The organism is Chitinophaga sp. W3I9, from assembly GCF_050434025.1.
Taxonomy (GTDB): Bacteria; Bacteroidota; Bacteroidia; order Chitinophagales; family Chitinophagaceae; genus Chitinophaga.
Genome location: NZ_JBNPWC010000001.1, coordinates 4462676 through 4924048, shown reverse-complemented (window position 1 = coordinate 4924048; position 461373 = coordinate 4462676). Strand labels below are relative to the sequence as shown.

The window sequence follows — 461373 nt, the reverse complement described above, 5'->3', positions numbered from 1 at the left end:
AGGGCAAAATATCTGGAGCAATTACAAATGATCGGGTTGAAACTCGGTAAAAACTGCCAGGTATCGCTGGAAGTAAAACCTTATTACGCCGGTAACTATTTCCAACTACAGTTGATGGCAGGCGGAGAAGTGATCTTAATATCCGGGCAGCAATATACGTCGGCTGTCAATGCTGAAAGGGCACAGGACGATTGGCTGTTTGAAGTATTATCGTTATTGTGGAAAGACGGCAACTACTCGCTGAACACCACTGCCAACCGGTTTGAGCTGTTGAACGGCAGCGCTGTGAGCGGCTATTTCAAACCATCAGGCGACGCTGTGCTGTCGGCGGATGACCTGAAAGAATGGAAAGCAAAAATGCAGCAAGGTGCGCTTTATTACCCGGCACGCCGTGTAAAAACAGCCTTCGGCTATACTTATTCTTTCCGTTTGTACCACGATGATTTCATTCCCGAAGAGCCCCTGCCGGATGAAAACAACGGATGCGCCTGTGATGCGCCGCCACCGGTGCGTAAACCCGGCGCCATCATCTGGGAAAGCGCAGAACAATATGAGTGCCTGAATGCGGCTATCCGTGGATTTTACCGGTTTTGCGCGGCATTGTCGATCCCCGGTAATTACAAACCCTCTCTGGGAGAAGGCTGTGGCCCGTTTGGTATTGAACTGGTAGACAGCAGTTATGTGCTCGCTGTCAATCCGCAGTGTTATGCCACACTGCCTGCCATGGAAGATGCCATTGACCGCACGGCTGCAGCCATTAATGATGAAGGCATGCATGTGGTGGAACACATCCTGCTCCGGCCGCGCGTAGAGGATGATTGCCAGTGTTTATTGCCGGTAAAGCCGGAGCCGCTTTGCAGGCTGCCCTGGGAAGAAGAAGTAGTAGGCTATGATGTGGATCCGGAAGATGCGGTATTTAAAACGACCGTAGTTCCTTTTACAGATCCCTATTCTTTTGTAGCCACCATTGTGTTGCCCGGATGGCCCGTGCGTTTCCGCAATACCAGCACCCGTGCGATGATGGAAAACCTGCTCCGGAAAGAAGCGCCCGCGCATGTGCTGCTGAATATATTATGGCTGCGGCCACGCAGCTTCTGCGAGTTTGAAACCCTTTACCGCCGCTGGTTGCAGCACCTTGCCTGCAAACCTGTTTGTGGTGATGACGCGCATATCCAGTGCTGCCTCATCTGTTACCTCTTCGGGCAAACCGGCATCATGGATGCGGTACCTGATACCGATACGGATCCCGATTGCCAGCAGATCACCCCATCCTGCTTTGATGATAACAGGCAAAATAGGCTACCTGAATCTGACTTCGGCGACTGGATCAATCGCCTGTTCCGTAAAAACTGCGACATGCAGGAGATTGATTGTCTTTCCAATGAAACCACGCCGCCACCCGGACGGATCCTGGCAAACAAACGGGGTAGCACGCCGGCAACAACATCGCCGCAGTTAGCAGCGGCAAAGTCGCCTCAACTGGTGGAAGACCCTGCGTCGCCGGCTGCTGCCACGCACAGAAGCAACTCCCCGGAAGATGTGCTGCTGCGCGACCGGAAAGGCCGTCAGCGTATTTCAAAATACAAACAACAGATCCTGCCGGTGGATGCCGATAATATTGTAGACACGGAAGCATACGACCGCACCGGCAAATTTATGGAAGCAGGCCCGCTGAATATGCATAAGTACAGCACGCTGGCCGACTTCTTACTAAAAAATATGCCTGCCGGGAAAAAAGCCGCTGCAAGTGAACAGGCATTGCTGCTGCGCAACGCCACCTGGCTTTGCCTGGATCAGCTGCTGCTGCGGGTGCCGGTAAGCATTGCCGCTCACGAAAAGAAACAGCTGCAGCAAACACTGCGCAAAATGAAAGACAAAGGAATCAACCTGGCGGCGCTGGCAAAAGACTGGAAACCGGAAGACCTGGTCTCTGATGAAAATGAAGGCCTCGTAACACAATGCCTGCGATGGATGAAATAAATAATCATGTTGCATAAGATCCGTAAACAAACACTCCTGCTGACAGTGCATAACAAAGACACTGTTTTTACCTGGCAACACCAGGTAACAGCGCTGTATTGGAACAAGATCATTCCTGCACTGGAAAAGCTGTTCGATAGTCATAGCAGCGGCGACACGGTTATTTATATAGATCGTCTTGAAATTGACCTTGGAAAAATCAAGGCGGCCGATCTTAATAATGATCATTACGTGGCCCTGCTGCTGGAGAAAATGACCGCTGCACTAGCCACGCTCCATGTAAAAGAAACACCGCGTAAATCCTTGCCGGAACACGCTTTTGATCAGTGGTGCTACTACATGGAACATGGCACGCTTCCCTGGAATGCGTCACGGCCCGATGAAGTATGGTACCAGCAGGTATTACAGGTGCTGGCTACCAGTCACCAGGCAATTACCTCGCTGCGCCAGCAATTGTTGAACAACCGGGATTATCTCCCGCGCATCCTGATGCAGCATTCACCGGAATTTATTACGCAGCTGCTGGCCATCATCACTGCCAGAAAACAAACGAGCTGGCCGCCCGTAATGCACCAGCTTTATGATGCCTATCGCCTGTTACAACTCGCGCACAGCGATGGAATGAACCGCCGTGCCTTCGAACAGACGTGCTGGCATTCATTGTTATTACAGGCGGCAGAGAACCCAACTGTAAGTGAATCTGCACAAATGAATCAGCTGTTAATCCAACAGCCGGTATTTGTTACGCAGCTACAGGAATTGATAACGGTATGCGGTAATAATGGTTGGGATAAAGTATTAGTCGCAGCTACCTCCGTCAACATACAACAAGCGGCAGCGCTGCCAAAAGAACCGGTCGCTGCTCCATTAGCCAATGAAGCTTCCGCCAAACCGGACACAGATACATCTGAAGAAGAAATATCAGCGACTACTACCGGCGCCAAAACTTTTTACGTGGTAAATGCGGGGATCATCCTGTTGCATCACTGGTTGCAGCCATTGTTCCGTCAGTTGGAATGGACGGATGGTAAACAGTTCCTCAATGCCGCCTGCAAGCAGCAGGCCATTATGCTGTTACACTACATGGCAACCGGGCAAACGGAAGCCGATGAATTTGAAGTGGTGTTGCCAAAATTATTATGTGGCTGGCCGCTGAAAAGGCCACTGGATACCAAGTTGGCGCCAACAACAGAAGCCATGGAAGAAGCCGACGGACTGATGGAAAATGCCATCAGCCACTGGAAAGCATTAAAAAGTATTTCTGCAGACGGGCTACGGGAAGGGTTCCTGCAACGCCCCGGAAGATTGATTACCGGCACAGATAAGCATCAGTTACAAATGGAATCAGACACCATCGACATCCTTTTGGATCGCCTGCCCTGGAACATCAGCATCATAAAACTAAAATGGATGAAAATACCACTACACGTACAATGGCGATAAGCTTCCTAAATCAATAAAAATTCCCAAAAACAAAATCCTTAAAATCAGTATAATCAGCGTAATCAGCGAGAAAGACAATATCCGCTTCAATATAAAATCCTGAGAAAGACAACATCCGCATGAGTACAAAAACATTATCACCCGCAAATATACAACGAGCCCCCGCCTCCGGCCTTAAACAGCCGGCAGTAACCCCTTTCTGGGGAAAGCCCGCGGCGCAACCGTTTTTCCAGCCGGTTATTCAGCGTAAATGTGCTCACTGCGAAGAAGAAGAAAAGAAGAACAACGTGCAGCGGAAGGAAACCTCTCCGGCCGCCATCTCCCCAACAACAGTAGAAAGTAATATCAACAGTACCAAAGGAAAGGGAGAAGGATTGAAAGGAGATACCCTGCAGGAAATGAACGGCGCTTTCGGCGCAGATTTCAGCAGCGTAAAGATCCATACTGGCAGCAACGCGGCAGGACTTAACCGCCAACTGAATGCACAGGCATTTACCACCGGCAATGATATTTATTTTAACGAAGGAAAATATGCTCCGGGCAGCAGCACCGGTAAGCACCTGCTGGCGCATGAGCTTACACATACTTTACAACAAGGACAGGGAACAACAGGCATAGCACGGCAGGTAGCTCCGGTAAAAGAACACGGGGACCTGTCGCAGGTGCCCGCAGGATTAGCCTGTCCCGTAGATACCAGTGCGCCAAGGGTGGAAGACAGCTATCCGTTCACGGTATCTTCTTCCGGTTTATCGCCTGCTAACCAGCGGCTGATCAGCGGATTTGCGGCCAATTGGCATCGCCTCGGGGCCAGTGCTACCGTGCGGATAGATGGCTTTGCCAGTGTGGATGGCACTGATGCGTTCAACTGGGGGCTGTCGTGCCACCGTGCACAGGCAGTAAGGGACGAGATGATTACTCCAACTGATGGCAGCCCCGGTATTGGCGCCGGGTTTATTTCCATTTTTGCACATGGGGAAACCAATCACTTCTCCCGTACCGATCCGGTGGCCAACAGGGTAGCCGTTATCAGTTCGGTAGTGCCCGTACCACCGCCGCCACCGCCGGGTCCAACGCCTCCCGTTGTTCCTGAAAGAAAGTGCGGTCCCAATGTTACTTCAGAAATAGCACGGGTATGGGCGCAGGTACAAAGTAATTTCAACAGCTGGGGATTCACAGATAAATTGAATGCCTGCCGTTATCTCGTACAGCCTGTGATTATGGGCAGCGGCGGACCGCAACTTAATAAAGACGCATTTGATACGTTCGGCTTATTCCTGAATACTGCCGGTTGGACACAGCAAGGACCTTATCATCCGCCATGCGGTGTGCCGGGATCAGCCGGGGATCCCTGCTGGAGCCGTGATCCGCTGCATGAAGCAGACGACGTATGTTCCAACACCGTGCAAACAGGCAGCAGCTGCTGGAAATCCGGTACCGTAAATTACGGTACCTACGGTATCATGATGCGGTTGTGCAACGGCTTTATTTCTCCTATCGGATTTTTACCGCCGCCATTCGGCCTGCTGAGCGGCGCCTTCTCTTATGCTTCTATGGTGGCGCTGATCACCGCCTATAAGCTATACGATCATGAAAATCCGATGGATCCTATCGCCTGGGCAAGCGCTACTTATAACGGCGGACCATCAGGCGTGGCGTCCGGCGGCAACAAACCAAATTGCCCCGCCACCTGTAACGTACCATTTACAACACCTTCATTTGATTACGTATGGGAACCCGTAAGACAACGCACTTCGCTGAATCCCGCACCTTACGGATACCCGTGTACAACACCCTGATGAAGACGACTTAAATAGTAATTGCATGAAAAAATCTCCGAAAAACGTTAAAAACAAACAGGCAGAAAATGATAAACCTTTTTTCAGCAAAGCTGAAAACGGGGAATCTTTTTTTAGTAAACCTGGAGATAATACACTGCAATTACAACCGGCGGATGCAAAAGCCAAAGACACTGCGCCCGCTGCTGCCGTGGCGGATGCGTGTAAAGCCAGCAGCACACCTGAATCCAAATGGGCCAATGATAACCCGGGACAGGTATTTGGAGTGGAAGACACATCCGCCGGCAAATCAGAAAGTAATGAGCTTATTTTCTGGAATTATTGTGTGGGAGAAGCAGCTATGCGCGCCGCCCACCGTGAACGGCTAAACGAAGTAGCCGATCGCTGGGTAGAGGTATTGAAAAAAGACGGCGCACTGAAAGTAAAACTGCAGGGAGCTGCCAGCACCTCCGGCAATGTAGACAGTAACAAAGCCCTGGCGGCAGAACGGGCTGGCATCATCCGGGACTTTCTCATCGCTAAAAAAATTCCCGACAGCCGGATCGTGATAGATAATACATCCACTCCAAGGAGTATGGCGCCGGAAACATCGCCGGAAAACCAGGCCCGCAACAGGAGAGTAGAACTCTTTCTGTTCCGCTCCACACCCGTAGTCAATAAATTACCACCCTGGGTAGATGTGCAGGTACAAAACCTGTTCATTGGTCAGCAGGGAGTGCCTACACCTAAGCCCACCTTTAACGAAAAGGATAACTTTTTTGCCCGGAACCATTTTTCCATGAAGGCATCGGCAGATATCACACTTACTTCGCTGGGAGGTACCGGCGTCGGCTTTTCGCAGGTGCTCACAAGAGATACGCTCATGGCGCAGTACAGCGATAATGCAGGCCGCACATTGTTGCTGGATTATGGCAACTGTAACCTGTTGCCCTGTAAGGATCTGGAAAATGCTACCAGTCATTTTGCCATTGATGGCCTCAGTATGTTTAACTCCGGCCCCGGCACCACTCAGGGAAAAGTAGCCATCAGGGACCGGCCGGGCGCAGCGTTCCCACTGCATTACCCCGACTCAAAAACGGGTCCTTTTCATCTCACCAATTATTTCTGGCTGATGGATTTTACCGTAATACTTGGTGTTAGGGAGATGGGGGCTTTCATTCCATTAAACCACGCCTTCTGGAGTGTGGCCGGATCGGAAGACGTGAATATTAAACAGAAGTCTGTAAGCGGGATGGCGCCTATTTCTGTGGTAAGTGACTGGCAGCCGGGCATGGCGCCGGGAATGAACCTGGAAGCTATTTATGCCGGTCCTACCTGCAGATATGTAAGAAGATCAGAACAGTTTTCCGCCAGGGAAAACGTATGCAAACCCAATGAAACGATTGAATAAAAGTTTTTATAAGTGGCAGCAGCAAATACACAGATACAACCACCCGGACTAAAATCCTCTGCACCGCAGCAGCGGGAAGGACCCTTCTTTGGCCCTGCCCCCGTGAAAGATCCTTTCTTTCAGCGGAAAGAGCTGCATGGAGAAGAAGACGGCACCCTGCAACGCGAAGCTACTGCTAATGCAACACCGGATGTAACACCAGCGGTAGAACAACAGCTGTCGCAAAGTAAAGGTAACGGAGCGCCGCTGCCATCGCGCCGTAATGAAGAAATGAGCCGCGCCTTTGGTACAGACCTCAGCGGCGTGCGTATTCATGAAGATGCAGGCGCTGCGGATATGAGCCGGCAATTGCAGGCAAAAGCCTTTACACATGGAACGGATATTTATTTTGGCGCCAATCAGCATAACGACAGCGCTGAAGGAAAACACCTGCTGGCGCATGAGCTGACCCATGTAGTGCAGCAAAGTCCGGCGCAGATGATTTCCCGCGCGCCTTTGGCCTATGCGTATTCCAAATTTAAACTGGCGAATAAAGTGGAACTTCTCGGTGACGGTACAGCCGCCAACACAGGTATGTCGCTGGATGAATTCAACAGCTACATACGCCGCCGGGCCGATTGGTTTGCCGAGAGTACACTAATAGAAGCCGACCGGAAAGCATTGTGGAAGATGATCGCTAAAATAGACGAGGGGCCTCATATACTGGCTGGCGCCTCGGATCTAAAACTTAAGGACCTGATTCCGTTGACGCCGGATGAATGGACAAAGCTGGGCGCCTTTGGTAACGGCTGTAACCAGGGCGACACGGTAATAATACTAAACACTACGCCGCCGGTAGCGCGGCGAATGGCATTGGGCAAAACCATGCTGGAACTGGAAAAACTGATTGGCGGCAAAGTGCTGCACGAAACAGTGTCTGAACTGCAATTGATAGATGTAGAGGCAAGACCCGTTTTACTGACGAACCTGAAAGATTACTGGAAAGACTTTCAGCCTCACCTGCAAAGAGGGTATTCTCCCGGCGCAGGTGCCAGGGGAGCGGAATTCCAGAAGATGATCAATATGTTCACAGGTCTTTCGCCATCCGTTTATTCCGACCTGAAAGGCAGAATACGGAACCTGCATCGCTTCAGCATACCGGCGCTCAATAAGCTGGTGGCTAATTACAGCAACAGGCTGCAGCTACTTCCATTGCATCTTATCATTCATACCGGTATCGATGCCAGCGCATTCCAGGATGCGGCGCCGAAATTTGAAGACGTGATCATCAACTCACCGAACCTGGTGCTGATGCTGGAAGGTCAAAATTCGATCGCTGATATTATTAAAGAAGTACCTAAAATTGCTGCTACATACGGCAAGGGCTCTCAGATCGCACAGGTGATCATCGCAGGGCATGGTTCGCCGCACAGTCTTGAATTGGCGGGTACAAGTTTACCAAACGTTGTGAAAGGCCGTGTTGACTACAACTCTGAAAGTCTTGATATCAGCAAACCTCTGGAAAAGTTAAAAACAAAGGCCCTGCTGGATGTGCTGATCAATAATCTTGATCCTGCCACTGCCCGCATCGTATTTGCGGGTTGTCTTGTTGGGGCACACCCGGTCCCTACAGGCACCGCCGCGGCCAATGTAGCGCCATATCTGGCCGCTAATCCAAATGTGGTAGAGTACACACAGCAAAGGGCGGCAGCGCTTGGAAAACCGGTGCAGGTGGAAGGAGCCCGTGCATCCGTAGGACTCTCAGCAACCACCTTGAGAGATCCTGTCAGCAATGATCTTCATATCGATTATCCTTTTGATCCGCAGGCTTTTGGTACCGCTGCAGCTTACCTGGCTGTAGGCCGTGAGCCGGAAGGAGTCATGAGGGCGGCAGTGGAAGTAGCGGCTGCAAATGCTGCAACAGCCACCGTGCTGTTGAATAACAGAATGGGAATAGCCACTACATCATGGTGGGATGAATGCGTAGTAGCCTTTGTAAAGGTAGCATTGAAGGGACTGGGCCCCAACCCGGTAAGCCTCGCCAAATTGCTGGAACTTGCCCAGGTAGCGCAGTTCCCGTTCCTTGCCGGTTTCGGAACAAAATATGGTATATCAGTTGCGCACTTCAAAGGCTGGATCAACGACCGCCTTGCATTTGCGGCAGAGATCTACGACGAAATGCTCAAAACGCCGTCAATGATAGTGGCAGCAGATACGGAGAAACGGATTGGCAGATTTTTGATGGAACAGGCATGGCTCAACTTTGATCCTGCAAGAGCAGGAGCATTCGTAACTTTCCTGGAAGGTGTACCATCCGATTTTGTGCGGCATATGGAAGTACATCTCGACGTAGCAATTATTAAACCGTCAGATGCTACACTGTTTGCTCCGGCAGCTCCGCACACGTCCGGAAGGATCAGGCTTGCACTGGCATGGCTGCACAACGAACCGGCAAATGCCTTTGTAAAAGCATTCTTCAGAAATGAGATTTCAAATACAGCAACCGGTCCCAAGCTGTCGGCACTCGTTACAGCAGAACTGGCCGGCCGCCAGCCGGATGAAATTCTCGGGCCACTGGGTCGCCTGGCGCCAAGATCCGATAAACCGGGCGACGACCGGCCACTGGCCAATGCACGCATCCCCGGACGTGGATTTAATAACTTACTCATTGATCAGAAAGCATATATCGCAACAGTAACGGCACTGAAAAAACTTCCCGTGTTCAGAGGTCCCGGTCCAAAACACAAAGGTATTGGCTGGGTAAAACCGGGTGATCTTTTACAGGTAGCCGGCTTCACCGGTGCATGGGCTGCATTTGATTTCAACGGCAAACTGGGGTATGTGGATAAAACGCAGATTACACCACCATAGCAATAAACCAATACAAACACCCCGTGAATAAATGTTGTTATAGGAAGTAGTGCAGCAGTTGCACATCTCCCGGAAACAAAATGATAAAAAGAAAAATGAAGAACTGGAAAACATTGACAGGTAACGGTGGCAACAAACTGGTGCTCAAAGACAACTATTCGATAGCTGCCTCCCTGCACCAGGTAACGGTATGGAAAGAAGACAAGCCGTTGCTGCAACATCATACGGATACGCCACAGCCGGGCTTTCCAACGCTCATCGGCGATCAGCTGTATTGGGGCGCCGGTGTCCTCGACCTGGCTGCCAACGTACGGCACGAAATCCCGGGCATGCAGGAAGTTATCAGAACGGCGGGCGGACAATATCAGGTATCTCACGGTAATGAATATACGCCAAGCGTGTTTGCATGGGCGCCCGATGGCAGCGTCGTGGCCGTATCAGTACAGTGGATAGGCAAACCAGGCCCGCCACCCGCAAAGGTGCTGCTGCTGGATAAGGAAGGACGCCTGCTGCAAACTCTTTGGGAAGACAGCAACCTGCCGGTGGCAGCGTTGTATATCAGCGATAAATGGATACTGGCAGGCACGCCGCAGTTCCGCGTGTTCGATAAGGCAACTTTTAAAGCCACCATCATCCCGGAACAATTGCCCGCCGTGAGAATTGAAATGACAGCAAATGAAAAACAACTGCTGCTGTTACAATACAATCACATCGGCCTTTGGGATACTACGGCAGGAAAAGAAATAAACCGCTGGAAAGGAAACTGGAATGATGCCACCATTACACCGGACGGCAAATACATCATAGCGGTGGATTTTGAAGGTAAAACGTTTCTTATCAATACCGCCGCACCCCATGAACAGCAGCAGGTAGAAGCCCCGGGCGCTATCTTCTCCGTGGCAGCAGACAACAACCGGTTGCTGGCGTTTTTTATGCACGGTGCAGTCGTCAGAATTACTACATTATTATAAAATGAAAAGATGATATGTCAACCCCGACAACACTCGTAGTGCAATGGAACCAACTGGCAGTGGAAGCGATCCGCTGCTCGTCACTTCCACCATCACTGGCCGCACGCGCACTGGCTATGGTACACACCGCCATGTACAATGCGTGGACGGCCTACAACCCCTGTGCCATCAGTACCGCCACCGGCGCTTATATTAAACGGCCTAAAGAAGAACACAAAGCTGCCTATAAACGCAAAGCATACAGCTACGCTGCTTTCCGCGTGCTCACGGAACTATTCCGGTTGATTTTACCCGCGGAAAATAAAAACATGTTTCATGATATGATGCTGCACCTCGACTATGACCCCGCCATCACCACGCTGGATATTTCCAATGCAGCGGGTATCGGTAACCTCGCAGGACGTTGTATACTGGAAGCCTTTGCGGGAGATGGTGCCAACGCTTATGGCACCCTGCAAATGCCTGCCTGGTCGGATTATACAGGATATAAACCAGTGAACACACCGGAGCAGCTGAAGGAACCGGGCCGCTGGCAACCACTGCTTGTTCCGGACGGCAATGGTCATTTTAAATCACAACAGTTCCTCACGTCACATTGGTCGCTGGTGCATCCTTTTGCGTTGCAGTACGCGGCACAGTTTCGTCCGCCGGTGCCTTACCTGCCCGGTAGTACCGAGTTTCAGCAGCAGGTAGACCAGGTGATAGCGATCAGTGCCGGCCTCACCGACCTGCAAAAAGTAATCGCGGAATATTGGTGGGATGGTCCCGGCACCGTAACGCCGCCAGGTCATTGGTGCCAGATCGCACAGTATGTATCTAACCGGGATCAGCATTGTAATCACCAGGACCTGAAACTATTTTTTGCCCTCAGCAATGCAATGCTGGATGCCAGTATTGCCTGCTGGGAAAGTAAACGGCATTATGATGCCGTACGCCCGGTTTCAGCCGTGCGCTATGTATACAAAGGACGCATAATAAAAGCCTGGGGCGGTCCGGGGCAAGGTACTAAGGAAATAAAAGGAGAGGAGTGGCTGCCATTTCAGCCACCGGCCGCTATTACGCCGCCCTTTGCAGAATATGTTTCCGGTCATAGCACCTTTAGCAGCGCCGCGGCCTATATCATGGCGCAGTTTACCGGTGGCGATAAACTGGGCGCCACCGTATTATGCAGCAAAGGTGGTTCGCTGACAGAACCCGGTTATACGCCTTCACGCGATATTTCATTAAGCTGGAATACATTTTCGGAAGCAGCCGCGCAAGCTGGACTGTCGCGGTTATACGGTGGAATCCATTTTCCGCGCAGCAACCAGGAAGGGCAATATCTCGGGCAAAAAGTAGGCAGGATCGTATGGGAAAAAGCAAAGTATTTTTTCAACGGAACATTATGATTAACTGATTTCTTATGACGGTAATATCGTTGGCTATTCAGAAAGGAGGTTCCGGCAAAACCACCACCGCTATTAACCTGGCTGCCGCCTTGCAGCAGGCAGGTAAAAAGGTGCTGCTCGTGGATGCCGATCCCCAGGCGAATCTCACGCAGGCACTAGGATATGCAGAAGACCCGCCCCAGCACCTGTACACCGCACTGAAAAAAGAGATCGCAGGTGAAGAGGCATTGTTGTCGCAGGTGATACTCACATCGCCCTGCGGACTGATGCTCATACCCTCGTCGCTGGACCTGGCAGGCGCAGAACTGGAACTGGTGGGCATGTACGGACGTGAACAGGTATTCAGCTGGATGCTGAAACCGTTGCTGCCACAGTTTGATTTTATCCTGATCGACTGCCCGCCCGCCATTGGCATGCTTACCGTAAATGCGTTGGTAGCCAGCGATTACGTACTGTTGCCACTACAGGCAGAATTTCTTCCGCTGAAAGGCGTTCGCAGTTTTATGTATCATTTTGAGAATATAAAAAAGAAGCTGAACACCAACCTTGAAGTGCTCGGCATTGTTTTAACCAAGTACGACGACCGGAAATCCATGAACCGGCAGGTGTTGAAACAACTGGAAACAGAGTACAACGGCAAAGTAATGGATACCTATATCCGTTCCAATATACAGCTGGCCAAAGCACAGGAAGCAGGAATGGATATTTTCAGCTTTGATCCGGTGTCGCATGGCGCAAAAGATTATCGCAGGCTGGGAGAAGATTTTCTAAGCAGAATAAAATAGTTGGTTATGTTTGATAGTAAACAGTCTTTACCCGCCGCCGCTTCCGCAAAAGAACCCTTTTTCAGCGGCGTGCAACAGAAGAAAGAAAGTACTTTCTTCCAGACAAAATTATCCGTCAACACACCCGGAGACGCATTTGAGCGGGAAGCCGATTCGGTAGCAGATAAGGTGGTGAGCGGTGGCAGCGGCGCCGGCCCGGTAGTACAGAAAAAAGATATCAGCTCAGTACAGCGGCTGGCTACTTCCGAAGCAGAAGAAAAGCTGGGCACCAACGATGCCCGCATGCGCCGAGATAAAGATATTCAAACCAAGCCCGAACTGCAACGGAAATGCGCCGCCTGTGAACACGAGGAAGAAGGCCAGGTGCAAAAATCCGAAGCCACCGGAGGCGGTAGTGGCAGCAGTTCCGCCACACCGCAGCTCTCTGCGCAGATTGAAAGTGCTGCCGGTAAAGGCAATCCCATGAGCCGGCAAACAACACACGAAATGCAGCATAAATTCGGGGTAGACTTCAGCCACGTAAATATTCATACGGGCACCTCCGCCATACAAATGAGCAAAGAACTGGGTGCGCAGGCATTTACCCACAGGAATGATGTTTTTTTCAATGCAGGAAAATATAATCCTGACACCAGTAACGGCAAACACCTGCTGGCACATGAACTTACACATGTGGTACAACAGGGCGCTGCTAAAGAAAAATCCGCTACACAACCGGGAGGGACAAACATATGAGTAAGATTAACAACAAGGTATCTCCAAAAAAAACAACCGCGAAACAGCCAATAACCGCGGTACCCATCGCCGAAACCACCGCCACGGCGCCGGAGCTGGCCTATTTGCAGGCATTGATCAACTATCAGCTGGGTGTCTACTTTAAAAAAGAAGGCACGCCTTCCAAACCGCCTGCTATACCTGACAGGACTACCTGGCAAATTGTACGGCCGGAAGCCATGCAGCAAAACAAATGGAGCGACGAAGAACTCACCCTGCTGCTGATAGCATTGGTGCCGCATATCCTGCCGGAATTTTACGACACGGCTATCCAGCAATTCCTGCCACAGGCAGGCGAATTTCCACAATTAGGCGGTGTACGCGGCAAACAATTCCGGGGCTTCCTGCCCACCGGAGAAACAGCGCTTTTCCTGCTGGCGGGCACCAATTGGAAAAAACGCCTGGAAGTACAGGAGCTGTTTGAACCCGATCATGAATTTGCACTCAAAAGAATATTATGGCTGGAAGATGTACAGGCAGGAGAACCACTGATGAGTGCCCGTATTATGATGGACATCGACTATGTAAATCTCTTTATAAAAGGAAAACCCGGCAGGCCGCATTTCAGCATGAGCTTCCCCGCCAGGCTCATCGCCACGGAGCTTAGCTGGAACGACCTGGTGCTGGATGAATCCATTATGGTGCAGATCCGGGAGCTGGAAACATGGCTGCATCACAACGATCAGCTGATGAATGAATGGGGCATGAAACATAAGCTGAAGAAAGGCTACCGCGCATTGTTCTATGGACCTCCCGGTACCGGCAAAACTTTTACGGCCAGTTTACTCGGTAAATATACCGGCAGGGATGTATATAAAATTGACCTGTCGATGGTCGTTTCCAAGTACATCGGGGAAACAGAAAAAAACCTGGAAACATTGTTTGCAAAGGCAGCAGATAAAGGCTGGATCATTTTTTTTGACGAAGCAGATGCGCTGTTTGGAAAACGCACCAGCGTACGGGATGCACATGATAAATACGCCAACCAGGAAGTATCTTACCTGCTGCAGCGGATCGAGGATTTTAATGGCCTGGTAATACTGGCTACCAATATGAAAAATAATATTGACGACGCCTTTATCCGTCGCTTCAATGCCATCATACAATTCCAGGTACCCGGAGAACGGGAGCGGGCGGCTATCTGGCAGAAAACCTTCCCGCCAAACGTAAAGTTCCTGGATGAAGAAGATATTCCCGGAAAAGTGAAAAAGTATGAAATCACCGGCGGAAATATTATCAATGTAGTACAATATGCCTGCCTGAAAGCGCTGGAACGGAAATCAACATCGGTTGCCCTGGAAGATGTGGTAAATGGCATCCGGAAGGAGATGAACAAAGAAGGACGGTCGTTTATTGTTTAATATCGGTGTAAGTGAACTGCACTACATTTTCCGGCGCACCGCCGGTAGCACGGTAAAATTCCACGGCATGTACATCCGTGGCTACTGCCTGTATAAAGAACGTGGCGTAGTTATTCTCCCGGCAGTATTCCGCGAAGGCAGATAGTAAATGTTTGCCAACACCCTTTCTTTGAAATTCGGTATGCACCGCAAAGTCATACACATATATATCAGCAGCGCGTGCGTAACAGGAAGGCAGTACATAGGCGGTAAGTCCGCCTATAACGGCATTTTCATGCATGGCGGTATACATAATCAGATGGTCCCCGCTCAACAGGTTTTTGAGATAACTCTTATCGGGCATTTGGAAGTCCTGCATGTCAAATACCGCTTCATATACCTGGAGCAATTCAATAAATTGGGCGAGGTGATGCGTAGTTAACCGCTGCGTGGTAATATTCATGGCTATTGTTTGATGGGTGTTAATACACTATAATGTAACTATTTTTTCCGGCAACCGACACCTATGACTACTAAGATTATTTTTTTATTAAGCCGGTAGGGATCTTCTGTGAAATAATATACTTTCACAGGAACATCCTGTCTATCGCTGTAAAAAAATAAATACCTGATGAACCGTTTATTATTAGCAACCTTATGTGCCATCAGCCTGCCGGTAACCGCACAGCAAAAAACGCCTGCAGACGCTATCCTCGACGAATTTAAACATCACCCGGAACATATCATGGTGGCGGCACACCGTGCTTCGCATAACAAATACCCGGAGAACTCACTCGCGGCTGTAAAGGAAGCTGTTGAACAGGGTATTGATATCGTGGAAATAGATCTGCATGAAACAAAAGATCATATCCTCGTGCTTATGCACGATGAAACCATTACCCGCACCACCGGGAAACCCGGCAAGGTAAGGGATTATACCTACCACGAACTGCAGCAGTTTCCCTTACTTTTTAAAGGAAAACCCACCACGGAGATTATCCCTTCTTTTGAACAGGTATTAAAGATCACCAAAGGAAGAATTATTGTAGATGTAGATTTTAAGGAAGAAAGCGAGCCGGCAGCCAGGCAGGCCTTTGCCCAGATTGCGGCACATGGAATGGAAGAACAGGTCCTGTTCTTTATCTATGATCATCATACAGCGCCCACCATGTACAGCTGGAATCCGGAGATCCCGGTAATGCCCCGCGCGCACAGTGTGGCGGAAATAGCAGAAATACAACAAATGGCCGCGAAGCAGGGCAAGTTCCCGGTTATTCACGGAGACGCTTCTTTTTACTCCGATTCCCTGGTGAAAAGCATTACCACCGGCGGCACACGGGTATGGATGAACGCTTTGGGAAAGTATGATAAACTGGAATCAGAAAAAGACGATGCCGGTTTTGATCAGCTGCGTAAAGACGCGGCCTTTGCCAATGTGATCCAGACAGATTATCCTGAAAAGCTATTGGCTTATCTGCGCAGGAAAGGACTGCATAAATAAACAGCTCTTATAACAGCCCTTGTTGAGCAGCCATTTTAATCAGCGCGGCCACATTTCTTACCTGGAACTTCTGTATCAGGTTTTTCCGGTGCGTTTCTACGGTTAACGGGCTAAGGTTAAGCTGCTGCGCAATGTCGGGGGTGGTTTTACCATCTGCTATCAGGTGCAGTATTTCCTTTTCCCGTTTAGTGAGCTGCGGAATACCTTTTAGTTCGCTGATGGAGGGGCGTGCCATAATTTCTTTGGCGCCTTTGCTGAAAGTGATCATTCCGCTGAGTGCTTCCTGGATACAGGCCACCAGTTCTTCGGAAGAAATATTTTTCAACAGGTACCCCGTAGCGCCGTTCTGGATCATCTGGAGGATCATGCTGCGTTCAGAATGATTGCTTAGTGCCAGTACGTGTGTGTCGGGCGACAGCGCCTTAATTTCCCGGCATAGCTCTATCCCGTTGGCATCCGGCAGCGTGATATCCAGCAGTAATACATCTACTTTATTTTCTTTCAGGAAAGACATAAAAGCCATTCCGGAAGTGAAGCACCCGGTAATCTGTATGCTCTTCACATTCGTGAGCAACTTCTGCAGTCCCTCAAGTACAATCGGATGGTCGTCTACAATAGCGAGTGTAGCGGGATTAATCAACATGTAATTCAATATTTATGGTGGTGCCTTCGTTCGCGGCAGAGTCAATATCAATTTTTCCTTTCAGGAATCCCACCCGGTTACGGATGTTGCTTAAGCCAATGCCTTTCTCCTTACCCGCCGCCTGCGTGTCAAAACCTTTGCCATTATCTTCCTGGGTAATAAAGAAGATATGGTCGTTCTGGCTGCATTGCAGTATGATATTGGTCGCCTGCGCATGGCGGATAGCATTGGACAACAGCTCCTGTACAATGCGGTAGATGTGGATCTGTACTTCTTCCCGGAGGGTATCTTCAATTCCCAGGTCCTGGAAGTCAATACGGGTAGCGTCATTCATGAGTGATTCGCAGAGATCTTTGAGCGCTGTCTTCAAACCAAATTTCAGCAGGTTAACGGGCATCATATTATGTGCGATGCGCCGGAGTTCTGTAACAGAATGATCCAGCTGAAGCGTGATCTTTTCCAGTTCGGCCCGTTGGTCCTGCGAGTAGGTATCTTCAATTTGTGCAGAGAGGTTTATCTTGGCGCCGGCAAGCATGCCTCCCAGGCCGTCATGCAGGTCCCTGGCAAGCCGGCGGCGTTCCTGCTCTTCGCCCTGTAACACGGCCTGGCTGAACTGTAATTGTTGTTGTTGTTCTATTTCGTGCAGGTGTTGCCGGTAGCTTAGCTCTTTTTGCGCCGCCAGTTTCTGCTTGCTGCGGTAAACGAAAACGGCAAACAGCAATACCACCAGTAAAATGACAATAGCGGCGCCCAGCAATGAGTTTACCAGCCGGGCATTTTTGGTATGCAGCGCATCCTGGATGCTTTTGGCTTTCAGCGCATCTATTTCTTTCTGCTTCTCTGCGTTCCGGAATTTTATTTCCAGGGCATGAACATCGTTGGTAAGCTGTGCTTTGGTAAGACTGTCGCTAAGCTCACTGTAACGCTTCATCCATGTATAGGCGGGCGCCATCTGCCGGAGGTTTTCGCAGGTAAGTGCCATCCCGTAAAACAACTGGAGGCGGTTAGTTACCAGCTTCATTGTTTCATTCTGCTGCATCAGCAGCGTGGCCATTTCTTTCGCTTTTACAAAGTTATTATCATTGAAATAAGCGTAAAACTGCTGCATTTGTAACCGTTGCTCTTCATAACGCAAACCTTTCTTCCGGGCCAGTTGTATTCCTTTGTCCAGGCTGGCAAGCGCCTCTTTGAATTTCCCTTCAAGGGTATAATACATCCCTTCGGCGGCATAATGATCCAACAGGTATTCAGATTCCGGGAAAGGCGCCAACAGCTTCCAGGCGCTGTCCAGCGCAGGCTTTGCTTTGGCATTCTGGGCCGACAGCGAATAATTTTCTGCGATGGTATGATAGGCAGTTACCAGTTCATGCGTAGGGGAGTGCGCGTTTTTGAAAGTTTCTATCGCCTTCAGGCAGTAGGTTTCTGCTTTGTCGAACTGTCCCGCATTTTTAAAAACGATTCCCACCGCCAGGTAATCTTTCCCCACTACCGTTTGATCGCCGGCCTGTTGTGCCAGCGGAATCGCCTTATTTAGCAAAACATCTGCAAATGCTTTGTAATCGTCTTTCCGTTGGGCAATAGCGCCATAGTCGTACCAGGCTTTAGACCGGAAAGAATAGGCTTCGGAAGTGTTAAACCTGCTGAGTAAGGTATCTGCTTTCAGGAAGGCGGACTGGCTTCTGTCAGGCGCGGATTTCTTCAGCATATTTGCTTCATAGTAATAGTAAAGCGCCTGCAGGAAGGAATTCTTTCCACTGTATTGCTTTCCTTTTTCCAGGTGTTGTGATGACTTCAGCGAATCGTTGACAGCCCAGTATTCCGACAGGGAATAGTGTGCCCGGGCACGGATACTGTCGGATGTAGTCCGTTGCAATACATTTTCCAGGCTGTCTGTAAGCGCCTTTTCATTCAGCGGAGGCGCCTGTCCACTGCACCAGGAAGTTGCTGTAACCAGGAAAATCAGGAAAGATAGTCTTCTCATAAAGCCAAAATATAAAACAATTGGGTATACATGATCGTTGCCGGCAAAAATACCTGAAAACAGGTATAAATAAATCATAGTATGCCGGTATTGTGCAAACTCCGCGTCCATGTTATATTTGGGGTATACCTGGAAACGTTTTTGATCATCATATTGAAAAAAGGAATACCAGCAGTTTTGTTTCTTAAAAGCCGCCATTCTTTTTTTCAGGGTTACCCCGTTTTTGCGAGGCACCTGTTAAAGGAACCTGACTGAAAAAGGATACGAAATGATGCCGGCCGGTATCTACCGCCAGGCAGGACTACATTTACATAATCAGATTTACTTTGAGTTAGCAGCCTTTGGATCGCAAGGATTCAGAGGCTTTTTTTAGGGCGCCAAAAATACAATGTTTTGACCTTACGGCAAGGGTGGCCGCGAAACTTTATCCCATAACCTGTTCATGACCACCTGTTGGATCACTGCCTCGCGGTAATTGCGGCTGATAGGGATCTGGTGCGATTGTATACAAATTTCATTCCCCTGGATACTGTCTATTTTATTCACTGCTACAATATAAGATTTATGCACCCGGATAAATGCCTGGGCGGGTAATTGCTGCTCCAGGTTTTTAAGATATAACAGGGTCATATATTTTCCCTTGCGGGTGTAGATGCTTACATAGTTCTGCATGCCTTCCACAAAAAGAATATCTTCCACCTGGACCTTTTCATACCGGCTGCCACATTTAATAAAAAAGTGATCCGCACCGGCTTCCACGGGCGTGGAGTTGTTTTTGGCGGGCGGGTTTACCAACTGGTGATAGTCCCTCGCTTTGGTGGCCGATCTGAAGAACCGGTCGAACGTAATGGGCTTCAATAAATAGTCCAGCACATTTAACTGGAAACCTTCCAGCGCATATTCGGGGAACGCTGTGGTGATAATCACCATCGGCGGATTTTGTACCATCTTCAGAAAATCCAGCCCGCTGAGTTTAGGCATTTGTATATCCAGGAAGATAAGATCGGCTGGTTGCCGCTTTAACAGGTTTACCAACTCCACAGGATTTTCACAGATGCCGGTCAGCGTGAGGAAATCTATTTCCTTTACATAACTGGCGATGCCTTCCCTGGCCAGTGGTTCGTCGTCTGTAATCACGCAGTTGATCATAATAAAGGCATTTTAGGTAGATAGTAATTGTGGTACCGTGAGTTCGGCCAGTTCCAGCTGCAGCCGTATTTCAAAGCTGCCGGTTTCGCGGAGTATGTCCAGTTCATATTGACCGGGATATACCAGGTCCAGCCGCCGCTGCACATTTTTTAAACCGATACCGCCATAATCAATAATGGGTGCGCTGTATTCGTCTGCCGCACAGCTGTTGGAAACAGTGAATGCCAGCTGCGGTCCGTCGAGATACAGCTGTATCCTGATCCAGTTAGGCCCGTCGGCGTGTTTGGATACATGCTTGAACGCATTTTCCACAAAGGTCATGAGTATAAACGGGGCGATGCTCAGGTGTGATACCGGCTGCCGGTGATACGTAAAGGATACTTCCACGTTATTGTTAAGCCGCAGTTTTTCCAGTTCGATAGAATTTTCCAGGTAGCCGATCTCTTTGCTGAGGGCAATCTGTTTATCGTTGCATTCATATAGCTGGTACCTCAGCAACTCTGAAAACTTCGCCAGGGAAGCAGAGGCCACATCCGGGTTTTTATGGATCAGGAAGAAGATGGAGTTAATAGTATTAAAAAGAAAATGAGGATTAAACTGGTTCTTCAGGAAGTTAAGTTCTGTTTCCAGTTTTTCTGTTTCCAGCAGTTGCTGTCTCCTTTTGGTTTGCAGCCAGCTTTTGGTCAACTTTATGCTCATGGCCAATGTCATGCTGGCAAGGGTAGACGGCAGGGCGTTACCAAAGAAGTGGAGGAAACAATAATCCCCCGGCCCGAAAAGTACTTCAAAGCTTTTTCCGGATACTGCAGAGCAAAGATAATACCCGCCAACAATAGCGCAGGCAGTTGCCGCGATGGTAAGCACCAGCAACGTAATATAGGCGGTATACCTGCCCTTTTCCAGGTATTTTGGAATCAGGTAATAGAGATTGAAATATACCGCGGCGGCCTGGAATATCACATAAAACGCAAACTTGATATAGAAAGGGAATAAGATAATGGAGTTGGCAGCTTTCACAGGATTCCCTATTGCCACTACCCACCACAGGTAATGGTAAAGACACCAGAAGGGGATGTGGTAAAGTTTATATTTCAGCAGCCAGTTCCGGCTTGTATTAGTGTTCAGCATATAAAAAATTACCTGTTACTAAAGATAACCACATTTTGCTGATTCTCTCCCGGTACTATGTCAATGGCAGCAAATAAATGATGACCCGCATACCGCAGCTGCTGAACGGCCGTATTCCCGGCTTTTCAGGGATTTAGCCGGGAAACGATGCCTTTTGTGCAGGTGGTCAATTTCCTGCCGCCCGTGGTCATTCGGGTTTTTCCGGTGTTGCGGATACGCATTTATTTGCAGCAGAAGTGATCTCTTATGAACTATGTACTCCTTACCTTATTACTGTTGTCCCCGGCCCTGGATACCCGGGCACAGGCATCGGGGAAATCCGCCACGCCGGACAGCCTGCCGGCGCTGAAACAGTTGAAAGAAGTGATGGTGCAGGCAAACAAGCCCCTGTTGCAGCAGCAGGCGTATGGCACAGTGGTGAATGTACAAAGCAGTGTGCTTACAAAAGGGAGCTCGGTCCTGGAAGTACTGGAACGCTCACCGGGCGTAAATATCGACCGGAGAACCAACGGAATTGCACTCAATGGCAAAAGTGGGGTGATAGTGATGCTGAACGGCAAGTTGCTGCGCATGTCTGCCGATCAGCTGATGATCTACCTGCAGGGCATGACCGCCGCCGACGTGGAAAAAATTGAACTGCTCAATACACCACCTGCAAAGTACGATGCTGCCGGCAATGCAGGGATGATCAATATTGTCATCAGGAAAAACAGGAACCAGGGAAATTTTTCCCTTACCGGCGGATATGGCTATGGAGAGAAGGCCGCCGCCAGCCTTAATTTCGGACGCACGCTCCGCAATACGACCTTGTACGGAAGTTATTCCTTCTCGCACGACAAATCCTATTACGACTGGTTTGCCCGCGCAAAAGATGATATGCAATTGCTGGGAGGCCCCAGCTCCTCCGATTTCCTCAGCGTGACGAAGTCCGTGGGGAGTAGTCATAATATCATACTGGGAGCAGATGTGAACCTGACCCCGCGTACTATCATCGGCGGCAGCATCAATGGCAACATCAGCCGGGTTACAGATCATACGTTGAACCACGGGGAATACCTGGTGAATAAAACCACCGCCTATAACATGGATGCGGATATCAGGGTTAACAACAACTGGGATAACCTGGGCGCATCTGTGTATGCAGAAAGAAAAATGCACGAAGGAGAGCAGCTGAAACTCGACCTGGATTACCTGTATTATAAAAACAACCGGCCCTCTGCCGGTATCAGCGCTTTTGTAGATAGCGCCGGCCATACACCGGGTACCAACGATACTCTTTTTGCCCCGGTGCAACGAACCTTTTCTGTGTCCTCGATGCAGATCGGCGTATTGAAAATGGATTACAGCAGGCAGCTATCTCCCAAAATAAAAATTGAAACAGGGCTGAAAGGAACCTATACAAAAAACAACAGTAACTCCAGGATAGAAAGCTTCCTGGATGACGCCTGGGTAAGCAGTACCGCCGCTATCAATAATATCATTATGAAAGAAGTCATAGGGGCCGCCTATGGCTCACTGGAAGCGCAACTGCATCCGGCGCTACGGCTGGCAGCCGGTTTGAGATATGAATATGTACAAACACAAATGGATGATCCGGAAAATAAGCAACAGATCACCAAACGAACCTCCGGTAAGTTCTTTCCGGGCATTTTCCTGACATGGAAAAAAAAGGAAGCGGAATGGCAACTGTCCTATACAAAAAGGATCAGCCGTCCTGCTTACAACGACCTGGCCTCATTTGTCATTTACTCGGGACCCACTTCGGTGGAAACCGGCAACCCTATGCTGAAGCCAACGATCACCAACAATGTAAAGGTTGGTTATAACTATCACGGCTACTCGTTTTCCCTGCTTTACAGCAGGGATGATGCACCCATAGCCCGCTACCAGCTTACACCCAATCCCGCAGGGGAAGTGATATGGGTATCTCCGCAAAACCTGTTGTTCCAGGATAATGTTTCCTTTCAGGCGCTGCTGCCCTGGAAGGTGAACGACTGGTGGAATATGAACTTCGGATTCACGGGTGGATGGCGGCAATTTAAACTGGACTATACCGCCACACCAGTAGAGAAACAATATTTCGGCTTTAACACTAACTTCTCCACAGCCTTTACATTACCTGCCCGTTTCTACCTCGAAATCTCCGGCTGGTATAACAGTGCGTCGTACGATGGCTCCAAAAAGGTAGATCCGTTCGGTGCGCTGAATGCCGGTCTTAAAAAAGAACTGAATAAAAACGGGGGAAGTCTCCAGTTAACGGTAACGGATATACTACGCACGGTGCACATCAGCAGTTATTTCGGGACGCTGGCGGAAGAGGCGTTTAACCTGAAAAGTAAAGTTACCTTCCAGCCGGAATCAGGCAAAATGCAGATCATAAAGCTGACATGGGCAAAAACTTTCGGGAACCAGCTGCAGCGGAAGCAGCGCAGCGGGGCGGCAGAAGAGAGTAACAGGGTAAGGAAATAATTTGTATCTTATGTATGCCTGTAAATGGATACCATATGCTGCCTGCCCGTACACTGACGCTTATTATTATTCTTTTCTGCGCCTGCTCACAGCCGGCGGATAAATCAACCGGACCTGAACCCGGGGAGCCCGCGATAGCGCCCGACGTCATTCTTCGTGATTACGCCTCCCTTTATTACTACAAAACAGGTGAGATGATGCTCACGGTGAAGTATACAGCATTGGATACCGCATCGCATGAAATCAGCCGGGAAGCATTCCTGGAGGCATTTGCGAGCGGCAACTATCTTCCGCTGAAGCTCGTTACGGCAGATTCATCACTGAAGTATAAACTCTACCCGCTGCCGGATTCAACACCCGCCGGTGTCAGAAGTGCACTGCAGTACTACGGGAAAACTTATTATGGATACTATAAGAGAGAAGGAAAACCTTTTCCTTTTATTTCTTTGGAAGATATTAACGGCCAGGCATACACGAAGGAGTCAACCAGTGGCAAGATACTTGTCGTGAAATGCTGGTTTATTCATTGCGTGGCCTGCGTGAAAGAAATGCCCCGGTTAAACCAGCTGGTGCAGCAATACCGTAACCGGGACGATGTGCTTTTTTTAAGCCTGGCTTTCGACGACCGGGAGCAACTGCGCAGCTTTATGAAAAAAACAATATTTGACTATGCCGTGATCCCTGTGCCGGAGCGTTATATCAGCGACAGCCTCCAGGTAAATCTTTATCCCACGCATTTGATCGTGGATAAAAAAGGCGTTATCCGGAACATTACCTCCGAAGCCGGTGAGTTGGCTGCTGCCCTGGAAGAAATAACCGGTCCAGGGAAAAATTAACCGGTTGCCAAAAATAATTCATCCCAATCATCCGGTTTATTTACTTTTCTGTCCGTTTTATTTTATTTTAACGGGAATCCGGTATAGCCGCAGCAATAGTAATAAAACGGTGAGAACCCATGAATGTAAAACCAAAGTCAGTTTATATTATTCCATTCCTGTTGAGCAGTCTGCTGCTCACAGGGTTTAAAAAAAGTAAACAGCCGCTGAGGAAAGACGCGCGGCCCAATATCATCGTCATCCTCGCGGATGACATGGGTTTTTCCGATGCCGGCTGCTATGGTGGTGAAATCCATACACCCAATCTCGATTTCCTCGCTGCTAACGGTATCCGGTATACGCAGTTTTATAATACTTCCCGTTGCTGCCCTACCCGCGCTTCGCTGCTCACCGGTTTATATAACCAGCAGGCTGGCATCGGTAAGATGACCGAGGCAGAGGATGAGCCCGGGTACCAGGGGCATATTTCCACTAACGCAGTAACTCTGGCGGAAGTACTGAAAACAGCCGGCTACCAGACCGCCATGTCAGGCAAGTGGCATGTATCTAATACAGTCGGACAGAAAACCCCGGCTGAACAAATGGCCTGGCTTAATCACCATCAAACATTCGGCGACTTTTCCCCCATAGCGCAGTATCCCACCAGCAGGGGCTTTGATAAGTTCTTCGGCACCATCTGGGGAGTAGTGGATTTCTTTGATCCCTTCAGCCTGGTAAGCGGAACAACACCCATCACAGCAGTGCCTGATCACTATTATCACACTGATGCTATCAACGATACGGCTGTGGCTTATATCAAAGGCTACGCGGAAACAGAAAAGCCTTTCTTTCTGTATGTGGCCCACAATGCGCCACACTGGCCACTGATGGCATTGCCAGAAGATATTGCAAAGTATAAAGACACCTACAAGGCAGGCTGGGAAGCTATCCGCACCGCCCGCTATAACAAAATGGTGAAAATGGGACTGGTTGATCCGGCCACTACGCCGTTGCCTAAACGTTGGAATCAGGATCAGACCTGGGCGCAAAACCCTGACACCGCCTGGGATGCCATGGCCATGGCAGTGCATGCCGCCATGATCGACCGGATGGACCAGGGCATTGGTCGCATTATGGAAGCGCTGAAGGCAACAGGGCAGTTGGACAACACCCTCATCCTGTTCCTGTCTGATAATGGCGCCAGCCCGGAAAATTGCGCCAACTACGGCCCTGGCTTCGACCGCCCCGATGAAACCCGCGATGGCCGCAAGATCGTTTATGCCACCAAAAAACAGGCAATGCCGGGCCCGCAAACCACGTATGCTTCCATCGGGCAAACATGGGCCAACGTAGCCAATACACCTTATCAATACTGGAAAGCAGAATCATATGAAGGCGGCATCCACACACCATTGATCGCTTATTGGCCCAAAGGAATTACCACTAACAAAGGAGGCTTCAGTGATCATGCGGGACATGTAATGGACTTTATGTCTACGTTTACCGCACTCGCCCATGCACAATATCCACAAGTATACCATGGTCATAAGATCCCGGCCACTACGGGTATGAGCCTGTTGCCATCTTTCAAAAATAAAAAAACAACCGGGCACGATCAGCTGTTCAATGAACACTTCGGTGCACGGTATGCACGCTCGGGCAACTGGAAACTGGTGTCGCTCAGCAATGATACCACCTGGCAATTATTTAATCTCGCTGCCGATAAAACGGAAACAAATAACCTGGCGGCACAGTATCCCGAAAAGGTACAACAGCTGCAAACCCTTTGGTACCAATGGGCCCAAACACACCAGGTATTTCCAAAACCAGGCAGCAGAAAACAATAAAATGAAAAAATCTTTAATTATCTATATGAGCAAAGTCCGTATCTCGCGTAAACTATTGATGATAGCGCTGCTGGCAGGCAGTGTTTCCTGTAATGAAGTAAAACAATCCGAAAAAAAACAGGAATGGGTGTCCTTGTTTAATGGTAAGGATATCAACGACTGGATCGTGAAAATCCATCACCACGAACCAGGAGAGAACTTTGGAAATACTTTCCGGGTAGAAGACAGCATCATCAAGATACGCTATGATCAGTACGGCGACTTTAACGACCAGTTCGGGCATCTTTATTATAAGCAACCCTTCTCACATTATCATCTCAAATTTGAATACCGGTTTGTAGGAAAATGGTATCCGTCCGCACCGGAATATACATTGCTGAACAGCGGCGTAATGTTTCACTCCCAGGACCCGCGCACCATGCCTAAGGAGCAGGACTGGCCCATCTCCGTGGAAATGCAGCTGCTAGCTGGTTTAGGTGATGGTAAGCCACGCCCAACCGGTAACATGTGCTCGCCGGGCACCAATGTGGTTTACAAAGGAAAACTGGATGAAACGCATTGTATCGAATCCACCTCCAAAACTTATGAAGGCGAGCAATGGGTGAGGGGCGAACTGATTGTACTGGGCGATTCCCTGATCACGCATATCATCAACGGCGATACCGTATTGCAATATTCCAAACCACAGATTGGCGGTGGTGTAGTAAAGAACTACGACTCCACCATTAAAATAGATGGCAGGCTCCTCTCTAAAGGCTTTATTGCCCTGCAAAGCGAAGGACAACCCGTTGATTTCAGAAGAATAGAAATATTAAACCTGGAACACTAACAGGCATAAAAAGAAAAGCGGTTTCCTGCAAAGGAAACCGCTTTTTTATGGGATGAACTTCCTGAAAAAAATATTCTTCCCCGGTTATTTTTTCTGATAAATGTATAATTTCGATGCATGAAGGAAGCCATCTTAGACAACCCCGCCTGGGGCGCGTTAACCACTGCGCATGCGCACTTTGCACAAGGAACAGACCAGGCGAAAAGATACCAGCGGGAAATTGCACCCTTTGTTGCCGCCAGGCAAACGGATAACGACAACATTGCTGCACTTGATACTTTGATCGACGCCGGGGAAACATTTTATATCATCGGTGAATTGCCCGTATTACCGCATAACTGGACCGTAGAAAATGAACTGCCCTGCGCCCAGATGATACTAACTACTATGCCTGCACCCTTGTCTGAAAAGGACGCGGCTATGGTGTGCCTGCTGGGACCAGAAGACGCCGGCGACATGTATGAACTGATCAACAGCATTCAACCCGGATTTTTCAATCACGGTACACGCCTGATGGGCAACTACTATGGCATCCGGCACAATGGCCAGCTCATCGCTATGGCCGGCGAACGCATGCAGCTCACGGGATTCACAGAATTGAGCGCCATTTGCACACACCCGGATCACACGGGTCGCGGATATGCGCAAAAGCTGATTACACAGTTATGTTACCAGCACGCCGCCGCGGGCATCACCTCCTTTTTACATGTAACCCGCACCAATGAACGGGCCGTCCGTTTATATGAGCACATGGGATTTGAGCAAAGAAGGGACCTTAGTTTCTACCGGGTGAAGAAGTAAGGGGAAATCAACTCACCTTCTTCATCCGCATTGAACTGCCTTACTATGTTTATTTTTTTAGCTTGCTAATTTCCATACACCGCCTGTGTAATAAAATAAATATTCAGCAGCACATATACCAGCAGCACACCTATCGATAAACCGATATCCAGCCGGCGGCTCTGCTTGAACTTACCTGCTTTAATAAGCTGCAACGACCATGCAGAAGACGTGATCACCACAAAAATAAAGAACAGGGTAATGCCATGGAGGGTATCTACCAGCGTAAAAGTAGTAGAGTCGGGGAGGGAGGAATCAATAATATATTTGTTACCAATGGCGGCAAACAGCGATCCAACACCAAGTCCAAACCGCGAATCAATATTGTCGGGGTGAATATAAAAACAGATATAAGCAATCAGGAAAGAAACGTACATGCCGAGAAACATCTTCCAGAACAACTGGGTAGCATCCCTGTTGATACCTATTCTCACCGTAAAATTACTGTATTCTGTATGCGGCTTGCCGATATTTTCGTCGCCAAACGCGGTTTCATAGGCTTTTATACCGGTATTGGTCCGGAAGCTGTCGATCACCCAGCCTCTCAGCGTAAAGCGGGGGTCAAAATGTTTGCCCAGCGAGTCCACCGAAAACACAAGTGATTTGGCATCAAACTGTGAGTTCTCAATGGAAAACCGCAAACGCTGCCGGTCGAAAGGAAAGTTGTTGATCCTCCAGGAATCCTTCATCACGCATTGCAGCTTCATCAGCAAATAAATCCGGCCATTGGAAGAGTCGATAGTGGAGTAGGATTTGGTAAAGGTTTTTGCCTGCGGGATTTCCAGGTTCTGTATAAAATCGAATTGCTTGTTTTTATAGGTAAGCCACAACCAGAGGTTGACAGTAAACTCACTTTGTTTGAAGTCGATGTCATGAATGCTGGTAATGTATATCCCTGTTTTAACCGTATCTGGCGGCTCCTGCCGGGCAATAGCAGGAAGGAACAATAAAATAAGGCAGTTGAAAAGCAACAGTGATTTTTTCATCCACGCATCCTTTAGTAGTAAGATAGTATATTTCCGGCTGTTGTGATAAGTTAATGCGGCGTTTTTTTATCTGCCGGGGAGAGTTTTACGGCTTTCACAATCCACGGTAAAGAGATGCCCTGCCCGATAAGGGTAAACAACACCACTACCACAGAAATAAAAATGATGGCATTCCGCTCCGGAAAGGGGGCTTCATCTTTCAGTGTCATCGGTAGCCCAATGGCAATGGCCAGTGATACAATACCGCGCATACCGGACCAGCTGATGATCAGGCTGTTCTTGAAATCCAGCAACGCGTTTTCAGTGATCCTGCCTTTGCCCTTTTTGAAAGCCTGGTCTAAATTGATCTGTTGCAGGAATACCCTGCCCATGCGCAACAACAAAGCCGCCAGGGTGATGATAAACCCATAGCCGATATACGGGAGGATCTGGTGACTGGGAATACTTTTAATAATGTAAGGAAACTGCAGCCCGATGATAATAAAGATAAGCCCGTTCAGCAGGAAGATGATAATATCCCAGATGGACCTGGACTGTTGCTTTAATTTCTCCGGGAAAACTTTCCCGCTGATCCGTGCAATCATCAGCCCAAGCACTACTACTGCAATCACGCCGGAAACATGCAGCTCTTCTGCCATCAGGTAGGTAACAAATGGCATCAGCAGCATAAAGCTGATGGTCACCAGGTCGTTTTGATGCACCCTTTTCAGGATCATCGCCAATATCCTGCCTACTACTATACCCGCCAGCACGCCACCTGCCATTAGCATAACAAATTCCAGGGAGGCCTTCCAGAAAACAAAGGCGGTACCGGTGGCCGCCGCAATGGCAAAATGATAAGTTACCAGTGCCGAAGCATCGTTGATCAGGCTTTCCCCTTCAAGAATGGTCACCGTTTTATGTGAAAGTCCCAGTCCTTTGGTAATGCTCATGGCTGCCACCGCATCTGTGGCCGACAGGATAGCGCCCAGCACAAAAGCCAGCGGCCAGCTCATCCCGGGAATAAGATAATGCGCAATCACCGCTACAGCCCCCGCTGTCAGAAACACCAACCCTATCGCCAATGTACCAATGGTGTTGAAGTTGGTTTTAAATTCCTGTGGGGAGATGTTAAACGCAGCGTCATATAGCAATGGCGGGAGAAATATCAGGAACACGATATCCGGGTTCAGCGTGATATTGGGCAGGGCCGGAATAAATCCGATGCCTATTCCCGCGGAGATCAGCAGCACAGGGTAAGGTAACTTTATCTTGTCTGCCACCGCAGACAGCATAATCATGATGGCCAGTATAAAAATGACGATGCTGTAATTCTCCATAGCATTTGTTTGTGTGCAAATGTATAGTTTTAATGAGATTAGCAGCATCCGTCACCGGCATCCCTCTCAGGATGCTTTACTGATTTGTTGTTCCCGCCATTTAATAAACATAATATGATAGGCAAATTCGAGGTAGAGATGATCGTCCAGCATTTCCAGGAGCAGCATTTTCCGTTTGGCGCTGTCCATTACGGTTTGCTGGATATAATCATATTGCGCCAGTTGCTCCTGCAGCGCAATTTCCATTGAGCTCACCAATGCCTGGAAAGCCTCCATGGGAGTACCGGTAATGAGTTTTCCCTTCGCTGTTTTCTTCAGCTCCTGGATCTTCTGATGGGTTAGCTCCGGCATTTTTATGCCAGGCAGATGAAAAATGTTATCTGGTTTCATAGCAGCTGCTTCACAAGTTAGGTTATGTCAAAAATCACGGGCCGTTAACCGGCCCTCCTTTAATTAGAGTATAAAAAATTCAAATGGTTACAAAATCCCATAAAAGTTTTTTGTAACTTCTCAGTCGATTTATCATCTAATAAAAGAAGAATGACCACACTGCCGAAAACCGACACCGAAATTGACTACGAATTAATCACTAAAGTACTGGCCGGTGAAGAGCGCCTCTATGAGCAACTGATGCGCCGCCACAATGCCCGCCTGTTCCGGATAGGCATGACCATGCTGGATAATGATATGGATGTGGAAGACATGATGCAAACCACCTATATCAATGCTTATCAGAATCTGGATAAGTTTAGGATGGAATCCGCCTTCGGGACCTGGCTGACCAGGATCATGATTAATGAGTGCAGTCAGTTGCTGAAAAAGAAAAACCGGTTGGGCAGTGAGGATCTATCTGTTTTAGATGATCATCACCCGGCAAATAGTGCCGGGGTAAAAGAATCGCCCGTGGCAAAAGTTATTGATAAAGAATTGGGAAGGGTAATGGAACTTGCCCTGCTCGAAATCCCTGAGAAATACCGCCTGGTATTTGTAATGCGGGAAGTAGAAGGCTTAAACGTGGCAGCCACCGCAGCTGCATTGAATATCTCCGCGGTAAACGTAAAGGTCCGGTATATCAGGGCCCGGCTCATGCTGCGTGGAAAGATTTCCGATTACTATAAAAACGACCTGGTGTTTCCATTCCATCTTATCCGCTGCGACAGAGTGGTCAACCATGTATTGGATAAACTCGGTATCAAATAACCGGTTCACCTGGCAGATTGCTCTACCAGGCTCACTTTAATACGCTTATACATACTTCTTTCATCCAGCGATTTCTCCAGTTCAGACAGGAGCTGCAAAAGGTCTGCGCTGGCCTCGGCCAGCCATTTCCGGTTTTCTTCTTTGATCACCTGCAAAACAGGACCGATCTTTTTATGCATTTGCTTACCGGCAAGCGTCAGGGAAATTAGTCTCCTCCTTGCGTCTTTGGAGTCAGGCGCCGTTTTAATAAGGCCATGCGTATGCATCTGCTCCGTAAACTGTACTACAGCAGCATGGCTCAGTTGCAGCGAAGAAGAGATCTCTGTAACCGCCATTACTTTTTCACGGCTCAGTAGTTCCAGGATCAGGTACCATTTTGCTTCAAAGTCCAGATCCGATTCTTTGTATATCTGGCTCACGTCCTGCGACAGGCGCTCTGCCAGCCGTTTTAAACGGGTGGCCAGGGCCAGTTCTTCCAGTTCGGTAACTAAGTTCATGCAATAAATGTATAAATTTTTATCCTGCCCTGCGCTTTTCGTCTTCAGCGCCGCCGGTCTTCCTTTTGATGCCACCGGCTCCAGTTCCACCAAATTTATAATTGAAGGTCACTGTCGCTACCCGCGTATCCCTTTTCTGCTTAAACGTTTCGCCATAGCCCGTAAGCCGGGTCACTGCATTCGTTTGGTTGGTAAAGAAAATATCGCCCACATTCAGTTTTACAGATGCCTTCCGGTTCCATAACTGCCGCTGTGCGCCGGCATTAACAAACCAGAAGCCCCTGATATCAAGAAAGCCGTAATACGCCCGGCTTTCATAACTGCCGGTCACTTCAATGGTAGTCAACGCGTTTACGGTAATGGTATTCACCGAATTGAAATTGAAAGATACCCTGCTCACATTGAGATCGGTATTCACGAGGTTGCCGCTGTAGTGCCCGTAATACACCAGCGCTGTGTTGGTGCTGCTAAGCCATTTCCGGATATTTACCGGGAAGCCAAAGCTGAGATTGTAATAATCATACTTAGCCAGGTTCCTGCCGGTTTGGATGACTGCTCCCGGCGCTTCATCCGGCGATAGTACAATAAGGATGTTATCACGGGTACGGCTATACCCTAACTTAGTGGTGTACTGTTGCCGGAAGGTATGCGTAAGCTCAAACGAGTTGGTGATCTCCGGCAGCAGGAATGGATTTCCCGCAGAAGAGGTCAGCGGGTCCAGAAATACTTTAAATGGATTCAGCTGCCGGTAGGAGGGCCGGTCTATTCTGCGGCTCACGGAAAAACCGAGGTCGTGTTTTGCATTGAATTCATAGCCTGCATAGCCGCTGGGGAACAACTGTGTATAGTTCCGGTTAAACTTTTCAGCATTGGTTACCTGGAATCCGTCGGCCAGCGTATTTTCTACCCGGAGGCCCAGCTGCACGCTTAAACGTTTCCATTTCCGGGAAGCGTTTACATAGGCCGCATTGATGTTTTCTTTGTAAATAAAACGGTTACTTTTTCCTTTGTCTAAAACATTGCCGCCGTTACTCCTGTCGAAAAACTGCACATCATTATCTGATTTCACCCAGCTGCTTTTAATACCCGCGTCCAGTTTGGCGCCTATCAGCTTCAGGGGTTGCGTGTAATCCACTTTCACCGACCGGATACTAAGTTCGCCGTTTAAATCACCAAAGAGTGCATAAGGTGTTTTGGTTTCCGCTTGGTACAGATCATAATAACGGGTATTATAATTTTGTTCTTCGGAAGAATTGAAACGGGCATAGTCCAGGTCGGCGGTAAGTTCCCGCCCGCCGGTATCCAGGGTGTGTTTGTAATTCAGGTTGAGGCTCCCGTTCTTTCTGCCGGGATAGTTATCACCCAGCGTAATAAAGGAACCTGTATTTGCCTGGTGCGCATCAACAGATTGCGCCACACTGTTGATCGTAATGTTGCTGGCATTAAACATCCCATTGGCGGCAAAACCTACGACCACATCCTTATTAATGTTGTAATCAGCTCCTACACGCACATTATGGTTATTGTTCCGGTATTTAAAAAAGTTCTGGTAATTGTTACCACCGGTATAGGCGTTGTTTTCATCATAAAACTGCCGGTAAATGGTAAGGTCATTCATATCTTGCCGGTAATTATAATTATAAGAACCGAAAATATTGAGATGTTGTTGTTTGCTGTTGAAGTTGAGAGATGGATTTACTTTGGGGTACCTGCCCTGGCTCAGGCTGAGAGACGCGTTCCCGTTAGTGCCGGATTTCTTTCCTTTCTTCAGCCGGATATCTATAATACCGGCGTTGCCGGCGGCATCATACCTGGCGGAAGGATTGGTGATAAGGTCGATCGTTTCAATCTGGCTGGCCGACATATTCCGCAGCATATTGGCCAGGTCCTGCCCCGACATGGGCACCTGTTTGCCGTCGATCATCACGAGCACGCCCTGCCTGCCACGCATGGCAATGTTATCGTTCTGATCAATGGTAATACCCGGTGCTTTTTCCAGTACTTCCAGTGCTGTGCTTCCGGCAGTGGAAATGGAACCCTCCACGTTCAATACTGTTTTATCGTATTGCTGCTGGATAAAAGGCTTTACCGCTGTAACCGACGCTTCTTTTAATGCGGTTGTCTTTACCTGCAACGTGATAGTACCTGTCGCCGTATTTTTTTCATGCCGGAACGGAGCAGATTCATATCTCCCGAAAACCATACTCTGCGTGGCAATCACATAACTGCCGGCAGGGATCTGCTCAAACGTAAATCTGCCGGTGCTGTCGGCGTATTCAATCTTTACCATCTTCTTATCCGTGGCGTTCAGCAGTTGTATCACCACCTCTTTCAGCAACGCAGGATCATCCGCACGGAGAACGCCGCTGATATTAAAACCAGGAGATTTTACCTGCGGAAAGCAGGGATTTATGTAAGTAGTGACGGAAATTATAAAGGCAATAAAAAAGACTGTTTTCTTTTTCATCTGAAGGGGTTTATTTACTGCTAATGTAGATATTAAGCAGTATTTAAGCACTATAAAAGGAAACCTATTACAGGAAATATAGGTATGTACTTACGGGATGTTTTAGGAGATGATGAGTGGTAAATAAAAAACGGCCAGCAGTATCTGCCGGCCGTTCACATTCAGGAAGATTTATTTTTTTTCATAGTGCAAACACACCACGCCTGAATCCGGGAAGGAGGTACTTGCCAGTAATTTCAGCCCTACCCGTTCCCTGATATTTTTAAACAGTGGAATGCCTTCGCCTATCAATACGGGGTTTACAAACAGCCAGAATTCATCTACCAGCTGGTGTTGCATCAGCGACTGCGTGGCGCCGGGGCTGCCAAACATGATGATTTCCTTGCCGGGCAGCTGTTTTAATGCACTTATTTTACCGGCGATGTCATCACTGATCACCGTGGTTTTGTCTTTCTTTAATCCCTTCAGCGTATTGGACAGCACAATTTTATCTACGTTGTTATACCACTGGGAGTGTTCAATGTCATGCTTGCTTGGATTAGGATGGTCGGCGGCAGTGGGCCAGTAGCCGTCCATCAATTCGTAGGTAATCCTGCCATACAAGGCAGTATCTGCCTCGTTGGTACGTTGTGCGGCGAAATCAAATATTTCATCGCCAACACTGATCCAGTCCATTTCTCCGGCAGGTCCGGCTACAAAACCATCCAGGGAAACATGCATGAAGGAAACTATTCTTCTCATAATGATATGTTTTTAAGTACATCACAAACATACCGCGGAAATCGAATACGGATGTGGTGCAATTCTGACATTTATGGGGGAGATTCCGTCAGGGCATTTGCGGATCAAGTCCACCTCAAAGGTGTACATGAAGCGTACATGAAGCCTGCTTAAGGCATAAAACAACAAAGCCTCCCGGAGGGAGGCATTTGTTTATAGATTGTCAGTATTGCCTAAAGTAATTTCAGCACTTCTTCTCCCATAGCATTGGTATTCAGTATCTTATCGGCTGGCGTTTGCTTGTCGGCAATATCCCTGGTGCGGAAGCCGGCTTTCAATACACCGTCAACAGCGTTGATCACGGCTTCTGACTCGGCCTTCATACCAAAGGAGATATCCAGTAACAACGCGGCGGATAAGATAGAGGCCAGCGGATTAGCGATGCCTTTACCGGTAATATCATGCGCGGAGCCATGAATGGGTTCGTACACGCCGGTACCATCGCCAATAGAGGCGGAGGCCAGCATCCCCATTGATCCGGCTATCTGCGAAGCTTCATCGGTAAGGATGTCGCCAAACAGGTTGGCAGTTACCACCACATCGAAACGGCGCGGGTCCTTGATCAGCAACATAGCAGTGGCATCTACAAACTGGTGCTCCACTTCCACGTCAGGATATTCCAGGGCTACCTTCTGCACTACCTCCCGCCAGAGACGTGAAGTTTCAATTACGTTGGCCTTATCTACGGAGCAGAGTTTTTTTCTCCTGGTTCTCGCCGCGTCAAAAGCTTTGCGGGCAATGCGTTCTACTTCGTAGCGACTGTATTCCGCTATGTCGTAGGCAGTATCGCCGTTATTCTTTCTGCCTTTTTCACCAAAGTAAATATCGCCGGTCAGCTCACGGAAGAAGAGGATATCTGCGCCTTTTAATATTTCAGGTTTAATGCTGGATGCGCCCAGTAATTCATCAAATAATTTGATAGGACGGAGGTTGGCATACAGGCCCAGCTCTTTGCGCATCTTCAGCAGGCCCTGTTCAGGTCTTACTTTGGCAGAAGGGTCGTTATCATATTTAGGGTGACCCACCGCGCCAAACAGCACGGCGTCTGATTTACGCATCTTTTCCAGCGACTCGTCCGGCAACGGGTTACCGGTAGCTTCAATGGCTACGTGGCCTATCAGCGCTTCGTCGTAAGTAAAGGTGTGACCGAATTTTTCAGCAATCCTGTCCAATACTTTTTTACCTACTGCAGTTACTTCCTGTCCGATTCCATCACCCGGAACTATTAAAATATGTTTGGTAGCCATTCAGTTGTTATTGATAGTTTAGATTAGGTTCAGCATTTTTTGTGTGGCCTTAATGGCAGATACGGTCTGGTCGCTGTCCAGTCCCCGGGTCTTAAACTCTTTGTTGTTCAGCCTCCAGGTAATGATCGTTTCGCACAACGCATCGCTTTTACCGCCGGGAGGAATACGCACTGCGTAATCCGTCAGGGTAGGAAGCTCGCGCTTCAGCTTTTTGTATACCTTCTTCAGTGCATTCATAAAGGCGTCGTACTGGCCATCCCCCTGTGAATGTTCCTCGAATACTTCCCCATCAATGGAGATCTTCACGGTAACAGAAGGGTTCAGGTTTTTGGAGTGGGTAAGCACATAGTTTTCTACGGTCACCTTTTCCTCGATCCGGTTGCTGTCCAGCACATCAGAAATGATATAAGGCAGATCCGCCTGCGTGAGCACTTCTTTCCGGTCGCCCAGTTCAATGATCCGCTGCGTTACTTTCTTCAGATCAGGATCCGACAGTTTAATACCCAGCTGTTGCAGGTTGTTTTCAATATTGGCTTTACCGCTGGTTTTGCCCAGTGCATATTTGCGGGTGCGGCCAAATCGTTCCGGCATCAGGTCACTGAAGTACAGTTTATTCTTTTTGTCGCCGTCGGCATGGATACCGGCTGTTTGGGTAAATACATTTTCCCCTACAATCGGCTTATTCACCGGGATGCGGAACCCGGAAAAGGTTTCCACCAGTTTGCTCACGGTATACAACGAGGTTTCTGCCACGGCGGTTTTTACCTCCGGCAAAAAATCGTTCAATACGGCGATGGCGCTGGCCAGCGAAGCGTTACCGGCCCGTTCGCCCATACCGTTGATGGTAAGGTGAATGCCGTGCGCGCCTGCTTTTACGCCTTCCAGTACGTTGGCGGTGCCAAGATCGTAATCGTTATGCGCATGAAAATCAAAATGACTTTTCGGGTAGCATTGCACGATGTCGGAAACAAATGCTTTCACTTCATCGGGCGTGAGCACACCGAGCGTATCCGGCAGCATGATCCTTTTTACAGGCACATTTTGCAGGAAGTCGAGGTACTGGAACACATACTCCCTGGAATGGCGCATACCATTGCTCCAGTCTTCCAGGTACACATTGCATTCCAGTCCTTTTTTATTAGCCAGTGCAACAACAGCGGCTACTTCTGCAAAATGTTCAGCAGGCTTTTTCTTTAACTGGTGGGTTAAATGATTGAGCGAGCCTTTAGTGAGCAGGTTCATTACTTTGGCGCCGGCTTTCAGCATCCATTCTACGGAAACGTCGCCATCCACAAATGTGAGTACTTCCACTTTATCCAGAAAGCCGTTCGCTTTGGCCCATTTGGTAATTGCCTTTACCGCAGTAAATTCACCCTCTGAAACACGGGCGGAGGCAATTTCAATCCTGTCCACTTTTACTTCTGTCAGTAAAAGCTGTGCAATGGTTAATTTTTCTGATGGCGAAAAAGATACTCCGCTGGTTTGTTCACCATCACGGAGGGTGGTGTCCATTATTTCAACGTGGCGCTGGGTCACTGGCATAATACTTATGGAATGTTTTTAGTACAGGCTCTTGCCGGCGAATGTGGTGATTTCGTCTTTCATGGCCTGCAGGTAGTCAATATCATCATAGCCATTCATCATGTTGTGCTTCTTATAGCTGTTGATGGCAAAGGACTCGCTTTCCCCGGTAGCCGGGATGGTGATGGTTTGCGCGTCCAGGTTGATTTCCAATTCCGCTTTGGGATCGGATTCTATCGCTGTGAATATTTTGTCGAGGAATTCAGGACTTACCTGTACGGGTAAGATGCCGATATTTAAAGAGTTGTTTTTGAAGATGTCGGCAAAGAAGCTGGACACTACACAACGGAACCCATAGTCGTAGATGGCCCACGCCGCATGTTCACGGCTGCTGCCGCTCCCAAAGTTTTTACCCGCTACCAGTATTTTACCGGAATAGATAGGGTTGTTTAAAACGAAATCTTTTTTGGGTGTGCCGTCTGTTTCATAGCGCCAGTCGCGGAACAGGTTGTCGCCAAAGCCGGTGCGCTCTGTCGCTTTGAGGAATCGTGCAGGAATGATCTGGTCAGTGTCCACATTTTCGATGGGCATGGGTACTGCTGTACTCCTTAATATCGTGAATTTATCGTAAGCCATTTTTTGTTGATCGTTTATAAAATTTTGTAAGAAGGGGAATGATTAAGCAATCAGTTCTCTTGGATCCGTTACCACACCTGTTACAGCAGCAGCGGCGGCTACCAGCGGACTGGCCAGCATGGTCCTGGAACCTGGTCCCTGCCTGCCTTCAAAGTTCCTGTTGCTGGTGCTCACGGCGTATTTGCCGGCGGGCACTTTATCATCGTTCATCGCCAGGCAGGCAGAGCATCCGGGCTGACGCAGCTGGAAACCGGCTTCTGTCAGGATATCCAGGATACCTTCTTCTTTGATCTGCTGTTCTACGATGTGCGATCCCGGAACGATCCAGGCAGTTACATGGTCTGCTTTCTTTCTTCCTTTTACAATAGAAGCAAATGCACGGAAGTCTTCAATACGACCGTTGGTGCAGCTGCCAATAAATACATAATCTACTTTTTTACCCAGCATGGCTTCTTCCTCGTGGAAGCCCATGTACTGCAATGATTTTTCGTAGCTGGTTTTGCTGTCGCCGGCCAGCGCAGAAGGAATATGTTTGGTAATGCCCATGCCCATACCTGGATTGGTACCGTAGGTGATCATCGGCTCAATATCCGCTGCGTCAAAAGTATACTCCTTGTCAAACGTGGCGCCTTCGTCGGTACGCAGCGTTTTCCAGTAAGCCAGCGCAGTGTCCCATGCGGCTCCTTTTGGCGCTTTCTCACGTCCATTGATGTAATTGTAGGTGGTTTCGTCCGGGGCAATAATGCCACCGCGCGCACCCATCTCAATACTCATATTACAAACGGTCATACGACCTTCCATGCTCATGTTTTCAAAAACATCACCGGCATATTCCACAAAGTAGCCCGTAGCACCGGCTGCCGTGAGTTTGGATATAATGTAGAGGGTTACGTCTTTCGGCGTAATACCTTTCCCCAGTTTACCCGTTACGTTGATGCGCATTTTCTTTGGCTTCGGCTGCATAATGCACTGGGAGGTGAGTACCATCTCTACTTCAGAAGTACCTATACCAAATGCAATAGCTCCAAAAGCGCCATGGGTGGAGGTGTGGGAGTCTCCACATACAATGGTCATACCCGGCAGGGTAATACCATTTTCCGGACCTACCACGTGCACAATACCATTTTTTGGATTGCCTAATCCCCAGTGGGAAATGCCATACTTGTTGGAATTGGTTTCCAGGGCTTTCAACTGGTTGGCGGAAAGCGGATCCTGCACCGGTAAATGCTGGTTAATCGTTGGCGTATTGTGATCAGCTGTGGCAAAGGTCTTTTCAGGAAACATTACCTTTAAACCCCTGTTTTCCATTCCAAGAAAAGCCACAGGGCTGGTTACTTCATGAATAAAGTGGCGGTCGATAAAAAATACATCCGGACCATCTTCAATTTTCCTCACAACATGTGAATCCCATACTTTGTCAAATAAGGTAGCGGGTTTATTGCTCATTTTTTAAAATTTTAAAAGTAGCTACTTGATTGTTCAAATTTATTCATAAAATCTATTTTATTTCAATATTTTTTCTAACAATAAGCAGGAAAAGAGGGCGAAACAGCAAGTAGGACGGGCGTTTGAGCCTGTTTTACAATGTATTGGGTTGATAGTCAGTTATTTGTAATTTTTTGAGGTGGGACTTGGAAACCACCTTATTTTGGGTAAATGCGTACGGTTAGTAATATGTGAAGGAGATATATACTGTGGAAAAACATAATGTGTCCGGTAGAATGATTCAACTCGTTTTCCGGTAATTAAAGATCGCCCATCCGTTTAACAGCACTGCAAACAGGATAAGATACAACAGTTCCATCTGCACATCGGCAAAACCACTGCCTTTCAGTACAATCATCCGGATTACCTTGATGAAATGTGTCACCGGGGTTAAATTGGCGATCACCTTTGCCCAGGGCGGCATACTGTCTACCGCGGTGAATAGCCCGCTCATCAGCATAAAGATCATCATAAAAAAGAATGCCACAAACATCGCCTGCAACTGGTTATTGGTATAGGTAGATACCAGCAGCCCGAAGCCCAGCAATGCTACCAGGTACACCGCGGCAAATACATACAACGTCACAAAACTCCCCACCGGCCAGATGCCGTATATTCCCCAGGCCACCAGCAAGCCAAGCGTAAACACAATCATGCCCACTACCCAGAAGGGAATCAGTTTTCCCAGAATAAACTGCCACTTTTGAATTGGCGTTACATTGATCTGCTCAATAGTGCCCACTTCTTTCTCCCGTACAATATTGAGGGCCGACATAAAGCCGCCAATCATCGTAAGCAGCAGCACCAGGATCGCCGGTACAATATAAAACCGGTATTCCGCCAGGGGATTAAACCAGTTGGAGTAGGTAATATCGATGATACCAGCCGCCGGCATCATGTTCCCGCCAATATTAACCGGGATATTCTTATTGAAGTCTGTAATCACCATCATGAGGTAATTGCCGCCAATAGCCGCTTTGGTGCCGTTAATCGCATCTACGGATACCCCTACACGTTGTTTCCCTTCCCTTATCAGGTTGCTTTCAAAATTTGGCGGAATCTCCAGCACTACATCGGCTTTTTCCCTTTCAATATAGGTGATGGCGCGCTGAAAGGAAGGCTCGGCAGCCACTATTTTAAAGTAACCGGAGGCGCCTATCTTGGCAATCAGCTGCCGGGAATAGGAACTGTGATCATTGTCCACCACCGCAAGGTTTACGCTCTTCACATCAAAGTTCATCGCCAGGGGAAGAATGATCAGTTGTATGACAGGCATCGCAAACATCATCGCCAGGATCGTTTTATCCCGGAAGATCTGCCTGAACTCCTTTTTTAATAAATAACCCAGCACTTTCATGATAACCGCGTTTTAAAATTTTTAAGCGCAATAGTGAGCAGCACGGTGGTCATACCCAACAGCACCAGCGTTTCTTTCCAGACATATTTAAACCCAAGTCCTTTCAGCATCACCGATTTAACAATCAGGAAATACCAGCGGGAGGGAATAATATTGGAGATGAGCTGGAAAACCTTTGGCATATTTTCTATCGGGAACATAAAACCTGTAAAGATCATCGTGGGAATCATCAGCCCCATCATGGATAAAAGCAAAGCAGTTTGCTGCGAGTTGGTCGTATTGGAAATCATCAATCCGAACGATAAACAGGTAATGATAAACAACATGCTTTCCATAAACAGCAGCAGGATACTGCCTTTGATGCCCACATCCAGCACAAACACCGCCAGCACCAGGATCAGGGTAAAATTCAACAGCGACAGCACCAGGTAGGGAATGGCTTTGGCAATAAGCACCATCAGTGGTTTAAAAGGAGATACCAGTAATATTTCCATGGTGCCTAGTTCTTTTTCGCGCACTACGGATACAGAGGTGAGCGCGGTGCATACAATCATCAGCACCAGGGCCATCACGCCGGGAATAAAATTCAGGGAGCCATTGCCTTCTTCGTTATACAGCATTCTCGATTCCGGAACAATGACATAAGGCAGTTGTTGCGAGGGACTGATCTCCTGCTGGTAAGCTGTGGTGATAGCAGTGATATAGTTTACCACGGTTTTGGCGGTATTGGGATCGGACCCATCTGCAATAATTTGCAGCTGCGCTTTGCCACCGTGCCGGAGGTCGTTGCCAAAACCGGCAGGGAAAATGAGCGCGCATTTTGTGGTACCTTTTTTAAAGGAATCTTCTATATCGTTATAATCGATAGATGATTCACTGACGATAAAGTAGGAAGATGATTTTATTTTATGGATTAGCTGTTGTGAATTAGCATCCCGGGAATGATCAATCACCATCAGCGTAATATCTTTCACCTCACTGGTCAGTGCAAAACCAAACAGCATAATCTGCGCTACCGGCAAGCCAAACATGATCAGTAAGGTCCGTTTGTCGCGGAATACATGGAAAAATTCCTTCCGGATAAAAACAAGAAGCTGTTTCATAAAAATGTTTTAGTCGCCCGACCTTTTGGCCCCACGGGCCAACCGGTAAAATACTTCGTCCATATTTTCTGCCCTAAACTGCGCTTTCAGGTTAGCAGGAGAATCCAATGCCTCTATCTTTCCATCCACCATAATGGTAACACGGTTACAATACTCCGCTTCATCCATATAGTGGGTGGTTACAAAGATGGTAATGCCACTTGCCGCCGCTTCATAGATCATGTCCCAGAACTGCCGCCTGGTAACAGGATCCACGCCACCGGTGGGTTCATCCAGGAACACAATCCGCGGCTGATGAAAGATGGCTACTGAAAACGCCAGCTTTTGTTTCCAGCCTAACGGTAGCGCACCTACGAGTTTTTTTGCTTCAGCGGTGAGCCCCAGCTTTTGGATCAGGTTATCGCTTCTTCTACGGATTTCGGTGGAGGAAACCCCATACACGCCGCCAAAGAATTCAATGTTTTCCACTACCGTCAGGTTTTCATACAGGGAAAATTTCTGGCTCATGTAACCGATATTCTTCTTGATGGATTCTGTTTGCTTATATACGTCAAAACCGGCTACGGTAGCCTCGCCGGAAGTAGGGTGGGAGAGGCCGCAGAGAATCCTCATGGCAGTAGTTTTGCCTGCTCCGTTGGCGCCCAGGAACCCGAAGACCTCTCCTTTGTTTACTTCAAAAGAAATCTTATTGACGGCATAAAAGTCGCCAAACCGCTTCGTGAGATCCTTGCATATAATCACTTTTTCTTCCATGATACCCTGTTTTAGGCCTGGTTCATTAACCGGATAAAGCTATCCTCAATGCCCGGGTGAATTAATTTTATGGCTACGTGTGTATGTCCCCGTTGGGTGATGTTACGCTGCAATGCCTCTATATCAGCGCCGGCGTCTTTCAGCGTAATATGAATGTATTCCCCGAAAGCAAAGCTGCTGTCCACTTCCGGCATGCTGCGCAGTTCCGTCAGCAAGTGATAGATATTGTCCGCCTTGATGGCATAGAGTTTCACCGGGAATCTGGACATGATATTATCGGGCGTATCTACCGACATGATCTTACCATTTTGTATCAGTGCAATCCTTTCACAAAGCACGGCTTCGTCCATGTAAGGAGTAGACACCACGATGGTGATGCCTTGTTGCTTCAGGTACTTCAGCATGTCCCAGAACTCTTTCCGGGATACTACATCCACGCCGGTAGTAGGTTCATCAAGGAATAATACTTCCGGTTTGTGGATCAGCGCGCAACACAATGCCAGCTTTTGTTTCATACCTCCGCTGAGCTTTCCGGCCCTGCGATCGCTGAAGGGTTTTATCTGTTCGTAGATATCCTTAATGAGTTCGTAGTTATCTTCAATCGTGCTCCCGAAGAGGGTGGCAAAGAAATCGAGATTCTCTTTTACGGTCAGGTCCTGGTACAGGGAAAATTTCCCCGGCATATACCCAATCCTGTTACGTATTTCTCTATAGTCTTTTACGCAATCATAGCCGCGCACGGTGGCCGTACCTTTGTCGGGCAGCAACAAGGTAGTGAGGATGCGGAAGACGGATGTTTTGCCGGCGCCATCAGGCCCTATCAGGCCAAACAGTTCACCTTCCTCCACCTGCAGTGAAATATCATCCACTGCCAGCACCTTACCCTTGTCGTAAGTTTTGGTGATATGGTCCAGTGTTACTGCGCTCATTTGGATGCTTTATTAATCAGCATTTCACCATACATACCTATTTTCAGATAGCCGTCATTTTTTACCCTTACCTTGATGGCATACACCAGGTTAGCCCGTTCATTTTTTGTTTGAATGGTTTTAGGGGTAAATTCAGATTTATCGGAGATCCAGGTAATTTCACCGGTATATGATTTATAGTTCTTTTGACCCTGGTCAATGCGCGCCTCTACCTGTTGTCCCAGTTTAATTTGCGGAAGCGTAACGCCGGTTACATAAGCCTTCAGGTAAAGGGTATCGATATTGGCGACTTTGTACAGCGGTTTACCGACGGTGGCCATTTCCCCCTGCAGCGCATATTTCAGCAGTACTACACCACTCACCGGGTTAATGATCTGTCCTTTATGGATCTGTTCTGCATATTGGGCCAGTGATTTTTCCAGCGGGGCTTTTTCACTGAGTATGCTGCGGTTCTGGGTAGACGTATTGGAGTTGTTGAGCTTCAGTTGTTGCCGGGTCACGCTGATTTGCCGTTCCAGCTGCACAATGAGGGCATTGATATCATCCAGTTGTTTCTGTGTGGCGGCGTCGCTTTTTACCAGGTTCTCCGTGCGTGTTCTTTCCCGGTATTGTTGTTGCAGCTGTGCTTCCTGCACCAGCAGCTGCCTGCGCACCAGTTCTGTTTGCGGCACCGGGTCCTGGGTTTTTTCTTTCAGCGCATTGATAGATGCCTGCACCTGTTCCCTTTGAAGGGTGGGGATGGTTACGTCAATTTGTCCAACGGTTTGCCCGGCAGTGAGCTTGTCGCCTTCTTTTATAACGAAGGACTGTATTTCACCGGTTTGTTCGGCAGATACGATCACTTCATCTGCTTCAAAGTTGCCGGACGCATCGAAATCGTTTTTGCCGCTTCCGCAGGCATTGATCATCATCACAACGGCTATACCAAGTATCATGTTGTATTTCATATGCAATAATTAATCAGTTCCCGGAGGTGTTTTTATAATTGTATTGAGCCTGTAATAATTGTATGCTGTGGAGGATACGTGATTGTTTCGCCAGGTTCTCCGCATTCAGCTGGGAGATGTAGTCATGTACGGTGATAACGCCGTTGTCCAGCTGTGCCTGCGCGGATTTCCTGACAGAGGAGCGGAGCGTAATGGCGCTGTCATCCTGTTCTATCAGGGTGGCAAACTTATCAATATCCTGGTTTTGTTGCTGGAGGTTCATGCTGGTATTGAACAGGAAAGTTTCCTTGCTTACATCCAGGTTTTGCCGGTTGATGTCCAGCAGCTGCCGGTTGTTTTTCAGCGAGTAGAGGCTGCCTAAAGACCAGTTCAGGCGTACGCCACCCAGCCACCAGGCGCCGAATTTATTGTCGATAATATTCAGTGTGGGCCGTCCATAGGCGCCCTGGATAAAAGCGCTCAGTTTGGGAAGGTAGCCCGACTGCAATTGTTTTTCCTGTACGTCGAAGGCTTTTTTCTGAATATCATAGTAAGTAATTTCCGGTCGATGTATACCTTGTTGTGGCGTCACTGGTACGGGCCATGCCAGGCGGGTGCTATCGTTCAGCGGCTGATGGATGAAAGCCGACAGCATTTTCATATAGGCTTTCCTGTTAGCGCTGAATTCAGTGGCGGCCATCTCGGTATTCATAATTTCCGCTTTCAGTTCATCCACATTGCTACGGTAGGCCACACCGTTGTTGAGCGCCGCCTGCATCTTATCCGTGGCGCTTTGCAGGTCAGCTTTCCTGAGCCCGTTTTGCTCCAGCTGTGCCTCCATCAGTAATATTCCGAAATAGAGTTGCGTAATCCGGTCGCGGATGGCGTAAAGGTTTACTTCCAGTTGCTGTTGCTGTATGGCTTCGTTGGCACGGCTGCTTTCCTTTTGCAGTTTGCTTACGCCGCCATCATAGATCTGTTGGGAGATCTCCGCCTGTATTTTATATTGGTCTTTGCTCAGCGAAGGGAATGTCACGCCGGGCAATGAAGGGATTGCCTCGCCAAAGTTGATGGTCTCCGACTGGTACGTTGCCTGTCCGCTTACGGTGAGTTGTGGTAAATACAACTTGCCCGCATTTTCCACCGAATACCTGCTGCTGCGTGCGATCAGGTCGTACTGCCTGATCAGCGGATAATTCTGGCGGGCCAGGGTATAGCACTCTTCAATGGTAAGGGTGGCAGGCGCCTGGCTCCATGCCCTGCCCACCGCAGGCCCCAATAATATGAAACAGCACAAAGCTTTAAATAAGTTCATAGTGCAATATTCAGTTTGAATTATTGTTTTGAAAAGTTGTTCAATTTCCGGGCAAAAAAAAGCAGCTATTTCAGCATGCCTTTAATCCAGATGGGTATCAGCTTTCTCCGTTCTTCCATCAGCGCGGTGAATTCTCCCGGTTTCACCACCTTGTTCCTTTCCAGTAAGGGCCTGGCCAGGAAAGGCATTACCACAAAGCCTATCAGGTTCATCATTAACTGTATCGGCTGGATGCTCAGCTTTCCTTCTTTATGCAGCGCCGCTAATTGTTTAAAGAAATGAGACTGGAAGATGGCATTTTTGCGGTTGTCTTTCAACAACTCATCCGTGCCGGCAAAGATCTCATTCACCATAAATAACGGGAAGTCTGGATTCACCAGCAACAGGTTAATATAGTGATTGGCTACCTGTTCCACTTTCTGCTGCACGCTTAACTGTTCGTTATTAAGGATCAGCGTTACCGTGGTAATCAATTTCTCCACGATCTCTGCCATCACAAACTGGAACAACTTTTCCTTGCTGCGGAAATAATAATTGACAAGCGACAGGTTGATATCAGCCTCTGCTGCAATATCCCTTACTTTGGTAGCCTGGTAACCTTTCTTGGTAAATACAGTTCTGGCCGCGGCTTTAATCCGCTCTTCGGTGGAAGCATCCATATTTCCCTTCTTTTCACTTACCGCCATAGTCTGGTTTTGAGTTTAATATTTTACAAAGATAGTAAATTGAACAACTTTTCAAAACATTTGTTCAATTTTATGAAATAGTCATTTCTGAAGTTGTTTTGCAGTACCTTTAATCAGATCCTTACCTATATGAAGCTACCCGTTATACATGGTTATATTGACCGCCGCATCCTGGTGAATTTTACCGTGGACCCGGAAGCCGTTCAGTCGCTGTTGCCCGCACCTTTCCGTCCTAAAATTTACAAAGGCAAAGCCATTGCTGGTATCTGCCTGATCAGACTGAAACATATTAAGCCTAAAGGCTTGCCTGATTTTATGGGCATTTCCTCGGAAAATGGCGCCCATCGCATTGCAGTAGAGTGGGAGGAGAATGGTATTACGAAAGAAGGCGTTTATATCCCACGCAGGGATACCTCATCGAAGCTAAACGCCCTTGCCGGCGGACGACTGTTTCCCGGGAAACATCACCTGGCGGATTTTCACGTAAAAGAGGCCGGCGGGCATTTTCATATTGATTTTACCAGCTCAGATAAAACCTCTATCTCCATCGACGCGCGCAGCACCAGCGAGTTTCCCGCGACCTCTGTTTTTGAAACGCTGGAAAACGCCTCTGCATTTTTTGAAGGTGGCGCCGTTGGTTATTCTCCGAATAGTCAGCAGTCGCTCGACGGGCTAAAGTTACAAACCTATCAATGGAAAGTAAGCCCGTTGCAACTGCTGCACGTAGCTTCCAGTTTTTTTGAAAATACAACGGTGTTTAAGAAAGGAACGGTTGCATTTGACAACGCCCTTCTCATGACCCGAACCGAACACGAATGGCATACCCTTACCGGTTGTCCTCAACCATAGCCGTACATACCGGATAATAAACACATAACGGGAGGCGCCATTGCATTCCTTGAGAATGTTTTTTATTTTGTTTTTCGAACAATGTAAAACCCACTCAATCGGAATATAAATGGACTCACGCAGAGAATTTCTAAAAAAATCTTTATTACTATCCGGTGCAGCAGGCTTGTCAACCATGATGCCCGCATCCATTCAACGGGCACTGGCCATAGATCCTGCTCCCGGCAGCACTTTCCACGATGCGGAACATATTGTGATCCTCATGCAGGAGAATCGTTCGTTCGATCACTGCTTTGGTTCTTTACAGGGCGTCCGGGGTTTTAACGATCCGCGCGCCGTATGGTTGCCGGACGCAAAGCCGGTATGGTTTCAAACTAACGCCCAGGGTGATACCTACGCACCTTTCCGGCTGAATATCAAAGATACCAAAGCCACATGGATGGGAGCATTGCCCCACTCCAGGCCCAGCCAGGTAGATGCCTACAACAAAGGCCGCTACGATAAATGGCTCATCGCAAAAACACCCGGCAACAAGGAATATGCGGCCATGCCTTTAACAATGGGGTACTATACCCGTGAAGATCTTCCTTTCAACTACGCAATGGCAGATGCTTTCACGGTATGCGACCAGAACTTCTGCTCAGCCATGACCAGCACCACGCCCAACCGCTCCTTTTTCTGGACGGGCAAAATTGTACATGAAGTAGATGGACTGCCAAAAGCACATATCCGGAACGATGACTTCAGCTACGGGAAACTGCCGTGGAAAACATTCCCGGAATTACTGGAGGAAAATAATATCGCCTGGAAATTTTACCAGAATGAAATCAGCTGCGGTGGCGGATGGAAAGGAGAGGAAAGGGCATGGCTCGCAAATTTTGGCTGTAACCTGCTGGAATTTTTTGCGGCCTATAACGTGAAGTTCTCTGAACGGTATGTAAACGGATTATTGAAACAGGTGGAAACCCTGCCGGACGAAATCAATAAACTCCAGGAAGCCAGCCCTTCTTCGGATGCCGCCGCCGAAAAGATCCGCACCGATATCTCCAAAAAACAAGCGGTGCTGGACAATGCTACCCAGGAACTCCTGCAATGGAATAAAGAAAGCTATGAGAAATTAACGGATCAACAGAAATCGCTGTACCAACGCGCTTTTGTAGTGAATAAAAACGATCCCGCCTACCGGAGCGTAACAGCCGTAAATTATAAAGACGGCTCAAAGGAACGCACCATCACAGTGCCCGCCGGCGATGTACTCCACCAGTTCCGAAAAGATGTGAACGAAGGCGCATTGCCTCAGGTATCGTGGCTGGCAGGCCCGCAGAACTTCTCCGACCACCCCAGCGCCCCCTGGTATGGCGCCTGGTACGTATCCGAAATACTCGATATCCTCACACAAAAACCGGACGTCTGGAAGAAAACTATTTTCATTGTTACCTATGATGAAAATGATGGTTACTTCGATCATGTGGTGCCTTTCTCTATCTGCGATAACAATAAACCCGGTACTGGTAAATGCTCCGCCGGAATAGATACGGAGATAGAACAGGTGAGACTGGCGCATGAACTGAAACAGGGCATAAGTGAAAAGCAGGCCCGGGAAGCCCCGGTAGGACTGGGATTCAGGGTGCCTATGATGATTGCATCGCCCTGGAGCAGGGGAGGAAAGGTATGCTCACAGGTATTTGAGCATACTTCTACTTTACAATTCCTGGAAACATTTTTTAGTAAGAAGCTAAACAAACAGGTACACCTGGATAATATCAGTCAGTGGAGACGCACCATCAGCGGTGATCTTACCGCAGCCTTCAGTCCGTTTAATACCACCACACCAGCCAAACAGATTTTCCTGGACCAGCGCCGTGTAGTGGAAAATATTAATAACGCCCGTTTTAAATCAGCACCCGCAGGCTTTAAGAAGGTTACCGGTGAAGAGGTAAAAGCCTTTGCTAATGGCAACGGCACTACGATCTTACAACAGGAAAAAGGTACCCGCCCTTCCTGCGCATTGCCTTATGAACTGCTGGCGGATGGTCAGTGGAAAACCGGTGAGCAGTTGCTGACGCTGAAAATGAAAGCCGACAAACAATTGTTCGGCGACCGGGCACATGGCGCGCCTTTTACTGTATACACCAACCTCCCTTACAAAGACGAACAAACAGGTGAAACAGAAACCGGAAGAACCTGGTCGTTTGCAGTGGCTGCCGGAGACACGATCACCTATGAGTGGCCCGCCAAAGCCTTTGCGGAGAACCGTTATCAGCTGCACCTGCACGGCCCCAACGGATTCTACCGCGCGTTTGAAGGCTCCGCTAAACATCCGCAGCTGGACCTGGAGCTGGGTTATGAAATAAATGGCAAGCTGAAAAAGAAAGCAACCGGCAATCTTGTTTTACGTGTAGCCAATACCGGTAACAGTGCACGCGATTTCAGTATCACAGACAATGCCTACGGCGGAAAAGTGATCCAGCGGAATGTTGCCGCCGGCGCCACATTGGAATTGGTATTGCCATTGCAAAAAAGTCATGGCTGGTACGATTTCAGTGTACGTGCTGCTGGCTTTGATACTTTTAGTCAACGGTATGCAGGAAGAGTGGAAACAGGAGAAGAAGGGATAACAGATCCGTTTATGGGAAGAGTATAAAAAGAATCCGGGAGGATTTACAGGATGTGTAAGTCCTCCCGGAATATATTATTGCAATATTTCCTTTACAGGCTTGCCTACACAACCGCTTGGCATTTGTATATGCAGCATTGCAGCAAGGGTAGCGGCAATATCTGTCATATGTACGGTTTCATTGGAAGCGCCATGCTTTACATGCCATCCCATAAATACCAGTGGGATATGGATATCGAAAGGATTCCAGTTACCGTGGGTAGTGCCCTTCAGTGAACCTTCAAACCATCCTGGCTCAGGAATCACAATCACGGAACCGGTACGTTTACGGTTGTAGCCATTGATCGCCATGGTATTCAGCGGCTCCGGTAAAGGATTTGCGCCGATATTATCCAGGTCGGCGGCAAACTGGATACCCGGTTGTGCCTCAAAATACTTCACCGTTTCTTTCTTCACCGCATCATAGTCCAGTTTAGCTGCCGCAATTTTAGCTTTGTCGAAGCTTACGTGGTAGTTCATAAAAGAAGATACCAGTTTACTTACGCCAAAACGTGCATTCAGCGTGCTATCCAGGCCAGCTACCAGTTTCCTGCTTTCTGTCAGCCCGGAAGGCAGCTTATGCTCTTCCATGAATTTAATGGCATGCGCGGCGCCGTGGTCGGCAGTAAGGAACACGAGGTAATTGCCTTTTCCTACACGCTGGTCCAGGTAAGTAAAAAAGGCCGACAGGTCTTTGTCCAGTCGCAGGTAAGTATCTTCCACTTCAATGGAATTAGGACCATATTTATGGCCTACATAATCGGTGGAAGCGCAGTTAATAGTAAGGAAGTCGGTCACGGTATTATTGCCGAGGTCATACCCTTCAATGGCGGCTTTCGCAAAATCCAGTGTGAGCGTATTGCCACCGGGAGTGGATCTCAGGTTGCCCGGATCTTTTTTATAAGCATCTTTTAGTGCATGCGGAAAAACAGGGGCTTTTTCACCTGGGAAAGTACCTTCCCAGTCTACGTTGTCTTCACTGCTCTGCACATAAGTATTGATAGGATATAAAGTTTCCCAGGGTTTAGACATTAACAGTTGGGGCTCTTTGCGGTCGTTAAAACGCTTTACCCACTCCGGCAGTTCTTTCATGTACCAGGTGCTGGTAATAAAGCTGCCGTTGCTGTCGTCCAGCCAGAAGGCGCCATTGGGCGTATGTCCGGCAGGAAGAATAGAGGCGCGGTCTTTCAGTGATACGCCTACTACTTTAGAGCGGAAGTTGGTAGACAGTTTCAATTCATCTGTAATGGTGGAGGCCAGCAGGTTGCGCGGCGACATTTTGCCCGCAGCACTGCTACTGCCCACGGCTTGTACGGTAGTGTCTTCTGTGCAATACCATTTTCTGCCGGTAAGCTGATCGGGCCAGTCGTTGCCGGTGATACCATGAATAGCCGGCACACTGCCTGTATAAATGGTGCTGTGTCCCACGGCGGTAAAGGAGGGAAGGTGGCTGATAAAAGTGTTCTCACAGGAAAAACCGTCGCCCAGCATACGTTTGAAACCACCCGCTTCGTAACGGTCGTAGTAACGGTATAAGTAATCCCAGCGCATCTGGTCTACCACAATGCCTACTATCAACTTAGGCTTTTCATTCGATTGAGCTACTGCGGAGAGCCCCTGTAGCGCTGCGAACGCGCCCAGGAATGCAGTGGCAACAGATTTAGTCATTCCATTCATAATGCAGATTTTTTTCATTTCTTAGGTTCACACCCCAATTGGGAATCGACAAACGTAATAAAAAAATTATAAAAACCCTGCACCTTTTCGTTGAACGGAAAAGGATGGATCGCTTCCCGGAAAAGTAGCCGGTATCTTTTTAACAAGAGATATTTATTTGCGTTTTCTGAAAGATCCGCATCTTTGCATATCTTCCATGAGAAGAATACTATTTCATAATGTAGCAAGACAGATGATAAAGAGATACTTACTGGCAGGACTCCTTTTAAACAGCATATCCCTGCATGCACAAGAGCCCGTGGTAGCGGGCTACCTCGGAAGATTCGAAGGACAGTTTGCCCCCGTGTTGATTAACCAGCAAAAACAATGGCTGCATGTTTCCGGTGCAGTATTGGTAGATAAAACGGAAAACACGGGTTACTACAATACCGTAGTAGCCGTGAAGCACAACGCCTATGGCGCTATCAACAATGCCGGTAAGATCATTGCCCCTTTCAAATATGATGAGGTCACCCTGGCCGATGAGCAGGACAACAACGACTCCACAAAAAATTATTGCTTTGTAATTACCCGGCTCAATGGAAAATATGGCGCCGCAGATACACTCGGCAATATCATCTGCCCGCCTATATACGCCGAGGTAAGCGCGCTCACACCCCATGTACTGAAAATGAAGAAGGATGGACGCTGGGGATGGATAGATATTAAAACCGGTAAGGTATTACAGGAACCCATATACGAAGAAGCAGGTAAAAGCTATGCACTAAAAAACGCTATAGAAATTACCAAAGCAGGTAAAGTCGGACTGGCAGCGGAAGACGGCACCATCATCGTTCCGGCAGGATACGAATCGTTTGATTACCTCGGCGGCAACAGCACTTATTTTGGTTTTACTGCCAACGGTAAAACAGGCATCATGGATCAAAACGGAAAGGTGATTATTCCTGCTGTCTATGATAAATGCAAGCCCGGACCGGCCACCACGCTGTTTGCCGTAGAAAAAAACGGTAAAACCGGCCTCGTAGACGCGGGCGGTAAAACACTGCTCCCGTTTCAATACACGGGAACCGGTTTGACGGGCAATGTCATGAAAGTGAGCATAGGCGATAAATACGGGGTGGTAAATACCGAAGGCAAAGAGATCATTCCGCCGCGGTACAGCGACATTAAAGCGATTAATGCAGCAGGACAGGAAGTGTTTGACGGTGGCGTAATATCGGCGCCCGGGCAGGCAACAGACCGGGTGTCGCCCGTGCCGGTAGTTTTCCTGGTAAGCGATGCCACTGGCACCGGCCTGTTTGATGCAAACGGGAAAAGCCTTCTGCCCCTTACATACAGCCGTATAACGCCGTTCTCCTGGCAAGACACTACCTTCCTGGCTGCGGAGAAAAATGGTAAAACTGGCGTCCTTGGAATGGATGGGAAAATAATCCTGCCAGTAGTCTATGATGGTTTGGTAAATGGCTTCGGCAGCGGATTTTCATATGTTGATGATAACGCAGGGGAGAGCAAAAAAGATTACCTGCCCATTGTAAAAGGAGAGAAGATAGGATTGGTTAATATTACGACCGGGAAAGAAATTATCCCCGCCCAGTACGAATGGCTGCAGTGGCAAAACAGCCGGATGCTGCTGCTCCGCAAAGGCGATACCACTTCCCTGGCAGATGTAACGGGAAAGATTCTCCGTGGCGGAAAACGGTATGGATTTTTTACTGCGGTGGACACCAACAGGATTGTAGAAACACAATACAACGACGATGGCTCCACCACCAGCCTGCTCACCGATCTCGCAGGCAATACGCTCTATACCAGCCAGCGCTGGGAGTTTAAAGAAAACCAGGTGTCGCGGCTGCTGATGCCGGAAAGCGAAAAGGGAAGCAATGCAAGATTCAATAACGGCCTGTTGAAATTATGGAGCAACGCCCGCAACAATGTATTTTTAGATCCCAACGGAAAAGAAGTGGTTTTTGATGGCTACAGCTTTGTGGGAGATTTCTGGAACGACCTGGCGCTGGCAGGAATCGACAGCACCCCGCAACATACCTTATACGGCATCATCAACCGCAGGAAAGAAATTATTTACCCGGTTACAGCCGACGATATTTATGCAATGAACAACCTGCTCGTGGTAAAAAAAGGAGACCGCAAAGGACTGATCACAAAGGAAGGTAAAACATTGCTCCCGGTGGCGTATGAGGAAATCGACGATATCTACGACGCGCCTTTTTTCAAGGTGTCACGCAATAACAAATATGGCGTAGCAGATAGCCTGGGTAAGATAATTTTACCGGTAGAATTTGATGATATCAGCTACCGGAAAGATGAGCGCCTGTTCCAGGTAGCGCGCGCCGGCAAGTACGGTATCGCAGATGCCTCCGGTAAAATGATCATTCCCGCTATCTATGATAATATGGACGTCAACCAGGGATATGACAAAAATATCTTTCCAATACTGGTACAGGAAGGCAAATGGTATTTTTATCTCGATGCGCAAGGGAAAGCATTTCCCTATAAATCACTGAAGAAAAAAGGATATGATGATTAAGGGTATAACAGGCAGGAATATACGTTTTTTACTGGCAGGTAGTTTTTTGCTGGCGGCTCATAGCTTATCCGCACAGCAGGGATCCGCGTTTCATAATGGGTTTGCCCGTATGGAAGAATCCGGCAAAAGCTGGTATATAGATTCCACCGGCAAAAAAGCATTTGATCAGATCGTTAATTGCCCTGTATCACCCCGCTGCCGCCACAGCTGCAGATGAGGAAGCACTGCCTGAAGCACAGGAAACCATGCTCCTGGTAAGCAGCGCCGGCAAAACAGGCATTGTTGCCGGTAATGGAAAGTGGCTGCTGCCGCCAGTATATGATACCATCGAACTGAAATGGAAAACTTACCTGGTATTGCGTCAGCAAGGTAAAATGACTTATGCAGATACCGACGGGAAGCTGTTGCTGCCGCTGCAGTTTGAAGACGCTGGCATATTGGACGATACACACTTTGATGTGAAAACCGGCGGTAAATGGGGAATCTACAGCACCGCAGAAAACCGGTTGCTGATACCGGCCATGTATGAATCATTCGACTACTGCGGCGGATGCGGCAGGAAAGGAGATTACCTGTTTGCGCAGAAGAATGGTAAATGGGGTATCATCGATTTTAACAATAATGTCCTGATGCCTTTTGAATACGAACATGCACACGCTTTTATGCGCAGCGACAACTGGGTACAATGTTTCAAAAAGCAGGGGCACGAAGTAACCATCAACCTGAAAACAAAAAAAGAATATACCGCACCGGAGTATACAGATATGACGATAACAGGTAACAGTTTGCTGAAAGCGCAAAAGAACGGGAAGTACGGACTGATTAACGAAGACGGCGTTACCATAGCCGATTTTATTTATAACGATATCACCGATGCTTATGGCGAAACAGAAAGAGGACCCTATCTCCAGATCACAAAAAATGGTAAAACAGGCATCCTGCGGGAAGATGGGAAGGTAATGATTGCCCCTGCATACGAAGGTGATATTACAGGATCCGGTGACTATTTTATTATCCGGGTGGATGGCAACTATAACCTGACAGATACCACCGGTAAGAAGTTACTGGCAAAAGATTATACCGAAATAACCTTCATGGATAAACGTTTTTCCGCCCCTCTCGTTAAGCTGAAGCAAAAAGCACTCTATGGTTTTTATAACCCGGTTAACAGGAAAGTAGTGGAACCTGCCTTCTTTGATATCGACAGGACCACAGTTACTGCCCCCGGCATAGAATTACTGGAAGTAAGTTACCAGGAGATGTATGGCTTGTATGATGCAGCAGGGGAGCAGGTGTTGCCCGTGGCGTATAAAAAACTGGATGACCTGGTACCCGGGCTGGTGGCGGTAAAGAAAGAAACCGGCACAGGTGTGTATGATATCAGGAAGAAGAAGATGCTGATCCCCGCAGTATATAACAGCATCAGCGTATCATCGGCAGACAGCAGTTTATTCCTGGCATCCCAAAGCACCCCGGAAGGCAGCTACAAAGAACTTTTCTTTAATCATAACGGCGTAAAGATGCCCGCACCTAAAGTGCCCATTGTCCCGGAAAAAAAGTCGCAGCTGCTGGAAAAGGAAACGGCTAACGGAGGATATCCGCTTTATGGTTATACCAATAGCACCGGCAAAGTAATAGTGCCGCCCATATACGATGGCCTGCTCGTGGAAAAGAACGGACGCGGATTCCTGGCGCAAACAGGCGGTAAATTTACCGTGTTGAATGAAGCCGGACAACCGGTAAGCAAACAGCTTTTTGATGATATAGCGCTGCAAGAAGTTCCCCGCTATGGCTCCACGGAAGTGCTGTACAGATTCCCGTTGCTTTGCAGAACAGGCGATACGTATCGGTATCTCACCGCTACGGGCAGTTTCCTGCCTGTTAAAGTGACCGGCATCGTTGCCTTCAGTGCGTACAGCCTGGATGGCATTCCCGAACTATAACAAGTATCCCGGAAAGGCTTTCACGAAGCCTTTCCGGGAAAAGATAACATTAGGTGTTTAACGCCAGTACATCATCCACACCCACTTCCGCAATAAAGTCGGGATCATGGGAAATGACCAGCAACGTACCTTTATACTCCCCGAAGATCTGCGTCAGTATCTTAATGTTTTGCAGATCCAGGTTGTTGGTGGGTTCATCGAGCAGGATCATGTCAGGCGCTTTGTCCTGTAAGGTCATGCTGCAGAGGGCCAGTCGCAGCATTTCACCGCCACTCAGCACTGCGCACGACTTATCCCAGGTATCCGGGCCAAAAAGGAAATTCACCAGCACCGTTTTTACCATCGATACTTCCAGCAGGTTGCTGTTGTAAGACAATGCCTGCTGTAATACCGTTTTACTCCGGTCTATGAGCGTATAGTCCTGGTCCAGCAGCAAACTGCGCGTATCGGCGGTATACAGCTCGCCTGTTGACGGCGACAGCCTGCCCAGTATCAGTTGCAGCAAGGTGGACTTGCCGCTGCCGTTGGGCCCTGTAATGGCCAGCCGCTGGCCGCTGCGGATTGTAAAGGTGAGCGGTGTTTTCCAGAGCATATTTTCCGGAGATGATGATTTTGCCGGTTCATTTGATGGCGGGGGATCCGGCGCCGCGGGTTCCGGTTGTGCAGCAGGCCATCCGAAGTTTATATCGTTTGCCTGCACCAGCACTTTCCCTGTATGGAGGGTAGATTGCTCAAAATAGCCCTTCATCATGCGCTGGAGCTGTGTCATGGCAGAAAGTTCCTGCCAGCCTGCACGCAGTTCTTCTACTTTTTCAGTATGTACCTGTTTTAATTTTGAGGTAGATACTTCCGCATTATTTTTCCTCGCATTCAATAATATTTTAGGCAACCCTGCACTTTTGGTATGTTTCCGTGCCTGTGCATCGGCATGCTGCTTGCGCTCTATGGCCTCCTGGCGTTGCTTTTTGGCTTCTTTCAGTGTTTTCTCCTGGTGAGCCACCCGCTGTTGTAAGGCATCCGCTTCCAGTGTTTTTTGCGCGGCATAGAAATCGTAGTTGCCGCCATAAGTCTTTATGCCATTGGATTGCAGCTCCCAGATGGGTTCGCAGAGGCGTAGCAGCTGCCGGTCGTGGCTCACCATCAGCAACGTGCACGAGGTAGCGGCCATCCATTCGTATAGCTGTTCCCGTGCGTGGTAATCGAGGTGATTGGTGGGCTCGTCCAGCAACACAATGGATGGCTCAAAGATATCGATGCCGGCCAGGAACAGCCTTGTTTTTTCGCCGCCGCTGAGGGTGGACAAGGGCTGATCCGGTTGCAATGCACGAAGGCCCCATTTTTCAAAGGCAGTTTCACTGCGCGCGGCAATGTCCCAGTCGTCCCCGAGTATATCGTAAAGGTGCGGACTGGTGTCGCCCTGCAGGATTAATTCAAGGGCCTGGACCTTTTGCGCGGTGCCGGCGGCCTGCGCCACGGTAAGCGTGTTAAAGTGCCCGAAATGCTGCGGTACATAATAACAGGGCGCGGCAGTGCGGACGGTACCGGAAGACGCGGTTTCCTGGCCGGCAATGATCTTCAGCAAAGTAGATTTGCCCGCGCCGTTAGGACCCGCTATCGCTGCCCGGTAGCCTTTATGAAGCGTGAAACTGACATCCTGGAATAAATACTGCCCCGATGGAAGCTGGTAACTGAGTTGTTGTGCGCTGATAAGCATGTAAAATCGTTTTGAAATGAACAATGGCGACGGCAGGCGTCGGGTTAGCGGGGGAAATGACAGTACGCATTTTCATGGCAGTAAAATTTAGTTGAATAAATCAGCGTATGCAGGAGCATCACTGTATGACGGTAAAAAATATATAAATGGGAAATGAAACACGCCAGAACGGCATGTATACAGGTATCAGCCTGCTATTGTATGTAGAGTATTGATCACATGGTTAGGCAAAGGTAAAAAAAAATTCTTAAATTTTAGGTGATATATCAGTGGTTTCTGACACTAGTATATAAAACCAGGCTCATATGCGTACTCATGAAGATCAATGGCTGGAAGAAATATACCGGAATACACTGCCACGGGTAGCAGGCATGATATACCGGATGGGCGGCCACCTGGAAATGGCCAAAGATATCTTCCAGGATGCTGTTATTATCTATCTTGAAAAACAACAGCAAAACAAACTACCTGCCGGGGTACCTGCGGAAGCATACATTACAGGGATCGCCAGGATTCTCGCTGTGCGGAAACTGAAACAATCCGGTCCGCATATTCCACTCGATGACATAGAGGGTGATATTGGCGTACCAGCAGATTATTATGCGCCGCCACCCGTGGCGAAACCGGTACTGGAATATGTAAAAGCCGCCGGGAAAAAATGTTTGCAGCTGCTGCACGCATTTTATTACGACCATCTTTCCATACCCGAAATAACAGCAGGCTTTAATTTTAAAACGGAACATTCTGCCAGCGTACAGAAATACAAATGCCTGGAAAAAGTAAGGAAACAAATTAAACAATCAGATTATGCGGAAACAGTTAGCTGAAGCACGGGAAATTGAACAATACCTGCTGCGGGAAATGCCTGTTTCCTCCCGGCTGGTATTCCAGGCCAGGATGCTGGTGGCGCCGGCATTACGCGAAAAGGTGAAGTACCAGCGGAAAACAATGCAGCTCGTGCGCTGGCTTGCACGCGAAGAAAAACGGAACGAGCTGGATCAGCTCTTCCTGCGTCTCATGCAGGATACGGCCTTCAACAATTCTATCACTTCTATTTTTAAATAATATGGCATTCCTGGTTCCTACCGTAATCGACGGCGACAGCCGCGGTGCGTTTGATATATACAGCCTGTTGCTGAAAGAAAGGATTATTTTTCTCGGCACTGCCATCGACGACCAGGTGGCTAACCTGATAGTGGCGCAGTTACTGTACCTCGACAGTGAAAATCACCGCCCCATAAATATGTACATCAATAGTCCGGGCGGCGTTGTTTACGCAGGCATGGCTATTTATGATACCATGAAAATGCTGAAATCGCCGGTATCCACCATGGCAATGGGTTTCACCGGCAGCATGGGCACCATCATTCTTACGGCCGGCGCTACCGGTCAACGGTATGCCTTGCCCAATGCTACCATCCACATGCATCCGGCAAGCGGCGGCGCCAAAGGATATACGGAAGATGTGCGTATTGCTTTTAATGAACAGGGCAGGTTGCAGCAAAAACTTTTCCAGATCATCGCCATGCAATCCGGTCGTTCCGTGCAAGAAGTGGAGCATGCCTTTCGCAATGATCATTTCATGGCCGCAGAAGAAGCCCGTGATTTCGGGCTGGTAGATGAAGTGCTGAACAGCGCTGCCGCACTGCCTGCGCTGGCATTCCGGCAGGAACTATTGCCATCCGCCGCCGAGCGCGCGGTATAAGAATACCACTGCCTGTAACTGCTGCAGGTGATCGTTGATCCTGTTCAGTTGCGCTGCTAAAAGGCTCTGTTGTGCATTCAATACTTCCGTGTAGTTGGCAAATCCATAACGCACCAGCTCCTGTGTATAGTCAACAGACAATTGCAGGTTCTGTAATTGCAGCCGCCGGGAGTTTCCTTTTTCCATGGCAGTCCGGTAAGAATATAATGCATTCGATACTTCCTGCCCGGCCGTTAATACGGCCGTACGGAATTCCAGCGCCGCCTGTTGCTGCTGCTCTTTCGCCACCTTCAGCCGGGTTTTATTTATGCCCTGGTTAAAAATAGGTTGTGTTAAACCCGCCGTCAGGTTGCTGATCCACGAGCCGGGACCGGTGAGAGACAAATAACTGGTATGCCCACCAGAAGCGGAGATGGTGAGTGCCGGGTAAAAATAAGTACGCGCTACATTGGTCAATTCATAATAGTAACGCAGGTTATATTCCGCTGCCTGCACATCCGGCCGGTTGGCCAGCAGCTGTGCAGGTACACCGGTTTTCAGCAGCATGACTGGTCGCTGGTCGTCCATGCCGCTGCGGCTGATGGGGCCGGGAGGCCGGCCCAGCAAGAGGTTCAGCTGGTTCTCTGTTTCGCGGATCGACTGCTTTAAATCGGGGATCGTTACTTCTGCGGCATACCTGCTGGCTTCACTTTGCACCACGGCTGCCCCGGTAACCACATCGCCTTTTTTCAGTTCCTTCATCACCTCCACGGTCGCCTGCCAGTTCACAACGGTTTGTTGCGTTATTTTCAGTTGCTGATCCAGTGCGGTAAGGTTGTAGTAGTTGGTGGCAATACTGGCAATCAACCCGGTTTGCACGGCCCTTGCATTGGCGGATGCCTGCAGGAATGCCGCTAAACCCGCGCGCCTGCTGCTCCGCAGCTTACCCCAGATATCAGCTTCCCAGGTGGCTGCGAGCCCGGCATTATATTGCTGCGGTATAACGGTTCTGCCTGTACGCTGTTGATTAGAGGCGCCTGCATAACCGGCGCTCACATCACCATTAACGGCAGGATACAATGCCTGCCTGCTTTGCGAGTAACTGGCTTCTGCCTGCCGCATGCGCGACCATGCCACCTGGAGGTCGAGGTTGTGCTGAATACCCGTGTCAATAAGCTGCTGCAACAGCGAGTCCGTGAAAATTTCTTTCCAGTGAACGGTAGCGAGACTGTTGGTATCCGTTGTATGAATATCCCGGTACAGGTTATTGTCTGTAATGCCCGGCGATTGGTATGGCTTCGTGATGCCACAGGCAGTAACGAATCCTGCCAGGACTACAAAAAGAAAAATATATATACTGTTACGACCATTCATATGACCTGTTTTGAGATCTGCCTGCGGCAGGATTTTTTTAAGATGCCGGTGCTGTTACCGGCGGCTGCGTTTCTTCCTCATCATCTTCCTCCGGTGCACGTTTTATTTTTTCCTGTAAAGCCTGGAAGATGATAAACAGCGTAGGCGTAATAAATATACCGAAGACTGTTCCCACCAGCATCCCGCCCACAGCGCCTGTTCCGATAGACCGGTTTCCATTGGCGCCCGCGCCGGTGGCCAGCATCAACGGGATAAGGCCAAGGATAAAGGCGAAGGATGTCATCAGGATGGGCCGCAGCCTGGCCTGCGCGCCGCTCACCGCCGCTTCCGCAATACTCATCCCGCTGCGCCGCCTTTCTGCTGCATATTCTACAATCAGGATCGCATTTTTTGCGAGCAATCCTATCAGCATGATCAGCGTGATCTGTACATAAATGTTGTTGCTCACACCAAATAGCTGCGCAAACAGGAAGGCCCCGAAAATGCCCACCGGTATCGCCAGCAGGATCGCAAAAGGCAAGAGGTAACTTTCATACTGCGCACTGAGCAACAGGTATACGAAAATGAGACAGAGCAGGAAAATGAAAATAGTTTGACTGCTCCCTGCCAACTCTTCCCTGCTCAGGCCCGAAAACTCAAACCCAAAGCCCGTTGGCAACGTTTCCGCTGCCGACTCCCTGATAGCGGCAATAGATTGGCCGGAGCTGAACCCGGCATTGGGTGTTCCATTAACACTGATGGAGTTGAACAGGTTAAACCGTGTAATAGCTTGCGGACCGTAGGTTTGCGAGAGACTCACAAACTCCGTGATCGGCACCATTACCCCCTCGCCGGTACGTACAAACACAGCGTTCAGGCTTTCTTCCGTGAGCCTGAATTCCGGCGAAGCCTGCACCATTACGCGGTACTGCTGACCAAACTGGTTGAAGTTGGAAGCATAAATACCGCCAAAATATCCCTGCATGGCGTTGGTGATATCTGTTACATTCAGCCCCGCATCTTTTATTTTCGGCACATTTACGTTCATTAAATATTGCGGGAAATTAGGATTGAAAGAAGTGGTGGCAAACTGTATTTCCGGCCGTTGGGTTAATACAGAGAGGAAGTCTTTGCTTACTTTATAAAAGTGCGCAATGTCGCCGCCGGTTTTATCCTGCAACTGAAAAGCAAACCCGTTGGATGCGCCAAAACCCTGGATGGTACCGGGCGCAAAAAACTTAATCTCCGCTTCGGTCATGTCCGCCGTTTTCTTATTCAGTTCCTTAATAATTTGCTGGATATTCCGCTTGCGCTGATCCCAGGGAGTGAGCCGCATCACTACCATTGCATAGTTACTGCCGGTACCGGACAATTGCCCGCGTCCTGTAACCGCCAGCACGTTATTGATTTCCGGTATCGTGGCTGCGATCTTTTCGATTTTGCGCGTCACAATATCGGTGCGCTCCAGCGAGGCATCCGGTGGCAAACTGATGTTACAGTTAATCGTACCCAGATCTTCTTCCGGCACAAAAGCCGTAGGCGTCATCCTGGCAAGGATTACCAACCCCGCACAGAAGCTAAGCAGCACCATCACCGGTATCCATTTCCGTTTGCTGAAGAAGCGCAAGGTATTGGTATAACGTTTTGTTAACCGTTCAAAAGCCACATTGAACGCATGATAGAAACGCTGAAGGAAGTTCATTTTCGTATGTTCCTTCCCGTGAGGTTTCAGGAAAATAGCACAGAGCGCAGGACTGAGCGTAAGTGCGTTAATCGCTGAAAGCACAATGGCAATGGCCAGTGTGAGCCCGAATTGTTTGTAGAAAATGCCGGAAGATCCGCCGATAAAACTAACCGGGATAAATACGGCTGACATGACCAGTGTAATGGACACAATTGCGCCGGATATTTCATCCAGTGCATCAATACTCGCTTTGCGGGCGGATTTATAGCCGGTATCCAGGCGGGCATGCACAGCCTCTACAATTACGATGGCATCATCCACCACTATACCTATGGCCAGGATAAGGGCAAATAAAGTAAGCAGGTTAATGGTGAATCCAAACAGCTTGAGAAAGAAAAAAGTTCCTATAATGGCTACCGGAACCGATATCGCCGGTATCAGCGTTGAGCGGAAGTCCTGCAGGAAAATAAACACCACCACGAACACCAGTATAAATGCTTCCACCAGCGTATGCAATACTTTATCGATAGAGGCGGTGAGGAAGTCGTCCACATTTTGCAGCACCACAAATTTCACACCTTTGGGAAATGTTTTGGAAGCTTCTTCCATTACCTTCAAGGTTTCGCGGATCACATCGCGGGCATTGGAGCCGGCCACCTGTGCTACGCTTACGGAAACAGCGGGATAGCCGTTGGTACGGGTACTGTTGAAATAGCTGAGGGCGCCCAGCTCAATGCGGGCCACATCCCTCATCCGTAGCAAACGGCTGCGCAGGTTGGAGCGCAATACAATGTTGCCAAACTGGGTGGTATCTATGAGCGTGCCCGGATACCTGATCACATACTGGAACGATTGTCCGCCGCTTTCCCCAAACTGGCCGGGAGCGGCCTGTATATTCTGTTCAGCCAGCGCGGCAGTGATATCAGCGGGTATCAGCCCGTAGGAAGCCATCGCCTGCGTATTGAGCCAGATCCGCATGGAGTAATCCATGTTACCGGAGGCGGAGGCATCGCCCACACCGGGGATACGTTTGATCACCGGGGTGATATTAATATCAGTATAATTTTGCAGGAAGGTTTGATCGAAAGATGGATTGGTACTGTAAACAGAAAAGATGAGCAGGTTACTGGTCTGTTTCTTTTGCACAGTAACGCCGGAGCGGGTTACTTCCTGCGGCAGCAGCGGTGTGGCGCGGGCCACGGCATTCTGCACGTTCACTGCGGCCATATTGGGATCGCTGCCAATTTTAAAGCTAACGGTAATATTCGCTGAGCCATCGTTACCTGCTGTAGAGGTAATATAGTCCATGTTCTCCACGCCATTGATCTGTTGTTCCAGCGGTACTACCACGCTTTTCAGCACCACGTCCGCATTGGCGCCGCTGTAGGACGTTTGCACCTGTATGGTGGGCGGGGCAATGTCAGGATACTGGGAGATAGGCAGTGACACCAACCCCAGTATGCCCAGTGTGACAATAATGATAGACACTACTGTTGATAATACCGGCCGCTCTATAAATCTTTTTAACATGATATTGTTTTAAATGGATCAGAGACTGTTGTAAACACTGTCTGCGTTTACCAGGCGTGGCTTGATCACCAGGTCTTCCCGGAGGTTACTGATCCCGTCTACCACTATTTTATCGCCTGCTTTCACGCCATGCTGCACTACAAACGACTGACCGGCAGCGCTGGCATTGGAGCCTATGTCTACTGATTTTACTTTGTTATCTGCATCCAGTACATACACGAACAGTTTACCCTGGATCTGGAAGGTGGCCTTTTGCGGTACCAGCAGTGCGGTATCTATCAGCTGGGGGATCCTTACAATGGCGCTGCTGCCGCTGCGTACCAACCCATCCGGATTGGAAAAGGTGGCCCTCATATTGAGCGCACCGGTGGAGGGGTTGATTAAACCGCTGGCAGTTTCCACGCGCCCTTTGCGGGGCAGCACAATGCCATTGGCCAGCACCAATGTTACCGGTGGCAGGGTAGCCAGCTTTTCCTGCATGGTGGCGCCTTTTGAGGCGAGGAAGAAATCCAGTCCCTGTCTTTCGTTAATCGAAAAATAGGCGTAGATCTGGGTAATATTGGAAACGGTGGTCAGCGGGTTGGCGGTGGTGCTGCTCACCAGGCTGCCTATTTTATAAGGCAGGATGCCTACCACGCCGTCGGCCGGACTGTAAATAGTGGTGTAGCTTAAATTGGTTTTGGCGTTGTTAAACGCCGCCTGGGCCTGTGCCAGCGCTGCCTGCTTGGACTGCAGGTTATACGCCGCAGCTTCCAGTTCATAGGCGCTGATGATATCCTTTTCCACCAGGGGCTTTACCTTGTTAAGCTGCATCTGTGCGGCATTTACATCTGCCACCGCTATTTTGATATTGGCCTGGGCAGTGTTTACATTCTGCTCGTATTGCGGGGCGCTGATACGGAACAACAACTGTCCCTTTTTTACAGTAGCACCTTCGTCGATGTAGATGGCATCCACATATCCATCTATCTTTGGCCGGATCTCAATATTCTGGATACCCTGTATGGTAGCGGGATAGTCGGCATTGATAGTAGCGTTTTTAGGTTGCAGTACAATCACAGGGTAAGGCTTTACAGCGGTTTGTGTGTTCCCTTGTTTCTTGTTTTTACAGGCACATAACAGCAACAGCAGGAGCGCAATGGTAGATCTACTCATAGCATTTTACAGTTCATTTAAATAATACAGACAGCAATCAGGTACTATGAGTAACTATCCGTTCAATTGTATTGTTCAAAAAACGGCGATAATTATCCGGTAGCTGGCTACGGGGTATTAGACGGTGGTAAGGCTAATTAGTTTATTATGACAATGTTAACTACTGTTAAAGCCGCGCAGGCGCCACTGTGTGGAATAAAAAAAACAGGAATGACGCTAAGATTCCGGTGCTTTCCTGCTTTATGTCTTCATATACCAACTATCTAAAGTTAATTTATGAAAATAGGGATGTTAATAGGAGCACTGGCATTGCCGGCCATGACCTTTGCACAGCAGGCATACACACTGAAAGGTAAAGTGGGGCAGGTGGAACCCGGCGCCAAAGCTTATCTCGACCGGCGCGTGAACGGGGAAACCTTCCTCGACTCGGCTGTTATCAAAAATGGCATGTTTGAATTTAAAGGCACGCTGAAATCGCCCTACCTGGCGATGCTGATGGTGGATCATAAAGGCACCGGTAACCACGGGCCGGACATGGACCGCCGCCTGCTTTACCTGGATAATACCACTTTTACCATTGCCGGCAGCGATAATATCAGCGATGCGGTGATCACCGGTTCCCCGGTAAATAAAGAACACGACCGTTACAAATTGTTTATTTCAGCCTATGATACTGCTATGGCAGGTATCAACAAGGATTTTGGAGCGGCTACCGAAGCGCAAAGAAATGATACCGCTTTCACCAATAACCTGAATACCCGCTTCCATGCTGCCATTGCTGAAAAGAAAGCTTTACAGCGCAGGTTTATCAGCGAAAATCCTAATTCCTTTTTCAGCATTGTAGCGCTGAAAGAGCTGGCGGTGATGAATAATATGAACCTGAAGGAGTTAACGCCGATGTACAATGGTCTCACGGCTGCGCTGAAGAAAAGCCCCGCCGGCCAGGAGTTTTACCAATCGATGGAAACTGAAAAGGCATTAGGCATCGGAGCGCCTGCGCCGGACTTCACCCAGAATGATATCAACAACAAGCCCGTGAAGTTATCGGACTTCAAGGGTAAATATGTGTTACTGGACTTCTGGGCTTCCTGGTGTGGACCCTGCCGTGCAGAAAATCCTAATGTAGTGGCTGCCTATAAGAAGTTCCATGATAAAAACTTCGTGGTGCTGAGCGTATCGCTGGATCAGCCGGGGAAGAAGGCTGCCTGGCTGGGCGCCATTGAAAAAGACGGTTTGCAGGACTTTGTGCATGTATCCGATCTTAAATACTGGGATAACGCGGTAGCGCGCCAGTATGGTGTTCGGGGTGTACCTACCAATTACCTGATTGCGCCGGACGGTAAAATTATTGCAAAAAACCTCCGTGGCGAGCAATTGGATAAACAACTGACGGGACTAATTGTCAACAAATAAAAGAAATGCTGTCCTATACCTGTCACAATGCAACAGCCGGTTCAGTGGAGTGAACCGGCTGCTTTATTTTCTTTTAAACGGGAATCAGCCTTTCTGGGCATAGTCGTAATTAATCAGCCAGGACACGCCATACTGATCGGTTAACATGCCAAAATAGGCATTCCAGGGAGCCTTGTTCATTGGCATGGTGGGCTGGCCGCCTTCCGACAAACCTTTAAACAATTTGTCTGCTTCCGCTTCACTTTCTGCCGCAATAGCCACAAAGAAAAGGTCGCCCAGGGTCCCTTTGCCATATGCGCCGGGCCTGTCGCTGCCAAACAGGAAAGAATCTTTACCGAGTGGTAGCGCCACGTGCATCACCTTATTTTCTTCGCCTTCCGCGCAATGCGCCATCTCTCCAAAGCGGGTGAATGTCTGGAATTCTTTGCCAAAAACAGCTTTGTAAAAATTAAAAGCCTCTTCACAATTGCCGTTGAAATTCAGGTAAGGATTAACTGCTGCCATGTTTTTATTTTTTATTTGTGTTTAATAAGATACCATAAAGTTAAGTTGCTGCTGTAAAGAAAGAGGTGGCCGGATACGACAATAAAAGGGGCAGTTGCGCCAATTTGTTATTCCCATTTGAACGACCGGATCGATAACCCGGCAATAAGTATACCCCATACGATCAGGCCCGCGAGTTGCAGCGGTATCTGCCAGATATGCAAACCTTCAAAGGCAATTTTGCGTAACCCGTCTACAAAAAAAGTTAGTGGCAACAATTCACAAAAAGTGCGCAACCATACCGGGTAATTATCTATCGGGAAAAATAATCCGCAAAGTAATATCTGTGGCACGGTAAGCGTATTAGCCACCGGCGCAATGGAGCTTTCATTGCGGATAATGCCGCTGATAATAAAACCGATGCCCATAAAAATCACCAATCCAAAAACAGAGAGCAGCAGCATTTCCATAAAGGTGAGGAGCCCGTTTACCAACGTAAACTGAAATGCAAAGTATCCCAGCGCAGTAATGATAATAAAGCAGATGACCTGGAATAATAAGCGGCTGAGCATTTCACCCAACAAGATGGCCGCACGGCTCACCGGCGTTACGTATATGCGTTTCAGTACCAGCGTATGCCGGAGGTTAAACAGGAGGAACGCAGAGCTGAATACGCCTGCCATGAGTAAAGAAAAGCCCAGTTGTCCCGGTAAAATAAAATCTATCTGGCGGTATACCCGTCCGGGTATATTCACCACCTGTATGGATGCCGGCGCCGGCTGATCCGGCAGTATGCGTTGGTTTACTTTGCTGGCCGCTTCCTGCAGCGCTGCCTGGATCAGCGGCATTTTATCCGCTACGGCGCTGCTTCCCAGCAGGTCTGTCCGGAACTGCGGCAGGCCGTTTACCACGGTGGGCGCATGAAGATAAAGCACGGCGGCGATCCTTCCTTTTTTCAGATCCGACAGCATCGCAGCAGAATCGCTGCCATAGGAGAGGTCGAAGATAGGGATGGCTTTAATGGCCGAATACATGGGATTGGCGCTGTCGCTGTGCGGCGATAGCCGGATCTTTACTTTTACAGCGGTGCTATCTACCATGGCGCCAAAAACCGTAACGAAAATAACGGGGAACAGGAGGGCAAATACAACGGAAGTAGGGCTTCGGAGCGTAGCAATAAGACTGGCTTTTGCCATCACCAATGCTGCTTTAAACTGACTGTACTTCTTTGCCATAAGCGGGTTGTTACCAGATAAAAGGAAGTAATGCTTTCCGGTTGGCCGGGTATTCCGGGAATTGTTGCTGATACCAGCGGTGGTTGGCCATTGCACGGGGCACCAGGTTGGCGCAGGTCCAGATAAAAAAGGCCAGCGCCGGCAGGCTCCAGGTAAGCAATGCAAAGCCTCCCCATTCAATAATTTCCCCCGCCAGGTTAGGAGAGGAGATGTATTTGAAAAGCCCCGCCTGTGGTATCTTATAACCGGTTTCATTTTTTTTCCTCAGGTGTATCAGCTGATAATCCGACCACCAGTTGATGAACATACCCGCCAGGAACAACAACAGGCCGGTGATAAACGACGGTGTAAAAAACGTGTTGTCGGGATAGTGGTTAAAAGCGGTAAACCAGATGCCCAGCAGGGAACCATTCACGGTATTAAACAGCATGGCCGACAACATAATCACCACCGGCATTTTTTTGCCTTTGGTACGTATCATAAACGGATATACGAAACTGCGGTGTACATAATGCAGCAGGAAAAGCAACACCATAACGCCGGCGGGGGAACGCCATGGAAAAGTACGGAGCGGGATCCATATAAGGAAGGTAACCAGCACGGTGGCTTCCATGAGCAGCCAGGCCAGTTTATTGGAGATCATAGGCCCCCATTTATCGCTGCTGTAGCGACCGTAAGGCGCCTCCCTGCGTAACAGGTAAATGCCCGCGCCAATACCGGTAAGCGCCCAGCAACAAACAAAAACAACATAACCTGGTGATGGTAAATAGTCAATCATTTGATAGCGCCTGTTTGTTTGAACCAATCAATGGTATCCCAAAGGGTTTCCGTAAAAGGCCGCGGCCGGAAATTGAGTTCAGCAGCGGCTTTTGAATGATCAATTTTTTTGTTGCTGTAAATCAGGTTGTACACCGACTGCCGCGTATAGAACGGCGGTCCGCCGCTGATCACTGCCAGCATTCTCACAAATGGCAGCATGCTGAATACAAGCCATAAAGGTACTACCCGCAGCGTTACCGGCCGTGCTTTTATCCGGCCAACTTCCCTGTTCAGGCTCACGAGTGATACCCATTCGCCGCTCAGAAGGTATACAGCGCCGGCGGTTCCCCGCGTTAATGCGCTTGCAATGGCCCCGGCCACATCCCTTACATCAACGAAATCAACACCACCGGGAAAAAGAGCCGGTATTTTTTCTTTATACATATTAATGATGGCTTTACCTATCAGCGATGGTTGCCGGTCGAACGGCCCCATTATGGCTGTTGGCGCCAGCACCACCACTTCCATGCCACTGCCGTTATATTCCAGCACAATGGCCTGCGATACCGCTTTGGAATAGTCGTAACCGTGCCGCGTGGTATTTACCACGCCGCGGCTTTCATTCATCGGTTCATCATAGGGCGCCTGGTTGTAAGCAGTAACGGAACTGAGGTGAATGAATCTTTTAACGCCGGCTTGTTGTGCGGCGGCGGCCAGCAGCCGCGTGCCCTCCGTATTGATGTGAAAAAGGGTTTTATCGGGCCGGTCATCTACCGAAATGACTGCCGCCAGGTGTATCACAGCATCCGCACCTGCTACGAGCTGGCGGATAGCCGCTTCGGCTAACAGCTCCCCCTGTACGAAAGTTATGCCCTCCGGGGTGGTTTCCGGCAACGGTTTCCGGGTAAGCAACCGCAGGGTATGACCTTCGGATAAAAGCAGCGGCACCAGCACACTGCCTATATAGCCGGAAGCTCCGGTCATCGCAATTTTCATCTTTAAATATAAAATAAAATTAACCCGTATAAGATAACGCTTATAGGTAGCATTGGTTGTCTTTTTTAATATTTGTATATATTTGTTTCAGCGGATCACAGTACTGAGCACCTATAGCCGCACACATCCATGAAATCAAAAAGTTACAAACCACATCCGGCCCTGAGGGATCTCGTGAGTTATTTTGGCATCTACGAAATAGATTTTAGCCAAAACAAGGCGCTGTCAAACATTTACAGGTTTGTGCCCGCCTATCAGCGGTTTATTATTTTTTACCTGGAAGATCCTATCAAAGTATTGAAGGCCGGTCACAGCGACTATGTAACCAAAACCGTTTGTGTGACCATCGGGCCGCAGGAGCAGCCGGTAACCCTGGATATGGGACGCCGCCACCTGGCGCTGTGCATAGGCTTTCAACCCGGTGGCCTGCACCGCCTGCTGAGGATTCCCATGTCTGAAATATATGACCAGGATTTTGACACCCGCCTGCTGATGGGTAATGAAATTGATGAAATCACCGAACGGTTGAAAGAAGCCGACGATTGGGGGCACATGATAAGTATCGTTGAGTTTTATCTGCTTAAAAAAATATCCCAGGTAAAGCCGATCCTGCCGTTGGACAAAGCAATGGCTGCCCTGGTGACCACCGGCGGTAACGGAACGATAGAAGCCCTGGCGTCGCTTGCCTGCCTCAGCCTGCGGCAGTTTGAACGGAAATGTACCGAACGGCTGGGAATGCCACCCAAGCAATATGCCCGGCTTATCCGCTTCTGTAAAGCCTATCAACTGAAAGAACTGTTTCCCGAGAAAACCTGGACCGAAATTGCTTACAAAAGTGGTTATTATGACCAGATGCACTTTATCCGCGACTTCAAAAAATTTGCGGGCATAACCCCTTCCTTTATGCATGAACAGGAACTCACCAACACCATACGGCTCCATAAAATAATGGAATAAAGCAAAAGATGTCGCTTTTGTACTATGTCCCTGCCATTAATCACGATAATTTCGCTCCATCAACGTACGACCTTTCTCCATAGGAGTAGCATCCCCATACCGGAATAGAACGCCATTCTAAAATCGGGTAAAATGTCATCCAGCGTTGGTTACCCCAAAAAATCAATATCATGTTTACCTATAGGCGGGCTATTTACATAGCCGGCTCTGTAAATAAATATGATCTCCTCCACCAGCCCCTCTCTCCATCATTTTTTGAAAAATTCTCCGCAGGATTGATTACAATTGTAAAAATTGACGGAGCACTATGCGGTTAAAATTTTATTCCACGTTACTACTGGCTACCTGTTGCTACCTTGGTGCAGGTGCGGTTACAAAAGATACCCTTCCGCCCACAGTGGCTAAAGATGCCCGGCTGAAGCTGGTTTCAAAACAATTCGACTTTACAGAAGGCCCTGCGGCCGATAAAAAAGGGAATATCTATTTTACAGATCAGCCTAACAATAAGATCTGGAAATATGATACCAAAGGGAAGCTGTCTGTTTTCCTGAAGGAAGCAGGCCGGGCCAACGGGATGTATTTTGATGGGAAAGGCAACCTGGTAGCGTGTGCAGATGAGCAATACGAGTTGTGGTCCATCTCTCCCAGTGGAAAAATAAAAGTGCTGGTAAATAATTTCGGCGGTCATAAGTTCAATGGTCCCAATGATGTTTGGGTGGCCCCTGGCGGTGGTATGTATTTCACGGATCCTTATTATCAGCGTGATTACTGGTTGCGCAGGAAACCCGATATGAAAGAAGAAAATGTTTACTACCTGGCGCCCGGCGCAAAAGAAGCGGTGGTAGCCGCGGCAGATATTAAGAAGCCTAATGGTATTATCGGTACGCCCGATGGAAAGCTGGTATACATAGCAGATATCGGCGACGGCAAAGTTTACCGCTATAACGTACAGGCAGATGGCCGTTTAACCGGTCAATACCTCATGGCGGAGAAAACAACGGATGGCATTGCACTCGATGAACAAGGCAACCTTTATCTCTGTGGAAACGGCGTTACCGTCGTTAACAAAAACGGTCAACAGATCGGGCAGATCCACGTGCCGGCAGAATGGACCGCCAACGCCTGTTTTGGCGGGAAAGATAACAACATCCTGTTCATCACCGCCGGTAAAGGCATTTATACGATCCGTATGAACGTAAAAGGCGCTGAATAACACCCGGAAGTTGTAATATTGCGGTCAGAAAAAATTATGATTATGTCAGTTGCGATGGATATCATGCGTGCCCTGGATCCTGCGGGATTAGAAAGGTTTAAGATCAACCTGGATACACCCGCACAACCTGAAAAGATAGGAGAGGTGTGGACGCTGAAAGTAGTGCCTTTTGAACAAACCGAATCTGCCCGGAAAGCCTTTAACCAGCAGTTTGATAATAACAGGACCGCTAAATCATGGGTAGTGGAAAATAAGGCAGAAGCCATTGCAGTGGTACAGGAATTATACCTGCAATACGCAGATAAACTGCCGCAGCCCTTTGATGAAACGCAACTGCACATCGGTCATTATCCTCCCACCGGCCGTTACTCGATCCTCATTCATGTCAAAGATATCTGGGAATAGCGCGGATTTTGTCTTGGCTCAGGATTACGCTGATTATACTGATTAGCCGGATTTTTACTGCTGGATTTTTTTTGTTTTAATAATTAAGGGAGATAAAAGCGGATTATCGCAATTTTTACGGATGCTTATGGAAAATGTGTGGTGCTGCATCTGACAAGCATGATACGGTTCAAAGCATGGAGCGTTTTGCTGTTGGCAGCACTTTTATTTGCCGCCTGTAAAGAAAAAAATACCACTACACATTCAATACCATCATTGCTGCCTGCTCCGCAGGAGCTTGTAATGGCGCCTGATGAAGCACGGCTGCACGAAAAGGCAAAAGCGTTGCAACAGTATGCCGTGAAACATGGTTATAATACCTGTTACGCTTTCCTGGTAGATTTTAGCGTGTTTTCCGGTGGCAAAAGATTTATCTGTTACGATCTGCTGCATCATAAAATAAAAAGCAGCGGCCTGGTGGCGCATGGCCAGGGACCGGATTTCAGAGCGGAAAAGGTGGTGTTTTCCAATGTATCCGGCAGCCGCTGTTCTTCACTTGGGAAATATCGTATAGGCGGCAAGTATAGTGGCCGGTTTGGCACAGCGTATAAATTATATGGGCTGGATAGCAGCAACAGTCGTGCATTCGACCGGTTTGTAGTATTGCACAGCCACGCCTGTGTGCCCGCAGCTGCACAGGATCAGGGTATTTGCCGCAGCGATGGCTGTCCTACACTGAACCCTGCTTATTTCGACACGCTGCAACCTTATATAGATACCTCTTCCCGTCCTTTGCTGTTATGGATTTACCAGTGATGCGTTCTGTAGATACAGGTCGTAATACCGTTTTACCAGCACGTTGATAAATCTTTTAAGATAGGCTTCGTTTAAGAAAGAATTAGACCAGTTGTGATACCGGTCGCACTGAACACCCAGGTAAAAGAAATACATGCATACGCCCAATGCCGGGATCAGTCTTTGCTCCTCCGCACTGAGAGGGGTGATAGCCGTATAACCTTCAAGGAAACGGTCTATTTTAACCTGGCACTCCGGCATATCGCGGATCAGGCTATGGAGTTGCAGGATATAGTAAGCCACATCCAGGCATTGCCAGCCGTTTCCGCAGAAGTCGAAATCGAAGAGCGTAATTTCCCCGTCCGGGCGGATATTCATATTATCAAACCAGATGTCCATATGCACCACGCCCTGCCGGATGGCAGCCAGATCGGCATCTTTCAGCACCTGTAAAAGATGGGCCTGTGCAGTAGCCATGAACATCATTTCAGGGGTATCGGCCGGCAGGAATTTTTTAAGCAACTCCAATGGTTCCACCAGCAGGTTTTGCGCGGTATAAATAACCCTGCTCAGGGTAACGGGCTGTGTAAGTTGGTGCATGCGGGCCATCACCATACCGGCTTTTACATGTAACTCATCATCATAGTGCAGTAATTTTTCTCCTTCTGCAAAAGAAAATAATACGCCATACCGTTCGCCTTCCGGTGCAGGGAGGGTTTGTATAAAGCCGCCCTGTTTGTCGGCCAGTGGCCACGATACCGGGACGCCGCCTTCTTTAAGCAATAGCAACAACCGGAGCTCTTCGGAAATATCGAGGCGGGTTCTCCAATGCAGACTGTACACGCGGAAAATATATTTGCCGGCGGAAGTGGTCACCTGGTAAGTATCGTTCACGCCTGATTTAATGAGATGGCAGTCGGCGCTGTCCGCCACGTTGTAGTGTGATTGCACGAACAGCGCCAGGTGCGGCGCGGAGAGATTGGAACTGGAAACCGGGAAATGACTCATGAACCGCGCTTTGAAAATGAAAAAGGGTATCGAATATAGTGAAATAAATTTATTGCAGCTTATGCAGCGGCAGGTTTAACCGCATAATAAGATCCGTTTGCATTTCAGTTCCCAGCTGAAACGGATGCGTGGTAAAATCGGTAAAGCCGTTTTTACGGTAAAACTCAATGGCTTTGGTATTGTGCTCCCATACACCCAGCCACAGGAAAGGAGCGCGGGCTTCCATGGCAAGGGTCATGGCCTGGTTGAACAGCTGCTGACCCACTTTTTTCCCCTGGTGCGACTTTAAAACGTATATGCGTTCCAGTTCTACCGCCCGGCTGTTGTACAACTCAGATTGTGCAGATCTGAAGTTCACTTTCATATACCCGATCGGCTGATTTTTGAGCATGGCGAAATAAAATTCCGAATCCGGCTCACTCAGCTCTGCAGATAATTTGGCAATACTGAAATTCTCCTGCAGGTATTGTTTCATATTTTCCGGTGTATTGTCGGCTGCAAAGCTCTCCTGGAAGGTTTCCCGGGCTATCTGCTGTAACAGTTCCACTTCAGCTGTAATAGCCGGCACGATAAGTATGTCGTTCATTTTCTATGGGTTATATAATAATAGGATCTATTTTTACTTAAATTCGGGTTTATGTCAGGTCTCAAAAAAATTATACTTACAGTACTGGCGCTCACCATTGTAACGGGTACCTTACTGGCGGCGTCTTATATTTTCACGGGCAAACATCTCTCCAAAAAATTAACAGCTACATTTCCGGCTGTCCGGGAAGGGGATATCATTTTCCAGGTATCCCAGTCAGATCTGAGCACAGCTATTCAACAGGCAACACATTCCAAATATAGTCATTGCGGAATAATTTTTAAGAGAGATGATCAGTGGTTTGTATATGAGGCCTTACAACCAGTAAGATATACTCCGCTGATGCAATGGATTAACAGGGGAAAGGGCCGGCATTTTGTAATAAAACGGCTGAAAGATGCTGGTACCGTGCTCACACCAGAAGTGGTGGCTAAAATGAAAGTAGCAGGGGAGCAATACAATGGCAAGGACTACGACTTCTATTTTGGCTGGTCCGATGAACGGATCTATTGTTCTGAACTGGTCTGGAAAATTTATAAAGAAGGAACCGGCCTCGAAGTAGGCAAGCTGCAGCAGCTGAAAGATTTTGACCTGGGCAGTGCGGCGGTAAAGCAGCAAATGAAAGAGATCTACGGAAACAATATCCCGTTGTCGGAGAAAATTATTTCGCCAGTAAGCATGTTTGAATCCCCATTGCTCGTGACCGTGGCAGAATAAAGGAAACGCCTGATGAAACATCGTTCCATCAGGCGTTGCACTTAATTTGTTACCTGTTCTTTTTCCAGGAATGCAGGTAAAGAGGTACCAAGAATATAAGTCCAGCCTTCATTAAAGTTGCTGGCGGCAAAGGCAGGATCATTCGCTGCTGCGAAGCTGTGAATGCCGGTATGCGTTAGCACCAGTTTGGTTTTCCCACCTTGGGGAAACAGCTCCCACGTTACTTCCGATTCGCCGGGTTCGCCTTTGTACTTCCAGGTATAACTGAGTTTTTTACCTGGTATCACGTCTGTGATTTTACAAAGATGAACATATTGTTTGTTGTCTTTTTCTACTGTGAAGCTGAATTCAAATCCCTTTTCCGGCTTAAATGCCGCGAGATCAAAATACCATTGCTTCATTTTGTCTTTGTCTGTAATAGCTTCCCATACTGCATTAACGGGGGCGTCCAGGGTACGTTCGAATACCAGTGGTTTGTTACTCATGGTGGATTTTTTATTGATGAACGATTGACATGACTATTGTTTTTTCCTGCGGGACTTAGGTGATTTGGCCAGGTAGTTTTCCAATGCATCCAGTTTCTGTGTCCAGAATTCATGGTACTGGGCTGTCCAGTCGGCCACGGTTTTTAACTGCCTGAGATCTGCGCTGCAAAAGCGTTCACGACCATCCTGCCGGATGGTGACCAGCCCGCATTCCGTTAGTATCCGGATATGTTTGGAAATCGCCGGCCTGCTGATATCGAAGTTGTCAGCAATGGCGTTGAGGTTCAGAGAACTGTTGGCCAGTAACCCGATGATCTGCCGCCGGGTAGGATCTGCTATTGCCTGAAATACATCTCTTCTCACGGTAATTGTTTTTAAGTTATGTAACCTTTCGGTTACAAATATAAGTAACCATTTGGTTACGCAAAAATTTATTTCCGGGAAAAGTGTTTCAGGAAAAATGTTTTATTCTCAGGTGAAGGTGTTATTTTACAAGTTTGAAAGTTTTTATATCATGATGAGAATATTATCTGTCGCCCTTTGCTTCCTGGTACTCACCGCTGCCGGCGCGGCAGCGCAAAAGAAAAAGCTGGATATCGTGTTTATCGGCAACAGCATTACACAAGGCGGCGGCCTACAACACCCGTTGCAGGAAGCGCCCCCGGTAAAGGCCTGGGAATGGCTGAAACATGCGATGCCGGACCGGGAGATCCAATACAGCAACCAGGGCGTAAGCGGTTCTACTACGGTCGACTTCCTACCAGCTACCGGTCGTTTATTCAATAACGTGGTAGCGGCAGCAGATGCATTTAAAAACGATCAGCACGCGATCCTCCTGTTCTCTATGGTGCTAGGCACCAACGACAGCGCCATAGAAGGCCCCAACGGGTCACCGGTGTCGCCGGAGCAGTACCGGTTAAATGTAAAAGCCATACTGGACCAGCTGTTCACCAACTATCCCGGCTGTATCATCATTTTGCATCATCCCACCTGGTATAGTGCCAACACACAAAACAGTTCCCGTTACCTCGCAGAAGGACAGGCCCGTTTGCAGTCTTATTTCCCGGTGCTGGACGCTATTGTTGCCAGTTACCGCACCAGCCATCCACACCAGGTATTCACCGGTTATCGCGACGGGTTTAACTATTTTAAGAAGCACCCGGAACTGTTTATCCAGGAGCAGGGAAAAGCAGGCGTTTTCCAGCTGCATCCCAATGCAAAAGGCGCGGAAGTGCTGGGAACCTTCTGGGCACAGGCCATTAAGAAAGTAGTGAGCAGTTTAAAGTAATCACATATAGCATGAAAGGGGTCATCACACTCATCTGCACATTGCTGCTGCCCGATTTTCCTTCTGCCTCCGCAGTGGAATTTCATGACGGCAGGTTGTATCTCATAGGAGATGATGCCACCTGTATCCAGGTGCTGGATAAGGAGTACCAGGTCATTAAAAGTATTCCCATTCCCGGCATCAGCGGCAAGCGCATTGCAAAAGCGGAAAAGGCCGACTATGAGGCTTCCGCACTGATTAACCTGCATGGTAAAACCTACCTCATGGCCTCCGGCTCCCTGGCAACGGAAAAGCGCCGTCAGCTGATGCTGCTGCCGCTGCCGGATGGCGACTCCGCCGCTATGCAGTTTATTCCCTATCCGCCGGATTTTACCACGCAACTGCTCAACAGCGGGATCAATGAACTGAATATAGAAGGTGCCGCCGTGGTAAACAATACGTTGCTGCTGAGTAACCGCGGTAACGACACCTGGCCGCAGAACCAGCTGGTGCTAACGGTCCCCGGCTTCTGGGAACAGGCATCACCGGCGGTTAACGTAGTACCGTTTACGTTACTAACGCCAACGCCTGTATTTACCGGCATATCGGAACTTTGTTACGTGGCGGAAAAGGACCTGTTACTGTGTACCTTTTCTTCCGAAGCCACTGCCAATGCTTACGACGATGGCGCTATCGGCGACAGCTATATTGGCTGGATCAGTAATATCTCCCGTAAATTATCACAAACCACCCTTACGCCGGATGGCATGCTCAATTTAACAGCAGCAGATCCCGCTTTCAAAGGAGAGAAGATAGAAGGTATTTGCCTGGAAAGCGTACAGGATAACATCCTCACGCTTCACCTGGTATCAGACAATGATGCCGGCGCCAGCCGGTTGTTTAAAGTAAGTTTTACCATTACTGCAAACTAAATAATCTTACCACTATGGATATACAATTTGATGAACGGACACTTTATGTGAAATATGATGAAGATATTGATAACACTATCTTCTGGGATGATGTAACCTATATTGCCGGATACAAAGTATATGCGTACCCCGGAGAAGCAGCCTTCCTGGTGTTTAAAACAATGGAGGGCGAAACCCTGGAAGTGTCCGATGAAATGAGCGGCTGGCTGGAACTGCTGGGCGGCTTACATACCATCTTTAAATTGCCCGCAGGCTGGGAAGAACAGCTGGCAGACAGTGAACCGGATGGCGACGATATCGTGTTTTATACAAAATAGATAGCAAAGGCCCGTACTTAGACAGTACAGGCCTTTGCCGCAATTATTCTGCCTGCAGGCTGTTCACTGGATTGGCCAGCGCTGCTTTTACCGCCTGGAAACTAACCGTGATCAAGGCAATCAGCAAGGCGCCTCCGCCGGCGACGATAAATACCCACGCATTCAGCGGCACGCGATAAGCGAAGTGCTGTAACCAGCTGCTCATGGCCCACCAGGCCACCGGAAATGCAATAACGGCGGCCATTACCACCAATGCCAGGAAATCTTTCGACAACAGTTTTACAATGCCCGTTACGCTGGCGCCCAACACTTTCCGGATACCAATTTCTTTGGTCCGCTGTGCAGCCGTGAAAGAAGCAAGGCCAAATAGCCCAAGACATGCAATGGCAATAGCAAACAAAGCAAAGACCATAAACAGTGATCCCAGTCGTTGTTCCGCCAGGTATTGCCGGTTAAATGCTTCATCCTGGAAAAAATAATTGAAAGAAAGCGAAGGAACCACCGACTGCCACGTCTTTTCCAGTCTCCCTACAGTAGCAGCCGCATTACGGGTATTCATCTTCACACTGATATAATTCAGCCAGTAAGGATCATAAAAAATGGCCAGCGGCGTTACCCCGCGTTGAAGCGAAGTAAAATGAAAATCTTTATATACGCCGCATACAGTACCCCATCCGTAATCAAATTCATGCCCCAGCGCATCTTCGGGTTTCTTCCAGCCAAAGAAGGGGAGGGCCGCTTCATTGATCATGATATCGCCGCTTTTCTGGCTGGTGTCCGGCGTCATGTTAACTAACCTGCCTGCCAGCAACCGGATATTATAAGTACGGAAAAATTCATTGTCGGCCGACAGCAGCCTGGTGTCGGTTTGCTTTGTCTGGTCGCCTTTCAGCCGGAAAAGGTTATTGCCAAACTCCTGGCCGGGCACATTACCGGAGGCGCTTACTGAAATCACGTCTGCCTGTCCCCGGAATTTTTCGAGGAGCGTTTTAATATTGGCAGTGGCATCTTTCCCGGTAACGGGAATCACCAGTACCTGCGACTGGTCAATGCCCAGATCGAAGCTTTTCATAAATTGCAGCTGCCGGTGCACCACGATGGTGGCTACAATGAGCAGGATGGAAATAGCAAACTGGGTTACCACCAGCACATTGCGCAGCGAATGCGTTTTCTTTTGCGCACCATACCGTTGTATAATACGCATGGGGTTAAATCCTGAAAGTATAATAGCCGGATAGATGCCGGCCAGTATGCCGATGCCCACACTGATGCCAAGACCCGCGCCAATGAGCGATGGCCGGAACAACTGTGACACCGTAAAAGTTTTATCTGCAATATGATTGAAAGAAGGCAGCAGCACGACTATTAAAACAGCCGTAAGCACGAATGCCATTACGCTCATCATCAGCGCTTCAATCATAAACTGCAGCATCAGCTGGGAGCGGTTGGCGCCAATCACCTTTCTTACGCCCACTTCCTTAGCCCTGCTGCTGGCGGTGGCAGTAGCCAGGTTAATGAAATTGATGCCGGCGATCAGCAGGATGAATAACGCTACGAAAGACAATACCCGCACATATAATATATCGCTGTTTTTACTGAGCTCATACCGGAGGTTTGAATGCAGGTGAATAGTAGTAAGCGGCTGGATGAAATGCGTATATACCTGGTTGTTAGCCTTTATTTCATCGCCCACATACTGGTAGGCGATGTTCCTGATCTGCTTTTCAAAGGCTTCCCATTGCACGCCGGGTCTTAATTTAAAGAAGGTATGCGTCATGGTGCCGTGCCAGTTTTCCATGTTACGCCGGAACCATTGTTCGTTGCGGACGCTTACCGTGGAAATAACAAAATCCGGCCGGAAATAAGTATTGGTGGGCACATTTTTTAGCACACCCGTTACCCGGTAGTTCTTTTCGTTGATGGTTAATATTTTATTGAGATAGGTACTGACATTATTTTCTTTCCCGAAATATTTTTCCGCTTTTTCCTCCGTGAGCATAATACCATCCGCATTGTTCATCGCGGTGCGGGCATCACCTGCCAGCAAAGGATAGGGGAGCACTTCCAGCAGGGTACTGTCGGCAAAGTAGATGCCTTTCTCATTGAATTTTTTCTGCGCACCGCTGTTGCTGCTCACCGCTGTATTGCTGCCGTATTCAAAGATCCTTGTGGCGGTTGTTACCTGCGGATATACCAGCAGTGCCTGTCGCAGGAAACCTGATGTTTGGGCAAAGGCAATCACATCATTGGTTTGGGTTTTTACTTCCATGCCGGCGCGGTACACCTGTTCGTGCCCCGGTATCCAGCGGTCGTAGCTGTATTCATCAGTTACATACAACGTAATAAAGAAACAACCGGTAAGCCCCAGCGTGAGACCGGTGAGGTTTAACAGGCCATGTGTGAGATGCTTGCGGAAATTCCGCCACGCGATTTTAAATTGGTTGCCGAACATAGAAGAATGTTGAGGCTATTTCCGCGCTAAGAAAATGCCAATCTTCTGGTTATTGGTTATCAACACGTAATGTAATAACAACTACCATTACGTTGTCCGTTTTTACGGGAGAAGTGTTCATTTCCGGACAGGCAATGTTTTCCCTTTTCCCCGGGTTAAATGAGTTAAATTGATAGGGGCAATCCGCAACACGATAAATTTATCTACCGCAAAATAACTGCGGGGATGTTAGTCTATTGATTTGGTAGACTAAAAACTTGTTGTTACTTTTAACGCTGTAAACTGAAAATCTAATATCGCATCACCGGCCAATGAATGGTCCGCTGTTTTATAAACCGGCCCTGGTAAATCAACAGGTATCTGAAACGGTGCCTGTATGAATGCAGGCATGGCAACAACCTGCACAGGGCCTCAAAAATCACCTATGGACTCTATTTACTTTCGTTCTTTAAAAGAAAAATGGAGAAGCACACTATTGCTTCTTATGTTATTAACTCCCTTATACCTGGTTGCACAGGAAAAGCGTACAGGCGTTACCGGTACCGTGCAAAATGAAAAGCACGAAGCGCTGCCGGGCGTATCCGTCACCGCCAAAAATGAAGCCTCGGGCACCACGGTATCCACGCAAACCAATGCCGGTGGTACCTTTCGTTTTCCCGACCTGGTGGTTGGCGCCCCTTACAGCTTCCGGTTTACCTCTATCGGTTATGAGCCTGCGCAGCTGGGCAGCATTACTTTGCGGGAGAACCAGCCGGTGGCAGTTGTCCTGAAAGAATCCAGTTCCTCGCTTAACCAGGTGGTAGTGGTAGGATACGGCGTGCAACGCCGGAGGGAAATCACCGGCGCCGTAGCCTCTGTGCGGGCTGCCGATCTGAAGGACCAGCCGGTAACCAGCTTTGAACAGGCCATTGCCGGTAAAGTAGCAGGGGTACAGGTATTACAGAATACCGGCGCGCCGGGAGGCAGCATCAGCGTACGTATCCGCGGACTGAACTCCATCTCCGCAGGCATCGACCCGCTGTATGTGATCGATGGTATTCCATTGTCGAACGACCTGAAAAACTTACAGGGAGCTACGGACATGGTAAACATCACCGGGCAGGCATCTTTCCAGAAATCCCCTGATCCGCTCAGCACTTTAAACAGCGATGATATTGCGTCTATAGACATTCTCAAAGATGCCTCTTCCGCCGCCATTTACGGCTCCCGCGCTTCCAACGGCGTAGTGCTCATCACCACCAAAAAAGGGAAAACAAACGGTCTTCCGTCCTTTGGATACAGCATGTACGCCGGTTTTCAGCAGGTGAGTAAAAAAATAAAGCTGATGGATGCCTATCAGTGGTCCAAGTTCAGCTTCGATGCCAAGAACAACGCTTACCTGGATTTTAAACCTTCCGGCAGCATCACGGATGATAACGCCACAAGGGGCGGTTCCAATTACCAGATCGCACCGGAAATACTGCCTTACCTCGCAGGTAACCCCGGTCTCACCAACACCGACTGGCAGGATGCCCTGTTCAGAACAGCGCCTATTCAAAACCATACCCTGTCGGCCTCCGGCGGCAACGATAAATTCCAGTATTACATTTCCGGCAACTACCTCGATCAGCAGGGGATCATCCTGGGCTCCGGCTATAAACGGTATGGACTGAGAGCCAATCTCACTGCGGAACTTACTTCCCGTTTTAAGATAGGCGTTACCGTTAACCCCACTTTTGATCATTATGACCTCATCAACAGCGAAGGCCCCTGGACCTTTGACGGTATCCTCAGTAACGCGCTGAAAGCCTCGCCGGTATTCCCGGTGTATAATCCCGATGGATCACTGGCCACCAACCGGCAGAACGTATGGGCCTATGGCTACTCCGGCGGTGAAAACCCGGTAGCGCTGGCAACAAAGATCAAAGATAAACTGGATCACGTGCGTAACCTGGGCAGCGCCTGGGGAGAATATGAATTCATCAAAGGACTGAAATTTAAAACCTTCTTTGGTACAGATATCAATCACTTTAGCAGGAATTATTTCCGGCCTTCCGTACTGGGAAGCTACCGGCCCATCCAACAGGCGGCGCCTACTATCCCCAAAGGATCGGCACAAACGGCGTTATCTGTAAACTGGCTCTGGGAAAACACATTGAACTACCAATTCAATATCAGCGGCAAACACCGGTTTGATGTGCTAGCAGGATATACTTCCCAGAAGAATACCACCAAAGCCAACGAAACCTATGGTACCGGCTTCCCTAACGATGCCGTACAAACGTTGAATGCCGCCACCATTACCAGCGGCACCTCCACGGAATCGCAGTGGTCGTTGCTTTCCTACCTGGGAAGGGTTAACTATAACTACGACGATAAATACTTTGTGTCGGCCAGCATCCGCAGCGACGGATCTTCCCGTTTCGGCGCCAACAACAAGTGGGGCTACTTCCCCGCAGTATCAGGCGGTTGGCTCATCAGCAACGAATCTTTCTTTAAAATAAAAGCCATCTCCGAACTGAAGGCCAGGGTAAGTTATGGTACTTCCGGTAACTTCCAGATTGCCAACTACGCAGCATATGATCTGCTGGCTTCCAACGGTTATGTATTAGGCAACGGAAGCGGCACCGCGGTAAATGGCGTGGGACTGGCGCAACCAGCCAACCCCGACCTCACCTGGGAAAAAACGGTGCAGCTCAACGCCGGCCTGGATATCGGTTTGCTTTCCAACAGAGTTTACCTGAGCGCCGATTACTATCGCGCCACAACTTCCAACCTGCTGCTGGAAGTACCGGTACCACTGAGTTCCGGATTTGGTAAAGCGTTGAAGAACATTGGTAAGGTGCGCAACTCCGGTGTGGAATTCAGTCTCACTACCCGCAACTTTACCGGTGCTTTTACCTGGAACACCAGCTTTAATATTGCAGCAAATAAAAATGAAGTACTGCAACTCGGCGCCAATAATGCACCCATCATCTCCGACGGTGGTAACGGTACCATCTCACAGTTGTACATCACCAAAGTGGGCGCGCCCATTGGCAGTTTTTATGGTTATGTAAATGGCGGCGTATTCAAAAACCAGGCGGAAATAGACGCCTATCCGCATTATGCAAGCACCAAACCCGGCGATCGCAGGTTTGTTGACGTAACAGACGATAAGAAAATTGATGCGTCCGACAGAACAGATATTGGTAGCTACTTTCCAAAATTTATATGGGGACTCACCAACGAATTCCGCTATAAAGGTTTTGATCTCACCGTATCATTACAGGCTTCACAAGGTAATAAAGTGATGAACCTGCAACGTCGTTTCCTGTATAATAGTGAAGGGAATGCCAACCAGATGATCGCAGAAATCGGTTACTGGAAATCACCCACAGATCCCGGTGATGGCAATTCCATGCGGCCCAACAGGGTTACCACCGGCAACAGCACGCAGCCGAGTTCCTTCTTCGTGGAAGATGGTTCGTATGTGCGTTTACGTAATTTAACGATTGGTTATACGTTCAACCAGCGACTGTTTAATAATAAGATCCAGGGCCTGCGGGTGTACCTGTCGGGGCAAAACATTTATACCTGGACGGACTACACCGGTTATAACCCCGAAGTGAATGCACGGCCCGATGCGCCTTTGTCGCAAGGGGAGGACTACGGTACCTATCCGTTGCCCAGAACATTCACCGCAGGTATTAATCTTTCATTTTAAAAACAGGAACTTATGCAGTTAAATATTATAAAAGCAATAGCAGGCTTGTCGCTGGTAACGGTCATCACTTCCTGCAGTAAAAATTTCATCAACCTGCCGCCGGTATCCAATCAAACCACGGCTACCTTCTTTAAAACCACCGGCGATTTCCAGCAGGGTGTAAACGCTATCTATGATGGATTGCAGAACACGCGCAGCTACGGTAAGTCGGCCTACTACCTGATGGAAGTAAGAAGCGATAACACCGATATCCTTGACCGCGGCGCATTAGGCGGCGTGGCTTCACAGATCGACCTGTTCACCGAAACCACTACCAATCCATTTCTGACCGATGTATACGCAGGCGCCTATCTCACGATATCCCGTGCTAACGCAGTACTGGACCAGATAGATGCTGCCGCTATCCCGGATTCGGCCAAAAAACAATTCAGGGGCGAAGCCCTTTTCCTGCGGGCATTTGTGTACTTCGACCTGGTGCGGTTGTATGGCAAAGTACCGCTGGTAACAAGGGTGGAAACCACTACCGAGTCGCTGAACGATAAGCGGAATGACGTTGCAGAAGTATATGCGCAAATTGAGAAAGACCTGCAATCCGCCGCCACCCTGCTTCCTGCAGTGTATACTAACGTGAACGACTATGGGAGGGTAACCGCTGGCAGTGCCAATGGGTTGCTGGGAAAAGTATATGTTACGGAGAAGAAATGGAATGATGCCACCACGGTGCTGAAAAACGTGAACGGGTATACGCTGTTGCCGGATTACGCGGCCTTGTATAACCCGGCTGCCGGTATCAACGCGGAAGTGCTGTTTACCATCCGTTTTAAAAAAGGATTGAATCCCTCTGAAGGCAACTACTACTTCACCGACATGGTGCCGTTTTCTTTCTATTATAACGGTGTCGCCTATGGGGGATCTAACAACAACCGCCCCACACATGATATTGTGTCGGCTTATGAAGCCGGGGACAAAAGGCTGATTGCCTCACTGGACACCGTTTCGTATAAGAATGCCACTACTACGCAGCCCGGTAATTATGTAAAGAAATATTTAGATCCTCCCGGTGCTACCGGTGATGGCGGCAGCAGTTTCCCGGTATTGCGGTATGCCGATATCCTGCTGCTCCAGGCAGAGGCGTTGAACGAACAGGGGTATAGCGCTGCTACCGGCGCCAACAGTGCCTTTGGCTTCCTTAACCAGGTAAGGCGCCGCGCCGGACTGGGCGATAAAACACCGGCAGACCTGCCTAACCAGGCCACTTTCCGGGATGCGGTTTTTGCAGAGAGAAGGGTAGAACTGGCCTTTGAGAATAACCGCTGGTTTGACCTGGTCCGTTATTCAAAAGGACTGGCCATTATGCAGGCACACCTGAAAAACGAATATAATCTTACTACGCCGGCGCTTACGCCAGCCCGGCTATTATTTCCTATACCACAAAGCGAAATAGATATACATAACGATCCAGCCAATTTCCCTCAGAATCCTTGACGGTAGATGGTTTGAATTAAAAAGAGCAGGATGAAGCGATTTGTTTTTATGTTGCTGGGAGCATTTGCCGTGCTCCCGGCCGGGGCTCAGCATGCCGGAGACTCCGTATGGGTAAAGGAACATTATTATAAAGAAGAGCGGCAGATCCGCATGCGGGATGGCGTGCATCTTTTCACCGCTATCTATATTCCAAAAGACAGCAGTGAAAAGCATCCTGTTCTGATCACGCGCACACCTTATTCTGCCGCGCCTTACGGAGCGGAGCAGTTTACGCCTAATCTCTGGAATACTTACTGGAAAAGCTATGCAGAAGAAAAGTATATCATCGTGATCCAGGACGTCCGCGGCCGCTGGATGAGTGAAGGACAGTTTAAAGATATCCGTCCTTTTATCCCGGGGAAGAAGGGGCGCGAAATTGATGAAGCCAGCGATACGTACGATACCATCGACTGGCTGCTGGAAAATGTACCGGGCAACAATGGCAAGGTAGGCGCCCTGGGTATTTCGTATCCCGGCTTTTATACTACTATGGCGGCATTGAGCGGGCACCCGGCATTGAAGGCGGTGAGTCCGCAGGCGCCGGTGACCGACTGGTTCCACGGCGATGATTTTCATCACAACGGCGCTTTTTTCCTGATGGATTGCTTTGGCTTTTATACCAAAGGCTTTGGCTATCCGCATCCGTCGCCGGTATCTACAGCGCCTGTGCAGGCGTTGAAGCTGCCCTGCGCTGATAACTACAGCACTTTTCTGAAGATAGGGACCATCAGGAATTTTACCCGGCTAACCGGCGATAGTCTTGCTTTCTGGAAAGAACTCATTGCGCACCCGCAATATGACGGGTGGTGGAAGGAACGTGACCCGCGGAATTATGTAGCGCAAATAAAGCCGGCAGTGCTGGTGGTAGGCGGATTATTTGATGCAGAAGATTGTTATGGCGCCTGGAATTTATATAAGGCGATAGAGCAACAAAACCCGGCCACCCATTTCAATAGGGTGGTGATGGGACCCTGGTATCATGGGCAGTGGGCGGGCAATGATGGTGCGCGCCTGGGGCATGTTCAGTTTGGAAGTAATACGGCAACCTGGTACCAGGAGCAGATAGAAGTGCCTTTCTTTAATTATTATCTCAAAGGAAAAGGAAATCTGTCAGATCTCGCAGAAGCGAATATCTTTTTCAGCGGGGAAAACAAATGGCATCAGTTCAGCAAATGGCCGCCGGTGACAACGGAAAAGGAAATTTTTTTACGGCAGAATGGTGGACTGTCGTGGGATAAAGGTGGTACCGGCTTTAGCGAGTATGTGAGTGATCCGGCGCATCCCGTACCCTATACGCAGGACGTGCATTACATCCGTACAAGGGATTATATGACCGATGACCAGCGTTTTGCGTCGCGCCGTGCGGACGTGCTGACTTTTGAAACCGATACGCTTACGGACAACCTGACTATTGGAGGTCCTGTAACCGTTGATCTTCGTGTAAGCATAACCGGTAGTGATGCGGATTTTGTGGTAAAAGTGATAGATGTGTTCCCGGACGATTTCCGCTATGCGGATACGCCGCCGCCAAATAAAACCCGTGATGCCGGCGGGCCTTATCCGCTGGGTGGTTACCAGATGCTGGTACGGGGGGATATATTCCGCGGCCGTTTCCGGGACAGTTTTGAGAAACCTGCGCCTTTTATTCCGGGCAAAGTAACGCAGGTGAAGTTCCAGCTGCCGGATGTAGCGCATACTTTTCAGAAAGGCCACCGGCTGATGATCCAGGTGCAAAGCAGCTGGTTTCCTTTAGCCGACCGTAATCCGCAGCAGTTCATCAATATTTATGAAGCAACAGAAAAGGATTTTATAAAGGAAGCCATCCGTATTTATCATGATGAGGCGCATCCTTCCGGCATTATATTGCCGGTGCTGAAATGACTATATGCGGCGAAAGTAGATTTCAAGTTTCATCTGCCGTTTTTTATTTTTAAAGATTTCTTCATCTTCCCGGAAGATGACCAGTTCCTCGGGGTTCATGGTCCGGATTTTAAAGGTGATGCCATAGCCGCCGCCTTCCTGGAGCGTGAGTTCTTTGGTGCGACGGTCAAGCGTATAGGCCTCGTATCGCTGGCCCCCGTCTTCCAGCATGCCGTTATCTTTAAAAACCATTACGTCGTTAGGACTGAAACTGGAATCTGTTTTATCAAAAGTTTTTTTGCCGTCTTCTACGCAGCTCATCACCGATTTTACGGGTTGCCAGCGGCCGGTGATTTTCCCGTTTGTTTGGTTGGGCTTTGCATTGCTGCAGGCCATGGAGAGAAAACAGCTCACTATAAGCGAGTATATACTATTCATATTCCGTATCTTTAAATATCAACAAATTGTTCCCCATGCGTATAGATCGCTCTACGGCAATGGCGGTGTTTACAATTACTAAGGTGTTGACAGTTGTGGGATTCGTGCTCTTAATGAAGAGTAAATATGGTCAAAAGAGGCGCTTCTCTGTAGCATCGTTTTGAAGGCCCGAAATGCATTGTCCGTACTTTTACACCTCAAAGGTAGTGTAATATAAAATTGGCACAAGTTTTTTACCCGAATACTTACATTATTATTTTACAGTAAATTTTAAGGTTATGGCAGATAACATTGCGGCGCCATTTATTCCGGCGCAGTATACGGGCGAGGCTACCACAACTGCTGAGGTAAAAACACTGGTTCATGAAGCGGCCGCGCAGGAGTTCTTTAAAACGGCGGTTGCGCGGCTGCTGGATGTAAATCATTGGGCTACACTGAGCGGCAGCATGTCGTCGGGGTTCCAGTTGACGGATCTGGCCGGGAAACCGGCGGAGGGCAGTGCGGAAACAGGGATGTATATACGGATTGATATTCCCGGACCAGGCACCAATGCAGGGAAAGGGTTCGACTGGGTAAAGATTGAGCAGAAGGAGCATGTGGTGCTTAATGAGCACCAGGAAGTGTTTTTTATCAGGGCCCGCCCGTCGGAGCATCCTATCCAGAAAAGTGCAGGCATTGCGCATTTTCTGCGCAAGGAAGCCAGCAGTTCCTTTGTGTTGGTACGTAACGGTGCGGAAATAACTGCCACTGTTTACGGACGTAATGAGGTGCCGAATACACAAACCAATGACCTGGGCGATAAGCTCCGTAATGCAGTAGTAGGGGCCACCGGGGCCATTGGCATATCAAAGTTGCAGTGGAAAGCCCTGGTGAACGGCTTACTGGCGTAAGCTTTACAGTTGCTGTACCCTGTCAAAAAAACTAAACGATTTCATTTGTTGCTCTACCTCCTCAATGGCCTTCATCAGGTTATTTTTTGTATCTGTCAGCGCAGTAAGGGCCACCACCATCTTATTCCATACGGGTTGCATATCAGTAATAAGCGCTTTTCCTTTTTCCGTAAGCAGGATAAGCCGCTTCCGTTCATCTGTTTTGTCTTTTTTTGAGCGGATCAGCTTTTGTTTTTCCAGTTCCTTTAACAGGCTGATAGTAGAAGGGTGGGAGTACCCGATTTCCACGGCTATTTCCACCACGCTGAGCACCGGTTTCAGGTGCAGCGTATAGATAACGGGGAACCACTTGGGCTCAAAGTCGATCCCGTTGGCCTTATAAATCTGTAGCCCGTCTTTCCGCAACTGATCACTGAGTCGCTGTAACCTGGTAGAAATAGCCAGTATCCCTGATTCATCAATTACATTTGTCATGCTGCTCCGTCATTAATGTGTAAGTGATAAAATACGTTATCTGCATTCATCAGGGGAAAATACGATGGTAAATCCGTTTTTTTTATTTCTTTAAAGTGGTTGCGTTCATAGAAGCGGCGGGCCGCAGCGAGTTTGTCGACCGTGCCCAGGTACAGATCCGTTATCTGCACCGATTTGCTATGGGCAACCAGTTCCTCCAGCAGTTGCTGTGCAATGCCATATTCCTTCCCGCGGAACTCCTTTTTTACAAACATTTTCCGGATGGCTCCTGCGTGGTGCCCGATGCTTATCAGGGCAATAGTGCCGGCCAGTTCTTCATGTATAAATCCTCCCCAGAATCCGCCGCCGGTGCGGTGGTAGTTCGTGTCAATGTCTTGCAGGTCCGGCTGGTCTTCCAGCGTAACAGGCACATTAAACTCCTTTTGCTGGATAGGCAGAACGATGTCAATTATTTCCTGGCAATATTCGTTGTGAATTGGTCTTATAACAGGTGCTGTACTCATTTGTATTAATTTATAGTACAAAACTACGTAGTTGACTACATAAATAAAAATATTTTTTATCCGGGGCATAAACGGGGCATGTATCTGTGCCTGACGGGTAATCATATCAAATCCGCAATTAGACTACAAAAGTCCTCAATTAGGCTACGTAGGGGCAGCTGCATCACCGGAACTTTGCTTCATCAAAAATTTAAAGACCAATAAAAATGAGAAACGACATGAATAGTAAAGTTTGGTTCATTACCGGCGCTTCGCGTGGTTTTGGACGTATTTGGGCAGAAGCAGCCCTGGAGCGTGGCGATAAAGTGGCGGCAACGGCACGTAACATCGACAGTTTAGCCGGACTCAAAGAAAAATATGGCGAACAGGTGTTAACCCTTGCATTGGATGTAACGAAGCCCGGTCAGGCCAAATCAGCCATAGACCAGGCGCATGCATATTTCGGGAGATTGGATATTGTGCTGAATAATGCCGGTTATTCGCTGGTAGGCACTATTGAAGAAGCGAGTGCAGAAGATATCAAGGCGATGTATGAAACCAATGTTTTCGGGGCTATTGCAGTTATCCAGGCCGCATTACCGCTGCTCCGGCAGCAAGGTGGCGGACATATTCTCGGTACTTCCAGCAACCTGGGGCATGTGGTACTACCGGTAATCGGATACTACTGCTCAACAAAATGGGCCTTTGAGGCCATCCATGAAAGCCTTGCTGCTGAGGTCAAAGACTTTGGGATCAAAGTGACCATTATTGAACCAGGCGCTTACGCTACGGAATTTGGCAGCCAGGAGTCGCTGAAATTCGCTGCAGGCATGGATATCTACTCAGACTTTAAAAACCAGTTTTTCGGAAAATTAAGAGACCTGGAAAGAGGGGATCCGAATGCCACACCGCAAGCGCTCTTCCAGGTGGTGGATGCAGAAAATCCGCCCCTTCGCTTCCACCTGGGCAGTCACAACCTGCCTTGGGTACGCAGCGCTTATGAGGAACGCCTGGCGCTTTGGGAAAACTGGGATGCTGTTTCCAGTTCCGCCCAGGGAATGGCTAAATAATTACCGGTCATAACCGGTAATCAAAATGGTTACCGGTTATGATTATATTTGTATGGAGATGAAGAAAGAAGAAAAAAGCGTGCATAAATTTGAGACACTGGCAGATGCCCACCGGGCCTTTGGCATGCCTCAGCCAAAGCATCCATTGATCAGTTTGATCAATGGGGCGCCGTCCTGGTCGGTACTGCCGCAGGCCAGCGCAGCATCATGTACTGGGATTTTATAAAATTTCCTACAAGCCCAAACTTGCCGGCAAATTAAAATATGGCCAGGGCTATTATGATTTCGATGAAGGAGGCTTGCTCTTCGCTTCGCCCGGCCAGGTGTTGGGGGGCGGGGAAAATGACGGACCCGTATGTTCTGAATATACGTTGCTGATCCATCCGGATTTCTTTTTGGGTTATCCAATAGCCAAAAAGATCAGTCAATATGGGTTCTTCTCTTATACAGCCAATGAAACGCTACACCTTTCTGAAAGTGAGAAAGACACGATCATTTCCATTTTCAGGATCATGGAAGAAGAACTGAACAGCCGGATAGATGACTTCAGCCAGGATGTGGTGATCTCCCAGATTGAGTTGTTGCTGAATTACGCCAACCGTTTCTATAAGCGCCAGTTTATTACGCGGAAGGCGGTCAGTCATGATCTGCTGCAACGACTGGACGACCTGCTGACAGATTACTTTGGTAATGAGCATTCTTTAAGCAATGGTATCCCCACTGTGCAGTATCTTGCCGATAACCTGCATTTGTCCCCCAGCTATTTAAGCGATATGCTGCGTGCGCTCACAGGCCAAAACGCGCAGCAGCACATCCATGATAAACTGATTGAAAAGGCGAAGGAAAAACTTTCTACGACTACTTTATCGGTGAGTGAAGTTGCTTATGCCCTGGGTTTCGAACATCCGCAGTCGTTCAGTAAGCTGTTTAAAACCAAAACCAAACTGTCGCCGCTTGAATTCAGGCGGTCTTTTAACTGAGTAATAACCGGAAGCTGTCATATTCTGTTTTTTATTTAACTGAGGGGATACTTCTCAGTTACTTCTCAGTTACTTAGGAGTAGCGTATGTGTCGTACTCCCCATATAGTCCCTATATAGTCCCTATACATTCCCCATACACTCATGATACACTCATGATACACTTCCCATACACTCCCAATACACTATGACTCGTCCTGACATAGGGTCACGTCCTGAAATAGGTTTATACTTTTGTCAGATAATCCTGTTTAAAGTTTACAATATTAACTTCCCAACGCCTGCAGAAAAGCATTCAGGTCATCTTCTCTGTCCAGTCCCAGCTTTTGTTTGATCCTGTAGCGGCTCATTCTAACGCTTTTGGCTTCAATATTCATTAGCTGGGCAATTTGCCGGGTATCCATTTTAAGATAAAGGTAGGCGCAAAGTTTCAGATCAAGCAGGGTGAGTTTCTTTTGTGCTTTTTCATTGATCAGGTGAAAGAAATCGGGGTGTATCTGTTGGATCTGGACTTTTGCGTGTTCAAAATCGTTATCGATCACCATTTCTTCCTTGAGGATTTTCTGCATGTTTACGGCATCGCCTTCCGTTAATTTGTCTTTGATGTTCAGTAACGTTTGATGCTTATGTTCGAGGTGCAGCACATTGGCCATTACTTCTTTTTTGAGTTGCTGTTGCCGGGTTGCCAGTAGCTGCTGCTCGGCCCTGAGCCTGGCGTGTTCTTCTTTTTCCAGCTTCACCTGCATTTCCGACTCGTGTTTTTCCAATTGCAGCTGTTTTTCCCGCTGCATGGAGTAACGTAACCTGAAATGATATGAGCGGAACATGAACACCAGTCCAAGCAGGGAGGCGAGCGCAATGCAGGCATACAGATAATTTTGCATGGTGCGGCTCTTCTCCCGTTCTTTCAGGATCTGCATTTCGTTATTCTTCTTTTCCGTTTCATATTGTATTTCCAGCTTTTGGGTATTGAGTGCCTGTTGCTGATTGAACACTTTATTGTTATATAACGTGGCCTCTTTCTGAAACTCCAGGGCTTTGCGGTAGTTGCCCTTTTGTTCATAAAAATCAGACAGCGATTGCACCACATTGATCATGGTATAATAGGAATGGCTGTTAGCCGTTTTCATGACCTGGTAGGCTTCCAGCAGGTAGTTTTCGGCCTGGGCTTCATTGCCTTCCCGCCGGGCATATTCGCTGAGTATGCCCAGACTGCTGGCGACCACCTCTTCACTGTTGGCGGCATCTTTTAGCACCGTCCGGGCAACGTTCGCATAATGAGCGGCTTGTGCTTTGGCCCTCGCATCCTCCACAGGGAAGTATTTCAGGTAGCTGTTGGCAATATTTATACAGGCAATGGCATAGGGATTAGCAGCCACCCTGCCAGGGTATTGTTGGTAGAGCGTTTCCGTTTTACCCAGGTAATACAGTACACTGTCGAGCTCCTGGCGGTTTTTGGTAGCATTGAATTTGTATTCATGGGCTACCGAAAGGGCAGTATAGCAATTGCTCAGCAGGTTGAAATCATTTGCTTTGAGCGCATTATCAGTAGCCTGGCGGGCATAGGTACTTACCTTTTCTTCGTTGTTCCAGCCCGAATTAACCACGTAAAGCTGGTAATACATTTTGGCGGCCATATAAGGGTCAGGCGTCTTATCCAATTGCCGGAGGCCCAGCTGGCAATACTTCACTACGTCGTCTGATTTATCCAATGTTTTATACAACAGCGCACGGATATAAAAGGCATACGCCATCGCCACCGGATGGTTGGCCTGTTGCGCGCTGGTGAATACAGAATCAACGGTTTGTTTCAGATCATCATACTGTTGTGTATTGAACTTAATATTTGCCAGCATCGCGTAAGCTTTGGTGGCCTCAAGATAATTTTGATGCCGGAGTGAAAGAACAACGCTTTGCCTGGCTGTAGCCATGGCCAGGGAATAGTTTTTATTGGCCCGGTATATCTCAGCCAGCTGGTTAAGTAAAGGAGGCTTTTCCTTTTCATTGAATGTGGGATCGGCGGTTAGAGCTTGTAAACTATCCGGCAACGGCGCCTGTGCAGATACAAAAGATGACCATCCGCAAATACAGATCAACACGCAAACAAATGGCAGATATGGTAATGACTTCATGGGGTTAAATTACTATAAATCGGTAATAGTCATTATGAAAAGATCATTAAAGTTATGAATATCTGTATTTGTAAGATGATCAGAGTAAATGATTTGAAAATGTTGTAGACATATTGTAGACGCCCTTTTTACATGGGTAGTCGTTTTGTAGGATACCGGGATGCCTGATTAATAAACATTCACCACACATTTGCACAGGCAATAACGCCAACAAAAAAACCTTGAACCCATGAACAGCAAAACATTATCTATTTTATCATATGTAACCCTGATCGGTTGGCTGATTGCTTACTTCTCCGGTAAAGAGAAAACCGACAGCCTGCTCAGGTACCACCTGAAGCAGTCGTTAGGACTCGCCATTGTGAGCATCCTGCTCAATATCACGTTGACCATTGTAGCGCACCTGGTGCCGGCTTTATCTTTCCTCGGCCTGATCGGGTATGTGATCCTTATATTCTGGGTATTGGGAATTATCAATGCAGCCAACCAGGCAGAAAAACCTGTTCCGGTAATTGGTAAAGTATTCGAGAACAAATTTTCTTTTATCAATTAGCCTGCATTAACATTTTCTATTGTTTGTTGGCCCCTTTATTGTTTTGGTTGATCGCATTAATTTTTTTGTACGGTAACTCAATCAAAGAGAGTCACCGGTTGGGGAATTGAAACCATGTTATTTACGGCCCTGGCGCCTATATTAAAAACCTTTCAGGATGGGATTACCTTTTATTGAAATCATTGAATCTGTAACACCGGATCCTAATGCATTAATGTGGAAGTTTGCAGATGCCGATAAGGAAATTAAGGATGGTGCAGTACTCACCGTAAGGGAAAGTCAACATGCCCTTTTCCTGAATGAAGGACAACTGGCAGATGTATTTCCTGCCGGAAAGCACATCCTGAAAACCGAAAATATCCCTATACTTACAAGGCTCCGGGGCTGGAAATACGGTTTTGAAAGTCCCATTAAAGCAGACATTTATTTTTTTAACACCCATCAGTTTGTTAACCTCAAATGGGGTACCCCTGCGCCTGTATTGATGAAGGATGCCACCTTTGGCCAGGTGCGTGTAAGAGCTTTTGGTACGTACAATATCCGTATTACAGATGTATCCAGGTTCTTTAAAGAATACGCCGGTACCTGGCCGCGACTGGGCATCACAGAGCTGGAGTTGCAGCTGCGTGATTTTATTGCCCCCAAATTTGCCGAGGTACTTGCGCTGGCACAAATTTCAGTGGTAGATGCTGCAGGTAATATCTCTGGTTTAAATGAAAAAATTCAGCCCCTCATTCAGCCGTATTTTACGGACTTCGGCCTGGAAATTACCCGCTTCACCATTACCAGTATCACATTGCCGGAAGAAGTCCTTAAACAATACGACAAAGTTACCGGTATGAATATGGTAACGGACATGAACAAATTTTCACAGTATAGCATCGCCAATGCGATGGACAAAGATCATTCGGATATAGGAGATGGCGCCAGGCAGGCGGTAACCATGGGCATGATCACCAATATGGTTACCCAGGGAGCGATGCAGCCTAAGCCCGCCCCGGCAACAGATATTACCGAAAGACTTAAACAACTGAAAACGCTCTTCGATGCACAGCTGATTACCGAACAGGAATATGCTGCTAAAAAAGAAGAACTCCTGAAATTACTCTAACCTTCAACTTACAGGTATTATGGGAGAGGAAAAGAAACGGATACAAGCCTACCTGGAACAGCTCAAAAAGAAGGTAGAGACCCAGGAAAATTATGGCGGCGAAATAACAAACGAAGCAGCTAAAATGGATATTCGTGATTGCCCGGAATGCGGGGCCGGTCGCGCGTATCAGAAGGGACTCACTGCCTGCGCTTATTGTGGTTTTATATTCATGGATACCAAACTAACGGATGGCGTGAATATCAGGAAGGAAAATAATTCATAAATCATGTTCAATTTATTCAATAAGAAATATGAGAACGCTGCCCTGCTCGATGAAATAAAGACCCGGCAGGAGAGATGGTTTGTTTTCCTGGATAAGCTGGAAGCCCGCGTGGCAGAGATGAACAATGCCGCAGTGCCGGAACTCCGGAAAGTTTTCCAACAGGATACCGATCCTTATAAGCGTGCGCATATTCATATGCTTTCCGGGCTGATCGGACAAATTAACCAGATGCGGAATAAGGCGAATGAGATCCGGGAAGATAATATTGTTGCTTTTGTATATGAAGCGGAAGCATCGCTGCCTTCCATTATTTCCAGGGCCGGGAGTGAATACCGTGCTAAGCTGCATACTTTCAGAATGGCTTGCCTGAACCGGCATTTTGTTTTTGAAGAGAAAATAAATTATGCTATTAGCCTGCTGCAGGGCGCTGCCGGAGAACAGGACCTGGAATCAGCTTACCAGGAAGAACTGGCAGCATTTGAACGGATACGTGATAAGTTCAGCTGCAGGCAATGTGGCGGCAATATCACTATTCCCAGGATGTTCTTTATCGATACTTATATCACCTGCCCGTTTTGCCGGTCGCAGAATACCTTTAGCCCATCCACCGGGGCTCGTATGGTATTGCATCAGGCCCGCAGCCTGGCAGAACAGCGAACAGCCCATTTGCTCCGGAGCTATGAGGCAGCTACGCCAAAGAATCCGGATCTGTACCGGCGCTACCTGCGTGCCATGTTTGATGAATGGAATAAAATAGTACCCGATATGGTGACGGAGAATGAGAAATTTTACGAGCGTTTAATGAATGAATACACGATTAATCATCATCTTTAAATAGAAACATTATGTCTGGCAATCCATTATTAGAACCCATTCACGGAATTACTTTAGAAGATTACGGCGCTGCCTGCGCAAGACTCGGCAGCGGGCTAAGTGAAGACGATGTAGCAAAGGCTTTAGGGGTGGAGTTACCCGTTTGGCAGGAAGCTAACCTGCTTTGGCCCGAGCGGATGAAACAGGACGCCACCTTTCACATTGTTACCCTCTTCGGCCAATACTTTGGCCAGGCTGATCAGCATCCGAAATTCAGCGGCGTAAAGGCGGCTCCTTCACCGCAGGGTGCAGGCAATATCGAAAAAATCAAGCAGGATAAAGACTTCTACCAGGAACTGGAAGTTGCCAGGCAGGTAGCGTATGATTATGGCCTGGATGGCGCCCAATGGATCGTTGACAATTACGGTATTCCCATCGGGGATTTCCAGATTGCCGCGTCCTTATGGAATGACCAGATCCACCGCGATATCCAGGCTGATTACGCCGGGTATAATCAACGGCAGGCGGCTTACCAGGCAAAGTACCAGCAATTGTTTGCTGAAAAGCAGGGAGGCAACGTAGCGGATGATATTGAGTTTTAAAGATATTTTTTTGTAACACTCCAAAGAAAAGAAAGGCTGTATCATATTTTGATACAGCCTTTTCTCATCTGGCACCTGATCGGAACATACAATCATTTTTTCTTTAATAATTCAGCAACAGGATCCGCTGGGCCAGGCCCTTTCCGTTGAGACTGCCGGTTTCACTGTCGAAATCGTAGTGAATACCACCATACACTCTTGAAATGGAGGCCTCATTGATCATAGCGGTGAAGCTGCTGAAAGAACGTGGCGAAAAACCTTCCGGCACTTTTTGTTTATCCGTAAACGTGAAGCTGTTGCCGAAACGGGCAGCCAGGATGTTGCCTGCTGCACTGGTAAAGGTAGCATGCGCGGATGTGTATGACGGGAAAGGCGGGGTGCCTATCAGCGGCGACCAGGTGCTGTCGATATGCGAACGGATATACGTAATAGGGCGAAGCACGTTATACTTGTATTTATATTTCCAGCAAAGGATACCTGCATCATTCAACCCTATTCCTACCTGCGCAAAAAGTGTAGCTGCCTGGCCGAGGCTCAGGTGTTGTTCAGTGACCAGTTGCATGGTGAGTGCAATCAGGTGACCGGGAGGAGTGAAGGTGCCGCCGCCATCTGCCCAGTACCGGGCAATGAGGTTTTCTTCCGGGGTAAGTGTTTTTCCTTTCAGGTAAACAAAGCGCGCGGCTTTGTAGAAGGTACTGAGCGTGTCTGTAGCATAAGCCGGCGGCTGGATCACTGCCGAATCAGCTGCAGTAGGCTTCACCATAGGACGGTTCTTTCCCCAGTAAGGCAGCATCGCCCGTTGCAGTTGCGGTGGTGTTGGTACCCAATAGCCTGGTCCAACCGGTGGCGTATAGTCGGTGGGAAAGTTATTCACGTAGCCATCCTTTCCGCCGTCTGAAGCAGACCACTGGTAAATGGCAGTGGCGATGGATTTGCCAAAACTGATGGAGCGGTTGATCACTTCCTGTGAACAGGTATCCGAATGTGCCTGCAGGTTATCACTTTCCAGCTGGTTGATCAGGTTGAGGTTCTCCACGCTGGCATTGCCGAAAAGGTTTTTAATAATCTGCGCCATGGCACTGTTGGCCGCTATGGTCCAGTTATAACGTTTCCATCTTTCCGGCGCAGGAAGACGGCCAAGCCCATTCAGCTGTCCGCCCAGTGAAGGCGCTCCATACATGCCCCCCAGTACTGCCTCGCGGAGCGTAACGCCGGTGTAGGCAATAGCCCTGGCTGCCACGGGAGGACTAAACCCCGGCGTTTCTTTTATCAGCTTCAACTCCAGCGTATACCAGGAAACAGGGACCGCCACATCGCCTGTGGTTACCAATGTACCGGCTACCATCTCTTTGGCTGCATCGGGAACCGGCTGAATAAGCGCGTCATTCTTTTTACACGCTATCATACTGACAAGGAAAAAAAGTCCCGCACAACGGGATAACAAACAATTAGACTTCATTTTTTCTTTCTTTTTAAGGTTAACATAAAAGTGGTTAGATACAAACAATTACCCGACTAAATTAATCAAGGACCACGCAGCCAATCAGCGTAGTGTATGCTTTTTAAAATGAATAAAAGTTTAAATTGTAAATTGAGTAGCAGTGATGCGCAGGATCTGCTCACAGCAACTATCTTAATAAAAGAAATTTTATCAGCGAATACCAATCCTTAAAACTAACTATAACATGGATGCTGAATCATTAATCAGCTATGGAGGGTTACTCATCGTATTCCTTTCTGTATTCGGGCAAACAGGATTGTTTTTCTGCTTCTTCCTGCCCAGCGGCGGCCTGATGTTTACCGCCGGCGTACTAACCGCCAACGGGAATTTTAATTACAATATACTGGTGGTTTGCGCGCTGTGCGCCATTGCCGCTATTGCAGGAAATGTAACCGGGTATTGGATTGGCCGGAAAACAGGACATTTATTAAAGAACAAAGAAGACTCCGGCATCTTTCGCCGGCAGTACCTCGTATCAGCAGAAGCATTTTATAAAAAGTACGGCGCTACCGCACTAACAGCAGGTATCTTTCTTCCACTCATCCGCACATTTGCGCCTATTGTTGCCGGGATGATCGGGCTCGATTTCCGCCGTTTCCTTTTGTTTGCTGCCATTGGCTCCATAGCCTATGGCTTCAGCTTTGTACTGGCCGGATATCTCATTGGCAGCATGCCTTTCCTGAAACCTTATCTCAAATATTTTATCGTTGTTATTGTGGTTACGGTTACCATTCCCGTGGTGATACGGATCGTGAAGGAGTTCCGGAAATCATCTTCCTAACTATATATTTTTGCTATCGCATCTTTATATTTCTCCGTTACCACCTTTCTTTTCAGGCTGAGTTTTGGCGTCATTTCCCCGCCGGAAATACTCCATTCGTCGGTGAGCAGTTCAAACTTTTTAATTTGCTCCACGTGATTAAAATGCTGGTTGTAGTTGTTCACTACCTCCTGGTACATTTCCAATACCTTCGGTATTTTAACGGCGGCTTCATTGGTGGTATAAGGAATATTCTGCTGGTTCATCCAGTACTTCAGGTAGGTAAAGGCAGGAACAATTAAAGCCCCCGTGAATTTCTCACCGGCGCCTACTACCATGATCTGTTCAATAAAAGGACTTTCCTTAAATTTATTTTCAATGGGCTGGGGAGCCACATATTTTCCGCCACTGGTTTTAAACAACTCTTTCTTACGGTCTGTTATTTTCAGAAATTTATCATCTACCCATAATCCTACATCACCGGTGTGCAGCCAGCCATCTATAACTGTTTCGGCAGTGAGGTCAGGTCTTTTATAATATCCCATCATCACAGACGGACCCTTTACACAAATTTCACTGTCCTCTGCCAGCCTAACTTCAATACCGTTGATAGGAGGGCCTACAGTACCAAACTTCGTATCGCCGGGCGTTTTCCGGTTCACACAAATTACCGGGCTGTTTTCGGTAGGCCCGTATCCTTCATAAACCGGGATCTGCGCGGCATTAAAAATGCGCAGCAACTTTTCCTGGCAGGCAGCGCCACCGGTTACGATAAACCGGATCTTACCGCCCAGCGCCGCCCGCCATTTACTGAACACCAGTTTATTGGCGATAGCCAGCTGGAAATTGTACCACGCGCCTCCACTGATATTATTATCGTATTTACCGGCAAGCGATACGGCCCAGAAAAACAGTTTACGTTTGATGCCTGTTAACCCGCTGCCTGTGGCCATTATTTTTTCAAATACTTTTTCCAGCAGACGTGGAACGGTAGTAAAGCCATCGGGGCTAATCTCTTTCAGGTTGGCACTGAGGGTATCCATGCTTTCTGCATAATAAATACTGATGCCGCTGTACAGGTAGATATAAGTAACGCACTTTTCAAAAATGTGATTCAGCGGTAAAAAACTCAATACCTTACTGGGCTGCGGTGAGTCTTCAAAAGGAAAACTTTCTTTGGACAGTAAAACATTCGAAACAATATTGTCGTGCGAAAGCATCACGCCTTTGGGCGTGCCGGTAGTACCGGACGTATAAATAATGGTGGCCAGGTGATGCGGGTCGATGCCCGCTTTAATACTTTCCACCTGCTCCAGCAAACCGGGAGTAGCCTGTGTTGAAATAGTGGACCAGTGCGTAGCGCCGGGTATCTCGTCAAAGGTGTAAATGTGTTGTAAAGAAGGAACCCCTTCCCGGATACTGTTTACTTTATCCAGCAATTCCGGGCTGCTCACAAACATATATTTTACGGCAGCATCTTTCAGAATGAACTGTAATTCGGCGGGGTTGGTAGTAGGGTAGATGGGCACCAGTACCGCGCCTGTTTGCTGTACCGCCAGATCGGTGAATATCCATTCCGGGCGGTTATTGCTGATAATGGCAATTTTATCGGCGCCTTCAGGCGTAAAGTCGTTTCCCCCAACACCCAGTTGTAACAACCCTGCACTGAAACGGTTTACAATTTCGCTGACGGTAGCGGTGTCATATGTTTTCCATTGTCCGTTGATTTTAGCCGCCAGCATATCAGGTTTAGGGAATTGGGCCAGCTGCCAGGCGACAGCATCAAAAAGTCGTCTCTTCGAAAGATTGTTCATACGTGAAAATTAAGGTGTGTATACCGTTAAGATAAATATACTAAAAAATCTGTATGATTTTAAGGGCTGACTGAATGAGGGAGATACAGGGTTACTGATATTTTTATGTTTTTCCTTTGTGGTATTTGAATGATATTTGACCGATTGACAAAAAATATTTACATTTCGGTTACATCCAAAATTTTAGCCAGCCAATAATACCAGAATCAGTAATCAGTTTTGCTGTAAAAGAGCCACGCATGCCTGCAAGAAAAGACGTTTGTTTTGAGGAAGCTGCTTTATGGAAGCTATTTAAAGCCGGTGATAAAACCGCTTTTACGCTGATTTACCGCGAATATACCAGGCACTTGTTTCAATATGGTTTCCGATTTTGTACCGACCGGGAGAAGTTGAAAGACATGATCCAGGATCTTTTTATAGAGATATGGAACAGCAGGGAGACTATCAGTGACGACGTGGCCATCCGGTTTTATTTATGCCGCAGCCTGAAGTACAAACTGATCAGGGCCAATTACCAATACCGGTCTGCTTCCGATAAACAGGATAAATTCCTTCACCAGCATAACCCAATAGAATCTACCGTAGAAGAAAGGATCATTGACGCAGAAATCAGTGATTCCCGCAGTATATTGCTCGACAATGCGATCCGGAAATTATCGCGGCGGCAACAGGAAATTATCACCCTCCGTTTTTATATGGGCTTCACCAATGCCCAGATTGCAGAACTGATGCACATGAAGTACCAGTCTGTCAGCAACCTCCTTTACAACGCCCTGGGGCGCATTAAAGAAACACTGGAAACCACTCCGTTTGCCAGGCGCCTGCTGGAAACCTTTTACTTCTTTATCTGATTATTTTATCTCCGCCATGGCAGGGCATTTCAGCCATTGTTAAAAAAACTTTATTTTTTTTGAGTATAAAATCAGCGTCTTTGTCATTTGTGATAAAGGGGCAGTTAATTGTCTCAGAAAAAACAGCTGCATGAAGCATTTTGGAGAGGATACCTGGGAGTTTATCCGGGACGATAGCTTTGTTCAATGGGTGTTACGCCCGGATGCGGCCAATACCGCCCGGTGGGAGCAGTGGGTGGCAGCGCACCCTGAACGGGCCGCGGATCTCGAAAAGGCCAGGAGTATGGTGCTGACATTGGGAAACGTACCACAACCCGCAGTAGAGGAATCGCTGCTGCAGGAAGTGTACGCCGCCCTGGAAGAACATATTGCAGAAGAACGTCCTGCTACGGAATGGGCGCCAACCCGCGTGAGAACGATTTCCCGCTACAGATGGTGGGGGGCAGCGGCCGCAGTACTGGCAGGGATTACATTGGTATCCATCTACCTGAAAAAAGACAACAAAACACCGGTAGCCGCTAAGCTGAAAAGCCATATGGAAAATGAGCAGCTCACCCGCATTAATACCACCGATGCCAACCAGGTAGCCTGGTTAACAGATGGTTCCACCGTAGTACTAAAAGCAGGCGCCTCTATCCGGCACGATGCCTTTTTATTACAGTCCAAAAGAGAAGTATTCCTGAAAGGCGATGCGTTTTTTGATATCGCCAAAGATGCCGGCAGACCATTCTTTGTATACACGCCTGAAGTGGGCATCAAGGTGTTGGGAACGAGTTTCCGGGTATCCGCAGAAAACGGAAGTTTAACAGTAACCGTTAAAACCGGTAAAATAGCCGTGTACAACCTGGCCGATAAAGAACAGCGCAGTTACGTGGTAACGCCTAATCATAAAATCCGTTTTAATATCCGCACGGCGGCATTTGTAGCCGATTCGCTGAATACCAGCGATGTGGCAGCGCTATTGCCTGCCGTGGAACCGCCGCCTTTCGTATTTGATAATACCGCCGTAACCGACATATTCCACGCAATGGAAACGGCCTACAGTATAAAAATTAACGCGAGCGAGGAAGTATTTGGTAAGTGCATGATCACCACTACCATTACCAATGAATCATTTGAAAACAAACTGAAAATTATTTGTGCTGCTATCAATGCCAGCTATAAAATCAGCGGGGGCCAGGTATATATCACCGGGAAGCCGTGTAGTTAAAAGTATTGTTCACTTGTAATTCCGCTAAAATGATCCCTGAATTCACTTGATTATCAACCAAAAAAAAAGGGGCGATGCACTAACACCGCCACCCTGTAATTTTTTCCTGTAACGTCTGGACAACTGCCGCAGGAAAGGATTTGTCGTATTAACGTTTTCATTAATCACAACAAAACACTTGAAGTTATGCACAAATTTGCAAACTCCAACCGGACTGTCATATTTTTTATGAGGGTTACACTATTACAAATAGGCTTATTGTTCTGCCTGATCACTTGTACATTCGCCCGGGATGTGCATGCCCAGGAGGTGCTCACAAAGAAGGTGTCATTAAACATGCCGCCCACCGACCTGCGTAATATCCTCAAAGCTATCACAGAAAAAACAGCTGTAAACTTTACCTACAACAACAGCACATTACCAGCCAAACAGCGTGTTGCCGTGAAGGCCAGCGATGAGCAGCTGGGCGAAGTGTTGCAGCGTTTACTCACTCCTTTGCACATCACTTTTGAAGTGATCAATGAGCAGATTGTGCTGAAGAAGGAAGCCTCCATGAATATAGAAGGCTTCAATGTGCTTTTTCAGAAGATCAATGGAGTCGTGAAATCCAGCGACGGCAGCCCGTTGCCAGGTGTGAATGTAATGGTGGCAGGTACCAACAGGGGTACCGTTACTAATGTGGACGGGCACTTTGAAGTGGAGGCAAAGGAAGGCGATGTGCTCGTTTTTTCCTCTATTGGTTTTGCCCAGCAACGTGTAACCGTGGGCGCCAACCCCGTGCTGAACATTGTAATGGCTACTTCCGCCACCTCGCTGGATGCGGTAGCCATAACAGCATTGGGTATTAAAAGAAGCGTAAGAACATTGGGCTATTCACAGGAAGAAGTAAAAGGCGGAGAAGTGGCCAAATCCAATGCGCCCAATATTGTGAATGCACTGGCTGGAAAAATGGCAGGCGTGAATGTTACCAGTCCCAATGGTGTGGACGGTGGTACCACCCGCATCGTGATTGGCGGTAACAACACCATCCAGGGCGATAACCAGCCGCTGATCATTGTAGATGGTATGCCGATGGCCAACGACCTCGCACAACCTTACGATGTGCGTAATGCACCTACCGGTAGCGCCATGTACGCCGGAAACAACGCAAACGCTGCCAGCACCAGTTCCCCGAAAGATTTCGGGAGCCCTATCAACATGATCAATCCCGAAGATATTGAAACGATCAGTGTGCTGAAAGGCCCCACCGCTGCTGCTTTGTATGGCGGTAAAGGCGCTAACGGCGTAATCCTGATCACCACAAAAAAAGGCGCTAAACGCAACGGTCTTGGTGTAGACTATACCTACGGTTATAAAAATATTGATCCATACCGTTTCCTCGAACTGCAGAACCAATATGGCGCAGGCGGTATGGTGTCGTTAGATCCACCGCAATATTTAACGGATGCCAACGGCAACCCGAAGTTAACAGAAGGCTGGACAGGCATGTACGTGGATCCTAAAACAGGATCAGGCCCGTATGGCGTGAATACCTACAACCAGGTGGGATGGGCAGGTTCCGGTCTTTCCTGGGGTCCAAAAATGGAAGGCAAATCAATTACCTGGTGGGATGGTTCCCAACAGGCAGATGTGCCCCAACCCGATAATATTAAACTGCTGTTCCGCAACGGTACACAGTCCACACATAATGTATCCCTTTCCGGTGGTAACGAATGGGGCTCTATCCGGGCATCCTATTCCCGCCTGGATAACGAGGCGGTATTGCCCAACAGTGATTATTACCGCAATACCTTCAACCTGGGCGCCAACATGAAGCTCACGAAAAGGGTAAGCGTGCAGGTAACGTCTTCCTATATCGTTAACCAGTATCATAACCCACCGCAACTGGGTAACGACGACGCCAATTCCTGGATGAAGCGCCTGGTATACAATGCAGGCCGGAACTACCGGGGAGAAGATATTGGTATCTATAAAAATGAAGATGGTTCACAAAATACCCTCTCCGGTTTTCCATGGGTGGGTAACGGTGGCGCTACTGTATGGAACATCATGGAAAATAATACCGTTCAGAACAGGCGTAAATTGCTGGCCGGCGTACAGCTGAATTATGAAGCCACCGATTTCCTGGACTTTGTTTTCAGGGGAGGATTGGATAATAATACCAACGAGCTGACCATCAAGAACAGACCGACGGATGTAATAGGCATCACCAAAGGGTATTATGGTCATGGTACAGAACAGGACAACGCTTCCAACATGGATTTCATCGGAACGCTGCATAAGGAAAACCTGTTGAATGGTGTGCTTAATGCAAAGTTCTCACTGGGTGGAACTATTTACCAGCGCGACATGTACGGCATGTTTAACTACAACGACAACTGGGCGATCCCCAATGTATATTCACTGAACACCGGTACTTATCTCGGTAACCCGCACCCGGTAACAGAAAGCCAGTTGCGCAAGCGCATGAATTCTGTTTACAGTTTCATTAACCTGTCATACAAGAATTTTCTCTACCTGGATGTAACCGGTCGTAACGACTGGTCATCTGCCCTGCCCAAAGGCCAGTGGTCTTATTTCTTCCCGTCTTTTGCAGGTAGCTTTGTATTTTCTGATCTGCTGAAGACGGATCCGGCTATCCTGAGCTTTGGTAAAATAAGGGTAGCGTGGGCGCAGGCAGCAGTAGATCCTGCACCTTACCAGATCAACTATAATTATTCCAGCTTAACATTCGCAGGCCAGGCGGCTAACCTGTTGCCAAGCTCCCTGCCGGCGAAGGACTTCAAGCCGGCTATTAACACCACTGCCGACTTCGGCGTAGTGTTAGGCTTTCTGCATAACCGTTTGAATGCAGACTTCAGGTATTACAAAGGAAAATCCAGGAACCAGATTCTCAGCTCTCCATTGCCAATGAGCTCCGGGGTGAACACCATTGTGGTGAACACCGGTGTGCTTGAAAATTCAGGCATGGAACTGATCCTGCGCGCTAAAGTAATTGACCGCAAAGAATTTGGATGGGATGTAGCGCTGAACCTGGCGCACAGCAATAACAAGCTGTTGTCATTGTCTGATGGTACGGATCGTGTGGATATGGCCAGTGCCTGGAATGATGGCGGCTCACACGGCCCGGTTATTTCTGCAAGGGTAGGCGACCAGTTCGGCACCATTTACGGTCATGATTTTATCTACGACCCCAAAACCGGTTTGCCACTGATGGTGCAGAATCCCTTCGGAAATGCAGCCATGAACGGTACCATGTACCAGGCAACCGACGGCCTGGTGCCTTTGGGTAATGCTACACCTAAATTAACCGGCGGTATCACCAATACCTTTACATTCAAAGGGGGGATTTCTGTAAGCGCACTTATTGATGCAAAAATCGGTGGCGACATCTGGTCCGGTACCTATGCTACCATTATGCAACAGGGCCAGGCGCCGGAAACACTGAAAGAAAGGAATGGCGGCGGGCTGCCATATACCACACCTAATGGCACACAAACCAACTGGGGCGTGGTATTGCCAGGTGTGTTCCCCGATGGAAAGGTGAACGATAACGTAGTGCATTACTATTATAAATACATGCCTTACGGCGTATGGAGCAGTACCGATCTGGGCTCCGGTGTGAAAGGAAGCGACTGGATCAACAAAAGCGCTGTGCTGGAAAATACCTGGGTGAAGATGAGAGAGATTTCTGTTAACTACCAGGTACCACAAAGCTTTGTCAGGAAAACAAAAGTATTCCAGGCAGCTTCCCTGTCGCTCGTAGGAAGGGATCTTTTTTACCTCTACACTTCATTGCCCGATCATATCAACCCGGAAGGTGTAAACGGTGCGGGCAATGCGCAGGGACTGGAATTTATGTCTATGCCGAGCTTCCGCTCCTTAGGTTTCCAGGTAAGGGTTTCCTTCTAAAGGAACAGATCTACTCACCGATTAAAATGTGCAAAACATGAAGAACACAAAGAAAATATTCCTTTATATAGCCGGTGTTTCCATGACGCTTGGCGCTTGTACCAAAGATTTCCAGGAGATCAACACCACGCCGGGATTGCCAACCAGTACTACCATACCGCCAATGATAAACGGTGTGATCAGCACCCTGTTCCTGAAAGGACAGGAACAGGCAGCCATTCATAACGAATACTACTACCCGGTTACCCAACTGGCTACTATCAGCGGCAGTTCCGGTTACCTGGTGCAAAATGGTGCGCTGGATATCTGGAATGATTATTATGGCGCGCTGCAGAACCTGAACCAGATACAGGATAAGATAAATGCGTATGCCGGGGATAAAGCAGAAATGGATAATGTGCAGGCCATCACTTACATTTTGCGTGCCTATAAAACGCTGCGCATCACTGATCAGTTTGGGGATATTCCTTACTCAGAAGCAGGGCTTGCGTATACTTATAATACCGCCAATTACCGTCCGAAGTACGATTCACAGGAAAGCATTTACAAAAGCCTGCTGGAGCAGTTGAAGTGGGCGTCACAGCACCTTACTACCGCTGCCAACACGCCGGGAGGAAAGCCTTACCAGTCGCTGGGCGCTTCAGAAACTTTATTTGCCAATAACATCAGCATGTGGCAGAAGTTTGGTAACTCCCTGCTGCTGCGTTATGCTATGCAAATAGTGGAAAAAGATGCAGCTACCGCCACGCCTTACCTCCAATATGCGCTGGGTGGTATTCCGCTGATCGGGGAGGGTGAAGACGCTGGTATGTGGCCCGGCAAGCTGGGTGGCTATGTGCTCAACGACAGCCGCTTCTGGTCTTTCACCTCACATAAATTTGTGCGTTTAAGCACTACCTGCTGGAACATGATGGCAGATGGCACAAACACCGCACAGATCTTTGATCCGCGCGCAGTATTATTCTTTGAAACCAACCAGGCCGGCAACTGGGCGCCGCTTCAGCCAGGCAGCACGGTAGGTGATAATAACAATCCTTACCAGGATACCAGGGATGCGAATTTCGCCAACAAAGACAACTGCAAGTTTTCTCCCTTTAATTATTATATCGTAAGAGATATTTATTATCAGCCGGAATTATTCCTTACTGCCGCCGAAGTACATTTCCTGAAAGCAGAGGCATACGCCCGTGGCCTTGGTGTAGCCAAGAACATGGTAACCGCAGGTACGGAATATACTGCTGGGATTACTTCTGCAGTGAATTTCTGGTACTTTATTGCGCATAATACCAATGTAACCAATGATGCCTGGTCGAGTGTAGCGCCTGCAAGTCCTACGCCTGTGCAGATGGCCGCATTCCTGGCCAATCCGAAAGTAGCCTTTACCGGTACCGACGCTCAGAAGCTGGATAAGATTTATGCACAGGAGTGGTTATCTTTTTTCCGCCAGCCCTGGCTTGCTTATAATTTATGGAGAAGGACCGGCCGCACACCACGTGACGGCAACCCGGCTACCTACGTGAATTTTAACAGGCTGCAATATCCTGAACAGGAAGCGATCAACAACACTGTAAATAATAAAACACAATCCGACCAGATGGGCGGTAACTCCAATACCGTAAAAGTTTGGTGGATGAAATAAGATTGTGAATTTAGATGAATGATAACAGCCCCGGAGAATTCATTTCCCCGGGGGCTTCTTCGTATTGCCGCTTCCAGGAAAATATTAATTCGCAATTAAATTTTCCTACATTAGCAAGGAGGCAGTCTATATGCATGCGCAGCTATATAACGATAAAGAACTATTCCGGCTGATTTCGGAAGGCGATGAAACCGCTTTCCGCATGCTCTTTCGCAGGTACGTTCCGGAGCTGCGTCCGCTGATACTGCATTTGACCAAAACCGAAGCGGTGACCGATGATATTGTCCAGGAAACATTTTTGCGGTTATGGATCAGCCGCGATAAGCTCCCCGAAATAGAGAATCCCCGGTCCTGGCTGTTGCGGATTGTTTTTCACCTGTCGTTTTCTTATCTCCGTAAACAGGTGGTACATCATAAGGCCATCGATATTATTACATCAGCCTATAGTGCAGATGCGTCTGCCAGCTCCACGGAAGAAACCATGGTATATAATGCCATGATGAAACAGGTAAGCGCCGCCGTGGCACAGTTGCCTCCGCAGGCAAAGCGGATCTATCTTTTAAGCCGCGAAAAAGGGCTTAAAATACCGGAGATCGCAGACGAGCTATCCCTTTCCCCTAATACCGTCAAGAACTCCCTGGTCAGATCCCTGCAGTTTATCCGGAAGCAACTGGAGCTATCCGGGCACCTCTTTCCCGCCGTGGTGGTATGGCTGCTGACCCGTTAAATTTTTTTTCTTTTCCATAGGTCCTAAACATTTACCTGCGCGTCTGTATGCATAGTACACGTTTTAATGAAGCAACCACGTTCACTGAATAACAATCAAAACAGATCATAAATTGTCGATACAAGACCGTTTAGCATACCTCCTGCAACAGGCTGTGAGCCATACTGCTACTGCTGCCGAACTCCAGGAACTATCAGACCTGATCCAGGCTGATCAAACCGGGCATACCGCTCAACTGGCGGAAATGCTGCTGCGAAAGGACCTTTCCGGCGAAGCCGTGAATTACGATGAAACTTACTGGAACCAGGTAGCCAGCAATATACTGGCGGCCGACCGTTCGCCGGAAATGCTGGCGCCTGTGCATACGCCATACCAGCGCGCATGGCTGGCAGCAGCCATTGTTTCCGGACTGTTGCTGTTATCCGGCGCCGCGTACTGGTTATGGCAAAAGCCGGCTCCCGTACCAATGGCAACGGTTACTCCTGCGCCGGCCAACGATGTGGCCCCCGGTACCAACAAAGCGGTGCTCACACTGGCAGATGGTACACAGGTACCGCTGGACAGCGCCATACACGGCGCATTGGCGCAACAAGGCAATACAAAAATTTCCCGCCAGGGCGCAGGAAAACTCACCTACACTTATAATGCAGCATCACATGATGCCTTGACGATGCAATATAATACGCTGCGCACCCCGCGTGGCGGACAGTTTGAGGTAACGCTGCCGGATGGTACCCACGTATGGCTCAATGCAGAGAGCACATTAAAATATCCTGTTTCCTTTACCGGCCGCAACAGGCAGGTAGAACTGAGCGGGGAAGCCTATTTTGAAGTAGCTGCCAACGCGCAGCAACCTTTCCGGGTAATGGTGCCCACGCATGCCAATAATGGAAAGGACAGCCTGGAAATCGCCGTGCTGGGCACTCATTTCAACGTGATGGCATATAATGATGAACAGCAGATTAAAACCACGCTGCTGGAAGGGGCCGTGCGCGTAAGCAGCCATGGCAGTAGTAAACGCCTGGAGCCGGGCGAAGGTGTGAATCTTAATAAAAACAACAACACGTTATCTGCCCCGGCAAATGTAAATACAGAAGAAGCAGTGGCCTGGAAAAATGGATTTATCCAGCTGGAAGGTAACGACATCGCTTCTGCCATGCGTTTGATTTCACGCTGGTATGATGTGGAAGTAATATACAAAGCGCCTGTATCCGCCCACTTCCGGGGAATTATACCCAGGAATGTGCCGGTGTCGCAGGTGTTGAAAATGATGGAACTAACCGGTGAAGTACACTTTGAAATAAAGGGAAAACAACTGATCGTATCGCCCTGAATTCTTTTTCCACGTTAAAAAAACATTGACGTCATGAGTCCTTAATGTTTATTCCGTTACCAGTTATGAAGTGCCCAAAAAAACCGGGAGCGTTCGCTGCGCCCCCGGTAACATCCGGGCTTGTAATTAAAATCGCTTTCGACAATTATCATTATCAACCCAAACTACACAAATGTATGCTATTGACGCTTTTTTCCCAAAGCGGGCAACCAAGCCCTGCGTGGGTCAAAAAATTTCCACGATTATCAGTAAAAACGTTCCTGATTATGAAATTAACGGTGCTTTTGATGACCATTACCCTACTGGAGGTACACGCAGCCGGGTATTCACAAACAGTTACCCTATCGCAACGTAATATATCCCTGGACAAAGCCTTTAAAGAGATCAGGAAGCAAACGGGATATACTTTTTTGTATACCGATGAACAACTGCTTCACATCAGTAAAGTGAGCCTGCAACTGAAAGATGCTTCCCTGAAGGAAGCACTGGATGCCTGTTTTATGGATCAGCCGCTTGCTTACACCATCAGCGGTAAGGTGATTGTTATTAAACGGAAAGACGCGTCGGTGACACCCACAAACGCGCCGCCGGATAAGGAAATAAAGGGACGTATCACCAACGCGAAAGGAGAACCCCTGCCCGGCGTAACAGTGCAGGTGAAAGGGACCAACAAAGGTGTGGTAACAAATGAAAACGGCGAGTACGCCATTACCGTATCCACCGAAAACGCCATATTAATCGTTTCATCCATTGGTTATATTAAAGAGGAGGTACCGGTGGGCGCTAAAAGCGAACTGCCGGTTATACTCCAATCCAGCGCTTCCAGCATGAATGAGCTGGTAGTAGTGGGTTATGGCGTACAAAGGCGGGTGGAGCTTACCAATGCAATTACCACGGTTACCGCGGAATCGTTTAAAGACCAGCCAGTGAATCGCCTGGACCAGGTATTACAGGGCAGGGCTGCCGGCGTACAGGTAACCAATGCGGCTGGTTCTCCCGGCGGTGCTGTCAGGATCCGTATCCGCGGCGCCAACTCCATTACCAGCAACAATGGCCCTATATACGTAGTGGACGGTTTTGTGGGAGCTGAATTTTTTTCGATCAACCCGGATGATATTGAATCCATCCAGGTGTTGAAAGACGCATCTGCTACCGCTATTTACGGTAGCCGCGGTTCTAATGGCGTTATTATTGTTACCACGAAGAAAGGCAGCAAAGGCGCATTAAAAGTGAATCTCACCAGCCGTTTTTCTTCTTCTACCGTTATTAAAAAACTGGACCTGCTGAATGCCGGTGATTTCGCGGAAACAGCCAACGCACACGCTACGGCGGTAGGCACCACGAAGCCATTTACAGATGAGCAGGTGGCAGGTTACCGCACCAATGGCGGCACCAACTGGCAGGACGAAATTTTCAGGGCGGCGCCCAGCCAGGAGTATTTATTGAGCCTCGCCGGCGGCAACGACAAATCCGGTTATTTTATTTCCGGCAACTACCTGAACCAGGATGGCGTGATCAATAACTCTTCTTACAAACGTTATACGGTAAGATCTAACATTAATTCGCGTCTTTCAGACAGGGTATCTGCCACGCTTAACATCACCGGCTCCTACAGTACCGCGCAGAATGTAGATATCCCCGCCGATGGCCCCAGCAGCCCACTGGCGCAGGCCATCACCTGGTCGCCTACCGTGCCGGTAAGAAAAGCCGACGGTACCTACACACCCAACGACCCGGTGGGTTCCCTCTTTTTCAACCCGGTGGCATTAACTGTCGACCGGCTCGCAGTAACGGAAAGGATGTTGGCTAACCTGATAGGAGGTTTCCGCTTTGAGATCCTGCCAGGGCTGAGCTATCACCTGCAATATGGCGCAAACTACCTGGGATACGAGAACAAAAGTTTCGGCGGAAAGATCACCAACTCAGGCTCGGCAACCAGCAGTATCCGGTCCAACAAAGAGATCACACTCCAGAATACCAACACATTAAACTACCGGAAGTTATTTAATGAGGTGCATAGTCTTGATATTACGGCGGTAATGGAATACCAGCAGTCTACCTATAACTATGTATCTGCCGGCGCCTCCAATCTTACTTACGAAAACTTCCAGTGGAATAATCTTACACAGGGTACGCCGGGAAACCCGTCTTCCGGCTATTCCAAATGGGCCCTGTTTTCCCTCGTAGGCCGTGTTAACTATGGTTATAAAGATAAATACCTTGTTTCGGCTGCGCTGCGTCGTGATGGTTCTTCCAAGTTCCGTGGTGATAACAGGTTCGCCTATTTCCCTTCTGTGTCTGCAGGTTGGGTGATTTCGAATGAACCATTTATGAAGGAGATGCCAGCGCTCAGTAACCTGAAGCTGCGTGGCAGCTGGGGACTTACAGGTAACCAGGGCGTAGCTCCCTACGTTACTTATTCGGCTTATTCCAACAGGGTGGCCTCATTTACCAACTCCACTTTCCTGACCGGTATCGTCATGGGTAATATTGGAAACCCTGATCTGAAGTGGGAAACTACCGAGCAAAAAAATGTGGGCCTGGATGTTGGATTCTTAAACAACAGGATTAGCCTGACGGCAGACTACTTTATAAAAGATACCCGCGACCTGTTGCTGAACGAAACGTTGCCGCTTTACCTGGGTAATAACACCATTACCCGGAACGTTGGTACTGTGCAGAACAAAGGTTGGGAATTGTCCGTAGAAGCTGCCGTAATTGATAAAAGCGCCGTAAACTGGACCAGCTCAGCGAATGTTTCTTTTATCAAAAATAAGGTAATCTATATCGGCGCTGGTAAAACGATGATCTTTGATCCGAACACCCGCAAAATTGGGGGTGGTATGTCACAGCAACCCGAATTCGTTGTAATGCCGGGACAGCCGCTGGGTGCTATCTGGGGCCTCACTTACCTGGGCACCTGGAAACCAGGCGATGCAAAGGCCGCGGATTTTGGCGCTAAACCAGGCGATTCAAAATACCTCGATATTAACAGCGACGGAAAGATAGATGCCAATGACTATGGCGTAATTGGTACAGGGATTCCAAAAACTTCCATCGGCTGGAATAATACGGTTACTTACAAAGCATTTACATTGAACCTGTTTTTCCAGGGACTCTTTGGATTTGATAAATTGAACTATAATAACGCTGCAGCCATGTACTATGGCGGAGATGCCAGGGAAGCCACACTGGCTCAAATTAAAGACAGGTATATTCCGGGCGTGAACGAAACATCAGATATTCCTGCCTTCAGTACCACGAACAGGAACTTCACACAAAGTACCCGCTTCCTGGAAAAAGCAGATTTCCTGCGTCTTAAAAATGTAGGCCTGTCTTACGACATACCAAAATCAAAACTGAAAAATGCCCTCGGTATCAAGGTGTTTGTGAATGCTACCAACCTGTTCACCATCACTGATTACAGCGGTATAGATCCGGAAGCCAATTCCGCCGATGGTGATATCCGCCAGGGGATAGATTTCGGTTCTTATCCCAATGTTAAAACTTTTACCGGAGGCGTTACGCTCAGTTTTTAAAAAATAACGTACATGACTAAACGATTCCACATGAAAAAGATATTTCTCGCAGCCACGCTGTTATTAGCAGCGGGTTGCAGCAAAGAACTCACAGAAGATCCGAGGGGTTTGGTAGGAGGAGCGGAGGCATTGAGCAGCCAGGCAGGACTTGAATCTGCGCTTACCGGTGCATATGGCAGCTTAATGGTGCCATGGACCAGCGGATTCACCAGCGTGTCCCAGATCGCTATGACGATGGGCGCCGATGATCTCACCACACATCCCGGTTCCAATAAAGAAGAGTTCCGCGAATTTGACCGTTTCAATGTTACCTCGCTGAACGGCCGGATGACACCCATCTGGCTGGGCTGTTATAAAACCATCCAGTCTACCACCAACATCATCAACAACTACTCACGGGTAACGGATGGCGATGCAACAAAAACGCAAACCATTGTGGGAGAAGCCAGCTTCCTGCGGGCCCTGTGTTACTACTGGCTTACCCGCTTCTGGGGAGAAGTTCCGATCATCCCGTCTGAAATTTATTCTCCTGAATTTCTTACCCTCAAAAAAAGTAAACCTGCCGATGTATATAAGTTGATTGAAGAAGACCTGGCGAGAGCAGAACAATGGGTGCCCAACAAAAAACGCGATCCGGGAAGACCCAACAAAGGTTCTGTGAAAGCGCTGCTGGCAGATGTATACCTTACAGAAGCCGGATGGCCGCTGAAGGATCAGTCGAAATATGCACTGGCAGCGGCCAAAGCAAAAGAAGTAATAGACAATAAAGCAGCCTATGGCTTCGATCTTTTCCAGGATGGTTTTTTAAAGATCTTCGTGGGCGGTACAAAGGAAGACGTGTTCACGCTTTTCACCCGCGGGCAATGGTCTACCTACAATTCCTTTTACGGTCTTTCTACCATGCCGGAAAATGAAGGCGGCTGGAGTGATTTCTTTCCTGAGCTGAAGTTCTTCAATAACTTCCCTGCTGGTAAACGGAAAGACGCCACTTTCTCCACGGAGTTTGTAGTAGGCGGCAATACCATCCCCTGGCAGCAAACCACCACCAAACATCCGTACTATAAAAAATTCACAATCCAGCAGGACGGGGATAAGGCAGTATATATGTCGAACAACCCCGTGATCATGATCCGTTATGCGCATGTGTTGCTCATCTATGCAGAGGCGCAGGCACGCGCAACAGGCACGCCCAACAGCGAAGCTTATGCAGCCATCAATGCAGTACGTGACAGGGCTGGATTGGCGCCGCTGGCGGCAAACCTGTCGGGCGCCGACTTTGCTGCTGCGGTTGTAAATGAAAGGGCCTGGGAATTTGCAGGTGAGTGGAGCCGCTGGTTCGACCTTGTGCGGCTGGACCAGGTAGCTGCTGCCAACGCCGGTAAAGATCCCGGTGACCTGCAGCCTGCTGCGGCCATCACCCAGGCAGATTACTGGCTGCCTATACCAGGTGTAGATGCATTGGTAAACCCGAATTTATAAATCCACGGTTACTCATCCTAAATGAAGCGTTATGAAAAACATCTCAACACTTTTAGTGTTGCTGCTTGGCGTGTTCCTGTGTGGCCCGCTCCAGGCGCAATACCTGCTTTTAGATAACATGGAAGGTAGTGGCCCCTGCTCTGGCAGGTGGACCTACTACGCCGGCAATACCACTACGGGGAAAGTGCAGTTCGGCGTGCCTAACCCGAGTGTATCCGGGCTGAATACCAGTCCGCTGGTAGCCAAGTTCATAAAGGATACTTCTTGCTTTGAATACATGAGTGCAGGGAGCAGTCTTACGGATTCATTCGATCTTTCCACCAACAGCACCTTTAAGATGCTGGTGTATGCCAGTACGAAAGATGAGATCATGTTTAAGCTGCAACCTGGCGACAACTATTCCAAAGCGGTGTACTTTACTTATAAGGTAACCCAGATCAATCAATGGGAAGAAGCAACATTTAATTTCCAGAGCGTAAAACAACGGACAGATTTTAACCGCATCGAAGTACATTATATCGATGGCAAGAAAGCCAACGGTATCCTGTACTTCGACCTGGTACAAGGTCCTAATCCCACTGGCATCACCGTAAAAGATACCAGTATTTTAATGGGGCAGGAAAATGGCGCAGTACTCACCGCCACCCTGCGGGGAGGGGTATTCGATTCTGTACTCACTGCCGCCAACTGGACCGCCACCAACCTGCCTCCCGGCGTTACTATCGGTAATGTGCAACGGGTAAATGATTCCATTGCACGGGTTACGCTCAGCGGCAATTCAGCAGCTAATTATTCCCGGGCTATTTTAAAACTGACCGTTTCCGGGCAGGAACTGGTAAACGCCAATACCACTGCGTACAATGTAAAAGGCAATGTAGTATTTGAAGGAAACCCTAACTGGACGGTGATCTTCAACGATGAATTTAATGTTGATGGCGTACCGGATGTTACCAAATGGAAAGTAGATCCGCAGCCCAAAGGCTGGATTAACGGCGAACAGCAGGTGTATACAGATACCACGCACGACAATGCGCGTGTGAAAAACGGTAAGTTGATCATCAAAGGGAAAAAGGATTTCCCCAACGGAAACACTACAGAACCCTGGTCATCTGCCCGTCTTATTACACAAGGCAAAATGGATTTCCTTTATGGCAGGGTAGATGTACGCGCCCGGTTGCCCCGTGCACGCGGCTCCTGGCCGGCTATCTGGCTGATGCCCACCAGTAGCGTTTATGGCGGCTGGCCCAAAAGCGGCGAGCTGGATGTAATGGAACATGTAGGTAATAATTTTGGCACGGTACTGTCTACCGTACATACACAAAACCATAACTGGACGAACGGCGGCCAGGTATCTGCTACCAAAATTTTACCCGATGCAGATACTACGTATCATGTGTATAGTATGGAATGGGGCGCGGACTCCATCCGGTTTCTGTACGACAGCGTTAAAGTGTTGACATACCCGAATCCGCATACCGACTGGAAAGACTGGCCCTTTGATCAGAAATTTTTCCTGATACTGAACGTTGCCGTCGGCGGTGGTATGGGTGGTAATATAGTGGATGCAGATTGGCCGGATAGTATGATGGTGGATTATGTGCGTATTTCCCAGAAAGGATTAGGCACACCCATACTGGACTCCGTGGTGGTAACACCCGCCACGCTGACATTCCTTCCCGGCAAAACGCAGCAATACGTTGCCAAAGCGCTGGACCAGAACGGGCGTGTGATGTCGGTTACGCCGGTGTGGAGTGTTACCGGCAGCGGTAACAGCATTACAACAGGCGGGCTTGCCACACTGAACGATACGGCTAAAATTACCGCTACCATAACAGTAGACAGCGTCACCAAAACGGGCGTGGCTATTGCTAACCGGCGATCCGCCAACTATACACCGATACCCGCAAAAATAGAGGCAGAGAATTTTGGCAACAGCAATGTATGCTGCACCGAGTCCACATCAGATACCGGTGGCGGGCTGAATGTAAGCTACATTGGAGCCAGTAGCTGGCTGGAATATGATATCAGTGTACCGGACAGCAGCGAATACCGGATCCAGTTCCGCGTGGCTGTTAATTCGCTTTCCAGCCTGAAGGTGATGCTGGACACAGCGAGCCTGCAAACGGTAAGCCTGCCTCCAAGCGGCGGCTGGCAAAACTGGATCACTGTAACGTCGGCGCCTATACGTTTACTACCCGGCCAGAAAACGATCAGGATCCAGGCCGGTAAAGATGGCTGGAACTTCAACTGGCTGCGTTTCATACGGGCTGATTCCATTTCATTGGCACGGCTCACTGTTAAACCGGATACGGCAACAATGATTACCGGCACCACAAAGCAGTATACTGTTTCAGGCTACGGACAAGACAGCAGCGTATTTGCCATAAACCCGGTTTGGTCTGTTTCCGGCACCGGCAACAGCATCAGTGCATCCGGCTTGTTCCAGGCAAACGTGGTGGGCGATTATACGATTACGGCTACTGCAGGAACCATCAGCGATACCGCCAGCGCACATGTAATTGCTGCGCCCCGGTTAACGCGTATTACACTTACACCGGATACGGCTGCTGTACCGTTTGGCGCATCACAACAGTTTACTGCTAAAGGCTATGATCAGCGCGACAGCCTCTTTGCCTTTACGCCTGTATGGACCACTACCGGCGCCGGCAATACGATCAGCCCAACGGGCGTTTTCACGGCTGGTAATACAACAGGTACTTTCACCGTTACTGCATCCCGTGATTCTATCAGCGCGACAGCCGTAGCGAGTGTTGGCGATTTCTGTTCAGTTAATAATAAGTACGAGGCAGAAAGTGCTTCCAACCGTACTACCAGGCCAATTCTGCAGACCTGCACTGATATTGGCGGCGGACAGAATTTTGCCTATATGTATGTAGGCGACTGGTTCACTTACAACACACTGATTGTACCGTCGGCCGGAAAGTATACCATCAGCTTCCGGATCTCCTCTACGGTGCCGTCGGTGATATGGATTGGGCACAGCGGCTATAATTTCGGCAGCATTAACCTGCCATCTACTGGAGGAATCTGGAAAACCATCAGCGATACCATCACGTTGCCGGCACTGAGCTATACTGGTATTCATATCACATCCGGTACTTTTAAGTTCAACTGGTTCAGCATTGATAACTGCCCGGTGGCATCCGCCGATTCTTCTTCTGCACGTATGGCTTACAGCGATGTAAAATACACGCCGGAACCCGCAGCAGCAGATGCCCAAAAGGTGATCTTCTATCCCAATCCAACAACGGGGCAGCTGACCCTGGAATTGAAGGAACCGGTGTATACCATGCTTTCTGTGCTTGACATGCACGGTGCTGTGGTTAAATACTGGCGTATCAGCAAAGGACAAACACGCATCAGTCAGAACATCAGTTCACTGCCGGCAGGGACTTACCTGCTTAAACTTGAAAATCAATTTAAGGCGATCACGTTCAAGGTGATTAAGCTCTGATAAATGAATTAATTTATGATGAAGAAGAGACGCTGCCGGTCAGCGTCTCTTCTTTTTTTAAGTGGGAGGCAGCGATGAAGGCTATAAAACATCCCAATGCGGTAAAAGTACGCCACGCGTTATAGATGTCCCACGTATGCAGTAAAGCTTTCCAGCCAACGGGCGGATGTTGCGGCGGCCATAATTTGATGATGCCGTTAATTGGTACGTTCCCGAATCTTGTTATCAGCAATGTAGTGAGTGCTAAAGCAGCAGAAAGAATAGCGAGGTTCCTTACCGGGGTTAAACGCCTGCATAAACGTGCATACCATAACGGCGTTATAATGGAAAGGGCCATCAACGACTGCATGGTAATGCCATTGTGTGTCATTAATTGTGTACGGTAAACGAGATGTACATTTACAGGTACTTCATAGAAAGCAGGAACCACATTCAGAAAACCATACATAAATGCACCGGAAAGCAATCCGGTTGCCAATAGCGCTATAACTTTAGCTGTGCTCATTTTCCGGTGTATTAATGGCGGTCAAATTTAACCGCGCTTATAAGGATAATAATAAAGAAGATTCCCAGTTGAATAAGATAAAAGCGATGAAGCGTGATTCTTACATCTGCAGTTTGCTGCATGAAACCACTGGTGTTGTCTGAAACGATTTGCCTGAATTTCGTCCCCTGTTTATTGCCTATGAGCATGCCGTTCAGCACCAGTAAAATAACGAGCGCCATTTTTATTTTGAACCATAACTGTTCCCACCATGCGCCTTTTACAAGTATCAGCATCGTAATGCCCGTTATCACCAACACAACGGCGCCTGTTCTGACCAACGCCCCATATCTGGCCATTAAAGGGAGCAGCCCCAGCGACCGGTTGTCGCCTTCGTCTGCAAATTTCCAGAAGGTATTGAAGGTGATATAATCCACTATCGTGGTGCCTGCCATGGTTACCAACCCGGTAATATGCAGGGCCAATAGTATGCGAAGAATGAGATATAGTTTCATTACTATTATTTGGTTGTTTTATTGTGTAAAATAATGCCATTTGGTTGTAAGATACAATTATTTGGTATTAAATATTTATTTTTGCTTCCAAAAGGAAGTAATTCTATGAATAAAACCGTTGAATTGGTAAGACTATGGGGAGAATATGAGCAACAGCATCCCGATGCTTCTATTGAAGATTTTTGTCGTAGTCAGTTAGCAACAGCTATTAAAAAGAAGAAAACGATTGTCCCCAAAGGGCAGCTGCAGCCGGATTTAAACGGCGCGCTGGTGAAGCTGATCAGCAGGATCGGAAAATTTCATATGGTGTATACCAATAAGGCACTGGAAGGAACCGGCCTTGATCAGATCGAGGAATTTGGCATGTTGGTCACTATTTTCAACCAGAAGAACCCTATCAAATCGGAAGTGATTTTCAGCAATATCCTGGATTTGTCCAGTGGCACCAATATCCTCGGCAGGCTAAAGGAACGTGGATTGATCAATGAGTATACAGATAAGGAAGACAAACGGGTAAAGCGACTTAAGCTCACCGCATCCGGTGATGAAACGCTGAAAAAGGCAAAGCAGCAGATATTGAAAGTAGTGGCTATGCTTACGCAGGATTTAACGGAAGATGATAAGCAGTTGTGTTTGCAGTTGCTTCGTCCTGTAGACGCGAGGTTTTCCGCAGTTATTCAAAAACAGAAGAATAAGAGTTTTAAGGAGATATTTGAGGAGAATAAGAGTGCTCTTGTCAATATCGTGCTGAAATAAGTCAAAGAAACCACCCTATCATTCCCCGATGCCCGCTATCTTCGTAACCAAACCACGATTATGAAAATTCATCACTTGCTGCTGTTGGCGTCACTATCCTTATTTTCCTGTAAAGACGCTCCCCGTCACAACAGCCGTTATGGAATGGTTACCGGTCTCCGGCCGGAGAAAATAGCCGAATACAAATCAATGCACGCCAAAGTATGGCCGGATGTGCTGAAGATGATTGAAGCATGTCATATCCACAACTATTCCATCTACCTGAAAAATATAGATGACCACTGGTTTTTGTTCAGCTATTTTGAATATACCGGTACAGATTTTAAAGGGGATATGGAGAAAATGAAACAGGACAGTACAACACAACAATGGTGGAAAGTAACGGCTCCCTGCCAGCTTCCTTTACCGGATGCAGCCGCTAAAGGAGAAACCTGGTCGGGTATGGAAGAAGTATTTCATGTGGAATAACGAAACCTAAAATTAATACATCCCGTAACGGTTTTTCATTAAATTTATGCTCTGTAATCAAACCGGTACGTTTGTCATTCGTTCAGTTATACAATGAAAAAGAGCTCCTTGCCAGCGTTTCCCTGGGGGATGAAAAGGCATTTCATGCCCTTTATTATCATTACAGTCCACGTATTTACGGCAATTTATTGAAACTGGTCAAATCGGCTGACCTTGCGCAGGAGCTGTTGCAACAGGTGTTTGTAAACATCTGGCTCCGGCACGATACCATTGATCCCGAAAAATCTTTCCGTTCCTACCTGTTTACCACCGCCAACAACCTGGTGATCGACTTCTACCGGAAAGTGAAGCGGGACAAGCTGCTCATGGATAAGTTGCTGGCAGCTGCGCAGGAGTATTACCTGCACACAGAAGAATGGCTGCACGAAAAGGAAACCATGCACCTCATACAGGCTGCTATAAACGATCTTCCTCCCCAGCGTAAAATCATATTTACGCTTTGTAAACTGGAAAACAGAACCTATAAAGAAGTAAGCGAGTTGCTGGGCATTTCCCCCGCCACGGTCAACAGCCAGATCGTAAAGGCTACCAGCACCATACAAAAGAAGTTGATGGCCAACCGCGATGTTGCCGGCATACTGCTGGCGTACCTGATCCTGCGCTGATAAATTTTTTTTTCCTTCCGGGTAAATGTAAATCTTCGCCCGTTCGTATTAGCTGATATGAACCAAGATCCTGATGAATCTTTTTTAAAAGAATTATTTGCCAGATTTCTGGAAAACCGCTGCAGTGAAGATGAAATCATCCTGTTGATGGACTATGCGGAGAAGGATGCATACAGGGAAATATTTTCGGAGATGATCAACCAGGTGGCCACCGATGACCACCCGGAGGAAGAAGCGCTGTATGCTATGCACAAGGACGTGATCGATGCGGTAAGTACCCGCATCACGCCACCGCTGCCAATGCACAAAGTAAAAGCACGGAGATGGCTGCCTTACCAGGTGGCTGCCGCAGTAGTTTTCCTGTTATTGGCAGGAGGCATGTGGCGCTGGTATTCCCGTTCTCCTGCCACAAGGCCGGTGGCGCACAACGCTGTTGCGCATACCCCCCGGAATGATGCCGCACCGGGAAAGAAAAAAGCCATCCTTATCCTGGCAAATGGTGCGTCTGTTACATTAGACAGCGTTTCCAGCGGCTTGCTTACCCACCAGGGGCAAACACAAATCATCCAGTCTGCCGGTGGAAGCCTGGTGTACAGTTCTGCGGCAGGGGCGTCTGCTGAACCACTGTATAATTCCATCATCACGCCGCGCGGCGGGCAATACCAGGTAACCTTGTCGGATGGTACCAAGGTATGGCTGAATGCCGCGTCTACCTTACGTTTCCCGGCAGCCTTCACAGGGGCGCAACGGCAGGTAACACTAACCGGGGAAGCCTACTTTGAGGTAGCGAAAAACGCAGACAAACCTTTTTTAGTCACCGTGAATAACCTGCAGGTAACGGTGCTTGGAACTCATTTCAATATCATGGCGTATGAAGATGAAGCAGTTATCAATACCACCCTGCTGGAAGGCGCTGTAAAGGTAAGCGGAGGCAATTCCACCGCATTGCTGCAGCCCGGGGAACAGGCGCAGCTGCGCCGCCAGGGGAATATCCGCGTGATGAAAAACGCCGACCTGAATGCAGTGATGGCCTGGAAAAACCGCCTCTTCTGGTTTGAACAGGATGATATCCATACCGTAATGCGGCAATTGTCAAGAGAATATAATATAGCTGTGGAGATCCGGGGTAATATCCAACGTCATTTTACCGGCTCCATCCCACGCGACGTGAATGTGTCAACCGTTTTGGAAGTACTCGAGAAAACAGGCGGAGTACACTTTACAATGAACAATGGAAAAATAATTGTCACACCTTAAAACACTAGTTATGAACAGCTGACTGTAACAACAGCCAAAAAAACCGGAAGCGGCCTAATGCTCCCGGTCTGTAAGGCAAAAGAAAACAATTCTTTCTGGTAACCGTAATCTTTTATCCCAAATCAAATGTATGTATTTGAATGCTCATTTCAAAGGCTGGGGAATCCTGTGCCTTCTCAATTCCTTAACTGCAAAGGTTATGCAACTCACAGCTATTGTATTGCTCGCTGCATGTCTGCAGGTATGTGCTACCGCCCGCGCTCAAAAGGTAACCATATCCGGCAGGAACATCTCTTTAAAGGAAATCTTTACTGAAATCCGGAGTCAGACCGGCTACAATTTTATTTATACCAGTGAAGACCTGCAACAGGTGGTGCCTGTAACGCTCGATGTAAAGAACGCGGCACTCCGAGATGTACTGGATATCTGCTTCGCACATCAGCCGCTCGATTATGCCATACAGGAGAAAATCATTATCGTAAAGCCAAAGGCGCCGGTATTGCCCGTTGCAGCCAATGTTACCGGAACAGTTACCGACGCCGTCACCGGGAAACCGCTACCGGGTGTTACCATCCAGGTAAAAGGGACTTCCACAGGCATTGCTACGGATGAAAAAGGCCACTACAGCCTGAGCGCACCGGACAATGCCGTGCTGGTATTTTCATACCTGGGTTATATAAAGAAAGAAGTACCGCTGGCCGGGCAAACAACGGTGAATATTGTGCTTTCACCTTCCAATACCGGCCTCAGTGAAGTAGTAGTGGTAGGCTATGGCACACAACGTAAAGAAGACCTGTCCGGTTCTGTATCTTCCATTAACTACGATCAGCAGCTGCAAAACCGCGCCATTACAGATGTGTCACAGGCATTGTCCGGACTTGCTGCCGGTATCTCTGTGTCGCAAACTTCAGGTCAGCCGGGCCGCGATGGCGCCGTGCTGCGCATCCGTGGCGTAGGTACGCTCAATAATTCAGATCCCCTGGTACTCATTGATGGTATCGTAGGTTCGCTGAATAACCTGAATCCCAACGATGTGGCCAGCATCTCCATCCTGAAGGATGCGGCCTCCGCTGCCATCTATGGCTCGCGCGCGGCAAACGGGGTTATCCTCGTTACCACAAAAAGAGGTAAAAAAGGTAAAACGGTGATCAACTACAACGGATCTGCGGGCGTACAAAAAGCCACGCATCTCTTTGAACCGGTTACCGATTACGTTACCTACATGCGGCTCATGAACCGCATCCAGAAAGCGGATAACCCGGATAATACGGACCTGTTCAAACCCGCTACTATCGACGCCTGGAAGAATGCCACCGATCCGGTATTGTTTCCCAATACCAACTGGATGGACGTGATCTTCGGCCAGGGCATTATCACCCGGCATAACCTGTCTGTGAGCGGCGGAAATGAGAAAACAGACTATTATCTCTCCATGGGATATCTCTATAACAAAGGGATCATGGAGTCCACAGACGCTACCAAGTATACCCTGCGCCTGAACCTGGACCACAAAATAAGTGATAAGATAAAAATTGGCGCCAACCTGAATTCTTACTGGAATAAGGTGAACGAACCCTTTGATGTGACCACCTTGTTATATTACAGCGCCAACTCCGTACCGGGTGTAACGCCCACCATGACGAAAGACGGTGTAACAAGATATGGCGGCAGGAACACAGATGATGAAAGTCCCAATGCCATTAACCCGCAGCAGTACATGGATACCTGGTTTTATCCGCAGGTGGGCCAATACTCTTTCGCCAAGTTATACGGCGAATGGGAAATTATGAAAGACCTGAAATGGCAGGTAAACGGCAGCGCGGAAATATATAACAAGGAAAGCAAGCAATACAAATATTCCGGCGCTGTGCAGAATCTATGGAACTTCCAGAAGGATGAAGTAACCGTAAGCAATGCCTCTGTTCCTTCTACATTGTATCAAAGAAATGATAACAGCCTGGCACTTACTTTTTATACAACGCTCAACTACGATAAAACATTTGCAGAAGATCATCACCTGTCCGTGTTGCTGGGCGCCAGCAGGGAAACCAGCCGGAATGCCTGGTTCTCGGGTAGTGTACAGGGCTTCCCTTCCAATGATACCTGGGAGCTGAGCGCGGGCCTGTCGCAACCCATTGTCGGAGGTACCTCGTCTTCTTATGCGTTGTCTTCTTACTTCGGACGCGTGAACTACAACTACAAAGAAAAATACCTGCTGGAAGCAAACCTGCGCTACGACGGATCTTCACGATTTGCCGCCGGCAACCGCTGGGGAATATTCCCGTCGTTTTCAGGCGCATGGCGGCTGAGCAGGGAAAACTTTTTCCGTAACGCAGACCTGTCTTTTGTAGATGATATCAAGATCAGGGGATCATGGGGAAAACTGGGTAACCAGAACATCGGGCTGTATCAGTACATGGGCTTGTATGCCGCCGGACAGAACTATATTTTCGGCAATAGCCTGTCGGCAGGTTTAGCGCCAAAGGCATTACCTAACCCGGATATCACCTGGGAAAGTACCGCTACTACAGACATTGGGGCCGACATCAGCCTGTTCAGGGAGCATTTTGATATTACGTTCGACTGGTACAACCGCCGCACCAGCAACATCCTGGTACAGTTGCCACTGTCGTCTTTATACGGCGCGCTTACCCCACCTTACCAGAACGTGGCAGTAGTGCAGAACAGGGGATGGGAAGCGGCACTCGGATATAAAAATACCGTAGGGTCTTTCCAATACGCCGTTAGCGGTAACTTCAGCCATAACTCCAATAAGGTGCTGTGTTTCCAGGGTAATCCCGATGTAATACAAAGTATCGGTAATAACTCTATCATTAAACAAGGACTGCCCATTGGTGCATTGTACGGCTACCAGGCGCAGGGCACTTTCAAAAATCAACATGATATTGATAACTGGGCCAAACAAAAACTATCGGGTAGCAATAAACCTGGCGATCTTAAATACGCGGACGTAAAACAGGATGGCGTTATCAATGGCAGTGACCGGACCTACCTGGGAAGCGTAATTCCTGAATACACGTATGGTCTCACCCTCCAGGCTGGATACAAAGGTGTTTCCTTTTCTGTTTTATTCCAGGGCATCGCCGGCGTGAAAAGGTATTACCAGAACCTGTGGTACACCAGTGCGGTACGTTACGGCCGGGAAATCAATTCCTATTTCCTTGACGCCTGGTCAACAGATAACCCCAACAGCGATATCCCGCGGCTGACAACAGACAGCAACAGCGACAATACGCAGGCATCTTCCTTCTGGGTACAAAACGGTTCTTTCCTGAGAGTAAAAAATATGCAGCTCTCCTATAATTTCCCGGCTGGCTGGCTGAAGAAATCATTTATTTCAGGGATACAGGTGTACGCGGATGCGCAGAACCCTTTTACCTGGACAAAATATAATGGACTGGACCCGGAAACAGGTAATTACACCGATTACCAGATTGAGAATCCAAATGTGCGCACGTTCTCTTTGGGAATAAATGCCTCATTCTAAACTAGTGTACCATGAAAAAATTAACGCTTGCGCTTTATATAATCCTGCTGGCAGGATGCACAAAAGATTTCCTGAATTCAAAGCCCTCGGATCAGCTTTCAGATACTAACTTCTGGCAGTCGGATGCAGACGCGCTTTCCGGCATCACCGCTATCTATGAGCAGATGCAGCACAACTACCAGATTTATGGCTACAACCCCATGACGGATGGAATGACACCCAACGCCTGGATCTGGAGCGACTACCTCGAAGGATATGGCGGTATCTCCAAAGGCAACCTGCTGCCTACACTCATTACACCGGTAAATGATAAGTGGGTGCAGCTGTACAATGGTATCTATAAATCGAACCTGGCACTGGAAAAAATACCCGGTATAAAAATGGATGAAGCCCTGAAGGGACGACTGCTGGCAGAGGCGCAGTTTTTACGCGCACTGTTTTATTACAACCTGGCCGACTATTACGGAGGCGTGCCTTTGATTGAACATACCCTTCAACTAGGTGCAGAGCTTCCCGGCAGAAATACCCGCGAAGAAGTGCTGACCTTTGTAGAAGCACAATGTGATGAAGCGGTGAAATTGCTGCCGGCCGTTTATGATAAAGCCAATACCGGCAGGGCCACACAGGGCGCTGCGCTGATGCTCAAAGCCAAAGCGCTGTTGCTGGCAAAACAATATCAACAGGTAGCTGCAGTAGCCAAACAGATCATCGACAAAGGTCAGTACCGCCTGTATGATAATTACGAAGCCATGTTTACCGATGTGGCGGCGGAAAACAATGCGGAAGTAATATTTGATGTGCAGTATGCCGCGCCGGGGTTAGGAGAAGGCAGTCCGCTCGATGGATTTATGGCACCACAGAGCTCTTTCGGAAAAGGCTGGGACCAGGCATATCCCACACAGGATCTTGTAAACAGTTATGAGATGAAGAACGGGAAGATGATCACTGATCCTGCTTCGGGATTTGAGCCTGCCAATCCGTTTAAAGACAGGGACCCGCGGTTGGATTATACTATTATCCGTCCCGGCTCCGTATGGAAAGGGATTGCCTATGATAATATCAAAGTGGGCGGTGCAAAATCAACCTTCATCGGCTACCTGCCAAGGAAGCATGTATTAACGGTAGATGGCTTCAACTGGGGCGATTCCCCGCTGAATTATATCGTGTTCCGGTATGCCGATTTGCTGCTGCTGTACGCAGAAGCAGAGAATGAAACAAACGGTCCGGATGCCGCTGTGTATGATGCCATCAACCAGGTGAGAGCAAGAAAAGGTGTAGACATGCCTGCCATCCCCGCCGGTAAAACAAAGGAACAAATGCGTGATATTATCCGCCACGAAAGAAGGATAGAACTGGCCTTTGAAGGTATTTACTATTCTGATATCCGCCGCTGGGGTATTGCCAAAGAGCTGATGGATGGCGCCGTAATTAAAACGATGACGGGGCAGCAACTGGATGTCCGCCATTTCGTGGATGCCCTTTATCTCTGGCCGGTTCCACAGGGAGAAATCGATCTGAATCCGAAACTGAAACAAAATCCCGGCTACTAATATTCCGCATCATGCACAGCTATTTAAACAGGATATATCTTTTACTGGCCGTGATATTGTTGTCTCAATACACGCATGGCGCTGCTGCCTATGACACCGTGTACGTAACCAGCTTCGGCGCACGGCCGGGCAGTCGCGCCGACGCCGTAACCGCAGTGCAGGCCGCGCTGGAAGCCTGCCGGCAAAAAGAAAACCCGCTGCTTTTTTTCCCGGCAGGCCGTTACGATTTCTGGCCGCAGCACGCGGTAAAGAAAGTATACTATGAATCCAATACATCGGATATCAACCCGAAATATAACGCTATCATGATAGCGGGATTTAAGAAGCTGGTGATAGAAGGCGCCGGATCGGAATTTGTGTATCATGGCCGCATTCAGCCGTTCACCATTGAACGGAGCAGCCATATTACGCTCCGTCATTTTTCCATCGACTGGGAGTTTCCCTTAACAGCGCAGGCGGTTGTAACAGATACTACCGCTGCGTATATCGATGTACGTATAGATACGGCGCAATATCCCTACACCATTGTAAACGGGCAGCTGCTGTTTGCCGCCGAAGGCTGGAGTGGTAAAATCACCGGCATCATGGAGTACGAAAAGGACACGCATCTTATTGCTTACAGAACCGGCGATGATCCCAGCGCCCTGGGGCCGGGCTGGCGGGGATATAAAGCTACCGCAATGGACAACGGCGCGGTGCGGTTGCATTATCCCTTCCGGCGGAAGCCTTCACCCGGAAACATCCTGGTATTACGGCATAACAGCCGCGATCATGCCATGATTTTTGTAACGCACAGCGATAACATCTTAATGGAAAAGGTGACCGGTTACCATTGTGCAGGGTTAGGGATACTATCGCAGTACACAGCGGATCTTACTTTTAAAAACATCTCCATTGTTCCAAATATAGCAAAGGGAAGATATTTCAGCGGTCATGATGATGGACTGCACTTTTCCAATTGCCGCGGTAATATCAGCGTAGACAGCTGTCGCTTTGGCGGGCTGATGGATGATCCCATTAACGTGCATGGCACCTATGTGCGCATTATCAGCAAGCTGGCCGGAAATAAGCTGCTATGCCGCTTTATGGAGCCGATGAGCGTAGGGCTGGAGTGGTCGGAAGCAGACGATAATATTGCATTCATAGATCATCATTCACTGGCTACCATCGGCAAAGGAAAGGTAACAGCGTTCAGGAAGAAAAGTACCACTGATTTTGAACTCACCCTGGCGGGCGAAGTACCTGCACATGTGAATGAAGGAGATGGCCTCGAAAATATGAGCTGGACGCCCGCGGTAACGGTAAGGAATACTTCTTTTGAAAGCTGCCGTGCAAGAGGGCTGCTGGTAACCACTCCTAAAAAGGTGATCATTGAAAACAACAGCTTTGCCTCCAGCGGTTCGGCCATCCTGATAGCCGGCGATGTAAATTCCTGGTACGAATCCGGCGCTATCACCGATTTGCTGATAAAAGGAAATAAATTTCTCGCGCCGTGTAACACCTCCGACTACCAGTTTACAGAAGCCGTGATCAGTATTTACCCGGAAATTCCGGTGATGAACGATAGCACACCGCTTTACCATAAAAATATACAGATAGAAGGAAATAGTTTTTATGCGTTTGACTATCCTATACTATTTGCACAATCGGTAAATGGGTTGCACTTCGTTAACAATGATCTCATCAGGAGCTACGATTATAAGCCTTATCATGCCCGCAAGGCGGCCTTTTTCCTATCAGGGTGCAGGAACGTCCGCATCAAGGATAATAAGGTAGCTGCTGATTTACTGGGAAAGAATGTGGAGTTTAAATTTATGAAGAAGAAAGAAATACAATGTCAGGAAGAACTGGTCTTTTAAACATTTTAGCACTGCTCATTTTTCCGTTGAGAACCCTGCCGCAGTCGCATGCCGGTCACTTATCACTGCCTGCAGTGATAAGTGACCATATGGTATTACAACAACGTTCAAAGGCCGTGCTATGGGGATGGGCGGGCAAGGGCAGCCAGGTGAACATCGCACCCGGCTGGACTTCCAGGAAATATACCGCTGTTGCAGACAGCACCGGGAAATGGAAACTGCATATTCCTACACCACGTGCCGGCGGACCGTACACCGTTGAATTTAACAGCGAAGCAACACATATCAGCGTGAAAGATGTATTGATCGGGGAAGTATGGGTATGCTCAGGGCAATCCAATATGGAGATGCCGTTGAAAGGATACAATAAACAACCGGTTTTAAACGCAGCGGCTATTATTGCTGATGCGGTCAATCATCCGGATATACATGTTTTCCCGGGTACCCAAAGTAGTATCACCGGTACCTTTATCCGATTGCAACGGCAGCTGGAAGGCCACAGATACCGCTACCGCGAAGGATTTCAGCGCAGTTGCGTATCAGTATGCAAAAATACTGCATGACAAGCTGCACGTACCCATAGGCATTATTGCCACTTATTGGGGAGGAACCGCCATACAATCCTGGATGAGTGAAAAAACACTGTCGGTTTTCCCGGAGGCATGGTTTACCAGCCGGCCGGATACGATCAAAGATCCGGAGAAAGATCCTGAGCGCGCACCATCTGTTCTTTTCAATTCAATGATCCTGCCGGTTTCAGATTATACCGTAAAAGGATTTATCTGGTACCAGGGAGAATCAAACAGAGAGCATCCGTTGCTTTACCGCAGACTGTTGCCGGCGATGGTGAAGGAATGGAGAGCGCTGTGGGGAGGGAGCCGTTTGCCGTTTTATTATGTGCAGATAGCACCCTACGGGTATGCTGATCCGCGTCATGAGCAACTGCCCGCCGTGTTGCGGGAATCACAATTGCTGGCGCTGAACGATATTCTCAACGCAGGTATGGCCGTGATACTTGATGCAGGTGAAGAAAGATACATCCATCCGCCGGATAAAACCGTAGTGAGTCAACGCCTTTCATACTGGGCGCTGGCAAAAACATATCATCAGAAAGGCATTGCCTGTGCTTCGCCGGTTTTTAGGAAGATGAAGATCAAAGGAAGCCAGGCTTATCTTTATTTCAATTTCGCCAAACACGGATTAACCGCTAACAATAAGCCGCTGGAACATTTTGAAATAGCGGGCAATGATCATATTTTTTATCCGGCTAAAGCGGTGATCGTTCACAGCAACCAGGTGAAAGTTCAGTGTGACGCAGTAGCAGCGCCGGTGGCTGTGAGATACGCATTTAAGAATTGGGTGAAGGGAGATCTTTATAACACAGAGGGGTTGCCTGCTTCTTCGTTCCGGACAGATGTGGGGCAATAACCCCAAACGGCTGACATAGCTTCGTGCACGGCATAGATATTGTTGATTAACAGTCAAATATCATAAGCCATGAATGTAAAACGACTCTTCGGAACCATCCTGACTATCCTGGGAATAGTGGGTATCATTTATGCCGGTTATGGTTTTATCCAGCAAAGTATGCAATGGCGACAGCTGCTGGTGGCTGCTGTTATAGGGATTGTCTTCTTCATATCGGGTATTGGCCTTGTGAGAAATACCAAGGATGAAGCGTAGATGAAGCGCACTTAAAGCATGGTTAAAGCGTACTTAAAGGGTGGTGGCAATTGCTGAATTTATCGCCATTGTGCTCTGTTATTTACAATATTTGTAATATCTTGTAACCCATCACCACAACAAACGTCATTGAATATGGGATTTTTTTCAGGCCTTATTGGCAATGCAGCCACCGTTAGCCAGGAGCAGTTAACGAAAGATTACGGCAAACTGCTGCTCGATTCAGAGCGGGTAGAACTGGGATTTAAACTGATCAGGGATACTTTTATATTTACCAACAAACGCCTCATCCTGATCGATAAGCAGGGACTTACCGGCAGCAAAACAGAATACCGCAGTATCTCTTACAGAAGCATTTCCAGGTTCAGCGTGGAAACAGCCGGTACTTTTGAACTGGATGCAGAACTGAAGATCTGGATCTCCGGTGAAGAGCTGCCCAGCATCAAAAAGCAATTCAGCAAATCGGTGGATGTGTACGAGGTGCAGAAGGTACTGGCGCATTACGTGCTGAACTAATTTTTTATTGAAGTGTTTAATACATCGAAGCCACCATTGGTGGCTTTTTTATTGTTTATATTTACCATTTCTAAAAGGACAGGTCATGGAAGTAGGAATAGATAGCTTTGCCGCTACGAATGGTTTAAATAACAAGTCGGCTGCAGAAAGTAATATGGATGAAATGGCAGATCTGCTGGAGAGGATAGTGATGGCCGATCATGCCGGGCTGGATGTATTTGGCATCGGCGAGCATCACCGGAAGGAATTCCTGGATTCCGCGCCCACTGTTATCCTGGCGGCTGCTGCAGCCCGTACAAAACATATCCGCCTGTCCAGCGCGGTAACTGTGCTCAGTGCCGCCGACCCGGTAAGGGTATTCCAGAATTTCGCCACACTGGATATTATTTCGCGTGGCCGCGCAGAAATGGTGGTAGGCCGTGGTTCCTTTATAGAAGCATACCCGCTTTTTGGTTATAGTCTCCAGGATTACGATGCGCTCTTCATCGAAAAACTGGATCTGCTTCTGAATATCCGCGATAATGAAGTAGTTACCTGGAAGGGCCGTTTCCGGCCAGCGCTGAATAATATTGCTATTTATCCGCGACCGGTACAGGACCCGTTGCCTATTTGGCTGGGTGTAGGCGGTACGCCCCAATCATTTGCCCGTGCCGGTACGTTGGGACTACCGCTCATGGTCGCTATTATAGGAGGGGAAACCCACCGTTTCCGCCCGTTGGTTGACCTCTACCGGGAAGCCGCGCAGAAAAGCCGGGCATTCGCCCGATAAATTAACGGTAGGCGTGCATTCGTTGGGATATGTTGCGGAAAACAGGCAACAGGCTGTCAGCGATTATTTCCCCGGCTACGCCGAAACTTTTACAAGGATCGGAAAGGAGCGGGGATGGCCGCCGGTTACACGTGCGCAGTTCGATGCCCAGGTAGGTCCCACCGGCGCGTTGCTGGTAGGCGGCCCGGAAGAAGTAGCGGAAAAGATCCTTCGCCACAGTGAAGCGCTGGGAGGTATCTCCAGGATTACATTTCAAATGGACAACGCAGGATTATCCCATGAAAAATTGCTGAAGTCCATTGAATTGATCGGCAAATACATCATCCCGCTGGTGAATATTGTTTAATGATTATGCACCCAGTTCGGTAGGCAAGCCATCCATACTCACCAGGTTCTTCTCGGCTTTATAGGCTTCCAGGCCTTGGGGACCTTTCTTTTCCGCCCATTTGGCGGCATGATCCCGCTCCCCGGTGTATTCATACAAGGGAACGCCAAAGCCACAGGAGGTTTGTACTTTATGGATATCCGCCACAATAATCTGGCGGGTGGCAGGCAACATCGTAAACAGGGCTGATAATTCCGGCCATTCCGCATCACCGGGCAACACCGTATAGCCTTTACCGTATAAGCGCAAAATATTGGGCGGCCCATCGAAGGCACAGAACATAAAGGTGATGCGGCCGTTTTCACGGAGATGTGCTGAGGTTTCATTCCCACTTCCAACAATATCGAGATAGGCGACCTTACTCGGGGAAAGCACCCGGAAGCTGTCCAGCCCCTTCGGTGAAAGGTTCACATGGCCCTGATCACTCAGCGGTGCGGAGGCTACGAAAAATAATTTCTGCGCAGCAATAAAGTCCTGGTGTACGGGCTTAATATCGTCAAAAAATTTTCCCATATAAGCGGCATTTAAGTGGACATTAAAGGTACGAACATTTAACTACAGCAGTTTTTTCGCTGCATCTTCCCAGTCCATGATCCGCTCATAACCTTCCACATGCACATTGTGATGCCCATGATACAGCAAGGGCCTGCCCTTGAAATTGCTGAAATTGCGGATCAGGTCATCTATCATGATGTCTGTTTGAACAATGGATTTATCGCCGCACAGGCAGTACTGCCGCCATTCCAGGAAAGGAAAATGTTCCTGCAACCAGTCGTATTTGTCTTTCAGGGAGGTAGGAAACTCCATTGCAGCAGAAACGATATACAATTTATATTTCTTATTCAGCTCTCTGATTACTTCCACTGCGTTCGGGAATATTTCCAGGTCACGGAAAAAGCCGGGTGTATTCAGGTATTCCTTAATCTTCGCTTTATGTTCTTCCGGCAAAATATCTGATAGTGTTTTGCCGTGCAGCTCCTCTGTGGTAAATGTTTTGCCGAAGTCCCTGTAGTACCATGCCCTGGCTTTTTTAATCGGGTCGGCAATGGTTTCGTCCATGTCTATGGCAAGCGATAATTGCATTGTTTCCTGTTTTTGTGGGGCTAATATAATAATAAAAAGGCAGTGAAAACGGAGGTATCCGGTAAGTCACTGTCATAAAAGAAAAAACGGCTGTAGTAATGGCATCAACATACCATCGCCGCAACCGTTTAATCAAAAAAATAAAATCCTAAAAAACAAAATCCCCCAAATCAACATAATCAACGTAATCCCGAGAAAGACAACCTCCGCGTCTAAAGCCGCTTCAGCATAATATCGCGGTATTCCACTGTCATAGGCGGGCCTACATGCACCTGCACACCCAGGAATCCTTTGGACTTCCCGTTTACGGTGTCGTTGTCGGTTACATCACTCATCAGTACACCGTTGATATAGTGCTGGAGATGGTTACCTTTTACAACGAGCCGGCATTTATTCCAGTCTTCGCTTTTAATCAATGTTTGCAGCGAGTCAGAGCTACCGAGCGAACCGGTCACCACGGCGGCGCTCCAGGCGTTGTTCTTCACGCCGTTCTGCAATGAGTCAGTTGCTTCGGGAATGGTGGTTTTCTGTCCGCGGTAGGCAAGGGTGGTACGTCCTCTTTCTTCATAATTCTGACCGGTGTAACGGTTGGCGCCATCAATATCTGCCTGGTAGCCTTTCAGCGCATGCGGTACATTCTCCACCATTACGCTGCGGTAGTTGATGCCGCTGTTGCCGCCGCTGGTGATTTTGAATTCACAGGTGAGTTCGAAATCAGCCGGCTGATCGCCCTGCCAGATGAGGAAGGTGTTGGTTTTAAGTAACGTTTCGGGTGTTACCTGACCAACAATATGACCGTTTTCTGCCCGCCAGTGAATAGAATCACCTACCCATCCGTTGAGGGTTTTGCCATCAAAAATCTGTACGAAGCCTTTATCGTTACCTGTGCTGTCGCCGGTATGGCTGTCGCCTGTTTTGCCCGCGCCATTCTGGCAACTGGCTGTCGTAAACAGCAGGCTGGCTGCGGCCAGCGGGATAAGCATTGCACTGGTTCTTTTCAGCATAATTAATATTTTATTGTGTTTTGTATTTTTTCGTTTATCCTGGGGAGATAGAAAGAATGATGCGTATAACCGTTACCGGTAGTTAGGCAGCATTGGTATCTTTCCAGGTACCGGAAGCGGCAGAATCGAGTACGGCCTCACACACTTTTTGCGTTTCCAGCGCTTCTTTAAAAGTAGGAGAACAGGGTGTGCCGGTTTCCAGGCTTTTCAGAAAATCAGCTACCTGGTGTACAAAGGAATGCTCATAACCGATACCCAGCCCGGGTACCCACCATTTATCCATATAAGGCTGATCGCCATCTGTTACATGGATGGAGCGCCATCCGCGCACCGTAGAGGCGTCCGCGTTATCAAAGTATTCCAGCCGGTTCAGGTCGTGCAGGTCCCAGCGGATGGAGGCATTTTCGCCGTTGATTTCAAACGTATACAGCGCTTTATGTCCGCGTGCATAACGGGTTGATTCAAAGAGGCCGAGCGATCCGTTGCTGAAGCGGCACAGGAAGGAGCAGGCATCGTCGATGTTTACTTTTTCCACTTTACCGGTGAGCTGATGCATACGTTCTTTTACAAACGTTTCTGTCATTGCAGTTACGTTGGTAATACTGCCATTCAGCCACAATGCGGTATCAATGCAATGGGAGAGGAGATCGCCCACAACACCGGAACCGGCTACGTCTGCATCCATGCGCCAGAGGCCTTCGCCGCCCTGCGGCAGGTTGGCGTTAATGGTCCAGTCCTGCAGGAAGTTGGCGCGGTAGTGGAAAATACGACCCAGCTTGCCGGAGTCAATGATCTGCTTGGCGAGGGTAACAGCCGGCAACCGGCGGTAGTTGTACCACACGGTATTGGGCACGCCTGCTTTTTCAATTGCATCTACCATGCCGGCCGATTCTTCCAGTGTACGTGCCAGTGGTTTTTCGCAGAGGATCATTTTGCCGGCAGCTGCTGCGGCGATGGCTATTTCAGCGTGTTTGTCGTTCGGCGTACAAATGTCCACAGCATCTATATCATCGCGTGCAATCAGGGCTTTCCAGTCCGTTTCCACGGATTCATATCCCCATTGGGCGGCGAACGCTTTGGCCTTGCTTTCCGTGCGGGAACATACTGCTTTTAGTACAGGCTGATATGCCAGGTCCGGGAAGAAGTTTTTCACGCGCAGGTAGCCATTGGAGTGGGTTCTGCCCATAAAGCCACATCCTATTAATCCTATCCTCAGTTCTTTCTTTGTTGTCATAGTTGTCACGGGTTATAATTAAAAAACTATTCCTGCCAGCCGTGCTGTTGCCTTACAGCGATCATGGCGGCGAGGATATCGTTCCAGGTTTTCGCCTGGGTCATCACGGCGTTAGGGAACATACAACCATCCCAGCAGATATGTTTCACTGCCTTCGTGAGTTCTCCTTTGTCGTCGCGAAGCCAGAAGCCTGCATCTTCTGCAATGTTCAATTTCCCGTTGGGATCAGTGGCCAGGCAGTGGCGGCCGGTTTTATCGTGGGAGCCGGTGCCATGCACGGTACCATCATTCTGTGCTACGTGGAAATCGATCGTCCACGGACGAAGCGCCTGTGTAAGCTTCCGGAGCCCGGCTTTGATCGCCTCGCGGTCGCTCCATTCAAAGTTGGCCGGCAGTATCCTGTCTTCCGGACTGTTATACCCCAGCAGATATAAAAACGTGTGCGACATATCTGCCTGGAAACCGATGTTGGGCCGGTCTACTGCTTCAAGGGTATCCAGCATTGCTTTCCAGCTGTGCATACCACCCCAGCAGATCTCACCTTCTGCGGCTAGTCTCTCACCATAATCGGCAGCAACATCACATGCTTCCCGGAAGGTTTGCGCAATCAGCTTTGTGTTGCCTGCGGGATCTTTGGCCCAGTCTTCCGGGCTGCAGGCAGAGTCGATGCGTACCACACCGCCCGGCCGGATGCCGAGGTCACGGAGGCGTTTGCCCACATGGCATGACTTCCGCACCTGCTCTACAAATTTAGCCCTGTCTTCTTTGCTGCCCATCGCGGAACCGCCGCTGGGAGGCCAGATTGGCGCCACCAGGCTGCCGATCTCCAGGTTATAGGAGGAAACTTTTTCTACCAGTCTTTTCAGGTCATCGTCGGAGCTGTCTGCGGATACATGCGGGTCAAACAACCCAATGTCGATACCGTCAAACTTAACGCCATTGACTTCCGCATTGGCTGTCATTTCCAGCAATGTATCAAACGAAATGATGGGCTCCGCGCCATCTCCTTTTCCTACAATGCCCGGCCAGGTGGCGTTGTGCAGCTTTGGATAATTATTATCTTTCATAACGTCGTTTTTAAAAGATTATAACACGAGGTCGGGGTTACCCGGACCAAAATGTTTCAGCATCACAATCGGATCAGTAGCGGAGTGGTTGACGATTTTCACTCCTGCAACAGCCGCTGCTTCGCTGATAAAAAACTCATCGTTGGTTAACTGCCCATAGCGGATCAGCGCCGGCGTATCAATATCCCATACGCCCATTTTGCCGTGCCCCTGCATGAGGATGATGCCATAGGCGGCGCTGTCTTTAATAACTACCGTGGCGCCTGGAGCTACGGTCAGCTCTTTGGCGCTGAAAGCATCCGATTTGTAACACACCCAGTTCTCCGTATATCCTTCCCCGTTAGCAGCTGTTACAGGCGGCATGAAGCGGTTCTGGAACTGGTTGGGATCCACGTTCAGTTCCCAGTCAATCACGTCCATCAATGCATCGTAATCGCCGATGCTTTCTTTGGGCGTACCGTTCCAGAGCAATACTTCAGGAACAATGGCTTCGTTTACGAGCGACTGGTACATCGCAAATACATCGGAAGCTTTTTGTGGTTCGTAAGTACACAAGCTACCTGGCGCATGCAGCAGTCCCGGCGGAACATCCCATCCGGTGCCCGGTTCCAGGCGGTAAGCCTGTGAGTAGTTCGTGATCTTATTATCTCCCTTGGTAAAATTCAACAGGCATTCCTTGATCTGTTCGCGGGTGGTGCCGGGAGCAATACCCATGAAAGTATAAGGGAAATCACCGCCATGATTATTCAGCTGCGGCGGAAAGTAATAAGCTTCGGGCTTGCCGGCCTGTCCGATCAGTGCTGCCTTTTCATCGTTGTGGTGAATATGGTGGGGGAGCGGTCCCATGTTATCGAAGAACTTGGAATACATCGGCCACGCGCCATAAGTATCCCATAAACGTTTCCCGATCAGTTTATCTTTTAACGCACTAATGGCATCTTTCAGTAAAAATTGCTGCGTACCCCTGCCATCGTTTACTACCACCATGCTTAAACCTTCATTTTCGCCTGTTAAAGGGCCGTTCTTTGCCGGAGTGGTAGACGACAACCAACGTTCATCGATGCCGCCACGTTCGCCTCCCAGGACGTAATAATCGTCCGGGTGTAATTTGATCCGCCGTCCTGGCACACAAAATGATCTGGGTACCCAGTTTGGTGCCAGCCGGAGAATCCCTTGTCCCTGTTCGAGTGCTTTTTCTGCTAAGCTTGTTTTTTCCATGAGCTTTAAAATGATTATAAAAGATCAGTGAGAAATGATTTGATGTCTTCGTTGGTATGCAACAGGTCTATCTGCAATTCATATTCACGGCGTTCGCCCGGTTCCATGAATAGCAGCGTACCTTCCCTGCGGGCCTTTGCCTGCCCGGTAGGCGGATGGGTGCCGGGTTCCAGCCCCATCACATATTCGCCCTTACCCCAGTGCTGCCAGTTGGTAAGCACCGGTAACTGCGCTTTTTTAAACCGCAGTGAAAAAGCCAGTTGCAGTGCCGCGTTGTGCACACCACAGGTGCACCATCCGCCGGCATCCGCCACGGGATCAATGATCGCGGCTTCTTCACCGCTGCCGGCATGACTGTCCAGCGGCGCGAGGCATTTTTTATAGTTGTGATCCGCATTAAAAATGTGATCCGGATTACCTTCCCGGGAAACCCAGTTTCCCTTCCAGCAAATGTCCGCACCTTCATCTACCAGCGGCCAGCCGAAATTGAAATGATACAATAACATATGCGGCGCAGTGATATTGCCCCTGTTCACTACTTCATCATGTACCCGGATCTCTGCTTTACCGAGTGTGCCGGAAATAGTGCGTTTCAGCATCAGCTTTGCCCCGAGTACGCTGGTTTGCAGCATGGTCCCGGTAATGCTCATCTCCATCTGTCCGGCCACAGGGTCGGGTTGTATGATGGAAACAATTTCAGCAGGCGTATTGCTGACAGGTCCGTGCAAACCGCGTTCTCCATATTCATCGGTTTCCGGCCCACCAACATGCATCAGTCCGCAGGTGGTAATCAATCCACCGCCAAAGGTTTGGAGCCAGTCCAAACCTTTGTTCGCCCCGCGGGTAGGTGCAGTAATGCCGCCATGGCTTAACCAGGCCAGGCTATGCTGATGATAAAACGCATCTGCAATATCCATGGCCCGGTCGATGACCACCTTATAACGCAGCCCGGTACCGGTATTGATCCAGGCGATGCGGGTGCCCCTTCCGGGGCCGTTGTCCAGCACCGCCGTTTCTATACCTCCCAGTTGAAAATGATTCGAGAGTTTATGTTGCCACGACTGATTATTCAATGCCATCCGCGCGTTATTTATCTTCCAAAAAAATATTATTTACGACCCAGCTGCTTTGGAGCCAGGAAAACAGAATCCTGTTTGTTGCCGCCGGATTTCAGATAAGCCATTAAATCCCTCAGTTCTTCTTCATTCAAACGGTTAATTAACCCTGGCAGCATCACTGAAACTTTGGATGCTTTTGTTCCGGTTACATCTTTCTTCAGCAGTTCGCGCTGATCCTGTGTGGCAAATGGATTCTGTGAAATCACATACTTATCCTTGTCCTGGCTTACCAGCCGTCCTACTACGGAGCTGCCGTTCTTTAAAGAAAATACGGTGGCTTCGTACTGGTCGGAGATGGTTTTGCTGGGTTCAATAATTGCTTCGAGAATATCTTTATTGGAAAAACGTGTACCCAGCTGCGTTAGATCCGGTCCGGCTACGCCGCCTTCACCACGCATGCCATGGCAGGAGCTGCATAACGCCGTGGCAAACATTGCCCGTCCCTGTTCAAAATCACGTTTGGTGGTAGCGCTGTCCACTATTTTAAGTGCTTCTTCTACCGTCCATCTCCTGCCCGGGCCTTTTGGTTGCGCAAAGCCTGCCGCCAGGTTGCCGCCACTGTTTAACAGGGAGTCGCCGGAAATCTGGTTGAAGTGTGCGAACTCTTTTTTCGGCACATTGGCTAACGCGTTTTTCCTGGCGTTGTTGATGAAGCCAATAAAACTATGCCCGCCTTTAAAAGTGAAGGCGTTATAAAACCAATGGAAATATTGTTCCTGTAATTCAGGTGTCCAGCCGCTTTTAGCCTGGCTTAATACCGTTGCATACCAGGTTTGCTGTAAGGGTGGCATTTTAGATAACATACCGGCAATGTCCAGTCCGTACTGCGGATTACGCATGATCAGGTCGGCTGATTTCATGGCAGTTTTAGCGGCAGCGGTATCATCTTTGGCACTGGCCAGTAACGCCATTGTTTTTTCCACAGCATTGGGGGCATTGATATATACCAGTACTTTACTCAGCGACCTGTTCAGATCGTTGGTAGTGGCAGGATACTGCGGATCAAGGTAGGCGGCTATTTGCGCGGATTGTTCTGTATCCGGTTTACCCATACGCACAAATACGAGTTCAAAAGCACGCAGCAGGTCAATCTGCTGGGAAGGCGACAACTGCGCATAGTTGATGGTCATCAGTTGCGGCAACAGGAGCTTCTTTACATCCTCCTTGCCCTGGCGCGCGAGCGCTATCGCTCCCTGGATCAGTGTTTCAGGATCTTTTTCCTGTAACAATTTATTCTGCCACTGACTTACCGGTTGATTTTCGATGGCTATCCTTGCAGCGAACCGGATAAAGCGGTCACTGTTTTTCAGGTAAGGCCATGCAAACTCAACTGCCCCTTCTTTTGCACCACCGTGGTAGGCTTCCAGCTGTTTGCGGATCTTAGCGCCCTCTGTAGGCGCTGCTGCAGCCAAAGGTGCGTTATCTTCCTTATTGTCTTTGTAGTATACGCGGTAGAGATCAGACTCCAGTCTGCGGCCACCGGTCAGGAAATACAATGCACCGTCAGGGCCGATCATACCATCTGTTAATGGCAGTGGAGAACCCGACAGGAATTCTTCTGCGCCTGCCCTGTAAGAAGCGCCATCCGGTTGTAAGCTGATGGCATAGATGATACCAAAGCTCCAGTCGAATGCAAATAATGATTTGCGGTATTTCTCCGGGAACCGCGCATTGCCGCCATAGATCAGGTTGGTAGGGGAGCCCTGGCCAATGTTGAGCAGCGGTGGTAAGTTATCGGGATAGGCGGGAGACCATTTCTCCGTACCCGGACGCCATCCGTATTCGCTGCCGCTGGTTACCTGGCATATACGGGTAGGACGGTACCAGGGGGTACCAAAATCCCATTCCATATCTGAGTCATAGGTGAACATATCACCGGCATCATTAAAAGTAAGATCAAAGGGATTACGGTAGCCGGAGCTGATGAGTTCCCAGTTGCTACCGGTAGAATCGATGTGCGCTATCCATCCGCCATGTGTATTTACCGTATTATCGTGACCGTTAGGATCCTTGATAAATGGTAACACGTTGTCGATGTTCCAGGATGGCGGCACTTTATAGTTATTCATCTCCGGAATTTTGGTAAAATTACCGGCAATCACATAGATGGATTTTTTATCCGGAGATAATACAATGCTGTGCGGGCCGTGTTCTCCTTCGCCTTCCAGTGCTTTCAGCAGGGTGATCTTATCAAACTGGTCGTCGCCGTTGGTATCCTGTAAACGATACAATCCGCTGCCTTTGTCGAAACGGTCGTCACTGTTGTGATTCACCATTACATACAAGCTGTTGAAGGCATACAGCAGCCCCTGTGCATAACCCATAGATACTTTTTGTGTGGAAGTATCATTGCCAATCCTTAGCTGTTCTATTTTCAGCTTGGCAGAATCTTCCCCTACGGCAGGGAGCTGCAACCGGTAAAGAAAACCATACTGATCGGACACGATCATGCGCCCTTTGTCATCAAAGGCCATTGACACCCAGGAGCCCTGGTTGTTGTCGCCCGGACTGTACAACCGCTCTGCCTTAAAATTATCAGGTAATTTCAGGGCATCGATTTTCGGATTGCCGGTTAGCTTGGTCTCTGACGTTGAGTCGTTTCCGTTATTGCAGGCCACACCGGTCATCAGAACGGTGGAAACCAACAACAGCAGCGGGAAAGCTCTTTTACGTAACGTGGTCATAATATAATCTTGAATAGGTTCCTGAGTTGATGCTATTGATATGGGAAAACGTTTACTATAGCTGTAGTAATATAGTAAACGTTTTCCCGTTTTTTTCAACTTTTTTTACCAGCCGGTATTTTGTTCAAATCCATTCAATCTGATTTCTCTTTCAGGAATTGGAAATAATAACTGGAACGGCTGTATGTTATATGATGCCGGGCTGAGCCTGGTCAGCCTTTTCTTTTCTTCTATTCCGTGGGCAGTCATTACGGAAACGGCTTTACCGGTGCGAAGCAACTGATACCAGCGATTGTCTTCAAAGGCGAGTTCTACACGCACCTCGTGAAAAACAGTATCGCGGAAAGCGCTCTGACTTAAAGCCGGTAAAGGATCCAGCCCAGCGCGTTGACGCACGGGATTGATATATTGCAGCGGGTTGCCGGTACCGGTTTCATTGATGGCTTCTGCAAGCATTAGCAACACCTGGGAGTAACGGTACACCGGCCAGTTTTCATTCGCACGGCCATCAAGCGCATAAGGTGGATGATAGAACTTCCGGATCAGCGGCAGTTTGCCACCAAAGGCAACTGATTCTGCGAAAGCAGCATTGGTCGGACTGGAGTACATAAAAATAGATGCATCCTTTCTTTTGTCCTTTGCATCGTACGCATTCACAATACTGGGAGTGGGCATGTTTACGCCGCCCAGGTTGCCATTGAAGCCGGTCAGGTCTTTTTTACCGTTGCGTGGACCGAAGTTGAAAATATAATTGCTGCTTTCTGTTTCGATGCCGGAGTTGTACTGAACCGAAAAAATGGATTCTGAATTGTTCTTCTTCGCCGGATCAAAATTATCTGCGTAATTATCTACCAGTGAATAGTTCAGTGTGGTTACCTGTTGTAAGGTGGTTACTGCCTTTGGATAATCTTTCATGGTCAGGTAAACCTCACCCAGTAAAGTAAGTGCAGCACCTTTGGTAGCCCGGCCGATGTCGCCGCCGGAGTAGCTGGCAGGCAGGTTGGCAGCGGCTTCTGTGGCATCCGCAATGATCTGGGCATATACTTCTTCCACGGTGGCTTTTTTCGGAGTGGAAGCCTCATCCGGGCTTGCTACTTCCTTCACCAGCAACGGCACGCCGCCAAAAAGGCGCACCAGGTGAAAGTAGTACAAGGCCCGGAGGAATTTAGCTTCACCGAGATACTGCTTTTTAGTTGCGTCGTTGGAAAATTTTACGCCATCAATACGGGTAATAATTACGTTGGACTGCTGTATGTTTCTGTATATCTGCGTCCATACATTGTTCACATAGTTATTGGTGGGAGTGATCAGGAACTCGTCGATCTCTTCGCGTTGCTGCGCGCCACGGTCACTTTCATCATACTGGTAGTTGGTATTATCAGCTCTCATTTCCGCCATCGCCCAGTAGTCGCCGGTATAGAATTCCTGTAGTACGCCGTAGCAGCCATTCACCGCACGGAGTACCTGTGCTTCGGTAGTATAATAGTTGGATCCGCTGGAAAAAGAATTTGGCTTTACATCCAGCATGTTAGTACATCCATTCAGTGCGATCGCAAGCAGCGCGATAAAAGGTATCTTAGTTTTCATGTTGCTATTCTTTTTTTGACTGAATTAAAAGGAGAGATTGGCGCCCAGTGAATAAATTCTTGGAACCGGGTAACTGGAATAGTCGATTCCAGGTACCAGTGCGCCGCTTCCACCTTTGCCCATGTAGTTGGTTACTTCAGGATTGCCGCTGTAGTTGGTAAACAGGATGGCATTCTGCACACTTACATATACCCTGGCGCTTTCCACAAATCCCATCTTAGGAAGGCTGTAGCCCAATGTAATATTCTTCACCCAGGCATAATTATTTTTCTCTACAGTCAGTGAACTTACGTCGCGGTACATTACCCTGCCGCGGCCGGAACCATTGGTAGTAGGTACTTTGCCATTGCCCGGGTTGGATTCTGATCTCCACCTATTGGCTACATCTTTGCGTACATTAAATACACCGTCGATATTACCGTTGTAGTCATTAGTGGCATGTAAGCGATCGGCGCCCATAGAGCCAACCACCAATACACGGAGGTCAAATTTTTTGTAGTTCAGGATGTTGGTTAAGCCCCAGTTGAAGTCGGGATACGGATTACCGATGATCGCGAAATCTTCCCGCGGATTAATCACCCCGTTGCCACTGATATCTTTAAAGCGGATATTACCCGGAATAGCACCGGGGAAAGCAGGGCCTTTATCTACTTCCGCCTGGTTCTGGTAAATGCCGTCAAATACATATCCATACAGCATGGCGAGCGGCTGGCCTACAATGCTTACGTTGGTAGGATTGCCTTCACTGCTGTTACCGGAATAGATAGGGGCATTGTCTTTTCCTAATGCCAGCACTTTGTTGCGGTTGAAGGCAATGTTAAAGTTGGTGGTCCAGGTGAAAGATTTGGATTCTATATTGCGGGAGGAGATACCAATTTCCAGTCCTTTGTTTTCCATGTCGCCGCTGTTCTCTGTTACGGTGGTAAAGCCGCTGGACTGCGGTACTTCCACGTTTAACAGCAGGTCCTGTGTATTTCTTTTATAAGCATCGATGGTCAGGTAGATGCGGTCTTTCAGCAAACCAACGTCAACGCCTATATTTAATTCACGCATTTTTTCCCAGCCAAGATTCGGGTTGCCGAGGGTGTTCATTACACGGCCACCATTCAGCGCACCACCCAGTACATAATCACTGGTGCCGATGCTGCTCATGTAGGTGTAGTTACCGATATTGAAGTTCCCGGAGAAGCCATAGGATGCCCTTATCTTCAGGTCGCTGAACACACGGGAGGACTTCATAAAATCTTCCTGTGATACGCGCCATCCCAATGCCACGGAAGGGAAGGTACCCCAGCGGTTGTTGGGGCCAAAGCGGGAAGAACCATCACTTCTCACAGTAGCGGTTACCAGGTATTTATCTTTATAAGCATAGTTTACCCTGGCCAGGTAAGATAATAATGCCCACTCTGTTTTATCTGTTACATTAGGATTATTGGTGAGGGTAGCTGCACCGTTGATGGTTTTAATATCATCGTCCGGGAAGTTGGCAGCATTGATGCCCACATTTTGTTCCTTCTGTGATTGGACACTGTACCCCAGCAACCCGGTAATGGCATGCCCGCTGCCGCTGGTGTACTGGTAAGTGAGCGTATTTTCATTCAGCCAGTTCAGGTAATTTCCGGTGATGTAACCTCCGGAAGGAATACTTGGCGGCGCTGCATTGGTGTTACCAATAGTAGAAGGCCGGAAGAACTCAGCGCTTCCTTCCTGGTAATCTACGTTGAAAGTGGATTTAAATTTCAGGTTCTTTATAATTTCATATTCTCCGTAAGTGTTGAAAAGGATACGGGTGCTCTTGGATTTGTTGGTCACTTCATTGAGCATCATTACCGGGTTCGGGAGACCAAAAGTACCCGGACTCTGGATATACTCATTATAACTGCCGTCTGCCTTATAGATTGGCTCTATAGGGCTCGCAATACCAAAAACGCCTTCGCGGCCTTCCCCGTTGGTGTTGCCTTTGCGCGTGGTGTATGAAGGGGCTACGTTAAAGCCTACCTTGAACCTGTCGGAGAGATTGGCATCCACATTGGCTCTTACTGTGAAACGTCTGTAGCCGGAGTTGATGATCACGCCATCCTGGTTGTAATAACCAGCGGAGACATAGGTCCTGATTTTATCGGTACCACCACTCACGCTCAGGTTAATATCCTGCATGGGTGCTGTTCGCGTAATGGCATCAAACCAGTCGGTGCCTTTACCGATCAGTGCAGGATTGCGGTAAACTTCCGGTATGTCGGCATCAGTAGGTTCGCGGTGTTCGGTGAAACGGATATTATCTTCAATCGCTTCTTTTCTGAACTGTGCAAATTCCTGTCCGTTCATCAGGTTTGGGCGTCCTTTATCAGGGATGGATTGAACACCATAGTTGGCAGAAAGCTGCACCCGGGGAATACCGGAGCTGCCTCGTTTGGTAGTGATCAGCACCACGCCATTGGCGCCTCTTGAACCATAAATAGCTGTTGCAGAAGCATCTTTCAACACCGCCATGGATTCGATATCCTGCGGGTTAATAGCGTTCATCGGATCAGATACCTGGTCGGAAGAAGATGCCAGCGGGTAACCGTCCACTACGTAGAGGGGCTGGCTGCCTGCACCCACTGCGCCGATGCCGCGTACCTGTACCTGTGGACCGCCGCCGGGAATACCATTGGAGGTACTTACCTGGATACCGGCAATCTGGCCGGCTAATGCCTGGTCGGGACCAGCCACCGGCATGTCTTTAATATTTCTCATGGTAACAATACCCACAGATCCAGTTACATCTTTTTTCTGCTGCGTACCATATCCTACAACCACTACCTGGTTGAGTACTTTATTACTTGGCTCCAGCTGTACGCTGATGCGGGTACGGTTGCCTACAGCATAAGTTTTGCTGGCATAACCAATGATGCTGAAAACAAGGGAGTCTGACGGACTGGCGGAAATCGTATATCTCCCGTTGGCATCACTGAATGCACCCTGGCTGGTACCTTTAACGCCAACGGTTACACTCGGAAGCGGGGAGCCCGTTCCTGCATCTGTTACCTGACCGCCAACGTTATTCTTTTGTGCATAGGTGAAAGTGCTGATGAATAACAGAGCGGAGCAAGTGATGCCAAAACGTGCGGGAAAGAAAGATCCTTTTTGATAAAGGGTGGAAGTTCTGATCATAACGAGTGGAATTTGGTTTGATGAAACGGCATTACTTAACGGAAATAAATTTAGCGGAAGAATAATACATTCCTGTCCTGTTGCGTCCTGTACTGTCCTGTACTGTCCTGTATCAGGGCATGTTAACTGGTATCAAAGAGGCGTTTGTAAAAGCCGGGAAAATATTGTTACTTTCCGTTGCATTTATTAAAATGCAGACAGTTAAAAATCTGACGTATGATCATGAACAGAAAAAGCCTGACATTGGTAGCCCTGTTTGCCATATTGGGCACTACGGCTTTTGCGCAGAATACTACGGACGCTGATGCTGCCGCAAAAGAAAAGAAACAGCGGGAAGAGTTGATGAAACAGGACTGGGCCTGTTTAAAGTGTTTTGAGGAAGCGAATACCCAGGTTACCGCGCCCAAACCGGGCGAACAACGGGTAGTATTTATGGGTAATTCCATTACCATCGGATGGGGAAAGCTGAACCCGGAGTTTTTTGAAGGCAAACCCTACATCAACCGGGGTATCAGCGGACAAACCACGCCACAAATGCTGATCCGCTTCCGTCCTGATGTGATTAACCTGAAACCAAAGGTGGTAGTGATCCTGGCAGGTACCAACGACATTGCGGGCAATACCGGCTTTACCCCGGTGGAAACGATTTTCGGGAACATTGTATCGATGGCGGAACTGGCCAAAGCAAACGGCATCAAAGTGGTGCTGTCTTCCGTAATACCGGCATTTGATTATCCATGGCGTAAAGGACTGGAGCCGGTTGGAAAGATCGCCGACCTGAATCAGCGCCTTAAAAACTACGCCGCCAAAAATAATTGTGTATACCTGGATTATTATACGGCGATGGCTGATGAAAGAAAAGGCCTGAAAGCCGAGCTCACCTACGATGGTGTACACCCCAATAAAGCCGGCTACCTCGTGATGGGGCCACTGGCGGAAAAAGCAATAGCCACAGCATTAAAGAAGAAATAAATTGAAAACCCGTTCATTCATCCTTACCGGCGTTCTGGTGCTGGCTGCCGGGCTGGTTGCCGCACAGCAGTCACTTTCCAACCGGCTTGACTCTCTGCTAACCGTCAGAAGTCCCCGCCCGTTCAACGGGGTAGTGCTAATTACACAAAAGGGCAAAACGCTCTATACTAAAAGCTATGGCTACGCCAACCGCGAAGCAAAGCAGCCGCTGAATATCGATGATCCGTTTATCATTATGTCCATTACCAAGCAAATGACGGCTGTAATGGTTTTGCAGGAAGTCGAAAAAGGACATATCCAGCTGCAGCAAACATTGCATACTTATCTACCGGAAATAAAAGATAGCTGGGCAGACAGCGTCTCCATCCACCAGCTGCTGAATCATACCTCCGGCGTAGTGTGGTTTGATGCCCCGCTGGCCTTTCCGCCCGGCACCAGGTACGCTTATTCCAACTTTGGCTATTCCCTGCTGAAATCCGTATTGGAACGAACTACCGGTAAGCCCTATACGGAGTTGGCAGATGCCTTGTTTAAAAAATGCGGCATGAAGCACTCCGGTATTACCGGCCGGAAGCGGGCCGTGCAGGGCTACCAGGAAACGGCATCCGGAAGCCTGGAAGCGTGTACGGACACCATACCCGACTGGCACTACGCAGGTGCAGGCGTGGTTTCCACTGCCCGCGACCTGGTACGATGGAATGAATTGCTATATGGAGGGAAATTGCTGAACGACAGCAGCTACCAGCAAATGACGCATGTTTGGGAACACCGGCAGCACACGGTATACGGGTCTATAGGAACCGGCTATGGTATTGTGGTCAGCGACGATAAGCAGGAGATGGGACATACAGGATATATGCCCCAGCTGGGGTTTACACTGATTAACTTCTACTACCCGGCTACAGGCAGCAGTCTTGTCGTAATGGAAAATGTGGGATATAGCGAAAAAGATATACCCAGGGCCTATTACTTTGAAAAAAACGTCCGGGAAATATTATTGCCAACTGTTATAAAGAAGCAATAACAACTATTTACATAATTCCACTGCAACGATATGTTATTTTTTTGTTGTAACGTTTTCTAATTCAGATATTTTGTTGTAGTTTCATTACTCACCAAAGAAAAGGAGGTATTCATGCTATCTACAGAATATTCATGGACACCTAAGGTTAATTTAGTTTAACCCGGGCGGCTCCATTAGAGAATCTGTTAACGCTTTGGCGTTAAAGGCATCCTGGCATAGCCGGGATGCCTTTTTCTTTGTTATATAATATTTTTATATTTTTGGAAGATGTATAACGCCTTAGTGATCCCAAGGCAACAAACTATAAAACATGGCTTTTATTATGGTGGACGTTGAAACAGATGGTCCCATTCCCGGCGATTACTCAATGATTTCTTTTGGCGCCGTTCTGGTAAATGAACAACTCAATCAATCTTTTTACGGTCAGCTGAAACCCATTTCCGATAAATTTATCCCGGAAGCACTGGCCGTGTCTAATCACACGCGGGAGGATACCCTGGGCTTCAATGATCCCGCACAGGTGATGCAGGACTTTAAACAATGGATTATCTCCGTTAGTAAGGACCGGCCCATTTTTATCAGCGATAACAACGGGTTCGACTGGATGTTTATCTGCTGGTATTTTCATCACTTTACCGGTGAAAATCCATTTGGATTTAGCTCCCAAAACCTCGGCAGCTTGTACAAAGGCATTACAAAAGATACTTTCCAGACCTTCAAACACCTGCGCAAAACAACCCATACACATCACCCGGTAGATGACGCGAAAGGCAATGCAGAAGCCCTGCTTACCATGAAACGCGAAATGGGTCTGAAAATTAAACTGTAGCTACATCCGTAAACTTTTAACTGGGTTTGCCAGCCCGGCTTTCACCGACTGGTAAGCGATGGTAACTCCTGCTATCAATACAGATACCAGGATGGCAATAACGAAAATGCCGCCGCCGATATGGGTCTGATAAGCGAAATTGTCTAACCAGCGCGCCATTACAAACCAGGCCACAGGCGCCGCAATGACGAAGGAGACGATGATCAGCACAATGAATTCTTTTGCAAATAAGCCAACGATGTTCAGGAGGGAAGCACCCAGTACTTTACGGATACCCACTTCTTTGGTGCGCTGAACCGCTGCAAAGGCCACCAGGCCGTATAATCCGAGGCAACCGATCAGAATGGCAAGAGACGAAAAGAGCTTGAAGGCGGTATATAATTTTTGCTCCTGGTTATATAAATTGGCAATCCGGTCGTCCAGAAAGTCGTATTCAAACAGGTTCTCCGTAAAGAGCGCCGACCAGGTCTTATCAATACCAGAAAGCGTGTTGTGCATATTTGCCGGTTGTATCTTTACACAGGCGGTTCTAAAGCCATTGGAGCTGTATTCCAGCACACAGGGTCTTCCTTTTTTATAACGTGATTCACTTTGAAAGTTCTGTACCACACCCATAATCTGGGTGGGGCTGCCATTGATGTAGAAACGTTTACCAATGGCGTTTTCCGGTGTTTGCATGCCAATTTTGTGCAGCAGGGTTTCATTGACCAGCACCCGGCGCACGGTATCTGCATCTGTTAATTTACGGAGGTTTTCACCTGCCAGCAGTTTGATGGAAAACATATCCAGGTATTGTTCATCAATGGCTTTCATCTCTGTTACATCATCCTTGATAACACCGGCTTCAGGGCAGGTAAAGGCGGCATAATTACTGCCACCTACCGGCGGTCCGGAAGCAAAGCTCAGCTGCTTTACACCTGGGTTGGATAATAATTGTTCCCGCAAAATATCACGTTTTTCTTTGTCAGGAACCCGGAAAGAAACCACGGCATCTTTATTAAAACCCAGGTCCCGGTTCTGGAGGAAGTCCATCTGGTAGCCTACTATCAGCGTACCTGCAATCAGGATCTGTGAAATACCAAATTGGGTGGATACCAGGATCTTTCTTAAACCCAATCCCCGGAAGGTAATACCCGTATTGCTTTTAAGAGAGGCTGCGGGCTGAAAGGCGGATTGTACAAAGGCGGGGTACAGGCCCGCTAAAAGTATAACCGTTACCGTTATTGCTGCCAGCAACGCTGCAATGACCGGTTGCATCAATTGTGACACCCCGATTTTCACGTTCATCCAGGTGGCCACAAAAGGCAGCAAAATGCCTGCAGCTATTGTTCCCAGCACAACGGCAATCAACACCAGTAAAGCGGTTTCAGACAAGAACTGGCGGATGAGTTGTCCGCGGTAAGCCCCCAGCACTTTACGTACACCCACCTCTTTTGCACGGCGTATCGCTTGTGCAGTAGCCATGTTGATGAAATTGATACAGGCGGTAATAATGATAAACAACGCCACCATAGCAAGGCCCCAATAGGTTTCCCGGCTGGTGGTAGGACTGGCAGGACTACTCTGGTAACGCTGGTCAAAATGGATTTCTTTCAACGGCTGCAGTAACAGTTTTGTTCCCGCGGCAACATCTGCGCCCCAGTTTTTAGTAATAAAGGCGGGCATCCTGGCCTGCAACTTCGCTGCATTATAGTGTTCCGGCAGCAATACAAATGCATTGCCTCCGCTGATGTTGTAGAATGAGGCCTGCGCCAGCGCTTCCTTCCGGATGGTTTCGTAGGAAACCAGGAATACGAAAGGCTGACTGGTATTGCCCGGCAAATCTTCAACAACACCGGTTACTTTAAGATTAAACTGGTTGTTCAGGTTGATCACCTGGCCCATTGGGTCTTTGGTGCCAAAGTACTTTCCGGCCATACTTTGTGTCAGTATCACCTGGTTCGGCTCCGACAACGCCGTGCGCGGATCTCCTGCCAGCCAGTGGTAGTCAAACAGCTGCAGGAAGGCCGCATCTGCAAAAGCAAATCCTTTTTCATTGTATCGTGCATCACCTGCCTTTACGAGCCCGGTAGCCTGGTACCAGTATTGCGATACCTGTTCCAGTTCCGGGAAATCGTTACGCAGTGCGGGTACCACCGCCAGTGAGGTACTGGGATTATAATCGAGGGCATTGAATGTTACTCGGTAAATCCGATCCGCTTTTTTGTGGAAGCTATCGTAACTCAACTCATTTTTTACAATGAGAAAAATGATCAGGCAGGCCGCAATGCTAAGCGTTAAGCCAAATACATTCAGAAATGTATAGCTGAGATTCCGCGTGATCGTCCTGAAAGCTGTTTTAATATAACTGCTGAACATGCAAATGCAATTTATCGGATGGAGCTAACTTGCAGCGAAGTAAATGCCATCATATTAAAATGCTGGTTTTCAGTATGTAAGGAAAGATTAAAAGAGGAGGGATGTCCGGTTTTGAAAAGGTGCGTGTCCGGTTCCGGACACTACTTCAATAACTTCTTCCGTAAAGAATATAGATAAAAATCCTCCACCTTTTTACGCGCCCATGGCGTTTTACGGAGGAATTTTAAACTGCTCTGCACAGAAGGATTGCTGATAAAGCAATTAATCCTTACCTGGTAGCCCAGTTCTTCCCAGCCATAGCTTTCATAAAGATGTGTCACTATTTTTTCCAGTGTTAGTCCGTGCAGCGGGTCTTTGGATGCGCCTGGTGTTTCCATGTTGTTCCTTTTTTAAGAGCCCAAAGGTAAGGTAATTACAAAGATGCCCGCATGGTCACATAAAAAGGTACTTCTATCTGTGCCCGGGAGTTATCGAGTATCAGCTGTGCAGCCATTTCTCCCATACACCTAAAGTCGGTGGAAATAGTGGTGATGCCGTTGAGAATGAATTTTTTCAACGGTGTTTCGTTGTAGGAAATGATCCCTACATCCTTACCTATCTTCAGGTTTAAGGAAATAATCCTTTCAATCAGCAATACCAGGTCATTTTCCCGCAGGTTAATATATACATCTCCCGGCTGAATATCTTCTTCTCCTATCTCTTCCACCTTCTTGCTGTTGAAGGCATAGTTCTGGCAGAACTGCATAAATCCTTCATAAATTTCTTCCGGGTAATAGGTATTATCGGGGTAAATGATTTTAATAGTGTGGTATTGCTGCAGCTTGTCCCTGGCTTGTTCCAGGGCGCCGTAAATATCTTCCTGGAAATTCTCGTATACTGCGCCGTATTCGCCGGTCACGCCTTTCAGCTTTTTATCCAGCAGGATAAGCTTTTCTTTCGGGATGGTATTGATCACTTCATCTACGTGCTCCCATCTTTCCCGGAAGTGCGGAAGTATCACAATATGTGTATATTCATTAATATTCTGGGATAACAGTTTTTTAAAGAGACTGAAATCGCTGTTATAAATATAGAAGTCGATATTGGCCTGTTCTCCCAGCTTGTCTGCAAACGAATCATAGATGATTTTTTTGTGCTCGCTCAGTTTGTTGAACAGCAGCAGTATCTTAAATTGTTGGTCAAGATTGGTTTGCGACACATAGTAGCCTTTTCCGGGAACGGACCCCAGGATACCCAGCCCTTTCAGGTATTTGTATGCTTTCTCTGCGGTATCCCTCGAAATTTCAAAAGCGTAGCTGACTTCATTGATGGACGGCAGTATATCATCCTGCTGCACTTTTTTGTCCACAATAGCTTTGATGATAGAGTTGGCCAGCTGGTAATATTTAGGCGTGGCAGAAAAATCATCAATAAAAAGGTATTTAAAGATCGGATGCTGTTTCATGGCTCATCAGGTATTAATCCGCGGAATTAGCTATCAGGTGCTGACATGGCTGTTTTCACGACAATGATAGTGATTTAATTCTACAATTACTATCTCCTGCCGGAAACCATGACAGTCCATGACAGTTTTAAAAGTTACATGTTTTATTTTTATGGAACATTCGTTTCCACGTTACAAATTACTACATCATTATGCAGGCTTTACTGGGAGTTTTATTTCATTTCATAGGTGGGTTCGCATCGGGAAGTTTCTATATCCCTTACAAAAAGGTAAAGGGGTGGAGCTGGGAAAGTTACTGGATTGTGGGCGGGATCTTCTCCTGGCTGGTAGTTCCGCTGCTGGCTGCCTGGTTAACCGTTCCGGGGTTTATGGATATTATCCGTAATACAGAAGGCACTGTTCTTTTCTGGACTTATTTCCTGGGGGTGCTGTGGGGTATTGGCGGTTTAACGTTCGGTTTATCCATGCGTTACCTCGGTATGTCGCTGGGAATGGCTGTGGCACTGGGCTTTTGTTCCGCCTTTGGTGCACTGATACCACCTATTTACCGTGGACTGTTTACAGATGACGCTAATACACTGGGGGCCATGTTTCACAGCAGCAGGGGATTATACGTGTTATGCGGCGTGGCAGTGTGCCTGGTGGGGATTGCCATTTGCGGGAAAGCCGGTATGTTGAAAGAAAAGGAACTCACCGGTGAACAGAAAACCGAAAGCATCCGCGAATTTGACCTCCGCAAAGGACTGGCCGTAGCCATTGTTTCCGGCATCCTGAGCGCCTGTATGAGTTTTGCCATTACTGCCGGCAACAGCATGGGCAAAGCCGCAGTAGCGAATAATGCCAACCCTTTGTTCCGGAACAATGTTATTTTTGTAGTGATTATGCTGGGAGGGCTCACCACCAATTTTATCTGGTGCATGCTGCTCAACAGGCGTAACCGCTCGTTCAACGACTATACGAATAAAAACACCCCGCTGGTGAAAAACTACCTGTTTGCAGCGATCGCGGGTACTACGTGGTTCCTGCAATTCTTTTTTTATGGAATGGGAGAAAGTAAACTGGGTAACGACGCCAGCTCCTGGATCCTGCACATGGCTTTTATTATCCTGATTTCCGGTATGTGGGGTTTTGTGCTGAAGGAATGGAAAAATGCCAGTAAAAAAACATTCGTTACTATTTCCCTGGGTATATTCACCATTATTCTTTCTGTAGTCCTGGTCGGATATGGTAATTCTTTAGAAAATTAACCCTCCGCATTATCGCAATTAAAAACGTAAAAATTATAGAGTATGTCTTTAGATGGAACTACCACGCAATTCAGGCATGTCAGCTATTTATGGGATGAAGCAACAGCGGCCGCTATGGCTGGTGATGAAGTAGCCTTGCTGATCTATCGTTCCAATTTACTCGGCGCAGACCTCCGGTTGACCAACTACGGTGGTGGCAACACCTCCTGCAAAGCCACCGCAAAAGATCCTTTAACGGGAGAGCCCGTAGAAGTGATGTGGGTAAAGGGCTCCGGCGGGGACCTGGGCACGCTCAAAAAAAGTGGCCTCGCCGCTTTGTATGTAGATCGTCTTCGCAGCCTCCAGCATATTTACCGGGGAATAGCGCATGAAGATGAAATGGTGGAATTGTTTAACCACTGCATTTATGATCTCGCCTCAAAAGCGCCCTCCATTGATACCCCCCTGCATGGTTTTCTTCCTTTCAAACATATCGATCACCTCCATCCGGATGCTGCCATTGCTATTGCAGCGGCAAAAGATGGCCGGAAAATCACACAGGAGCTCTTTAACGGCACTATCGGCTGGGTACCCTGGCAAAAGCCCGGATTTGACCTTGGATTGCAATTAAAGCAGTGCCTCGACGAAAATCCCGGTATCCGCGGTATCATGCTGGGCTCTCATGGCCTATTCACCTGGGGCGATACCGCCTACGAAAGTTATATCAATACCCTGGAAGTAATTGAACGCTGCGCAGAATACCTGGAAGAAAACACCGGCCGCCATAAACCGGTGTTTGGCGGCGCAAAAATAAAGTCATTATCGCCTGACGACCGTAAAGCCCAGGCCGCTGCGCTGGCGCCGGTTTTACGCGGATACTGCTCTTCCCAACAGAAGATGGTAGGCCATTTTACAGATGACGCGAGAGTGCTTGAATTTATTAATTCCAATGATCTCGGCAGGCTCGCGCCCCTGGGCACCAGCTGCCCCGATCACTTCCTGCGCACGAAGATCAGTCCGTTAGTACTGAACCTGCCGCCTGATGCAGACCTGAAAGATATAGCCGCCATTAAAACATCCCTGGCGCCGTTATTTACCGCCTACCGGGAAATGTACAAAGAATACTACGATACCTGTAAACATCCGAACAGCCCGGCTATGCGCGATCCTAACCCCGTGGTGATCCTGTATCCCGGCGTGGGCATGTTCACGTTCGCAAAAGATAAACAGACCGCCAGGGTGGCCGCTGAATTTTATATCAACGCCATCAATGTAATGAAAGGCGCGGAAGCCATCTCTGAATATACTTCCCTGCCACGGCAGGAAGCATTTAATATTGAATACTGGTTGCTGGAAGAAGCCAAGCTGCAACGCATGCCCAAGCCTAAAGCGCTTACCGGCAGAATAGCACTGGTAACCGGCAGTGCCGGCGGTATCGGTAAAGCGATCGCTAAAAAGTTTGCGGAAGAAGGCGCGGTGGTGGTCATCAACGATAACGATGCGCAGCGACTGGCCTCTGCTACCGAAGAGTTTAATAAATTGTACGGGAAAGATGTGTTTGCCGCTGACCTGCTCGATGTAACCGATTCCGCATCCATCCGTAAAACCTACGACACGGCCGTGCTGGCCTTTGGCGGCATCGATATCATCGTAAACTGCGCGGGGTTATCGATCTCCAAACCACTGGAAGATCATACAGAAAAAGACTGGGACCTGCTGTACGACGTACTGGTAAAAGGACAGTTCCTCGTTACGCAAGCAGGTGTGGACATCATGCGCAAGCAGGACACCGGCGGGGATGTGCTGAACATCGTCAGCAAAAATGCGTTGGTTTCCGGTCCTAACAATGCAGGTTACGGATCTGCCAAGGCAGCGCAGCTGCACCTGAGCAGGCTCAATGCCGCCGAGCTGGGAAAAGATCGTATACGCGTAAACGTTGTAAATCCGGATGCGGTAATTTCCGATAGTAAAATATGGGCAGGCGCCTGGGCTGAAGGCCGGGCCAAAGCATATGGCGTAAAGGTGGAAGAACTGCCCGCATTTTATGCGAAACGTACGCTGTTAAACGAAATCATTGTACCCGAAGATATTGCCAACGCCTGCTATGCTTTTGTAGGCGGCTTACTTAACAAGGCAACCGGCAATGTACTGAATGTAGATGGTGGAGTAGCAATGGCTTTTGTGAGATAAGTATGTTATTTTATCTACGTAAAAAAAGATTATCATGAGAATCGAAAAATACAGGATAGAAGAGCATAACCAGGCAGGAATGGCGGCGCAGCAGCGGGCATTTGAATATCTCTCGGGGGAAATTAAAAATGTTCCTGAAATATTGCAGCAGCTGATATCTTTCCAGGTGGGCATTCCCAGCTGGGCGCTGGGAACCGGCGGTACCCGCTTTGGGCGTTTCCCCGGCGGCGGTGAACCCAGGAACCTGGAAGAAAAGATCGAAGACATCGGGTTGATTCATCAGCTGAACCAATCCAGCGGCGCCATTTCTCTGCACATACCCTGGGATATTCCGTCCAATCCCGCGCATATTAAAGCCATGGCGGCGCAACACGGCCTCCGCTTTGATGCGATGAATTCCAATACTTTCCAGGATCAGCCCGGACAGCAGCTGAGCTATAAATTCGGCTCGCTGCAGCATGTCAACAAAGACATCCGCAAACAGGCTATCGAGCACAACATAGAAGTGATCCGTCATGGTATAGAACTGGGCTCTGATGCACTCACCGTGTGGCTGTCCGATGGTTCCTGCTTCCCCGGCCAGCTGAATTTCCGCCATGCTTTTCAGAATACACTGGAAGGTTTGCAGGAAATTTATGCAGCGCTGCCGGATAACTGGAAAATGTTTGTGGAATATAAAGCCGCGGAACCTAATTTTTATTCCACTACGGTGGGCGACTGGGGGCAGTCGCTCCTGTACGCCAATAAACTGGGCCCTAAAGCCTATACGTTGGTAGATCTCGGGCATCATCTGCCTAATGCCAACATTGAGCAGATTGTAGCCCTGCTGCTGATGGAAGGTAAACTCGGCGGCTTCCATTTCAACGATTCAAAGTACGGCGACGATGACCTCACCGTAGGCAGCATCAAGCCCTACCAGCTGTTCCTGATCTTCAACGAACTGGTGGAAGGAATGGATGCCCGCGGCATGAATCATACCACCGGCCTGGGATGGATGATAGACGCCTCGCACAACGTGAAAGACCCGCTGGAAGATCTGCTGCAATCTGTGGAAGCAATTATGATCACCTACGCACAGGCGTTGCTTGTAGACCGTAAAAAATTGCTGGCTGCACAACAGCACAACGATGTGGTTACCGCACAGGAAATACTGCAACAGGCGTTCCGTACAGATGTACGCTCTTTGGTAGCTGCCGCCAGGATACAAGCCGGCGGCGCATTGAATCCGCTGGCGTTGTACCGTGCTGAAAAAGTGAGGGATCACCTGATCCGTGAAAGAGGCGCTAAAACAATGGCGACTGGTTTGTAATTTAAATGTGTTTATGAGCGAAATTCCCGTTATTGCTATTTTTGATGTTGGAAAAACCAACAAAAAACTGTTTCTCTTTGATGAACAGTACAGGATCATCTTTGAGCGCACCGCCCGTTTTACGGAAACCGTGGATGAAGATGGCGCGCCCTGTGAAAACCTGGAAAGCCTCCGGCTTTCCGTATTTGATTCCCTGCGGGAAGTATTCAGCAGAAAAGATGTAACGATCAAAGCCATCAATTTTTCAACGTATGGCGCAAGCCTCGTATACATCGATGAAGAAGGGCGCCCATTAACTCCATTGTACAACTACCTGAAAGAATATCCGGAGACTTTAAGTCAGCAGTTCTACGGCAATTACGGTGGCAAAACCGCTTTCTCCGTGCAAACGGCGTCGCCGGTATTGGGAAGCCTCAATTCCGGTATGCAGTTGTACCGGCTGAAATATGAGCAACCCGAAGTATTCAGTCGCATGAAGTATGCATTGCACCTGCCGCAATACATGAGCTTCCTGCTGTCGGGTGTTGCCTGCTCAGATATCACCAGCATTGGCTGTCATACCAACCTGTGGGATTTTAAACAAAACAATTATCATTCGTGGTTAATAAAGGAAGGGGTGCTGGAAAAGCTGGCGCCTCTTTTTTCTTCGGGAGAAGTAATGCCCGCGGCCTTTCCGGGCAACAGCTACGCAGTAGGTACTGGTCTGCATGACAGCTCCGCCGCACTGATTCCATACCTGGTAAATTTTCATGAACCTTTTGTACTGATATCTACCGGCACCTGGTGTATCAGCTTAAATCCATTTAATGATACGCCGCTTACACCGGAAGAACTGGAAGCGGATTGTTTATGTTATATGTCTTTCCAAGGCAAGCCGGTAAAGGCTTCCCGGCTGTTTGCCGGTTACGAGCACGAACAACAGGTAAAGCGTATTGCAACACATTTTGATCAGCATACCGGCAGGTATCGTGGAGTAGAGTACGATGGAAACATCATCCGCCAGCTGAAGGAAAGAAATAAACAGGATGCGCCGCAGCTGGAAGCCGACAAACAACGGATGCAGGCATCTGTATTCGGGCAGCGGGATCTGGATAGTTTTTCTTCGGATACAGAAGCCTATCATCAGCTGATGCTGGATATCGCCAATCAGCAATATATCGCCACCAGCAGGGTACTGAAAGGAGCCCGTGTAAAACGTATATTCGTTGACGGTGGATTCAGCAAAAATGCCATCTATATGAATCTGCTGGCTGCACTGTTTCCTGATATTGAAATCTTTGCCGCCTCCATGGCGCAGGCTACTGCGATGGGAGCCGCACTGGCCATCCATTCCGCCTGGAACAGCAAGTCCATGCCCAACGACCTGATAGAACTGAAATATTATTCGGTGACACATGATGCTACTTTATGAAGTTTTGATTATCATTACTGCCAATAAATAAACTTATGCGTGCCCTCTTTATCCTGCTCTTCAGCTTCGTTACCATTGTTGCCAACGCGCAAACCATAATGCCTTTATATAATGGTCTTCCTCCCGGCGGAATTGCCGCACCGGATGAGGAAGTAACTGACAAGGACAATAACCGCACAAATACCAGTGTACCTACTTTAACGGCTTACCTGCCGCCCAAAGACAAAGCTACCGGCACAGCGGTGCTGATTTGCCCCGGTGGTGGCTACCGTGCAGTAGTGCTGCAGCGGGAAGGTCTCAATATCGCCGAATACTTTGTAAAGCAGGGCATCGCTGCCTTTGTACTCAAATACCGCCTGCCGGATGATAAGATCATGCAGGATAAAAGTACCGGCCCTTTGCAGGATGCGCAGGAAGCCATGAAAATGATCCGGGCGCATGCCGCTGAATGGAACATCGATAATAATCGTGTAGGCATTATGGGTTTCTCTGCCGGTGGGCACCTCGCTTCCACAACAGGTACGCACTTCAATAAACCGGTGCTGGCCGCCAATGCCGGCATCAATGTGCGCCCCGATTTTATGATCCTGGTATACCCGGTGATCAGCATGGAAAAGAACCTCGCACATCCCGGTTCCCGTTTGCGGCTGCTCGGCAGTCAACCGGGAGAAGAAGCTATAAGGAATTACTCGAACGACCGGCAGGTAACGCCTCAAACACCGCCAACTATCCTCTTTCATACCGGCGATGATACTGTAGTAGATGTAGATAACAGCCTGGTGTTTTACCAGGCCCTGCGCCATCAGCACGTGCCAGCGGAAATGCATATTTACCCCGAAGGCAACCACGGCTTTGTATTGAAGCTGCCGGTAGATGTATGGATGCAGATCACCATGAAGTGGCTTGGTAGAATGGGCATGCTCAACCCCGGTAATCCTTTACTACAGGGAGGTCCAGGACAGTTATACTGATAACGTTTTTTACTTTGGGAAATACCGCAATGGGTTCGTTGGCGGATAGCAGGCCGGCAACCGGGTGCCTGTCACTATAACTTTTACGGTTAAACGAATTTTCAAATACTATGATAAGAAAATATGCTGCCGCTGTATTGCTGTTAACCGCTGCATTAACTGCCAGCGGACAACAAACGCCTTTGCAGCGTGGTTTTATAACGCCACCAGACAGTACAAAGCTAAGTGTATACTGGTATTGGATGAGTGATAATATTTCACAGGATGGGGTAAGGCAGGATGTGAAAGCTATGGCGAAAGTAGGCATTGGCCGGGCTTTTATCGGTAATATAGGTTATCCGAAAGAAGAGGTTCCTTACGGAAAGGTAAAGCTGTTTTCCGATGAATGGTGGAAGGTAACACGAACGGCTATACGCACTGCCACTGAAAAAGGACTGGATATCGGCTTGTTCAACAGCCCCGGCTGGAGCCAAAGTGGCGGCCCCTGGATAAAGCCATCACAATCGATGCGCTACCTCGCCGGCGAAGAAATTACTGTTCATGGTCCACAGGAATATAACCAGCAACTACCGCCAGGACCTGCTGATTTTCAGACGGTGGCTGTAATGGCTTTCCCGGTGCCAGGCGGCGATGGAGATGATATTGGGAAACATACGCCACACATCACTTCTAACATCGCATTCCGGGATATTGAAAAACTGACAGACGGAAATACTACCGAGGAAGTAATTGTTACCACGCCTGTTGCCCGCCCAATACCCGCGCACATCGATCTGGAGGTAACCGGCGACTTCACTGCACGAAGCCTCATCATTTACCCGGCCCAAAAACCTTTCAAAGCACAATTTGAACTGCAGGTGAAAGAAGGGGACATCTGGCGAACAATGAAGAGCTTTGAGTTGGACCGCAGTAACCCGCAAAATAATGTAGGCTTTAAACCGTATGCACCAGTCGCCGTTTCCTTTAATGCCACCACCGGCAGGCAGTTCCGGCTGTTGATCAGCGAAGGCAATCCTTCGCTGGCAGAAGTAAAGCTGCTTTCGGCGCCACGCATCGAACGCTTTGAAGAAAAGCAGCTGGCCAAAATGTTCCAGACACCACTGCCGCTATGGAACGAATATCAGTGGCCACCCGAGCCGGAAATATCCGGCGCCGGTTTGATCATCGATCCCACCAAAGCAATTAATCTCACTAAAAATTTATCCGCCAACGGTACGCTTACATGGAAGGTGCCTGCGGGCGATTGGCTGGTGGTGCGCTATGGCATGCTGCCCACCGGCGTCACCAATGGTCCTGCTTCACCGGAAGGAACCGGGTTGGAAATAGATAAGATCAGCGATAAATGGTCGCAGTACCACTACGATGCCTTTGTAGGTAAGATCCGCAAAAGCATTCCCGAAGCAGAGCGTACTTCATTGAAGTGGGTAGTGGCAGACAGCTACGAAACCGGTTCGCAAAACTGGACCGATGATATGGCGGAAGATTTCCAAAAACAATATGGCTACGATCCGCTACCATGGCTGCCGGTATTATCCGGAAGGGTAGTGGGCTCGCCTGATCAGTCGGACCGCTTCCTCTGGGACCTGCGCCGCCTAATTGCCGACCGCGTGGCTTATAAATATGTAGCCGGTTTGCGCAAAGCCAGTCATAAAGATGGTTTGAAGCTATGGCTGGAAAACTATGGCCACTGGGGCTTCCCATCAGAGTTTTTGAAGTACGGTGGCCAGTCGGATGAAATAGGCGGTGAATTCTGGAACGAAGGAACACTGGGCAATATCGAGTGCCGGGCTGCTTCTTCCGCGGCGCATATTTATGGTAAAACAAGAGTGGCTGCCGAGTCTTTTACCGCCGGTGGTAATACATACGGTCGCTATCCCGCGTTGCTGAAGCGCCGTGGCGACTGGTCCTTCACCGAAGGGATCAATCACAGCCTCCTGCATGTATTTATTGAACAGCCCTATGATGATCGCGAACCCGGTGTAAACGCAGGTTTTGGGACAGAGTTTAACAGGAAGAATACCTGGTTTTACCAGGGGAAAGCATTTATAGATTATATCAGGAGATGTAATTTCCTCTTACAACAAGGCAAAACAGTAAATGATATTGCTTACTTCATCGGGGAAGATGCGCCTAAAATGACTGGTGTAAGAAATCCTGAACTGCCCAAAGGATACTCCTATGACTACATCAATGCGGAAGTAATCCTGGAGCGCCTGCATGTAAAGGATGGCAGGCTGGTATTACCAGACGGTATGAGCTATCGTTTGCTGGTACTGCCGCAACTCGAAACCATGCGGCCGGAGCTGCTGGAGAAAATTGCGCAGCTGGTAAAGGAAGGCGCCACCATCCTGGGACCCGCGCCCAAACGCTCTCCGAGCTTACAGCAATACCCGGCGGCAGATACCAAAGTACAGCAGCTGGCCACGGAGCTGTGGGGCCATGGCCAGGAGCGCCAAAGGAAATATGGCAAAGGACAGGTGCTCAGCGGGATGGACATGCCGCAGGCATTGAACATCCTGCAGTTACCCGCGGATGTGGCACAACTGCCGGAACAGGTGTTGTATACCCATCGCAGTACTGCAGATGGACAAATATATTTTGTTACCAACCAGTCGGACCAAAACATCACATTATCGCCTGCCTTCCGTGTGCAGGGTAAACAACCGGAATGGTGGGATGCTGTGACCGGCGAAACCCGCGACCTGAAGGAGTTTACACCACAGCCAGCACATACCGTAGTGCCGTTAACGTTAGCCCCTTACCAAAGCGGTTTTGTAGTATTCCGTAAGAAGGCGGCGGCAACAGGCAAAGGAGTTAATTTCCCCGGGGCAATCACCTTAACCCAATTACAGGGGCCATGGAAAGTGAGTTTTGATGCGGCAAAGCGTGGCCCCGCTCAACCGGTGATTTTTGACCAGCTGACAGATTGGAGTACCCACACCAATGAACAGATCCGTAATTATTCCGGTACCGCTGTTTATGAAATTACTTTTAAGGCAGATGAACTGCCGGCGGAATCCACACCATACCTGGATCTTGGCGCCGTGAGTGTAATGGCGGATGTAACCCTGAACGGGGTGCCGCTGGGCAACGTATGGACAGCGCCTTACCGGGTAAATGTAAAACAGGCACTGAAAAAAGAAGAGAATAAACTAACAGTAACGGTAGTAAATACCTGGGTAAACCGCCTTATAGGAGATAGCAAACTACCTGCTGCCGAAAGGAAAACATGGAGTAACGTGAACCCATATACGCCGAAAGATGCTTATCAGGCTTCCGGCCTGATGGGTCCTGTAAAACTCATCGCAGTAAAATATTAATTACATTCAAAGGAACCTGATCACATGAAAATATATAACCGGATCTTAGAGGTAGCCATCATAATGCTATGTGCCGTTTCTTCCCGGGCCCAGCTGCCGCCGGTATTCGACAGCAGCCGTATGGCTACAGTCCAGGCAACAGCTACCGTACGGCGCTATTTATCTCCCGAAAAAATTATATGGCAAACACCTAATGCAGGTACAAATATTATCAATGCACAACGCTTTCTGCTGGCAGGCAACGGACAAGCCGACCTGGCAAATCAAAACATGTGTGTGCTGAAAAGCACAGCCACCGTGCATCCTGCCTTGCTGTTCGATTTTGGGAAAGAATTGCATGGCGGCTTGCAACTGGTTACCGGGATGTATAAAACCGGTAAGCCGGTAAAGTTGCGGATACGCTTTGGTGAATCCGTGAGTGAAGCGATGAGCGATATTGAACCGGGAAAGAATGCCACCAATGATCACGCCATGCGCGATATGATAGTGGAAGTGCCATGGCTGGGCAAGCTGGAAGTAGGCAACACCGGTTTCCGTTTTGTGCGTATTGATCTGTTGGATGATAATACGGAGCTGCAACTCAAAGAGGTAAGGGCCATCTTCATATACCGCGATCTGCCTTACCTGGGCTCTTTTAAATGCAGTGATACGTTACTGAACCAGATCTGGATGACGGGCGCATACACCGTTCATCTGAACATGCAGGACTATTTATGGGATGGCATTAAACGCGACCGCCTCGTATGGATCGGCGATATGCACCCCGAAACCTCTGCTATCAGTGCAGTTTTCGGGTATAACGACGTGGTGCCAAAGAGCCTGGACCTTTCACGCGATATAACGCCGCTGCCGCAGTATATGAATGGCATGGTGTCGTATTCCATGTGGTGGGTACTTATTCAGCGCGACTGGTACCTGCACACCGGTAATCTTACTTATCTGCAACAGCAGGCCGGGTACCTGAAAGGATTACTGGATCATCTCTCAAAGAAAATAGATGCCAATAATAGTGAAGACCTGCACGACGGCACACGTTTCCTCGACTGGCCCTCCAGCGAAAACAAACCTGGCATCCATGCAGGACTACAGGCAATGATGATCATGACCCTGGATGCCGGCGCCGCATTGAGCAAGGTACTGAAGGATGACGCTACCGTGAAGAAGTGCGAAGCCGCTATTGCCCGGCTGAAGCAAAATGTACCCGATGCCAATGGCTCCAAACAGGCCGCCGCCTTAATGGCATTGTCAGGTTTGGCGCCCGCAAAAAAGATGAACGATGAAATTATCGGCGTTGGTGGCGTAAAGGATTATTCCACTTTCTATGGATACTATATGCTACAGGCAAAGGCCAAAGCGGGCGATTACCAGGGAGGGCTAAACGATATCCGGACCTATTGGGGCGCTATGCTGAAGCTGGGCGCCACTACGTTCTGGGAGGACTTTAACATGGACTGGCTTCCCAATGCTTCCCGCATTGATGAGATAATGCCTGCCGGGCAAAAAGATATTCACGGCGATTATGGTGCTTATTGTTATAAAGGTTTCCGTCATAGTTTATGTCATGGATGGGCCTCCGGGCCAACTCCATGGCTGACGGAACACGTACTTGGTATCTCCGTGATAGAGCCGGGGTGTAAGGTGATTAAAGTAGCGCCCCATCTTGGGGATCTGCAATTTGCAGAGGGAACTTTTCCCACGCCTTATGGTATTGTAACGGTGAAGCATACACGCCTGGCGAACGGGAAGATTAAATCAACGATTAACGCGCCTGCGCAGGTAAGAGTGATCAGGGAATAAGTTTGTTTTTTTACTGAAGAAAAAAAAGAACGGCGCTCATAGCAGGCCGTTCTTTTTTATGTATAGTGCTGAATGTATTTACACTACCGGATGTATCCAGGGGCTTCTGTACGGTCTTTCTAACAAGGCCGTAGCCGCCGGATCGCCGGTGATAATCCGTTTTTGCGGATCATAAACTACAGGGCGTCCTGTTTGCATGGATATGTTGGCGAGGATACAGCTGGCGGTGGAAATATGCCCTTCTTCTATATCAGCAACCGGCCTGCTGCCATTTTTGATGGCGCCCAGGAAGTCCAGCATATGCAGGCGGGTGGCCGGCGCGGCATTCAGTTCAATAGCGGGTTCCGTCAGGTCTTCCGGGTACTTTTCCTTTTCAAATACTACATCTTTATGGATAGGAGTGCCGTTGCCTTCAGGGATAAAGTCGTACGACATAGTGCTGGCGGCAAGGGTACCTTTCTCTCCATACAATTTAAAAGACCAGGGGTATTTGGGATCAGCAGCTGTTCCCCAGGTGCGGTGTTGCCACACACAGTTTAGTCCGTCGTATTCAAAAATCGCTGATTGGGTATCTGATATATTCGACTTGCCTTCTTTCTGTACGTAGATCCCGCCGGTGGAGCTGATGCGTTTAGGCCAACCGAGTTGCAGCATCCAGCGCACGGTGTCGAACATATGCACGCACATATCGCCCATGATGCCATTGCCATATTCCATAAAGGTGCGCCACCAGCGTACATGAGGCAATCCGTCGTATGGCCGCAGGGGAGCGGGGCCGGTCCACATTTCATAGTCGAAGTATTCCGGCACCGCCTGCACGGGCGGATTGCCATTGTTGCGCATGTGATAGTAGCAGCACATTTCCACATGCGATATTTTGCCGAGCAACCCGGCATCAACAATATTCTTTTTAGCATCAATAAGGTGTGGCGTGCTTTTCCGCTGGGTACCCACCTGCACCACCCGGTTATATTTGCGGGCGGCGGCCACCATGGCTTCACCTTCTATTACATCCACGCTGATAGGTTTTTGTACATACACATTGGCGCCGGCTTTGAGTGCATCAATGGTTTGCAGGGCATGCCAGTGGTCAGGGGTGCCTATCAATACGATGTCGAGTTCATTTTCGGATAACAGTTTACGGTAGTCGGCATACAGACGCGGTGTTTCACCGGAGGCCTGCCGTTTGCGCACCATCTCTGCAGCGGCTTGCAGCATATTTTTATCTACATCGCAAAGCGCCACTACTTTTACGGGCGCTACCTGGATAAGCCGGAATAAATCGCTTTTACCATACCATCCTGTACCTATCAGCGCTACCCGCAAAGGTTTTGCCGGGTTAATAAAATCAAGCGCACTGGCGCCGATGGCAGAAAGCGCGAGCGAAGCCGTGGCCCCCTTCAGGAAACGGCGACGGTTAATGTTGAAATTCTCCATAGCGTGGAATAATTAAATAAGGTTTACAGAACTATAGGAGAGAAAGATAAGAATTCAGCCGAAGAAATTATAGCCTGTGCCTAATATATTGGACACAGCTGAAAGCTACGGGTTAATGCGTATTTTTGCGCCTCTTTAAACCGGACACCTTTAATTTTCTCTGATGAAGCCTTTTGCAGGTTTATTTGATTTCTCGCAGCAGCCCGATTATAAATCGGAGATATTGGCCGGGCTCACCGTAGCCATGACCATGATCCCCGAATCCCTGTCCTTTGCCATACTGGCGGGATTTCCGCCGTTGGTGGGGTTGTATGCGGCTTTTATCATGGGATTGGTCACCGCTGTTTTTGGCGGCAGGCCAGGCATGGTATCCGGCGGTGCAGGGGCTACGGCGGTGGTGCTGATTGCGCTGATGCAGTCGCACGGACTGGAATATGTATTCGCGGCGGTGCTGCTGGCAGGTGGATTGCAGTTGCTGGTGGGCGTATTTAAACTGGGCAAATTTATCAGGCTGGTGCCACAGCCGGTGATGTACGGATTTGTGAACGGACTGGCAGTGATCATTTTTATATCGCAGTTCCGGCAATTTAAAACGATGGTGGGCGGGGAACTGGTATGGATGAGCGGAAATCCGCTGTGGACCATGATCGGGCTGGTAGCATTGACTATCGCCGTAGTCCTTTTCTTTCCAAAAATAACAAAAAAAATACCCGCCTCCCTGGTGGCAATTATTGTAGTGTTTGCGGTAGTGCTGGCATTGGGCATTTCAACCAGGACGGTGAAAGATATTGCCGCGGTGAGTGGTGGTTTCCCGCCATTCCACTTCCCGCAGGTACCCTTTACTTTTGATACGTTACAGGTAATATTTCCCTATGCGTTGATCATGGCAGGAGTGGGGCTTACCGAGAGTTTGCTGACCTTAAACCTGGTGGATGAAATGACCGGCACGAGGGGGAACAGCAACCGGGAAGCGATGGCGCAGGGCAGTGCCAATATGCTCAATGGGGTTTTCTTTGGCATGGGTGGTTGCGCCATGATTGCACAAACATTTGTAAATCTTTCTGCGGGTGCAAAACTACGACTGTCGGGGATTATAGCATCGTTGACAATCCTGGCGGTGGTGCTTTTCGGCGCGCCGGTGATTGAGCGTTTGCCAATGGCGGCGTTAACCGGTGTGATGTTGATGGTGGCGATCTCTACTTTTGAGTGGGCCAGCTTCCGGATTATTAATAAAATGCCAAAGGCAGATATTTTTGTGGGAATACTGGTGGCGGCAATTACGGTGTGGTTGCACAACCTGGCGCTGGCAGTGCTGATAGGCGTAATTATTTCAGCGCTGGTGTTTGCGTGGGAAAGCGCCAAACGCATCCGTGCGCGGAAGTATACAGATGAACAGGGCGTTAAACACTATGAAATTTATGGCCCTTTGTTTTTTGGATCGGTGGCAGCGTTTAATGAAAAATTTGACGTGATTAATGACCCGGCGGAAGTGGTGATTGATTTTAAAGACAGCCGTATTGCAGATATGAGCGGTATTGAAGCCTTGAATAAATTAACAGCGCGCTATCAACAGGCCGGTAAAACGCTGCATTTACGGCACCTGAGCCCGGATTGCCGGCAGTTGCTGAAAGATGCAGCGGGTGTGATTGAAGTAAATATTATTGAAGATCCAGGGTATATGGTGGCGGTGAAATAAACAGGCTATTCATCTGCGTGTCTTTTCAGAATGTTGTCGATCATCGGTTTAAGGGTGTTGTATTCTTCTGTGGTAAAACCCATGCTGCAACTGATCTTTTCAGGGATGTCCGCTGCTTCCTGTTGCAGTTGCCGGCCGGTAGCGGTTAAATGAATATTCACGATACGTTCATCTTCCTTGCTGCGTACACGTTTGATAAGTTTTTTTATTTCCAGCCGTTTCAGTAAGGGCGTTAATGTGCCGGAATCCAGCATCAGCTGCTGTCCCAGCGCTTTTACAGACAAGATATCATGTTCCCACAGCGCGAGCATAACGAGGTACTGCGGGTAAGTGAGATCCAATGTGCCAAGCAAAGGCTGGTAATGTGAAGTTACCAGCCTTGACAGGGCATAAAATGAGAAGCAAAGTTGATTTGATAATTTCAGTTGTTTCAAAGTAGCTTATTTAGCAACACAAAATTACGCCAATGTTTCCATTAAAATCCGGGCTACGGCTTCAGAGGAGCCTGGATTCTGGCCGGTGATGAGCAATCCGTCCTTCAGCGCATAAGAGTGCCAGTCCTGACCTTTGCTGTAAATACCTCCCAGTTTCTTTAACTCATCTTCTAACAGGAACGGCACTACGTTGGTTAGCTGTACCGCTTCTTCTTCCGTATTACTGAAACCCGTTACTTCTTTTCCTTTCACCAATGGCGCACCATCCTGGTCCTTTACTTTGAGCAGGGCAGCAGGAGCGTGGCATACAAATGCAACAGGTTTATGCTGACGGTAGAATGTTTCAATCAGTGCAATGGAGCTGAGATCATTGTGAAGATCCCACATGGGGCCGTGGCCGCCGGGATAGAATACTGCATCATAGTCGGATGCATCTGCTTCGTTTAGCTTAAGGGTAGCAGCGAGCTTTTGCTGTAACGCCTCATCGCGTTTGAAGCGGGTGGTAGCTTCCGTCTGGAATTCGGGCAGCTCACTTTTAGGATCAATAGGCGGTTGTCCGCCTTTTGGGGAAGCCAGTGTAACTTCAGCTCCTGCATCCGCCAGCACATAATAGGGGGCAGCAAATTCTTCTACCCAGAAACCGGTTTTATGGCCGGTATTACCCAGTTCGCTGTGGGATGTCAGTACGATTAATACTTTCATGAGATGGAGTTTAGATCAATGCTAATTCTACTTCAATATTACCACGGGTAGCATTTGAGTAAGGACATACGTGATGGGCTTTTTCCAGCAGTTCCTGTGCCAGTTTTGGTTCCACATCCGGAATCGCTACCAGTAGCTTTACTGATAACCCATAACCGCCGTTATTGTTCTTGCCAAGGCTAACTTCTGCATTTACCTGTGTGGTGCCTGCGGTTACCTTCTGGGTCCTGATCACCAGGTTGAGGGCGCTGTCGAAACACGCAGCATAGCCTGCTGCAAACAGTTGTTCAGGGTTGGTATACGCACCGCCGCTGCCGCCGAGTTCCTTTGGCATTCTTACTTCCAGGTCCAGTACGCCGTCTGATGAGGTTACATGTCCGTTTCTTCCGCCGGTGGCGGTAGCGTGTGCCGTGTATAATTTTTCGATCTTTTCCATGAGTATTTTATATTTATTGTGTAAAATTAGATTGTGTACAATTAAAATCCAAATTTATTTTGGGGAAGAGTAACGAATCTACTTTTTAACACCTTCGCCCAGTTCTCCCCATCACATTCCACCACCCCGTTTCCCATCTCCCGAAAAAAAAAATATACACGTTAAAAAAATATTCCTTTACTTTGCGTCATAATGACGTAAACAAAATTTATACCCTGCACTTGTGCAATGGAACTGTTAACCCCGCCAACATTCCTGCGCCCCGGTGAAATACTAAAACAAATTCGCTCATCATGAAGTACGATAACAACTGGCTGATCGCAAAGTATCAGGCCAAAGAAAAAATAAAATTCTTATTCTTCTGGGGACATCGCCCATCTGCGGATGGCAGCGTTACCCAAAGCTGTTTCAGTCAGTGGTGGCACGCGCCTTTCACAGTGGATGGCATCACCTATAAAACGGCAGAACACTGGATGATGGCGGGTAAAGCCAGGTTGTTCAACGATGATGTAACCCTGCAGCGGATCCTGCTGGTGAACACACCGGATGAAGCTAAAAAGCTGGGCCGACAAGTGAAGAGCTTCGACGCCGCTACCTGGGACGCACATAAATTTGACCTGGTCGTGAATGGAAATCATCATAAATTTTCACAACACCCGGCATTAAAAACTTTTTTACTCAATACACATGAACGTATCCTGGTAGAAGCCAGCCCAATGGACCGTATATGGGGCATTGGTATGGCTGCCTCCAATGAACATGTGGAAAATCCCCTGCAATGGCGCGGTCATAACCTGCTCGGTTACGCGCTCATGGTAGTACGGGACCAACTTAAATAACATGAACAACAAATCTATCAGTAAACTACTGAGCTTTATTCTCCGGCATAGTCCGGATACCATACAACTTACGCTCGATGCCCACGGCTGGGCAAATGTGAACACGCTCCTGCAGCAATGCAAAGCAAACGGTCATCATTTCACGATGGAAGAACTGGAAAGCGTTGTGGCGGAAAATGACAAGCAACGTTTTTCTTTCAATGAAAGCAAAACAATGATCCGTGCCAACCAGGGACATTCCCTGGAAGTATCGCTGAACCTGCCACCAGCCACACCGCCGGAATTTCTTTACCATGGCACCGTAGCAAGGTTTTTGGAACAGATACGTACAACCGGGTTACAGAAAATGAGCCGGCAGCATGTACATCTTACCAACGACAGGGCCACCGCAGAGAAAGTAGGCAGCAGGAGAGGGGTACCGCATATCCTCACCATCCGCAGCGGCGATATGCATAGAGACGGCATACTGTTCTACGTCTCCGATAACGGTGTATGGCTTACGGATGAAGTGCCTGTAAAGTATATCCAATAAATGTTATCTTGTGAAGATGTCAGGTGAATTGATCTGGAGAAATATTACTTTGCAGCACGCCAATAATTACAAACCTATATGTCTAAAAAGCTCTATCAACACATTGATAAAACAATCCTGAAAGGATTACCAAATCCTTCAAAGGAAAAATATGAGATGAAGATAAAGGTGCCGGAGTTCACTTTCCTCGGCGTACAGGAGCAACCCGATTTTGCGAAGCTCTACATCACTTTTTATCCAAAAAATAAGATCATAGAACTGAAGTCGCTGAAACTTTATGTATATCATTTGCGTGATATCATTGTATCGTACGAGCGACTCATCAATATCATTTATGATCATATGATGGAAGTGTATGAAGCTGATCGCCTGCGTATCACGCTCATCTGCAATCCCAGGGGTGGTATCAGTTCCAAGCTGGTGATAGATTCCGACTGGAAAGACAGGGGAGGCACTGAGCGTTTTAAAGATTATCCTGAACGGGATGAAGAGTGGGGCATCCTCATGTAATTGTTAAAAACAATCTGACGAAGCCCGCCCGTTGTGCGGGCTTTGTTTTTTTATCAGTATTTTTGAAAAAATAATCATTATGTCTATCACTACAGAAGCAGAACTCGATGGCATGAAAAGAGTGAGTGAAGCAGTAGCCGTTACGCTGAAGGAAATGAGGAATTATGCCAGGCCGGGTATGACCGCCAAAGAAATAGATGAATATGGAGGAGAGATATTAAATGCATTAGGTGCTAAATCGGCGCCGAAGCTGACCTATGGCTTCCCGGGCTGGACCTGTATCAGCGTGAACAATGAAATTGCACATGGCATTCCATCCGACAAAAAAATACTGCAGGAAGGCGACCTGGTAAACATCGATGTATCTGCGGAGCTGAATGGCTACTGGTCAGACAATGGCGGTTCATTTGTGCTCGGCGAAGATATTCATCAGCACCAGGCACTGGTAAGCGCATCAAAGGCTATTCTTTATAAAGCCATCCAGTATATCAAAGGTGGCACACGGGTGGCAGACGTAGGCAAACTGATAGAAACAGAAGCAAGGAAATCTGGCTACACCGTGATCCGCAACCTCGCCGGACATGGCGTTGGCAGAAGCCTCCATGAATCGCCGGATGATATCCTCAACTGTTATGTCCGTTTTAACCGCACCCGTTTTAAAAACAATTCCGTAGTAGCGATAGAAACCTTTATCTCCACCGTTTCATCCTTCGCAAATCAAAGTAACGATGGCTGGACACTGGTTGGAAACAAAGGCGGTTTTGTAGCGCAGCACGAACACACCATCGTGGTTACTGACCGCGAACCGGTGATCCTTACCGCTGCCAATGAAATATGGAACTAAGCTTATTTCAGTTGTAATGTTACCGCGCGGATATTTTTCCGGTCGTCGGTATACGTGATATGCACCAAACCATCTGCGGTGGCGATAATGGCTGGATAGCTGTATTCGCCGCCTGCACGTTTCTCCAGCTGATACACATCTTTCCAGGTAATACCGTCTTTTGAAATGGCCAGCCGCAGCTCATTGCGGCCGTCAGACCAGTCCCTTCCGCCTTTCGTAGGGTTATATACCAACGCCATCGCGCCGTTGGGAAGGGTTACCGCATCAATGCCTGAATTGGGATTGGGCAGTTTCAGTGCGGTAACGGGTGTCCAGCTGGCGCCCTGGTCGTTCGACCAGCTCGTGGCAATTACATGCTGCCGGCTGCGGAACAGCAACTGGAGCCGTCCATCGCGGTGGGTAAGTATAGTCGGCTGAATAACGCCGAACGTGTCGCAATCTATAACCACCTTTTGCCATTGATGTCCTGTGCTGTCGCTGATTTCCATATGCGATACCCAGTGGTTGCCCTTTACACTTTCTGTGCTGGAAGGGTGCAGCAGCCGTCCATCCGGGAGTTGTATACATTTGTTTTTAATAGGGCCTAACATGCCCTCCGGTAGTTTTTCGGGAGATGACCAACTGCTGCCGTCATCACTGCTGTAGCGGGCCATGCCCCACCACTCCCGTGGATTTGGACCCACTTTATAAAACAGGCAAAGTAAACCGGCCCGGGTACGGAACAGTACCGGGTTCCAGCAGGGATAGCGAAGCGTGTCGTTAATAATACCATCTGCCAGCTTTACGGGCGCCTGCCATTTGCCGGCGGTAAAGCGCGACGACCAGATCTCCACATTTTTACTTCCTTCCTCATCGCCGCCAAACCAGGCGCTGAGCAAATCCCCGGAAGACAACGCCGCAATGGTAGACGCATGACTGGATGGCGTAACCGGCACCGGCATAATGAGCTCATTACGCACAGGCAATGCTTTGGTTTGTGCTTTGGCCGGGAAATACAGGACTGCCGGCAATAACAAAGAAAGATAAAAACGCATAGGTGCTGAGGTATGTTTAAGTTGTTAAAATAAGGAATGCACGGGGATTATCATAAAGATTGGTAAATTTGCCGCCTTATGTCATTATATACAACAAAGGGAACCGTTACCATCACCTGTAACAAACGCCTGACACCTTACCTGGAGCAGGAAGTAAAAGATCTGGGTTTTACTGTAGACGAAACATTCGTTACCGGTGTGCGGTTGAATGCCTCTCTCAATGAGTGTATCCGCCTTAACCTGAACCTGCGTTGCGGCAGCCAGGTGCTGTACAGCCTGAAACAATTTGAAGCAATCGACGGCGACGAAATATACAATCAGCTGAAATCCTATCCCTGGGAAACGATCCTTCCGGAAGATGGTTACTTCTCCATCACCAGCAATGTGCAGAATGAAACGATCAACAACAGCATGTTTGCCAACTTAAGGGTAAAGGATGCAGTAGTGGACCGTATGCGGGAAAAAACAGGCAAGCGTCCATCCACTGGTGCGGAGCTTACCGGTGCAGTAATCCACCTGTTCTGGAAAAATGAAAATGCTGAAATATTTGTAGATACTACCGGCGACTCGCTCGCGCGGCATGGATACCGTAAAATACCTGGCCGCGCTCCGATGCTGGAAGCATTGGCGGCATCTACCATCCTGGCTTCCCGCTGGGACCGTAAAGCGCCTTTCATCAACCCGATGTGTGGTTCCGGCACCGTTGCCATTGAAGCCGCATTAATCGCTACCAATAGCCGTCCCGGTCTTTTCCGCGATAACTATGCCTTTATGCACCTCCGTGGCTTTGATGAAAATGTGTACCTCGATGAAAGAGGACTGCTGGAAAAACAGATCGTGGAAGTACCGGAGCTGCGCATTATCGCTACCGATCTGAGCGAAATGGCGATTGTAAACGCCCGTAAAAATGCAAAGGCTGCCGGTGTGGAAGATATGATTGAATTCCGCGTATGCGATTTCGCCAGCACAGAAGTGCCGGAAGGCGCTGCCGGCGTAGTATACATGAACCCCGAATACGGATTGCGCCTTGGAGAAATTGAAGCGCTGGAGGAAACATATGGCCGTATCGGTGATTTTATGAAGCAGCAATGCGGTGGTTACTTTGGATACGTGTTCACCGGGAACCTGGAACTGGCTAAGAAGATAGGTCTTAAAGCCAAACGCAGGATAGAGTTTTACAACAGTACGATCGATTGCCGCCTGCTGGAATACGAGCTGTATGCCGGTACCCGCGACGCGCGTAAACTGTAAATGATAGTGCCGGCGGGGTATGGAAGCCCTGCCCGCTTTTCGTTTATCCGTTAACGAAAGACATAAAAAAAAAACGCTGCCTATAAAGCAGCGTTCATAAAATAAAGCGTTTTATACTTACACTACCTCACTCACGTTAATCGGTCTTGAGAAACTCTCTTCCAGTGAAATAATCGTTTCCGTTCTTTCTATTCCCTTTATATGCTGCAGATCGTCCTGCAATATTTTACGCAGCTCCCCGCTGTCTTTGCAAATGATTTCTGCAAACATGCTGTAAGAACCGGTGGTATAGTTCAGTCTCACGATCTGCGGAATTTTTAACAGCTGCTTAGCAACGTTTTCATACAATGAACTTTTCTCCAGGTAAATACCAATAAACGCCAGTACATCATACCCGATAGCACGCAGGTTAACCTGTAAACGGGTGCCTTTGATCACACCCATTTCATGCAGTTTCTTGATGCGGACGTGGATAGTGCCGCCGGACACAAAGAGCTTCTTACCCAACTCTGCATAGGAGATACCGGCGTCAGTGGACATTTCCGAAATGATCTGTAAGTCTAATTTGTCAATATTTAATGGTTGACTCATTTTGGTGATGCGATTTAGAATATTTTCTAAAAATAGGTATTTTTTTGAAATAATCGCAAAAATTATCCCGGTGCTGATCCTCAATAAATTCACGGCCCGGGCAGGCGCAAAACGATATTCGCTTTTTTTGATTAAATTAATGGAGGAGTTCATAAAACACTATCCATGAAGGAAGACGTCACGAGTAGAACCGCGCAATATATGGCCCTATTCCGGGCGCTGGAAACCACCCGCTCGCGGGACCAGCGGTTGTTCACCGATAAATTCGCATCCTGGTTCCTGGACAGCAGGCTGAAAATGGGCGTGTGGCTTTGCCGGATACCAGGCTGGCGTTCTTTCGCCGAATGGATTATCCGGAAGAAGATCCCCGGCGCTTTATCCTCCGGCATCGCCCGCACAAAGTATATCGACGACCTCCTGCTGCAGGCGGTGGATAACGGCGCCCAGCAGGTGTATATTCTAGGCGCTGGTTTTGATACACGCGGACTGCGGCTTCCTTTTCTGCGCCAGCTGAAAGTGGTGGAAATCGATCATCCCAATACGGCCGCCTATAAGCTGGCAAAATTACGCGCACATAAACTGCCAGCCAAAGTATACTATTACCAGATAGATTTTAACCGGCAAAGCCTCGACCAGCTGAGCGCACTGAATAACTTTGATTTTACGGTGCCCACCGCCATTATCTGGGAGGGCGTAACCAATTACCTGAACAAGGAAGCGATCGACAGCACCTTTGCGTTCCTGCAGCGGTTCGAACCCGGTTCCAGGGTTATTTTTACCTATGTACACCAGGCCGTACTGGATAACCCTTCGGCATTTTATGGTGGCGAAAAACTGCTCAAAGACGTAGCAGAGCTGGAAGAACAATGGACATTTGGTTTTGAACCGGCAGCATTACCCGCATACCTTCGCCAATATAACTTTCGCCTGCTGGAAGACCTCGGCGCCAGCGAATACCGGAAACATTACTTACCCGGCCGTTCGGAAAAAGGATATGAGTTTTACAGGGTTGCCTGTGCGGAACGCATAGAAGATTAAGCGTTTATACCTTTGTGTAGGAATTCAGCTTTTCCTGCAGCAGCCGGCACAGCTCATTGAACCGCGCTGGTTTGGTAACAAAATCCGCTGCACCCAGCGATTTTGCTTTGGCTATTTCATGCTTTTCATCACTGGTGGAAAACATGATCACCGGGATATCCTTCAGGTAAGGAGTAGCTTTTATTTTTTCAAGGAAAGCAAAGCCATTCATTAATGGCATATTCATATCCACGAATATAAGGTCCGGCGTAAATGCACCGTTGCGGAGCAGGTCAAACGCTTCCTGGCCGTTACCGGCGGTGGTAAGGGTGATTTCGTCCCTGATGGTGCCAAGCGCCAGTTTAAAAAACTCCTGGTCGTCCTGATCATCGTCCACCATCAACAGCGTCGTTAATCCCCGTTTACTATTTGCGTTCATATTCATGGTAGCTGGCATATAAATGTACATCTTATTACACTTACAGACAGCCGATTGTTAAAAGAGGATTGTCATTTTTTGAGCTAAACTTTTTATTGGGTGTCTTGTTGTTCTAATGAAGCCTGTAGATACATAAAACAAATTTTATGAAAGCAATTATCAAATCCATGCTGGTGGGCATAGTGCTATTATGGGGCGCGTGTGGTACCACCGTGCATATGACAGGAACCTGGAAAGCCCCGGAAGCCCCTGCAGAAGGGTATCATAATATACTGGTGGCCTCACTTACTTCCAATGTGGGAGCGCAGCAGGTGGTGGAAACCCAGATGGCGGCAGCCCTTCAGAAACGGGGTGCTGTAGCCGGGAAAGGACTGGACCTGTTTCCTCCTAAATTCAATCCGCTAACAGAAAAAGATAAAAGCGCTGCTACGCAGAAAATGCAGGATGCAGGGTACACCGCCGTATTAACCACCTCATTGGTTAATAAGGAATCCCAAACGAGATATGTGCCAGGCACCGTTTCCTATGCTCCTTATCCTGCATACGGCTGGTATGGCCGCTTCTGGGGATATTATGGCTATATGTACGGCTCGGTGTATGCTCCGGGCTATTACACCACCGATAAAAGATATTTCCTGGAAAGTAACCTGTATGACCTGAAACAGGACGGAAAGCTGGTATGGTCGGGTCAGTCGGAAACCTATAATCCGAATAGCCTCGAGTCATTTGCCAAAGCCTTTGCTACCCAGGTGTCTGATGCGCTGGAAAATGGAGGGTTATTGAAAAGATGATCAGTGACTGTTGTCGTAATAAGTATAGTCTTTTTCAATTTTCCCATCATCTATGGTGAATACGGTGCAGATGGGCAGTCGCCACTTTTTGCCATCAGGGCCGGTGGCTGATGAAATGAATTCTACGGTAATATGATTTTTATCTCCATATACATTCACCACTTCATCATGAATATCGGGGAATTGCTGTTGCAATTCTTTGTATTTTTGGGCGGTTTGTTCGCGGGTGCGTTGCACGGGATCCGGTCCAAAGGATGGATCAAGGAAAGTGGCGGTATCCTTATAACAGGCTGCCAGCTTTTTCCAGTCGTGTTCATTGAAAGCCTCAAAGAGATCCTTTACAATAAGGGTATTGGAATTGGCCAGGCTGATCTTGGCTCCGGGTTGTACACATCCTGCAAAAGAAAGCGCCAGTAACAGTATCAGGGAAATTTTCATGCATGATCACTTTTGAGATATTACAAATTACGAAGAAGCGCGGGAAAATGAATTTATAATTTTAATTTGCCGACTTAATTATAAATCAGTTTTTTATGGAGATGTCAGCACCCGATCCGGAAATGTTGCAACAGCTGGTAGTGATGAAAATGCCGTTTGGAAAGTATAAAGATGTGGTGCTTTGTGACCTGCCGGTGAGTTACCTGGAGTGGTTCCAGCGGAAGGGCTTCCCGAAAGGTAAGCTGGGAATGCTCCTCGAAACGATGCTGGTAATAAAAATGAACGGTCTTACCCAATTGCTCGATCCCCTGAAAAAGAAGCGATATCCTTAATGCCCGCGCAGGCGGAAATAAAAAGCGGTTGTTGCCATCAATGGAAACAACCGCCTGAACGAGGTATAATATTGGCAGTGATACTTATCAGAACCAGCTGGTGTTCTTTTCTTCTTCTTCCTGGCCACCGGTTTCAGCATCCACCGCAGCCGACACTTTGATTTCTTCAGCTACCGGGGTGTGACTAAGATCGGCTTTCAGAACGGGCTGCACGTTTTTACGGATAGCGCCTTCCACCACAGCTCCTTCTTCTATTTCCAGCACCATCGCATTCACATCGCCTTTTACCAGCGCTTTATTGCTGATATGGGCTTTGTTGGTGATATATACATCGCCATACACTTTCCCATGCACCACCAGGTCGGCAGCATATATATGCCCACGGATGCTCGCTGTTTCACTAACCACCAGCTTACCACTGGTTTTTACATCGCCTCTTACATTCCCATCAATCCGGCCGGAAACTGAAGCATCTATACTACCATTCACGGACACTGTTGCAGGAATACGAAAGGCTCCGGGAACAATTATATTTCGGAAAATATGTCTGACATTGATCACAAGTATAAATTAGAGGGTGATGGGATTAGGTGTAGCAGGAGTATGCTGTGTTACATCTTCAAAAGTAGACACAATAGAACTGGAATTACCCAGGTCAAGCCCCACGCTTCTTTGAGGTTTATTATCTGAAATTCTCAATGAATTATAAAGATAACCGATACTCATGAGCTTTTCAGGTTCAGGAGCAACTTCTACCGGAATAAAGTCACGGAATTCTTCTACAAAGGCATCTGTGAGTTCACGATAGTAAGCGCCGCCGCCCATCAGGTAAATCTTTTCACAGGTTTCAAAATCCAGATCCGTAAAATAACTGCGCATCAGCGGCGAAACCACTTCCCTGTAATACTGTGTGAGCACACCTTTACGCATATCACGCAGATCGATCCGCTTGCGGTTGGTGAAAATAGAACCCTTCATGAAAGCATCATCCACCTGGTGTTCGTTTTTCATTTCCAGATAGTGTTTCTGGTTCAGCTCACGGGTAAGGTTGTTAATGGCATAACGGATACCATGGGAACTGAAGCAGGTACGGTGAACCAATCCGTCGCCGGTGGCCATGCCGCCTTCAATAGTACCAAACCCAAAACTGATGGCAATGAAGTTGTCGAGCTGGGGTTCATTGATACTTTTCTTCAATCCTATGATACCACCCACGATTTCAGGGATCACTTCATACTTCTCAATATCGAACATGGCCTTCTTAAAAGAACCTTTGGTATTGTAAGTTTGCGTATCGTAGTCAATCAGGAAATGCCGTTTACTTAAAAACTGTTCCGCAGCGTTTTTGTAAATATTGTAAGTAGAGAAGGGGAACCCTACGGTAAGGGCAATGGGTTGTTGTACTTTATCAATGGTGTTCAGCAAAGCAGCTTTAAACAGTATTTCATAATCCTCTTCTGTGGGCGACGCATTAGTAACTCTGCCGGGATTGATCCCACCTCGTTTTGCCAGGTTGCCTACCAGGTACCAGGCTTCATCCTTTTTAATTTTTAATCCGTTGAGAAGATCCTTACTTGAATTTTCTGTGTTTCCGAATGCGGTTTCAAAAACGCTTGGGAAGCTGGTTGTTGATACTTTCATAGTGCTTTGTTATAATAACGAATGTAGCCGTGACTCTCCGTGAAGGAGGGTTTTCATCGGGATTGAAATAGCGGTTAAAGATATAAAATATTAGAATAAGGGGGTGACAACCAGTGAATTTATGCTAAATTTAATACAGCGATGTTACATTTCAAAATGCATCGCTGCCGGTAAAGCGTTCCCTGCTGATAATAAACAACCCGGCTTTATCGTTTAGAAGATGTCCCCCTTTGCCTGTATTCATTCTTATTTTCATTTGTATGAAATACCTCGTATTGGCTGCCGGTATCTGTTTATGGGCCTGTCATTCTTCGCAGAAGGTGTATCAGGCGCCCGCAGTGGGAGCGGAGGCCCAGTTTGACCGGGGGCTCCGGCCGGAGAAACACCCTAAGTATCTCTTTGATAAAAAAACAATGAACGATATGCAGAAGCAGGGCACTGCAACGTCTTACTCCCCCAAACGCCGCAATACTGCACCTACTATCCCGCTGCCCGGGAAAGGAGCCAACGGTAAAGACAGTACGAATTCAGCCACCGACAGCCTGCATACCAACGCAGCTGACAGTTTACGTATCCCTGCCGATTCTCTTAAAGTGCCGGTAGATACCACTCATATCCCATAGCGCTTCTTTCTGCCATGCCGTTTCCGGGTTATTCCCTACTTTTGAAGCCACCGCTTTTATATCACTTATGAGGAAATATGGTATTTTATGGCTGCTGCTGGCAGCATTTCAGCAGGCAACCGCCCAAACCCCTTTATATATGCCCCTGACCATCAAAAAGGCATATGACAATCAAACCCGCAGCTATAGCGGCGCCCCGGGCGCCAGGTACTGGCAGAACAAAGCCGGGTACGATATTAAGGTGGCCTTTGACCCGGCAACAAACGGTATATCCGGCTCGGAACAGATCCGCTATACCAACAACAGCCCGGATACCTTAAAGGTCATTAACTTCAAACTGTTTCCCAATCTCTTCCAGAAAGGAGCCGTGAGAAATATGGCGGTTTCCCCGGAAGACCTGACCAACGGCGTTGTAATAAAGAATATGAAGGTAAATGGTGAAGCGAAGCCGGTACCGGCTATCATCCGCGGCACCAATATGCCGGTGTATATCACGGATCTTTACCCAGGGCAGTCGGTGCAGTTTGATCTCGACTTTTCCTATACCCTGAACGAAAATACACACATCAGAACCGGCGCCGTGGACTCCGGCGCCAGTTTCATCGCCTACTTCTTTCCGCGTATTGCGGTATACGACGATATCAACGGGTGGGACCAGATCCCTTACATGGGTATGCAGGAGTTCTACAACGACTTCAGCGATTTTCGTGTAGCCATTACGGTGCCCGGCAACTACGAAGTATGGGCGACCGGCGACCTCAAAAATACCGCGGCCGTATACAACGATAAATATGCGCAACGCATCGCTGCTGCTGAAAAGAGTAACGACATCATCGCGGTGATCGACAGCAACGATGTGCGGGAGGGGAACATCACCCGGCAGCGCGGCGCCAATACCTGGCAGTATGAGGCAGCCAATGTCACCGACTTTGCTTTCGCCGTCAGCAACCACTATTGCTGGAACGCCACCAGCGTGGAAGTAGACGCTACCACCAAAAGACGCACCCGTGTGGATGTAGCCTTTAACCCACAGCATGCGGATTTCTTTGATGTGATACAATACGCCCGCGCCACCGTGGATAAGATAAGCCACCACTTTCCTAAGTGGCCGTTCCCGTATTCGCACGAAACGGTGTTCGACGGACTGGACCAGATGGAATACCCCATGATGGTAAACGATAACCCGCTGGCCGACAAAGCCCAGACCATCGAGTTAACTGACCATGAAATTTTTCATACGCTCTTTCCCTTCTACATGGGCACCAATGAAACACAATACGCCTGGATGGATGAAGGATGGGCCACGATCGGCGAATGGATCATCTCTCCATTGATCGACAGCTCCATCGTGGATGACTACGGCATGTCGCCCTATAACTTCATCGCGGGCAAAGAGGCGGACCTGCCCATCATGACGCCCTCCAATCAAACTACAGATGCCTATATGACCAATTCCTATCCTAAACCAGCCCTGGGTTATCTCTACATAAAAGACATGCTGGGGGATACCCTTTTCCTGAAAGCGCTGCATTATTATATGTCGCAGTGGAATGGTAAACACCCCCAGCCATACGACTTCTTCTACTGTATGAACACTGGCGCCGGCAGGAATATGGACTGGTTCTGGAAAAGCTGGTTCTTCGACAATGGCTTCCCCGACCTGGGTATCACACGGGTAACGCAAAAAGGAAAACAAGGAACGATTGAAATCACTTCCATCGGAAATAAACCGGTTCCGGTTGATGTTACCCTCTTTTTTGACGACAACAGCACTATGAAGTTACACCGGAGTATTGCGGTGTGGGAGAAGGGTAACAAAACAACATTGCTTCCCTTTTCATCTCTCAAAAAAATTAAAAAAGTAACATTGGGAAGCACCTGGACCGCAGACATCAACAAACGGGATAACACCTACGAAATAAAATAACCGGCTATAGTTTATCGTAATACAGATAGTACAATTTCTGGTAACTGCCTCCAACAATACCAAGCCCGCCCTGTGTATTGCTTTTGAGCTGAATGGCCTGTATAAGGCTGTTCAGCCCCGGATTGCGCTTCACCTTTTCATAAGTAAGCAGGAAATCATAATATTCTTTTGAGACAGATTTCACATATACCAGCACCCTTCCTACCGGCGCAATGGCTTCAGCAGGATTGGAGCTGAGGGCCGTGGCATTAATGTAAAAATAAGTGGTAAGCGGTTTGCCGGACTGCGTAAACAGGATGCTGTTATAATTTTCATTCAAACCGCCGATCTGGTTATTGTCGGCGTTTTCATCCTGTGTATAGCAGGGAATGCGCAGGTAATCATTGAGGAAGCTGCTGTCTTTTTTAGGATTGCAACCAGGCATATTTTTTACACGTTGATAGAGGGAATCGTGTTCACTCTTCTTATATCGCATACCCCTATACGAAAATGTGGTATCCGTGATAACGCTTTGCTTCACGGCCTCCATCACCAGGTATTGTTTCACACCGGGAATGGGGTTCACGATAAAATGAAAGCGTAACACCGGGCGTCCGTTAAGCAAGGTACGGAGCGTGTCCAGCAGCTCCACTTTAAAAGGCGGAGGGATGGAAGCCATGGCGTTAACGGTTTTCAAGCCGGGCACCGTTACCCTTATTTTATAATTTTTGCCTGCATCCAGTGTAGTTTTGCCACGGTATACGCTCATGGCATTGCTGGAATCTTTCACATACGTAAGTGCTTCCAGCGGTTGTCCGTTTTTGTCCATCAGCTGTACATCCGCATTTTCTACCAGGTCAAAGCCGGTGTTGATACCTGGACCTACCGGTTTGCTTTTGCCTACCCGCACTTCCGGTATATCGTTGGCCACCAACTCGCTGTACACTACCTCCCTGGGAACGGCATTGTTGGGAGGAAGCGGCAGTTCCTGCTCACAGCCCGTTAGCAGCAAAATATTTAAAACCGGTATTAATATAAACAGGTATTTCATGATTAAAATTTGAACGTATAAGTCAGATACGGCAATGTTCTGAATAAACTATACTGGTATAACTGTAACGGGTACACGTCGCTGTAATCCAGGTAAGAGAACTGGTCAAAGCTCACGATAAAAGGATTCGTGCGGTTATAAATATTATAAACGCCCGCGGTAATCACATGATGAAAACGTTTTTCGTTACCCAGGTTTAAGGTGGCCCCGAGATCCAGGTGATGCACAGGGTTTAGCCGGTAGTTATTTAACCGGGAAATATAAGGCAAATAGTTTACCTGGAAAGTAGAGAACGGGGAATAACGTTCGTCCAGGTAGCCTTTGATATTGCGGCTCCAGTCGAAATCCGGGAATATCTGCACCGGCAGGGTGAAAGGTGCACCGGAGGCGAATTTCCAGGAAGCGGATAGACTCCATTTCGGATTAAACCGGTATTTGAGCGCCAGGGAAATATTGTGGCGGCGGTCTTCTTTATAAGGGAACATCTTCCCGGCATTCAACCGGTCGAACTGCCGCCAGGCCCACGACAGGGTATAAGAGAAGATGCCTGTCAGCTTGCCTTGTGTTTTTTCCAGCAGTACTTCGCTGCCATAGTTATAGCCGTTGCCGGCGATCACTTTTTTCTCCCAGAGATCCGAGTTATCGAAGATATTCAGTACGGTGTTGGTGGTAACAATATTTTTCAGTTGTTTATAATAGAGGTTCACATTGAAGCGCCATTGGTTGCTCCACTGCCGCTGATAGGCGATGCTGTAGGAGTATGCATGCTCCGGTTTAATATTCTCGGTACTCGGTACCCACAGATCTGTGGGGAGGTTGATAACCGGCGTGGTTAACTGGTGCACAAACTGTGTCATTTCAGCAAATGATGCCTGTAAATACTGTGAATGGGGCAGTTTCCACCGCAGCATAAGTCGGGGCTGTAAACTGGGGTAAAAAGAGGTACGCTGCGCCAGTGCCCCGAAATGCAGTCCTGGCCGCACGATCAGCCGGTCGTTCAATAAGCGGAGTTCATCCTCTGCGTATGCGGAGAACTCCGACATATAATAAATAGGCGCTTTCCGCTGCGTAGCTTCTCCCGCGGAGATGTTATTATGATAGGCCGTCGGTGCAAAGTTGTGATAGGTATAAGCACCGCCGAAAGAAATATGATGACTGTTGCTCACTGCATATTCCGTTTCGTTCCTGATGGCTACGTCCCTGATCCGGGAAACGCCTTTCCCCCGCACAAACAGGGAGTCGTAGAAGGAGAGGGGGATGATCGAATTCTGCGTAAAAACGTTATAAAAACGGCTGTAGGTAGCAGTGGTACTGGAGAATATTTTTGGATTCACTACTTTGGTCCATTTAACGGCAGCAGTAACATTGCTCCAGTCAAAATTGTAATCATCAAACAGCTGAATAACCGGGTTCTCGCTCCTGATAAACATTTTATCCTGTCCTTTATAGAAGCTGACATAGATCCTGTTTTTGTTATCGATGACCTGGTTGAGTTTAAAGTTTACATCATAGAGATAATATTTACCATAGTCTTTCAGATAAGCCCTTCCATAAAGGGCATCTACCAGGGATCTTCTTACAGACAAAGAAACAGAGCTGCGGTCTTTTACAACGGGACCTTCCAGGAGGAAGCTGCCGGAAACGGGGCTCACGGTAGCGCTGCCATGCCACTCTTTCATATTCCCGTCTTTTGTACGGATATCCACTACTGAGGAAAGGCGGCCACCATAGCGCGCCGGGAAGGCATCTTTATAAAGCGACACATCTTTTACCGCATCTCCGTTGAAGATGGAGAAAAGCCCGAACAGGTGACCGGTATGATAAAGTGGTACCCCATCCAGGAGGTACAGGTTCTGGTCTGCGCCGCCACCTCTGACCAGCAGGTTACTGCTGCTTTCGAGGGAGCTGCCGGTACCGGGATACAGTTGCAGTGATTTCAGCACATCCTTTTCGCCCAGTAGTGCCGGGAAGTTGGATACATAGCCAACGGGCATATTGATGTAGCCGGGTTGGGAATTAACGGTTTCATTTTCGCCGTTTACCACTACAGTCTGCAGCATGCTGCGGGCTTCCATGTGTATATCCAGCTGACCGTCGTCCGGCGGAGGAAGATGTTGAAACACGGGTTTGTACCCGATATGTGAAAACACCACGCCCAGGCAGGTGTCCGGCACCTGCAGGCTATAGAAGCCATAGGCGTTGGTTTCAGTGCCTTTCCGTGTAATGGGATCGTATACAGAAGCGCCGATGATCAGCTCATTACTGTTTACTTCTTTTACAAATCCGCTGATGGTATAATATTGTACCTGGGAGGTTTCGCGGAGCAGGAATATTTTCCCGTTGAGGGCAGCCACCTGGATACCGGTACCCTGGAGAATAACCTTCAGTACGTCGCCGGTAGTGTGTTCTGTTCCGCTGAGCTGTACTTTTTTATTCAGGTGTAAAAAGCTGGAGCTATAAGAAACGTTGATGCCGGTAACTTTCTGGAGATCCTGGATATAAAATAAAATGGTCCCCTGCCGGGCAGCAGGGGTATAGCTTTCATGGAGAATGTCCTTTCCATTGTGCTGTGCCTGCAGGAATTGAAACGGGAACAGTAACAACAGCATTCCATAAATAAGGAAAAGCGGGTTTTTTGTTCTACTGGGTGATGACGATGGAGTCGCCGTCCTGTTGATAGTGGAACCCAAGCAATAGTTGTAATTCATGCAAAACATCATCGCAGGACTGATTTCGGAATGTAATCGTAGCTTTTTGCTGCGATGCGGTTTCCCTGTATTTTTCATCAACCCTGATATCTTTTGCGTAAAAGTCGGCTAATTGTGGCAATATTTCAAGCAGTGTCTGGTCATTAAATTGCAAAATACCTGTTTTCCAGGCGATGAAATTCAGGTTGTGATTATTATTGGCAGATAACTGTCCGTTGCCCCATACACCCCGTTGGCCACTATTCAGTACTATGGCGGTGGTATCGCCTTCCAGACTTAGTTTTACGCTGCCGGAAGCAACGGTAACGGCCGTACTGTCTTTTCCTGTTTGCACAGTAAAGGAGGTTCCCAAAACTTCAATCACGGATTGATTGGGCGTTTTTACCAAAAAAGGATGGTCCGGATCACTGGCTATTTCAAAAAAGGCTTCTCCTTCCAGTTCCACAATACGCTGGTTGTGGTGATAGCCATTGATATACCGGATCATTGCGCCCTGCCGGAGGGTTACCATTGATCTATCAGGTAACTCCAGGCTTTTTATTTTGCCGTCATTCGCTGCCAGCTCGTGTTTTTTAAGCGAGGAGCGTGTTTCCAGCCACCATGCGCCTGCTGTAAGTAATATCAGGATGGCTGCAGCAGCAGCATATTTGGTATAAAGTGCTTTTACGCGGGATGGCGCCAGCTGTATCGCCTGGTCCGTTTTATCCCAGGCAGCGGCCGTGTTGTATTCCCGTTTGGGCGCCACTGCAGCGGGACTGTCCCCCCATAGTTTTACCAGTATTTCATATTCTGCCCGGTTTTCGGGAGAGGCTTCCAGCCAACGTTGCAGGGCAGCGGATTCCGCTTCTGTACATTGACCAGACAGATTTTTAGCAATCAGCTCATGCAGGTAGGTATCAAAATGCTCCATAATACAGTGTGCTCTACTTAAATAACGCTCATTAATGTAACAACCCTCTACAGGGGCATGAATATTTTTAGTAAAAACGGGATACTAACGGGCAGCCCATATTGCTGTAAATATTTCCGCAGCAGCTTCAATGCCCGTCCCATATAGTTTTCAACTGTTTTAGCAGAAAGGCCGAGTTTGGTTGCCGTCTGTTGATGTGTCATTCCCTGCAATCTGCAGCAGGTGAATACTTCCCGGCATTGTGGGGGAAGGTTGGCAATAGCCTCATATACCAGCTGTTCATAGTAAGGCTTTGCATTTTCAATCTCTTTAGCACCGGGATCTTCTGCCGTTTCTGCCAGCCATTCGAAGCCTTTGTTGCCGGCTTCCTCGGTACTTTGCTTGCGTAACACAGAAATAGAATTATTCCTCACCGCACGAAAAAGGTATGCTTTTATATTAGGTATGTCTATCAGCTGCCGGTGTTTCTCCCAGAGCTTAATAAAGGTTTCCTGCACCACATCTTCCGCTGCTGCATCGTCTTTCAGGAAACTATAGGCATAGTTACATAAGTCATTGTATTGTGAATGAAATAATTCTTTATACGCCTGGTAAGAAGGTGATGTAATCATTTAACCTTCAGGAAGTTTTAGTATATGAAATGATCGCTGCGAAAGTAACTATCTTTTTGAAAACAATTACAGTTTACACATTACAGATTATATTTTTATTTGGTAGAAAAGATTAGAAAAAAGTGGAGAGGGCAATAGAGGGATACCGGATTCTCTGCGTCAGCAATATAACAGCTATGCCTATTATGTTTGTTAGAAGTTAGTTTTTTTAGTTGTGTTTTTAAACGGGGTTGCATATGGTTCTATGCAACCCTATTTTAATTTCCGCGGATTTTGTCTTTCTCACTGATTACGCTGATTTTACTTATGGGATTTTATAAAGATTTAAAAAGATCTGGGAGGTATAAGCGAAATATCCGCTTCTGGCTACTTGATTTTTCTTTTAAATAAAATCAATGCAATCAGCGTAATCAGGCAGAAAGACATGGTCCGCTTATATCTCCCAGATCTTTTTAAATCTTTATAAAATCCCATAAGTAAAATCAGTAAAATCAGCGTAATCAGTGAGAAAGACAACATCCGCGTAAATCCCGCGGATTACGTATTTTTAAGTAAAACCATGTAAGATGTCCGGACCTCTCACGAAACTAAAGAATGCGTACCACCTGTTGAAGAGCATTGATTTCGCCATGCTGGCTAAACTATCCGAAAAAGTAGATCTCCCGAAGGTGATGGAGTCGGTAGGGAAAATGGATGATACGCAACTGAACGGCTTAATGAAAATGCTCACCAGTGGCAGTAAGAAGAAAGAACTGCCGCCTATTGAAGGCGATTTCTATGATCTCGGGGCAAAGCTCAATGCGGAAGACAGGGCACTGCAGCTGAAGGTGCGGGCATTTATGGAAAAGGAAATCAAGCCTATCGTTAATGAATACTGGCTGAAAGCGGAATTCCCTTTTGAAATCATCCCGAAATTCAGGGAGCTGAATATCTGCGGGGTTACTTATAAAGGGTACGGATGTCCTAACCGGTCGTTCCTGATGGAAGGGATCATTGCCATGGAAATGGCGCGTATAGATGCTTCTGTAGCTACTTTCTTTGGCGTTCAGAGCGGATTGGCCATGGGATCTATTTATATGCTGGGCTCTGAAGCACAGAAACAGGAATGGCTGCCGGGAATGCAGCAGCTGAATATTATTGGCGCATTCGGACTTACCGAACCGGAAGTAGGTTCCGGCACCGCCGGCGGACTAACCACAACGGCTAAACGGGAAGGCGATACTTGGATACTGAATGGCCAGAAGAAATGGATTGGCAACGCCACCTTTGCTGATGTAATTGTGATCTGGGCAAGGGATGTGGACGATAACCAGGTGAAAGGATTCCTGCTGAGAAAAGATACGCCCGGTTTCAGCGTGGAAAAGATCCATGATAAAATGGCGCTGCGTATTGTCCAAAATGGATTGATCACCCTGAAAGATTGCCGCATAGCGGAATCTGACCGCTTACAACATGCTGCTTCCTTTAAAGATACTGCCCGTGTACTTCGCATGACCCGCGCCGGTGTGGCCTGGGAAGCGGTGGGCTGCGCCCGCGGCGCCTATGAAAACGCGCTGGCGTATACGCAAACCCGTAAGCAGTTCGGAAAACCTATCGCCGCTTTTCAGCTGATCCAGGGCCACCTGGTGGAAATGCTGTCCAATCTTACTGCCATGCAAACAATGGTATTCCGCTTATCGGAAATACAGGATGCCGGCGGGTTAAAAGACGAGCATGCCTCGCTGGCCAAAGTGTTTTGTACATTGCGTACCCGCGATGTGGTAAGCCGTGCCCGCGAAGTGATGGGAGGCAACGGCATTTTGCTGGAATACAATGTAGCGCGCTTTGTGGCCGATGCAGAAGCTATTTACTCCTACGAAGGCACAAAGGAAATCAATTCCCTCATCGTGGGCCGCGCCATTACCGGCTTCAGCGCATTTGTATAAAATATCAAATCTTTTTTATAGTTTAAATGCCGGATTGTGGACTATGCCGCAACCAGCATTTAATCCGTATCGTTATGAATTCATCAAACAGACGTCATTTCCTCAGGAACGTTTCCCTGGGAGCCCTTGCTGCCATCAGCATTCCAGATATTGTTGCCGCCGCAACGGTAGCAGAGAAATCTAAAAAGATAGTACTCAAAAAAGAGAGCGTGGTATTGTTCCAGGGCGATTCCATCACCGATGCAGGCCGTAAACGCGACAACGACCAACCTAATGCGGGTGGCGCACTGGGTGGCGGTTACGCGCTGATGGCCGCATCTTCCATGCTGCTGAAAAGTGCAGATAAAAATTTAAAAGTGTATAATAAAGGCATCAGCGGAAATAAAGTATTTCAACTGGCCGACCGCTGGGATACCGATTGCCTGCTGATTAAGCCGGATGTGCTGAGTATCCTGGTAGGTGTAAATGATTACTGGCATACGTTGAGTAACAACTATAAAGGTACCGCCAAAACATACCGCGACGACTACGATAAACTGCTGGCACGCACCAAACAGGAGCTGCCGGATGTACAGCTGATCATCGGCGAACCCTTTGCCGTGAAAGGCGTGAAGGCCGTAGATGATAAATGGTACCCCACGTTCGATGAGTACCGCGCTGCTGCCCGGGAACTGGCAGATAAGTATCATGCCACTTTTATTCCTTATCAATCTATTTTTGATAAAGCGCAGAAATCAGCACCGGCGTCTTATTGGACCGGCGATGGTGTACACCCCAGCGTAGCCGGCGCCCAGCTGATGGCGGAAGCCTGGTTACAATGTGTAAAATAAAACCGGTTTTATCTGCTCCTTTCTTTTATTACATTTGTTTCATTACATGAAATCTGAAAATCCGGTTATGAAACAAATAGTTATCTTATTAATGATGTTAGGAGTAAATACAACGATATCCGCACAACAGCAGCAGATCCATCTCTGGCCCGCTGCCGTACCCGGTGAAACAGCCGCCAAACAAACCGCAAAGGTAACCCCGGATGGCAGCAATCATGTAACACGGCTCACCGATGTTACCGACCCGGTACTGGAAGTGTTTCCGGCCGATGCGGCCAATAACAACGGCGTAGGCGTGATCATCTGCCCTGGCGGTGGTTATAATATCCTGGCCATTAACCTGGAAGGATACGAAGTAGCCGCCTGGCTCAACAAACTGGGTTACACTGCTTTCGTATTACAATACCGGGTACCCAAAAAAGAAGCCGGCGCCCTGCAGGATGCACAACGTGCCATCCGCCTGGTACGCAGCATGGCATCCGAATGGAAGCTGCAGCCCGACAAGATAGGAATGATGGGCTTTTCGGCAGGTGGAAGTCTTACCGCCAGGGCATCAGTGCAATATAACGTGCATACCTATACGCCAATCGACAAGGCCGACTCTTTGTCTGCACGTCCCGCTTTTAGTGCACTCATTTACCCGGCTTATCTTGATAAAGGAGAAAACAGGTCACTCACCCCTGAGTTGAAGTTAACGAGTGAAACGCCCTCCATGTTCCTTTTTGCTACCGCAGATGATACCTATGGCAATAGTGCCCTGGTAATGGCCGGCGCCCTCCGCGACGCCAAAGTGCCGGTGGAGCTGCATTTTTATGCAAAAGGAGGCCACGGATACGGCTTACGGAATGGCAATCCCGCGGGAGAAGCCTGGCCCTTACTGATGGAAAAATGGCTGAAAACAACCGTGAAGTAAGCTTATATAAATTATAACTTTCAGGAAGTAGCTTTTCGAGTGAATAAATGGCTAAATTTGGTCCACTCTAAAACCTGTTACCATGGGAATTTTTGATAAACTCAGGAATGAATTTATTGACATTATTGAATGGACCGACCCGTCCGCCGATACCATTGTGTGGAAGTTTCCCCGCTACCAGAATGAAATAAAAATGAACGCCAAGCTTACTGTGCGCGAATCACAGGTGGCCGTTTTTATGAATGAAGGTAAGATTGCCGATGTTTTTCAACCCGGCATGTATACGCTTACTACACAGAATATGCCTATCCTGAGCACCTTGCAGGGATGGAAATACGGCTTCAACAGCCCTTTTAAAGCAGACGTGTTCTTCGTGAGCATGCGACAGTTTACCAACCAGAAATGGGGAACCAAGAATCCGGTTATGCTCCGTGATGCGGAGTTTGGACCGGTGCGGCTCCGGGCTTTCGGCAGTTACGCTTTCCGCGTAAAGGATGCCGGACAATTCCTGAAGGAAGTAGCAGCTACTAACCCGGAATTCACCGTGGAAGGTATCAACGAGCAACTGCGTAATCTCGCAGTATCCCGTGGTATGGAAGCCGTGGCAGAAGCAAAGATCCCAGTACTGGACCTGGCAGCCAATTATGAAGAAGTATCCACCCAGATCACCGGTAGAATTGGTACTGAATTTAATGAACTCGGACTGGAACTGACCAAGTTCCTGATAGAAAATATTTCCCTGCCACCGGAAGTGGAAGCTGCACTCGATAAACGCAGCAGCATGGGTATCGTTGGGAACCTGGGCGCGTATGCGCAATTCCAGGCAGCCAACGCCATGGAAAAAGCAGCAGAAAACCCTTCCGGCGGCGGACTCGCAGCGGCCGGCTTAGGCGCCGGCATGGGCGCAGCCATGATGGGACAGGTAGGTAACATCTTCCAGAATAATAACCAGCAGGCCAATACAGGCGGTGGAGCACCACCTCCGTTACCCGGCGCTGCATCGTTTTTTGTAGCCGTAGACGGCAAACAATCCGGCCCCTTTGATACCGATCAACTCCGTCAGCTGGCCGCCGCGGGCAGCCTGAATGCGCAAACCCTGGTGTGGAAAAACGGCATGGCTGCATGGGCCGCCGCCAACACAGTGCCGGAACTGGCGCCGGTATTAGCCACCGTACCACCACCATTACCTTAACTAAAGCAGGCCGTCCGGCATCACGTGATGCCGGACGGTATTAGATCCATACGTTCCTATGTCTTTTGAGGAAAAAACAAGCGAAACAGTTAACTCGTTGAAATGCCAGAACTGTGGCGCTATCCTGCATTATGCACCAGGCACCAACAGCCTGAAATGTGAATACTGCGGTACCGTGAACCAGATTGAGGATGATACGCAGCCGGACGCTATACAGCCCATCGATTACGACGCTTTTATTGCTTCACAGCAAAATCATACGGAAGCTACCCAACAGGCAGTAGTAGTGAAATGTGTCAGTTGCGGCGCGTCTACTACCATGCTGCCCAATGTAACCGCTGATTCATGCCCCTTCTGCGCGTCGCCGCTGGTGGTGGATACCGCGCAAACTACTTCCATCCTGCAACCGCATTATGTATTGCCCTTTGTAGTGAGCGACAAAACCGCGGTGGACCACTTTCAAACCTGGATGAAGAAACTTTGGTTTGCACCGTCCGACCTGGTGAAGAAAGTAAAAGACAGCTCCTCTCAACAATTGAAAGGCGTGTACATTCCACACTGGAGCTACGATACGGACACTTATACGGAATACTCCGGCTCCCGCGGTGAATATTATTACACCACAGAAAGCTATACAGTGGAAGTAAACGGCCGGACGGAAACCCGCACCCGGCAGGTACGGCATACCGCATGGTACCCGGCTTCCGGCAACGTTAACAATAACTTCCGGGACGTGTTGGTATCTGCCAGTCCTTCTTTGCCCCTGAAAATGGCGCAGATCCTGGAACCCTGGCACCTCGAACAACTGAAAAAATACGACGGACGGTACCTCAGCGGTTTCCGGGCGGAACTTTACCAAACGAATGCCGAACAGGCACTGGCAATCGCAAAAAAAAGAATGGACCCGGTAATCCGTAATGAGATCTGTGATGATATCGGCGGCGACGAACAACGCATCGACGACTACGACGTGGAATACAACCAGCTTGGCCTGAAGTATTTGCTGCTGCCCGTTTGGATCAGCGCCTACCGGTATAATAACAAACTCTATCATTTTGTGGTAAATGCATGCACCGGGGAAGTAACGGGCGACCGTCCCTACAGCTGGATGAAAATTGTAGGCCTTATCCTCGGTATCATTGCCGCCATCATTATTATTTACCAGTTCGCTCAATCTCAATAAGAGCAGGCACTATAAAAGAGAAATGGTTATTGTAATTTTTACAATAACCATTTTTTTTGCGCGTTCCGGGGAAAACAATCTACATTTTTCTTGCGTCAGTCCGCTTTGACTCTTCCTTTAAAATCCTTTGCTGTATTGCGTTTGATCGGTATTTGTTTTCAGGGTACCGTTTTTGCAAAGTAGAGCTATGTAAACGGGCACACCTATTACAAACCCAAAACAATATACAATGAAGAAGCTAGTTATTTTATCAGCAACATTTTTAGCCGTGTGGATGACGCAATCGTGTAACAACAATGCGAAGAATCCACAATCGGAAACACCGGTCGACAGTGCAAAGGATGTCAACGAAACTGTTAAACCGGTAGATGAAAAATCATCTGAATTTGCTGTGGAGGCTGCAAACGGTGGTATGATGGAAGTTGAGATGGGTAAGCTTGCACAGGAAAAAGCACAGAATCCAAGAGTAAAGGCTTTTGCCACCATGATGGTGAATGATCACTCCAAAGCAGGGGATGAATTAAAAGCACTGGCCGGAACAAAAGGCATCACTTTGCCGGCAGAATTGTCTACCGAAACAAAGAAACACATCGACGATCTTGGTAAGAAAACCGGTAAGGATTTCGACAAGGAATACATGAGCATGATGGTAGACGACCACGATAAAGACGTGAACAAATTTGAGAAAGCAGGCGATAATGTAACAGATGAAGACCTGAAAACCTGGGCCAGGAATACACTGCCAACGCTGAAGGCACACCAGGATTCCGCGAAAGCAATTAAAGATGCTTTGAAAAAATAATTATCTGTGAATCCAGAGAATTGCAACCATAGCTTCAAGGCCTGTTCCTTGAAGCTTTTTTTTAATGAGGCAGCTTCGGTTTTAATGCACCATAGATCCACGTGCCTGCAATGGCGCTCAGCAAAGTAATGCCTACTACCGTGAAACCGGTACCTATCTGCGCAAACAGCGGACCCGGACAAGCCCCGGTGATGGCCCATCCCAGGCCAAAGAGCAATCCGCCGAAGATCTGTCCTTTATTGAAAGTTTTAGGAGCCACCGAAATCGGTTCACCCTGGATAGTTTTAATATTAAACCGTTTGATCAATTGCAGGGAAATAATCCCGGTAATTACCGCGGTGCCAATTACACCGTACATGTGAAAGGAGGTAAGCTGAAACATTTCCTGGATACGGAACCAGCTGATCACCTGCGCCTTTACCAGCACAATACCAAAGAAAGTTCCTGCTACCAGGTACCTGATATTTTTCATGTTAGTTCAGCCATTTAAAAAGGTAAGGAATGAGCAGGTTGGCACTGATAAAGCCACCGGCCATAAAGCAACACGTAGCCACCAGCGATGGCCATTGTAAATTAGACAACCCCATGATGGAATGCCCCGATGTACAACCTCCGGCATAGCGGGTACCAAAGCCCACCAGCAAACCGCCCAGCACAAAGAATACCAGTCCCTTCCAGGTAAAGACATTCGACCAGCTGAATATTTCCGGCGGCAACAGCGCTGAGTAATCATGCACGCCATAAGTGGCCAGCCTTGCCTGTGTGGCGGCAGCCACCTGGATATCGTTGCTATCCTGCAGGTAGTGCCCTGCAATAAAACCACCCAGTACAATACCGGCTACAAAGAAGAGGTTCCAGGCCTCTTTTTTCCAGTCGTATTTAAAGAAGGAAATATTCGCCGGGAAACATGCTGCACAGATATGCCGCAGCGAAGAGGAGATACCAAAGGCCTTATTGCCCAACAGCAACAGCACCGGTACCGTAAGACCAATCAGCAACCCGGATACCGACCAGTGCCAGGGTTGCTGAATGAATTTCATAAGTTGCATGGAAAGGAATTTAGGAAGTGATAAATCTGTTACAGGAGATCATTATACTCCGGATGTCTTTTCATATAGGCATTTATGTAAGGACAGTAAGGTTTTACTTTAAGATGATTTTCCCGGGCGTATTCCAGCACGTATTTAGCCAGCTGTCCTGCAATGCCGCGGCCTTCCAGTGCAGGCGGCACTTCTGTATGCATAAAGGCAATGCCGCCGGGGTACAGGGTATAGGCAACCAGTGCGGTATGTCCTTCCACTTCGGTTTCAAACTGTTTCTTTGCGATGTTATTCCTGATGGTAAGTTCCATATAAAAAGGAGATTATAATTTGTCTAGTAAATTGCCGTCTTCTTTCGTCGCGTCTGCATTCATAAAGAAGCTCAGCGCCCCGGAAGGGCATTGTTTGATCTGCGATATAATTTGTTCGGTAGTAGCCCCCTCTGCATTGATCCAGGGTTTTTCGTTTGGATTGAATACGGACGGAAGGCCGTGAAAACACTTCTCCGAATGGATACATACACCTGGCTTCCAAACAATGGTTACCTCTCCGTTGGAGTAGTGTTTGGTGATGTCTTTCATTTTTATACGGCTTTAGTGTTCATAATAATCGGATGGCTCAATACCTTATGAATAGGGCAGGAGCGCGCTATCTGCTCCAGCCTGGCGATCTGTTCTTCACTAAGGTTCCCGGTAAAGTGCATGTCGATATCGATAACGGTAGTAAGTGGATCCGGCTTCGCAGCGCTGTTAAACCGCAGCTCAATTTCAATGTTTTCCACATGCCACTTTTTCCTGTCGGCATACATTTTAAGCGTGATAGCAGTGCAGGAGCCCAGGCTGCTCAGTAATAATTCCCCGGGCTGCGGGCCGGTATCGTCGCCGCCGGCTTCTATTGGTTCGTCTGCCAGCCAGCGGTGGTCCCTCGTATCTATCGACACCTGGTAAGGACGGCCCGATAAACTTACTCTAACTTCCTGGTCCATATATTTTTTTTACTGAAAATGATCTTTCATCCATGCTGCTGCCAAAGTAATATCTTGTTGTACCAGGTTATGACCGGCAGGAATATCGAAGGTACTTATTTTAAAGCCATTGCCTTCCAGCAGGGTGGCATAAGCCGCCGTGGCCGCAGGATCTACGGTGCCGTCCTGTGCGCCCGAGCTCATAAATACGGGCTGCTGCCGCTGCGTTTCAAAGCTGTCTTCTATACCGCTCAGCGGTTGCATAGGACGGAACAATACAGCGCCGGCCAGCAATTCCGGGTATAAAATAAGCACGGCGCCTGCAATATTGGCGCCGTTGGAATATCCAACAGCAATCAGCTTATTGATATCGAAGCCTTCTGTAGCGGCTAATTCTTTCAGGAAATGCACCATTTCATGCGTCCTGAAATGTACATCTTCTTCGTCAAATACGCCCATGCCTAAACGACGGAAGAAGCGGGGCATGCCATGTTCCTGTACATTGCCCCTCAGGCTGAGTATATTAAACCCTTTACCCAGTGATCCTGCCAGCGGTAATAAATCCCTTTCGTCTCCACCTGTGCCATGCAACAGCAATAACGTATAGGCGGCGGGGTTACCCACCGCTTCGTATACATACTGCATCGGTTTAAAATCCATATCAGTCCAGTTTAATCAGTTTTTTCACAATCTCTTCCCGCTGCGGTTCATATTGCGGCGGCAGCATCAGGTGCGTGCCCAGTTCGGCTGCCGGCTCGTCTACCGTGAAACCGGGAACGTCGGTGGCCAGTTCAAATAAAACACCGCCCGGCTCCCGGAAGTAAACAGACCGGAAATATTTACGGTCCAGCTGCGGCGTAACGTTTAAACCACGGTCTTCCAGCAACTGGCGGTAATGCAGTTGCATATCGTCGTCTTTCATCCGGAAAGCAATGTGGTGCACACTTCCGCCGGCAACATGCCCGCGGGATTCTCCCTTGGCTTCTACCAGGTCGATATAATTGGCGGTATCGCCGGCCGGACTTACAAAGCGGTAACGGTTGGTATGATGTTTATCAAGTTTGTAACCAAACACAGATACCAGCAGGTCGGCAGTAGGCTGCACATCTTCCAGCGTAAGGGTAACATGATGAAAACCCCGGGTGGCATTTTCTTCCCTCACTTCATTGGTTACCCATGGTGTGCGGTTGTCTGGCTTTTCCGGTACGGTCAGTTCCACCTTCAATCCATCGGGATCAATAAAGGTCAGGTATATTTCCCCGAATTTGGAAGATGGTTTATTATAGATGATGTTCTCTTTTTCAAATCTTTTTAACCAGAAGTCAATGCTGCCTTCCGGAATGCTGTAGCCTACCTCGGTAGCCATGTGGGTACCTCTGCGGCCGGCCATAATATCTTCCCATGGGAAGAAAGTGAGGATAGTACCGGGTGTGCCGGTTTCATCTCCATAATAAAAGTGATAAGTGTGGGGATCATCAAAGTTCACCGTTTTCTTCACAAAACGCAATCCCATCACACGGGTATAAAAATCAAAGTTCTTCTTCGCATTGCCTGAAATGGCCGTGATATGATGCAGGCCTGTTATTTCATTCATAATTCCTCCTTTTAAAAGTTGGCTGTTAGTCTTTGTACAAGACAAAGACTAACAGCTGATAATCTTACTGCTTCTTGATCAACTGCACTTCTCCGTAGATTTTTACATCGTCGCCTACCATTACGCCACCAGCTTCGGTAGCTGCATTCCAGGTAAGGCCAAAATCTTTGCGGTTAATTTTTCCGTTGATAGTAAAACCTGCCCTGGTATTGCCCCAGGGATCTTTTACCACACCACCGAATTCTACAGCGAGTTTGATGTTTTTAGTGATCCCGCGGATGGTCAGATCTCCGTATAATTCATAGGAGCCGTCGTTATCAACGCTCTCATATTTGGTCGTTTCGAAAATGATATCCTTGTAGGTGTTTACATCAAAGAAGTCGGGAGAACGAAGGTGTTTGTCCCTGTCGGCGCTGCCGGTTGAAATAGAGTCTATATCTACCGCTACTCTCACTTTAGCAGTCATAAAATCTTCTTCTTCCGTTTCTGCGTCCACCGTGAAGTTGTTGAACTTACCATTGATGTTGGTGATCATCAGGTGACGGATTTTAAATCCAAGTTCACTGTGACTCGCGTCGGCTACCCATTGTTGTTTTGCCATAAGTAAATGTAGTTTTATAATGAATCAATAAAATTGCAATGCTGCGTAAACCGCTGCAGGATTATATTTTAACAAGATCAGGAACCTATTGTTCAATCTTTTGTATCACAAATATCGGGTGAAAACAGGTGGGTTCAAATGGATCAAATACACATAATGATGTACTTTTTGTGTATGCGCTTAAAGGTAAGAAATATAACGATAAGCCCTTTATTATCAAATGATGTATAATTTTTTTCAAATACTTCAAACATTATTCATGAAAGATTGTTTTGAGGTGTTGGGGTTCAACCGGAAGCCTTCCTGATGTAAAGAAAACCGTATGAGATATTACTTGTTTTTAATTCCGTTACTGCCAGCATTGTTTGTACACGGTCAGCAAAACGGACAACAGCTGACTTTAAAGGAATGTTACCGGCTTGCGAAACAGGGAAACACATTGGTGCAGCAGGCGCAGCGATCCCTGAAAGCCCGGGAGTATAACCTGCAGGCAGAAAACGGGGCGTATTATCCTAAAGTGGATCTGCTGGCGGGTTACAATTACCTCGGCAAACCATTGGAGATAAACCTGCAACAGGTAAAAGACGGGGTGGTTAACGGGTCTTCTTCCCAAAGCGTGAATACCGCTAATACCGTTTACCAGCAAATTACCGGTCAGCCGCTTCCGCAAAATGTGCAGGACGTTATCTACAACGCCACGAAGGGCATCATCAATACCTTTTACCCCGATTATAACCCGGAGCTTACAAAGCAATCTTATTTCACGGCAGCCCTGGCGCTGCGGCAGCCAATATACCTCGGCGGCAAAATTGCAACCGCACAACAGCTGGCCAGAACACAGGTAACAGCCGGGCAGTTCAATCAGCAGGTGGTGGAAAAAGGGTTGTTCTTTGCCATCAGTGCACAGTACCTCCGCATCCTCTACCTGAATACCATTCTTGCCCATGAAGCCGTAATCGTTGAATCTTTCAGGAAGAACCGCGATTATGCCGCCTCTTTAAAAGATAACCAGATCCTGCCGCCTTACCTGCTCAACTGGGCAAGGGTATCTTTTGTACAGGCCACCAACCGGTACAACAACCTCGAGCTGGAGAAAGAAAATGCACTGCTGGAATTAAACGACTTGCTCGGGCAGCCGATTGAAACACCTATTGAAATCAACGACACCCTGGAATACGAACTGAAACCGGTAACGGAAACGGGTCAACTGGAATTGCTCCGCAATAACCCCACTTACCGCCTGGTGGAAAACAAAACGGACCTGGCCAATGTAGCTGTAAAGGCGTCGCGGTCGCTCGCCCTGCCCAATATTTTTGCCATCGGCAGCCTGAACCTGTACCAGAAAGATTTACCGGTAACCATACCGCCATGGCTCATCGGGGTGGAAATGCAGTGGAACCTCTTCGACGGCTTCCAGAAATATAAACGTACCAAAGCCAGTAAAATGCTGGTGGAAGAAGCGCAGATGGCGGCCCTGAACACTAAAACCTCGCTGGAACTGCAACTGAGGGTGTCGATCAATAAAATGAAAGCCCTGCAAAATGATGTGGCCTCGCTCGACAGCGCCCGGCAACAGGCGCACCTCACCACCACATTGGTCACCGACCGTATGCAAAACCAGCTGTCGTCTGTAAAAGATGTTAATGATGCACTCCTGCAGGAAGAGGAAATGCATAAGATCTACTATACCGCCGTAATGGGCTACTACCTCGCCCTGGCGCAGTACTGGAATGTAATAGGCACACCGGAACAATTTGCAGAATATGTTGACAGATAAACAGATTTTTTCATGAGAGCTGTACTTAAAAATTATTGGGCCCTGCTGATCCCCATCGCTATCCTGGTGATTGCGCTGATCTTCTTTGTGAAGAAGCCGGCAGCTGCAGATGAATCCATGATAGGCATGGTGGACGCCGACTACGTGGATGTGGCGGCAGAATTCCCCGGCCGGCTGGACAGCCTCCTGGTGAAACAGGGCGATACCGTCCGTAAGGGGCAGTTGCTGGGGGTGCTCCGCTCCACCGAAATCAATGCTATCCGTAACCAGGCGCAGGCGGCCATAGATGCGGCAAAAGGACAGCTCACGCTGTTGCAGAAAGGCGCCCGGCCCGAAGCCATCAAAGCAGCCGATAACCTCTATAATATCACCCAGCAACAGTATGAGCTGATGCAGAAAACCTATCAGCGTATGCAGAACCTCTTTAACGATGAGGTGATTTCCGGGCAGGAAAAAGACCTGGTATACTTCAAACTACAAGCCGCGAAAAAAGAAATGGAAACGGCCAAGCTGAACATGGATATGCTGCAACAGGGCAGCCGGCCGGAACTCATCACCACCGCATCAGCCATTGTACGGCAGGCGGAACAAGGCTATGAACTCACCAAAGCATTATCTGATAACACTTATATACATGCGCCGTCAGACGGCATTATCACTTCCATGGTCATAGAAGAAGGGGAGATCGTGGCTATTGGCTACCCGCTGATGACGATCCAGAAACCAGCCACGTATCATATTACCTACAATATACGCCAGGATGATATGCAGCGTTTCCCGCTGGGGGCCCGTGTACAGGTGCGGGTGCCGGGATGCGATCCGGAGAATTTTGAAGCCGAGGTACATAAGGTAGCGCCTTCTCTCACATTCGCCAACTGGGTACCGGTAAAAGAACAGGGCAGGTTTGAACTGCGCACTTTTACGGTAGACCTGAAACCTGTTAACCAGGCGGCTGTGAAAGGTCTGCGCCCTGGTATGACCGCCTCCATGAAACTGCCATGATGCGTTCCATCCTCCATATTGCAATCAGGGAGTGGAAGCGCATACTTACCCTCCCGGAACATTACATCGTACTGCTGGTGTTGCCGCCACTGGTATGCCTGCTCTATGGCTATATCTATAATAACCAGTTTGCCCGTGACCTCCCGGTGGCCATCTGGGATGAATCGCATTCGCCTTTATCGCGCAAGTTTGCATTTATGCTGGAGCAAACGGAGAGTATTCATATCACACAGCAGGTAGATAATGAAATCACCCTGCAAAAGATGATGGAACAGGGTGTGATCCAGGGCGCTGTCCATTTCCCGGAGAAAATGGATGATCATATCAAAAGCCGTCAACCGGTGTATATCACCGTATATACAAATACCGCAGCGGTAGTAACAGCAAAGCTGATCTATAAGGATGCCGCCAAAGTATTGATTACGGCGGGCTCGGGAGTTACGTTACAGAAGTTTGTAAAAACCGGCATGCCTGCCGGCAGGGCGATGGCGCTGGTGCAGCCCATCCGACTCACCTCTTATATGTTATACAATCCGCAATACAACTACCAGCAATACCTGGTGCCGGGGCTAATTGCAGTGGCACTACAGATGATGATCATCATGGTAACAGTGCTTGCTTTAAACCTGGAAGAAAAAAGAGGCACCTTCGCGGAACTGAATGCAATAGCCAATGGATCAGCCTCCAATGTATTGCTGGGCAAAGGTTTGGCGCACCTGAGCGTAGGATGGCTGCATTATATCCTGGTAACATGTATTGTGTTCCCACTTTTTGCGCACGGACGAATGGGCGGCTCCTGGCCGCTTTTCCTGCTTTTTACCTTGCTGATCATCGGCTGTATCAGCATAGGATTGATGGTATCGGCCATTGTAAGCGATGTAATGGTGGCCTGCGACCTCGGACTGTTCTATACTTCCCCGGCCTTTGTATTCAGCGGTTTTACTTTTCCCCGCTGGGCCATGCCGTGGTATGACCAATACTACGCCTGGCTCATGCCGTTTACGCCTTTCCTGGATGGATTCTTCAAAGTATATTTTATGGAGTTGCCCATGCAGTATGTATATAAGGAAGCGAGCCAACTGCTGATCTATATAGCAGTTACATTCCCGGTGGCATTGGTATTCCTGCAACGGAAACTGGATAAACTTTCCTTACAGCATGCGTAATTTTTTCCATCATATAACCCGGTTGTTCCTGCGGGAAGTGAGGATGGTAGCCACCGACCACAGTTTGTTGCTTACCCTGCTGATAGCGCCGCTCCTGTATGCTTTTTTCTATGGCAGCATTTATAGTTATAAGGTAGAAGAGAAAGTATTACTGGCGGTGGCGGACGACGACAAAAGTGAATTATCCCGCGCCTTCCTGCAGCAACTAAGCAAAATGCAGATTGCAGCCGTAACAGGCGCCAGGGACCTGCAGGATGCACAGGAGAAAATGTATTACGGCGAGTGCCAGGGCTACCTGTACATTCCCCACGGCGTAGAGAAAAAAGTGCTGGCCCTGCAACAGGCCGATATTGTGCTGGCCGTGAATGCTGCGCGGTTTCTGCCTTCCAGCGAACTGGCCGGTGGCATCACCACGCTGGCGCTTACCGTAGGGGCAGGGGTAAGGCTGAAGTATAACGAAATGCAGGGGTTGAATGCCCAGATGGCCATGCGGGAAACCCAGCCGGTGAACCTCGACTACCGGCCGATGTACAATGCACGCTCCAGTTATGGCGCGTTCCTTTTACCGGGACTGCTGGCGCTGATATTACAGCAAACGCTGCTGATAGGTCTTTCCGAAAGCATGGCGCTCGACAAGGAAAAAGGGCGCGTGCATGAACTGGTGAAAACCGGCGGTGGCGGCTTATCGGCCACCCTCTGGGGGAAAGGACTTTTTTATTTGGTGCTTTTTTGCTGCTATGCGTTTTTCTTTATGACGGTCAACTATACGACCCTGAACATCCCTTTCCGCGGACGGGTGCTGGATGTGGCAGTGGTGTTCTTCCTTTTCTTTTTCTCACTCATCCCCCTGGGAATATGGCTGGGCACTATGTTCCGCAGTCAGCTGATGGCGGCGCAGATGATGGTGTTTTCCACCTACCCGGTATTCCTCATTGCGGGTTATGCATGGCCATATGAATCCCTGCCGGTACCACTGCAGTGGTTATCGTCCATGGTGCCTACCACACCGTTCCTGAAAGTGTACCAGTCCATTGTGCAAATGGGCGGCACCCTGGCGGATAATGCTTCTTCCGTATTACATTTGCTGGCGCTGTCGGGGTTTTATACCCTGCTGGCATTACTTGGATTAAGGCGTTTGAATAAGCGGCAACAATCCATATCTTTGTAACGGATGTATGCAATTGTAGATATTGAAACGACAGGCGGGCATGCCAGCGCCAATGGTATAACGGAGATCGCCGTTTTCCTGTACAACGGGAACGAAGTGACGCAGCATTACCAAACCCTGGTAAACCCCGGAATCCCCATTCCTTATTACATAGAGTCGTTAACGGGCATCAGCAACAGTATGGTGGCGGATGCACCTCCCTTTGAGGCTATCGCCCCGTTATTATACGACCTGTTGAAAGACCGGATCTTTGTAGCCCATAATGTAAACTTCGATTACTCATTTATAAAGCACCAGCTGGCCAATGCGGGCTTCGACCTGCAATGTAAGAAACTGTGCACGGTACGGCTGGGACGCAAGATCTTCCCGGGGCTGAAATCATATAGCCTGGGTAATATCTGCCGCCATTTCAGCATACCAGTTAATGGCCGGCACCGGGCCGGCGGCGATGCCGAAGCCACCACCGTGCTTTTCGGGATGCTGCTGGCCAACGATAAAGAAAAGGTAATTGCTTCCATGCTGAAGGTGGGATCAAAGGAACAGTTCCTGCCGCCTAACCTGCCACCGGACCAGGTGAAAGGACTGCCGGCCCACCCGGGTGTTTATTATTTCCATGACCACAAAGACAAAGTAGTATACGTAGGCAAGGCAAAGGACCTGGGTAAACGGGTAAACAGCCATTTTACCGGGCATAGCGCCAGCCGCCAGCGGCAGAATTTCCTGCGTACTATTCACCGCATTTCCTACCAGGAAACGGCTACCGAATTAATGGCCTGCATCCTGGAGTCGGTGGAGATAAAGCGCCTGTGGCCAATTTTTAACTATGCCCAGAAGCGGGTGGAGTTCAGGTATGGATTTTACCTGTTTGAAGACCAGCAGGGATACCTGCGACTGGTTATAGAAAAGAAGCGGAAGTATTCGCACCCTGTACACAGCTTTAACCTGCTGATAGACGGTCACCGGCTGCTGCGCTCCCTCATAAAGGAGTTCCAACTGTGTCCCAAACTCTGCTTCCTGCAAAAGGGCAATGGCACCTGTGCGGGCATTACCGCCGGCACCTGTAATGGCGCCTGCGATAAGGTGGAAAAGCCGGAAAGCTATAATGAGCGCATGAAAGCGGCGATTGCATTTTTACAGGAGCAACAACCCTCCGTGATTATCGTAGACAAAGGCCGCAACAGCAGCGAGAAAAGCTGTATCCTGATGGAAAAGGGCCGCTTTTATGGAATGGGCTATATCCCTGCAGAAGTGAATACCGCCGAAGCCGCCCACGTCCGCGACTACCTGACCCCTTACGCCGAAAACGAAGTGATCATCAGCCTGCTCCGGCCTTATGCCGGCAACAGCCGGTGATGCGGATTTTGTCTTTCTCGCTGATTACGTTGATTTTACTGATTTAGAGATTTGATCACTTTGGATTTTAAATGATTTTGGGAGATATAAGCGAATATCTCCCAATCCATTAAAATCCTTATAAAATCCAAAAAGTAAAATCAAAGTAATCAGCATAATCAGCGTAATCAGTGAGAAAGACAACCTCCGCTAAGAAAAAAAATACACGATCGTTATAAATCACCTGATTCATGATTACTTTTGCATCTCGTAAAAGTGATTTTCATTTTTAATTATTAATATTTTTTTATTCATGTTAGAGTCAAGTTTCAAATTACCAGGTCAAACTGCCTTTTACAAAGGAAAAGTACGCGATGTTTACACCATTGAAGACAGGCTGATGGTAATGGTAGTAAGCGATCGCATCTCTGCATTTGATGTGGTACTGCCACGCCCGATCCCCTTTAAAGGACAGGTACTGAACCAGGTTGCGGCCATTATGCTGGAAGCGACCAAGGATATCGTTCCTAACTGGGTAAAATCTTCTCCGCTGCCTAATGTAACTATCGGGCTGAAATGTGAAACTTTCCCGGTGGAAATGGTGGTACGCGGTAACCTGACCGGTCACGCCTGGAGAACTTACAAATCCGGTGAGCGGGTATTGTGTGGTGTAACCATGCCGGAAGGACTGAAGGAAAACGACTTCTTCCCGTCGCCCATCATTACTCCAACCACCAAAGCACATGAAGGTCATGATGAGGATATTTCCCGTGATGAGATCATTTCGCAGGGACTGGTAAGCAAGGAAGACTACGAGCAACTCGAAAAGTACACCCTCGCTTTATTTGAAAGAGGTAAGGAAATGGCCGCCAAACGCGGACTGATCCTGGTGGATACAAAATATGAATTCGGTAAGATCGGCGATACCATTTATGTAATCGACGAAATTCATACGCCCGACTCTTCCCGCTATTTCTACGCGGAAGGTTATGAAGAGAACCAGAAGAACGGCGCCCAGCAGAAACAGCTCAGTAAGGAATTCGTGCGTGAGTGGCTGATGGCAAACGGTTTCCAGGGTAAAGACGGTCAGCAGGTACCGGAAATGACAGACGAATTTGTAACGAGCGTAAGCGAGCGCTACATTGAACTGTTTGAAAATATTACCGGTCAGAAATTTGTGAAAGAAGAAGTAGCGGCTGCGGATGCAGAATCCAGGATAATAGCTGCACTTAAAAGTTTATAATCATTCGATCGCTCCGGTGCAATGCCGGAGCGGTTTTTATCCCTTTGTGCACGATGAAATTACAATTATTGATCCCCGCGGTAGTTTGTTTGTTAAGCTTTGCCGCCTGCAACAACACCTCCAAATCCCCTAAAGAATTAAGCAGCGAGGAAGTACTGGAACTGGCTGGAAAATCGCCGGGCATGAATGCCGGCAGAGGAACCTTTACCGTAAATACCCCCGCCGGCTGGACGAAGATAGATACCGTGATGAGCCGGATAGAATATACGTTTATGATGGCGCCGGTAACCGATGATAGTACCTTTCAGGCCAATGTAAATATTGTTACGCAGGAACTGAAGAAAGGATTTACGCTGGATAAGGTGATGGAAAGCACCCAAAAAGAAATGGAAAGTTTCTTCGTGGATTATAAAAAGATCGATACCGGCGAACGCATGGTCACCGGCGCAAAAGCCAAATGGATGAAATGCCAGTATGCCCACCGTGAAAGCGGTACCCTGCTCAACGGAGAGGTAACCATCCTGGTAAAAAATAATATCGCCTACGCCATTACCCTCACCACACTCGCCGACGACCTGGCAAAATATGAACCAGCGCTGGAAGAGATCCTGGGGTCTTTTACCGCAAAGTAAAATAGGCGGATTTTGTCTTTCTCGCTGATTACGCTGATTATACTGATTAGTTTGATTTTTACTTTTGGATTTTTTTTGATTTTTAGATTTTCCTCAAGTAATAATTAAGGGAGATAAGAGCGAATATATCCGCTTCTATCTCCCTTAATCCTTTATAAAATCCAAAAGTAAAAATCAAACTAATCAGTATAATCAGCGTAATCAGCGAGAAAGACAAAATCCGCGGTCTTCTCCTTTATGCTTCGAATGCCTTATTTTTGTTTGCAAATTGACGACCGTTGAAACACCTTGCCGCGCTTAATAAATACTTTCTTACCAATAAATGGCTGCTGATCCTTGGACTGTTGTTTACCGCTATATCCATTGTGTTCAGTGTCTTCCAGCCTATCATGGTACGCCAGATCTTTGACCTGCTGGCGCATAATATAGATGAATACCGGCTGCTGGACAATACTGCGCTGAAGGTGGCCTTCCGTGCGGATTTCACGCATGTACTGGCGTTTTACGGGGTGAGTATCCTGCTGTTTGCATTGCTGAGCGGATTCTTTTTATTCCTGCAACGGCAAACGCTGATTGTAATGAGCCGTCATATCGAGTACGATCTGAAGAATGAAATTTACCAGCATTATCAGAAGCTGGATCTTAACTTTTTTAAGATGCATCGTACCGGCGACCTGATGAGCCGTATTACGGAAGATGTATCACGGGTACGCATGTATGTAGGTCCTGCTATCATGTACGCATCGCGGACTGTATTTCTCATCGTGATCATTGTATACCTGATGCTGGAGGTGAATCCTTTGCTGACGCTGTATACCTTGTCGCCATTGCCTTTCCTTGCCTTAACCATTTATTATGTGAACAGGATCATTCACCGCAAAAGCGAAAAGATCCAGTCGCAGTTATCCAATATTACTTCCATTGCGCAGGAATCTTATTCCGGTATCCGCGTAATAAAATCATATATCCAGGAAGATGCCAGCGCACGCCATTTTGAAGAAGCGAGCGAAGCGTATAAAGACAGCTCTATCAGCCTGGCTAAAACAGACGCCCTGTTTCAGCCCACTATGGCGCTGATGATTGGCCTGAGCGTGATCCTCACTATTTTCATAGGTGGTATTCAGGTAATCAAGGGAAATATTACTGTGGGCAACCTGGCGGAATTTGTGATCTATGTAAACATGCTGATGTTCCCGTTCTTTTCTATCGGGATGGTGGCGTCCATGATACAGCGTGCGGCGGCCTCACAGCAACGTATAAACGAATTTTTACAGATAGCGCCTACGGTGAAGGATGAACCGGATGCGAAAACGGTGAAGCTGAAAGGAGGGGTGCGGCTGGAAAACGTGACTTTCACTTATCCGCATACGGGGATTACCGCCATCAGCGATTTTAACCTGGATATCAAACCGGGGCAGAAGGTGGCCGTTATTGGCAGAACCGGGTCCGGAAAAAGTACGCTGGCGCAACTGCTTATCCGGATGTACGATCCGCAGGAGGGGAAGGTGATGGTAGACGACCAAGATATCCGTCACCTGCGGCTGGCCGATTTGCGTAGCCAGATCAGTTATGTGCCGCAGGATGTGTTCCTGTTTTCCGACAGCATCGCCAATAACATCCGTTTTGGCGATCCTAGCGCCAGTATCCAGGCGGTGCAAACCGCTGCCAGGCAGGCTTCCGTGGAGAAAGACATCCTGGGTTTCAACGAAGGCTTTGATACCGCCATCGGGGAGAGGGGCGTAACGCTGAGCGGTGGCCAGAAACAGCGGATCTCCATTGCGAGGGCGCTGATCAAGGACCCGGACATCCTCATTTTCGACGACTGCCTCTCCGCTGTTGATGCCCGGACCGAAAAAGAGATTATAGGTAACCTGTATGCCTATCTGAAAAATAAGACAGCCATTATCATCACTCACCGGATATTTGCCTTGTTTGAGTTCGATAGCATAATCGTACTCGATGAAGGAAAAATTGTAGAGCAGGGAACACATAATGATTTATTGTCATTGAACGGATACTACGCAGAGCTGTACGCGCGTCAGCAATCCGGCGACGAAGAAAGTGTAAGTGAGTAGCAATCACGTGCTTGTATATTCCCTGCCGCAGCCCGTTACACGTGGCTTTTATGATTTTTCAAAATCATTTAAAAATATTTTGATATTTGTAAAACAATAGTATATTTGTCTCTTATTGTAACAGGATTTGATTCGTTAACACTTAAATCTATCAACTGTGGCGTACGAAAACAACAATCAACAGGAAAGAAACAATGATAGCATCTTTTCTAAACGATTGAAAGCGGGCAAAAGAAGAACGTACTTCTTTGATGTAAAGACCACTCGGGGAAACGACTATTTTCTTACTATAACAGAAAGTAAGAAGCGTTTTAATGACAACGGTTATGACAGGCACAAAGTATTCCTGTACAAGGAGGACTTCAACAAGTTCCTGAACGCACTGACCGAAACCATCAACTATGTGAAAACTGAGTTGATGCCCGATTTCGACTTTGATGCCTACAACCATGATTATGTGCAGGAAGAACAGGACGAAACAGAAACAGAAGGAGTTGAAGTTAGCGCTTCAGTAGCCCCTGTTGAGGTAGAAGTACCTGTTGAGGCGTCAGTAGCCGCCCCGGCTTCACATAGCTCAGACGAGGTAGACAAATGGTAAGATTTTTACTTAAAGATTTTTACAAAAAATAATAGGCAACCCCCGGATTTCTCCGGGGGTTTTTTATTACGCGGATTTTGTCTTTCCCGCTGATTACGCTGATTATACTGATTACTATGATTTTGTTTTTTTTGATTTTATAAAGGATTTTAAATGATTAGAGGAGATATAAGCGAAAATATCCGCTCATATCTCCTCTAATCATTTAAAATCCAAAGTGATCAAATCCCTAAATCAGTAAAATCAGCGTAATCAGCGGGAAAGACAACATCCGCGTTCGCCGGAGGCGAACAATTACGCCGTGCGCATATGCTTCCACGCGTTGATCAGGCCATTGGTGCTCGCATCGTGGTTAAGTATGATGTCGTTGTTTTCCAGTTCGGGTAATATTTTGCTGGCTAATTGTTTGCCGAGTTCCACGCCCCATTGGTCGAAGCTGTAAATGTTCCAGATCACGCCCTGAACAAAGATCTTGTGTTCGTAGAGGGCGATCAGTGAACCCAGGGAGCGGGGGGTTATTTCCTTTACCAGGAAGGAGTTGGTGGGGCGGTTGCCAGGGAAAATTTTCGATGGCAGGATATTCGCCATTTCTTCTGCCGAAGCGCCGGACTTCTCCAGTTCAGCACGTACCTCTGCTTCCGTTTTACCATTCATCAGCGCTTCTGTTTGTGCAAAAAAGTTCGACAATAGCTTCACATGATGATCACCGATGGGATTGTGGCTGATAGCCGGTGCGATAAAGTCGCAGGGAATCAGGCGGGTGCCCTGGTGGATGAGCTGGTAGAAAGCATGTTGACCATTGGTGCCTGGTTCGCCCCAAACGATAGGGCCGGTTTCATAACTAACGGTGTGGCCTGTACGATCGGTGGATTTACCATTGCTTTCCATATTGCCTTGCTGGAAATAAGCAGCAAAGCGGTGCATGTACTGGTCGTATGGCAATATGGCTTCTGTGGCGCTGCCGAAGAAATTACCATACCACAGGCCAATCAGCGCCATGATAATAGGTATATTCTGTTCCGGTGGTGTATCGGCGAAGTGCCTGTCCACTGCATGTGCGCCATCAAGTAGCTGCGTGAAGTTGTCGTATCCGATGGTGAGTGCAATGGATAAGCCGATAGCGGACCACAGGGAATAGCGGCCGCCAACCCAATCCCAGAATTCAAACATATTTTTTGGATCGATGCCAAAGGCTGTTACTGCTTTTTCGTTGGTAGATAAAGCGGCAAAATGTTTGGCTACAAATTTCTCATCTTCCGCGTGTTCCAGGAACCAGTTGCGTGCGGTGTGGGCGTTGGTCATGGTTTCCTGGGTGGTAAATGTTTTGGAGGCGATGAGGAACAAGGTTTCGTCCGGTGTAACTTTTTTCAGGGTTTCGGCGATGTGCGTGCCATCTACGTTAGATACAAAATAGGTTTGTATGTTAGGTTTCCAGTATGGTTTCAGCGCTTCCGTAACCATCACCGGGCCGAGGTCGGAACCACCGATACCGATATTTACGATATAACGTATAGGCTTACCCGTGTATCCTTTCCATTCGCCGGAGTGTATCTGCCGGCAGATGTGATCCATTTTGTTCAATACTGCTTTTACATCAGGCATTACATCGCGGCCATCCAGTAAAACAGGTTTATCTGATGTGTTGCGTAAAGCGGTATGCAGTACAGCACGGTTTTCTGTAACGTTTATTTTTTCTGCGCCAAACATCGCTTTGATCGCATCCGGTACGCCGCATTCTGCTGCCAGTCCTAATAACAGGCTGCGGGTATCTTCCGTAATAATATTCTTGGAGTAGTCGAAAAGGATGTCTTCAAATTTCAGGGAAAACTCACTGAAGCGTTCTTTGTTTTCCATAAACAAGGCACGCATATGTACCTTTTTCATTTCTTCTGCGTGCTTCTTTAAGGCGTCCCACGATTTGGTGGTTGTTGGATTGGTAGATGGAAACATAGTCGTGTATATATTAAATGCGCATCAAAAATAATCTTTTAGATTCATGATTTCTGTTTCCTGTACAATTGCCAGGAAATTGTTATGGCAATCACGCCAATGGCAATAATGCAGGTATGGATGATGGGGTTCTCATCCATGGTGTCGGCAGCCCTTCTCTTCAGCAGGATACCATAGAAGGCCCACACAATAACAAGGGCATAGGTGATATTGTTGCGAAGCAGCACCATGGCTATACTCAGCAGGGTACCCACGCTGATCATGGCAATAGCCCACAGCACCTGGGAATGGCGGCTGCCTTCCCACCCGGTGTATACCAGCAGCGCCGTGATATTAGCGATGGTGGCAATAGAAATCCATCCAAGGTAGATGCTGAAAGGAATATGAATAAATAATTTCTCCGTCAGCGTAGCAGGAGCGATGCCGATACCAAAGTTGAGATGTACGATGATCAGTGAAATCAGGAGGATCACCATGATAGCCACGCTCACAGGTATCAGGTGATAATGCCAGGCAAACAGCCAGCAGGCATTGGCCACACAGGAAATGAGGAACCAGTCTTTCATACGCTGCATCACATATGCCAGCGTTGCAGGTTGTTTATTAGAGAAAGATAACCATAATTGATATATGATAAATGCCGTTAAAGAAAGATAGATAACACTCCAGATAGAGAACGTAATTCCCGCCGGTATAAAAAGGTTAGGGTATTCTTCCGAAATCTGTGCGGTTGTTTTACCATTGATGGGAAGCAGCACTGCCAGTGCGTTTGCGGCTATCATGATAATAAAACCTAGCGTGTTGAAGATGGACCGGTTTTTAAAGTGGAGGGTTTCATGGCTCACCATAACGGATGGGTGCTTTTTATAATATTAGTGACATTGGTTACCGTGTTACAACACAAAAATTATGCTAAAGTAAACAATCACAACAAAGTTTGAAAGCCGTTAGTATATATCTCCATTTTTTCCATACATTTGCCAGCTATGACAGCTGAGCAACTTAAAGCTATGAGGGACCGTTTATATGTCCTGGGAGGTTTTCTTTAACGTACCTGACCGATTAGCAAAAATAGAAAACGACAAACAACTAAGCCTGGCGCCTGGTTTCTGGGACGACAACGTCAGAGCCACTTCGATTCTGAAGGAAATAAAGGTTAACAAATATTGGGTAGACCTTTACGATCAGGTGAACGCTGCTATTGACGACAGCGCTGTACTGAACGATTTTTTCAAAGAAGGGGAAGCAACGGAAGAAGAGGTAGAACAGGCCTACAATGCTGCAGTAGCAGCGCTGGACGACCTGGAATTTAAATCCACCCTCAACCAGCCGGAAGATGAAATGCCCGCAGTATTAACCATTAACTCCGGTGCAGGCGGCACGGAAAGCCAGGATTGGGCCGAAATGCTGCTGCGCATGTACCGCATGTATGGCGAAAAGCAGGGATGGAAAGTATCAGAAATTGATACACAGTATGGAGATGGAGCCGGTATTAAATCCGCTACACTGGAATTTGATGGCGACTTTGCATATGGTCATCTGAAAGCGGAAAGCGGTGTACACCGCCTCGTCCGTATTTCACCTTTCGATTCCAATGCACGCAGACATACTTCTTTCGCCTCCGTATATGTATATCCGTTAGTAGACAATACTATCGAGATCGCTGTGAACCCGGCAGACCTGGAATGGGAATTTTACCGTTCAGGTGGTAAGGGCGGACAGAACGTAAACAAGGTAGAAACAGCGGTACGTTTGAAGCACATCCCGTCCGGTATCATCATCGAATGCCAGCAGGCACGTACGCAGGGAGAGAACCGTGAAAAAGCGCTCACCATGCTGAAATCACGCCTGTATGAAGAAGAGATTCGCAAAAGGGAAGAACTGAAAAATGCAGCCAACGCCAACAAACGCAAAATTGAGTGGGGATCACAGATCAGATCATACGTATTCCATCCGTATAAAATGATCAAGGACCATCGCACCGACTTTGAAGTAGGCAACGTAGGACCTGTAATGGACGGCGACCTGAACGGCTTTGTGAAAGCATACCTGATGATGCAGAAGGAAGAGGACAATAATTAATAAGTATCGACTAATTATTAATAAGCGCGTAGGCGTTGTATAACTTAATTTTGCTGCGGAAACAATACTCGTAGTCATTTGTTTATTTGATTGTTTGTGGGCCTCCAGGTTTACAAATGATCAAATAAACAAATATAAAAATTAGGATACAATGAATACAGGATACTTTGAGTACGCAGCGCCTGCTAATGAGCCTGTGTTGTCTTATGCACCCGGTTCTGCTGAGAGAATTGCATTAAAGAAACAATTAGCCGCCTTCAAAAGCGAAGTAGCAGATATACCCATGTATATCGGGGGTAAAGAAATCCGCACCGGAAACACCGTTGATCTGCGCCCTCCCCACGAAATCAAACACAAATTAGGTCACTTCCATATGGGCGATGCGTCTCATGTGAAAACCGCCATCGCAGCAGCGCTGGAGGCACGTGAAAAATGGGCCAATATGGACTGGGAACAACGCGCCGGCATCTTCCTGCGCGCTGCCGAACTCCTGGCCACCAAATACCGCTATCACATCAATGCCGCTACCATGCTGGGCCAGAGTAAGAATCCTTACCAGGCTGAAATTGACAGCGCATGTGAACTGATCGACTTCCTCCGCTACAACGTACACTTCCTGAGCGAAATATACCGCCAGCAGCCGGTTTGCGCCCCCGGTATCCATAACAGGGTAGAATACCGCCCGCTGGAAGGGTTTGTACTGGCCGTTACACCGTTCAACTTCACCGCTATTGCCGGTAATCTGCCTACGTCTGCTGCTATGTGCGGTAATGTAGTAGTATGGAAACCCGCCAATACACAGGTGTTTGCCGCACAGGTGATCATGAAGGTACTGATCGAAGCAGGCCTGCCCGATGGCGTTATCAACCTCGTGTATGCCAACGGTCCCGTTGTCGGCGACGTTTGCTTCGCAGATCCTCACTTTGCAGGTATCCATTTCACCGGCTCTACCGGCGTATTTCAGACCATGTGGAAAACCATCGGTGAAAACATCCACAAATACAAAACTTACCCGCGCATCGTTGGTGAAACAGGTGGTAAAGACTTCGTACTGATCCACAAATCAGCGGATGTTGACATCGCCGTTACCGCTTTGGCCCGCGGCGCTTTTGAATACCAGGGACAGAAATGTTCTGCCGCCTCCCGTGCATACATACCAAACAATCTTGCTGACGATATAAAATCAAAATTAGTTGCGGAGCTGAAAACCATGAAAATGGGCAGCACCGAAGATTTCAGCAACTTCATCAACGCAGTGATCGATGAACGCTCTTTCGATAAGATCGCGCAATACATCGACAATGCAAAGAAAGATCCGGCAGTAAAGATCATTGCCGGTGGTAATTACAACAAAGCTGAAGGTTACTTTATTGAGCCTACTGTTATCGAAACTACCGATCCGAAATACATCACTATGTGTGAGGAAATTTTCGGACCCGTATTAACGATCCACGTGTACGACGCAGAGAAATTTGAAGAAATCATGCAGGTGGTAGACAGTACCTCCGAGTATGCTTTAACCGGTGCCATCATTGCGCAGGACCGTTATGCAGTGGAACTGGCTACCCGCACCCTGGTAAACAGCGCCGGTAACTTCTACATCAACGACAAGCCAACCGGCGCAGTAGTAGGGCAGCAGCCATTTGGCGGCGCCCGCGCTTCTGGTACCAACGATAAAGCAGGCTCTATGCTGAACCTCTATCGCTGGTTAAGCGCCAGGAGCATCAAAGAAACTTTTGTACCGGCTACCGATTACCGGTACCCGTTCCTGAAAGAAGCTTAGTAAATGTTCATGATTTATATGCGGGCGGTGGATCTATATCCATCGCCTTTTTTGTACCTTGCATCCTCATTCAGTATCCAGGAATTATGCAGGCAGATATCTTACAAAAATACTTCTCAACACCTCATGAGCATTACCGCGTAGCAGACCTTGAACAATTACTGCTCGCCGACGGAACGCCGCAGCCCGAAGCCAGCATCGCTGCCGCCGGCGCTTTTGATGAGTATTTTAAGAAACAACTGCGTAAAAAAGGAACTAAAGCGGCTATCTTCTTTGGCGTGGGCCTCATTGCGCTTATCCGCGTTATAACCCTCACCAACCGTGAAGAAGGCAGCTTTATGCAGGTATCTTTGTCCCTGGCGCTGGTAGCTTTTGCGTTGGTGCTAGGGATCATATGGGGCATGCAGCTGTTTGCGCTTAAGGAAGAGATTTCCACATTTAAGGATATGAGAAAGTTGTAGTATCTTAAGATACCCATGAGACAGCTTTTTATCTTCATTTCATTATCCCTGGCAGGTTGTAGTATACACCACAAAGAACCTGCAGATAAAATCATTCAGCCTGCTCCCGTAAAACAGGTTATCAAATCCCCACAAATTGTATTCAGTAAAGTAACCGGAGAACCCACTGAGATTCCCGTCAAGGATCTCGATAATTTCCTGCGGGAGAAATATCATTTACAGCGTTCCTTCGAAAAAGAACTGGAAGTTAAAATGAAGGAGACGGAAGAAGTGATGGGAGAAAAACTATTAAAGCGGGTCGATTTGCAAAATGAGCAGTACAATATTCATTATGAATATTTTTCAGGTTATACGGAACCAACTGCTGTTAAGCTAATCATTAACGATAGAAAAATAGACAGATGGTTATGGGAGTCATCCAATGAAAACCAGGCAGCATCAGATCTTACGTTGAATAGCGTATACACATTCCATAGTAATAATGCTGATTACCTTGTTATTACAGGTAATAACTTACAAGCGGTAGGTAAGTTCAGCCAGATCACCTTCGGACTTCTGATTAACCTCTCTAATTCATCACTTACAGCAAAGGTATTGACAACCTATAGTAATCCCGGAAGATTTTTCTTTAATCCTAATGGGGAAACAGGCCGTCTAAAGTATTTAACTGCCTATCCACTGGATAATGATGACGGGGAACTGGCAGCACATCTTTCTGTACAGGTAAATGAAATAGTGATGCCTTGAGGCATCACTCACTGCAACTTCTGCAACGCCGCCAGCGACTCTGTTACATGTTTCTCTCCATCACGCAGCGAATTAAATTCATGCACAATCACGCCATTCTTATCTACGATATAAGTCACACGACCCGGTATCACAAAAGTTTTAGGCACACCAAATAATTTGCGTACTTCATTTTTCGGATCACTGAGCAGGGTGAAAGGAAGATTATGATGCGTGGCAAAACTGCGATGCGAAGCCACGTTATCGGCACTGATGCCGATTACCAGTGCGCCGTACTTCTGAAAGTCCTGGTACGAATCACGGAATGAACATGCTTCTTTGGTGCATACACTGGTTTCATCTTTCGGATAGAAGTAAATGACCAATGGCTGTTTGCCTAATACGGTATTGATATCAAAAGTTTTTCCATTCTGATCCTGTAGCGAAAAGGCTGGAATTTTATCCCCTGTTTTTAATTGTCCCTGGGATTTACATCCCCATAATTGCAGAAAGGCGGTCATAGCTAAAATGATCTTTAAAAGTTTCATACCCCGTTTATTGATACTGCTAAAGTACGAAGAGTAGAGGAGCAACGGGTCATATTGATTTTTTTGTGTAACTATAAGGCAGCAAGCCTGTTTTAAAACAGCCCTGTTTTAGAAAAGATTCCCTTGTTTATCAATCTTTTCTAATATTCAGCTTTTTATCTGTAGCATTTAATCATTATTTTTGGCCCCTAAAACGTTGTGTTTTGAAAACCATACTAAACGGCAAGCAAATGGCTATTACGATAGACAGGCTTTGTCATCAGTTGATAGAAAATAACTTACAGTTTGAGCAAACCGTGCTGATTGGATTGCAGCCCCGGGGAATTTATTTATCCGGAAGAATTCATCAAACCTTGCTGAAATTAGTACCCGGAGCGCGTATCGATTACGGTAAACTCGATATTACTTTTTACCGGGACGATTTTAACCAGAGCAAAACCCTGCATGTACCCAACGAAACGAATATTGATTTTTCCATAGAAAATAAAAAGGTAGTGTTGATAGATGATGTGTTGTATACCGGCCGTACAATCCGTTCGGCGCTGGATGCAATGCTGGACTTTGGCCGGCCCGCGGCTGTGGAGCTGCTCACGCTGATCGATCGTCGCTTCAGCAGGCAGTTGCCTATTCAGCCCGACTATACCGGACGTACCATTGATGCCCTCATTTCCCAGAAAGTAAGGGTGTTGTGGAACGAAAGAGATGGTAAAGACGAAGTAGTTCTGATTGACTAAAATGAATCCGGATTTCAGAATTCAGATTTCACCCTTTATATTTGCACATTAATGTCACTTTCTGTAAAACACTTACTCGGAATTCGCGATCTGCAGCGCCAGGATATAGAGCTTATTTTTCAAACAGCCGACCAGTTTAAGGAGGTTTTACAAAGGCCTATTAAAAAGGTTCCTACGCTTCGCGATACAACAATTGTAAATTTATTTTTTGAGAACTCTACCCGCACACGCATCTCTTTTGAGTTAGCGGAAAAGCGCCTGGGTGCAGATACGGTTAACTTTTCTGCCTCCGGTTCTTCCGTTTCCAAAGGGGAAACGCTGATAGATACGGTGAACAACATCTTATCCATGAAAGTGGATATGGTGGTGATGCGCCACTCTGCCAGCGGTGCGCCGCATTTCCTGGCAAAGCACATCAACGTGCCCATCCTCAATGCGGGCGACGGCATCAATGAACATCCCACCCAGGCATTGCTGGATGCCTTCTCTATCCGGGAAAGGCTTGGTAGTGTGGAAGGTAAGAAGGTAGCCATCTGTGGCGATATCATGCACTCCAGGGTAGCCCTTTCCAATATCTACTGCCTCAAAAAACTGGGCGCAGAAGTAACAGTGGTAGGCCCGCCCACACTGATCCCGAAATACATGGCAGCTGCTCTCGGCGTAAATGTGAGCTACAATATCCGCGAAGCCCTGCAATGGTGCGATGTGGCCAATGTGTTGCGTATTCAGCTGGAAAGACAAAACACCCCGCTGTTTTCTTCCCTCCGGGAATATTCCCTCGCATACGGTGTAAACCGCCAATTGCTCGATAGTTTAAATAAAGAAATTGTGATCATGCACCCCGGACCCATTAACCGCGGAGTGGAAATAAATTCTGATGTGGCAGACTCAGGTCAGTCCATCATCCTCGAACAGGTGGAAAACGGTGTGGCCATACGTATGGCGGCATTGTACCTGCTCGCAGGAAAGAAAACGGAGTAGAAACATACTTACTACCTGCTATGTTGCCTAATGAAGACGATTTTCCTCCGTTGAATTCAAAATCCGCAAGACGGCTAACCGTTGTGCTGAAAGTATGCCTGCTGACCTTTTTTGCATTGGTCCTGGCGGCGCTACTGGCAGGTGTGGTATTTTCCTTTTGGATAAAAGAAACAGGTGCACGGATGCTTACGATAGGCGTCGCAGCGCCGGTTTTATGTGCTTTGATATGGATGGCAGTCGCCACTTACCGGTCAGGCAAGCCCCGGTATACGCAGGCCCGGGTAGACAGGGAAGGGCTGCACCAATACGGCGAAGGTGTACCTGCGCTGTCGTTGTGTTATGAGGCGCTGAGTACAAATAGCAGCGGCGATGCGTACGACGTGCTTTGGACCGATTGGGGTTACGACGAAACGAATCCGGGTTTGTATGTGTTTGTCAAAAACGAATCCGGAGCGGTGCGGGTGCAGGCGGTGGAGTTTAGAATTTTCCTGGTACCCAATGGGAATGACCTGCTGGCGCATTTTGTAAAAGGTATCATGCGCTTTCGACCCGATTTGAAAATAGCGCCCCAGGTGCTGAGCCGCTACAGGATTGCACACTAGCTGATTTTAATGGCAGTGCATAAGGCCGGATCAGAAGCCAACAGTCAGCCCCAAAGTATATGATCTGAAAAACGGATATACGTTTCCGTTATAACCTCCCGCCTGTTCAGGATCATAATATTTAATTTTCATTTTAGTAGTTTCCCACAGATCCTGTCCGGAGAAATAAATACGCAGATTAGTGATCCATATTTTCTTCAGCCAGTTCGGCGGCAGGGTATAACCTACCTGCAGGTTTTTCAACCGGATATAGGCGCCATTCATTGCCCAGTGGGAGGATGGGGCGGTATTCTGCTGGTCGTTCAGATACAGCCGTGGAAATAATGCGTTGGGATTTTCCGGCGTCCAGTAGTCCTGGTTAATGTCCCAGGGCTGCTGCCAGTTACCGGTAAAAGGAAGATTATAACGCGGGTCAGGCATCACCTTGCGTCTAGCCACTCCCTGGAAGAAAACGGAGACATCAAATCCTTTCCAGGCAAAGCCCGCGTCGATCCCGTAGGAGAACTGCGGATCGGTGCTGCCCAGGTATACGAGGTCGGCATTGTCTATTTTGTTATCGCCGTTGATGTCTTTGTAGCGAAGGTCGCCCGGACCGGTATTTTCGTGCTGGAAGGCATGCTGAGTCACTTCACCGGCCGATTGGAAGTAGCCATCAGACTCATAGCCAAACAGGGAAGAGTAAGGATATCCTGCGATGCCCTGGTTCCAGCCAGCCTGTGGCGCCACATTATCATTTTTCAGTACTTTATTGCGGTTATAAAAGAGATTCCCGTTAATATACCAGGTAAAGGGGCCCCGGTCGTCTCTCCAGCCCAGGTTGATTTCCCAGCCCCAGGATTTCATTTCACCCCGGTGAAAATCCAATGGCCAGGCCCCATCTGTGGAGGCTGTCAGTACCGGGATCTGCATGTCGCGGTTATGCTTAATAAAATAATCTGCTGCAATGGTCAACCGGCCCCTGAACAGGGTAGCATCCCAGCCGTAATTATTGGTAGCAATGTTTTCCCATCCCTGTGCCTGGATGATGGGGTTCTTGTAAACAAAAGGCTGAAAACGGGGCAAGGTGTTAAAGCTGAAAGTCTGCAACCGTTCGTCGTTAGGAATACTGTTCCAGCTGTTGATATTCCCCAATCTGCCCCATGACCACCTCAGTTTGAACTCATTGAAAAATGGCAACGCGCGGTTAAACCATGTTTCGTTATTCAGGCGCCAGCCGGCGGAAAACGACGGGAATGCCTGCCACTGTTCGCCGCCAACAAAAGAGGTGCTGTACTGTGATAAGCGCGATGCTATGAGGTTTGCTTCCAGCAGGTAGCGGTTGTCGTAGTTGTAACTGATCTTTCCGAATATCGACAACAAAGAACCGCTGGCCGCCAGTAACTGCGTGTATGCAGGCGCGTTATTAAAGTGATTGGAATTGATTTCAGCCTGGCTGATATCGTACGATGCCGCCGTGTTTTGCGTGGTGTTGTATGTTTCCTGCGTGGCGCCGCCGAGCAGGTGAATGTTATTTTTATTTTCTTTGATGTCGTAGTCGGCCAGCAGTTGCAGGTTGCCGCCTTTTGCTTCCAGCTTGCTTTTCTGCAGCATATTATGCGGCTGTACCAGCGTGGCGGTATCCACCCGGTTCCATAAGGCAATGGTATTGCGGCCCATATCGTCCCGCAGGGTGTGTTTTTGCGGACTGTAAATAAGCCGGAGCGTAAGACCCTTTGCGAGGCTGTCGGCCCGCAGGGTAAATACCGCATCGATATAATTATTTTTTTCATCGCGTTCCCCGCCGTCTTCCAAAACAGCATATCCCGGTGCGCCGCCATAGGCATAGTTGCCGGTATTGGGCACATACACCGGCACATTACCCGGTCCCCGGAAAATGCCTGCCAGCAAGCCATTGGGGCCCTCTACCGGCTGGGAAGGGGAGAAGGTATTGGTTTGGGCGTACGACAACCGCGTTTCCAGGCTGAAGTGTTTACTAAAGCGGTTGTTCAGGTTCACGCGGGCATTCACTCGGTGGGTACGGTCCGGGCCAACGGCAAATAGTCCCTGCCGCCCGAAGTAACCCAGCGATGCAGAGAACTGGTTGGAGCTGTCGCCGCCTTTTACCGACAGGTTATAGTTTTCGATGCCGGTTCTGCTTTTGGTAAGCACAGGCAAAGGATTATAGTTATAATAGTATTTATAGAAGTCAGGCTTTTGATAGTCGATCGCATAGTGGTTCCCCGTTTTCATTAAATCTATCTCCATGGGGTCCCAGGGGGCGGTTTGACCGGCATTTTCCGCGGCGGTGTTCTGCATGGCGGCCGATTGCCAGGAGGGCAGCCGGTTGGGCAACCGGATGGGTGTTTCAAATCCGCCAAGGGTGTTGAAATCCACTTTCAGCTTACCAGGTTTCCCGGTGCGGGTAGTTACCAGCACCACACCGCCTGCGCCGCGTGCGCCATAAATAGAGGCGGCAGCTGCATCTTTCAGGATGGATACGGATTCAATGTCGTCCGGGTTGATGACGGCCAGGGAGCCGGGCACGCCATCGATGACCACAGGCGTATTACTGCCGGAAGAAGAGCCTACGCCCCGTACCTGTATATTAAATCCTTCGCGGCCGGGCTGTCCGTTGCTGCGGGTCACCACCAGGCCGGTGGCGGTACCCTGTAAGGCGGCCATCACGTTGGCTACCGGGCGGCTTCTGAGCCGTACGCCATCCACCTGCGCAATGGCGCCTGTGATATTAGCGCGTTTCTGCAGGCCATAACCCAATACTACCAGCTCATTGAGCTTCCGCAGATCAGGTTGCAGCAACACCGATATATTCCTTCTTTCCCTCACGGCAATTTCTTTGGTTTCAAACCCGATAAGGGACACCTGGATGATAGCCTGCCCATTGGCCAGGTCCACTTTGAAAGTACCATTTTCCGTAGTGGCGGTACCGTTAGTGGTGCCTTTTTCCCTGATAGATACACCGCTTAAAGGCTGCATACCGTCGGAAACGGCGCCGGTAAGGGTCCATTTATCAGGATTGGAGCTGGTGCTGGGAGGAGGTGTGAGATCTGCCGCAGTGGCGTTGAGCGGGATAACGATGATCTGGCCGTCTTTTATCTCTACTTTATATTTGGCAGGGGGGAAAATCTTTGGCAATACTTCCAGGAGAGGGCTGTTGTGAACATGTAAGCTAACGCCCTGGCGGGTTTCCAGTTCTCCGGAAGAAATAGCAAAGGTATACTTTGTTTGTTTTTCTATTTCCCGGATCACGGTTTTCAGGCTGGCATTGGTAAACTGAAGGGAAACTTTTCTTGGAGGGGCATTAGGATTTTGGGCCATAGCTACAGCATTGGCCAATACCAGGATAACAACGAAAATAAAATCAGGCACGCGTCCAAACCTGGAATTGGAGATACGCGCCTGTAGCAATAATTGCTGCATAAATAAAAGGTCAGGCGCGCATTAGTAGATGTCTACCAGGTCGTTTTTATGCGAAATGTTAATTTGAAGGGTTTTTCTCATAATGTCCAGTACCTCATCCAGCGACATGTTGGGGAAGGTAGCCAGCAGTTTCTTATCAGCCAGTTGTTGATTGCTGATTTTAATCTCTACATTATAAAAATCTTCGAGGGCGTCCGCCACTTCTGTGAGCGGGGTATCGTCAAAAGTTAAGGTCCGGGTTTTCCATGCCAGAATATTGTTGTTCTTTTTATGGATACGGGTATCTATTTCGCTGCCATTATGCTTCAGAGAGGCTTCCACACCGGGGGTGAGAATTACCTTTTTCTCTTTGCCTTTGTAGGCGGCGCTCACCTTTCCTGACTGCACGAATACTTTAACGCCGCTGTTGGCGGCTTTCACGTTGAAGGCAGTACCGAGTACCTGTACTTCTACTTCGGGGGCATTTACAATGAAGGGGAGGGCATCGTTTTTGGGTAACATCAAAAAAGGCTTCTCCTTTATCTATTTTAACCTGTCTGTTATCTTTTCCAAATCCACGGGCATAGCGTACCTGTGTATGCGCGTTGAGGTACATCATAGAGCCGTCCGGCAGGCGCAAACTATCCTGTTGCTGTGCAGTGGCATAGGTTTTATATCCACCGGGGCCGAGCCAGGTCCATGTGCCGGCTATCAGCAGCACAGCGGCGGCAGCCCACCAGTACCTGCGGTTCATCCTGATCACACGGGTGTTTTGCTCTTGTGCAGGAAGCGCGGCAGTGACTGCGGGAACCTTATCCAGCATGGTATCCAGTGCCTGCCATTGTCCCTGGGTGTCGAAAGCAGAGGCAGCAGGAAGCGGATCACCGTGCCACATGCCTTTCATATCCAGGAAGATGTCCAGGTTACCAGCATCCTGTTGAATCCATTCGTTGAGCTGCATTTTGTGCTGCTCATTGTCCGGATCTTCCAGGTAACGGATCACTATATCTATGTCTGTTTGATTATTCATGGCTTCTTATTAGTAATACAACCAGGGAACGTTATACCATTAAGCGATAATAAAAAAAATTTCAGGCGTATCCTACGACTTATTAATAAGGTCTACCCGTAATCGTTTTAAGGCTGTGGTCAAATGGGCGTATACTGTATTGATAGAGATATTCAGTTGTTCAGCAATTTCGGCTGGCGACAAGCCTTTCAGGCGGCTCATTTCAAAAACACGGCGGCATTGTTCCGGTAATTTCTCCAGGGCAGAGCGGTATTTGGCTTCCAGCTCCTTATGTTCCAGCAGGGAATGATTATTTTCCGAAGGACTGGCAGTTTGCATTTGTTCCTTGGCGTATACTTCTTTCCGTTGTTCTTTTTTTATGCGGTTTAAACAGGTGTTAACGGTCGCTCTTGCGAGATAATGATTAACCGGGGCTCTCTCATCCAGGTTTTCCGCACCTTTCCACAAGTTGAGGAAAACATCCTGTACCATATCGTTCGCGTCATCTTCATCTTTTACATACCGGACCGCTATATTATACATAGAAGGGGCGAACTGTTTAAAAACAGCTTCGAATACATCTTTGTTTCTGCTCCGGATGCCTTTTACTATTTCGTCGTTACTCAATTGCAACATGCTTTTGATCTTTTGTCTTGTTTCCGTAGTGCGAAGATAATTTTTAAAATTACTAATTACGAAAGCAGCCAGTATACTGATTCATAATTCTTTTTTTCACTTTAACATTTCTTTGACTAATGGTAAGTGAATTGTCGGATGTATTGTTTATATACGGTAGCCAACGATGAGGGCATATAACAAAAACCATGCACATTCATCCGGACCGGGGATAATCATCATAAATATTAACCATACAAAAAATTGATGCCATGAAAAAATCAATTGTAGGAACGCTCGCTTTAGCAACAATGGTAATCGGAATGTCTGCTTTCAAAAGTGCTGATGTAAAAGCAGTAAAATCTGTAGACAGCACCGCCGCAATGGTGGATTCAATTGCAACAGATTCCCTTGTTAGCCTCGATTCAGTAAAAGTTTTCAGTGTTGATTCATTACAGCGCCTGGACTCTTTAAAAGGATTTGATTCCTTAATGACAGTAGATTCTCTGATGGGAATCGATTCTCTCCAGAAAGTTGATTCCCTGAGCGGAATAGACTCATTGCAGAGAATGGACTCTTTACAGGTGGATTCCCTGAGTGGAATGGATTCTTTACAGGTAGATTCCCTGAGCAGAATGGATTCTTTGCAGGTTGATTCCCTGAGCGGAATGGACTCTTTACAGGTAGATTCTTTAACCGGAATCGACTCTTTACAGAGAGTAGATTCTTTACAGGGTAAAGATTCTCTGAAAGTATTAGTAGTAGAAGGTGGTTCTATCACCGGTAAAATTACTCCGGCTGACAGTGCTACAGAAGTAGAAGCAGACAATGGTACAGATAAGCTGAAAGGCGCTATCTCACAGGGTGCATTCACTATCCCCGCTGCTAAAGCAGGATCTTATACTATTACTATTCTCGGTAAAAGCCCTTACAAAAATGCCGTAGTTAAAGATGTAAAAGTAGAAGACGGTAAAGCTACCGACCTGGGCGAAATCAAATTAGAACAATAGTCTTTAATAATGAAATAGCAACCAACAACACAAAATCAGTCCATGATGGAAAACCCATTTTGGTTTGATGCAGGGGGGCCTCTTACGGTCCCTCTTTTTTTTATGCGCGGATTTTGTCTTTCTCAGGATTACGCTGATTAGGCTGATTTTTGTTTTTTTGATTTTGGGAGAAGCATTGTTGGGTTAGCTGCAGGTGGTCTTTTATTTTTTCTGGGAGATGACAAACGCGGCCTCTATTAACCGGTTTAGTTCTGTAAAACAGGACAACACTTTCATTCGCTCACTCACAGCGCTATAGGGACTGCCAGGGTTTGTAAGGGCTTCAGTTTGAACAGAGGCGAGGATGTCGTTGGTTTCGCCCGGCCAAATAGCTCGAAGTAGTTTTTCAACACCATTTCCGGAGAATGGTATTCTTCTTCGGAAAGGCGAAATGGGTTTTGGTTAAAAACAAATATGGCTGAAGAAGATTGCATGGTTAAATGTTTTAATAAAGATACTTAAATTAGTAATATTATAACTCATATTGGTTGTAATATTACTAATTTATGCTGTGCTCATATTTATAATGTTGTTATTCAGTTAATAAATAATTGCTATTTTGCTATTTATAGTTCTGAAAGCACCTATTTATGTCTAAAAAAATATTTAACCGGATTAAAATAGTAATAGTAGAACAGGGAAAAACTAATAATTGGTTGGCAGAACAACTGGGTGTTTCTATTGGAAGCGTGTCCAAATGGTGTACTAATACTGTTCAACCAGGGATAGAAACCTTATTTGAAATCGCCGCTGCGTTAGATGTGGACGTACGGGAGCTATTGGTTAGTACAAAGAAACATTCCTGATTTTAACAGATCTGACCTCCTTCACAATAAAATTCAGTCCATTCTGAGGCTCCTGACAGGATTCGCCAGCGCTGCCCGGATCGCCTGAAAACTCACCGTAACCAATGCAATCAGCAAGGCAGCCAAACCCGCTGCCAGGAAAATCCACCAACTGAAGTTTACCCGGTAAACAAAGTCCTGCAGCCATTTACGCATGATCCACCAGGAGAAAGGAGTGGCAATAACGAAGGCGATGGCCACCAGCTTTATAAAATCTGCCGAAAGCAAACGGACAATCCCCTGTATGCTTGCCCCCAACACCTTGCGGATTCCCATCTCCTTTGTTCTTTGTTCAGCCACAAAAGTCGCCAGCCCGAACATACCGAGGCAGGAGATCAATATAGCCAATACCGAAAAGATAGTGGCAATCTTCCCGACCTGTTGTTCGGATTGGTACATCTCGTTAAAAGAATCATCCAGGAACCGGAAGCTAAAAGGTATGCCAGGCGCCAGTGCAGCCCATTTGTCCCGGATCTTTCCGATCAGCGGGGCAATAAGCGAAGTATTTACTTTAAAAGAGGCGAGGCCTGTGCTTCTTTGCAAGGTGAACATGAGCGGGCGGACCTCATGGTGCAATGTTTCAAAATTAAAATTCTTTACTACACCTATGACCGGGTAAGTGGTTGGCTTTCCGGCATCGTTGAAGGTATATATATTCTTTCCAACCGGATCGGCGTAGCCTAAAATCCGCGCAGCCGCCTCGTTGATGATAACAGCCGACGAATCAGTGGTGAAACCGGGGGAGAAGTTCCTTCCCTTTAAGACCTTGATGCCTATGGTAGGAAAGTATCCGTCATCGATCGCCCAGGTTTCTACATTGAAACTATTTGATGCGGTTTGAACAGGGTCTTTGAAGACATTATATACATTGCGGGCCGATTTGGAAACCGGTAAAAAGGCACTCAGTGTTCCTGCTTTCACGCCGGACAATTGCGTCACTTCCCTTTTAAAAACATCCGCATTATTGCCCAGCGCATCAACACCATCAATAATCAATACCTGCTCCTTATTAAATCCAAGGTCGCGTGTCTCAATATAACGCAGCTGCCTGAACACGACGATTGTAGCAATGATCAGCACAATTGAAATGGTAAACTGCACGACAACCAGGGTGCTCCGAAGCCATCCACTTTTTGTACCCGCCTTCAACTGACCTTTTAATACTTCGATAGGTTTAAAGCCAGACAGGAAAAAAGCGGGATAGCTTCCTGCCAGCAAACTCACCGCAAAAGGCAATGCAATCAGCAATGGGAGAATCACCGGCGAAAAAAGACTGGCCAGGGTCATTGTTTTGCCAGACAATGAATTGAAAAGTGGCAGCGCCAGGAAGGCGATCCCGATACCAATCAATAACGACAGGAACACCATCAGGGTGGATTCCGTCAGGAACTGCATCACCAGCTCCCCGCGTGCGGTTCCTAATGCCTTACGGACGCCCACTTCCCGCGCCCTGCCGGCGGATCGCGCCGTTGTCAGGTTCATAAAGTTGACGACGGCAATAAGCAGGATGAACAACGCTACGGCAGAAAAAATGGCGACATACTGAACACTGCCGGGCGGGCTCAATTCTTCACCGCCCTGCCTGTCGGAATATAGATGGATTTGTGTTACAGGAATGAGTGAAAAGCGGAATCCGTTCCCCGATTTTTCCAGGTCTGCCATACTGTAGATCTGAAAATCCTTCATAGCCGGAATAAGATGTTTCTTAATATAAGCGGGAAACTTTTTTTCAAAAGCCTTGTAATCGGTGCCAGGTTTGAGGAGGAGGTAAGTGTGAAAATTGACATTGCCTATCTGTCCCCACTTGTAATCGAGGCTTTGCATGGAGAACAACAGGTCAAAATGGAAGTGGGTATTGCCCGGTATATTCGCGATCACGGCAGTCACTTTATAGGGAACGTCTTTACCGCCGTCCTGGACTTCGATCGTTTTCCCGATGGCATTGTTGGCCGATCCGAAATAGCGGGCCGCGGCCGATGCCGTCATCACCACAGCATAGGGGACATTCAACGCAGTCCGGGTATCGCCTTCCAGCGCCGGGAATGCAAAGACGTTGAAGAAGGTTGAATCGACATAAGCCGTACGTGTTTCGGTGATGTATTCGCTCCCTTTCCTGATCAGCTTCGTGTTGCCACTGTGGGAGTAAATCCGGGTGTATTCCTGTATCTGCGCATAATCCTCTTTAAGAATAGGGCCCATCATATCTGAAGTCTCAGCCACCCGAAGCTCCTGGCCACCCCAACGAACATCCGCGTTGATACGGTAAATATTTCCTGCTTTATTATAGTAACGGTCGTAGCTCAATTCGTCCAGCACATACAGTGCAATCAACAAAAAGCAACCCAATCCCACGGCCAGACCAGTGATGTTGATAAAGGAGAAGGTCCTGTTTCTTAGCAGATTTCGCCAGGCAACTTTCACATAATTTTTGAACATACTGACCAATTGGCTTTTTGCGGTAACTATCGCCCAAAAACATGCCTTTTTATATTGATTTGATTATCAAATCGATGAAGATCCTTTACTGTCCACTTCTGAACAGAAGCAGTCCGGATCCGGGCGCCGGTATGATACAGCTGTTACTTCTGGGATACTTCTCCGATACATCTCCAATACTTTTTCGGATGCTTAGGAGTAGCGTATGTGTCGTACTCCCCATATAGTCCCTATACACTTCCCATACACTCCCAATACACTATTCCGGTGGCATCGTCCTGAAATAGGTTTACACTTTTGTCAGATAATCCTGTTTAAGGTTTACAGGTCCCGCCCCGAGATACCAATGCAGGTGAACAAATAATCGGGATATTATTTTACAAAATTATAGATTTGGACAAACTTTGAATCACGCATGCGCACTATTATTTTGCTCACCATCTCCAATACCTTCATGACTTTCGCCTGGTATGGCCACCTCAAACACCAGGATGTTGCTCTCTGGAAAGTAATCCTTATCAGCTGGGGCATTGCCTTCTTTGAGTATTGTTTTATGGTGCCAGCCAACCGCTACGGCGCACAGGAGGGGTTCAGCGGCTTCCAGCTTAAAACCATCCAGGAAGTCATTACCCTCACCGTTTTCAGCATTTTTGCCGTCACTTTTCTCAAGGAACCCCTGAGATGGAACTACCTGGTTTCGTTTTTCTTTCTCATCGGCGCCGTGTATTTTATGTTTAAAAAGTAGCGCGATATTAAAGCAGCGGACTTATATCCTTTAGCATCAATTCATATTACATAAAAAAAGATGTTAGGCAAGATCAAATTAAGAAAAAATCTGTATTATCTTTAGGGATCAACTTTCAACCAAAAACCAAATCATTGAGGGAAGAAGCTAATATACAGCTACTGGTGGAACGGGTGGCATCTCTTGGGGATGAACAGGCTTATAAAGCATTGTTCAGGTTGTTTTACAAACCATTGAGTCAGTTTGCCTTTTCTATTGTGAAATCCTGGGAGTCTGCGGAAGAAATTGCGTCAGATGTGTTTATGAACGTCTGGAAGCAGCGCGAACGCCTGCTCCAGGTAGATAACCTCCGGGTATACCTCTATGTATCTACCAAAAATATTGCCCTCAACTACTTAAATAAGGAAGCCCGCACGCAACATTTCAGTCTCGATGAAGTGGCAGTGGACATCAGCGTCAGTTACGCCACGCCGGAACAGATCTTCATTTCCGGGGAAATGGTAAAAAGGATAGAAGCCGCCGTAAACGCACTCCCACCTAAAAGGAAGATGATCTTTAAACTGATCCGCGAAGATGGCCTTAAATATAAAGAGGTAGCCCAGATCCTCGATATTTCTGTGAACACCATTGATGTTCACATGGCCCAGGCACTCAAAAAAATCAGCGAGGTAATTAACCTCTCCTTTATCAAAACAAAATAATTTAAATTTTTTTTTAGGTGGAGTAGTAGATTCTTGCAATTTACTTGTCCTTCTATATAATCATGCTTTTGTATCATACACATGGAACAGGAAAGAATATGGCTTTTGATGGGAAGGAAAGTATCGGGCGAGGCCACGATGGAGGAGTTGCGTGAACTGGAAGCATCATTGCAGAAAGATCCGGATCTGAGATATAAATTATCTGTATTAAGCAACTGGCCCCAACCGGCCGGCAATAAGGAATGGGAAACCAGGACCGAGCTTGCATTGGAAAAACACCTCGTGAGAATGGAAGAGGAGTTTCCGCAGGAGGAATTACCCGTTAAGAAAGTCAAAAGGAACTTCCGCAAATGGGTGGCCGTGCTTTCTGTACTGGTAGTGATGCTGGGAGGCTATTGTATCTATCTCTTATCAATAAAATATCCGCAAAAAGCCGGTAAAGCAGCTATGGCGGCCATTTATACCCGCGATGGTTCCCGCTCCAGGGCACAGCTGCCGGACGGAACAGAAGTATGGCTCAATGGTGGCAGCCGTTTAACCTATAATCCTGATATGAACAACCTGGAAAACCGGGAGGTTACTTTAGAAGGAGAAGCGTTTTTTGATGTAGCGAAGAATGCAGCCAAACCCTTTTCTATCCACACTTCCAGGATGGATATCAAAGTACTGGGCACCTCTTTTAATGTAAAAGCATATACAGGGGATCAAACCACAGAAGCTACACTGATCACCGGCGCCGTAGAAGTAATCTTGAATGACGGCATGGAAAGGAATGTGAAACTAACGCCTAACCAAAAGATCATCTTACAACACGCACCGGCAGATAAACTGACCCAACCCAACCTGGTGGCAGGCTACAAGGTGGAAAATATTCATAGTAACACGCAGGACAGCATGGTGGCGGAAACCGCCTGGTGCGACAACTACCTCGTATTCGACAATGATAACTTCGAAGATATTGCGCTGAAAATGGAACGCTGGTATGGTATCAAAATCCATCTCAACGGTAACAAATTAAAACAATACCATTTCACCGCTACTTTTAAAAATGAATCGTTTTCAGAAGTACTGGAAGCGCTGAAGGTTACAACATCATTTCATTGCAGAATAGCAAGCAATGAAGTATTTATTACCCAGTAAAGGGGTGGAAGTCAACAGAAAATCGATACCTCTCATATAAAAAAAAGGGCAAATGCTGCAAACATTTACCCCTTTTGTTGAGATCAAACGGCAGTTAGCTTCACTTGGCAATGTAGTCCTGTCGTAGTTTTATGACCTTTTACAACCTAAATGTATGGAAAAAAATCATACATTATGTAATCCTTTTGCGTCTAAAAACATAGGGAAAAGTTGTACTGATAATGAAACTGGTGTCCTTTATTATTCTTATTACCTGTTTGCAAATAACTGGGAATGTCTTCGGTCAACAGGACCGGCGCATTTCCATCAAAGCAGATTCATTGCCATTGACACGGCTGCTGAAGATGATCGAAAAGAAAAGCGGTTACCGTTTTGTTTACCGCAACGATCTTATTCCCGCAGGCAAAAAAGTGTCGGTGAATGAAACCAATGCTTTGACAGAAGATATTTTAAAGAAGATACTGAAAAACACCGGCCTCACGTTTAAACAGCTTTCTGCCACCCTGGTGGCTATTGCACCGGAAAACAAAGAGATCAGGAATGTCAGTATCAACGGAACGGTAACAGATGTTTTCGGACATCCGCTGCCAGGTGTGAGTTTGCGTATTGCAGGTCTTAATAAGGGAACTACTACAGATGAGAACGGAGCATTCCACATGGAAGCGCCTTCCTCAGCAACGTTGATCTGTTCTTTCATTGGTTATGAAGAACAGCGGGTGACGGTAAACAACACGGCTCATCTCAACATCATGCTGAAAGACGATTCTAAAGGATTGAATGAAGTAGTGGTAGTAGCTTATAGCGTGCAAACAAAAAGTTCTTTGACAGGTTCAGCTACTATGGTAAGTGCTTCATTGTATGATAAAGCGCCCCGTAGCAGCTTCCAGGAAAGCTTACAAGGCAATGTACCCGGCTTACAATCTACCAATGGTTCCGGCCAGCCCGGATCCATACCCAGTATTCACATACGTGGTATAGGCTCTATTACCGCAGGCAGCTCGCCACTTTACGTGGTAGACGGCACGCCTGTGGTAACAGACAATCTCACCGATTATAATGTTAATTCCCTGGCAGGAATTAACAGCGCAGATATCGCTTCTATCTCTGTTTTGAAAGATGCAGCTTCTGCGTCGATCTATGGCTCCCGCGCTGCCAACGGTGTAATACTGATTACGACGAAAACCGGCAGCCAGGGCAGAACAAAGATCGGCGCAACCATACAAAGAGGCAGCAACCAGCTCACCATTCCGCAGGCCAACTATCCGCTCAATACCAACGAGATGATGGAACTCCTCCGCGAAGGATGGGCGCACAAAGCAGATGGCACAGGGGAAGCCGGTTTTCAAAGGGAACTCCGCGCACGTGGCGTGGATACAACCGTTAATACCAACTGGATCGATGTGCTAACCCGCCATGGAGGCTATACACAAGCCAATCTATCTGCCGCAGGCGGAAGTAATAAAACAAAATTTTATGTTTCCGGCGGCTTATATGATTCCAAATCAGCCCTGAAAGGAGTGGACTATAAACGTATGACGGGTAAGCTCAACCTGAGCAACCAGGCCACCAACCGCCTATCATTCGACGTTAACCTGTCGTTATCCTACCAGCGTGCAAACGCAGTAGGAGATGTAGGACTGATGGCTAACCCGGTACGCTCACTCGTCCGCCTGCAACCCTGGCTGAAAATTTATAACGCCGATGGCAGCTACGACTTCAGCTACAATAACACCTTTAACCCGGTGGCAGTACTGAATGGCGATACCCGCACAGGTACCATCTATGGCCTGCTCGGCGGGGCCGGCGCCAAATATGCATTCACTGATTTTCTTTCCTTTGAAACGAAGATCAGCCTCGACCTGAACTACGCCCGCAGCAATTCATTTTTTGCACCGGGATTTGGCGACGGAAGAAATACCAATGGCTGGGTATCGGTAAACAACAACCTGTGGAACAACTGGGTATCTACAAATATCCTGCGGTTCAACAGGAGATGGGGTTACCACGGAATCAACACTTTTGTAGGATACGAAGCACAGAAAACAACCAACAGTGGTAACTCCTCAGCAGCCTCCAACCTGCTGCCCGACCTGCAGCTGCTGGCCGATGCTTCCAAACCGGAAAGTGTATCCTCTGTATCCAACGCAAATTCATTAACAGGATTGTTTCTGAATAACAGCTACGATTACCAGCAGAAATATTATCTGACCGCCTCCATCCGGAGAGACGCCTCTTCCAGGTTCGGCCGTCAGAAAAGAAGTGCCGCATTCTGGTCCATTGGAACCGCGTGGAATATCTACCGGGAACCATTCCTCCGGAATGTAAACGTCATTAACGAATTAAAGATAAGAGCCAGCTACGGCAGCAACGGAAACCAGGCTATTGATAATTATGCTTCATTGTCGCTGTATAGTCCGGCAAATGATTATGATGGGAAACCGGGGTATGTGCTCACGCAATACCCCAATCCTTTCCTTACATGGGAACAGAACAGGCCATTTAATATAGGACTGGATTTTGCCCTGCTTAAAAACAGGTTGTCCGGTTCGGTGGAATACTATAACAGAACCACTTCAAGGTTACTGCTCAATGTACCGGTATCTTCTGCAAATGGTATTACTACTGTTTTCAGAAATAATGGAGAGATGAAAAACAGCGGCTGGGAAATATCCCTTTCTTCCCGCAACATCATCGCAAAAAATGAAAATGAATTCTCATGGCGTACAGATGCCAACATCTCAACGCTGAATAATAAAATTACCCGGCTGGATAATCCAATTACCGGCATCCCGTATAAAAGAGAAGTGGGAACAGATTTCTACCAGTTTTTTCTCGCAGGATTCGCAGGGGCGGATCCGCAAACAGGTGAAGCACTGTGGTATAAAGATGCGTCTAAAACCGCTACCACCAAATCTTACGGCGAAGCACAAAGGTTTAACCAGGGAAGCGCCCTGCCAAAATTTTATGGCGGCCTTACCAATTATTTCAGCTACAAAGGATTTGATTTCAGCTTCCAGTTCTTTTATAACTGGGGAAACAAAGTATACGACAACTGGGGAACATTCACAGAATCAGATGGCAGTGGTGGATTTGGCGGAGGCGCAAAAATGTCGCGCCTCATCTATGAAAACCGCTGGCAGAAACCCGGCGATATCACCAATGTACCCAAGGTAGTATTCGGTGGCACACAATCCGGTTTAAGCAACCAGAGCTCATCCCGGTTCCTGTACGACGGCAGCTTTATCCGGCTGAGGGACGTGATGCTCGCTTACAACCTGCCGCAAGACTGGTTGAAGAAAGCCAATATCAACGAAGTGAAAATATATGTACGCGGCAATAATTTATGGACGTATGTAAAAGATAAGTATCTCACAATGGACCCGGAAGTACCGGTAACAGGAGATTATGATCAGCGTCCGCCAGTATTTAAAACCTTCCTGGTAGGGTTGGATGTAAATTTTTAAGGTATTCATGCAAAAGAAATATACATACGGTTTACTGATATTACTGGCTGGCTTACTCGGCGCCTGCAGCAAGGATTTCCTTGATCAGAAACCGGACCAGTCAACAGAAACCGGTCGCGCTATTACCGATCTGCCCGGACTGCGGGCGGCCATCAATGGCGTGTATTCGCTGATGCAGAATGAAAATTATTATGGACGGACCATGCCGCTGCTGCCTGATCTCCGGTCCGACAATGGATTTATCAGCGTCATCAACAGCAACCGGTATCGTAACCAGGACCAGTACATCGTTACTGCCAACGACCAGTATACCACCGATTCATGGAACCAGTTATACGCCGTAGTAGCCAATGCCAATATGGTAATTATGAAGGGACCCAACATCTCCCTGTTACCATCGGCGGCAGACAGCGCAGAGGCAAAACAGATTGTAGCGGAAGCTTACGCATTGCGGGCACAGGTGTTCTTTGATATATCGCGCATGTTTGCGCAGCCATATAATTATACACCCGGCGCCACGCACATGGGCATTCCGATTGTGACCGTCACCAATGTGGATTCGGTGCAGTCGCCTTCACGCAGCAGTATGAAAGATACTTATGCGCAGATCATCAGCGACCTTACCACAGCGATCAGCAGGTTTGAAGAAAGCAAAAGCACCGCATTCTCTTCCGGACGTATTAATGTGTATTCCGCCAGGGCGCTGTTGTCGAGGATATTGTTGTATAAAGAAGACTGGCAGGGCGCTGCAACTTATGCGGATGCAGTGATCCGGTCCAACAAATACGCATTGCTGCTGAACGGAGAACTGGTGAGCGATTTTAAGATCACCAATAATAATGAAACCGTTTTTGAAATCATCAATACCCCGGTAGATAACCGGAACACAGATGGTTTAAGTTATATGTTCAGCCAGGATGGATATGGTGATATACTCGCAACGAATAACATCTACAATATCTACCAGGCAACAGATGTGAGAAGGGACTTTCTGCTGAAAGGTAAACGCGCCGGCAACGGTGGCGAAGACCCGGCAAACATCATCACCAAATACAAAGATGTGAGCACATTCACAGAAAGTATTAAAGTGATGCGGCTGGCAGAATTATACCTGATCCGTGCAGAAGCAGCTGCACACCTTGGAAGCACCGCGGAAGCACAGGCTGACCTGCAACTGGTGGCTCAACGCGCCGATCATAATGCACCGCCGGTAACCGTTACCGGACCTGCACTCCTGGACGCAATCCTGTTGGAAAGAAGAAAGGAACTGGCCTTTGAGGGACACCGGCTGTTTGACTTAATCAGAACAAAACGTTCATTCACCAAATACCTGGCGAGTGACAAAACGATACCGGTAGTGTGGCCTAGTACGAAAGTAATATTGCCCATACCACAAAGAGAACTGGATGCTAACCCCAACATACGCAACCAGCAGAACGAAGGTTACAATTAAATCTAAACCGCCTTTGTTAATAATTGGTTTTTGCTTACGAGCTGGTTGGATTTTTGCTTATGAAGAAATAAAGTCCCGGTGGTTCTCACCGGGACTTTTCTATTTATTCTGACTTCAAACTCTTCACGGGGTTAGCCAATGCAGCCTTTACCGATTGAAAACTGATGGTCAGGAAGGTGAGCAGGATAATGGAAATACCCGCTACTACAAATATCCCGGCGTCTATACGGATACTATAGGCAAACCCTTTCAGCCACTGCGTGGTAGCCCACCAGGCCACCGGGAAAGCAATCAGCATAGCGATCAATACAAGTCGCAGGAAATCCTTCGACAACATCATCACAATAGTACCTACAGTGGCGCCCAGTACTTTCCGGATGCCGATTTCTTTATTTCTCCGCTGCGCTGTAAAGGCCGCCAGTCCGAATAAACCAAGACAGGAAATGAGAATAGCAAGACCGGCAAAGTATCTGGACAACCGGGAGATCTGGTTTTCTGCGGCATATAAGGTCTGGTATCTTTCATCCAGGAACTTGTAATCAAAAGAGAACCCCGGGTTCATTTGCAGGTACATTTCCTGTAATCTGGCAATCACCGCTTTCTCCCGGCCTGTTTCTACTTTAATCATAAACCGGTTGGCATTTTCCGGAGACAGCTCAAAAAACAAGGGCTTTACCTCTTCGTGCAGGGATTCAAAATGAAAATCCTTCACAACTCCTCCAATCCGCATATCCTTACCCCACAGTTTAACGGATTTTCCAACAGGGTCTTTCATCCCCATGAATTTTATGGCGGCTTCATTAAAGATGATCATGGAGGTGTCAGCGCCAAAGTTGCGTGAAAAATCCCGGCCTTCTTTTATCTTAATATCCAGCGTTTTCAGCAGGTCATAATTTACATCCACCACTTCAAATTCGGTTTCATCTTTCAGATCCTTTCCTTCCCATACTACATCGGAGGTACCGCTGCTATGACCGGTTAATCCATGCCCCATACCAGAAGCAATTTTTACTCCCGGTATATCTTTCACCTCAGCAAGAAAACGTTCACTTACCTCGTTCCGTGACAGTTTTCCCTCTTTCGCGAACGTAATTACATGGTCCCTGTCGTAACCCAGATTTTTTGTCTGGATAAAGCTGATCTGCCGGTACACCACCAACACCGCAACGATCAGTACAATGGAGAGGGAAAATTGAAACACCACCAATCCTTTCCTGATCAGCAGTTCCCCCACAGAACCATTGATCTTTCCTTTCAGCACGGCAGCAGGCTTAAACCCTGAAAGATGAAACGCAGGATAGCTACCTGCCACTAAACCGGTAAAGAATGTAATGCCGAGTCCTGATAATATCAGTGCGGTATCAAAATGGAACAACGAGAGTTGTTTCCCTGTAAGATTGTTGAAAACCGGCAGCAACAGGAACACAAGTAAAATGGCCATCAGCAGCGATGCAAAAGCCATTACCATAGATTCCCCGAGGTATTGCAGCATAAGTACACCCCGGCCGGCGCCCATCGCTTTTTTGATGCCTACTTCCTTTGCCCTTCCGGCTGCCTTTGCAGTAGAGAGGTTCATAAAATTGATGCAGGCAATCACCAGTATAAAAATGGCGATAATGGAAAACAGCCGTACATAATCTATCCGGCCTCCCACCTGGATACCGTTCTCAAAGCGGCCATACAAATAATTCTCTGAATAACGCTGAATGAATGGCGTGCGGTAGGTAATCTCATTGTTCGTTTTAAGCTTAATGTAGTTGGCGATTTTAGCATTGAACTTGTTGATGTTGGTGCCTGGTTTTAGCGTTATAAACGTGTAGTATCCTGTATTGCCCCATTCATCAGCGTTTTCCTTTATCATCTTCAGCATGCGGACAGGTAAAACAAAATCAAACTGTTCCGATGAATGTTGATCAGGTACTTTAAACACACCAGAAACAACAAATTTTTGCTCATGCTGGAAGTCGACCGTTTTGCCGATCACATTTTCGGTAGTGCCAAACAATTTTGTAGCGATAACATCAGATAGCACAATAGCTATTGGATCAGCCAGCACCTGGTTTGGATTTCCTTCCATCAGATCAAAAGAGAACATATTGAAAAAATCCTTGTCCGCATATTTACCCTTGGTCTTTATGCCAACATCATCTTTTACAGAAAGTGTGGATTGCCTCACGGGAGAGACATAGGCGGCATACTCCACTTCGGGCATGTCTTTTTTCAGCGCTTCGGGCATTGGTACAGGAGAGGATTTCGCCGTCCAGATACCGCTCGCCTGTACTCTGTTTTCCAATACCTGGAAAAGGGTGGCGTCGTTTTTATGAAATTTGTCGATACTCAGTTCATCCTGTACCCAAACATAGATCAGGAGCGCACATGCAAGCCCTGTAGATAAACCAATTAAATTGAGATAAGCAAACCGGCGGTCTTTGATCAGATTACGCCAGGCAACCTTCAGGTAGTTTTTTATCATAGCAGAGAATATGTGGTTCGTGTTGCCCAAAGGAGATGCCACTGACCGGGACCACTATAAACCAAAAGAATGTATATTTAGAATATATTTAAACTGTTCGGTTTTGATACAGCTACTGTTCGTATATGTATTGAAGATACTGCGATCCTGCGTTCTGCTACGTTCATCATATTTATCTTCCCGTCCCACTAATTAATTATTACTTTTGGCCATCTGTAAATTCACGTACCAACAAATGTTTATAAGACGATCTACCGCACTGGTTATAATTTTATTGGCAGCATTGGGTTTACCCGCATTGGCACAGCCTTCACCTGTATGGAACGCAGCCGACATAAAACTGCAATTGAAAAAGTTAGATACGCTTGGAAGCGTATTGTACATTGCCGCCCATCCTGACGACGAAAACACCCGTTTGCTCGGTTACCTGGCAAAGGAAAAACTATATCGCACCGGCTACCTGTCGCTCACCCGCGGTGATGGCGGGCAAAACCTGGTCGGCAATGAACAGTCCGAGTTACTGGGCCTGATCCGTACACAGGAACTGCTGGCGGCACGCCGCATCGATGGTGCAGAACAATTTTTTACCCGTGCACAGGACTTTGGCTTCTCCAAAAATCCACAGGAAACATTTACCATCTGGAACAGGGAACAGATCCTGGGAGATGTAGTATATATGATCCGCAAATTTCAACCGGATGTGATCATCTGCCGCTTCCCGGCCGACAGTCGCGCCGGACACGGACATCATACCGCTTCGGCCATGCTGGCGGAGGAAGCCTATAGCGCCGCAGCCGATCCCAAACGCTTTCCCGAACAGCTGACACGGGTAAAACCCTGGCAGGCAAAACGGATCCTCTGGAATACCTTCAGCTTCGGTAATGTCAACACTACCTCCGACGATCAGTTTAAAATAGATGTAGGCGCCTATAATCCATTGCTTGGAAAAGGCTTTGGTGAGATTGCCGCCGAAAGCCGCTCCCAGCACAAAAGCCAGGGATTTGGCGTTGCGGCAGCCAGGGGCAGCTCGCAGGAATATTTCCTGACGATTAAAGGCAACACACCCAAAAACAGTTTACTCGACGATATCAATACCAGCTGGACAAGGATTCCCGGCGGCAACAAAGTAGGCGCCCTGGTAGACGCCGCCCTCGCGGCCTACAATATGGAAGATCCTGCGGCCTCCGTGCCCGCCCTGCTGGAAATACGCAGCGCCATCCGCTCATTACCGGAAGGGTACTGGCGTGATCTGAAGCTGAAAGAAACCGAGCAACTGATCTACGCATGCGCAGGCCTGTGGGCAGAAGCCTACAGCACTTCACCTACCGTAGTGCCCGGAACCAATATGGAAGCCACCGTGCAACTGATCAACAGGGGGCCGGTAAAAATAACGCTGGATAAGATTGATCTGCCCGGCAATACCAATGCAGGCGATCAGCAACCACTGGCCTTTAATAAATTCACCAGCATCTCCAAAACAATGCAGGTACCCGCCAGCACGCCGGAGTCGCAGCCTTATTGGCTGGCAGACGCGCACCCGGTAGGTACTTACATCATCAATGATCCGCTGCTGGTGGGCAATCCTGAAAATATTCCTGCACTGCAGGCGCAAATCCACCTGACTATCGGCGGACAACCATTTACCATTGCACGGCCTTTACAATATAAATATACCGACCCTGTAAAGGGAGAGCTGTATCAGCCGCTGGTGATAGCGCCGCCGGTAGTAGCCGATCTCAGCAACCAGGTATATATTTTTACAGATACCAAAGCACAGTCGGTACCTGTGAAGCTCCGCGCGATGGCTGATAACGTACAGGGAACTGTACGTCTGCAATTGCCCGCCGGCTTCACCGATGGCAACAGCCAGCCCTTTAGCTTAAAACAGAAAGGAGATGAGGTGGAACTCCGGTTTGATATCAAACCCGTTAAAGGTGTAGCGGAAAATCATGCAGATACCCTCACGGTTGTAATGACCTGTAACGGTAAAGAATATACGCAGAGCTTACAGCAGATCCGCTATGATCATATTCCGCTGATCACCCTGTTTCCACCAGCGCAGGCCAGGCTGGTATCCGTTAACCTGAAACATAACGGCAACCGCCTCGGGTATATTCCCGGTGCAGGCGACATGGTGGCAGCATCGCTCCGCCAGGTTGGATACGATGTAACCGAACTGGGTGAAAAAGATATTATGGGCGGTAACCTGCAGCAATACGATGCCATCATCACCGGAGTGCGCGCTTATAACGTAAACGCACGTATGAAATACTGGCAGCCGAAGCTGATGGAATACGTAAACAACGGCGGCAAACTGGTGATCCAGTACAACGTGAATGGTCCGCTGGTAACAGGCAACCTGGGACCGTATCCGTTTGGATTGTCGCGCGACCGGGTAACGGATGAAAATGCCGCTGTAACATTTAACAACCCGAAAGATCCGGTGCTGCATTATCCAAATGAAATTACTGCCGCCGATTTTAACGGTTGGGTACAGGAAAGAGGTTTGTATTACACCGCTAATGCAGACAAAGCTTATGATAAGCCTTTCAGCATGAACGACAAAGGGGAAGGACCGCTCGATGGATCAACCCTCGTTGCTCATTACGGTAAAGGAGCCTATGTGTACACCGGCTTATCATTTTTCAGGCAGCTGCCTGCAGGCGTACCCGGCGCCTATCGTTTATTTGTAAACCTGATTTCTGTAAAATAGGGATGAAAGACAATGAGTAAGAAGCATCAAGAAAATCGTCCCAGGCTGAAGATCGCCGCTGGCTTTTGTATTATCCTCGGTTTGCTGATCGGATTTACCATCAAGCGCGTGCAGGTGGGATTGATCATCGGTATTGCGTTGGGACTGCTGACCAGCAGCATGTGGACTAAAAGCAACTCAAACGATTAAATTATGGCAGCAGATAACCTGCAGGAAGAAAAGCCGCCATTGTTCCCGTCATGGACGTGGTGGTACGTATTGGTAACAGCCTGGTTGCTGTTACTGGTCGCGTTCTTCTACTTATTCACCAAAACGTTTTCATGAGTCCTTTAGATTGGATGGTACTGATCGGTACCCTCACTGTAATCATATATGCTATGGTGTCTGGAAAAGCCGTGGCCAGCGAAACATGGAAAGTTATTTCCTGGATAACCAGTCAATGCCCTGGTATATCATTTTGCTGTCGATCATTGGTACCCAGGCCAGCGCTATCACCTTTATATCAGCGCCCGGCCAGGCATATACGGATGGGATGCGCTTTGTGCAATATTACTTTGGTTTGCCCCTGGCGATGGTAGTGCTTTGTATCACGTTTGTACCCATCTTCCATAAACTGAAAGTATATACGGCTTATGAATTCCTGGAACAACGGTTCGACCTGAAAACCCGTACCCTCGCGTCCTCCCTGTTCCTGATCCAACGCGGTTTATCTACCGGTATCAGTATCTGTGCACCTTCTATTATTTTGTCTTCTTTACTGGGCTGGAACCTGTACTGGACAAATATGATCATGGGCGGATTGCTGATCATTTATACGGTGGCAGGCGGTACCCGAGCCGTGGCCTACACACAAACATTCCAGCTGGCCATCATTTTCGGAGGTATGTTCCTCGCGGGCTGGATGGTCGTTCACCTGTTGCCGGCCGATATTGGTTTTAAGCAGGCGTTGCAGGTGTCGGGAAAAATGGACAAGCTGAATGTGATTGTTACGAAATTTGACTGGCAGGATAAATACAACATCTGGAGCGGGGTGATAGGAGGGTTCTTCCTGGCGCTGTCGTACTTTGGTACGGACCAGTCGCAGGTAGGCCGTTACCTTACTGCAAAATCAATCAAAGAAAGCCGTATGGGCCTCCTGATGAATGGTCTTGTAAAGGTGCCCATGCAATTCCTGATCCTGCTGATAGGCGCCCTGGTATTTGTTTTTTACCTGTATTTCCGTGCGCCGATTTTCTTCAATGAAGCACAGCTGGCAAGGGTGCATAAAACCGAACAGGGCCCGGCGATGCTGAAACTGGAAGACCAGTACAATGAGCTGGGAACCTTAAAACAGCAGCAGGTAAAGCAACTGGCTGCTGCACTCGAAACAGATAACCACACACAGATTGCCTCCGCAAAAAAAGCGTTGCAGCAAACCGATGATCGGTCGCAGCTGGTAAGAACCCAGGCATTATCACTCATCAAGGCATCCGATCCTACCGCAGACACCAATGATACCAACTATATATTCCTTCATTTTGTAGTGAACAGCTTACCGAAAGGACTGGTGGGATTGCTGATTGCCATCATCTTCCTGGCAGCGTGGGGCAGTATTGCTGCGGCGCTGAATTCGCTGGCGTCCACCACGGTGATAGACGTGTACAAACGATTGTACAACGAACATGCTTCAGAAGATCATTATCTGAAAATATCCAAGCTGTGGACATTGATCTGGGGTGTATTCTGTATCGTGGTAGCGCAGTTTGCCGGCAGCCTGGGTAGTTTGATAGAAGTGGTGAACGTGCTTGGCTCCTGGTTTTACGGGGTGATCCTCGGTATTTTCATGGTAGCTTTTTACCTGAAGCGGGTAGGAGGCACAGCTACTTTCTGGGCGGCCATCATTGGAGAAATTGTGGTATTGGTAATTTACTGGACCGGCACGGTGTCTTTCCTCTGGCTGAATGCGATCGGCTGCTTGCTGGTAGTATTACTGGGTTGGATCTTCCAGTATTTTGTAAATACGCGAAGGTTGTCTGACTCAGGATTACGCTGATTATACAGATTACCTGGATTTTACTTTTTTGATTTTATAAATGATTATAAAAGATTGGGGAGATAAAGCGGATCATCCGCTTATATCTCCCCAAATCTTTTATAATCAAAAGTGATCAAATCCAGGTAATCAGTATAATCAGCGTAATCCTGAGTCAGACAACCTCCGCGCTATTTTAACGTAGCCAGTAACTTCTTGTTCAACGTTACATAGTCGTCGTTTTTAGCAGTAGTAGCCAGTTCTATTGACTTCTGCGCTGCTTCTTTCGCCACTTTCACGTTTTTAGCTTTCGCGTTGATGCGGGCTTTCTGGTACCATATCCAGAAGGCGTCGGGGCTTTGTGTAGCTGCCTCATTGATCCATTCTACCGCCTTGTTGATGTCTTTACCACTTTCATAGTAATATACAGCTGCCTGGAAGTAAGGTTTCTTTTCGGCGTTCTGCATGGCATCGTTGATCTGGGCGGTGATTTTATCGTCGATATCCGCTTTTATCACTACGGGTACTTTGGTTTTATCCCAGCTGAGGGCCAGTACCACGGAGTTGGAACGTACATTTTCGAATCCGATGGTAAAGCTTTCCTGGCTGAAAGGGGTAGCTACCGGTTTTACGTTTACACGGGCCACATCGTTTTCTGGTTTGTAAGCAGCAGGGCTGGTTACATCGAGGCTGCTGGTCAGGATAACGGTCCATGACTGAGCGCCTGGAATAGAAAGCAAACCGTATTTACCAGCTTTCACGGGTACGCCGCCGAAAATTACGTCTTCACCGAAAGTAACGGTGGTAGCACTGTTGGCGCCGGTTCTCCATACTTTACCATAAGGGACCAGGTCGCCCATGATAACGCGGCCGTTTTTCAGCGGACGGGAGTAGCTCAGCTCTATATTGGATAAAGCGAAGTCCTGTTTAATGGTTTGCGTAGGACTTGGCGCAGGCATTTTAATGCCCTGGGCCAGGGTAGTGCCGGCATACAAGAGCAGCATAGCGCCCGCTGTAGCGGCAAAGGTTCTGATAGTACTCATATTTGGTGGGTATTTAAAACTATTCTATTAATCCGTTACGGAATGCATACAGTACCAGACCAACGCTGTTTTTAACGTTGATTTTTTCAAGTAATTTTTGACGGATCCCCTCTACAGTACGGGGGCTTAGGAAAATCTGTTCGGAAATTTCCTGGGTAGTCAGTTCATTGCAGATTAGCTTCAGTACTTCCTGCTCCCGGTCATTGAGCTGGATTTCATTTTTTAGTGTTGGCTTAAATTGTTGTTTGTTTTTGTGTAATACCTTTTTAAGCAGTGCCAGGTTTACGTTATCATTAAAATAAAATCCTTTTTCAAAGGTAGTACAGATGGCTTCATAGATCTCTTCCGGTTCCGCATTTTTCAACAGGTAGGCGTTGGCGCCGTTTTCCACCAGATGGACAATGAAGTTGTCGTCCTCATACATGGTGAGTATAATGACCTTTACGTCGGGATACTTTTCCTTTACCTTAATGGTGGCTTCAATGCCGTCCATATTGGGCATTTTCAGATCCATCAGGATAACATCCGGCTGTTGTGTTTCCATGTTCTGCAGCAGATGCAGGCCATCGTCGGCTTCAAAAACGAAGCTGATATTTTCATAAGGAATCAGTGTGTTTATGACTCCACTGCGGAAGATCTTGTGATCATCAGCAATGGCCACTTTTATGTGTGCCATAGGTGGACAGTTAGAAGATTTGCTATTATTTTATTCAGAATAAATTACTATGAGTCATGTCGTTACAAGCGGGTTCAACACAACCGGATGGCAATTTAGCAATAAAACAACATAAGTATCAACTATTCTGTGCAGGTGTCTGATAATTCTCTACACTTATCGTAGCAATGGTACCTTGTGGTGTTCCGGGAGTGAAGTTAATATTTCCACCGATAATATTGAGGCGGCTTTCAATATTTTTAAGTCCCAGGCTGCCTGTTTTGGCACGGGAAGCGGGCAGAGAGGTTAGCAAAGCGCCATTACCATTGTCTTCCACGGTAACGGTAAGAAGGGACGGAGTGGTTTGATAGGTGATGAGTACATCCGTTGCCTGCGCATGTTTCAGGATGTTATTGATCAGTTCCTGCACCACACGGTAAACGTTTAAAGCCTTTTCGCGGTCTACCGTTTGCCCGTTGCCGGCTGTTTTAAATGCTATTTTTACCTGTTTGTTTTTGTTCATCAGGTTGCAGAAGGAGTCCAGCGCATGTGCCAGGCCCAGGTTTTCCAATGCCTGGGGGTGCAGGCTTTGGGAGATGAACCGCAGTTGTTGTATAATGGTATCGGTAAAGTCCTTGGTTTCCTTAAGCCGTTCTGTTTCACCGTTGCCGGTTTTCAGCAGGGGCTGAAGACCTCCGAGGTTGAGTTTCAGCACAGACAGTTGTGCGCCCACTTCGTCGTGCAGGTCTTCCGCAATCCTTTTACGTTCCTGTTCCTGGCCCTGGAGTACTGCGATGAGGCGTTCCCGTTGGAGCTGAAGGTCTTTGTCACGTATATCAAGTTTATGTTGGATAACCATTTTTTGTTGGAGCATTACCAGCAATATCACAATGACTCCCAGCATTAACATTACTGTAGTACCAATTACAATAACATCAATAATTCGCATGTCTTAGTTTTTTGATCTTAGAGAACCCAATATAAAGAAGAATCATTGATATCATTCCAACAATATAATTGATACTCAGTATTGCGATGGTCATACCCATTCTGGCAACACCGGTGGTGAAAAGCGCCTGTAAGTGGTTATAGCTGATGCAAAATAGAAATTCAGTACAGGCAAAGATAAAGATCCCTGAATTATACCAGAATATCGGCAAAGAATCAATGTATATCGATTTTTCTATGAGATTCCTGTCCCTCAGCAGTTGTAAAAAGAGATATAGACCATAGGTAAGTACTACCAGTTGCTTAACGCCCGATGAAATGGAATTAAAGGCGCGTACCCCCTCTATGAAAAACAGGTCAAATATAAATATTGCCAGTAGTAGTAAAGGCATATACTTCACAATGTTTTTCATAGTGGGGTTAGAGATGCTCCGGTAAAAAAATACAGAGAGGATCACAAACTGGATAAAGTGCATGAGGCTGAAGAACCACATGTTGTTCCCGATATACCGTTCTACCAGAACAGACCCTCCTGCAAAAAAAATACAGCTCAAAATGTAAAAAAATATGCACCTGGACGAGAAGTCCAGGGACTTATAATTTAAAAGGAAGGGGATCAAGACCAGTGCTTCGATCCCCACCATGCTGTAAAAAATAGTAAAAAATAAAGTTACATTCACGAGATGGCTTTGTTGATGATATTATTTATCACTTATCCTTTTCCTCCGGGTTTTGTACAATATTCGGGGCAGGGTAATCCTGAATCAAGTATTTTCGCCATAGCGCCTTTGGATACCACGCCACCGGGGCCTGCATTGGTGGTTTCTGTGGGAAGGATGTCATTACCTTCTTCATCAACGGCTACCAGGATCATTTTCTTTTCCTTTATTCCATCTCCGTCAGTATCTACCTTAATACCATAATAGATTCTCAGAGCTGTTGCCCCGGGTTGGTCCAGCAATTCAATAATTTTGTCTTTACCAAAACACATCGCCTTAACATGGGTACCAAAGGACTTCTGATTTACATGATCCTCATCGTGATTTTTTGTAAGGGTGGTCATTTCTTCAAGTGAAATGAAAGCGCCGGTATCCGAAGGGATCGGCCTTTTTGGAAAATCATTCATTGTGGGTAAGTTTTAGTTTGCAGTAAAATTATTACAAATAATCGCATATACAATCCGGCCACCAACCGGTAATGTAACCCGAAACTGTGTTTTTACGCAGGTGGAATTGAATGTGCTATTGCATTTGAGCGGTTTTATCATCTTAAGTAAAGGGAGCGGATTCCGTAGGCTTCACTTCAGAATGCGTATTTATACGCATTACTTTTTACCTGCCGGAAAACAACCAAAAGGTGAATAGCGTAGTTCCCATATTCAATTTGCGTAGTTATACGTAAAGCTTTTTTTCAGTTGTTAAACGCTTGACTACTCCTTTAAAGTTCTTAATCTTTGTATTGTCAACCGGCTTTAAATCTATTGTCCTCAGAAAAGTTCATAGTAATTGGCCTTTCTACCATGTTTGTTTTTTTCGGTTAGTAATATGCAGAATCAATTCATCAGGTGATGCTCGTTAACCCCTTTTTTTTTCTTTAAAAAAAATAAAATTATGAGTTACCTATTAATCGGAAACATCTCTGCACTTATTTGTAACGATTGCGTAGAGCCCCTGGCAAATGCGCGGATCCGGGTTTACCTCCCTGCTGTATTGCAGGCGGCAGATCAGCCCCACGGAATTTTTAACGACATGAAACCATTGTCGGCCCGGGAAGTACTGATGAAGGCCGACCGGTTACTGGCGGAAACCACCCTGGATGAAAAAGGCAACTTCAACCTCTCGTGGAATGAAGTACACCTGTTCACCGAAGCATTGGAACTGGATCTGTGCCTGGATCAGCTGCCGGGAAAGAACGGTACAAAGCAGTCCCGTAACTTCCACCTGAGTAAACTGGTGTTGCACTGGAAACGTAACAGCGGCGGCTACGTAGGCGCATATGCTTATGTTATCCCCGCCGCCACCTGGCATAATATATACGCCAACGCGGGCGCCTGGGTAATTACCGGCGTAGTAAAACCGCATATGGCAGCATCAGGACAGCCCCATCTGAAAGTGGAAGCGTATAATGCGCTCACCGGCAAACTGATCGGGCAGGCGCACACCAACGAAGCTGGACGCTACACCCTGCACTTTTCAAGGCAGCATCTTGCAAATGGCATCCTGCACTCCATTATACCCGGACGCAGGAACCTGGGTCCCGATGTGTACTTTAAAGTTTACAGGAATAACGAATTACTGTGGGCGGAAGATGAGAAGATGGCCCGGATGCCCCACCGGCAGGACCTGGGTCCCTGCAGCAATGTGAATATAATTTACCGTCCGTCCCGGGTGAAACGCGCCTCAGACCAGATTGGCAACTGGTTCAGTGATGTGATCACCCTTACTAACCCAAAGAAGAACAAGCAGGATAAATACCGCTTGCTAACCCATAGCTTATTGTAATAAGATTGTTTGAATACACCTTCCTTATCATGGCAAAAACTACCCGATTGTTTGTGACCTTCTAACAGCAGAAATGAAACAGCTACCTTTCCCCGGTAGCTGTTTTTTGTTTACGGTATCAAAACCGGGGATGGAAACGCAGGAGGGTATCTCTTAAATATTCCCGGTCCAGGTGAGTATAGATCTCCGTAGTAGTAATGCTCTCATGTCCCAGCATTTCCTGTACGGCGCGGAGATCGGCGCCGCCTTCCACCAGGTGGGTGGCGAAGGAGTGCCGGAAAGTGTGGGGCGACACATTTTTATGAATACCGGCTTTTTGGGTCAACTCCTTTATAATAAGGAAGATCATCACCCTGCTTAATGCGCCGCCGCGGCGGTTGAGGAAAAGGGTGTCTTCCTGGCCGTGCTTAACGGGCAGCTCTATACGAACATTTCTCCGGTAAATATCTATCTGGCGCATGGCGTCTTTGCCGATGGGGACCATCCGCTCTTTGTCGCCTTTCCCGATTACCCGGATAAATCCTACGTCCATGTGGAGTTGGCTGATCTGGAGGTTAATGACCTCGCTTACCCGCAGGCCGCAGCTGTACATGGTTTCAAGGATGGCTTTATTACGGTGACCTTCCGCGGTATCCAGGGGGATCTGCGCAATGATCTTTTCAATTTCTTCGAAGGTGAGTACATCGGGCAGCTTGCGTAAAATCTTCGGAGCTTCCAGCAGTTGGGTAGGGTCCTCGTGGGCCATGTCTTCCAGCAGGAGGAACTTGTAAAAGGCTTTGAGGCCGGAAATAGTTCTGGCCTGGGAGCTGGCAGTCATTCCCAGTTTGGCGATCCATTGCACACAATCCTGCAGGTCCTCAAATGTTACATCCTGGGGCCGGAGCTTTTCTTTTCCATGAGCGAGGAGGTACTGCTCCAGTTTTTCCACGTCCCTTACATATGCTTCCACGGAGTGGTCAGACATAGACCGCTCTAATCTTAAATACCCTTTAAACAGTTTCCGGAATGATTCCCACATATGCCGGCAAGTTAAAAGCTTTTTACAAAACTACGGTCACGGCTATCCGGGAAATATCCTTTCAGGGGTAAAATAATATCAGGAAAAACAGGTGTTTCTGGAGTGAAAAAGAGGAGAGTGGTTTTACTTAAAGTAAGATGATGGAGTTTTGTTGTAATTATTTGATAATGAAATGTATATAAGGATGTAAAACGGATCTGTTTTCCTCTTTAAAACATTCATTTTTGCTGATTTTCGGGGCTCATATTTTCATTAAAAAGCATGTGATTACGCCTTTTTGTCAGCCTTTGCATTATATCTAAAGTGTTACTTCTTATAGATTGTGTAAATCAATCTAAATGAATGTGTTATCATTAAGAAAAATATTGAAGGCAAATAAAAAAGGCCAGCTTTTCGAAGCTGACCTTTTTGTAATGATTTTGCCCGTCAGGACTAGAATTTCTCCAGACCGCTGAAGAAGAAGTTACCTTCTATAGCAGCGTTCTCGTCAGAGTCGGAACCATGAACCGCATTGCGGCCGATAGACTCTGCGTATTTTTTACGGATGGTACCTTCTTCTGCGTTGGCAGGATTGGTAGCACCGATCAGTTTGCGAAAATCTTCTACGGCGTTGTCTTTCTCCAGGATAGCTGCTACGATATGGCCGCTGCTCATGAATTCTACCAGTTCACCGTAAAAAGGTCTTTCCGCATGTACTGCATAAAACTCACCTGCTTTAGCAGTAGATAACTGCGTCATTTTCATGGCTACGATGCGGAAACCTGCAGCGTTGATCATGTTTAAAATGCCGCCAATGTGCCCGTTTGCTACTGCATCAGGCTTGATCATAGTAAATGTTCTGTTGCTCATATAATGTTTAATTCCGAATTACAGATTAGGCCGCAAAAGTAATTACATTTTCTTTAGTGGTAAAAAATTTTGAAATTCTGGCTCAAATAAAGATCTTCGCACTTCGTTTTCTGTTTCAACCACTTGTTGTGATTGGAAATCAACTCTTAACATTACAGTTTTTTAATGAAGCCGATCGAGGAAATTAAGCCTTTGCTGGAGAGCCCTAAGAAAGTGGTGATTACAATGCACCAGAAGCCAGACGCGGATGCCATGGGATCTTCCTTAGCAATGTATCACTACTTAGTACAGAAAGGGCATCAGGTAACTGTAATCTCACCTACAAATTTTCCGGATTTCCTGAAATGGATGCCAGGAGCCGACGACGTGATTGACTACGAATCCTCTATGGACCGGGCCATTCAGGCGCTGGAAGGCATCGATCTCCTGTTTTGCCTGGATTTCAATGCGCTTTACCGCACTAAAAACCTGGCGCCACACCTGGAAAAACTGGACTGTATCAAAATCCTGATAGACCACCACCTGGAGCCACAGCCCAGCTTTGAGTATGGCATAAGCGATACCAAAGCCAGCTCCACCGCCCAATTAGTTTATGAAACTATATATAAATTGGGAGATGAGCAGTATATTAACCTCGAAATTGCACAGTGTATTTATGCCGGCACTGTAACAGATACAGGTTCTTTCCGCTTTGCATCTACTTCCGCAGCCGTACACCGTATGGTAGCCGACCTGATGGAAAGGGGACTGAAACATGAGGTGATCCACCAGGCGATCTATGATAACTTCCTGGAAAACCGCCTGCGCTTCCTCGGACATAGTCTGCTGAACCGCATGGAAGTGTTCTATGAATATAATACCGCCATGCTGGCCATCCCGTACTCCGATCTTAAACGGTTCGACCTCCAGACAGGAGACACCGAAGGACTCGTGAACTTCCTGTTATCTATACAGGGCATCAAGATGGCCGCTTTGATCATTGACCGTAACTCAGAAGTGAAGCTGTCGTTCCGCTCAAAAGGCGACTTCGACGTAAATACCTTCGCCCGCAAATATTTCGACGGGGGAGGGCATTTCAACGCTTCCGGAGGCCGCAGCACCGATCCGCTGGAAAAAACAGTGGACCGCTTTATCAAAGCCGTGGAAGAGAACGAAGACCTCTTACAATAAACTGTAAATAAAGTATTTCAACCTACTAATACAATCAAATGAAAAAAAACAATCAGTTTTTAGTTGCAACTGCGGCTTTAGGCTTTCTTTTAGCCAGTTGCGGTACAGGTGTTAAAAAAACACCGGGCGGTATTGAGTATATCGTTCACAAATCCGGCAGCGGAGCACAACTGAAATTAGGCGATACTGCCCTGGTGAATGTTACCCAGCGTATCAATGACTCCCTGCTGGGCGATTCCCGCAAAATGGTAGGTGCTGCAATTCCGGTGCTGGTGGCAAAACCACAGAATAAGTACGATCTGATGGAAGGTATTGCCCTCCTCCACGAAGGTGATAGCGCAACCTTTATCATTCCATGGGATTCATTACCAGCCCAGGAGCGTCCTCCATTTGGTAAAAAAGGTGATAAACTGAAAATCACTTTCGCAGTAGAAAACAAATACTCTGCTGCTGCTCAGAAAGAAAAAGACGAAAAAGTTATTAAAGAATACCTGGATAAGAACAAGATCAACGCCACTAAAAACGCTGAAGGCGTTTACGTAGCAGTAACCCAGGAAGGTACAGGCAGTACACCTAATCCAGGTGACACCGTTTATGTACACTACACAGGTAAGCTCACCACCGGTAAAGTATTTGATTCCAGCCAGGATTCAACTATGCGCCCGGGCATGCCTTTAGAACCCATTAAGTTCCCTATCGGTCGCGGCTTCGTGATCAAAGGCTGGGATGCTGGTTTAAGCGGCCTGAAAAAAGGTTCCAAAGCTACCCTGGTAATTCCTTCTGTACTGGCTTATGGCTTACAGGGAAGTCCTCCGGTAATTCCTGGAAACTCTGTCCTCGTATTTAACGTAGAGTTAGTAGATATTAAAGCAGGCGCTCCGGCTCCTTCTCAATTCGCTACTCCCGGTAAGTAATTGATTATAACCGCATAAAAGGAAAGCCCCCTGCCATTTGGCAGGGGGCTTTCCTTTTATGCTATGTGGCTTATTCCCGGATCAGGCATATCCATCTATCAACACTTCGTATAGCTTTACTTTCAGGTCTTCCAGCGACACATCCTGGGTGAGTACCCCGTCGATCGCATAAGACACCGTCCCCCTTTCTTCAGAAACAATGATCGCCAGGTTATCGCTATGCTCCGTAATGCCCACCGCCGACCGGTGACGCAGCCCTATACGGGTAGGAAGGTTCGGATTCTCAGATACCGGCAGGATCACTTTGGCCGCCAGGATCTTATTGCCTACAATGATCAGCGCCCCATCATGCAGGGGACTGTGTTTCTCAAAAATGCTCTCAATGAGTTTCGCACTCACGTTTCCATCAATAGGAATACTGGACGCGGAATCAAATTTCAAACGGTAGGTGGTGGCAATTACCATCAAAGCCCCGGTAAAGGTGCTCTGCATCCGGCTCACCGCCACAATAATTTCATTAATAATGTTTTCTTCTTCTTTATAACTCTTAAACTTATCAGGCAGGAACAATTTGGTTAAAAAACTGTCCTTGCTCAGCGGCGTTTTCTTACCCAGCACCAGCAGGAACTTCCTGATCTCCGGCTGGAAAATGATGATGATCGCAATGATACCAACATTGATAAAGTTTTGCAGGATAATGGTGAGAATAGGCATCTTTAACGCCCTCACCAGGAAATATGCGGCATATACCATTAACAGGCCTACGAAAATATTAAAAGCAAGACTCCCCTTTAATAAACGATACAACTGAATGATCAAAAAAATTACAATCAGCAGGTCCAGCAGATCCAGCCATCGAAACTCAACTCCATAAAATTCTATTACTTCCTTCATAGTTGTAAAAATAGCAAGATTAAATTATCCGTTCATTTTCTCCGTAATCCTTACCGCTTCCACAGCGGCTTTTACATCGTGTACCCTTAATATATGGGTGCCCTGTTGCAAGGCTATGGTGTTTAATACAGTAGTGCCGTTCAAGGCATCGGCCGGGGTTATGTTCAGTAGTTTATAGATCATCGACTTACGGGAAATGCCCGTCAGCACAGGTACTCCAAGTATATCATAAAACAGGCGCAGGTGTTTCAGCAGGGCATAGTTATGATCAATTGTCTTTCCAAAACCAAATCCCGGGTCAGCAATAAAGTCCTTTATACCGGCGGCACGGCAGGCCGCCAGCTTTTCCTTCAGGTAATCGAGCACTTCGGACACCACATCGTTGTACTGCGGATTTTTTTGCATCGTGGCAGGCTTGCCCTGCATGTGCATCGCAATATAAGGTACCTGCAGCTGACCAACAACCGGAATCATCTCCGCATCCATATCCCCGGCGCTCACATCATTGATAATAGCCGCGCCGGCATGTACCGCTTTCTCTGCCACCGCAGCATACCAGGTATCTACAGATATAATTGCGGAAGGATACTTATTCAAAATGGCATGTATCGCCGGGAGCAGCCGGTGAATCTCTTCTTCCGGTCCCACCATCTCCGCACCGGGGCGGGTACTCTGTGCGCCCAGATCCAGTATGGCAGCCCCTTCCTCCAGGTGTTGCTTCGCTTTCTCCATCACCTGGTGCAGCTCATGCATGCGGTTGCCTTCATAAAAAGAATCGGTGGTAACATTAATAATACCCATTACAGCAGGGGTAGACAGGGATAACAATTGCCCCCTGCAATTTATTACCGGTGAAGACATTGTTGTTACGGGGATATGGTCTGGTTTCATTTGAATGCGTTAAGAAGTTAGCATGCAGGCTCTTGCTCCTGAATTTTCACATAGTTCCGGCCTTTTACCCGAAATTCTTTATTTTGCCTGCAAATCTAAGAAGGAAAATCAATCATTGCCGAATTTAGGAATTTAGCAGTTCAATTTCAGAAATAGATTTGGCGCGCGTCAACTCACTTTCAGATACGCTCATCAATTTCCCGGGAAGGTAAACCCTGATTGTTCTTATCTTCACGGATCACTTAACCATTAAACTATTTTATGAAGATTATCCTTAACCTGTTACGTATAATCGTTGGGGTGTTATTCATTTTCTCAGGTCTGATTAAAGCCAATGATCCGTTAGGACTCAGCTATAAAATGGAGGAGTTTTTCGAGGTATTGCACCTTACCTTCCTGTCTCCCTATTCCCTGGCATTTTCTATTATCATGAATGCCTTCGAAATTATTGCCGGCGTAGCAGTGCTCATCGGCTACCGCATGAGGGTCTTTTCCGTGCTGCTGTTGCTGCTCATTATATTCTTTACCTTCCTTACCGGGTACGCATTATTCAGCGGTACCATCCGTGAATGCGGCTGCTTCGGCGACTGTATCAAACTCACCGCCGAGGAAACCTTCTGGAAAGATGTGATCCTGCTGGTGATGATCCTCGTGATCTTCTTTTACCGGAACACCATACAGCCACTCTTTAAAGGAGCCGGTGCAGTACTATTGCTCTCGGCCTTATTCGCTTTCGGTATCCAGCGGTATACTTTAAAACACCTTCCGCTTTTCGATTGCCTGCCGTATAAAGTAGGTAATAATATTCCCGAGAAGATGAAACTGCCGCCGGGCGCTACGCCAGACGTGTATGAGATGATCTTCATTTATGAAAAGGATGGGCAGAAGAAAGAATTTACTGCCGACAATTACCCGTGGTCAGACAGTACCTGGAAGTTTGTGGACCGTAAAGATAAACTGGTGAAGAAAGGAAACGCAGAACCGGCCATCAAGGATTTCATTCTCACTGATCTCGATGGGGTGAACCAAACGGAAGCCATCCTGTCTGAAACCAAACCGGTATATCTCTTCCTGGTATTGAATACTCAAAAGGCCGGCAGCGGATGGGACGAAAAAATAAAAGCCCTGCAACAGCAATGGAAAAACCAGCAGGTAGTTATATATGGAGTAACCGCTTCCACCAAAGAAGAAATTACTGCCTTCAAACAACAACATGGCCTGGAGTTTCCATTTGTGCAGATGGATGGCGTAGCCATTAAAACCGCCGGCAGAAGTAATCCTGCCCTGATCCTGCTGAACAAAGGCACCATCAAAGGCAAATGGCACTATAACGATATACCATAATAATATATGCTTCGTTTTCTGCTTCGTAAAACCGGATACGGATTGCTGGTACTGCTCGGCGTAGTGGTGCTGGTATTCTTCCTGTTCAATGTGCTGCCCGGCGATCCGGCACGGCTTACATTGGGGCAGCGGGCCGATGTGGCCTCCCTGGAAAACGTGCGCCGGGAACTGCATCTCGACCAGCCGGTGGGGACGCAGTTCCTGTATTACCTGAACGACCTGCTGCCGGTTGGAGTCCACACCCAACAGGAAGCGGATGAAAATCTCCGCTATCTAACGGTGGCGCATATATCAAAGGATAAACTCCTGGTGCTGAAAGCACCCTATCTCCGCCGCTCTTACCAGGGCAAAAAACAGGTGTGGGATATTTTAATGGAGGCATTGCCGGGTACGTTGCTGCTGGCCATAGCTGCGATGGTGTTTGCCACCATCACCGGCATTGCCCTGGGCGTATTATCGGCGGTAAAGCAAAATACCTGGATGGATACTGGTGCAGTATTCGCCAGTGTGGCGGGAATTTCCGCCCCTTCATTTTTTGCAGGCATCGTGCTGGCCTATCTTTTTGGCTTTGTACTCAGCGATTATACCGGCCTGCATATGTCCGGCAACCTGTTTGATGTGGATCCGTTCAAAGGCAGGGTACTTAACCTGCGCAACCTGGTGCTGCCGGCTATTACTCTTGGTATCCGCCCGCTGGCCATCATCGTGCAGCTCACGCGCAGCGCCATGCTGGATGTACTGCACCAGGATTATATCCGCACGGCCTACGCCAAAGGCCTTTCCAGCTCCACAGTGATCTGGCGGCACGCATTACCTAACGCCCTCAACCCGGTGATCACCGCCATCACCGGCTGGTTCGCCGAACTGCTGGCAGGCGCCTTCTTCGTGGAATACATCTTCGGCTGGAAAGGCATCGGCAAAGTAACCGTGGAGGCGCTGGATAAATTCGACTTCCCCGTGGTAATGGGAGCCATCCTCTTTACGGCCGGCATCTTCGTGATCGTCAACCTGCTGGCCGACCTGCTCTATACGCTCATCGACCCGCGGATCAAACTGGATTAACGCGGATGTTGTCTTTCCCGCTGATTACGCTGATTATACTGATTTAGGGATTTGATCATTTTTGATTTTAAAGGATTTTAGGAGATATGAGCGGATATTTTCGCTTATATCTCCCCGAATCATTTAAAATCTTTTGTAAAATCAAAAAAAAATCAAGGTAATCAGTATAATCAGCGTAATCAGCGGGAAAGACAAACTCCGCAAAAAAAATATCAGCATCTTTGTAACATCTTCTTTTTACAGTCGTCTTCTTTCAAAACGCACTATTCTGCATGTCATTAGATCGATTCCTTACCCAGGTAGTTCCAGTCAGGCCAAAGCTTTACCGCTTTGCGTTCCGCCTGCTGGGCAACGAGGAAGACGCGCAGGATATCACCCAGGATGCCCTGATGAAAGTTTGGGACATGCAGGAGAAGATGGCGGAACTGCAAAACATGGAGGCCTGGTGCATGCGCATCACCCGCAACCTGGCCCTGGATAAAATCAAAGCCAGGAAATACCGGATGTCTGATGAACTGGACAGGGCAGGAGAGCTGCCGGCAACGCAGCAGAAAAGTCCCCATGCGGTAACAGAACAGAATGATGTAATGGAAAAAGTGCATGTGGCTATCAACGCCCTGCCGGAAAAGTACCGCACCATCCTTCAACTGAGGGATATCGACGGGCATTCCTACCAGGAGATCGCCGACATACTCGATATAGACATGAACGACGTTAAAGTGAATTTGCACCGTGCCCGTAAAACGGTACGCGAGAAACTACAAAACCTGCAGGTATATGGATTATAAAGAAATCACTGTATTGGTGGAAAAGTACTGGGAAGGAGAAACTTCCCTCGAAGAGGAAGCGGTGTTGCGGGATTTTTTCAGTACACCACATTCAGCCCTGCCAGAAGTATTGCAGGAAGCAGCGCCCCTGTTCGGCTATTTTCACCGGGAGGCGGAAAAAGTATGGGAGGCGCCGCCGGTAAAAGTGGTGAAGCTTTCGCCCTGGCGGCATTGGATGAAGTATGCAGCTGTGATCATGGTGGCGGTAGGCATCGGTTATGCTCTCAAACAGCACCAGCAGCGTGAACAACAGGTATTGGTAGCCCTGGAGCAGCAGGAACTGAACGATCCGCAGAAAGCGTTGGACGAAACAAAAAGGGCTTTACAGCTGCTGGCTAAAAACCTGCACAAAGGCACCTCAAAGATGCAGCAGCTGTCTTATTTCAATGAAGCTACTGCTGTGGTAGAAGGCAAGGAAGACTAACGGCCATTTTAAAACCTGATATAAATTTAGAAAGATGAAACGATTCTTGTTATTACTATTGGCAGTCTTTGCCAGTTTTCACCTCTTCGCGCAGCAGGGAAGCGTTATAGAACGGTTTTTCCAGAAGTACGAGAACGATCGCAGTTTCACAGTGATCACCATTACCCCCAAAATGTTCAGCATGTTCGCCAAAGTAGATGCCGGCGACGCGGATGCCAAAAACATGATGAAGGTGATCCAGAAACTGAAAGGACTCCGTATCCTTACAAAGGAAACCACCAAAGATGGTCCCCGGTTGTACAAAGAGGCCGCCGCCTTCCTGGGCAGCGATTTTGAAGAGCTGATGACGGTACGCGACAAAGACAGCGACCTGAAGTTCCTCGTCAAAGAAGATGCGAAAGGAAATATCAATGAACTGGTCATGCTGGTAGGCAGTTCCGATCAGTTCCTGGCCATGAGCCTCGTGGGCACCATGGACCTCAATGAAATATCACAGATCGCCAACGGCGTGAATATCCAGGGAATGGATAAACTAAAAAATGTGAAGAAGAAATAACTTTTAAAAACCACCCCCATGAAATCATTACTCATTGCCGCCAGTTGTATCGTTTTGTCTGCCACCGCTGTAAAGGCCCAGGATAAATGCCTGCGGGAGTTCCGTAACAAGTACAGGGGAAGCGCCGAAACACATACCATCAGCTTTGGCAACTTTGCTATGCGGCTTGGAAGTTTATGCTTGTCGTTTGATAGTGAAGATGCAGATGCCCAGGCGATGAAACATGCGCTTAAAAATGTGCGCAAAGTAAAGATGTACACCATCTCTAACGTGAAAGGCGGCACAGTGAGCAACGACGATATCGCCGATCTGAAAAGCAACCTGCAACGGAATGAAAATTTTGATTTGCTGATGGAAGTGAGGGAAAAGGGAAGCCTGATCCATATACTCAACAAAGGAAAAGACGATGAACTGGGTAATGTGGTGATGCTGGTGCAGGACGAAAATGACTTTTTGATCGTCAACCTGCAAACTACCCTGAAAATGAGCGATATCAACGAACTGATTCACCAGTTTGCCTCCAACTGATACTTACCGGATCATCACTTCCTTTACAATGTTCTCCCCGAGCATTTCATTTACCAGCTTGATGATCTTATCTTTCGAATAAGTTAGTTCCTGTTTTAGCGGCGCCACGGTAGTTGTAACGATCAGTGTATGATCGATCAGCTGGATACTCTGTGTGTAGCGGGCAATAGTTTTACCCATCAGTTTCTCCCAGTTTTCCTGGATGCGTACTTCCGTGAGACGGGGTTTCATCCTGCTCTTATTCATAAATTCCCGGAGCGCATCTCCGATACTGGTGGTTCCATGACGCATGGTGCGAAGCTAGTGATTTTTTGGTTCTCTGTGATGGGCTTTTAGCTTTTGGTGATCAACTTTACGGAGGAAAGCTAAAAGCTATATTGTTATCAGCTGTATGGCCTCGCCGGTGCCTGCAAATGCCTCTTGCAGGCGCTCTGCGTGCGTATCTGTAATGAACACCTGGCCGTAATTATCGCTGGCAACCAGGGCAATGAGGCGGCTCACCCTTTCCTGGTCAAGCTTTTCGAATATATCATCCAGCAACAGGAGCGGAGGGAATTTTTTATGCTGACGGATCACTTCAAACTGTGCCAGCTTAAGTGCAAACAAAAAGCTTTTGCGCTGTCCCTGTGAAGCGCTGCTTTTCATCAGGTGGCCGTTCAGCAAAAAAAGGAGGTCATCGCGGTGAATACCGGTAGTGGTGCGCTGTAACTGCATGTCGCGGTATCTCGACTGGTGCAGCTGCACCGCGTAATCTTCTTCCTGCAGGGTGCACTGGTACTGGATATTTACCACTTCGTGGGTGCCGGCAATATAATCGTACAGGCGCTGTACCTGCGGAATAAAGGTTTGCAGAAAGGCTTTCCGGGTTTCGTACACCGGTACGCCATGCATCACCAGCTGCAGGTCGAATACATCCAGCAGGCTATCCTGGTTCTGCCCGGTAGCGGCCATGTTTTTCAGGAGCGTGTTCCGCTGTAATAATATTTTCTGATAGATGATGAGGTGGTCGAGGTACTCGGGATACAGCTGGGAGAGGAGACTATCCAGCCATTTACGCCTTTCCTCGCTGCCTCCCAGGATGATGTCCGCATCGTCCGGGGCTATCATTACGGCGGGAAACTGCCCGATGTGCCGGGAAAAGCGGTCGTACCGGTCGTCGTTAAGGCTTATTTCTTTCCGGCCCTCTTTGAGGGTACAGACAATTTTTTCTTCCTGGTTATTTTTTTCAAGATAGCCCTCCAGCCGGAAGCCGTTGGTCAGGTACTGGGTATTCTGACTTTCGCTGCTGGTAAAATAGCTGCGGGTGAAGCAAAGGTAGTAGATGGCGTCCAGCAGGTTTGTTTTGCCGGCACCGTTGCGGCCGGTGATGCCCACGATCCTGTGCCCGAAGGAAAAGGCCGCCTGGCTGTAATTTTTGAACTGGACGAGTAATATTTTATTTATATAAAGCAAAGAAAAAGATTATTCGTAAATAATAATATGCGAAAATTATCAATTGTATAAGTGATAAAAAACCGCTCTAATGGGAACTTCCCTGTGATTCCCGTGCAAATAAATGCAAAACTGTTTGAAATTGATGAAATTGCATAATTTAATGGGAATTAGAATTGATATTTATATTTTACGATTTTCCTGTTATATTTGCGAACAAATTTAGAAAGAGTGCAAACTAAAACAGACGTGAAGACGAAATTCACCAAAGAGACATATCTGTACTGGTATGAATTGATGCTTTTGCTGCGCCGCTTTGAAGAAAAGACAGGCCAATTGTACGGGATGCAAAAAATCCGTGGCTTTTGTCATTTGTACATAGGACAGGAAGCAATTGCTGCTGGTGCGATGACTGCTACCAAGCCCGAGGATAAATTCATCACGGCCTACCGCGACCATGCGCTGGCAATTGCAAAAGGAATTTCCGCTAAAGCTTGTATGGCTGAGCTGTATGGTAAAGCAACCGGTTGTTCGAAAGGAAAGGGAGGCAGCATGCACTTTTTCTCTAAAGAACATGGCTTCTTCGGTGGCCACGGTATTGTTGGAGCTCAGATAGGTACAGGTGCCGGACTGGCGCTTGCAGAGCAATACAAAGGAACAGACAACGTCGTGTTGTGTTTCTTTGGTGATGGCGCTGCCCGTCAGGGTATCCTCCATGAAACCTTTAACATGGCCATGACCTGGAAGCTCCCTGTGATTTTCATTTGTGAAAATAACATGTACGCCATGGGTACTTCTGTAGAACGTACCTCCAACGTATTGGATATCTATAAGTTGGCGGATGCTTACGAAATGCCGGCCGATTCTATCGATGGTATGAGCTGCGAAGCTGTACATGATGGTATCGAAAGAGCGGTGAAACGCGGTCGTGAAAACGGCGGTCCAACCCTGCTGGAAATCAAAACATACCGTTACCGTGGTCACTCCATGAGTGATCCCGCTAAATACCGCACAAAAGAAGAACTCGAAGAATACAAGGAGAAAGATCCGATCAACGAAGTACTGAGAGTTATTCAGAAAAATAAATGGGCTACCGAAGCAGAAATTGAAGCAATCAACGAACGCGTAAAAGTGGAAGTTGAAGAGTGTGTAACATTCGCAGAAGAATCTCCGTGGCCAGCCGATGATGAATTGCTGAAAGACGTTTACGTTCAGGAAGATTATCCATTCATCGTTGACTAATGTATTTAGCTATCTGCCTTAAGCCTTTAGTAAATGTAGCAAAGCTGCATCTGCTAAAGGCTTAAAGCCTAAAGCTAAACCCTATATTTAATAACCAAGCAATCACAATTACACCTTACAATGGCAGAAACTAAAGATAAAGCCACCGTGCCTCAACCTACAAAAGATTTTGACCTGGAGAAATCCATGCACAAGGCGGAAGATTTCTTCTATAAAAACAAAAATGTTATTTCTATAGCCGTATTGGCTGTAGTAGTAGTGGTAGGCGGTTTCTTCGCTTATAACCGTTTTGTAAAACAGCCCAATGAAAATAAAGCACAGGAAATGATTTTCCATGCGCAAAACTACTTCGCGGTAGATTCATTCAAACTGGCACTGAACGGCGACGGTAATAACTACGGTTTCATCCAGGTAGCAGATAAATACGGCAGCACCAAAGCCGGTAACCTCGCTAAATACAGCGCAGGCGTTTGCTACATCCGTTTGGGCGAATACCAGAAGGGTATTGACATGCTGAAATCTTTTAGTTCAAATGATCTGCTGCTGCAACCTACTGCCTACGGTTTGATCGGCGACGCTTACATGGAGCTGAATAAAGCTGAAGAAGGTATTGAATCCTACAAGAAAGCAGGTCACTATAATGATAATGAACTGACTGCCCCCGTATACCTGTTCCGTGCAGGCCAGGCCCTGGAAAGAGCTGGTAAGGCGCAGGAAGCAATCGCTATCTATCAGGAAATTAAAAAGAATTTCCCGACCACCAACGAAGGTCGTGAAATGGATAAATACCTGGCAAGACTGGGAGATGTAAAGAACTAGCTATTAGCAGTTAGCTGTTAGTTTTTAGCTGACAGCTAACTGCCAACAGCCCAAAGCTATAGAATATGTCCGAGCACAATAAGAGCTTATTAAATGACGCTGGCATTCTCAACCTGGAGGATGCCAGTGTTGTTATGGTGTATACCGAATGGAATGATGCCATCGTGAATGAACTGGTAAACGGCTGTGAAAAAGCCCTCAAACAGTATAACATCACCAAATCAGAAAAAATAATTGTACCTGGCGCTTTCGAACTACCTTACGCCTGTAAGCAATACTGGGAAACCACCAAAGGCACCGGCAAACAGCCTGGCGCTATTATTGCTTTCGGTTGCGTGATCCGTGGCGAAACACCTCATTTCGATTATGTGTGTAAAGCTGTAACAGAAGGTATCCTTCACCTGAACCTTCAGTTACCCGTTCCTGTTATATTTGGAATTCTGACGGTAGATAACGAACAGCAGGCGCAGGACAGACTCGGCGGGGCCCACGGCCATAAAGGGGAAGAAGCTGCCATTACTGCACTGAAGATGATTGCATTGCAAAGAAAGTTAGCTAAGAGCTAAGGGCTAATCGCTAAAAGCTATAGAGATGAATGTACAGTTATTTATACCGTGTTTTGTAGATCAGCTGTTTCCTGAAACCGCCTTCAATATGGTGAAGGTACTCGAGAAACTGGGATGTAATGTAATGTATAACACGGAACAAACCTGTTGTGGTCAGCCGGCCTACAATGCCGGGTACCAGGATGAATGCCGTACCGTAGCTACCAAGTTTGTAAAGGACTTTAAAACCTTCGACTACATTGTTGCTCCCAGCGGTTCCTGTACCGGTTTTGTAAGAAACTACTATGGCAAATTGTTCGATAATTCAGCCGCACATAATGATGTGAAACTGCTGAAGAAAAACCTCTTCGAATTTACCGAATTTCTCACCGACGTATTGCATGTAACAGACCTGGGAGCTACCCTCAACGGCGTAGCCACCTATCATGATGCATGCGGCGCACTGCGGGAATGCCATATCAAAGAAGGCCCCCGCAAACTGCTGGAAAAAGTAAAAGGACTGGAGCTGAAAGAGATGAACGATGCCGAAGTATGCTGCGGATTTGGCGGTACTTTCGCCGTTAAGTTTGAACCTATTTCCATGGGAATGGGCGAACAGAAAGTAAACAACGCCGTTGCCAGCGGCGCCGATTACCTGATCTCCACCGACCTTTCCTGCCTCATGCACCTGGATGGCTATATCCGTAAGCACGGTACCAACATCAAAGTGATGCACATTGCAGATGTATTGGCCAGCGGTTGGTAATTCCAACTATCTGATTACGAAAATTAATTGCTATATGAATTATTGGTTGGTGAAATCTGAGCCATTTAAATATTCCTGGGATCAGTTTGTAAAAGATAAGATCACCTTTTGGGATGGTGTGCGCAACTACCAGGCGCGCAACAACCTCCGGGGCATGAAAAAAGGCGACCAGGTACTGTTCTATCACAGCAATGAAGGGATGGAAATAGTAGGCCTGGCCACTGTTGCCAAAGAAGCTTACCAGGATCCCACTACACCCGATCCAAACTGGGTGGTGGTAGATCTTAAACCATTAAAGCCATTTAAAAAGGCGGTGACGCTGGCACAGATGAAAACTGAAAAACGATTGGCCAACCTGTCGCTTATCCGCCAGGGTCGCTTATCCGTGTGTGATGTGAAGCCGGAAGAATTTGAGGCGATCATGGAAATGGGTGGTATGAAGAAGTAGGTACTTTACCAGAGATATAAACGGCGAAGGTTATCTTTCTTATGGAAGATAACCTTCGCCGTTTATGGAATTCGTGAAAGATGTTCATCATAGAGAAAATTCCAGCTCATGAAACATTCCTTCATATTAGCCCTTTGCACAGCAGTAGCCTTATTGCCGGCCTGCCGCAACCATAGCGCGCCGGTTGCAACTGAATTCAAACAAACGGAAGCCAACATGACTGCCGCCGCAGTAGCCAGCGACGAGCTTCCCCTGTCTGAAAGCGAAGCTGATCAGGCGCCTGCCTTACCCATCTCCCAAAAAATAATAAAGAATGCGGTGCTCCGCTTTTCCACTTCTGACTTTGAAGCCTGTAAAAAGCGTATAGCCGATACAGTTAAAAAATACGGTGGCTACATTGCCAGTGAAAAACAGGAAAATACCAGTATGCAATGGCGGAATGAGGTAGCCATAAAGGTGCCGGCAGCCACCTTTGAGCAATGCGTGGAAAGCCTCACTGGCGGCGCCTCCGGGGTAGATGAAAAAAGTATTACCTCCACTGATGTAACAGAAGAATATGTAGACCTCGACGCCCGTATGAAAGCACGGCTGGCAGTAGAACAGCGTTATGTGCAGATCCTGCAGCAGGCGAAGAATGTAAAAGAAATACTGGAAGTGGAGGCACAGCTGAAAGGCATCCGTGAAGAAATAGAATCCGCAAAGGGCCGGTTGCAGTACATGGATCATCATGTGGCCTACAGCAATATCAGCCTGGAGTATTACCAGACGTTTGCCAATTCAGATCCGCAGTCGCCGGGATTCCTGCAACGCTCGTGGTTGTCGTTTAAAGATGGCTGGAACGGGCTTTTATCTTTTGCATTGGGCATATTGAGTGCATGGCCTTTGATTGTTGGTATTGTTTTTATTTTTATTTTTATAAAAAGAGGAATAGGGAGATGGAAATCCCGTAAAACCCCAGCTAACGTAAACCTATAAACGAATTCACATGAAACCAAGATTGGTGGTGCTGACCGGAGCCGGCATCAGCGCAGAAAGTGGCCTCCGGACTTTCAGAGACACGGATGGATTATGGGAGGGCTATGATGTGTATGAAGTGGCTTCTCCGCAAGGCTGGGAGAAGAATCCCGCCCTGGTACAGGACTTTTACAACGGCCGCCGGCAGGACGTGAAGGCGGCGCTTCCCAATGCTGCACACACAGGCCTGGCAAAGCTGGAAGAAAAGTATGATGTGCGGATCATCACTCAGAATATTGACGACCTCCATGAAAGAGGAGGTTCCACTACAGTACTGCACCTGCACGGGGAAATTTTCAAGATGCGCAGCGTGAATAATGAAGCGCTGATCTATGATATCCGGGAGGATATTAAGATGGGTGACTTCGCAGAAGACGGTGGACAGCTGCGCCCGCACATCGTTTGGTTTGGCGAGGCGGTGCCTATGATTGAAAAGGCCGCACGGGAAGTATGGGAGGCCGATGTGTTTGTGGTGGTGGGAACATCCCTGCAGGTATATCCTGCCGCCAGCTTGTTGCAGTATGTAAAACCGGACGTGCCGGTGTATATCATCGACCGGAAAATTCCCGAAGTAGGAAAAGCGGATAACCTGCACCTGATTGAAAAGCCCGCTACAGAAGGCGTGCTGGAATTATTAAGTATCCTGTAAAATAAAAAACCTCCCCACTTCAGGGGAGGTATCACAAGTCCTTGTGCCCGGTTAGAGTCCATCATAGGAAAAAAATAACTTTGCGCTTATTCAAAGCTTTCTTCAAATCTGATATCATACTCCTCTAATTCTTTTAGAACGGGGTTATATATTTCCGGCATTACCGGTATTTGTAGTCCTGTTAACGTTACCTTATCCTGGAGAATCATTTTGGCCATGATGCCGAGCGGAAGTCCCACTGTTTTAGCCATTGCGGTATGTATGCTGTCTTCGCCCTGAACAATCATGTAACTGTGCATCCTGGTGGCCATGTTGCGGCGTTCAAACTCAATCTCGTGCATCATTACGATCATGTCCTTGTCGGCAGGCTCCATTTTAAGTTTGTTTTCCACCAGGAACTGGAGAACGCCTGCGTTGGTTTGCTCCCCTAAATTTATGACTTCTGTATTTAATAATCCCAGGAATTTTAACTGGCGGATCACTTTGGACTTGGTGCTAACGCCCAGAAACTGGGCCATATTCTCTTCCGGGGTGCCTGTTCCTTCTTTAACGGATTTGGTGGCCCACTCAGTATACGTAAGCTTATCCGTGGCAATCTTATGACCGTCGTCTGTCAGGCCCAGCTTCATCAGGGCGTTCCAGCCTTCGCAGAAGTCGGGATACCGGAGGGTGGCACGCATAAAAGTGGCCAGTTCTTCGAGCTTATACGCCTGCATATATCCCAGTGAGTCGCGGTTGGGGTAGAAGGCCAGTTTACCGAAGCCAGGTACCTGGATCGTTTTGGTATGATCAAACAGTTGTTCGTAGCTAAGTTCCTTTACCTTTCCTTTTTCTTTGTAGGTGGCGCCGGAAACGCCCGCCATTACAATGTTCCGGGCATTCCAGGATACTTTGTACTGCCAGGGATTATCGTTGCTGTCGGGGGAGATAAGGCCCCCGCAGTAGGATTTAAAGGAGAAGATCTGTCCGCCTTTCTTTTCGATGGAATGAATGAGTTTCATGGCCGACATGTGATCGATACCCGGGTCTAATCCCATTTCATACATGAAGAGTAACCCGGCTTTTTCAATTTCGGGTTGCAGTTGCCGTACTTCTTCGTCGATATAAGAGGCGGTGAGGAGGTTCTTTTTTTCAGTAAGACAATCTTTGGCCACTAAAATGTGCAGGGTAGCGGGTAGCAGGGAGATGACGAGATCGGTATCCCGGATGAGTTGTTGTCTGGCCGCGCTGTCTTTAATATCGAGTGCGGCGGGGGTAGCATAATATGATTTTCCTGTTTTGGATTTGATGAGCGAAAGATCGTGATCGGCTACAGTGATATGCCATTTTTGCCTCGGTGCATTTGCCAACAGATAGTCGATCAAACTGGTGGCCGATTTACCGGCTCCAAACAACAGTATGTTCTTCATAGTCTTCTTTAGAAAAGTGATTAAGAATCAGGGGAATAACAGCACTTTTTATACTAATGTTCGAATTTTTAAGCAAATTCGGATTTGTTCTTATTATATATATGTTTTCCGTTGATTCGAACAATTGATTATCAGCCTCTTAGAAACAAATACTTTGCCAATATTTATATTCTAATATATTAATGTGTCTTAACATATTGCAATTAAATCAAAATCAGGGTTGTTTTACTATAACACAAATGCTATATAAATGGTTGTCATTCATTGTGTAAATCAATCATATATCGATATTGCAATATAAGCGTTAATCCCTATGGCGTTTTTTATTCACATTCTTTGATTTTTAGGCCGGAATAAGGGCTGAAATGGCTATATTTGCCTTTATCTGTTTTACGCAGAAAAAACTGTAAATCAACACACAAAATGACAGAGCATACGGAAAATCATCAGGAAGGGAGAATTGTCCAGATAAATATCGAGGAGCAAATGAAAACGGCCTACATAGATTATTCTATGTCCGTGATCGTGGGCCGTGCCTTGCCCGATGTGAGAGATGGTCTGAAGCCTGTGCACAGGCGTGTTTTATTCGGAATGAATGAACTCGGCAACCACAGTAACAAGGCCTACAAGAAATCAGCGCGTATTGTGGGTGAGGTAATGGGTAAATATCACCCGCACGGTGATGCTTCCATTTATGACACCATTGTACGACTGGCGCAACCCTGGAGCATGCGTTATCCCATGGTGGACGGACAGGGTAACTTCGGTTCGGTAGATGGCGATATGCCGGCTGCCATGCGTTACACGGAGATCCGCCTGCAGAAGATCGCAGAAGCCATGCTGGAAGACATTGAAAAGGAAACGGTGGACTTTACCAACAACTTCGATGACACGCTCGAAGAACCGACGGTACTGCCTACCCGCATTCCCAACCTGCTGGTGAATGGCGCTTCCGGTATCGCCGTGGGGATGGCCACCAACATTATGCCCCACAACCTCAGCGAAGTAGTGGATGGCGCTATCGCTTACATCGAAAACAAAGAGATCACTATAGAAGAGCTGATCAAACACATTAAAGCACCGGATTTCCCAACAGGGGGTGTTATTTATGGTTTTGAAGGCGTTAAACAGGGTTTTGAAACCGGCAGGGGCAGAGTAGTGGTAAGAGGCAAAATTACCTCCGAAACCGCTAAAAACGGCCGTGAAAAACTGGTGATCTATGAACTGCCTTACCAGATCAACAAGGCAGTACTGCACCAGAAAATTGCACAGCTGGTAAATGATAAGATTATTGAAGGCATCTCCGATGTACGTGACGAAAGTGACCGTGAAGGTATGCGCCTGGTAATTGATCTGAAAAGAGAAGCGATCTCCAATGTGATCATCAACCAGTTATTTAAATATTCCGAACTGCAAACATCTTACGGTATCAATAACGTGGCGCTGGTAAAAGGCCGTCCGCGTATCCTGAACCTGAAAGATATGATCGGGGAATTCATCGACTTCCGTCATGAAGTAGTAGTGAGAAGAACCCGCTTCGACCTGCGTAAGGCAGAAGAAAAAGCGCATATCCTCGCCGGTTACCTGATCGCACTGGATCACCTGGACCAGGTGATTGCACTGATCCGCGCCGCCGCTACACCTGATATTGCGAGGGAAGGGCTGATGACAGAATTCGGATTGTCTGAGTTACAGTCGAAGGCTATACTGGAACTGCGTTTACAACGTCTGACCGGTATGGAACGCGATAAGATCCGCGCTGAATACGACGACATCATGAAACTGATCACTTACCTGAAAGAAGTATTGGCTGATGAATCTTTACGTATGAAGATCATCCGCGAAGAACTGGAAGAAGTGAAGAAGAAATTCGGCGACGAACGTAAGACAGAAATCCAGTACCTCGCCAGCGAAATGAGGATAGAAGATATCATCGCAGAAGAAGATGTGGTGATCACCATTTCCCACCTCGGATATATCAAGCGTACTTCTGCCTACGATTACCGTCAGCAGAAACGCGGAGGCCGTGGCGCCATCGGCGGTAAAACCCGTGATGAAGATTATATCGAGCACCTGTTTGTGGCTTCTACACACCATACCATGCTGTTTTTCACGGAAAAAGGCCGCTGCTACTGGCTGAAGGTCTATGAAATTCCGGACGGGGAAAAGAGCGGTAAAGGACGTGCCATCCAGAACATGATCCAGCTCCCGGTTGATGATAAGATCCGCGCTATCATCGATATTAAAGACCTGAGTGATAAAGATTTTATCAATAACCATTATATTGTACTTTGTACCAAGAAGGGTATCATCAAGAAGACGATGGTGGAAGAGTTCTCCCGTCCGCGTCAGAACGGTGTGAATGCCATTACCATCAATGAAGGCGATGAACTGCTGGAAGCCAAACTGACTACCGGTGACAGCCAGATCATGATGGCCATCCAGAGCGGTCGCGCTATCAGGTTCCCTGAAGCTACGGTACGCGACACCGGTCGTGGCGCCATCGGCGTAAGAGGAATTGAGGTAGACAGCGACAACGACGAGGTGGTTGGTATGGTTTGTGTTAATAAGGAAGATGAACAGAAAACCATCCTGGTGGTTTCTGAGAAAGGATTCGGTAAACGTACCAACATCGAGGAATACCGTATCACCAACCGTGGTGGTAAAGGTGTGAAAACCATTAACATCACAGAAAAAACCGGTAACCTGATAGCTGTACTTGATGTTACGGAGAAACATGACCTGATGATCACCTGTAAGTCCGGTATCACCATCCGCATGGCCGTTGCAGATATCCGCGAAGCCGGCCGCGCCACACAGGGTGTACGCCTGATCCGCCTGGATGACAACGACGAAATTGCAGCTGTAGCACGACTGGATGAACAGGAAGAAGAAGTAATACTACTGGAAGAAGGCGAAGAAGGTAGCGAAACGCCCGCTGTAGCAAGTGATGAAACACCTGAAGCAGGTGAAAATGACAATACACCGGAAGGAACCGACGGTGAAGCTACTGACACTACAGAAGAATAAATAAAATTATAACCGGTAACAGGTCCTTAATCCGGTCTGTTACCGGTTTCTGATAAAAAAAATACAGCCAGCTTTTAGTGGTAACTATACTACTGGTTGTATTACTATTTATTGGAGCACCATACTCTTATTGTAATCAGCAACTAAAAAAACAAAAGCATGAAAAAATTATTGGTATCTCTTCTCTTTTGCACGGCCGGTGTATCGGTTATGGCACAACGGGCAAAAGTTAGCAGTGCGGATGAGAACCTGAAGAAGCAAGATCTGGAAAAAGCCAAAGCGGATATTGACGCAGCATTACAGAATGAAAAGACCAAGAACGACGCTAAAACATGGCTGGTAGATGGTAAGATCCTGGAAGCTATGGGCACCAAGCAGAAAAGCGCTGCACTGGCAACAGAAGCTTTTGCCGCCTTCAAAAAAGCATTGGAGATAGATCCTAAAATGAAAGAAGCCGTGCTGGAAATGAACCAGCCGTTGTTCAATGTATACGCTACTATTGCCAACGCCGGCTATGCTAACCTGAATGAACAGAAATGGGATTCCTCCCTGTATAACTTCAAACAGGCTTTTGAAGTAGCTGACTTCTACAACAGTAAAAACCTTGGTGGCTCTATTCCTGCAGATACTGCCCTCACTTTCTACGTTGGTTACGCTGCCAACCAGGCCGGTAAAAAAGATGATGCTTTTACCTACCTGAAAAAAGCAGCCGATCTGCAGTTCAAAGGAGAACCTGCTCTCTATGTAATCCTGGGTCAGCTGTATGAAGAAAAAGGCGACCAGGCAAACTGGCTGAAAACAATCGAACAGGCTAAAGTTTTATTCCCTAAGGATAAACGCTTTAACGATATGGAAATGGCTTTCTACAGCAAAACAGGTAAAACCCAACGAATTACTGACGATGCTGGAAAAGAAAATCGCCGACAATCCAACCGACCAGGCAGCTGTACTGGATTACGCTATCCGCGTAGATAACCTGGCTAATCCCCGCGATGATAAAGGCGGTGATGCTCCTAAACCAGCTAACTACGAAGAACTGATAGGTAAAGCAGAAACAGCTTATAAGAAAGCGATCGAAATGAATCCTGCCGATGCTACTGCTAACTTCCAGCTGGGAGCTCTGTACTTTAACCGCGCAGTTGTTTTCAACAAAGAACTGAATGGCCTGGACAGCAAACAGCAAACTTCTCCTAAAGCAAAAGAATTACAGGGAAAAGTAGAAGGACTGATGGGTCAGGCACTGCCTTTCTTCGAGAAAGCTGATGCCGGCTTCACCGCTAAAGCCAGCAGCCTCGATGCAAGTGACAAACAAACTTACGAAAGCTGCCTCTATGCACTGCAGAAGATCTACGCGATCAAAAACAACACTGCAAAAGTAGAAGAAGTGAAAAAGAAACTGGACGGTTTAGGTGCTAAACAATAAACCGCGTATTGATATTCTTGGAAAGAGTCCGCCTGACAGCGGACTCTTTTTTTTGCTTTTGCGGATTTTGTCTTTCTCGCTGATTACGCTGATTATACTGATTAGTTTGATTTTTACTTTTGGATTTTATAAAGAATTAAGGGAGATAGAAGCGGATATATTCGCTTTTATCCCCCTTAAATAGTATTATAAGAAAATCTAAAAAATCAAAGAAAAATCCAAAAGTAAAAATCCAGGTAATCAGTATAATCAGCGTAATCAGCGAGAAAGACAACCTCCGCAAAAAATCCCGCAAGCCGGAAAGACTTGCGGGACAATTAACTCAAACGCTGTATGTACTCGTTATGCTTTTTTAGCAGCAGGAGCAGCTTTCTTTGCATGTTCGTGTTTAGCGGCTTTCTTAGTAGTGTCAGCAGCTGGTTTTGCTTCAGCTTTTGCTTCAGTTTTAGCAGCTTTCTTTGCAGGTTTAGCAGCTGGTGCTTGTGCGAAAGATGCAGCAGAAATGCTCATTACTACTACAGCGGCGATCAGGCTTTTTTTCATGATATTGTCTTTTTAAAATGATTAGATGAAGAATGTTTTGTTATAGTTTCTGTAGTAAAATTACATCAGCAAAGGCGGTGTTGACGGGATGTTTCGGTGAACAGGGAATTACTGTCGTTGAACAGGGGAAAATGTACGGTAATATACAACAGGGAGTTATAACAGGATGTGGATGGCCTCCTGTACAGCCTGTATACACAGGTGTTTCAGGGTATTGAACTGGCTGGCAACCGTACCGGGATGGTAGTTGTTTTCCTGTAGTTTTTCCAGTGGTTCCAGGATAGGATAGAGGTGATCCTGCAAACCGATAAATGAAACGGTTGTTTTCAGGTTATGCGCGGTAGCGCGTATAGCTGCAATGTCTTCGGCTATCACTGCCTGTTTCAGCAACGATAGTTCTTCCGGCAACTGCGCAATGAACTGCTCCAGCATTGTTTTTTCAAATTCGGTATTACCTTTGGAAAGATCATGGAGATAATTCAGGTTGATGAGATGCTGGGCGCCATTTTCATTTGACAGGTGATAAACAGCCGGCAGTTCACGGGGCGGCAGTTTACCAATGTATACCTGGATCATTCTGTAGAGGTCCTCTTCAATAATAGGCTTGGAGATATACTCGTTCATACCCATTTGCAGGCATTTTTCGCGCTCTCCGGTCATAGCATGGGCTGTCATGGCTATTACGGGGATAGTGGAGTGCAGCTCGTGCCGGATGGCCTGTACAGCGGTGTAGCCATCCATTTCAGGCATTTGAATATCCATCAGCACCAGGTCGTAGTGCTGCCGGTCCAACGCCTGCAACACTTCCTTGCCATTGTTTACAATTTTATACTGCAACTGCCAACTGCCCAGCAAATGACGAAGCAGGTTCTGGTTCATCTTATTGTCTTCTGCCACCAGCAGCCGTACATCCGGATGAAGGGGCAGTTGGTCGTTCTCTGTAAAATAATGATGCCCCTCTTCTGATAATGATTCCCCCAATGTGTAGGGGAGTTCTACTTTAAATGTAGCGCCTTCACCGGGTTTGCTCTCCACTGAAATAAAACCATTCTGTAATTCTATTAGTTGTTTTACGATGGCCAGTCCCAACCCCGTTCCGCCAAACTTGCGGGTGGTAGCAGCTTCCGCCTGGTGAAAGCGGTCGAAGATACTTTGTTGCATGGAAGGGTCAATACCTATACCGGTATCACTAACGGTGAATAATATACGAACCGCATTTTCTTCTGCCCATACTTTTGCCACATGTATGCGTACTTCACCCTCACTGGTAAATTTAACAGCGTTGCTGGTGAGGTTCACCAACACCTGTGTCAGCCGCATTACATCTCCATATAAAATATCCGGTACATCTTCCTCAATGGTCACAGCCAGCTGAAGTTGTTTCTCTTCGGCTTTGGGTCTGAACATGGTATTTACACCATGGAGCACGCTGCGCAGGCTAAAAGAGGTGGCTTCTATGCGCATCATCCCGGATTCTATTTTGGAAATATCCAGGATATCGTTGATGATTTCCAGTAAACTCTGGCCGGCGCTGTCTATGGCGCCTACATATTCTTTGGATTTATCGTTGAGCGGCTGGGCTTTGAGCAGGTTGGTGAAGCCCAGCACCGCATTCATGGGCGTTCGTATTTCATGGCTCATATTGGCCAGGAACTGGTCTTTTATGGTCGCCAGTTTTTTCTCCTGTCGCTGGGATTCATCCAGCGCTTCAATGAGTTGCTCTTGCCGGTGGATCCGGCTGGTGATATATAAGAATGCCAGCAGGCTCATTAAACAGGCAAAAAATACCAGCACGGTACCCCAGCGCTGCGCTTTTTGCCCGCTGCTGTCTATCAGGTGGGTGGTGCGGTTCACCTCCGATTGCCGGGTGGTGTCTAGTTGCCGCAAAATGCCGTTGATGGCCTCGCCCAGCCGCCTTCCTTTCTGGTTGTTAATTAATTTTTCAGCCGCCCATTTACCCTGACTGTAAAAAGTATCCAGTACCATGAGGTTAAAGGCATTCTTTTCATCTACCAGGTAGTTGAGCTGGGTGAGTAACTTTTCTGTGCTGTCGTTTCTGATAATTTTATTGATCTCTTTGAGATCTGCCTTAATAATGGCTATTTCGGCTTCGATGCCGGTAATATGAATGGTGTCCTGGGAAATCACTGCGCCGCGTACCTTGCTGTCGGTTTTGGCCATATTGGTTTGCAGCTTCTGGAGTTCGTTCTTTACATTAAGTTCCTGTAACAGCTGCTCATTGCCTTTGATCAGCTTATGGATATTGTTTGCGGAGTTGAATTGCAGCACAACAAATAATATCATTCCGGTAATGAACAGGCCGAGGAGGTAATATTTGATTCTTTTAGGCTGCATGACAGTTTAGTACATATAAAACGCTGATATAGGAAAGCCGGTTCAATAAAAGTAGCAATTTTATTGCTCCTTCCTTCAGATAATTAGCCTCAGCGTAATAATTCGCTGAGGCTAATTATGTTGACAAAGGACTATGATTATTTCGCTTTTGGTGCAGCCGGAGCAGCAGCAGGTTTTGCTGTATGATGATGCTTCGCATGTGTTTTGTGAGCAGGCGCCTTTGCAGCCGCTTCTTTTTTTGTTTCTTTTTTAGGCGCAGTGGTCTGTGCAAAAGATGATGCACTCATAAACAACATAGCTGCGGCGATTACAATACCAAACTTTTTCATGGCTGTATATTTTATTTAGTGATCAATTGTTTGACGACCTAAAGGTACATCCGCCAGAAAAGTGATGGTAATACTAATGGCCCAACAGGCAGCAGCTGTCGGTCAAAAAGGGGAAAGTGTCGTTGAGTTACAGGAGGTTCAGTTTATTATTCAATGCAGAACGGTAGGCATCTGCTACAGGAATCGCGTTTTTATTAATAATGATGGTGCCATCTTCAATAGATTCAATTTTGTCGAGCGCCACGATATAGGAGCGGTGCACACGCATGAATTTAGCAGCCGGCAGTTTTTCCTCCAGTGCTTTCAGCGTAGTATGGATGGCGTGGAATTTCTGCGGGGTATTTAACTTTACGTAGTCGCCCATTGCTTCCAGGAAAAGGATATCTTCTGTTTTTATTCTCTTCAGGATGCCATTATCACGTATAAACACAAACTCGGTATCGGATACCTGTAGTTCGCGGTGATCGCTGTCGGTGATTTCACGGGCCTTTTCAATGGCCTGGATAAAGCGGGCAGGCTGTACGGGCTTAATCAGGTAGTCGGCCACATTCAGCTCAAACGCTTCTACTGCATAGTCCTTTTTTACCGTGGTAAAGATGATCACCGGGCGTTTCTTTCCCAGGTTGCGGGTAAGCTCCAGTCCACTCATACCGGGCATTTCTATATCCAGTAACAGCAGATCTATCTTTTCTTTCTGTAAAAAATTATATGCTTCCATAGCACTGCTGCACTCACCTGCCACATGCAATTGTTCCACATGACTGGCTAATTGCTTCATGGCGGTACGCGCCAGCTTATTATCGTCTACGATCAGGCAATTCATGCGGCTAATTTAAGTACAAATCGTAATATAAAATCATCTCAGCCGCAACTGCGATGCAGTTTTTTCCAGTGGCGTTTTGAGTTTAATTTTTACATTTGTAAAGATGAAGTGGTTACTTTACATACTAAGCTGTTATATCCTGCTGCTGTCGTGCATTCCCTGCAACGACTACCAGCCGGGAAACCATAGCGCAGTTGTACAACTCGCCACTTCCCACGACCATGAAACACAACCGGACTACTGCTCGCCATTGTGCGTATGCAGTTGCTGTAATATACAGGCTACTCCCGGTGTGGCCGTCACGGTTTATTTTATGGCGCAACGGATCAGTATAGATTACCCCGTGTTGCCCGTTAACCCGCTTCCTTCCTTATCAGATAATATCTGGCAGCCCCCACAGCTGGTTTAATCCGTTTACAGATGTTTTTGCTATGAGCATATCCATGCCTTTACCGGCGTAGATAAGGCTATGGTACGTCATTTTATTACTTATTGAATCAATCATGCTGGATAAGATCATTCGTTTCTCTGTGAGGAACAAATTAATGATAGGGATATTTACGTGTGCCCTGGCGGCATTTGGCGTATATTCCCTGTTACGTTTACCGGTAGATGCCGTACCGGATATCACCAATAACCAGGTGCAGGTGATCACACAATCGCCTTCCCTCGCAGCCCAGGAAGTGGAAAGGCTTATTACCTTTCCTGTTGAACAAACGATGGCGGTAATACCGGAACTGGCGGAAATACGCTCTATTTCCAGGTTTGGACTGTCGGTTGTAACCATTGTATTTCATGATAATGTAGATATTTACTGGGCCCGCCAACAGGTAAATGAAAAGCTGGGCGAGGCGAGAACCAGTATTCCTCCGGGTATTGGCACCCCGGAAATGTCGCCCACTTCCAGCGGATTGGGAGAAGTATACCAATATGTACTGCATCCCCGGAAAGGGTATGAAGAAAAGTTTGATGCGCGTGAATTGCGTACTATACAAGACTGGTATGTAAGGCGACAACTGCTGGGAACACCCGGCGTAGCCGAAGTAAACAGTTTTGGCGGATTGCTGAAGCAATACCAGGTTACGCTCAAGCCCGACCAACTCCGCAGCTATCACCTGAGCATCGCCGACGTGTTCAACGCTATGGAAAGGAACAACCAGAACACCGGCGGCGCTTATATCGACAAGAAACCCAATGCTTACTTTATCCGAAGCGAAGGGCTGATCAGCAGTTTGGCGGATATAGAAAAGATAGCGGTGAAGAATACGCCTGACGGATTGCCCATATTGATCAGGGATATCGCCACCGTGCAATTAGGAGATGCCGTACGTTATGGTGCGCTTACCCGCAATGCAAATGGGGAGGCCGTTGGTGGCATTGTGATGATGCTGAAGGGGAAGAACTCCAGCGAGGTAGTGAAAACAGTGAAAGCAAGGATTGAACAGATACAGAAAACGCTGCCGCCCGGCGTGGTAATAGAACCGTTCCTGGATCGCAGCGAATTTGTAGGCAGAGCCGTAGGCACTGTACAAAAGAACCTGGTAGAAGGGGCGCTCATTGTCATATTCGTACTGGTACTATTCCTCGGAAACCTGCGTGCAGGGCTGATTGTAGCCTCTGTGATCCCGTTATCGATGTTGTTTGCCATTTCCCTGATGTACCTCTTCGGGGTATCAGGTAACCTGATGAGCCTCGGCGCTATCGACTTCGGACTGATTGTAGATGGTGCAGTGATTATAGTGGAGGCGACCTTACACCACCTTGCCGGCAGGAATAAAACCGGTCAGCTGGTACGTTTATCACAGCAGGAAATGGATACTGAAGTATTTGATGCTGCCAGCAAGATCCGCAGTACTGCTGCTTTTGGTGAAATCATTATTCTCATTGTATACCTGCCCATACTCGCTTTAACCCGGCATCGAGGGCAAGATGTTCCGGCCGATGGCGCAAACTGTTTCCTTTGCCATTCTCGGCGCTTTCATCCTGTCGCTCACCTATGTGCCGATGATGTCCGCGCTGATGCTGAGTAAAAATCTCGATAATAAAGTCACGGTAGCCGACCGGCTTATGCGCTTCTTTCAGCGTATATACGATCCCGTTATACGCGGCGCATTACGCGCAAAGGCGGTGGTCACGGGAGCGGCTATACTGCTTTTTGTGATCGCATTATTTTTATTTGGTAAGATGGGAGGAGAATTTATTCCTACCCTGGAAGAGGGGGATTTTGCCGTGGAAACAAGACTGCTCACCGGTAGTTCCCTGTCCGAAACCATCGACAAGGTAAGCCTGGCCTCAGGGATATTAATGAAACAATTCCCTGAAGTGAAAGAAGTGATCGGCAAAATAGGCGCTGCTGAAATTCCTACCGACCCAATGCCGATGGAGGCCTGTGATCTCACCATTTTACTGAAGCCCAGGAAAGAATGGACCAGCGCCCGCAACCGGGAAGAACTGGCCAACAAAATGCAGGAAGCCCTGGAGGCGATACCAGGCGTGAGTTTTGGCTTTTCGCAGCCTATCCAGTTACGGTTCAATGAACTGATTTCAGGTGTGCGCCAGGACGTAGGGATCAAGATCTTTGGGGAAGATCTCGCTACGCTGGCTTCACTGGCCGACAAGATAGGTAGTATTGTAAGCCGCACTCCCGGCGCCAAAGATCTGTACGTGGAGCAAACCGGCGGGCTGCCACAGATAGTGGTAACAGCCAACAGGGACAAGATAGCCCGCTACGGACTTGACATTGCCACCATCAATCAAACCATCAACACTGCTTTCGCCGGCCAGAGCGCCGGACTGGTATATGAGGGGGAGAAGCGTTTCGACCTGGTACTGCGGCTGGACCAGCAAAGCCGGCAGCAGCTGGCAGATGTGCAAAACCTGTACATCACCACGCCATCCGGAAACCAGGTGCCGCTACAGGAAGTGGCGGAAGTAAAAATGACGACGGGCCCCAACCAGGTGCAAAGAGAAGATGCTAAAAGACGCACTATCGTTGGCTTTAATGTGCGGGGCCGCGATATTTCAAGCGTGGTAGCCGATATTGAATCCGCCATTGGCAAAGAAGTAAAACTTCCCGCGGGTTATTTTATCCGGTACGGCGGACAGTTTGAAAATCTGAAAGAAGCCAACCGGCGTTTAGCCGTTGCCGTACCTGTAGCATTGCTGCTGATTTTTGGGTTGCTCTATTTTACTTTTCACTCTGTAAAACAATCGCTGCTCATATTTACCGCTATCCCCATGTCGGCCATAGGAGGCGTTTTTGCGCTCCTGTTGCGTGGTTTGCCCTTCAGTATTTCCGCCGGCGTAGGATTCATCGCGCTTTTTGGTGTGGCGGTATTAAATGGTATTGTGCTGATAGGGGAATTCAACCGGCTAAAGGAATCCGGTTTGCAGGACCTTAACAGTGTGGTACTAAATGGAACGGCTACACGATTACGGCCGGTACTGATGACCGCCTTTGTGGCATCTCTCGGCTTTTTGCCGATGGCCCTGGCCACCAGCGCAGGAGCGGAAGTGCAACGCCCGCTGGCTACCGTGGTAATAGGAGGGTTGATTACTTCTACCTTACTGACCCTCCTGGTGTTACCGTGTTTATACATCTATTTGGAGAAAGGTTTTTCAAAACATACATTATGAAGATCTGGATATTAGCAGGCCTGCTGTTGCCTGCAATGGTTACCGCACAGTCGCAGGTACTCACGCTGGAAACAGCTGTACAGCTGGCCTTGCAGCAAAACAAAGGGCTGAAATCTGCCGATGCTTCCATTGGTTACTACCGTAAAATGACAGGCACCAGCGGGGAGATCCCGAAAACAGATGTGAACCTGCAGTACGGTCAAACAAACAGTTATGTTTCCAATGATAACAACTACAGTGTTACGCAAACCATTCCTTTCCCAACCGTATTCAGCGCCAGGAAGGAACTGAATCATGCGCAGGTGGACAAAGCAGTTTGGCAGAAAGCGGTTACGCAGAATGAACTGGTGTACCAGGTGAAACAGGTGTACATACAGCTGCTGTACCTGCAGGAGGTGAAAGCCCTGATACTCCGGCAGGATAGTATCTTCACCAGGTTTGCCCGCAGCGCAGACCTGCGGTACCGTACCGGTGAAAGCCGGATGCTGGAAAAAATCGCAGCCGAAGGACGGCTCAACGAAGTAAAGAACGCCCTGCGTCAAAACGAGGCTGATCTTAAAATTTATACCGCCAGGTTACAGGCATTATTGGGTACCAACAAGCCCGTTACAATAACGGAAACGGCTATACCGGATGCAGCACTTTCCCTTGTGAGTGATTCCGCCGCCATAGTGACCAATCCGCAGCTGCAATACCTGAAGCAGCAGGTAGCCGTTGCGGAAAAGCAAAAGAAGCTGTTGAAAGCCGCGATACTGCCGGATATCATGGTGGGTTACTTTAACCAGTCGTTTATCGGCACTCCGTTGAATGCTTCGGGCGCCCCGCTTGCTACCAACAGCAACCGCTTCCAGGGGTTCCAGGTAGGACTGGCGCTGCCCATTTGGATAGGACCTCTCAAAGCAAAAGTACGGGCGGAGGAAAAGCAGCAGCAGGCGGCCAGTTTACAGTTTGATAATAACCTGATACAACTGCAATCCCAATATGAGCAGGCGGTACAGCAGTTTATCAAAAACAGGAACAGCCTGGAGTTTTATGAAAGCACTTCACTGCCAAACGTAGAGCTGCTGCTGAAGCAATCTGAAAAATCCTACAGCAGCGGAGACATTGGCTACGCTGAATATTTTCTTAACCTGGAACATGGGCTTACGGCACGGCAGGGATACCTGCTGGCGCGCAATGAAGTAAAACAGGCAGAATTATACATGGCTTATCTGGCCGGCCAGCAGTAAGCTGTGTTCCGCCGGTCATCAACAAAAAAAATATCATTATGCGATTATTCAAAAAACATATAGCCTTTACCGTTATCAGCAGCATTTTGCTTGTTTCCTGCGGCAATAAACAAACACCTGCTACTGCAGATGTGCATGATCATGAAGAGGAACCTGGTGTTGTAGAGCTGACTCACGCACAATTTAAAACAGCAGGTATTACTTATGGTAAACCAGAGAACCGGCAGATCAGTGGCGCCGTGAAAGTAAATGGTTTGCTGGATGTACCGCCGCAGCAACAGGTAAGCATTTCGGTACCAATGGGTGGATTTATAAAGCAAACCAGTTTATTACAGGGAATGCCGGTGAAGCAGGGGCAGGTAATTGCAGTGCTGGAAAACCTCGACTACATCCAGTTGCAACAGGATTACCTGGAAGTAAGCAGCCAGCTTGAGTATGCAACAAAGGAACACGACCGCCAGCAGGAGTTGGCCAAAGAAAATGTAAACGCCCTGAAAACGCTGCAACAAGCCAAAGCCAGCTGGCAAACCCTGCAGGCCAAAGAGAGTGGACTCAGGCAAAAACTGTCGGTGCTGAATATTAACCTCCCTGCCCTGCAAAAAGGAACCATTCAGCGTACGGTTAATATATATGCGCCTATCAGTGGCTATGTAACACAGGTGAACGTTAACCTGGGCCAGTTTGTAACGCCTGCGGATATCCTTTTCCGCATTGTGAATACGGAACATCTGCATGCGGAGCTGACGGTGTTTGAAAAAGATGTGCCCCGGTTAAAGATCGGTCAGCTGGTACGTTTCACGCTGGCTAATGAAACTAAGCCGCGTACCGCTACTGTTCACCTGATTGGCCGTGAAATCAGTCCCCAACGTACGGTAAGGGTGCATTGCCACCTGGAGGAGGAAGATACACAGTTGCTGCCAGGTACTTATCTCCAAGCCATGATTGAAACCGGCGCCGCTGCCGTAAAGGCGCTGCCTGATGCCGCCCTTGTGGATTTCGACAACAAAGCGTACGTGTTCGTAAAAAAACCGGGAACAGACAGCACCTTTCATTTCAATATGCTGGAGGTTAAAAAAGGAAACAGTGAACTGGGTTATACCGAAGTAGTTTTCCCGGAAGAGGCGCCGGACGGGGATGTGGTGATAACAGGCGCCTATGATCTGCTGGCTAAGTTGAAAAACAGCGGAGAACATGAAGGGCATTAGGCAGTGATCCGTCTTATTAATTTAAATAATTTCATATATTTGAAATTATTAATTGATGAGAAAATGAACTATTTGAGATGGTCCGTTCTTTTAGGGGCTTTACTGATCAGCAGTTTCGCCATAGCCCAGGTACCAGTCGTAACACTGGGACCGGACTTCGCCGAGCCGGGAGATGGCTGGGATAAACTGCTGCAATTAAGGAATGGTAACACGGTGTACCTGCATTTCTCCAAAAAGGACGGGCTACTGGTAAATATTTACGACACCGCCCGGGCCCTGAAAGTAGCTGATACAGTACATGCCAGTCAATGGAATGCGGCAGACCTGGAGTCTACTGAAATAGATGGCATCTTTGAAATAAACGGTCAGCCGGTACTTTTTTTACAACAACTGGTAAAATATAATCCCGTGATGTACCGTCTGATACTGGATGGTGAAACAGGGAAACTGCTCCGGGAAGATAAACTGGGAGAGCTGCCCAGCGTACAGCACCGCAGCGTATTTGTAGATGATAATCTCGCTTCCCATGATATGTATGTAGAGAAAGATGTCAACAGCGATTACTATGCTGTGGCTTTATTTTTGGGAGCGCCTGTTCAGAAAAACGACAGTGTTCGCGAACGCATCCGGATCATGCATTTTTCACCCGGGCATGAATTAATTAACAGTGGGTTGTTTTACCTACCGGATTCTTCGTATAGCTATTTCAGTTATATTGATATGGTGGTGAAAGGAAAGGAAAAAGTATACATGGGTACAGTGGGTTTTAACGCCAAACGAAAAGATGGTGACGCAGGGGCGAAGGTGATCTTCTCCATGTTATCGCCCGATTCGGCTACCTTTGCACACGAGGTGCTGGATTATACTGCCGGCTTTGGAAATGTTGGTGGAGAAATCCAGGTGGCTGCTTCACAGCTGCGGATGCTGCTTTATGTGTCTCCCCAACAAAAAGACGGGTATTCCGGCATCATCATGAACACTTTCCGGGAATCTACCGGTAAGCTGAAGAAACATGTGCAGTTGTCGTTTCCGGAGCTCTCCCGTAATGTACAGCAGAACCTCAGTTACAAAGAAGAATACAGCGGTACACCACAACGGTTATACCTGAACGAAGACGGAAGCAGCACGTTGCTGATGGAAAGTTTCTCGTTTTTTAAACAAGGTAACTCACAGCTGAATAAATTACACACGAATCTGGGAGATATCGGGATTGCTTTACTGGATACGGCGGGAAGGGAAAACTCCACACTGGCCGTTTCAAAATACCAGGTGCTCACCGGTGTTTGTGAGCCTTTCCAGTTGCAGCGTCGCAGTAAAAGTGAGTGGGTGTTCCGCAATAAAATCGCCGCATTGAATACCAACACCTGGTTGTCGTACGACTATATCCCTTCGCCGGATGTATCGTTTGTGCTTTTCAATGACTATCTCCAATACCTCGACACCGGCGGACAGGATAAAGTTCGTAAACCCCTGAAATACGCGGCAGACGCGAATTTTGTCTGCTACCGTTTTTATAAAGGAAAGATGGACCGGTTATTTCTTTTCGGCGCGCCGGAAGTAACAAAAGGATATGCCTGTATGATGGGTGCGGCGGATTATAATGCACAAACACGCACATATGCTACGGTACTGATTTCGCGCAAGGGCCTGGAGAAAAAAGCAAATATTGCGTGGATAAAGTTTTAGTTGCAGTCTTTAGGTTTGTTCAAAGACTGGTCCATCCTTCAGGAATGACTCCCGTCCGGAATTGGTTAACCGCGTTGTGCGCCAACCTTGTTGGCTCAGGTAAACGGTAGCCTTTTATGCACTGCATAAGGGTCTCCGCACTGCCCGGAATATCTGTCAGATGGCCGGGTGACACAAAAATGGGCGCCACATTGGTTTTACTCCGCAGTACATAGCCCAGTTGTTGTCCCTGTTTATCCGTTAACGGGGTACGGCTGCCCCTCTCCATACCAGGTTCTTCATAAACACCAAACAGCTTTTTCTTGGCGCTGCCAATGGTGGGCTGTTGTGTAAGCACTCCAAAATGACTGGCGATACCCATACGGCGCGGATGCGCAATACCATGACCATCCACCACCAGTATATCCGGTTTTACGGGCAGTTGCGCCCAGGCATCCAGCAGGGCGGGAACTTCCCGGAAGGCGAGGAAACCGGGAACATAAGGGAACAATACTTCTTTTTTTACAAGACTGTAGCCAACCGGTTTTAGCGATGGAAATTCCATCATTACAATACCAGCGTATACAGTAGTACTGAATTTATTGAAAGAAATATCTGCTCCGGCTACATAGTTTATAGGGCCGTTGTACGGTGTTATTTTTACGGAGTCACGTAATTCCTTTTGTATAACAGTGGCTTCCGGAACGGTGAGTTCATTGTAATTGATCATGGATTCCGTTATTTGATCTGCTCAGAAAAGGGTTAACTGGTCGCCGCCTTTGGGTGCAGGAGGTTTTACAGCTTTCCCGAAAACGGTTCTGCCACCATATTTCCACGAATCGCGGCGTTCCTGTTCTATCACGTTCTCAAAATTGCTGTTCGGTTCAAAATCTTTTTCAATCTGCAGGGAAAGCGCCGACAGCTTTTTGATGGCATCCTTCTTATCCGATTCCCCGATCTTAGCTTTGTGCAGCGCTTCTTTCAGGGTATGAATGGTTTCATCATAAATGCGAGTGGGCACCGGGAAAGGGTGACCATCCTTTCCGCCGTGTGCAAACGAAAAGCGGGCGGGATCCCCAAACCGGGAAGGGGTGCCATGAATCACTTCACTCACCAGTGTAAGCGATTGCAGCGTTCTCGGGCCTACGCCTTCGAGCATCAGGAGGGTTTCAAAATCCGCAGGGTTGGTATCATGCGCCAGGGCGAGCACGCTTCCCAGCCTTTTCAGGTTCACGTTTTCCGCTCTCACATCATGATGGGAGGGCATCACAAGATTACGTATTTCGGGCAGCAGGTGCACCGGTTTTTCTTTTGTAAGCTGAAGGATGCCGCTTTTGGTAGCACCGGCCTGTAAGTCGGTGAGATTGAGGATTCTGCCCTGGTTGCGCCCATAAATAAAAGTATGCGGCGCTTCTGTATACGACTGAAAGGCGGACGAATGCCAGTGGTAACGACGGGCCATACTGCTGGCATCATTCATTCCCTGTTGCACTACCGCCCATTCGCCGTCATCTGATAAAATGAAGGAATGCAGATATAGCTGGAAGCCATCCTGAACAGCGGTATTATCTACTTTGGCGGTGAGCTTGCTGCTGTACACGAGCTGGTCGCCGGGTAAGCCGGTTTTGTTGGCAATGGCGGTGAGTTCAGCAGGTGTTTGTTTACTGTAGCGGCCTTTGCCACCGCAGATATAGATACCCAGTTCAGCAGAACGGGGATTGATCGCTTTTTTCAGCGCGCCCATTACGCTGGTGGTAATTCCTGATGAATGCCAGTCCATGCCCAGCACACAGCCCAGTGCCTGGAACCAGCAGGGATCGCTGAGCCGTTTGATCACTTCTCCTTTACCGTAATCGGTTACAATAGCCTCTACAATAGCGCCGCCCAGAAGGCTCATCCGCTTGGCCAGCCAGGGCGGAACCTGGCCGTAATGTAAAGGCAGATCTGCATATGATGGCATAATAATCAATTAAAAATCTTACGATGGGTTTGCCTGTATCTCGTATTGGGAGATAAATGGGTTCGTCAGCAGGAAGTTATCAAACTGCTCCATACTTTCTTTGCTGCCCCGTACCGCGTAATTCACTTCCACAATATGTTCCTTTCTCACGACCATCATTCTTTTATGCTTCAGTTTAAAATCATGTAGGATATTTTCAACATCCATATGTGGAAATTTTTCTTCATGAAAAAAAATTGTGTAATAACGTTTAACATTTATATCCGCAATTTTTCTTTCTACAAATTCCAGTGTAACCAATACAATCAGCGCACCGGCAAGAGCTGAAGCGGCCAGCCAGTACTGGCTCATACCAACGGCCATACCAATAGCGGCAGCAATCCATATAGATGCCGCAGTAGTAATTCCATCTATCGTATAATCGCCTTTAAAAATAACGCCTGCACCAATGAAACCCACGCCGGTAAGGATATTGGAGGCTACGCGATCTGCTGAATGAGGATATCCCAACTCTGCAGATAGGATGGTGAATACAGTGCTGCTCATGCATATGAGGGTCATGGTACGCATACCAGCAGCCTTTCGTTTATACTCTCTTTCAAGACCCAGCAATGCACCCATCACCAACGCTATCAACACTTTCAGTATCTGGTCTTCTTCTATGATATGCAATACATCTTTCATCGTTTCAAAATATATACTTACAAATGTACGTGTTGGCACAATTCTTTCCTTTATCAATTGTAACAGCATATTGAACTGTTTGCTTTAATGCCTGTTACGAATGAAATTTATCACCATAAAAAAGATCAACATGGAAGCTTTTTTCTATAAATCATGTGTAGTCCTCTGTTTAACCGGGATGCTGAGCCTTTTCCTGTTTGCCTGTAACAGTTCCAAAGAAGCCAGTCGTGAAGCCGATTCCGCTGCGGTATCTATGCCTGCGGTAGACAGTACCAGTGTTATACCCGTAGACACTACTAAAACCAAACCGGATTCAACCCAGCGGTAAGCTGTAACGCTTGTTTAGGGACAACGCTTTGTTAACTGATAAATGAATTACCTCACCCTTAAACATTCAGTTTATGAAAGTAACACACATGCTCATGCTGGCGGGTATATCGGTTGTAATGCTCGCTGCATGCGGAAACGGCAATAAATCCGGAACCGATTCAACGGTAAATACAATGGATACAGCCGGTATGATACAGCAGGACACCGTGCCTGCGGCACAAATGCCTCCCGGAGCTATTAACCCAGGGGAAGATTCTTCCCGTTTTGGGACCGGTGCCGCAGATTCATCCAAGAACAGACCACGGCCTTAGCCGCACTTATAATGCCTCTGGTATTTGTTTTTCCGGCAAGGGAAAGGCAATCCCCGGAGGCATTATAAATTTTATCCCGCTTTTTGCAATATATTTGGATACGTTTCGTCTACCTCTATTAATAAAGACTATATCCGAATGCAAAACGACACCACACCCCCGGCACCAAAGCAACCCATAAAGGTAGCCGCTCTGAAAAAAACATTCCGCCTGTTCCGTTATGTAAAACCCTACTGGCCTGAGTTTTCGTTAGGTTTTATTTTCCTCCTGGTTTCCAGTTTAGCCGGCCTGGCCTTTCCGAAATTGCTGGGCAACCTGGTAGATCCGAAAAGTAATGAATACCTGTTTAACGGTATGAACAAAGCTGGCGTATTGCTGATTGGCGTACTGATAGCACAGGCTATCTTCTCTTTTTTTCGCGTTGTATTATTCGTTAATGTAACAGAAAAAACGTTGGCCACGCTTCGTCAAACTATTTATAGTCACCTGATTCGCCTGCCGATGAAATTTTTCCTGGAAAGAAGGGTGGGAGAGCTTAGCAGCCGTATTTCCTCAGATATTTCTTTATTACAGGAAACTTTTACGACCACCCTGGCGGAATTTATCCGGCAGATCATCATCATCATTGGAGGTGTGGTTATTTTACTGGTCACCTCGCCTCATCTGACCATCTTTATGCTGGCCATATTGCCGCTGATGATGGTAGTCGCCGTGGTTTTCGGGAAATTTATCCGCCGTTTTTCCAAACAGGTGCAGGAACAGGTAGCAGCTTCCAACACAGTAGTGGAGGAAACACTGCAGGGTGTTTTGAACGTGAAGGCTTTTGCGAATGAATTTTTTGAAATTGCCCGCTACCGCCAACGCACCAATGAAGCCGCCAGGCTGGGTATGAAAAGCGGAAAATTCCGCGGCGCTTTTTCTTCCTTTATTATCATGGGTATTTTTGGCGCACTGGTAGCAGTGATCTGGAGGGGCGTTTCCATCGGGATGCCTACTTCCGACCTTCTGTCATTTGTGTTGTATTCCCTGTTTATCGGCGGTTCCATCGCGGGTTTAGCGGAAGTATATACCAATCTGCAGAAGAGCATTGGCGCTACCGAACACCTGCTGGAAATACTGGATGAACCGGCAGAAGATATCAGCCAGGTAACGGCCATTGCGCCGGAAAACCAGCTGGACGGGCAGATCAGCTTCCGCAATGTGTCTTTTCATTATCCTTCCCGCCCGGACCTTACCATTATGAACGATGTATCGTTTGATGTGTATGCCGATCAGAAAGTGGCGTTGGTAGGCCCCAGCGGTGCGGGGAAAAGCACCATCGTGTCCTTGCTGTTACGCCTGTACGATCCGGTAAACGGCAGCATCCTGTTTGACGGCAAGGAAAGCACTGCCTTTCCGCTGTCGCAGCTCCGTTCGCAAATGGCAGTAGTGCCCCAGGACGTGTTCCTTTTTGGTGGTACCATCGCAGAAAATATCGCTTACGGCAAGCCCGGCGCCACACCCGAAGAAATGGAGGAAGCCGCGAAAAAGGCCAATGCCTGGGAATTCATACAGCGGTTCCCGTTAGGTCTTCAAACGGTAGTAGGGGAAAGAGGCATTCAACTCTCCGGCGGACAGCGCCAACGTATTGCTATTGCTAGGGCGGTATTGAAAAACCCCCGCATCCTGATACTGGATGAAGCCACTTCCGCATTGGACTCCGAATCGGAAAAACTGGTGCAGGACGCGCTGGACAAGCTGATGGAAGGCCGCACATCAATCGTAATCGCGCACCGCCTCGCCACCGTACGCCAGGCCGACAAAATAATCGTGCTTGACAAAGGCCATATCGTAGAAGAAGGCACCCACAGCGAATTAATAGGCCTGGACGGCCTATACCGGACACTGAGCGATATGCAGTTTGCGAGCTAACCCGCGCGGATTTTGTTTTTCTCGCTGATTACGCTGATTATGCTGATTACTTTGATTTTTACTTTTGGATTTTTTTTAGATTGATAATTAAGGGAGATAAGAGCGAATATATCCGCTGCTATCTCCCTTAATCCTTTATAAAATCCAAAAGTAAAAATCAAAGTAATCAGCGTAATCAGCGAGAAAGACAACATCCGCGACGATCCCCCGCTACATGTAGGGTCTCATTTCTTCGTCGATGTCTTTACGCAGGTCCATTAGCTTTTTGGCATAGCCTTCCATGCTGATTTCGTTGGCAGTTTGTGGCGTCCACTTGGGAACGGGTACGGTTTTGCCGTGATCATCCACTGCGGCAAAAACCATGACGCAGTGCGTGGTTTTTGATTTCTGTTGCTGACGGGGATTGCCTGCAAATACATCAATAGAAATATGCATGCTGGTATTGCCGGTATAAATGATCTTTGCATCTATTTCCACCAGGTCGCCGATGGCGATGGGTTTAAAAAAACGGATACCCCCTACATATACCGTAACGGCGTATTGCCCGCTCCAGTTGGCAGCACAGGTATAACCTGCCTGGTCAATCCACTTCATAACAGAACCGCCATGTACTTTCCCGCCGAAGTTTACGTCTGACGGCTCCGCAAGGAACCGCAGGGTGATAGTGTGATAAATAGAATCCATAAGTGTTGTTTGCAACGACAAAATACGAATTAAAAATTATCACCTCCCCCCATTTCTCCGTTGTTGTTTTCTTTGGACTTGTTATTCTTTCTTTTAAAAAGATGCGTGTCCATTTTACCAAAGCGCCAGGTAGCATTGAGCCTCAGCTCCCGGGTGGCGCGTTTGCGGTAATTTTCCTGCTCGGAAAAGCTGGTCGTGGTATAGGTAAGATTGCGATCGGTATTGAATATATCTGCGATCCCCAGGGAAATAGACAACGCTTTATTTTTAAGCAGGTCCTTTTTAATGGCAGCATCGGCCGACCATTTGGGCTCTCTTTCGCCCTGTGGCAGGATTTGTTTGGATTCATATTCGGCGCTTACCTGTAGCGTAAGGTTCCACGGCAGTTTGGTGTTGCTGTTCAATTTACCAAACCAGGTAAGGCCCTGGTTGGAGAGATTGCTGCCATTACTGGTGGCGTCGATCTTTGTCTGCGCCAGGTTTACGTTGGTGGTCAGGTCCCATATTTCTGTGAGCTGGCTTCTCAATGTAAATTCCGCACCATATGAATTCCGGGTGCTGGCATTAATAGGATAGGAGAGCAATACGTGCTGGTCCTGCCCATTCAGGTTCAGGGTAGTATCTACATAGAAATCAGTAATGGCGTTGTTGGTATTGCGGTAGTATAAGGATACCAGCAGGTTGTGTTTATGCGCAATATCTTTCAGATAAGACAATTCAAAGGAGTTCGTGAACTCCGGTTTCAGCTGCGGATTACCGGTATTGGCGCTTTGCCCGCTGTAGTCGATGGTTGGCAGGAGATCACGGAACCACGGCCGGCGGATCCGGCGGCTATAGTTCAGTTGCAGCTCATGATCGCCTTTAAATTTCTGCGACAGGAAAATGCTAGGGAACAGGCTGATCGGATAATTGATCTTATAGGAAGATTTCTCTCCCAGTCTTGTTTCTCCGTCGTAGTTCGATTGTTCCGCCCTTAAGCCAACCTGGTAGCCGAAATTATCTTTGGCGCCGGTGTAGCTTACATAGCCCGCATTGATCTGTTCCTGGTAATGATAGCTATTAGAGAGCGCGGTATCCAGTGAGAAATCGCCGGAAGGATAATTCTGTCCGTAGGTATTGGTGAAATTATCAAACTTGCGGGTGTTGCTGCGCAGCCCCATTTCTATCTTGGATTTTTCTGTCAGCGGTTTTACATAATCCACCTGCGCAGTAATATATTTAGTAGTTCCTTCTCCGCTGCCATAGCGCAATTCAGGCTTTTTAGGATCATAGATCGGTTGCCCGGAAAGATCAAAATACTGCAGGGAGTAATTGGAACTATTGTCGCCGGTGGCGTAGTTATAGGTGAAATCTGCGGTCAGCTCTTCACCTTCTTTGGCAAACGTATGCTTGTAACCCAGCTGTGTAGTGTAGTTACGGAATCCGTTTAAGGTATTGTTGATACCTGTACCATAGCGTACTTTTTGTTGCTTATCGTCCAGTTCATTCAATATTTGATTATTGTACCGGTTGAAATTACCGCCGGTAATGTTTTCAGATACGGTGATGGTGTTACGGTTATCGATAAACCAATCGAACCCGATGCGGCCGGTCTGGAATTTCCGGTAGAAGTCACCATCTTCCAGTTGCTCTGTATACGAGGTGCTATCAGCGCCCAGGTTCTTACGGAAAAGGCGGCTGGTCATGGGAGATTTGCGATTGCGGAAATTATAATTTATGAAGAAGTTGAACTTCTCCTGGCGCAGGTTGAAGTCGATGCCGCCATTGGTGCTGCCGAGGGAGGTCACACCGGCATTTACGGCGCCATTGATCCCTGCTTTCTTATTTTTCTTCAATACAATGTTGAGGATACCGCTCATTCCTTCTGCGTCGTACTTGGCAGAAGGGTTGGTAACCACTTCGATGTTCTGGATGGCATCGGCCGGGATCTGGTCCAATGTGAGGGTAGAGGGGCGTCCGTCAATAAAGATGGTAGGAGCGCCGTTGCGCACGGTTACATTTCCGTCGATGTCTACATTCACGGAGGGCACCTGTTTCAGTACATCGGTGGCAGTACCGCCGATACTGGCCAGGTTCTTTTCTACATTAAATACTCTTTTATCAATGGCCATTGTAAAGGCCGGTTTCTCGCCTACTACATTCACGGCGGCAAGTGATTTTACATTCGCCTTCAGCTTGATGTTACCGATGTCTACACTGCTGGTTTTAGCCGACAGCACCGCTGATTTATATATGGTTTCGTAACCGATGAAATTAATCTTCAGGATATATTTATTCAGTGCAATGTTTTCGAAACTGAAGTCCCCGTTGGTTTTGGAGAGCATACCTGTCTGCACGGAGGAGTCGGGACGCAGCAACGCTACAGATGCGTACTCAATAGGTTTACCGGTTTGTGCGTCCAGCAGTTTGCCGTAGATAACGCCCGTACTGGCGGGGGCGGCCTTTCCACCCGGTTGTTGCGCCACAGCAGTAATACAAAACAATAACAGCCAGCCTGTAATTAACGATACAATTTTTCTCATAATAGCTTCCAACAATTTATAGCCCTGTAAAATTACCTTTTATGAATGAAGAATTGACTGTTTTTAGGATGAAAGGTTGGTTGGAACCCTTTACAGTCCGCTGTTTCAACTACAGGATTGCACAGAGTCCCTTGTGGTAGCCGGTTACAGAAAATATGCAGAGAAAATACCACAAGTGTTAATTAGTGTTAAGCCTGGTTTGTAACCGGTGTAATTGAGTGGAGGCCAACGCATAGCATACGCTAAATTTTGTGGATAAAAAAGAGGTCAATACAAGTTTATCGTTTCCATTGTATTACAGAGCAACGTATCTTTACAGCCAGCTGTTGCGTTATTTTAATTTTTTTATATGCATAAGGATTACCGACCGGACTGGGATATTTATACGTGCCATATTGAAGAAAGTCCAGCAGTAATAGGCCTTGACCTTGATCTGAGACGATTTGCGCCATTAAAGGAAAAGCCGAATGCCATATATATAACAGTGTATCTTAACAATCCACGTGAGGACGGATTCCCGCAGAACGATGAATTTGCCGTCATGGGTGAAATTGAGGATAGTTTGGTAGAGCAACTGCAAACCAAACTGGATGCGCATTTTGTAGGCCGCACTTTTTCAAATGGCGTACGTGATTTTTACTTTTATTCAGGCACCACTTTGCTGCATGATAAATTCATTGCGGATGCAATGATTAATTTTCCTGATTACCGTTACGACTACGGCGTAAAGGAAGATAATAACTGGGAACTATATTTTGATTTTCTCTTTCCTGATGTGTACGAGTTTCAGCGCATTCAAAACAGAAAGGTACTTCGTATGTTGCGCCAGCATGGAGATGCTTCAGAAAAGGAACGTATCATTGAGCATTGGATTCACTTCAGAACAGAAGAAGATAAAATTGCTTACTGGGAACACATCAAGGAAAATGGCTTTGCGCTGGCCCGGGAAGAGAAAACAGATAATCCAGAATTCCCTTATAAATTATGTATTTCCCGCTTGGACAAAGCCAGTGAAGCCACCATCGATAGTGTGGTAATGAGCCTTTGGGAACTGGCCCAGCAGGTAAATGCAGAATACGATGGCTGGGAAACCAGCATCATGAAGTAGTTGCGGATGTTGTCTGACTCAGGATTACGCTGATTATACTGATTAGTTTGATTTTTACTTTTGGATTTTATAACTGATTTTAAAAGAGTGGAGGCAGTATCCTCCTTATCTTCCAAATCTAAGTTGATCAAATCAATAAAATCAGCATAATCAACGTAATCCGGCTCCAAGACAATTTACAACCGCCGAAGGCGGTTCAGCTCCTATTTCCGCAGCAGTCCTGTCAGTAAAGAAATAGCAAATAACACCAGGAAAATGTAAAACAGAATCTTGGCGATAGATGCTGCTCCGGCGGCAATGCCTCCGAAACCAAATACTGCTGCGATAATAGCGACGATAAAAAAGATGAGTGCCCAGCGTAACATAACTAAAACTTTAAGGTGAACAATAATATCTGTAACACTTTTCCAGGTAATCCGTTCAATTTTACACAATTATCATTCCGGTAAGTACAATAATTGCAGTTGCTGCTATTTCATTTTTTTTCGATATACTTGTTACCTGCTGCTAGAATTGAGGAATTATTTCAAAATATGGCCTACACTAACTGTCTTATGCTGGCTGATTGGCCTGCATAGTCCTGTCTGTTTATACGCAGAAGGCCAACAGTCACCGCTCGCAGCGGACACTGTCCCCCATAAAAGTAGTGGCCTCTTCAAAAAAATCGGGGAATACCGCGATTCCATGCGTAACAAAGAGTACCGGCAATCGCTCATAAAACGCATTACCAAACAGGATGTTCAGGCACATTCCAATGATAACGACAGCACCATCATCAAAAGTGAGGCGTATTTTACCCCCTTTGCGGGCAAAGTGATCAGAAATATCTACTATAGGAAAGTAAAGGTTTTCGGTCCGCGCAACATCAATGATACCACTTTCACCACCAGCATGAAGCTGATCCACCTGGCCAACCGGATGCACTACGATTCCAGGGAATGGGTGATCCGGCAGTCGTTGTTCTTCCGGGAGAATCAGCCCCTGGATCCCTTTGAAATGGCCGATAACGAACGTTACCTGCGTAACCGGCCTTTTATACAGGATGCCCGTTTATATGTAAAAAATAACGACGGCGATTCAATCGATGTGGAAGTAGTTACGAAAGATCTCTTTGAATATGGCGTAGACATCTCGCAGTTCAGTGCAAAAGACATCAGGGCCAGCGTATCCAACAACGACCTGTTTGGCGCCGGGCAGGGACTCCGGGTCGGAATGCAGTGGCGCTCCGATTATTCTCCCACCTGGAACACGGAAGTAAGGTACACGAAATATAACCTCCTGGGATCTTTTATAGATGTGAGCCTGGGCTATACTACCCTGAATAACTATGCCCAGCTGGATACCAACGCCTTTGAAGGAGCGGTATTTATTAATCTCAACAAACCATTGTACCGCAATTCCGCCAAACTGGTGGGCGGTTTTGCCCTGTCGAAGAACTGGTCCATTAATATCCGGGGTTCACTGCCCGAAAACGGCGACAGCATTTACCGCGACTATGTTTACGCAGTAATAGATGGTTGGATCGGGTATAACTTTATCAATAATTATAAACACGACGGGACCATCGGGAAGAAGCCCAACTTCGCGGTGCTGGCCAGGCACTATAATTTATCCTTTCAGCGAAAGCCGGATCAGTTGCGGTATAAAGACGATCCCGTTTATAATAACCACCGTCTTTACCTGGCAGAACTACAGGCTTACCGCATTGATTATTTTAAAGCCCACTATTTTTTCGGCTTTGGCCGCACAGAGGATATTCCCCTGGGATATAACATCAGCGCCACCAGCGGCTGGGAAAGCTGGAAGGATCGTCGGAGGATCTACACCGGTATTGAAGCGCAGAAATTCTGGACCACCAGGAACCAGGGCCTCTTTAATTCTACCATCGGGCTGAGTACTTTCTGGCTTAATAATGCCTGGGAAGACGGCGTAATACATGCCCGTCTTGAATATTACAGCAAGTTGCTGAATATCCGGAAATCACGGTTCCGGCAGTTTCTGAACGCCGACTACCTCAACAGCCCCAACCCGTTTTTTAATAAGCCGCTCAACATTAATATGGAATACGGCATCTGGGGGTATAAGAATACCATGATCAACGGCTATCAGCGCCTGAACCTGGGATCGGAAACCGTGTACTACAGCCCCCTGAAATTCCTGGGCTTCAAATTTAATTTCTTTACAGCGCTCCAGGCATCTATGATCACCAATAAAAGTGATGACCTGTTCCGCAATCCGGTTTACCTCGGACTGGGAGGCGGCTTCCGGGTACGCAATGAAAACCTCTCTTTGAACACCATCAAAGTTTCCGGCTATTATTATCCCAATGCGCCGGCCCCCATGAAAAAGCTGATGCTGGAAATTACTACCATCGTTGATTTTCGTTTTGACGTATCTGCACTGCGCGCGCCTACGGTGCTGAACTTCCGCTAAAATCATGTGGAGGAAACCCCTTCATTCCGTAAATTTATAGTACTAAACCTTTGTGTCATGGAATGGAAGAATGAACTCACCCGTATGCTGGGGATCACTTATCCGTTGATACAGGCGCCCATGCTGGGGATCACTACACCCGCCATGGTAGCTGCTGTGAGCAACAGCGGCGGAATGGGTTCCTTGCCGGTAGGAGGGCTGCCTCCGGAAAAAATAACAGCGCTGATCCGGGAGGTAAAGGGATTAACACAACAACCGTTTGCCGTAAACCTCTTTGTTTATGAGCCTGCAGCGCATTACGACCGGAAAATATTTGATGATATGCAGGAGTTCCTGCAATTCCTGTATGGCGCCAACAGGCTTGCCGCTGCACCGGTGAATTTCGATGAAGTACCTTTTTATTCCTGGAGGGACCAGCTTCCCGTTATCCTGGCAGCAGGCATAAAACATGTGAGCTTTACATTTGGCATGCCTGATGAAGCCGGATTCAGGCTGCTGAAGGAGCATCATGTGCTGCTGATGGGAACGGCCACCTCGGTGGAAGAAGCGACCATACTCGCTTCGGCAGGCACTGATGTGGTGATCGCACAAGGTATTGAAGCCGGCGGCCACCGCGGCTCTTTCCTGCCGGGAAACCTGCCGCAAACGGGCACATTCGCGCTGGTGCCTCAGATTGCTGATCGTGTGCACGTGCCCGTTATAGCAGCCGGCGGAATAATGGATGGCAGGGGAGTAGCCGCTGCAAAAATGCTGGGCGCCGCTGGCGTTCAATTGGGCAGCCTGTTCCTCAGAGCCCACGAAAGCCTTGCTACACCTGCACATAAAGCCGCATTGGCCGATATAACGGATACGGATACACTACTTACGCGGGCAGTCTCCGGTCGTTGGGCAAGGGGCGTTCGTAATACATTGATCACAGAAATAGAAGCATCCGGGTTACCCATTAATGAATATCCTTACCAGGATGCGTTAACGCAGCCCATCCGTAGAGTAGCGAAGGAACTGGATAACCCTGCGTTTGTAAATATGTGGGCCGGACAGGCAGCCGGAAAGGCGCGTGCCTGGAGCACGGCAGATATTTTCGCAGAGCTGGTCCGTGAAACAGCCTTGATCTTTAATAAGTGATGCGTTGGAAAATACCGGGATAATCTGTTACAATATCGTTTTCATCAAACGGTAATGCTGCTGTAAAATCTGTGGATACATTATCATACAGGTATTCCTGCTGGCCTGTGCGGGTATAACGTTGCTGCACTTTCTGCAATTCAAATTCCGGCAGGTTGATATACAGCATATCCAGCAGTTTACTTTCCTGCAACTCAAACTGCAGGCGTTTCACCGGCAGGGTATTCGTGAAAGGAGTCAGCGAAATATCAATGTCGATACAGTTATCAAATGCATCTATATGGTTATTATCTTTATCAAACCAATGCCCATGCAGGTCGGAGGTAAGCTTTAGCTCTGTTGGCGTAAGCCCTTCCTGTTTAATGTGAAAGGAAGACACCTGCCAGGATGCGGTGATCTCTATTTTATAATGAATACAAAATGGTTGCTGATCCCTTACTCCGTTGATACAACCAGTGGCGAGCCTCCCCGTTCCATTTTCCTGCAATGTAAAATATTCAGTTGCCGGCCATAATAATGCCTGCCATATAATGGGTTGCATGCGTTAGTTTTTTATAGTCGATGATTTTATTTTAATGATCACCAGTTTTGATGTTGGCGTATTACTCTTATCTGCTACGCTGTCTACCGGCACCAGCACATTGGTTTCCGGGAAATAGGTAGCAGTACATTTTTCAGGTATGTGATAAGATACAATAATGAAGCCATATGCTACGCGCTCTTTACCACCGTGATAATTATAGAGATCCACCACATCGCCCGGGTGAAATCCGGCGGCAGCAATATCAGCAGGATGCATGAATATTACGCGCCGCTCATGATATACGCCACGGTAACGGTCGTCCAGCCCGTATATAGTGGTATTGAACTGATCGTGGCTGCGGATGGTCATCATCATATACTCGTCGATGGCCAGTGGCGTGGTGAGTACTTCTGCAATATTGAAATTAGCTTTGCCGCTGTAGGTATTGAACTGTCCGTCGCGTGCGCCGTTGGGCAGGTAGAATCCTCCCGGATGTCTTACCCTTTTATTGTAATTATCGAAGCCCGGAATTACTTTTTCTATATCGTTGCGGATATGGTCGTAGTGTCGCGTATAGTCCGCCCAGGGTACGCGCGATTTTTCGCCCAGCAAGGCCATAGCCAGTTCGCAGATAATAACAGGTTCACTTTTCAGATGGGTGGATACCGGTTGCAGGTTGCCTTTGGACATCTGAATGACGCCCATAGAATTTTCGCAGGTCACAAATTGCTGCTCGCCGTATTGGAGGTCTTTATCGCTGCGACCGAAACAGGGCAGTATCAGGGCTTCTTTGCCGTGCACAACATGACTGCGGTTTAATTTCGTAGATACGTGAACGGTAAGGTCGCAGTTACGCAGTGCCTGCGCGGTATACAGGGTATCTGGTGTAGCCGAAAGAAAGTTGCCGCCCATCGCCATAAACACTTTGGCATCTCCGCGGTGCATGGCGTTGATGGCATTCACCACATCATAGCCGTGTGCTCTTGGCGGCTGAAATCCATATACAGCGCCAATTTTGTCGAGGAAGGCGGCGGATGGTTGCTCGTAAATGCCCATGGTCCGGTCGCCCTGCACGTTGCTGTGCCCGCGTACCGGGCAGGTGCCTGCTCCTGGTTTACCGATACTGCCTTTCAGCAGGAGGAGGTTCACCACTTCGCGGATAGTGTCTACTGCGTTTTTATGTTGGGTAAGTCCCATTGCCCAGCAGGCAATGATCTTCTTTTTATGGAACAGAGCTTGTGCGGCCTGGTGTATCAATTCCGGCGCTGCGCCGCTGTCGGCGATCAGTTGCGGGAGCGACTGCGTTTTCAGATGGTCGATATAACCATTGTAGCCGAGGGTGTTTGCGGCTATAAATTCCTGGTCAAATACGCTGCCGGGTATACGTTCTTCTTCCTGCAACAGCAGCAGCGACAAGGCTTTCAGCAGGGCCATATCTCCATTGATCTTTACCTGCAGAAAAATGTCCGTGAGATGTGTTTTAATGTTTAATACTCCCTTAACGGTTTGTGGATTCAGAAAATTCAGCAGGCCGGTTTCGGGTAAAGGGTTTACAGATATGATGGTAGCGCCGCTGGCTTTTGCCTTTTGTAAAGCCGTGAGCATGCGCGGATGGTTAGTTCCGGGATTTTGTCCCAGTATAATAAGCACTTCTGCCTCATGTATATCTTCCAGGGTAACAGATCCTTTGCCTATCCCTACTGCATCACTCAGCGCTACGCCACTGGATTCGTGGCACATATTGGAACAGTCGGGGAGGTTGTTGGTGCCGTATTCCCGGACCATCAACTGGTACAGGAAAGCCGCTTCGTTACTGGTTCTCCCCGAGGTATAAAATACAGCTTCATCCGGTGAGGGTAATTTATGAAGATGACCGGCAATGATTTTGTAGGCGTCTGCCCAGGCGATGGGTGTATAATGTTTGGCGCCGGGCGCGAGGTACATGGGTTGGGCTATCCTTCCTTTTTTGCCTATTTCGTAATCCGTTAATTCACCGAGTTCCGCGATGCTGTGCTGTGCAAAGAAGTCCGGCAGCAGCTTTTTGGTAGTAGCTTCTTCGGCAACAGCTTTGGCGCCGTTCTCGCAATATTCTGCGATGCCGGATCTTTCGTCATCCGGATCAGGCCATGCGCAGCCCGGGCAGTCGAATCCATCTTTCTGGTTAAGCTCCAGCAGGGCTTTCATTCCGCGGAAGGCATTCATTTCCTCCAGGATGTGCCGCATACTGGACACTACTGCAGGGATGCCTGCGGCTACTTGTTTGGGAGGTCCCAGTCTGATACCGGTGAACCGCACCGGGTTTTCTGCACTATCCATAAAGGTGAATTTATATTACGTCAATTCTTTCTGCTCCGCTGTAAATATTAAAACGTTGGTCTTTCAGAAAGCCGAGCAGTGTGATATTCCATTCGACGGCCATTTTTACCGCCATGCTGGAAGGTGCGCCTATGGCTGCAATAACAGGTATTCCCGCCATAGCGGCTTTCTGTATCAGTTCAAATCCTGCACGTCCGCTGAGCAGCAGGACACATTGGTCCAGCGGCGTTAATGGTTGCTGAAGAGCTGCGCCAATAAGCTTATCCACCGCATTGTGGCGGCCGATATCTTCCCGCAGCAAGAGTAATTCCATATTGCTGTTGAAAAGTGCAGCAGCATGTAGTCCGCCGGTAGATGCAAACAGCGCCTGTTCATTTCTTAGTATGGCGGGCAGTCCGAATAAATTCCCGGCGGAGAGGCAAAGGGTGCCATTACTAACGGAAACGCCTGTATGAATGGATGCTATATCCGTTTTGCCACATACCCCACAGGCGGCCGTGGCGGCAAAATTCCGCTGGGTACCGCCAAGTTGCGCCACTATGGACGGTTTTAGGTGAACGGTGGCAACGCTGCCGTTATTATCTTCCGACAAAATAATTTCCTGGATAGCAGCCTGGTCACGGATCACCCCTTCGGTAAAGAGGAAGCCGGCAGCCAGTTCCATATCTTCACCGGGCGTACGCATGGTAACGGAAATATTCTGTTGCCGGCGGTTATGGGAAGGCCCATGCACCAGTCTTATTTCGAGTGGATCTTCTGTCGCGAGTGTATCACAGGCATCTGTAATACTTCCGGCGGCTACTTTTTTTACGCGGGTATGAACAACAGCATTTGTCATACTCAAAATTACACTTTCACTACCATCTTACCGCTGTTTCTTCCTGAAAATAATCCGAGTAATGCTGCGGGCAGATGATCAAATCCTTCTTCCACGGTTTCGGTATATTTTATTTTTCCTGCCTTCACCCATTCGGACAGCTGTTTGAAGCCTTCGCCAAACCTGCTGGCGTAGTTACCGATAATGAAGCCCTGCATGAGAATGCTCCGGGTTACCATAATAGGCTGGATACGTGGGCCCATAGGCACTTCTGTGGAATTATATAAGGCAATCTGCCCGCATAGCGGCACCCGGGCAAAGAAGTTGAGCTGTTTGATCACCGCATCGGAAATATCGCCACCTACGTTGTCGAAATAAATATCCACGCCGTTGGGGCAGGCCGCCGCCACTGCGGCTTCTATGTTGGTGTTACCTTTGTAATCGATGGCGGCATCGAAATTAAAAGTATCTGTCAGCAGTTTTACCTTTTCAGCGCCGCCTGCAATACCTACCGCGCGGCAGCCCATTATTTTTGCAATTTGTCCTACAATGATGCCCACAGCGCCGGCGGCGCCGGATACCACCACGGTTTCCCCGGGTTTGGGCTTGCCGATATCTGTCATGCCAAAGTAGGCGGTTAACCCCGGCACGCCAAGGAGACCGAGATAATAAGTAAGCGGGATGCTGTCGTCAATTTTACGCAGGTGCCCGGCGGGGAATATAGCCGCCGTTGCCCAGGGCAGGAAGGGGCGGGGGCCGCTGCTCATTACTTTATCACCGGCTTTAAACAGGGCGCTTTTGGTGTGTGTTACTTCCGCCACGCCGCCGCTTTCAATGGGTTCGCCTACCTGGAACGGGGGAATATAGGACCTGGCGTCGTTCATACGGCCACGCATATACGGATCTACAGAAAAGTACAGTGGTTTTACCATTACTTCATCTTCCTGGAGTTTCCGGTAAGATGGCATCTACTATTTCAAAGTTGCCGGCTACAGGTAATCCTTTTGGTCTGGCGGCGAGCAGGATCTGCTTTATTTTCATATGCGCGGGTGTTTATAGAAGTGAGGAATGGCAATGATTATTTAACAGGTAAAAAATGCTTTTGTTTACCCGGGGAGAAAAGAGTGGAATTATCAATGAAAAATGTACATTCGGGTAAGAATTTTCACCCCTTAAATTTAAAATCTACTATGCGTCTTGATGATGAAGAAATGAGCGAAAACGTCGAGAAACGGTCCGGTGGCGGCATGCGCAAGATCGGCGTTGGCGGCGGCATTGGCACCCTTGTCATTATAGTGCTGGCATTGATCTTTAAACAGGACCCGCAGCAGGTAATGCAGGCTGTTCAACAGGTAGCCCCAGGCCAGGAGCAGGCGGGAACATCTGAAAAACTTACGAAGGAAAATGCAAGTCCTTTTGAGGTCATGTCTTCTAAAGTTCTCCGCAGTACCGAAAGGGTATGGAAGCAGGGATTCCAGGAGCGCAACAAAACCTATGAAGTACCCGGTATGGTGTCTTTTGAAAAAGGTACCAATTCCGGCTGCGGCTTTGCGGAATCAGCTATGGGCCCATTTTATTGCCCGGCCGACCGTAAAGTATACCTGGACGTTTCTTTCTTTAATGAACTGGAGCAACAATTTGGCGTAAAGGGCGATTTCTCAAAGGCTTATGTGATTGCACATGAAGTAGGGCATCACGTACAGAACCTGTTGGGCATCAGCGATAAATTACAATCCATGCGTTCCCGGCTAAGCGAAAAAGAATACAATAAATTATCGGTGATGCTGGAGCTGCAGGCAGATTTCCTTGCGGGCGTATGGGCTAACCGTGCCAATAAAATCAAACCTTTCCTGGATCCGGGAGATATAGAATCCGGGTTGAATGCCGCCAGCGCGGTAGGCGACGACCGCCTGCAGCAGGCCAGCACCGGCCAGGTAGTGCCGGATGCCTTTACGCACGGAACGTCCGAACAAAGGATGTTCTGGTTTAAGAAAGGCTTTGAATCCGGGAATGTGGCCGACGGCGACACGGGCATCGGCCTGGGTAACTGGTAGGCGAGGGGGTTCCGGATTTGCGTAACTGCTGGTGCAGGTACACAAATCCGGAAACGGTGCATCGTTAAATATTCAGCATTTCCTTTGCCAGTTCGATCATCCTTGGATCACCGGTATATTTCCCGTTTATATCAGACAACTTCACTACAGGCGACCACCGGGTAGCATCTTCGGGCAGGGCTTCATACATTTTTATTACAATATTCAGGGCCGTTAACCCTACGTCGTTGGTAAAATTGGTACCAATGCCAAACGACATCCCGATCTTTCCCCGGCAGTAAGCGGCTATATCCGCTACTTTCTCATAATTGAGGCCATCTGAGAAAATGATGGTTTTGCTGAGCGGATCCACGTTTTTACCTTTATAATGCGCAATAGTGCAGTCTGCAAACAAGAGTGGATCGCCGCTGTCGTGCCGCACCCCATCAAACAGCCGGGCGAATTTCTTGTCGAACTGCTCAAAAAAAACAGGAGTGGTGTAGGTATCTGAAAGCGCAATTCCCAGATCCCCGCGGTATACCTGTACCCAGTTTTCCAATCCAAGCATGTTGGCCATTTTAAAGCCGTATTTGGCCGCATGAAACATAAACCATTCATGGGCGTGGGTGCCCACAGGCTTTACCCCGTTACGCATGGCCAGGTGTACATTGCTGGTGCCAATAAAACAACCTGTTCCATATTCACGCAGCGTTTTCACCACCAGCTTATGAACGGCGAGGGAATGCCGGCGCCGGGTGCCAAAATCCGCGATGGTGATATCCATCTCTTTATATTTTTCAATCTTCCCACGGGTAATGCGGATCACTTCTTCATCGGCTACCCGCTGCTGGCCGGTAAGTTGGTAATAGAGTTCGCAGATGAGCGACATCAGCGGCACTTCCCAAAGGATAGTGCGGTACCAGTAGCCATCGGCATGTACTTCCAGGTGTTCGCCCTGTTGTGCAATATGAATTTCGGCCGGATCATAACGGTAGCCCTGCAGGAAATCAAGGTAGGTGGGGTCGAGGTAAGGACAGGTAACAGCCAGGTAATCCTTTTCCTCAGGGGTAAGCTGCAGTTGCTGCATGTTATTCACCGCTTCACGGAGGGCTTCGGCAAAGCCCGGCGGAAAGGCATGCTGTCCCCGGTTAATGAACGTATAACGGGCACGGGCCTTCGGGAATAATTTGACAACGCCATGCTGCATGGTAAATTTATAGAAATCGTTATCAAGAAGCGAAGTAAGGATCATATTTGGCGTTTAGATTCACAATAAAATTATATTTTTGCATTTAATCATATTCTCACTTACCATGAAGCAGATTAAAGTTAAATGGCCCCTTAACCCACAAGAAACCATATTATTCAAAATTGATGCAGTGTACATGAAGACCAGGTTCAATGCAAAACAAGGTACACTGTATATTACAAACGAGAGAATTGTTCTTGAAGCCAAACCAATGGTGATGATTTTGTTATTTGGTGTCATTGGTTGGTTGCTTTCCCGTAAAAAAATTACCCTGGAATTTCCGTTATCTGATATAACAGATTTCAGAAGAGGTAAACAGGGCTTTAACAAAAGAATTGCCGAGTTCGACCTGATAGATGGCCGCAATATACGCATCGGCATTTCCGGTAAATGGGAACTTTTTGATGCTGCTTACCAGAAAGCAATGATAGACGTACAGCCTTTATTCAGTGTAAAATAATTCAGAGTTTATTACCGCAGTATTTGCAGAAGTCCGCATTGGCATCGTGTCCTTCACGCATGCAATGCGGACAAACTCTGCGATCTACATCATCGCGACTGCGTATCCTGCTCATCTCCACCGTCACTATCCCTGTAGGTACTGCTATAATTGCATAACCCATTATCATGATGAGCGCTGAAAACGCTTGCCCCATTGGCGTTACAGGCGCAATGTCCCCGTACCCCACCGTGGTGAGCGTAACCACCGCCCAGTACACACTTACCGGTATGCTGGTGAACCCTGAATTATGGTCAGACTCTATCACATACATAATAGCGCCTAATACAACGGTCAACAATCCAATAAAAAAGAGGAAAACAAATATTTTACGCTGGCTTTGTTGTAGCGCCAGCGACAGTTGTTTGCTTTCGTTCAGGAAGGGGACCAGTTTAAATATCCTGAAGATCCGCATGAGCCGTAGTATCCGGATGGTGAGCAGGAAGTGCGCACCACCATAAAAAGCTTCCACATAGGTAGGCAGGATGCAGAGCAGGTCAACAAGCCCGTAGAAGCTCGTAATATATGCCTTCGGACGGTAACTGCACCAAACCCGGAAGAGATATTCCAGCGTGAAAATAATAGTGAATACCCATTCCAATATATGAAACAGGTGTCCGAATTTCTCCTGCAAAGGCGCCACGCTTTCCATCATTACAATAACAACACTGATCAGAATAGCAACAAGGAGGATAATATCGAACGCCCGGCCGGCCGGTGTGCTCGCCTCAAAAATAATGTTATGCCATTTCTCCTGGAAGGGAGTAAGTTCGCGCCTGCTATCGTTAGTCATCCTGTTGAGTTATGTACTTAAAACAAAAGCAGGTTAGTTTATGTTTAGTGAAAACTTTTATAATAATATCAAAAGATGATTAACGGCTTTTCCTATCTTTAACATATGCTAACCGGAATTTTAATAAATTTATTTGAGCGGGATCTCAGCAAACTCGAGGAGGAGATTGCCGCATATGAAACAGCTGCCGGCATCTGGCAGGTTCCTCCCGGTATAACAAATCCCGCCGGGAATCTTTGTCTGCATCTCTGTGGTAACCTGCAGCATTATATAGGCGCGGTATTGGGTAAGACGGGCTATGTCCGCAACAGGGACCTGGAGTTCAGCGACAGGAACGTACCCACGGAAGATCTGCTGGTGCTGATCAGTTCCACGCGTCGTGTAATCCTTACCGTTATAGCAGGTTTAACAGCAGAAGATCTTGAAAAAACATATCCGGAAAAGGTTTTTTCAGGAACGATGTCTACCGGCCATTTCCTCGTACATCTGAGTACACATCTTAATTATCATCTCGGACAAATAAATTATCACCGCCGATTAACCCAGTCGTGATCCCATGAATGCCTTCCTGAATAATTTCATTAAAGTATACCAGCAACTGAAATGGCTGGTATGGCCATTTGTCTTGTTAGTCATTACTGTGCTGGTAATGCGGCTGGTAGTAAGTCGCCAGGATGCTTATTTTTTCATTAATAAACTGCATACGCCGGCGGGCGACTTCCTATTTCCCCGGATAACAGAGCTGGGAAGCGTTGCCGCAGCGGTTCTCATTTCATTATTGCTGCTGGTCATTAATAGGCGGGCAGGCGTTATGCTGGCCACCGCGTACCTGTTTACCGCCGCTATCAGTTTTACACTGAAAGCATTGATTGGCTTTCCCCGCCCTCACCGTTATTTTGCCAGCCGTTTACAGGAAATTTATTTTGTACCAGGCGTATCGGTACTTGATAATTTCAGAAGCTTTCCTTCAGGACACAGCGTATGTGCATTCACTGCTGCCACCGTGCTTTCCTATTATGCAAAGAATAAGTACTGGTCGCTGTTATACCTGGCGCTGGCCATGCTGGTGGGATATTCCCGGATGTATATGAGCCAGCATTTCCTGGAAGATGTGACCGCCGGCGCTACGCTGGGCGTTTTCTTTTCTATGGTATGGTTAAGCATCTTCAGGGGCAAAACAGCACAACTGTCAGGACAATAAATCTTTTTTGTCTTCCATTTCCTGTATCAGCGAGTCCTGGTGCTGCCTGAGCATTTCATTATATAATTTTGCGGGAGATGTGGTATCAGTATTTTTTTCTTTGTGCCACACAGGGGCAGGGGTGTACCGTGCCCACAGTATTTCATACCCGATGTAAATCTGGTGCTTACCATCCCTGACATGATCCGTATGTCCCAGCCGCCGTTCCTCTCCGGGAGCAAGATTTTCAATGAGGCGGGCCTGGTGCGTGGTACCCATAGTGGTAGTGATCACCTGGTCAATTGCCACAGTCATAAACCGGCTGTCCGACAGGTTCTTCACGCTGCGGAGGTATTTGGATACGCTGAATACACTATTGGAAACGCCTACTATCCTGACGGCATGGATGGCATCTTCACCTGCGACAGGCTTTGGCCTCTTTTCCTTGAAGGCCGCGCCGCGGAAGCTTTGGGTACGGAAATGAATGTACCACAACAGGAAAAAAAAGAAAATGATTACCGGAACGTACATAATTAACAGCTTTTGAGGAGGGGATTATTAAACAGGGCATCAGTCTTATTTTGAGTCGCTTGCAGGTCACGGGGCTTTTATTTTATCATATTGATAATGCTAAAATAAGCGGTCTTGCACAGGTAAATGTAAATTCTATGTTAATGAAAGCATGATATTTTTACACAGATCGATGGGTTTCCACAGGTACTTTTGCAAAAATGAACATTTTTTTTGCACGTTAACAATTAAATCACAAAATTTCTCAGGATAAACCTGCAACTTTACCGTATTGCCAAAAAACAGGTGTTTGTAACCAGGTCAGCTTTAGGGGTTAACCCCCATGTATTCTTTAGTTAACACTCCAATTAATATTTTAATATATGTATTTTTTACATCCGGGATGGATGCAGCGTCATAGCGCCCTATAGGCGTTATGACTTACTATTTACTTATCATGTTACTTAGCGGGGAAGAAGATAAAGCTAAGACCGGCACTGTGAAATTGCGGGTTATAGTAAGGCATGATCATTTTAGTCGCCGGGTGCGCCGGATCTTTAAAGAGCTGCCGCTGAATCCAGGGATACATCCAATATGCAGCTTTGGTGCCCAGTATGCCTATACCCGCGCCGGCTACCACATCACTGAGCCAGTGTTTATTATTATACATCCTCAAAGCGCCGGTGGTGGTAGCAGCTAAATAGCCCGCCACGCCATACCAGGGGGATACGTCTTTGTATTCCTGCCGGAGAAATTCTGCAGCAGCGAAAGCTGTAGCTGTATGACCCGAGGGGAAAGAAAGATAGTCGGAGTGATCCGGCCGCTCTTCATGGGTACGATTTTTTACAATTTCCACGGTACCAGCGGTAATTACGGCGGATATTCCCAGGATGATGGAGCGGTCGCGCAGGTTGTGTTTTCCCTGGATGCCGGCGGCATTCAGGATATAAACTGCAGCAACGGGAGCATACTGAAGGTAGTTGTCAATATGCGTGCGGAATTGAGGGTGATCTTCTTTGATTTCCGCTTTGGTAGTGGAGTTCAGGTCCCTCAGCGTTGGATTATTAAGCGCAAACACCCCGTAGCTGATCATTGCCACCGGAACAGCAACACCCGCAATAGTGGTATGAAATTGTTTTGTTTGCCAGGCAGGCAGCTGGCTCTTTTGTACAGGATAGGTAAAACGGATGGAATCATTTCCGGCAGGCAGGGAATCTGTTTCCTGTGCATCAGCACCATAAGAGCAGGTGAGGGCGCCCAACGCCAAACCTGTCGATAATATCATTTTCTTCATGCGTCACTCCTTGTTACATCAAAAATAGGAGCCGATTCTGAAGTAATTCTGTATCATCTTATTCCCCGCCCCGGTCGGGTTTGGGAAGGATCATTTCAGCGGTTTGTTTGGTATAACGGTTATGGAAGATGAAAGTAATCAGCAGCCCAAGCAGGCAACCGGCCAATACAGACAATACTCTTGCCACGGCAGTATCCCACACATGTTCACCCGCCTCATGGGTCATCACAATAATAGTGGCCGCCAGCGCCGTACGGGTAGCTGCTTCAAGATTTAGCAGGTTGCAGATTACTACCGTAACAAATACGGCAGCACACATCATCATCAATATATTCGGATGCACTAATATCAACAGGAACCCCGATATACCACCTACCACATTTGCCTTAATGCGTGTAACCGCTAACGTTACAGCGTCTGATCCGTCAGGAGACAGTACCAGCATCACAGAAATCAGCACCCAGATGATGTCGTTGTAATTGACTAACCACGACAAACCAAGCACCACCAGCACGCCGGTGACGCATTTGGCTGCGTAGATGAATGTTCGCCTGATTCTTATTTTGTCAATCATGATTGAACTTTTGGCAGTTGGAAGTTGTTCTAGTGATTTAACCAAATAACGGCATGAAAATAAGGAAACTATGTTATCTGGCCACGCTGACTATTTTGTTACACGCCTGCATTAAAGACGCACCCATTAACCCGGAGGCAGATATTGAAACATTTATCATAGAAAAGAAATATCTCACTGCAGATATTTTTATTGATCAGGCAAACAAAAAGATCATGCTGAACCTTACACCTGCTGCGTTTAAGAGCGGTGTAACCCCCACGATTACCACTTCAGCGGGAGCTACGGTACTGCCGGCATCCGGCGACTCACTGCACCTGGATTCTTCACAGGTAAGCGAGTATGTTGTTACTGCCGCTAACGGAAATAAGAAGATCTACAAGATTGAATTTGGTGGGATGGGCATATGGAAATGGGACTTCGAAACCTGGCTGCTGCAGGATAAAGATAAATACCAGTATGTAGAAGAACATGGGAGTAGTACGTTCTGGTCATCCGGTAACCCAGGCATAGCCTTATCCGGCGTAAAGAAGGACCCGATGGAATATCCGCTGCGTGCCACTTCCGATGCATACCACGGAAAGTCTGCCGCTGAATTGGTGACCCGCAAAGGCACGGCTTTGTCCGCCTTGTTAGGCATTAAGCTGTTTGCAGGGTCTCTTTTTGTAGGTGTATTTGATTCGAGAAATGCCATGACTGCGCCGTTAACGGCTACACAATTCGGGGAGCCCTATTCAGGTAAGCCACTGCGTTTCGTGGGTTATTATAAATATCAGCCGGGAGAACAATACCAGGATAAAGCCGGGAATATTATTGCGGGCATGAAAGACAGTTGTTCTTTATACGCGGTGCTGTTCAAAGGAACCACCAGGCTGGACGCCACCAACATCCACACATCAGACAGGATAGTAGCCACCGCCAGTATACCGGATGGCGGTCCTCACAGCACATGGACACGATTTGATATCCCGTTTAAAACCGTACAGCCATATACAGGAACGGAGAAAATGATGATGGCAATTGTAGCGTCTTCCAGCAAAGATGGTGATACCTATAAAGGCGCTATTGGTAGCAGGCTGGTACTCGATAGCCTGGAAGTGATAAAGTAACCGGGCAGTATAAACAAAAGATTACCCATGATGATAAATATAAGAATACCAGTACTGATATTAGGCATGCTCGCCACCGCCTCGCCGTTATTTGCACAGGATAACGGGTACGGGCAAACGAATACGCACCACTTTAAACCGGTACTTGAACATCGCATCCTTGCGGGGTTTAACTTTGGGGGCACGGCCCCCGTAGGCTTACCCAACACCATCCGTAAAATCGAAACCTACCGGCCTGAATTCTCTCCTTCGCTGGGCTATGAGCTGTCGTACCGCAAAACAAAAAAATGGGGCGCTGCAGTAGCGGTGAAACTGGATTATAAAGGAATGTTTACCAAAGATGAAGTGCAGTATTTTCCTACTATCATTACCACCAGCGATGGTGGCCGATTTGAAGGAGATTTTACCGGTAAAAACGAGACCACGGTACGTAATGCATATGTGTTCTTTCCCATCAGCGTAGTATATACTCCCAATGATAGGTGGCGTTTTAACATGGGCGGTTATGTGGCCTGGTTGTTCAGCGCCAATTTCCATGGTAATGTTTCTGACGGCTATATCCGCAATGGCGGATCATTAGGAGAGAAAGTAAACATCACAGAAGCCACCTTCGATTTTGGCACGGAAGTCCGTTCATTTGATGCGGGGTTACAAGGCGGCGCTGCTTATCGCGTAGGTAAAAAACTCAGCATCAACGGCAACCTCAACTGGGGATTGCGGCCGATATTCCCGGACGATTTTAAAGGAATGGATTTCCCCTTGTACAACATCTACATGACCTTAGGCGTAACGTATAAAATATAAAACCGCGACCGCCTTCGGCGATGCAAAGGTTGTCTTGAGCACTGATTACGCTGATTATACTGATTAGTTGGATTTTTACTTTTGGATTTTCTTTGATTTCTTAGATTTTCTTAAATAATAATTAAGGGAGATATAAGCGAATATATCCGCTTATATCTCCCTTAATCTTTTAAAATCCAAAGTGATCAATCCCTAAATCAGTATAATCAGCGTAATCAGTGCTCAAGACAACCTTCGCACCGCCCGAAGGCGGTCATCCGCGCACTAGTACTTCGCCGCCTGCCCGGTTTTGGGAAGCGACGCCCGGATGAAATCGCGGATATCGTTATTCCCTGTTGCCAGATCATCCTTCCGGAGGTACATCATGTGGCCACTGCGGTAGCCGCGCCAGGAGAGGCGGTCTTTCAGCCGGCCGCCGGGATCCATTTGCCACATACTGTATTTGGCATTGAAGTAATCGCAGGCGCCATCGTAGTAGCCTGATTGGATCATTACATGCAGGTAGGGGTTGGCGGCCATGGCCTCACGCAGGTTTTCGCCGGTATTGTCGCCGTTCTTATCCCACGGATGCACGGGGCCAAACATCATGTATTTGAGATCAGTATTGAATTTCAGCTCTTGCCTGAGATAAATATTAATGGCTGGCGTAAACGCATGCAGCCAGGAAGTAAGTTCTGCATTGTAATCCGGACCGTTGCCTGCATCTTCCCGGTCGAGGCCACGGTAGCGGGAATCCAGTCTGCCTACGGTAAACCCTTTATCACGCAGTAATTCTTTCCAGAAGAAATTCGGTGGTACGTCGAGGTTATGTTGCAGGATCACTTTTTCCGGTAAACCGGAGTAACGGGCCATTTTTGAGGCGATGCTTTTTCTTTGTTGTTCTTCCAGGAATCCACCCTGGCTGATGGCCGGTATTAATTCATGGATGGTGAAGTTTTCTACTTCCGGTAACACGGCGGTGAGATCTTTCTGTTGCAGGTCCGGCGGCAGCATTTTATGATACCATGCGGTGGCTGCAAAGTAAGGGAGCCGCAATGCCGCATCTACAGGGCCGTTGCGGGAAATGCCCAAATCGGTGGGGGATACCAGGATCACACCATTGAGATACATCCACTGCGCATTCTGCAATTCCAGCGCCAGGCCGGAAACACGGGTAGTACCATAGCTTTCCCCAATCAGGTATTTGGGGGAGGCCCACCTGTTTTGCCTGGACACGAAAGTGTTGATCCATTCTGCCAGGTAGCGGATGTCTGCATTCACCCCGAAGAATTTTTCACGGGGCACATCTTTTCCTATAAGCCTGGAAAAGCCGGTGTTGGCGGGATCTATGTAAATGATATCGGCGATATCCAGGATAGTTTCCGGATTTTCGTGTATGCCATAGGGTTGTACGGGATATCCTTCGTCATCGATATTGAGTAATCTTGGGCCGGTATAGGCAATCTGCATCCATACAGAAGGCGTGCCGGGACCACCATTAAAAGAAATGACCAGCGGTCTTGCTGCGCGGTCCTTTACATCAGTCCTTTCATAATAAGTATAGAAGAGACCCGCCAGTACTTTGCCATCCTGGTCCCATACTGGTAGGGTGCCCGCGATGGCTTTGTAAGGGATCTTCTGACCTTTTACGGTTACATCGTGAAAGGTGGTAACGGCCGTATCCGGGTTCAGGACGACGGACCATTGCGGCGGCGTTTCCTCTTTGGCGGTCGCATTGACTTTATTGTTCTTCTGCTGTGCCTGTAGCTGCAGGCCAATAGTACCCGCCAGCAATAGCGGCAGCCATAGTTGTTTTGTTATTACATTCATGGATTGGATCTTGATTGCGCTTAAAGATTGTGCAATTGCCGCAGAAAATCAAGCACATTCGGATGAGTGGGTGAATGCTGGAATCAGCCTTGTTTGATTTTTGTACCTTTGATCTATCATGAGATTCATTGAACTACAGTCCTTTTATAAGATCCTTAACCGGGATATTGCACCTGCGCTGCAGGAGTCAGGCCACTTCAATATTTTCAGGATTGAGGATATGCAGTTACCGGACTATAAGCCGGTTACCTACAGCCGTCGAAACTTTTTCAAAATCAGTCTGGTTACAGGGCATAGTAAAATTCATTATGCAGATCAAAGTATCGAAGTGCTGGATAGCGTATTGGTATTTACGAATCCGATGATTCCATATCATTGGGAGAGAATCAGCGAAAAACAAAGCGGTTACGTTTGCATCTTCACAGAGGCGTTTTTTAACCGGTTTGGAAATATCAGGGATTACCCGGTATTTCAGTCTGCCGACGGCGCTGTAATACCTTTATCAGCTGGCAGTATATCCCAGTTTAGTGAACTTTTTCTGAAGATGTTTAACGAGCTGCAGGGGGATTATGCGTTTAAATATGATCTGCTGCGAAGCCTTGTGATGGAAGTAATTCATGAGGTGCAAAAGATGCAGCCGGCAACCGGAGGCCCGGTCGTGGGTTCCAACGCGTCGGAAAGGATCACAGGATTGTTTGCCGAGTTACTGGAACGTCAGTTTCCCATTGAATTAAGTAACCAGGTGATTCAGTTAAGTACGCCGTCGGCTTTTGCCAAACAGTTAAATGTTCATGTTAACCATCTCAATAAAGCGTTGAAAGAAATCACGGGAAAAACCACGTCCCGTCTGATCAGGGAGCGGATATTGCAGGAAGCGAAGGTCTTACTAAAAAGTACCAACTGGACGGTGAACGAAATCGCCTGGAGCCTGGGATTTGAAGAGCCTAATCATTTTTCTACTTTCTTTAAAAGTCTTGCCGGAATCACCCCCAATAAGTTCAGGCAATCTGAGGCTGATTGATTTTCATAGTTTTTGCTTTCATTCTGGTATCATCGGCATATGCTGTTTGAGGAACTTTGTGGTATCAAATAAACAAAGTTATGTGGACAGCAAAAGATAATATGACAGATCAAGCCGGTAAGACGGTGATCGTAACAGGTGCAAATGCCGGAATCGGGTTTGAAACAGCGTTGGCCTTATACATGGCGGGAGCGCACGTGGTTTTGGCCTGTAGAAGTATTGAGAATGCAACGCGTGCCCTTAGACTCATAAAGGAACATAAGGGAACTGGTTCATTGGAAACAGCTTTGCTGGATCTGGCCAACCTCACAGCGGTGAAACAGTTTTCAGAGGAATTTCTGAAGCATCACACGCAGCTTCACGTGCTTATTAATAACGCGGGCGTAATGATTCCGCCGGCCTCTAAAACAGCCGACGGGTTTGAGTTACAGTTTGGTGTCAATTTCATCGGACATTTTGCATTAACAGGCCATCTGTATCCGTTGCTCAAAGCAACGCCTGGCACACGTATTATTACCGTGAGCAGTATGGCGTATCTGAGAGGAGTGATCGATTTTGATAATCTGAAATCCGAGATTTCCTACGATCCGGTGAGAGAATATTCACAAAGCAAGTTAGCAGATATATTGTTCTCGGTAGAATTGCAACGGAGAATTACCGCTGTTGGCGATAAGGTGGTTTCAATAGCGGTACAACCGGGAGCGAATAAAACGGAGTTGGCGCGTCATATGAGTGCAACTGAGTTTTCAGCTGCAAAAGAACGTGTTGGTGAACTGATGGAACCATGGCAAGGCGCTCTGCCGTCACTATATGCCGCGGTTTCAGATGAAGTAACAGGAGGGGAATTATATGGTCCCGACCGGGACGGCGGATACCGGGGATTTCCAGCGCGTGCTGAAATTTCGCCGAATGGCTTGGATGAGATGGTGGCGAACCGGCTTTGGAGTTTTGCAGAAGAGGCTACAGGTGTTCATTATCCAGGATAGGCGCAACGGATAAGGCAACTTTAAGCAATCGGCAAACTTGCGGGCTTAAGTTTGTCTTATCCATTTGGATCAGATTAAGTTGATAGGTCAGCGAATATAAGGAAGGCCGCAAAATCGATAGGATAGAGAAGATGATTAATTATTAGTTCTTTAAGTCAGTTTATTCTATTTAACATAATATAAATTATAAGATATATTTGAATACACTGAAGCATAAAAGAACGATGCTAGTCACCCTGGTTATTAGGCAGATTTTAAGGGATAATTCACTAAAAATGAAGGCGCTGAGAATCGCATATAAGAATCATGTCTGCATATCTGATGGAATTTCGCAATTACAGCCGGTACTGTCACGCACAAAAAACCGTTTGAATAAACGAGTGATCAGTTCACTCCCATTCAAACGGTTTCTATTCTGAAGCAACTAGACGTTATGGCTACGGAATTATCTTTTTACCGCAGTCGCATCTATCTCCACCAACATACCATCCAGTGCAAGCCGCGGAACCGGAATCAGCGTATTTACGGGGAATTTTTTGTCGGGCCAGATACGCAGGGATTCTTCTGTGAGGATTTTGAGTTTCTCTTCATTGTGATCCACAACCAGCGTGGTTAGCTTCACAACATCACTGAACTTCAAGCCTTGCGATTTAAGCGCTGCATCCAGGTTGCTGAAGGTTTGCTTCAATTGTGTTCGAAAATCATTTACGAGGCTGCCATCAGCGGTTTCGCCGCCCTGACCGGCAATAAAAACCAAAGTATTTCCCGCCGGCACTACCGCGATATGTGAATACGCATTGGGAGCCGGATCGTATAGCCCGGGAGGATTAATGAACGCCGGCATTTTTGTTTCTTTTTCCATGTCAATACTTTTGAAGATAATAAATAAGGTACCTGTTAAAGCCAATGCTGCAGCAGCTATCAGGATATTCCTGCGGGGAAATCTACGCATGCTTTTCATTTTATACCCCGCAAAATAAACGGAAATAGCTACGCCAAAACAGGTACAGATCTATGTATCTAAAGCATAACAGTATCAGCCAGGAAGTGTTTCAATAAACTCAATTACTTCACCATCCAATCCATACACGAGGGAATTATACACCGTCATAGGCGGTTCGCCCAAAACAAGCACAGATGGCGGCACACAGCTCGTGGCTCCGGCAGCGATGGCCCCGTGGTAAGCTGCTGTTGCGTTTTTCACGGTAAATGCGAAATGGAGTAAGGCGCCGGCTACCGGTGATTCTCCGCGACGACCCTGAGTTGGGATATTCGCTCCTTTGTCAAATATTTCTACAAAGGAAGATGTTCCGGGAATGAGCAGCAGCGCGCCGTATTCAATATTGAACTCCGGCAAGGTCCAGCTGTGAAACAAACTAAGTCCGAGCGACTCATAAAATTTAATAGTAGCCTTGTAGTCTTTCGCTTGAATGGCAACATGGTGCATGCCTGTGATGTTCGTCATCCGGCAAATTTAAAAGCTGCTGACGTAAGAAGATGGTACTAACAAAATTGTTAGCGCAACTTTTTTACTTCCAGTCGCTGGGCGCCATAAATACCCGTGTGCCCACTGAAATAATAGGCCGTAAAACAAGCCACTGCAAAGTATAAAATGTGGTCGGTGCCAAATAATTCTGCGCCCATTAAGGTACAGGCAATGGGTGTATTGGTGGCGCCTGCGAAAACAGCAATAAAGCCCAGGCCCGCAAACAGGTCAACCGGTGCGTTGAACAGGAGCGCCAGCGTATGGCCCAGGGTAGCGCCTATAAAAAACAGGGGGGTCACCTCTCCCCCTTTGAAACCCATTCCCAGGGTAATGGCCGTGAAAACCAGCTTCCAGAGCCAACTCCAGTCGTTAACTCCACTGCCGGGATCAAATGCAGCCAGTATACTGATAGATTTTCCGTGAACGCCTAATCCCAAATAGTCGGTAGTTCCGGCCACGTAACTCAGTAATATGATTACTACGCCGCCGGCCACAGGAATCATCCAGGGTATTTTAATATAGGCCTTGGCGTTATGCCTGATGTTATGAATGAGTTTGGAGAATAAAAGGCTGCTCAAACCAAAACACACACCACTTGCGATCACTTTCGCCAGCAACCACAGATCCTGGTGAACAAAAGGGAGCCAGTTCATGAAAGGATTGGCCTTATAAAATATATAGTAATGGGTATGTTGAATACCCCATGAGGAGCATACGATATCCGCGAAAACGGCAGCAATCAGGCAGGGTATCAATGCCTCGTAACGCATTACGCCAATGGCCAGTACTTCCAGCGCAAACACGGCGCCCGTAAGTGGCGTGCCAAACACCGCTCCAAATCCAGCCGCAATCCCGGCCATCAGTAAAATTCGTATATCCGGCGCCGATAGCCCCAGCTTTTTACCTATCAGGCCGGCCATACTGCCGCCGATCTGCACCGCTGTTCCTTCCCGCCCGGCAGAGCCGCCGAATAAGTGAGTGATAATCGTGGTGACCAATACCAGCGGCGCCATACGTGCAGGCACACCGCCACCAGGTTGGTGGATCTCTTCCATGATCAGGTTGTTGCCTTTCTCAGCGTCATTTCCACCGATACGATAGAGCCAGTAGATCAGTATACCCGCCAGCGGAAGACCAAAAATCAGCCACTCATGCTCCATACGGAGATCGGTGACTACATCCAGTAGCCAGAGAAACAGGGCTACTAAAGATCCAACTATAATGGCAACAGGTGTTACCAATACGGTCCAGCGCAGCAGTTGGTTAGCCACGGACAATTGTTCCAGCAAAGATTTCGTTTGTTTCATATCCTACAAATAGCAGCGTTATATGGCAGCTTTGCTACCATTATAATATTTGTAGGCGCCATCAGACAGCCCTGGGCTGACGGTTTGGGTCAGGAAGACACCATTTCCTGTTATCTGTCTCTCAAAAATAAGTTTATTCTTTTAATAATCCGGCATAAAATGCCGCACCCCATAAGGCAGCTTTATCATTGCTGACGATATGGATTGGTACACTGGCCAGCAATTCAGCCATGCGGTCGCCCTGCATATAATGATGATAAAACTCACCTGTTTCCAGTAGCGCCGCTATCTTTGGAGGAATTCCCCCGCCCAGGAACAAGCCACCCGTGGCCTTCATTTTCAACACCAGGTTGCATGATTCCCTGGCGAGGTAGCGGACAAACAGCTCCATCGTTTTAATACAAACCGGAATCCGTCCTGCTGCAGCGGCCTTGCTGATTTCAGCCGCCGCGTCGCCGGCGTCCATTGCCGCACGCAGTTCGGCGGGTTCTTCCATGCCTTTTATATCCCGCAGGAACTCATAGATATCGGTTATACCCGGGCCGCTGATAAGACGCTCCCAACTCACCACATCATATTTTTCCTGGAGATACCGGAGCAATAAAATATCGAGGTCTGTTCTGGGCGCAAAATCAGTGTGGCCTCCCTCTGTGGGGAACGGGTGATGATATTGGCCATCCCAATACAACCCTGCCATACCCAGCCCCGTTCCCGGCGCTATGATGGCCATGTTCCCGTTATGCTCCGATGCGCCCCTGTGCAGGGTGGTAAGCTGCTGCGGCGCCAGCGTGGCTAACCCGTAAGCGGTAGCCTCCAGGTCGTTGATCAGGGCCACAGTATGCACACCCGTGCTCTGCCGGATCTCTTCTTCACTCAGCTCCCGGCTCAGGTTGGTCAGTTCCACTTTTCCCTTCACCACAGGCCCGGCTACGCCTATGCATATACGCTGCGGCGGAGTATCGCTGCATCCACTGAGAAAGTGCTTAATTATCTCTGAAAAATTCTGATAATCACGCGAAGCATATTTTTCCTGCCGGATCAGCTCCATCTCTCCATTCACGCTGCTGAACAAGGCCAGGTTGGTTTTGGTGCCTCCCAGGTCGCCCGCCAGCAGATAGGTTTTGGTGTCCCCACTGCTTACCGGCTCTATAAAATGAGGAAGGTATTGCTGCTTTTTCAATGTTTGCATCTTTGTGGAACTTTATACTTAAAAATAAGGGTTTCCACCAAGAATACAACAGGAATATGTTTTGTTAATAATTGTCCCGGATATATTATTGGAACAGCTTTTGTTCCAGGGGGATGAACAATTCCGGGAGAAAAATGTAATTCAAACCAAACGTAAGGCCCATATGGAAAGACACACCTATCAGACAGGACTTATTGGCAACTGTGCATTTCTGGCGCATGTAAATAAGGATACAAACATCGATTGGCTTTGCTGGCCCCGCATGGACAGCTCCTTTATTTTCGGCGGACTGCTCGATACGAAGAAAGGTGGCTGCTTCTCCATTTTACCGGAGGCAGATTTTTCTTCCCATCAGTATTACCTGGAAAATACCAATGTGCTGTGTACTGAAATTACCACTACAGAAGGCAGCTACCGCGTTACCGACTTTGCGCCCCGCTTCCTTCAGTATGAACGTTTTTTTAAGCCACTCATGCTGATCCGGAAAGTGGAACCACTGGAAGGCTCTCCCAGGATCCGGGTAACCTGTGAGCCTACCTGCGACTATGGCGCCTCGAAGTTGCGCCCTATGAGAGGCAGCAGTCATATTGAATTTACAGGCTGCGAAGAAAACATCCGCCTCACTACCAACATTGCTGTCAGCTACCTTATCGACGATGAGTTTTTTGTACTCAATGATACGCGGTACCTGATTCTCACTTATGGCCATCCGCTCGAAGCGCCACTGGCCAGTACCGCGGAACGGTTTCTCCGGGAAACTATTTCCTACTGGAGAACATGGATCAAGCATTCTTCCATTGCCAATTACTTCCAGCCTTATGTGATCCGCTCTGCTTTAGCACTGAAAATACACCAGTATGAAGATACCGGCGCCATCATCGCAGCCAGCACCACCAGCTTACCCGAGTTTCCTGAAAGCGGGCGTAACTGGGACTATCGCTATTGCTGGATGCGCGATACCTATTATATTATCACTGCCTTGAACCACATTGGTCATTTTGAAGAAATGGAAAGGTACTTCGGTTACATCACCGATATTTCTTTCTCCGGTGATTTCCGCTATCAGCCACTGTATGGAATTACGGGACAAAAGACCCTGTCGGAAACCATCCTGCCACACCTTGATGGTTACATGGGAAATAAACCGGTGCGCATCGGCAACCAGGCTTTTGAGCACATCCAGAATGATATATATGGACAGGTGCTTATTTCCATGCTTCCATTATATACTGACCACCGTTTTATTTTTTCAGAAAGAAAGGATTCTGACCGGTGGATTGAACTGCTGCTGAAGAAGATAGAAAAAACGATTGATGAGAAAGATGCAGGTATCTGGGAGTTCAGGAACATGGCTAACGTTCACTGCTACACGAACCTGTTCCAGTGGGCCGGCTGCGCAGCCGCTGAAAAAATGGCCCGCACCATTGGCAATCAATCCCTGCTGGATAAGGCCATTGAGCTGAAAAACCGCGCTGCAGCCCATATTGAAAGCTGTTACGACCCGGTAAGAAAAGTATACACCAACGCCGCCGGAAGCCAGCACCTCGATGCCAGCACCCTTCAGCTGATCATGATGAATTACCTGGATCCTGCCTCTGAACGGGCACGCGATCATCTCATCGCATTGGAAAAGGAATTGAAAACACCGGAAGGATTGTTTTACCGTTACCGTCACTCCGATGATTTTGGTAAACCCAAAACCACTTTCCTCGTATGTGCGTTCTGGTATGTGGAAGCACTTGCCTGCGTTGGCCGGCTGGAAGATGCGCAGCGGGAATTTGCCAAGCTACTGCAATATTCTAATCACCTGTTGCTTTTCAGTGAAGATGTGGAATCTGCCACCGGCAGCCAGTGGGGGAATTTCCCGCAGGCTTACAGTCATGTGGGATTGATGAATGCCGCCTACCGGATTGCCATGAAACTGGATACCCCCATTTTTCTATAGTTTGATTTTACATAAAAATAAAGGAGGGGAGTTTGTGCTCCCCTCCTTTCATTATTTACACGCTTTCCCTGTTGCGTAATGTTCTCAGCAAATGCCGCACTTCATGATAACTTCGTAAGTAGTACTGTGCAGCAGATACCTGGCTGCCTACTTTCACCGTGATGGCTTTATTCGGAAGCGCTTTAAAGATGTCTTCATCTGTTACATCATCGCCCATGGCCATAATGAAGTCGTATTTTTTATGATTCAGCCAGCTCAGGGCGGCTTTACCTTTATTTATTTCGATATTTTTTACCTCTATTACTTTGTCGCCGGGCAATACCTGCAATCCTTTCTCCACTGTAAAGTAGCGCAAGGTATTCATCAGTTCATTGGCGCGTAATTCGCCGAGGCCGGATTCCACTTTGCGGTAATGCCATACCAGGGAGAAACTTTTTTCTTCGATGAAGGAACCGGGTGTACGGTCGGTAGCCAGTTCCATGATAGGCAGCAGTTCCTTTTTCCATTTGTCAGTGAGGCCGGGCAGCTGGTACCACTCCCCTGCTTTCGTTTTTTGCCAGGCGCCATGTTCTGCAATGAGATCGAGGTTGAGATGACCGAACCACTCTCCCAGTGTATCGTGGTTCCTGCCGCTGATCATTACCAGGTCGTTGCCGGGTATGGCTGCCAGTTCCCGCAGTAGCTGGTACAGATCAGGATCAGGAGATGCCATGTCGATATTGGGTTGGAAGCCCACCAATGTGCCGTCGTAGTCGAGGAAGATGATCCGTTTTTTACTGTTGAAATATTGTTGCCGGATAAGCACTGCTGTTTCCTGGTTTACGCGGCGGGCCAGCATATTCTGCTGCATTTCATTTACTTCCTGCAGGCGGGTCATGAATAGTTTTACCCAGTGGCTGATATTGAACTTGGCAACCACGGTGCGCATTTGTTTCATGCGGCGTTGCTGTTCCGCGAGTGGCATGTTCAGCGCGTCTACGATAGCGCGGGTGATGGCGCCAATGTTATTTGGATTGACGATGATGGCATCTATTAATTCTTTAGATGCCCCCGCCATTTCGCTCAGAATCAGTACACCATCGTCGTTATTACGGCTGGCTACATATTCCTTGCTGACGAGGTTCATCCCATCGCGCATAGGTGTTACGAGACAGATGTCTGCAAAATTATAGAGGGCTGATAGTGTTTCCAGCGGAAATGAACGGTAGAAGTATTGGATAGGATGCCAGGCCAGCGTACGGAAACGGGCATTAATATTTCCTACCTGTTTATCTATTTCATCGCGCAGTTCTTTGTACTGGGGCACCTGGTCGCGGGAAGGCACCACAATCATATACAACACCACCTTGCCGATATATTCAGGATGGAGTTGCAGCAGCAGTTCAAAAGCCTGGAGCCGTTGCAGGATTCCTTTGCTGTAGTCCAGCCGGTCGATGGAAAGCACGAGCCGGTCGTTGTGGAAGTTTTCTTTCAGGTTTTTTACCTGCTGCAGTACTTCGGGGTCATTGCCCATTTCTGCATACTTGTTATAATCGATCCCCATTGGAAATGTTTCCACTACAATGGCGCGGTCGTTATAAGACACCACGTTGGCGGTGGTGGTCACTGGCAGGATGCGGCTGGCGGCATTCAGGAAGTGGCGGGTATCATCAAAAGTATGGAACCCCATCAGATCGGCGCCCAGCATCCCTTCCAGGATCTCGGCCCTCCATGGGATAAGGCGGAATAATTCGAAGGAAGGAAATGGGATGTGCTGGAAGAAGCCGATGGAGATCTCCGGCATCTCTGCGCGGATCATTCCGGGCAGCAGCAGCAATTGGTAGTCATGAATCCAGATGGTGTCTCCGGGTTCTGCTACTTTCATAATAATATCCCTGAATTTTTTATTAACCTGGTAATAAGCGTCCCAATAGGATTGTTCATAGTGGGCATAAACAGCCATATAGTGGAAAACCGGCCACAGTGTTTCATTAGAAAAGCCTTCGTAGAAGTTGTTGATTTCATCCTGTGTCAGGTATACCGGCATCAGGTTCATCTTACGCAACTTTTTTGTTACTTTCTCCTGTTCCTTCTGGTCTGTGATTTCCTGTCCCGGCCAGCCTATCCAGATATTATTTCCTTCGCGGTAGATGGAGCCCAGGCCTGTTGCCAGGCCCCCTTCGCTGGGTTGAAGGGAGTAATCCCCCTCTGTTTCCGAAATCTTTACTGGCAGCCTGTTCGATACAATAATGGTCTTTCGCATAGTCAGTTTATATAATCTATTATCTAATTACATTCAATTGGAATAGCACCCAACAAAACAAAAAATGCACCCAAAAGAGCGGAACCTACATATATAAATAAATACAATGCTGCTACAATGGCTATGGTTCATCAACAGGGTTTATCCGGAGCGGATAAGGGCTACACCTGTATATGTGTGAAAATGCAAGATAAACATTATCAGGGGGAAAAGGAAGTAGAAATATCTCTACTACCCTATTTTGACTTACGGCCCAGTGTCATCAGTACTACACCGCAGATAACGATAGTAGCGGAAATGCCTACCAGCGAAGTAATGGCTTCGTTACCAATAGCCCATCCCAGGAACAAGGCCACAATGGGGTTAATATAAGCATAAGTAGCCGTTAGCCGCGGCGGCGCATTTTTCGATAACCAGCTGTAAGAAGTATACCCCACCAGTGACCCGATCAATACCAGGTAAAGATAAGCCTGCCAGGCTTCCGCAGTCATCAGAGGCAGGGTAGCAAGTCCGCCGGGTTCCAGCACAAAACTCATCAGCAGGGAAAATACGCCGCCGGCCAGCATCTGGATAGCGGTGCTGGTAATTTGTGTAGGCATCGGGAGCCGCTGTACCAGCAGCGTTCCAACCGCCCAGGCAATATTGCCCGCCACGATTACAATCACCGGCCATAAAGGAAACTGTCGTGCTTCGTGATGAACAAACGGGTTAAACAACAGGAACAGGCCAATAAACCCTACTACAATCCCCAGCATAGTCATGGCGGAAGGGCGTTGTTTGCTGAAAAAGGCCCAATCCATACCCATGATCCAGGCGGGCATGGCAGCTACTATCAGCGCCACAATGCCGGAAGGCATATGGTGTACGGCCAGGGCTACCGTGGTGTTGCCGATACCAATAAGCAGCACGCCTACAAAACAGGCAGAGATAAGCTCCCTGCGCCCTGGCCATGTTTTCTCCCGCAGGCAACCTACCAGCAGCAGGATCCCTCCTGCTACCAGGAAACGCATCGACGACAACAGAAACGGCGGCACTACTTTCGTCGCTATCTTCATCCCGAGGTAAGTGGACCCCCAGATGATGTATACTGCCAACAGGCAAAAGATCATTTTGGAGGATAATACGCCTGTCTTTTTGTTCATGGTTTCTTTCTTTTGGTACGCTGATAGTTCCGGGTTACTTTACTGACATCACCGCAAGTGCTCATGCTGCACCATTTGCGGGAGCCGTTGCGGCTTTTGTCCAGGAAAAGCCATCCGCAGGCGGGACACTCTTTTACTTCCGCCGGCTTGCCGGAGGTATACAATTCCACTGCCGATTTTACCAGCCACCAATATACCTGCTCCAGTGCAGGGGCGTTAAACTGCAAAGAGCCCGCGCCTGCCTGCCAACTGATTTCTATATTGCCGTACGCCTCCCCGATATAAGTATTGAACTGCATACTGTCGGCCGCAGCAGGTTGCTTCCTGGCAATACCTGCCATAAATAACCGGTGCAGCAACTCCCTTAAAACAATGCTTTTCTCAAAAACCATGGTCGCCTTTTGCGGATAATCCTTCGCCAACCGTTCCAGGGTATGGATAATTTTGGGAGATAAGGCACGGGTGTGAGCGTACCATTTCAACAACTCTTTGAAGCCGTTGAGATAGTCGTGCGATATTACTTTCTTACGGTTGTCGATCGTATTCACAAAATCGAGACACAGGATGCCACCGTCGAGCCGGAGTGATGTAATGGATTTGGAGGATGCCATGAGCGGATTTTGTCTTTCCCAGGATTAAACTGATTACGCTGATTACGCTGATTTTTTTTGTTTTTTTTTGGATGCTACTGCGAAGATAAATCTTATTATTAACCAGTAAAAGTTATTTTACCGGTTAATTAAAAAGAGGGTTAAATGAGGGTGTTTGTCTGATTGAGACAACGCTTTAATGCGAAAGTGTTATATTAATGATTATCAATTTGTTATAAAGTAAAAAGCAGCTTCAGAAGAAGCTGCTTTTTACTTTATAATGATGGTATTTTAATATGCGGTAATTAATAGCGGGCAGTATTTTTGCCAGATGACCTTATAAGTTACATTATTTATTTGATATATACTTCAATAATTGCATTAGTAGGCCTTCTGGGTGCGAGGAAACTGTCAACCTGGTGGTAATGTTGCTTCAGTTCTCCCCTCAATGCAAAGGGGTAAAAGTTGTTCAGGTTGGGCGCATATTCATATATTACCAGGTCGTAATGACGGTCTCTTACCTTTTGGGTGAAGGTGGCAAGTTGCCTGTTGAACATCCCTACTCCCAGGTGATACCATAACGGGTAATCGGGACCGGTTTCCAGTTTATAAGGCATTGCGGCGGCCAGCGGAGTCAGCTCGGACATGTTCAGTACTTTAATATCCCCTCTCTTTTCGGCTACGACCGGCAGCGCCATAATCTTTTCCATTCCCTTTACCGTGGAAGCGGGCATGTATATTTTGCGGAACGGACGGAGATTTGAGAAAACCCAGGACGACACCGGCACATCGGTGGTATCGTTATTCAGCATAAAGTTATGCCGGTTTACTACATTCTCATGACCGGGCGTTCCCATTGCCACAGTTTCCTGTGCCGGAAATAAACGGTCGGTGAAACGGCCTATGTATTTCCACCAGGTACCAGACCACCAGAAAAGCACCAGGAAGGTGGCCCCTAACAACGGACGGAACGAGTTGATATTTATCTTCCCTAAATCCAATAAATAAGAAGCGATAAAGGCAAACGCGAAACTGTGGAAGAAGATATTGTTATCCGGCGGGGTGTAGCTTGTTACCTGGAAAATGGCGGCTTCGCCCAATATACCCAGTGTAAGCAAAGCAAACAGTACTTCCCGGCGCTGCTGTAACCAGGAGCCCCATGCTTTCACTTTCGCCACAAGGCACAGCACTACCAGCACCACATATGCCTTGATCCAGTTGGAGCTGCCGAATATTTCGTCTGTGAAGTCGTTGAAGGCCAGTCGGGAGCTGTGTGGCGGCTGCCCGTGGTTAAACCAGTATCCGAATCCCGGCATCAGCGGCAGGATCATGATGGCGGCAATCAAAGCAAACATACCGGCAAAGATGGGCAGGTCCAACCAGCGGCGTGTCTGGAAACTATTATAGGCCAGGAACAGGAGGCTCAACATAAACGCCATTCCACCGCCATCCTGTTTGGTGAAAACGGACAGGAAGATAAAGAAGGCAGCACCGAACATCAAGAGGTAACTACGTAAACGGCTATCCGAAAAGAAGGACCGGAACAGGAAGCTCAGTCCCACCAGTTCAAATACAATCACCGTATGATTATACCAGGGCCAGAAATTAAAGAAGGAGTAGGACAACACAAATACCAGCACAGACAGTAACCTGACACCGGGTTGCACGCCCATACTTTTCATGATGGACCTGAAAGCAAAGCCGGCCATGATATTCAGGAGCACCTGCGCCTTTACAAGGGAAATGAGTTCAGGTCCGAATAGTTTAAAGAAGATGGCCGGGAAGATCCAGAAGCCGTAACCAAGTGGCGATCCGAAATCCCTGAAAGGAATTTGTCCGGATGATATCCGGTAAGCTCCTTCCCAGGATAGAAAAATATTAACGCGGTACGGGAATGTTACAAATAACGGCACCAGGGCGAGTGCGATAATAATAATGCTTTCGGCAATGGCCGGGCGACGGCCGTTCAGTGAAAATTTTGGCATAGTAGATTGGGATTCGCTGTAATTGCTGACTATTCAGTAATATGAATGGCTGCAAAAGTAATTGAATAAATTGTAAATTAGCCCCATCTAACTACCAAACAACTCCAGGTTCCGTGAAATTTTTAAAGCTGCTGAGACCCAAACACTGGGTAAAGAATGCCTTCCTGTTTATTCCCCTGTTCTTTGCGGGAGAGATCTTTAATACTGATAAACTGCTTGATGTCCTGGTGGGTTTCTTCGCCTTCAGCTTTATTGCCAGCAGTATTTATATACTGAACGACTACCGCGACATTGAGGCTGACCGCCTGCATCCGGTAAAGTGTATGCGTCCGCTGGCGTCGGGAGCCATCAGCCGGTCGGCCGCAATAACGCTTTTTATCATCTGCGTTTTCGCCGGGTATGCGCTGGCCGTTATGGTGGGAGAAAAGTTTGTTTTTGTGCTGAGTATTTACTTTGTGCTAAACATCCTGTATTGCCTTGGCTTAAAGAACATTTCTATCCTTGATATTATCATTGTGTCAACCGGATTTGTGCTGCGGGTTAAATCCGGCGGTGTAGCCGCCAAGGTGGCGTTGTCGGAGTGGCTGGTGATTATGGTGTTCCTGTTGTCGCTGTTTATGGCCATTGCCAAACGGCGGGACGACATCCTGATCAAACTTGATTCCGGGAAAGACATGCGCAAGGCGGTGCGGGGTTACAACATGGATTTCCTGAACGTGATGCTGGCGCTTGTTTCTGCTGTTATCATCGTTGCCTACCTGATGTATACCATTTCTCCTGAAACCCAGGCCAGGTTCCATACTTACCGGCTTTATTACACCACCCTGTTTGTAATTGGCGGATTATTACGATATTTGCAAATAACCTACGTACAGAACAGTACTGGTTCTCCAACCAAAATCCTATATAAAGACCGTTTTATTCAATTAACCATCCTCCTGTGGGTCCTGAGTTTTTATGTATTAATTTATTTACCGACAGATAAAACTTTTTTTGAATAATGCAAAAACGGTTAGCCAACTGGGGGAACTTCCCTGCTGTTGACAGCGACGAAAATGCTTTTACCCAGGAAGATGAACTTCGCAAATACGTAGTGGCTAATAGCCACATGATTGCGCGGGGCAATGGCCGCTGTTATGGCGATGCCTCCCTGGGAAGGCACAGCATATCCATGCTGAAATACGATAAGATGCTTTCCTTTGACACCGCCAACGGGATCATGGATGTACAGGCAGGCGTAACGCTGGACCAGATACTGGATATTATTGTTCCCAAAGGATGGTTCTTACCGGTAACCCCTGGTACTAAATATATTACCGTAGGCGGAGCAGTGGCTTCTGATGTACACGGAAAGAACCACCACGTAGACGGCGCCTTTTCCGGTCACATCATTGATATGGATATACTCACCGCCAACGGTGAAACCATTTGCTGTTCCGCCACCCAACACGAAGATCTTTTCTGGGCTACCTGTGGCGGCATGGGTCTTACCGGCGTAATCACGCGGGTGAAATTCGGCCTTAAAAAAGTGGCTACTGCCTATATACGCCAAACACAACTGAAGGCGAAAAACCTGGAAGAAGTGATCCGGCTGTTTGATGAATATAAGCACTATACTTACTCCATGGCGTGGATCGATTGCCTCCAGAAAGGCGATTCTTTTGGCCGGAGTATCCTGATTGTAGGCGAACATGCCACCCCGGAAGAACTCAGCGCGGAGCAACAGAAAGCCCCCCTCACCCTTCCGGCTAAACGAAAACTCACGCTCCCGTTCAACCTTCCTTCCTTTGTACTGAACACTTTTACCGTAAAGGCGTTTAACTGGTTATACTACGGGAAGAATTATAAGAAGGTGATGCACAAGGTAATCCCTTATGAACCCTTCTTTTATCCGCTGGACGCCATCCTTCACTGGAACCGCGGGTATGGCAAGGCAGGCTTTGTACAATACCAGTTTGTAGTATCCCTGGAACAGAAAGATGGCCTGGTGGCTATCCTGCAACGGATCAGCGATAAAGGCTGGGGTTCGTTTCTCGCGGTACTAAAGGTATTCGGTAAACAAGACAGCCTTATTTCCTTCCCGATGGAGGGGTACACCCTGGCGCTGGACTTCCCCATCCGCAAAGGATTATTTGAATTCCTGGATGAGCTGGATGAAATTGTACTGCAATACGGCGGTCGTTTGTACCTGTCGAAGGATGCGCGGATGAAGCAGGAAATTTTCTGGAACAGCTATCCTAATGCCGGCAGGTTTGCCGAAATTGTAAAACAATATAACAACAACGCGCGTTTTGAATCCCTGCAATCGGAGCGTTTATTATTGACAAAATAGTTTACCCTGATTAACCAAGTACACTCATGCCTACCCTTTTAATACTTGGCGCAGGCTCCGACATGGCCATTGCCATTGCCCGGAAGTTTGCGTCTGAAAAATATGATATTCAACTGGCCGGCAGGAACATTGCCGCATTGATTCCTCAACAACAGGATCTGCAGGTGCGTTATGACGTTAAAGCCACCACGCATGTGTTTGATGCTGCCGGCTACCAATCGCATGCTGCTTTTTATAACGACCTCCCTGTTCCCCCGGACATCACCATCTGCGTTTTCGGTTACCTGGGCGACCAGGAGAAAGCGCAGCAAAACTGGCAGGAAGCCGCCACCATTATCAACAGCAATTATACCGGCGCTGTTTCTATATTGAACATCGTAGCGGAAAGCTATGTGGCCAGGAAGCAGGGAACTATTGTGGGCATCAGCTCTGTAGCCGGTGAAAGAGGACGCCAGAGCAATTATATCTACGGCAGTGCGAAAGCCGGTTTCACCGCTTACCTGAGCGGATTAAGGAACCGTCTTTTTCGTAGTGGTGTTCACGTGATGAGTGTGCAGCCGGGCTTTGTGAACACCCGTATGACCCAGCACCTGACGCTCCCACCACTGCTTACGGCGCAACCGGAAGCAGTAGCTACCGCAGTTTTCAAAGCAGTGAACCGCAAAAAGAATGTGCTGTATGTAAAGTGGCATTGGCGATACATTATGCTCATTATCAAATTAATACCGGAAGGTATTTTCAAAAAACTCTCCCTGTGACCATCGCTTTTTTCGACTTTGACGGTACCATTACTACCCGGGACACCCTATGGGAAATTATCCGCCATCACAGGGGCCGCGCCGCCATGTATGCCGGCATCATTCAATTGCTGCCGCCACTGCTGCGCTTCAAATTAAAAATGATGCCGGCGCAGCAGATGAAAGAACAAGTGCTGGAATATTTTTTTGGGGAGATGTCTGCCCACGATTTTTCCGCTGGCTGTGAAAGCTTCTGCCGGGAAAAGCTGCCGGCTTTAATTCGCCCGCAAGCGCTGGCGGCTATACGAAATCACCAGCAACAGGGTCATCATGTGGTAGTAGTATCCGCTTCCGCACAGGACTGGGTAGCGCCGTGGTGCCGGAAAGAAAATATCATTTGCCTGGCTACGCGTCTCGAAGTAAAAAATAAAGTCATCACCGGTAAAATACAAGGTATCAACTGCAATGGCGAAGAAAAGGTGAACCGCATCCGCGAAGCCTACCGCCTGGAAAACTTCCGCGAAATATACGCCTACGGCGATAGTGAGGGCGACCGGCCGATGCTGGCACTTGCGCAGCATGTTTCGTTCAAGCCATTCAGGTAGTGGGGATTGCAGCGAAGGTTGTCTTACTCAGGATTAAACTTATTTCACTGATTACGCTGATTTGATCACTTTTTGATTTTTAAAGATTCGGGGAGATATAAGCGAAAATATCCGCTTATATCTCCCCGAACCTTTAAAAAAATATAATCATTATAATTAGCGTAATCAGTGAGTAAGACAAAATCCGCTTATCCGCTTATATCTCCCCGAACCTTTAAAAATCAAAAAGTGATCAAATCAGCGTAATCAGTGAAATAAGTTTAATCCTGAGTAAGACAACCTTCGCGTATAAAAAATGCCTCACCATTACGGTAAGGCACTTTCTATTATTGTAACAGATTGATTGTACGAAGTGTTTATATTATCAGGCAGCTTTCGCTTTCTTCATTTGCGCTGTTACCATTGCGGGTTTCAGCTTGATGATGCCAACGAAGTTCAGCAGCTTCATTACCTGGTAACTTGGGTCCAGCTCATACCATTTTTTGGCAAAGTTAGGACTGTCTTTAAATTTGTGGTGGTTGTTCTGGAACAGTTCGCCCATCAGTACTATACCCCATGGAGAAGTATTTCTGGAGTGGTCGTTGTTGTCAAAATTCTGGTAACCATATTTATGTCCGCACCAGTTAACGATAGCACCCTGTACAGGTCCCATCAGGAAGTGGATAGGCAGCAGTAAATAAAGATACCACATACCTGCAGGAACGAATGCTACGTAAAATGCTACATAAGCGCCCATCCAGAGGAAACGGGTGATGTTGCTGTCGCCGAATTTATCCATCGCATCCCATTCTGGTAATGGGTCTTTGGTAAATTTAGGATCTACATCACTGGTACGTGTTACAAAACCATTATAGATTTTGCGGGTTTGTACCATCATGCCCCATACGTCTTTGAAGAAGTGCGGAGAATGCGGATCATGTTCAGTATCGCTGAATTCATGGTGCATGCGGTGCATAACGCCATAAGCTCTTGGAATCAGGTATGATGAACCCTGGAAAAACCAGGTGCTGAAATAAAAGAATCGTTCCCAGAATTTACTGGTAGTATACATCTGGTGAGATGCATAACGGTGTAAGTAGAATGTGTGAAAAAACAAGGAAAAGAACCAATGCACACAAAAGAATATCAGGATCGCCGTCATTTCTATACTTTATAAAGTGACAAATAAGCGTCAAAGGTAAGCTAATTAAGCGGATATTAAGCCAGTTTTAACCTCCCCGGTGGTGAAGAAAATGTTAAAATAATTTTAAATTTTAATTTTTCTTTACCCAACGTAACTCTAAGAGGTTCATACCGTTACCACTGAATCCGGAGACGTTTGGCTGCACCAGCCGCACCACTTCGTCATAGAACAGCGGCACTACCGCGGCGTCTGCCATGATCATATTATCCATCTCCCGGTACTGGATGTACCGGATGCTGTCGTTGTTCTCCTCCAGGGATGTTTCGTACAACCGGTCGAATGCCGCGTTGTGATAGCGGGTATAATTCGGTGGCGCCGGGTTTTTGCTGTAAAACATGGCCAGGTAGCTTTCAGCGTCGGGGTAGTCGGCGATCCAGCTGCCGCGGAAAAACAATGACTGTGATTTAGCGGTTTGCTCCAGCAGCAGGCTTTTCTGCAGCACCTCCACTTGTATACGTATACCAACATTCTCCAGCTCATTCGCTACATAATTGGCGAGGTCGGCGTAGATGGGAATAGACAACAGTTTGATAACAGGTAGTCCTTTTCCATCCGGGAAGCCGGCCTCACGGAGCAGCTGCCGCGACATGGCCGGGTTGTAGGGATAGCCTTTTACCAACTGCGCATTAAAGGAAGGCAGGCCCGCGGGTACAAATCCCGCTGTCGCGGCGGTGCCTATGCCATTGCGGAGGTAAGTCATCATTTTCGTACGGTCGAAGCCGTAGTTGATAGCTTGCCGGATCTTTTTCAAGCGGAGCGGCGACTTCCCGACGAGCGGATTGCTGCTGTCGGTAAGAAATCCGAGGTATTCTGTATTCAGATAAGGATGTTTGTTCAGCACCATTTTCCCCTCCCACTCCTTCCGGAGCTTGCCTTGCTTGGTGAGCACTTCATCTTTAAAGGAGGCATCGATATCATTCATAAAGTCCAGTTGCCCCTGGCGGAACAGCAGGAATTCCGAAGCTTTGCTTTCAAGGAAGCCTACCTGTACTGCATCCAGGTAAGGGAGGCGGCGACCGGTATCATCTTTTTCAAAATAAACGGGATTGCGATGCAGCACCAGCGCCTGTCCTTCATCCCATAGGAAAAAGCGGAACGGCCCGGTACCACAGGGATGATTGCGGAAGTCTTTCCCGTATTTCTCTATGCCCTCGTGTGGTACGATGGAGCAATACTGCATGCTGAGTATTCCCAATACCGGGTGGAACGGCCGGTAGAGCGTTAGTTCGAAGGTGGAGTCATTCAGGGCGTGAAGACCGCTGTCGGCGGACAGTTTGCCGTTGAAGATCCAGGCGCCGGGCGAGGCCGTGGCAGGGTCCATGATACGGCGCAGGCTGTACACCACGTCGTTGGCCGTCATCCGGCGGCCTTTGCCTCCGGGGAAGATGTCGCTGTCGTGGAAGTATACGTCTGTCCGGAGATCAAACGTATAGGTGCGGTGATCGGCCGATTCACGCCACTGTTTGGCGAGTGAGGGACGGATCACCAGGTTGCTGTCGGGTTCCACGAGCGTATTGTATAATTGCTTTACCGCCCATATTACTTCCTGGCTTTTGGCAAAAGCAGGGTCCAGGCTGGCTATTCCGTTGGTGCTGTTATACCGGAATACGCGCAGCGACTGTTTTTCCGGGCTACCGCACGCCCCAAGTAAGAGGCTGCATAGTATTGCAAGCCCCCATCTGCATATAACCACCTGACAATAACAACTTTTCATTTGGCAGTAAATTAATATCTTTCAGGCTAAAATATACGAATAAATATGCGCGGCATACCGATGCTTTGTATGGCCCTTCTGGCAACTTTAACTGCCGGGGCACAACAGTTCAGCAGGGCTGATACGCTGAGAGGCAGTATTACTCCTCAGCGTGCCTGGTGGGATGTTACCAGCTACGACCTCCATGTACAGGTAAACCCGGACGACAGTACCTTCAGCGGTTTCAATACGATTACCTATGAGGTGCTGAAAACCGATTCAGTGATGCAGATAGATCTGCAGATACCGATGGTGATAGACAGCGTGGTGCAGGATAAGAAGCCGCTCACCTTTACCCGCGACGGCAATGCCTGGTTTATAAAAATGACAATTCCACAGGTAAAAGATAAATCAAAAAAGATCACCGTGTATTACAGCGGCAAACCCCGCAAGGCGTTGAAAGCGCCGTGGGATGGCGGTGTTGTATGGTCGACAGACGACAAAGGCCGTCCGTGGATAGCCACTGCCTGCCAGGGTTTGGGCGCCAGCATCTGGTGGCCCAACAAAGACACACAAAGTGATGAGCCCGAAGACATGACCATCAGCGTTACCGTTCCTGCCGACCTCACCGATGTATCCAATGGCCGTTTAAAAAAGACCATCGACAATCCCGATGGCACCCGGACCTTTGTATGGTATGTAGGCAGCCCTATCAACAACTATGACGTAGCAGTGAACGTAGGTAATTATATAGAGATGAAAGATACCTGGCACGGTGAAGGCGGTAAACTGGATCTTGGTTTCTGGGTATTGGATTATAATGAAGACAAGGCAAGGGAACATTTCAAAGTAGTGAAGCCTATGCTGAAATGCTTTGAATACTGGTTTGGCAAGTATCCTTTTTATAAAGACAGCTACAAGCTGATAGAAGCACCGTTCCTGGGTATGGAGCACCAGAGTGGTGTGGCTTATGGCAACAAATACCTCATGGGGTATTCCGGCAGGGATCTTTCCGGTACCGGCTGGGGATTGAAATGGGACTTCCTCATTATCCATGAAAGTGGCCACGAATGGTTTGGCAACAGTATCACCAGCAAAGACCTGGCAGACATGTGGATCCATGAGTCTTTTACCAACTACTCCGAAACTCTTTTTACTGAATGCCAGTATGGACATAAGGCCGCTGAGGAATATGTACAGGGAATCCGTAAGAATATTTTAAATGATGTGCCCATCATTCCGCCTTATGGTGTTAATGCAGAGGGAAGCGGTGATATGTATTATAAAGGCGCCAACATGCTGCACAATATCCGGCAGATCATGGAAAACGACGAGGCCTTCCGCCAAATGTTGCGTGGGCTGAACAAAACATTCTATCACCAAACGGTAACCACGCAGGAGGTAGAACAATACATCAGCCAGGCAGTAGGTATGAACCTGGATAAAGTATTTGACCAGTACCTGCGTCATACCACTATTCCTACACTGGAGTACCGCTTCAATGGTCAGCAGATCCAATACCGCTGGGTGTCTGATGTAAAAGACTTTAATATGCCGGTGAAAGTGAAGCTGAGTGATAGCGGGTTTAAGCTGATATACCCGGGCACTTTATGGCGGAGTTCCAATATTACTTTAGGCGACCTCAAGAACTTTGAAGTAGATAAAAACTTCTATATTAAATCCAGGCAGGTGAAATAAAGATGCGTGCAAAATAAAAAGAGGGGTCTGCTGATAGCAGACCCCTCTTTTTATTTTATCGTTTCAGTAATTTGAAGGCGTGACCGGTGCTGTCATTCAGGAACCCGTAGGCGGCCCATAAAATAGAGAGTGGTTCAATACTGCGGCTCATTTCTATCCTTCCCATATCTGCCACATCGAGCCAGCCTATCTGGTGCAGGAGGTTGATGACTTCGCGCTTCGCATCGTTGTTATTGCCGGCGATAAACATGGTAGGGGCTCCTTCTTTGAGTTCCGGGAGCAGCATTTTTTCGTGGCCAATACAGCTGAGTGCCTTTACTACATTGGCATCCGGCGGCAGCCAGGCTTGTATTTGTTCCCCTGCGGAGTTGTTGTGACCGATGGTGAAGGTGAGTCGTCCGTTTTCATCGGGGCCTTTGCCATCGAGTGGATTGGTAACATCCACTACTGTTTTGGATTTAAAGTTCCATATCCCGGCGGCTTCAATGGCTTTTTTGGTACCGGCCCAGCTGGTGCAGATCAGCAACAGTTCCCCGAATTCGGCTGCCTGTCTGAAAGTGCCTGCCGTAGCCTGCTTACCCTGCTTCTTTATCCATTGCTGCAAAGATTCCCTCGAGGGATTACGGGTACCGATTGTAACATGATGTCCTGTTTGAATAAGCCCTTTACCAAGAGTTAAACCAACGGGACCGCTTCCAAGGATACCGATTTTCATGAGCGTAGATTAGTAGATTAATTTTAAGTGCGAATTATGAAGATACTTAAAATTGGGGAGAACTAAGCGTAGGTTGTCTTTCTCGCTGATTACGCTGATTTTACTGATTTTACTTTTGGATTTATTGGGGAGATGTGAGCGGATTTTGTCTTACTCAGGATTACGCTGATTTAACTGATTATATCTTTTATGATTTTGGGAGATATAAGCCAATATATCCGCTTATATCTCCCAAAATCATATAGAATCCAAAGTGTTCAAATCCCTTAATCAATAAAATCAGCGTAATCCTGAGTAAGACAGCCTACGCTTAGATCTCCCCTGGCACTCGCTTAGGACATGCTTAATACATGCCTTTGCCATGGGCTAAACATGGAGGTAACGTGGAGGTGACGTGGACTTGATCATGTATCCAGCTCCTGTAGCAGGTATCCGAGGAATTTTTGCATGCCTTGTCGCTTTGCGGGCGTTAACGGATAACTGATATTATGAATATAATAAGTGGTAAGATCGTAGACTGCATAAGGGTTTTCGGCCACTACTGCCGGGATGTTCTGAATACCGATGCCGGTGGCGTTGTTAAATGCGGTGATAAACTCAGCGGGCAGTTGTTTATTACTGATCCAGGCGGCGAATACAAATGGCAGGCTGGTAAAGCGCACCCAGTGTTCAGCGAGGTCGTATATATATGGCGAAACGGTGCGTTGTTCCAGGGCGCGGTCGCCGATCACCAAACCAGCGTCAGTTCCCCTGATTTTGTCCTGGTAATCCCCGTTGGTATCTACAAACTCCACACCAAGCTTCCAGTATTCACGTACCAGTACTTTGAGTAAGGCTACGGAGGTACGGCTCTGGTAATCGAGGTAAATACGTTTTATTTCGTTTAAGGGCACCTCGCTGTATAAACAAACAGATGCCACAGGTCCTTCGGCTCCGATACAATAATCTGCTATGATATGATATTCCTTCAATTTAGGGATAATGGCTACCGGCACCAGTGCTACGTCTACCTCTCCATCTATCAGCTGCTGGGCTATTTTAGCGGGATAATCCATCGATAATTCCATCATTTCCATCACCGGATGATTCCTGAATCCATACAATAAAGGCTTCGTATTCAAATAACTTACAGCCGCAACTTTTACTTTCCGTTCCAATTTCAGTAATTTTGAAGCTGCAAAAGTAATTAAATCCCGGTTAACAAGTTCCAAATGAATAATTGTGGTCCTGTAAATCAGGATTTAGGGAGAACTTGCAGCCATTCAAACATGTTAATAGTAATACTGGAATACATACATTATGCAACTACAACCTTTAACTGCCATTTCTCCGCTGGACGGGCGCTATCGCAAACAACTGGACGAGCTGGCCAATTATTTTTCTGAATTTGCGTTGATCCGTTACCGTGTGATGGTAGAGGTGGAATATTTTATTGCGCTCTCCGAGCAGAAGCTGTTTACGCTGCCGAAAGCCAAGTTCCCTGCCCTGCGTAAAATCTACCAGGAGTTCACCATCGAGAACGCACAACTGATCAAAGACACAGAGAAAATTACCAACCACGACGTAAAGGCAGTTGAATATTTTCTAAAGAATGAATTGAAGAACCTGGGTTTGGAAGACAAACTGGAGTGGGTGCATTTCGGTCTTACTTCACAGGATGTAAACAATACTGCTACCCCACTGCTGTGGAAAGATGCCATAGAGCACGTGTACATGCCCGCGCTGGCCAATATGATCCTGGAGCTGAAAAAACTTGGCTTATCCTGGATGAAAGTGCCAATGCTGGCACGTACCCACGGTCAGCCAGCCTCGCCCACCATTTTGGGTAAAGAGATCCTGGTGTTCGTAGAACGCCTCGAAGGACAGGTAAACCTGCTGGGACATATTCCTTTCGCTGCAAAGTTTGGCGGCGCCACCGGCAACTTCAACGCGCATCATGTGGCTTTCCCGAAGATCAACTGGGAAAAGTTCGGGGAGAAGTTTGTGAACACCACACTGGGCCTGCAACGTATGAAGTATACCACGCAAATTGAGCATTATGACAACATCTCCGCTCAATTTGACGCGTTGAAACGGATCAACACTATTTTGCTGGACTTCTGCCGTGATATATGGACTTATATCTCCATGGATTACTTTAAACAGAAGATCAAGAAGGATGAAGTAGGTTCTTCTGCGATGCCGCATAAAGTAAACCCCATTGATTTTGAAAATGCAGAAGGTAACCTCGGACTGGCTAACGCCCTGTTTGAGCACCTGAGCGCCAAGCTGCCTGTTTCCCGCCTGCAGCGCGACCTCACCGATTCTACTGTATTGCGTAACCTCGGTGTTCCGTTTGGTCACACCTTACTGGCTACCAAATCTATCCAGAAAGGATTGGGTAAACTGATCCTGAATGAAGCTAAACTGAAAGATGACCTGGAAAATAACTGGGCCGTGGTAGCAGAAGCTATTCAAACCGTATTACGCCGTGAAAACTATCCGCAGCCATATGAAGCCCTGAAAGAGCTGACCCGCGGCGGAGAACAGATCACACAGAAAAGTATGCATAAATTTGTGGACGGACTGAAGATCAGCGCTGCCCTCAAAAAAGAACTGAAAGCCATCACACCACACAACTACACCGGTTTGTGGTAAGCATAAAAACATAAAAGCTCCGTCTTATAAGACGGAGCTTTTTTTTACTTTCTGACTCCCGAAAGCAACTTACGGTGTTCAATGCGTTAGTAGCGTAATAGCCGCGGTTAATCAAACGCTGTCAAATGTGTATTAATTTTTACGCTCCTATCCTTTCTGTTGTTACGGGTATCGCCGTTATCCATCTCTCCTGTTATGTACATAAACTGCCTGCATAGGTCGCGCTGACCAGTGCACCAGATCTTTTCAGAGAAAATGTTTGCTTGTCATCTACCGGGATACCGGGGGTATAACAACTCGGGGTAGGTTCTAAAAGCTGTTACAAAGATAGGCAATAACATAGTATGAGAAAATTATCACAGGCGTTTTTTTGTTAATAAGCGGTTAACGCGGATTTTGTCTTGAGCACTGATTACGCTGATTATACTGATTAACTGGATTTTGTTTTTTTTGATTTTTTGATTTTAAAATCATTTGGGGAGATATAAGCGACAATATCCCCTTATATCTCCCCAAATCATTTAAAATCCAAAGTGATCAATCCTTTAAATCAGTATAATCAGCGTAATCAGTGCTCAAGACAACCTTCGCGCCAAAGGCGTTTGCCTAAAACACGTCCTTCAGGTGTTCCAGCTCGTACGTTTCTCCGGAAAATGTGATCGCAATAATATCAAACCGGATGGCCGGCGGGTTGAGGTTATAATGCAGCAGGTAATCAGTTGCCACACTGCGGATATGTTCTTCCTTGCGGGCGTTCACTGCTTCTTCGGGCCAGCCGAAACGATCTGTGCTGCGTGTTTTTACTTCTATGAAATAAATCTGTTCACTTTTCCGGGCGATGATATCGATTTCCCTCCTGCCGGATTTCCAGTTTACATGCAGGATATCACAATACCGGCGAACATAAGCCTGTGCAATTGACTCGCCCTGTTGCCCCAGGGACAGATGATTGACCATTTGTTATTGGGTTTGGGTTATCACAAACAACTGCCTGAATAATTTACTTCCCGGTGCGGGGGAATTATTTACACTTAACACCTATTTTTGCAGGCATATAAAATTATCGATTCCCTGGTATTTAACAAGTAAAAACAGATTACTATATATGAACTTATTCAGACTGGAAGGAAAAGTACAGCACTACGCATGGGGCGGACACAACTATATTCCTGAGCTGTTGGGAATAGCCCCTTCAAATCAGCCCAGTGCAGAATACTGGATGGGCGCGCATCCCAGCGCACCATCCACTGTTACTACCGCCAGCGGACAACTGCCGCTGAATGAACTGATCGGCCAGGATCCGGCCAACATTACCGGGCCTGCGGTATGGGAACGATTCAAGGAGCTGCCTTTTCTTTTTAAGATCCTGGATGTAAAAGACATGTTATCTATCCAGGTACATCCTACCAAAAGTGAAGCGGAGAAAGGTTTTGCAAGAGAAAATGCTGAAGGCATTCCATTGAGCGCCCCTAACCGTAACTACAAAGACGATAACCATAAACCTGAAATTATGGTGGCCCTGAGTGAGTTCTATCTCCTTCATGGCTTCTTACCGCATGAACAATTGCTGGAAGTGCTGAAAACCGTTCCGGAATTCACTTCACTGGTAAGCATATACGAAAAAGAAAGTTATTATGGCCTGTATAAAAATGTAATGGAAATGCCGCAGTCGCTGGTGAACATCCTTCTCCGCCCGCTGACAGACCGCCTGATCCTTCCTTACAAAGCCAATAAGCTGTCGAAAACCGATCCTGGCTTCTGGGCCGCCCGTGCGGTTTTAAACGACCCTAACAGCAGGGAAAAACTGGATCGTGGTATCTTCTCTATTTACTTCTTTAATATCATGCAGGTGCAACCGGGTGATGCGGTATTCCAGGACGCCGGCATCCCGCATGCTTACCTGGAAGGCCAGAACGTAGAGCTGATGGCCAATTCAGACAATGTACTGCGCGGCGGTCTTACCCCGAAACATGTGGACGTACCGGAACTCCTGAAGCATACCCGTTTTGAGGGCGTGCATCCGAATATCATTAAAGGCGATGTAAGCGCTGATGGCCTGGAGAGAATATATCCTTCCCCGGCGCCGGATTTTGCGGTAAGTAAAATCGATCTCACTGCCGGACAAGTGTATAAACACACCGCCAAAGCCGCGGAAATACTGATTGTAATGAAAGGCAACGCCACCATTAAAGGTGAGGATACACTGGCGCTGCAAAAAGGGCAATGCGCTTTCACCGCCTACGGCGCCACCTACGAGATCAGCACTGACAGCGGAGCGGAGCTGTTCAAGGCAACAGCGGGTATCTGATCGCCTCCGGCGATGCGGAGGTTGTCTTGAGCACTGATTACGCTGATTATACTGATTAAGGGATTGATCAATTTGGATTTTAAAGGATTAAGGGAGATATAAGCGAATATAGCCGCTTATATCTCCCTTAATTATTATTTAAGAAAATCTAAGAAATCAAAAAAAATCCAAAAGTAAAAATCCAACTAATCAGTATAATCAGCGTAATCAGTGCTCAAGACAACCTCCGCGTCGTCAAATAACGATCACGGTTTTCCCTTTGCCTTTCGCCTGACGGCTCAGGGCTATGGCGGCCGGAACGTCTTCCAGTTTGATTTTATTTTCTACGGGGATGGTGAGTGCGCCCCGGTCAATGGCTAATGTGAGGGTATCCAGTGAGGCGGCGCTGCCTTGTGTTTCGAAGTTGCCTCCGCGGATGTTCCGGTCTTTCAGCGCATCTTCCTTTGCTACGAACATGGTGGTAAGGGCTGCGCTGCCTGGTTTCAGCAGATCCAGGTTTGCCTCAAATGCGGCGGCGTTGCTTACCAGGTCGATCAGGCCGTCGAGTCCCTGTGGGAACTTTTCCTTTACCTGTTGCGTTAACGGCGCTTCTTTATAGTTGATGGTGATGGTGGCGCCCAGTTTCTTCATTCTTTCAGCGCCCGCATCGTCTGATACAGTGGCAATTACCTGTAAGCCCTGGGCGGCGGCCAGTTGTACTGCAAACGAGCCAACACCGCCGGTGGCGCCGTTGATCAGCAGCGTATTTCCTTCCTGGAGATCCAGTTTATCCAGTAATTGCTGGGCGGTCATACCGGAGGTAGGCACCGCTGCCGCTTCCACGGCCGACAGGCTGGATGGCGCTTTGGTAAGCCCGGATTTCTCCGGCACAATGGCGTATTCGGCATAGGAGCCTTCACCGATGGGCGAATGAATAAACTGTCCGTATACCTTATCTCCTGCTTTAAACCGGGTAACGCCCTCTCCCACTTCTTCAATGGTACCGGCTCCATCTACGCCCATGATGAGCGGAAACTGGTGTTTGGTTTTCCCGTCGTCCATAATGCCATCGATCATTTTCCAGTCGAACGGATTCATTCCCGCTGCGGCCACTTTTATCAGCACGGTGCCTGGTCGTACTACGGGTTTCGGCAGGTCCATCACTTCAGGAATGTCTTTGAATTTTGATACGGCTACGGCTTTCATAATTATGTTTTTTTAATGTAGAAAGATGTTTTCATGATTACAGTCTCGGATCGACCGGTTCGCTCTCCAGCGCTAAAATACCAAATACGCATTGATGTACGGACTGTAAAGGTGCATTATTTACAAACCGGTCGAGCCCTTCGAGGCCCAGTGCGAATTCGCGCAGCGCCAGTGAACGTTTGCCAGATAGCTTGCGGCTGCGCAAACGGTGGAGGTTTTCCGGCGCATCGTATTCAGGACCATAGATAATGCGCAGGTATTCTTTTCCGCGGATCTTTACGGCGGGCTGAATGAGTCCTTTTGCATCGCGGGCAACAAAAACAGATGGCTTGATCACCATGCCTTCGCCACCGGCGGCGGTAAGGTTTTCCCACCAGGTGACTGCTGCTTTTTCACTGGCTTCATTACCGATTTCCACTTCCAGGAAGGGAGTAGCCAGCAGTAATTGTTCATCTCCGGCGCAGATATTTTTTATGGCAGACAGGTGCCATTCATGGTCTTTATCGAAATACGTTTTTCCTTCCGTGGCCATGATATGGAACGGCGCCAGCTTATAATCGTCCAATGATGCCACCGGCCAGCAATATTGGCGGTATGCTTTTACGTAGCTGCTGGTTTGCTTGAGGCGGCGGGAATATTTTTCCAGCAACGCCTGTGCCGGCACGCCCTGTGAAATGGCTTGCTGTAATGCATCTACCACAACGGGCAACGCCTGGCCTGCAGCAGTACCTACGGCGGCATACTGGTTTTGCAGCAATGCCTGCGCCTTTGCGCTCCAGGGCATCAATTCTGTATCCAGGCATACCCAGTCGGTGTTAAAGGTTTCGTAAAAACCGGTGTTGATCAGCGCTGTGTTGATGCGGGCAATGAAGTCCTGTTCTGTTTGTTTATCGCTGAAGAAGCTGCGACCTGTTCTCGTATATACTACTCCGTTACCTCCGCCTGCAATACCGAAACGTTTTACGGCGGTGGCCTCGTCGCGGCAAACTATTACCACAGCGCGGGAACCCATATGTTTCTCTTCACAAATAACTTTTGCTATTCCTGCTTCTCTATAATACTGCAGGCCCTCTGCGGGGTGCTCCAGCATTCCTTCTTCGCGGCTGGTTTCAGCGGGCGACATAGTGGGTGGCAGGTATATAAGCCAACGCGGGTTGATGGCAAAGCGGCTCATTGCTTCCAATGCGGCAATGTTGTTCTCTTCCCGGATGGTAATGCTATGGCTATAGTTTGTTTGCAGTATTTTCTTCCCGATAAAATCTTCTATGTCCAGTACGTTATCATATTGTTGCTCCAGTGTCAGCGCGCTTTCTGCATTATAGCCTATGGGCCGGGCCGGCGCTGCATACTGTTCTTTTGCCGGTACCGATACCAATATTTTTTCGGGATAACGCAATGCGGTAAGGGTAGCGCCAAATACGCAACCTGTGTCTATGTCGATGGTATTGTTTAAAAATCTCGCTTCAGGAACCGGTGTGTGGCCATATACCACCATTGCCTTCCCTTTGTATTCCAGCGCCCAGTTATATCTTACCGGCAGGCCGAATTCATCTGTTTCACCGGTGGTTTCCCCATACAAACAAAACTCCCTTACAGCGCCGGAACCGCGCCCCTGCATGCTTTCTTTCAATCCGGCGTGTGCTACTACCAGTTTACCGTCGTCCAGTACATAATGACTTACAAGGCCATCTAAAAAGAGTTTTACCGCCGCGATGAACTCCGGCGATTCGCCAGCCAGTTGGGCCGCCGTTGCTTCGAGGCCATGCCGCAGCTGCACATTTTTTCCATTCAGGTAGCGGAGCAGTTTGGCGTCGTGGTTTCCCGGTACACAAAGCGCGAGGCCATTGTTTATCATGTTCATGACCAACCGCAATACCTGCGGTGATTTCGGGCCGCGATCTACCAGGTCGCCTACAAACACAGGTTTACGGAAACGCGTGTATCCCTCTGCGTTAGTAGTGAGCGGTGCGCTGATCAGGCTGCAGTTTTCTTTATCTACTTCGTAACCCAATGTATCCAGCAAGGTGCATAGCTCATCGTAGCACCCGTGTACATCTCCTATGATATCAAAAGGTCCGTGTTCATCTTTCTTATTATTGTAGAGCGGGTTACGGATAACTGTTTCCAGCTGTTCCACTTCTTCCGGCGAGTGCAGTTCAAATATATGCCGGAAACCTTCTTCCCGGAGGTAACGGATACCGCGCCGGAGCTGACTGATCTGCTGCGGAATCACATGCGCACCGAAGTTACGGTCGCTCCGCAGCTGGTTGCGCTCCTGGCATACTTTCTCTGCCATATTAAGCACAATTGCTACCGGCAATACATGATACTCACGGGCCAGCCGCACCCATTCTTTGCGGGTTTCCGGCTGAACATTGGTGGCGTCGATCACGGTAAGCAGCCCCAGTTTCAATCGCTTCGCGGCTATAAACCTGACTACTTCAAAAGCATCGGTAGTAACAGCCTGGTTATTTTCATCATCGCTGATCAAACCGCGGCAAACATCAGACGAAATAATTTCGGTGGGCTTGAAAAAGCGGCGGGCAAAGGTAGACTTGCCGGCGCCTGAAGGGCCGATCAATAATACCAGTGAAAGTTCCGGCAGGGAGATATGTGATAATTGTCTATTTCTTCGGGACATAAAATTCGTCTCTTATGCTGATTAACAGCTTTGCTGCCAGTTCCGGGTCCGGGTGATCCGGAAGATCAGAGGCAGCATACAGCTGTTCCATGTCATTTAATTTTTGGGCAGCCATATCCAGCAATTCCTCATACGTGAACTCACCGTTGCGGATACGAAGCAGGAAATCGCGGTCGTTGCGGTAAACGCGCACTTCCTTGTATAATGCAATCTCTTCTGCCATGGTGAGCAGACGGAAAGTATGCATCATGTGTTTGCTGTCGTAGTCTGCCCCCAGTTCTTTATTATGCTCATAGCGGGCTTCATTGCGGAGTTCCACCCATTCCCAGTAGGCTGCAAAGTCTTTGCAATATACCGTATAGCCATCTTTGTTAAACTGCATAATCGCCAACGGATCCGGTCCTTTCGGGATGCTGCTGAGTTGTACGTCGTTCGCATCTGCACCGGAGAAAATACCTTTAAAGGTAACGCCGGGTTCAAACTGGCTGGTATGGTACAACGCATAAACATCGCGGAAGTGATCTATCCGTGCGAGCCCGCAGTCACTTTGCAGAAGATCATTTTCGTGCATCCATTCCCGTAAGGGAATGCTCCGGCTGCCGGCAATCACGTAACAAAACTCGGTGATGTTTTTCCGTTCTGTTCCGTGCGACTGATTGATCTTTTTGTTCAGTCCGCGGGCTTTCTTTATCTGTGTTTTGGCATAGCCTGCAAAGGTTTCCAGACAAAGTTTTGACAGGAAGTCGCGGGGCTGAATGAGGTTCATCAGCGGATGCCGGAACAACTGGTTGCCGTTGGCGGTACTCAGCAGTTCCAGGATATTAGGATTGTTTTTATCCAGTAGTTCCAGGAAGCGTTTTATTTCAAAATATACTTCGTCGTTGCTTTGATTGGCCACCTGCGGTGTGTAGATCATCCCATACAGTTCACGTTGCGGTAATATGAACACGCCTTTGATATCTGTATCTGAGGTGGGTACCTGGAGGTTATATGCCCTGCTGCCGCTGATGCATTCCAGCAGGATATATTCCCGTTGTTGTTGCAGTGCTTCAAAAGTCATACGAAATATATTTCCGGAAAAGCGTATCCAGTTCCGCGGTATCGTTTTTTATAGCGGGCAGTTCAGCAGCCTGCATTTTGCAATCTTCCAAAGTATATGCCATCCACTGATGCAATGTTTCATCAGGCGCTACCGTGGCTTGCTCATCTGCGGTGGCTTTTAATTCCAGCAGTTTGTCGATAACGGCCTGGATGCTATCATCTTTGATTAAGGTACGCAGCGGCGCCAATTCCATCGGCGGCACTCCTTTACCGGCAAGGATCCACTGGCAGGCCAGCATAGGGCGCAATACATAAAAGTACTTCTTCAGTTTAATGGCTTCTCCCTGTAATTCGTTGGAGAAAACATTAAAGGCCATAGACAGGTAATGATGACAACCTGAGCGTGGCGAGAAATACTTCCCCATCAGGCTTGTGAGGGTTTGCTTAAAGTCCGTTTCTTCCTTGTAGATGATGGGCGACTGTAACCATTCGTACAGGGGAGCATTGGATTTCAGGAACAGCTGTAATCCTTTGCGGATATCCCATCCGCTTACGTCCAGTACTTCATCTACCGGTAATTCAATCACATCCCGTGGTTCCGTGATACTCAGGTAGCTATCCCTGTGCCGGGTGTAAATATAGCGCACATCGTAGTCGCTGTCGGGCGATTCAAAACCCCATGCGCGGCTACCGGATTCGCAGGCATATAATACTTTTACCTGGTGTTGTTGTTCCAGTTCCTCTATCTTCTCTAATATAATGTCTCTCATAATGATCGTTTAAATAATGCCAGCTGGCTGGGTCCTCCCAGTGTTTCATCTGTTTCTCCAAGTGGTCTGAAGGATACAATATAGCCAAATTGTGCGGCTACGCGGTTGGCCCATGTTTCAAATTCTGCGCGCGTCCATTCAAAACGGTGATCGCCGTGCCGGAATGAGCCAGCAGCAAGCTTTTCATACATCACGTTATATTCTGCATTTACGGTGGTCATGATCACATGGGCAGGCCGTGCATATTCAAAAACTACTTTTTCCAGGGCTGACAGGCGGGATTCGTCCAGGTGTTCTATCACTTCCACCAATACGCCGGCATCAAAACCTTCCAGTCGTTTATCCCTGTACGTTAGTGATCCCTGGATGAGTTGTATACGGTTACGCTGCATTTCAGGCAGGCGGTCCAGTTTCAGTTTATCCTGTGCAATTTCCAGTGATCGGTAGCTTACATCCATTCCCAGGATCTTTTTGAACTGTGTTTTTTCCACCAGGAGGCGGAGCAGCTTGCCTTCTCCGCAGCCCATGTCTGCCACGGTGGACACGTTTAGTTCCAGGAGTATATCCCTTACCGTTAGCAGGCGGAGATCGTGCAGTTTCACTTTATCTTTTGCCGGTTTTTCTTCTACCGGTAATACTTCATCCTTCATGATCAGCTCCAGCGCCTGTTTTGCGAGTGGTGCGATATTCCGGAGGTAGCGGCGGGTAATGAGTTCTTTGGCAGGATGTGTATCCAGCCAGCCCTCTCCTTTCTCCATCAGCTTTTCAATTTCATGGCCGCCCACGAAATAATGTTTGTCGTTGTCACAAACCGGCACCAGGATATACAGGTGTCTGAGGATTGTTTTCAGCGGCAATGTGTGGCGGAGTGTTACATTGAAATAGCGACTCTGCCCCCATTCGGGATATTGTTCATCCAGCAGGTGCGATTGTACCGTTACTTCATAGCCCAGTGGCTCAAAGAATTGTCGGAGTAAAGGTTCGCCGCCTTTCACCGGTAACACGGACAGGCCAATTTCAAACGGAATGGCTTCATCTACCAGGTGTGGCTTATCTTTACAACGCCCGTTCATGGCGGTGGCGAAGGCTTGAGAGATGGCGGCGCTCATAAACGACGAGGCCACATACGGGCGGTCGTTTACATATTGTTCCAGTGCAAAGTCGTGGCCGTTACCGTTTCCACGTACCAGTCTTACAGGATCAATGTCCAGCAGTAAAGCGGCGGTGCAGGCATGGTCGGTTGCTTCCGGGTAAAAGATGTGTGCACTCCCTGCGGTCAGTTCAACGGTTTGTACTTTAGCGGGATGTTTATGCAACAGGTAGCCCAGGTCTGTGGCGGGGTAACGTTTGGTGGTAATAGTTAATAACATCGGTCAACTGCGTTTCTTCACGTAAACATGCATTTTGTAATTATGCTGCCGAAGATATTATTTTTTGTGTGAGAACCATGTTAAAATATTTTGTTATTGCAATTAGTCTACTATATTTGTAGACTTATACTCAAACCTTTAAACTTTCCGGTTATGTCCAGTAAGCCATTACATTTTGACACTTTACAGGTGCATGCGGGTTATCAGCCTGAATCCTCTACCCATGCTGCCGCAGTGCCTATTTACCAAACCACGTCTTATACTTTTGAGAGTGCAGAACATGCGGCGGATCTGTTTCAGTTGAAGCAGTTTGGTAACATTTATACCCGTATTATGAACCCCACCACGGATGTATTTGAGAAGAGAGTGGCGGCACTGGAGGGCGGCGTGGGCGCGCTGGCAGTGGCTTCGGGGCAGGCAGCCCAGTTTATTGCCCTGCATAATATCCTGTTACCGGGAGATAATTTTGTAACCTCTTCCTATTTGTATGGCGGCACTTTTAACCAGTTTAAAGTAAGTTTCAAGCGTATTGGCGTAGAGGCGCGTTTTGCGGATCTTGATAACCCGGAGAGTTTTGAAGCATTGATTGATGCCAATACAAAAGCGCTTTACGTGGAAACCATCGGTAACCCGGGGTTTGCCATTCCTGATTTTGAAAAGATCAGTGCCATAGCGCGCAAGCACGATATTCCGCTGGTAGTGGATAATACATTTGGCGCAGCGGGTTACCTGGCCCGTCCGCTGGAACACGGCGCCAACGTAGTGGTAGAAGCAGCCACCAAATGGATTGGCGGGCATGGCACCAGTATTGGCGGTATTATTGTCGATGGTGGCAACTATAACTGGGGCAATGGTAAGTTTGTGCAGTTCAGCGAGCCTGATGAGGCGTATCATGGCATGAAATTCTGGGAAGTATTCGGCTCCCACAGCCCGTTTGGCAACATTGCCTACATTATCAGGGCACGTGTGGCCGGCTTGCGCAGCTGGGGACCGGCACTGGCGCCACAAAACTCTTTCCTGTTCCTGCAGGGGCTGGAAACCCTCTCCCTCCGGGTACAGCGGACGGTAGATAATGCACTGGCGCTGGCACAGTGGCTGCAAGCGCATCCTCAGGTGGAATCTGTAAACTATCCTGGTTTGCCCGACAACAAATACCATGCACTGGGGAAGAAGTACCTGCAAAACGGCTTTGGCGGTGTATTGAGCTTTAAGATCAAAGGAGGAAAAGAAGTAGCTGATAAATTCGTACAGGCGTTAAAGTTAATTTACCACCTCGCTAATGTAGGCGATTCCAAAACGCTGATCATCCATCCGGCTACTACCACTCATCAGCAACTGAGCGAGGAAGAACAAAAGAAAGCGGGTGTAGCGCCGGGCGTGCTGCGCATTTCGCTGGGCATTGAACATATCAGTGATATTAAAGGAGATCTTGAACAGGCCTTCCAAACGGTGGCTTAGAAATAGTGATGGTGGCTTTTGTGATGATTCACAGAAGCCACTTTCTAGTCATCATTTCCTTTGCCCAGCTTGATCTTTACTTTGCCATCCTTTTCCGAAACGGCACGCAGGTGCACCACAATTCCTTTCCTGCTGCGTTTGCGCTTCTCTGCTTTGTCGGTAATGGCCGAATCTTTTGCGGGGTTCCTCAATGGAATATCCAGGTTGATATTCGTACCTCCGGTTATTCCGTATACCCCGTTCACATCAATATTGATGGCGCTGGAAGCGATGCGCATAGGTGGAATCAGTATTTTATTTCCCTCCACCTGGAAGGTACTTGACAGGTTATCGATGGTGATACTATCGAGGCGGCGTTTGCGGAAGGCGAAGTTACCAATGTCTGCAAGCGGGCCGAAATTGATGAGTGCACCGTTCTTCAGGTTAAAGTTAATAGTACCGTAGAGCGAGTTTTTAGCAAGACTTCCATTATCCAGCACATTACCTTTCAGGTTCACCTTTGCCGATACATTGCCTCTCAGGTTATCTGATTTCAGGGCCGACAAGCCGAAGTTATCGAATGCGTAAAACAGCTGGCTGATGTGCACATTGTTCACCGTGGCGTTTATGTTAAAGTTGTTGTTATTCCCTTGCTGGTGGAGCACCCCGGCCATCTGCATATTTCCGCCTGCATGTTGCAGGGCAATTTGTTTTAACAGTATATCCGTATTCGTTAGCTGTACAGATGCTTTTACATTTTGTGCATTAAAGCGCTGATAGGTAACCTTATCCAGCTGCACCAGCATGTTTACATTACTGGAAGCCAGTACTACATCCAGTTGCCGGTTTACCCGGGTCATTTTTGCTTTCTGCTGGGTGCGGGTTGGTTTAACTTTTTGCCGTGGTGCCAGGAAGCTCTTGAACTCATTAAGGTCTACCAGCTGGCTGCGGATATTCCAGGTGAGTTCAATTTTATCCGGCGTAGTAAAATAGAGGTTCAACAGGTTCTTCACCATGCCGTCCATCTGCAGGTTACTTTTCTGTGTTTGTATATGCACATTTTCCAGCATCAGATCCTGCCCTGTAAAGCGCAGGGTGGCGTTGGCATCATGAAAAGATAAGTTACGCGGCAAGTAGGTAAATGCCCCTTGTTTTACCTGTACTACCCCTTGCAGGGACGAAGGCGTATTATCGCTGTTAAGCACGGGCCCCGTGTAGTATAGATCTGCATTGGCGTTGCCGTCTTTGAACAATATCGGGCTTTCCCCTGTCTCGCTGTTCAGGTTGGTCAACGGAAAATCCGACCGGAAATGTCCGTGCAGTAATGGTTGTTTCAGGTTTACCACCCGGATGGTGTCTGCTTTTAGCGGTACACCTGCCAGCGTGGCGCTCAACTGGAAAATATTAACGGCAGAATTTTCATCAGTGTGGCCTTGTCCCGGTAATACTTCGTTATTAAATCTCCCCGTGAAATTACAGTTGGTCCATTCGCCCATTGTAGTTACCATTACATTGTTGGTGGTTTTCCAGGTAATGAGCACTTTGGGGGTGTCCCTGTATTTCATATAACCGTTGAGGTTAGCTTCTGCATCCAGCGGCTTTGTGAGGGTAATGCTGTTTAATTTGGAGCTGATGGCAGGCGGCAGCCAGGTGGCGGCATCATGCAGTAATACCTGGTTGGCATTAATTTTCAACTGGAACGGTGGTGGTTTTTCTCCAAACCCAAACTGCCCTGCAATGAGCAACGGGTGGTCATCTATACGGATTTCCTGTTGTGGTATGTGCAGGATCTTTGTGCGTTTGTTGAAGATCACGGAGAGGTTCAACTGCATTTTTTTATCTTTCAGATAACTTCCTTTAACGGTGTTAAAAGCAAAACTTTTAGACAGGATATCCGATATCATTGTAAACTGGATACTACTGTCGGTGGCGCTCACCTTACCGTCCAGCTGGCGTACATCCAGGTGGAATAGTTTAAACTTCTGCCGGTTATCTATTATAAAACTGATGTTCGTTAACATCAGCTTTTTAATGCTGGCATCTTTTGAGCCGTTGTTTTTCTTTGCGGCTGACTTCCGTTGAAGTACATACGTGTTGGAATAGCCGGTGGTATCTGTATACAGGAAGATGGTACCATCCTGCAGGGTGATTTCATTTACATTTACGTGTTTGCGTAACAGTGATAACGTGTTTACCCGTACGAAAATGTAGTCAACATCCAGCAATGGGTGATGATGCTGCTGAAAGAGGCTGTCTTCCAGCACTACTTTTTTCAGGGCGATAGACACACTGGGAAAGCTCTTCCAGAGGGAAGGTTCCATATCCGCGATGCGGATATTTCCGCTCAGGTGATCATTTAGCTGGGCAGTGATCTGTTTGAGGAAATTGTCTTTATTCGCATGTATGTACCAGGTCATACCCAGGATTAACAGCACCAGGAGTGCTATAAATATACCGCCGGTAATAAGGATGATCCTGAGCCATTTCTTCATGTGGTAAAGGTTTATTTGCTATAACAGCTTGAGCTGCCAAACAGTTCACCAACCCATAAAAACCATGCCTGTTCCGCAGAGTGTAACAGCAGCGCCGCTGATGGCGGCCATATATCTTTCTGTGGCTACGGGTTTCATTAGGGAAAACCCGTAGTATCCCAACAGTACCATGATGATCATGGTGAGGATGGTAAAGAACGTAAAAGTAGCTATCAGCATTACGATGCCGGGTACAGATTGTTGCGCGGCCGGATAAAACAATAACGGCAACAAAGGCTCCGACGGGCCCATTACGAATATTACGAACAGTATCCAGGGCGTTACGCGGATCCTTTTCTGTGGCGCTACATAGGCTTCATTGTGCCGATGCTGATAAACATACATATCGCCGTCGTCATATACATCAAAATGTTTGTGCGGCCTGTTGGCGATGGCTTTATACAATCCCCATATGAGGTAGAAAAGCCCCAATATCAGCAATGCCCATCCCGCAATGCCGCCACGCACTTCTGTGATGGCGGTAAAACGCGACAGCTGCCAGCCCAGTACTACGCCAATCATCCCGATCACGAGTGAGCTCATTACATGTCCGAGGCCGCAGAGGGCCGTCCACCCAATAGTTTTAGCCACCGACCATTTCCGGGTGCGGGAAAAAACGATGAAGGGCACGTAATGATCCGGTCCGGAGGCCGTATGAAGACAGCTGATAGTAACTGCCGTTAGCAATAAACTGTTATCAATAAATGACATACTACATTTTTAAAGAGATAAAAGCTTTGCCAGTTGTTGCTGACATTCAAATAGTTGTTCCCCGCTATGGCCCAGCATTCTTACCATGATGCCATTACCCGCAGTGCGGGTAACGCCGGCCAGGATATGGGGTTGATCTTCCAGGTAACGGTGAAGCCTGTCCGCAGTTTCGTTCAGGAGTACCTTTTCATGGGTATCAAAAAACAGGAAGGTGGCCTGGTGGGTATATTCTTCCATCCATCCCATTGCATTAAAGCTGGTAACACCGGGTTGCATCAGGAGGTTATCCCTTAACAACAGCTGCTCCCCCAAAAATACCTGTGTGATGCTGTGCAGTTTTGTAAACAGGAATATTTCCCCGTTTAGTTTCCGGCCGCAGGTAATGATTTCTCCCCATATAAGACGGCAGTCATTTGCCAGGTGCAGGTTTGCCGTGCCGGTGTAGGCAGCCTTTTCATGCGGCACCAGGGGGTGCGGTAAAAAGGTGAAGGTGCTCCCTGTTTGCAGTCGTACGCACATTTCCTGTGTAGCGCCGGTTTCCATGTTAAACAGCCGCTGGTAGGCCTGAGTTTGCAGGTGCAGGGCGGTGCCTGCGGTTACGGTAATATCTAACTGGTAATGATCTTTATCCAGCATCCCCGGCGAAGAGCTCATCATCATGAGGCGCAATACCGGGTCGCTGCGTTCCTCCCGCACGTTGGCCACTTTAAAAGGCCGCGTGCAGTAGCATTCCTTCAGGTAAGTGCTGCTGTCCCTTTTGCCTGTCAATATCTTCAGTTCACTGATCATGTTAAGAGGTTGGGCACGGCGCTGTCTTCCAGTAATGCATATCTTTTAATCCAGTTAATTACGTCTTGCAGCCCGGTACCGCTCATGAGGTCAGTGAACACGAAAGGTTGTCCTACTCTCATTTTGCGGGCATCTCTTTCCATTACGCCAAGGTCGGCGTGCACATAAGGGGCGAGGTCAATTTTATTAATCACGAGCAGGTTCGAGCGGGTAATACCGGGACCTCCTTTACGGGGAATCTTATCCCCTTCCGCTACGTCTATCACAAAAATGGTAACATCTGCCAGGTCGGGGCTGAAAGTGGCGGACAGGTTATCGCCGCCGCTTTCAATAAAGATGATTTCAATATCGGGGAAGCGGCGTACCATTTCTTCCACGGCTTCCAGGTTCATGCTGGCATCTTCACGGATGGCGGTATGTGGGCAGCCGCCGGTTTCCACGCCAATGATCCTCTCTGCCGGCAGCAGGCTGTTTTTCGTGAGGAATTCCGCATCTTCCTTCGTATAAATATCGTTGGTGATGACGGCTACCTGGTAGTGTTGCGCCATTTGCCTTGTTAACCGCTCAATGAGGGCTGTTTTGCCGGAACCTACCGGACCGGCCACTCCTACTTTTATGTATTCTCTGCTCATTGTATGAATAATTATTGTTACGACATATACAACCGGCTGTACAGGCGTTCGTGCTGCATACTGCGGATATCAAATGCCGCGTTGCAAAGGCCGAGCAATGATCTGTCGGGTTGTATCGTTGCTGCTGTCAGTTCTTTTAGTAGATGTTGCAGGTCAAAGATGATATCCTGCCCGTCCATTTGCCCAAGGGGCACGAGCTTTACGCAGTTGGTCACCATTCCCATGGCGGCGTTGTAATAGAACGCATACAACGCGGACGACAATGGAATGCCGGTGAGGTGGGCGTATATACCAAACACCAGGCAGTAGTGCGGGCTGTTACCTGCCGCTGTTTCATACTGCGTTACCAGGTCGCTGGTGTACCTGCGGCTGAAAATACGGGTAAGCCTTGCACCCAGCTTCTGGCTGGCTTCCCGGAGTTCGCGCGGCGCTTTTACGGCAGTGCACAGGTGGTGCAGCTCCAGCAGTTCGTTCACATTATTTTGTGTAGCTGCGGTGTAGGCCAGGCTCATAAATGCGGCATCGTTGTAGCGGATATTATTCTGCAGCATATTGCGCACAAAGGTAGCCGCAGTGGCTGCGCTGTTGACCAGCCCCTGTTGCACAAAGGTTTCCAGCCCGGCAGAATGTGTGTAACCGCCAATGGGCAATGTGCTGTCTGCCAGGTGTAGTAAGCTGCCGAGATAATGCTGTTCCATATGCTCTATTTTGACGCCAGTTCCAGGATCTTCTCAAAAAATGAAGAGCCGCTGTTTCCATGCGTGTGTGGTTGTACGTTAGTACGCAGGATGTGCAGTAACTTGCGCCGTTCTTTTACCACCGGGTACCCGGCCGCATGGAGCCAGCGATACAGCGGCTCCTCTGCGGGAATCAGCAGCTGCTCCTCTTCGAGGAAAAGCGGCAGGTGTTTGTTGCCGATTTCGTAGCACACCTTTGCCATTTCGGCCATGTTCTGCGGGCGGATCACAATAGCTTCACAGGGAAGGATGTCTACCACGATCATCAGGTCGTTGTCCTGGTAGAGGATATCATTTTGTTGCAGTTGCTGCCCTTCCTTTGTAAACTTCAATGCCACTTCACGGCCGCCGGCAGTGAGTTTCCGCTGAATGCGCCGGGAAGTTTCAAACCATTCCAGCGGCAGCAGGTCGGTTTCTTTACTGCTGCGTGTATGCGTATCCGTATTTCCTATAATTTCCCTTACCAACATATCTCTTCCGGATTAAAATAAAAAATAACGCTGTGCGAGCGACAGTTCCTTTAACGGTTCGCAGGTAATTTTTTCGCCGTCTACCCGTACTTCGTATGTTTCCGGATTTACGGTGATATCGGGTGTTTTATCGTTATGAATAAGATCTTTTTTGGAGATGTTACGGCAGTTGCTCACCGGCAACAATTGTTTCTGTAAACCGTATTCTTCTTTAATGCCTTTCTCTAACGATAACGCAGATACGAATAATACGCTGGTGTGCAGCAGTGCTTTTCCGTGTGCGCCAAACATGTGGCGGTAAATTACCGGCTGCGGTGTTGGAATGGACGCATTGGGATCGCCCATGCGGCTGGCATTGATCATGCCGCCTTTGATGATCATTTCAGGCTTCACGCCGAAGAAAGCGGGTTTCCACAGCACGAGATCTGCCATTTTACCGGGTTCCAGGGAACCGATATGCGTGGAGATGCCGTGTGCGATAGCCGGGTTGATGGTATATTTGGCGATGTATCTTTTCACACGGAAGTTATCATTCTCGCTGTTCTTATCCTCCTCCAGTGCGCCACGTTGTTTCTTCATTTTATCGGCGGTTTGCCAGGTGCGGATGATCACTTCACCGATGCGACCCATTGCCTGTGAGTCGGAGCTCATGATGCTGAATACGCCCATGTCGTGCAGGATATCTTCTGCAGCAATGGTTTCCGGGCGAATGCGGGAATCTGCGAAGGCCACATCTTCCGGTACTTTTTTATCCAGGTGATGGCATACCATCAGCATGTCGAGATGTTCATCGATGGTATTTACCGTATAAGGGCGGGTGGGATTGGTAGATGCAGGCAATACATTCGGGAAGGAGGCGGCGCGGATGATATCCGGTGCATGGCCGCCACCTGCGCCTTCTGTGTGGAAGGTATGTATTACACGGCCGTTGATGGCGTTGAGTGTATCTTCCAGGAAGCCGGCTTCATTCAGCGTATCCGTGTGGATGGCGATCTGCACGTCCAGTTCGTCGGCTACTTTCAGGGAAGCATCTATTACGGCCGGCGTAGCGCCCCAGTCTTCATGAATTTTCAGCCCCAGCGCGCCTGCAGCTATCTGTTCCACCAATGGCCCTGTGGTAGCACAATTCCCTTTACCAAAGAAGCCGAGGTTTACGGGGTATGCTTCTGCCGCCTGCAACATGCGCTGGATGTTCCATTTTCCCGGTGTTACCGTAGTCGCGCTGGTGCCATCGGCCGGACCAGTACCGCCGCCTATCAGGGTGGTTACTCCGCTGAAGAGGGCATGATCCACCTGTTGCGGGCAGATAAAGTGAATGTGCGTATCAATACCGCCGGCAGTGGCGATGAGGTTGGCGCCATTGTGTACTTCGGTGGATGCACCGATGATGAGCTGCGGATGTACGCCGTCCATCGTGTCGGGATTACCTGCCTGTCCTACTGCAACGATCTTACCGTCTTTAATCCCTATATCTCCCTTCACAATACCCCAGTGATCGATGATCATCACGTTAGTGATTACAAAATCGAGCACGCCTTCGCTGCGCAGTGCGGTGGCCGATTGGGCCATACCGTCCCTTACGCTTTTACCGCCGCCGAATTTGCTTTCATCGCCGTATACGTTGTAATCCTTTTCTATTTCGATGATGAGGTCTGTATCTGCCAGCCGTACGCGATCGCCGGTGGTAGGACCATACATATTTACATATTTTGTTTTGCTGATGGACAGGCTCATAGTTGCTCGGATTTAAAATTGAGGGAAGCTGCTTTGGCTATGGCTGCGGCTTTCACAGCAGGATCGGTGGTATCGCCGTTTACAAGGTTATTGATACCGATCACTTTCCGGGCGCCGCCCAGCTCCACCAGTTCCACTTCCTTGGCTTCTCCCGGCTCAAAGCGTACAGCATTGCCAGAAGGTATATTGAGCCGCATACCGAATGCGGCCTCCCTTGGGAAAGACATCATGCGGTTTACTTCAAAAAAGTGGCAATGGGAGCCTATCTGCACCGGTCTGTCACCGGTGTTCACCACGCTTACCCTGACCGTTTTCCGGCCGGCATTGGCAATGATATCTTCCTTCTTTAAAAAATATTCTCCGGGGATCATGGTTGTAAGATTTAGTACTGGTTAACGGATAGGATCATGTACGGTGACCAGTTTGGTACCGTCGGGAAAAGTAGCTTCGATCTGAACCTCGTGGATCATTTCGGGTATGCCTTCCATCACATCTTCGCGGGTAAGAATGGTAGCGCCATAGTGCATGAGCGCTGCCACGGTATTGCCGTCTCGTGCCGCTTCCATTAAGCGGCTGCTGATAAGGGCGATGGCTTCCGGGTAGTTAAGGCGCAGTCCTCGTGCTTTTCTTTTCTCGGCCAGTTCACCGGCCAGGTGCAGTAGTAATTTCTCGGTTTCCCGTGCAGTCAGGTGCATATGAATAGATTGTTGTATAAAAACTTTTTTCCGGGAGATTGGCTGGTGTATGAAAGGAGTGGTAAAGTACGATTTTTCCGCGGATTTTGTCTTTCTCAGGATTACGCTGATTTTACTGATTTTTTTGATTTGAACATTTTGGATTTTAAAGGATTTGGGGAGATATAGGCGGATTTTGTCTTTCCCGCTGATTACACTGATTTTACTGATTAAGGGATTTGAACACTTTGGATTTTAAATGATTCGGGGAGATGTAAGCGGATATTTTCGCTTATATCTCCCCAAATCTTTTAAAAAAATAATCAGTAAAATCAGTGTAATCAGCGGGAAAGACAAAATCCGCCTATATCTCCCCAAATCCTTTAAAATCCAAAATGTTCAAATCAAAAAAATCAGTAAAATCAGCGTAATCCTGAGTAAGACAAAATCCGCTTAATGTGCGGCGCTGGCTATTTTACCGAACCGAGTACGTACGGCATCGAGTTCTCCGCGTTTCATTTTTGATGTTTTTTCGAGGATGCCAACGAAGTAATCCACTTCTTCTTTCTGGGCGCGGACAGCCTACGTTCTGCAGTTTGCCGGTGGGGCTTTTCATGCGGCTGTCGGCCAGCAGTTCACCGTTGGTGTTTAATACCAGCCAGAACGGAATGCCTTCCTGATCGCCGTGATATTTTGCCAGCAGATCTGCGCCACCGGGGTTTTCCAGCGATTTGTTGGCGCCGTTTTCCAGCACGGTGATATGACGGATTTCGTAATTGTTGTCGAATGCTTTTTTCACGCTGGCATCATTCATGGCAGTATCCATTTTATGGCACCAGCCACACCAGGATGCGTGAAAGATGACGATCACTTTTTTATTGGCTTTGGCTGCCTGCGCGCAGGCATCTTTTACTACCTGGTCGGCGGCGGGTGGCGCCTGTTGCGCTTTTACGGCCGAGAAAGCGAGCGCGGAAAATACGAATGTTAAAGAGAGCACTAAAGAACGCATGGGTGATTGGTTTTCTCAAATATAACAAATTTCGCGTGGGGATCGCCTTCGGCGATGCGGAAATTGTCTTGGCTCAGGATTACGCTGATTTTACTGATTAGTTTGATTTTTACTTTTGGATTTTTTTTTGGATTTTCAGATTTATATAAAAATTAAAAGGAGATATAAACGAATATATCCGCTTATATCTCCCAAAATCATATAAAATCCAAAGTGATCAATCCCCTTAATCAATATAATCAGCGTAATCCTGAGTAAGACAACCTACGCTTTAATCATCGAGCTTGAGTACCGCCAGGAACGCTTCCTGTGGTATTTCCACGTTGCCTATCTGGCGCATACGTTTCTTACCTTCTTTTTGTTTCTCGAGTAATTTACGTTTACGGGAGATGTCACCGCCATAACATTTTGCGGTTACGTCTTTACGCATAGCGCTGATGTTTTCGCGGGCAACGATCTTGGCGCCGATGGCTGCCTGGATGGCGATCAGGAATTGCTGGCGGGGCAGCAGTTCCTTCAGTTTTTCGGTGAGTTTACGGCCAAACTCCTGTGCGCGACTTCTGTGGATCAGGGCACTGAGTGCATCCACTTTTTCGTTGTTCAGGAGGATATCCATTTTCACGATATCACTGTCGCGGAATCCGATCGGGGTATAGTCGAAGGAGGCGTATCCGCGTGTCTGGCTTTTCAGTTTATCATAAAAGTCGAATACGATTTCCGTTAATGGTATTTCAAACATCAGTTCCACGCGGGTGGTGGTCAGATAGCTTTGATTCAGGAGGTTACCGCGTTTGCCGAGACACAGGGTCATGATGTTACCGATATATTCCGGCTTGGTGATGATCTGTGCGCGGATGAAAGGCTCCTCGATCCTGTCCAGTTTGGTAGGATCGGGCATTTCGCTAGGGTTGTTTACGATGATCACGCCATCGCGGGTTGTGTGTGCAATGAAGCTTACGTTGGGAACCGTGGTGATAACGGTTTGATTGAATTCCCTTTCGAGGCGTTCCTGGATAATTTCCATGTGAAGCATACCGAGGAATCCGCAACGGAAGCCAAAACCCAGCGCCTGCGAGGTTTCCAGCTCATAGGTGAGGGAAGCATCGTTCAGCTGCAGTTTGTCCATACACTCACGCAGCTCTTCGAAATCTTCCGTATTTACAGGATAGATACCGGCAAATACCATTGGTTTTACTTCCTGGAAGCCGTTGATACCTTCTAAGCAAGGGTTATTGGATAAGGTGATGGTATCCCCTACTTTCACTTCCTTAGCGCTTTTGATACCGGTAATAATATACCCTACATCCCCGGTGAATACTTCCTTGCGGGGATCGAGTCCAAGTTTCAGGATGCCTACTTCATCTGCAAAATATTCTTCTCCGCTGTTGAAAAACCGGATCTTATCACCTTTTTTGATGGAGCCGTTGAACACGCGGAAATACGCGATGATACCACGGAATGAGTTGAATACGCTATCGAAGATCAGTGCCTGTAACGGCGCTTCATTACTGCCTTTGGGAGCGGGAATACGGTGAACGATGGCTTCAAGGATCTCTTCAATGCCGATACCGGTTTTACCGGAGGCAAGCAGGATATCTTCCCCTTTTACGCCAATGAGTTCAATGATCTGGTCTTTCACTTCTTCGATCATGGCGCCCTGCATATCAATTTTATTGATAACGGGGATGATTTCGAGGTCGTTTTCCAGTGCCAGGTAAAGATTTGAGATAGTTTGCGCCTGGATACCCTGTGCGGCGTCTACCAGGAGGAGGGCTCCTTCGCAGGCGGCAAGGGCGCGGGATACTTCGTAGGAGAAGTCCACATGGCCGGGGGTATCGATCAGGTTAAAGATATATTTTTCACCATTTTTTGCCGTGTAATCCATCTGAATGGCGTGGCTCTTGATGGTGATCCCTTTCTCACGTTCAAGATCCATGTCGTCCAGCACCTGTGCCTGCATGTCGCGGTCGGAAATAGTATGTGTAAACTCCAGTAAACGGTCTGCCAGGGTACTTTTACCGTGGTCAATATGGGCAATGATACAAAAATTGCGAATATTCTTCATATGTTTTTTTGCTATTCCGTGTCCTGCTGCAATGTACTGCATCGGACCTTTTCAGCCGGCAAAGGTATTGAAATTAGTTCATTAGTTAATGCGTTTAGTAATTATGTTTTGTTATTTGGTTTTTAAGGAGATAGAAAGGATGGCGCGGGCTTTTTTTGATATATTAATATATAAAGCTCAACTTTATAGACATAAGGGAAAAATGAGGGTGTTAACCCGTATTATTAAATTTAAAATTCACCGCACATGGAACTAACCAGTCAGTTTGAAGAGGCAGTAGCAGCCAGTAAAACCCTGCCGGAGAAACCGTCCAATGAAATTTTGCTGCAGTTGTATGCTTTGTACAAACAGGGAACAACCGGCGACGTGGATAACGACGGTCCTTCCAACCCATTTGATTTTGTGGCGAAAGCCAAGCATGAAGCGTGGGCGGAGTTGAAAGGTAAAACGAAGGATGCGGCGATGCAGGAATATGTGGACCTGGTAAAGAAACTGAAAGGAGGCAATTAGCCGGGAGCTGTTAGCTGATGGCTAACAGCTTCTTTCATCTTTTTCCTTACTTTTGGGTTATGGTACCTTCATACACGATAAGCGAAAAGTCACAACATTACCTGGCGCTGGAAGAACAATATGGTGCCCATAATTATCATCCGCTGCCGGTTGTACTGGACCGGGGCGAAGGTGTTTTTTTATGGGATGTGGATGGCAAAAGTTATTATGATTTTCTGTCCGGTTATTCTGCTGTAAACCAGGGGCATTGTCACCCTAAAATTATTGCCACCCTTATAGAGCAGGCAAAAAAGCTGACACTTACCTCCCGTGCATTTCACAATGATTTGCTGGGAGAATATGCACAATATATCACTGCTTATTTCGGATATGACAAAGTATTGCCCATGAATACGGGGGTGGAAGCAGTGGAAACAGCGCTGAAGCTTTGCCGTCATTGGGCCTATATTGTAAAAGGCATTCCGAAAGACAAAGCAAAGATCATTGTTTGCGCCAATAACTTCCACGGGCGTACGCTCAATGTGATTTCGTTCAGTACGGATCCTGCCGCACGTGATAATTTTGGTCCGTTCACACCGGGCTATGAAGTCATTCCATACAACAGCCTAACAGCACTGGAACAGGCTTTACAGGATAAAAACGTAGCCGGATTCCTGGTAGAACCTATACAGGGTGAAGCGGGTGTAATGGTACCGGATGAAGGGTATTTATCCAAAGCCTGGCAGTACTGCCAGGATGCCAATGTGTTATTTATTGCAGACGAGATACAGACGGGTTTGGCCCGTACCGGCAAAATGCTGGCGTGCGACCATGAAAATGTGCGCCCGGATATCCTGATACTTGGAAAGGCTTTGTCGGCCGGCACCTTACCGGTGAGCGCTGTACTGGCGGATGATGAGATCATGCTCACCATTAAACCGGGCGAACATGGCTCCACCTATGGCGGCAACCCGCTGGCCTGCAAAGTGGCCATTGCTTCCCTGCAGGTGCTGAAAGACGAGAAGATGGCGGAAAACGCCGCTGAAATGGGCCTGTTGCTCCGCAACGGCCTGAAGGAACTGCATTCGCCTTACATCACCACCATCCGTGGAAAAGGACTGCTGAACGCCATCGTTATTGAACATAAAGACCCGGAAGCTGCCTGGGACCTTTGTCTTACTTTAAAAGAAAACGGTCTGCTGGCAAAACCAACACACGGTGATAAAATACGGTTTGCACCGCCCCTGTCTATCAACGCAGGACAGATCAACGATTGCGTGCAGATCATCAAAAGAAGCCTGGAGCAGGCTTTCAGTTAGTGAACCTTGTATGACTATATCCCATAAAGCCATCCGTAGTTCCGGGTGGAAGACAGATTTTTTAATCGGATTTCCCGATGGACTTTTCCTGCTGTTCTTTGCTACGCAGGTGATACAGGTATTTCCCATTGAAGTGCAAACCTTTTATACCATTCACCTGTGCGCACTGATCATTGGCGCCGTACTGGTAATGATCAGCGCTTTCCAGGCTAATAAAGGCGACCTGCAGCACGACAGCGCCCTGTTGTCGGACCAGGAACGGTCCAAGCTGCAACGACTGGATATCAACCCGCGTATGATTGCACATATAGAACAGGAAATGGAAAAGGATGCCCATTCATGGGAGCTGATGCTGGAACAGGAAAAAGTAAAGGAATCTGCGTTTAGCCGTTCCCGTGCTATCAAGAGTGCGTTGATGACGGGAGTTTTCTTTTTGCTGGGCGGCATCCTTTCGCTGGGACCTTACCTTTCCAATGAAAATTTCGCAGCGGCCTCCCCTACCAGTATCCTGCTGGTTTTCCTGGGACTCACGATTTTCAGTTTTATCAAGGCGAAAGTAACCGCGCAACGTCCGCTCCCGGTGATTTTACGGTATTGGTTGATGGGAGCCGGTATCCTTGCGGGTGCATGGATTTTACATAAAACCATCTTCTGAAGCGGATTTTGTCTTTCCCACTGATTACGCTGATTATATTGATTTAGGGATCTGATCACTTTGGATTTTAATGATTCGGGGAGATATAAGCGGATATTTTCGCTTATATCTCCCCGAATCTTTTTAAAATCATAAAAAAATCCCAAAAGTAAAATCAAGGGAATCAGTATAATCAGCGTAATCAGTGGGAAAGACAAAATCCGCATCGCCGAAGACGATGCGGATTTTTATTTACTGTTTTTAGGCGGACGTGTAAACAACACGCAGGCAAAGGCTACCAGCGCACCAGCTAATGATAAGTAAAGGCCGGGTTGCGACTGCGGACAATCGCCCATCTCACATCTTGAATACAACAACATATTCCTGAAGGTCCAGGCCAGCAGAAACCCTACAATAAAGAGGTTCACCCTGGACACCCACTTATTCTTTACCAGGAATATTCCAATTGCCAGTACAGAAAGGATAATACATAACCGGCCCGGCTCTCCGTAATTGGAACCCGTTCCGTTTACGCCTGTAAAAACCAGGTGCCTGCCTTCCACGTCTACCACCGACCACGGCAAAAACGCGCAGATAATCACCAGCAACACTGCCAGTATTCCAATAATAGCTGTCCTGGACATACTTTTAAATTTAGGGAGGCAAAGGTACTTATTTTGCGCCCGGTTCACAATGCGAACGCAAATAATTAGTATATAAAGTAGAAAGGTGTTCAAAAGTACCTTGCCCCTCAGAGATACTATGTGTGCGGTTAGGATAAGCCATAAACTGGAACTGCTTATTATACCTGATCAGTTCATTCAGCAGCATTTCCGCGTTCTGATAATGTACGTTGTCATCACCGGTGCCATGGATATAAAGCAGATTGCCCTGGAGATTTTTTGCATAAGTGATAGGCGAACCTTTTACAAAGTCTTCCCGGTTTTCTTCGGGCAGGCCCATATAGCGTTCCTGGTAAATGTTATCATAAGTAAGCTGGTTGCCTACCGCAGCAATGGCGATCCCTGTTTTATAGATCTCCGGATACTGGAACAGGAGATTCAGCGTCATGGAGCCGCCGCCGCTCCAGCCCCAAACAGCGGTGCGTTGCGGATCAAGAAAAGTATATTTCTGTAACAATGCTTTGGTGCCCATAGCCTGGTCGCGTGCATTGATCAATCCTACTTTGCGGTACACGCATTTACGCCAGTTGCGGCCTTTGGGCAATGGGGTGCCCCTGTTGTCCATTGATACGTACACATATCCGTCGGCAGCCATATCGCCGTCGTAGAGGAAATTGCGGCCTGCGCCAATGGCGTCTAGCGAGGTAGCGCCGGCGGGTTCGCCGTATACATAAAATACCACGGGATATTTTTTGGAGGGATCAAAACTGGCGGGTTTACTCATCCAGCCGCTCATGGTAACGCCGTCAACGGTGGTGATGCTGAAGAACTCCGGTTTATTGGGTGCTGCAGCGCCTTTGGTAATAGCATTCAGTACGGTATTGTCCTTGCTTTTGTGCGCCGGCAGCTGCAGGTTTTCACTAACAGGATAAGTATATGCGTTGCTGAAGTCGTGGATAGCCCAGTTTCCGTAAGGTGAAATTTTATATTCGTGGGAGCCGGGTTCATTCGCGGGTGTGATACGTTCTGCCTTGCCTCCGTTTAACGGCACCTTGTAAAGGTACTGCTGGGTAGGATTGTCCGGTGAAGCGAGGAAATAAATGGTGTTACTCGCTTCATCAATTTTGGCGATGCTGATCACATCATAGTTTCCTGGTGTGAGTAAAGTGGCTTTACCATCGTCCGTAGAAATATTGTAGAGATGGCGCCAGCCGTCCTGTTCACTCACCCAGATAAAGGATTTGCTGTTGCGGATAAAGTCCCATCCGGCGATGTTGTCATCGTCCCAGCGCGACTTTACATCGATCCAGGCGCTGTCCTTTTCCTGGTAAACAGGGCGTACATTTCCATTGGCGGCATCGCAGAGCATTATTTTGCTTTCGTTTTGTTTGCGGTTCAGCTGCTGGATGATGAGGGTATTTTTACCGGGCACCCATTCCATGCGGGGAATATAATGTTGTTGCTGATCGCCCGGAACCTGCATCCAGGTTGTTTTAGCAGTTTGTATGTCGGCAACCCCGATGCGGCAGGCAGAGGGGCTCTCTCCTGCTTTCGGGTATTCTACCGGCACCGTAAAGGAATATATGGAATCAGTGTTATCGATCATGAGGAAGTCGCGGATCTTTGTGGCATCAATCTGCCAGTAGGCGATGCGCTTGCTATCCGGGCTCCAGCGGAAGCCGTCGCGGCAGCCGAATTCTTCTTCATAGGCCCAATCGAATGTACCGTTAATAAAACGGCGGGTACCATCCGTGGTAATGGGAGTAATGGCGCCTGTGGCGAAGTCTTCCACGAAAATGTTATGCCCGCTTACGTACGCGGCTTTCGTGCCATCTGGTGATAATTTGGCGAACATAAGGGAAGAAGCCGGTTTATCTTTCCCGAGCTGCAGGAGTTTTCCGCTGGCGATGTCCAGCAACCAGTAGTCACCGCGGGTTTCATAACGCCATACTTTTTTCGAATTGGTGTAAAGCAGTACTTTTTTTTCATCTCCTGAAAAATAAAAATCCTTTATGGCAAGGTTGTGATAGCTGACTGCGGGGACTTTTAGGGAAGATGCTTCACCGGACAACGGGTAAGATTCGATCCCGGCAGGGGTGGCTTTAAAATAGGATTTGCCGTCGAGGCTCCACCGGATGCCCTTTCCGGGCTGCGCCTGTGCTGGTAAATAATACAGCGCGATAAAAACAATGAGTAGCGTAAGTTTCTTCATTATGTAAGAATAATTTGCAATGGTAGCCAAATTATAATAGAAAAAAAATGAACAATATAGGGACGGTAGTGTTCACTTAATAAAAAATCACCCTTTAGTATTAAAAAAACAATTTCTTTTTGCCTATTTTTATGTCAGATTTAATAATTAGATAATGAAAACCAGCCGGTTAGCCATATTTTAACCGGTAATCCTAATTCCTGCAGAAAAACCGTCAGTTATGATACAGATTACCTTATCTTATAAAAACCGTGAATACCGGCATTTTGAAGATTCCTCTCTTGCGCAGATCGCTGAAAATACCCGGAGATTACTTTGCGCTTTACTGGAAGATATCTATGACCTTGTTACGAAGGAAACAGGGCGCTTTATGATCTACCTGGATCACCATCCTAAAATTGAAGTGGAAGGATTCAGTCATGGTCTCCGCAACCAGATAGAGCGTACGCTCCGTGGTGAATCTGCCTATGAGGATGATTATTGAGTTGGTTGTTGTTCTCCTGTCGTAGTCATATAAAGTATCCTTACCTTAGTTCATAAATCAGACAAGGAGAATGCAGCTTACCTTCATCCAGGTATTGGAATTACTGGGCACTTTTGCGTTTGCTGTTTCCGGAGCCACAGCAGCTATTAATAAGTCGTATGATGTTATCGGGCTATTGGCGCTGGCTTTTATCACCGCTATTGGCGGTGGTACTATCCGCGACCTGCTGACAGGCGCCACGCCAGTAGCCTGGATGACGGACGAACTTACCAACACGGCCATTATTACCGCCGCTATTATTGCCGCATTATTTTTTTCCTATGTGAAAAAACTCACCCGTTTACTCAGCACCTTTGATGCTATTGGTCTTGGGCTGTTTACTATTACCGGTATCAATAAAGGACTGGCAGCGGGGCTTCCCATGCCCATATGTGTAGCGCTGGGCGTTATTACCGGCACTTTCGGCGGATTACTGCGCGATGTTATCACCGGAGAGCAGCCAATTCTTTTTACCCGCGAAATATATGCTGCGGCATCTATTGCCGGTGGCATCCTGTACCTGGTTGCGGGGCACTTTACCGGCGTTTCCGGAGACATTGCGCAGGGTATAGCCGTTACCGTTATAGTGACCATCCGGCTGATAAGCCTGCGTCATAACTGGCAATTGCCCCGCTTACGTTCCTAGCAGCGATGTTTGCCGGTAAATAAAATTTATTATATTGCTGATATGATGGCATTATTTGATAATTATCTTGCTTTTGCAACCACCGTATTCATGGGATTACTGGCAATTGTAAATCCTGTTTCAGCCATCCCTGTTTTTATGGAGCTGACATCCAATATGGATAAAAAAGCGAAGCGAAATATTGCTACCAAATCAGTGATCATTGCCTTCTGTATTATTCTTGTTTTCAGTGTGGCGGGTAAACTCATTTTTCATGTTTTTGGCATTACATTGGCCGCGTTGCGTGTAACCGGCGGTATCCTTGTATTCGTGATTGGCTATGAAATGGTACGCGGAGAAAAGGAAAATAAAAATGAAAATCCCAAACTCGGCGCTCAACCGGTGAAGGCCGACCAGGGGATCAGCGTAGCCATTACCCCACTGGCAATGCCGCTGCTGGCGGGCCCCGGCGCTATTACCACTTCCATGAGTTATTCCGCGGCAAAAGACCTTACACACCTGGCTATTGTAATAGCCATTTATGCATTTATATGTTATATTACCTATCTGCTCTTTATTGCAGGTGAACGCATTGTAAAAATAATCGGCACCAATGTAATGATGGTGATCACAAAAATGATGGGACTTATTCTCGCTGTTATCGGGGTTCAGATGTTTGCGCTCGGCATCCGCGAACTTTTTAATTTTTAAAAACGGTTTTCCCAGAACAATTTTAAATCGTTTCGTGTTATTATTTCAGATGCGCACTAAAGGAGTTTTCAAGATAACACAAAAGGGAAAAAATATTTAAGAAGATAGCAGCCATCATCCGCATAGCGTGACCCGCTATGATTGTCATTGCGCATCCAAACATAAAATCCAAAAACATTTTAACTTATCGAAAACATTTCGCGTAAAAATACGTGAAGGAATCTCATTGCCACTTTATAAAGTTTTTTTAGTTGAACAACAGGTAAATCCGTTATTGATTACTAGGTGGATGTTATTTGTTCTCTTTTTTTAATAAGAACATAAGAAAATCAATATAGACGGAACAGTTAGCAGAAAAGCCGTCCCGACTCCTCGGGACGGCACTTTTTTTTAGTCCTGGTTTTTCTTTTTGCGTTTGCTGTCTGCGATATCTTTCTGATCGTATTCGTCTTCATCATATCCTTCCAATACATTATTCCGGTCGTCGTTCCTTTCTTTTTTGGCGCCGCCTTTGGCCGGAGCCAGTGTTTCATTCTTACGCTTTGTTTCTTTCAGCTCACGCTTTTCGGAAGTGCTTTTTTTGATCGTCATAAGTCATGGTTTTAACGTATGGCTACAAAAAAAACGCCGGAACTGTGCTTACGGGATCATGACACCTTCTTTAATTTCATCTGTTGCCGGTGCGATCACCCGGTCATCCGCCTGCAGATGGCCGAACACTTCCGTGGAGTCGTTGTGATGATTACCTTCTTCTATATCAATCCATTTTGTATAGTGATTTCTTACGGCGACTACATACTTTCTTTCCGTAGACGTAACAATTGCGCTGGCCGGCACTAACAGCGCCTGAGCAGAGCCTTTCAGCGGCAGCATCACTTCTGTATACATTCCTGCTTTGAGTAACCGTTTCGCGTTCTGTACATCTATTTCTACAGCTTCAGAGCGGTATTTATCATTCAACGTACCCGCCTGCCTGGCGATGGTACCCTGGAAATGTTCACCGGGAATGGCATTGACCTCAAATGTGATCACAGACTGTTCTGATAACTGGGCGCTGTATATTTCGGGGACCTGGAGCATCAGCCTTAGCTTGTCTTCCTGCTCCAGCATCAACATGGGCTTATCATCCACTTTGGTGTCCGGCCCCACCAGGGCACCGGGGTGAATGTTACGTTCTGTGATCACGCCATCAAAGGGCGCGGTAACAGTTAAATATCCACGGTTTACTTCCTGCGCGCGGAAATTGGCCTGCTCGCTGTTCATCAGTGCGCTGTCGGCCAGCATACGGGCTTTTGCCAGCTCCAGGTCGTGCGGGGAAATGGTGCCCGGTTCTTCACTGGTGGCTACGGTACGTTCGTAGTTATCCTTACTGGAGGCGAACATGGCCGCTGCCTGCAGGTATTTGGACTGTGCAGCGTAATAATGCTGGGTTACTTCCGGCGCTTCCAACACCAGGAGTACCTGTCCTTTTTTTACTTTGGAGCCGCGGTCTACAGAAATGCTTTTCACAAAACCATTGATCCTGGGATAAATGCTAACCTTCTGGAAGGCGGCTAACGCGCCCGGCAAGCGGATACTACCAGCCAGCGGTCGCTGTACCACTGTTGCGAGCATATAATGACGTTCTTCTTTATTTGTTTTCTTTTTATCAGTCATAGCGGCTGAATTACAGGCCGCCAGGGCAATGATTATACTTACCGTGAACAGGTAATATTTATAGTACTTCATTATTTTAGATTTTATTTTAAACATTGGCATTGTCCGGCATTAGGGAGGGCGATTGATAACCTGTCTTACGCTGCATCAGCGCATATACCTGCGGTAATATAAGCAGGGCGGCAAGTGTGGAAGCTATCAGTCCGCCGATTACGGCGCGTCCCAGCGGTGCCGTCTGATCTCCTGCTTCCCCAAGGCCGCTGGCCATCGGGATCATCCCTGCGATCATGGCCAGGCTGGTCATCAGGATAGGACGTAGCCTTATACCGGCGCTCACGATGGCTGCTTTCCGCGCATCGCGGTATTCCACCCGGAGTTTTTCCGCGTTGGTAACGATCAGGATGGCATTGGCCACCGATACGCCGGTCGACATGATCATGCCCATATAAGATTGCAGGTTGAGTGTAGCGCCGGTGAGTAACAGGGCGATCAGTGCACCGGCGATTACTGCCGGGATGGTAGTGAGTACCACCAGCGATAATTTGAACGATTGATAATTGGCCGCCAGCAACAGGAAGATAACTGCTACCGCTATCATCAGCCCGTTTTGCAGGCTGTTCAACGTTTCCACCAGGAGGCTTGATGCGCCTTTCAATTCTGTGATCAATCCCTTTGGCGGTGTGCCGGTTTCCTGAATCGCCTGTTGCACGGCGGCCGTGGCAGCACCGAGATCTTTGCCCGAAATATTGGCGCTAACGGTAACGAATCTACGCGGACCGGAGCGGTCATATTCCCCTGGCATTTCCGTTTGGGAAAAAGTGGCTACATCTGCCAGTACTGGTCTGGGCTGGCCTTTCACCAGCGGGATCTCTTTCAGGTCGTTTAAGGCTGTCATGTTGTACTCCGGCACCTGCACCTGTACCTGGTAGGTATATGCCACCTTTTCATCGAGCCATTGATTTTTTTCCGTAAAGCGGCTGGAGGACGTGGATGCTGTAACAGAACGCGCCACCTGGTAAATGTTCAAACCCATCTGTGCCAGTTTAAGACGATCAATGTGAATGCTGATCACCGGGAAATGCAGTGGCTGCGCAATTTGTACATCCCGCAGGAAAGGAATGTCGCGCAGCTTATCTACCAGTTGTTGTGCATACGCGGAAATCTGTTTCATATCCTTCCCTGCCACCCTTACTTCTATCGGCGTGGCTGCTCCCTGGCTCATAATTTTTTCCGTGAGATCTATCGGCTCAAAGGACAACCGCATCTCCGGTATTTTCGCCGTGATGTTCTGCCGGAGCTGATCTTTCAGCATCTCGATATTTACTTTGTAATTTTCCTCCAGGTTCACCTGCAATACCGCCTCATGGGTGCCGCTGTTAAAAATATAGAGGTTACTGGTACCATAGCTGCTGGGAATTAATCCCACGTAAGCGGAGCTGATGGCCACATGCCCTTCCACGGTACTGTCCACTACTGCCAGCACTTCATGCAGTGCGCTTTCCGTGCGCTCCAGGCGGGTACCATCGGGCATGCGTAAACGAAGCTGGAACTGCCCGGCGTTGATGTGGGGCATGAGGTCCTTCCCTATCCATACGTAGCAACCACCAGCCAATAGCAGGGAACCAATGATATAAACGGTTACGACTATACGGGATTTATTCATACCGCTTTCCAGGACCTGCATAAAGCCCTGTTTAAAGCGTTCGAAGCCGGTTGCTTTTTCCGGATGCTGCACCGCCTGCTGCAGATGATCGTTTACTTCGTTTATTTCTTCCGCATCCAGCGCCAGGCCGGCATGGGCATGGTGTTGGTATTTATCAGCCTTCAGCCACCAGTTGGCGATAACCGGCACCAATGTTTGCGCTGCGAAATAGGAAGCCACCATAGCAAAGCCGATAGACAACGACAGTGGCAGGAACATGGCACGTGGCACCCCGGTCATAATAAATGAAGGCGCAAATACTGCCAGGATGCAAAGCAGGATGAGCAACAGCGGGAATGCAATTTCTTCGCATGCATCATAAATTGCCAGCCGTTTGGACTTCCCCATTTCCAGGTGCTGATGGATATTTTCGATAGTCACCGTGGCCTGGTCCACCAGAATACCGATGGCCAGTGCAAGGCCGCTCAGCGTCATGATGTTGATGGTTTGCCCTGCCAGCTTCAGTCCCATTACAGCGCATAGCACTGCTACCGGGATGGTAACCACTACCACCAGACAACTACGCAGGTCACGCAGGAACAGGAGTACCATCAGCCCGGTGAGCAATGCGCCCAGCGTACCCTCTGTGATCAGGCTTTTCACGGCATTGATCACGAACACCGACTGGTCAAATTCGTACGATACCTTTACATCATCCGGCAGCAGGCTTTGCATTTCCGGGATTTTGGATTTCAGTGTTTTCACTACGTCCCAGGTGGAGGCATCGGCTGTTTTTACCACAGGGATATATACCGAGCGTTTGCCATTAACCAATGCATAATCCACGGTTACATCCGTAGCATCGGCTACACGGGCTATGTCGCGTACGAACACGTTGTTGTTGCCATTGGTAACAATGGGAATATCACCAAAGTCCGCCACCTCTTTTTCGAGGGAATTGATGGTGGTCACAAACATGGTATTGATGATACGGATGTTCCCTGAGGGCGTCATCACATTATTTTTCGCAATGGCTTCCACTACTTCATCGGCGCTGAGGTTAAAGCTGCGCAGCTTTTGCGGATCAACATTTATGATCACCGACCGGGAGTTAGCGCCAAAGGGTGGCGGCGCCGACAGTCCGGGTACAGATGCAAACATAGGCCGGATGCGGGTAGCGGCCAGATCATAAATTTCCTTCAGCGACTTTTTAGGGCTGCTGAACACCAGCTCTCCCACCGGCAGCGACGATGCATCGAAACGCATGACCTGCGGCGGCAAGGCTCCCGGCGGAAAAAACTTCATGGCGCGGTTCACCTGTAACGCCACCTGGGCGGAAGCTTCCGCCATATCTGTGTTTTCATAAAAGGTGAGCTTTAGTAACGTTAACCCCTGTATGTTTTTGGTAGAAATACTTTTTACGCCATTTACATACAGGAACTGATCCTGCAGGCGGGTGGCAAAGAACCCTTCCATTTGCTGCGGCGACATTCCTCCGTATGGCTCTATCACGTAGATAGTTGGCAGGTTCAGTTTCGGGAATATATCGATGGGTATATTGAAGATGGACAGCAACGAAAAAAGCAGTAGTCCGCCGGTGATTACCACCACCGCAATGGGCTTCTTCAGTGCCGAAGATACAAATGACATAATGAATAGCGTTTAATTCAGATCAGGTAAAAGTTGTGAAATAGTATTGCCGGCATAAGCAGCACGGAACAGTGCTTTCCAGGCTGCATCCTGTGTTTGTACCAGGTCTGTTTCCGCGCGGTTCAAAACAAATAAAGCAGTAGTGACATCAATAATATTGGTGAGACCACCTTTATACAACGCCATTTTTTGCCGGGCTGCAGCCCGTGCAGCTGCCAGTTGCAAAGGCAGTTCCTGTAGTTTCTCGCGCGAAGTTTGAATATCCGACTGCGCCTGTTGCAGTAACCCACTGAGCGCAGTGCGGGTGGTAGCCAGTTGTTGCGCGGCTGCTTCCGAGCGGTATTGCTGCACAGCAACTTTTTCGTGTGTGCGTTTCAGGTCTGTAAGATTATATGTGATGCCCAATCCGAATAAATAGTTGTACCTGCCGTACCCGAGGCCACTCCACAGGTTTTTATCATATACATCATTGAATGATCCGCTGGAGCCGCGCATCCAGCCTGCTGCCATCAGGTTTACTTTGGGCAGCCTTGCTTTGCGGATTACCTCAGCGGCGGCGCGTTGTTGTTCGTATACCGCATGATAATAAGCCAGCATGGGATGGGCGGCCAGGCTGTCCGGCGCTTCGCTGCCCAGCAACACCCGCAGGCGTTTGTTGTTAATGGTATCGGGCAGTATCAGCGCCGTATCGAGTCCGGTGAAAACACTAAGCTGAATGCGCACCTGGTTATAGTTGTTTTTTATATCGAGCAGGGTGAGTCTTGCTTTCGACAATTCTGCGGCAGCTATGGCGCTGTCGACTCCGGGTTTGAGGCCATGCAGCACGGTAGCCGTTACTGCCTTCAGCACTTCTGCATTACGCCGGATATTGTCTGATGCTATTTGCTGCAAGGCATACAGCCGGAGCAGTTCCAGGTAATTTTGAATAACGGATACCGTTAGCTGGTTGGCCGTATTATTCAGATCTGTTTGCTGCACTTTAAGTGATTGTGCCGCTTCTTTCTGTTCACTGCCGTAGGCGCCAAAGTTATAGATCTCCCACTGCATAGCGGCCATTGCGATATTGCCGCTCATTAAGGCACTGTTATTTTCCGGGCGGATCCCCCCGGAAGTGGAGGGAATCATTCCCATGGTGAAATAAGATCCGTATATGCTGTTGTCTGTGCCGGCATCTACCTGCTCGTGCAGTTTTATGGCCGGGTACCAATTATGCTTAATATCTGTAAGGCTTGCCTGTCCGGCGTTTACCTGGGCCTGTTTGGCCTTTATAGCGGGGTAATGTGCAAGTGTAAGCGCAATGGCCCGCTGCAGCGAAAAGCTATCCGCTGCAGATTGTGCGAACAAAGAAGTGAAGGGGAAAATACATAGCAACCACCAACACCACTTCTTCGCGATCATATGTAAGTTCATAAATCGCTAAAAAAGAAAATGAAATAAATAAAAGATAAACGGGTTATCAGGCGGCAGGCGGGCCTCTCCAGCTTCTTAGCGGTGTGGGTACGCTGAGGTAAGGATTGAAATAATATCCTTTGAGGGTTTTGTCTACATAAATAAACCGGGTAGTAACGGCGGACAATAAAAGGGGACAAACCTTTTCGTGACCGTAGCTGTCGTTGATACCAACAGGGCGGCGTTTGAACCGGTTAACCGTAGTGCGGAACCGCGGTGCTTTCTCCGCCGCTTTAAAGGCGATGCCGGTGGTCAGGTGAATATTATCCGTGCCTTTTACCTGTATTTTCCAGGGCTGCCCCTGCACCTGTGGCAGGAACATCACCGCAATCAATACATAAAATAAATGCCGGAATAATTTCATGTGGTATACTGTAATGAATGTACTAAGGTATTTAAAAGTGCCTGCTTTGACAGCGCCTCGTATTTTTTTAACCGGATTTTAATGTCCTAAAAAAAACAGATCAGACAGAGTTCTTCCATTTTCAACAGGGCATTGGCGAGGCGAAAGTCCTGCATATTAAGGCAGGTGAAGGATTGATATTCATCCAGACTGGTACCGGCTGCCACTATTTTCAATTCATGTTCATCCAGCTGGTCATTTACAAAATCCAGCACGCCTTTGGCAAAATCTTCTGCGCCAATGATGGCTTCAAAATCATCTGCATCCGGTGCTTTCAGCATAATACCAGCCTGTTGCAATGGCCTGAGCCCATTCAGCGCAATGATACCGCTTTCTGCAAATTGCTGCCACTCAAATTCCACCACGTTGCCGGTGGCGGATAGCGCAGCATATAATTCTTCCCATATGGCCGTGGCATTTGGCAGCACGATGTCCGGCAAATGACTGATCTGGTCTTCCGCATCATCTTCATTAAAGATATCCAGGTACAGCTGTGCCAGCGGTTCGCGGGCATTTGAAAGACCGTGAAGGTTTTCGAGCATCTTTAGTTCGTGCATGAGATCAGACCAGCGGAGCAATAGCTCTTCTTCATCTTCCTCATTCATCTCATCTGGGATGAGCACTGCTTTATCGTGCAACTTATAATTATCGAGTCTGTTTTTCCTGATGTGCAGTCCCGGCGTATCAAAAGAAAGTTCATAGGAAGCACAGTTCAGGAAGGCGGTACCAATAAGCACCTTATCTACAAAAATTTCATGCACCACACTTTCTTTGGTATCTATGTGCGAGTAGCCACTCTCCTTTCCATAGGTTTGTGTTAACCAGTTAAAATCTTCGCGTGAAATAGCAGGCATCTGTTCTGGCATAAAAATTAGTCGGTGAAAGACAAAAGTAATTAAATTACGTACGGGATGTACCCGCGATAGGTATCAATAAAAAAATTATTATGGAAAAACGGAAACTGGGACAATCCGGGCTATTAGTAGCCCCACTGGCCTTTGGCGGCAATGTATTCGGCTGGTCGGCCAATGAATCCACTTCTTTCTCACTACTGGACGAATTTACGGCAAATGGGTTCAACCTTATAGATACGGCGGATGTATACTCGCGCTGGGTACCGGGCAATTCGGGAGGTGAATCTGAAACTATAATTGGTAAGTGGATGCGCGACCGAGGTAATCGCGACAAAGTAGTGGTGGCCACCAAAGCCGGCGGTGATATGGGTGAAGGCAAAAATGTGACCAGGGCCTATATCCTCAAAGCCGCAGAGGCTTCCCTAAAGCGCCTGCAAACAGACTATATAGACCTTTACCAAACGCATTTCGATAACGAAGCCACTCCTGTGGAAGAAGCGCTGGCCGCTTATGATACGTTGATAAAAGCCGGCAAGGTAAGGGCTATCGGCACTTCCAATATGAGTGCCGCCCGCCTGCTGGAAAGCCTGGAAGCCAGTAAGCAAAACGGCTGGCCGCGGTACGAAACATTCCAACCGGAATACAACCTGTACGACCGCAAAAAATATGAGCAGCAGTATGCAAAGATCTGTGAAGAACAGCATCTCAGCGTGATCAATTATTATTCGCTGGCCAGTGGTTTCCTGACGGGCAAATACCGGACGGCGGCCGACACGGGCAAAAGCACCGCCCGTGGCCAGAAAGCGTTGAGCTATCTTAATGAAAGGGGGCTTCATATCCTGGCGGCATTGGACCAGGTAGCGGCCCAGTATCACTCTACACCAGCCGGTGTGGCGCTGGCATGGCTGCTTACACGCCCTGCAGTGGCGGCGCCTATTGCCAGTGCTACCAGTAAAGAACAATTGCATGAACTGATGAATGGCGTGCAGCTGCAGCTGGATTCAGCAGCAGTGGCGTTACTCGACAAAGCAAGTGCATAAAAAAAGAGGAGGTTAAATGGCCTCCCTTTTTTATGTTATTTATGATCACAAATTAAATTTCAATCCTACATTCAATCCCAGTCCCCCGATATTGATATAGGATTTCAGGTCGTTGCCCGGCTTATTATCATCTTTATAAATCACTTTGGTGCCCTGCTGGTTTACCGGCGTATTGGAGCCCTGATCCAGCGTAGTTACGTATTTCGTATTCTTTTCCGCTACCGACAAATCGTTAATATTACGGCCTGGCAAGGATTGTATCACCGCGCCGGTGGAACCATTGATGAGGGTATTGGTTTCATTGTACTCAGTAATTTCTTTCTCTTTACTGCGCACCGGCACATTCTTGTATTCCGTTTCCACGAAAACATCAAAGCGGGGTGACACTGTAAATGATACACCGAATGCTCCCTGGAAACCGACAGTAGGATTAGGTTTGATTTCTTCTTTCCTGCTGATATTGGTAACTACCTGCGTACCTGTAGGAATACCGGCGGGGCTTGACACCTGGGTAGCATCCGTTTCAATATAGAGGCGGCCCCATAACGGAACGATTACACCAAAGCGCACATAGGGGTTTACTTTTTCAAAGCCCGGACTTACCACCAGACTGGGTGCAAAATCTATTGCGTTCACATGTCCATGCGACTCCACATGTCCCAGTTCCCTGCCAGAACCGGCCAGGGTAGTCCGCTGACGGGTCATCAGGTTTTTCTTGCTGTGGAAATAATTAAAGGTTCCTTCTACCGCAAAATATTTATTGATGTTATAGCCAACGGAAAGTCCTCCCCTGAAACCTTCTCCGTAAGAACCGGTGAGCACCTTCCGGCTAATCGTATCCATACCGGAAGCCGGGTTAAACTCTGTGTGCAGATCCTGCGGAGGATACGGGCCAACATTGGGAAACTGCCCCGGCGATACGCTGAAAAAATATCCACCGGTAACTTTGAGATAAAATTTGGAATGTGAAGAAGATTGGGTGCTGGAATTGTCCTGGGCCTGGGTGCTGTGGGTAACAATCAAAAGCACGGCAACTGCTCCTAGCAGGAATAGATTTTTCATATGCAATGGTTTTGGAGTATGGTATTTAATCTATTGAAAGTTAACAAATTATTACCACATAACCATCACCATTGCACTGCATTAGAACGCTTCCGCCAGAGACAGATACAATCCTTTTTGCCTGGATTCACCGCTGCGCTTCTCTCCAACGGCGTAGTCTATACGAATAGTGAGTCTTGCATTTTCGTCGTAGAAGTAACGGATCCCTGCGCCATAGCTTGGTTTAAATCCGTCGAAACGGAAATCACGATTGGCGAACACGGTACCGGTGCCGGCAAATGCTGCCAGTGCAAATTTTGGTTTGATATCCACAAACCAGATATGGATGCGCATTTTAGGATCAACGAGATAGCGATATTCCGCTTGTCCGGCCAGGTAATTCTGGTTGCGGTATCTCCCGGTGTAATAGCCGCGCATGATGAGGTCGTTCCCCATTTCCGGCAGCAGGTAAAAGGGCAGTTCATTCCCCTGCAAACTGTTGAAGATGCCATTAAAGCCAAGTGTGCTTTTGCGGGAGATGGACAGGAAATGTGATCCTTGTGCTTCTATTTTGAATAGCGGATGTTTGCTTAAAAAAGAAGGTGCGTATGCCAGGTTGAGTTTCAGCCATGAACCGCGGCGGGCAAAATTTTCATTATCGCGGTTATCGAAGATACCTGTGAGTCCGAGAAAGGTAACATATCCTCCTTCTTTATCGGTAAGCGGCATGGTGGTATAAATGCCTTTACTATCGCCGCTGCTGTAGGTATCGTGCTGGTATAATATGGAGGCGCCTGCATAAAAATGTCCGCTGATGCGGCGTTCCCCTTCCACCTGTACTTTATAGCGGCTATTGTTTACCAGCGACCGGTTATCGTAATGGGTGGTATCACCGATACCAAAGAAATAAAGCGGGTAGTTATGATACCGGAGATTGCTTTTGAAATGCCAGGTATTGCTGCGGGTCCAGATATTTGCTTTCAGGTCTATCTTGTACTGGCTTTCCGTGGTGATCGCGGGGATCAGGTTGAGCGTGGAGTTACGGGTAGCCCTGTCTGGATTCTTATTATCCGTATAAAACGAATACAACATGGCGGCGCCGATTTCCAGCCCTTTTTCCTGGGAGTAGCCGAGCACCGGCAATGGAAAGAAGCTCCGTTTACGTAACCATACGCTATCGTATAGCCCTTCCCGTGAAGAAGAAGGGGTTGTGGTAGTGCTATCCTGCTGAGCCTTTGCGCCTATTGCTAATAAAAGTGATAAAGCCGTGATATGGAGGTTTTTACGCATAGGCTGCAAATGTAAAGATTTTAGCGGAGTGCACGCCTTCGGCGTGGGAAATTGTCTTGGAGCACTGATTACGCTGATTATACTGATTTTTCGGAATTTGTTTTTTTGATTTTTATTTTGATTTCATTTGTACTGATTAAGAGAAATATAAGCGATCCGCATATATCTCTCCTAATCATTATAAAATCCCAAAAAATCAAATCCAGAAATCAGTATAATCAGCGTAATCAGTGCTCCAAGACAATTTCCCCACGCCGAAGGCGTGCGCTACGGCCGGTCCGAATGCCCGAGGCTCTTTTCAGGACTCACGTGATCCCTTACCAGCTGCTTGAGGAATTTTATTTCAGGGAAATGCCCGCTTTCCTTGCGGTCGAAGATCTTTTCTTCGCCAAGCCAGATAATATAGGAGCCCCCTGTTTCGCTGGGGCGGAGGGTAACGCCTCCCAGTTCGTCTGTGAAGGTAGTCAGCAGTTCCTGGGCCATATAGGCGGCCCGGAGTAACCAGCCGCATTTCGGACAGTATTCTATGGTAATGAGCGGTTTCATTGCTATTAATCTTTCGGGAAAGATACAACCTAATTGATTTATGGCGGGCATAACACTAAATTCATGCTCCCATTCCTCACTTTTTTCCCAACTTACTTTGAATCGTGGCACATTATCTTTAATTTTAACCTATATTAAAGTGGACCGCCCCCGAATCGCTCCACTCTGTCACTGCCAACAATATTAAATATGCTGCCGGCCAGTCCTTTGAAGAAGAGCGTTTTAATCCCATTATGTCTGATTTTGCTGTCGCCTGCGGTAACAGCGCAACAGCTTATCCACGACAGCCTACTGGCAGTACTACACTCCCATTCACAAAACGATACCGCCCGTGTAAACCTGCTGAACCAGGTAGCCAGGACTTATTTTACTATAAATGCCCCTACTGCAGCGAAGTATGGCGCCGAAGCGCTCCGGTTAAGCGACAGTCTTCATTATACCAAAGGAAAAATATGGGCCTGGCGCAACCTTGCCCTCGTGGAAAATACCAAAGGACACCTGGATCAGCAGATGCAGCTGACCCTCAACGCCCTGAAACTGGCAGAAGTCCTCGGCGACTCTTACACCCTCGGAGTACTCAATAATGATGTGGGGAATATTTTCACAGAACTGAATACGCCCAGGGACGCACTCATTTACCTGAAAAAGGCCCTGGCTATAAAGCTGAAAAGAAACGAAAAAACGGAGATCGCCAAGACCCTGAATAATATCGGCTCTGCTTATATCTCCCTGAAAATACCAGATTCCGCTATGCTGTTCCTGGAGAAGGCCGAGAAAATAAAGCTGGAACTGCACGATCAGCGCGGCCTGGCCTATACCTATGAGAACATGGGCATTGTTGCGATGCTTCAGCACCGGTATAACGATGCACTGCGCTATCACCAGTTCTCCAATACCTACTACCAGGAGGCCGGCAATTTGCCCGGTGTGGTGAAGTCGAGCCTGAACCTGGCTGAAATTCAAACTATGCAGGGCGATCTGAAAGGCGCTGCCAAAAACCTGGAAAAAGCAAAGTTATTAAATGATACCCTGGGTAATGTAAAAAACGAGATGATTTATTACAAGATCCGCTATGAGCTGGATTCTGCCCGGAATGATTATGCCGCTGCCTTTGCGAGTTACAAGGAATACAGCAACCGTAACATCGACTTTTTCAATGCTGAAAAAGGCCGGCTGATATCCCGCTCACAGGAAAAATATGAATCTGAAAAGAAGCAACGCGAAAATATTTTATTGAAGAAAGAACAACACATGCACCTCGCTACCATTCAGCAACAGCGGGTGCTGGTGCTGTCGGCCGGGGCGCTTTTCCTGGCGTTGTTGCTGATTACGGTAATGGTGTACCGGCTTTATAAAAGGCAACAGGAACTGTATCTGGAACTGAATAACAAGAACCGGGAAGTATCCATGCAGAACCGCATTATCCTGGAGCAAAACGCCACCCTGGAAAATCTTAACCAGGTAAAGGATAAAATATTTTCGGTCATTTCGCACGACCTCCGTTCCCCGCTGGCCATCCTGGAAGGACTACTCTTTTTGCTGAAAGATGAGAAAATTGATGCGGCACAGTTCCGCATTTATACCGACGAATTATGGAGGGACGTAAAAAATACGGCCTATATGATGGACAATATGCTGCAATGGGCCAGCAACCAGATGAAAGGCATTGGTGTAAAAGCCGACGACTTTGACGTCACCTTATTATTAAACCGCGAATTTGAGCTGTTGCAAACCCTTGCCCGGCAGAAAGAAGTGAAGCTGTCGCACGAACTGAATAAGAGCATTATGGTATACGCCGACCCAGATATGATCAGGCTGGTAATGCGTAACCTGATCAATAACGCCATTAAATTCACCCCTTCCGGCGGTGAAGTAATGATTACCGCCACACATGACGGCGAACAGGCGGAAATTACGGTAAAAGACAATGGTACCGGTATTCCTGTGGAAAACCAGCACCGCATTTTCTCCAACATCTACTACTCTACCAGCGGTACCCAGAACGAAAAAGGCTGCGGGCTGGGGCTGCATCTTTCCAAAGACTTTGTAGAACGCAACCAGGGACAGATCTGGTTTAACAGTATGCCCGGCAACGGCAGCAGTTTCTCGTTTACCATCCCTTTGTCCGAAGAACCGGAGACTAACCCGCTGGCCTATACGGTAGTGGTACAGGATCATCCGCTCAGCGGTGTGAGTGTGCTGAGGCGCTAACTATCCCAACCGGAAAGCTGTGGTGTGCTTGATTTCCGTCATCACAAAAGAGCTGTGCACCTGCCCGATGTTTTCAATGGCCGCCAGTTTATTCGTCAGAAAATACTGATAGCTGCGCATATCGTTTACCACTACTTTCAGCAGGTAATCGTACGTGCCCGCTACATGATAACACTCCATCACCTCTTCCATTTTTGCAATAGCAGTTTCAAATTTCTTTATCAGCGGCTGTGAATGCAACTGCAATGATACATTACAATATGCCGCGAGCGTTTTGCCTGCTTTATCGCCATGCAGCAGGGTTACATAGCTTTTGATCACCCCGCTTTTTTCTATTTTCTTCAGCCGTTCGTAGGTGGGAGTAACGGAGAGCCCTATACGGTGTGCAATTTCTTTGGTGTTCAGACGTGCATCGGCCTGGAGGGCGTCCAGTATTTTCCGGTCTGTTTTATCCAGTGTATCCATGGCAGTTATATTTTTCTTTTAAAAGATGTCCGGCGGTTGCCCGGTAGTGCTATTTATCTTACAAAGACTTAAAAGTAGTATATATTTTCTAATTCAATCTCTATTCCAGTTCAATCAGAATTACCAATATGTACTTTTACAGCATCATACACCTGTAAAATACGATTATGAAAGAGTACCGGCTGGCCGCAGCAGATGCTGCAGCGCTGAATGAACTGTTAGCGCAGGTACAAACGCGTACCAGGGATTTCCTGGGATATCCTGTGTCCAAAGATTTTGATTATAGTCCACTCCTGCCCTTTTTACAATATCCGTTAAATAACCTGGGTGATCCTTTTGTGCCGGCCACTTACGCCGTGGGATCCAGGGAGATGGAGAAATTCGTGGTTTCCTTCTTTGCCGGCCTTTTCCGTGCGCCGGAAGACGACTGGTGGGGGTATGTTACCAACGGAGGTTCCGAGGGCAATTTATACGGCCTGTATCTCGCGCGGGAATTATATCCCAAAGGAATGGTGTATTATTCCGAGGCTACTCATTACAGTGTGCAGAAGAACCTGCACCTGCTCAATATGCCGGGGATTATTATCCGCACATTGCCGAACGGGGAAATAGATTATAACGACCTGGAAAACACCATCCGTATGAACAGGCATCTGCCGGTGATTATGCTGGCGAACATCGGTACCACCATGACGGAAGCGCGGGATGATGTAAAGCGAATCAAAGATATACTGAAGAACCTGGCCATACGCCATCATTATATTCATGCTGATGGGGCGTTGTCCGGCAGCTACAGCGCTTTCCTGGAGCCGAGACCCGCATTTGATTTTGCGGATGGAGCAGACAGCATTGCCATCAGCGGCCACAAATTTATTGGCGCCCCGATTCCCTGCGGGGTTGTGATTGCGAGAAAATCGAACCGCGACAGGATTGCCCGGTCGGTGGCGTATATCGGCAGTATGGACACCACCATTACCGGTTCAAGAAACGGCCATAGTCCGTTATTCCTGTGGTATGCACTGAAAAGCCTGGGCGTGGAAGGTTTGCGGGAAAGGGCCAGGCACAGTTTAACAGTAGCCGCTTACGCAGTGGATCGCCTCAACGAAAACGGCATTCCGGCGTGGCGCAACCCCGATGCTATTACGGTGGTGTTTCCGGATCCTCCCGGAAGCATCCGCCGGAAGTGGCAGCTGGCTTCAGAAAGCGGCTGTTCGCATATCATCTGTATGCCTAATGTAAGTAGGGCGCAGATAGATCAGTTTGTGGAAAGCTTTGTGGAAGCGATGGTACTGGTTTAGCTCACACCTTCGGCGATGGCCATGATTTCTGTGTTGAGCGCCCGCCTGATGAGGCGTTCAACTTCCTTATTGGTTTGCGGCATCAGCAGTTGTACTTTAAACTGTACAAAATCTTTTTTGATCTCCATTGTTTTCAAGGAGAAGCTTTCGGGGGTATAGCTGCGGGAATACGCGTCGATGGCTTGCTTCAGTCGGTCTTCCAGGCCGCGGATGGTAAACGGATGCTTATGATCCAGTTCAAACTCGATGGTGAGTTTACGGATATTTTGTTTGGACTGGTTCAGTACAACCGACGTAAACACTACCGAATTAGGAATAATAACAATATCATCGTCGTCGTTCTGCAATACCAGGTTGATGAGGGTAATATCCATCACCCTTCCTTTGATATCGCCAATGCGTATGTGGTCGCCGAGCGACAACTGATCGGAGAACATAATGATGAGTCCATTGATCATATTGGCGATATAATCTTTCGTGATCAGGGCAATGGCTGCTGCCACGATAGTGATGCTGGTGACAAATTTCAGGGGATTTACGCCAAAAAAGAAGGTGATGGCGAGCAGGAGAAAAATAGTATTTAATACGGAGGAAATGCGGTTGATGCCGAGAATGAAATTGTCTTTTTCGATAGGCCGCTGCCTGTTGCGTCGGCGGGTATACCACGAGAGGATTACCAGCCAGGCCAGGGAGATAACGAGGTTGGCTCCCAGGAAAAAAGAGAGTGCATTGGTAAGCTTAAACAGCCATGTAAATTTATCATATACGGCAGGGTGTTCAAGGTTAAAATAAACAATGCCCAGATATACCAGCAGTTTTACGAGGAATATGATCCTTTCCCTGCGATTAGCGTTCTTATAGGTTTTATCGGTTACCATCATAGCAATTCATACTCGCTTTGCTGCGAAGGTACAACCGTAGTAGTGAAGCAACAAAGCCTTATTTCATTTTATCCAGAATATCTTCCCAGATAATACGGGCAATCTGTTCGGTTTCTACCGTGCGGATGCTTCCCTCAAGGGTATCTTCGTGATCAGCAATAAAGGCTGTACCGTGGGGTTCAAATTCATCGAGCACATGTTCGCTCACATCAGGAATCACTTGAAATGCTGTTTCCAGAGCGCCCTTGTCGATTGTAATAACCAACCCGTAGGGTTTACCTCTAATGATCACAGTAATGCTGTGTTTTTCCATACTTCATAATCCTGCAAGCCATATACCATAAAAAAAGACCGGTGCTATCCAGTCACCGGTCTTTTTGTATATATTAAACGGATAAAACGATCCTGAAAACCCTTTACTTATGCGGTTGCTGCTGATTTTTTACGCGCGGCTGACTTTCTTTTAGGCGCTGCTTTTTTTGCGGTAGATTTTCTGGCCGTTGTTTTTTTAGCAGCTGTTTTTCTTCCGGTAGATTTTTTCGCTGCTGCTTTTCTAGGCGCCGCTTTTTTTGCGGTAGATTTTTTTGCGGTAGATTTTTTCGCTGCCGCTTTTTTGGGTGCTGCTTTTTTTGCAGTGGACTTCCTGGTAGTGGATTTTTTTGCCGCTGCTTTTTTAGGCACCTTCGCTCCTTCTTCGCGGGCTTCGGATAAGCCTATTGCGATAGCTTGCTTAGGATTCGTAACTTTCTTTTTGCTTCTTCCGCTCTTCAGTTTTCCTTCATGCATTTCGTGCATACTTTTCTCTACTTTGTGCTGGGATTCTTTTGAATATTTTGCCATAACAAAAAAATTTAGATGGGTTAAGAAAAGAAATGACATGGTTGCAAAAACAAAATATAAGCCACGGAAAATGAGAGAGTTCCCGATTAAAAACTGTAGAACAGACAATAAAAGTGTGTGGAAAATTCTATGGATTGTGGAATGTATTGCCCCATTTCACATCCCCATGTGCCTCAAATCCGCTACCATCGTGGCTAACCCGTGATGGCACATATCTTGTTCCGGGTTAGCGTAAATGTTTAACTACTATCACTAAAAAAAACCTCAGGATTATGGAAGACATCAGATATCAAACTGCCACACCGGTTAACCATGTTTCGGAAAAGAACTCTGATCAGAAGAGTAAACACAGTAAACGCGGATTCGCTTCTATGGACCCTGAACAGCAACGTGCCATTTCAAGAGAAGGAGGAAAAGCTGCACACCAGCAAGGTGTTGCCCACAAATTCACTTCTGAGGAAGCCCGTGCTGCAGGTAAAAAAGGCGGTGAAGCCGTTAGCAGAAATCGTGAACACATGGCCGCTATTGGCCGTAAAGGCGGAACCAACCGCGGAAAAAAGAAAAGTAGCGTTGAAAGTGATAATCAGCAATAACCCGACCACCGGGTTATTGCATCGTATAAGGGGCCGCAGGTCCCTTTTTCTCTCTCCTGACCCATCCTCATATTCCGGTTTTCTTTGCTATATTTACCGCTTTTTGAACCTATGGTAGCAAAAAGGCGCTGGATTTACTTTTTCCTTATTTTACTGAATATCCCTTTAGGACTCGCCACCAGGTGGGCACCTCAATATTTTCCCGACATCATACGCATATATGGAGGAGATGTGTTATCTGCCACCTGTATCTTTTTTGGCATCCGGTTCCTGTTCCCGGTTACTCCCCTGTGGAAAATTAGCATCAGCAACTACGTGGTTTGCCTGCTGATAGAAATACAGCAGCTGTACCAGGCAGAATGGGCAGTAAAGTTCCGTAACACACCTGCCGGTATCCTGCTGGGACATGGATTCCTGTGGAGCGATTGTGTATGTTATGCCGCAGGCACCCTGCTGGCGCTGGCCATTGCCTGGCTTGCAGAAAGAATAATTTGACCTATATTTATTTATAAACCTCAACACTATGCTGGTCGCCATCAAAATATTGGTTGCTTTTGTAATGCTGGAACATCTTTATATCCTTTGGTTTGAAATGTTTGCCTGGACCAGCAGGGGACCTAAAATATTCAAGCAACTGCCCCGGGAATTGTTTGTCCCTACCAAAGCACTGGCAGCCAACCAGGGCCTATACAACGGTTTCCTGGCAGCCGGCCTGGCCTGGACCTTCTTTATCTCCGACCCGGTGTGGAGCTTGCATGTGGCCACTTTCTTTTTAAGCTGTGTAACTGTTGCCGGTATATATGGAGCGCTTACCGCCAGTAAAAAGATCTTTTTCGTACAGGCGTTACCGGCGTTGATCACCTTGTTGCTGATTATATTTTATTAAGATAAAAATATGATAGAAGAATCAGACATACGGATAGGCAACTATGTATCTTACTTTGATTATAACATGGAAGAAACAGCCTTTGTAGTAGAAGGCGTCTTACAAGGCTTTGTCTATAACTCAGGACTGCCGCTCAGCAAACTGCCCTATGCAAAGGTAAACCCGATGGTGCTGGATGTGGACCTGCTGCTGAGATTTGGATTTATCAAAGGAGATCCCGACTACGGCGAAGATGAAAATGTATATTCCCTGAAATATAACCGGCTGCACAGTGTGCATATCAGGCATGAAAACGAAGTGTTTCAGCCACTTACAGATGCCGCAGAAGGACTGGTGCCATATGGCCGTGCCATTGTACATGTGCACCAGTTACAAAATCTTTTTCACGCAGTTACCCGCGATGAGCTGACCTTATTCGAATAAACTCACTTCCACTTTTCCGGTTTAAACAACACGGTGCCATCTCTTTTTATTACCCATGCGGTAACCGGGTTCACATGATATCCTCCCATGTCTGTTCCACGCGCCTGTATCAGTTGCTTTAATGAAGGCTGGCGATAGCCCGTGTCGTCTGTAGCGAGACTCATGATCTCTGTGGCTTGCCCGTCCCAGTACCAGAGATGGCGAAAATAGGTGTGTGCTTTGTCCATTACCGGTTCCTGCAACACTGCTTTTGACCAATGCTTCCCTGCATCGGTGCTGATTTCCACGCTATCAATTTTTCCGCGGCCGCTCCAGGCAATGCCTCTTATTTCTATCCAGCCCTTTTCCACCTGCTGCGGAAACGACGGATAGGTAATGATAGACCGGGCATCCATATCGAAGCTGAATTGCCGGATCTTATGATCCCGGATGGTTTCTGTGTATTTGGAAGTTTCTTCACGCGTCATAAAGGGTTGGTCCGACAATTCAATACGCCGGATCCACTTTATGTTGGTATTTCCTTCCCATCCCGGCAGGAATAAACGCGCGGGATAGCCCTGTTCCGGGCGAATGGCCTCCCCATTCTGCCCGTAGGCGATCATGGCGTCTTTCCAGCCCTTTTCCACCGGGATGCTGCGGGTCATTACTGCAGCATCGGACCCCTCTGCCAGGAACCAGGTAGCCTTTGGATGCACGCCCACTTCACGGAAAAGGGTGGACAGCATTACACCGGTCCACTCACTCTGACTCGTGAGGCCACAAATTTCCTGCGGCGTCATGGTTTCCTTGCCCGATCTGAAGTTCCCTGAGCACTCAATAAAGGCGATGCGCGATGTGGCCGGGAAACGCTTTAAATCGCGTAAAGTAAAGATCATAGGCCGCTCCACCATACCGTGAATCAGCAATTCGTACTTATCAGGGTGAATGAGTGGCACGCCGGCATGACTTCTTTCAAAATGTAGGTCCGACGGAGTGATAATGCCATACAAATCCTGCAGCGGCGTGCGGGAAGAAATATCGGAGGGCTTTTTCAGCGGCTGCTCAAATGGTGAGCGCGTTCCGAGTTTGCCCGGAAGTGTGCCGGTAATTTTGGTAGGATCTGTGTCAATAGTATCCTTTCCCGTGCTGATGCTGCCGGTACCACGCTGCACCCTGGAAGCGCCCATTAGTGCCGCAGCAGCGGAAACCGCCGCTGCTCTCAGTATTGTCCTTCTAGGTATCTTGTTGTCTTCCCCTGACATAATATTCATTTTACTTCGTTGCCACCACGACGGTCGTCGTTCACATAATATTTTTTTGCGGGCATTACAATATGAGACAGGTTTGTTGCATCCAGTTGCAGGGTGCTGTCGATGATATCGTTGCGATACAGCAGGAAGGCGGTAAGGCTATACACTTCTTCATTCGTGAGCGATCCCGGTGTATTAAAGGGCATAGCGCGGCGGATATAATCAAATACCGTGGTAGCATAAGGCCAGTAGTTGCCGATGGTTTTTGTGCGCACCGTATCGCTGAGCGTAGCCACCAGCCGGTTGGCCGTGGGCTCAGCGCCGGTTTCACCATGACAGGAAGCGCATTTGGCCAGGTAGATCACCCTGCCTGTTGCTGCATTGCCACTGCCGGCGGGCAGCCCCTTGCCATCTGGAGCAATGGAGATGTTCAGCGAATCGATTTGCCGGCGGGTGGCTGTTTTCCCAAATCCAAAATGTTCCGGCCAACCCGGTACCGGTGGCCGGGTGTTGGTATGGCAAGCCAGCATACCCAACACCATTACAACAGCCACCCGGTAACAGTTGGTTCGTTTTATCAACATAGCGCTTCTTAGTATTTTCCTGCCTGCAAGGTGCTGGGTGTCAACGTATACTCCCTGTTGATGCGATCCAGCACCACGTAAATGTTGTTCTTGTTTTCGTCCACGCCGGTGAGTACCACATGCGAACCATCGCTGGTGGAATATTTCACCGTAAAGCGTTTCCGGTTTTCCCAGGCAGGTGCGGCAGCATAATCTTTTGCCCTCCGGGCAGACAATGCAATGGGGGCTATCTTTAATGATTCATCACCTATATTTTTACGTGCTGCCGCCGGAATCCAGTCCTTCGCAGATTTGGCCGCTTCTTCACGCGCTGCCTTTTCCGCCGCCTTATCCACTACCACGCCACCATCACCGCCTACACCAGCGGTGCGGTTACGCCTGTCCGGAATGGGCTTATATTTATCTTCGAGGTAAAGTACTTTATTTACTTCATCTGCATAATAATGGAAAGCCCGCTGACCGCCGGCGAGACCGGTTATTTCAAAGGTGCGGTTCACATCGCGCTGCGGGTCGCCGCCGCCATTGGACAGATCCAGCGGGTGCGGCTTATTAACGCGGTAAGTAAAAGTAGACCAGTTCTCAAACGTGGCTTCCTGCCAGCGAACCGTATCGAGCGGCGAATACGGGATCACCTGTTCATTTAACCGGAATTCCGTTACCTGGTAGTTGCCACGTAATTCCTTTACGCCCGCCACCGATGGTTGTTTGTAAGGATCATACAGGAAATTGATCAGCTGCAGATAAAAAAGCACTCCCAGGAAAAGGAAGATGGTAGCTGATTTCAGCCCTATGCGGGTATAGCGTTGCCATCTCTCCGGAAAAACGGGATAATAATTTACCGGCACCGTGAAACGCTCCTGCACCAGCAAACGATAAATTTTAGGCACATCATTTACTAACAGTAACGCCGCCAGCAGTACGAAATAACTGCTGTATACATGCACGCCACCATCGTAGGCAAAGTTCACGTACACGATATCTCCCAACGCGGCAAACAACAAAACAGCACCCAGCGTAGTCGTTTTACGGAAAAATAAAAGTGCGCCTGCCGTTACTTCCACCACGCCCGCAAACACCTGGTACCAGGGTACAATACCGATAGACAACCAATAAATTTTCTGCGCAGTAAGATCCCCGAAGTTGGTATTTAAAATACCGAAAGATGGATACGGCATTTGTACCGGTAACAGCTTGGTAAACCCAAAGCCGATGATACCGATACCCGCACGGTATCTTACAACCACCCGCAGCCAGTACCACGCGGTATAATATTCTTTACGCGGCAGCTTGCGGGCTTTTACGATGCCAGTCCACACAAGACCGCCGGCTGTAGCTATTAACGCCGTAGTGATCCAGTTGGCATAGCCCAGCAGGGAACTGCCGAAGATGGTGTTGCCAAGGAAATTAATCCCGGAGCCAAAGCGCGCAATATCATACAAGTCGCGGTAGTTCAACTGCGTCCAGTCAAGCTGCACCAGTTGCTGGTACCACTCCACGCTATTGGGAACCGATAACGCAATGAAAAAAATAAAGGCGATGCGGAATAGTACCAGCTGGTATTCTTTCCAGGCCGGCAGCTGCGACAAAGGTGCACTGACAGCCGGCAACGCCACCGGGGCCGTATCCCTGATCACGGGTTCATCTGATAATGTTTGTGTGTTATGAGCCATGATAATTGGTTTAAAGTTTTAACTTCCTGTTTCGTCCTCCTCCGTTTGCCACTTCTTCCAACAGGTATTTCTTATTTACTTTTTCCAGTACTACATAGATAGAATCCCTGCTGTAGGTGGTTCCCGTGAGTATCACCCTGTTGTTATCCGGCCGCGAGTAGTGCAGCGACAAGGTTTCCGCCGACAGCCTGGGGTGCCTGTTTTGCAGGGTAAGCAGGTGTTGCGTAGTATCGGCGGCGTAACTGTAGTAATGCCTGCCGCTGGTACCTTCTATTTCGTATAGCCTTTCCGCGTTATCACGTTTCACCAGGTGCTGATTATTGGAATCTACCAATGCCGGTTTGTTGGTGCGGATGCTGATGGTGTTCCATTCTTCAAACACCACATTGCGCCAGCGAAGGGAATCTGTTAAAGAATAAGCAAGTGTATCGCCATTAACAATAAACGTGGCCACATTATATAACCCGCTGATAGCCGGTAACCCTTTGGTGGTGGGATATTGATAGGGATCGTATTTTGCGCCCACACCTGTTTTCACACCATAAATCACCACAAAGAAAAGCAGGAAAGCTGTTTTCAGGATCCACCTGCCGTTTTTACGGATGCCTTCAAACGCCGGTTTAAACGTAGCTGCTGCTGTAGGTTTTTGGAGAATGAGCAGACGGACAATCCGCTGCAGATCGAAGCTGAAGATAAAAAAGGCGTAGGTGATCAGCAGCAGGCTGTATACCTGGTCGCCGCCTTCGTATGCCAGGTTGGACATAAAGACATTACCACAAAAGATGAGGAACATGAAAGCGCCTACAGATGCGGTTTTACGGATCAGTAACAATACCGCTAAAAATATTTCCACACCGCCGAGGAATAGTTCATAGGAAGGAACGATGCCAAGACTGAGAGAAAACAACTTCCAGCGGTTAAAATCGCCGTACGGTGTATTCAGGCTGCTCAGCGAGGGATATGGCGCCTGCAATGCGTACAGCTTCAGGAAGCCATAGGCCAGCAGTGCCAGTGCCAGCCGGTACCGGAGAATCACGCGCAGCCAGTAAAAGGCTGCGTCGTAGGTGCGTGTCCGTTGGCCATCGGCGTAAGTCCATACAACGGCGCCCGCTACTGCAATGATCAGCAGTATGCCCCAGTCGGCATAGGTAGCAGGCCCCGCGCTGAAGCGCGTAGCATAATTGGCCAGGTTAAAGATATCTTCATAATGAAGGTTAAAAATGGGGGTAGAAAAAAGGTAACTGTAAAACTTCCAGTCGAGCGGCAACGCCTGCAACACGAAGTAAATAAAGATTACCCTGAACCCAATTTTTTCATAGTCTTTCCAGGCGGGTGTTTCCCCTATTGTGACATTACTCATTGGTGATTTGTTATAAGGTGATAAGATCAGTAACCATCATTCTGTTTCAGATTGCCGTTCGATAAGGTGACTTCGTTGGCCGGGATCGGAAATACATACAGCTGGGGATTCGTGATATTCAACACGGCGCCGGCGCGTTTAGTGCGTACCAGGTCGAACCAGCGGTGAGGCTCCAATGCGAATTCTATTCTCCGTTCGTTTTCAATGGCCAGCAGCAGGTCATTCTTAGCAATCAGTTCATTCACGGGTGAGAGCCCGGCCCTATCGCGGATAACGTTGAGGTCTTCGCGGGCCAGATCTGGTTTATCCTGTTGGGCGCGTGCTTCCGCGCGGATCAGGTAGAGTTCTGCTATGCGGATCACATAAGCCGGATCGGTGGCGGGGCTTCTGTAATAAAGGGTGCCATACCACAAACCGGCAGAGGTTTTAGCTACCAGTGCGTTGCGGTTGCCGCCTGTTTTCGGATCATTTACCAGCGTGATAAACGCATCTGATGGCGCCCATTGCCGCGTACCACCGTTGGCCGGCGGTTGCCAGTAGTTGCGGTGGCCGCTCAGGTAGGTAGCGCTGTACGACAGCTCAAATACCGATTCCTTTGTAGCCACGGCGCTGGCCGGGGAAAAGAAGGCGCTGTAAGGCTTGAGCAGCGTATAGCTTCTTGTGTCGCTAATTACTTTGGTGGCATAGGCTTCTGCCTGGGTCCAGTCCGACTGGTACAGATAGTAGCGTGCTTTCAGCGCCCAGGCGGTTTGCTGGTTTACCCTCACGGGGTTAGGCGCGCCTGTTTGAGACGGCGGTTGCAGCAGCGAGTCGGCCGCATTCAGATCGCTTAGCACCTGCTGGTATACCTGCGCCTGTGTGCTGCCTTTTACATCCAGCTTATCGGAAGCATTGAGTGTAGGCGTTAACGTTATTTGCACATTTCCCCAGGTGCGGGCAAGATCAAAGTAGCTCAGGGCGCGGATAAAGTACGCCTCTCCTACTGCCTGGTTCTTTTCCGTATCCGAAAAAGTAGCGTCCTGCAGGCCGGGTACTTTTGCAATCACGTTGTTGGCGCCGTTGATGGTAGCATAAATAGCCGCCCACACCGTTTGCAGGTTACCATTGTCCGCATTTATTTTATGGGTAATAAACTGCTGTATAACCGACTGGGAGCCGGTCCACTGCACATTATCGCCGGACAGGTAGCCGAAGGTCTGGAACAAAGCGCCGTAGTAACCGTCGCTGCCCAGCTTCCTGTACACACCACGCAAAGCCGTAGTGGCGGATGTTTTATCAATGATCGTTTGTTCGTCAGACACACTGTCCCGTGGTTCCACGTCGAGAAATTTCTTGCATGACAAGGCTGTCAGCGAAAGAAAGAAGAGCGATATATATTTCCGATATGCTTTCATACAGGAGAATTAAGAGCGTTTAAAGAGTTACGTTTAAGCCAAACTGCACGCTGCGTGGTTGCGGCGGCGTGCCAAGATCCAGTCCCTGTACGGTTTGTATACCCGTTACGTTTGATTCCGGGTCCAGCCCCGTGTATTTGGTCAGCAGCCAGAGGTTACTACCGATGAAGTATACACGCAGTAGCTGGATATGCAGTTTTTCACTGACAGACTTAGGAATGGTATATCCTACAGTGAGTGATTTAAGCCGCAGGAAAGAACCATCTTCCAGGAAGCGGTTGTTCTGATCGATGGTGTAGTTGAGACCATAAGCGGTGAGGCGCGGTACATTGGTGATGTCGCCGGGTTTCTGCCAGCGGTTGAGCTGATCCGCAAATAACACGCGGTTGGCATCGCGGGTGCCTCCTCCTTCTCCGAAAAATTTGTTCAGGTTGTATACGTCGTTGCCATACTGGAAGGATAACAATACACTCAGGTCAAAACCTTTATAGGAAACGGTATTGCTGAAGCCCCCATAAAATTTCGGCATGGCGTTGCCCATTACTTTGCGGGCAGATACCGGCAGCTTGCCATCTTTCTCGCCTTCAAAGATCGCGTTACCGGTTTGCGGATCCACGCCCAGCTGGTTGTACAGCCAGAAAGAGTACATGGGTGAACCTTCCTGCATGATGATCCAGTCGCGGTTATACTGGTATATCGGCGTTGGCAGTTTTTCAATGCGGTTGGTATTGCCGGCAATATTCAGGCTGCTTGTCCAGGTGAAATTACGGGTACTGATATTAGTTGTATTGATCCCGATTTCATACCCTTTATTACTGATTTCACCGGCATTGCTATAGATCGACGTAAAGCCCGAAACGCCTGCTTTAGGCAGTTGCAGCAGTACATCGCTGGTGTATTTGTAGTATACATCTGCAGTGATATTGATACGGCCGTTGAGTAATCCGAGATCCAGTCCGCCATTGAACTGGCTGGTTTTCTCCCAGCGTAGGTCGGGGTTTGGCAACTGCAGGGGTGCGGTGCCTGGCTGATCGCCGGTACTGTTGTCGGGGTAGCCTGCACCGCCGGACCACAGCCCTTTTGCCGCGAAGTTGCTGATGCCGGATTGATTCCCCGTGATGCCGTAGCTGGCGCGTACTTTCAGATCGCTGATGCTGTTCACCGACTTCAGGAAGTTTTCTTCCTTGAGCCGCCAGGATGCACTTACAGAGGGGAAGTATCCCCATTTATAGTTGTCGCCGAATTTGGAGGAGCCGTCTGCGCGGATGCTTGCTTCAAAATAATATTTACCTGCATAGTTGTAATCGATCCTGGAGAAGAACGACGACAATGTGCTGCGGGTCCATGTTTGCGCAGCGGTGCGGGTTGCGGCCGCAGAAATATATTTATAAGAATTGTTAGGGAAGCCGGTTCCCTGTGCAGAGGTTAATGTTTCCGTATTACTCTGGATGGTGTTGCCTACCAGTACGCCGAAGAAATGTTTTTCTCCTGCATGTTTGCGCCAGGTAAGTGTTTGTTCATTGATCCAGGAGGTGTTTTGTGTAATGGCGGAAGTGGCCAAACCGTTGGTGGGACTGGCGCCCAGCTGGGTGAGGTTATTCCAGTATTCGGATTCGTTATAGTTATTGTAATCGATGCTGATGTTGCTGTGAAACTTCAGGTCCGGCAGCAGTGTGGCATCGAGGTAAAGGTTTCCGATATAACGGAGGCTTGTGGTGTGTACGTCGTAGTTATCGATGAGTACTTGTACGTTATCAAAGCCTGCCCACCGTGCCGGTGTACCGTCGGGATTTGTTTCCGGGAGATAGGTGGGCGTATGCAAGGCTGCCTGCAACAGGCCACCCTGCGGGCCATCGCCAGCGCGGCCCTGGCTGCGGAAGCTGCGGGAGAAGCTGTTGCTGGACCCGATGGTTACCTTGTCATTCACCCGTTGATCGATGTTCAGTTTAAAGCTGGCCCTTTCAAAGGAGATGGGCCGGAGGATAGATTCCTGTTTGGAATAGCCGCCGCCGAAATAATACTTGGTTTCACGGTTACCACCGGAAAGGGACAGGTTATAATTCTGTAGCGGGGCTGTCTGAAAAATTTCCCCGAGGCGGTCGTAGGTTTGCTGATCCTGCGGCAATCCCCTGGGTGCAGGCGATTTATCCGGATTGTCCGTCAGCGCGCGGAAGGGCTGGTAGCTGTATTTGGTGATGCCTGCTTTGTCGCTGAGAGCCGTGGCGTCGGCCAGGGAGTTGCGGTAAAACTCATTGACCAGCGTAGCATGTTCCGGGCCGGTGGTGAGGTCCCACATTTTGGGCGCCCAGGCTACACCAGCCGATACATCTGCCGTTACTTTTGCTTTGCTGTTATAGTTGCCGCGGCGGGTAGTAACGATCACTACGCCGTTGGCGCCCCGGGAGCCATAAATGGCTGTTGCGCTGGCATCTTTCAATACCTCTATATTTTCAATATCAGCAGGATTGATATCTGCCAGCGGGGAGCTCGAGCGGCCGCCGGTATTCACCGTTTGCAGGCTGGAGTTATTCATAAATACACCGTCGATGATATAGAGCGGGTCATTATCGGCGTTGATGGAGGTAGTACCGCGTACCCTTACAAATACGCCATCGCCGGGAACACCGGTATTGGAATTAATTTGCACCCCTGCGGCCCTGCCCTGCAGCTGTGCGTCGAAGCTGGCTACCGGCACCGTTACCACGTCGCTGCCTTTTACGGAGGAGATGGCGCTGGTAAGGTCCCTTCTTTTCTGTGTACCATAACCTACTACCACCACGTCGTTCAATTGTGTACTGAGCTCTTCCAGGGCGATATTGCCTGCATTGGATTTATCGGCATATACTTCTCTGAGTTTATAACCCAGGGAAGAGATCTGGTAGATGACCGGCACTTTCTGACCGGTGAGGAAGGCGAATTCCCCGTTAGCGCTGCTTTGCACCTCATGGGTGGTGCCTTTGATATGCACAATAGCGCCGGCGATAGGTTGCTGTGATTTGGCGTCGATAATCCGTCCTGAAAGTGAAATGTTGTTTTGAACAATGTTCCTGTGTACAGGTTTGGTGGTATCTGCGCTGTGAGGTGCGCGCAATTCCTGCGACCATGCGGTAGCCGCCAGCAGCAGCCCGCAGCTGCATGCAATAGCAATTTTCATTATCTTTACTTTGGTATGAAAAAATGAGGCCGGTGAAAGCAGGTAACTGCAATCACTGTAAAATGTCTCCAACAGCCTTGATTACCAGCCGGAACTGCGTCAACAGTTCCGGCCTTTTTATTTCTGATTGATGCGTCCTAACATCGGTTTGCTGCAAATGCTACACAGCAACTATTCCTCATTAACTGTAATGATGTTTCCATGTCGGTATTATTTTGAAAGATAAACGGGGTATGTCAACAGGTGGATGAGTTTCCCCTAAAGCGGACCCGGAAAGCCTACGAAGCACAATAATACAATATTTTTTGAAAAGTCTATAATTTTAGTAGACTAATTAAAAAATAATACGGCAACCATCTGCGCATGAAGTTTGTTGACCTATGTATGATCATTTTTTTACAAAAAAGGAATACCATGACCAACAACACTTCTCTTATTCCCAATCCCGTTACATTGGATGAACTATGTATCAATACACTGCGTTTTTTATCGGTAGATGCCGTACAGAAAGCAGACAGCGGGCATCCGGGGCTGCCATTGGGAGCTGCGCCGATGGCCTATGTATTATGGACCCGGTTCCTGCGTCATAATCCATCCGATCCGCATTGGTTTAACCGCGACCGGTTTGTATTATCGGCCGGACATGGCTCTGCCTTGTTATATAGTTTGCTGCATGTTACGGGGTATGATTTGCCATTGGAAGAGCTGAAGCGGTTCCGTCAATGGGGCAGTAAAACACCGGGGCATCCTGAAAGGGGTTTGGCACCGGGCGTGGAGGTAACTACCGGTCCGCTTGGACAGGGATTTGCCAACGGTGTTGGCCTTGCGATGGCAGAAGCTTACCTGGCAGCAAAGTATAACCGTCCGGGTGATACGGTAATAGACCACTACACCTATGCGCTGGTGAGTGATGGCGACCTGATGGAAGGCGTGGCATCCGAAGCCGCTTCCCTCGCCGGTCATTTACGGCTGGGCAAGCTGATCTATTTGTATGACGATAACCGGATTACCCTGGCATCTGCCACACCGGTTACCTTTACAGAAGATCATGCAAAACGGTTTGAATCGTACGGATGGCATACCCAAAAGGTAGCCGATGGCAATGACCTGGAAGCAATTGATGAAGCCATCCGTATGGCGCAGGCAGAAACAGAGCGGCCTTCCATCATCCTCGTGCGCACGCGTATTGGTTTTGGTTCTCCCAAACAGGATACCACCGGTGCGCATGGTTCCCCACTGGGCCCTGAAGATGTAAAACTCACGAAAGAGAAACTTGGCTGGCCGGTGGAACCGGATTTTTTAGTGCCGGCGGAAGCCCTGGATCATTTTCGTGCAGCCGTAGACGTTGGCAAAACATTATCTTCCAAATGGGAAGAGCAAATGATCATCTACGGACAAAAATACCCGGAGCTGGCCAAAGAATTACGCTCGCTGATACATGACCATATTCCGGAAGACTGGGATAAGGACATTACGCCGTTTGCCGCTGATGCCAAAGGACTGGCCACCCGCGCCGCTTCGGGGAAAGTGATGCAGGCGTTTTTCAAACATCTTCCTGGTTTCATCGGTGGCTCAGCAGATCTTAACACGTCCACCAATACAGAATTAAAGGACGCCGGTAATTTTGAAAGTCCGGCGATGGAACATGGCGACCTGCAGGGCGCCGCCGGCGGTGTATGGGGCTACGATGGCAGAAATATCCAGTATGGAGTGCGGGAACACGCTATGGGCGCTATTTCCAACGGCCTGGCAGCACATGGCGGCATCATCCCCTACTGCGCCACCTTCCTCACCTTTTCCGATTATATGCGGCCATCGATCCGGCTGGCGGCTCTTTCAGAATTGAAAGTGATCTTTGTGTTTACGCACGACAGTATTGCTATGGGAGAAGACGGTCCTACCCACCAGCCGGTGGAACTGCTGGCCGCACTCCGCGCCATTCCCCGCCTGGTAGTGATCCGTCCGGCAGATGCCAACGAAACGATTGCAGCGTGGCAGATAGCGATCCTTGAACCGGACAAACCGGTAGCGCTGATCCTCTCCCGCCAGGCGGTGCCTACCCTGGATCGCAGCAAATATGCAGCTGCCAATGGGTTACGCTATGGCGGTTACATCCTCGCAGATGCGCCTGACGCAAAGCCTGAGCTGATCCTGATAGCCACCGGCGCCGAAGTGGACTTAATTGTAGCTGCGCAGGAGAAACTACAGTCATTTAACATCGCCGTGCGCACCGTATCTATGCCCAGCTGGGAACTGTTTGAAGCGCAATCTCCGGCTTACCGCGACCAGATACTTCCCCCCGATGTAACAAACCGGATTGTAGTGGAAGCAGGTATTTCACAGGGATGGCACCGTTATGCGGGCGATAAGGGTGAGATTATATCCATTGATCACTTTGGCGCCTCCGCACCGGGACCAGTATTGCTGCGTGAGTTTGGATTCACGGCAGATAATATTTGTGAACGCGCACTGGCCTTACTAAAAAAATAACCGCAACAAATGAAGAAGCTGGTGGTATTTGACCTGGATGGAACGTTGGCACAGAGTAAATCTGCTATTGATGAAGAAATGAGCGGACTATTATATTCATTGCTAACAGTGGCCAGGGTGGCGATTATTTCCGGCGGCGCCTGGCCACAGTTTGAGCAGCAGGTGCTGGCAAAACTGCCTGGCCAAAAAGGGCTGGAACGGCTATCTATTCTCCCTACCTGTGGCACACAGTTTTACGCGTACAATGGTAAGTGGGATAAATTATATGCGGAAGATTTCACCGCAGCAGAAAAAGAGAAAATCACCAGCGCTTTGAATGAAGTGGTAAACACCCTGGGATATAAAGCTGCCAAGCTTTGGGGGCCTGCCATAGAAGACCGTGGCAGCCAGATCACCTTCTCTGCATTAGGACAGGAAGCCCCGCTGGAGGAAAAGAAAAAGTGGGATCCTGATTTTGCAAAAAGGCAAAAAATGAAAGCCTTGCTGGATGGTATCATCCCGGAGTTTTCTGTAAGCCTGGGCGGCACTACCTCGGTGGATATCACCAGGCATGGCATCGACAAAGCTTACGGCATCCATAAACTCAGGGATATTTTAGGGATCACTATTGAAGAAATGTTGTTTGCAGGAGACGCCATTTTTCCAGGCGGCAATGATTACCCCGCAAAGGAAACAGGCGTAGCCTGCATCAAAGTGCGCGACCCCGACGAAACCAAACGCGTAATTGAAGCGGTTATAGCCTGCTATACAGGATAAGCCAGCAATTCATTCAACAACTCAGTTAAGCTGATGCTTCCGGTGGCAATCACTTCATCACCGGCGCCATAATAAATATACAGGGTATCGTTGAATACGACTGTGCCGGTAGGGAAACAAACATTATCCACATCTCCCCTGATTTCCCAATCCCGCTCCGGCGCCAATATGGGATAAGGTAACCGTGCAATTTCTTTCGCAGGATCATTGAGATCGAATAAGGCTGCGCAGCCCACATATACGTAGCCTTGCGGGGTTTCATGCACGCCGTGGTAAATGAAAAGCCAGCCGTGCGGGGTTTCCACCGGCGGACAACCGGCGCCCACATAACTCATTTCGTGTTTATACTTTGGCGTTAGTATGATATGGTCGCGGAGATGGAGATAATAATCTTTCCAGAAATCCGCCGTAAGATCAGATAGTTCGTTTACCGAAACCAGTTGTATGTGTGGTTTTATGCGGTGCAGAAAATAAAACCGGCCATTAATTTTTCTGGGGAAAAGTACTACATCCTTATCCCATAAACGCGGATTAAAATCGTTGTACAGGATATATTTTTCATCCAGCGGGCCATTGGTTTCCGCAAGCCGTTTAAATTCCGCGTAATCCATTTGCGCTACTATCAGCCCGTGTTTTTCAAACTTTACACCATCGGAGGAAGTGGCCAGCGCGGCGCAGGCGCTCACACCGTCGTAAGCAGTGTACGTGAGATAGTATACCCCATCGATACACACAATGCGGGGGTCTTCCAGCCCTTTTGCTTCGTAGTCGTGTTCAGGAAACAGAATGGGTTTATCCAGGCGTTGTTCAATCGTAAGCGGGTCGCTTAATTTACAAAAACCGATGCTGGAGTGATTGCCTTTCTGTACTGCCCTGTAGTAAAAAAGCACCTCGTTTCCCGCCCTGATAGTGGCGGGATTCAGCACGCCTTCGTTTTCAAACTCGAGATTGGTTTGTTTCAGCAGTATGCCTTCTTTTCTGATCCGTATCATAATTCCCGGTTTCCGTTTGGGTAAAACAATTATCTGTCTGTCAGCAGGGAAACTTTATATTTTGGATAGTCTACCAACAGCTTGTAAAAGATAATATTTTTTGCTGATCCGGAAACGATTACCTTATAAACGCCTTTTCTTCCGGTAGCAGCCCAGGCGTACCGGAGGCTGTCGTTCTGCACTTTTAATTCCTGTTCCTTGCGCCAGATATACAGTTGCTGATTTACCAATTCCTGCGCCCTTTCAGGGGTGGCGAAAACGGCGTCTACCTCCTGCTGATAGCGGCTACTCCAGTTGCTGCCATATCTTGCCTCCATCTTTCTATTCGCCACGTTATTGACACGGGCTACGCTGTCGATAAGCGTTTGATCAACGGTACACTCCCCTACTGTATAAAAAGCAAAGCCCCATTTCCGGGCGATGGTTTGTTCCACCTGAACCCTTTCAATATCGGGGAAGCCGTAAGTGAGGAAGCAGATCTTTTCTTCCGTATGGTTGTTTTGCGGCTGTGCCAGGCTAGTAAAGGAGATGAGTAGGAAGATGGCGAATGCGGATAGGGATTTCATTGTGGTGCGTTGGAGATTTCAAAAGTTGCCAGCAACTCATCGACTTCAGAACCGTAGTGGCTGGTAAACCGATACCTTCGAGCCTGTAGCAATGCCTTATAGGCTTCCTCCCGTTTATTTTCTTTCAGGTATACGAGTGCCAAATTACGGTAAGCATATGAATTACCTTTATGCAGGTCAAGGGACTGAAGGATATGTTCCGTCGCTTTTTGTACAAAGCCCTGTTGGAGCAAAACAAATCCTTTATTGTTATAGGAGTATGCGAAATCAGGATTCAGGCTAATAGCCTTATCCAAGTACCTGATTGCTTCATCATAGTCACCAGCATTGGCCAGAAAAAAACCAATGTTATTTAACACCGGAACATTATCGGGTTGTTCAGCCAATATCTCTTCTAATATTTCTAATGCCCGGACGTGGTGTCCGTTAGCGTCTAAACAGCTGGCCAGATTTTGCTTATTGGCAGCAGCTTCCGGCTCTTGTTTAACGGCCTGTTCTAAATATGGTTGTGCATTTTCATAGCTAAGTTCTTTCATCAACGCATAACCTAAAAGGCTATTTGCATCCACATTATCCGGATCGATTTCGAGCACATGGTTACAGTATTCCCGTAGTAGCTCGTAATGGTTTACTTTTGAAAAATAAACTGCCATCCGGAGCCATGAAGCAATCTTTTTCTTTTCTGAAATGGGAAATCCGGAAAGCCAATTGAACCATCTGCTACGAAAGGGCTTACTTCGAGGCATCATGGCAACGCTGCTAATATCCATCTGTATATCAGATTGCCATTTTTTATCAATGTATTCGAGGTAATCTTCAAAAATAAGTCCGACGCTTTCCATCTGTTTCCTGCAGACTCCCTGGATACTTAGCATGGCGAGCAGTAAATGTTCGGGGGAAAGATGACTGTGTTTCAGTTTAACCTGTAATACCACGGCACTATTGACCATTTCCTCGGCCTCAAGTGTTAGTGGTATGCTATCTTTTACCATGCCAGCTCCTTTTATTGGTTCCCATCCATTACTCTTCAACCGTGTTACTAACAAATGAATGTCAGTCTCCTCCAACGGTAGCGGGAAATGGGTTAATTCCAGAATAGCCAGCAGTAAAAGTCTGCTATCGATATAATAAATCTTATTTTGAACGCTAAGCTCCCTGGCAATGGTGGTCACTAACTTAAACTTTTCATCCTGATCTGGTAGCATATAGAGATTATCAATAGATGATGACTATTACAAATATATACCAAATATAACTAATGTAAATATCCGGGCATAAAAAAAGGACGAACCGATGTAACTCGTATTCGTCCTTTAGTTGGTGACCTCATCTGGATTCAAACCAGAAACCTTTTGATTCGTAGTCAAATGCTCTATTCAGTTGAGCTATGAAGCCGTTTTCCCGTTTCGGGATTGCAAATGTAGAACAATTTTTTATTCTAACAAATTATTTTTCAATTTTTTATACCTGAAAGCTTTTCTCCAGATTTTTTTCTTTTGACAGAAAATGCTGCAGTTAATGCAGCATTTCTGTCTTTTGGTGACCTCATCTGGATTCAAACCAGAAACCTTTTGATTCGTAGTCAAATGCTCTATTCAGTTGAGCTATGAAGCCATTCCCTGTTTGGGATTGCAAATGTAGGATTTGTTTTAAATTAAACAAAAAAAATTAAAACTATTTTTCTGAGACTACCGTTAACGGGTATACGTGATTTGTATAGGTAGCTGTAAAGGTCTGCCATCAACAGATAGCAGGGATTAAAGGGACCTGGCCTGTTCATTTGGTTCAAATAATTCAACCAGGTTTCCTGAAGGATCCTGCAATAGAATTTGTTTACCCCCGGCGCCTGTCACCAGCTCATTGCGAAAACGTGCATCCTTTGTTTTCAATGTTTCAATGAACGCCTCCAGGTTAATTACTTCCAGTTGGATCCGGTTCCATCCGCCCGGTGCAGGCGCGGTACCATCAGGCATCGATTGTCCGGCGCCTCCAAAGCCCGGCTCATTCAGGTACAAGTGAAGGCTTCCTTTTGATAGCTTTGCAAAACCCTGCGCAGCCTGCATGTCGACCGTAAATCCGAGTAGCTCTTTATAAAATGGTACAGTGGCGGCTACATCTTTTACGATATAACGAACACCATAAAAAGCTACAAGTTCATTGTGCTTGTCCATAGCATGCGGTATTTGATTTATGAAAAACGCTATTTCACTTTCCTTTCGGACGAAGCGCCAGTCCGCTTAAAGTAGCGCCGGTCAGTGCCAGTACAAGTGCCACAATGGCTCCGGCTTTTCCACTGCCTGAACCAAAAACAGCACCGGCAGAAGTGCTGAGATGTAGAACACTGAGGATAATGGCTATTGCTCCCAGCGACAACGCAATAATAGCTGCTGTTGGTTTATTCTGCCTGTTTCCGGTGAGATGTGTTGAACGGGAACGGGCTTTAGCCCGCCATCCCATAATTAAACTAATGAGTGCGATGATCGCGCCAACCAGGGCCTGGGCCCGCCCGGTGGTAATGCCGCTGACAGCCGGTGAAGTTCCATCTGGTGTTGTTTGTGAAAATACTTTTTCCGTTGTCAAAATAAACAATCCAATAAAGAAAATGAATGGAATATGCTTTTTTATGAAGGTCTTGCGCTGTAAGTTCATAAGGCTCTTTTTTTACAAAGCTACTGTTGGTGCAATCAACAAAATTGTAAAATCGCGACATGTTTCAGCCTCCGGGTCAGGGATTGAATTCTTCAAACGCCCGGTAATCAGCCGCATCTTTCTGATGCGTGAAAAAAGCTTTGGGATTATATCCTGAAAATAACCGGAAGTCGTGGATAAAATGGGACTGATCGTAATATCCGCAACTGTACGCCATTTCCGTGAGCGATACCGGCCGTTTCTCAAACCCTTTTATAACTGCATTGAAACGGGCAATCCGTTGGAATTGTTTAGGACTGTACCCCGCATAATGAATAAATTTTCTTTCAAACTGCCTGCGGGACAAATAGCACTCATCCGCCAATGCAGGAATAGACAAGGCTGTGGAAGACATCAGGATCTGTCTTATCGACGTAAAAACAGGACTCGCTGTTTCCGCGCTCTTCGCCAGCCGCTGCAAAATAAATTGAGAAATGAGTGTTGCACGTTGCCGGTGATCAGACGCCGCGAATACTTTTTGCTCGAGCAACTGTCCTTCTCTTCCGAGCAGTGTTTCTGTATCCACTGTTTGATCACTCAGCACATGGGCTGGTAAACCAAAAATACCGGGGATTGCATAAGGAAAAAGGTATACACCGAACAAACAGAAATCGTTCAAAGTATATAGTTTTCTAAAATGCTGCAGCTGTCCCGATAAACAGGAGAAAGAAGTTTTGTGCCGGTCGTCGCCCACCCCGTAAGCCTCGAATTGTCCTTTGCAATAAAATATCCATTCCGGTGAACTCTCGGCCAGCACCCGGTGATGGAATGGCTTTTCAGCTGTAGCTGAACCTTCCAGTACCCAAAAGAACTGAATGTATTCCGCAAGTTTGACCGGGGGCGGAATTGTATAATAGTTCATATGTAATACGGTGTTGGACTCAATGTTTATTACTTATTTTACTTGATTTGACGACGGACTTTCCTGCCTCGTTTATAAGCAGGAATATCAACATCATCGTCATAGCAAAATCAGTGCGGTATTATTTGTTTTGCATAGGCAAATTGTTTAAAAGCTATCAATTCGTTTTTACTGATAAATGCGGATTTGTTATTTCGAACCGGGAACAGTTATTGGGAAGAAGTTTCACTGGCAATTTTAACATTACCGGAAGTGTTACGCGTTCTGAAAAATCACTATACAAGAAAAGAAATAGGCGGAATCCCTTATTGGTAAGGAATTCCGCCTTGTGACCCCGTCAGGATTCAAACCTGAAACCTTCTGATCCGTAGTCAGATGCTCTATTCAATTGAGCTACGGAGCCATGTGTTTATGAATGGATGCCAAAGGTAGGAGATTTTTCGAAAATCCCAAATAGTTATCAAAAAAATTTCTGCAATCTTCTGATTTACACTTACTTTTACACCAATTGCTTAATTATTAAACGAAGTGAAAATTCAACTCTGGAGCATAGGAAAAGAACATGATCCCTACATCAGGGATGGGATGGCTGTTTTTCAGAAAAGACTGCAGCATTACGTGGATTTTGAAGTAAAACTAATCCCTACGGTAAAGCAGGCTGCCAGTTTATCGGTGCCGGAATTGAAAAAACAGGAAGCAAAAATTATCCTGGATATGTTACAGCCTACCGATTTTCTGCTTGCGCTGGATGAGAAGGGAAAGATGATGACCACTGTGCAGTTTGCCGACTTCCTGCAGCAACGCAACAATGCAGGTACACGTCAGCTGATCATATTAATTGGCGGTGCGTTTGGTATCGATGATGCCGTGTTGCAAAGGGCGCAACTGAAAATGTCTTTATCCCCGCTTACTTTTCCGCATCAGCTGGTGCGTCTTATTTTTGCTGAACAACTGTATCGTGCTTATACAGTTTTAAACAGAGAAAAGTATCATCATCAATAAGTACCTTTACCACCTAAATAAACCGGTTATATGACGCTTTCCATCAGTTTGATTATTATCATTATTACCTGTCTTGTTTCCTATACTGCCCTTAAGAACTATGACCAGCTGGACAAGATGAGCCTGCAACCGTACATGGTAAAGCGTTACAAACAATATTACCGCTTCATTACTTCAGGGTTTGTGCATGCCGATTTTCAGCATCTCATTTTCAATATGCTCACATTATTTTTCTTTGGCCCTGCCATTGAAAATTTATTCATGCAGCTTTTTCACAGCAAGCTGGTTTATATTTTATACTATCTATTGGGAATCATTGTTGCAAATATCCCATCTTACATAAAACACCGTAACAACTCCAGTTATTCTTCGCTGGGAGCTTCGGGAGCTATTTCTGCGGTGGTGTTTTCAGCCATCATGATAGATCCGTGGAATACGATCTTTTTGTTTTTCATCCCCATCCCTGCTGTAATTTATGGCGTTTTATTCCTCGCTTTGTCAGCGTACATGTCGAGAAAAGGCGGCGATAATATCAATCATGATGCACATATGTGGGGCGCGCTATTCGGTATCGTATTTCCACTGATTTTCCATCCAGAACTGGGCGCCTATTTCCTGGAGATGCTCAAGCATCCAAGATTCGGACGATAAATGAAACCGCCGGCTGTGTTGGTATTCCACTCCGCCGGCTATTTCTTATTTCGCAAAAGTAATACTAAGTACTGCTTTCGTTTTGGGCGTAATCTTCACGCGGTCATCCACCCGCATACCTACCAGCCACACGATACGTTTGTTTGATTCCAGCACCCATACATTTTCTTTTTGCGGCATTGATAATTTCTGATCAATCAGGAAACGGCTTACCTTTTTCTTTTTGGGCATGCCCAGCGGGTAAAAGTAGTCGCCTTGTTTCCACTTTCTCAGGATCAACGGGAAGCTAACCTGTGCCGCATCCAGCCAGGCTATTTCCGGCGACGCAGGAATACCGGCGTTGCCCCGCTCCTGCTCACGGACCTGTAATTGTCCGCCGCCAAAATGAATATGCTGCTGTCCGGGTTCAATCACTACCAGCGGCGATGCTGCTGTTGCCAGCGGGGTAATAAGCAGCCACTGACGGTTGCGCACAATGCGGTGACTGGCCGTATCCACATACCTGCCGGATTCACTTTCCATCAACGATAATACCTGCTGCGTTTGTGCGGATGAACAGCCAAAAGTCCGGAACAGCTCCCAGGCGATTGTTTGCAGCGGGATCGTTTTCTGCAGCTTCAATACGGGCACCATCCAGGTGTTCCCCTGCTGGAACAGCAGGCGTTTACGGTGCTTCGCCAATGCTTCCTGGTAAAGGATCTCCGCTTCCCTGATCCGTTCAATAGTAGCCGACATATTTTTCACAACACCAGGAAAGGCTTCCTGTAATCGCGGAATCACCTGGTGACGGAAATAATTACGTGTATACTTGTCAGTTATATTGGAGCTATCTTCTACAAAAGAAATATTATTCATGGCGGCATACGCTATGAGCCGGTCTTTCTCCGTAAATAATAACGGGCGGATCAGGCGTTCCTGTTTGGGCAGAATGCCATGCAGCCCGGCAATACCGGTACCTTTGGCGAAATTCATCAATGCTGTTTCCACACTGTCCTGCATATGGTGGGCGGTGGCAATATATGCGTATCCTTCCGCAGCGCGTACTTCTTCCAGCCATTGATAACGCAGTTCACGAGCGGCTACCTGTATGGTTACACGATGCCGGGCCACATAAGCATTGGTATCGAATTTTACTACGTGCAGCGGCAGTTCCAGTGTTGCTGCCATGTTCCGTACAAAAGCTTCATCCCGCTCAGATTCCTCACCCCGCAGCTGAAAGTTGCAGTGGGCAATACCGGCGCGGTAACCGGCATTTTTAAACAACCAGGCCATTACGATGGAGTCCACCCCGCCACTTACGGCCAGCAGCACCTTTTGCGCAGGATCAAATAATTGCCGGCCGGAGATATAAGCAGTGAAATCAGTTATTAGATGTTGAGGCATGCGTTGTTTGTTGGATTAATAATATCAGTATATCAGGTCTTCGTAGGCCGACTGTAATTCGTTGTATGCATGTCTTTCATTACCTGCTTTGGCCATAGCCATGCCTTTTTCATAGGTGCTGATGGCGGCGGCATTATCACCGGCACGTTCCAGTAACTTCCCCAGGTGATAATAAGAACCTACATAGCCCGGTTCATGGGCCAGCAGTTCTTCAAACAACTGCCTGGCGGTTACATCGTCGTTGAGCTTAATGTATTCCAGCGCCAACGCATGTTTCAGGAAGCTGTCGTTTGGTGTGGCTACCAGGAACTGCTTTATTTGCGCGATTCTGTCCATTCGTTTGTTATTATTTAATTGTACAATATGTCAATCTCTCACACTGATTAAAATCATCTTCCCTCCCTGCGGTTGGCGTATATTATTTAGATATATTTGCTATTACCGCATTTTAAAACAAAACAGTTTAAGGCCATGAAGATTTTAGTATGTATCAGCAAAACTCCGGACACGACTGCAAAAATAGCTTTCACGGACAATAACACGAAATTCAATGAGGCTGGTGTACAGTTTATTATTAATCCGTACGATGAATGGTATGCATTGGTAAGGGCGCTGGAGCTGAAAGAAACCATAGGGGCTGACGTGCATCTTATTACGGTAGGTGGTGCAGATTGTGATCCGGTTATCCGCAAGGCACTGGCTTTGGGCGGAGACGAGGCTTTCCGTATAAATGCGGATAGTGCTGACAGTTACTATATTGCGTCGCAGATAGCTGCGCATGCAAAGGATAAACAATACGATATTATTTTTACCGGGAAGGAAACCATTGACTTTAATGGCTCCGGTATAGGCGGTATGGTGGCAGAGCTGCTGGAATTGCCCTATGTATCCATTGCTGCTAAATTTGACCTGAATGGTACCGTGGCTACCGTTAACAGGGAAATAGAAGGCGGAGAAGAAGTGTGCGAAGTATCGCTGCCAGTAGTTGTTTCCTGCCAGAAGGGAATGGCTGAAGCCCGGATCCCCAATATGCGCGGTATTATGGCCGCCAGAACCAAGCCCCTCACTGTGGTGGAACCTGTTGCTGCAGACGCCCTCACTTCCGTAGTAAGCTTTGAACTGCCTCCTGCAAAGGCCGGCGTTAAACTGATCAGTCCTGATAACGTGGAAGAACTGGTGAAGTTGCTGCACGAAGAAGCAAAAGTGATCTAAGGGTAAACTATCTCTCAACTACTAATCAAATTATTCATGTCTATATTAATATTTGCCGACCAGGCACAGGGTAAAATCAAGAAAGCGGCGCTGGAAGCCGTACAATATGGCGCTAAAGTGGCTGAACAGCTGGGTACTACTGCTACTGCACTGGTACTGGGCCCTGTTGATGCTGCTGAACTGGCCGCACTGGGCAACTATGGCGCACAAAAGGTACTACACGCAGCAGATGCCCGCTTACATGAAGTAGAAAGCATTGTATATACCAAAGCTATTGCCGAAGCAGCCGAAAAAGAAGGCAGTAAGGTGCTTGTCTTCCCTCATAACTTTGATGGTAAAGCCATTGCGCCGAGGGTATCTGCCCGGCTGAAAGCCGGTCTGGTGGCAGGCGCCATTTCCTATCCGGATACTACCAATGGATTTGTGGTAAAGAAAAACGTGTTCTCCGGTAAGGCATTTGCCCATATCAATATTACATCTGATAAGAAGGTGATTGCCATTATACCCAATACCTTCCCTGTGAACCCCAGCACTGCTACTGCTACAGTAGAAGCCTTTTCTCCGGCTATCAGCGATGCTGATTTTAAAGTGAAGGTGGTTAAAACTGAAACGGTGAGCGGTGAAGTGCCTTTAACGGAGGCAGAAGTAATTGTAAGCGGCGGCCGTGGTATGAAGGGTCCGGAAAACTGGGGCATCCTGGAAGACCTGGCAAAGGCACTGGGGGCTGCAACAGCAAGTTCCCGTCCGGTAGCCGACGCCGGCTGGCGCCCGCACCATGAACATGTGGGTCAGACTGGTTTAACCGTGCGCCCCAATCTTTATATCGCGGTGGGCATTTCCGGGGCTATTCAGCACCTGGCAGGCGTAAACGGCAGTAAGGTCATTGTGGTGATTAACAAAGATCCGGAAGCTCCTTTTTTCAAAGCCGCAGATTATGGCATAATAGGTGATGCATTTGAAATAGTGCCTAAGCTTACGGCAGCCGTCAACAAGCTGAAACAGAGCTAAGCAACCGGATTACGGTATAAGAATTACGAATGAAGTATTCAATTTTTAAGATCGTGTTGATTTTTCATTCGTAATTCCTGTACCGTAATTCTTATATCATAGATTTATCATTATAGATTTTTTTTAGATAAGGAATATTTTTCTAACTTCACGGTCTTACAAACTATTCAGCGACAACGCAAGACAGATATGAGAAAAATAGAACTGGAAATAGTTGCTTTATCGCACAGCATTACGCAGACTCATTCATATGCCGTGGTACTGGGAGAAGTAAACGGATTGCGCCGTTTGCCTATTGTGATTGGTGGCTTTGAAGCGCAGGCGATTGCAGTAGCTCTGGAAAAAATGCAACCCAGCCGGCCTTTAACACACGACCTGATGAAAAACTTTATGAACGCCTTTAATGTAGAATTACAGGAGGTGGTCATCAGTAATCTGCAGGAAGGCATCTTTTACTCAAAGCTTATCTGTTCTAACAACGACGAAACCATAGAGATAGATTCCAGGACATCGGATGCACTGGCCCTCGCAGTTCGCTTCGGATGCCCTATTTATACTTTCGAGAATATCCTCAACAGCGCAGGGATACTGCTGGACGACCCTGCCGGTAAAAAGACCAATAAGCCGGTTACCCCTACTATTTCGGAGCATGAGAAAGGTGTGGAAGATGACCTGAAAGCACTGAATGTAGAGGAGTTAACTACCTTGTTACAGGAAGTACTGGAACAGGAAGACTACATCCGGGCCATCGCTATCCGCGATGAGATCAACAGCCGCAAAAGCAAATAACTTTTCATTTTATATACTCCCTGCAGCCGGCGGTGTAAAAACTGTAGCTGTTGGCTTGCCGTGCAACTATGATTGTATTTCCAAACTGCAAAATAAACCTGGGCTTACATGTTACCGGTAAACGCCCCGATGGCTTCCACAACCTGGAAACCATCTTCTATCCCCTGCCTGTTAATGATGCGCTGGAGGTAATTACGCATACTGAACTTCAATTTGAGAGCACGGGTATCCCGGTGCCTGGTGATGCAGCCGATAACCTTTGTATACGGGCTTTTCAGTTATTGCAGTCGGACTTTCCGCAGTTGCAGCCGGTAAACATTCATTTGTTGAAAAATATACCCATTGGCGCCGGCCTGGGTGGAGGTTCCGCAGATGCCGCCTTCATGTTGCAACTGCTGAACCAGAAATACCAGCTGGGGCTTCCGGAAGCTGCGCTGGTTGACTATGCGGCTCAACTGGGGAGTGACTGCCCGTTCTTTATTGTCAATAAACCTTGCTATGCCACAGGGCGTGGAGAAATCATGGAGCCGGTGACACTGGACCTCTCCGGCTACTCGTTTTTGCTGGTGCATCCGGGTATTCATGTAAATACGGGGTGGGCATTTAGGCAGCTTGTTCCCGGCGCGCCGGTTCACCCGCTGCGGGAAATGATCCAGTTACCGGTGGAGGAATGGAAAGATATGGTGTCAAACGATTTCGAGGCGCCGGTATTCCAGGCACACCCGGTGCTGGAGGGGATAAAGGAACAAATGTATTCGTCCGGGGCGCTTTATGCGTCGATGAGTGGCAGCGGTTCCGCGATATTCGGGATATATCCTAAAAACAAAATAGCTGACATCCTGTGGGATGCCAGCTACCGGGTATTTACTATCAGGTAAGTCTTACTTTACAGAAGCTACCAGTGCTTTAAATGTTTCTGGTTCATTCATAGCCAGATCAGCCAGAACTTTTCTGTTCAGGTCGATGCTTTTGCCGGCTAATTTGTTCATAAACACAGAATAGGTCAACCCTTCTGCTCTAACAGCAGCGTTGATACGGGCGATCCACAGCTGGCGATAGTTTCTTTTCTTTAATTTACGGCCAACATAGCTATAAGTGAGTCCTTTTTCAAGAACGTTCTTCGCTACGGTGTACACATTTTTTCTTTTACCGTAGAAGCCTTTGGCTTGCTTTAAGATCCTTTTTCTCCGGGCTCTTGAAGCTACGGCATTAACTGAACGAGGCATTTGCTTTGTTTTTTCTCAGGTTATAAAATTCGATTCTTTTGACAGATACTAGCGCATTCCGAGCATTCTCTTAACCAGGTTAAGATTTGCTTCGTGAACCAGTGTACTACCTCTTAAGCTACGTTTTCTTTTCGTAGATTTTTTGGTCAGTAAGTGGCTTTTGAAGGCCATGAACCGCTTAATCTGTCCGTTCCCACCAACCTTGAACGTTTTCTTGGCACGGGAATGTGTCTTTACTTTGGGCATCTTACATCAAATTTGGTCTGCAAAGGTATGAAAATAATTTAATAAAGCACAGTCTCCTCTAAATAATTCAGCCCCCATCGCGAATGTGGATAACTTTTCTGATATTTTTTTACCCCCTTTAAGCAATTGACAATCAATTTTTCGCTAACCCATCCGGTCAACTTATCTGGCGCTTTATCATATTACGATTAATAACACTTTTTTTATTTCCCTATATTACATCTAATTTTAATCTTAATTCATTTATATATTTTAGCCATACCAAGTATAAACACCTGACGCCTATGAAACCATTTTACACTTGCTCCACGCTCTGCCGGAAAAAACCATCCGGGAAAGATAACCGATGTAAAGAGTTGAGGTACAATATGGACTGAGCAAACAAAAGCTGCTCAATCCTGATACTTTTCTTACTTAACTGTTTGCACCTATGAAACGACTATTAACCTTTTTGTACCTGATACTGGGGCTTGTGCTGCTTAATAAACAGGTGGCAGCACAAACTGCGCCGGCAAACGGCACAGCCTTTATGAACCTTCCCGACACGATATGTAAGGGAAGTTTCGCCAGTATGAACGCCTTCTTCTGGAATAACACCAGTAATTATGCAGATTCCGCGACCTGGACAATCACGGGGGGAACCTATGATGTGCTCTTCACGACCGATACCAGGGCAGGCCACGAATTAGTTGGCCAGCGGAGAGACACCTATAACTCCGGCGGCATAAATATCAATAAAAACTCCCTGACCATTAAATTTAATGATGCCGCTAAGTATACGGTGAAAGTGGTGCTGTTCAGGGGAAATAATACCTATCCGGTTACAAAGTCCATTTACGTAAAAGACTGTACAATTCAACCGTGTTTGGGTAATACGACCAGTAAAAGCGATTTCCTGGAGGACTTTGGTAAATTTAAAAAGAATGCTACCGACAGCCGCTCCAATGCAGCGGTTACCGGATATAACTATGTACCTATGCCTCTGAACGGGGCTAATTTCATTGATGATAGTTACAATATTTTCTGGCATACTCAAATAAGAAGTGAGTGGGTAAAGGCAACAGATCATACCGGAAGTACTATCGACTCCGTGGGTGGTATGCTCATCGCCAACTCTTCTATCAATAAAAAATCTTTCTATACTAAAAACAATGTGCAGGTATGCCCGGGCTCTTCTTATAATTTCAGCGCCTGGTTCCTGAACGTAAACAGCTACAACGTATTTAACTATAACTGTGCGGCAGGTAACTCGGATGGTTATCACTATGCCGGGGTTACCTTCCTCATCATTAATAAAAAGGGCAGCACTAACGCTGCATTGTGGGATACACTCGCAAGGTTTAAAACCTACGACGTATCAATGAACCTGTCGTATTCAACATGGCAACAATACGGCGGCAGCTTTAAAACACCCGGAGGTGTAACTGCAGTAACACTTGAAATTGTCAATGATCGTCTTGGTGATTGTGGAAATGATATCGCGATAGATGATATCGGCTTTAATTATTGCAGCCCGGACATCTACTCATTTATCGATGGTCAGATTGATACAGAATTAAGAGCGGATTCACTTTGTGAAGGCGCTCCTATTACTATTAAAGCATTATATAGTCCTGATGGTCATTTGCCGAATGGCACTTACGATCCCAACCAGGATTATTTTAAGAATCCAATATATCAATGGTTTTACAGTAATACCGGGGATGAAAACAATCCGGCCGACTGGTTTCCTGTTGTAAATGGAAACGGTATATCAGGCGCGGCTACCAACACGCTCACATTTGCGGATGGCGCGCTGAAAGGAGATCCCAACCAGATAGTACATAAATATTACCGGGTAAATATCCTTGAATCGGGAAACGTCAGCAACTGTGCGTCTCCATCGAAATACACCAAGATCACTATTCTTCCGAAGCCCAAAGTAACCATTTCGTCGGGCAGGATCTGTATCGGGCAAAGTGTGGATCTGACGGCTGATGGAGGATACAGTACTTATGAATGGAAGGTGGACCCGGTTTATTTTGGCCCTAAAATGACCGTATTTCCCGACAGCACCAGAGACTACTGGGCTATCGGGATTGCAGATTACGGGTGGAACTCTGTGAAGAATGAACCGCGTCAATGTAAGGACAGTGGCTTTGCCCGGGTAGTTGTAGATAAAAAACCGGTCACCGCTATTACAGGCGGACCGGTGAATATTTGTCTTGGTACACAGATTAACCTAAACTTAGGCATTACAGGCGCGCCCGCCGACAGTTTGAACTGGATGTGGAAATATGGCATTGATTCTATTAAAGGTAAAGTGCCCGCTATTTCGCATGTTCCTTCAGATACCGGTACCAAAGCTTACAACGTTGTTGTGACCAACAAAACCTGTACGGTCGTTGACACCTTCAGGGTAAATGTGCGGTCGGTGCCGGTAGCGGATGTGGATACCATCTACAGACAATGTAATATATCCACCTTTAATATTAAAAGGAGCACCCCTCCTTCGGATCAGAAAGGTACCTGGTCATTTGACGGTCCAAACAAAGGAGCCGTTATTACCAATACTACTACTGCCGCCACCAGCGTGACGGGTGTTATGGCAGGTGATACGGTACGTCTCTTCTGGATAATTACCAACAAAGCACTGGCTGCATGTACGGATATCAACCGGGTTACACTCATTAATACCAGACCTCTTACCCCGAGTGTTGCAGGTCTGAACCAGGTACAGTGCGAGTTACGTGATTTCCAGCTGAACGCCAGTAAGCCGGGCGTTGGTGAAACCGGTAAATGGACATTAGCGCCAGGTACTACTTCTTCGGATATCACCATTAACTACGACACCGCTTATAATGCGATAGCTTCTGTTGTCAGCAATGCACGGCCTAAAACATTTGTGCTGACATGGACCATCTCTAATGGTGTTTGTCCCGGTCCGAACTCGACTACCGTTAACCTTACCATTAAGGATAAGCCTACGCTGAATATTGCTGCAGCTGCGGTTTGTAATACGGTGGATTCCTTTACGGTTTCCTACAGCAACGTGGTACCAGGGACTTTGAAGCAGTATGTACTCAGTGTTGCCGCCACCAGGAAGATGCCTGGTTTTGTAACGGTGTCCAAAGCATGGCCATCTAACAATACCTCTGGTATCTTTAACGTGAAGCTGCCGGCAAACATACCTGCTGGTAGCTACGACTTCGTCATTACAGCACAGGAGGATACGTTACACGGATGTAGCGTTACGGTGCCGTTTTCTGTTTCTGTGGAAAAGCCTTCAACCGCTCCTACTTCCATTGATGCCAGCTCCGACAGTCTGTGCGTTACCGGTAATGTTACTTTAAAAGTGATAGGAGGTTCCTTGGGAACTGATTCTACTGGTACTACACATAAATGGAAATGGTATACCGGTGCTTGTCCTGGTTTACCAGGCAGCGTAGCAGTAACTCCAGCTTCCTCTATTAATAATGGTGCTGAAGTTGTATTTAATAATGTAACTGCCACCACCACTTATTATGTGCGGGCAGAAAGTACCGGTCCTTGTGGTAACACCGCCTGTGCGAGTGTAACGGTGAAAGTATTTGCAAAACCTAATGTTGCCAATGCAAATACTGACCAAACAGAATGTGACCGCGCTACTGACTTCCAGTTAGCAGGTAATACTCCGGCTCCTGCAGGAGCTACGGGCCTCTGGACATCGCCTAACCCGCGGGTTACTATCACCAACCCAACGCAGTGGAATGCTACTGTGAAAGTACCTGTTGGTGATACCGCTTCATTGGTATGGACTATTTCCAACGGACCATGTTTGACTACCAATGACACGGTATTTATTACCAATTATAAGAAGCCTGTTATGCGCAATGCAGGTACTGACCAGACAGCATGTGATAAAACTACTTTTACACTTAATGCTACTGAGCCTACGGAACTGGGTGCTAAAGGTACCTGGACCTTCCTGCCTGTTACTGCTACCGTGACTTTCGTAGATAAAAACAAAGCCAACACAAATGTTACCGTTCCCGCTAATACTGCGGTGAAACTGATCTGGAGCATTTCAAATGGTACGTGTAGCGCCGATAAATCGGATACAGTTGTTATCACCAGCCTGCTCAAACCAGTGATGCGCAATGCAGGTACTGACCAGACGGCATGTGATAAAACTACCTTTACGCTTAATGCTACTGAGCCTACAGAGCTGAATGCACAAGGCACCTGGACATTCCTGCCCACCACTGCTGCGGTGACTTTTGTTGATAAAAACAAGGCTAATACGGATGTTACCGTTCCTGCTAATACTGCGGTGAAACTGATCTGGAGCATCTCAAATGGTACTTGTAGCGCGGACAAATCGGATACGGTTGTTATTACCAGCCTACTCAAACCAGTGATGCGCAACGCAGGCACTGACCAAACAGCATGTGATAAAACTACCTTTACACTTAATGCCACTGAGCCTACAGAACTGAATGCACAAGGCTCCTGGACATTCCTGCCTGTTACTGCTGCGGTGACTTTTGTTGATAAAAACAAGGCTAATACGAGTGTTACAGTTCCCGCCAATGCTGCGGTGAAACTGATCTGGAGCATCTCCAACGGCACATGTAGCGCGGATAAATCGGATACGGTTACCATCACCAGCCTGCTTAAACCAGTGATGCGCAATGCAGGTACTGACCAGACAGCATGTGATAAAACTACTTTTACACTCAACGCTACCGAGCCTACTGAATTGAATGCACAAGGCACCTGGACCTTCCTGCCGGCTACTGCTGCGGTAACTTTTGTTGATAAGAACAAAGCTAATACGGATGTTACCGTTCCTGCTAATACTGCAGTGAAACTGATCTGGAGCATTTCAAACGGCACATGTAGCGCGGACAAATCAGATACAGTTGTTATCACCAGCCTGCTCAAACCATTGATGCGCAATGCAGGTACTGACCAGACGGCCTGTGATAAAACTACTTTCACACTCAATGCTACTGAACCTACTGAATTGAATGCACAAGGCACCTGGACCTTCCTGCCAGCTACTGCTGCGGTAACCTTTGTAGATAAGAACAAGGCTAATACTTCTGTTACCGTTCCCGCCGACGCCTCGGTGAAACTGATCTGGAGCATCTCCAACGGCACATGTAGCGCGGATAAATCGGATACTGTTACCATCACCAGCCTGCTCAAACCAGTGATGCGCAATGCAGGTACTGACCAGACAGCATGTGATAAAACTACTTTTACACTCAACGCTACCGAGCCTACTGAATTGAATGCACAAGGCACCTGGACCTTCCTGCCGGCTACTGCTGCGGTAACTTTTGTTGATAAAAACAAGGCCAACACGAGTGTTACCGTTCCCGCCAATACTGCGGTGAAACTGATCTGGAGCATCTCAAATGGTACTTGTAGCGCGGACAAATCGGATACTGTTACCATCACCAGCCTGCTCAAACCAGTCATGCGCAATGCAGGTACTGACCAGACAGCATGTGATAAAACTACCTTTACGCTTAATGCTACTGAGCCTACAGAACTGAATGCACAAGGCACCTGGACCTTCCTGCCTGCTACTGCTGCGGTAACCTTTGTTGATAAAAACAAAGCTAATACGGATGTTACCGTTCCTGCTAATACTGCGGTGAAACTGATCTGGAGTATTTCAAACGGAACTTGTAGCGCCGATAAATCGGATACGGTTACCATCACCAGCCTGCTCAAACCAGTGATGCGCAACGCAGGCACTGACCAAACAGCATGTGATAAAACTACCTTTACACTTAATGCCACTGAGCCTACAGAACTGAATGCACAAGGCACCTGGACATTCCTGCCTGTTACTGCTGCGGTGACTTTTGTTGATAAAAACAAGGCTAATACGAGTGTTACAGTTCCTGCTAATACTGCCGTGAAACTGATCTGGAGCATTTCAAATGGCACGTGTAGCGCGGACAAATCAGATACAGTTACCATCACCAGCCTGCTTAAACCAGTGATGCGCAATGCAGGTACCGACCAGACAGCATGTGATAAAACTACCTTTACACTCAATGCCACTGAGCCTACAGAACTGAATGCACAAGGCACCTGGACCTTCCTGCCTGCTACTGCTGCGGTAACTTTTGTTGATAAAAACAAGGCTAATACGGATGTTACCGTTCCGGCCAACACTGCGGTGAAACTGATCTGGAGCATTTCAAACGGTACTTGTAGCGCCGATAAATCGGATACAGTTGTCATCACCAGCCTGCTCAAACCAGTGATGCGCAATGCAGGCACTGACCAGACAGCATGTGATAAAACTACTTTCACACTCAACGCTACCGAGCCTACTGAATTGAATGCACAAGGCTCCTGGACCTTCCTGCCGGCTACTGCTGCGGTGACTTTTGTTGATAAAAACAAGGCTAATACGAGTGTTACCGTTCCTGCTAATACTGCCGTGAAACTGATCTGGAGCATCTCAAATGGTACGTGTAGCGCGGACAAATCAGATACAGTTACCATCACCAGCCTGCTTAAACCAGTGATGCGCAATGCAGGTACCGACCAGACAGCATGTGATAAAACTACCTTTACGCTTAATGCTACTGAGCCTACAGAGCTGAATGCACAAGGCACCTGGACCTTCCTGCCTGCTACTGCTGCGGTAACTTTTGTTGATAAAAACAAGGCTAATACGGATGTTACCGTTCCGGCCAACACTGCGGTGAAACTGATCTGGAGCATTTCAAACGGTACTTGTAGCGCCGATAAATCGGATACAGTTGTCATCACCAGCCTGCTCAAACCAGTGATGCGCAATGCAGGTACTGACCAGACAGCATGTGATAAAACTACTTTCACACTCAACGCTACCGAGCCTACTGAATTGAATGCACAAGGCACCTGGACATTCCTGCCTGTTACTGCTGCGGTGACTTTTGTTGATAAAAACAAGGCTAATACGAGTGTTACCGTTCCGGCCAACACCGCGGTGAAACTGATCTGGAGCATCTCAAATGGTACTTGTAGCGCGGACAAATCGGATACAGTTGTCATCACCAGCCTGCTCAAACCAGTGATGCGCAATGCAGGTACTGACCAGACGGCATGTGATAAAACTACCTTTACACTTAATGCCACTGAGCCTACAGAACTGAATGCACAAGGCACCTGGACATTCCTGCCTGTTACTGCTGCGGTGACTTTTGTTGATAAAAACAAGGCTAATACGAGTGTTACAGTTCCCGCTAATACTGCCGTGAAACTGATCTGGAGCATCTCAAATGGTACTTGTAGCGCGGACAAATCGGATACGGTTACCATCACCAGCCTGCTTAAACCAGTGATGCGCAATGCAGGTACTGACCAGACGGCATGTGATAAAACTACCTTTACACTCAATGCCACCGAGCCTACAGAGCTGAATGCACAAGGCTCCTGGACATTCCTGCCGGCTACTGCTGCGGTAACTTTTGTAGATAAGAACAAGGCCAACACGAGTGTTACAGTTCCCGCCAATGCTGCGGTGAAACTGATCTGGAGCATTTCAAATGGTACTTGTAGCGCGGACAAATCGGATACGGTTACCATCACCAGCCTGCTCAAACCAGTGATGCGCAATGCAGGTACTGACCAGACGGCGTGTGATAAAACAACCTTTACGCTTAATGCCACTGAGCCTACAGAATTGAATGCACAAGGCACCTGGACCTTCCTGCCGGCTACTGCTGCGGTAACTTTTGTAGATAAAAACAAGGCTAATACGGATGTTACCGTTCCGGCCAACACTGCGGTGAAACTGATCTGGAGCATTTCAAATGGTACTTGTAGCGCCGATAAATCGGATACTGTTACCATCACCAGCCTGCTTAAACCAGTCATGCGCAATGCAGGTACTGACCAGACAGCATGTGATAAAACTACTTTCACACTCAACGCTACCGAGCCTACAGAGCTGAATGCACAAGGTTCCTGGACATTCCTGCCTGCTACTGCTGCGGTAACTTTTGTAGATAAGAACAAGGCCAACACGAGTGTTACAGTTCCTGCCAATGCTGCGGTGAAACTGATCTGGAGCATTTCAAATGGTACTTGTAGCGCGGACAAATCGGATACGGTTACCATCACCAGCCTGCTCAAACCAGTGATGCGCAATGCAGGTACTGACCAGACGGCGTGTGATAAAACAACCTTTACGCTTAATGCCACTGAGCCTACAGAACTGAATGCACAAGGCACCTGGACCTTCCTGCCGGCTACTGCTGCCGTGACTTTTGTTGATAAAAACAAAGCTAATACGAATGTTACCGTTCCGGCCAATGCTGCGGTGAAACTGATCTGGAGCATCTCAAATGGTAGTTGTAACGCGGACAAATCGGATACGGTTGTCATCACCAGCCTGCTCAAACCAGTGATGCGCAATGCAGGTACTGACCAGACAGCATGTGATAAAACTACCTTTACACTCAATGCCACCGAGCCTACAGAGCTGAATGCACAAGGCTCCTGGACATTCCTGCCTGCTACTGCTGCGGTAACTTTTGTAGATAAGAACAAGGCCAACACGAGTGTTACAGTTCCCGCCAATGCTGCGGTGAAACTGATCTGGAGCATTTCAAATGGTACTTGTAGCGCGGACAAATCGGATACGGTTACCATCACCAGCCTGCTCAAACCAGTGATGCGCAATGCAGGTACTGACCAGACGGCGTGTGATAAAACAACCTTTACGCTTAATGCCACTGAGCCTACAGAACTGAATGCACAAGGCACCTGGACATTCCTGCCTGCTACTGCTGCGGTAACTTTTGTTGATAAAAACAAGGCTAATACGGATGTTACCGTTCCGGCCAACACCGCGGTGAAACTGATCTGGAGCATTTCAAATGGTACTTGTAGCGCGGACAAATCGGATACGGTTACCATCACCAGCCTGCTCAAACCAGTGATGCGCAACGCAGGTACTGACCAGACGGCATGTGATAAAACTGCCGTTACGCTTAATGCCACCGAGCCTACTGAGCTGAACGCAAAAGGTACCTGGACTTTCCTGCCTGCTACTGCTGCGGTAACCTTTGTTGATAAAAACAAGGCCAACACGAGTGTTACAGTCCCCGCCAATGCTGCGGTGAAGCTGATCTGGAGTATTTCAAATGGTACTTGTAGCGCCGATAAATCGGATACGGTTGTCATCACCAGCCTGCTTAAACCAGTCATGCGCAATGCAGGTACTGACCAGACAGCATGTGATAAAACAACCTTTACGCTTAATGCCACCGAGCCTACAGAGCTGAATGCACAAGGCTCCTGGACATTCCTGCCCACCACTGCTGCGGTAACCTTTGTTGATAAAAACAAGGCCAACACGAGTGTTACAGTTCCCGCCAATGCTGCGGTGAAACTGATCTGGAGCATTTCAAACGGCACATGTAGCGCCGATAAATCGGATACGGTTGTCATCACCAGCCTGCTCAAACCAGTCATGCGCAATGCAGGTACTGACCAGACAGCATGTGATAAAACTACCTTTACACTTAATGCTACTGAGCCTACGGAACTGAATGCAAAAGGTACCTGGACATTCCTGCCGGCTACTGCTGCGGTAACCTTTGTTGATAAAAACAAAGCTAATACTTCTGTTACCGTTCCCGCCGACGCCTCGGTGAAACTGATCTGGAGCATCTCAAATGGTACTTGTAGCGCGGACAAATCGGATACGGTTGTTATTACCAGCCTGCTCAAACCAGTGATGCGCAACGCAGGTACTGACCAGACAGCATGTGATAAAACTACCTTTACACTCAATGCCACCGAGCCTACAGAGCTGAATGCACAAGGCACCTGGACCTTCCTGCCGGCTACTGCTGCTGTAACCTTTGTTGATAAAAACAAGGCCAACACGAGTGTTACAGTTCCCGCCAATGCTGCGGTGAAACTGATCTGGAGCATTTCAAATGGTACGTGTAGCGCGGACAAATCAGATACAGTTACCATCACCAGCCTGCTCAAACCAGTGATGCGCAATGCAGGTACTGACCAGACAGCATGTGATAAAACTACCTTTACACTTAATGCTACTGAGCCTACGGAACTGAATGCAAAAGGTACCTGGACATTCCTGCCGGCTACTGCTGCGGTAACTTTTGTAGATAAGAACAAGGCCAACACGAGTGTTACAGTTCCCGCCAATGCTGCGGTGAAGCTGATCTGGAGCATTTCAAATGGTACTTGTAACGCGGACAAATCTGATACAGTTGTCATCACCAGCCTGCTTAAACCAATTATGCGCAATGCAGGAACCGATCAAATGGAGTGTGAGAAAACCACCTTTACGCTTAACGCCACTGCTCCTACTGAACTGGACGCGAAAGGCACCTGGACCTTCCTCCCCGCTACTGCTGCAGTATCTTTTGTAAATAAGAACGATCCGAAAACCACTGTGACGGTTCCTGCAAACACGGCGGTACAGTTGATCTGGAGCATTTCAAATGGTACTTGTAGCGCCGATAAATCGGATACAGTTACCATCACCAGCCTGCTCAAACCAATTATGCGTGATGCAGGCACCAATAAAATAGCCTGTGAGCAAACCACCTTTACCATGAACGCCACCGCTCCTACTGAGCTGGGTGCTATTGGTACATGGAGCTTCTCACCGGCTACTGCCACTGTGAAGATCGCGAACATTAATAATCCGAAAACTTCCGTTACCGTTCCGGCAGACAGCACCATCCTGTTTACCTGGAAGATCACCAATCCAAAATGCGCAGCAGACCTGGCAGATACCGTAAGGATCACCAGCTACAAAACACCTGCTGCCGCCAAGGCTGGTCCTGACCAGGAAAAATGTGATGACATCAACTTCATCCTGGATGGCAGCAAACCTGCCGGTTTACATGTAACAGGTACCTGGACGAATCCAGCCGGTACCACCGGCGTAACTATCGCCTCTCCGAATCAATACAACACGGCCGTTACTGTTGCTGCGGGTGTCAGCGTAAAACTGGTCTGGAGAATCACCAATGGCACCTGCGGCGCTACTTATGATACAGTAATGCTTACCAACTACGCCAACGCAAATAAAGCAAATGCCGGTCCTGACCAGGCCATCTGTGGCAACACAGGCGACTTCATCATGGCGGCAAATGTACCAGGCGTGCCCACTGCAAAAGGAACCTGGACTGACATCAGCCCAATACCTGGAAGAGCAAAAATCAAATCACCTAATAGTCCTACTACCGCGGTAACAGTGCCTGTAGGCGATACCGTGATACTCCAGTGGGCTATCGCAAACGGTGTATGTGATACCAGCTTCAGCAGGGTAACCATCATCAACTACAAAGCGGCCATCACAGCAAATGCCGGCCTTGACCAGGAAAAATGTAATACTACAGCCGACTTCATCATGAAGGCGAGTCAACCCGGATCCCCCAGTGCAAAAGGCACCTGGACCGATGTAAGCCGTGTTCCGGGTAACGCCGTTATCAAATCGGTAAATGACCCGAATAGCGCAGTAACTGTTCCGGTTGGCGATACTGTAATCCTGAAATGGACCGTCACAAATGGTAGCTGCATGAGCACCAGCAGCACGGTTACACTGATCAACTATAAAACAGCGGCTGCTGCAAATGCAGGAGCAGATATTGAAATGTGTAATAACACCGGCGACTTCACCCTGGCAGCAGATCCGGTATCTGTACCAAGTGCAAAAGGCTTCTGGTCTGTTATTAAAGGAAATGCTGCGATCAGGTCTATCAACAGTCCTACTTCCAATGTGAACATCAACACAGGTGATACGGTTACTTTACGCTGGACTGTGACCAACGGCGTATGTAGCGCTACCTGGGATGATGTAACACTCATCAACTACAGATTACCGGTACCTGCCAGCGCAGGTATTGATCAGGAACATTGCGATGATGCCACCTTTAAAATGAGCGCCAGCGATCCTGGTGTGGCAGGTGCAAAAGGCACCTGGATTGTAACCAGCAACAACGCGGCACTGATCAACATCAGTGATATTAACCGGAAAGATGCTACCATCACCGTTCCTGCCGGCGAAACAGCCCAATTAACATGGGTAGTAAGCAACGGCGTGTGCGACGCTTCCAGTTCCAGTGTCACCCTGATTAACCGTAAACCAATACTCGGTAACACCATTCAGGATGATCAAACAGTTTGCGTAACAGAAACGCCAATGGCTATACGCAGCAATGCACTGACCGGCGGTAATGGCACTTACACCTACCAGTGGCAACAAAGCACTGCCGGTGCAAACGGACCATTCACCAACATCACCGGCGCCACCAGCGATACTTACCAGCCTGGTTTGCTTGCAGCCAACACCTGGTACAGAAGAGTGGTAGCTTCCGGAGCTTGTATCAACAACATCAGCAACGTGGTGAAAATCACGGCCATCACTATCAGCCCGATTGTTACCTTCACTCCTCCGGCCATAACAACGGAATGTGAAAGAGGTAAAGACTACACCACGCTCTTCGGGGATCCGGCGTTCAGTCACGCGCCTTACAACAACGAGCCGCTGACCATTACTTACAATGACGTCACCGTGGTTACTTCGCCTTGTCTCAGTACCATTACCCGTACCTGGACAGCGACAGATAGATGCGGTCTCTCAGTAAGCGCTTCACAAACCATTACGGTAAAGGATACCAAAGCACCGGTATTCACCACACCAGCGCCTGCCGATACCACCGTAAATTGTGATAAGGTACCTGCAGCAATAAACCTGAAAGCAAACGACGACTGCGCCGGGGAAATCATTATCCCTGTAGTGGAAGTTCGCCAGGATCTGCCAGGCAACTGTGCTAACAATTACCTGCTGATCCGCACCTGGACCGCGAAAGACGAATGTAACACCGGCGTGACCCTGAAACAGGTGATCACCGTGAAAGACATGACCGCCCCGGTATTCAATATGGCTACACCTGCCGATACCACAGTGGATTGCGATAAGATCCCGGCCGGATTTAATCTCACGGCAACCGATAACTGTACACCGGGTGTAATTACAGTAGTGCCGAAAGACTCTGCTGCCCACAACCCGAACAGCTGTAATAACAACTACGTGATCTACCGTAAGTGGACCGCCTTTGATGAATGTGGTAATGCCCGTGCAGTACAACAGATCATTAAAGTACAGGACACCAGCAGACCGGTATTCAGCATGCCTGCTCCGAAGGATACCGTGGTAGATTGCGATAAGGTACCGACATGGCCTGCCATCACCGCTACCGACAATTGCAGCGGCAGCATCCAGGTGTTCACCAGTAGCAAAACCGTGAAATTACCTGGTAACTGCGCCGCTAACTTCCGGGAAACAAGAACCTGGACCGCTACCGACGAATGCGGCAACAAAACCGTAATGCAGCAGATCATCACCGTTCAGGACACCACTAAACCGGTATTCACTGTGAAGCCTCCTGCCGACACAACAGTGAGCTGTGATAACATCCCTGCTCCTGCTACCGATGTACAGGTATCTGATAATTGCAGCAGCATCGGAAATGGTCTTACCGTATCCCGCAGGATCACTACAGAAAGAATACCAGGAGAATGTGCCGGCAACTACCGCATCATCAGAACCTGGATCGCTAAAGATGCCTGTGGTAATACCACTACCATCACACAGGTAGTAAATGTAAAAGATACCACCAGACCAGTGATCATGCCTGCTCCTGCAGATGTGGAAATCTACTGTCAGGATAAGATCCCTGCTGCACCGGTATTAACCGCAACAGACAACTGTGATAACAGCTTCCCGAAAAGAGCTATCTATACAGAAGATCCATATGTGGAAGATATCTGTAACGGATATACGATTATAAGAAGATGGACCATCATGGATGCCTGCGGCAATAAAGCCAGCGACGTTATCCAGCGTGTAATCATTAAGCCTTGCGATAAACCGCAACTGGAAGCTACCCTGCCTTCCAACTGTTCAGACAACGGCAGGATCGCTTTACGCAAAGTTGGCAACGTATACCTGCCTTCCTATACGCTGGTAGCAGTTACGCCGGCCAATGCGGTAACAGGATTGCCAAGAACACAAAGCAACAATGTGTTTAACCTGAACGGGGCTACTTCTGCTTCCTTCATCATTACGGATGGCAGAACGGGTTGTTCCTCTGACACCGTGACTTACAATCTGAGTTACATCCAGAAACCAATGGTGAACCTGGGCAACGATACCACTATCTGTGGTGGCAACAACCTGGTGCTGGATGCAGGTCCTGCTAATTTCGCCTACCAGATTAAATGGTCTACCGGCGCAACCACGCAACGGATCAATATTAACCAGGCAGGCACCTACTGGGTAAATGTAAGCAACGGCGAATGCGCCACTACCGATACCATCCATGTAGGTCTGGTACCAACGCCACTGGTTGATATCCCTGATACAACCATCTGCCGCGGCCAAACCGTGAAACTGGATGCTTATGTAAATGGTGGCTCCTATCTCTGGAGTAATGGTTCTACAGAACCTTCCATCCTGGTAGGAACACAGGAACAATTCTGGGTGAAAGTGATGAAGTCCGGATGTATCACCATTGATACCGTGAAAGTAAGTGTGAATCCTCCGCCAGACATCAGCCTGAGCCGCGACACCTCTATCTGTCCTGACCAGTCTATTATGCTCACCGTTAATTCCAACGGCGGCCGTATCAAATGGCAGACGGGTGAAACCAGCAACTCTATCGTGGTAAACAAGCCAGGCGGATACTGGGTAGCCGTAAGCAGGGATAACTGCGTGGTAAGAGATACCGTGAATGTAAGGATGAAACCAGCGCTCACTATGGAGCTGGGACCCGACAGGAATATCTGCCCTGGTGGCACCATTACCCTGGACGGAACCAATCCGGATGCCATTTCTTACCTCTGGAACGACGGCGATCCTAACCCGGTTAAACAGATCTCTCAGGCAGGTAGCTATAAATTAGCTGTGATGGATAAATACTGTCAACGTGTGTTCCTCGACAGCGTCAAAGTAAATATCACCGGCTTACCGGTTATCAACCTGGGAAGAGATACCACCCTGTGTAAAGGTGAAACGCTGATACTGCGTGCTGAAGGTGGCGGAATTACCGGTGTACGCTGGGATAACGGTTCCGGCGGACCATCCCTCACCGTAACCAACGGAGGTACTTACACCGTAACCGTATTCAACGATTGCGGATCTGCTACCGATGATATCACCGTAGGCTTTATAGAATGTGAACCTAAACCAACCTTACCAAACGCCTTCTCACCAAACGGCGACGGACGTAACGATGTGTTCAGACCAGTAGTGAGGGGACAAATGTTCGACTACGAACTGCGGATCTTTAACCGCTGGGGTGAGCTGATCTTCATGTCGTCCGACAATCATAAAGGATGGGATGGCAGATACAAGGGAGTTCCGGTGGATGTTGGCACATACGTATGGTGGCTTTCTTACAAGAAAGTAGCCGGCGGATCCTCCAACGTACTGAAAGGAGAAGTTACCGTGATCCGCTGATAACGGATACGCGATCATAAAACAAAAAGCATAAGGCCAACCGGCTTTATGCTTTTTGTTTTTATATCCAACTCCATCAAATCCCGGGCGATTTATTAACTTAGTGCCGTTTCATTTGCAAACCGGAAATTGTTTTTATATGAAAGTGTACGACACCGTAACAGCGGCCATAGAAGATCTGCGTAAACGCGGATACATCACCGATTTCAACCTTGTTTTCGACAGTATTCAGTGTAACAGCGGGAATGTGCGGCCGGAGGATTTTGACATTACAGAAACCTATCGCTTTGAAGGAGATACTGACCCCGGCGATGAGGCAGTAGTGTATGCCATTGAAACCAAATCAGGTCTCAAAGGCGTATTGATGTATGGGTATGGTGTTTATTCAGAGGATATGTCTGAAGATATGATCCGGAAACTGAGTCACCGCTGATACTTCCTCTTCCATCAGCTAACTGGTCCGGGTATACGTATCCGGACTTTTTTATTGTCGCTAAAGTAAAAGCCGCGTTGATCTTGCGATCAACGCGGCTTGAATTGGCCGGCTAACGTTAAAGGATATATGTTATTGAAGTCCTGCTACTTTCTTGCTTAACCTGAAATCAACCATTCCGTTAAACCCTCTGGCAGGCGTAATACCAGGAATAGCCGCGCGCAAATCATTGCCGGCAGCTGCGCTGATCCTGGCGCTGGTACGAAGATCCAGGTAAGTGCCTGTTGAAACATAGTTCAGGGCCTGCTGCAGGTTCTGATCCGATGTAGTGTTGCCCCAGGCAACGTTTACATAGTCCGCTGCCTCCGCATCTACCGGGATACCGGTGTAGTAACCCCCGTTGCCGTTGGCATTCATGGTTTCGAAGTTGATGGCGTACAGGTCAGCAAGGTATACCGGTTTATGATCATTATCATACATGGAGATATTAAAATCAATAAAGCCAACCGGTTTTCCGTATGTCTTCTTCCCGATGAGCCTTACATTCATGTACGGTTTAAGGTTGTTCAGTGTTAATTCGCTGGCAGAAGCAGTTTCCCCGGATACAATAAAAAATATATTGTCCAGTGACATACCACCTGTAGCAGCAGCAAAGTTCACCTGCGCATCCAGTTTGGTAGCCGCGAGGTTCTGCATGATCTTATCGTTATACTTGTAGGTATACATCACTTTACCGCCGGCAGCCGAAGGAGCAAAAGCATTGTCCAGGTATTCCGCTGTAGAGGTGGCTCCGCCGCCGTTGTACCGGAAATCCACAATCAGTTGTTTGATGCCCTGTGCTTTGAATTTGGCGATCGTTTGATCCAAAGCCGTTTTGGTAGCGGTAGCATTTCCGGCGTCGTTGGTTACACTGGAAAAAGTATACATCGCGAAATAGCCCACCTTTATATTTATGTTCGCGGTATTCTTAACGGTGTAAATGGTATCGAACAGCACCGGGTTTATGTTGTATGTAGCGGAATTGATAGTAAGGGTAACCGAAGTCTGATCCTGTTTTTTAAATCCCAGGGTGATGGTGGATGCCGTTGAAATCGTATTATAAAGCGAGTTGATAGCAGAAGAGGCACTGGAAAAATTGGTATTACCGTTTACGGAAATAATCTCCCACCCTCTTAAAACGCCTGCCTTACCGGCGGGGCTGTTCTTATCTGCATACTTTACAAATAATCTTACTTTACTGGCATCTGCTCCGGCAGCAAAACCAATGTCAAATCCCAGTTTAGAGGGATTGGCAGCGGCATTTTGTTCCGATACGCCATTCATCAGCTGATTGGTGATGGTACCATCTTCATCGAGGAAGCTGTAATGGTCGTATGCGGCATTGGTGGCCGGGTTGATGGCATAGCCTTTCATCTCTGTCAGCAGGGCGTTTGCATCCGCATACTTGCTGGCCAGGGGATCCAGCTGCGGTACACTGGAATACCAGTAGTAAGTAGGCAATCCTTTGCTGACCGTTCGTCCGCCATCGCCGTAAGTTACCTGCATGATCTGGTACATCAGGTACTTCAGGGAGTCCTTCTTCAGGGCGTCTGTAATGTCAACTGGCGGAGGGGCTGGTTTATCTTTGTGGCAAGACATAAAAGTGCCTGTGCATAAGGCCCCCGCCAGTATGGTGGTAGTTCCCGCAGAAAACAGTTTTTTATACATAAAAACAGTTAAGACGATGGTAGTCTGGTTGCTTACTTTTGAGTGGCCAGTGTTTGACGTGTCCAAAAGTCGGCTGAATAATACAAGGCGAATTGGTCCGCATATTCACCTGGCATCGGGGGCTTTTCTCCTTTGGCACGTTTGGCCTCCAGTTCCTTTTTATCCTCCCTTTTCATGGCGTTTACCTTAAAATGGTAAGCGATGGGCTTATCACTTCCGGCGGGGATACCCAGCACCTTCAGCGGGATACCCAGTTCACAAACCAGGTTACCGGCGGCATCATATGAGGAGGTGGTTTGAATACCAAACGTATTCTTCACCGGAATATTGCCATCCGGGATGCTGTCAAATCCTTCCACTTTGATGTCCTTTACGTTCGCCAGGAGTTGTTTTTTCAATTCACCTGCAATGAGTGCCCGGGATTCTTCCGGGACATCCGGTGCGCCGGTGTTCACATTATAGGTGAGCGGAAATGTAATCCCCGCGCCCCCTTTTTTCTTCCCGGTAGGGTTGATGGAAACAGTAAGGCCGGAACGCATAATTTTCATCTGGCTCTGCGGATCAGGAACACTAACGATTACGTATAAATTCTCCTGGTCGTTGGCTATTGTGTAAAATAACTTGGTAACGTTGTTATAAAACTGCAGGGGTTTGGGCCATTCAGTAGCCTGTCCGTCGATTTTGATATTTGCTGGCGCCCATTTATTTGGTTCACTATCTTGTGCGGAAGCATTTACATACAACAAAAGACCGGCTATTACCCCTGCTCCTGCTGTCAGTACCCTGTTCATATTCATGTGCTAATTTTTTCAGTTGCACTACAAGGTTAACAAAGAATTTTGAAAATACGGGAAGAAAAAACGTATATGAGTAAAAAGAGTCGGTGAACGGGGAGATATGGTGGGTGAGCATCACGGATTTGCGGGGAACTAAAAACCGTTCGCCCGCAAATCCATTGTTGCTTTTATTAATACAGTAATCTTGTTTTAATCGTATGCTCTACTTCCTTCAGCAAAGCCAGCGCCTCTTGTGATAACCTCGTATCCACGTCCAGTACCACGTAACCGATCTGGTCGTTGGTTTTCAGGTACTGCCCCAGGATGTTGATTTTGTTGGCAGATAAGGCAGTATTGATGGCAGACAACACGCCCGGCACGTTCCGGTGGATATGCAGGATGCGATGTGTGTTTTCAATAGGCGGCACGCTGATAGCAGGTACCGTATGAGAACCGAAGCTGGCGCCCTTTTCCAGGTAGTTGAGCATTTTACTGCTCACGTCCAGTCCGATGTTGTGCTGCGCTTCTTCCGTGCTTCCGCCGATATGCGGCGTGAGGATCACGTTGGATAATTTTTGCAGCGGCGTGCTGAATGCGGCGCCATTCTTTTCCGGTTCTACCGGGAATACATCTATGGCGGCGCCGGACAAACGTCCGCTTTCCAATGCATCTTTCAGCGCTTCCAGGTCTACTACCTCACCACGGGCATAGTTAATAAAAATAGCCCCAGGTTTAGCATCTGCAAGCACTTCTGCAGTGATCATATTCGTAGTGGTTTTGCTGGAAGGCACGTGCAGCGAAACGATATCCGCCTTGTTGAAGAGTTCCTTCAGCGTGCGTTGCTGTTCTGCATTACCCAGCGGCAATTTGGTTTCGGCGTCATAATAAATTACGTTCATGCCCATTCCTTCCGCCAATACGCTCACCTGGCTACCGATGTTACCATAACCTACTATTCCAAGTGTTTTACCCCTTAGCTCATAGCTGCCAGTGGCTTCTTTAAGCCAGATGCCGTTATGCGCTGCATTGTTTTTATCCACGATACGGCGGATGAGGATAATAGACAAACCTATTACCAGCTCAGCCACTGAACGGGTATTGGAATAAGGCGCGTTGAAAACGGTTACACCGTGCTCTGTAGCAGCTTTCAGGTCAACCTGGTTGGTACCGATACAGAAACAACCAATAGCCTGCAGTTTCCTGGCCGATTCCAGTACCTTACGGGTAACTTTGGTTTTGGATCGGATGCCCAGTAAATGAACGTCCTTGATTTCATTGATAAGATCTTCTTCGCTGAGCGCACCGGTAAGCTTGCGCACATGGTATCCTGCCGTGGTAAATTCTGCCACCGCAGCATCGCTGATGTTCTCTAATAATAAAATGCTGATCTTCTCTTTCGGATAACTTGTCGACTTTTGCTGGTCCATAATATTATACTAAGTTATATGTGTATCTCTGTGTTGCAATTGGCTTAATAATTGCTGATAGCGGGGAAACAGGGCACAAACCTACTCGAAGTTGAGGAATATTCAAATAGCAGTGGAATCAAATTCGATTTTATCAAAAAAAGACGGAAATCGGGGATGATTTTTAAAGTTTTTCTCACTTTTTTGCTTAAAAATCAATTAAAAGAATCCGAAATCACTGTTTTTATTTGGCAGTCTTTTACTTTGAGTCTAAATTGAGCGCTTTGTATTTTATGGGTCGAAAATTGAATTAAGAAAGTAGTCACAACTCCTCTAATGAAGCGATTGAAAGCAATAAGTATTATCTTAACTATATCGGGAATTGCAATTATCTCCAGCTGCCAGAGCAATGCAGCAAGAAGGGAAGAAAGTAAAAGGAAAGCAGCAGCAGATTCGGCACGCTTTACAACAGGACTATCGGCCGCGGAAAAAGAAGCCATCCTTAAATCACCGCGTACTAAACAAATGCAACAGGAACTGGAAGCATTCTATAACGGAAAGCTCCTGCGTACCGGTTTCAACGGCGCCATCATAGTGGCCAGGAAAGGGGTGGTTATCTTTGAAAAGTATCATGGCTATGAAAATTCCCGGACTAAAACACCGGTGATGGACAGTTCTTCTTTTCAGCTGGCTTCTGTTACAAAAACCTTTACCGGCGCAGCAGTAATGTGGCTGGTACAAAATGAGAAACTGAGCCTGGAAGATTCCCTGCAAAAATTCTTTCCCGAATTTCCTTATAAAGGAATCAATGTACGCATGCTCCTGAACCACCGGAGCGGCCTGCCTAACTACCTTTATTTCTGCGACAGTTTATGGAAAGAAGAAGCCAACTTTATTACCAACGGCGAAGTCATCAAATTAATGGAAGCGCATAAGCCTGCCATGCAACATTTGCCAGGTACGCACTTCCAGTACTGCAACACCAATTACCTGCTCCTTGCTTCTATTATTGAAAAGGTAAGCGGACAGAAATATGCCGACTTCATGCAGCAAACCATTTTCGGACCCCTGCATATGACCAGCACTTTTGTATACGACCCCTCCTCTGCTGTGCGCGTGCACCAAACCCAGAGCCATAAATATAACGGGCAGTTTGAACCGGATACTTACTTCGACGGTGTAATGGGCGATAAAGGTATTTACAGCAGCGCACAGGATATGCTGAAGTGGGATCAGGCCCTCTATTCAGGCCAGTTCCTGAATGCGGCTACCTTAAAGGCAGCCTACACGCCTTACAGCAATGAGAAGCCCGGCGTCCGCAATTACGGACTGGGATGGCGCCTTATGGTGTATCCGGACAGTACAAAAAATATTATTTATCACAACGGCTGGTGGCATGGTAACAACACCGTGTTCTATCGTTTCATACAGGATTCTACCACCCTTGTTATCTTAGGAAACAAATACAACCGCGGTATTTACCAGGCAGTAAAACCTATCCGCGATATCATCGGCCATGGTGATGGTGAAGAAGCTGGAGAAGAATAAACAGTTAAACATCTGACTATAAAAAAAACCAGCATAGCTTATATAAGTTATGCTGGTTTTTTTATAGCAAGATGAATTACTATCCATGTTTTCTGTTGGGTAGTACGTTATCGCGGGTCCATATTATTTCGCCGGTAAATGCATGGCTCCGGACCGGGCAGGCTTCTTTTAAACAGTAGTGGCAACAGGAAGGAATACAGGGGTCCATATGAATAAAAAACTCTACCTCACTACCGGCAAACCCTTCATTCACGAGCTTCTCAATCTTCTTCATTTCATCATGCGCATCATTCAGCTCCAGGTAGTAAGGCATCGTTACATGGCAATCAATGTGATAGTTGTTACCATATTGCTGCACACGCATATTATGCATATCGATCCAGTTCTGCCTGCGATGAACCGATAAAATAGTGATCACCTTGTCCACTATCTTCATATCTGTTTCATCCATTAACCCGGAAATAGACCGGCGCATCAATTGATATCCTTTGCTGAGGATCAATCCGCCCATCACCAGTGATACCGCGGGATCCAGCCAGGTCCAGCCGGTGAAATGAATGACAACCAACGCAGCAATCAACCCCGCACTGCTGTAAACATCGGTCATGATATGCTGGCCATTCCCCGAAATAGTGATGGAAGAAAGCTGCTTACCGGAACGTACCAGGTACAGGCCCAGCAACAGGTTGGCGACAGTGGTAGCGCCCAATACCCATAAACCGTTTTCAATCTGGTGCAGTTCACGCGGCAGGATAAAATACTGTGCCGTTTTCACAAGGATCAACACGCCGGCGATAAAGATCATGGCGCCTTCAAAACCGATCGAAAAGAATTCCACTTTGCCATGTCCGTACGGATGGTTGGCATCTTTCGGCTGACTGGCAAGGTAAATACTATAGCAGGCAAAACCGCCCGCCACCACGTTGATAATGGACTCCAGGGCATCAGAAAGGATGGCCACCGAATGGGTCATAAAGTACGCCGAAAATTTCGCCACGGTTAGTATAAAACTAACGATCAGCGACACCAGTATGACGCGCAGTTCTTTTTTTAGCAATGGTTCAGTTTTGTGTAATGTAAAGGGCAAAGGTAAAGGATTATTGGCGTTTGAAAACCACTCCGGTATTAATAAAAACATAACATGAGGCGTGCTGATAAAGCAGTTGCAGCTATTACATTTGCGATAATGCCACGGCATACTATGAAAAAACTGTACTAACCCTTATAAACGTACGAAAATGACCGGTAGTGAATTACATGCCCAATCAGTAGTCAACAAAATCTTCGACCTGTATAATACTTACGGCCACCAGGAATATGGCGAACAGGTAACCATGCTGATGCATATGATGCAGGCAGCCCTTATAGCAGAAAGCACAGGCTTTGATGATGAAATGATCGTTGCTGCATTCCTGCACGACATTGGTCATTTTTTTGAAAGTGCGCCCCAGATGGGCGGCCTCGGTACCCGCGCACACGACGACCTGGGCAGCGCTTTCCTGCTGGAATGCGGCTTCCCGGAGCGCATGGCGCAGCTGGTGGGCAGTCATGTGGCCGCGAAACGCTATCTTACCTGGTCGGACAGCGCCTATTACGATACCCTCTCCGAAGCCAGCAAGCGAACCCTCGAATACCAGGGTGGGCCTATGAATGAAGAAGAGGCGCTGGCGTTCCGCAATGATCCTTTATTCCACCAATACATCCAGATCAGGATCTGGGATGATATGGGCAAGGAAACGGATATGCCGGTGAAGCCTGAAGACGTAGCGCGGATGCGTGAAAAAACGCTCGCCTACCTGCTGGCAAACAGTACTTCCGCCAATAATTAACTCGTGTGTATTAAATTGCAGGTCTATGGATCTGCGTACTGAAATTTTATCGGAAAATTCCCGTGCCCAGTCGCTCCGCATTGCGACCTGGATAGGTCCGCATCCGGAACGGTTTGCCGCCTTGATACACTTGTTCCTGCACGACGAATACCGCGTGGTACAACGGGCTGCGTGGATTGTGAGCTTTGTGGCAAAAAAGTACCCCGCGTTGCTTGCTCCCCACCTGCCGGCTATGGTAGCCAGGATGGAGGAACCGGGTATGCCGGTGGCAGTAAAGAGAAATGTATTGAGGATATTGCAATACCTGCCGGTCCCGGAATCCCTGCAAGGGCCGGTGATGAACAGTTGTTTTGCGTTCCTGGAAGATCCGCTGGAAGCAGTGGCGGTGAAAGCCTTTTCCATGACGGTACTGGCTAACCTGGCAAAAGATTACCCTGACATCAAAAACGAGATCCGGCTGCTGATAGCAGCGGAGCTGGAAAATAATCCCACACCGGCTATCCGTTCCAGGGCGCGGAAAGTACTAAAAGCAATACAATAGCAGGTTACACGCTAAAAGAAAAAGCAGCGCAACAAGGTATAATACCCTGCTGTGCTGCTTTTTTAATGTGATATAACCATTGGCTATGCGTTGGCATCTCCTGCTGCATCAGCGGCTGGAGGCGTAACGGGCGCCTTTGCTTCTTTCGGTTCTCTTGGCTCCCTTGGTTCCCGGGGTTCTCTCGGTTCCTTGGGTTCTTTTTCCTTCTTTTTCGCTGCTTTAGGGGCAAAGATGGCGATCATACGCTTACCTTCCATGGTAGGCATACTTTCCAGGCCACCTACTTCTGCCAGCCTTTCAGCAAACTTCAGGAGGATCAATTCACCACGTTCCTTAAACATGATGGCACGTCCTTTAAACTGTACATAGGTTTTCACCTTGTTACCGTCTTTCAGGAAGCTTTCAGCATGTTTCGCTTTGAAATCGAAGTCATGGTCATCGGTGTTAGGCGTAAAGCGAATTTCCTTCACTTCACTTTTGTGCGCCTTCGCCTTCATTTCCTTTTCCTTCTTTTTCTTTTCGTAGAGGAATTTGTTGTAGTCGATGATACGACAAACGGGAGGCACAGCATTCGGGGAAATCTCTACCAGGTCTAAACCCTGTTCCTCAGCCATACGCAGTGCATCCTCTGTTTTGTAGACACCTACCTCAATATTTTCACCTACAAGTCGTACCTCAGGAACGCGTATCATCCTGTTGGTGCGATGTTCTTGTTGTTGTTCCCTGCGGAAGTTGGGGTTTCTTCCCCGGTTGTTGCCGCCAAAACTGCTTGGTCTGGGTCTTTGTTGCATTAAGAAAAATAAAATTAATTAATTAATTGTCCTTTTAGTCCATGGTCCACATCTCGTCCATGGACCAAAAACAATCTTTACAAAAATACGGGGAAAATTACAGCAATTAACATACCTCAATCGAGTAATGTTCATTGTTTTATATACCTTTTTTCCACATTTATGCGATGTTACTCAATTGGCTTCCGGTTTGCTACCTCTTCGTTTATCATGGTGGTAAACTGTTCGAGTTGCATAGTTCCCAAATCACCTTTTGATTGACGACGAACGGCTACTACATTGTCAGCTGCTTCTTTTTCACCGAGTACGAGCATGTACGGAATCTTTGCCAGCTCTGCTTCCCGGATCTTCTTACCTATCTTTTCGCTCCTATCATCTATCTCAGCGCGAATTTCTGCTTTTTTTAGCAATTCTGCTACTTTTTCTGCGTAGGCCTGGCTTTTATCACTGATCGGCAGGATCTTCACCTGTGTTGGCGCTAACCACAACGGGAATTTACCGGCGCAATGTTCGATCAGCACGGCGATAAAGCGTTCCAGTGAACCAAACGGCGCACGGTGAATCATCACCGGCCGGTGTTTCTGGTTATCGGCCCCGATGTACTCCAGTTCAAAGCGTTCCGGCAGGTTGTAATCCACCTGGATGGTACCCAGCTGCCATTTACGGCCCAGCGCATCCTTCACCATGAAGTCGAGCTTAGGACCATAGAACGCCGCTTCGTCGTATTCCACCACGGTGTTCAGCCCTTTTTCGGCGGCAGACTCGATAATTGCTTTTTCTGCCAGCTCCCAGTTCTCTTCGGTACCCATGTATTTACTGCGGTCCGTTTTATGACGCAGTGAAATCTGTGCAGTATACTCGGTAAAACTCAAACTGTTGAATACATACATCACCAGGTCTATTACTTTCTGGAATTCTTCCTTTACCTGGTCAGGACGGCAGAACAGGTGCGCATCATCCTGGGTAAATCCTCTCACACGGGTAAGACCGTGCAGTTCACCATGCTGCTCATAACGGTACACGGTACCAAATTCGGCAAAGCGCACGGGTAAATCCTTGTACGACTTTGGCGATACCTTGTACAGTTCGCAGTGATGCGGGCAGTTCATAGGTTTCAGCATAAACTCCTCACCTTCTTCCGGCGTATGGATCGGCTGAAAACTGTCTTTTCCGTATTTTTCGTAGTGACCGGAAGTCACATACAGATTTTTATTCCCGATATGCGGTGTTACTACCGGCAGGTAACCGCTGGCCAGCTGGGCTTCCTGGAGGAAACGCTGCAGGCGTTCACGCAGCATGGCGCCTTTAGGCAACCACATAGGTAAACCTAAACCTACTTTTTCAGAGAAGGCAAACAGTTCCAGTTCTTTACCCAGTTTGCGGTGATCACGTTTCTTTGCTTCCTCTATCAGGGCCAGGTATTCGTCCAGCTCTTTCTGGTTAGGGAAGGTGATGCCATAGATGCGGGTAAGCATCTTATTTTTTTCACTGCCGCGCCAGTAAGCGCCTGCAATGCTGGTCAGCTTGATGGATTTGATAAAGCCGGTATTCGGAATGTGCGGTCCGCGGCAAAGATCTGTGAATCCGCCCTGTGTATAGAAGGTAATGCTTCCATCAGGTAATTCATTGATCGTTTCTATTTTATACGGATCGCCTTTTTCAGTAAAATAAGTCAGGGCATCTGCCTTGCTTACTTCTTTGCGCACGTATTCGCTGTTGTGTTTAGACAACTCCACCATTTTTGCTTCGATCGCTTTCAGATCTTCTTCAGAAATCGTGCGGTCGCCCAAATCAATATCGTAATAGAATCCATTTTCAATTGAAGGGCCATAGCCGAGCTTTACGCCGGGATACAGGGCTTCCAGTGCTTCGGCCATCAGATGCGCCGAGGAATGCCACATTGTTGCCTTACCATCCTTATCCACCCACGTCAGTAGCTGCAGCGTGCTATCCGTCAAAATCGGGCGTGTAGCATCCACTACCTGCCCGTTAACATTTGCTGCCAATACTTTGCGTGCCAATCCTTCGCTGATGGATTTGGCAATGTCCAATGCAGTTACTCCTGATTCATACTGACGAACTGCGCCATCCGGAAAAGTGATATTTATCATACGTTTTGCTGTTAGCACCATACTTTTTCATATGGGCTATATTTCCTTTATAAAATGTTTGCGAAGTTAAGAAATAGTTTGTTAGCTTTTAGATAACCATGTCGTTGAACTTAAGGATTTTAAAAATAAATATTTATACAGCGGTGTGAACACAGTTGAAAAATGGTTTAAATGCACCTTTATAATGATAAAACATTACAATCCATGTGATTTACCGGGTGAGACGATCTTATTTAGGGGAAGTTAAGCTAAAAGAAAACAGTTACCTCACCCCTGCTTCACCGATGCCTCAAACCAGCGTATGTCATAGGTCATCCATGCAGTATCAATGCACTTACCATGGACTCCTCATGGACTCCCCATGCACTATGCATGCACTCCCAATGCACTATGCCCCCAAAAACTTCCCTGATATAGCACTCCTGGCAATAGTACGGATGCCTTTTGAGATTATTTACATCAAAATATTATTCACAGTTACAAAATAATAAAAAGCCATCAGCTTTGATATATTTAAAAGAAATATCTGTAATTATCACGATATCGAAATAAAGAATAAATTAATTTTAGTCCTGTAATATAAAATCATTACATATGACAATCGGAAACTTAAAACTGTATGACATCTTCCGGAATGACCTGCATTTGCCGGACGACAAAGCCCTGGAAGTTGTAAATGCGCTGGATGACCATTATGAAAGGAAATCATCCGCAAAAATTGAACAACTGGCCACTAAAGGCGAACTATGGGATGTTAAAAACGAACTTAAGCAGGACATCCACACGCTTGCTACCCGTATGGATCTGATGGCTACTAAAGAAGAGCTGTCGAATGTTAAAAACGAACTTAAGCAGGATATCCACAAGCTTGCCACCCGTATGGACCTGATGGCCACCAAAGAAGAGTTATCTGTTGTAAAAAATGGGTTAACGCTGGATATTCAAAAGGTTAAGGCAGAATTAACAACGGACATCCAAAAGGTTAAATCGGAGCTGCTGGGCACTATCCAGGACGTTAAAGCAGAACTGATCAAATCGGTACACTATGCCGCCATTGCGCAATTCATTGCTATAGTGGCTGCCCTGGTAGGAATTATCAGGTACTGCTTCGTGAGGTAATCCCCCGCTATCACCCCATTTGTATGTACTATCATCTCATTTGAATTCAGGTACTATCACCCCTTTTGAATCCCGGCTAGAACTTGAAATTATACGTCACCGACGGTAACACCGGGAACAACGACACCTGCTTCGCACGCACCTTCAACGTGCCATCTACGGCGCTCCCCTCCTGGTCAAAGTAAATGAAATAAGGATTCTTCCTGCTGTAAACGTTATACACAGAAAATGTCCAGCTGCCTTTCACACGCTTATTGGGCCGTTTAGGCACCGGAGTATATATGGCCGACAGGTCGAGCCGGTGATAGGCATCCAGCCGGTAGGAGTTGATACTGCCGTAACCCTGTACCAGCGTGCCTTCTATAAAATAGAATTTTTCCGGTAGCGTAGTGGTATTACCGGTGCCGTAAATAAACACACCTGATACCGTCCAGCGTTTACTCAGGTCGTAAGTGCCTACCAGGGCCAGATCATGGCGACGATCATACTTCGCGGGATAACGGTTGCCATCATTCAACGCGGGAAATTGCCGCCAGGTCCAGGCCAATGTATAACCCAGCCAGCCGGTAAACCGCCCTTTCTTTTTGTTTACAAATAATTCCATGCCATAGGCCTCCCCCTTTCCGAACACGAAGTCCTGCTCCGGATCATTCAACGATGGAGTGTATCCTTCCCTGTATTCAATCTGGTTTTGCAGGCTTTTATAATATACCTCGGCAGATGCCTCATACATATTGTTGCTGAAATTGCGGAAGTACCCGGCAGAATATTGCCAGGAAATCTGCGGCTGCACCAGGTAAGTGCTGGGCACCCATACGTCTGTAGGCAAAGTAGTTCCCGCGTTGGATACAAGATGAATAAACTGGTAGTTACGGGTTGCGGAAGCTTTTACGGAACTTACCTCGTTCCAGGACCATCGCAGGATGACCCGCGGTTCAAGGCCACCATGACGGGATATCGGCTGCCAGCGCCGGTATACAACACTATCCGTTTTATTCCCCGTTGCATCACGGGAGTAGCGGGTATAAGGGCCGATCTGCATAAACCCGCTGTAGCGAACACCCACATTCAATTGCAATCTGGGAGATATTTCCCAGTCATCCATCAGGTATAATGCCACCTCATGGGCATATTTCTTAAACACATTCTCGGGGGAGAATTTGGTGGAATCCTGCTCCCCGCTGATAGTAGAGGGTGTAAACGTGTGATAGATATAGTTGCCGCCAAAACGGATATGATGCTTTACATGCGCGTAATAGTCAAAATCTGTTTTCAGGTTCATATCGCTGATGCCGGAAGACAACCGGATATCGAAATTATTTTGCAGGGCGCTGAATTGAAATTTATAATCGTTGTAGATGAGAGAGGTGTTGGCAAATAACTTCTGGCTGAACACATGATTCCAGCGCAAAGTAGCCGTGGTATTGCCCCAGGGAATCTTTACATCAAAGGAACGGTCCTGGTTATTAAAGCTGAACACATCTTTTCCAAGATAACCGCTCAGGTAAATATGGTCTTTCTCCGAAATAGCGTAGTTCATCTTTACATTCAGGTCATAGAAATAATAACCCGAACCCTTATACGAAGTATTATTAATAAATGGCTTTGTGACAAGGTCGATATAAGTGCGACGGCCGCTCACGATAAAAGAGGCCTTATCTTTTTTCAAAGGTCCCTGGAAAGATAGCCTGGAAGAGATCAGCCCGATTCCCCCTTCTCCCTGGAAATTTTTATTATTCCCTTCCTTCATAGCAATATCCGCCACAGACGACAACCGGCCCCCGTAATTGGCAGGCATACCACCTTTGATGAGCGTGGTGCTCCGGATGGCATCTGCATTGAATACAGAGAAAAAGCCAAAAAGGTGGCCTGTATTATACACCGGCGCTTCGTCCAGCAGGATAAGATTCTGATCGGCCCCGCCGCCACGCACATAAAAACCGGCGTTGCCTTCACCGGCAGCCTGTACCCCCGGCATCAGCTGCAGGGCTTTGAGCACATCCACCTCCCCCATCAGTGCCGGCAGTTTCTTTATCTGTACTGCGGTCAGCTCGGCCTTTCCCATCTCGGTATTTTTCACATTGGCATCCTTTCTTTTGTCGGTGATCACTACTTCCTTTGCCTGGTAAGAACGCGGGTATAGTTGCAGGTGCTGGGTGGTATTGGCATCCAGCGTCAACGCCACTGCTTTGGATTCGTAGCCAAGAAATGAATACAGGAGGATGTAATTGCCTGCCGGCAGTGTGATAGAATAAAATCCGTAGTTGTTGGTATGTACGCCGTTGGTGGAATGCAGCACCTGCACCGTGGCGCCGGGCAATGATTCGCCATTGGTGCTGTCTTTAATAAAACCGCTTACGGTATATTGCTGTCCCGCTGCCTCATTGAAGAAACACAGCAAAAAGAAGAACAATAAAAGGGGACTATATCGTGTGAACATACCGTTAAATCATGAGCAGCAAAGCGAAAGTAATTTACGATTTACTGCGCACGATTCAACGATTACTTATTATTTATAGCTCAGGCTATCTTTGGTTTCACCGCAGGTGAGCATCTTATGGCCAAAGTAAGGATTCTGTATAGCTGCTTTGTCGCTAAGCCAGTACGCGCCTTTATCATCAAATGCCATCGGGCAGTACTGGTGATAAATAGTATGACCTTTCAGGCCGGTGTTCTTTACAAGGTCGAACAGCATATCGGATACCATCTGGAAAGCGGCTCTTTTGCCTTCCAGCCCTGTTTCTCCTGCCAGACCGGTTAATTCAGCGCTTACGCTGCCGGTGATACCGGTAATATTGGCCAGGTGGCTGCTATCCATCTGTAAAAGGTTGACCGGCAAACTGTCCACATGCCCTTTCAGTGTCGCTGCTGCGGTATTGGCGGCAGTGCTATCAGCCTGTACCAGCGCATCCGAAAGCTGATAATACGATTGCATGGCGGCGCCCAGTGAGTCGTAAAACACTTGGCTATAGGGCGCCTGTAACGCGGCGGAAGCGCCTGCTGCCGCTTCTTCCTGTTTCGGGGCGGTCTGCTGGTTGCAGGCAAACAGGGCCACACCCAGCATCAGTAAGCCAACCGGAACGCATACTTTAAAATTCATAATCTTACACTTTGTAACAAAACTAAATAAAATGAGCGGATTGTTTCTTTGGAGTACTGAATTTGAGTAGGTTAAAGTCCGCATTTTTCCTTAACTTTGCACGTTTTTTATCCAATTTTTTTATTTTTTATGTTGATCGCATTACAGGACATTACGTTTGAGTTTGGGTCCAGGGTTATTCTGGAAAATTCCTCGTGGCATATAGAACCGGGTGACCGTGTAGGGCTTATCGGGTTGAATGGTACCGGCAAATCTACCCTGTTACGCATTATCAATGGGGAATATTCCATTTCCAAAGGAAGTGTTAATAAAAGTAAAAGTCTGACGATTGGCTTCTTTAACCAGGACCTGCTCAGCTTTGAAACCGATGAATCTATTCTTACCGTAGGCATGATGGCCTTTGGCAAAGCACTGGAGCTGGAGAAAGATATTGAACGTATTACCCGGGAGCTGGAAGACAGTCAAACCGAAGAACTGTTGCACGAATTCAGCGACAAGCTGCATGAATTTGAAGCGCTCGACGGCTACAACATGAAACATAAAACGGCGCAGGTGCTGGAAGGCCTCGGCTTTACCACCTCCGACCTGGAGCGGCCGTACAGCCAGTTTTCGGGTGGATGGCGCATGCGTGTGCTCCTGGCTCGTCTTATCCTGCAGCAGCCGGATGTGCTGATGCTCGATGAGCCCACGAACCACCTGGATCTTCCCTCCATCGAATGGCTGGAAAGATACCTGGTAGGTTACAACGGCGCCGTGATCATTGTATCGCATGACCGTTTCTTCCTGGACCGTATGGTGAACAAGATTGTGGAAGTATACCAGCAGCAACTGCACCACTACGCCGGTTCTTACGCCGACTATGAAGTGGAAAAGGAACTTCGCCGGGAAATGCAGCAACGCGCTTACGAAAACCAGCAGGATTATATCCGCCAGCAGGAACGCTTTATTGAACGCTTTAAAGCCAAAGCGTCCAAAGCCGCCCAGGCACAAAGTATCGCCAAAAGGCTCGATAAACTGGAGCGGGTGGAACAAACCGATAACGGCCCTTCTAAAATCAAAATAAACTTCACAGTAGATAAAACACCTGGTAAGATCCTATGTACACTGAATAACATCAGTAAAAGCTTCGGCAAGATCGAGATCTTAAAAAATACCAGCGCTGAAATCAACCGTGGTGATAAAATAGCCTTAATCGGCGCCAATGGTAAGGGTAAGTCTACCCTGCTGCGTATCATCTTTGGTATGGAGCCGATGGAAGGAGAACGCGTACCTGGTCATAACGTGGTAACCAGCTTCTATGCACAGCACCAGCTGGAATCACTGGATATGAACAGCGAAATACTGGACGAGCTGAAGAACTTCGGCAGCGGCCGTACAGAGCTGGAATTACGCCAGTTGTTAGGCTGCTTCCTCTTTACCGGCGATGATGTATTTAAGAAGATCAAGATCCTGTCCGGAGGCGAAAAAGCCCGTGTGGCCTTGGCGAAAACCATCATCAGCCAGGCTAACTTCCTGATGCTGGATGAGCCCACGAACCACCTGGACATGAACTCCGTGCAGATGCTGATAGACGCCCTGAACAAATATGATGGCAGCCTGGTACTGGTATCGCACGACCGTTACTTCGTAAGCCAGACGGCCAATAAGATCTGGGAAATCGTAGACGGCGAAATCAAGGAGTTTAAAGGTACCTACAACGAATACGAAGAGTGGAAAAAGAGAATGGCTGCCCAGCAACAAAACGGCAACGCCAAAGCCACTAACAATAACGCAGATACGAAAAAAGAAAACCGCCAGCAGGCAGCAGCCCCGGTTGCAGATGCAGGTAAAGGCGCTATCAACAAAGACGTACAGCGTGAACTGCAGAAACAACAGAAACAGTTTTCACAGGTAGAAGGCCAGGTGGCCAGCCTGAAAGAACGTAAGGCCGGCCTGGAAGCCAGCCTCGGTTCTCCTGAAATCTACAATGATAAAGCTAAATTTGCCCAGGTAGAAAGCGAATACCAGGATGTTCAGAAGTACCTGGACAGGGCCAATCAGCAATATGAGCAGTTATTTGAGAAAATAATGCAACTGGAAGCGAACCTTATCAGTTAGTTATTTTGTTATACAGGTATCTTTCAGGATGCCTGTATAACAACACTTAAACCCTTTCTATGCAAAAGATACTGGTTGTTGAAGACGAAGTTAAAGTAGCCAATGCCGTTAAGAAAGGACTGGAGGAAAACGGTTTTGATGTGGATGTGGCCTACGACGGCCGTATGGGTAAAGGATTAGCTACCAGTAACGATTACGACCTGGTGATCCTGGACCTGAACCTGCCGCACAACAACGGCTATGAGCTGTGTGAAGTGATCCGTCACAAAAACAACCGCGTTCCCGTGATCATGCTCACCGCACTCGGTGGCGTGGAAGACAAAATGCAGGCTTTTGAGCTGGGCGCCGACGATTACCTGGTAAAGCCCTTCGACTTCCGCGAACTGCTGGCGCGCATCCGGGTATTCCTGAAAAGAGCCGGCTCCGATGCCACGCATGGCACCCAGTACAAAATCACGATCGCCGACCTCGAAATAGACCGCGAGAAAAAAAGATGTAACCCGTGGCGGTAAAAAGATTGCCCTCACCGCCAAAGAATACCAGCTGCTGGAATTCCTGGCCATGCACAAAGGCAAGGTTATCTCCAAAATCACTATCGCTGAAAAAGTATGGGATATCGACTTCGATACTGGTACCAACGTGATTGAAGTGTATATGAACTTCCTCCGCAAAAAAATAGACAAGGATTTTGATCAGAAACTCCTGCATACAAAAACAGGTATGGGTTATTATCTTTCTGAAGAATAACACACCGGTTGAAAATCAAATATAAAATAGCGCTTTATTATACCCTGTCGGCTACGCTGATGCTCGTTGCATTTGCCGTGCTGGCCTATTATTTCTCTGCCAAGTCGCGGAAGGCGGAATACCTGGAACGGCTGGAATACCGCGCCCGCTCCATTGCCAACGTGATCATTGAAGATGGCAACGTAAAGGTGGACCTGCTGCGGAAGCTGGACCGGACCACCTTCCAGGATCTTTATAAAGAAACCATACTCGTATACAATCCTAATTACGACCTGCTGTACAGCAACCTGAAAGATACTACCATCCGCACACATCCCAGTTTACTCGATTATATCAAGGAAAATAAACTGTACAGCTACGACAAAGGCGTTGGCGAAGTAGTGGGCGTGTATTATACAGAAGGCAACGTATCTGTCATCGTCATTGTATCTTCCTTTGATAAATACGGTTTTCAAAACCTCCAGAACCTCAGTCAGATCCTGCTGCTGGAGCTGATTACCGCCGTGATAGTACTGGTGGGTGTAGGTTACTTTTTTGCGCGTAAAATGGTACAGCCTATCGATCAGCTGGTACAGCAGGTAGATAGTATCAATGCCAACAACATGCAGGATACACAGGTAGCCGTGAAAGGAAAAGATGAAATAGCCAAGCTGGGCGCCAACTTCAACACTATGCTGCAACGTCTCAGCGAGTCGTTTCACCTGCAAAAAAGCTTTGTGAGCAATGCTTCCCATGAGCTGCGTACTCCCCTGGCGGCTATTATCAGCCAGTTACAGGTGGCATTATCCAAAGACCGGAGCAAAGAAGAATACCTGGCACTACTTACTTCTGTGCTGGAAGATGCAGAAAACCTCTCCGATCTTTCCAACGGCCTGTTGCAACTGGCACAGTCGGAAATGCGGCAGCAGGAGTTTGTATTGACGAATGTAAGGATAGATGAGTTACTGATGGAGATGACCACCCTGATCCGGCTGAAACAAAAAACTTCCAGTAAAGTAGAGATCCATTTCATAAAGGTACCTGATAATGATTTGCTCGTGACCTGCTATGGAAACGAGAGCCTGTTGAAGGTGCTTTTCCTGAACCTGATCGATAATGCGTGTAAATTTTCAGAAAATAATACTGCGCATGTGTCGATAGATTTTTTCACGAAAAATATTCTTATACAGATAAAAGATTCCGGCATTGGTATTCCACCGGACGATATTAACAAAATATTTGAACCCTTTTACCGTGGGCAAAATGTGCTTCAAATCCGCGGCCATGGCCTGGGTTTATCTATCTGTAAGAAAATTGTGCAGATCCATGGCGGGCATATTACCGTTACCTCCAATCCTGAAGGAGGCACTACATTCTCCGTGGTCCTCCCACACGTATAAATTTCTTTTAATTTTTTTTTAATCTTCCTTAAAGGCCGCTTTAATTCCCCTTTGTGAGCTTTGTGCCATGAAATCTGGCATTATGCGAACTATCAGGATGCTGTTCTTAACAGCGTGTATTTACTGCCTGGGCTTTATTCAACATGCACAGGCGCAAATCACTTCTCAACCTGTAACACTGCAGGCAGTTGAAGATTCATTTCTTACAAAAAACTATTTATTACTGGCGCAACGCTACCAGGTAGACGCCTCCAAAGCGCTGATACGGCAGGCGAAGATGTGGGACAATCCTTCCTTCAGCACTGTACTGGGTTTCGGCAGCACTAATAACTTTAAACCGTTTAATGTGGGCGCCGGCGGCGAAACACAATATAACCTTGATCAGCTCATTCAGCTGGCAGGCAAACGGAATAAAACTATACAACTGGCCGCAGCAGCCGCCAAAATGAGCGAGGCCAACTTCGATGAACTGGTGCGTACCCTCCGCTTACAACTCCGGGAAAACTTCTACAATGTATACTACCAGCAACAGATTGAAACCGTGTTAAAAGAACAGCTGGATAACCTGCAGAAAATTGTAGATGCATATGTAACAGCTGATAAAAAAGGAAGCGTGGCCCATGCGGATCTCGTCAGGCTGCAGGCATTACAGGTAGGCATTGAAAACGACTTCGCCGATCTGAAACAACAGGAATTGGAATCACAGAAAAACCTACAACAGTTGTTACATACCAGCGTTTTTTATGAGGCCCGGCTGCAACCCGCAGACCTGGCTTCATATAACCTGGATAAGATCCAGCTGCAATCATTACTCGACAGCGTAGCGCAGAACAGGCCGGATGTACGGATGGCTGACGTGCAGTTCCAGACCGCACAGCTCAACTACCGCCTCCAGAAATCAATGGCAGTGCCGGACCTTCATGTAGGCGCCACTTACGATAAGCAAGGCAGTTACACGCCTAATTTCGTTGGCCTGACACTGGGAATTGATTTACCCACCTGGAACCGCAACCAGGGAAATATCCGTGCCGCACAACTTCAAATCGGCGCAGAACAGCAACAGCTGCTGCAACAACAATCCATCGCACAATCAGAAGTGTTGAATGCTTATCAGCGCATATTAGCATTGGAAAAGCGTTACAAAGGATTTGACCTGCATCAGTTCCAGGGAGAATTTGATACCCTGATTGCTGAAGTAGCCAAGAATTTCAGCAAAGGAAATATCTCCCTTCTTCAGTTCATCGATTACTTCAACAGTTACAGCGATAACGCGAAAAATATCAACAAGTTTTTATCCAACCGGGTAAATGCCTACGAAGAACTCAACTATGCAACAGGACAAGAATTATTTAAAAATTAAGCGCATGAAACAGCCTTTCCTTTTTATTGGCTTTTCGCTGCTGGCAACTATTCTGTGGAGTGGTTGTAAACACAGCCAGGCAGAAGATCAGGAGAAAACCACCTTCGTTCTCAGCGATACCATGCTGAAAAATATACGTATCGATACGGCACACCTGCAGCCGGTGGTGAACGAAGTTCGTTTATCCGGTAAGGTTACCCCTAATGGCGGTAAGGTATTGAAAGTATACCCACTGGTGAGCGGGTATGTGGAAGATATCAAAGTACAGCTGGGCGACTATGTACAGAAAGGCCAGGTACTGGCCGTAATACACAGTGCTGAAATTGCTGATTACGAAAAGCAGCTGGCCCAGGCAAAGTCTGACCGCAATGTGGCGGACAAAAACCTCAAAGTAGCCCAGGACCTGTTCGACAGCCGTTTGAACACAGATAAAGACGTAGTAAACGCCAAGGGAGAAGTACAAAAATCTGATGCGGAAATTAACCGGCTCAACGATCTGTTTACCATATACCGCAAAGGCAAAGGCGCTACCTACCTGGTAACCGCTCCTATTTCCGGTTATATTATTGAGAAGAATATCAATAATAACATGGAGATACGTACCGATAACAGTTCCAACATTTTTACCATCTCTGAACTGGATGATGTGTGGGTGATGGCCAATGTTTTTGAAACAGACATTGCGCGTATCAAAGAAGGCTATGAAGCAGACGTGGTAACGGTAAGTTACCCTGATGAGCCCTTCCACGGCAAAATCGATAAGATCTACAATTTCCTGGACCCTGCCACCAAAACCATGCAGGTACGGATCAGCATCGATAACAAAAACATGCTGCTGAAGCCGGAAATGTTTGCTACCGTATACGTGAAGTACCAGGATAACGACCAAAAGATAGCCGTCCCTTCTGCCGCCGTCATCTTTGATAACAGCAAAAATTATGTGCTGGTATTTAAAGACAAATTTAATATAGCCGTACGCGAGGTAGAAGTGGCTAAAACATCCGGCGATATTACTTATATCTCCTCCGGCCTGGCCGCAGAAGAGAAAGTGATTTCCAAAAATCAATTGCTCATCTACGATGCACTTAAAGATTAAGCGGGCCATGAAGCAGCTGTTCTCCATAGGAATACTGGCACTGGGCAGTACCCGCCTGCTGGCACAGGAAAAGAAGACGGATAGCATTATCCCCTACACTTTCCATTTTCAGCAAACACTGGTAACGCAATGGCATCCTGATTTCTCCGCGAAGTACTCAGGCGCCAACAGTTTCCGTACTCATGAAAAAGGGGCTACATCTATTACCAGTACTGTTTATGCCGGTATCCGCCCGTGGAAGAACTTTGAATTATATGTGAACCCGGAACTCGCTGGTGGTGAAGGTCTCAGCCATGCCACCGGCATCGCGGGTTTTCCGAACGGAGAAACCTTTCGCGTGGGCGATCCCAAACCGAAAATTTACCTGGCCCGGGCTTATGGCGTGTATACATTACCGTTAACGTCTGACACTGAAGCGGATGGTGATGACCTGAACCATGTAGGCAGCGCTACGCCTACCCATTATCTCCGTTTCATTGGCGGTAAATACTGCCTCGCGGATTTCTTTGATCAGAATACGTACAGCCACGATCCCCGCACCCAGTTTATGAACTGGTCGCTGATGAGCAATGCAGCATGGGACTACCCAGCAGATGTACGCGGCTATACCATGGCGCTGACCATTCAGTACCGGAAGGATAACTGGCTGTTACAGGCAGCTACTTCCCTGGAGCCGGAAGAAGCCAACGGACCGAAATTGAACTACCAATACGGTAAATCCAACGGTGAGGTAATAGAAGTAACGCATACGCATACACTGAATAAGCATGAAGGGAATGTCCGGTTAATGGCTTTTATTAACCAGGCTCCTATGGGCAATTATAACGAAGCGGTGAGTGCCGCAAAAGATACGCCGGACGTCAGTTCCGTAAGAAGGGACGGACATACTAAATACGGTTTTGGTATCAATATAGACCAGGAACTTACCAACAGCGGCGGCGCTTTCCTGAAAGCATCGTGGAATGATGGCCGCAATGAAACCTGGGCTTATACCGAAATAGACCGCTCTGTTAGCGCCGGATGGCTGCAAAACGGCCAGTGCTGGCACCGCAACCAGGACAACGCCGGTGTGGCGCTGGTGGTGAACGGATTATCAGAAGAGCACCGCAATTACCTTGCTGCCGGTGGCACCGGATTCATGATCGGCGACGGCCAGTTGAACTATGCACCGGAAATGATTGCCGAAGTTTTCTATCAATGTAACATTACCAGGCTACATATAGCCCTAAGCCCTGATTACCAGTTTGTGATGCACCCTGCCTACAACAGGGACCGCGGACCGGTAAATATCATCGGATTAAGGACCAGAGTGGCATTCTAAAGAACAGGAGTTATGAATAAATTCATTAGAAATATTGTCGCTTTTTCGCTGAGGAACAAACTGTTTGTCTTTATCAGCGTAGCTACTTTGATCGCAGCAGGCGTATTTTCCTTTTTGCATACGCCCATTGAAGCCTTCCCCGATGTTACCAACACACAGATTGTGATTGTAACCAAGTGGAATGGCCGCAGCGCGCAGGAAGTGGAACGTTTTGTAACGCTGCCCATAGAAGTATCCATGAATGCGGTGCAGAAGAAAACCAGCGTGCGCTCTGTTACCATGTTCGGGTTATCTGTAGTGAAGATCATGTTCGACGATGACGTGGAAGATTTCTTCGCACGGCAGCAGGTCAACAACATGCTGCAGAGTATCAGTTTGCCGGAGGGCGCCGAACCTGAAGTACAGCCTCCCTACGGTCCTACCGGTGAAATATTCCGGTACTACCTGAAAAGCAGTAAACGCGATTCCCGCGATCTGCTCACCTGGCAGAACTGGGTGATAGACCGGCAGATCCGGAGCGTGCCCGGTGTAGCCGATGTAGTTGCCTTCGGCGGGCAGGAAAAGATCTACGAGATCTCCGCTGACCCGGTACGATTGGCCAAATACGATATTACACCGCTGGAATTATACCAGGCCGTGACCAAAAGTAATGTGAACGTAGGCGGTGATGTGATTGAAAAGAACGGGCAGGCATACGTGGTACGTGGCATCGGGCTGCTGAACAGCATCCCCGATATCAACAACATCATTGTTCAGAATATCAACGGCGTGCCTTTGCTGGTAAAAGACCTCGCAAATGTACATGAAGCCTCTGCCCCGCGCGTGGGCCAGGTGGGCATAGGCAGCAACGACGACCTGGTGGAAGGCATTGTGGTGATGCGCAAAGGTGAAAACCCCACAGAAGTACTCGCCCGCCTCAAAGAGAAGCTGAAGGAGCTGAATGAAACCATTTTGCCGGATGATATCAAGATGGAAACGTTCTATGACCGCGATAACCTCATGGAGTTCTGTACCCACACCGTGATGCACAACCTCGCGGAAGGGATCATTTTTGTAACGGTGATCGTATTCCTGTTCATGGCCGACTGGCGCACTACCGTGATTGTATCCATCATTATTCCGCTGGCACTGCTGTTTGCCTTTATGTGCCTGCGCATGAAAGGCATGAGCGCCAACCTGCTGTCGATGGGGGCGATTGACTTCGGTATTATCATAGACGGCGCCGTGGTGATGGTGGAAGGCATCTTTGTGATGCTGGACCATAAAGCCCACAAATACGGCATGGAGCGGTTCAACAAAATGGCGAAGCTGGGCTGGATCAAGCAAACCGGTGGAGAACTGGCCAAAGCCATCTTCTTTTCTAAACTCATTATCATCATCTCCCTGATCCCCATATTTTCTTTCCAGAAAGTAGAAGGTAAAATGTTTTCGCCACTGGCCTGGACGCTGGGATTTGCGTTACTGGGCGCACTGCTCTTTACCTTAACACTGGTGCCGGTACTGTGTTCCATCTTGCTCAACAAAAATGTGAAAGAGAAGAATAATCCACTGGTGAACTTCTTTGACCGTTTTGTAATGAGAGGGTTTGGATGGACCTACCGGAATAAACGCCTGAGCATTACGCTGGCACTGGCCTTCATGGTACTTACGTTTATTTCCGCCAAATTCCTGGGAACAGAGTTCCTTCCGCAGCTGAATGAAGGCTCCCTGTGGGTAACCACGGAGTTGCCCATGAGCATGTCGCTCACGGAAAGCACTAAAATGGCGCATGATATCCGGCAGGACCTCGGCGGTTTCCCCGAAGTAAAAAGGGTATTATCGCAGGTAGGCCGCTCCAACGATGGTACAGATCCCAACGGTTTTTACTTTATACAATACCAGGTAGACCTGGCGCCGAAGGAAGAATGGAAACGGAAGATCACGCAGGACGAGCTGATTTCCCAGATGGAACAACGGCTGAAGAAATACCCGGGTATCATCCTCAACTTCTCGCAACCAATCAGCGACAACGTTTCTGAAGCAGTAGCCGGGTTCAAGGCTGCCAACGGCGTAAAGATTTTCGGCGACGACCTCGTGAAGCTGGAATCATTGTCGCAACAGGTAGTGGCGCAATTGAAAACGGTGCAGGGTATTAAAGATCTTGGCGTGATCCGGAATATTGGTCAGCCTGAAATGAGCATCAATCTCGACGACAACAAAATGGCCCAGTATGGTGTAGCCACCGGGGATGCCCAGGCAGTTATTGAAATGGCCATTGGCGGTAAAACGGCTACCCAGCTGTATGAAGGCGAGAAAAAATTCGATATCCGTATCCGTTATGATGAAAACTATCGTAAAACGGAAGATGACCTGGCCAACCTGATGGTGCCTACTATCAACAACAATAAAATACCGCTGAAAGAAATCGCTGAGATCAAAACCATTACGGGACCGGCTTTCATTTACCGCGACAGTAACAAACGTTTTATCGGCGTGAAGTTTTCTGTCCGTGACCGCGACCTCGGCAGCACTATTGCGGAAGCGCAGGCGAAGATCAACCGGGTAGTGAAATTGCCGAAAGGTTACAGCATTGGCTGGACGGGTGAATTTGAAAACCAGGTGCGGGCTACGCAACGACTGGGACAGGTAGTGCCTATCAGTATCATTGCCATCTTTATGGTGTTGTTTATTATGCTGGGCAGTGTAAAGGATGCGGGGCTGGTGTTAATGAACGTGCCGTTTGCATTGATAGGCGGTATCCTGGCATTGCATGTTACCAATATGAACTTTGGTATCTCTGCGGGGGTAGGTTTTATTGCATTGTTTGGTATCTGTATTCAGAATGGGGTGATTCTCATTTCTGTATTTCATAAGAACCTCGAAGCGAGATTATCGCTGAATGAATCGATCAAGTTAGGTGTGCAGAGCCGCATACGGCCTGTGGTAATGACCGCCATGATGGCCGCCATCGGTTTGATTCCGGCGGCCATATCACATGGTATCGGGTCTGAAACACAGAAGCCGCTGGCGATCGTGGTAATTGGCGGGCTTATTACCGCAACGGTATTAACCCTGCTGGTGTTCCCGATCATTTTCTATGGCGCCTATAAAAATAAGAAAGATCAGATGTGAGGATGAAATTGCGTATAGTCCTTTCATTTAGTTTGTTATAACGTGGTGGACTATACGCTTATATTTTTAGTTCGCATATAGGTTGATAGAATGGTCGTAAAAAAGAAAAGGCCGGAGTGATCCGGCCGATTCAATTTTATGGTCAACTACTCCGCCCTGCCGAGAAGAAACAACGCGGGGCGGATTTTTTATTCTACTTTTCTTCGCCGGGATTTATTGAACATAAGTCCTTTTTCCACTCCCTTTCGCAGTTCTGCCTGTTGTTCCGGCGGTAATGCATGGGTGGTTTGGCAGGATTCACTGCAGCAGCCATCATATTTCTTCGCGCAGGATTCGCACTGGATAAACAGGAGGTGGCAGCCATCGTTAAGGCAGTTGGTATGTGTATCGCAGGGCGCTCCGCACTGGTGGCAATGACTGATAATATCGTCGCTGATGCGTTCCCCAAGCCGGTCGTCGAATACAAAATTTTTACCTTTGAACTTAATGGGAAGTCCCTGCTGCCGGGCTTTGTTGGTGTATTCAATGATACCTCCTTCCAGGTGAAATACGTTTTTAAAACCATTATGCAGCATGTAAGCCGATGCTTTTTCACAACGGATTCCACCAGTGCAGTACATGATGATATTCTTATCTTTTTTATCTGCAAGCATATCCACCGCCATCGGCAGCTGATCGCGGAAAGTATCTGAAGGTACTTCTATGGCGCCTTCAAAATGACCTACTTCATATTCGTAATGGTTTCTCATGTCCACGATCACGGTATCCGGGTCGGCAGTAAGTTCATTGAAGGTGCTGGCATCCACGTAACGGCCACGGTTGGCCATATCGAAGGTGGGGTCCTCAATTCCGTCGGCCACAATTTTGTCGCGGACCTTGATTTTCAATACAAAAAAGGATTTGCCATCATCGTCCACGGCAATATTCAGCCGGATGCCATGTAGAAAGTCGATCGAGTACAACTGTTGCTTAAATGCCTCAAAGTGATGCTCAGGAACGCTCACCTGGGCATTAATGCCTTCATGGGCTACATAAATGCGTCCGAAAGTACCGAGTTGGAAAAGGGATTCGTACAACTGATCACGGAATGCCTGTGGATCGGGGATTTTTGCGTACTGGTAGAAAGAAACGGTCACGCGTTTAAACGTTTCATTGGCCAGCCGGACCTTCAGTTCGGCGGCAGATACTCTATTGTGTAATGCCATAATTGCTTGAAATTTTAAGGACGCCTGCGTCGCGAACAAAACTCCAATCAACTCTCTTTAATCGTAAAAGAACAATTGATTTAGGGGGCAAAGGTAGCAAAATCCATTGAATATCAGGAATGAGAAGGGTCTGATTTCTTCGCCCACTGGTACAGGACGTGTAAGGAAAACCAGGCTATTGCGCTGATAATGAAGATATAACCGACAAAGCCGGGGGTTCTCAGTTCTGCTGCGCCGGGCAGGTCATTTGTTTCCGTAATGTAGGCGGCTGCGGCCAGGATAATTCCCGACAACAGCGCAATGAGGGCGATCTTTCTCATACCGGTAATTCAAAGGATGACGGTTCATTTTGGCACCAACGTGTGAGTAAAATGTGCACAGCGCTTGTCCAAATATACTTACCTTACTAACGAATTAAGGCCACCAAAGGTTCACCGGAGATCTAAAAAATATTTATTTTTTTCTAACTATTTGATAATTATTGTATATAACTTTGCAGATAAGTTACAACCCCGATTGGCACCCTTTTTGAAAATTGATTAAGAGACGCAATATTGTTTAACCCGAAAATGTTATTTTATGAGTATTTACATTACCTACTTTATTTATGCAGTTGTTGGTATCTGGATCTACAGGTTACTGGCATATTTCTTTGATGAAAAGAAAGAGATAAAGAGCAGGAAGAAATTTTAGAACCGGTTTGTGAATGATGAGATACGGGGATTTTGTTACCTGGCAAGCAATAACAGGTGGTAACAGGTCCCCGGAATCACTGTCAGTTCTTAGTTCTTAAACTTCACCATATTCCCCAGGATACCTCCAAAACCAACCCGGACGCCTATACGGGTATCTTCCTTACTCTGATAACCCGTTACCACATCTACCCTGATCATCTTCAGAATATTTTCAATACCTCCAAAAACTTCTACATAGTTATTATCACTGTTTACATAAAATGCGTTGGCGCCAACTACCAGGTTCCATTTCAGGCGGTTGAACAATGGAATTTTATTGGTGAGTAATCCATTGAAATGGTGTTCTACATTAGCGGTAGCATAAAACGGGGCGGTAGTACTGTACTGGTAATACGGCGCCAGCTGGAAGCTGTTCAGGTATTTCATGTTATAGAAAGTCTGGTTGCCATTGAAGTGCTGGTAATCGGGTATTGGTACGTTCCGGTCGTTCAGGAACCCGCCTGCGCCGATACGGTAGCGGAATTCCCCCAACAACTTGAAGTTCATGTTGTCCTGAACGGAGAAACTCCATTTGTCGAAATCAACAATACTGTTTGCCACATTGGGTATCCCTTTGCTGTAACCTACTTTGAACGTGGGGTATTTGGAGCCAAAAGGGATTTTCCGGTCGGGCAATTCCACAAACTGTTGACCGGGCTGGAAGGTAAAATCCACATCCAGTATTAACGCCTGGTGCTTTTCAAAGGGCACATTGGCCAGCTCATAGGGATGGTTGGGCGTAAACTGCTTACGGTCGTTTTTAAAGATTACAAAGTCGGTGGTATTTTCTACCGGGTTCCTGCTTTCATAAGTAGCGGCGAACGATAACTGGTCATTTGTCTGGAACGTACGCGCGTAGCGCAGTTTGCCAAACCAGTTTTCATAGAGCTTCATATAGTTTTCCTTCAGGAACAGGGTATAAAACTCATTGGCGATATTATCGATGGGATTGTCCTGGTTAAACTGGGAGATGCGCTTCCCTCCTGCCAGTGACCAGTCGTTGCGGCCATAACGCTTCTGTACTTTACTCCTGTTACTGAAATCAATTTGCGTATAGGCATTGAAGTGAGTATTGCTTAATCCGTACCGAAAGAAAGGTGTAATCCGCAGGCTGCTTTCTTCTCCTGTATAGATGTTCAGCTCAGGCTCCACTGCAATAACCAACCCTTCCACGGTATTATACTTCAGTGATTTCAGCAGTCCTTTTACACCGAGGGAATGATATTGTATGGAGCTGTCGCGGCGGAAATAGTACTTATGTTTTACACCGTTCCAGAGCACATCCGTTACTTTTACCGGTTTCTGTTTCCGTTGCAGGGAATCGAGGTGATAGCGGGAAAAGGAGGAGTCGCGCGCTGCTTTGGCGATGCTGTCTTTTTCGTGATAATCCTTCACCTCAGCGGTTTCCAGCGGAACCGGCCGGATGCTGTCCCAATAAGTATGTCCTTGTTTATCAAAGGCAGAATCATATTTGAGGAAGGTGTTATCAAAAAACTTCGGCGGGAATTGAGGATGTACATTATAATCGGAGTATACATTGACGAAGCTGCCACCCATGCGGAAACCAAACTTATTAAATGAGATGTGCATTACCTGGTCTTTTACGCGCCAGATGTCGGCGGTAACGGGTACGTGGGTTTGGCGGATCTCCAGCGTGTCCATCAGTTCCAGCTGGTATTCACCGGTAAGGATCAGGTCTGTGCTGTGAATGCGCCAGTCGTCATCTGTAATGAAGATATATCCTGAAAACAGTGGTTCCTGTTTACGGCGGGGAATCACCTGTATTTTATTAACCGTTTTGCCTTCTTCCGTGAAGGTGCCTTCCAGCCGGTATTTATAGTAGGCGAGTGCATTTTCTGCAATGGGAGAAATATAACCCCTGGGGCCCATTTGTGTGATAACGGCGGAAACATTGTTATCATAGAAGCTGATGATGGCAGGGAAGCTTAAGCCAAAGCCGCCGCCACTTTTGCGGGAGGAAATGACTTCCAGTTTTATTTTATCCGGCTGCCTTGCAGATATTTTAGTTACTGACTCCGACAGGAATATCATGCCTTTCCCGGTGCTGTCGACTCCCATGTCGTTCTTATCTATTTTCTGTCCCATGAATTTCCCTGGAACAGTTTTCATCCCGATAGTCCCTTTGATATAAGACATGCAGGTATATTCTTTTACCTGCTCCTGGTAGAAATGCCGTTTCTTAATGGCCTGCCGGATGATGGCATAGGCAGGATCTTCTCCGTTGGCTTTCACTACTACTTCTTTTATCTGCATGTTAACGGGCTGCAAATGAAAGTCGAGCACCTGCGTTGGGGCGTTTACGTTAAGCGGCAGTTCCGTTCTTTTAAAGCCGATATACTGGCATACTACCGTAT

395 protein-coding genes, 3 tRNA genes and 1 riboswitch (2 of these 399 only partly in view) are annotated in these 461373 nt (G+C 47.8%); of the genes, 204 read left to right on the top strand and 194 right to left on the bottom strand.

Translation table 11 applies throughout. The features are described 5' to 3' along the window. From QFZ51_RS20170 to QFZ51_RS20125, 10 genes are all read left to right on the top strand, one after another. Window positions 1-1980: the 3' portion of a hypothetical protein gene (locus QFZ51_RS20170; protein ID WP_429048334.1), read on the top strand. Its footprint begins 4455 nt before the window's first position; 1980 of the gene's 6435 nt are visible here — the last part of the coding sequence; the start codon falls outside the window, past its left edge; its stop codon occupies window positions 1978-1980. Window positions 1981-1986: 6 nt separating this feature from the next. Next, window positions 1987-3423: a contractile injection system tape measure protein gene (locus QFZ51_RS20165; RefSeq protein WP_429048333.1), complete on the top strand. Its 1437-nt coding sequence runs from the start codon at window positions 1987-1989 to the stop codon at window positions 3421-3423. Between the two features lie 119 nt (window positions 3424-3542). Next, window positions 3543-5219, top strand: a complete 1677-nt coding sequence (locus tag QFZ51_RS20160; RefSeq protein ID WP_429048332.1) for an eCIS core domain-containing protein — start codon at window positions 3543-3545, stop codon at window positions 5217-5219. 25 nt (window positions 5220-5244) lie between these two features. After that, window positions 5245-6609 carry an OmpA family protein gene (locus tag QFZ51_RS20155; RefSeq protein WP_429048330.1) on the top strand — a complete coding sequence of 455 codons (1365 nt, stop codon included), beginning with the start codon at window positions 5245-5247 and terminating at the stop codon, window positions 6607-6609. Between the two features lie 12 nt (window positions 6610-6621). Further along, entirely contained in the window at window positions 6622-9459 is a 2838-nt protein-coding gene (locus QFZ51_RS20150; RefSeq protein ID WP_429048328.1) for a DUF4157 domain-containing protein, read from the top strand. 95 nt (window positions 9460-9554) lie between these two features. Continuing rightward, entirely contained in the window at window positions 9555-10430 is an 876-nt protein-coding gene (locus tag QFZ51_RS20145; protein ID WP_429048327.1) for a hypothetical protein, read from the top strand. A gap of 14 nt (window positions 10431-10444) precedes the next feature. After that, window positions 10445-11818, top strand: a complete 1374-nt coding sequence (locus QFZ51_RS20140; RefSeq protein WP_429048325.1) for a DUF6851 domain-containing protein — start codon at window positions 10445-10447, stop codon at window positions 11816-11818. Window positions 11819-11832: 14 nt separating this feature from the next. Next, the gene (locus QFZ51_RS20135) at window positions 11833-12603 is read left to right on the top strand and encodes a ParA family protein (RefSeq protein ID WP_370910758.1); all 771 of its coding nucleotides are present in this window, start codon (window positions 11833-11835) and stop codon (window positions 12601-12603) included. Between the two features lie 6 nt (window positions 12604-12609). Then, entirely contained in the window at window positions 12610-13338 is a 729-nt protein-coding gene (locus tag QFZ51_RS20130; RefSeq protein WP_429048323.1) for a DUF4157 domain-containing protein, read from the top strand. Continuing rightward, window positions 13335-14738, top strand: a complete 1404-nt coding sequence (locus QFZ51_RS20125) for an ATP-binding protein (RefSeq protein WP_429048321.1) — start codon at window positions 13335-13337, stop codon at window positions 14736-14738. Before QFZ51_RS20130 ends, QFZ51_RS20125 begins: the two co-directional genes overlap by 4 nt. On the opposite strand, the gene QFZ51_RS20120 is transcribed toward QFZ51_RS20125, so the two are convergent. Continuing rightward, a complete protein-coding gene (locus tag QFZ51_RS20120) occupies window positions 14728-15180 on the bottom strand; it encodes a GNAT family N-acetyltransferase (protein WP_429048319.1) in 453 nt (150 codons plus the stop codon). The genes QFZ51_RS20125 and QFZ51_RS20120 overlap by 11 nt on opposite strands. Before the next feature lie 168 nt (window positions 15181-15348). On the opposite strand from QFZ51_RS20120, the gene QFZ51_RS20115 reads away from it, so the two are divergent. Further along, a complete protein-coding gene (locus tag QFZ51_RS20115; protein WP_429048318.1) occupies window positions 15349-16218 on the top strand; it encodes a glycerophosphodiester phosphodiesterase family protein in 870 nt (289 codons plus the stop codon). Between the two features lie 7 nt (window positions 16219-16225). On the opposite strand, the gene QFZ51_RS20110 is transcribed toward QFZ51_RS20115, so the two are convergent. The 4 genes from QFZ51_RS20110 to QFZ51_RS20095 form a co-directional block, all read right to left on the bottom strand. Next, entirely contained in the window at window positions 16226-16861 is a 636-nt protein-coding gene (locus QFZ51_RS20110; RefSeq protein WP_429048317.1) for a response regulator transcription factor, read from the bottom strand. Next, complete coding sequence (locus QFZ51_RS20105) at window positions 16851-19076, bottom strand: tetratricopeptide repeat-containing sensor histidine kinase (RefSeq protein ID WP_429048316.1); 2226 nt, start codon at window positions 19074-19076, stop codon at window positions 16851-16853. Before QFZ51_RS20105 ends, QFZ51_RS20110 begins: the two co-directional genes overlap by 11 nt. 165 nt (window positions 19077-19241) lie before the next feature. After that, on the bottom strand, window positions 19242-19991 hold the full coding sequence (locus tag QFZ51_RS20100; protein WP_429048314.1) for a LytR/AlgR family response regulator transcription factor: 750 nt from the start codon (window positions 19989-19991) through the stop codon (window positions 19242-19244). Window positions 19992-20003: 12 nt separating this feature from the next. Continuing rightward, window positions 20004-21119 (bottom strand): sensor histidine kinase, encoded by a 1116-nt coding sequence (locus tag QFZ51_RS20095; RefSeq protein WP_429048313.1) that lies wholly within the window; start codon window positions 21117-21119, stop codon window positions 20004-20006. A 246-nt stretch (window positions 21120-21365) separates the two neighbouring features. On the opposite strand from QFZ51_RS20095, the gene QFZ51_RS20090 reads away from it, so the two are divergent. From QFZ51_RS20090 to QFZ51_RS20070, 5 genes are all read left to right on the top strand, one after another. Continuing rightward, a complete protein-coding gene (locus QFZ51_RS20090; protein WP_429048312.1) occupies window positions 21366-23588 on the top strand; it encodes a TonB-dependent receptor domain-containing protein in 2223 nt (740 codons plus the stop codon). 14 nt (window positions 23589-23602) lie between these two features. Then, window positions 23603-24424, top strand: a complete 822-nt coding sequence (locus QFZ51_RS20085; RefSeq protein ID WP_429048311.1) for a TlpA family protein disulfide reductase — start codon at window positions 23603-23605, stop codon at window positions 24422-24424. Between the two features lie 119 nt (window positions 24425-24543). Further along, entirely contained in the window at window positions 24544-26250 is a 1707-nt protein-coding gene (locus tag QFZ51_RS20080; RefSeq protein ID WP_429048309.1) for an arylsulfatase, read from the top strand. Window positions 26251-26275: 25 nt separating this feature from the next. After that, window positions 26276-27079 (top strand): 3-keto-disaccharide hydrolase, encoded by an 804-nt coding sequence (locus tag QFZ51_RS20075; RefSeq protein ID WP_429048308.1) that lies wholly within the window; start codon window positions 26276-26278, stop codon window positions 27077-27079. Between the two features lie 117 nt (window positions 27080-27196). Beyond that, on the top strand, window positions 27197-27880 hold the full coding sequence (locus QFZ51_RS20070; protein ID WP_429048306.1) for a GNAT family N-acetyltransferase: 684 nt from the start codon (window positions 27197-27199) through the stop codon (window positions 27878-27880). Window positions 27881-27945: 65 nt separating this feature from the next. Here QFZ51_RS20070 and QFZ51_RS20065 read toward each other — a convergent pair whose 3' ends face one another. The 3 genes from QFZ51_RS20065 to QFZ51_RS20055 all read right to left on the bottom strand — a co-directional run bounded on the left by QFZ51_RS20065 (window position 27946) and on the right by QFZ51_RS20055 (window position 30614). Further along, window positions 27946-28905 carry a hypothetical protein gene (locus QFZ51_RS20065; protein WP_429048304.1) on the bottom strand — a complete coding sequence of 320 codons (960 nt, stop codon included), beginning with the start codon at window positions 28903-28905 and terminating at the stop codon, window positions 27946-27948. A 50-nt stretch (window positions 28906-28955) separates the two neighbouring features. Next, complete coding sequence (locus tag QFZ51_RS20060; protein WP_429048302.1) at window positions 28956-30224, bottom strand: Na+/H+ antiporter; 1269 nt, start codon at window positions 30222-30224, stop codon at window positions 28956-28958. Between the two features lie 66 nt (window positions 30225-30290). After that, a complete protein-coding gene (locus QFZ51_RS20055) occupies window positions 30291-30614 on the bottom strand; it encodes a hypothetical protein (RefSeq protein ID WP_370910776.1) in 324 nt (107 codons plus the stop codon). Between the two features lie 150 nt (window positions 30615-30764). Between QFZ51_RS20055 and QFZ51_RS20050 the strand changes: the two genes are divergently transcribed. Next, entirely contained in the window at window positions 30765-31424 is a 660-nt protein-coding gene (locus QFZ51_RS20050) for a sigma-70 family RNA polymerase sigma factor (RefSeq protein ID WP_370910777.1), read from the top strand. 5 nt (window positions 31425-31429) lie between these two features. Here the strand turns inward: QFZ51_RS20050 and QFZ51_RS20045 are convergent, their stop codons facing one another. The 14 genes from QFZ51_RS20045 to QFZ51_RS19980 all read right to left on the bottom strand — a co-directional run bounded on the left by QFZ51_RS20045 (window position 31430) and on the right by QFZ51_RS19980 (window position 47126). Next, window positions 31430-31921, bottom strand: a complete 492-nt coding sequence (locus QFZ51_RS20045) for a MarR family winged helix-turn-helix transcriptional regulator (protein WP_429048300.1) — start codon at window positions 31919-31921, stop codon at window positions 31430-31432. 19 nt (window positions 31922-31940) lie between these two features. Then, window positions 31941-34388, bottom strand: coding sequence for a TonB-dependent receptor domain-containing protein (locus tag QFZ51_RS20040; protein WP_429048299.1), 2448 nt, complete (start codon window positions 34386-34388; stop codon window positions 31941-31943). A gap of 171 nt (window positions 34389-34559) precedes the next feature. Beyond that, window positions 34560-35129 (bottom strand): dihydrofolate reductase family protein, encoded by a 570-nt coding sequence (locus QFZ51_RS20035; RefSeq protein ID WP_429048297.1) that lies wholly within the window; start codon window positions 35127-35129, stop codon window positions 34560-34562. A gap of 212 nt (window positions 35130-35341) precedes the next feature. Continuing rightward, a complete protein-coding gene (gene leuB / locus QFZ51_RS20030) occupies window positions 35342-36415 on the bottom strand; it encodes a 3-isopropylmalate dehydrogenase (protein WP_429048296.1) in 1074 nt (357 codons plus the stop codon). An 18-nt stretch (window positions 36416-36433) separates the two neighbouring features. Then, complete coding sequence (locus QFZ51_RS20025) at window positions 36434-37957, bottom strand: alpha-isopropylmalate synthase regulatory domain-containing protein (RefSeq protein ID WP_429048294.1); 1524 nt, start codon at window positions 37955-37957, stop codon at window positions 36434-36436. A gap of 18 nt (window positions 37958-37975) precedes the next feature. Beyond that, on the bottom strand, window positions 37976-38572 hold the full coding sequence (gene leuD / locus QFZ51_RS20020; protein WP_370910783.1) for a 3-isopropylmalate dehydratase small subunit: 597 nt from the start codon (window positions 38570-38572) through the stop codon (window positions 37976-37978). Between the two features lie 42 nt (window positions 38573-38614). Further along, entirely contained in the window at window positions 38615-40018 is a 1404-nt protein-coding gene (gene leuC, locus QFZ51_RS20015) for a 3-isopropylmalate dehydratase large subunit (RefSeq protein ID WP_370910784.1), read from the bottom strand. Between the two features lie 280 nt (window positions 40019-40298). Beyond that, on the bottom strand, window positions 40299-41414 hold the full coding sequence (locus QFZ51_RS20010) for an ABC transporter permease (protein ID WP_429048293.1): 1116 nt from the start codon (window positions 41412-41414) through the stop codon (window positions 40299-40301). Further along, a complete protein-coding gene (locus tag QFZ51_RS20005) occupies window positions 41411-42517 on the bottom strand; it encodes an ABC transporter permease (RefSeq protein ID WP_429048291.1) in 1107 nt (368 codons plus the stop codon). The genes QFZ51_RS20010 and QFZ51_RS20005 overlap by 4 nt, the downstream gene beginning before the upstream one ends. 9 nt (window positions 42518-42526) lie before the next feature. Beyond that, entirely contained in the window at window positions 42527-43270 is a 744-nt protein-coding gene (locus QFZ51_RS20000) for an ABC transporter ATP-binding protein (RefSeq protein WP_429048289.1), read from the bottom strand. An 11-nt stretch (window positions 43271-43281) separates the two neighbouring features. Then, window positions 43282-44199, bottom strand: a complete 918-nt coding sequence (locus QFZ51_RS19995) for an ABC transporter ATP-binding protein (protein WP_429048288.1) — start codon at window positions 44197-44199, stop codon at window positions 43282-43284. Then, window positions 44196-45146, bottom strand: a complete 951-nt coding sequence (locus QFZ51_RS19990) for an HlyD family secretion protein (RefSeq protein WP_429048286.1) — start codon at window positions 45144-45146, stop codon at window positions 44196-44198. The genes QFZ51_RS19995 and QFZ51_RS19990 overlap by 4 nt, the downstream gene beginning before the upstream one ends. 13 nt (window positions 45147-45159) lie before the next feature. Further along, the gene (locus QFZ51_RS19985; RefSeq protein ID WP_429048285.1) at window positions 45160-46440 is read right to left on the bottom strand and encodes a TolC family protein; all 1281 of its coding nucleotides are present in this window, start codon (window positions 46438-46440) and stop codon (window positions 45160-45162) included. Between the two features lie 65 nt (window positions 46441-46505). Beyond that, window positions 46506-47126: a TetR/AcrR family transcriptional regulator gene (locus tag QFZ51_RS19980; RefSeq protein WP_429048283.1), complete on the bottom strand. Its 621-nt coding sequence runs from the start codon at window positions 47124-47126 to the stop codon at window positions 46506-46508. Between the two features lie 129 nt (window positions 47127-47255). On the opposite strand from QFZ51_RS19980, the gene QFZ51_RS19975 reads away from it, so the two are divergent. Next, window positions 47256-47975 (top strand): DUF2071 domain-containing protein, encoded by a 720-nt coding sequence (locus QFZ51_RS19975; protein WP_429048281.1) that lies wholly within the window; start codon window positions 47256-47258, stop codon window positions 47973-47975. Window positions 47976-48084: 109 nt separating this feature from the next. Next, a complete protein-coding gene (locus QFZ51_RS19970) occupies window positions 48085-50619 on the top strand; it encodes a phosphocholine-specific phospholipase C (protein ID WP_429048279.1) in 2535 nt (844 codons plus the stop codon). Window positions 50620-50667: 48 nt separating this feature from the next. Here QFZ51_RS19970 and pafA read toward each other — a convergent pair whose 3' ends face one another. Then, window positions 50668-52308, bottom strand: coding sequence for an alkaline phosphatase PafA (gene pafA / locus QFZ51_RS19965; RefSeq protein ID WP_429048278.1), 1641 nt, complete (start codon window positions 52306-52308; stop codon window positions 50668-50670). Window positions 52309-52540: 232 nt separating this feature from the next. Here pafA and QFZ51_RS19960 point away from each other — a divergent pair, with 232 nt between their 5' ends. Together QFZ51_RS19960 and QFZ51_RS19955 are read left to right on the top strand one after the other, a co-directional pair. Then, a complete protein-coding gene (locus QFZ51_RS19960; protein ID WP_429048277.1) occupies window positions 52541-54853 on the top strand; it encodes a WG repeat-containing protein in 2313 nt (770 codons plus the stop codon). A 161-nt stretch (window positions 54854-55014) separates the two neighbouring features. Further along, on the top strand, window positions 55015-56796 hold the full coding sequence (locus tag QFZ51_RS19955; protein ID WP_429048276.1) for a WG repeat-containing protein: 1782 nt from the start codon (window positions 55015-55017) through the stop codon (window positions 56794-56796). A gap of 49 nt (window positions 56797-56845) precedes the next feature. On the opposite strand, the gene QFZ51_RS19950 is transcribed toward QFZ51_RS19955, so the two are convergent. Beyond that, window positions 56846-58510 carry an ABC-F family ATP-binding cassette domain-containing protein gene (locus QFZ51_RS19950; RefSeq protein ID WP_429048275.1) on the bottom strand — a complete coding sequence of 555 codons (1665 nt, stop codon included), beginning with the start codon at window positions 58508-58510 and terminating at the stop codon, window positions 56846-56848. A gap of 305 nt (window positions 58511-58815) precedes the next feature. Here QFZ51_RS19950 and QFZ51_RS19945 point away from each other — a divergent pair, with 305 nt between their 5' ends. From QFZ51_RS19945 to QFZ51_RS19935, 3 genes are read left to right on the top strand one after another with little or no spacing between them, the layout of a single operon-like run. Then, a complete protein-coding gene (locus QFZ51_RS19945; RefSeq protein ID WP_429048273.1) occupies window positions 58816-59337 on the top strand; it encodes an RNA polymerase sigma factor in 522 nt (173 codons plus the stop codon). Further along, window positions 59318-59575, top strand: a complete 258-nt coding sequence (locus QFZ51_RS19940) for a hypothetical protein (protein WP_429048272.1) — start codon at window positions 59318-59320, stop codon at window positions 59573-59575. Before QFZ51_RS19945 ends, QFZ51_RS19940 begins: the two co-directional genes overlap by 20 nt. Before the next feature lies 1 nt (window position 59576). Next, window positions 59577-60215 carry a ClpP family protease gene (locus QFZ51_RS19935; protein WP_429048270.1) on the top strand — a complete coding sequence of 213 codons (639 nt, stop codon included), beginning with the start codon at window positions 59577-59579 and terminating at the stop codon, window positions 60213-60215. Here the strand turns inward: QFZ51_RS19935 and QFZ51_RS19930 are convergent. Genes QFZ51_RS19930 through QFZ51_RS19920 form a run of 3 tightly spaced genes read right to left on the bottom strand, consistent with a single transcriptional unit; the run spans window position 60183 to window position 65916 of the window. Then, window positions 60183-61568, bottom strand: a complete 1386-nt coding sequence (locus QFZ51_RS19930; protein ID WP_429048268.1) for a TolC family protein — start codon at window positions 61566-61568, stop codon at window positions 60183-60185. The genes QFZ51_RS19935 and QFZ51_RS19930 overlap by 33 nt on opposite strands. 37 nt (window positions 61569-61605) lie before the next feature. Then, window positions 61606-64761 carry an efflux RND transporter permease subunit gene (locus QFZ51_RS19925; protein WP_429048266.1) on the bottom strand — a complete coding sequence of 1052 codons (3156 nt, stop codon included), beginning with the start codon at window positions 64759-64761 and terminating at the stop codon, window positions 61606-61608. Between the two features lie 18 nt (window positions 64762-64779). Then, on the bottom strand, window positions 64780-65916 hold the full coding sequence (locus QFZ51_RS19920) for an efflux RND transporter periplasmic adaptor subunit (RefSeq protein WP_429048264.1): 1137 nt from the start codon (window positions 65914-65916) through the stop codon (window positions 64780-64782). Between the two features lie 276 nt (window positions 65917-66192). Here QFZ51_RS19920 and QFZ51_RS19915 point away from each other — a divergent pair, with 276 nt between their 5' ends. Next, the gene (locus QFZ51_RS19915; RefSeq protein WP_429048263.1) at window positions 66193-67329 is read left to right on the top strand and encodes a redoxin domain-containing protein; all 1137 of its coding nucleotides are present in this window, start codon (window positions 66193-66195) and stop codon (window positions 67327-67329) included. Between the two features lie 84 nt (window positions 67330-67413). Here QFZ51_RS19915 and QFZ51_RS19910 read toward each other — a convergent pair whose 3' ends face one another. The 4 genes from QFZ51_RS19910 to QFZ51_RS19895 form a co-directional block, all read right to left on the bottom strand. Next, complete coding sequence (locus tag QFZ51_RS19910; protein ID WP_429048261.1) at window positions 67414-67833, bottom strand: VOC family protein; 420 nt, start codon at window positions 67831-67833, stop codon at window positions 67414-67416. A gap of 107 nt (window positions 67834-67940) precedes the next feature. Further along, entirely contained in the window at window positions 67941-69047 is a 1107-nt protein-coding gene (locus tag QFZ51_RS19905; protein ID WP_429048260.1) for an ABC transporter permease, read from the bottom strand. 10 nt (window positions 69048-69057) lie between these two features. After that, window positions 69058-69825 (bottom strand): DUF1295 domain-containing protein, encoded by a 768-nt coding sequence (locus tag QFZ51_RS19900; protein ID WP_429048259.1) that lies wholly within the window; start codon window positions 69823-69825, stop codon window positions 69058-69060. Further along, window positions 69822-70802: an NAD-dependent epimerase/dehydratase family protein gene (locus QFZ51_RS19895; RefSeq protein ID WP_429048258.1), complete on the bottom strand. Its 981-nt coding sequence runs from the start codon at window positions 70800-70802 to the stop codon at window positions 69822-69824. The genes QFZ51_RS19900 and QFZ51_RS19895 overlap by 4 nt, the downstream gene beginning before the upstream one ends. Window positions 70803-70931: 129 nt before the next feature. On the opposite strand from QFZ51_RS19895, the gene QFZ51_RS19890 reads away from it, so the two are divergent. The 4 genes from QFZ51_RS19890 (at window position 70932) to QFZ51_RS19875 (ending at window position 74172) form a co-directional block, all read left to right on the top strand. Further along, complete coding sequence (locus tag QFZ51_RS19890; protein ID WP_429048256.1) at window positions 70932-71759, top strand: helix-turn-helix domain-containing protein; 828 nt, start codon at window positions 70932-70934, stop codon at window positions 71757-71759. Between the two features lie 307 nt (window positions 71760-72066). Then, complete coding sequence (locus QFZ51_RS19885) at window positions 72067-72972, top strand: SMP-30/gluconolactonase/LRE family protein (RefSeq protein WP_429048255.1); 906 nt, start codon at window positions 72067-72069, stop codon at window positions 72970-72972. A gap of 42 nt (window positions 72973-73014) precedes the next feature. Beyond that, window positions 73015-73377 (top strand): hypothetical protein, encoded by a 363-nt coding sequence (locus QFZ51_RS19880; protein WP_429048254.1) that lies wholly within the window; start codon window positions 73015-73017, stop codon window positions 73375-73377. 159 nt (window positions 73378-73536) lie between these two features. Continuing rightward, entirely contained in the window at window positions 73537-74172 is a 636-nt protein-coding gene (locus tag QFZ51_RS19875) for a murein L,D-transpeptidase catalytic domain-containing protein (RefSeq protein ID WP_429048253.1), read from the top strand. Here QFZ51_RS19875 and QFZ51_RS19870 read toward each other — a convergent pair. Beyond that, window positions 74155-75159: a phosphotransferase enzyme family protein gene (locus QFZ51_RS19870; RefSeq protein ID WP_429048251.1), complete on the bottom strand. Its 1005-nt coding sequence runs from the start codon at window positions 75157-75159 to the stop codon at window positions 74155-74157. The two genes, QFZ51_RS19875 and QFZ51_RS19870, sit on opposite strands and share 18 nt — an antisense overlap. 49 nt (window positions 75160-75208) lie before the next feature. Further along, on the bottom strand, window positions 75209-75745 hold the full coding sequence (locus tag QFZ51_RS19865; RefSeq protein ID WP_429048250.1) for a GNAT family N-acetyltransferase: 537 nt from the start codon (window positions 75743-75745) through the stop codon (window positions 75209-75211). Window positions 75746-75796: 51 nt separating this feature from the next. On the opposite strand from QFZ51_RS19865, the gene QFZ51_RS19860 reads away from it, so the two are divergent. Next, entirely contained in the window at window positions 75797-76462 is a 666-nt protein-coding gene (locus tag QFZ51_RS19860) for a YiiX family permuted papain-like enzyme (RefSeq protein ID WP_429048249.1), read from the top strand. 41 nt (window positions 76463-76503) lie between these two features. On the opposite strand, the gene QFZ51_RS19855 is transcribed toward QFZ51_RS19860, so the two are convergent. Together QFZ51_RS19855 and QFZ51_RS19850 are read right to left on the bottom strand one after the other, a co-directional pair. Beyond that, a complete protein-coding gene (locus QFZ51_RS19855) occupies window positions 76504-76947 on the bottom strand; it encodes an SRPBCC family protein (RefSeq protein WP_429048248.1) in 444 nt (147 codons plus the stop codon). 33 nt (window positions 76948-76980) lie between these two features. Further along, window positions 76981-77310 (bottom strand): ArsR/SmtB family transcription factor, encoded by a 330-nt coding sequence (locus QFZ51_RS19850; RefSeq protein ID WP_429048246.1) that lies wholly within the window; start codon window positions 77308-77310, stop codon window positions 76981-76983. A gap of 151 nt (window positions 77311-77461) precedes the next feature. Between QFZ51_RS19850 and QFZ51_RS19845 the strand changes: the two genes are divergently transcribed. The 3 genes from QFZ51_RS19845 to QFZ51_RS19835 are packed head-to-tail and all read left to right on the top strand — an operon-like array spanning window position 77462 to window position 79463. Beyond that, window positions 77462-78235, top strand: coding sequence for a GDSL-type esterase/lipase family protein (locus QFZ51_RS19845; protein WP_429048245.1), 774 nt, complete (start codon window positions 77462-77464; stop codon window positions 78233-78235). An 11-nt stretch (window positions 78236-78246) separates the two neighbouring features. After that, a complete protein-coding gene (locus QFZ51_RS19840; protein WP_429048243.1) occupies window positions 78247-79146 on the top strand; it encodes a DUF6929 family protein in 900 nt (299 codons plus the stop codon). Window positions 79147-79160: 14 nt separating this feature from the next. Next, entirely contained in the window at window positions 79161-79463 is a 303-nt protein-coding gene (locus tag QFZ51_RS19835) for a hypothetical protein (RefSeq protein WP_370910820.1), read from the top strand. Between the two features lie 43 nt (window positions 79464-79506). Here QFZ51_RS19835 and QFZ51_RS19830 read toward each other — a convergent pair whose 3' ends face one another. Then, on the bottom strand, window positions 79507-81915 hold the full coding sequence (locus QFZ51_RS19830) for an FtsX-like permease family protein (RefSeq protein ID WP_429048241.1): 2409 nt from the start codon (window positions 81913-81915) through the stop codon (window positions 79507-79509). 484 nt (window positions 81916-82399) lie between these two features. On the opposite strand from QFZ51_RS19830, the gene QFZ51_RS19825 reads away from it, so the two are divergent. The 3 genes from QFZ51_RS19825 to QFZ51_RS19815 are packed head-to-tail and all read left to right on the top strand — an operon-like array spanning window position 82400 to window position 89005. Beyond that, window positions 82400-85600 (top strand): SusC/RagA family TonB-linked outer membrane protein, encoded by a 3201-nt coding sequence (locus QFZ51_RS19825; RefSeq protein ID WP_429048240.1) that lies wholly within the window; start codon window positions 82400-82402, stop codon window positions 85598-85600. Between the two features lie 12 nt (window positions 85601-85612). Beyond that, on the top strand, window positions 85613-87085 hold the full coding sequence (locus QFZ51_RS19820; RefSeq protein ID WP_429048238.1) for a RagB/SusD family nutrient uptake outer membrane protein: 1473 nt from the start codon (window positions 85613-85615) through the stop codon (window positions 87083-87085). 30 nt (window positions 87086-87115) lie between these two features. Further along, window positions 87116-89005 carry a CocE/NonD family hydrolase gene (locus QFZ51_RS19815; protein ID WP_429048237.1) on the top strand — a complete coding sequence of 630 codons (1890 nt, stop codon included), beginning with the start codon at window positions 87116-87118 and terminating at the stop codon, window positions 89003-89005. Here the strand turns inward: QFZ51_RS19815 and QFZ51_RS19810 are convergent, their stop codons facing one another. Continuing rightward, window positions 89006-89422 carry a hypothetical protein gene (locus QFZ51_RS19810; protein ID WP_429048236.1) on the bottom strand — a complete coding sequence of 139 codons (417 nt, stop codon included), beginning with the start codon at window positions 89420-89422 and terminating at the stop codon, window positions 89006-89008. Window positions 89423-89700: 278 nt separating this feature from the next. On the opposite strand from QFZ51_RS19810, the gene QFZ51_RS19805 reads away from it, so the two are divergent. After that, complete coding sequence (locus QFZ51_RS19805; RefSeq protein ID WP_370910826.1) at window positions 89701-90312, top strand: hypothetical protein; 612 nt, start codon at window positions 89701-89703, stop codon at window positions 90310-90312. Between the two features lie 3 nt (window positions 90313-90315). Here the strand turns inward: QFZ51_RS19805 and QFZ51_RS19800 are convergent, their stop codons facing one another. Then, on the bottom strand, window positions 90316-90786 hold the full coding sequence (locus QFZ51_RS19800; RefSeq protein WP_429048234.1) for a MarR family winged helix-turn-helix transcriptional regulator: 471 nt from the start codon (window positions 90784-90786) through the stop codon (window positions 90316-90318). Further along, the gene (locus QFZ51_RS19795; protein WP_429048232.1) at window positions 90783-91289 is read right to left on the bottom strand and encodes a GNAT family N-acetyltransferase; all 507 of its coding nucleotides are present in this window, start codon (window positions 91287-91289) and stop codon (window positions 90783-90785) included. The genes QFZ51_RS19800 and QFZ51_RS19795 overlap by 4 nt, the downstream gene beginning before the upstream one ends. Before the next feature lie 218 nt (window positions 91290-91507). On the opposite strand from QFZ51_RS19795, the gene QFZ51_RS19790 reads away from it, so the two are divergent. Continuing rightward, window positions 91508-92338, top strand: a complete 831-nt coding sequence (locus tag QFZ51_RS19790; RefSeq protein ID WP_429048230.1) for an SDR family NAD(P)-dependent oxidoreductase — start codon at window positions 91508-91510, stop codon at window positions 92336-92338. A 161-nt stretch (window positions 92339-92499) separates the two neighbouring features. Next, window positions 92500-93318 carry a helix-turn-helix domain-containing protein gene (locus QFZ51_RS19785; RefSeq protein WP_429048228.1) on the top strand — a complete coding sequence of 273 codons (819 nt, stop codon included), beginning with the start codon at window positions 92500-92502 and terminating at the stop codon, window positions 93316-93318. Window positions 93319-93583: 265 nt separating this feature from the next. Here QFZ51_RS19785 and QFZ51_RS19780 read toward each other — a convergent pair whose 3' ends face one another. Further along, the gene (locus QFZ51_RS19780) at window positions 93584-95449 is read right to left on the bottom strand and encodes a helix-turn-helix transcriptional regulator (protein ID WP_429048226.1); all 1866 of its coding nucleotides are present in this window, start codon (window positions 95447-95449) and stop codon (window positions 93584-93586) included. 229 nt (window positions 95450-95678) lie between these two features. On the opposite strand from QFZ51_RS19780, the gene QFZ51_RS19775 reads away from it, so the two are divergent. The 5 genes from QFZ51_RS19775 (at window position 95679) to QFZ51_RS19755 (ending at window position 98793) form a co-directional block, all read left to right on the top strand. After that, the gene (locus QFZ51_RS19775; RefSeq protein WP_429048224.1) at window positions 95679-96002 is read left to right on the top strand and encodes a DUF4870 domain-containing protein; all 324 of its coding nucleotides are present in this window, start codon (window positions 95679-95681) and stop codon (window positions 96000-96002) included. Window positions 96003-96159: 157 nt separating this feature from the next. Continuing rightward, window positions 96160-97113, top strand: a complete 954-nt coding sequence (locus QFZ51_RS19770) for an SPFH domain-containing protein (protein WP_429048223.1) — start codon at window positions 96160-96162, stop codon at window positions 97111-97113. Between the two features lie 19 nt (window positions 97114-97132). Then, window positions 97133-97378: a hypothetical protein gene (locus tag QFZ51_RS19765; RefSeq protein ID WP_429048222.1), complete on the top strand. Its 246-nt coding sequence runs from the start codon at window positions 97133-97135 to the stop codon at window positions 97376-97378. 3 nt (window positions 97379-97381) lie between these two features. After that, the gene (locus QFZ51_RS19760; RefSeq protein ID WP_429048220.1) at window positions 97382-98212 is read left to right on the top strand and encodes a hypothetical protein; all 831 of its coding nucleotides are present in this window, start codon (window positions 97382-97384) and stop codon (window positions 98210-98212) included. 11 nt (window positions 98213-98223) lie between these two features. Beyond that, entirely contained in the window at window positions 98224-98793 is a 570-nt protein-coding gene (locus QFZ51_RS19755; RefSeq protein WP_429048218.1) for a DUF6620 family protein, read from the top strand. Window positions 98794-98896: 103 nt separating this feature from the next. Here the strand turns inward: QFZ51_RS19755 and QFZ51_RS19750 are convergent, their stop codons facing one another. Further along, complete coding sequence (locus tag QFZ51_RS19750; RefSeq protein WP_429048217.1) at window positions 98897-100198, bottom strand: vanadium-dependent haloperoxidase; 1302 nt, start codon at window positions 100196-100198, stop codon at window positions 98897-98899. Window positions 100199-100478: 280 nt separating this feature from the next. Between QFZ51_RS19750 and QFZ51_RS19745 the strand changes: the two genes are divergently transcribed. Beyond that, window positions 100479-101075, top strand: a complete 597-nt coding sequence (locus QFZ51_RS19745) for a DedA family protein (RefSeq protein WP_429048215.1) — start codon at window positions 100479-100481, stop codon at window positions 101073-101075. Here the strand turns inward: QFZ51_RS19745 and QFZ51_RS19740 are convergent. Next, on the bottom strand, window positions 101072-102868 hold the full coding sequence (locus QFZ51_RS19740) for an AMP-dependent synthetase/ligase (RefSeq protein WP_429048213.1): 1797 nt from the start codon (window positions 102866-102868) through the stop codon (window positions 101072-101074). The genes QFZ51_RS19745 and QFZ51_RS19740 overlap by 4 nt on opposite strands. 239 nt (window positions 102869-103107) lie before the next feature. Between QFZ51_RS19740 and QFZ51_RS19735 the strand changes: the two genes are divergently transcribed. The 9 genes from QFZ51_RS19735 to QFZ51_RS19695 all read left to right on the top strand — a co-directional run bounded on the left by QFZ51_RS19735 (window position 103108) and on the right by QFZ51_RS19695 (window position 121033). After that, entirely contained in the window at window positions 103108-103719 is a 612-nt protein-coding gene (locus QFZ51_RS19735) for an RNA polymerase sigma factor (protein WP_429048211.1), read from the top strand. 130 nt (window positions 103720-103849) lie between these two features. Then, window positions 103850-104929 (top strand): FecR domain-containing protein, encoded by a 1080-nt coding sequence (locus QFZ51_RS19730; protein ID WP_429048209.1) that lies wholly within the window; start codon window positions 103850-103852, stop codon window positions 104927-104929. A 186-nt stretch (window positions 104930-105115) separates the two neighbouring features. After that, a complete protein-coding gene (locus QFZ51_RS19725) occupies window positions 105116-108841 on the top strand; it encodes a SusC/RagA family TonB-linked outer membrane protein (RefSeq protein ID WP_429048207.1) in 3726 nt (1241 codons plus the stop codon). Between the two features lie 37 nt (window positions 108842-108878). Beyond that, complete coding sequence (locus QFZ51_RS19720) at window positions 108879-110480, top strand: SusD/RagB family nutrient-binding outer membrane lipoprotein (protein WP_429048206.1); 1602 nt, start codon at window positions 108879-108881, stop codon at window positions 110478-110480. 130 nt (window positions 110481-110610) lie between these two features. Beyond that, window positions 110611-111207 carry an RNA polymerase sigma factor gene (locus QFZ51_RS19715; RefSeq protein ID WP_429048204.1) on the top strand — a complete coding sequence of 199 codons (597 nt, stop codon included), beginning with the start codon at window positions 110611-110613 and terminating at the stop codon, window positions 111205-111207. 112 nt (window positions 111208-111319) lie between these two features. Continuing rightward, complete coding sequence (locus QFZ51_RS19710) at window positions 111320-112540, top strand: FecR family protein (RefSeq protein WP_429048202.1); 1221 nt, start codon at window positions 111320-111322, stop codon at window positions 112538-112540. Window positions 112541-112806: 266 nt separating this feature from the next. Then, window positions 112807-116079: a TonB-dependent receptor gene (locus QFZ51_RS19705; RefSeq protein ID WP_429048201.1), complete on the top strand. Its 3273-nt coding sequence runs from the start codon at window positions 112807-112809 to the stop codon at window positions 116077-116079. 30 nt (window positions 116080-116109) lie between these two features. Beyond that, window positions 116110-117558 (top strand): RagB/SusD family nutrient uptake outer membrane protein, encoded by a 1449-nt coding sequence (locus tag QFZ51_RS19700; protein WP_429048200.1) that lies wholly within the window; start codon window positions 116110-116112, stop codon window positions 117556-117558. A 31-nt stretch (window positions 117559-117589) separates the two neighbouring features. After that, window positions 117590-121033, top strand: a complete 3444-nt coding sequence (locus QFZ51_RS19695) for a carbohydrate-binding protein (protein WP_429048199.1) — start codon at window positions 117590-117592, stop codon at window positions 121031-121033. Between the two features lie 13 nt (window positions 121034-121046). Here the strand turns inward: QFZ51_RS19695 and QFZ51_RS19690 are convergent, their stop codons facing one another. Next, window positions 121047-121538, bottom strand: coding sequence for an anthrone oxygenase family protein (locus QFZ51_RS19690; RefSeq protein ID WP_429048198.1), 492 nt, complete (start codon window positions 121536-121538; stop codon window positions 121047-121049). An 11-nt stretch (window positions 121539-121549) separates the two neighbouring features. Beyond that, the gene (locus tag QFZ51_RS19685) at window positions 121550-122032 is read right to left on the bottom strand and encodes a hypothetical protein (protein WP_429048197.1); all 483 of its coding nucleotides are present in this window, start codon (window positions 122030-122032) and stop codon (window positions 121550-121552) included. A gap of 105 nt (window positions 122033-122137) precedes the next feature. Here QFZ51_RS19685 and QFZ51_RS19680 point away from each other — a divergent pair, with 105 nt between their 5' ends. From QFZ51_RS19680 to QFZ51_RS19620, 13 genes are all read left to right on the top strand, one after another. Beyond that, window positions 122138-122788 (top strand): MarR family winged helix-turn-helix transcriptional regulator, encoded by a 651-nt coding sequence (locus QFZ51_RS19680; RefSeq protein ID WP_429048196.1) that lies wholly within the window; start codon window positions 122138-122140, stop codon window positions 122786-122788. A gap of 60 nt (window positions 122789-122848) precedes the next feature. Beyond that, window positions 122849-123256, top strand: coding sequence for an L-rhamnose mutarotase (locus QFZ51_RS19675; protein WP_429048194.1), 408 nt, complete (start codon window positions 122849-122851; stop codon window positions 123254-123256). 71 nt (window positions 123257-123327) lie between these two features. Next, complete coding sequence (locus tag QFZ51_RS19670; protein WP_370910852.1) at window positions 123328-123921, top strand: RNA polymerase sigma factor; 594 nt, start codon at window positions 123328-123330, stop codon at window positions 123919-123921. Window positions 123922-123978: 57 nt separating this feature from the next. Beyond that, window positions 123979-125178, top strand: a complete 1200-nt coding sequence (locus QFZ51_RS19665) for a FecR family protein (protein WP_429048193.1) — start codon at window positions 123979-123981, stop codon at window positions 125176-125178. Window positions 125179-125377: 199 nt separating this feature from the next. After that, the gene (locus tag QFZ51_RS19660) at window positions 125378-128686 is read left to right on the top strand and encodes a TonB-dependent receptor (protein WP_429048192.1); all 3309 of its coding nucleotides are present in this window, start codon (window positions 125378-125380) and stop codon (window positions 128684-128686) included. 11 nt (window positions 128687-128697) lie between these two features. Further along, complete coding sequence (locus QFZ51_RS19655) at window positions 128698-130236, top strand: RagB/SusD family nutrient uptake outer membrane protein (RefSeq protein ID WP_429048190.1); 1539 nt, start codon at window positions 128698-128700, stop codon at window positions 130234-130236. A gap of 11 nt (window positions 130237-130247) precedes the next feature. Next, window positions 130248-132095 (top strand): alpha-1,3-galactosidase-related protein, encoded by a 1848-nt coding sequence (locus QFZ51_RS19650; protein WP_429048189.1) that lies wholly within the window; start codon window positions 130248-130250, stop codon window positions 132093-132095. Beyond that, entirely contained in the window at window positions 132071-132658 is a 588-nt protein-coding gene (locus QFZ51_RS19645) for a hypothetical protein (protein WP_429048188.1), read from the top strand. Before QFZ51_RS19650 ends, QFZ51_RS19645 begins: the two co-directional genes overlap by 25 nt. Further along, on the top strand, window positions 132648-133523 hold the full coding sequence (locus QFZ51_RS19640; RefSeq protein WP_429051592.1) for a sialate O-acetylesterase: 876 nt from the start codon (window positions 132648-132650) through the stop codon (window positions 133521-133523). The genes QFZ51_RS19645 and QFZ51_RS19640 overlap by 11 nt, the downstream gene beginning before the upstream one ends. A 69-nt stretch (window positions 133524-133592) precedes the next feature. After that, window positions 133593-133778 carry a hypothetical protein gene (locus QFZ51_RS19635; RefSeq protein ID WP_370910858.1) on the top strand — a complete coding sequence of 62 codons (186 nt, stop codon included), beginning with the start codon at window positions 133593-133595 and terminating at the stop codon, window positions 133776-133778. Window positions 133779-133913: 135 nt separating this feature from the next. Continuing rightward, window positions 133914-134294 carry a PH domain-containing protein gene (locus tag QFZ51_RS19630; RefSeq protein WP_370910859.1) on the top strand — a complete coding sequence of 127 codons (381 nt, stop codon included), beginning with the start codon at window positions 133914-133916 and terminating at the stop codon, window positions 134292-134294. An 85-nt stretch (window positions 134295-134379) separates the two neighbouring features. After that, window positions 134380-135063 (top strand): LLM class flavin-dependent oxidoreductase, encoded by a 684-nt coding sequence (locus tag QFZ51_RS19625; RefSeq protein ID WP_429048187.1) that lies wholly within the window; start codon window positions 134380-134382, stop codon window positions 135061-135063. Between the two features lie 13 nt (window positions 135064-135076). Continuing rightward, complete coding sequence (locus QFZ51_RS19620; RefSeq protein ID WP_429048185.1) at window positions 135077-135409, top strand: hypothetical protein; 333 nt, start codon at window positions 135077-135079, stop codon at window positions 135407-135409. A 3-nt stretch (window positions 135410-135412) separates the two neighbouring features. On the opposite strand, the gene QFZ51_RS19615 is transcribed toward QFZ51_RS19620, so the two are convergent. The 10 genes from QFZ51_RS19615 to QFZ51_RS19570 all read right to left on the bottom strand — a co-directional run bounded on the left by QFZ51_RS19615 (window position 135413) and on the right by QFZ51_RS19570 (window position 149596). Beyond that, complete coding sequence (locus QFZ51_RS19615) at window positions 135413-135961, bottom strand: pyridoxamine 5'-phosphate oxidase family protein (protein WP_429048183.1); 549 nt, start codon at window positions 135959-135961, stop codon at window positions 135413-135415. 42 nt (window positions 135962-136003) lie between these two features. Next, entirely contained in the window at window positions 136004-136531 is a 528-nt protein-coding gene (locus tag QFZ51_RS19610; protein WP_429048181.1) for a 5' nucleotidase, NT5C type, read from the bottom strand. 212 nt (window positions 136532-136743) lie between these two features. Continuing rightward, window positions 136744-137535: a 3-keto-disaccharide hydrolase gene (locus QFZ51_RS19605; RefSeq protein ID WP_429048179.1), complete on the bottom strand. Its 792-nt coding sequence runs from the start codon at window positions 137533-137535 to the stop codon at window positions 136744-136746. A gap of 82 nt (window positions 137536-137617) precedes the next feature. Then, on the bottom strand, window positions 137618-138769 hold the full coding sequence (locus QFZ51_RS19600; protein WP_429048177.1) for a Gfo/Idh/MocA family protein: 1152 nt from the start codon (window positions 138767-138769) through the stop codon (window positions 137618-137620). Window positions 138770-138795: 26 nt separating this feature from the next. Continuing rightward, entirely contained in the window at window positions 138796-139836 is a 1041-nt protein-coding gene (locus tag QFZ51_RS19595) for a sugar phosphate isomerase/epimerase family protein (protein ID WP_429048175.1), read from the bottom strand. 18 nt (window positions 139837-139854) lie between these two features. Next, complete coding sequence (locus QFZ51_RS19590) at window positions 139855-141054, bottom strand: class I mannose-6-phosphate isomerase (protein WP_429048174.1); 1200 nt, start codon at window positions 141052-141054, stop codon at window positions 139855-139857. 14 nt (window positions 141055-141068) lie between these two features. Further along, on the bottom strand, window positions 141069-142133 hold the full coding sequence (locus tag QFZ51_RS19585; protein ID WP_429048172.1) for an aldose 1-epimerase family protein: 1065 nt from the start codon (window positions 142131-142133) through the stop codon (window positions 141069-141071). Window positions 142134-142162: 29 nt separating this feature from the next. After that, window positions 142163-144856 carry a c-type cytochrome gene (locus tag QFZ51_RS19580; RefSeq protein WP_429048170.1) on the bottom strand — a complete coding sequence of 898 codons (2694 nt, stop codon included), beginning with the start codon at window positions 144854-144856 and terminating at the stop codon, window positions 142163-142165. 105 nt (window positions 144857-144961) lie between these two features. Next, entirely contained in the window at window positions 144962-146443 is a 1482-nt protein-coding gene (locus tag QFZ51_RS19575; RefSeq protein ID WP_370910869.1) for a RagB/SusD family nutrient uptake outer membrane protein, read from the bottom strand. A 24-nt stretch (window positions 146444-146467) separates the two neighbouring features. Beyond that, on the bottom strand, window positions 146468-149596 hold the full coding sequence (locus tag QFZ51_RS19570; RefSeq protein ID WP_429048167.1) for a SusC/RagA family TonB-linked outer membrane protein: 3129 nt from the start codon (window positions 149594-149596) through the stop codon (window positions 146468-146470). A 216-nt stretch (window positions 149597-149812) separates the two neighbouring features. On the opposite strand from QFZ51_RS19570, the gene QFZ51_RS19565 reads away from it, so the two are divergent. The 3 genes from QFZ51_RS19565 (at window position 149813) to QFZ51_RS19555 (ending at window position 152421) form a co-directional block, all read left to right on the top strand. Continuing rightward, window positions 149813-150568, top strand: coding sequence for an SGNH/GDSL hydrolase family protein (locus QFZ51_RS19565; protein WP_429048165.1), 756 nt, complete (start codon window positions 149813-149815; stop codon window positions 150566-150568). A 1-nt stretch (window position 150569) separates the two neighbouring features. Beyond that, window positions 150570-151592 carry a serine hydrolase domain-containing protein gene (locus QFZ51_RS19560; protein WP_429048163.1) on the top strand — a complete coding sequence of 341 codons (1023 nt, stop codon included), beginning with the start codon at window positions 150570-150572 and terminating at the stop codon, window positions 151590-151592. A gap of 310 nt (window positions 151593-151902) precedes the next feature. Further along, window positions 151903-152421 carry a 3'-5' exoribonuclease domain-containing protein gene (locus tag QFZ51_RS19555; protein WP_429048161.1) on the top strand — a complete coding sequence of 173 codons (519 nt, stop codon included), beginning with the start codon at window positions 151903-151905 and terminating at the stop codon, window positions 152419-152421. On the opposite strand, the gene QFZ51_RS19550 is transcribed toward QFZ51_RS19555, so the two are convergent. From QFZ51_RS19550 to QFZ51_RS19540, 3 genes are all read right to left on the bottom strand, one after another. Continuing rightward, the gene (locus QFZ51_RS19550) at window positions 152422-154779 is read right to left on the bottom strand and encodes an ABC transporter permease (RefSeq protein WP_429048159.1); all 2358 of its coding nucleotides are present in this window, start codon (window positions 154777-154779) and stop codon (window positions 152422-152424) included. A 140-nt stretch (window positions 154780-154919) separates the two neighbouring features. Next, a complete protein-coding gene (locus tag QFZ51_RS19545) occupies window positions 154920-155156 on the bottom strand; it encodes a VF530 family DNA-binding protein (RefSeq protein WP_429048157.1) in 237 nt (78 codons plus the stop codon). Window positions 155157-155191: 35 nt separating this feature from the next. Further along, the gene (locus QFZ51_RS19540; protein WP_429048155.1) at window positions 155192-156223 is read right to left on the bottom strand and encodes a GntR family transcriptional regulator; all 1032 of its coding nucleotides are present in this window, start codon (window positions 156221-156223) and stop codon (window positions 155192-155194) included. Window positions 156224-156414: 191 nt separating this feature from the next. On the opposite strand from QFZ51_RS19540, the gene rhaT reads away from it, so the two are divergent. The 7 genes from rhaT (at window position 156415) to QFZ51_RS19505 (ending at window position 168447) form a co-directional block, all read left to right on the top strand. Continuing rightward, window positions 156415-157470, top strand: a complete 1056-nt coding sequence (rhaT, locus tag QFZ51_RS19535) for an L-rhamnose/proton symporter RhaT (protein WP_429048153.1) — start codon at window positions 156415-156417, stop codon at window positions 157468-157470. Window positions 157471-157512: 42 nt separating this feature from the next. Beyond that, complete coding sequence (locus tag QFZ51_RS19530; RefSeq protein ID WP_429048151.1) at window positions 157513-159639, top strand: bifunctional aldolase/short-chain dehydrogenase; 2127 nt, start codon at window positions 157513-157515, stop codon at window positions 159637-159639. Between the two features lie 34 nt (window positions 159640-159673). Then, window positions 159674-160948, top strand: coding sequence for a sugar isomerase (locus tag QFZ51_RS19525; RefSeq protein ID WP_429048149.1), 1275 nt, complete (start codon window positions 159674-159676; stop codon window positions 160946-160948). Window positions 160949-160961: 13 nt separating this feature from the next. Beyond that, complete coding sequence (locus tag QFZ51_RS19520; protein WP_429048147.1) at window positions 160962-162359, top strand: FGGY-family carbohydrate kinase; 1398 nt, start codon at window positions 160962-160964, stop codon at window positions 162357-162359. Window positions 162360-162394: 35 nt separating this feature from the next. Further along, complete coding sequence (locus QFZ51_RS19515; protein WP_429048146.1) at window positions 162395-163330, top strand: alpha/beta hydrolase; 936 nt, start codon at window positions 162395-162397, stop codon at window positions 163328-163330. A gap of 110 nt (window positions 163331-163440) precedes the next feature. Beyond that, complete coding sequence (locus tag QFZ51_RS19510) at window positions 163441-166650, top strand: glycosyl hydrolase (protein WP_429048144.1); 3210 nt, start codon at window positions 163441-163443, stop codon at window positions 166648-166650. Between the two features lie 24 nt (window positions 166651-166674). Further along, entirely contained in the window at window positions 166675-168447 is a 1773-nt protein-coding gene (locus QFZ51_RS19505) for an alpha-L-rhamnosidase C-terminal domain-containing protein (protein ID WP_429048143.1), read from the top strand. A 78-nt stretch (window positions 168448-168525) separates the two neighbouring features. On the opposite strand, the gene QFZ51_RS19500 is transcribed toward QFZ51_RS19505, so the two are convergent. Continuing rightward, window positions 168526-169884, bottom strand: a complete 1359-nt coding sequence (locus QFZ51_RS19500) for a Gfo/Idh/MocA family oxidoreductase (protein WP_429048141.1) — start codon at window positions 169882-169884, stop codon at window positions 168526-168528. 163 nt (window positions 169885-170047) lie between these two features. Here QFZ51_RS19500 and QFZ51_RS19495 point away from each other — a divergent pair, with 163 nt between their 5' ends. Beyond that, the gene (locus QFZ51_RS19495; RefSeq protein ID WP_370910884.1) at window positions 170048-171580 is read left to right on the top strand and encodes a SulP family inorganic anion transporter; all 1533 of its coding nucleotides are present in this window, start codon (window positions 170048-170050) and stop codon (window positions 171578-171580) included. 5 nt (window positions 171581-171585) lie between these two features. Here the strand turns inward: QFZ51_RS19495 and QFZ51_RS19490 are convergent, their stop codons facing one another. Genes QFZ51_RS19490 through QFZ51_RS19480 form a run of 3 tightly spaced genes read right to left on the bottom strand, consistent with a single transcriptional unit; the run spans window position 171586 to window position 173152 of the window. Beyond that, window positions 171586-172014 (bottom strand): MarR family winged helix-turn-helix transcriptional regulator, encoded by a 429-nt coding sequence (locus QFZ51_RS19490; RefSeq protein WP_429048139.1) that lies wholly within the window; start codon window positions 172012-172014, stop codon window positions 171586-171588. 24 nt (window positions 172015-172038) lie between these two features. Further along, window positions 172039-172716 carry a type 1 glutamine amidotransferase domain-containing protein gene (locus QFZ51_RS19485; RefSeq protein ID WP_429048137.1) on the bottom strand — a complete coding sequence of 226 codons (678 nt, stop codon included), beginning with the start codon at window positions 172714-172716 and terminating at the stop codon, window positions 172039-172041. 10 nt (window positions 172717-172726) lie between these two features. After that, a complete protein-coding gene (locus QFZ51_RS19480) occupies window positions 172727-173152 on the bottom strand; it encodes an organic hydroperoxide resistance protein (RefSeq protein ID WP_429048136.1) in 426 nt (141 codons plus the stop codon). 293 nt (window positions 173153-173445) lie between these two features. Here QFZ51_RS19480 and QFZ51_RS19475 point away from each other — a divergent pair, with 293 nt between their 5' ends. The 4 genes from QFZ51_RS19475 to map all read left to right on the top strand — a co-directional run bounded on the left by QFZ51_RS19475 (window position 173446) and on the right by map (window position 175877). Beyond that, window positions 173446-173991: an NADAR family protein gene (locus tag QFZ51_RS19475; RefSeq protein WP_429048135.1), complete on the top strand. Its 546-nt coding sequence runs from the start codon at window positions 173446-173448 to the stop codon at window positions 173989-173991. Between the two features lies 1 nt (window position 173992). Continuing rightward, complete coding sequence (locus QFZ51_RS19470) at window positions 173993-174523, top strand: RNA 2'-phosphotransferase (protein WP_429048133.1); 531 nt, start codon at window positions 173993-173995, stop codon at window positions 174521-174523. Window positions 174524-174601: 78 nt separating this feature from the next. Next, window positions 174602-175033: a preQ(1) synthase gene (locus tag QFZ51_RS19465; RefSeq protein WP_370910890.1), complete on the top strand. Its 432-nt coding sequence runs from the start codon at window positions 174602-174604 to the stop codon at window positions 175031-175033. Window positions 175034-175112: 79 nt separating this feature from the next. Continuing rightward, entirely contained in the window at window positions 175113-175877 is a 765-nt protein-coding gene (gene map / locus QFZ51_RS19460; protein WP_429048132.1) for a type I methionyl aminopeptidase, read from the top strand. Window positions 175878-175879: 2 nt separating this feature from the next. Here the strand turns inward: map and QFZ51_RS19455 are convergent, their stop codons facing one another. Next, a complete protein-coding gene (locus tag QFZ51_RS19455; RefSeq protein WP_429048131.1) occupies window positions 175880-176911 on the bottom strand; it encodes a sialidase family protein in 1032 nt (343 codons plus the stop codon). A 78-nt stretch (window positions 176912-176989) separates the two neighbouring features. Between QFZ51_RS19455 and QFZ51_RS19450 the strand changes: the two genes are divergently transcribed. Continuing rightward, on the top strand, window positions 176990-178162 hold the full coding sequence (locus tag QFZ51_RS19450; protein WP_429048130.1) for a THUMP domain-containing class I SAM-dependent RNA methyltransferase: 1173 nt from the start codon (window positions 176990-176992) through the stop codon (window positions 178160-178162). A gap of 117 nt (window positions 178163-178279) precedes the next feature. On the opposite strand, the gene QFZ51_RS19445 is transcribed toward QFZ51_RS19450, so the two are convergent. Beyond that, entirely contained in the window at window positions 178280-178753 is a 474-nt protein-coding gene (locus QFZ51_RS19445) for an Lrp/AsnC ligand binding domain-containing protein (RefSeq protein WP_079472010.1), read from the bottom strand. A 165-nt stretch (window positions 178754-178918) separates the two neighbouring features. Here QFZ51_RS19445 and QFZ51_RS19440 point away from each other — a divergent pair, with 165 nt between their 5' ends. Beyond that, the gene (locus QFZ51_RS19440) at window positions 178919-179791 is read left to right on the top strand and encodes a class I SAM-dependent methyltransferase (RefSeq protein ID WP_429048128.1); all 873 of its coding nucleotides are present in this window, start codon (window positions 178919-178921) and stop codon (window positions 179789-179791) included. Window positions 179792-179795: 4 nt separating this feature from the next. Here the strand turns inward: QFZ51_RS19440 and QFZ51_RS19435 are convergent, their stop codons facing one another. Then, a complete protein-coding gene (locus tag QFZ51_RS19435) occupies window positions 179796-180215 on the bottom strand; it encodes a response regulator (RefSeq protein WP_370910895.1) in 420 nt (139 codons plus the stop codon). A 140-nt stretch (window positions 180216-180355) separates the two neighbouring features. On the opposite strand from QFZ51_RS19435, the gene QFZ51_RS19430 reads away from it, so the two are divergent. Further along, the gene (locus QFZ51_RS19430; protein WP_429048126.1) at window positions 180356-181000 is read left to right on the top strand and encodes a hypothetical protein; all 645 of its coding nucleotides are present in this window, start codon (window positions 180356-180358) and stop codon (window positions 180998-181000) included. Here the strand turns inward: QFZ51_RS19430 and QFZ51_RS19425 are convergent, their stop codons facing one another. Continuing rightward, on the bottom strand, window positions 181001-181438 hold the full coding sequence (locus tag QFZ51_RS19425) for a nuclear transport factor 2 family protein (protein ID WP_429048124.1): 438 nt from the start codon (window positions 181436-181438) through the stop codon (window positions 181001-181003). Between the two features lie 95 nt (window positions 181439-181533). On the opposite strand from QFZ51_RS19425, the gene QFZ51_RS19420 reads away from it, so the two are divergent. After that, window positions 181534-181770 (top strand): DUF3820 family protein, encoded by a 237-nt coding sequence (locus QFZ51_RS19420; RefSeq protein ID WP_370910897.1) that lies wholly within the window; start codon window positions 181534-181536, stop codon window positions 181768-181770. Window positions 181771-181857: 87 nt separating this feature from the next. Here the strand turns inward: QFZ51_RS19420 and QFZ51_RS19415 are convergent, their stop codons facing one another. Both QFZ51_RS19415 and QFZ51_RS19410 read right to left on the bottom strand, forming a co-directional pair. After that, complete coding sequence (locus QFZ51_RS19415) at window positions 181858-182331, bottom strand: bactofilin family protein (protein ID WP_370910898.1); 474 nt, start codon at window positions 182329-182331, stop codon at window positions 181858-181860. A 9-nt stretch (window positions 182332-182340) separates the two neighbouring features. After that, window positions 182341-183411: a hypothetical protein gene (locus QFZ51_RS19410; protein WP_429048123.1), complete on the bottom strand. Its 1071-nt coding sequence runs from the start codon at window positions 183409-183411 to the stop codon at window positions 182341-182343. Window positions 183412-183671: 260 nt separating this feature from the next. On the opposite strand from QFZ51_RS19410, the gene QFZ51_RS19405 reads away from it, so the two are divergent. Next, complete coding sequence (locus tag QFZ51_RS19405; RefSeq protein ID WP_429048122.1) at window positions 183672-184034, top strand: hypothetical protein; 363 nt, start codon at window positions 183672-183674, stop codon at window positions 184032-184034. 67 nt (window positions 184035-184101) lie between these two features. Continuing rightward, window positions 184102-185961: a M1 family metallopeptidase gene (locus QFZ51_RS19400; RefSeq protein ID WP_429048120.1), complete on the top strand. Its 1860-nt coding sequence runs from the start codon at window positions 184102-184104 to the stop codon at window positions 185959-185961. A gap of 4 nt (window positions 185962-185965) precedes the next feature. On the opposite strand, the gene QFZ51_RS19395 is transcribed toward QFZ51_RS19400, so the two are convergent. The 4 genes from QFZ51_RS19395 to QFZ51_RS19380 are packed head-to-tail and all read right to left on the bottom strand — an operon-like array spanning window position 185966 to window position 191220. After that, window positions 185966-186991 carry a DUF4249 family protein gene (locus QFZ51_RS19395; protein WP_429048119.1) on the bottom strand — a complete coding sequence of 342 codons (1026 nt, stop codon included), beginning with the start codon at window positions 186989-186991 and terminating at the stop codon, window positions 185966-185968. A gap of 2 nt (window positions 186992-186993) precedes the next feature. Further along, complete coding sequence (locus QFZ51_RS19390) at window positions 186994-189600, bottom strand: TonB-dependent receptor (RefSeq protein ID WP_429048118.1); 2607 nt, start codon at window positions 189598-189600, stop codon at window positions 186994-186996. 31 nt (window positions 189601-189631) lie between these two features. After that, entirely contained in the window at window positions 189632-190609 is a 978-nt protein-coding gene (locus QFZ51_RS19385; RefSeq protein ID WP_429048116.1) for a FecR family protein, read from the bottom strand. 47 nt (window positions 190610-190656) lie between these two features. Beyond that, on the bottom strand, window positions 190657-191220 hold the full coding sequence (locus tag QFZ51_RS19380; RefSeq protein ID WP_429048114.1) for an RNA polymerase sigma-70 factor: 564 nt from the start codon (window positions 191218-191220) through the stop codon (window positions 190657-190659). Window positions 191221-191786: 566 nt separating this feature from the next. Between QFZ51_RS19380 and QFZ51_RS19375 the strand changes: the two genes are divergently transcribed. From QFZ51_RS19375 to QFZ51_RS19350, 6 genes are all read left to right on the top strand, one after another. Next, a complete protein-coding gene (locus QFZ51_RS19375) occupies window positions 191787-193145 on the top strand; it encodes an acyl-CoA dehydrogenase family protein (protein WP_429048113.1) in 1359 nt (452 codons plus the stop codon). Window positions 193146-193219: 74 nt separating this feature from the next. Then, window positions 193220-193975, top strand: coding sequence for an SGNH/GDSL hydrolase family protein (locus tag QFZ51_RS19370; protein ID WP_429048111.1), 756 nt, complete (start codon window positions 193220-193222; stop codon window positions 193973-193975). A gap of 67 nt (window positions 193976-194042) precedes the next feature. Further along, window positions 194043-194888, top strand: a complete 846-nt coding sequence (locus QFZ51_RS19365; RefSeq protein WP_429048109.1) for an alpha/beta hydrolase — start codon at window positions 194043-194045, stop codon at window positions 194886-194888. Window positions 194889-194970: 82 nt separating this feature from the next. Beyond that, entirely contained in the window at window positions 194971-196080 is a 1110-nt protein-coding gene (locus tag QFZ51_RS19360; protein WP_429048108.1) for an SPFH domain-containing protein, read from the top strand. Between the two features lie 58 nt (window positions 196081-196138). After that, entirely contained in the window at window positions 196139-197263 is a 1125-nt protein-coding gene (locus QFZ51_RS19355) for a zinc finger domain-containing protein (RefSeq protein ID WP_429048106.1), read from the top strand. Window positions 197264-197492: 229 nt separating this feature from the next. After that, window positions 197493-198065, top strand: a complete 573-nt coding sequence (locus tag QFZ51_RS19350; protein WP_429048105.1) for a DUF4142 domain-containing protein — start codon at window positions 197493-197495, stop codon at window positions 198063-198065. 61 nt (window positions 198066-198126) lie between these two features. Here QFZ51_RS19350 and QFZ51_RS19345 read toward each other — a convergent pair whose 3' ends face one another. From QFZ51_RS19345 to QFZ51_RS19310, 8 genes are all read right to left on the bottom strand, one after another. Beyond that, the gene (locus QFZ51_RS19345; protein WP_370913173.1) at window positions 198127-198537 is read right to left on the bottom strand and encodes a DUF6691 family protein; all 411 of its coding nucleotides are present in this window, start codon (window positions 198535-198537) and stop codon (window positions 198127-198129) included. Between the two features lies 1 nt (window position 198538). Further along, window positions 198539-199114, bottom strand: a complete 576-nt coding sequence (locus QFZ51_RS19340; protein ID WP_429048103.1) for a YeeE/YedE family protein — start codon at window positions 199112-199114, stop codon at window positions 198539-198541. A 29-nt stretch (window positions 199115-199143) separates the two neighbouring features. Then, entirely contained in the window at window positions 199144-199416 is a 273-nt protein-coding gene (locus tag QFZ51_RS19335; protein ID WP_370913171.1) for a GNAT family N-acetyltransferase, read from the bottom strand. Window positions 199417-199428: 12 nt separating this feature from the next. Continuing rightward, window positions 199429-199686 carry a (4Fe-4S)-binding protein gene (locus QFZ51_RS19330; protein WP_429048101.1) on the bottom strand — a complete coding sequence of 86 codons (258 nt, stop codon included), beginning with the start codon at window positions 199684-199686 and terminating at the stop codon, window positions 199429-199431. Window positions 199687-199688: 2 nt separating this feature from the next. Next, window positions 199689-200090: an OsmC family protein gene (locus tag QFZ51_RS19325; protein WP_370913169.1), complete on the bottom strand. Its 402-nt coding sequence runs from the start codon at window positions 200088-200090 to the stop codon at window positions 199689-199691. A gap of 9 nt (window positions 200091-200099) precedes the next feature. Beyond that, window positions 200100-200729, bottom strand: coding sequence for an alpha/beta hydrolase (locus QFZ51_RS19320; protein ID WP_429048099.1), 630 nt, complete (start codon window positions 200727-200729; stop codon window positions 200100-200102). Between the two features lies 1 nt (window position 200730). Next, window positions 200731-201663: a ring-cleaving dioxygenase gene (locus QFZ51_RS19315; RefSeq protein WP_429048097.1), complete on the bottom strand. Its 933-nt coding sequence runs from the start codon at window positions 201661-201663 to the stop codon at window positions 200731-200733. 64 nt (window positions 201664-201727) lie between these two features. Then, window positions 201728-202264, bottom strand: a complete 537-nt coding sequence (locus QFZ51_RS19310) for a YceI family protein (RefSeq protein ID WP_370913166.1) — start codon at window positions 202262-202264, stop codon at window positions 201728-201730. A gap of 322 nt (window positions 202265-202586) precedes the next feature. Between QFZ51_RS19310 and QFZ51_RS19305 the strand changes: the two genes are divergently transcribed. The 9 genes from QFZ51_RS19305 to QFZ51_RS19265 all read left to right on the top strand — a co-directional run bounded on the left by QFZ51_RS19305 (window position 202587) and on the right by QFZ51_RS19265 (window position 213257). Beyond that, on the top strand, window positions 202587-204041 hold the full coding sequence (locus QFZ51_RS19305; RefSeq protein ID WP_429048095.1) for a TolC family protein: 1455 nt from the start codon (window positions 202587-202589) through the stop codon (window positions 204039-204041). Window positions 204042-204053: 12 nt separating this feature from the next. Next, a complete protein-coding gene (locus tag QFZ51_RS19300; protein WP_429048093.1) occupies window positions 204054-205043 on the top strand; it encodes an HlyD family secretion protein in 990 nt (329 codons plus the stop codon). Continuing rightward, window positions 205043-206209: an ABC transporter permease gene (locus QFZ51_RS19295; protein ID WP_429048091.1), complete on the top strand. Its 1167-nt coding sequence runs from the start codon at window positions 205043-205045 to the stop codon at window positions 206207-206209. The genes QFZ51_RS19300 and QFZ51_RS19295 overlap by 1 nt, the downstream gene beginning before the upstream one ends. Beyond that, window positions 206202-207377, top strand: a complete 1176-nt coding sequence (locus QFZ51_RS19290) for an ABC transporter permease (RefSeq protein WP_429048089.1) — start codon at window positions 206202-206204, stop codon at window positions 207375-207377. The genes QFZ51_RS19295 and QFZ51_RS19290 overlap by 8 nt, the downstream gene beginning before the upstream one ends. Window positions 207378-207380: 3 nt before the next feature. Beyond that, entirely contained in the window at window positions 207381-208730 is a 1350-nt protein-coding gene (locus QFZ51_RS19285; protein WP_429048087.1) for an exonuclease domain-containing protein, read from the top strand. A 292-nt stretch (window positions 208731-209022) separates the two neighbouring features. Continuing rightward, window positions 209023-209952, top strand: a complete 930-nt coding sequence (locus tag QFZ51_RS19280; RefSeq protein WP_429048085.1) for a phosphoribosylaminoimidazolesuccinocarboxamide synthase — start codon at window positions 209023-209025, stop codon at window positions 209950-209952. A gap of 53 nt (window positions 209953-210005) precedes the next feature. Then, complete coding sequence (locus QFZ51_RS19275; RefSeq protein WP_429048084.1) at window positions 210006-210584, top strand: LpqN/LpqT family lipoprotein; 579 nt, start codon at window positions 210006-210008, stop codon at window positions 210582-210584. A 278-nt stretch (window positions 210585-210862) separates the two neighbouring features. After that, complete coding sequence (locus QFZ51_RS19270; RefSeq protein WP_429048082.1) at window positions 210863-212659, top strand: ABC transporter ATP-binding protein; 1797 nt, start codon at window positions 210863-210865, stop codon at window positions 212657-212659. 157 nt (window positions 212660-212816) lie between these two features. Further along, window positions 212817-213257 carry a DUF3276 family protein gene (locus QFZ51_RS19265; protein ID WP_429048081.1) on the top strand — a complete coding sequence of 147 codons (441 nt, stop codon included), beginning with the start codon at window positions 212817-212819 and terminating at the stop codon, window positions 213255-213257. 294 nt (window positions 213258-213551) lie between these two features. On the opposite strand, the gene pgi is transcribed toward QFZ51_RS19265, so the two are convergent. After that, the gene (pgi, locus tag QFZ51_RS19260; protein WP_429048079.1) at window positions 213552-215207 is read right to left on the bottom strand and encodes a glucose-6-phosphate isomerase; all 1656 of its coding nucleotides are present in this window, start codon (window positions 215205-215207) and stop codon (window positions 213552-213554) included. 44 nt (window positions 215208-215251) lie between these two features. Next, window positions 215252-216055 carry a hypothetical protein gene (locus QFZ51_RS19255; protein WP_429048078.1) on the bottom strand — a complete coding sequence of 268 codons (804 nt, stop codon included), beginning with the start codon at window positions 216053-216055 and terminating at the stop codon, window positions 215252-215254. A gap of 138 nt (window positions 216056-216193) precedes the next feature. Between QFZ51_RS19255 and prfB the strand changes: the two genes are divergently transcribed. The 4 genes from prfB (at window position 216194) to QFZ51_RS19235 (ending at window position 220280) form a co-directional block, all read left to right on the top strand. Next, window positions 216194-217289, top strand: a protein-coding gene (prfB, locus tag QFZ51_RS19250) for a peptide chain release factor 2 (protein ID WP_143313671.1) whose coding sequence is annotated in 2 segments (ribosomal slippage) — window positions 216194-216253 and window positions 216255-217289 — 1095 coding nt in all. Because the reading frame shifts where the segments join, the coding sequence is not laid out codon by codon here. 151 nt (window positions 217290-217440) lie between these two features. After that, complete coding sequence (pruA, locus tag QFZ51_RS19245; RefSeq protein WP_429048077.1) at window positions 217441-219072, top strand: L-glutamate gamma-semialdehyde dehydrogenase; 1632 nt, start codon at window positions 217441-217443, stop codon at window positions 219070-219072. 86 nt (window positions 219073-219158) lie between these two features. After that, window positions 219159-219533, top strand: a complete 375-nt coding sequence (locus QFZ51_RS19240) for a hypothetical protein (protein ID WP_429048075.1) — start codon at window positions 219159-219161, stop codon at window positions 219531-219533. A gap of 15 nt (window positions 219534-219548) precedes the next feature. Then, window positions 219549-220280 (top strand): hypothetical protein, encoded by a 732-nt coding sequence (locus QFZ51_RS19235; RefSeq protein ID WP_429048073.1) that lies wholly within the window; start codon window positions 219549-219551, stop codon window positions 220278-220280. 8 nt (window positions 220281-220288) lie between these two features. On the opposite strand, the gene QFZ51_RS19230 is transcribed toward QFZ51_RS19235, so the two are convergent. Beyond that, entirely contained in the window at window positions 220289-220807 is a 519-nt protein-coding gene (locus QFZ51_RS19230; protein WP_370913152.1) for a peroxiredoxin, read from the bottom strand. Between the two features lie 203 nt (window positions 220808-221010). Here QFZ51_RS19230 and pyrR point away from each other — a divergent pair, with 203 nt between their 5' ends. From pyrR to QFZ51_RS19215, 3 genes are read left to right on the top strand one after another with little or no spacing between them, the layout of a single operon-like run. Then, window positions 221011-221541: a bifunctional pyr operon transcriptional regulator/uracil phosphoribosyltransferase PyrR gene (gene pyrR, locus QFZ51_RS19225; protein WP_079471968.1), complete on the top strand. Its 531-nt coding sequence runs from the start codon at window positions 221011-221013 to the stop codon at window positions 221539-221541. 51 nt (window positions 221542-221592) lie between these two features. Beyond that, window positions 221593-222522 carry an aspartate carbamoyltransferase catalytic subunit gene (locus QFZ51_RS19220; RefSeq protein ID WP_429048072.1) on the top strand — a complete coding sequence of 310 codons (930 nt, stop codon included), beginning with the start codon at window positions 221593-221595 and terminating at the stop codon, window positions 222520-222522. Between the two features lie 20 nt (window positions 222523-222542). Next, on the top strand, window positions 222543-223124 hold the full coding sequence (locus tag QFZ51_RS19215; protein ID WP_429048071.1) for a hypothetical protein: 582 nt from the start codon (window positions 222543-222545) through the stop codon (window positions 223122-223124). Between the two features lie 30 nt (window positions 223125-223154). Here the strand turns inward: QFZ51_RS19215 and QFZ51_RS19210 are convergent, their stop codons facing one another. The 4 genes from QFZ51_RS19210 to QFZ51_RS19195 all read right to left on the bottom strand — a co-directional run bounded on the left by QFZ51_RS19210 (window position 223155) and on the right by QFZ51_RS19195 (window position 228165). After that, the gene (locus QFZ51_RS19210; protein WP_429048069.1) at window positions 223155-226541 is read right to left on the bottom strand and encodes a SusC/RagA family TonB-linked outer membrane protein; all 3387 of its coding nucleotides are present in this window, start codon (window positions 226539-226541) and stop codon (window positions 223155-223157) included. 21 nt (window positions 226542-226562) lie between these two features. Further along, window positions 226563-227042 carry a FecR family protein gene (locus tag QFZ51_RS19205; RefSeq protein ID WP_429048067.1) on the bottom strand — a complete coding sequence of 160 codons (480 nt, stop codon included), beginning with the start codon at window positions 227040-227042 and terminating at the stop codon, window positions 226563-226565. After that, window positions 226936-227550, bottom strand: a complete 615-nt coding sequence (locus tag QFZ51_RS19200; RefSeq protein WP_429048065.1) for a FecR family protein — start codon at window positions 227548-227550, stop codon at window positions 226936-226938. Before QFZ51_RS19200 ends, QFZ51_RS19205 begins: the two co-directional genes overlap by 107 nt. 72 nt (window positions 227551-227622) lie before the next feature. Further along, window positions 227623-228165, bottom strand: a complete 543-nt coding sequence (locus QFZ51_RS19195; protein WP_370913147.1) for an RNA polymerase sigma-70 factor — start codon at window positions 228163-228165, stop codon at window positions 227623-227625. A 251-nt stretch (window positions 228166-228416) separates the two neighbouring features. On the opposite strand from QFZ51_RS19195, the gene QFZ51_RS19190 reads away from it, so the two are divergent. Together QFZ51_RS19190 and QFZ51_RS19185 are read left to right on the top strand one after the other, a co-directional pair. Then, window positions 228417-229154 (top strand): hypothetical protein, encoded by a 738-nt coding sequence (locus QFZ51_RS19190; RefSeq protein WP_429048063.1) that lies wholly within the window; start codon window positions 228417-228419, stop codon window positions 229152-229154. A gap of 629 nt (window positions 229155-229783) precedes the next feature. Further along, a complete protein-coding gene (locus QFZ51_RS19185; RefSeq protein WP_429048062.1) occupies window positions 229784-229999 on the top strand; it encodes a helix-turn-helix transcriptional regulator in 216 nt (71 codons plus the stop codon). A gap of 33 nt (window positions 230000-230032) precedes the next feature. Here QFZ51_RS19185 and QFZ51_RS19180 read toward each other — a convergent pair whose 3' ends face one another. After that, on the bottom strand, window positions 230033-232474 hold the full coding sequence (locus QFZ51_RS19180; RefSeq protein WP_429048060.1) for an ABC transporter permease: 2442 nt from the start codon (window positions 232472-232474) through the stop codon (window positions 230033-230035). A 415-nt stretch (window positions 232475-232889) separates the two neighbouring features. Between QFZ51_RS19180 and QFZ51_RS19175 the strand changes: the two genes are divergently transcribed. From QFZ51_RS19175 to QFZ51_RS19155, 5 genes are all read left to right on the top strand, one after another. Continuing rightward, entirely contained in the window at window positions 232890-233219 is a 330-nt protein-coding gene (locus tag QFZ51_RS19175; protein WP_106531455.1) for a DMT family protein, read from the top strand. Window positions 233220-233353: 134 nt separating this feature from the next. Further along, entirely contained in the window at window positions 233354-233920 is a 567-nt protein-coding gene (locus tag QFZ51_RS19170; protein WP_370913143.1) for an RNA polymerase sigma-70 factor, read from the top strand. A 108-nt stretch (window positions 233921-234028) separates the two neighbouring features. Then, the gene (locus QFZ51_RS19165; RefSeq protein WP_429048059.1) at window positions 234029-235060 is read left to right on the top strand and encodes a FecR family protein; all 1032 of its coding nucleotides are present in this window, start codon (window positions 234029-234031) and stop codon (window positions 235058-235060) included. Between the two features lie 257 nt (window positions 235061-235317). Continuing rightward, window positions 235318-238524 (top strand): SusC/RagA family TonB-linked outer membrane protein, encoded by a 3207-nt coding sequence (locus QFZ51_RS19160; RefSeq protein WP_429048057.1) that lies wholly within the window; start codon window positions 235318-235320, stop codon window positions 238522-238524. Between the two features lie 7 nt (window positions 238525-238531). Beyond that, window positions 238532-239977: a RagB/SusD family nutrient uptake outer membrane protein gene (locus QFZ51_RS19155; protein WP_429048055.1), complete on the top strand. Its 1446-nt coding sequence runs from the start codon at window positions 238532-238534 to the stop codon at window positions 239975-239977. A gap of 103 nt (window positions 239978-240080) precedes the next feature. On the opposite strand, the gene QFZ51_RS19150 is transcribed toward QFZ51_RS19155, so the two are convergent. After that, entirely contained in the window at window positions 240081-242450 is a 2370-nt protein-coding gene (locus QFZ51_RS19150; RefSeq protein WP_429048054.1) for an ABC transporter permease, read from the bottom strand. A gap of 235 nt (window positions 242451-242685) precedes the next feature. Here QFZ51_RS19150 and QFZ51_RS19145 point away from each other — a divergent pair, with 235 nt between their 5' ends. From QFZ51_RS19145 to QFZ51_RS19130, 4 genes are all read left to right on the top strand, one after another. Next, complete coding sequence (locus tag QFZ51_RS19145) at window positions 242686-245163, top strand: PIG-L family deacetylase (RefSeq protein ID WP_429048053.1); 2478 nt, start codon at window positions 242686-242688, stop codon at window positions 245161-245163. Between the two features lie 12 nt (window positions 245164-245175). Continuing rightward, window positions 245176-245352, top strand: coding sequence for a hypothetical protein (locus QFZ51_RS19140; protein WP_370913137.1), 177 nt, complete (start codon window positions 245176-245178; stop codon window positions 245350-245352). Between the two features lie 3 nt (window positions 245353-245355). Then, on the top strand, window positions 245356-245487 hold the full coding sequence (locus QFZ51_RS19135) for a hypothetical protein (protein WP_429048051.1): 132 nt from the start codon (window positions 245356-245358) through the stop codon (window positions 245485-245487). Between the two features lie 85 nt (window positions 245488-245572). Continuing rightward, window positions 245573-247195 carry a sodium:solute symporter gene (locus QFZ51_RS19130; protein WP_429048049.1) on the top strand — a complete coding sequence of 541 codons (1623 nt, stop codon included), beginning with the start codon at window positions 245573-245575 and terminating at the stop codon, window positions 247193-247195. Between the two features lie 170 nt (window positions 247196-247365). Here the strand turns inward: QFZ51_RS19130 and QFZ51_RS19125 are convergent, their stop codons facing one another. The 5 genes from QFZ51_RS19125 to QFZ51_RS19105 all read right to left on the bottom strand — a co-directional run bounded on the left by QFZ51_RS19125 (window position 247366) and on the right by QFZ51_RS19105 (window position 250946). Further along, window positions 247366-248217, bottom strand: a complete 852-nt coding sequence (locus QFZ51_RS19125) for a DUF2911 domain-containing protein (RefSeq protein WP_370913134.1) — start codon at window positions 248215-248217, stop codon at window positions 247366-247368. A 19-nt stretch (window positions 248218-248236) separates the two neighbouring features. Next, on the bottom strand, window positions 248237-248893 hold the full coding sequence (locus tag QFZ51_RS19120) for a response regulator (protein WP_370913133.1): 657 nt from the start codon (window positions 248891-248893) through the stop codon (window positions 248237-248239). Between the two features lie 118 nt (window positions 248894-249011). Further along, entirely contained in the window at window positions 249012-249821 is an 810-nt protein-coding gene (locus tag QFZ51_RS19115; RefSeq protein WP_429048047.1) for a sensor histidine kinase, read from the bottom strand. Beyond that, a complete protein-coding gene (locus QFZ51_RS19110) occupies window positions 249808-250314 on the bottom strand; it encodes a hypothetical protein (RefSeq protein WP_429048045.1) in 507 nt (168 codons plus the stop codon). Before QFZ51_RS19110 ends, QFZ51_RS19115 begins: the two co-directional genes overlap by 14 nt. Before the next feature lie 218 nt (window positions 250315-250532). Further along, window positions 250533-250946 (bottom strand): hypothetical protein, encoded by a 414-nt coding sequence (locus QFZ51_RS19105; protein WP_370913130.1) that lies wholly within the window; start codon window positions 250944-250946, stop codon window positions 250533-250535. Between the two features lie 484 nt (window positions 250947-251430). Between QFZ51_RS19105 and QFZ51_RS19100 the strand changes: the two genes are divergently transcribed. Continuing rightward, a complete protein-coding gene (locus tag QFZ51_RS19100; protein ID WP_429048043.1) occupies window positions 251431-252321 on the top strand; it encodes a hypothetical protein in 891 nt (296 codons plus the stop codon). 118 nt (window positions 252322-252439) lie between these two features. Here the strand turns inward: QFZ51_RS19100 and xerD are convergent, their stop codons facing one another. Both xerD and QFZ51_RS19090 read right to left on the bottom strand, forming a co-directional pair. After that, window positions 252440-253339 (bottom strand): site-specific tyrosine recombinase XerD, encoded by a 900-nt coding sequence (xerD, locus tag QFZ51_RS19095; RefSeq protein WP_370913128.1) that lies wholly within the window; start codon window positions 253337-253339, stop codon window positions 252440-252442. 432 nt (window positions 253340-253771) lie between these two features. Next, window positions 253772-254188, bottom strand: coding sequence for a nucleoside-diphosphate kinase (locus tag QFZ51_RS19090; RefSeq protein WP_079471943.1), 417 nt, complete (start codon window positions 254186-254188; stop codon window positions 253772-253774). 165 nt (window positions 254189-254353) lie between these two features. Here QFZ51_RS19090 and QFZ51_RS19085 point away from each other — a divergent pair, with 165 nt between their 5' ends. Then, window positions 254354-255358, top strand: coding sequence for a DHH family phosphoesterase (locus QFZ51_RS19085; RefSeq protein ID WP_370913127.1), 1005 nt, complete (start codon window positions 254354-254356; stop codon window positions 255356-255358). Between the two features lie 38 nt (window positions 255359-255396). Then, window positions 255397-256272 carry an FKBP-type peptidyl-prolyl cis-trans isomerase gene (locus QFZ51_RS19080; RefSeq protein WP_370913126.1) on the top strand — a complete coding sequence of 292 codons (876 nt, stop codon included), beginning with the start codon at window positions 255397-255399 and terminating at the stop codon, window positions 256270-256272. An 81-nt stretch (window positions 256273-256353) separates the two neighbouring features. Here QFZ51_RS19080 and QFZ51_RS19075 read toward each other — a convergent pair whose 3' ends face one another. Together QFZ51_RS19075 and folP are read right to left on the bottom strand one after the other, a co-directional pair. After that, window positions 256354-257166, bottom strand: coding sequence for a diadenylate cyclase (locus tag QFZ51_RS19075; protein WP_370913125.1), 813 nt, complete (start codon window positions 257164-257166; stop codon window positions 256354-256356). A 24-nt stretch (window positions 257167-257190) separates the two neighbouring features. Continuing rightward, window positions 257191-258057, bottom strand: coding sequence for a dihydropteroate synthase (folP, locus tag QFZ51_RS19070; RefSeq protein WP_429048040.1), 867 nt, complete (start codon window positions 258055-258057; stop codon window positions 257191-257193). A gap of 261 nt (window positions 258058-258318) precedes the next feature. On the opposite strand from folP, the gene QFZ51_RS19065 reads away from it, so the two are divergent. From QFZ51_RS19065 to QFZ51_RS19040, 6 genes are all read left to right on the top strand, one after another. Beyond that, a complete protein-coding gene (locus QFZ51_RS19065) occupies window positions 258319-259401 on the top strand; it encodes a BT_3928 family protein (protein WP_429048038.1) in 1083 nt (360 codons plus the stop codon). Between the two features lie 6 nt (window positions 259402-259407). After that, window positions 259408-260463, top strand: coding sequence for an ABC transporter permease (locus QFZ51_RS19060; RefSeq protein WP_429048036.1), 1056 nt, complete (start codon window positions 259408-259410; stop codon window positions 260461-260463). Between the two features lie 272 nt (window positions 260464-260735). After that, complete coding sequence (locus QFZ51_RS19055; RefSeq protein WP_370913121.1) at window positions 260736-261251, top strand: RNA polymerase sigma factor; 516 nt, start codon at window positions 260736-260738, stop codon at window positions 261249-261251. Next, the gene (locus QFZ51_RS19050) at window positions 261241-261714 is read left to right on the top strand and encodes a hypothetical protein (protein ID WP_370913120.1); all 474 of its coding nucleotides are present in this window, start codon (window positions 261241-261243) and stop codon (window positions 261712-261714) included. The genes QFZ51_RS19055 and QFZ51_RS19050 overlap by 11 nt, the downstream gene beginning before the upstream one ends. Before the next feature lie 34 nt (window positions 261715-261748). After that, the gene (locus QFZ51_RS19045; RefSeq protein ID WP_370913119.1) at window positions 261749-262270 is read left to right on the top strand and encodes a DUF4252 domain-containing protein; all 522 of its coding nucleotides are present in this window, start codon (window positions 261749-261751) and stop codon (window positions 262268-262270) included. A gap of 18 nt (window positions 262271-262288) precedes the next feature. After that, window positions 262289-262798 (top strand): DUF4252 domain-containing protein, encoded by a 510-nt coding sequence (locus QFZ51_RS19040; protein WP_429048033.1) that lies wholly within the window; start codon window positions 262289-262291, stop codon window positions 262796-262798. Window positions 262799-262801: 3 nt separating this feature from the next. On the opposite strand, the gene QFZ51_RS19035 is transcribed toward QFZ51_RS19040, so the two are convergent. Continuing rightward, window positions 262802-263089, bottom strand: a complete 288-nt coding sequence (locus QFZ51_RS19035) for a DUF721 domain-containing protein (protein ID WP_370913117.1) — start codon at window positions 263087-263089, stop codon at window positions 262802-262804. Window positions 263090-263170: 81 nt separating this feature from the next. Further along, window positions 263171-264250 (bottom strand): DNA replication/repair protein RecF, encoded by a 1080-nt coding sequence (recF, locus tag QFZ51_RS19030; protein WP_429048031.1) that lies wholly within the window; start codon window positions 264248-264250, stop codon window positions 263171-263173. A 228-nt stretch (window positions 264251-264478) separates the two neighbouring features. On the opposite strand from recF, the gene pdhA reads away from it, so the two are divergent. The 7 genes from pdhA (at window position 264479) to QFZ51_RS18995 (ending at window position 269712) form a co-directional block, all read left to right on the top strand. Beyond that, window positions 264479-265471: a pyruvate dehydrogenase (acetyl-transferring) E1 component subunit alpha gene (gene pdhA, locus QFZ51_RS19025; RefSeq protein ID WP_370913115.1), complete on the top strand. Its 993-nt coding sequence runs from the start codon at window positions 264479-264481 to the stop codon at window positions 265469-265471. A 120-nt stretch (window positions 265472-265591) separates the two neighbouring features. After that, window positions 265592-266290, top strand: coding sequence for a tetratricopeptide repeat protein (locus QFZ51_RS19020; protein WP_370913114.1), 699 nt, complete (start codon window positions 265592-265594; stop codon window positions 266288-266290). A 65-nt stretch (window positions 266291-266355) separates the two neighbouring features. Continuing rightward, the gene (gene ribH, locus QFZ51_RS19015; protein WP_429048029.1) at window positions 266356-266856 is read left to right on the top strand and encodes a 6,7-dimethyl-8-ribityllumazine synthase; all 501 of its coding nucleotides are present in this window, start codon (window positions 266356-266358) and stop codon (window positions 266854-266856) included. A gap of 25 nt (window positions 266857-266881) precedes the next feature. Next, on the top strand, window positions 266882-267601 hold the full coding sequence (locus QFZ51_RS19010) for a (Fe-S)-binding protein (RefSeq protein WP_429048028.1): 720 nt from the start codon (window positions 266882-266884) through the stop codon (window positions 267599-267601). 34 nt (window positions 267602-267635) lie between these two features. Continuing rightward, window positions 267636-268049 carry an EVE domain-containing protein gene (locus tag QFZ51_RS19005; protein WP_370913111.1) on the top strand — a complete coding sequence of 138 codons (414 nt, stop codon included), beginning with the start codon at window positions 267636-267638 and terminating at the stop codon, window positions 268047-268049. A 108-nt stretch (window positions 268050-268157) separates the two neighbouring features. Next, window positions 268158-269024, top strand: a complete 867-nt coding sequence (locus tag QFZ51_RS19000; protein ID WP_429048026.1) for a DUF4349 domain-containing protein — start codon at window positions 268158-268160, stop codon at window positions 269022-269024. 10 nt (window positions 269025-269034) lie between these two features. Further along, complete coding sequence (locus tag QFZ51_RS18995; RefSeq protein WP_429048024.1) at window positions 269035-269712, top strand: SIR2 family NAD-dependent protein deacylase; 678 nt, start codon at window positions 269035-269037, stop codon at window positions 269710-269712. Between the two features lie 86 nt (window positions 269713-269798). Here QFZ51_RS18995 and QFZ51_RS18990 read toward each other — a convergent pair whose 3' ends face one another. Then, window positions 269799-271121 carry a saccharopine dehydrogenase C-terminal domain-containing protein gene (locus tag QFZ51_RS18990; protein WP_429048022.1) on the bottom strand — a complete coding sequence of 441 codons (1323 nt, stop codon included), beginning with the start codon at window positions 271119-271121 and terminating at the stop codon, window positions 269799-269801. A 423-nt stretch (window positions 271122-271544) separates the two neighbouring features. Between QFZ51_RS18990 and gyrA the strand changes: the two genes are divergently transcribed. The 3 genes from gyrA (at window position 271545) to QFZ51_RS18975 (ending at window position 275574) form a co-directional block, all read left to right on the top strand. Next, window positions 271545-274151 carry a DNA gyrase subunit A gene (gyrA, locus tag QFZ51_RS18985; RefSeq protein WP_429048020.1) on the top strand — a complete coding sequence of 869 codons (2607 nt, stop codon included), beginning with the start codon at window positions 271545-271547 and terminating at the stop codon, window positions 274149-274151. A 159-nt stretch (window positions 274152-274310) separates the two neighbouring features. Then, a complete protein-coding gene (locus tag QFZ51_RS18980; protein WP_429048018.1) occupies window positions 274311-275126 on the top strand; it encodes a tetratricopeptide repeat protein in 816 nt (271 codons plus the stop codon). Then, on the top strand, window positions 275053-275574 hold the full coding sequence (locus tag QFZ51_RS18975; protein ID WP_429048016.1) for a hypothetical protein: 522 nt from the start codon (window positions 275053-275055) through the stop codon (window positions 275572-275574). Before QFZ51_RS18980 ends, QFZ51_RS18975 begins: the two co-directional genes overlap by 74 nt. Window positions 275575-275916: 342 nt before the next feature. On the opposite strand, the gene QFZ51_RS18970 is transcribed toward QFZ51_RS18975, so the two are convergent. The 4 genes from QFZ51_RS18970 to QFZ51_RS18955 form a co-directional block, all read right to left on the bottom strand. Then, a complete protein-coding gene (locus QFZ51_RS18970; RefSeq protein ID WP_142687064.1) occupies window positions 275917-276117 on the bottom strand; it encodes a hypothetical protein in 201 nt (66 codons plus the stop codon). 156 nt (window positions 276118-276273) lie between these two features. Beyond that, window positions 276274-278472 (bottom strand): ATP-binding protein, encoded by a 2199-nt coding sequence (locus tag QFZ51_RS18965; RefSeq protein WP_429048014.1) that lies wholly within the window; start codon window positions 278470-278472, stop codon window positions 276274-276276. Between the two features lie 137 nt (window positions 278473-278609). Continuing rightward, a complete protein-coding gene (locus tag QFZ51_RS18960; protein WP_429048013.1) occupies window positions 278610-278801 on the bottom strand; it encodes a hypothetical protein in 192 nt (63 codons plus the stop codon). 127 nt (window positions 278802-278928) lie between these two features. Then, complete coding sequence (locus QFZ51_RS18955; RefSeq protein ID WP_370913103.1) at window positions 278929-279624, bottom strand: LytR/AlgR family response regulator transcription factor; 696 nt, start codon at window positions 279622-279624, stop codon at window positions 278929-278931. A 103-nt stretch (window positions 279625-279727) separates the two neighbouring features. On the opposite strand from QFZ51_RS18955, the gene QFZ51_RS18950 reads away from it, so the two are divergent. The 6 genes from QFZ51_RS18950 to QFZ51_RS18925 all read left to right on the top strand — a co-directional run bounded on the left by QFZ51_RS18950 (window position 279728) and on the right by QFZ51_RS18925 (window position 287380). Further along, window positions 279728-280033 (top strand): DUF6660 family protein, encoded by a 306-nt coding sequence (locus tag QFZ51_RS18950; protein WP_429048011.1) that lies wholly within the window; start codon window positions 279728-279730, stop codon window positions 280031-280033. A 94-nt stretch (window positions 280034-280127) separates the two neighbouring features. Next, window positions 280128-281654, top strand: coding sequence for an efflux RND transporter permease subunit (locus QFZ51_RS18945; RefSeq protein ID WP_429048010.1), 1527 nt, complete (start codon window positions 280128-280130; stop codon window positions 281652-281654). Next, the gene (locus QFZ51_RS18940; protein ID WP_429048008.1) at window positions 281566-283260 is read left to right on the top strand and encodes an efflux RND transporter permease subunit; all 1695 of its coding nucleotides are present in this window, start codon (window positions 281566-281568) and stop codon (window positions 283258-283260) included. Before QFZ51_RS18945 ends, QFZ51_RS18940 begins: the two co-directional genes overlap by 89 nt. After that, window positions 283257-284489: a TolC family protein gene (locus QFZ51_RS18935; RefSeq protein ID WP_429048006.1), complete on the top strand. Its 1233-nt coding sequence runs from the start codon at window positions 283257-283259 to the stop codon at window positions 284487-284489. Before QFZ51_RS18940 ends, QFZ51_RS18935 begins: the two co-directional genes overlap by 4 nt. Before the next feature lie 38 nt (window positions 284490-284527). After that, a complete protein-coding gene (locus tag QFZ51_RS18930) occupies window positions 284528-285694 on the top strand; it encodes an efflux RND transporter periplasmic adaptor subunit (protein ID WP_429048004.1) in 1167 nt (388 codons plus the stop codon). A 63-nt stretch (window positions 285695-285757) separates the two neighbouring features. Next, window positions 285758-287380 carry a hypothetical protein gene (locus tag QFZ51_RS18925; RefSeq protein ID WP_429048003.1) on the top strand — a complete coding sequence of 541 codons (1623 nt, stop codon included), beginning with the start codon at window positions 285758-285760 and terminating at the stop codon, window positions 287378-287380. A 19-nt stretch (window positions 287381-287399) separates the two neighbouring features. On the opposite strand, the gene nfi is transcribed toward QFZ51_RS18925, so the two are convergent. From nfi to QFZ51_RS18910, 3 genes are read right to left on the bottom strand one after another with little or no spacing between them, the layout of a single operon-like run. Beyond that, window positions 287400-288089, bottom strand: a complete 690-nt coding sequence (nfi, locus tag QFZ51_RS18920; protein WP_429048002.1) for a deoxyribonuclease V — start codon at window positions 288087-288089, stop codon at window positions 287400-287402. Between the two features lie 21 nt (window positions 288090-288110). Further along, the gene (locus QFZ51_RS18915) at window positions 288111-289319 is read right to left on the bottom strand and encodes a DUF763 domain-containing protein (RefSeq protein WP_429048000.1); all 1209 of its coding nucleotides are present in this window, start codon (window positions 289317-289319) and stop codon (window positions 288111-288113) included. An 18-nt stretch (window positions 289320-289337) separates the two neighbouring features. Next, entirely contained in the window at window positions 289338-290072 is a 735-nt protein-coding gene (locus QFZ51_RS18910) for an MgtC/SapB family protein (protein WP_429047999.1), read from the bottom strand. Between the two features lie 61 nt (window positions 290073-290133). On the opposite strand from QFZ51_RS18910, the gene QFZ51_RS18905 reads away from it, so the two are divergent. The 3 genes from QFZ51_RS18905 (at window position 290134) to QFZ51_RS18895 (ending at window position 292555) form a co-directional block, all read left to right on the top strand. After that, window positions 290134-290331, top strand: a complete 198-nt coding sequence (locus QFZ51_RS18905; protein ID WP_429047997.1) for a hypothetical protein — start codon at window positions 290134-290136, stop codon at window positions 290329-290331. A 73-nt stretch (window positions 290332-290404) separates the two neighbouring features. Further along, window positions 290405-290644, top strand: a complete 240-nt coding sequence (locus QFZ51_RS18900; protein ID WP_429047995.1) for a hypothetical protein — start codon at window positions 290405-290407, stop codon at window positions 290642-290644. 138 nt (window positions 290645-290782) lie between these two features. Beyond that, window positions 290783-292555 carry an ABC transporter ATP-binding protein gene (locus QFZ51_RS18895; protein ID WP_429047994.1) on the top strand — a complete coding sequence of 591 codons (1773 nt, stop codon included), beginning with the start codon at window positions 290783-290785 and terminating at the stop codon, window positions 292553-292555. A 210-nt stretch (window positions 292556-292765) separates the two neighbouring features. On the opposite strand, the gene QFZ51_RS18890 is transcribed toward QFZ51_RS18895, so the two are convergent. Together QFZ51_RS18890 and QFZ51_RS18885 are read right to left on the bottom strand one after the other, a co-directional pair. Beyond that, a complete protein-coding gene (locus tag QFZ51_RS18890) occupies window positions 292766-293239 on the bottom strand; it encodes an acyl-CoA thioesterase (protein WP_370913091.1) in 474 nt (157 codons plus the stop codon). A 29-nt stretch (window positions 293240-293268) separates the two neighbouring features. Beyond that, a complete protein-coding gene (locus QFZ51_RS18885; RefSeq protein ID WP_429047992.1) occupies window positions 293269-295761 on the bottom strand; it encodes a TonB-dependent receptor domain-containing protein in 2493 nt (830 codons plus the stop codon). A gap of 349 nt (window positions 295762-296110) precedes the next feature. Between QFZ51_RS18885 and QFZ51_RS18880 the strand changes: the two genes are divergently transcribed. Further along, window positions 296111-296869, top strand: coding sequence for a DUF695 domain-containing protein (locus QFZ51_RS18880; RefSeq protein ID WP_429047990.1), 759 nt, complete (start codon window positions 296111-296113; stop codon window positions 296867-296869). A 203-nt stretch (window positions 296870-297072) separates the two neighbouring features. Here QFZ51_RS18880 and QFZ51_RS18875 read toward each other — a convergent pair whose 3' ends face one another. After that, window positions 297073-297234: a DUF1328 domain-containing protein gene (locus QFZ51_RS18875; RefSeq protein ID WP_079471907.1), complete on the bottom strand. Its 162-nt coding sequence runs from the start codon at window positions 297232-297234 to the stop codon at window positions 297073-297075. Between the two features lie 319 nt (window positions 297235-297553). On the opposite strand from QFZ51_RS18875, the gene QFZ51_RS18870 reads away from it, so the two are divergent. Both QFZ51_RS18870 and QFZ51_RS18865 read left to right on the top strand, forming a co-directional pair. Further along, entirely contained in the window at window positions 297554-299302 is a 1749-nt protein-coding gene (locus tag QFZ51_RS18870) for a hypothetical protein (protein ID WP_429047988.1), read from the top strand. Between the two features lie 57 nt (window positions 299303-299359). Beyond that, entirely contained in the window at window positions 299360-300427 is a 1068-nt protein-coding gene (locus QFZ51_RS18865) for an NAD(P)H-dependent flavin oxidoreductase (RefSeq protein ID WP_429047987.1), read from the top strand. Here the strand turns inward: QFZ51_RS18865 and QFZ51_RS18860 are convergent. From QFZ51_RS18860 to QFZ51_RS18845, 4 genes are read right to left on the bottom strand one after another with little or no spacing between them, the layout of a single operon-like run. After that, window positions 300417-300968, bottom strand: coding sequence for a putative glycolipid-binding domain-containing protein (locus QFZ51_RS18860; RefSeq protein WP_429047986.1), 552 nt, complete (start codon window positions 300966-300968; stop codon window positions 300417-300419). The two genes, QFZ51_RS18865 and QFZ51_RS18860, sit on opposite strands and share 11 nt — an antisense overlap. Before the next feature lie 3 nt (window positions 300969-300971). Then, window positions 300972-303266 (bottom strand): FdhF/YdeP family oxidoreductase, encoded by a 2295-nt coding sequence (locus QFZ51_RS18855; protein WP_429047985.1) that lies wholly within the window; start codon window positions 303264-303266, stop codon window positions 300972-300974. Window positions 303267-303276: 10 nt separating this feature from the next. After that, window positions 303277-304104, bottom strand: a complete 828-nt coding sequence (gene fdhD, locus QFZ51_RS18850) for a formate dehydrogenase accessory sulfurtransferase FdhD (protein WP_429047984.1) — start codon at window positions 304102-304104, stop codon at window positions 303277-303279. An 8-nt stretch (window positions 304105-304112) separates the two neighbouring features. Further along, entirely contained in the window at window positions 304113-305051 is a 939-nt protein-coding gene (locus tag QFZ51_RS18845; RefSeq protein WP_429047982.1) for an NADP-dependent oxidoreductase, read from the bottom strand. Between the two features lie 222 nt (window positions 305052-305273). Between QFZ51_RS18845 and ypfJ the strand changes: the two genes are divergently transcribed. Then, a complete protein-coding gene (ypfJ, locus tag QFZ51_RS18840) occupies window positions 305274-306137 on the top strand; it encodes a KPN_02809 family neutral zinc metallopeptidase (protein ID WP_370913082.1) in 864 nt (287 codons plus the stop codon). Window positions 306138-306201: 64 nt separating this feature from the next. Here the strand turns inward: ypfJ and pncB are convergent, their stop codons facing one another. Beyond that, window positions 306202-307368, bottom strand: a complete 1167-nt coding sequence (gene pncB, locus QFZ51_RS18835; protein WP_429047979.1) for a nicotinate phosphoribosyltransferase — start codon at window positions 307366-307368, stop codon at window positions 306202-306204. A gap of 133 nt (window positions 307369-307501) precedes the next feature. Here pncB and QFZ51_RS18830 point away from each other — a divergent pair, with 133 nt between their 5' ends. Continuing rightward, window positions 307502-307825 carry a hypothetical protein gene (locus QFZ51_RS18830; RefSeq protein ID WP_429047978.1) on the top strand — a complete coding sequence of 108 codons (324 nt, stop codon included), beginning with the start codon at window positions 307502-307504 and terminating at the stop codon, window positions 307823-307825. A gap of 1 nt (window position 307826) precedes the next feature. Here the strand turns inward: QFZ51_RS18830 and QFZ51_RS18825 are convergent, their stop codons facing one another. After that, a complete protein-coding gene (locus tag QFZ51_RS18825; RefSeq protein ID WP_429047976.1) occupies window positions 307827-308657 on the bottom strand; it encodes an ion transporter in 831 nt (276 codons plus the stop codon). Window positions 308658-308762: 105 nt separating this feature from the next. Here QFZ51_RS18825 and QFZ51_RS18820 point away from each other — a divergent pair, with 105 nt between their 5' ends. Both QFZ51_RS18820 and QFZ51_RS18815 read left to right on the top strand, forming a co-directional pair. After that, complete coding sequence (locus tag QFZ51_RS18820) at window positions 308763-309209, top strand: DinB family protein (RefSeq protein ID WP_429047975.1); 447 nt, start codon at window positions 308763-308765, stop codon at window positions 309207-309209. Between the two features lie 4 nt (window positions 309210-309213). After that, entirely contained in the window at window positions 309214-309858 is a 645-nt protein-coding gene (locus QFZ51_RS18815; protein WP_429047973.1) for a phosphatase PAP2 family protein, read from the top strand. On the opposite strand, the gene QFZ51_RS18810 is transcribed toward QFZ51_RS18815, so the two are convergent. From QFZ51_RS18810 to QFZ51_RS18800, 3 genes are all read right to left on the bottom strand, one after another. Next, window positions 309847-310368 (bottom strand): hypothetical protein, encoded by a 522-nt coding sequence (locus tag QFZ51_RS18810; protein ID WP_429047971.1) that lies wholly within the window; start codon window positions 310366-310368, stop codon window positions 309847-309849. The two genes, QFZ51_RS18815 and QFZ51_RS18810, sit on opposite strands and share 12 nt — an antisense overlap. Before the next feature lie 439 nt (window positions 310369-310807). After that, window positions 310808-311641: a phosphatase PAP2 family protein gene (locus tag QFZ51_RS18805; RefSeq protein ID WP_429047969.1), complete on the bottom strand. Its 834-nt coding sequence runs from the start codon at window positions 311639-311641 to the stop codon at window positions 310808-310810. A gap of 58 nt (window positions 311642-311699) precedes the next feature. Next, window positions 311700-312215 (bottom strand): FUSC family protein, encoded by a 516-nt coding sequence (locus QFZ51_RS18800; RefSeq protein WP_429047967.1) that lies wholly within the window; start codon window positions 312213-312215, stop codon window positions 311700-311702. 53 nt (window positions 312216-312268) lie between these two features. Between QFZ51_RS18800 and QFZ51_RS18795 the strand changes: the two genes are divergently transcribed. Both QFZ51_RS18795 and QFZ51_RS18790 read left to right on the top strand, forming a co-directional pair. Then, the gene (locus tag QFZ51_RS18795; RefSeq protein WP_429047965.1) at window positions 312269-313324 is read left to right on the top strand and encodes a PCMD domain-containing protein; all 1056 of its coding nucleotides are present in this window, start codon (window positions 312269-312271) and stop codon (window positions 313322-313324) included. A 27-nt stretch (window positions 313325-313351) separates the two neighbouring features. Then, window positions 313352-314128 (top strand): porin family protein, encoded by a 777-nt coding sequence (locus tag QFZ51_RS18790; RefSeq protein ID WP_429047963.1) that lies wholly within the window; start codon window positions 313352-313354, stop codon window positions 314126-314128. Window positions 314129-314392: 264 nt separating this feature from the next. Here the strand turns inward: QFZ51_RS18790 and QFZ51_RS18785 are convergent, their stop codons facing one another. Further along, window positions 314393-315937 carry a S10 family peptidase gene (locus QFZ51_RS18785; protein ID WP_429047961.1) on the bottom strand — a complete coding sequence of 515 codons (1545 nt, stop codon included), beginning with the start codon at window positions 315935-315937 and terminating at the stop codon, window positions 314393-314395. A gap of 118 nt (window positions 315938-316055) precedes the next feature. On the opposite strand from QFZ51_RS18785, the gene QFZ51_RS18780 reads away from it, so the two are divergent. Both QFZ51_RS18780 and QFZ51_RS18775 read left to right on the top strand, forming a co-directional pair. After that, entirely contained in the window at window positions 316056-316958 is a 903-nt protein-coding gene (locus tag QFZ51_RS18780) for a helix-turn-helix domain-containing protein (protein WP_429047959.1), read from the top strand. Window positions 316959-317038: 80 nt separating this feature from the next. Next, complete coding sequence (locus tag QFZ51_RS18775) at window positions 317039-317944, top strand: oxidoreductase (protein ID WP_429047957.1); 906 nt, start codon at window positions 317039-317041, stop codon at window positions 317942-317944. Window positions 317945-318389: 445 nt separating this feature from the next. Here the strand turns inward: QFZ51_RS18775 and QFZ51_RS18770 are convergent, their stop codons facing one another. The 4 genes from QFZ51_RS18770 to glk form a co-directional block, all read right to left on the bottom strand. Beyond that, window positions 318390-318896, bottom strand: coding sequence for a RidA family protein (locus QFZ51_RS18770; RefSeq protein WP_429047956.1), 507 nt, complete (start codon window positions 318894-318896; stop codon window positions 318390-318392). A gap of 84 nt (window positions 318897-318980) precedes the next feature. Beyond that, entirely contained in the window at window positions 318981-319409 is a 429-nt protein-coding gene (locus QFZ51_RS18765) for a VOC family protein (RefSeq protein WP_429047954.1), read from the bottom strand. 50 nt (window positions 319410-319459) lie between these two features. After that, a complete protein-coding gene (locus QFZ51_RS18760) occupies window positions 319460-320737 on the bottom strand; it encodes a voltage-gated chloride channel family protein (protein ID WP_429047952.1) in 1278 nt (425 codons plus the stop codon). A 45-nt stretch (window positions 320738-320782) separates the two neighbouring features. Then, window positions 320783-320854: riboswitch (Fluoride riboswitch) on the bottom strand. Between the two features lie 16 nt (window positions 320855-320870). Further along, window positions 320871-321926, bottom strand: coding sequence for a glucokinase (glk, locus tag QFZ51_RS18755; protein WP_429047951.1), 1056 nt, complete (start codon window positions 321924-321926; stop codon window positions 320871-320873). 61 nt (window positions 321927-321987) lie between these two features. Between glk and QFZ51_RS18750 the strand changes: the two genes are divergently transcribed. Continuing rightward, entirely contained in the window at window positions 321988-323871 is a 1884-nt protein-coding gene (locus tag QFZ51_RS18750; RefSeq protein ID WP_429047950.1) for a glycoside hydrolase family 15 protein, read from the top strand. A 55-nt stretch (window positions 323872-323926) separates the two neighbouring features. On the opposite strand, the gene QFZ51_RS18745 is transcribed toward QFZ51_RS18750, so the two are convergent. The 4 genes from QFZ51_RS18745 to QFZ51_RS18730 all read right to left on the bottom strand — a co-directional run bounded on the left by QFZ51_RS18745 (window position 323927) and on the right by QFZ51_RS18730 (window position 329830). After that, window positions 323927-326113: a bifunctional alpha,alpha-trehalose-phosphate synthase (UDP-forming)/trehalose-phosphatase gene (locus QFZ51_RS18745; RefSeq protein WP_370913048.1), complete on the bottom strand. Its 2187-nt coding sequence runs from the start codon at window positions 326111-326113 to the stop codon at window positions 323927-323929. Window positions 326114-326349: 236 nt separating this feature from the next. Next, window positions 326350-327255 carry an EamA family transporter gene (locus QFZ51_RS18740; protein ID WP_429047948.1) on the bottom strand — a complete coding sequence of 302 codons (906 nt, stop codon included), beginning with the start codon at window positions 327253-327255 and terminating at the stop codon, window positions 326350-326352. Continuing rightward, a complete protein-coding gene (locus tag QFZ51_RS18735; RefSeq protein ID WP_429047947.1) occupies window positions 327252-327866 on the bottom strand; it encodes a CGNR zinc finger domain-containing protein in 615 nt (204 codons plus the stop codon). The genes QFZ51_RS18740 and QFZ51_RS18735 overlap by 4 nt, the downstream gene beginning before the upstream one ends. Before the next feature lie 332 nt (window positions 327867-328198). Further along, window positions 328199-329830: a hypothetical protein gene (locus tag QFZ51_RS18730; protein WP_429047946.1), complete on the bottom strand. Its 1632-nt coding sequence runs from the start codon at window positions 329828-329830 to the stop codon at window positions 328199-328201. Between the two features lie 113 nt (window positions 329831-329943). Between QFZ51_RS18730 and QFZ51_RS18725 the strand changes: the two genes are divergently transcribed. From QFZ51_RS18725 to QFZ51_RS18710, 4 genes are read left to right on the top strand one after another with little or no spacing between them, the layout of a single operon-like run. After that, window positions 329944-330831, top strand: coding sequence for a decaprenyl-phosphate phosphoribosyltransferase (locus tag QFZ51_RS18725; protein ID WP_429047945.1), 888 nt, complete (start codon window positions 329944-329946; stop codon window positions 330829-330831). Beyond that, window positions 330831-332162 (top strand): FAD-binding oxidoreductase, encoded by a 1332-nt coding sequence (locus tag QFZ51_RS18720; RefSeq protein ID WP_429047943.1) that lies wholly within the window; start codon window positions 330831-330833, stop codon window positions 332160-332162. The genes QFZ51_RS18725 and QFZ51_RS18720 overlap by 1 nt, the downstream gene beginning before the upstream one ends. 26 nt (window positions 332163-332188) lie before the next feature. Next, a complete protein-coding gene (locus QFZ51_RS18715; protein WP_429047942.1) occupies window positions 332189-332920 on the top strand; it encodes an SDR family oxidoreductase in 732 nt (243 codons plus the stop codon). Next, window positions 332917-333504 carry an HAD family hydrolase gene (locus tag QFZ51_RS18710; RefSeq protein WP_429047941.1) on the top strand — a complete coding sequence of 196 codons (588 nt, stop codon included), beginning with the start codon at window positions 332917-332919 and terminating at the stop codon, window positions 333502-333504. Before QFZ51_RS18715 ends, QFZ51_RS18710 begins: the two co-directional genes overlap by 4 nt. 364 nt (window positions 333505-333868) lie before the next feature. Here QFZ51_RS18710 and QFZ51_RS18705 read toward each other — a convergent pair whose 3' ends face one another. Both QFZ51_RS18705 and QFZ51_RS18700 read right to left on the bottom strand, forming a co-directional pair. Next, complete coding sequence (locus tag QFZ51_RS18705; protein WP_370913468.1) at window positions 333869-334645, bottom strand: acyl-CoA desaturase; 777 nt, start codon at window positions 334643-334645, stop codon at window positions 333869-333871. Between the two features lie 112 nt (window positions 334646-334757). Further along, window positions 334758-336401, bottom strand: coding sequence for an ABC transporter substrate-binding protein (locus QFZ51_RS18700; protein WP_429047940.1), 1644 nt, complete (start codon window positions 336399-336401; stop codon window positions 334758-334760). A gap of 45 nt (window positions 336402-336446) precedes the next feature. Here QFZ51_RS18700 and QFZ51_RS18695 point away from each other — a divergent pair, with 45 nt between their 5' ends. After that, window positions 336447-338078 (top strand): M1 family metallopeptidase, encoded by a 1632-nt coding sequence (locus QFZ51_RS18695; RefSeq protein ID WP_429047939.1) that lies wholly within the window; start codon window positions 336447-336449, stop codon window positions 338076-338078. 55 nt (window positions 338079-338133) lie between these two features. Here the strand turns inward: QFZ51_RS18695 and QFZ51_RS18690 are convergent, their stop codons facing one another. Next, window positions 338134-338793 (bottom strand): NADPH-dependent F420 reductase, encoded by a 660-nt coding sequence (locus tag QFZ51_RS18690; RefSeq protein WP_429047938.1) that lies wholly within the window; start codon window positions 338791-338793, stop codon window positions 338134-338136. A gap of 404 nt (window positions 338794-339197) precedes the next feature. Next, window positions 339198-339950 carry a menaquinone biosynthetic enzyme MqnA/MqnD family protein gene (locus QFZ51_RS18685; protein ID WP_429047936.1) on the bottom strand — a complete coding sequence of 251 codons (753 nt, stop codon included), beginning with the start codon at window positions 339948-339950 and terminating at the stop codon, window positions 339198-339200. A 142-nt stretch (window positions 339951-340092) separates the two neighbouring features. On the opposite strand from QFZ51_RS18685, the gene purB reads away from it, so the two are divergent. Then, window positions 340093-341430 carry an adenylosuccinate lyase gene (gene purB, locus QFZ51_RS18680; protein WP_429047934.1) on the top strand — a complete coding sequence of 446 codons (1338 nt, stop codon included), beginning with the start codon at window positions 340093-340095 and terminating at the stop codon, window positions 341428-341430. A 606-nt stretch (window positions 341431-342036) separates the two neighbouring features. Here purB and QFZ51_RS18675 read toward each other — a convergent pair. Continuing rightward, the gene (locus tag QFZ51_RS18675; RefSeq protein ID WP_429047932.1) at window positions 342037-342387 is read right to left on the bottom strand and encodes a YraN family protein; all 351 of its coding nucleotides are present in this window, start codon (window positions 342385-342387) and stop codon (window positions 342037-342039) included. 148 nt (window positions 342388-342535) lie between these two features. Here QFZ51_RS18675 and manA point away from each other — a divergent pair, with 148 nt between their 5' ends. Then, the gene (gene manA / locus QFZ51_RS18670; protein ID WP_429047931.1) at window positions 342536-343738 is read left to right on the top strand and encodes a mannose-6-phosphate isomerase, class I; all 1203 of its coding nucleotides are present in this window, start codon (window positions 342536-342538) and stop codon (window positions 343736-343738) included. 234 nt (window positions 343739-343972) lie between these two features. On the opposite strand, the gene QFZ51_RS18665 is transcribed toward manA, so the two are convergent. The 5 genes from QFZ51_RS18665 to QFZ51_RS18645 are packed head-to-tail and all read right to left on the bottom strand — an operon-like array spanning window position 343973 to window position 350745. Then, the gene (locus QFZ51_RS18665; RefSeq protein ID WP_429047930.1) at window positions 343973-344923 is read right to left on the bottom strand and encodes an NADP-dependent oxidoreductase; all 951 of its coding nucleotides are present in this window, start codon (window positions 344921-344923) and stop codon (window positions 343973-343975) included. A gap of 37 nt (window positions 344924-344960) precedes the next feature. Continuing rightward, a complete protein-coding gene (locus QFZ51_RS18660) occupies window positions 344961-347564 on the bottom strand; it encodes a polynucleotide kinase-phosphatase (protein WP_429047928.1) in 2604 nt (867 codons plus the stop codon). Beyond that, entirely contained in the window at window positions 347548-348624 is a 1077-nt protein-coding gene (locus QFZ51_RS18655) for a DNA polymerase beta superfamily protein (RefSeq protein ID WP_429047926.1), read from the bottom strand. The genes QFZ51_RS18660 and QFZ51_RS18655 overlap by 17 nt, the downstream gene beginning before the upstream one ends. Beyond that, window positions 348614-349375, bottom strand: coding sequence for a nucleotidyltransferase domain-containing protein (locus tag QFZ51_RS18650; protein ID WP_429047924.1), 762 nt, complete (start codon window positions 349373-349375; stop codon window positions 348614-348616). Before QFZ51_RS18650 ends, QFZ51_RS18655 begins: the two co-directional genes overlap by 11 nt. Next, the gene (locus QFZ51_RS18645) at window positions 349372-350745 is read right to left on the bottom strand and encodes a 3' terminal RNA ribose 2'-O-methyltransferase Hen1 (RefSeq protein ID WP_429047922.1); all 1374 of its coding nucleotides are present in this window, start codon (window positions 350743-350745) and stop codon (window positions 349372-349374) included. The genes QFZ51_RS18650 and QFZ51_RS18645 overlap by 4 nt, the downstream gene beginning before the upstream one ends. A gap of 153 nt (window positions 350746-350898) precedes the next feature. On the opposite strand from QFZ51_RS18645, the gene QFZ51_RS18640 reads away from it, so the two are divergent. Continuing rightward, window positions 350899-352203, top strand: coding sequence for an O-acetylhomoserine aminocarboxypropyltransferase/cysteine synthase family protein (locus QFZ51_RS18640; RefSeq protein WP_429047921.1), 1305 nt, complete (start codon window positions 350899-350901; stop codon window positions 352201-352203). A 44-nt stretch (window positions 352204-352247) separates the two neighbouring features. Here QFZ51_RS18640 and QFZ51_RS18635 read toward each other — a convergent pair whose 3' ends face one another. From QFZ51_RS18635 to lepA, 11 genes are all read right to left on the bottom strand, one after another. After that, window positions 352248-354674 carry an AsmA family protein gene (locus QFZ51_RS18635; RefSeq protein ID WP_429047919.1) on the bottom strand — a complete coding sequence of 809 codons (2427 nt, stop codon included), beginning with the start codon at window positions 354672-354674 and terminating at the stop codon, window positions 352248-352250. Window positions 354675-354719: 45 nt separating this feature from the next. Beyond that, the gene (locus QFZ51_RS18630; RefSeq protein ID WP_079471858.1) at window positions 354720-355424 is read right to left on the bottom strand and encodes a hypothetical protein; all 705 of its coding nucleotides are present in this window, start codon (window positions 355422-355424) and stop codon (window positions 354720-354722) included. Between the two features lie 9 nt (window positions 355425-355433). Then, the gene (locus tag QFZ51_RS18625) at window positions 355434-356213 is read right to left on the bottom strand and encodes an urease accessory protein UreD (RefSeq protein WP_429047917.1); all 780 of its coding nucleotides are present in this window, start codon (window positions 356211-356213) and stop codon (window positions 355434-355436) included. Then, window positions 356210-356845: an urease accessory protein UreG gene (ureG, locus tag QFZ51_RS18620; RefSeq protein ID WP_370913451.1), complete on the bottom strand. Its 636-nt coding sequence runs from the start codon at window positions 356843-356845 to the stop codon at window positions 356210-356212. The genes QFZ51_RS18625 and ureG overlap by 4 nt, the downstream gene beginning before the upstream one ends. Window positions 356846-356862: 17 nt before the next feature. Further along, window positions 356863-357543, bottom strand: a complete 681-nt coding sequence (locus tag QFZ51_RS18615) for an urease accessory protein UreF (RefSeq protein WP_429047915.1) — start codon at window positions 357541-357543, stop codon at window positions 356863-356865. Between the two features lie 5 nt (window positions 357544-357548). After that, entirely contained in the window at window positions 357549-358052 is a 504-nt protein-coding gene (gene ureE / locus QFZ51_RS18610; protein ID WP_429047914.1) for an urease accessory protein UreE, read from the bottom strand. Between the two features lie 12 nt (window positions 358053-358064). Next, a complete protein-coding gene (ureC, locus tag QFZ51_RS18605; RefSeq protein ID WP_429047912.1) occupies window positions 358065-359786 on the bottom strand; it encodes an urease subunit alpha in 1722 nt (573 codons plus the stop codon). After that, on the bottom strand, window positions 359783-360157 hold the full coding sequence (gene ureB, locus QFZ51_RS18600; protein WP_336388574.1) for an urease subunit beta: 375 nt from the start codon (window positions 360155-360157) through the stop codon (window positions 359783-359785). The genes ureC and ureB overlap by 4 nt, the downstream gene beginning before the upstream one ends. A 21-nt stretch (window positions 360158-360178) precedes the next feature. Further along, window positions 360179-360481, bottom strand: a complete 303-nt coding sequence (gene ureA / locus QFZ51_RS18595; RefSeq protein ID WP_370913447.1) for an urease subunit gamma — start codon at window positions 360479-360481, stop codon at window positions 360179-360181. Window positions 360482-360935: 454 nt separating this feature from the next. Then, window positions 360936-361469 (bottom strand): thioredoxin family protein, encoded by a 534-nt coding sequence (locus QFZ51_RS18590; protein WP_429047908.1) that lies wholly within the window; start codon window positions 361467-361469, stop codon window positions 360936-360938. A gap of 271 nt (window positions 361470-361740) precedes the next feature. Beyond that, window positions 361741-363534 carry a translation elongation factor 4 gene (lepA, locus tag QFZ51_RS18585; RefSeq protein ID WP_429047905.1) on the bottom strand — a complete coding sequence of 598 codons (1794 nt, stop codon included), beginning with the start codon at window positions 363532-363534 and terminating at the stop codon, window positions 361741-361743. Between the two features lie 246 nt (window positions 363535-363780). Here lepA and QFZ51_RS18580 point away from each other — a divergent pair, with 246 nt between their 5' ends. Genes QFZ51_RS18580 through QFZ51_RS18570 form a run of 3 tightly spaced genes read left to right on the top strand, consistent with a single transcriptional unit; the run spans window position 363781 to window position 365997 of the window. Next, the gene (locus tag QFZ51_RS18580; RefSeq protein WP_079471849.1) at window positions 363781-364044 is read left to right on the top strand and encodes an acyl-CoA-binding protein; all 264 of its coding nucleotides are present in this window, start codon (window positions 363781-363783) and stop codon (window positions 364042-364044) included. A gap of 59 nt (window positions 364045-364103) precedes the next feature. After that, entirely contained in the window at window positions 364104-365342 is a 1239-nt protein-coding gene (gene rocD / locus QFZ51_RS18575; RefSeq protein WP_429047903.1) for an ornithine--oxo-acid transaminase, read from the top strand. Between the two features lie 10 nt (window positions 365343-365352). Further along, window positions 365353-365997, top strand: a complete 645-nt coding sequence (locus QFZ51_RS18570) for a VIT1/CCC1 transporter family protein (protein WP_429047900.1) — start codon at window positions 365353-365355, stop codon at window positions 365995-365997. 227 nt (window positions 365998-366224) lie between these two features. Here QFZ51_RS18570 and QFZ51_RS18565 read toward each other — a convergent pair whose 3' ends face one another. Then, window positions 366225-366620, bottom strand: coding sequence for a hypothetical protein (locus QFZ51_RS18565; RefSeq protein WP_429047898.1), 396 nt, complete (start codon window positions 366618-366620; stop codon window positions 366225-366227). A gap of 28 nt (window positions 366621-366648) precedes the next feature. Then, on the bottom strand, window positions 366649-368811 hold the full coding sequence (locus QFZ51_RS18560; protein ID WP_429047896.1) for a S9 family peptidase: 2163 nt from the start codon (window positions 368809-368811) through the stop codon (window positions 366649-366651). 220 nt (window positions 368812-369031) lie between these two features. Between QFZ51_RS18560 and QFZ51_RS18555 the strand changes: the two genes are divergently transcribed. From QFZ51_RS18555 to QFZ51_RS18545, 3 genes are all read left to right on the top strand, one after another. Next, on the top strand, window positions 369032-369295 hold the full coding sequence (locus QFZ51_RS18555) for a hypothetical protein (RefSeq protein ID WP_429047894.1): 264 nt from the start codon (window positions 369032-369034) through the stop codon (window positions 369293-369295). A gap of 70 nt (window positions 369296-369365) precedes the next feature. Continuing rightward, a complete protein-coding gene (locus QFZ51_RS18550) occupies window positions 369366-369980 on the top strand; it encodes a trimeric intracellular cation channel family protein (protein ID WP_429047892.1) in 615 nt (204 codons plus the stop codon). A gap of 42 nt (window positions 369981-370022) precedes the next feature. After that, on the top strand, window positions 370023-370670 hold the full coding sequence (locus QFZ51_RS18545; protein ID WP_370913438.1) for a MarC family protein: 648 nt from the start codon (window positions 370023-370025) through the stop codon (window positions 370668-370670). 390 nt (window positions 370671-371060) lie between these two features. Here the strand turns inward: QFZ51_RS18545 and QFZ51_RS18540 are convergent, their stop codons facing one another. The 6 genes from QFZ51_RS18540 to QFZ51_RS18515 all read right to left on the bottom strand — a co-directional run bounded on the left by QFZ51_RS18540 (window position 371061) and on the right by QFZ51_RS18515 (window position 378336). After that, window positions 371061-371261 (bottom strand): hypothetical protein, encoded by a 201-nt coding sequence (locus tag QFZ51_RS18540; RefSeq protein WP_370913437.1) that lies wholly within the window; start codon window positions 371259-371261, stop codon window positions 371061-371063. Window positions 371262-371309: 48 nt separating this feature from the next. Then, the gene (locus QFZ51_RS18535) at window positions 371310-372398 is read right to left on the bottom strand and encodes an efflux RND transporter periplasmic adaptor subunit (RefSeq protein ID WP_429047891.1); all 1089 of its coding nucleotides are present in this window, start codon (window positions 372396-372398) and stop codon (window positions 371310-371312) included. Between the two features lie 16 nt (window positions 372399-372414). Continuing rightward, window positions 372415-375618, bottom strand: a complete 3204-nt coding sequence (locus QFZ51_RS18530) for an efflux RND transporter permease subunit (RefSeq protein ID WP_429047889.1) — start codon at window positions 375616-375618, stop codon at window positions 372415-372417. A 12-nt stretch (window positions 375619-375630) separates the two neighbouring features. Continuing rightward, window positions 375631-377028: a TolC family protein gene (locus QFZ51_RS18525; protein ID WP_429047886.1), complete on the bottom strand. Its 1398-nt coding sequence runs from the start codon at window positions 377026-377028 to the stop codon at window positions 375631-375633. A gap of 46 nt (window positions 377029-377074) precedes the next feature. Beyond that, complete coding sequence (locus QFZ51_RS18520) at window positions 377075-377431, bottom strand: hypothetical protein (RefSeq protein WP_429047885.1); 357 nt, start codon at window positions 377429-377431, stop codon at window positions 377075-377077. Between the two features lie 86 nt (window positions 377432-377517). Then, window positions 377518-378336, bottom strand: a complete 819-nt coding sequence (locus QFZ51_RS18515) for a DUF6630 family protein (RefSeq protein WP_429047883.1) — start codon at window positions 378334-378336, stop codon at window positions 377518-377520. Window positions 378337-378416: 80 nt separating this feature from the next. Between QFZ51_RS18515 and QFZ51_RS18510 the strand changes: the two genes are divergently transcribed. Next, window positions 378417-379364 (top strand): aldo/keto reductase, encoded by a 948-nt coding sequence (locus QFZ51_RS18510; RefSeq protein ID WP_429047882.1) that lies wholly within the window; start codon window positions 378417-378419, stop codon window positions 379362-379364. 45 nt (window positions 379365-379409) lie between these two features. On the opposite strand, the gene QFZ51_RS18505 is transcribed toward QFZ51_RS18510, so the two are convergent. The 3 genes from QFZ51_RS18505 to QFZ51_RS18495 form a co-directional block, all read right to left on the bottom strand. Continuing rightward, complete coding sequence (locus tag QFZ51_RS18505; RefSeq protein WP_429047880.1) at window positions 379410-380426, bottom strand: outer membrane beta-barrel protein; 1017 nt, start codon at window positions 380424-380426, stop codon at window positions 379410-379412. A gap of 81 nt (window positions 380427-380507) precedes the next feature. After that, window positions 380508-381695 (bottom strand): hypothetical protein, encoded by a 1188-nt coding sequence (locus QFZ51_RS18500; protein WP_429047879.1) that lies wholly within the window; start codon window positions 381693-381695, stop codon window positions 380508-380510. Between the two features lie 267 nt (window positions 381696-381962). After that, the gene (locus QFZ51_RS18495; RefSeq protein WP_429047877.1) at window positions 381963-382241 is read right to left on the bottom strand and encodes a SelT/SelW/SelH family protein; all 279 of its coding nucleotides are present in this window, start codon (window positions 382239-382241) and stop codon (window positions 381963-381965) included. Between the two features lie 243 nt (window positions 382242-382484). Here QFZ51_RS18495 and QFZ51_RS18490 point away from each other — a divergent pair, with 243 nt between their 5' ends. After that, on the top strand, window positions 382485-384452 hold the full coding sequence (locus QFZ51_RS18490; RefSeq protein WP_429047875.1) for a tetratricopeptide repeat-containing sensor histidine kinase: 1968 nt from the start codon (window positions 382485-382487) through the stop codon (window positions 384450-384452). Here QFZ51_RS18490 and QFZ51_RS18485 read toward each other — a convergent pair whose 3' ends face one another. Beyond that, a complete protein-coding gene (locus QFZ51_RS18485) occupies window positions 384453-384917 on the bottom strand; it encodes an Lrp/AsnC family transcriptional regulator (RefSeq protein WP_429047873.1) in 465 nt (154 codons plus the stop codon). 167 nt (window positions 384918-385084) lie between these two features. Here QFZ51_RS18485 and QFZ51_RS18480 point away from each other — a divergent pair, with 167 nt between their 5' ends. Beyond that, window positions 385085-386215, top strand: a complete 1131-nt coding sequence (locus QFZ51_RS18480) for a histidine decarboxylase (RefSeq protein WP_429047871.1) — start codon at window positions 385085-385087, stop codon at window positions 386213-386215. Here the strand turns inward: QFZ51_RS18480 and QFZ51_RS18475 are convergent. The 3 genes from QFZ51_RS18475 to QFZ51_RS18465 form a co-directional block, all read right to left on the bottom strand. After that, entirely contained in the window at window positions 386212-387096 is an 885-nt protein-coding gene (locus QFZ51_RS18475; RefSeq protein WP_429047870.1) for a mechanosensitive ion channel family protein, read from the bottom strand. The two genes, QFZ51_RS18480 and QFZ51_RS18475, sit on opposite strands and share 4 nt — an antisense overlap. A 58-nt stretch (window positions 387097-387154) precedes the next feature. Beyond that, window positions 387155-387409: a hypothetical protein gene (locus QFZ51_RS18470; RefSeq protein ID WP_370913423.1), complete on the bottom strand. Its 255-nt coding sequence runs from the start codon at window positions 387407-387409 to the stop codon at window positions 387155-387157. Between the two features lie 107 nt (window positions 387410-387516). Beyond that, on the bottom strand, window positions 387517-388044 hold the full coding sequence (locus QFZ51_RS18465) for a DUF6496 domain-containing protein (protein ID WP_429047869.1): 528 nt from the start codon (window positions 388042-388044) through the stop codon (window positions 387517-387519). Window positions 388045-388208: 164 nt separating this feature from the next. Here QFZ51_RS18465 and QFZ51_RS18460 point away from each other — a divergent pair, with 164 nt between their 5' ends. From QFZ51_RS18460 to QFZ51_RS18445, 4 genes are all read left to right on the top strand, one after another. Continuing rightward, window positions 388209-388529, top strand: a complete 321-nt coding sequence (locus QFZ51_RS18460; protein WP_429047867.1) for a KGG domain-containing protein — start codon at window positions 388209-388211, stop codon at window positions 388527-388529. Between the two features lie 111 nt (window positions 388530-388640). Further along, complete coding sequence (locus QFZ51_RS18455; RefSeq protein WP_429047865.1) at window positions 388641-389024, top strand: DUF2809 domain-containing protein; 384 nt, start codon at window positions 388641-388643, stop codon at window positions 389022-389024. A gap of 28 nt (window positions 389025-389052) precedes the next feature. After that, window positions 389053-389415, top strand: coding sequence for a DUF1304 domain-containing protein (locus QFZ51_RS18450; protein ID WP_429047862.1), 363 nt, complete (start codon window positions 389053-389055; stop codon window positions 389413-389415). 9 nt (window positions 389416-389424) lie between these two features. Further along, window positions 389425-389838 (top strand): hypothetical protein, encoded by a 414-nt coding sequence (locus QFZ51_RS18445; protein ID WP_429047860.1) that lies wholly within the window; start codon window positions 389425-389427, stop codon window positions 389836-389838. Between the two features lie 2 nt (window positions 389839-389840). Here QFZ51_RS18445 and soxC read toward each other — a convergent pair whose 3' ends face one another. The 6 genes from soxC to QFZ51_RS18415 are packed head-to-tail and all read right to left on the bottom strand — an operon-like array spanning window position 389841 to window position 399229. Next, a complete protein-coding gene (gene soxC, locus QFZ51_RS18440) occupies window positions 389841-391079 on the bottom strand; it encodes a sulfite dehydrogenase (protein ID WP_429047858.1) in 1239 nt (412 codons plus the stop codon). A 5-nt stretch (window positions 391080-391084) separates the two neighbouring features. Beyond that, the gene (locus QFZ51_RS18435; protein WP_429047855.1) at window positions 391085-391651 is read right to left on the bottom strand and encodes a c-type cytochrome; all 567 of its coding nucleotides are present in this window, start codon (window positions 391649-391651) and stop codon (window positions 391085-391087) included. An 8-nt stretch (window positions 391652-391659) separates the two neighbouring features. Beyond that, on the bottom strand, window positions 391660-393321 hold the full coding sequence (locus QFZ51_RS18430; protein ID WP_429047853.1) for a hypothetical protein: 1662 nt from the start codon (window positions 393319-393321) through the stop codon (window positions 391660-391662). 10 nt (window positions 393322-393331) lie between these two features. Beyond that, window positions 393332-394681 (bottom strand): DoxX family protein, encoded by a 1350-nt coding sequence (locus tag QFZ51_RS18425; RefSeq protein WP_429047850.1) that lies wholly within the window; start codon window positions 394679-394681, stop codon window positions 393332-393334. A 26-nt stretch (window positions 394682-394707) separates the two neighbouring features. Beyond that, a complete protein-coding gene (locus tag QFZ51_RS18420; RefSeq protein WP_429047848.1) occupies window positions 394708-396075 on the bottom strand; it encodes a RagB/SusD family nutrient uptake outer membrane protein in 1368 nt (455 codons plus the stop codon). Between the two features lie 19 nt (window positions 396076-396094). Further along, window positions 396095-399229 carry a SusC/RagA family TonB-linked outer membrane protein gene (locus QFZ51_RS18415; protein WP_429047845.1) on the bottom strand — a complete coding sequence of 1045 codons (3135 nt, stop codon included), beginning with the start codon at window positions 399227-399229 and terminating at the stop codon, window positions 396095-396097. Window positions 399230-399643: 414 nt separating this feature from the next. Here QFZ51_RS18415 and tkt point away from each other — a divergent pair, with 414 nt between their 5' ends. Then, complete coding sequence (gene tkt, locus QFZ51_RS18410; protein ID WP_429047843.1) at window positions 399644-401719, top strand: transketolase; 2076 nt, start codon at window positions 399644-399646, stop codon at window positions 401717-401719. Between the two features lie 9 nt (window positions 401720-401728). Next, window positions 401729-402475, top strand: coding sequence for an HAD-IIB family hydrolase (locus QFZ51_RS18405; protein ID WP_429047841.1), 747 nt, complete (start codon window positions 401729-401731; stop codon window positions 402473-402475). Here QFZ51_RS18405 and QFZ51_RS18400 read toward each other — a convergent pair. The 9 genes from QFZ51_RS18400 to QFZ51_RS18360 form a co-directional block, all read right to left on the bottom strand. Continuing rightward, a complete protein-coding gene (locus QFZ51_RS18400) occupies window positions 402463-403467 on the bottom strand; it encodes a hypothetical protein (protein WP_429047839.1) in 1005 nt (334 codons plus the stop codon). The two genes, QFZ51_RS18405 and QFZ51_RS18400, sit on opposite strands and share 13 nt — an antisense overlap. Before the next feature lie 29 nt (window positions 403468-403496). Then, complete coding sequence (locus tag QFZ51_RS18395) at window positions 403497-404033, bottom strand: hypothetical protein (protein WP_429047836.1); 537 nt, start codon at window positions 404031-404033, stop codon at window positions 403497-403499. Continuing rightward, the gene (locus QFZ51_RS18390; protein WP_429047833.1) at window positions 404030-405238 is read right to left on the bottom strand and encodes a tetratricopeptide repeat protein; all 1209 of its coding nucleotides are present in this window, start codon (window positions 405236-405238) and stop codon (window positions 404030-404032) included. The genes QFZ51_RS18395 and QFZ51_RS18390 overlap by 4 nt, the downstream gene beginning before the upstream one ends. A gap of 113 nt (window positions 405239-405351) precedes the next feature. Beyond that, window positions 405352-405428, bottom strand: a tRNA-Arg gene (locus tag QFZ51_RS18385). 142 nt (window positions 405429-405570) lie between these two features. Then, a tRNA-Arg gene (locus QFZ51_RS18380) sits at window positions 405571-405647 on the bottom strand. A 143-nt stretch (window positions 405648-405790) separates the two neighbouring features. Beyond that, window positions 405791-406204 carry a VOC family protein gene (locus tag QFZ51_RS18375; protein ID WP_429047831.1) on the bottom strand — a complete coding sequence of 138 codons (414 nt, stop codon included), beginning with the start codon at window positions 406202-406204 and terminating at the stop codon, window positions 405791-405793. Between the two features lie 34 nt (window positions 406205-406238). Further along, window positions 406239-406682 (bottom strand): DUF6223 family protein, encoded by a 444-nt coding sequence (locus QFZ51_RS18370; protein ID WP_429047830.1) that lies wholly within the window; start codon window positions 406680-406682, stop codon window positions 406239-406241. Between the two features lie 76 nt (window positions 406683-406758). Beyond that, the gene (locus QFZ51_RS18365) at window positions 406759-407583 is read right to left on the bottom strand and encodes a DUF6597 domain-containing transcriptional factor (RefSeq protein WP_429047828.1); all 825 of its coding nucleotides are present in this window, start codon (window positions 407581-407583) and stop codon (window positions 406759-406761) included. Window positions 407584-407912: 329 nt separating this feature from the next. Further along, window positions 407913-407986: transfer RNA gene (locus QFZ51_RS18360), tRNA-Arg, on the bottom strand. A 125-nt stretch (window positions 407987-408111) separates the two neighbouring features. On the opposite strand from QFZ51_RS18360, the gene QFZ51_RS18355 reads away from it, so the two are divergent. Further along, window positions 408112-408585, top strand: a complete 474-nt coding sequence (locus tag QFZ51_RS18355) for a 23S rRNA (pseudouridine(1915)-N(3))-methyltransferase RlmH (protein ID WP_079471812.1) — start codon at window positions 408112-408114, stop codon at window positions 408583-408585. 30 nt (window positions 408586-408615) lie between these two features. Continuing rightward, window positions 408616-409236, top strand: coding sequence for a rhomboid family intramembrane serine protease (locus tag QFZ51_RS18350; RefSeq protein ID WP_429047825.1), 621 nt, complete (start codon window positions 408616-408618; stop codon window positions 409234-409236). Between the two features lie 45 nt (window positions 409237-409281). Here QFZ51_RS18350 and tilS read toward each other — a convergent pair whose 3' ends face one another. Together tilS and QFZ51_RS18340 are read right to left on the bottom strand one after the other, a co-directional pair. Next, window positions 409282-410619, bottom strand: coding sequence for a tRNA lysidine(34) synthetase TilS (gene tilS, locus QFZ51_RS18345; RefSeq protein ID WP_429047823.1), 1338 nt, complete (start codon window positions 410617-410619; stop codon window positions 409282-409284). A gap of 24 nt (window positions 410620-410643) precedes the next feature. Continuing rightward, window positions 410644-410955 (bottom strand): hypothetical protein, encoded by a 312-nt coding sequence (locus tag QFZ51_RS18340; RefSeq protein WP_429047822.1) that lies wholly within the window; start codon window positions 410953-410955, stop codon window positions 410644-410646. A 135-nt stretch (window positions 410956-411090) separates the two neighbouring features. Between QFZ51_RS18340 and QFZ51_RS18335 the strand changes: the two genes are divergently transcribed. The 4 genes from QFZ51_RS18335 to ispE all read left to right on the top strand — a co-directional run bounded on the left by QFZ51_RS18335 (window position 411091) and on the right by ispE (window position 414506). Beyond that, complete coding sequence (locus QFZ51_RS18335; protein ID WP_370913402.1) at window positions 411091-411831, top strand: electron transfer flavoprotein subunit beta/FixA family protein; 741 nt, start codon at window positions 411091-411093, stop codon at window positions 411829-411831. Window positions 411832-411867: 36 nt separating this feature from the next. Further along, entirely contained in the window at window positions 411868-412839 is a 972-nt protein-coding gene (locus QFZ51_RS18330; RefSeq protein ID WP_429047819.1) for an electron transfer flavoprotein subunit alpha/FixB family protein, read from the top strand. A 189-nt stretch (window positions 412840-413028) separates the two neighbouring features. Further along, window positions 413029-413628, top strand: coding sequence for a bifunctional nuclease family protein (locus tag QFZ51_RS18325; protein WP_079471804.1), 600 nt, complete (start codon window positions 413029-413031; stop codon window positions 413626-413628). A 68-nt stretch (window positions 413629-413696) separates the two neighbouring features. Further along, window positions 413697-414506: a 4-(cytidine 5'-diphospho)-2-C-methyl-D-erythritol kinase gene (gene ispE / locus QFZ51_RS18320; RefSeq protein WP_429047818.1), complete on the top strand. Its 810-nt coding sequence runs from the start codon at window positions 413697-413699 to the stop codon at window positions 414504-414506. A 3-nt stretch (window positions 414507-414509) separates the two neighbouring features. Here ispE and rplT read toward each other — a convergent pair whose 3' ends face one another. Continuing rightward, complete coding sequence (gene rplT, locus QFZ51_RS18315) at window positions 414510-414854, bottom strand: 50S ribosomal protein L20 (protein ID WP_370913399.1); 345 nt, start codon at window positions 414852-414854, stop codon at window positions 414510-414512. Window positions 414855-414902: 48 nt separating this feature from the next. Next, window positions 414903-415100: a 50S ribosomal protein L35 gene (rpmI, locus tag QFZ51_RS18310; protein ID WP_079471802.1), complete on the bottom strand. Its 198-nt coding sequence runs from the start codon at window positions 415098-415100 to the stop codon at window positions 414903-414905. A gap of 430 nt (window positions 415101-415530) precedes the next feature. Here rpmI and QFZ51_RS18305 point away from each other — a divergent pair, with 430 nt between their 5' ends. Both QFZ51_RS18305 and QFZ51_RS18300 read left to right on the top strand, forming a co-directional pair. Then, window positions 415531-430587: a gliding motility-associated C-terminal domain-containing protein gene (locus tag QFZ51_RS18305; protein WP_429047816.1), complete on the top strand. Its 15057-nt coding sequence runs from the start codon at window positions 415531-415533 to the stop codon at window positions 430585-430587. 139 nt (window positions 430588-430726) lie between these two features. Continuing rightward, the gene (locus QFZ51_RS18300) at window positions 430727-431020 is read left to right on the top strand and encodes a hypothetical protein (protein ID WP_429047814.1); all 294 of its coding nucleotides are present in this window, start codon (window positions 430727-430729) and stop codon (window positions 431018-431020) included. Between the two features lie 132 nt (window positions 431021-431152). On the opposite strand, the gene QFZ51_RS18295 is transcribed toward QFZ51_RS18300, so the two are convergent. From QFZ51_RS18295 to serA, 3 genes are all read right to left on the bottom strand, one after another. Next, window positions 431153-432727 carry a S41 family peptidase gene (locus QFZ51_RS18295; RefSeq protein WP_429047812.1) on the bottom strand — a complete coding sequence of 525 codons (1575 nt, stop codon included), beginning with the start codon at window positions 432725-432727 and terminating at the stop codon, window positions 431153-431155. Between the two features lie 32 nt (window positions 432728-432759). After that, window positions 432760-433524 carry a hypothetical protein gene (locus tag QFZ51_RS18290; RefSeq protein ID WP_429047810.1) on the bottom strand — a complete coding sequence of 255 codons (765 nt, stop codon included), beginning with the start codon at window positions 433522-433524 and terminating at the stop codon, window positions 432760-432762. A 170-nt stretch (window positions 433525-433694) separates the two neighbouring features. Then, window positions 433695-434930 carry a phosphoglycerate dehydrogenase gene (serA, locus tag QFZ51_RS18285; protein WP_429047809.1) on the bottom strand — a complete coding sequence of 412 codons (1236 nt, stop codon included), beginning with the start codon at window positions 434928-434930 and terminating at the stop codon, window positions 433695-433697. A gap of 315 nt (window positions 434931-435245) precedes the next feature. Here serA and QFZ51_RS18280 point away from each other — a divergent pair, with 315 nt between their 5' ends. Continuing rightward, window positions 435246-436457: a serine hydrolase domain-containing protein gene (locus tag QFZ51_RS18280; RefSeq protein ID WP_429047807.1), complete on the top strand. Its 1212-nt coding sequence runs from the start codon at window positions 435246-435248 to the stop codon at window positions 436455-436457. Between the two features lie 79 nt (window positions 436458-436536). On the opposite strand, the gene QFZ51_RS18275 is transcribed toward QFZ51_RS18280, so the two are convergent. Beyond that, window positions 436537-437514, bottom strand: coding sequence for a cation diffusion facilitator family transporter (locus QFZ51_RS18275; RefSeq protein WP_429047805.1), 978 nt, complete (start codon window positions 437512-437514; stop codon window positions 436537-436539). 181 nt (window positions 437515-437695) lie between these two features. On the opposite strand from QFZ51_RS18275, the gene QFZ51_RS18270 reads away from it, so the two are divergent. Together QFZ51_RS18270 and QFZ51_RS18265 are read left to right on the top strand one after the other, a co-directional pair. Then, window positions 437696-438286, top strand: a complete 591-nt coding sequence (locus QFZ51_RS18270; protein ID WP_429047802.1) for an HD domain-containing protein — start codon at window positions 437696-437698, stop codon at window positions 438284-438286. Between the two features lie 25 nt (window positions 438287-438311). Beyond that, the gene (locus tag QFZ51_RS18265) at window positions 438312-438827 is read left to right on the top strand and encodes a hypothetical protein (RefSeq protein WP_429047800.1); all 516 of its coding nucleotides are present in this window, start codon (window positions 438312-438314) and stop codon (window positions 438825-438827) included. A gap of 83 nt (window positions 438828-438910) precedes the next feature. Here the strand turns inward: QFZ51_RS18265 and infC are convergent, their stop codons facing one another. Next, the gene (infC, locus tag QFZ51_RS18260) at window positions 438911-439618 is read right to left on the bottom strand and encodes a translation initiation factor IF-3 (RefSeq protein ID WP_429047798.1); all 708 of its coding nucleotides are present in this window, start codon (window positions 439616-439618) and stop codon (window positions 438911-438913) included. A gap of 170 nt (window positions 439619-439788) precedes the next feature. Continuing rightward, on the bottom strand, window positions 439789-441729 hold the full coding sequence (thrS, locus tag QFZ51_RS18255) for a threonine--tRNA ligase (RefSeq protein ID WP_429047796.1): 1941 nt from the start codon (window positions 441727-441729) through the stop codon (window positions 439789-439791). A gap of 594 nt (window positions 441730-442323) precedes the next feature. Here thrS and QFZ51_RS18250 point away from each other — a divergent pair. Further along, window positions 442324-442848 carry a hypothetical protein gene (locus QFZ51_RS18250; RefSeq protein WP_429047794.1) on the top strand — a complete coding sequence of 175 codons (525 nt, stop codon included), beginning with the start codon at window positions 442324-442326 and terminating at the stop codon, window positions 442846-442848. A gap of 76 nt (window positions 442849-442924) precedes the next feature. Here QFZ51_RS18250 and QFZ51_RS18245 read toward each other — a convergent pair whose 3' ends face one another. Both QFZ51_RS18245 and QFZ51_RS18240 read right to left on the bottom strand, forming a co-directional pair. After that, window positions 442925-445288: a TonB-dependent receptor gene (locus QFZ51_RS18245; RefSeq protein ID WP_429047792.1), complete on the bottom strand. Its 2364-nt coding sequence runs from the start codon at window positions 445286-445288 to the stop codon at window positions 442925-442927. Between the two features lie 69 nt (window positions 445289-445357). Continuing rightward, entirely contained in the window at window positions 445358-445948 is a 591-nt protein-coding gene (locus QFZ51_RS18240) for a DUF3347 domain-containing protein (protein WP_429047791.1), read from the bottom strand. A 129-nt stretch (window positions 445949-446077) separates the two neighbouring features. Here QFZ51_RS18240 and QFZ51_RS18235 point away from each other — a divergent pair, with 129 nt between their 5' ends. The 8 genes from QFZ51_RS18235 to QFZ51_RS18200 all read left to right on the top strand — a co-directional run bounded on the left by QFZ51_RS18235 (window position 446078) and on the right by QFZ51_RS18200 (window position 457059). After that, entirely contained in the window at window positions 446078-448045 is a 1968-nt protein-coding gene (locus tag QFZ51_RS18235; protein ID WP_429047788.1) for an ABC-F family ATP-binding cassette domain-containing protein, read from the top strand. Between the two features lie 59 nt (window positions 448046-448104). Further along, the gene (locus tag QFZ51_RS18230; RefSeq protein WP_429047786.1) at window positions 448105-448557 is read left to right on the top strand and encodes a response regulator transcription factor; all 453 of its coding nucleotides are present in this window, start codon (window positions 448105-448107) and stop codon (window positions 448555-448557) included. A gap of 49 nt (window positions 448558-448606) precedes the next feature. Next, window positions 448607-448792 carry a winged helix-turn-helix domain-containing protein gene (locus QFZ51_RS18225; RefSeq protein ID WP_429047783.1) on the top strand — a complete coding sequence of 62 codons (186 nt, stop codon included), beginning with the start codon at window positions 448607-448609 and terminating at the stop codon, window positions 448790-448792. Window positions 448793-448800: 8 nt separating this feature from the next. Beyond that, window positions 448801-450171, top strand: coding sequence for a HAMP domain-containing sensor histidine kinase (locus QFZ51_RS18220; RefSeq protein WP_429047781.1), 1371 nt, complete (start codon window positions 448801-448803; stop codon window positions 450169-450171). A gap of 82 nt (window positions 450172-450253) precedes the next feature. Then, on the top strand, window positions 450254-451531 hold the full coding sequence (locus tag QFZ51_RS18215) for a TolC family protein (protein WP_429047779.1): 1278 nt from the start codon (window positions 450254-450256) through the stop codon (window positions 451529-451531). A 4-nt stretch (window positions 451532-451535) separates the two neighbouring features. Continuing rightward, the gene (locus QFZ51_RS18210) at window positions 451536-452627 is read left to right on the top strand and encodes an efflux RND transporter periplasmic adaptor subunit (RefSeq protein ID WP_429047777.1); all 1092 of its coding nucleotides are present in this window, start codon (window positions 451536-451538) and stop codon (window positions 452625-452627) included. Window positions 452628-452634: 7 nt separating this feature from the next. Then, window positions 452635-453948 (top strand): carbohydrate porin, encoded by a 1314-nt coding sequence (locus QFZ51_RS18205; RefSeq protein WP_429047775.1) that lies wholly within the window; start codon window positions 452635-452637, stop codon window positions 453946-453948. 12 nt (window positions 453949-453960) lie between these two features. Then, a complete protein-coding gene (locus QFZ51_RS18200) occupies window positions 453961-457059 on the top strand; it encodes an efflux RND transporter permease subunit (protein WP_429047772.1) in 3099 nt (1032 codons plus the stop codon). 188 nt (window positions 457060-457247) lie between these two features. Here QFZ51_RS18200 and QFZ51_RS18195 read toward each other — a convergent pair whose 3' ends face one another. The 3 genes from QFZ51_RS18195 to QFZ51_RS18185 form a co-directional block, all read right to left on the bottom strand. Continuing rightward, on the bottom strand, window positions 457248-458264 hold the full coding sequence (locus QFZ51_RS18195) for a rhodanese-related sulfurtransferase (RefSeq protein WP_370910385.1): 1017 nt from the start codon (window positions 458262-458264) through the stop codon (window positions 457248-457250). 113 nt (window positions 458265-458377) lie between these two features. After that, the gene (locus QFZ51_RS18190) at window positions 458378-458584 is read right to left on the bottom strand and encodes a hypothetical protein (RefSeq protein WP_370910384.1); all 207 of its coding nucleotides are present in this window, start codon (window positions 458582-458584) and stop codon (window positions 458378-458380) included. A 462-nt stretch (window positions 458585-459046) separates the two neighbouring features. Further along, window positions 459047-461373 carry the 3' portion of a DUF5686 and carboxypeptidase regulatory-like domain-containing protein gene (locus QFZ51_RS18185; protein WP_429047768.1) on the bottom strand. 193 nt of this gene lie beyond the right edge of the window, so 2327 of the gene's 2520 nt are visible here — the last part of the coding sequence; the start codon falls outside the window, past its right edge; it ends in the stop codon at window positions 459047-459049.

What these genes read in the sequence shown, in the direction of transcription:
- QFZ51_RS20165 (WP_429048333.1), top strand. Translation starts at nt 1,987, where the DNA reads ATGTTGCATAAGATCCGTAAACAAACACTCCTGCTGACAGTGCATAAC.
- QFZ51_RS20160 (WP_429048332.1), top strand. Translation starts at nt 3,543, where the DNA reads ATGAGTACAAAAACATTATCACCCGCAAATATACAACGAGCCCCCGCC.
- QFZ51_RS20155 (WP_429048330.1), top strand. Translation starts at nt 5,245, where the DNA reads ATGAAAAAATCTCCGAAAAACGTTAAAAACAAACAGGCAGAAAATGAT.
- QFZ51_RS20145 (WP_429048327.1), top strand. Translation starts at nt 9,555, where the DNA reads ATGAAGAACTGGAAAACATTGACAGGTAACGGTGGCAACAAACTGGTG.
- QFZ51_RS20140 (WP_429048325.1), top strand. Translation starts at nt 10,445, where the DNA reads ATGTCAACCCCGACAACACTCGTAGTGCAATGGAACCAACTGGCAGTG.
- QFZ51_RS20135 (WP_370910758.1), top strand. Translation starts at nt 11,833, where the DNA reads ATGACGGTAATATCGTTGGCTATTCAGAAAGGAGGTTCCGGCAAAACC.
- QFZ51_RS20130 (WP_429048323.1), top strand. Translation starts at nt 12,610, where the DNA reads ATGTTTGATAGTAAACAGTCTTTACCCGCCGCCGCTTCCGCAAAAGAA.
- QFZ51_RS20125 (WP_429048321.1), top strand. Translation starts at nt 13,335, where the DNA reads ATGAGTAAGATTAACAACAAGGTATCTCCAAAAAAAACAACCGCGAAA.
- QFZ51_RS20120 (WP_429048319.1), bottom strand. Translation starts at nt 15,180, where the DNA reads ATGAATATTACCACGCAGCGGTTAACTACGCATCACCTCGCCCAATTT.
- QFZ51_RS20115 (WP_429048318.1), top strand. Translation starts at nt 15,349, where the DNA reads ATGAACCGTTTATTATTAGCAACCTTATGTGCCATCAGCCTGCCGGTA.
- QFZ51_RS20110 (WP_429048317.1), bottom strand. Translation starts at nt 16,861, where the DNA reads ATGTTGATTAATCCCGCTACACTCGCTATTGTAGACGACCATCCGATT.
- QFZ51_RS20100 (WP_429048314.1), bottom strand. Translation starts at nt 19,991, where the DNA reads ATGATCAACTGCGTGATTACAGACGACGAACCACTGGCCAGGGAAGGC.
- QFZ51_RS20095 (WP_429048313.1), bottom strand. Translation starts at nt 21,119, where the DNA reads ATGCTGAACACTAATACAAGCCGGAACTGGCTGCTGAAATATAAACTT.
- QFZ51_RS20090 (WP_429048312.1), top strand. Translation starts at nt 21,366, where the DNA reads ATGAACTATGTACTCCTTACCTTATTACTGTTGTCCCCGGCCCTGGAT.
- QFZ51_RS20085 (WP_429048311.1), top strand. Translation starts at nt 23,603, where the DNA reads ATGCCTGTAAATGGATACCATATGCTGCCTGCCCGTACACTGACGCTT.
- QFZ51_RS20080 (WP_429048309.1), top strand. Translation starts at nt 24,544, where the DNA reads ATGAATGTAAAACCAAAGTCAGTTTATATTATTCCATTCCTGTTGAGC.
- QFZ51_RS20075 (WP_429048308.1), top strand. Translation starts at nt 26,276, where the DNA reads ATGAGCAAAGTCCGTATCTCGCGTAAACTATTGATGATAGCGCTGCTG.
- QFZ51_RS20070 (WP_429048306.1), top strand. Translation starts at nt 27,197, where the DNA reads ATGAAGGAAGCCATCTTAGACAACCCCGCCTGGGGCGCGTTAACCACT.
- QFZ51_RS20065 (WP_429048304.1), bottom strand. Translation starts at nt 28,905, where the DNA reads ATGAAAAAATCACTGTTGCTTTTCAACTGCCTTATTTTATTGTTCCTT.
- QFZ51_RS20060 (WP_429048302.1), bottom strand. Translation starts at nt 30,224, where the DNA reads ATGGAGAATTACAGCATCGTCATTTTTATACTGGCCATCATGATTATG.
- QFZ51_RS20055 (WP_370910776.1), bottom strand. Translation starts at nt 30,614, where the DNA reads ATGAAACCAGATAACATTTTTCATCTGCCTGGCATAAAAATGCCGGAG.
- QFZ51_RS20050 (WP_370910777.1), top strand. Translation starts at nt 30,765, where the DNA reads ATGACCACACTGCCGAAAACCGACACCGAAATTGACTACGAATTAATC.
- QFZ51_RS20045 (WP_429048300.1), bottom strand. Translation starts at nt 31,921, where the DNA reads ATGAACTTAGTTACCGAACTGGAAGAACTGGCCCTGGCCACCCGTTTA.
- QFZ51_RS20040 (WP_429048299.1), bottom strand. Translation starts at nt 34,388, where the DNA reads ATGAAAAAGAAAACAGTCTTTTTTATTGCCTTTATAATTTCCGTCACT.
- QFZ51_RS20035 (WP_429048297.1), bottom strand. Translation starts at nt 35,129, where the DNA reads ATGAGAAGAATAGTTTCCTTCATGCATGTTTCCCTGGATGGTTTTGTA.
- leuB (WP_429048296.1), bottom strand. Translation starts at nt 36,415, where the DNA reads ATGGCTACCAAACATATTTTAATAGTTCCGGGTGATGGAATCGGACAG.
- QFZ51_RS20025 (WP_429048294.1), bottom strand. Translation starts at nt 37,957, where the DNA reads ATGCCAGTGACCCAGCGCCACGTTGAAATAATGGACACCACCCTCCGT.
- leuD (WP_370910783.1), bottom strand. Translation starts at nt 38,572, where the DNA reads ATGGCTTACGATAAATTCACGATATTAAGGAGTACAGCAGTACCCATG.
- leuC (WP_370910784.1), bottom strand. Translation starts at nt 40,018, where the DNA reads ATGAGCAATAAACCCGCTACCTTATTTGACAAAGTATGGGATTCACAT.
- QFZ51_RS20010 (WP_429048293.1), bottom strand. Translation starts at nt 41,414, where the DNA reads ATGAAAGTGCTGGGTTATTTATTAAAAAAGGAGTTCAGGCAGATCTTC.
- QFZ51_RS20005 (WP_429048291.1), bottom strand. Translation starts at nt 42,517, where the DNA reads ATGAAACAGCTTCTTGTTTTTATCCGGAAGGAATTTTTCCATGTATTC.
- QFZ51_RS20000 (WP_429048289.1), bottom strand. Translation starts at nt 43,270, where the DNA reads ATGGAAGAAAAAGTGATTATATGCAAGGATCTCACGAAGCGGTTTGGC.
- QFZ51_RS19995 (WP_429048288.1), bottom strand. Translation starts at nt 44,199, where the DNA reads ATGAGCGCAGTAACACTGGACCATATCACCAAAACTTACGACAAGGGT.
- QFZ51_RS19990 (WP_429048286.1), bottom strand. Translation starts at nt 45,146, where the DNA reads ATGAAATACAACATGATACTTGGTATAGCCGTTGTGATGATGATCAAT.
- QFZ51_RS19985 (WP_429048285.1), bottom strand. Translation starts at nt 46,440, where the DNA reads ATGAACTTATTTAAAGCTTTGTGCTGTTTCATATTATTGGGGCCTGCG.
- QFZ51_RS19980 (WP_429048283.1), bottom strand. Translation starts at nt 47,126, where the DNA reads ATGGCGGTAAGTGAAAAGAAGGGAAATATGGATGCTTCCACCGAAGAG.
- QFZ51_RS19975 (WP_429048281.1), top strand. Translation starts at nt 47,256, where the DNA reads ATGAAGCTACCCGTTATACATGGTTATATTGACCGCCGCATCCTGGTG.
- QFZ51_RS19970 (WP_429048279.1), top strand. Translation starts at nt 48,085, where the DNA reads ATGGACTCACGCAGAGAATTTCTAAAAAAATCTTTATTACTATCCGGT.
- pafA (WP_429048278.1), bottom strand. Translation starts at nt 52,308, where the DNA reads ATGAATGGAATGACTAAATCTGTTGCCACTGCATTCCTGGGCGCGTTC.
- QFZ51_RS19960 (WP_429048277.1), top strand. Translation starts at nt 52,541, where the DNA reads ATGATAAAGAGATACTTACTGGCAGGACTCCTTTTAAACAGCATATCC.
- QFZ51_RS19950 (WP_429048275.1), bottom strand. Translation starts at nt 58,510, where the DNA reads ATGCTTATCAGCGCACAACAACTCAGTTACCAGCTTCCATCGGGGCAG.
- QFZ51_RS19945 (WP_429048273.1), top strand. Translation starts at nt 58,816, where the DNA reads ATGCGTACTCATGAAGATCAATGGCTGGAAGAAATATACCGGAATACA.
- QFZ51_RS19940 (WP_429048272.1), top strand. Translation starts at nt 59,318, where the DNA reads ATGCGGAAACAGTTAGCTGAAGCACGGGAAATTGAACAATACCTGCTG.
- QFZ51_RS19935 (WP_429048270.1), top strand. Translation starts at nt 59,577, where the DNA reads ATGGCATTCCTGGTTCCTACCGTAATCGACGGCGACAGCCGCGGTGCG.
- QFZ51_RS19930 (WP_429048268.1), bottom strand. Translation starts at nt 61,568, where the DNA reads ATGAATGGTCGTAACAGTATATATATTTTTCTTTTTGTAGTCCTGGCA.
- QFZ51_RS19925 (WP_429048266.1), bottom strand. Translation starts at nt 64,761, where the DNA reads ATGTTAAAAAGATTTATAGAGCGGCCGGTATTATCAACAGTAGTGTCT.
- QFZ51_RS19920 (WP_429048264.1), bottom strand. Translation starts at nt 65,916, where the DNA reads ATGAGTAGATCTACCATTGCGCTCCTGCTGTTGCTGTTATGTGCCTGT.
- QFZ51_RS19915 (WP_429048263.1), top strand. Translation starts at nt 66,193, where the DNA reads ATGAAAATAGGGATGTTAATAGGAGCACTGGCATTGCCGGCCATGACC.
- QFZ51_RS19910 (WP_429048261.1), bottom strand. Translation starts at nt 67,833, where the DNA reads ATGGCAGCAGTTAATCCTTACCTGAATTTCAACGGCAATTGTGAAGAG.
- QFZ51_RS19905 (WP_429048260.1), bottom strand. Translation starts at nt 69,047, where the DNA reads ATGGCAAAGAAGTACAGTCAGTTTAAAGCAGCATTGGTGATGGCAAAA.
- QFZ51_RS19900 (WP_429048259.1), bottom strand. Translation starts at nt 69,825, where the DNA reads ATGATTGACTATTTACCATCACCAGGTTATGTTGTTTTTGTTTGTTGC.
- QFZ51_RS19895 (WP_429048258.1), bottom strand. Translation starts at nt 70,802, where the DNA reads ATGAAAATTGCGATGACCGGAGCTTCCGGCTATATAGGCAGTGTGCTG.
- QFZ51_RS19890 (WP_429048256.1), top strand. Translation starts at nt 70,932, where the DNA reads ATGAAATCAAAAAGTTACAAACCACATCCGGCCCTGAGGGATCTCGTG.
- QFZ51_RS19885 (WP_429048255.1), top strand. Translation starts at nt 72,067, where the DNA reads ATGCGGTTAAAATTTTATTCCACGTTACTACTGGCTACCTGTTGCTAC.
- QFZ51_RS19880 (WP_429048254.1), top strand. Translation starts at nt 73,015, where the DNA reads ATGTCAGTTGCGATGGATATCATGCGTGCCCTGGATCCTGCGGGATTA.
- QFZ51_RS19875 (WP_429048253.1), top strand. Translation starts at nt 73,537, where the DNA reads ATGATACGGTTCAAAGCATGGAGCGTTTTGCTGTTGGCAGCACTTTTA.
- QFZ51_RS19870 (WP_429048251.1), bottom strand. Translation starts at nt 75,159, where the DNA reads ATGAGTCATTTCCCGGTTTCCAGTTCCAATCTCTCCGCGCCGCACCTG.
- QFZ51_RS19865 (WP_429048250.1), bottom strand. Translation starts at nt 75,745, where the DNA reads ATGAACGACATACTTATCGTGCCGGCTATTACAGCTGAAGTGGAACTG.
- QFZ51_RS19860 (WP_429048249.1), top strand. Translation starts at nt 75,797, where the DNA reads ATGTCAGGTCTCAAAAAAATTATACTTACAGTACTGGCGCTCACCATT.
- QFZ51_RS19855 (WP_429048248.1), bottom strand. Translation starts at nt 76,947, where the DNA reads ATGAGTAACAAACCACTGGTATTCGAACGTACCCTGGACGCCCCCGTT.
- QFZ51_RS19845 (WP_429048245.1), top strand. Translation starts at nt 77,462, where the DNA reads ATGATGAGAATATTATCTGTCGCCCTTTGCTTCCTGGTACTCACCGCT.
- QFZ51_RS19840 (WP_429048243.1), top strand. Translation starts at nt 78,247, where the DNA reads ATGAAAGGGGTCATCACACTCATCTGCACATTGCTGCTGCCCGATTTT.
- QFZ51_RS19835 (WP_370910820.1), top strand. Translation starts at nt 79,161, where the DNA reads ATGGATATACAATTTGATGAACGGACACTTTATGTGAAATATGATGAA.
- QFZ51_RS19830 (WP_429048241.1), bottom strand. Translation starts at nt 81,915, where the DNA reads ATGTTCGGCAACCAATTTAAAATCGCGTGGCGGAATTTCCGCAAGCAT.
- QFZ51_RS19825 (WP_429048240.1), top strand. Translation starts at nt 82,400, where the DNA reads ATGTTATTAACTCCCTTATACCTGGTTGCACAGGAAAAGCGTACAGGC.
- QFZ51_RS19820 (WP_429048238.1), top strand. Translation starts at nt 85,613, where the DNA reads ATGCAGTTAAATATTATAAAAGCAATAGCAGGCTTGTCGCTGGTAACG.
- QFZ51_RS19815 (WP_429048237.1), top strand. Translation starts at nt 87,116, where the DNA reads ATGAAGCGATTTGTTTTTATGTTGCTGGGAGCATTTGCCGTGCTCCCG.
- QFZ51_RS19810 (WP_429048236.1), bottom strand. Translation starts at nt 89,422, where the DNA reads ATGAATAGTATATACTCGCTTATAGTGAGCTGTTTTCTCTCCATGGCC.
- QFZ51_RS19805 (WP_370910826.1), top strand. Translation starts at nt 89,701, where the DNA reads ATGGCAGATAACATTGCGGCGCCATTTATTCCGGCGCAGTATACGGGC.
- QFZ51_RS19800 (WP_429048234.1), bottom strand. Translation starts at nt 90,786, where the DNA reads ATGACAAATGTAATTGATGAATCAGGGATACTGGCTATTTCTACCAGG.
- QFZ51_RS19795 (WP_429048232.1), bottom strand. Translation starts at nt 91,289, where the DNA reads ATGAGTACAGCACCTGTTATAAGACCAATTCACAACGAATATTGCCAG.
- QFZ51_RS19790 (WP_429048230.1), top strand. Translation starts at nt 91,508, where the DNA reads ATGAATAGTAAAGTTTGGTTCATTACCGGCGCTTCGCGTGGTTTTGGA.
- QFZ51_RS19785 (WP_429048228.1), top strand. Translation starts at nt 92,500, where the DNA reads ATGGGGCGCCGTCCTGGTCGGTACTGCCGCAGGCCAGCGCAGCATCAT.
- QFZ51_RS19780 (WP_429048226.1), bottom strand. Translation starts at nt 95,449, where the DNA reads ATGAAGTCATTACCATATCTGCCATTTGTTTGCGTGTTGATCTGTATT.
- QFZ51_RS19775 (WP_429048224.1), top strand. Translation starts at nt 95,679, where the DNA reads ATGAACAGCAAAACATTATCTATTTTATCATATGTAACCCTGATCGGT.
- QFZ51_RS19770 (WP_429048223.1), top strand. Translation starts at nt 96,160, where the DNA reads ATGGGATTACCTTTTATTGAAATCATTGAATCTGTAACACCGGATCCT.
- QFZ51_RS19765 (WP_429048222.1), top strand. Translation starts at nt 97,133, where the DNA reads ATGGGAGAGGAAAAGAAACGGATACAAGCCTACCTGGAACAGCTCAAA.
- QFZ51_RS19760 (WP_429048220.1), top strand. Translation starts at nt 97,382, where the DNA reads ATGTTCAATTTATTCAATAAGAAATATGAGAACGCTGCCCTGCTCGAT.
- QFZ51_RS19755 (WP_429048218.1), top strand. Translation starts at nt 98,224, where the DNA reads ATGTCTGGCAATCCATTATTAGAACCCATTCACGGAATTACTTTAGAA.
- QFZ51_RS19750 (WP_429048217.1), bottom strand. Translation starts at nt 100,198, where the DNA reads ATGATAGCGTGTAAAAAGAATGACGCGCTTATTCAGCCGGTTCCCGAT.
- QFZ51_RS19745 (WP_429048215.1), top strand. Translation starts at nt 100,479, where the DNA reads ATGGATGCTGAATCATTAATCAGCTATGGAGGGTTACTCATCGTATTC.
- QFZ51_RS19740 (WP_429048213.1), bottom strand. Translation starts at nt 102,868, where the DNA reads ATGAACAATCTTTCGAAGAGACGACTTTTTGATGCTGTCGCCTGGCAG.
- QFZ51_RS19735 (WP_429048211.1), top strand. Translation starts at nt 103,108, where the DNA reads ATGCCTGCAAGAAAAGACGTTTGTTTTGAGGAAGCTGCTTTATGGAAG.
- QFZ51_RS19730 (WP_429048209.1), top strand. Translation starts at nt 103,850, where the DNA reads ATGAAGCATTTTGGAGAGGATACCTGGGAGTTTATCCGGGACGATAGC.
- QFZ51_RS19725 (WP_429048207.1), top strand. Translation starts at nt 105,116, where the DNA reads ATGCACAAATTTGCAAACTCCAACCGGACTGTCATATTTTTTATGAGG.
- QFZ51_RS19720 (WP_429048206.1), top strand. Translation starts at nt 108,879, where the DNA reads ATGAAGAACACAAAGAAAATATTCCTTTATATAGCCGGTGTTTCCATG.
- QFZ51_RS19715 (WP_429048204.1), top strand. Translation starts at nt 110,611, where the DNA reads ATGCATGCGCAGCTATATAACGATAAAGAACTATTCCGGCTGATTTCG.
- QFZ51_RS19705 (WP_429048201.1), top strand. Translation starts at nt 112,807, where the DNA reads ATGAAATTAACGGTGCTTTTGATGACCATTACCCTACTGGAGGTACAC.
- QFZ51_RS19700 (WP_429048200.1), top strand. Translation starts at nt 116,110, where the DNA reads ATGAAAAAGATATTTCTCGCAGCCACGCTGTTATTAGCAGCGGGTTGC.
- QFZ51_RS19695 (WP_429048199.1), top strand. Translation starts at nt 117,590, where the DNA reads ATGAAAAACATCTCAACACTTTTAGTGTTGCTGCTTGGCGTGTTCCTG.
- QFZ51_RS19690 (WP_429048198.1), bottom strand. Translation starts at nt 121,538, where the DNA reads ATGAGCACAGCTAAAGTTATAGCGCTATTGGCAACCGGATTGCTTTCC.
- QFZ51_RS19685 (WP_429048197.1), bottom strand. Translation starts at nt 122,032, where the DNA reads ATGAAACTATATCTCATTCTTCGCATACTATTGGCCCTGCATATTACC.
- QFZ51_RS19680 (WP_429048196.1), top strand. Translation starts at nt 122,138, where the DNA reads ATGAATAAAACCGTTGAATTGGTAAGACTATGGGGAGAATATGAGCAA.
- QFZ51_RS19675 (WP_429048194.1), top strand. Translation starts at nt 122,849, where the DNA reads ATGAAAATTCATCACTTGCTGCTGTTGGCGTCACTATCCTTATTTTCC.
- QFZ51_RS19665 (WP_429048193.1), top strand. Translation starts at nt 123,979, where the DNA reads ATGAACCAAGATCCTGATGAATCTTTTTTAAAAGAATTATTTGCCAGA.
- QFZ51_RS19660 (WP_429048192.1), top strand. Translation starts at nt 125,378, where the DNA reads ATGCAACTCACAGCTATTGTATTGCTCGCTGCATGTCTGCAGGTATGT.
- QFZ51_RS19655 (WP_429048190.1), top strand. Translation starts at nt 128,698, where the DNA reads ATGAAAAAATTAACGCTTGCGCTTTATATAATCCTGCTGGCAGGATGC.
- QFZ51_RS19650 (WP_429048189.1), top strand. Translation starts at nt 130,248, where the DNA reads ATGCACAGCTATTTAAACAGGATATATCTTTTACTGGCCGTGATATTG.
- QFZ51_RS19645 (WP_429048188.1), top strand. Translation starts at nt 132,071, where the DNA reads ATGTCAGGAAGAACTGGTCTTTTAAACATTTTAGCACTGCTCATTTTT.
- QFZ51_RS19635 (WP_370910858.1), top strand. Translation starts at nt 133,593, where the DNA reads ATGAATGTAAAACGACTCTTCGGAACCATCCTGACTATCCTGGGAATA.
- QFZ51_RS19630 (WP_370910859.1), top strand. Translation starts at nt 133,914, where the DNA reads ATGGGATTTTTTTCAGGCCTTATTGGCAATGCAGCCACCGTTAGCCAG.
- QFZ51_RS19625 (WP_429048187.1), top strand. Translation starts at nt 134,380, where the DNA reads ATGGAAGTAGGAATAGATAGCTTTGCCGCTACGAATGGTTTAAATAAC.
- QFZ51_RS19615 (WP_429048183.1), bottom strand. Translation starts at nt 135,961, where the DNA reads ATGGGAAAATTTTTTGACGATATTAAGCCCGTACACCAGGACTTTATT.
- QFZ51_RS19610 (WP_429048181.1), bottom strand. Translation starts at nt 136,531, where the DNA reads ATGCAATTATCGCTTGCCATAGACATGGACGAAACCATTGCCGACCCG.
- QFZ51_RS19605 (WP_429048179.1), bottom strand. Translation starts at nt 137,535, where the DNA reads ATGCTGAAAAGAACCAGTGCAATGCTTATCCCGCTGGCCGCAGCCAGC.
- QFZ51_RS19600 (WP_429048177.1), bottom strand. Translation starts at nt 138,769, where the DNA reads ATGACAACAAAGAAAGAACTGAGGATAGGATTAATAGGATGTGGCTTT.
- QFZ51_RS19595 (WP_429048175.1), bottom strand. Translation starts at nt 139,836, where the DNA reads ATGAAAGATAATAATTATCCAAAGCTGCACAACGCCACCTGGCCGGGC.
- QFZ51_RS19590 (WP_429048174.1), bottom strand. Translation starts at nt 141,054, where the DNA reads ATGGAAAAAACAAGCTTAGCAGAAAAAGCACTCGAACAGGGACAAGGG.
- QFZ51_RS19585 (WP_429048172.1), bottom strand. Translation starts at nt 142,133, where the DNA reads ATGGCATTGAATAATCAGTCGTGGCAACATAAACTCTCGAATCATTTT.
- QFZ51_RS19580 (WP_429048170.1), bottom strand. Translation starts at nt 144,856, where the DNA reads ATGACCACGTTACGTAAAAGAGCTTTCCCGCTGCTGTTGTTGGTTTCC.
- QFZ51_RS19575 (WP_370910869.1), bottom strand. Translation starts at nt 146,443, where the DNA reads ATGAAAACTAAGATACCTTTTATCGCGCTGCTTGCGATCGCACTGAAT.
- QFZ51_RS19570 (WP_429048167.1), bottom strand. Translation starts at nt 149,596, where the DNA reads ATGATCAGAACTTCCACCCTTTATCAAAAAGGATCTTTCTTTCCCGCA.
- QFZ51_RS19565 (WP_429048165.1), top strand. Translation starts at nt 149,813, where the DNA reads ATGATCATGAACAGAAAAAGCCTGACATTGGTAGCCCTGTTTGCCATA.
- QFZ51_RS19555 (WP_429048161.1), top strand. Translation starts at nt 151,903, where the DNA reads ATGGCTTTTATTATGGTGGACGTTGAAACAGATGGTCCCATTCCCGGC.
- QFZ51_RS19550 (WP_429048159.1), bottom strand. Translation starts at nt 154,779, where the DNA reads ATGTTCAGCAGTTATATTAAAACAGCTTTCAGGACGATCACGCGGAAT.
- QFZ51_RS19545 (WP_429048157.1), bottom strand. Translation starts at nt 155,156, where the DNA reads ATGGAAACACCAGGCGCATCCAAAGACCCGCTGCACGGACTAACACTG.
- QFZ51_RS19540 (WP_429048155.1), bottom strand. Translation starts at nt 156,223, where the DNA reads ATGAAACAGCATCCGATCTTTAAATACCTTTTTATTGATGATTTTTCT.
- rhaT (WP_429048153.1), top strand. Translation starts at nt 156,415, where the DNA reads ATGCAGGCTTTACTGGGAGTTTTATTTCATTTCATAGGTGGGTTCGCA.
- QFZ51_RS19530 (WP_429048151.1), top strand. Translation starts at nt 157,513, where the DNA reads ATGTCTTTAGATGGAACTACCACGCAATTCAGGCATGTCAGCTATTTA.
- QFZ51_RS19525 (WP_429048149.1), top strand. Translation starts at nt 159,674, where the DNA reads ATGAGAATCGAAAAATACAGGATAGAAGAGCATAACCAGGCAGGAATG.
- QFZ51_RS19520 (WP_429048147.1), top strand. Translation starts at nt 160,962, where the DNA reads ATGAGCGAAATTCCCGTTATTGCTATTTTTGATGTTGGAAAAACCAAC.
- QFZ51_RS19515 (WP_429048146.1), top strand. Translation starts at nt 162,395, where the DNA reads ATGCGTGCCCTCTTTATCCTGCTCTTCAGCTTCGTTACCATTGTTGCC.
- QFZ51_RS19510 (WP_429048144.1), top strand. Translation starts at nt 163,441, where the DNA reads ATGATAAGAAAATATGCTGCCGCTGTATTGCTGTTAACCGCTGCATTA.
- QFZ51_RS19505 (WP_429048143.1), top strand. Translation starts at nt 166,675, where the DNA reads ATGAAAATATATAACCGGATCTTAGAGGTAGCCATCATAATGCTATGT.
- QFZ51_RS19500 (WP_429048141.1), bottom strand. Translation starts at nt 169,884, where the DNA reads ATGGAGAATTTCAACATTAACCGTCGCCGTTTCCTGAAGGGGGCCACG.
- QFZ51_RS19495 (WP_370910884.1), top strand. Translation starts at nt 170,048, where the DNA reads ATGAAGCCTTTTGCAGGTTTATTTGATTTCTCGCAGCAGCCCGATTAT.
- QFZ51_RS19485 (WP_429048137.1), bottom strand. Translation starts at nt 172,716, where the DNA reads ATGAAAGTATTAATCGTACTGACATCCCACAGCGAACTGGGTAATACC.
- QFZ51_RS19480 (WP_429048136.1), bottom strand. Translation starts at nt 173,152, where the DNA reads ATGGAAAAGATCGAAAAATTATACACGGCACACGCTACCGCCACCGGC.
- QFZ51_RS19475 (WP_429048135.1), top strand. Translation starts at nt 173,446, where the DNA reads ATGAAGTACGATAACAACTGGCTGATCGCAAAGTATCAGGCCAAAGAA.
- QFZ51_RS19470 (WP_429048133.1), top strand. Translation starts at nt 173,993, where the DNA reads ATGAACAACAAATCTATCAGTAAACTACTGAGCTTTATTCTCCGGCAT.
- QFZ51_RS19465 (WP_370910890.1), top strand. Translation starts at nt 174,602, where the DNA reads ATGTCTAAAAAGCTCTATCAACACATTGATAAAACAATCCTGAAAGGA.
- map (WP_429048132.1), top strand. Translation starts at nt 175,113, where the DNA reads ATGTCTATCACTACAGAAGCAGAACTCGATGGCATGAAAAGAGTGAGT.
- QFZ51_RS19455 (WP_429048131.1), bottom strand. Translation starts at nt 176,911, where the DNA reads ATGCGTTTTTATCTTTCTTTGTTATTGCCGGCAGTCCTGTATTTCCCG.
- QFZ51_RS19450 (WP_429048130.1), top strand. Translation starts at nt 176,990, where the DNA reads ATGTCATTATATACAACAAAGGGAACCGTTACCATCACCTGTAACAAA.
- QFZ51_RS19445 (WP_079472010.1), bottom strand. Translation starts at nt 178,753, where the DNA reads ATGAGTCAACCATTAAATATTGACAAATTAGACTTACAGATCATTTCG.
- QFZ51_RS19440 (WP_429048128.1), top strand. Translation starts at nt 178,919, where the DNA reads ATGAAGGAAGACGTCACGAGTAGAACCGCGCAATATATGGCCCTATTC.
- QFZ51_RS19435 (WP_370910895.1), bottom strand. Translation starts at nt 180,215, where the DNA reads ATGAATATGAACGCAAATAGTAAACGGGGATTAACGACGCTGTTGATG.
- QFZ51_RS19430 (WP_429048126.1), top strand. Translation starts at nt 180,356, where the DNA reads ATGAAAGCAATTATCAAATCCATGCTGGTGGGCATAGTGCTATTATGG.
- QFZ51_RS19425 (WP_429048124.1), bottom strand. Translation starts at nt 181,438, where the DNA reads ATGAAAATTTCCCTGATACTGTTACTGGCGCTTTCTTTTGCAGGATGT.
- QFZ51_RS19420 (WP_370910897.1), top strand. Translation starts at nt 181,534, where the DNA reads ATGGAGATGTCAGCACCCGATCCGGAAATGTTGCAACAGCTGGTAGTG.
- QFZ51_RS19410 (WP_429048123.1), bottom strand. Translation starts at nt 183,411, where the DNA reads ATGAAAGTATCAACAACCAGCTTCCCAAGCGTTTTTGAAACCGCATTC.
- QFZ51_RS19405 (WP_429048122.1), top strand. Translation starts at nt 183,672, where the DNA reads ATGAAATACCTCGTATTGGCTGCCGGTATCTGTTTATGGGCCTGTCAT.
- QFZ51_RS19400 (WP_429048120.1), top strand. Translation starts at nt 184,102, where the DNA reads ATGAGGAAATATGGTATTTTATGGCTGCTGCTGGCAGCATTTCAGCAG.
- QFZ51_RS19395 (WP_429048119.1), bottom strand. Translation starts at nt 186,991, where the DNA reads ATGAAATACCTGTTTATATTAATACCGGTTTTAAATATTTTGCTGCTA.
- QFZ51_RS19390 (WP_429048118.1), bottom strand. Translation starts at nt 189,600, where the DNA reads ATGCTGTTGTTACTGTTCCCGTTTCAATTCCTGCAGGCACAGCACAAT.
- QFZ51_RS19385 (WP_429048116.1), bottom strand. Translation starts at nt 190,609, where the DNA reads ATGGAGCATTTTGATACCTACCTGCATGAGCTGATTGCTAAAAATCTG.
- QFZ51_RS19380 (WP_429048114.1), bottom strand. Translation starts at nt 191,220, where the DNA reads ATGATTACATCACCTTCTTACCAGGCGTATAAAGAATTATTTCATTCA.
- QFZ51_RS19375 (WP_429048113.1), top strand. Translation starts at nt 191,787, where the DNA reads ATGTCCGGACCTCTCACGAAACTAAAGAATGCGTACCACCTGTTGAAG.
- QFZ51_RS19370 (WP_429048111.1), top strand. Translation starts at nt 193,220, where the DNA reads ATGAATTCATCAAACAGACGTCATTTCCTCAGGAACGTTTCCCTGGGA.
- QFZ51_RS19365 (WP_429048109.1), top strand. Translation starts at nt 194,043, where the DNA reads ATGAAACAAATAGTTATCTTATTAATGATGTTAGGAGTAAATACAACG.
- QFZ51_RS19360 (WP_429048108.1), top strand. Translation starts at nt 194,971, where the DNA reads ATGGGAATTTTTGATAAACTCAGGAATGAATTTATTGACATTATTGAA.
- QFZ51_RS19355 (WP_429048106.1), top strand. Translation starts at nt 196,139, where the DNA reads ATGTCTTTTGAGGAAAAAACAAGCGAAACAGTTAACTCGTTGAAATGC.
- QFZ51_RS19350 (WP_429048105.1), top strand. Translation starts at nt 197,493, where the DNA reads ATGAAGAAGCTAGTTATTTTATCAGCAACATTTTTAGCCGTGTGGATG.
- QFZ51_RS19345 (WP_370913173.1), bottom strand. Translation starts at nt 198,537, where the DNA reads ATGAAAAATATCAGGTACCTGGTAGCAGGAACTTTCTTTGGTATTGTG.
- QFZ51_RS19340 (WP_429048103.1), bottom strand. Translation starts at nt 199,114, where the DNA reads ATGCAACTTATGAAATTCATTCAGCAACCCTGGCACTGGTCGGTATCC.
- QFZ51_RS19335 (WP_370913171.1), bottom strand. Translation starts at nt 199,416, where the DNA reads ATGGAACTTACCATCAGGAATAACATCGCAAAGAAACAGTTTGAAACC.
- QFZ51_RS19330 (WP_429048101.1), bottom strand. Translation starts at nt 199,686, where the DNA reads ATGAAAGACATCACCAAACACTACTCCAACGGAGAGGTAACCATTGTT.
- QFZ51_RS19325 (WP_370913169.1), bottom strand. Translation starts at nt 200,090, where the DNA reads ATGGACCAGGAAGTTAGAGTAAGTTTATCGGGCCGTCCTTACCAGGTG.
- QFZ51_RS19320 (WP_429048099.1), bottom strand. Translation starts at nt 200,729, where the DNA reads ATGGATTTTAAACCGATGCAGTATGTATACGAAGCGGTGGGTAACCCC.
- QFZ51_RS19315 (WP_429048097.1), bottom strand. Translation starts at nt 201,663, where the DNA reads ATGAATGAAATAACAGGCCTGCATCATATCACGGCCATTTCAGGCAAT.
- QFZ51_RS19310 (WP_370913166.1), bottom strand. Translation starts at nt 202,264, where the DNA reads ATGGCAAAACAACAATGGGTAGCCGACGCGAGTCACAGTGAACTTGGA.
- QFZ51_RS19305 (WP_429048095.1), top strand. Translation starts at nt 202,587, where the DNA reads ATGAGATATTACTTGTTTTTAATTCCGTTACTGCCAGCATTGTTTGTA.
- QFZ51_RS19300 (WP_429048093.1), top strand. Translation starts at nt 204,054, where the DNA reads ATGAGAGCTGTACTTAAAAATTATTGGGCCCTGCTGATCCCCATCGCT.
- QFZ51_RS19295 (WP_429048091.1), top strand. Translation starts at nt 205,043, where the DNA reads ATGCGTTCCATCCTCCATATTGCAATCAGGGAGTGGAAGCGCATACTT.
- QFZ51_RS19290 (WP_429048089.1), top strand. Translation starts at nt 206,202, where the DNA reads ATGCGTAATTTTTTCCATCATATAACCCGGTTGTTCCTGCGGGAAGTG.
- QFZ51_RS19285 (WP_429048087.1), top strand. Translation starts at nt 207,381, where the DNA reads ATGTATGCAATTGTAGATATTGAAACGACAGGCGGGCATGCCAGCGCC.
- QFZ51_RS19280 (WP_429048085.1), top strand. Translation starts at nt 209,023, where the DNA reads ATGTTAGAGTCAAGTTTCAAATTACCAGGTCAAACTGCCTTTTACAAA.
- QFZ51_RS19275 (WP_429048084.1), top strand. Translation starts at nt 210,006, where the DNA reads ATGAAATTACAATTATTGATCCCCGCGGTAGTTTGTTTGTTAAGCTTT.
- pgi (WP_429048079.1), bottom strand. Translation starts at nt 215,207, where the DNA reads ATGTTTCCATCTACCAATCCAACAACCACCAAATCGTGGGACGCCTTA.
- QFZ51_RS19255 (WP_429048078.1), bottom strand. Translation starts at nt 216,055, where the DNA reads ATGGTGAGCCATGAAACCCTCCACTTTAAAAACCGGTCCATCTTCAAC.
- pruA (WP_429048077.1), top strand. Translation starts at nt 217,441, where the DNA reads ATGAATACAGGATACTTTGAGTACGCAGCGCCTGCTAATGAGCCTGTG.
- QFZ51_RS19240 (WP_429048075.1), top strand. Translation starts at nt 219,159, where the DNA reads ATGCAGGCAGATATCTTACAAAAATACTTCTCAACACCTCATGAGCAT.
- QFZ51_RS19235 (WP_429048073.1), top strand. Translation starts at nt 219,549, where the DNA reads ATGAGACAGCTTTTTATCTTCATTTCATTATCCCTGGCAGGTTGTAGT.
- QFZ51_RS19230 (WP_370913152.1), bottom strand. Translation starts at nt 220,807, where the DNA reads ATGAAACTTTTAAAGATCATTTTAGCTATGACCGCCTTTCTGCAATTA.
- QFZ51_RS19220 (WP_429048072.1), top strand. Translation starts at nt 221,593, where the DNA reads ATGTCACTTTCTGTAAAACACTTACTCGGAATTCGCGATCTGCAGCGC.
- QFZ51_RS19215 (WP_429048071.1), top strand. Translation starts at nt 222,543, where the DNA reads ATGTTGCCTAATGAAGACGATTTTCCTCCGTTGAATTCAAAATCCGCA.
- QFZ51_RS19210 (WP_429048069.1), bottom strand. Translation starts at nt 226,541, where the DNA reads ATGCAGCAATTATTGCTACAGGCGCGTATCTCCAATTCCAGGTTTGGA.
- QFZ51_RS19205 (WP_429048067.1), bottom strand. Translation starts at nt 227,042, where the DNA reads ATGTTACCCAAAAACGATGCCCTCCCCTTCATTGTAAATGCCCCCGAA.
- QFZ51_RS19200 (WP_429048065.1), bottom strand. Translation starts at nt 227,550, where the DNA reads ATGAATAATCAAACAGACATAGATATAGTGATCCGTTACCTGGAAGAT.
- QFZ51_RS19195 (WP_370913147.1), bottom strand. Translation starts at nt 228,165, where the DNA reads ATGTTGCAATTGAGTAACGACGAAATAGTAAAAGGCATCCGGAGCAGA.
- QFZ51_RS19190 (WP_429048063.1), top strand. Translation starts at nt 228,417, where the DNA reads ATGAAAAAATCAATTGTAGGAACGCTCGCTTTAGCAACAATGGTAATC.
- QFZ51_RS19185 (WP_429048062.1), top strand. Translation starts at nt 229,784, where the DNA reads ATGTCTAAAAAAATATTTAACCGGATTAAAATAGTAATAGTAGAACAG.
- QFZ51_RS19180 (WP_429048060.1), bottom strand. Translation starts at nt 232,474, where the DNA reads ATGTTCAAAAATTATGTGAAAGTTGCCTGGCGAAATCTGCTAAGAAAC.
- QFZ51_RS19175 (WP_106531455.1), top strand. Translation starts at nt 232,890, where the DNA reads ATGCGCACTATTATTTTGCTCACCATCTCCAATACCTTCATGACTTTC.
- QFZ51_RS19165 (WP_429048059.1), top strand. Translation starts at nt 234,029, where the DNA reads ATGGGAAGGAAAGTATCGGGCGAGGCCACGATGGAGGAGTTGCGTGAA.
- QFZ51_RS19155 (WP_429048055.1), top strand. Translation starts at nt 238,532, where the DNA reads ATGCAAAAGAAATATACATACGGTTTACTGATATTACTGGCTGGCTTA.
- QFZ51_RS19150 (WP_429048054.1), bottom strand. Translation starts at nt 242,450, where the DNA reads ATGATAAAAAACTACCTGAAGGTTGCCTGGCGTAATCTGATCAAAGAC.
- QFZ51_RS19145 (WP_429048053.1), top strand. Translation starts at nt 242,686, where the DNA reads ATGTTTATAAGACGATCTACCGCACTGGTTATAATTTTATTGGCAGCA.
- QFZ51_RS19140 (WP_370913137.1), top strand. Translation starts at nt 245,176, where the DNA reads ATGAGTAAGAAGCATCAAGAAAATCGTCCCAGGCTGAAGATCGCCGCT.
- QFZ51_RS19135 (WP_429048051.1), top strand. Translation starts at nt 245,356, where the DNA reads ATGGCAGCAGATAACCTGCAGGAAGAAAAGCCGCCATTGTTCCCGTCA.
- QFZ51_RS19130 (WP_429048049.1), top strand. Translation starts at nt 245,573, where the DNA reads ATGGAAAGTTATTTCCTGGATAACCAGTCAATGCCCTGGTATATCATT.
- QFZ51_RS19125 (WP_370913134.1), bottom strand. Translation starts at nt 248,217, where the DNA reads ATGAGTACTATCAGAACCTTTGCCGCTACAGCGGGCGCTATGCTGCTC.
- QFZ51_RS19120 (WP_370913133.1), bottom strand. Translation starts at nt 248,893, where the DNA reads ATGGCACACATAAAAGTGGCCATTGCTGATGATCACAAGATCTTCCGC.
- QFZ51_RS19115 (WP_429048047.1), bottom strand. Translation starts at nt 249,821, where the DNA reads ATGCGAATTATTGATGTTATTGTAATTGGTACTACAGTAATGTTAATG.
- QFZ51_RS19110 (WP_429048045.1), bottom strand. Translation starts at nt 250,314, where the DNA reads ATGTGGTTCTTCAGCCTCATGCACTTTATCCAGTTTGTGATCCTCTCT.
- QFZ51_RS19105 (WP_370913130.1), bottom strand. Translation starts at nt 250,946, where the DNA reads ATGAATGATTTTCCAAAAAGGCCGATCCCTTCGGATACCGGCGCTTTC.
- QFZ51_RS19100 (WP_429048043.1), top strand. Translation starts at nt 251,431, where the DNA reads ATGAGTTACCTATTAATCGGAAACATCTCTGCACTTATTTGTAACGAT.
- xerD (WP_370913128.1), bottom strand. Translation starts at nt 253,339, where the DNA reads ATGTGGGAATCATTCCGGAAACTGTTTAAAGGGTATTTAAGATTAGAG.
- QFZ51_RS19090 (WP_079471943.1), bottom strand. Translation starts at nt 254,188, where the DNA reads ATGAGCAACAGAACATTTACTATGATCAAGCCTGATGCAGTAGCAAAC.
- QFZ51_RS19085 (WP_370913127.1), top strand. Translation starts at nt 254,354, where the DNA reads ATGAAGCCGATCGAGGAAATTAAGCCTTTGCTGGAGAGCCCTAAGAAA.
- QFZ51_RS19080 (WP_370913126.1), top strand. Translation starts at nt 255,397, where the DNA reads ATGAAAAAAAACAATCAGTTTTTAGTTGCAACTGCGGCTTTAGGCTTT.
- QFZ51_RS19075 (WP_370913125.1), bottom strand. Translation starts at nt 257,166, where the DNA reads ATGAAGGAAGTAATAGAATTTTATGGAGTTGAGTTTCGATGGCTGGAT.
- folP (WP_429048040.1), bottom strand. Translation starts at nt 258,057, where the DNA reads ATGAAACCAGACCATATCCCCGTAACAACAATGTCTTCACCGGTAATA.
- QFZ51_RS19065 (WP_429048038.1), top strand. Translation starts at nt 258,319, where the DNA reads ATGAAGATTATCCTTAACCTGTTACGTATAATCGTTGGGGTGTTATTC.
- QFZ51_RS19060 (WP_429048036.1), top strand. Translation starts at nt 259,408, where the DNA reads ATGCTTCGTTTTCTGCTTCGTAAAACCGGATACGGATTGCTGGTACTG.
- QFZ51_RS19055 (WP_370913121.1), top strand. Translation starts at nt 260,736, where the DNA reads ATGTCATTAGATCGATTCCTTACCCAGGTAGTTCCAGTCAGGCCAAAG.
- QFZ51_RS19050 (WP_370913120.1), top strand. Translation starts at nt 261,241, where the DNA reads ATGGATTATAAAGAAATCACTGTATTGGTGGAAAAGTACTGGGAAGGA.
- QFZ51_RS19045 (WP_370913119.1), top strand. Translation starts at nt 261,749, where the DNA reads ATGAAACGATTCTTGTTATTACTATTGGCAGTCTTTGCCAGTTTTCAC.
- QFZ51_RS19040 (WP_429048033.1), top strand. Translation starts at nt 262,289, where the DNA reads ATGAAATCATTACTCATTGCCGCCAGTTGTATCGTTTTGTCTGCCACC.
- QFZ51_RS19035 (WP_370913117.1), bottom strand. Translation starts at nt 263,089, where the DNA reads ATGCGTCATGGAACCACCAGTATCGGAGATGCGCTCCGGGAATTTATG.
- QFZ51_RS19020 (WP_370913114.1), top strand. Translation starts at nt 265,592, where the DNA reads ATGGCAGAAACTAAAGATAAAGCCACCGTGCCTCAACCTACAAAAGAT.
- ribH (WP_429048029.1), top strand. Translation starts at nt 266,356, where the DNA reads ATGTCCGAGCACAATAAGAGCTTATTAAATGACGCTGGCATTCTCAAC.
- QFZ51_RS19010 (WP_429048028.1), top strand. Translation starts at nt 266,882, where the DNA reads ATGAATGTACAGTTATTTATACCGTGTTTTGTAGATCAGCTGTTTCCT.
- QFZ51_RS19005 (WP_370913111.1), top strand. Translation starts at nt 267,636, where the DNA reads ATGAATTATTGGTTGGTGAAATCTGAGCCATTTAAATATTCCTGGGAT.
- QFZ51_RS19000 (WP_429048026.1), top strand. Translation starts at nt 268,158, where the DNA reads ATGAAACATTCCTTCATATTAGCCCTTTGCACAGCAGTAGCCTTATTG.
- QFZ51_RS18995 (WP_429048024.1), top strand. Translation starts at nt 269,035, where the DNA reads ATGAAACCAAGATTGGTGGTGCTGACCGGAGCCGGCATCAGCGCAGAA.
- QFZ51_RS18990 (WP_429048022.1), bottom strand. Translation starts at nt 271,121, where the DNA reads ATGAAGAACATACTGTTGTTTGGAGCCGGTAAATCGGCCACCAGTTTG.
- gyrA (WP_429048020.1), top strand. Translation starts at nt 271,545, where the DNA reads ATGACAGAGCATACGGAAAATCATCAGGAAGGGAGAATTGTCCAGATA.
- QFZ51_RS18980 (WP_429048018.1), top strand. Translation starts at nt 274,311, where the DNA reads ATGAAAAAATTATTGGTATCTCTTCTCTTTTGCACGGCCGGTGTATCG.
- QFZ51_RS18975 (WP_429048016.1), top strand. Translation starts at nt 275,053, where the DNA reads ATGCTGGAAAAGAAAATCGCCGACAATCCAACCGACCAGGCAGCTGTA.
- QFZ51_RS18970 (WP_142687064.1), bottom strand. Translation starts at nt 276,117, where the DNA reads ATGAAAAAAAGCCTGATCGCCGCTGTAGTAGTAATGAGCATTTCTGCT.
- QFZ51_RS18965 (WP_429048014.1), bottom strand. Translation starts at nt 278,472, where the DNA reads ATGCAGCCTAAAAGAATCAAATATTACCTCCTCGGCCTGTTCATTACC.
- QFZ51_RS18960 (WP_429048013.1), bottom strand. Translation starts at nt 278,801, where the DNA reads ATGAAAAAGTTTGGTATTGTAATCGCCGCAGCTATGTTGTTTATGAGT.
- QFZ51_RS18955 (WP_370913103.1), bottom strand. Translation starts at nt 279,624, where the DNA reads ATGAATTGCCTGATCGTAGACGATAATAAGCTGGCGCGTACCGCCATG.
- QFZ51_RS18950 (WP_429048011.1), top strand. Translation starts at nt 279,728, where the DNA reads ATGAAGTGGTTACTTTACATACTAAGCTGTTATATCCTGCTGCTGTCG.
- QFZ51_RS18945 (WP_429048010.1), top strand. Translation starts at nt 280,128, where the DNA reads ATGCTGGATAAGATCATTCGTTTCTCTGTGAGGAACAAATTAATGATA.
- QFZ51_RS18940 (WP_429048008.1), top strand. Translation starts at nt 281,566, where the DNA reads ATGGCGCAAACTGTTTCCTTTGCCATTCTCGGCGCTTTCATCCTGTCG.
- QFZ51_RS18935 (WP_429048006.1), top strand. Translation starts at nt 283,257, where the DNA reads ATGAAGATCTGGATATTAGCAGGCCTGCTGTTGCCTGCAATGGTTACC.
- QFZ51_RS18930 (WP_429048004.1), top strand. Translation starts at nt 284,528, where the DNA reads ATGCGATTATTCAAAAAACATATAGCCTTTACCGTTATCAGCAGCATT.
- QFZ51_RS18925 (WP_429048003.1), top strand. Translation starts at nt 285,758, where the DNA reads ATGAACTATTTGAGATGGTCCGTTCTTTTAGGGGCTTTACTGATCAGC.
- nfi (WP_429048002.1), bottom strand. Translation starts at nt 288,089, where the DNA reads ATGATCAATTACAATGAACTCACCGTTCCGGAAGCCACTGTTATACAA.
- QFZ51_RS18915 (WP_429048000.1), bottom strand. Translation starts at nt 289,319, where the DNA reads ATGCCATCATATGCAGATCTGCCTTTACATTACGGCCAGGTTCCGCCC.
- QFZ51_RS18910 (WP_429047999.1), bottom strand. Translation starts at nt 290,072, where the DNA reads ATGCTGTTACAATTGATAAAGGAAAGAATTGTGCCAACACGTACATTT.
- QFZ51_RS18905 (WP_429047997.1), top strand. Translation starts at nt 290,134, where the DNA reads ATGGAAGCTTTTTTCTATAAATCATGTGTAGTCCTCTGTTTAACCGGG.
- QFZ51_RS18900 (WP_429047995.1), top strand. Translation starts at nt 290,405, where the DNA reads ATGAAAGTAACACACATGCTCATGCTGGCGGGTATATCGGTTGTAATG.
- QFZ51_RS18895 (WP_429047994.1), top strand. Translation starts at nt 290,783, where the DNA reads ATGCAAAACGACACCACACCCCCGGCACCAAAGCAACCCATAAAGGTA.
- QFZ51_RS18890 (WP_370913091.1), bottom strand. Translation starts at nt 293,239, where the DNA reads ATGGATTCTATTTATCACACTATCACCCTGCGGTTCCTTGCGGAGCCG.
- QFZ51_RS18885 (WP_429047992.1), bottom strand. Translation starts at nt 295,761, where the DNA reads ATGAGAAAAATTGTATCGTTAATTACAGGCTGGCTGTTATTGTTTTGT.
- QFZ51_RS18880 (WP_429047990.1), top strand. Translation starts at nt 296,111, where the DNA reads ATGCATAAGGATTACCGACCGGACTGGGATATTTATACGTGCCATATT.
- QFZ51_RS18875 (WP_079471907.1), bottom strand. Translation starts at nt 297,234, where the DNA reads ATGTTACGCTGGGCACTCATCTTTTTTATCGTCGCTATTATCGCAGCA.
- QFZ51_RS18870 (WP_429047988.1), top strand. Translation starts at nt 297,554, where the DNA reads ATGCGTAACAAAGAGTACCGGCAATCGCTCATAAAACGCATTACCAAA.
- QFZ51_RS18865 (WP_429047987.1), top strand. Translation starts at nt 299,360, where the DNA reads ATGGAATGGAAGAATGAACTCACCCGTATGCTGGGGATCACTTATCCG.
- QFZ51_RS18860 (WP_429047986.1), bottom strand. Translation starts at nt 300,968, where the DNA reads ATGCAACCCATTATATGGCAGGCATTATTATGGCCGGCAACTGAATAT.
- QFZ51_RS18855 (WP_429047985.1), bottom strand. Translation starts at nt 303,266, where the DNA reads ATGGATAGTGCAGAAAACCCGGTGCGGTTCACCGGTATCAGACTGGGA.
- fdhD (WP_429047984.1), bottom strand. Translation starts at nt 304,104, where the DNA reads ATGACAAATGCTGTTGTTCATACCCGCGTAAAAAAAGTAGCCGCCGGA.
- QFZ51_RS18845 (WP_429047982.1), bottom strand. Translation starts at nt 305,051, where the DNA reads ATGCCATCTTACCGGAAACTCCAGGAAGATGAAGTAATGGTAAAACCA.
- ypfJ (WP_370913082.1), top strand. Translation starts at nt 305,274, where the DNA reads ATGCGTCTTGATGATGAAGAAATGAGCGAAAACGTCGAGAAACGGTCC.
- pncB (WP_429047979.1), bottom strand. Translation starts at nt 307,368, where the DNA reads ATGATCCTTACTTCGCTTCTTGATAACGATTTCTATAAATTTACCATG.
- QFZ51_RS18830 (WP_429047978.1), top strand. Translation starts at nt 307,502, where the DNA reads ATGAAGACCAGGTTCAATGCAAAACAAGGTACACTGTATATTACAAAC.
- QFZ51_RS18825 (WP_429047976.1), bottom strand. Translation starts at nt 308,657, where the DNA reads ATGACTAACGATAGCAGGCGCGAACTTACTCCCTTCCAGGAGAAATGG.
- QFZ51_RS18820 (WP_429047975.1), top strand. Translation starts at nt 308,763, where the DNA reads ATGCTAACCGGAATTTTAATAAATTTATTTGAGCGGGATCTCAGCAAA.
- QFZ51_RS18815 (WP_429047973.1), top strand. Translation starts at nt 309,214, where the DNA reads ATGAATGCCTTCCTGAATAATTTCATTAAAGTATACCAGCAACTGAAA.
- QFZ51_RS18810 (WP_429047971.1), bottom strand. Translation starts at nt 310,368, where the DNA reads ATGTACGTTCCGGTAATCATTTTCTTTTTTTTCCTGTTGTGGTACATT.
- QFZ51_RS18805 (WP_429047969.1), bottom strand. Translation starts at nt 311,641, where the DNA reads ATGAAGAAAATGATATTATCGACAGGTTTGGCGTTGGGCGCCCTCACC.
- QFZ51_RS18800 (WP_429047967.1), bottom strand. Translation starts at nt 312,215, where the DNA reads ATGATTGACAAAATAAGAATCAGGCGAACATTCATCTACGCAGCCAAA.
- QFZ51_RS18795 (WP_429047965.1), top strand. Translation starts at nt 312,269, where the DNA reads ATGAAAATAAGGAAACTATGTTATCTGGCCACGCTGACTATTTTGTTA.
- QFZ51_RS18790 (WP_429047963.1), top strand. Translation starts at nt 313,352, where the DNA reads ATGATGATAAATATAAGAATACCAGTACTGATATTAGGCATGCTCGCC.
- QFZ51_RS18785 (WP_429047961.1), bottom strand. Translation starts at nt 315,937, where the DNA reads ATGAATGTAATAACAAAACAACTATGGCTGCCGCTATTGCTGGCGGGT.
- QFZ51_RS18780 (WP_429047959.1), top strand. Translation starts at nt 316,056, where the DNA reads ATGAGATTCATTGAACTACAGTCCTTTTATAAGATCCTTAACCGGGAT.
- QFZ51_RS18775 (WP_429047957.1), top strand. Translation starts at nt 317,039, where the DNA reads ATGTGGACAGCAAAAGATAATATGACAGATCAAGCCGGTAAGACGGTG.
- QFZ51_RS18770 (WP_429047956.1), bottom strand. Translation starts at nt 318,896, where the DNA reads ATGCGTAGATTTCCCCGCAGGAATATCCTGATAGCTGCTGCAGCATTG.
- QFZ51_RS18765 (WP_429047954.1), bottom strand. Translation starts at nt 319,409, where the DNA reads ATGACGAACATCACAGGCATGCACCATGTTGCCATTCAAGCGAAAGAC.
- QFZ51_RS18760 (WP_429047952.1), bottom strand. Translation starts at nt 320,737, where the DNA reads ATGAAACAAACGAAATCTTTGCTGGAACAATTGTCCGTGGCTAACCAA.
- glk (WP_429047951.1), bottom strand. Translation starts at nt 321,926, where the DNA reads ATGCAAACATTGAAAAAGCAGCAATACCTTCCTCATTTTATAGAGCCG.
- QFZ51_RS18745 (WP_370913048.1), bottom strand. Translation starts at nt 326,113, where the DNA reads ATGCGAAAGACCATTATTGTATCGAACAGGCTGCCAGTAAAGATTTCG.
- QFZ51_RS18740 (WP_429047948.1), bottom strand. Translation starts at nt 327,255, where the DNA reads ATGAACAAAAAGACAGGCGTATTATCCTCCAAAATGATCTTTTGCCTG.
- QFZ51_RS18735 (WP_429047947.1), bottom strand. Translation starts at nt 327,866, where the DNA reads ATGGCATCCTCCAAATCCATTACATCACTCCGGCTCGACGGTGGCATC.
- QFZ51_RS18730 (WP_429047946.1), bottom strand. Translation starts at nt 329,830, where the DNA reads ATGCCAAAATTTTCACTGAACGGCCGTCGCCCGGCCATTGCCGAAAGC.
- QFZ51_RS18720 (WP_429047943.1), top strand. Translation starts at nt 330,831, where the DNA reads ATGCAAAAACGGTTAGCCAACTGGGGGAACTTCCCTGCTGTTGACAGC.
- QFZ51_RS18715 (WP_429047942.1), top strand. Translation starts at nt 332,189, where the DNA reads ATGCCTACCCTTTTAATACTTGGCGCAGGCTCCGACATGGCCATTGCC.
- QFZ51_RS18705 (WP_370913468.1), bottom strand. Translation starts at nt 334,645, where the DNA reads ATGACGGCGATCCTGATATTCTTTTGTGTGCATTGGTTCTTTTCCTTG.
- QFZ51_RS18700 (WP_429047940.1), bottom strand. Translation starts at nt 336,401, where the DNA reads ATGAAAAGTTGTTATTGTCAGGTGGTTATATGCAGATGGGGGCTTGCA.
- QFZ51_RS18695 (WP_429047939.1), top strand. Translation starts at nt 336,447, where the DNA reads ATGCGCGGCATACCGATGCTTTGTATGGCCCTTCTGGCAACTTTAACT.
- QFZ51_RS18690 (WP_429047938.1), bottom strand. Translation starts at nt 338,793, where the DNA reads ATGAAAATCGGTATCCTTGGAAGCGGTCCCGTTGGTTTAACTCTTGGT.
- purB (WP_429047934.1), top strand. Translation starts at nt 340,093, where the DNA reads ATGCAACTACAACCTTTAACTGCCATTTCTCCGCTGGACGGGCGCTAT.
- QFZ51_RS18675 (WP_429047932.1), bottom strand. Translation starts at nt 342,387, where the DNA reads ATGGTCAATCATCTGTCCCTGGGGCAACAGGGCGAGTCAATTGCACAG.
- manA (WP_429047931.1), top strand. Translation starts at nt 342,536, where the DNA reads ATGAACTTATTCAGACTGGAAGGAAAAGTACAGCACTACGCATGGGGC.
- QFZ51_RS18665 (WP_429047930.1), bottom strand. Translation starts at nt 344,923, where the DNA reads ATGAAAGCCGTAGCCGTATCAAAATTCAAAGACATTCCTGAAGTGATG.
- QFZ51_RS18660 (WP_429047928.1), bottom strand. Translation starts at nt 347,564, where the DNA reads ATGTCCCGAAGAAATAGACAATTATCACATATCTCCCTGCCGGAACTT.
- QFZ51_RS18655 (WP_429047926.1), bottom strand. Translation starts at nt 348,624, where the DNA reads ATGACTTTTGAAGCACTGCAACAACAACGGGAATATATCCTGCTGGAA.
- QFZ51_RS18650 (WP_429047924.1), bottom strand. Translation starts at nt 349,375, where the DNA reads ATGAGAGACATTATATTAGAGAAGATAGAGGAACTGGAACAACAACAC.
- QFZ51_RS18645 (WP_429047922.1), bottom strand. Translation starts at nt 350,745, where the DNA reads ATGTTATTAACTATTACCACCAAACGTTACCCCGCCACAGACCTGGGC.
- QFZ51_RS18640 (WP_429047921.1), top strand. Translation starts at nt 350,899, where the DNA reads ATGTCCAGTAAGCCATTACATTTTGACACTTTACAGGTGCATGCGGGT.
- QFZ51_RS18635 (WP_429047919.1), bottom strand. Translation starts at nt 354,674, where the DNA reads ATGAAGAAATGGCTCAGGATCATCCTTATTACCGGCGGTATATTTATA.
- QFZ51_RS18630 (WP_079471858.1), bottom strand. Translation starts at nt 355,424, where the DNA reads ATGTCATTTATTGATAACAGTTTATTGCTAACGGCAGTTACTATCAGC.
- QFZ51_RS18625 (WP_429047917.1), bottom strand. Translation starts at nt 356,213, where the DNA reads ATGATCAGTGAACTGAAGATATTGACAGGCAAAAGGGACAGCAGCACT.
- ureG (WP_370913451.1), bottom strand. Translation starts at nt 356,845, where the DNA reads ATGAGCAGAGAATACATAAAAGTAGGAGTGGCCGGTCCGGTAGGTTCC.
- QFZ51_RS18615 (WP_429047915.1), bottom strand. Translation starts at nt 357,543, where the DNA reads ATGGAACAGCATTATCTCGGCAGCTTACTACACCTGGCAGACAGCACA.
- ureE (WP_429047914.1), bottom strand. Translation starts at nt 358,052, where the DNA reads ATGTTGGTAAGGGAAATTATAGGAAATACGGATACGCATACACGCAGC.
- ureC (WP_429047912.1), bottom strand. Translation starts at nt 359,786, where the DNA reads ATGAGCCTGTCCATCAGCAAAACAAAATATGTAAATATGTATGGTCCT.
- ureB (WP_336388574.1), bottom strand. Translation starts at nt 360,157, where the DNA reads ATGATCCCCGGAGAATATTTTTTAAAGAAGGAAGATATCATTGCCAAT.
- ureA (WP_370913447.1), bottom strand. Translation starts at nt 360,481, where the DNA reads ATGCACCTGACTGCACGGGAAACCGAGAAATTACTACTGCACCTGGCC.
- QFZ51_RS18590 (WP_429047908.1), bottom strand. Translation starts at nt 361,469, where the DNA reads ATGCGTTCTTTAGTGCTCTCTTTAACATTCGTATTTTCCGCGCTCGCT.
- lepA (WP_429047905.1), bottom strand. Translation starts at nt 363,534, where the DNA reads ATGAAGAATATTCGCAATTTTTGTATCATTGCCCATATTGACCACGGT.
- QFZ51_RS18580 (WP_079471849.1), top strand. Translation starts at nt 363,781, where the DNA reads ATGGAACTAACCAGTCAGTTTGAAGAGGCAGTAGCAGCCAGTAAAACC.
- rocD (WP_429047903.1), top strand. Translation starts at nt 364,104, where the DNA reads ATGGTACCTTCATACACGATAAGCGAAAAGTCACAACATTACCTGGCG.
- QFZ51_RS18570 (WP_429047900.1), top strand. Translation starts at nt 365,353, where the DNA reads ATGACTATATCCCATAAAGCCATCCGTAGTTCCGGGTGGAAGACAGAT.
- QFZ51_RS18565 (WP_429047898.1), bottom strand. Translation starts at nt 366,620, where the DNA reads ATGTCCAGGACAGCTATTATTGGAATACTGGCAGTGTTGCTGGTGATT.
- QFZ51_RS18560 (WP_429047896.1), bottom strand. Translation starts at nt 368,811, where the DNA reads ATGAAGAAACTTACGCTACTCATTGTTTTTATCGCGCTGTATTATTTA.
- QFZ51_RS18555 (WP_429047894.1), top strand. Translation starts at nt 369,032, where the DNA reads ATGATACAGATTACCTTATCTTATAAAAACCGTGAATACCGGCATTTT.
- QFZ51_RS18550 (WP_429047892.1), top strand. Translation starts at nt 369,366, where the DNA reads ATGCAGCTTACCTTCATCCAGGTATTGGAATTACTGGGCACTTTTGCG.
- QFZ51_RS18545 (WP_370913438.1), top strand. Translation starts at nt 370,023, where the DNA reads ATGATGGCATTATTTGATAATTATCTTGCTTTTGCAACCACCGTATTC.
- QFZ51_RS18540 (WP_370913437.1), bottom strand. Translation starts at nt 371,261, where the DNA reads ATGACGATCAAAAAAAGCACTTCCGAAAAGCGTGAGCTGAAAGAAACA.
- QFZ51_RS18535 (WP_429047891.1), bottom strand. Translation starts at nt 372,398, where the DNA reads ATGAAGTACTATAAATATTACCTGTTCACGGTAAGTATAATCATTGCC.
- QFZ51_RS18530 (WP_429047889.1), bottom strand. Translation starts at nt 375,618, where the DNA reads ATGTCATTTGTATCTTCGGCACTGAAGAAGCCCATTGCGGTGGTGGTA.
- QFZ51_RS18525 (WP_429047886.1), bottom strand. Translation starts at nt 377,028, where the DNA reads ATGAACTTACATATGATCGCGAAGAAGTGGTGTTGGTGGTTGCTATGT.
- QFZ51_RS18520 (WP_429047885.1), bottom strand. Translation starts at nt 377,431, where the DNA reads ATGAAATTATTCCGGCATTTATTTTATGTATTGATTGCGGTGATGTTC.
- QFZ51_RS18515 (WP_429047883.1), bottom strand. Translation starts at nt 378,336, where the DNA reads ATGCCAGAACAGATGCCTGCTATTTCACGCGAAGATTTTAACTGGTTA.
- QFZ51_RS18510 (WP_429047882.1), top strand. Translation starts at nt 378,417, where the DNA reads ATGGAAAAACGGAAACTGGGACAATCCGGGCTATTAGTAGCCCCACTG.
- QFZ51_RS18505 (WP_429047880.1), bottom strand. Translation starts at nt 380,426, where the DNA reads ATGAAAAATCTATTCCTGCTAGGAGCAGTTGCCGTGCTTTTGATTGTT.
- QFZ51_RS18500 (WP_429047879.1), bottom strand. Translation starts at nt 381,695, where the DNA reads ATGCGTAAAAACCTCCATATCACGGCTTTATCACTTTTATTAGCAATA.
- QFZ51_RS18495 (WP_429047877.1), bottom strand. Translation starts at nt 382,241, where the DNA reads ATGAAACCGCTCATTACCATAGAATACTGTCCGAAATGCGGCTGGTTA.
- QFZ51_RS18485 (WP_429047873.1), bottom strand. Translation starts at nt 384,917, where the DNA reads ATGGATACACTGGATAAAACAGACCGGAAAATACTGGACGCCCTCCAG.
- QFZ51_RS18480 (WP_429047871.1), top strand. Translation starts at nt 385,085, where the DNA reads ATGAAAGAGTACCGGCTGGCCGCAGCAGATGCTGCAGCGCTGAATGAA.
- QFZ51_RS18475 (WP_429047870.1), bottom strand. Translation starts at nt 387,096, where the DNA reads ATGATGGTAACCGATAAAACCTATAAGAACGCTAATCGCAGGGAAAGG.
- QFZ51_RS18470 (WP_370913423.1), bottom strand. Translation starts at nt 387,409, where the DNA reads ATGGAAAAACACAGCATTACTGTGATCATTAGAGGTAAACCCTACGGG.
- QFZ51_RS18460 (WP_429047867.1), top strand. Translation starts at nt 388,209, where the DNA reads ATGGAAGACATCAGATATCAAACTGCCACACCGGTTAACCATGTTTCG.
- QFZ51_RS18455 (WP_429047865.1), top strand. Translation starts at nt 388,641, where the DNA reads ATGGTAGCAAAAAGGCGCTGGATTTACTTTTTCCTTATTTTACTGAAT.
- QFZ51_RS18450 (WP_429047862.1), top strand. Translation starts at nt 389,053, where the DNA reads ATGCTGGTCGCCATCAAAATATTGGTTGCTTTTGTAATGCTGGAACAT.
- QFZ51_RS18445 (WP_429047860.1), top strand. Translation starts at nt 389,425, where the DNA reads ATGATAGAAGAATCAGACATACGGATAGGCAACTATGTATCTTACTTT.
- soxC (WP_429047858.1), bottom strand. Translation starts at nt 391,079, where the DNA reads ATGTCAGGGGAAGACAACAAGATACCTAGAAGGACAATACTGAGAGCA.
- QFZ51_RS18435 (WP_429047855.1), bottom strand. Translation starts at nt 391,651, where the DNA reads ATGTTGATAAAACGAACCAACTGTTACCGGGTGGCTGTTGTAATGGTG.
- QFZ51_RS18430 (WP_429047853.1), bottom strand. Translation starts at nt 393,321, where the DNA reads ATGGCTCATAACACACAAACATTATCAGATGAACCCGTGATCAGGGAT.
- QFZ51_RS18425 (WP_429047850.1), bottom strand. Translation starts at nt 394,681, where the DNA reads ATGAGTAATGTCACAATAGGGGAAACACCCGCCTGGAAAGACTATGAA.
- QFZ51_RS18420 (WP_429047848.1), bottom strand. Translation starts at nt 396,075, where the DNA reads ATGAAAGCATATCGGAAATATATATCGCTCTTCTTTCTTTCGCTGACA.
- QFZ51_RS18415 (WP_429047845.1), bottom strand. Translation starts at nt 399,229, where the DNA reads ATGAAAATTGCTATTGCATGCAGCTGCGGGCTGCTGCTGGCGGCTACC.
- tkt (WP_429047843.1), top strand. Translation starts at nt 399,644, where the DNA reads ATGACCAACAACACTTCTCTTATTCCCAATCCCGTTACATTGGATGAA.
- QFZ51_RS18405 (WP_429047841.1), top strand. Translation starts at nt 401,729, where the DNA reads ATGAAGAAGCTGGTGGTATTTGACCTGGATGGAACGTTGGCACAGAGT.
- QFZ51_RS18400 (WP_429047839.1), bottom strand. Translation starts at nt 403,467, where the DNA reads ATGATACGGATCAGAAAAGAAGGCATACTGCTGAAACAAACCAATCTC.
- QFZ51_RS18395 (WP_429047836.1), bottom strand. Translation starts at nt 404,033, where the DNA reads ATGAAATCCCTATCCGCATTCGCCATCTTCCTACTCATCTCCTTTACT.
- QFZ51_RS18390 (WP_429047833.1), bottom strand. Translation starts at nt 405,238, where the DNA reads ATGCTACCAGATCAGGATGAAAAGTTTAAGTTAGTGACCACCATTGCC.
- QFZ51_RS18375 (WP_429047831.1), bottom strand. Translation starts at nt 406,204, where the DNA reads ATGGACAAGCACAATGAACTTGTAGCTTTTTATGGTGTTCGTTATATC.
- QFZ51_RS18370 (WP_429047830.1), bottom strand. Translation starts at nt 406,682, where the DNA reads ATGAACTTACAGCGCAAGACCTTCATAAAAAAGCATATTCCATTCATT.
- QFZ51_RS18365 (WP_429047828.1), bottom strand. Translation starts at nt 407,583, where the DNA reads ATGAACTATTATACAATTCCGCCCCCGGTCAAACTTGCGGAATACATT.
- QFZ51_RS18350 (WP_429047825.1), top strand. Translation starts at nt 408,616, where the DNA reads ATGACGCTTTCCATCAGTTTGATTATTATCATTATTACCTGTCTTGTT.
- tilS (WP_429047823.1), bottom strand. Translation starts at nt 410,619, where the DNA reads ATGCCTCAACATCTAATAACTGATTTCACTGCTTATATCTCCGGCCGG.
- QFZ51_RS18340 (WP_429047822.1), bottom strand. Translation starts at nt 410,955, where the DNA reads ATGGACAGAATCGCGCAAATAAAGCAGTTCCTGGTAGCCACACCAAAC.
- QFZ51_RS18335 (WP_370913402.1), top strand. Translation starts at nt 411,091, where the DNA reads ATGAAGATTTTAGTATGTATCAGCAAAACTCCGGACACGACTGCAAAA.
- QFZ51_RS18330 (WP_429047819.1), top strand. Translation starts at nt 411,868, where the DNA reads ATGTCTATATTAATATTTGCCGACCAGGCACAGGGTAAAATCAAGAAA.
- QFZ51_RS18325 (WP_079471804.1), top strand. Translation starts at nt 413,029, where the DNA reads ATGAGAAAAATAGAACTGGAAATAGTTGCTTTATCGCACAGCATTACG.
- ispE (WP_429047818.1), top strand. Translation starts at nt 413,697, where the DNA reads ATGATTGTATTTCCAAACTGCAAAATAAACCTGGGCTTACATGTTACC.
- rplT (WP_370913399.1), bottom strand. Translation starts at nt 414,854, where the DNA reads ATGCCTCGTTCAGTTAATGCCGTAGCTTCAAGAGCCCGGAGAAAAAGG.
- rpmI (WP_079471802.1), bottom strand. Translation starts at nt 415,100, where the DNA reads ATGCCCAAAGTAAAGACACATTCCCGTGCCAAGAAAACGTTCAAGGTT.
- QFZ51_RS18305 (WP_429047816.1), top strand. Translation starts at nt 415,531, where the DNA reads ATGAAACGACTATTAACCTTTTTGTACCTGATACTGGGGCTTGTGCTG.
- QFZ51_RS18300 (WP_429047814.1), top strand. Translation starts at nt 430,727, where the DNA reads ATGAAAGTGTACGACACCGTAACAGCGGCCATAGAAGATCTGCGTAAA.
- QFZ51_RS18295 (WP_429047812.1), bottom strand. Translation starts at nt 432,727, where the DNA reads ATGTATAAAAAACTGTTTTCTGCGGGAACTACCACCATACTGGCGGGG.
- QFZ51_RS18290 (WP_429047810.1), bottom strand. Translation starts at nt 433,524, where the DNA reads ATGAATATGAACAGGGTACTGACAGCAGGAGCAGGGGTAATAGCCGGT.
- serA (WP_429047809.1), bottom strand. Translation starts at nt 434,930, where the DNA reads ATGGACCAGCAAAAGTCGACAAGTTATCCGAAAGAGAAGATCAGCATT.
- QFZ51_RS18280 (WP_429047807.1), top strand. Translation starts at nt 435,246, where the DNA reads ATGAAGCGATTGAAAGCAATAAGTATTATCTTAACTATATCGGGAATT.
- QFZ51_RS18270 (WP_429047802.1), top strand. Translation starts at nt 437,696, where the DNA reads ATGACCGGTAGTGAATTACATGCCCAATCAGTAGTCAACAAAATCTTC.
- QFZ51_RS18265 (WP_429047800.1), top strand. Translation starts at nt 438,312, where the DNA reads ATGGATCTGCGTACTGAAATTTTATCGGAAAATTCCCGTGCCCAGTCG.
- infC (WP_429047798.1), bottom strand. Translation starts at nt 439,618, where the DNA reads ATGCAACAAAGACCCAGACCAAGCAGTTTTGGCGGCAACAACCGGGGA.
- thrS (WP_429047796.1), bottom strand. Translation starts at nt 441,729, where the DNA reads ATGATAAATATCACTTTTCCGGATGGCGCAGTTCGTCAGTATGAATCA.
- QFZ51_RS18250 (WP_429047794.1), top strand. Translation starts at nt 442,324, where the DNA reads ATGACAATCGGAAACTTAAAACTGTATGACATCTTCCGGAATGACCTG.
- QFZ51_RS18245 (WP_429047792.1), bottom strand. Translation starts at nt 445,288, where the DNA reads ATGTTCACACGATATAGTCCCCTTTTATTGTTCTTCTTTTTGCTGTGT.
- QFZ51_RS18240 (WP_429047791.1), bottom strand. Translation starts at nt 445,948, where the DNA reads ATGAATTTTAAAGTATGCGTTCCGGTTGGCTTACTGATGCTGGGTGTG.
- QFZ51_RS18235 (WP_429047788.1), top strand. Translation starts at nt 446,078, where the DNA reads ATGTTGATCGCATTACAGGACATTACGTTTGAGTTTGGGTCCAGGGTT.
- QFZ51_RS18230 (WP_429047786.1), top strand. Translation starts at nt 448,105, where the DNA reads ATGCAAAAGATACTGGTTGTTGAAGACGAAGTTAAAGTAGCCAATGCC.
- QFZ51_RS18225 (WP_429047783.1), top strand. Translation starts at nt 448,607, where the DNA reads ATGCACAAAGGCAAGGTTATCTCCAAAATCACTATCGCTGAAAAAGTA.
- QFZ51_RS18215 (WP_429047779.1), top strand. Translation starts at nt 450,254, where the DNA reads ATGCGAACTATCAGGATGCTGTTCTTAACAGCGTGTATTTACTGCCTG.
- QFZ51_RS18210 (WP_429047777.1), top strand. Translation starts at nt 451,536, where the DNA reads ATGAAACAGCCTTTCCTTTTTATTGGCTTTTCGCTGCTGGCAACTATT.
- QFZ51_RS18205 (WP_429047775.1), top strand. Translation starts at nt 452,635, where the DNA reads ATGAAGCAGCTGTTCTCCATAGGAATACTGGCACTGGGCAGTACCCGC.
- QFZ51_RS18200 (WP_429047772.1), top strand. Translation starts at nt 453,961, where the DNA reads ATGAATAAATTCATTAGAAATATTGTCGCTTTTTCGCTGAGGAACAAA.
- QFZ51_RS18195 (WP_370910385.1), bottom strand. Translation starts at nt 458,264, where the DNA reads ATGGCATTACACAATAGAGTATCTGCCGCCGAACTGAAGGTCCGGCTG.
- QFZ51_RS18190 (WP_370910384.1), bottom strand. Translation starts at nt 458,584, where the DNA reads ATGAGAAAGATCGCCCTCATTGCGCTGTTGTCGGGAATTATCCTGGCC.